The following is a 449156-nucleotide window of genomic DNA, read 5'->3' as shown; positions in this document are numbered from 1 at the left end:
CAAGCAGCGCTTCGTGGTCCACGGTGCGCGACGGACGTACGACACCCGCTACGGCGGCACGGGCAACTGGGGCTTCAACACGGCGTACGCCGGAAGCCGAGGCGCTGACGCCTTCGTCACGCGGCTCGGCTCGTTGCGCGACGCCGAGGCCTTCGTGAAGGCCGGGATCCCGTTGGTGGCGTCGATCCGCTTCGGTCGAGGGGGCCTGAGCGGTGCGCCGATCCGCTCGACGGCCGGGCACCTCCTGGTGATCCGGGGATTCACCGCGGCCGGCAACGTCATCGTCAACGACCCGGCCGCGCCGAGGACCGGCACCGTCCGCCGGGTGTACGGCCGTGCGCAGTTCGAACGCGCCTGGCGCGCAGGCAGCGGCGGCACCGCGTACGTCATCAGGACGGGCAAGCCACTCCCCGTGCTCCCCGGGCACCACTGGTGACCCACCGGCCGTCGAGCATGCCTCACGCAACCCTGGGTAACGGACTGGCATGACTGAACAGGACAGGCTCACCGCGATCCAGACCGTCGTCGACCGCGTCACCTCCTGGCAGGACGGCGCCACGGAGGGCACCGTCGAGGACGAGCTGCGGCGTGGCGCCGACGAGGTCGGCGTCGAGCTCAGCGAGGACGAGTTCCGGCGACTGGCCGACGTCATCCAGGACCGCCACGGGTCGGTGTCGGCCGCCGAGGTGCTCGCCGGCGACTGACGGCGCCATGATGAGGGCATGGCCCCTTCCCCGATCCCCCGCGTCGGCACCGGCACCGACGTCCATGCGTACGAGGCCGGGCGACCGATGTGGTGCGCGGGCCTGCTGTGGCCCGACGAGCCCGTCGGCCTCGCCGGTCACTCCGACGCCGACGTCGTCGCCCACGCGATCTGTGACGCCCTCCTGTCGGCCGCCGGTCTCGGCGACCTCGGCAGCAACTACGGTACGGCCGACCCTGAGTGGTCGGGCGCGTCCGGCGTGGCCTTCCTCGCCGAGACGGCGCGGAGGGTGCGCGAGGCGGAGTTCGAGATCGGCAACGTCGCCGTGCAGCTGATCGGCAACCGGCCGAAGGTCGGAACGCGGCGCGACGAGGCGCAGCGGGTGCTCTCGGACGCGGTCGGTGCTCCGGTGACGGTGGCCGGGACGACGACCGACGGTCTCGGCCTCACCGGTCGCGGCGAGGGCGCGGCGGCGATCGCGACCGCGCTCGTCGTCCCTGCCTGACAGCTTCCCGGTCAGCTCCGCGCCATGATGCAGACCTCGACGAAGCCGTTGACCACACGGACCGGATAGGTCGCGATCTTGGCCATCGGGTCGTCGACGCACTGGCCGGTCGCGAAGTCGAAGAGCTCCCGCCCGGTCGGTGCCGCCAGCAACGTCTGGCCGTCGCGTTGGACGACCAGACCCCGGGCCATCGTCTGCGTCCCGGAGTACGGGTCGCGGTTGCCGACGGCGTGCAGCTCACGCTCCCCGGTCTTGAACAACGCGACCTGCTTGCCCCGGACGAGGGCCGACACGCCGATGCCCACGACGAGCTCGCCGGCGTCACACACCTTGACCCAGGTCGCAACCCCGCTCGACGTCGTCATTCCGCGACCGTAAGCAGCATGCGTTTCGGTCGGATTACGGCACGAAACAGAGGAGAAAACAAAACCTGACGTACGACGAAGCCGCCTCCGTGATCACGGAGGCGGCTTCGGTAGTCCTGAAGGACTAGGAGGTCAGGACGCGAGCACCTCGTCGAGCAGCGTCTCGGCCTTGTCCTCGTTGGTGTTCTCGGCGAGCGCGAGCTCGGAGACGAGAATCTGACGTGCCTTGGCGAGCATCCGCTTCTCGCCGGCGGAGAGACCCCGGTCGCGCTCACGGCGCCAGAGGTCGCGGACGACCTCGGCCACCTTCATCACGTCACCCGAGTGGAGCTTCTCGAGGTTCGCCTTGTAGCGTCGCGACCAGTTGGTCGGCTCCTCCGTGTGCTCAGCCCTCAGCACACCGAAGACGCGGTCCAGGCCGTCCTTGTCCACCACGTCACGCACACCGACCAGATCGAGGTTGCACGCCGGCACGCGTACGACGAGATCGTTCTGGGCGACGATGCGCAGGACGAGGTACTGGCGTTCCTCACCCTTGATCGTGCGGACTTCGATGTCCTCGATGACCGCCGCACCGTGATTGGGGTAGACAACCGTTTCGCCAACAGTGAAAGTCATATGTCCATAGCCCTTTCTTAGGTGACCAGGATAACACGGTCTCCAAGACTGCTCTTTGTCGTTTACGCAGGTCAGAGGCCAAGTCGTGACTTGACAAAGTCCGTTTCAGATGGCACCCGCGAGGGCAGGGGCGACCTCGTCGCACGCTCCGCGCGGTCCGCGGATACGCTGTTGGGCGTCGTCTCCGCGCCATCAGGTCGCGCTCGCTGCAAAGAAAGGGTCGGGCTGTGCTCACTCGCTCCCGCCGTGCTCTCGTCGCCGTCGTCGTCGGCCTTCTCGCCGTCGTCCTCGCGGGCTGCGGCACCGGCTTCAACGCACAGACCAGCGCGATCTACCAGGCAGGAGTCGGCACCAACGACCGCTCCGGCGACGTCGACATCCTCAACGCGCTCTTCGTGATGAACGACGACGACACGGCCACGCTGTCCGCCGGCATGGTCAACCAGGCGCTCCAGACCGACCAGCTGACGAGCGTCGAGGTCGTCACGCGTGCCGGCACGCCGGTCGAGGTGACCTTCGACGGCCCGGTCGCGCTGCCGATCCGCCGCCTCTACACGCTCGGCCAGAAGCCGTCGGTCGTCATCACCGGCGACGACCTCTTCGCAGGGCAGTTCGTGACGGCCACGTTCACCTTCGCCAACGCGGGCCAGGTCCAGCTGCCGATGCCGGTCGTCACCCGCACTCCGATGTACGCCGATGTGGCGACGCCCCCGGGCAGCACCGCCAACCCAGCCGGCGAAGAGGCCGAGGAAGGCGTCGCGGTCGACGACAACGCGGAGTCCGCGGACCACTGAGCCATCGCGGTCCGGCGGCGCAGTCGGCCGGCTGGGAGTCGGCTACGAGGCGAGCTGCTCGCGCAGCCACGCGATGTCGTCGCCGGTCTTGTCGTCGGCGTGCGTCTCGATGATCACCGGCGCGCCCGCCGCGGCGACGATCTCGACGAGCAGCTCAGGCGGGATCGTGCCTTCGGTGAGGTGAGCGTGACGGTCGGCGCCCGACCCGAAGGCGTCGCGGCTGTTGTTGCAGTGGACGAGGTCGATCCGGCCCGTCACGGCGGTGATGCGATCGACGATGCCTTCGAGCTCGATGCCGCCCGCCCAGGCGTGGCACGTGTCGAGGCAGAACCCCCACGAGTCTCCTCCACCACCCGCCTGGATCGCCTCCCAGGTGCGCTCGATGCGCTCGAACCGGCGCGCCATCGAGTAGTCGCCACCCGCGGTGTTCTCGAGCAGCACCGGCACCTTGGCGTCGATCGCCTCGACGGCCTTGCGCCAGTTGTCGAAGCCCTTGTCGAGGTCGCCCTCGGAGTCGACGTAGCCACCGTGCAGGATCACACCCTGGGCGCCGATCGCCGCCGCACCGTCGACCGCGTTCTGGACGAGCTTGCGGCTCGGGATGCGGACGCGGTTGTTGAGGCTCGCGACGTTGAGCAGGTAGGGCGCGTGGACGTACAGCGGAACGTCACGGGCCGCGGCGTCGTCACGCAGCCCATCGGCGCCGCCGGCGTACTCGTACTTGGGCCATTTCCAGCTCTGCGGGTCGCCGAGGAAGATCTGAGCGACGTCCGCGCCGACGCGCTCGACGTCGTCGAAGGGGTGCTCCTGGTCGACGTGGGTCCCGATGCGGGTCTTCATGCGATCAGCCTCATGGCGTCAGCCTAGGACCCACCACCGACGCGGGCCTACGCGTCGTACTTGTAGCCCAGCCCGCGCACCGTGACCAGCGTGGTCGGACGAGCCGGGTCCTCCTCGATCTTGGCCCGCAGACGCTTCACGTGGACGTCGAGCGTCTTGGTGTCGCCGACGTAGTCGGACCCCCACACGCGGTCGATGAGCTGCCCGCGCGTCAGCACGCGTCCGACGTTGCGGAGGAAGAGCTCGAGCAGCTCGAACTCCTTCAGCGGGAGGCGTACCTCGGTGCCTGCGACGGTCACGACGTGGCGGTCGACGTCCATCCGCACCCGTCCGACCTCCAGCGCGGAGTCGTCGGCGACGGCACTCTCGGCACCGCGTCGCAGGACCGCGCGGATGCGGGCGACCAGCTCACGCGGACTGTACGGCTTGGTGACGTAGTCGTCGGCGCCCAGCTCGAGCCCCACGACCTTGTCGACCTCGGAGTCCTTGGCGCTGACCATGATCACCGGGACGGACGAGGACGACCGGAGCTTGCGGCACACCTCGGTGCCACTGATGCCGGGAAGCATGAGGTCGAGCAGGACGATGTCGGCACCGCTGCGGTCGAACTCCTCGAGCGCGGCGTGCCCGTCCGTCGCGATCGCGACCTCGAAGCCTTCCTTGCGCAGCACGTAGGAGAGCGCGTCGATGTAGCTCTCCTCGTCCTCGACGACGAGCACACGGGTCACGATCGGGCCTCCTGGGCGGGGACGGACGATGCCGTCGGTACGGGGGGAGCTTCGAAGTCGTCGGGGTCGTCGGTGCGTGCGGCCGCCGGCAGGACCAGCGTGAACGAGGAGCCCTGGCCGGGCTGGCTCCACACCTCGACGGTGCCGGCGTGGCTCGCCGCGACGTGCTTGACGATCGACAGCCCGAGCCCGGTGCCTCCGGTGCTGCGGGCGCGCGCCGGATCGACACGGTAGAAGCGCTCGAAGATGCGGTCGATCTCGGCCTGGCCGATGCCGATGCCCTGGTCGCGCACGGCGATGCGGACCTCGCCGCCGACCTGGGCCGCGTCGACGGTGACCTTCGTGCCGACCTCCGAGTACGCGATCGCGTTCTCGACGAGGTTGTTGACGGCCTGGAGGAGCTGCTCGCCCTCACCGAGGACGTACACCTGGTCGTCCGTCCGCGTCGCGACCTCGATGCCGCGCACCTCGGCGTCGACGGCGTTGCGCTCGACGGCGGTCGCGATGAGCCCCGCGACGTCGACCTCGTGCGGCTCGTCGATCAGGGCGTCGCCCTGGAGGCGGGAGAGCTCGATGATCTGCTGGACCAGCCGCGTCAGGCGTGCGCCTTCGCGCTTCATCCGGCCGCTGAAGCGTACGACCGCCTCAGGATCGTCGCGCGCCTCGCCGACGGCCTCCGCGAGGAGGTTGAGGGCACCGACGGGGGTCTTGAGCTCGTGGCTGACGTTGGCGACGAAGTCACGGCGGATCATCTCCACGCGGCGCTCAGAGGTGCGGTCCTCGACGAGGACCAGCACGAGCCGCGACGTCAACGGCGCGACCCGGACCAGGACGTGACGCTGTCCGCGGCGTCCGAAGCCCAGCCCGATCTCCTCCTCGCGAACCTGTCCGTCGCGGCGGACCTGGTGCACCATCTCGCGCAGCACCGGGTGCTCGAGCCGGGTGTCCTGGAGCAGGCCCATGACGTGGGCCGGCGCGGACGCCTTGACGACGCGGTCGGCCGCGTCGACGATGACGGCAGAGGAGCGCAGCACCGCGAGGACGGCTTCGGCGCCCGCGGGGACCTCAGGCTCTGGGCGTGCAGGGATGTCCGCCTGCTGGCGCTCGCTGTAGCGCCACGCCCACACCACGCCGGCCCCGATGAGCAGGCCGAGCGCGATGCCGAACGCGAACGCGATGTTCGGATCCACACCTCGATCGTACGCACGCCGCGTCGCGCCGCCCGAATTCCGCAGGGACCGAGAAGGTCCCATTCCCCCAGAGTTCACCGCCCGTTCACCGCAGGTCGGGCCCCATTCACCCTGGCTCTCTAGGGTCCTAGCATGCGCGAGTTCTACGACGACCAGCTAGACGCCCTCGACGCCGACCTCGTGGCGATGACGACGGCGGTGCGGTTCTCGCTCGCCCGCGCATCCGCCGCGCTCCTCGACGGCGACCTCGGAGCCGCAGAGATGGTGATCAGCGGCGACGCGGTCATCGATGCTGCGAGGGAGTCGTGCGAGAGCGATGCGATCTCTCTGATCGCGACCCAGCAGCCCGTCGCCACCGACCTCCGGCGCGTGGTCGCCGGCCTGCGGATCGCCGGCGACCTGGAGCGGATCGGTGACCTCGCGGTCCACATCGCCAAGCTCGCCCGGATGCGGATGCCCGATCCCGCCGTTCCGGACGCGGCACGGCCGACCGTCGCCGAGATGGCGCGCGTCGCGGGCGGCATGCTCGAGTCCGTGGCGATCGTCCTCGGCACGCACGACCTCGACGCAGCAGCGGCGCTGCTGTCGGCCGACGACGAGATGGACGGGCTCTACCGCACGATGTTCCACCGGTTGCTCGGTGACAGCTGGAGCGGTGGCGTCGAGGCAGCGGTCGACGTGGCGTTGCTGGCGCGCTACTACGAGCGCACGGGCGACCACGCCGTCTCGATCGCGCGGCGGGTGTTCTACCAGGTCACCGGCGAGGTCCCGCACATCTGAGGCGTACGCCTCAGCGCATCCCGAGGATCGTGTAGAGCGCGACGAGGCCGAGCACGATGATGCAGCCCCGCAGCAGCAGCGGCGGGAGCCGGCGCCCCACCCCTGCTCCGATCACACCGCCGATCAGCGAACCGGCCGCCACCAGCCCGACGGCGGTCCAGTCGAGCGGATGCGTGCCGCCGCCCCACGTGGCGACCACGATGTACGTCGTCGCCGAGACGACGTTGACGCCCAGGACGAGCACGTTCTTGAGCGCGTTCATCCGCTGGAGCGCCAGCGGGACGAGGAGACCGAGGATGCCGACGAGCAGGATGCCCTGGGCCGCCGCGAAGTAGCCGCCGTAGATCCCGCACAGGAAGACCGTCGCGAGGAGAGCAGCGGTCCGCGGCGCGCTCATCGTGTCGAGCGTGACGGCTGCCGCTCCCGACGCCTCCCTGCGCGCCTTGAGCCACTTCTGCAGCGGCGGCTGCACCACCACCAGGATCAGCGCGAGCACGAGCAGCACCGGCACGACGGCGATGAAGGCGTCCTCGGGCAGGTGCAGCAGCAGGTAGGCGCCGACGAGCGAGCCGAGGAGCGACGCCGGCAGCAGGCGCTTGACCAGGAAGCCCTGACCGGCCAGCTCGCGGCGGTATCCGAACGAGCCCGTGATGTTGCCCGGCACCAGCCCCACGGCGTTGCTCATCGTCGCGGTCACCGGTGGCACACCGAACGCGACCAGGGTCGGGAACGTGATCAGCGTGCCAGACCCGACGATCGTGTTGATGACTCCGGCTCCGACCCCCGCCAGGAGGACCAGCGCCATCTCCACCGGGCTCAGGTGTCAGCGCCCCTGGTTCGCGACCGCCTCGGCGGCGGCGCGCGCTGCCTCGGGGTCGAGGTAGCGTCCGCCCGGGGTGACCGGACGCAGGGCTTCGTCGAGCTCGTAGTGCAGCGGCATCCCGGTGGGGATGTTCAGCCCGACGACGGCCTCCTCGGACATGTCGTCGAGGTGCTTCACCAAGGCCCGCAGCGAGTTGCCGTGCGCGGCGACGAGGACCGTACGGCCGACCAGGAGGTCGGGCACGATCGCGTCGTACCAGTACGGGAGGAAGCGGTCGAGCACGTTGGCCAGCGCCTCCGTGCGGGGCCGCACCTCCGGCGGGAGGTCGGCGTACCGGACGTCGTTGAACTGGCTGAACTCGGAGTCGGCGTCCAGCGGCGGCGGCGGCACGTCGTACGAGCGACGCCACCGCATGAACTGCTCCTCGCCGAACTCCTCCAGCGTGGCCTTCTTGTCCTTGCCCTGGAGCGCGCCGTAGTGGCGCTCGTTGAGCCGCCAGGAGCGGCGGACGGGGATCCAGTGCCGGTCGACGTCGTCCAGCGCGATCTGCGCCGTACGGATGGCGCGGCGCAGGAGCGAGGTGTGCACGACGTCCGGGAGCAGACCGGCGTCGGCGAGCAGCGGCGCGGCCGCGTGAGCCTCGGCCTCCCCCTTCGCGGTGAGGTCGACGTCGACCCACCCGGTGAAGAGGTTCTTCTGGTTCCAGTCGCTCTCGCCGTGGCGGAGGAGGACGAGGTTGTACGTGCTCATGCGGCTCAGCCTAGTCACGCGGGTTCCGCGGCGAGCAGAAGCCCTTGCGAGGCGAGACGGCGCCCGGCGAGGGTGAGGGCATGCGTCTGCTGGTCCTCGGAGGAACCCACCACGTCGGTCGTGCCGTCGTCGAGGACGCGCTCGCCCGCGGACACGAGGTCACCACGGTGACCCGCGGTGCCAGCGGCGCGCCCGCGGACGGGGTCGACGGGCGCTTCGCCGATCGGCGGGACCTCACGGCGTTCACCGACGTCCTCGGCAGCGACACGTGGGACGCCGTTCTCGACACGTGGTCCGAGGAGCCGAGCGTCGTCCGAGACTCCGCGGGTCTGCTGGACGAGCGGGTGGCGCACTACGGCTACGTCTCGAGCCGCTCGGTGTACGCGTGGCCGATCCCGCCGGGAGCCGACGAGAACGCGCCCGTGGTGGCGGGCGACCCGGACAGCGCGTCGTCCGACGACTACGCGGCGGCGAAGCGCGGTGCCGAGATCGCCGTCCTCGACACCTTCGCCGACCGTGCACTGATCGCGCGAGCAGGACTCGTGATCGGTCCGTACGAGGTGGTCGGTCGTCTGCCGTGGTGGCTGAACCGGATCGCCGACGGCGGAGAGGTGCTCGCGCCGGGGCCGCCCGAGCGCGCGCTGCAGTACGTCGACGGGCGGGACCTCGGCGCGTGGATGCTGGACCGCGCCGAGCTGACCGTACGCGGCGGCGCCGGCGACGGGACGTACGACGCCGTGAGCCTGACGGGGCACACGACCACCCGAGGGCTGCTCGAGGCGTGCCTCGCGACGACGGGCGCCGACGCGCGCCTGGTGTGGGCGTCTCCGGAGCTGCTCGCCGAGGAGGGCGTCACCGGCTGGGTCGACCTCCCGATCTGGGTGCCCCCGACCGGTGAGCTGGCCGGGCTGCACGAGAGCGACACGTCGGCGGCGGCCGCCGCGGGGCTGCGGTGCCGCCCGGTCGAGGAGACCGTCGCCGACACCTGGGCATGGCTCCGGACCGAGGGCGCAATTCCCTCGACCCATCCCGAGCGACAGCCCGCCGGTATCGACGGCGAGACGGAGCAGCGGATCCTCGCCCGGCTGCACGCCTGAGGTCAGGCGCCGCCCTCCTGGTCGACGTGCTCGGCGACGTCTGCCACCACGAACGCCTCGATGGCCGCGCGGTCCACGCCGGTGCTGGCGAGCACGTCACCGACCGGTGCGTGGTCGAGGACGGCGAGCAGGACGTGCTCCGTCCCGACCCAGGAGTGCCCGAGACGCTGAGCCTGCGCGAAGGTGCCCTCGAGCACCTCGCGGGCACCGGAGTCGAAGGGAATCAACGCCGGGACGTCGTCGACGGGATCGGGGAGGACGTTCGCGACGGCCGCACGGACCGCAGCCGCCTCCACCTGGGCTGCGAGCGCGCGCGTCCCGAGCGCGTCGGGCTGGCTGAGCAGCCCCAGGACGAGGTGGCCGACCACCGTCTCGCCGTGGCTGCCGGCCCGTGCCTCCTCCTGCGCGACCACGACCGTGCGACGCGCGTGCTCCGAGAACTGGCCGAATCCTGCCGACATGTCTACGGCGGGCGTCGACGCGGTCGTCCGGGCCACGAAGCGCTTCTGCGCGGCCTGCTTGCTGACCCCCATGCTCTGCCCGATCTGCGACCACGACGCGCCCGTGCGGCGGGCCTGGTCGACGAAGTGGCCGATGAGGCTGTCGGCGATGTCGCCGAGGTGCTCCCCGGCGACGACCGCGCTGGCGAGCTGGTCGAGCGGATCGTCGTACCCACGCCTGACGGCGTCGATGAGGTCGTCGAGACGGACAGGGACCTGCGTACGGGGAGTTTCCGTCATGCGTCAACCTTAGGTTGACGCATTCGTGCCGTCAACCCTGGGTTGACTCCTTGTCCAGCAGATGCTTGAACGCCTCGAGGTTGCGGGTCGACTCCCCGCGCGAGAGGCGCCACTCCCACTCCTTGCGGATGGAGGTGGCGAAGCCGAGCTCGAGGATCGTGTTGAACGAGTCGTCGGCGTAGGTCAGGACCGACCCGAGGATCCGGTCGACCTCGTCCTCGGTGACCGCGTGCAACGGCATCCGGCCGTCGAGGTAGATGTCACCCGCGCTGTCGATCGCGAAGGACACCGCGTACATCCGCAGGTTCCGCTCGAGGAGCCACCGGTACACCGCCTCGTGGTTCTCGTCCGGCCGGCGCGCGACGAACGCGTGGATGCCCAGCGCATGGTCGCCCACCTCGAGGCGGCACGTCGTCTGCAGCTTGCGGGTCCCGGGGATCGTCACCTCGAAGACACCGGGGCGGAACTCGACGTGCTCCAGCTCAGCCGCAGCAAGCGCGCTGCGGATGGTCGCGGCAGCCAACCACGGCTCCCCGCTCTCATCACCGGCGGCACGGACCACGACGACCTCCTCTTGGTTACTGCCCGACAGCGTTGGGGAACGGACGCACGTCGGCGACCGCTCCCTCAGCCATCGCTTTCACGGCAATCGCTTTCACGTACGTGGCGAGGGTACGCTCGGCCGTCGCGTCCCACCCGAAGCGCGCAGCGTGGTGCACGGCAGCGTTCTGCATCGAGGCGTGCAGCCCGGGCTGGTCGAGCACCTGGGCGAACGCTGCGGCGTAGTCGGCCGGATCGTGGCCGTCGACGAGCATCCCGGTCACGCCGTCGTGGACCGCCGTCGCGAGGCCGCCCACCTTCGCGGCCACCACCGGCGTACCGCAGGCCTGCGCCTCGAGGGCGACGAGCCCGAACGACTCGTTGTACGAGGGGACGCAGACGATCGACGCTGCGGCGTACCAGAGGGCGAGCCGGTCCTGCGAGACCGGCGGGACGAACCGGATCCGGTCCGCGATGCCGAGCCGGTCGGAGAGCTCGACGAGCGCCGTCGGACGATCGAGCCCGCTGCCTGACGGACCACCGACCACCGCGACCACCGTGCGGTCGCGCCGCCCGCGCGCCATCAGGTGGGCGGCGGCCTCGAGGACGACGTCGGGTGCCTTGAGCGGCTGGATGCGCCCTGCGAACAGGATCACGTCGGCGTCGCGGGGAAGCCCGAGCGTCGCGCGGGCCAGGTCCTGACCGACGGGGCGGAAGCGGTCCAGGTCGACGCCGGGATGGACGACGTCGACGCGGGCCGGGTCGGCGCCGTACAGGTCGACCAGCTGGTCAGCCTCGTCGACGGTGTTCGCGATCAGGCGGTCGGCGCACTCGACGAGGTGCTCCTCGCCGACCACACGGCCTGCCGGTTCCGCGGCGTCGCCGGCCGCGAGATTGGCGTTCTTGACCTTGGCCATCGTGTGCATCGAGTGGACGAGCGGCACTCCCCACCGGTCCGCGGCGACCTGACCGACCTGACCGGAGAGCCAGTAGTGGGAGTGGACCGCGTCGAACCACCCGACCGGGCGGTTTGCCTCCGCCCGCAGGACGTCCCGCACGAAGGTGCACATCTGGGCGGGGAGGTCGTGCTTGCCGAGGCCCTCGAACGGGCCTGCCGGGACGTGGCGGACCATCACCCCGGGAAGCGCCTCCACGATCGAGGGCTGCTCGGAGGACGTCGCCCGGGTGAAGATCTCGACCTCGACGGACCGGGCGGCGAGGCGACGTGCCAGCTCGAGGACGTACACGTTCATGCCGCCGGCATCCCCGTTGCCCGGCTGCTCGAGCGGCGACGTGTGCGCCGAGAGCATGGCGATGCGGCGCACGTGGGGGGAGATCACGACCTCCATCGTAGGCGCGCACCACCAACCGCCGACGTACGTCGGCGGGTCGAGACCGAGTCGGACGAGGGCGAGCCGTCGTCTGGGAGTGATCCCCGTCTGACCTCAGCCCGCCGCACGCCGCTTCCCAGTGCGCGGCGGGCCCGTGGCAGCATGCGGACATGGCCGAAAGACTCACCGCACTCGTCACCGGAGCCAGCAGCGGCATCGGTGCCGCCACCGCACGACGCCTCGCCGCCGACGGGTTCCACGTCGTCTGCGCCGCCCGGCGATCGGACCGGGTCGAGGCGATCGCCGCGGAGATCGGGGGCACCGCCGTCGTCTGCGACGTGACAGACCAGGAGTCGGTCGACGCGCTCGCCGCGGCAGTCGGCCCCGAGCTGGCGGTGCTCGTCAACAACGCGGGCGGAGCGGTCGGCCAGGAGCCGATCGAACGCACCGACCCCGACGCGTGGCAGCAGATGTACGACTCCAACGTCCTCGGCACGCTCCGCGTCACGAAGGCGCTGCTCCCCGCGTTGCGTGCCAGCGGAGCGGGCACGGTCCTCAACGTGGGTTCGATCGCCGGCCACCTCGCGTACGAGGGTGGAGCCGGCTACACGGCCGCCAAGCACGGGGTCGCGATGATCACCGAGACGTTGCGCCTCGAGCTCAACGGTGAGCCCGTCCGGGTCACCGAGATCGCGCCCGGCATGGTGCAGACCGACGAGTTCTCCCTCGTACGCTTCGGCGGCGACAAGGCGCGTGCCGACGCGGTCTACGAGGGCGTCGACGAGCCGCTGAGCGCCGAGGACGTCGCCGACGCCATCAGCTGGATGGTCACCCGGCCGCAGCACGTCAACATCGACCTGATGGTGATCAAGCCGATCGCCCAGGCCGCTCCCTGGAAGGTCGCCCGCGGCTGACGCCGGCGGCCTGGGCGTCGCGCCTCAGTGCATCGGCGGCGGCGCCGGCTCGACGCCCTCGGCCGTGGCCTCCGGAACGTCCTCGTACTTGCGGGGCAGCAGCGCGACCGGGATCAGCGTGATGAGCACGAGCACCCACGCGACCCAGAACGTGTTGGCGAACGCCTGCCCGGCGTCAGCGAGGAGGCCGTCGACGACCTCCTGGCCACCGAGCTGCGGCACCAGCTGCGGGTTCTGCCACGTGCCCACCACGGCGTACCAGATCTTCTCGGTGGGCAGCCAGTTCGTGAGCAGGACCGACATCACCGCGACGCCGGTCGACGACGCGATCTGCTGGTTGATGTTGATGAGCGTCGTGCCGCGCGCGACCTCGTGCGGCCTGAGGCTCCGCAGCGCGGACGTGAACATCGGCATCATCGTGGCGCCCATGCCGAGTCCCATCACGAACAGCGCGATCACGATCGTCGGATAGCTCGTCGTCGAGGTGATCTGCGTCAGCGGCAGCATGCCGATCAGGATGCCGACGATGCCGAACGGGACGATGCGTCCGATCGGGACATGGTCGACCAGCCGGCCGGCGATCGGCATCGTCACCATCGCACCGATGCCCTGGGAGGCCACCAGGAGACCCGCGTCGAGCGTCGACTCGCCGCGCACCTGCTGGAAGTAGGTCGGGACGAGGAGCAGGCTCCCGAAGAACGCGGTGACGAACAGGAACATGATGATCACCGCGAGGGTGACGTCTCGGTTGCGGAACAGGCGCAGGTCCAGGAGCGGATGCTCCGGGCGGAACGAGTGCCAGACGAATGCCAGCATCAGCACCGCACCGACGACCATCGACACCCAGACCTGCGGGTCGGCGAACGTGCCCTTCTCGGGGATCGACGAGACGCCGAACAGGAACAGCGCGAGACCGGGCGACAGCAGCAGCATGCCGACGAAGTCGAACGACTCCGACGGCTCCGGGCGGTCACCCGGCAGCGCGAACCAGGCGTAGATGATCGTCGCGATGCCGATCGGCAGGTTGATCAGGAAGATCCAGTGCCAGCTCGCGTGCTCGATGAGGTAGCCGCCGATGATCGGGCCCATGATCGGGCCGAGCAGCATCGGGATGCCCATGACGGCCATGAGACGGCCCATGCGCTTCGGTCCTGCGGCGCGGGTCATGATCGTCATGCCGAGCGGCATGATCATGCCGCCGCCGAGGCCCTGCAGGACCCGGTAGGCGATCAGGGTGTTGATGCTCTCCGCGGTCGCACACAGGACCGAGCCTGCGGTGAAGAGGCCGATGGCCACGATGAAGAGCCGCTTCGTCCCGAACCGGTCGGCGGCCCAGCCCGTCAGCGGGATGACGGTCGCGAGCGCGAGCGTGTAGGCGGTCACCGTCCACGCGACGTGCGAGTAGGCGAGCGGGTCGGCCGCCGAGCCGAACTCCTCCTGGAACGTCGGGAGCGCCACGTTGACGACGGTGATGTCGAGGATCGACATGATGACGCCGAGGATGACGACGCCGGCGATCTTGAGGACCGCGGCGTCGATGTTCTCCGGGTACTCCGGGTGCTCGGAGGTCTGTTGCGTGTCGGCCATGCTGGCCAGCCTTCCTGACTGTGCGACACCCACCTGGTGCCCAACGTCCACCATGACCCCATCCACCGACACATGTCATCGCAATATGCGCAGAGCGAACGCGAGACGCACGTCACACCGGACGTCGCACGAGCCGCACGAAGCGGTGCATCGCGGTCCGACCGGTAGGATGGAGGACGCTCTGCGCCGTGCGTACCGTCCGGCGCCTCTCCCACGCAAGGACCGAACGTCAGCGCATGCCCACTCGCTCCGACCTCCGCAACGTCGCGATCGTCGCGCACGTCGACCACGGCAAGACCACCCTCGTCGACGCGATGCTGCAGCAGCAGGGCAGCTACGACGAGCACCACCAGCTCGCCGAGCGCGCCATGGACTCCGGTGACCTCGAGCGCGAGAAGGGCATCACGATCCTCGCGAAGAACACTGCGGTCCAGTACGCCGGCCCCGGCGCCCCCGACGGCGGCGTCACGATCAACATCATCGACACCCCCGGCCACGCCGACTTCGGTGGCGAGGTCGAGCGCGGCCTGTCGATGGTCGACGGTGTCGTCCTGCTCGTCGACGCCTCCGAGGGGCCGCTGCCGCAGACGCGGTTCGTCCTCCGCAAGGCGCTGCACGCCAAGATGCCCGTCGTCCTCGTCGTGAACAAGGTCGACCGTCCCGACGCGCGCATCAGCGAGGTCGTCGAGGAGGCGTACGAGCTGTTCATGGACCTGCTCGACGACGCCACCGACACCGACGCGCTCGACTTCCCCGTCGTCTACGCGTCGGCGAAGGCCGGGCGCGCGTCGCTGGAGCAGCCCGAGGACGGAGGCATGCCGGACAGCGAGGACCTGCTCCCGCTGTTCCAGACGATCCTCGACACGGTCCCCGCGCCGACCTACACCGAGGATGCGCCCCTCCAGGCCCACGTCACCAACCTCGACGCGTCGCCGTTCCTCGGCCGCCTCGCGCTGATCCGCGTCCACGAGGGCACGCTGCGCAAGGGCGCCCAGGTCGCGTACTGCAAGCGTGACGGCTCGGTCGAGCGCGTCAAGATCACCGAGCTCCTCAAGACCGAGGCGCTCGAGCGGGTCCCCGCCGAGGAGGCAGGCCCCGGCGACATCGTCGCGGTCGCCGGCATCCCCGAGATCATGATCGGCGAGACGCTCGCCGACCCCGAGAACCCGCAGCCGCTCCCACTGATCCAGGTCGACGAGCCGGCGATCTCGATGACCATCGGCACCAACACCTCGCCGCTCGCGGGGCGCGAGAAGGCGACGAAGGTCACCGCCCGACTCGTCAAGGACCGCCTCGAGCGCGAGCTGGTCGGCAACGTCTCGATCAAGGTGCTGCCGACCGAGCGTCCCGACGCGTGGGAGGTGCAGGGTCGTGGCGAGCTGGCGCTGGCGATCCTCGTCGAGCAGATGCGTCGCGAGGGCTTCGAGCTGACGGTCGGCAAGCCGGAGGTCGTCACCCGCATCGTCGACGGCAAGGTCCACGAGCCCGTCGAGCGCCTGACGATCGACTGCCCCGAGGAGTACCTCGGCACGGTCACCCAGCTCCTCGCCGTCCGCAAGGGCCGCATGGAGCAGATGACGAACCACGGCACCGGCTGGGTCCGCATGGAGTTCGTGGTGCCGGCGCGGGGCCTCATCGGCTTCCGTACGGAGTTCCTCACCGACACCCGTGGCACCGGCATCGCGCACCACGTGTTCGAGGGGTACGAGCCGTGGCTGGGCGACATCTCGACCCGCCCGAGCGGCTCGCTCGTCGCGGACCGCGCCGGCGCCGCCTCGGCGTACGCGATGACGAGCCTGCAGGAGCGAGGCGTCATGTTCGTCGAGCCCACGACCGAGGTGTACGAGGGCATGATCGTCGGCGAGAACAGCCGCGACGACGACATGGACGTCAACATCACCAAGGAGAAGAAGCAGACCAACATCCGGTCCGCCACCTCCGACAACTTCGAGAAGCTGATCCCGCCGCGCAGGCTGTCGCTCGAGCAGAGCCTCGAGTTCTGCCGCGAGGACGAGTGCGTCGAGGTCACGCCGACCGCCGTACGCATCCGCAAGGTGATCCTCGACGCCGGCGAGCGCGCCCGTTCGAAGCGCCGCGGCCCCAAGGGCTGACCCAACGGGCTGAGCCTGACGAAGCCACGTCTACTGGTTCGAAGCGCGCGCTCTAGGCGTGGCTTCGTCCCAGGAGCCGTGGCCTCGTGCGTTGCGGCGGCCTAGAGCACGCCGCGCGGACGGAGCTGGACACTGATGCGAGGGCCGACCGGCTTGGCCGTCTTGGGGATCGCGTGCTCCCACGTGCGCTGGCAGGTGCCACCCATCACCAGCAGGTCGCCCGACCCGAGCGTGAACGAGAGCGACGTGCCTCCTCCACGGGGCCGAAGCGCGAGCCGGCGCGGCGAGCCGAGGGACAGGATCGCGACCATCGTGTTCTGGGAGCGTCCCCGGCCGATGCGGTCACCGTGCCACGCGACCGAGTCGCGCCCGTCGCGGTAGAGGCACAGCCCCGCCGTCGCGAACCGCTCCCCCAGCTCGTGCTCGTAGAAGTCCCCGAGCTGCTCGCGCGCCTCGTCGAGCACCTCGTGCGGCCAGACGGTTCGTTCGCCGAACCACGCGAGCAGGCGCGGGACGGCGACCACCCGCTCGTACATCTCTCGCTCGTCGGCACGCCACGCCACGGTGTCGTGGAGATGGGTGAAGAGCTCGTCGGAGCCGTCGACCCAGCGCGGGCGTACGTCGACCCACGCCCCGGCAGACAGCTCGTGGCGGGTGACGTGGCCCTCGAGAGGACCCAGCGTGGGCTCGTCGGACGAGTCGAAGAGGGAGCCCTGGAACTGCACCGACATCCGTCCAGCATACGACAACGTCGAACAGGTGTTCGACGAAGTTCTGGTACGGCGCGTCGCCGGCGCGTCAGTCGCGGCGCAGGACCGCGGCGGTCACCGCGACGGCGACGAGCAGGAGCGCCCACACCGGGTAGCCGGCGAGCGTGCCGAGGACGCCGACCACCACGTAGAAGCCCGCCTTCACCCACAGCCGGTGGGGCATCGGGACGCGGCGCGGCGAGGTCGGCGCAAGCCAACGCCCCCAGAACCACACGGCGACGGCGACCAGGGCGACCGCCAGCACCGCGCCGCGCCACCAGCCGTCACCGAGGGACCATCCGGCGAAGCCGAGCAGGACCATCGCCGCGAGCTCGCACGTGAAGGCGACCAGGTCGAGGGGTCCGACGTGCTGCGCGGGAACGTCAGGACGTGGCTTCGACGCCGTCACCGGCCGCTGACCTGCTGGAGCGCCGGGCGCGCGTCCGCGAGGTAGACGAGTGCCGCCACGATGCCGACGAGGTTGAGAATGCTGAGCGGGTACCAGATGAGGAGGTTGGCCACGAGGGACAGCCCGAGCACGATGAGCCAGAACGGCTTCGTCTGCTTGTCGGCAGCGACGAACGCCTGCGGCGTGCGCGAGACGGCGTCCACCATCGCGAAGCCCTTGGCACCGATCATCAGGAGGGTGATGAGGGCCTCGACGAGCGACTGGACTGAAAAGAGTACGAACACCGTCAGAGCCTATCCCGAGAGACAGACCCCGACGGTGCTCGTACGGAGAGTGCCGATGCCTCAGCTGGCGTCGGAGGACGGCGCGTCCGTCGTGGGCGCGGTCGCCTTCTTGGCTGCCGCCGGGGCAGCAGGTGCCGACTTCTTGGCTGCCGGTGCCTTCTTGGCGGCGGGGGCCTTCTTGACCGCCGGCGCTGCCGGGGCCGACTTCTTCGCCGCCGGAGCCGACTTCTTGGCGGCGGGGGCCTTCTTCGCGGCCGGAGCCGACTTCTTCGCGGTGGGGGCCTTCTTCGCTGCCGGTGCCTTCTTGGCGACCGGAGCCTTCTTCGCCGACGGCGCCGACTTCCTGGCCGCCGGAGCCTTCTTCGCGGCCGGCGTGGCCGCCGCAGCCGCCGCCGCGGCCGCCGCCGGGTCAGCGGCGGTCGGGGCCTTCTTGGCCGAGCCCTTCTTCGCCAGCGGCGAGGAGGAGGCCGCCTCCGTCGCCGCGTTGCGGGCGACGGCGGCCAGCATGATGACGAGCTCCTTGACGTCCTCGGCGATGTCCTCGAGCTTGCCCTCGATCTTGTCCTCGAGGCCGTCGAAGAGGTCGTCGACGTCGACGCCCTTCACGCGCTTCAGCACGTCGGCGTACAGGGCGCCGGCCTGACTGGGGAGCGCCTTGGCGTCGGACTCGATCTTCTTCTGGAGATCGTCGAGGTCGAGGTCGGCGAGCTGACTCACGAGGGCGGTCGCGGTGGCCTGGGCCTGGCCGACGAGAGCCGTCGCGGTCGCGGGGAGTCCGGTGATGGTCTTGGTGATGCTGTCCTGGATGCTCATGGACGAGCCTCCTTCTCTGGTTGGTCGGCGGTGCCGGCCGGAGCAGCGGGTGCTTCGCCGACGAACGAGCGGTAGATCTCGAGCAGGGCGCGCCGTTGCGGGTCAACGAGTCGAGGGTCGGTCGCGATGGCCGCTTCGACGCCGCCGCCTGTCATGGAGTCGTCGGGATCGAGCAGGCCTGCCTGCACGTACACGGACTCGGCGGAGATCCGCAGCGCTTTCGCGATCTGCTGGAGGACCTCTGCCGACGGCCGACGGAGGCCGCGCTCGATCTGGCTCAGGTACGGGTTGGAGACACCGGTCAGGTCGGCCAGCTGACGGAGGGAGAGCTGCGCCTGACGACGCTGGTCCCTGAGGTAGCCGCCGAGGTCGCCCACGGTCTTGCCCACACTGATCTTTGCCACCCCTCCATAGTGCTTGCAACTGCAAGCAGATGCAAGCTGCCAGCATCACCGCGTCGCGCTGGTCGCAAATTCCCCATACCTCGGTTTGTTTTCAATCTCGCGTGACACAATCGCCTTCGTGAACCGAGCCCAGTGGACCCCCGACGCTCGCGAGCTCGCGGACCTCGAGCTCGCGCTGCTGGGCGCGTGGCCTGCCGACCGTCGCCTCGAGGTGGCCGTCCCGCGCGACCTCAGCGGACCGGTCGAGCTCCTCGACCCGGAGGGCCTCCCCCTCGCCACGTACGACGCGGAGACGGGCAAGATCGATCCCCTCGACCTCCCGGCGTACGGACCGTTCCGCCGGCTGCACCTTGCGCCGGCCGAGGTCCGCGCCGCGCACCCGGACGCGCTCGCCGTGCTCGTCGAGCAGCCGTTGACCGTCGAGGACGTCGCCGTGATCACCGACGCCGAGGCGCGCACCGGGCGTCGCGCGGTCCTCCTCGTGCGCACCGGCGCCGACCCTCGCCGTACGCTGTCGGTTCCCGCCCTCATCCGGGCCGCGCGGGCCGCGCTGCCCGACCGCGCCGTCGTCGCGGTCGCACTCACCCGCCGCCCCGACGCGACCGACGACGCCGGCCTCACGGCCGAGGTCCTCCGCGCCTACGCCGACGAGGTCCTCGCGATCCCCGGCACCGGCGAGCTCGCTGACACGGTCGCGGCGGTCGTCACTGCCGATCAGCCTCCGCTGGACGAGCGCGGTCTCGTCGTGTTCTTCACGGGGCTGTCCGGCTCGGGCAAGTCGACGATCGCTCGAGCCCTGTACGACCTGGTGCTCGAGGACGGGCGCCGCACCGTCACCAGCCTCGACGGCGACGTCGTACGCCACCACCTCAGCAAGGGCCTCGGCTTCTCCAAGGAGGACCGCGAGACCAACATCGCCCGCATCGGGTGGGTGGCCGCCGAGATCGGTCGCCACCGCGGCGTCGCGATCTGCTCCCCCATCGCACCGTTCGCCGCCACCCGCGCACTCGTCCGGAGCATGGTCGAGGAGGCCGGCGCCTCCTTCGCGCTCGTCCACGTCGCCACGCCGCTCGAGGAGTGCGAACGCCGCGACCGCAAGGGCCTGTACGCCAAGGCGCGCGCAGGCGTGATCCCTGAGTTCACCGGCATCTCCTCGCCCTACGAGGTGCCCGACGACGCCCTCGTCTCCGTCGACACCACGGGACGCACGGTCTCCGACGTCCTGGACGAGGTCGTACGCGCACTCGTCGACGCCGGGCTCTGGAGCGAGGCATGATCGACGTCCTCACCTACTCCGCGCTCTCGATCCTCGCGGTGAGCTTCGGCGTCGGGATCGTCGTCGGCCTCACGGGCATGGGCGGCGGCGCCCTCATGACGCCGGCGCTCATCTTCCTGGGCATCAACCCCACGGCAGCGGTCGCCAACGACCTCGTCGCGGCCTCGGTCAACAAGTCGGTCGGCGCCACCGTCCACGCCCGCGCCGGTTCGCCGAACTGGCGGCTCGCCGGATGGCTGATGCTCGGGTCCGTCCCGACCGCCGCGGCCGGCGCCTTCATCATCGAGTCCATCGGCGCCGACGAGGACCAGACCGCGTTCGTGAAGACCGCGATCGGCGTCGCGCTCCTCCTCACGGCGGCGACGTACACCCTGCGGTCGTACCTCAACGTCCGCGCGACCCGCCTCGGTCGCCCGCCGTCGACCGACGACCCCCACGTACGCCCCCTCCCGACGTTCTGCGTCGGGGCGATCGGCGGCCTCCTCGTCGGCGTCACGTCGGTCGGCTCGGGCTCCCTGATCATGGTGTCGCTGCTCCTGCTGTACCCGACGCTCACCGCCGTACGGCTCGTCGGCACCGACCTCGTCCAGGCCGTGCCGCTCGTCCTCTCGGCCGCCATCACCCATGTGATCGTGACCGGCGTCGACTTCGAGATCCTGATCCCGCTGATCGTCGGCGGGACGCCCGGCACGTACCTGGGCGCCCGCATCGCCAACCGCGTCCCGCAGGGTATCGTCCGTCGCGGCATCGTGGTCGTCCTCAGCCTGACCGGCCTCTCGCTCCTCGGCGTACCCCCGGTCGCGGTCGGCATCATCGCCGCCGCGATGGTGATCCTCGGCCCGATCGCCTGGTCGCTGGTCCGCGCCCGCATCGGGCTCCCCGAGGGCGTCGACCTGTTCGCGGAGAAGCGCGACATCGAACGCGCTCGACGTGCCAGCGAGGAGGAACGCGCATGATCCTCTTCCTCGCGCTCAGCGCCGTCAACGTGGTGCTGGTGGCCGTCGACGCCGGGCTCGCCGCCTCCCTGACCAAGGCGCTCCTGATGCCCGCGCTCGCGCTGTGGGTCGTACGCCAGCGCGGCCCGAGGCTGCTCGTGGCCGCACTGCTCCTCTCGTGGGTCGGCGACGTCGCGCTCGAGGTCGACGGCCTGTTCGTCGTCGGGATGGCCGGGTTCGGGGCAGCCCACGTGTGCTTCGTCACGTGGTTCGTCCGGCACGGCGCCCTGGCCGGCCTGCGCCGACGCTGGTGGGCCGTGGTGGCCGGGGTCGTGGCCTGGGCCGCGACGATCGCCGCCCTGTGGGGTCCGTTGGGCGACGAGGCCCCCGAGCTCCAGATCCCGATCCTCGTGTACTCGCTCCTGCTGACGGCGACGGCAGTCACCGCGTTCGGGGTGAGCCTCACCGCAGGCGTCGGCGGCGCCCTCTTCCTGCTGTCCGACACCCTGATCGCGATGGACGTCGCCGGCGTCGACCGCCCAGAGCCCGGCGACGTCTGGGTGATGGTGACGTACCTGGCGGCCCAGCTCTTGCTCGCCCTCGGTATCGTCCGAAGCAACCGCTCGGAGCACATCCACGATGCGGCGTCTTTTCCTGCCGCTGAGAAGGCTCGATAAGATGAACGTTCGCGCCAAGACCGGCACAACCCAGGAACGACGGGAGAACCCCTGGTGACCCCCATGCACGACTACCGGCTCAGCCAGCTCGACCAGCTGGAGGCCGAGTCAATCCACATCTTCCGTGAGGTGGCCGCCGAGTTCGAGAAGCCGGTCCTGCTGTTCTCCGGCGGCAAGGACTCCATCGTGATGCTTCGGCTCGCGGAGAAGGCCTTCTACCCGGCGCGCGTCCCCTTCCCCGTGATGCAGGTCGACACGGGATTCGACTTCCCCGAGGTGCTGCAGACCCGCGACCACTGGGTCGAGCGTCTCGGCCTGCGGATGATCGTCGCCTCGGTCGACCAGGCGATCGCCGACGGCATCGTGGTCGACGACGGCAAGACCAGCCGCAACCGGCTCCAGATCGGCACCCTTCTCCACGCGATCGAGGAGCACGGCTTCACCGCTGCGTTCGGCGGTGGGCGTCGTGACGAGGAGAAGGCACGCGCCAAGGAGCGCGTCTACTCCCACCGCGACGAGTTCGGCCAGTGGGATCCCAAGATGCAGCGTCCCGAGCTGTGGAGCCTCTACAACGGCCGCATCTCCGGTGGCGAGCACATGCGGATCTTCCCGCTGTCCAACTGGACCGAGCTCGACATCTGGCACTACATCCACCGCGAGAAGATCGAGATCCCGTCGATCTACTTCGCCCACAAGCGCGAGATCGTCGAGCGCGACGGCATGCTGCTGTCGGCGGGCGACCACCTCACGCTGAAGTCGGGCGAGACCGTCGAGGAGCGCCTCGTACGCTTCCGCACGGTCGGCGACATGACCCTGACGGGCTGCGTGGACTCCGCTGCGGCGACCACGGGCGAGATCATCGACGAGATCGCGATCGCGCGCGTCACCGAGCGCGGCGCGACCCGTGGCGACGACAGGTTCAGCGAGGCCGCCATGGAAGACCGCAAGAAGGAAGGCTACTTCTGATGGCCGCGACCGCCACCGAGACCACCGACGAGACCCAGGCACCGCGCATGGACCTGCTCCGGTTCGCGACCGCAGGCTCGGTCGACGACGGCAAGTCCACGCTGATCGGTCGGCTCCTGCTCGACTCGAAGGCGATCTTCGAGGACCAGCTCGAGGCCGTCGAGAGGACGTCGGCGGACAAGGGCTACGACTACACCGATCTCGCGCTGCTCACCGACGGGCTCCGCTCCGAGCGCGAGCAGGGCATCACGATCGACGTGGCCTACCGCTACTTCGCGACGCCCCGGCGCAAGTTCATCATCGCCGACACGCCTGGCCACGTGCAGTACACCCGCAACATGGTCACCGGTGCGTCGACGGCCGACCTGGGGCTCGTGCTCGTCGACGCCCGCACGGGCCTGACCGAGCAGAGCCGCCGCCACGCGGTGATCCTCTCGCTGCTGCGGGTCCCGCACCTCGTGCTCGCGGTCAACAAGATGGACCTGGTCGACTACGACCAGGCGATCTACGAGAAGATCCGCGACGAGTTCGACACGTTCGCCGCCAAGCTCACCATCCCGGACCTGACGATCATCCCGATCTCGGCGCTCCAGGGCGACAACGTGGTCGAGCGCAGCGCCAACATGCCGTGGTACCAGGGCACCTCGCTGCTCCACCACCTCGAGAACGTCCACGTCTCCTCCGACCGCGACCTCGTCGACACCCGCTTCCCGGTCCAGTACGTGGTCCGTCCGAAGTCCGACGAGTTCCACGACTACCGCGGCTACGCGGGCCAGGTCGCCGGCGGTGTGCTCAAGCCGGGTGACCAGGTGCAGGTCCTGCCGAGCGGCTTCCAGACGACGATCTCGGCCATCGACCTGTTCGACCAGTCGGTGACCGAGGCCTTCCCGCCGATGTCGGTGACGGTCCGGCTCGCCGACGACCTCGACGTCTCGCGCGGCGACATGATCTGTCGCCCGCAGAACGCGCCGACCCCGACGCAGGACATCGACGCGATGATCTGCTGGATGACCAACGAGCCGCTGCGTCCGCGCCAGAAGCTCGCGATCAAGCACACGACGCGCAACGCCCGTGCGCTGGTCAAGGAGATCCAGTACCGGCTGGACATCAACACGCTCCACCGCGACCAGGAGACTGGTGAGCTCGGGCTCAACGAGATCGGGCGCGTCAAGCTGCGCACGACGGCGCCGCTGTTCACCGACCCGTACGAGAAGAACCGTACGACCGGGTCGTTCGTCCTCATCGACGAGGCCACCGGCATCACCGTCGGTGCGGGCATGATCAACGGCTGACACCAGCTACCGACGTACGACGAAGGCCCGCCGGGAGTCCCCGGCGGGCCTTCGTGCGTCAGGAGGTCAGGGTGCGTGCACCTCCAGCTCGCTCATCTGGACGTTCGCGTCCGTGCCGTTGTCCCACGCCCTGGTGACCCGGGCGCGGACGTAGCGCGCCTTCACGGCGTCGAGCTCGATGGTGCTGCCCTCCTTCGCGGCGTCGACGACGGTGGCGACCGTTCGCCACGTGGATCCGTCGTCGGACACCTCGAGGGTGTAGTCGCGGGAGCCGTAGAGCGAGCGCCCACCCACGGTGACGGATCCGAGCGCGGCGGGCAGCCCGAGATCCACGCCGATGTGCCACGGCCGCTCCGGCGTCGGCCCCTGGCCGGCGGCACGCCCGTACGAGACCGCGAAGGTCGCCGCGTCGCCGTCGACGGCGAGGTGCGCCGGATAGCGGTCCTGGCTCGCGTCGGCCAGCAGCGCGGGGAACGGCGCCCCGTCGGTGTTCACCGCGAGGTTGGTCGTGTGGTTCAGGGTGACGGTCGCCTCCCCCCGAGCACCGTTGTCGGCCGCGACCGTGACACCGAGCCTCGAGTCGTCGGTGGCCGTGTCGTGGCGTACGACGACCTCGACGACACGGGAGTCACCGGCAGGGACGGTGACCTTGCCGGACGGAGGCGTCGCCGTGACGCCTGCCGGCGCAGCGGCTTCGACCTCCGCACCGACCGGACGCGACGACCGGTTGGTCACCAGGAACCGCGCCCGGTTCGACGCGCCGGACGCGAGCGGGACGGCTCGCTCCATCGGCTCGACGAGGAGGTACGGGTCCGCGCCCGACGTCGGCGTGAGCCGGACCGGCCCGAGGAGTCCGTAGTCCATCTTCGCGCGGCCGGAGGCGCCGGTGCCTGGTGCCACTCGGACCGCGTTGAGGAGGGTCGAGGCCACCCTCACGCTGATCGTGTTCTCTCCCACGCGGAGGTGCTTGCCCACCTCGATGTGCGCGAGGTCCGCCTGGTCGACCGGAGGGAGCGCCTTGCCGTTGATGGTGATGCTGACGGTGTCGACGGCGCGGCCCAGGTCGAGCTGTGCCTCCCTCACGCGACGCCAGTCCTCACCGAGTCGGAACGACGTGGTGTAGGTGCCGACGCCCGAGACGTCGCCGAGGTCGGCGTCGAAGCCGTTCTCAGGTGTGATCGACGTCCAGGCCGGTAGCGGCTCGCCCTGCTCCGACCGGATCGCGACCGGCCCGAGCTGCGTGTGCGCGGTGTCGCCGGGGAGTCCGGAGGCACCCGGGCTCCAGCCGTCGACGGTGAGGTCCCACGACGCGATGTCCACAGGGTCGGCGCCACGGCCGGCCTTCGACGTGCCGTCGGCGCCGGTGCGGCCACGACCGTGGAAGGTCCCGTCGCGGCGCTCGGTCAGCACGACGACGTCGGCGTCGTGCGCCGCCAGGTCCACGTCCAGTGTGACCCCGCCCCGGTGCCGCTCGTACTCCGTGATCGGGGTGATCTCGCCGGTCCAGGTGTTCAGCCGGTACGGAGTGCCGTCACCGGCGAGCGTCATCGTCTGGTGGGCGCGGGCGCCCGTCTGGTTCCACAGGTAGTAGTAGTCGCTCGAGTCGCCCTTCGCGCTCGCGTGCCGCCGTACGGCAAGGACGTCTGCGGAGGGCACCGAGGCAGCGGCCGCGGGCGCGACCCGGAGGCGCTCGAGCGCGGCCGGGACCTTGCGCTCGTCGTCGACGCGCACCACGCTGCGCTGCGCGATGAGCCCAGCGACCACGCGCCGGAGCTCGGCGTCCTCCGAGCCGCCGTGGTCGAGCCCTGGGACGGACGTCGGCAGGTCTCCGACCACGACGACCGGGAGACCGCGCCGCGCGAGGGCGAGGAGGCGCTCAGCCGTGTCGACGGGCATCGTGTCCTGCTCGTCGAGGAGGACAGCCTGGTAGGCAGACGCACCGGGGAAGAGCGCTCCGTGCTCGTAGCGGGCGTCCTTGCTCCGCAGCTGCGCCGGGCTGAGGTACTCGTACGTGTATCCGGCGGCGGCCGTTGCCGACGAGCTCGGCAGGATCTTGTCCGACCCCGTGCCGGTGGTGCCGGTGCCGTTGAGGCCGAAGTCATGGCGGTAGACGGCGAGGTCGAAGCGCGGCTTGCCCTGACGCAGGACCATCTGCATGCGGGCGAGATGGTCGTTGACCGGCCGGTAGTCCGACCAGCTGGGATTGTTCTTGCTCCCGAACGCCTCTGACCACGAGGTGTTGCCGCCGTAGGTCATGCCGGGCCACGTGGACTGCTGTCCCGCACCGGCCGGCCCACGGTTGAGGTAGGGGAAGCCGTGCCACACGATCTGGTTCACACCGCCGGCGAAGCCGCGGTAGACCGCCTGCAGGTTCGACCGCTCCGTCGCGTCGGCCACGGTCGACGCCCACACCTGGTTGGAGAAGGCGCAGCACTCGTCCGAGACGACCGGCGACCCGGCGAGATGAGCGCCCGATGCGACGACCTTGTAGTCCTCGACGTTGCTGTAGGCGGCGACGCTCTGCCCGAACGCGAGGGACTCGCCCTCCGGGACATCGACGTGCCCGGACGCCTCGGTGATGTCGATCGGACCGCCGTACGTCTGGACGCGCGTCTGCATGTGGTGCCGGTTCGCCCACTCACGGAGCACCTCGAGGCGGTTGGCGATGTAGAGGTCGCTCCACGTCTGGCGGTAGTCGGTCCGGACCCGCGCGCCTGAGCCGTCGGCGAAGTCGAACGCTGGCTTCGACGTGATGCCCTGGTCTCCGGCACCGGCGAGGGCGGGCAGGACGGTGACCGGGGAGTACCCACGGCGCTTCGTCCACTCCGCGACGAAGTCGGAGGTCCACTTCTGGGTAGTGCCGATCTCCAGCGAGTCCTCGTAGAAGTCGGCCGACCGCAGCTGGGAGAGCAGCTTGCGGACGTCCGGGGTGAGGATGGAGGCGTCGTAGAAGTCCGTCGTCGCCTTGGCACCCTCGACGCTGAGCGTGTCGAGGACGTAGTTGGTGCCGGTCGGCGTGTAGCCGGAGAGCGACTGGCCGGTCGGCAGCTGGTAGAACGCGATGAGCGCATAGGTGCTGTTCGCGTCGCCCTCGAAGGTGAGGTCGAGGTTGCCGGTACCGTCGACCTTCTGCGTGACGTCCACGACGCTGGAGCGGTCGAGCAGCTTCGGCTTCGCCGACTGCGACGCGCACGCAGCGTCCTCGCACTTCGCCACGACGGCGGCGATCAGCGAGGTCCGTGCTCCGGAGGGCACCGTGACGCTGAGATTGCGCGGAAGCGCGCCCGTACGACCGGTGCCGCCCTTGTGGAACTCGGTGGCGAACGCGATCTGCTGCGCCGCGGCCGCGTCGTTCACGTCGGCGACGGTGGGAACGGTGGCCGGCCAGCGCGGGCTGATGGTGAGGTCCAGGCTCAGGTCCCGGTCACGGGCGGCCTTCATCATCACGCGGGTCTTCTCGGCCCAGCGCGGCGTGCCCCAGCCGTACGTCTCGAGGAAGGGGTTGGTGTTGTTCCCGCTTCCCTCCACGGAGAAGGCGGCGACCTCGGCACCACCGGCGCCGGCGTCCTTCATCTGCTGGAGCTCGGACTCCAGCTCGCCGTCCTCGGTGTAGGCGAGCGGGACCCACCAGCGGTACTTGGGACGGACCGACGTGGGGGGATCGGCGAAGGTGCGGGCCGTGAGCTCGGGTGACGCCGTCGGGGACGGATGCCCCGGCGGCGCGGCCGACGCGACCGAACCGGCCGGAACGGCGAGGGCCGCGGCAGCGAGACCGGCGGCGGCGAGCAGGACGGGGGCTGTGGAGTGAAGCCGGGTACGACGGGAACTCATCGGACTCCTCGGGTCGGGTGGCCCCGAGTCGCCGACGGTTGTCTGTTGAAACGATTCAGAGCCCGAGCCGACGCTAGGAGTGACCTGGGTCACTGTCAATGACGGTGACCGGTTCCGGTCACGGTAGGGCTCAGCGCGGCGTGAACGCCTGCACCGCTGTGCCCTCGCCCTCGACGCGTACGGGGCCGTCCGCGGCTGCGACGAACGCGGAGCGACCCGGCGTGAGCGTCAGCGCGCCCTCCTCCGAGGTGACAGTGACGGTTCCGTCGACGCAGAGCACGATCCGCGGGCCGGCACCCGGCATCGTCGCCACGGACTCGCCGCCCACCGTCGCCACGGCGAGCGCGAACTCGTCGACTCCGGGCGCGAAGACGCGTACTCCGCCCTCGTCCTTCGGCGTCACCACATGGGCGTCGGCCATGCCCATCCGCACGCAGTCCACCAGCGCGTGCGGCTCGACGTGCTTCGTGGTCAGACCGGCGCGGAGCACGTTGTCCGAACCGGCCATGACCTCGACGCAGGTCCCGCTCAGGTAGGCGTGCAGGACGCCGACCTCGACGAACGCCGCCTGACCAGGGTCGAGGCGGATGCGGTTGAGCAGGGCGGCGACGACGAGACCCGGATCGCCGGCGTGGTGCGCGGCGAGCTCACTGACGGTCTCGTACGCGCGCCGGCGGTCGGCACCCGCGGCGTACTTCTCGCGGCACTCGGCGACGAAGGCGTCGAGCTCCTCGCGGGTGGGACCCATCCACGGCGAGAGCAGCCGCCCGACCATCCGCACGAGACCCGGGAAGCCCGGGTCGGCGCGCAGCTCGTCGTTCAGCCGCTGCGCGAGAGGTGACTCGAGGCCTTCGAGGACGTGCCACACCTCCGCCGTCGGCCGGAACGCGATCAGGCCTTCGAACGGAGTCAGTGCGTAGACCATCTCCGGCTTGTGGTGCGGGTCCTTGAACACGCGGTGCGGGGCGTCGAGCGAGACACCCCGCTCGTTCTCGCGCACGAAACCACGCTCGGCCATGACGGCCTCGGGGTGGACCTGGAGCGAGAGCGGCTTCGCGATCGCGAGGATCTTGAGCAGGTACGGGAGCGTCTCGCCGACGACCTCGCTGAGCGGGACTGTCGTACCGTCAGCGCGGCGGACCGTCGACTCGCCGAGCGGATGAGTGCCCATCCACAGCTCCGCCCACGGGTCGCCGTCAGCCGGGGCGCCCAGCATGTCCGGGAGAACGGACGCCGACCCCCAGTCGTAGTGCTGGACGACGGTGCCGAGCTCGTACATCCTCACCCCTTGCGTCGTGGTGCCCTGGCCGACCGTACCGGGCCCTTGCCCGCGTTGTCCCACGGCCGACCGCCACCGCTGCGACGAGGACCGCCCGATCCCGAACCTCCACGCGGACCGCGGTCACGCTCGAGGTGGATCAGCTCGCCGCCGATCCGCGTCCGGCTGAGCGCGTTCTGGGCGCCGCTCGGCAACGGGTCCGGCAGCTCGACCAGCGAGTGGTCGAACCGGATCGAGATGTTGCCGAAGTCGGAGCGGCCCAGGCCGCCCTCGTTCGCGAGAGCGCCCATGATCGACTTCGGGGTGGCGCGCTGACGCTTGCCGACCGCGAGGCGGTAGACGGCCATGCCGTCCGGTGTGGGGCGCTGCGGGCGCTCGGGACGATCGCCCCGGTCACGGTCACGACCCTTGTCGCGCTCGGAGAGCTGGATGTCGTCCTTGGCGTCGAGCAGGAAGGTGCGACCGTCCTGTGCACGGACGGCCAGCGCCGCGGCGACGTCGAGCGGGTCGACGCCCGTCGCCTCGGCGTACTTGCCGACCATGCCGCGGTAGAGGTGGACGTCACGGCTCGCGAGCGCGTTGGTGATCGCCTCCTCGAACAGCTCGACCCGGCGGGCGTTGACCTGCTCGGCGGTGGGGATGTCCATCGGCGTGACGGGCTGACCGGTGGTGCGCTCGATGACGCTCAGGAGCCGGCGCTCGCGAGGGGTGACGAACAGGACGGCGTCACCGCTGCGGCCCGCGCGACCCGTACGGCCGATCCGGTGCACGTACGCCTCGGGGTCGTGCGGGATGTCGTAGTTGATGACGTGGCTGACGCGGTCGACGTCGAGCCCACGGGCAGCGACGTCCGTCGCGACGAGGATGTCGAGCGACCCGCTCTTGAGTGCGTTGACCGCGCGCTCGCGCTGGGCCTGGACGAGGTCGCCGTTGATCGCCTGGGCGGTGTGCCCGAGGACACGAAGCTGCTCGGCAAGCTCCTCGGTGGCCGACTTCGTACGGACGAAGACGATGACGCCCTCGTGCGGCTCGACCTCGAGGAAGCGGCTCAGGGCGTCCAGCTTGCGGAAGTGCGGGACCAGCAGCCAACGCTGGCGGACGTTCTTGGCGGTGACGGTCTGCGACTTGACCTTCACCTCGACGGGATCCTTGAGGTACTGGCTGGCCAGCCGGCGGATGGTCGACGGCATCGTCGCCGAGAACAGGGCGACCTGCTTCGTCGTCGGCGTGTCGCGCAGGATGCGCTCGACGTCGTCGGCGAACCCCATCTTGAGCATCTCGTCGGCCTCGTCGAGGACGAGGTAGGAGATCGTCGTCAGGTCGAGGCGGCCGCGCTCGAGGTGGTCGATCACACGACCGGGGGTGCCGACGACGACGTGCGCACCCTTGCGGAGACCGGCGAGCTGCTCTGAGTAGCCGGCACCGCCGTAGACGGGAACCACGTTGAGGCCCGGCAGGTGCTTCGCGTACGAGGCGAACGCCTCGGCGACCTGCAGCGCGAGCTCACGGGTGGGGGCGAGTACGAGGGCCTGGGTCTCCGGGCGGGTCACATCGATGCCGGAGAGGATCGGGAGCGCGAAGGCAGCGGTCTTGCCGGTGCCCGTCTGCGCCATACCGATGATGTCGTGCCCGTCGAGCAGTGGAGGGATCGCCTCCGCTTGGATGGGTGACGGCGACTCGTAGCCGACGTCGGCAAGGGCGCGGACCAGTCGCTCGTCGGCGAGAAGGTCAGCAAAAGAAGGTTGCGCTTCATTCGGCGCGGAATCAGTCATAACCGGTCAAGTCTATGGGCGGAGCGTGCTGGACCACGAATCGAAGGAGTGTGATGTCGGACGAGTGGCGAACCAGTCCACGGTTCGGCGCAATCCATCTCGGAGCGGGACCGGCTCGGCGACGGGATAGAGCTGATGGAGGAGGCCACCGTCGGCGCGGGATGCTCGAACGTCGGCCGGTCGCGGAGGGCGCCACTCGATAGTGGCCGTTCTGCCCGTCACCGCCTCCAACATCTCAATGAGCTCGACGACACTCGTGCGCGTCCCGAAGGCAAGATTCACCGGTTCCCTGTGCGCCCCCGCGGTCACCGCCGACTCGATGAGCACGCGACACACGGCGTCGACGAACGTGAAGTCACGCGTCTGCCCGCCGTCACCGTGGACGGGAACAGGCGCCCCTCGAAGCAACGCGTCGACGAACACTGGGACGACGGCGGAGTAGGTGTGTCCGGCCGGTTGTCGAGGCCCATAGACGTTGAAGAAGCGGAAGGCGGAAACGCTGAGACCGAACGACTCCTGGTAAGCCAGCGCGATCTGCTCCGCTGCGAGCTTGCTCGCCGCATAAGGACTGAGCGGCCGAACCCATCCACGCTCGTTCTTGTACTCGGCCGGGTTTGCGCCGTACACCGAGCTCGACGACGCGACCACCACGTGATCGACGCCGACGGCGCGACACGCCTCCAGTACCTCGACAGTGCCCGAGACGTTCACCTCGTACGAGGTGCGCGGATCGGCCAGCGATCGCGGAACGCTCGGGATGGCGGCGAGATGGATCACGCTGTCGATGCCCCTCAGGGACATCATGAGCGCGGAGGGATCGCGCACCGACCCGCGCTGAAGGTCGACCGGCACACCGACGAGATTCTCCTCGCGACCGGTCGAGAAGTCGTCGAGCACACGGACATCACTCACTCGGGGGTGTTTCATCGCAATGCGCACGAGGTTGGACCCGATGAACCCTCCGCCACCCGTCACCAGAAGCCGCATGTTCCCCCGCATGAGCTAGGCGTCAACTGGTCGAGCGTAAGTGGGCGGGTCGCACGCCGCGACTCGTACGTGGAGGCGGCAACAGCCGGATCTGCTTCGATCGCCGGCCCGAACAGCTCGCACGACCTCTCAGTCGGCTGTTGCCACATCAGCACGGCGGACTGCGCGTCGCGTGGCGAGACGAGCGACTACTCCGAAGGTGAAGTAGCCGCCGACGCTGGCGAGCGCAGCCCCCGGCAGTCCCAGCAGCGGGATGAGCAGAAGATCAAGCATCACGACGGCGGCCGCGACCATGATCCCGAGCGTGCCTGCCCTGGCCAGGTGCCCCATTCCCGCAAGGTGGTGCAGGTCGACGGAGAACGACGCGACAGCAACCTCTCCGATCAACAGGATCCGGAGCGGTGTCACCCCTGGAAGGTACTCAGGTCCGACGAGGACCGTGATCACCTCCGGCGCGAAGACAGCCAGTCCAAGAAGCATGGGAGCGATGACGATGAACAGGACGACACGCGCCCTCGCCACGGCACCGTGATCACTCCGACCACTGGCGATGCGATGGAGCACCACCTCACTGAGTGCCCTCGGTACGATCCGGAGCGCTTCGCTCAGGGTCGAGGCGACGGAGTAGATCCCTGCGGGACCCAGGCCGAGAAACACTGCGACGAGGTACCTGTCAAAACGGAAGACGAAGGACCGCGAAGCCGAGACGCCCAGTGCGGGAAGCCCCAGGCCGATGAGTACGTGCCACTGCCGAAGGTCCACCGAGGGCATGGTGAGCAGCCGTCGGCGCCGCGCGAAGGAGACCAGCCCCGTGACTTCGACGGAGAGTCCCACAGCGAACGCGAGGAGGTACGCAGTCACGCCGGAGGTCGTCGTGGTGGCGAGCACGAGACAGATGGAGAAAGTCACCGTCAGCCCGACCGCCGTGAACAGCGAGGTCGCGAAGAGAGCACCGAAAGTCACCAGAAGGCCCCGCGCCAGGACGGCGCAGTGGTAGAGCGCGGCATACAGCGCTCCGAGGAAGAGCACGCCTACCGCGAACTGGAAGCTCGCGATCAGCGGAGTCACCATCAAGACCAGGACGACGAGGACCACCTCCCCGGCGACCAGCAGGATCGATGCTCCGAGGTAGGCGGACACTCTGACTCCGTGTTCGGGCCTCACCAAAGCGAGCCGTGCCGACGTGTTGATGCCGAGCGTGAGGAGGACTGAGCTGATACTCACCACCGCTAGCACCAGCGAGATCTCGCCGCGCCCCTCCGGGCCGAGCTCACGCGCCGTCACGATTGCCGTGAGCGCCCCTAGTCCGACCGAGACCAGGGTCGGGGCAACGATGGTTGCAGAGGCTCCAATCATCCCGGCACCCGAGGGAAGCCGAAGACGACGGTTGCTGGCGGTCATGGGCGCTCACCATCAGCGGACAGCGACTTCGTGTACTCATTGAGGTGGCGCCCCTCCGGCGTCACGACCACGCGTGAACGCAGGAAGCCGAGGCGCGTGTAGAAGTTGTTGGCGGCGTCGTTGGCGGATTCGTCCGTCGTCAGCCAGTACGCCGCGCATCCACGGTGGCGCAGCTCCTCTTCGAAGGCGCCTACCAGCGCCCTGCCAACGCCTCGCGACTGAAGTTTGGGATCCACCCCCAACGACATGAGGCAACCTGGTGCTCGCGTGTCGTCGTCTCGCCGCGCCCGGGTGCGTCCCCGAGCAACTCGCGTGGCGATGGTTGGCCGACGCGCAACGGCTGGCAACGCGGCGAGCGCGAACTTCCATCCTCGACGCCGCAACAGCTCTCGGTAGAAGTCCTGCTGCTCTCCAGAACCGCCGGCGTATCCCAGAACACGATGCCGATCGTCGTACGCGGCGACGAGCACCCCGGACGGAAGGTCGTGCAGCCCCCGGTAGAGCTCGGTCAGGAATGTGGCACCGAGATCAGTGAGGAAGAAGCCGGGAAAACAGGCTCGATGCAGTTCGACGATTGCCCCGAGATCCTCTTCGCTCGCTGGGCGGACCTTCGCGGACGATCGGGTCATCGGCCGGCAGCGCCCCGCGGGACCACGACGGCTCGAACCGTCTTCGCGAGGATGAGCACATCGCCTCGGACATTGCGGTCACGCACGTACGAGGAATACATCCGAGCCTTTCGCGGCAGCAGCACCTCGCGGTAGTAGCGCTCGGGGTCGACCTGCTGCGACAGGACAACCTCTTCATCGCGGAGGGCGATCGTGGCCGGGTCGGTCAGTCCCGGCGGGACGGAGAGGATCTCGTGACGAAGCTCCGGTGGCCAGAGTGCGACGTAGCGCGGCACCTCAGGACGTGGCCCCACGATTCCCATCTCTCCCCGAACGACGTTGAGCAGCTGGGGAAGCTCGTCGAGCTTGGTCCTGCGAAGGAATCGGCCCACGTTCGTGACACGGGCGTCGCCCGAAACCGTCACCTCGAGACCGCGCCCATCCGCCCCCGCGCGCATCGTCCGGAACTTCACGATCTCGAACGGCTGCCCTCCTCGGCCGATCCGGACTTGGCGGAACAGCGCGGGCCCACGCGTCTCGACCCGGACGACGAGTCCGATGAGCAGGAGGAGCGGAGCCGTCACCACCAGGGCGATGCCCGCGAGCGCGGACTCCACGGCCGCCCTCACGCCTCCAGCACCTCACGTACGGCCCGGGTGACGCGCTCGACCTCGCTGTCGGCCATCGCGCTGAAGACGGGGACGCTCACGATCCTGGGGAAGACCTCGTCGGCGACCGGGAACGCATCCGGCGCGAAGTGGAGGGACCGGCGCCAGTACGTCAGCCGGTGCAGCGGGATGAAATGGACGCTGCTCCCGATCCCCCGCTGAGCGAGCGCGTCGATGAAGGCGTCTCGCCCGATCCCGGAGTCGGCGCGCAGCCGAATGGTGAAGAGGTGCCACGAATGAAGGTCTCCGAGTGCGGCTCGACTCGGCAGCTCCAGCGGAAGGTCCGCCCACCCGTCGAGGTAGCGTCCGGCGATGCGCTCTCGCTGGTCCCTCATCGCGTGCGCCCGAGCGAGCTGTACCCGGCCCATCGCCGCTGCAGGATCGGGGAGGTTGTTCTTGAAGCCGGGAGCGATGACGTCGTAGCTCCACGCCGAAGATCGCCGGTAGCGGTCGAACGCGTCGCGGTCGATACCGTGCAACCGCATGATGCGCACCCGGGCGGCGATCCCGGGGTCGCGCGTCGTGAGCATCCCACCCTCGCCGGTGGTTACTGCCTTCGTCGCGTAGAAGCTGAATACTGTGGCGTCCGCTTGGCCGGCGGCACCGACGAGCTCCCCATCACGGCTGCTGGGCAGGGCGTGGGCCGCATCTTCGATCACCTTGAGCCCGTGCTCGCGCGCCAGGGCGGCGATGCCGGCGGTGTCGGCCGCGAGACCGGCGAAGTGCACGACGATCACCGCCCGCGTGCGCGGTGTCATCGCGGCAGCGAAGGCCGCGCGATCGATGTTGAGCGTCCTGGGCTCCACATCGACGAGGACTGGCGTGGCGCCGAGGTAGCGGACGACCTCGGCCGTGGCCGTGAACGTCCAGGTCGGCACGATCACCTCGTCGCCAGGACCGATCCCGCAGGCTTCCAGGGCGAGGTGGAGACCGGCGGTGGCCGAGCTCACGGCCACGGCTTCGACACCGTTGCCCATGAAGGCAGAGAAGGCATCCTCGAACTCGGCGGCCGCGGGTCCGGTCGTCACCCAACCCTCACGGAGGGCGTGGACCACCGCGGCGATCTCCGCCTCGCCGATGTCAGGGCGTGCGAAGGGGACGACGGGCAGCGCCTCGGTCGCCGGCCGCCTCACCCCGCTTCCTCCACGAGACGGGGCGGGAGCTGACGCGCCAGCCTCTGCAGACCCCGGATGACCGCAGGTGGCGATGCCCACGGGTCGAGGCTCTGCACGGCGGAGAAGGAGAGCGGCATCACGCGGACGTGGGAGACCGACGGGTGCTCCGGACGCGTGTCGACCTCACCGTCGCCGAACAGCTCCTCGTGCACCTTCTCACCTGGGCGCAGCCCGATGAACTCGACGTCCACCGACGCGTGCGACATCGCGATGAGTCGACGTGCAACGGCGTGGATGTTGACGGCCTCGCCCATGTCCAGCACCAGGACCTCGCCGCCGTTCCCGATCGCCGTCGCCTGGATCACGAGGCCGACCGCCTCCTCGATCGTCATGAAGTATCGAGTCGCGTCGGGGTGGGTGACGGTCACCGGCAGTCCCGCAGCGATCTGATGGACGAAGGACGTGAGTACCGATCCGCGACTCCCCAGCACGTTCCCGAACCGCACGCTGAGGTAAGTCCCGTCGCCGTCGCGGTCACACGCTGCAGTGAGCCCTTCGGCGACCCTCTTGGTGTACCCGAGGACGCTGATCGGGTTCGCCGCCTTGTCCGTGGAGATGTTCACGAAACGGTCGACGCCGGACGCACGCGCCGCGTCGAGCACGTTCTTCGTTCCCCAGACGTTGGTCTTCACGGCCTCGCCGGGGAACCGCTCAAGCACGGGGAGGTGCTTGAGTGCCGCTGCGTGGAACACAACATCGGGCTGGTAGGAGCTGAACACCGCGTCGATGGCGTCGCCGTCTCGGATGTCGGCCAGGACGATGTCGTCGGTGTCCATCGGCGCACGGCCGTGCAGGGCCATCTGAGTGGCGTGCAGAGCGGACTCGTCGCGGTCCAGCATGACGAGCTGGCTCGGGCCGAGCCTCTGGACCTGGAGGCAGAGCTCGCTCCCGATGGAGCCGCCTGCGCCGGTGATCATGACGCGGCGCCCCGTGAGGCAGTCCGCGATTCCCTTGAGGTCGGTCTGGATCTGAGCGCGACCCAGCAGGTCCGTCAGGTCGAGGTCGCGCACGTCGTCGACACCGACCCGACCCTCGAGGATCTCCGCCACGGGCGGGAGAACCTTCACGTCGACGCCGACCTCGTCAGCGATGCCGGCAACCGCGCGGACGAGGTTCCTCCGCGCCGACGGGATCGCAAGGATGATCGTCTCGACGCCCCGGTCGCGAACGACGTCGGCGATCGCGCCTCGACCCCCGAGCACCGGGACGCCCTCGATGCGCAGGTGGCGCTTCCTCGGATCGTCGTCGATCAGCCCTACCGGGTCCCACCCGACAGCTGCATCACGCCGGATCGCGTGGATCAGCTGGCGCGCCCCCTCGCCGGCACCGACCACCAGGACCGGCGCCGCGCCAGGGTGGACCGATCGAGCGCCATGCTCGTTCCACCGTCGCCAAGCCACCCGACCCCAGGCCATGATGGCGATCGCGCAGACGGTGGCACCGATCGGCACCGCACGAGGCGTCCAGAGCGGGTCGGTGACGAAGTTGAGCGAGAACCCCACGAGGCCAGCACTGAGGGCGACGCCGCTGACCAGAGCGACCTCCTCGATGCTGCCGGTGACCGCCCGCCCGTTGTGCAGGCGGAAGGCCCGCGCGAGCACGGTGAACACGCCTGCCAGGATCGCGGTCAGCAGCACCGTGCCGAGTGGGTTGACCTCCCGCAGGTCTCCGTCGAACCGCGCGATCACGACCGCGACGGTCGCCGCGAGCCAAGCGAGTCCGTCAAAACCGACGAGCACCGCGGTGCGATGCCGACGTAGCAGTTGGGACACAACAGCCACCGAGCTCCCTTCCCCCAAAGGGTTGGCTCATCGCAGACTAGCCACCCGCACGGGTGAGCGCATGTTCACCGGGCCGCGGCGGGGGCGAGCTCCTGGTAGGCATCGAGGAGGCGTGCGTGGACCTGGCCCAAGCGCCGCTCGGACTCGACGGAGAACTTCGCGGCCCGGCACATCGCGAGATAGTCGTCGGACGGCATGTCCCGCATCCGCCGCAGGGCCGCCCGTAGGGCGGCCGGTGAGCGAGTCGGCACGACGAGACCGTTGCGCTCGTGCGTGACGAGCTCTCGGCACCCTCTGACATCGGTGACGATCGCCGGTCTCCCCGCAGCCATCGCCTCGATCACGCTCTGCGGGACGCCTTCGCGGTAGCTCGGGAGGCAGAGGACGTCGGCGGCACCCACGAGCTCCCGCAAGCGCGGCTGCTCGACGCGGCCGTGGACGAGCGTCGGGGTGCCGTTGCCCTTCGAGACCTCGGTGAGGTCGACCGGAGCTGGATCGGACGGCTCCGCTTCGCCGACGAGGTGGAGCCGGACACGATCGAGTCCCTGGACGGCGGCCAGGAGGTCTCGCACGCCTTTCTCCTCGACGATCCGCCCGACGTAGACGACTTCGAGCCGGTCGGCCACGCGGGGCCGGGGTCTCATGTCGAACCACGCATCCTCGACACCGTTGCCGAGATAGCGCAGCCGACTGCGGTAACGGCGGGCTCGCGACTCGGCGAGGTCCTCACGGCTCTGGAAGAGCATGAGGTCGGTCCGGGCGGCGAGGATGCGCTCAGCCTGCTGCACCCCTCGTGCGGTGATTCCCCGCGGCGGCCAGAGGTGGCCGTAGCCGTGCACCGTGTACACCACGCGCATCCCGGTCGGCCACAGCCCACGTGGCACCCAGCGCACCGTGAGTGCGACCGCCGGTGAATGGAGGTGGAGGTAGTCCGTGCGCCACCGCCGACACTCCCGCACGAGGGCAGTCAGTGTCTTCGCGATCTGCCGTGGGTCCGGACGACGCGGGAACGGGATGTCCAGCGGATCGAAGGGCTCGAGCTTCGACCAGTTGCGGTCGGAGGACCGTCCACAGGCGACGCGCACGTCGTAGCCGTGCTCCCGCTGGGCGTCGAGCTGAGGGCGGATGCGCGCGATGGCGTCACCGGGGGCGACGTGGAGGACCCGCATGACGGGACCCTAGTCAGGATCGTGGGGGCCGGCAGATCTGCCGGTCCCGAGGATCCTGACTAGGGTGGCGGCGAGTCCACCACGAGCTCCGGCGGGAGGCATCGCAGATGGCTCAGCGGACACAGAGCACCACGGCGCTTCTGTGGTCCTGCGTACCGCTCGGGGTCGCGGCGACCGGCGCCGTGCTCGCCTTCCAGTCACCCGTCGCTGCCGCCGTTGTCGCGGCACTCGCGCTCGCCGTCCTCGCGGCGGTCCTTCTGCGGCTGACGGCGCTCGACGTGCTGGTCGTCCTGATGCCGATCAACGTCGTCGTCGGAACGAGCACTCAGGTCAACGTCTCTCCCGCGGACGTCTGGCTGGTGATGATGCTCGGTGGACTTCTGTTCTTCCCCACGTTCCGGCTCGACCAGCGGGTTCGCGCGTTCCTGCAGCCGCTCGGGGTGTGTGCGCTGCTCTTCGTCGCTGTCGCCCTGCTCGGACTGTCTCTCGCGGCGCAACGCGACAACGGGACCGATGCACTGGCCGGGGTGTTCGACACGACGAAGGTCGTCATCGGGTTCGTCTATCTCGCCGTCGTCGCGACGTACTCCGCACGGGCGCTTGGTCGGCAGGACTACCGCTTCCTGACGATCTGGGTCGTCGCCGCGACCTCGATCAGTGTCGTGGCGTCCGTCGGAACCCTCGTCGGCGGCCCGCTGGAGTTCATGACGGACTACTCCCGCGCCACCGGCACCTTCGAGAACCCGAACCTCTTCGCCTCGTACCTCTACATCTCCCTCGGCATCACGCTGGCCGTCTGGGTGATCAGCAGGAAGCCCCTGCTGATCGCCGCGCTCGTTCCTCAGGTCGTCGCGCTCGCCCTGACCGGCTCGCGCGCCGCCGTCCTCGCCGCGGTCGTCGCCCTCACCGTCGTCGTCCTCGCCGCACTCTGGCAACGGACGGCACGCAGGGCCCTCGTACGAGTGGCTGCGCTCGCCATCGCCAGCACCCTCACGCTGCTCTTCGTCTTCCCCGCCCTCTTGGCAACTCCCTCCGTGGACCGGATCGGAAGCGGCTGGGCTGCCGCGTCGAGCGACGAGAGGTTCGGTCTGTGGCGTGACGCTCTCGACATGTGGGAGGCGCACCCGTTCCTCGGGGCGGGTGTCGGTCAATATCAAACGTGGGAGGGCGTCGGGCTTCCGCCAGGTGTCGCTCCCATCGCGCACAGCACCTACCTCAGCCTGCTTGCCGAGACCGGCGTCCTGGGGATCATGTGCTTCCTCGGGATCGTCCTGCCCGTCGTCGTCCTCCTCGTGCGCAAGGTCGCTCGGACGCGCGATGCGGTGTCGGCGTTCTTGCTCGCAGGCGTCGTCGGAGTCCTCGCGCACGCGTTCGCGATGAACGTCGAGAACTCGCGCGTGTTCTGGGCGCTGCTGGGAATCTCGACCGCGTGGGCGCTGGTCGAACCGACCGCCCAGACCAATGCCGCCGACGATCCAGTGTTGCGTCCGACCTCGCGCACTCGTACCGCACCGGGTTCGAGGGGGGCGTGATCGTGCGGGTACGGGTCGAGGGCGACGTCGTGGTCAAGCACGGCCCCGGAGCAGAGCTCGTCCGCGAGGCTCGCAAGCTGCGAGCATACGAAGAGTTCGCGGGAGGGCTCTTCGTCGTCCCCCGTCCGCTCGCGGTCGACGAGGAGGCCGGCGTCATGAGGATGAGCAGGTTGGAGGGGTTCGTCCCCGTCGTGGCGGCCTTCGATGCGAGCAAGGATGCTCCTCGCGCCGTCGCGTCCCTGTTCTCGCGCACCGGCGGCGTGCTGGCTCGGATCCACGGACACAGCGAGGTGACGCGGCGATGGCTCGCCGATGCCCTCACCACCCCGGTTACGGCCGGTCACGTCGTCCTGCACGGTGACTTCGGCTTCTCCAACGTCCTCGTGCGGCTGAGCGACTCCACGATCGGGGTCATCGACCCGACGCCCGCGCCGTACGTCGAGCCCCGGGACGTGGGCCCGCCGATCCGCGACCTCGCCCACATGACCTCCTGCCTGCTGGGCCGCCGCGGATCGATCATCCGCTACGCGACCGCGTTGCGGCTCCCGCGGCGGCGCCTCCTGGAGGCATTTCTCGACGGGTACGCCGCCGAGTCGGGGTCGGTTCCGTCGTGGGACGCTGTCGTCGAGGCCGGGCAAGAGCACCTGCGTACGTATCTCGTGCGAGGTGCCGACCTTCCCCGTCCGATCGCGAGCGCCACCGCGTTCGTCTGGGCGAAGACTCTGTGAGGACACGATGAGCTACCGCCTCAGCCATTCCTCCCACGGGAAGGCAGCCCAGTACGACCGCTCGCTGAGCAGCGGCTACCACCACGACCTCTGGACCGAGGTCGAGCGCCCGCTGATCGAGCGAGTGCTGCACGGCCTGCGGGATTCCGGCGCAACGCGTTGCCTCGACTTCGCCTGCGGCACGGGGCGGGTCACCGCCGTCTGCGAGCCGGTCTTCGCAACGACCGTCGGGGTGGACGTCTCCGACGAGATGCTCTCCCGGGCCCGCGAACGCTGTCAGCGCGCGACGCTGGTCCGCGCGGACCTCACTCAGGGACGCCCCGATCAGGTCCCGCCACGCGTCGACGTCGCGACCGCGTTCCGGTTCTTCGTGAACGCCGAGCCGTCTTTGCGTCGCGATGCTCTCCAGGCGTTGCGCACTCTTCTCTCGCCCGACGGGCACCTCGTCATGAACGTCCAGTGGAACACGACGAGCCTCGCAGGTGCCGCGTACCGACTCCGCGGGCTTCTGAGCGGGAACGTCCCGCCGACGCTCTCCCCCGCGGCGACGCGGCGACTCCTCGAGTCGAACGGCTTCGTGGTGGTGGCGCACCACGACTACGGCGCCCTCCCGTGGATGGGGTCACGCTGGAACATCTCGACCCCCCAGCGCATGCGCACCGCTGAACGCTGGCTCGCCGGCCGTCGGCTCGCGCGCGGCCACCTCCAGCAGTTCCTCGTCGTCGCACGGGCGACCTGAGCGTCCCGCTGCGCGCGCCACTCGCCGCGACCACCGTGCTGCCCTACTGTGAGGGAGCACCTGCGAACCGAGCCGAGGGGGACGGTTGGGGGTTCACGAGCTCCTGCAGATCCTGCGCAGGCGGTGGTTGCTGATCACCTCCTGCGTGGTGGTCGCGCTCGCCGTCGCCGGGATCTTCGTCGCGCGAGCCACTCCGGAGTACACCTCGACGACCCGCTTGTTCGTCTCGACGCCTCAGTCCGACGGCGCCGACGCCTATCAGGGGGGCCTCTTCTCCCAGCAGCGCGTCGCCTCGTACGCGACGCTCATCACCGGGCAGGCGGTCGCCCAGCGCGTGGTCAACCGGCTCGAGCTGGACGAGTCACCGAGCGAGCTGTCCGCCCAGATCAGCGCGACGGTCGTCCCTGAGACGGTCGTCCTCGAGATCGCTGTCACCGACCCCGATCCCGAGCAGGCCCAGCGTCTCGCGGAGGCCGTGGCCACGGAGTTCTCCTCCTATGTCCGAGACCTGGAGACGTCGGAGAAGGGCGAAGCCGCCCCGATCAAGGCGACCGTCGTCGACCAGGCCAGCCTGCCCGACAGCCCGACGAGCCCGAACATCCCGCGCAGCCTGGGTCTCGCGCTGCTCCTCGGGCTCCTCGTGGGCGTCGGCGCCGCGCTGTTGAGAGAGGCGCTCGACACCTCGGTCCGCTCGCTCGCCGACCTCGAGGCGGAGACCGACGCGCCCCTGCTGGGGACGATCCCGTACGACTCGACGGCAGACCGCAGCCCGCTGGTCACGCAGATCGGCCTCCTCGCACCTCGGACCGAGGCGTTCCGGGTGCTGCGGACCAACCTCCAGTTCATCGACGTCGACTCGGCTCGCAAGGCGATCGTGGTGACGAGCTCCGTCCCCGAGGAGGGCAAGACGACGACCGCGATCAACCTCGCGCTCACGCTCGCGATCGCCCAGCACCGTGTCGTCCTCGTCGAGGGCGACCTGCGGCGTCCGCGCGTCGCCGACTACATGGGCCTCACCTCCGGCATCGGACTCACCTCGGTGATGATCGGACGCCGGACCCTGGCGGAGGCGGTCCAGCCCACCGCGAACTCGTTCCTCGACGTGCTCACCAGCGGACCCATCCCACCGAACCCGGCCGAGCTCCTGCAGAGCCAGGCGATGGCCGACACCCTGCGTGAGCTTCGCGCGACCTACGACATCGTGCTCGTCGACGCGCCACCGCTGCTGCCGATCACCGACGCGGCGGTGCTGGCCTCGCAGTGCGACGGAGCGGTCCTCGTGGTGAGCGGCAAGAAGACCACGCGTGACCAGGTACGGCAGTCGGTCGACCGGCTGAACGGCGTCGGAGCCCGCCTGCTCGGCACCGTCATGACGATGACGCCCGCCCGCTCACGGGAGGGCGGCCTGTCGGGGTACGGCTACGGCTACGGTCACGTCGACCCACCGAGGGAGGCACACCCGCGCGACGGATCCGATGCAGGGATGCACCGGAGCTGACTACGGTCGGCCCAGCCCGCGGTACGTCCACCCCGCGCCGCGCCAGGCGACCGGATCGAGCACGTTGCGGGCGTCGACGATCGCCGTGCCCCGCACCTTCGACGCGAGCACGACCGGGTCGAGGTCGGCGTACTCGCGCCACTCGGTGAGCAGCAGCACCAGGTCGGCACCGTCGACCGCCTCGCCCACCGACGCGACGTAGCTCAGGTCGGGCTGGATGCCGCGGGCGTTCGGGATCGCGTGCGGATCGGTGACACGCACCTCGGCGCCGTGCAGGTGCAGGCGTGCCGCGACGTCCAGCGCCGGCGAGTCGCGTACGTCGTCGCTGTTGGGCTTGAACGCGGCACCGAGCACCGCGATCCGCCGGCCGGCGACGGCTCCGTCGAGCATCTGGCGCGCCATCTCGACGACGCGGTCGCGGCGGCGCAGGTTGATCGTGTCGACCTCACGGAGGAACGTCAGCGCCTCGTCCGCCCCGAGCTCACCCGCACGCGCCATGAAGGCCCGGATGTCCTTCGGGAGACAGCCACCGCCGAACCCGAGACCGGCATTGAGGAACTTGCGACCGATGCGGTCGTCGTGGCCGATCGCGTCGGCCAGCGCCGTCACGTCGCCGCCGGCGACCTCGCACAGCTCGGCCATGGCATTGATGAAGGAGATCTTGGTGGCGAGGAACGAGTTGGCAGCGACCTTGACGAGCTCGGCCGTCGGATAGTCCGTCACGACGAGCGGAGTGTCCTCGGAGAGCGGCGCCGCATAGACCTCGTCGAGGATCGCACGCGCCCGTTCACCCGCAGGCCCCTCGGGGACCCCGTACACGATGCGGTCGGGGTGGAGCGTGTCCTCGACGGCGAAGCCCTCCCGGAGGAACTCCGGGTTCCAGACGAGCGTCGCCTCGGGCTGGACCTCGGCGATGCGCTCTGCGAGGCGCGCAGCCGTGCCCACGGGGACCGTCGACTTGCCGACGACGACATCACCCGGACGGAGGTGCGGCAGCAGCCCCTCGATCGCGCTGTCGACCTGGCGCAGGTCGGCGGCGTTCTCACCGACCCGCTGCGGCGTGCCGACGCAGACGAAGTGGACAGCGCTGCCCGCGACCGCCGACACGTCGGTCGTGTAGCGGAGGCGGCCGGTCGAGCCCTGCTCGCTCAGCAGCTCCTGCAGACCCGGCTCGAAGAACGGCGCGCGACCGGCCGAGAGGTCGTCGACGATCCGCTCGTTGATGTCGACTCCGACGACGTCGTGCCCCATGGCCGCGAGGCACGACGAGGTGACGGCGCCCAGGTACGAGCAACCGATGACCGAGATCTGCATGCGGGCGACCTTAGCAACCGGGCGTCACAGCGTCGGCCGAACGTGCAACCCGACCTCGGGGTCGACCAGCACCTCCTGCGCGGCTGCCACGCCGTCGGCGAGCAGCGTCGCATCGACCGCGATGTTGCGCTTGACGACCGCGAGCGCGATCGGGCCCAGCTCGTGGTGGCGAGCAGAGGACCCGACGAACCCGATCGTCCGCCCGTCGAGCGTGACCTCGGCACCGTGCACCGGGAGGTGCTCGACCGAGCCGTCGAGATGGAGCAGGACCGCCCGGCGAGGAGGACGCCCCAGGTTGTGGATCCGAGCGACCGTCTCCTGCCCTCGGTAGCACCCCTTGGCCAGGTGCACCGCCTGCATCAGGTCCGGAGTGCCGGTCGAGGCGTCGTACTGCCAGCCGTACTCGTTCGGGATGGCCTTGTCGTCGGTGTCCAGCCCGAAGCGCGGGACGCCCGCGGCGATCCGCAGCGCCTCCCACGCCCAGGTGCCGACCGGGGTGCCGTACGTCGTCGGTGCCGCGGAGAGCTCAGCGCGCGGCACGATCGCGTACGCCAGTCGGGGCAGGCCGAGGACGGCGTACGCGTCGGAGGCGTCGGCGACCTCGACCCGCATCATGAAACGCATCCGGTCGAGGTACGTCGCGAGTGCGGCGCCGCGGCCGGGCTCGGTGTGCGCCCAGAAGGTCTCGCCGTCGTCGACACCGTGGAACGCGTGCTCGACACGGCCCTGAGGCGAGAGGACGAGAGCCTGCGTCGGGGTCCCGGGCGCCAGCGTCTCGAGTGCCTGTGTCGTGAGCGAGTGGAGCCAACCGAGGCGGTCCGGGCCGGTGATCGTCACCACGTCGCGGTGCGAGAGGTCGACGAACGCGTCGCCGGCCTCCAGCGAGCGCTGCTCGGGGCTGATGGCGCCGTAGTGGGCCGCGACACCGCGGTCGAGGCCCTCGCCGTCGACGGCACCGGGGAGGTCGAGGAGAGGGCTGCGGCGTATGGTCGCCGGCTGGTCGAGCGGCGCCCGTTGGTCGAGCTTGTCGAGATCAGACACGCTTCAGCTGCCCCCAAAGGTGTGACTGCATGGATTGTCCCTGCGCCGCCATGTCGTAGGCGTACATCAGGTCGCCGTCGACCAGGCCGTACATGCGCTGGCCCGCGGTGTACTCCTTGGCCGTCGGAGTGCGCACCACGGCGTCGGTCTGCATCGTCAGCCGCGGACCGTCGATCTCGCCGAAGTAGACCTCGACGAAGCCGGTCGGGTGCGTGAGCATGAGCTCGACCGGGCCCTTGGCCTTGTCGATCGGGCCGCCAGGCCGGAGGAACCCGGTCTCGAGGGCTCCCGGTCGGACGCGCTCGCCGGACTCGTCGGTGATCCACGTCCGGCTGAAGTAGTGGAGGAACGGGCGGCCGTCGTGGGCGAACGCGACGTCCTGCTCGAAGCCGAACGGCTCGATCGTCGGGTAGTCTCCGCGCCCGTTGCCGTGCCACTGGCCCAGCAACCAGGCGAATCCGAGGATGTCGGGGTGGAGGTCTTCGGGGATCTCGAACGGCATGCCTCCAGTCTAGGTGGGGCACAGAATCCGAGAGGTCGTGACTGTCGGCGTCTCAGCCGTCAGAATGTGCGGATGCGTGCTGTGGTCCAGAGGGTGAGCTCCGCGTCCGTGCGCGTCGACGGTGCGGTCGTCGGCGCGATCGACGAACCGGGCCTCCTCGTCCTGGTCGGCGTCACGCACACGGACAGCGCCGACGACGCCGCTGCCCTGGCTGCCAAGATCTGGGGTCTGCGGATCCTCCACGACGAGCGGTCGGCCTCCGACGTCGGCGCTCCCGTGCTGGCGATCAGCCAGTTCACGCTGTACGCCGACGTCCGCAAGGGACGCCGTCCGTCGTGGGGAGACGCAGCGCCCGGACCGGTCTCAGAGCCCCTGTACGACGCGTTCTGTCGTGCGCTCCAGGACCTCGGGGCACACGTCGAGCGCGGGGTGTTCGGAGCCGACATGGCAGTCGAGCTGGTCAACGACGGACCGGTGACGATGGTCCTCGACAGCAGCGAGCTGCGGCGGGGAGACGTACGTCGCTTCGTCTCGTGACCACTCATCAGGCAGAATAGGGAGGATGCAGCCCCGGCCAGGAGTCTGGGCTGCCGTCATGCTGGACAGGGAGACGGATGAGCGAGTACGACGGCGCCGGCAAACGGCGCGCCGAGAAGCCCCGCGGGTGGATGCGCAGACACTGGGTCGGCGTCTCCATCGCGAGCGTCCTCTCCGTCGTCTTGATCGGCTCCGCGACCTACGCGCTCGGGCTGATGGGCAGCCTCGGCGATATCGACAAGGTTCAGGGCGGGGCGTCGATCAAGCCAGAGAATCGCCCTGACCCAGCACCCGGCCAAGCCCTCAACATCCTGGTGCTCGGCGCCGATGCGGAGGCCGACGGCAACAACAACAAGTCGTCGATCAAGGCCGACCTCGGCTCGGACGGGCGGTGGAAGGAAGGCCGCATCCACCGCAGCGACACGATCATGGTCGCCCACATCTCCGCCGACCGGAAGAACGTCTCGGTCGTCTCGATCCCCCGCGACTCCTACGTCACGATCTACGACGAGACCGGCGAGCCGCGCGGTGAGGACAAGGTCAACGCCGCCTTCGCCAACTACGGCCCGGCAGGCGCGATCTCGACGGTCGAGCACATCACGGACCTGCGTATGGACCACATGGTGATCATGGACTGGGACGGCTTCCAGGACATGACCGAGGCCGTCGGGGGCGTGCGGGTGTACATCCCGGAGACGTTCTACGACTCGTCCCAGAAGGTCACGTGGGAGGAGGGTTGGCACAAGCTCAAGGGCAAGAAGGCCCTCCAGTACGTCCGGACCCGCTACGGCCTCTCCGACGGCGACTTCAGCCGCATCCAGCGCCAGCAGAACTTCATCCGGCTGCTGCTGAAGAAGATGATGAGCGGCGCCAACGTCAGCAACCCGATCTCCCTGCAGAAGACGGTGTCCTCGGTCGCCAACAACCTGACGATCGACGAGGGGTTCGACACCGGCACCATCACCGACCTCGCCTGGAACCTCCGCGGGGTCAGCGTCGACAACGTCGACTTCATGACCGTCCCGACCGCTGGTTACGACACCGCGAACGGCCAGAGCATCGTTCGGCTCGACGAGGCCAAGGGCGAGGATCTCTGGCGCATGGTCCGCAACGACAGGGTCAAGAAGTACCTTCGGCTCAACCCTGACGCTGCGAAGCTCGGCACCGAGACCGAGGTCAGCTGACCGCAGATCCCGCTGGTCTCGATCCTCCGCTGGCGCTCCGGCCTCGACCAGCGAAGGTGGGCGTACGACGAAGCCCCCGCCCGGTATCACCGGACGGGGGTTTCGTGGTCTCGATCGACTTCGTCGCCTCGACCAGCGGCGTCAGGCTGCTGCTTCCAGCGCGACCTCGACGTCGACCGCGCTGCCACGCTGGGCGCTGACCAGGCGGTCGACCGTCCCCGCACGCGGCGCGAGCGTGCGCAGCGTCCACTCGCCCGGCGCCGCGAAGAAGCGGAACTGGCCGGTCGCCGAGGTCGGGACCTCGGCGGTGAACTCACCGGTGGCGTCGAGCAGACGCACGTAGGCGTTGCCGACCGGCTCGCCGTCCCTGGTCACGATGCCCTGGATGACGGTCTCCTTCTCCAGGTCGACTCCGGCGAGGCTCGGCCCGCCACGCGTCGCACCGCACATGTCAGGCCTCCCCGGGCTCGTCACCGAGCGCGACCGGCACGCCGATGAGGGAGCCGTACTCGGTCCAGGATCCGTCGTAGTTCTTGACGTTCGGGATCTCGAGGAGCTCCTGCAGCACGAACCACGTGTGCGACGAGCGCTCGCCGATGCGGCAGTAGGCGATGGTGTCCTTGCTGCGATCGAGGCCGGCCTCGGCGTACAGCGCCTCGAGCTCCTCGTTGCTCCGGAACGTGCCGTCGTCGTTGGCTGCCTTGCTCCACGGCACGTTGCCGGCCGTGGGGATGTGACCGCCACGCTGCGCCTGCTCCTGCGGGAGGTGCGCCGGGGCGAGGAGCCGTCCGGCGAACTCGTCGGGGCTGCGCACGTCGATCAGGTTCTGGACGCCGATGGCGGCGACGACCTCGTCACGGAAGGCGCGGATCGAGGTGTCCTGCTCGGTCGCGGTGTAGGAGGTCTTCGTACGGGTCGGGACCTCGGCGACGAGCTCGCGGCTGTCGAGCTCCCACTTCTTGCGGCCGCCGTCGAGGAGCTTGACGTCGGTGTGGCCGTAGAGCTTGAAGTACCAGTAGGCGTAGGCGGCGAACCAGTTGTTGTTGCCGCCGTAGAGCACGACGGTGTGGTCGTTGCTCACGCCACGGTCGGAGAGGAGGGCCTCGAACTGCTCCTTGTTGACGAAGTCACGACGGACCTGGTCCTGCAGGTCGTGCTTCCAGTCGAGCTTGATCGCTCCGGCGATGTGGCCCTTGTCGTAGGCCGTGGTGTCCTCGTCGACCTCGATGAGGACGACGCTCTCGTCGGTCAGGTGCTCGTCGACCCAGTCGGCGGTGACGAGCGCAGTTTCGCGGCTCATGGTTGTACCTCCACAGTTGTTGTCAAGCGGGTGTGATGTCGGGCGGGTGATGATGTGCGACGGTCAGGCGCGCTGCGGTGCGACGCGACGGAGAGCCAGGTAGATCTCGCAGCCGAGGCAGAACCCCGTCGCCGCGTTGAGCAGGGCGGCCGCGAGCGCGAAGCCCACCGCGACGGCAGCGAGCGGCACCACGCCGGCCACGGAGGCCAGCAGGGCGACCAGCGCGAAGACGCCGCCGACCGCTTGGGCGAAGCGCGGCGGACGAGCGTCCTCGGTCTCGGTGGGCGCCCCGATCCTCGGACGCACGACTCGCGCGAAAAGTCGTGCGTACGGGGTGCGGGCCGGGCCGAGTGTGACACCGAGCGCGAAGACCGCCAGCTGGACCGCCACGAGCGCGGTCGCGAACGGCGTGCCGATCGTGACGAGCGCGGCCGCGAGGACGGCGGCTGTCAGCGCGGCAGCGAAGCGCTGGCCGCGTGGGTCGACCTGACCGGGACGGCGAGCGGCGCTGCTCGCAGGGCGCGCGTCAGGGTGGGGAAGGGTGGACATCGAGACTCCAGGCGCAGAACGGAGCCGCACGACGGCGGCAGAGAGCTGGGTTCGTTCAGCGCATTCGACACAGTGCCGAGCGCACGCGGCAGTGGTCCACTGCGCGGCGCTTGGTCAGGTGTGTCGTACGAGGCATGACGCCAGAGTAGGGGGCGTTTCTCGACGGGTCACGTCGATGTCTCATATTGCGAGACACCTATCCACCATCTGAGATGGACGACGCGGTGACACTGTCCAGGACCGCCTCGATCTCGGACATCCGCGGGACACCGGAGGCACGACCGACAACCACACCGTCACGGTCGAGCACCATGATCGTCGGGGTCCGCATGACGTTCAGCCTCCGCACCAGGTCGAGGTGCGACTCCGCGTCCACGTCGACGTACGCGACGTCCTCTCGGCGTCCTGCCACCTGTGTCAGCAGGACCCGAGCCGATCGGCACGGCGCGCAGAACGCGCTCGAGACCTGGACCAGGGTCGCGCCCGAGCCCAGCGCGGCACCGATGTCGTCGACGCTCAGCACGTGGCGCGCAGCCCGCGGGGCACGGGGCGCATCCGTGTCCACCTCACCGACCGGCGCCGGCATGGCGCGGACACGACCGTCTCGATGCTTGTGGACGGCCGCGAACGCGCCGGTCATCACCAGCACGACGAGCAGGACGGAGACACCGAGGGGCACGCTCCAAGGGTACGGTGCGGGCATGACGGACGAGGTCGCGTGATCTCCGCGGCCGCGGAGATCACGCGAACCCTCGCGAAGAGCGCCGACCCGTCCCGCTCGGAAGGCGAGGCGCGCTACCTCAAGAGCACCCGCACGCATCTCGGGGTCGGGGTGCCGCGGACGCGCAGCATCGTGCGGTCCACGCTGCGGTCGAGGTTGGTGCGCGACCGTACGAACACGCTGGCCGTGGCGCGCACGCTGTGGGACTCGGAGACGTACGAGCACCTGCTCGCGGCCGTCTTCGTACTGTCCGAGGGCGTGGGCACGCTGGGGTGCGACGACCTCGGTCTCGTCGAGACGATGGTCCGCTCGGCCGGCACGTGGGCGCTGGTCGACCCCTTGTCGATCGAGGTCGCGGCCGTCATCTGCGACGACGGTGCCGGCGGCGTCCGGTGTGGTGCCGCGCTCGACCGCTGGTCGAGCGACGACGACTTCTGGGTACGCCGTGCGGCCTTGCTCGCGCTCATGCCGGCGCTGCGGCAGGGGCGCGGCGACTGGGCGCGGTTCGGACGCTACGCCGAGGGGATGCTGACCGAACGGGAGTTCTTCGTCCGCAAGGCGATCGGCTGGGTGCTCCGCGAGACGGCGAAACGGCGTCCGGAGCTCGTCGCCGCCTGGATCGCCGACCGACCCGGGCGAGTACCGGTGCTTGCCGTGCGCGAGGCCGTACGACGGATGGACCCCGCCGTCGCCGAACCCCTCGTCGCCGCCGCGTACCGGGCACGCTGACCGCGAGCATCCGCAACCGTCAGAGGCCTGCCCACAGCAGCGACGCGACGAAGACCACCGGCCCCGCGAGTGCGATCGGCGCGACCACCTCGACGGCCCACCGGTTCGGCGGGAGCGGGCGCCAACGGCGACCGACCGCTCCGCCGAGTGCGGCGGCACAGCCGATCGCCACGGCGGCGACTCCCCCGACGACCGTGTTGGCACCCTCGAGCGCCGCGAGCACGATGCCGATCAGGGCACCGAGAGCAAGGGCCCAGACCAACGCGACCGGCCGGATCCGCTGAGCGTGGTCCGCGACCACGACCACCGCCGTGACGACCGCGGCGACGATGACAGCGGGGCGACCGACGGGCGAGATCGCAGCGGCGACCCAGCCGGTCGCGAGCAGCGCGATCACCCCGATCGCGACGACCTCACCCAGCGCCGGCACCACATCAGGTCGGGGTGCAGGGCGACGGAGCTGGCCGAGGAGCGCCGCGAGCACCAGGACCGGCAGCGCCAACCCGATGCCCACCAGCGAGCCGCCGGCCACGTCGGCCGATGCCGTGGCTCGGGTGCCGGCGGCACCGTCGACGACCCCCGGAGCCAGGGTCACCAACGAGGCGACGATCCCGGCCGCGGCGATCGGGACCGCCTTCGGCGCGCGCACCGGCGTGCGACTGACGCCGGCGGGCGACGGGACGGCCGCGAGCATGAGCTGGACGACGAGGACGGCCGCCGCCACGACGACCGGTCCGGCGAGGACGGCGAGCACGAGCACCACCGTGATGAGGCACGTCGCCACCGAGGGCGCGATCGACGTCAACCCGAAGGGTGAGCGCGCGTCCTCGCGGATGCGGCTCACGTACGGTCTCGTCGCCCGCGTCCCCCGTCGGACAGGACAATGCTGCGCGCGGGACCGCGTACGGCCTCGCCTCCGGCGCTCAGCCGACCGTCGCCTCCGGCGCTCAGCCGACCGTCGCCTCCGGCGAAGGGTGGCAGCAGCTCCAGCTGCCCACCGGCCGGCACCGCCACGGTGGCCGGGTCGGTGGCCCCGAGCGGCTCCTCGCCGACCAGGATCGAGCAGATCTCGAGCACGCGCATGAACCGCTCGTTGCCGGCGTGCAACACGCTGACGGCGTCGAGGATCTCGGCAACCGTGCCTGGTGGGACGTGATCCACGTCACGACCTGCGGCAGCGCGCGCGGCCGCCCAGTAGCGCACCGTGACGGCAGCACTGCTGGCCGCGCCCTGGTTACCCGAAGTTGATGCTTCCGTCACGTGGACTATTGTGGAGCAAGCAACGGAGCCCAGGGCAGAGCCCTGGGCTTTCTTTGTACCTGCAGAAGGGTTACGCGATGTCCACCTTGCTCCTGCTGACACCGAGCACGCAGTCGTCCATCGAAGTGCTGCCTGCGCTGGCGCTCCTCCCGCACCACGTGAAGATCCTCCCGCCCGAGGCGAGCGCCCTCCTCGATGCGCCGTCGTGCGACGCCGTCCTGGTCGACGGTCGCACCGACCTCGCCCAGGCGCGTGGGCTCACCCGCCTCCTCAGGACGACGGGCGTCGACTCCCCTCTCGTCCTGATCGTGACCGAGGGCGGGCTCGCCGTGGTGGCGGCCGACTGGGGCATGGACGACGTGATCCTCACCACGGCGGGTCCTGCGGAGGTCGAGGCTCGGCTGCGGCTGTCGATCGGCCGTGTGTCGGCCGAGTCCGGCAACGACCCCGACGCCCACGTGATCAAGTCCGGTGGCCTCACCGTCGACGACGTCACCTACACGGCTCGTCTCGATGGGCGCTCGCTCGACCTCACGTTCAAGGAGTTCGAGCTCCTCAAGTTCCTCGCGCAGCACCCGGGCCGCGTCTTCACGCGCCAGCAGCTGCTGCAGGAGGTGTGGGGTTACGACTACTTCGGAGGCACCCGTACGGTCGACGTCCACGTGCGTCGTCTGCGCGCGAAGCTCGGCCCCGACAACGAGACGCTGATCGGCACGGTCCGCAACGTCGGCTACCGGTTCGTCGCCCAGTCGCGTGACCGCCGTGACGCCGGCGCGCAGGAGAGCGCCAGCGACGACTCGGAGCATGCCCGAGCCGCCGGCAGGCTGCGCGTCCCCCGCTGACGCCGATGAGCGCACGCCGTACGGCGTCCAACCTCGTCGAGCTCGTCCTCGACGCCGGCTCGTTCACGTCGTGGGACTCCCCGATCGACATCAGCCGGTGGCCCGAGACCTATCAGCGCGAGCTCGTCCGCGCCGCCGAGCGCTCCGGACGCGACGAGTCGGTGATCACCGGCCGCGCGACGGTTCGTGGCCGGCCGGTCGCCGTCGTCGCGAGCGAGTTCCGGTTCCTGGCCGGCTCGATCGGCGAGGACGCGGCCCTGCGGATCGTCTCGGCCGTACGCCGCGCCACCGCGGAGGGCATCCCGGTGCTCGCGACGACCGCGTCCGGCGGCACCCGCATGCAGGAGGGCACACCCGCGTTCCTCCGGATGATCGACATCTCCCGCGCGATCATGGACCACAAGGCGGCAGGACTCCCCTACCTCGTCCATCTGGGTCACCCCACCACCGGCGGCGTCTTCGCGTCGTGGGGCTCGCTGGGCCACGTGACCGTCGCCGAGCCCGCGGCGCTCGTCGGCTTCCTCGGCCCGAAGGTGTACGAGGTGCTCAACCACAGCGTGTTCCCTGAAGGCGTGCAGACCGCCGAGAACCTCGCCCACCACGGCATCCTCGATGCGGTCGTCTCGGCGGAGGACCTGCCGGCCCTGGTCGACCGTACGCTGAGCATCCTCGTCGATCCCCCGAAGCCGTCGACCCTCCAGCGCCGCGAGCCCGCGACGGACGCCGCGCTGGACACGTGGGCGTCGATCGAGCGCACCCGAGCACCGCACCGACTGGGCGTGCGCGACGTGCTGCGGGTCGCGGGAGAGGACACGATCCGGCTCCAGGGCACCGACGAGGGCGAGCGCGACAGCGCCATGATCGTCGCGCTGACACGGCTCGACGGCGAACCCTGCGTCGTCGTCGGGCAGGACCGCAGGGCGCAGGCTCGCGCGCCCATGGGCCCTGGCGCACTGCGTGAGGCCCGCCGCGGGATGCGGCTGGCCAACGAGCTCGGACTCCCTCTCGTCTCGATCATCGACACGCCCGGCGCCGAGCTCTCGAAGGCGGCCGAGGAGGGGGCGATCGCCGGTGAGATCGCCCGGTGCATCGCCTCGATGGCGACGATGACCGTGCCCACCGTCTCCGTCCTGCTCGGCGAAGGGTGCGGCGGCGGTGCGCTGGCGCTGTTCCCGGCCGACGTCGTGGTCGCGACCCAGAACGCGTGGCTCTCCCCGCTCCCGCCGGAGGGCGCGTCGGCGATCGTGCACGGCAACGCGGACCACGCGGCCGAGATGGCGCGGTCGCAGCGGGTCTCGGCGTCGGACCTGTACGCCGCCGGCAAGGTGCAGGTGCTCGTCCGGGAGCTCGACGGCGACGAGGAGGATCCGGCGGCCCTCGCGGGCGCCGTGGCCGCCGAGGTGGCGATGCAGGTCCGTACGCTGCGCTCGAAGCACACCGCTCAGGAAGGACGCTCATGACCTCGCCCGTCGATCCTCGTGTCGCACTCGCCGAAAAGGTCGCCGAAGCCGACGGAGTCTCGCCGCTGAACGAGGCGAGCCGCATCGCCGTCTCCGCAGGAGAGGCAGCGCGGGTCGACGAGGTCGTAAGAGACGACGGCACGGTGGTGGGTGTCGCCTTCGCGGCCGCCGACGCGCCTGTCGAGCTTTACGTCGCGCCTTCGCACCGACGCCGGGGCATCGGACGGTCGCTCCTCGAGGACCTGCGAGGCCGGGGCGAGCGACGGTTCTGGGCGCACGGAGACCTCCCGGCCGCCCAGGGGCTCGCACAGTCCGCCGGCCTCACTGCGTCCCGCACCCTGCTCGTGCTCGAGCGCGACACCGCGAGCCCGTTGCCCGCCGAGCGGCCCGTCGACGGCGTCGTCCTCCGCACGTGGCGCGACGCCGACGCGGCCGGCCTGCTGGCCGTGAACGCCCGCGCGTTCGCGTCGCACCCGGAGCAGGGAGCGATGGACGAGGCCGATCTGCGCGCCCGGATGGCGCAGCCCTGGTTCGACCCCGAAGGACTGTTCGTCGCTGAGCGGGACGGCGAGGTGGTCGGCTTCCACTGGACCAAGATCGACCCGGCACCGGCCCAGGGTGGCGACGTCGGTGAGGTCTACGTCGTCGGCGTGGACCCGTCCGAGCAGGGCCGCGGACTGGGCAAGGCGCTCACCCTGCGTGGCCTGCACCACCTCGTCGGCACCGGGGTCGCCCGCATCGATCTGTACGTCGAGGGTGACAACACGCCCGCGCTCGCGACGTACCACGGTCTCGGCTTCGTCGAGGCCGCCCGCGACGTCCTGTACGACGCCGGCTGACGTCGCCGCCGACCCACCGGCTTGATCCGGGTTGTCAGGGTTGAGTCATGACCACGCAGCTCGATCCCGACACCGCGTACGCCGTCCGACGAGGCGGGATCGCCGACGTCACCCACGTCACGCGCCTCCTCGAGGCGGCCGCTCCCCAGGTCGACCTCGACGGTGACGGGACGATCGACGGACCCGCAGACCCGGTGGTCGCCGCGTCGGTCACCCGGCTCGCGCTCAGCCATGTCGTCCTCCAGCACGGGCAGATGTGGGTCGCCGACCACGAGGGCATCGTCCTCGCGGCGTCGGTGTGGGTGCCGACGACCGCGATGGCGCAGGTCAACGCACTGAGCGCCGTGGTCGCTCGCGAGCTCGACGCCGCCACCGTCCAGGCTGCGCTCGATCCGGGCAGCGACGTACGGGGCGTCCTCGACGCCGCCACCCCGGAGATCGGCGCGCACCTCGACGCGATCCAGCCCGACGTCCTGCTCACCGGGCTCGCCGCAGATCCGCAGCTCCCGCCCGCAGAGCGCGACAGGCTGCTCATGGCGTGCACCGTCCGGGCGCTCGAGGAGCTCGAGGGGACGGCCGCTGCCGTGTCGCTCGAGCCGGAGCAGGTGCTCGTCCTGGAGTCGGCGGGCTTCGTCCGCGTCGCCGAGATCCCGGTCGGTGCACACCACCGGCTGTGGGTGGGCAGAAGCGCCTGAGCCGCGCGTCACCTGCTGGTCACTTTCCCGTGGCACGATCGGGCCATGGCTGATGACTTTCCCGCAGGCGTCGGGGGCACCGTGACAGAGGACCAGCCCCACTCGCCGGACTCGTTCGACGTCGATCCGCCGTTCGTCGATCACGAGCCCGACCTGCCCGAAGGCCGGTTCAGCGATCGTGAGCTGTCGTGGCTGGCGTTCAACCAGCGGGTGCTCGAGCTGGCCGAGGACCCGAGCGTCCCCTTGCTCGAGCGGGTCCGGTTCACGGCGATCTTCTCGGGCAACCTCGACGAGTTCTTCATGGTCCGCATCGCCGGCCTCAAGCGACGCATCGCCACCGGCCTCGCGTCGAGGCGGGCCAGCGGGATGCAACCACGAGAGGTCTGGTCCGAGAGCCTCCTCGCCAGCCACCAGCTGATGCGCCGCCAGGGAGCACTGCTCACGGACGCCCTCAAGGGAGCGCTCGACGAGCGTGGCATCGCCCTGCTCCACTGGGACGACCTCGAGGACGGCGAGCGTGCCGACGCGACCGAGGTCTTCCGCCGGCGGGTGTTCCCGGTGCTCACGCCGCTCGCCGTCGACCCGGCCCACCCGTTCCCCTACATCTCGGGTCTCTCGCTCAACCTCGCCGTCGTCATGCGCAACCCCGTCACCGGCAAGGCGCACTTCGCCCGCGTCAAGGTGCCGCCGATCTTCGACCGCTGGGTCAGCGTCGGCCCGCACCGGTTCGTCCCGCTGGAAGAGGTCATCGCCGCGCACCTGGACGCCCTGTTCCCCGGGATGGACATCGAGGCCCACCACACCTTCCGCGTCACCCGCAACGAGGACCTCGAGGTCGAGGAGGACGACGCCGAGAACCTTCTCAAGGCTCTCGAGCAGGAGCTCCTCCGACGCAAGTTCGGGCCGCCCGTCCGCCTCGAGGTCGAGGACACGATGGACGAGCACGTCCTGGAGCTGCTGGTCACCGAGCTCGACATCACCCGCAACGAGGTGTTCGCGCTCCCCGCTCCGCTCGATCTCGCGAGCCTTCACCAGATCGCCGACCTCGACCGGCCCGAGCTCCAGTACGAGCCGTTCGTCCCGACCACCCACCCCGGCCTCGCGGAGGTGGAGTCGGCGAGCCCGGTCGACATGTTCTCCGCCCTGCGCGAGCACGACGTGCTGCTGCACCACCCGTACGACTCCTTCGCGACCAGCGTTCAGCGGTTCGTCGAGCAGGCGGCGGCCGACCCTCAGGTGCTCGCGATCAAGCAGACTCTCTACCGCACCTCCGGAGACTCGCCGATCATCGACTCGCTCATCGATGCCGCCCGCGCCGGCAAGCAGGTCCTCGTCCTGGTCGAGATCAAGGCGCGGTTCGACGAGCAGGCCAACATCCGCTGGGCGCGCAAGCTCGAGCGGGCAGGCTGCCACGTGGTCTACGGGCTGCTCGGCCTCAAGACGCACTGCAAGCTGTGCCTCGTCGTCCGGGACGAGGCCGACGGGCTGCGTCGCTACGCGCACATCGGCACCGGCAACTACAACCCCAAGACGGCCCGCCTCTACGAGGACTACGGGCTCCTCACCACCAACACCGAGATCGCGGACGACCTCACCGACCTCTTCAACAACCTCTCCGGCTACTCCCGCCGCGAGTCGTACCGGCAGCTGATGGTCGCGCCGGCCGGGCTGCGCCCCGGCATCGTGGAGCAGATCGAGCGCGAGATCGAGCACCAGCGGGCCGGACGCGCCGCCGGCATCCGCATCAAGGTCAACTCGATAGTCGACGAGGACGTCATCGACGCCCTCTACCGAGCCTCGCGGGCCGGAGTGCCGGTGGAGATGCTGGTCCGCGGGATCTGCGCGCTGCGGCCAGGGGTGCCGGGGATGAGCGACAACATCGTCGTCCGCAGCGTCCTCGGCCGATACCTCGAGCACAGCCGGGTGTTCTGGTTCGAGGACGGGGGTGAGCCGCAGGTGTGGATCGGCTCGGCGGACCTGATGCACCGCAACCTCGACCGTCGCGTCGAGGTGCTCGTCCGGCTCGACCGCCGCGAGCACATCGCGCAGATCGGGGCCATGCTCGATCTCGCGATGGACCCGACGACCGACGCCTGGAACCTGGGCCCCGACGGCACCTGGACGAGACAGACGACCGACGGGCCTCCCCTGATCGACCTCCAGCAGACGACGATCGCACTCACGCGGGCTCGACGCGCTCGGGCGCGGGCCGAGGCGAAGGAGCGGGCGGCGACGGTCGGCGGGATCGTGTGAGCATCCCCGTCAGGATGTCCGCCGGCGCACTCGTCTGGCGTCCGGCCCACCCCGGCGCCAAGAGCGACCTCGAGGTCCTGCTCGTGCACCGGACCCGGCACGACGACTGGACCGTGCCGAAGGGGACCGTCGAGCGAGGTGAGACCCGCCCGGCTGCTGCCGTCCGCGAGGTCGAGGAGGAGACCGGCGTCCTCTCGCGACTCGGCGTCCCGCTTCTCGAGCTGGAGTACGAGTTCGCCGCGGGGCGCCTCAAGAACGTCGCCTACTGGGCCGCGCGGCCCCTCAGCGGTGACGCCGACTCCTACGTCCCGAACCGCGAGATCGACGCCGTCGCGTGGGTGCCGTTGGAGAAGGCCGGCAAGCGGGTCTCGTACGACACCGACCGCGCCGTGATCGACACCTTCCTCGAACGCGTGGGCGCGGGGAGCCATCGGACGCGGACCCTGATCGTCGTCCGCCACGCGGCCGCCCGGCCCCGCCGCCGTTGGCGCAAGGACGCACTGTCGAGGCCGCTGACGGCCGAGGGCAAGCGCGAGTCGCACTCCCTGCGGCCGCTGCTCGCGGCGTACGGGGTGCACCACGTCCACGCCAGCGGCGCGCTGCGGTGCGTCCAGACCGTCGTCCCGTACGCCGACTCCGCCGGACGCCCCATCACGGTGGACCACCGCCTCGACGAGCCGCGCGACGGCGGCCCCGCGAAGAACCGCCCGCTCTTCGAGGCGATGGCCGAGGACGTCGCCCTCAAGCGGCCGGTCGCCGTCTGCGGCCACCGCACGGTCATCCCGCGGATGCTCGCGTCGGTCGGAGTCGACGCCGCATCGGTCAGTGCCGATCCGCTGGCGCCGGCCGGGCTGGTGGTCGTGCACCATCGGCGGGGCGAGGTCCACGCGACCGAGCACCACGCGCCGCACTGAGCGTCAGGCCGGCAGCAGCGACACCGATCAGGACCGCGGCGACCGGTGCCAGCCACGCGGCGCCGAGCTGTTGGAGGAGCCACGCCCCGGATGCCGCTCCCGCCGCGATGCCGAGGTTGAGCGCCGTGACGACGACGGCGCCCGCGGCGCCGCGGCTGCGCTCGGAGGCGATCCGCATGATGGTCGCCTGGAACACCGGCGGGAACAGCCCGATCATCACGCCCCAGACACCGATGACGACGAGAGCCAGAGCCACGCCACGGTCGACCACGGTCAGCGCGAGCGCGGTGCCGGCGAAGGCGACCGCGGTCGCCGGCAGCGCCGTACGGGGCAGCCGGTCGGACAGCGGGCCGGCGACGGCCAGCCCGAGGGCGCCGGTCGCACCGAACAGCGCCAGGACCCCGCCGAGGGCGGCGGCGTCGAATCCGGCCACGTCGATGACGATCGGGGCGACGAAGGTGAACAGCTGGAAGTGACCGACGAGCACCAGGGCGCCGAGCGCGGCAGTGACCAGCACGGGCACGAGCGTGCCGTCGCGTCCGGGTGCGGACACGCGACCTTCGGAGGCCGCGTGTGCGACGTCGACCGCACCGCCTTTGTGGGACGGCAGCACGCGCACCAGCGCCCAGGCGGCGGCGGCAAGCAGCACACCGGCGGCGACGAGCACCGCGCGCCATCCCAGCACGCCGGCCATCGCCGTACCCAGCGGCACGCCCACCACGCCGGCTGCGGTCGGTCCCACGAGCACGACGGAGACGGCCCGGCCGAGGTGTCGCTCGTCGACGAGCGAGGCCGCGTACGGCACCAGCAGCGACCAGAGCAGGCCGTGCCCGGCGGCCGCCACGATGCGAGCCACCACCAGCACGCCGTACGCCGGAGCGACCGCCGCGAGCACGGCGGCCGCGGCACTCACCACGACCGCCGCGACCATCACCGTACGTCGAGGGAGGCGTCGGGTGGCACGCTCGAGCGGCAGGCTCAAAGCAGCCACCGTGAGGGCCCATGCCGTCACCAGCAGGCCGATCCGACCCTCGGAGACCCCGAGCTCGTCGGCCATCATCGCGAGCAGCCCGGCGGGGAGCAGCTCGACCGTCACCGTGGCGAACGCCGCACCTGCGAGCGTCACCAGTGCAATCCATGTCTTCCGTGTCATGCTGGGACCGTAAACCTTTACATCTGTGTGAAGGTCAAGCCCGAGACGAGAGGACCGTGCAGATGCGCGTCGGAGAGCTGGCGGACCGGACCGGAGTCGCACCGCGGATGCTCCGCTACTACGAGGAGCAAGGCCTGCTCGCCGCGAGCCGTCAGGACAACGGCTACCGGTCGTACGAGGAGTCCGACGTCGAGCGGGTCCGCACGATCCGAAGCCTCATCGCCTCGGGGCTCCCGACCCGGCTCGTCAGGGTGGTGCTCGACATCGAGGCGCTGGCCGACGACCAGCGTTCACCCTCGTGCAGCCAGACGTTCGCCGAGATGCTGTACGGCGAGCTGGTCTCCCTCGACGACAAGATCGCGTGCCTCACGAAGAGCCGGGACACCGTCCGGCACTACCTCGAGCGCACCGAGCACAGCGCGCTCCTGGCCGCTCCTTCGGCCGTCTGACCACGGGAGACGCGCCGGATCCGCCCGAACTCGTCAGGCAGCGTTCACCTTCGGTTCACCTGCGTCCGCCTGCCGCTTCACCTCTGGTGCCTAACGTCGCCGTCGACAGCACAGATCTGACACGACGTTTCCCAGAGAGGGAAGAACACAGTGAACCGCAACAAGCTCCGCGTTGCCGCCCCCCTGGCGCTCGCCGCGACCGTGGCCCTGAGCCTGTCCGCCTGCGGTGCAGGCAACGAGGCCGGCGCGGATGACGACACCACCGCCAGCGCCCTCAGCGGCACGCTCAACGGCGCCGGCGCCAGCTCGCAGGAGGCCGCAGTCGGTTCGTGGAAGCAGGGCTTCCAGACGGCGAACCCTGACGTGACCGTCAACTACGATCCCGCCGGCTCCGGCGCGGGCCGCGAGCAGTTCCTCGCCGGCGGCACCGACTTCGCAGGCTCCGACGCCTACCTCGACGACGACGAGCTCGCCAAGGCCGAGGAGCGCTGTGGCAGCGACGTCGTCGAGGTCCCGACCTACGTCAGCCCGATCGCCGTCATCTACAACCTCCCCGGCATCGACGGCCTGCAGCTCTCGCCCGACACCCTGGGCAAGATCTTCGCCGGCACGATCACCACTTGGGACGACGAGGCCATCAAGGCCGACAACCCCGATGCGGACCTGCCGTCCTCGAAGATCACGCCCGTCCACCGCTCGGACGACTCGGGCACCACCGAGAACTTCACCGCCTACATGGCTGCGGTCGCCCCCGAGAGCTGGACCGCCGGCGAGGTCGAGACCTGGCCGATCAAGGGCGGCGAGGGCGCGCAGGGCACCTCCGGCGTGGTCGCTGCCGTCCAGGGCGGCGAGGGCACGATCGGCTACGCCGACGCCAGCCAGGCCGGCGAACTCGGAGTCGCCTCGCTCAAGGTCGGCGACGAGTACGTCGGGCCGAGCCCCGAGGCAGCCGCCAAGATCCTCGAGGCCTCCGCACCGATCGAGGGCCGCGGCGACTCGCACATCGTGATGGACATCGACCACAAGACCACCGAGGCCGGCGTCTACCCGGCCGTCCTGGTGTCGTACCAGATCGCGTGCCTGCAGTACGACGACGAGGCCAAGGCCGATCTCGTCAAGGGCTGGCTCACCTACGTCGCCAGCTCCGACGGCCAGCAGGCAGCCGCCGAGGGCGCCGGCTCCGCGCCGCTGACCAGCGCTCTCGAGGAGCGCATCTCGGGCATCGCCGAGGGCATCTCGGCGAAGTGATGCTCCTGCGGGTGGTACCCCGAATCGGGGGATCGGAGTGCCACCCGCAGGTATGCCCCGCCCGACTTCTCCACCGGAGGACCACTCAGTGACCGACACCTCAACACCGTCCCCACCGCGGGGTGCTGCCGAGCACGGCCCGGCGAAGCGCCGACTCGGTGACCGCCTGTTCCTGGGACTGTCGAAGGGCGCCGCTCTGGCCATCGTCGCGATCCTCGCCGGGGTCGCGATCTTCCTGACGGCCGAAGGGATCCCCGGCATCACCGCCTCGCCCGACGAGGTGAAGAGCGGCGAGTCGTTCCTGTCCTGGGTCCTGCCGCTCGTCTTCGGCACGCTCTGGAGCGCGGCTCTCGCCCTCGTGATCGCCGTGCCTCTCGCCGTCGCGGTCGCGCTCTTCGTCACCTACTACGTGCCACGACGACTCGGTCACACGCTCGGCTACGTGATCGACCTCCTCGCTGCTGTGCCCTCCGTGGTCTTCGGGCTCTGGGGCATGCGCGTGCTCGCCGGAGAGCTCGTCGGGCCGTTCGAGTGGCTCGAGGCGAACCTCGGCTTCCTCCCGTTCTTCGCAGGTCCCGCGTCCGCCACCGGCCGCACCATCCTCACGGCAGCCGTCGTGCTCGCGGTGATGATCCTGCCGATCGTGACCGCGATCGCCCGCGAGGTCTTCCGCCAGACGCCGGTCCTCCTGGAGGAGGCAGCGCTCGCGCTCGGCGCGACCCGCTGGGAGATGATCCGGACTGTCGTCCTTCCGCACGGCCGCTCGGGCATGATCGGCGGCGCGATGCTCGGTCTCGGCCGCGCCCTCGGCGAGACGATGGCAGTCGCGATGGTCCTCTCGGCGTCGGGCGTCGTCACGTTCAACCTGATCAGCTCGACCAACCCGAGCACCATCCCCGCCAACATCGCGCTCCAGTTCAACGAGGCCTCGGGGCTCACCGTGAACGCACTCATCGCGTCCGGTCTGGTGCTCTTCGTCATCACCTTCGCGGTCAACTTCGCCGCACGCGCCATCGTGAACCGGCGCAAGGAGTTCTCGGGAGCCAACGCATGAGCGCGCGGAACCGGAGCGGAGGTACGCCGAGGAACGAGGCGTGCCGGAGCGAGGTACCGCAGCGCTCAGGCAAGGAAGGCAACGCATGAGCGCGAGGAACCGGAGCGGAGGTACGCCGAGGAACGAGGCGTGCCGGAGCGAGGTACCGCAGCGCTCAGGCAAGGAAGGCAACGCATGAGCACCACCGCACCTCCGGCGCCGAAGCGCGAGGACGCTCCCGCGCAGCTGAGCAGCTGGCACCACCCGCAGCTGCCACGCCGCTCGGGCTGGGTCGCGCTGGCGATCGCCGTCGTCCTCACGTCGGCGCTGCACGCCGGCCTCGGGCTCGCGCTCATCCCCTCGCTGCTCGCAGGCTGGGCCGTCGTCGTGGTCGGGTTCCCTCTCCTCTCGTACGCGGTCGAGGGCCGACGCAAGGCGTTCGACCGGCTCGTGACCGTCGTCGTCTCGAGCGCCTTCGCGCTGGCGATGGTCCCGCTCGTCTCCATCCTGTGGACCGTCGTCAAGAACGGCCTCCCAGTGCTCGCGCCGGAGTTCTTCTCGTACTCCATGCGCAACGTCGTCGGCGAGGGTGGCGGCATCTACCACGCGATCTGGGGCACGGTCATCATCACCGCCGCCACCGCCGCGATGTCGGTGCCGTTGGGACTGCTGACCGCGATCTACCTCGTCGAGTACGGCGGTGATGGCCGCCTCGCGAAGGCCATCCGCTTCCTCGTCGACGTCATGACGGGCATCCCGTCGATCGTCGCCGGCCTCTTCGCCTACGCCCTGTTCGTCGTCTTCTTCGGACCAGGGGTTCGGATGGGCTTCGCCGGCGCGGTCGCCCTGACGGTGCTGATGACGCCGGTGGTGGTGCGTTCGTCGGAGGAGATGCTCCAGCTCGTGCCCAACGAGCTGCGGGAGGCGGCGTACGCGCTGGGTGTCCCCCGCTGGCGGACGATCGTCAAGGTGGTGCTGCCGACGGCGATGGCCGGTCTGGTCACCGGCATCACGCTGGCCGTCGCGCGCGTGATCGGCGAGACGGCGCCGCTCCTCATCACCGTGGGGATCACCGACTCGACCAACTTCAACCTGTTCGACGGACGCATGGCGACGCTGCCGGTGTTCACCTACAGCTCCATCATGAGCCCCGGCGTCCCGCCGGAGCCCTCCATCGCACGGGCCTGGGGTGCCGCACTCGTGCTGATGCTGATCGTCATGGCTCTCAACCTCGTGGCGCGCCTCGTGACCTACTTCTTCTCTCCCAAGGACAAGCGATGAGCATGCGATCCGTACTCCGCGAGTCCGTCCCGGCGACGGCTCCCCGCACCACGTCCGCGAGCGCCGCCGACGGTCCCGGTTCGCGCCGGCCGGCCATCGGCATCGACGTCGAGGACCTCGACATCTACTATGGCGACGTCCACGCGGTCCGCGGCATCACGCTGGCGATCCAGGCGCAGTCGGTCACCGCCATCATCGGCCCGTCGGGGTGCGGGAAGTCGACCTTCCTGCGCTCGTTGAACCGCATGCACGAGGTCGCTCCCGGTGCGCGGGTCGACGGCACCGTCCGTGTCGACGGCCGTGACCTGTACGCCCCGGGTGTCGACCCGGTGCTCGTACGCCGGGAGATCGGGATGGTCTTCCAGCGGCCGAACCCGTTCCCGACGATGTCGATCAAGGACAACGTCCTTGCGGGTGTCCGCCTCAACGGTGCTCGTCTCAAGAAGGACGAGGCCGACACGATCGCCGAGCGGTCGCTGCGTGGCGCCAACCTCTGGGACGAGGTCAAGGACCGGCTCAACCGACCCGGTGCCGGGCTGTCGGGCGGTCAGCAGCAGCGACTCTGCATCGCGCGCGCGATCGCCGTCGAGCCGCAGGTGCTGCTCATGGACGAGCCCTGCTCCGCGCTCGACCCGATCTCGACCAGCGCGATCGAGGACCTCATCGGTCAGCTCAAGAACGACTACACGATCGTGATCGTCACGCACAACATGCAGCAGGCTGCACGGGTGTCCGACGAGACCGCGTTCTTCAACCTGGCCGGGGTGGGTGAGCCGGGACAGCTCATCGAGTCGGGCCCGACCACGAAGATCTTCTCCAACCCCGACAACTCGTCGACCGAGGCCTACATCACCGGCCGCTTCGGCTGACGGACAGCACGGAGGGCGCCCATCCGACGCGGGGGTCGGTGGGCGCCCTTCGTTTGTCGTGCGGGCTGCCTACGGCAGGAAGAGTGCGCAGATCCAGTAGGTGATCGCAGCGACGGTGGCCGCCGCGGGGATGGTCACGATCCACGCGGTGACGATGCCGCGGGCGACGCCCCAGCGGACCGCGCTGAACCGCTTGGTCGCTCCGGCACCCATGATCGACGACGTGATGGTGTGGGTCGTCGAGACCGGCGCGTGGAGGCCGATCGCCATCACGTAGAGCACGCTCGCAGCGACCGCTTCCGAGGCGAAGCCGCGGGCCGGGTCGAGGTGGATGATCCGTCGACCGAGCGTCCGCATGATGCGCCAACCACCGGAGTACGTACCGAGCGAGATCGCTGCTGCGGCGCTCGCCATCACCCAGATCGGGATGTCGTCGCCTTCGGAGACGTAGCCGCCGGCGAGCAGCGCCAGGAACATGACACCCATCGTCTTCTGGGCGTCCTGCAGGCCGTGGCCGAGTGCCATCGCGGCTGCCGACACGGTCTGTGCGAGACGGAAGCCGCGCATCGTCCGCTGCGGGTTGCGGTTCTTGAAGATCCACATGATCGCCAGCATCAGCAGGAAGGCGCCGCTGAAGCCGATCAGCGGCGACACGACCATCGGGATCGCGACCTTGTCGACGACCGTGGGCCAGTCGACGGTGCTCGCCGAGGCCACACCGGCACCGACCAGACCGCCGATCAGCGCGTGCGACGACGACGACGGAAGCCCGAAGTACCAGGTGATGAGGTTCCAGACGATCGCGCCGACGAGGGCACTGAGCACCACGGTGAGACCGTGGTTGCCTGCGCCCTCGACACCTGAGGAGATGATGCTGCCGACGGTGTCGGCGACCTCCGTGCCGAGGAACGCCCCGATGAAGTTCATGATCGCGGCCATCAGGAGCGCGATGCGCGGTGTCAGTGCCCGGGTGGACACGGACGTCGCGATCGCGTTGGCCGCATCGTGGAAGCCGTTGGTGTAGTCGAAAGCCAGCGCGAGGCTGACCACGAGGATCACCATGAGCAGGGTGAGATCCACCCTCAGGACTCCTTGACTGCGATCTGCTCGACCGTGTTGGCCACGGACTCGAGTGCGTCGACGGCGTCCTCGAGCGACTCGACGACGTCCTTGAGCTTCATGACCTCGAGCGCCTTGTACTCACCGGAGAAGAGCTTGGCGAGGATGCGGCGGTAGTCACGGTCGGCCTGGTTCTCGAGGCGGTTGATCTCGATCCAGTACTCGGAGAGGTCGGTCATGGTCCGCAGCCGGGGCATGGCCTCGGCAGTCAGCTCGCAGCCTCGCTGGATGACCTCGACCATCGACGCCATCCGCGACGGGAGCACGTCGAGGTCATAGAGCACGACCAGGTCGCCGGCCTCGTCGATGAAGTCCATGACATCGTCGAGACTGCTTGCGAGCTTGTAGATGTCCTCGCGGTCGAACGGGGTCACGAAGGTCTGGTTCACGCGGTTGATGATGGCGTGTGTCGCGTCGTCCGCGGCGTGCTCGACCTCGCTGAGCTGCTTCGCGATCGCGTCTCGGTCGGACGTCTCGTCGAGCATCTTCGCGAGCAGGTTCGCGCCGTCCACGAGGTGGCCGGCGAGCTCGGTGAAGAGGTCGTAGAACGTTGTATCAGTCGGTCGGAATTTCAACCGCACGACAAGCTCCCGTCAGGGGGTGGGTAAGGCCGGATCAATGGTAGGTCCTGGGTCCCAACCATGCGCATCTCACCCTACGCGTGCACGTGGGTGACTGTGACGGGGCTTACTAAAGCTTGGGGAGCGTCAGGCGACGTTGCGGCGCGGGCGAACCCCGAGGATCTCATCGACGACCTGCTGGCTGAGGCGCTCCGACGCGGCCGACGCAGCAATCATCAGGTTGCTGGTCATCTCGATCTCGTCGAGCACATCCTGATCACGCAGACGGACGTCCAAGGGTTCGGGCGATGCCACCACGGTCTCCCTTCACGCGTCGTCGAACAGCAGTTCACCTTCAGGTTACGGGGTCGGCGGAGGTTGCGTCGGGCGGATCGACGAATCCGAGGAAAGTCGACTGATGCAGGTCCCGATCGCGCGCCACGGCTCGCCGATGGCCCGCGATTGGGGCGCGGGACGACGACATCCGTCGCGTATCCGGGGCTGGGAACCGGAAACCGCTCCGCGCAGCGACGTCGTGAGCCACGACCTCCAGGTGGGCCCCGTGGGGATCGAACCCACAACCCGCGGATTAAAAGTCCGCTGCTCTGCCAGTTGAGCTAGAGGCCCTGATTCCTGGCGGTCAGTATGCCGCATCCGATCTGGCGCGCTGCCCGTGGACGGCGACACGGTCGCTCCGCCGCGGGCACTCCGGGTCTGTCCGCCTTACAGTCATGCCATGGGTAAGCGCCCCGTACGCCCGAGGCCTCTCGGCCGATGGATGCGCTTCTTCTGGTTCTGCAGCGTCGTGAGCCTGTGCACGTCGGGGATTCTCAGTGCAGTCGATGGGGCCGCTCGAACTGCCTTTGCGTCGTATGCGAGCACAGCAGCGATGGTTTCGGGCTCCGTCATGGCGCAGCGCTTGTCACGACGCGGCCTGGATCCGCTCGCATTCGTCAAGGCCACGGCGGCCACGCGCGTCGTCGCTTCGGCCTGGTTCTTGCTCTTCGCCTTGGTGTTCCTCGTCGGCCTGATCGGCATCCTGCACCCTGACATCGGACCAGGATCGGCTCTGGGATTCTTGAGCGGCGCCTTCGGGCAGAACCTGGCCACGCTCCTAGGGTTCGCCTCACTGCTCGCGATCGTGGGACCCGGCTACACCGAGTACCGAGAAGGCATGGCGGCAGGCCTTCGCACTTGATGCGGCTGGTCAGGGGAACGAGGCGTCGGGCTCCAGCGGCGGCAGGTCGGATCCCGCACCCTCGCGCGCACCGGTCAGCATCGCCTCGAGGGCGGAAGCAGCGGAGTGGTGCGGCATCCATCCGAGCTCGGCCTTCGCCCGCGCCGTCCCGAGGACGGGGATGCGGAGCAGCGCATCGAAGAGATCACCTGGCGCTCCGACCAGCCGCACCCGCCACGCCGCCTCGATGCCGCCGCGGACGAGGCGGGCCGGGACGTCGAACGGCTTGGCGTCGAGGATCCGCCCGAGGTCGTCCCGTCGCAGCAGGTCGTCGGCGGCCACGTTGAACGCGCCGTGGACGGGTCGCTCGACCGTCTCCGCGTACGCCCGGGCGAGGTCGCCGGCGTGAACCGCCTGCAGGCGGAGCCCGCGGGGGATCGGGACGACGGGCAGCAACCTCCGGTCGAGCATCCAAGGCCGCAGCGCCGGCGCACCGAAGATCCGCCGCTGCTCGGACGCAGCCGAGCGTTGGAAGACGAAGGCAGGGCGGACGCGTACGACCCGTACGTCGGGCCGCTGGGCCCCGAACGCATCGAGGAGTCGCTCCACGTACGCCTTCTCGCGGCAGTACGACGCAGGCGAGGGACCGTCGGTAGGCCAGTCCTCGTCGACGGGGTGGTCGTCCTCGGCAGGAGAGTAGGCGGCGACCGACGAGGCGCAGACGACCACCGGCACCTTGGTGCGCGCTGCCGCCTGAAGGACGCGGCGGGTGCCGATCGCATTCGCGCGCCAGGTGGTGTCGGGGTCATGGGTCGGCTGGAACATCCAGGCCAGGTGGACGAGAGCGTCGCAGCCTTCGAACAACGGGTCGAGCAGGTCCTCGGCCACGTCTGCGGCGTGCCAGCGGACCGACCCCTCCTGCGGGTCGTGCGGGAGGTCGGGGGTACGGCGTGCGACTCCGACGAGGTCGTGGCCGCGGCTGGCGAGCTCGCGCAGCAGCGCGCTGCCCACGTTCCCACTGGCCCCTGTCACCACGACGCGCACGAACCGCTCCCTTCGTCGCGGAGGAAGTACCCGGCGCCTGCGGGGTCAAACGGCGCTCGGAGTGCCGCCGCGACGGAACAGCGTCCGCTGGGCGAAAGTGACCGGTCTCACATTCGCTCGGAACCCACCCGGACAACCCACGGCGTCTCAATTCCCCGGCATAACAGTGTTCGGTAAATCGCTACTTCAGCCGGAGATTCTTCGCATCACACTTCGCTAAGCAAGCGCTTAGTCACCAAGTAACCGGGCGTGACAAAAAGTCCTACGGGTTTGTTGCGCGGTCTGTAACAGGCCCGTTAACGTCCCCTTCCACCGAGCGGCGACCTCGACCGTCGAGGGGTTCTCGGAGCCGCCGAATCGAGAAGGAGAACGAGCATGTTGAAGCATCTCGCGGTCAGGATCGTGGGTGTCCTCGCGGTCGTGTCCCTCCCCTTCGTCGGCGTCACCGCACCAGCGGCGAACGCGGTCGAGAACGGGCCCGCCCCCACGGCGACGAACATCCTCGCCAACGGCACGTACGGCGTGAGCACCACGTCGGTCTCGAGCCTGTCCGCCAGCGGGTTCGGCGGCGGCGAAATCTACTACCCGTCGACCGGCAGCGGCTACGGAGCCGTCGTCTTCTCCCCCGGCTTCACGGCGCGGGCCAGCCAGTACTCCGGGCTCGCGCGTCGCGTGGCGTCCCACGGCTTCGTCGTCCTGGTGATCGACACGAACAGCACCCTGGACCAGCCCGACAGCCGCGGCCGCCAGATCCTCGCGGGCGTCGACTACCTCACGGAGCGCAGCTCGGTCCGCACCCGGCTCGACGCCTCCCGTGTCGCGGTCGCCGGCCACTCGATGGGAGGCGGCGGCACGCTGTACGCCGCTGAGAACGGTGGGTCGAACGTCAAGGCCGCGGTCGCGCTGCAGCCCTGGCACACCGACAAGACCTGGAGCGGCATCGACATCCCGACCATGATCATCGGCGCCGAGTCCGACACCATCGCTGCGGTCGGCTCGCACGCGGAGCGCTTCTACGCCACGCTCACCGGAGCGCCCGAGAGGGCCTACGCCGAGCTCGACAACGAGTCCCACCTGGCCGCGAACACCAACCCGAACGACCAGGGCGCTGTCATGATCAGCTGGCTCAAGCGCTACCTCGACACCGACACGCGCTACTCGTCGATCCTGTGCCCGCTGCCCTCGACCGTGTCGTCGCAGCTGTCGGAGTACCGCAACACCTGCCCGGCCTGACCTCCAAGCTGGTTCCCCCTCCGGACAGCGACGCCCCGGCACCTCCCGCCGGGGCGTCGCTGTGTCAGTCTCCGACGACGCCCGCCTCGATCTCCTCGCCCTGGGTCGTCACGACGCTGACCTTCGCACCGTCCGGAACCTCCCCTTCGAGCCCAGCCAGCAGGTCGTCGGCGGGTGGCAGCTCGCCGGCCGCGCGGACGTGGACGACGAACACGCGGGACCGGGTCTCGACCTGTGTCACGGCGGCACCGTCGACCTGCGAGATCCACTCCTCTGCGACGCTCTCGACCCGACCGGCCCAGTTCGCGAGGACGATCGTGACGATCGTGTTGACGACGAGCGGGACCGTCACGGCGACGACCAGGACGGTGAGCGTGACCCGGGTCTTGCGCGCCGAGCGCCGGGCGCTGTCGAGCGAGTCTGCCGCGTAGCCGAGCGCAGCGAACACCAACGTCCCGGCGAGCACCAGCGCGAGCAGGTTCGAGAGGAAGAGGAGCAACGCACCGATCGCGAGCTCCACGTCTCCCAGGCCGAGGCAGACCCCGACCACGGCCAGCGGCGGCACGAGGGAGATCGCAATGGCCACCCCCGGGAGGACGGCCGCGACGTCGCGGCGGGCGAGCCCGACCGCTCCTGCGAGTCCGGTCGCCACCGCCGCGATCAGGTCGAGCACGTCCGGCGAGGTGCGCCCGATGATCTGGCCGTTCTCGTGGACGTCGTAAGAGCCGGGAAGGAAGAACGAGAAGAGCAGTCCGATGACCACCACCACTGCTGATCCCGCGGCGACCAGGATGAGCGCCCGTGTCGGCTGCCGCTTCACGATCGCGAGCGCAGTGCCCATGATCGGCGTGGAGAGCGGAGCGATGATCATGGCCCCGATCACCGTCGCGGTCGAGTCGGCGAGCACACCCGCCGAGGCGATCACGCCGGAGAGCACCAGCATCGTCCAGAACGCCGAGCTCTTGGACGCGACGTCGCCGGCACCCGGGTCGAGCTCGAGCGTCAGCTCCTCGAGCGTACGACGCTGCGACGGCGGCAGGACCTTGGTACGAAGCTGGTCGATCATGGACGGAGTATCGCGTGCCGGCGACCGCGTTCGATCAGAAGGACATGGATCGACGTCCCGCTCGCGGCGTCAGTCCTTGGTGCTGAACGCCGCGTCGAACGCCGCCTCGGGAGCGTCGAACAGGTTGGCCTTCACGAACGCCAACGCCTCGGGCGCACCAAGGAGACGGTCCATGCCGGCGTCCTCCCACTCGATCGACACCGGGCCGTCGTAGCCGATCGTGTTGAGCATGCGGAAGCACGCCTCCCACGGGACGTCACCGCGTCCCGTGGAGACGAAGTCCCAGCCGCGGCGCGGATCCGCCCAGGGCAGGTGCGAGCCGAGCCGCCCGTTGCGACCGTTGCCGACCTGCTTCTTCGCGTCCTTGCAGTCGACGTGGTAGATCCGGTCCTTGAAGTCCCAGAGGAAGCCGAGCGGGTCGAGGTCCTGCCACACGAAGTGCGACGGGTCCCAGTTGAGCCCGAACGCCTCGCGGTGACCGATGGCCTCGAGCGTCCGCACGGTGGTCCAGTAGTCGTACGCGATCTCGCTCGGGTGCACCTCGTGCGCGAACCGCACGCCCTCCTCGTCGAAGACGTCGAGGATCGGGTTCCAGCGGGTCGCGAAGTCCTCGTAGCCGGCGTCGACCATCGCCTCCGATGCCGGCGGGAACATCGCGACGTACTTCCAGATCGACGAGCCCGTGAAGCCGACAACGGTGTCGACCCCGAGCAGCCGTGCAGCACGGGCGGTGTTCTTCATCTCCTCGGCGGCACGCTGGCGTACGCCTTCGGGGTCGCCGTCCCCCCAGATGCGGTCGGGAAGGATGTCGCGGTGCCGCTGGTCGATCGGGTCGTCGCAGACCGCCTGGCCCTTGAGGTGGTTGGAGATCGCGTAGACCTTCAGGCCGTACTGGTCGAGCAGGTCGAGCTTCGCCTGGACGTAGCCGTCCTCCTCCACGGCAGCCCACGGGTCGAAGTGGTCCCCCCAGCACGCGATCTCGAGCCCGTCGTAGCCCCATCCGGCGGCAAGACGTGCCACCTCCTCGAACGGAAGATCGGCCCACTGGCCGGTGAAGAGCGTGATCGGTCGCGTCATGATGCCTCTCCTTGGGGGGTCGCGGGCGTGCCCGCGCCAACGGGTGCTGAGTCGTGGGGGACCTTCTGCTGACGGGAGTCGTCGTCGGAGCTCGCCTCCACAGCGGCGAGCACACGCTGCACAGCCAGTCCGTCGGCGAAGGACGGAGTCGGCTGCTCACCGGACGCGATGGCGTTCACGATGTCGACGACCTGGTGCGTGAAGCCGTGCTCGTAGCCGAGTCCGTGACCGGGGGGCCACCAGGCGGCGGCGTACGGGTGGCTCGGTTCCGTGACGACGATGCGGCGGAAACCGGCCGTCTCGGCAGGCTCCGACGCGTCGTACAGGTTGAGGATGTTCATCTCCTCGAAGTCGAACGCGAGCGCCCCGCCCGACCCGCTGATCTCGATCCGGAGGGCGTTCTTGCGGCCGGTGGCGAAGCGGGTCGCCTCGAAGATGCCGAGGGCGCCGTTGTCGAAGCGGGCGGTGAAGGCCGCGGCATCGTCGACCGTGACCGGCCCGCGCTCACCGTTCGCGGCGCCACTGCCGCCGAGCGTGCTGTGCTCCCCGGCGATCGGGCGGCTGTCGACGAAGGTCTGCATCACGCCGCTGACGGAGGTGATCCAGGAGTCGGTGATGAACTGCGCGGCGTCGACGATGTGCGCGCCGATGTCACCCAGCGCGCCGGACCCGGCGAGCGACTTGTCGAGGCGCCACGTCAACGGACTGTCGGGGTCCACCAGCCAGTCCTGCAGGTAGTGCGCGCGGACGTGGCGGATCGTGCCGAGCCTCCCCGCGCGTACGAGCTGGCGGGCCAGCGACAGGGCCGGCGTACGGCGGTAGGTGAAGCCGACCATCGCGAAGACGCCGTGGGTCGCGGCCTCGGCAGCGGCGGCCGCCATCTGCTCCGCCTCCTCCACCGTGTTGGCGAGCGGCTTCTCGCAGAGCACGTGCTTGCCGGCGCGCAGGGCGGCGACGGCGATCTCGACGTGTGTGCTGCCCGGGGTGCAGATGTCGATCAGGTCGATGTCGTCGCGCTCGATCAATGCGTGCCAGTCCGTCTCGACCGACTCCCAGCCGAAGCGCTCGGCCACGACGCCTGCCGCGGACGCGTCTCGACCACACAGGGCGGTGAGCCGGGGCTTGAGGGGGAGGTCGAAGAACGACGGAGCGGTGCGCCAGGCCTGGGAGTGCGCGGCACCCATGAAGGCGTAGCCCACCTGGCCGACGCGGAGCTCGCGAGACGTGTCTGACATGGGATTCCTTCGGTCCGAGGGGGGCGTCTGCGCTGGGTTGCGGTGCGCCCCGCCCGCAGGAGTCGGAGCGGGGCGCACCGCCGTCGATCAGGACTCGAAGGCCGAGTCCATGTACTGGTCGACGTTCTCCTTGGTGACGATCGGCGCGGACAGCTGGATCACGCGCGGGACCTCCACCTCGGCAAGGTCCGACATCGACTTGCCCTGGGCGATGAGGCGCGCGAGCTTGATGCCGTCAGCACCCTGCGTCGACGGGTAGATGACCGTCGCCTTGAGGACGGTGTCGTCCGCCTCGATCATGCGCATCACGTTGGCCGAGCCGGCGCCGCCGACCATGACGAACTCGTCACGACCCGCGTTCTCGATCGCCGCCATGACGCCGACACCCTGGTCGTCGTCGTGGTTCCAGAGGTAGTCGATCTTGGGGGCGGCCTGGAGCAGGTTGGCTGCCGCACGCTCACCGGACTCCACCGTGAACTCGGCGGCGACCCGGTTGGAGACCTTGAGACCGCAGTCCTTCAGCGCGTCGGAGAACCCGCGCGAACGGTCCTGCGTCAGCGGGAGCGAGTCGATGCCCGCGATCTCGGCCACGACGGCGTCGGTGTTGCCGTCGGCCTGCTCGCAGATGAAGCGACCGGCGGAGACGCCCATGCCGTAGTTGTCACCGAGGACGGTCGAACGGGCCGCGAACGGCGAGTCGAACTCGCGATCGACGTTGATCACCGGGATGCCGGCCTCCATCGCCCGGGTGGCGACGTCGGTCATGGCCGCGCCGTCGAACGGCAGCAGCACGATGGCGTCGACCTCGTCGTTGATGAAGGTCTCCACCTGCGAGATCTGCAGGTTGACGTCGTTGGTGCCCTCGGCGTTGATCAGCTCCACGTCCTCGAACGCGTCGGCCTGGTCGACGGCCGCGGAGGTGATCGCGCCCATCCAGCCGTGGTCGGCTGCAGGTGCGGAGAAACCGATGCGTACGGTGTCCCCGGCCTCCGCGTTGTCGCCGGAGCCGGTGTTGGAAGCGTTGGAGGTGTCGTCGCCGTCGTCTGAGCTGTTGGTGCAGGCGGTGAGTGCGAGAGGCACTGCTGCGATCAGTCCGGCGATCGCGATCAGCCGCCGGCGCGGGGTGGTGGTGGACATGCCGTCTCCTCGGTGAGTTAGGTGCTGCGGTTCGCCAGTCGCTGCTGGAGGAGCACTGCGACGACGATGATCACGCCCTTGGCGACGGCCTGGACGGACGTCGACAAGTTGTTGAGCGTGAAGACATTGGTGAGGGTGGTGAAGATCAGCACGCCGAACAGCGTGCCGGTCACGGTGCCGCGGCCGCCGCTGAGCAGCGTGCCGCCGATCACGACCGCGGCGATCGCGTCGAGCTCCCACATCAGGCCGTGGGTCGACGAACCGGTCTGCGTGCGTGACATGAGCATCACCGCGGCGAGGCCGCAGGTGGCGCCGAGCAGGGCGTACAGGTAGACGGTGTGGCGCTGGACCTTGATGCCCGCGAGACGGGCCGCCTCGGTGTTGCCGCCGACCGCGAAGGTGCGCCGGCCGAAGGTGGTGCGGTTCAGGAGGAACCAGCCGAGCACGACGACCACCGCGAAGATGTAGACGATCACGGGGATGCCGAGCGGACGCGCACCGAGGGCGTCCTTGAACGCCTGGTCGCGGATGATCTGAGTCTTGCGGTCGGCGATGATCTCGGCGAGCCCGCGGGCGCTGGCGAGCATCGCCAACGTCGCGATGAACGGGACGATCTTGCCGTACGCGATGAGCAGCCCGTTGATGAGGCCGCAGGCGATGCCGACCCCGATCGCGGTCGTGACGATCACGATCCAGCCGACGCTCTCGGCCATCGCCTGGGTGCCCGTGGTGGACGCCCAGACCGAAGACAGAGCGACGATCGCGCCGACCGAGAGGTCGATGCCGCCGCCGGTGATGACGAAGGTCATGCCGATCGCGACCACGCCGATCGCCGACGCGAGGCTGAGGATCGTGATGATGTTGTTGCTGCTCGCGAAGCGGTCGCCGGCAGTGATCAGGCCGACGACGCAGAGCACCACCAGCGCCACCACGAGCCCGAGGTTGCGCGCGATCCCGAGGGACCGCGTCCTTTCAGGCGTCGCAGTCGTCTGCTGGGTGCTTCCCGCCACCGATGAGGTACTCACGCGGCGTCACCTTTCGTGTCGTGGCTGGATGTTTCGTGGGTGGCGAGCACCCGGTCGAGCACGGTGTGTGCGTCGAGCTGGTCGGCAGGCGCCGAGTGGACGATGCGACCGTCGGCGACGACCATCGCGCGGTCCGAGAGGCCGAGGACCTCCTCGATGTCGCTGGACACGACGACGACGGCGACCCCCTCGTCGGCGAGCCGGCGGATGAGCGCGTAGATCTCGCTGCGCGCCCCGACGTCGACGCCACGGGTCGGCTCGTCGAGCAGCAGCACGCGGCACGATCGCAGCAACCAACGGGCCAGGACGACCTTCTGCTGGTTGCCGCCCGAGAGTGTGCGCGTGACGCGGTCCGGGTCGGCCGGTCGGACGTCGACCGTCCGTGCCACCTCCGCCGCGGCGGAGCGCTCCGCGGAGTCGCGGGTCGCCCCCATCCTCGAGAAGCGGGGCAGGCTGGCGAGCGAGATGTTGCGGTAGACCGCCTCGTCGAGGACCAGGCCCTGGGACTTGCGCTCCTCAGGACAGAGCCCGATGCCCGCGGCGACGGCCGAGTCGACCGACCCGCGGCGGAGCCGGCGACCGTCTACGGTGACGGAACCGTGGTCGGCACGCCGTGCGCCGTAGACGGTCTCGACGATCTCGCTGCGGCCGGCGCCGACGAGCCCGGCGAACCCGACGATCTCTCCCGGGCGCACCTCGAAGGAGACGTCCTCGAACTCTCCGTCGCGTCCCAGCCCCTCGACCACGAGCAGCGGAGCGACGTCGGGCAGCGGGGTCGTACGGCGGGGGTACTCGGCGGAGATCTCACGCCCGGTCATCAGTGAGATCAGCTCTGCGGTCGGTGTCTCGCGCGCCGAGAGGTCGGACGCGACGGTGCGGCCGTCCTTGAGCACGGTGAGCCGGTCGCCGATCCGGCGGATCTCCTCCAACCGGTGCGAGATGTAGATGATCGCCTTGCCGCGCGCCCGAAGATCCTCGATGACGCGGAACAGGCCGTCGACCTCGTCGGGGTCGAGCACGGCCGACGGCTCGTCCATCACGATCACCTGCGCCTGGCGGGAGAGCGCCCTGGCCATCGAGACGATCTGCTTGCCGGCGGCAGAGAGGCTGCCGGTCTCGCGCGACGGCCGGATCTCGGGGTGACCGAGGGAGTTGAGCAGCTCGCGTGCCGCGCGGTTCGCCTCGCCGACCCGCGCGAAGCCGAACCGGCTCTTCTCGTGGCCGAGGAAGATGTTGTCGGTGACGCTGAGCCCGTCGACCAGGTCGAGCTCCTGGTAGATCGTCGCGATGCCGGCGCCGAGGGCGGCCTGCGGATCGCTGAAGGTCACGGGCTCGCCGTCCATGACGATCTCGCCTGCGTCCGGGTTGTAGGCACCGGCGAGGACCTTGATCAGGGTCGACTTGCCCGCGCCGTTCTGGCCGAGGAGGCAGTGGACCTCTCCGGCGCGGACCACGAGGTCGACACCGTCGAGCGCCCGCACACCGGGGAACTCTTTGACGATGCCCGTCAGCTGGAGCAATGGGCCTGGCATGGGCGTGATGCTAGTCACAGGCAATGTCGATCGTCAAGCAAAAGTCAGACGAACGTCGACATACTTATGTTGGACTTGACTCCAGAAGTTCACGTGGGAGACTCGTCCCCATGGATCCGTTCGTGCCGCAGGCGAGCTCGGCGACTGCAGCCAGCGAGGTGTTCCAGCTGATGCGGGACGGGCGCCCACGGACGAAGGCGGAGATCGCCGAGGCCACCTCGCTCGCGCGGTCGACCGTCTCGGCGCGGCTCGACCTCCTGCTGGCGACCGGCCTCCTCGTCCCCGTCGGGGAAGCAGCCTCCACCGGCGGCCGACCTCCCGCGCGCTTCGCGATGAACACCAGCTCGTTCGCCGTGCTCGCCGTCGACCTCGGCGCCAGCCACGCGACCGTGGCGCTCACCGACCTCGCCGGCGAGATCCTCGACGAGGTGAGTGTCGCGAGCGACATCACCGAAGGACCGCAGCCGGTGCTCGACCGCGTCGTCGACCTCGGCGAGAGCCTCCTGGTGGCGCACGGCCTGACCCCGGAGTCGCTGGCCGGCATCGGCGTCGGCGCCCCCGGACCCGTCGAGCACTCCACCGGACGCCCCGCGAACCCGCCGATCATGCCCGGGTGGCACGACTTCGACATCCCCGGCTACCTGAGCACGTCGTTCCCCGTCCCCGTCCTCGTCGACAACGACGTCAACGTGATGGCGCTCGGCGAGCACACGGCGCACTGGCCGGAGACCGACGACCTGCTCTTCGTCAAGGTCGCGACCGGCATCGGGTCGGGCATCATCTCCAACCGCCGTCTGGTCCGCGGTGCGCTCGGGACCGCGGGCGACCTCGGCCACGTCCAGGTCAGCGGCAAGGGCGAGGACGTGGCGTGCCGGTGCGGCAACCTCGGCTGCCTCGAGGCGGTGGCGGCCGGTCCCGCGATCGCCAAGCAGCTCGCGGACCTCGACATCGGGGTGGCAACCCCCCAGGACGTGGTCGACGCCGTCGAGCGGGGTGAGGTCGAGGCGGTCCGTGCCGTACGCGAGGCCGGACGCGCGATCGGCAGCGTCCTCGCGACGTGCGTCAGCCTGCTCAACCCGTCGGTGGTCGTCATCGGGGGCTCCCTCGCCGCGACCGGCGAATACCTGCTCGCAGGGATCCGCGAGGTCGTCTACCAGCGCTCGCTCCCGCTGGCCACGCACCAGCTGCGGATCGTCAGCTCGTCGATGCGCGGGCGCGAGGCCGTGCTCGGTGCCGCCGCGATGGTGATCGAAGAGGTTCTGTCGCCGCGCTCCGTCGACGGGCTCGTCGAGCGCCGCAGCCGCGCCAGCGCCTGAGCCGCCGTCAGACCGCCGTCGCTCCACTGAGCACCTGCGTCAACGCCTCCTCGGCCGCTCCCGTCGCTGCCGCCCGCAGCCCGAGGGTGCTGAGGCGTACGTCGATCGAGGCGTACGGCGCGGACGTCACGTGCGCCTCGATTTCGCGCACGGTCGCGGGCATCAGGTACGGCGCCAGCGGGACGAAGTAGCCACCGAGGACGACGGCGTCGGGGTTGAGGATGTTCGCCATCGTGGCCACCCCCTTGCCGAGCAGCACCCCGATGCCGTCGAGGATCTCCGCCGTGCTCGCGTCGGACGCGGCCCGCCGCGAGACCGCCTCGGCCGCCTCGAGCGGGGTGCCGTCCTCGGCGACCCCCACGGCCGACAACAGGGCGCGCAGACCGACCGACGCCTCCCAGCACCCGCGTCGGCCGCAGCCGCACCGCGCGGCGGGGTCGCCGAGCGGGATGTGGCCGACCTCCCCCGCGAACCCGGAGGTGCCTCGTACGATCGCGCCACCGCTGATCACCCCGGCACCGATGCCGACCGTGCCGGTGACGTAGACGGACTGGTCGAGCCCGATGGTGGCGCCGCGCCGTGCCTCTGCCAGGGCGGCGCAGTTCGCGTCGTTCTCGACCGCGACCGGCAGACCCGTCGCCGCACCGAGGTCGTCGGCGACGGTGCGGCCGCGCCAACCGAGGTTAGGGGCCATCGCGACGATCCCGTTCTGCCGGTCCACCAGGCCCGGGACCGCGACCGTGGCGCCGACGACGCGGGTCCCCATGCCGGACATGAGGTCGGCGGACTCGCGTGCGGCGGCGACCACGACCTCGTACGGGTCGCGGTCCTCGACCGGCACGGTGCGCTCGAGGCGCACCGTGCCGCCGAGGTCGACGGCGACCGACGACACGTAGTCGACGTTGACCTCGAGCCCGAGACCGACGAGCGTGCTGCCGGTCAGGACGAGCGGTCGGCCCGGACGCCCCCGCGCCGCGGCGACGGCGTCGGCCTCGCTGACATGGCCGCCGTCGACCAGCGCCCCGACGATCGTGCCGACGGTCGCCTTCGCCAGTCCGGTACGGCGCGCGAGCTCCGTCCGCGTCGCCGGACCGTCGTGCCGCAGGCTCCGCAGCACCGTCGCGGTGTTCTGGCGGCGGAGGTCCTCGGTCGCGACGAGGGTCACCCGCGCACCCCGTACAGGTGCTGGAGCGCGAGCTGGTCGAGGTGCTCGAACGCCGCCCCACGCGCGGCGAGCTGGTCCGGGTCGGCCAGCTCGGCCTGCTCGAGCTCGCGCCACCCCTCGCCCTCGTCGAGCGTCGGGACCGCCAGCTCCGGCAGGCGGGCGGCAGCGAGCGCCTCCTGCACCTCGGGATCGGCACGGAACGCCCGCACCTTGTCACGCAGCACGAGGTAGTTCGTCATGCATGCGGCTGCGGCCACCCACACGCCCTCCTCGTCCTCGGTGCGCGGCGTCTTGAAGTCGAAGTGGACGGGCCCGTCGTAGCCACCGGACTCGAGCGCGTCGACGACCCAGAACGCGCCGCGCGCGTTGCCGGCGCCGAACCGCAGGTCCTGGTCGTAGCGCGGGCCGTGCTGGCCGTTGAGGTCGATGTGGAAGAGCTTGTCGTGCCACATCGCCTGGGCGTAGCCGTGCGCCGCATTCATGCCGGCCATCTCCTCGTGCCCCACCTCCGGGTTCACGCCGACGTTCTCGGAGCGCTCGAGGGTCTCGATGAACGCGAGGGCGTGGCCGATCGTCGGGAGGAGGATGTCGCCGCGCGGCTCGTTGGGCTTCGGCTCGATCGCGAACCGCAGGTCGTACCCCCGGTCGTGGACGAACTCGCCGAGCACGTCGAACGCCTCGCGATAACGGTCCAGCGCCGCGGCGACGTCCTTCGCCGCACCGGACTCGGCCCCCTCGCGGCCGCCCCAGCAGACGTAGACCTTCGCACCCAGCTCGGCCGCGAGGTCGATGTTGCGCATCACCTTGCGGATCGCGAACCGGCGTACGTCCCGGTCGTTCGACGTGAAGCCGCCGTCCTTGAAGACGGGGTGGGTGAAGAGGTTGGTCGTGGCCGTGGTGACGACGAGGCCGGTGTCGGCCAGACCCTTCTTCCAGCGTTCGACGATGCGGGCGCGGGTGTCGTCGTCGGACCCGAACGGGATCAGGTCGTCGTCGTGGAAGTTCACGCCGTACGCGCCCAGCCCGGCGAGCTTCTCGAGCGCGTGGACCGGGTCCATCTCACCGCGGGTCGGCTCCCCGAAGGGGTCGCGCCCTGGATAGGCCACGGTCCACAGACCGAACGAGAACTTGTCTGCCGGGGTGGGCTTGGGGATCGTCATGGTGTCCTCTCGGGTGGTGCGGTCAGTCCCACGCGGCCGTGCGGTCGCGGAGAAGGGCATAGGTCTCGCGTACGGCGGGGGTCGGGTCGGCCTCGAGCACCTCGGTGCCGCGGGCGTCCCAGTCGGGCGGCTCGGCCTGGCCGCTGCACGCCCAGGCAGCCTGGCGAGCGGCGCCGAGCGCGACGTACTCGGCAGGCTCGGGGACGTGGACCGGACCGCCGAGGACCGCTGGGGCGAGGGCGCGTACGGCGGGGTTGGCGGTGGCGCCGCCGATGAGGAGGATCCGCCCGTCGATGCCTCCGACACGCTCGCGCAGGAGGTCGACGGCGTCGGCGAGCGAGCACAGCATCGCCTCGACGACGGCTCGCGCGAGGTCCTCGCGAGTCGTGGCCGGCGTCAGGCCGGACCAGACACCGGTGGCCCGCGGGCGGTTGGGGGTGCGCTCGCCGCCGTAGTAGGGCGAGACGACGAGCCCGCCCGCGCCCGGCGACGAGGCGAGCGCGAGCCGACCGAGCTCGGCGTGGTCGACGCCGAGCAGCCGGGCCTGCAGGTCGAGGATCCCGGCAGCGTTCATCGTGGTGACCATCGGCAGATAACGGCCGGTCGCGTCGGCGAAGCCCGTCACCGCCCCCGTACCGTCGGCGACCGGCGAGGCCGACACGGCGCTCGCGACCCCCGAGGTGCCGATCGACACGGCGACGTCGCCGGGGCGGAGGCCGAGCCCGAGCGCGGCGCCCATGTTGTCGCCGGTGCCACCCGTGACCACGAGTCCTGACTCGTGCTCGTACGCCGCCGCGCCGTCGGTCACGATCCGGGGCAACGCGACGGGACGCCCGAGAGCGCGCTCGGCGAGGTCGTCGCGCCACGCGCCGCTGCGGGCGTCGAAGTAGCCGGTGCCCGACGCGTCGCCGCGATCGGTGAACGCCTGCGTACGGCGTCCGGTGAGGTGCCACGACACGTAGTCGTGCGGCAGCAGCACCTGCGCGGTACGCGCCGCCGCCTCGGGCCGGTGGTCGCGCAGCCACCGCAGCTTCGTCGCGGTGAACGATGCGACAAGGACGCTGCCGACCGCATCGGCGCAGGCCTGGGGACCGCCCATCTCGTCGACGAGGTCGTGCGCCGCGTCGGCGGAGCGGGTGTCGTTCCACAGCAGCGCGTCGTGGACCGGGTCGCCGTCCTCGTCGAGCGCGACCATGCCGTGCTGCTGCCCCGCGACGGCGACTGCGTTCGCGTCGGACAGCCAGTCGCCGACCGCGTCGTCGCACGCCTTCAGCCAGTGGCGAGGGTCGACGGCCGTCCCCTCGGGGTGCCGGACGACGCGCCGGTCGAGCACGCGGCCGTCGAGCGCGTCCACGAGGAGCGCCTTGGTCGCGGTGGTGGAGGAGTCGATCCCGACGATGGTGTGAGCCACGTCCCCCTGTTTAGTACGAGTCGTGAATTAAAGTCAAGCGGCTTGCAGCGAGACGAATCTTCGAATCGGGCCCAGGTGTCGCCGCCATCCGCTACCTTCCGGCTTGGACTCCCCTAAGACTCCCCACCCCAAGGACACCGATGACTGACTCGACCCTGCCGCCCGCACCTGCGAACTCCCACGAGATCTCACACCTGCCCGCCCCCTCGACGCCGTACCCCGGCGCGCCTCTTGCCCCGCAGCACGCGGCGGTGGCGCCGTACCCGCCGGCGGCGGGCCCGCTCGGCAAGGTGCGTTCGACCGGCGTCTGCATGCTGCTGACGATCGTCACGCTCGGCTTCTACCAGCTGTACTGGTGGTACAAGACCCACGAGGAGATGAAGCGCCACTCCCAGCAGGGACTCGGTGGCGGCATCGCACTCCTGCTGACGATCTTCGTCGGCATCGTCATGCCGTACGTCACCTCCAACGAGGTCGGCGGACTCTACGAGCGTCGCGGCCAGAAGCGGCCGGTGAGCGCCGTGACCGGCCTCTGGTACTTCCCCGGCATGTTCATCCTCGTCGGACCGTTCGTGTGGTTCATCAAGACCAATGGCGCGCTCAACGCCTACTGGCGCTCGCTCGGCGCACGCTGACGTCTCGCTCCGGCGGCGGGTGTGGAGAATGGCCCCATGACTGACTCCACCCCCGTCGTCTGGAGCTCCGCGGGCGACTACACCGACATCCGGTACGAGACCACCGACGACGGCATCGCCAAGATCACGATCAACCGGCCCGAGGTGCACAACGCCTTCCGGCCGCAGACGATCATCGAGATCTCCGACGCCCTCACCGTGGCACGCGAGGACGAGTCGGTCGGCGTCATCATCCTCACCGGCGAGGGCGACAAGGCGTTCTGCTCCGGAGGCGACCAGCGGGTGCGCGGCGACTCCGGCTACAAGACCGACGCCGGCGCCACCGGCCGCTTCCACGTCACCGACCTGCACGTGCAGATGCGCCGCTGCCCCAAGCCGATCGTCGCGATGGTCGCCGGGTGGGCGATCGGCGGCGGGCACGTGCTGCACGTCGTCGCCGACCTCACGATCGCCGCCGACAACGCGCGCTTCGGACAGGTCGGCCCCAAGGTCGGCTCCTTCGACGGCGGCTTCGGTGCGAGCTCTCTGTCGCAGCTGGTCGGCATGAAGAAGGCCAAGGAGATCTGGTTCCTCTGCCGCCAGTACGACGCCCAGCAGGCGCTCGACATGGGCATGGTCAACACGGTCGTCCCGCTCGCCGACCTCGAGAGCGAGACCGTGAAGTGGTGCCGCGAGATGCTCGCACTCTCTCCGTACGCGCTGCGACTGATGAAGGCGAGCTTCCACGCCTCCGAGGACGGCTACGCCGGCCTGCAGCAGCTCGCGCACGACACCAACCTGCTCTTCTACGGCAACGACGAGGCCAAGGAGGGCCGCGACGCCTACAAGGAGAAGCGCACGCCCGACTTCACGCAGTTCCCGCGGCGCGCGTGAGCGGCGCGCTCCGCATCGCGGACATGGCCGGCGCCGAGCCGGACCTCGTCCTCACCGTCCCTGCCGAGTACGAGGACGGCAACGGCCACGTCAACATCCGGCACTACTTCGACCTGCACGCGCGGGCGGGCGACGTGGCGTTCGAGGCGATCGGGTTCGACGAGTCGTACCGCGACGTGCGTGGGCTGAGCGCGTTCAGCATCGAGCACCGGATCCGCTACCTCGACGAGGTGCTGGTCGGTCACGACGTCGCGGTCTACGTCCGGATGCTCGCGCGGTCGTCGAAGGTCGTCCACGGGATCCAGCTGCTGTTCGACACGACGACGGGGGCCCTCGCGAACACGTTCGAGTTCATCGAGGGTCACGTCAGCCTCGAGCAGCGGCGTACGGTCCCGTGGCCCGACGACGTGGCGGCGCTGCTCGACACGGCGATCGCTGCCGGCGACTCCTGGCCGGCGCTCCCCCACCCGCCAGGCCTCGGGCTTCGCTGAGCCCGGCGCCCGTCGGCGTCGAAGCTCAGCGCGACTCCGACGCCACCGCGCGTACGGCCTCCGCGACGCGGTCGTGCACGTCGGGGTGGAAGACGCTCGGGATGATGTAGTTGGCGTTCAGCTCGTCGTCGGAGACGGTCGCCGCGATCGCCTCCGACGCGGCGAGGAGGACGTCCGTCCCGATGCCGTGGCTCTGCGCGTCGAGCAGACCGCGGAACACCCCGGGGAACGCGAGCACGTTGTTGATCTGGTTGGGATAGTCCGACCGCCCCGTCGCCACCACCGTCGCGTGCGCGCGGGCGAGCGCGGGATCGATCTCCGGGGTCGGGTTGGCGAGCGCGAACACGATCGAGCCGTCGTTCATCGACTCCACGTCGTCGATCGTCAGCACGTTCGGGGCAGAGACGCCGATGAAGACGTCGGCGCCGCCGATGACGTCGCGCAGCGATCCGGTCACGCCGCGCGGGTTGGTGTGCTCGGCGATCCAGCGGAGCTGACCGACGAGCCCCGGGCGATCCGCGTGGACGACACCGTCGATGTCGCACACGACCACATCCGTCGCCCCGGCCTCGAGGACGAGCTTGAGGATCGCCGTCCCCGCGGCCCCGGCGCCTGACATGACGATGCGGACGTCGGCGATGTCCTTGCCGACCACACGCAGGGCGTTGCGCAGCGAGGCGAGCGCGACGATCGCCGTACCGTGCTGGTCGTCGTGGAACACCGGGATGTCGAGGCGCGCACGCAGCCGGTCCTCGATCTCGAAGCACTTCGGCGCCGCGATGTCCTCGAGGTTGATGCCTGCGAAGCCCGGGGCGATCGCCGCCACGGTCTCGACGATCGAGTCGACGTCGTGGGTGTCGAGGCACAACGGCCAGGCGTCGATGTCGGCGAAGGTCTTGAACAGTGCCGCCTTGCCCTCCATCACGGGAAGCGCCGCGTACGGGCCGATGTCGCCGAGCCCGAGGACGGCGGACCCGTCGGTGACGACCGCGACGGCGTTGCGCTTGACCGTCAGGCGGCGGGCGTCCTCCTTGTCGCGCGCGATCGCCTCACTGATCCGGGCGACGCCGGGCGTGTAGATCATCGAGAGGTCGTCTCGGGTCCGCAGCGGGTGCTTGGTCGCGACCTCGATGACACCGCCGAGGTGCATGAGGAACGTACGGTCGGAGACCTTCTTGACGTCGGCGTCCCCGATCGCGCGGAGTGCGGCGACGATCCGGTCGGCGTGGTCGGTGTCGGACGTCGCCACGGTGAGGTCGATCTGGAGAAGCTCGGTGTGCGAGCCGGTGACGTCGAGTGCCGTGACGATGCCGCCGGCCTTCTCGACGACGGTGGTCAGGTCGCTGACGGCCGACCCCCCGGACGGGACCTCGAGGCGGATGGTGATGGAGTACGAGACGCTCGGTGCAGGCACCCGTCCAGCGTGACACACCGCCACGGCCAAGACATGAGGCACCCCTCACGTTCACGGCGGGGCCCGTACGCTTTCTCGGTGAGGGTCGTCAGCCGTGCCGCCGCCCCCGCGGCCGCCCTTCCCGCTGCCGCGGCGCTCGCCGCCACCCTCGTCCTCGTGACTGGCTGGCTCCCGTCCGACGCCGCCGTCGACCTCCTCCACCACACCGGTCCAGTCCTCGTCTTCGTCGTCGCGATCACCGCGTACGCGGAGCTGTGCGCCGTCTGCGGGCTGTTCGACGCCGCCGCGGGAGTGGCGGTCCGCGCGTCGGCCGGACGACGGCTCCTCCTGTGGGTCTGGGTGGCTGCGCTCGCGACGCTCTGCACCGTCACGCTCTCGCTGGACACCACCGCGGTGCTGCTCACGCCGGTCGTCCTCGCGATGGCGCGACGGACGGGGTCCGACCCGATCCCGCTCACCCTCACCGTGGTCGCGCTCGCCAACACCGCGTCGTTGCTGCTCCCGGTCTCCAACCTGACGAACCTCCTGGCAGCGCCGTCCTTCGAACGGGCCGGTACGAGCTACGTCGCGACGATGGCGCTGCCCGCGGTCGCGGTGGTCGGCGCCACCCTCGTCGTGCTCGCAGTCCTGCACCGCCGCCGGATCACCGGCCGGTTCGTCGCGGCCCCGGACGCTCGACCCGACGACCCCGTGCTGCTCCGGACGGCGACCGTGACCACCGTCGCCGTGGTGGTGGGCTTCGTCGCCGGAGCCTCGTACGCGTGGGTGGCCGTCGCAGGGGCGGTCGTCCTCGGCGCAGCCGTCCTCGTCCGCCGCCGCAGCCTCGTCGTCGCGGCATCCGACCTGGTCCCGTGGCGCATGGTCGTCGCGGTGGCATGCCTGTTCGTCGTCGTCGGTGGGGCCCACGCTCACGGGCTCGACGACCTCGCTGCGAGCATCGCGGGCAGCGGGAACGGGCTCGGCGACCTCGCGCGCCTCGCCGCTGTCGGAGCCGGTGCGGCCAACGGGATCAACAACCTCCCTGCGTTCCTCGCGCTCGCACCCGTCGCGCTCGACGACGCCGCGCGTACGGCCGTGCTCCTCGTCGCGGTCGGCGCCGGGCCGCTGCTGACACCGTGGGGGTCGCTGGCCACGCTGCTGTGGTGGCGTCAGGTCCAGCGGCACAGCGGAGACAGCCCGCGACCGACGTGGCGACGGACGCTGGGTCAGGGCCTCGTCCTCGCACCCGTGGCCGTCGCCGCGGGGGCGCTGACCGTCGCGCTCGTCGCGCGCTGAGCCGTCAGACCTGCGCACGCACCGCGACGACGGTAGAACCGGGGTGTGAGCGACGACGACGCGCAGCGCCCGACCGCAGGCGGTGACAGCACGCTCACCGTCGTCCTCGCCTTCAGCATGAATGCGCTCATCGCGATCGCGAAGAGCGTGGCGGCCGCCCTCACGGGATCGGCGTCGATGGTCGCGGAGGCCGCGCACTCGTGGGCCGACACCGGCAACGAGGTCTTCCTGCTCATCGCGGACCGACGCTCTCGGGGCCGCCCCGACGCCGCGCACCCGCTCGGCTACGGCCGCGAGGCGTACGTCTGGTCGATGTTCGCCGCGATCGGCCTCTTCACCGCCGGTGCTGCGGTCTCGATCTGGCACGGCGTCACCGAGCTGCTCGATCCGGAGCCGGCCGGCGACTTCGGCATCGCGTACGCGGTGCTCGGCATCGCGTTCGTGCTCGAGGGCGTCTCCTTCACCCAGGCCTTCCGTCAGACCCGAGGGGCCGCTCGCCGCGAGAGCATCGACGTCGTCGACGCGGCGCTGACCACGTCCGACCCGACGCTCCGCGCAGTCTTCGCCGAGGACGCCGCCGCACTGATCGGGCTGTTCATCGCGTTCGTGGGGATCCTCGCGCACCAGCTCACCGGGTCTCCGGTCCCCGACGCGATCGGCTCCATCGCCGTCGGCGTCCTGCTCGCCGTCGTCGCCGTCGTGCTCATCGACCGCAACCGGCGCTTCATCGTCGGGGAGCACGTGTCGCCGTCGCAGCGCGACCGCACACTGGCGATGCTGGCTCGCGTCGACGAGATCGAACGCGTCACCTACCTGCACGTCGAGTTCGTGGGACCGCGCCAGGTGTACGTCGTCGCACACGTGGACCTGGTCGGCGACACGCGCGAGGCCGCCGTCGCCTATGCGCTGCGCGCCCTCGAGCGGCGGATCGAGGAGCACCCGCTCGTCGTCGAGTGCGTCCTGAGCCCGGCGACCCCGGACGAGCCGACCCTCGAACCGGCGTGACAGGCGCTCAGGCCACGCGCCGCCCTGTCAGCTCTTCGATCGTCAACCCGAGGAGCACCGTCCCGGGGAACCCCATCCACGGCTCCGGGTCGACGGCGGGGGGCCTGGAGGTCTCGTCGACGGCACGGATGGGGCCGCGGACCTTGACGCTCCACCCGGTCTGCGACAGCCGGTCGAGATAGGTCACCAGGAATGCGACGGTCTCTGGGCCTGGAGCCAGCTCTGCCAGTGTGCCGTCCACGACCGTGCGGATGAAGATCGTGTCTCCGTCGACACGGTAGTTGACCGGCGTGACGTCGACTCCTCGTCGGGACTCGTACGCGATGTGGCCCACCCCGGCCGTCATGAGGAGCTCGCGCGCCTCGTCGACGTCGAGAGTCACGAGCGACCTGGTGCTCATCTCGTCACCTCCTGGGGGTGCTTCGAGTGTACGTCTCGGGTGAGCGACGAGCGCAGGCCGTACGCTGTCCCACAGCAGTCGACGAGAGGGGTGTCGTGACCAGCGTTTCCCGCTTCCCAGAGCCGCAGGCCGTGACAGCACCCCTCACCGAGTACGCCATCTTCCTCGTCGCCACCGTCGAGCCTTGCCCCGATGCCACTCAGGCCGCGCGCACCGTGGTCAGCGAGATCGACGACCTGGTCCGCGCCGTGGGGTTCCGTAGCCTGCACGCCGGCCTCACGTGCGTCGTCGGCATCGGCTCCGACCTGTGGGACCGCTTCGGCGCGGCGTCCCGGCCGGCGCACCTGCGCCCGTTCGCCGCGATCGACGGCTACCGGCACGATGCCCCGAGCACACCGGGTGACCTGCTGTTCCACATCCGAGCGTCGCGGCACGACCTGTGCTTCGAGCTCGAGCGCCTGATCCTCGACGCGCTCGGCGACGCGGTCCGGGTCGTCGACGACACGCCGGGCTTCCGCTACTTCGACGCCCGCGACCTGCTCGGGTTCGTCGACGGCACTGAGAACCCCGTCGGAGAGGGCCTCACCGAGGCGGCGTACGTGGACGACGACGACGACTTCCTCGGCGGGAGCTACGTCATCACCCAGCGCTACGCCCACGACCTCACCGCCTGGGGAGCGCTGTCGACGGAGGAGCAGGAGCGCATCATCGGCCGCACCAAGGCCGACGATGTCGAGCTCGCCGACGAGGTGATGCCGTCGAACTCCCACGTGGTGCTCAACACCCTCACCGACGACGACGGCAACGACCTCGACATCGTCCGGTTCAACATGGCGTTCGGCAGCTACGCCGCCGGCGAGGTCGGCACCTACTTCATCGGCTACGCCAAGGACCCGGCGGTCACCGAGGAGATGCTCCAGAACATGTTCGTGGGCAAGCCCGCGGGCAACTACGACCGCATCCTCGACTTCTCGACGGCGACGAGCGGCTGCCTGTTCTTCGTCCCGTCGTCGGCCACCCTCGCGATGCTCGGCAACCTCCCGCCGGTCGAGGCCACCGATTCCAGGTCTCGATCCTCCGCTGGCGCTCCGGCCCCGACCAGCGGAATAGAAGGCGATCGAGACCCCACCCCATCCACCGCCGACGGCTCGCTGAACGTCGGCAGCCTCCGAGGAGAGTACGAACGATGAACAACCTGCACCGCTCGCTCGCCCCGATCTCCGAGGTCGCCTGGGCGCAGATCGAGGAGGAGGCGACCCGCACGTTCCGCCGCAACCTCGCCGGGCGCCGCGTCGTCGACGTCCACGACCCGCAGGGGGTCGAGTTCGCCGGGCTGTCGACGGGGCACCGCAGCGCCGCGGTGGCCGACCGCTTCGGCGTCGCCGTCCGCCGCCGTGAGGTCGCGCCGGTCGCGGAGCTCCGAGTCACGTTCGACCTCAGCCGCGAGGACATCGACGACGTGGAGCGCGGCTCGAACGACTCCGACTGGCAGCCGGTCAAGGACGCAGCTCGGGCGCTGGCATTCGCCGAGGACGGCGCTGTCTTCCACGGACTCACCGACGTGGGCATCCGCGGCATCGCCGAGTCGTCGAGCAACCCGCGCCTCCGGCTCCCCGTGGACGCGGTCGACTACCCCGACGTCGTCGCGCAGGCGCTGAGCCAGCTGCGCTTGGTCGGCGTCGAGGGGCCGTACGCCCTCCTGCTGAGCGCCGAGGCGTTCACGCTGGTCAACGAGACCACCGACCACGGCTACCCGATCCACCAGCAGCTCTCGCGCCTGGTCGACGGCAACATCGTCTGGGCGCCCGCGATCTCGGGGGCCGTGCTGCTGTCGACGCGCGGCGGCGACTACGACCTCCACCTGGGCCAGGACACGTCGATCGGCTACCTCCACCACGACGACGAGTCGGTGACGCTCTACCTGCAGGAGTCGTTCGCGTTCCTGCCGCTGACCGACGAGGCATCGGTGGTGATGGACGCATGAGCTGGACCGAGCGTCGCAGCGTCGACGTCGGCGCGCTGACCTTCGACGTCGCGTTCGCCGGACCCGAGGACGGTGCCCCGGTGTTCCTCCTGCACGGCTTCCCGCAGACGTACGACTCGTGGTCCGAGGTCGCCCCTCGGCTCGCCGAGGCGGGCCTGCGTGTCATCGCTCCGAACCAGCGCGGCTACTCCCCAGGAGCGCGCCCGGAGGACGTCGAGGCGTACGCCGTGGCACACCTCGTCGACGACGTGACCGGACTGATGGACGCCCTCGGGTACGACGCCGTGCACGTGGTCGGCCACGACTGGGGTGCCGCCGTGTCCTGGGCGCTGACGGCTCACCACCCCGACCGCGTCCGCAGCCTCGTCGCCCTCTCGGTTCCGCACCTCGCGGCGTACGGGTGGGCGTTGCGCCACGACGAGGACCAGCAGCAGCGCGCGAAGTACATCCAGCTGATGCGGCAGCCCGGCAAGGCCGAGCAGGTCCTGCTCGAGGACGACGCCCGACGGATCACGGCGATGTACGGCGGCTCGGTGCCGGCCGAGCTCGCCGCGTCCTTCGTGGCGGCGATGCAGGAGCCTGGCGCGCTGACCGCGGCGCTGAACTGGTACCGCGCGATGGGACGCGACCTCGACCGGACCCCGACGGTCGTGGTTCCCACGACGTACCTGTGGGGCGATGGCGACTGGGCGCTCGGCTCCGCCGGAGCCCGCCGCTGCGGCGAGCACGTCGACGCCGAGTACCGGTTCGTCCCCGTCGCCGGCGCGTCCCACTGGCTCCCCGAGGAGTTCCCGGAGCTCGTCGCGTCGGAGATCGTCGCTCGCACCCGCGGCTGAGCCGTACGGTTCAGGCCGGCCGGTCTCCGGGCTTCTCCGGCTCATGACCTGGCTCGACCACCTCGTCACGCCGTGACACCTCGGCCGAGAGGTCGCGCACCCGTCGGCCTCGCTGGCGGTTCGTGGTCGTCAGCCAGATGAGGCCGGCCAGGAGCACCACGGCGATGATCGCGCCCCACAGCGTCGCGGCACGGAACCCCGGCACGTCAACGTCGAGGATGCGCTCACCGGCGTGAGCACCGTTGCTGGTCCCGAGCACGATCGACAGCGTCATGAGGTTCGGGAGGGCCAGCAGGATCGCGACGCCGATCGCGACGGCGATCCACCATCCTCGGATCCACCTCCGCGCGATCGCCTGCCAGACCAGGAGCAGCGGCAGGAACGTGAACACGATGCCGAGGAAGAGCCCCCACACCGTGCCCGCGGTGAGCCTGCCGTCCACACGAGCGCCGATCCACTGCGCCCACCACCGCGGGACGAAAGCGGCGAGCGCGTAGCCGATCGCGACGATGATGACGGCGATCGCGAGGACGATGACCGCCTTGCGCAGCATCTCCTTCGCGCGCGTCGACGCGTCGGCCGCATGGCTGGGCACGGTGCGCTCGGGCGCGCTCTTCGGAGGTGTCGCCTCTCCGTCCTGCGAGGTCACCATGTCCTCAGAATGGCACCAAACCCCGAGGTCGGCCGGAATCCGGACCCACGACGGGTTAACATCTGTTTACAAGGATGTGACGCGTGACACACACTCGGGTCGCTTGGCGTTCACCTCGGGAAGGAACGGCTCACCATGACCCTGACAGAGGGCCTGCGCACCGCTGAGATCATCCCGCTCGAGCGAGACAACCTGCGCATCGTCGAGAAGCCGCGTCGCAGCACCCGTTCGCTGCTCCTGTCCAGCGCGCTCAGGATGACGGTGAAGCCGGCGCTGTCGGTCTGGGCGCATGCGCCCGGCGCGCCATGGCCGACCGGCCTCCTCGAGGGTGCGGCGGCGCTCCTCCCCGCTCCGCGCCGTACTGCGATCGACGCCATCCAGCTCCCGCACTGCGACGCCGAGCTGATCCGGGCCGAGTCCGCCGAGCACGGCGACACCCACGCGATCCTCTACCTCCACGGCGGCGCGTTCCTCATCGGCGGGCTCAACACCCACCGCGGGCTCGCGGCCCGCATCTCGGCGACGAGCGGATCCACGGTCCTCAACGTCGGCTACCGCATGATGCCGAAGCACCCGGTCAGCCATGCCGTCGAGGACGGCCTGGCGGGCTACCGGTGGCTGCTCGAGCAGGGCTATCCGCCCGAGCGGATCGTCGTCGCGGGCGACTCCGCCGGCGGCTACCTCGCGTTCGCCGTCACGCTCGCGATCATCGAGGAAGGCCTGGCAGCGCCGGCTGGTCTGGTGGCCATGTCGCCGCTCACCGACCTCGATCCGGAGCGCAAGCTCGACCACCCCGACAGGCCGTCGTGCGCACTGTTCCCGCGCTCGGCGTGGCGAGGATTCCTGCGGCTCGTCGACATGGTCGAGAACGAGCTGCTCTCCGAGCTGCTCCGCCCGGCGTCCTCGCTGGTCGACGCGGACCTGCGCGGACTCCCGCGGACCCTCATCCAGGTCGGCTCCGACGAGCTCGTGCTGCCCGATGCCGAGCTGATGGCGATCCGGCTCGCCCGTTCCGACGTCGACGTCGAGCTCCAGATCTGGGAGAAGCAGGTCCACGTGTTCCAGCTCGCGGTCGGCATCGTCCCGGAGTCGCGTGAGGCGACGCGCGAGGTCGGGCGGTTCACCCGCGAGGCCACGGCGGCCGCTGGGCGCCGTACGACGTCCGCTCGCAGGTCCCGGCGCACTCGCGCTCGTCGCGCCTGACGCCACCGCACCCCGCCGGTCGAGGCGCGAAGCGATCGAGACCCGCTAGATCCCGGAGTCGGTCCCGGAACTGCCTGAGCTGCCTGTCCCGGATCCGTCCGGCGGCGTCACGCCCTGCTGGCCCGTTCCGTCCTGGCTCATCCCGGGAGGACCGCCGCCCATGCTGGGGCCGCCCCCCATCCCAGGGCGACCACCCGGGCCGTTCTGCACATCGTCGGCCGAGGCGCCGCCGACGGCCATGCCGCCGAGGAAGCCGAAGCCGCAGAGCGCGATGCCGGCGATCGCGGCTCCGATCCGTGTCTTGCCGTCGATCGCACTCCAGCCGCTCGGGCGCTCCGGACCTTGCTCGTACGAGGGGTTCTGCGCGTTGCCGGGAATCTGTTCGTTCATCTCACTCTGTCCTTCGTGGGTGTCGTGGGTTCGGTGTCGGCGCGTCACTGCGCGCTGGTGAGGTCGTAGAGGGTGGTGCCGTCCACGGACTGCGCCGTGAAGTTCTGGGTCACCCAGCTCTCGATCTCGGAGTTGCTGCCGCCACCTCGGCCGGTGCCGGCGATGTAGTAGTGGATCTCGCCGTCGGCGACCCACTGCTGGAACTGCTCGAGCGTCGGGTAGTCGTCGGTGCCGTTGAAGCCACCGATGGCGAGGACCGGCTGCCCCGAGGCGAGCTGCAACGGCGCCGCACCGTTGGCGGTCTGCGCCGCTGCGGCCCAGCGGTAGTCCCCTTCCTGGAGCAGCTGCACGACCTCGTCACTGACACCCGAGATGCCGTTGCCACCGAGGAAGCTCGTGCCACCGCCCGTGCCGTTGCCACCGGCACCGCCGCCCGGGCCGCCGCCGAAGCCACCCCCACCACCCGGACCGCCGCCGCTGGACGGGCCGGCGGTCACGATCGACCCCGTGTGCGCCGTGCCGATGGTGGCGAGCGCCGACGCGGTTGGCCCGGCGAACGCGACGATCCCGACGAGCACTGCGGCGGCGACCGTGAACCTGCGCGCGTGGTCACGGACCACGCTCAGCTCAGGTCCCAGCAGGAGCAGGGTGCCGGCGACGACGGAAGCAGCGAGAACGATCCAGCGAAGCCAGGGCAGGAACGACGGCGTCTCCGCAAGGAGCCGCCACTGCCAGGCACCCGTCAGGAAGACCGCACCTGCGAGGACCGCGCGCGGCACCAGCTCCGTACGGCGTCGCCACAGGAGAACGCTCCCGGCGCCGACCAGGGCAGCGATCGCCGGGGCGAGTGCGACCGTGTAGTACTCGTGGATGATCCCCTGCATGAGGCTGAAGGTCAGTCCCGTGACGAGCAGCCACCCGCCCCAGACGATGGCGAACGCGCGCATCCGGTCGGTCCTCGCGGCCCGCCATGAGAAGGCGCCGAGCACGGCGAGCGCAACCAGTGCGGCAGGGAGCAGCCAGCTCGCCTGCGTCTGCATCTCCGAGCTGAAGAGCCGCCCGATGCCGGGCGTACCCCACTGTCCGCCACCACCACCGCCTCCGCCGACGGACCCGGCCTCCTCACCGTTGAGGCGACCGAGACCGTTGTAGCCGAGGGTGAGCTCGAGGATGCTGTTGCCCGTCGAGCCACCGATGTACGGCCGCGAGCCGGCCGGCCACAGCTCGGCGACCAGCACCCACCACCCGGCGCCGACGATCACGGCGCCCCCCGCGGCGAGCAGGTGGAGCAGACGGGTACGCAGTCGGGCCGAGCCGGCGACGCCGTACGCGAGGGCGAGACCCGGGAGGACCAGGAAGGCCTGGAGCATCTTCGCGAGGAACGCGAAGCCGACGAGGAGCCCCGCGAGGACGAGCCAGCGGAGCGCCTTCTTGGCGTCGATCGCGCGGGTCACGGCCCAGGCGGCGGCGACCATGAGGAAGACGAGCAGCGCGTCAGGGTTGTTGAAGCGGAACATCAGTGCCGCCACCGGCGTCGTGGCGAGCACGGCACCGGCGATCAACGCCGACCACGGTCCGGCCCACCGCTTCACCGCCGCGTAGAGGACCCCGACGCTCGCCACGCCGAGAAGGGCCTGAGGCAGCAGCATGCTGAACGAGCTGAACCCGAACAGGCGGGCCGACAACCCCATCACCCAGAGGGAGCCGGGCGTCTTGTCGACGGTGATGCCGTTGGATGCGTCCAGGGCACCGAAGAACCACGCCTTCCAGCTCTGCGAGCCGGCCTGGACCGCCGCGGCGTAGTACTCGTTGGCGTACCCGTTGACGGACAGGTTCCAGCAGTACGCGACCGCCGTCGCCGCGAGCAGTGCCACGAGGAGCGTCCGGTCCAACGTCCACCAACGGCTCTCGGTGGCTGCCGCCGCCTGCTGGCGTGCGGGTGCCTCTCGTACGAGCGTGCTCATGCGATGCTCCTCTCGTCCGCCGCGGCGGCGAACGTCTCAGTACGGATCTCGGGGACCGCGGTCACGGTCCGCCGGTGGGCGAAGACCCAGCGGTCGAGCAGCACGAACCGCAGCACGGTGGCGGCGACGTTCGCGATGGTCAGCACCCCGACCTCGGTCAGGGGCGAGTGGCCCTGGCCTGCCGTGAGCGCGAGGGCGGACGCCGTCAGCGCCCACCCGCAGCCGAAGGCGATCAGGCCTTGGAGGTGGTGGCGGGCCAACCCGTCGACGCCGACGACCTGGAAGGTGAAGCGACGGTTGAGCGCGGTGTTGCCGATCGCCGTCGTGACCAGGGCGAAGAGGTTGGCGAGCTGCGCCGACGTCGCCTCACGGGCGAGCAGGAAGAGCAGCGCGTACGCGATCGTGCTGGCGAGTCCGACCAGGCCGAACCGGATCATCCGTATCCCGACCGGCATCGTGGCCGACGGGCGGCCGAACTCCCGTCGTACGGGTTCGAGGTCGAGCGACCCGGTCGTCAGGCCGCGCGCCATCCGCGCGACGCCACGCAGGTCGTCGCGCACCGTCGACACGATCGCCACCCGGCTGTCGGGGTCGTCGATCCAGTCGACGGGGACCTCGGCGATCCGCAGGCCCGCACGCTCGGCGAGGACGAGCAGCTCGGTGTCGAAGAACCACCTCGTGTCCTCCACGAAGGGCAGCAGCGCCTGGGCGACGTCCGCACGCACGGCCTTGAAGCCGCACTGGGCATCGCTGAACCGGGCGCCCAGCACCACGCGCAGGATCGCGTTGTATCCGCGGGACAGCACCTCGCGCTTCGCGCCTCGCACGACCCGCGCGTCACGCCGCAGACGGGTCCCGATCGCCACGTCGGAGTGGCCCGAGAGCAGCGGGGCGACCAGCGGCATGAGGGCGTCGAGGTCGGTGGAGAGGTCGACGTCCATGTACGCGACCACGGCTGCGGTGCTGCCGGACCAGACGGTGGCGAGCGCCCGTCCCCGTCCCCGCTCGGGGATCCGGACCAGGTCGACGCCGCGCAGCGTCGCGGCGAGGTGCTCGGCGACCTCCGCCGTGCCGTCGGTGCTGCCGTTGTCGGCGATCACCACGCGGCTCGCGTACGGGACGGCGATGTCGAGGTAGGTCCGCAGGCGGCGGACGCTGCGCTCGATGACGTGTGCCTCGTTGAGGACCGGGACGACGACGTCGATCACGGGGGGTGACTGGCTCATGTCCACCACAGTCGGGGCGGAACTTCACGTTCCCCTGCGGTCAGCCTGGGAGTCACCTGTGAGCTGGTGCCGGTCGAGGCCCCCACCCCCGCTGGTCGAGGCCCCACCCCTGCTGGTCGAGGCCCCACCCCTGCTGGTCGAGGCGCGAAGCGATCGAGACCCCGGTCTCGATCCTCCGCTGGCGGCTTCCGCTGGTCGAGGCGCGAAGCGATCGAGACCCGGTCTCGAGACGGGCTCGTTCCTCGCCCTCCTCGACCACCGGGGTTGGGTGGTCCCGACCAGCGGGGTCGGGGCGGTCTCAGCGTGCGAGCGGGATCCGCACGGTGAACGTCGTCCCCGCACCCGGGGCGGTCACGAGGTCGACGCGGCCCCCGTGACCGGTCACGAGCGCGGACACGATGGCCAGCCCGAGACCGGATCCACCGTCCTCACGGCTGCGTGCGTCGTCGGCGCGGTAGAAGCGCTCGAACACGTGCTCCGCCTGCTCCGGATCGAGCCCGGGCCCGGTGTCGGAGACCGCGACCACGCCGTCGTCGTCCTCAACGCTCACGTCGATCCGCACCTCCGCGTCCACAGGTGTGTGCGCGAGCGCGTTGCCGACGATGTTCCCGAGGACCTGCCGCAGGCGTGCCTCGTCCCCCTCGACCACCACCGGCGGACCCTGCCTGGGCCCGACGGTCATGCGGTCGGGCTGGACGGCCTGAGCGTCGACCGCGGCATCGCGTGCCAGCTCCCGCAGGTCCACCGGGTCCTGCCGCAACGGACGCTCCTGGTCGAGCCGGGCCAGCAGGAGAAGGTCTTCGACGAGCACGCCCATCCGGCCGGCCTCCTGACGGATCCGATCCATGAAGCGGTCCACCGTCGACTGGTCGGGGGCCGCGCCCTGCCCGTACAGCTCGGCGAAGCCGCGGATCGACGTGAGCGGCGTACGGAGCTCGTGGCTGGCGTCGGCGACGAAGCGGCGCATCCTGCGCTCTGACTCCTCGGCGCGACGGGCCTCCTCCTCACGGCTCCGTACGGCGTCCTCGATGTGCCCGAGCATCGTGTCGAGCGATGCCGACAGGGCACCGACCTCCGTGCGCGGGTCCAGGTCGGTGTCGACACGTGCCGTCAGGTCGCCGGCGGCGATCGACTCTGCGGTGGCCTCGACCTGGACGAGCGGACGCAGGCTCCGGCGTACGACGTACGAGCTGAGCAGGGCGAGCGCGAGCAGCACGAGGACGGCGATCGCGAGCTCGATCCACCGCAGCTGGGTCAGGGTCGCCGCGACGTCGTCGAGGCCCACCGCGACCGCTGCCGTCAGCCCGTCGCTCGAGCGCGTGTAGACGACGCGCCACTGTCGGCTGCTGTCGACCGACGAGACGGTCAGCGGCTCGTCGAGCGTGACGTCGTCCGGGGACGGAAGGTCGGGGTAGTCGGCTGCGTCGAGCCGATCGTCCGCGATCGGGTCTGAGGCGTTGCCGGCGTCGTCGAACAGCTGGATGACGTACTGCGACGGCAACCCGGCCCGTCCGGGCGCGTCGCGCGGCCTCGGCCCGGGTCCGTTCGCGATCCGGTCGGCCTCGGAGGTGAGCTGACGGTCCACACGCTGGGTGAGCGTGCGCTCCAGGAGCACGTTGGTCGCGAGGGCGCTGACGAGCAGCGCGAGCGTCACCATCGCCACGAGGACGACCACGAGCTGGATCCGCAGCGGCTGGGCGCGCCACCGCCGGGTGAGGTTCGCGACCGCAGAGCGCGCGGGCTTGCCGGTCATCGCGGGCGCCGCAGGACGTACCCGACGCCGCGCACCGTGTGGATGAGGCGTGGGTCGGCGGTGTCGACCTTGCGCCGCAGGTACGAGACGTACGTCTCGACCACGTTGCCGTCGCCGCCGAAGTCGTAGTTCCAGACATGATCGAGGATCTGCTGCTTGCTGAGCACCCGTCCGACGTTGAGCAGCAGGTAGCGCAAGAGCTTGAACTCGGTCGGCGACAGGTCCACCAACGCTCCGGCCTTGCGGACCTCGTGGCTGTCGGTGTCCATCTCGAGGTCGGCGAGCTTCAGGCGGGAGTCGGACGCCTCAGGGCGACGGGTGCGCCGCAGCACCGCGTGGACGCGCGCCACCAGCTCGTCCAGGCTGAACGGCTTCGCGAGGTAGTCGTCGCCTCCCGCGGTCAGTCCGCTGACCCGGTCGGCAGGAGTGTCGCGCGCGGTCAGGAAGACGACGGGCACCTCCCGGCGCTCGGCCCGCAGCCGCTTGACGACCTCGAACCCGTCGATGCGGGGCATCATCACGTCGAGGACGACGAGGTCGAGCGACGGGTCGGCGACGATGGTGTCGAGCGCCTGCCGGCCGTCGGTGGCGGTCTCGACCTCGAAGCCGGCGAACCGGAGGCTGGAGGCGAGCAGGTCGAGGATGCTCGCGTCGTCGTCGACGACGAGCAGCCGAGCGGGAGATTCTTCGGTGGCCATCGCTCACGAGTCTCGTCCAGGTCGCTTCCACGCGCCTGAGCAACGCCTGTGAGGTTCCTGTGAACGGCCCCCGGCGGTGGTCAGGGACCGCCCCTTAGAATTGCGCTACGGGTGACGGCGGCAGAGGAGGCGGGTGGATCTGATGCTGCTCGCCCTGTTGATCCACCTGGTCGCCGCAGCCGCTGCCCCCGCCTTGGTCAGCCGCCTCGATCGCTACGCGTTCCCGATCCTCGCCCTCGCGCCGGCGTCCGTCTTCGTCTGGCTGCTCACCCTCGGCGGCGAGGTCGCGGGGCCGGACGCCACGGTCCGCACCGAGACGTACGAGTGGGTCCCGACGATCGGGCTCGAGGTCGGACTGCGCCTCGACACGCTCAGCTGGACCCTCGCACTGCTCGTCACCGGCGTCGGGGCCCTGGTCCTGGTCTACTGCACGTGGTACTTCCGGGCGTACGACCCCGCGCTGTGGCGCTTCTCCGGCGCGTTCGTCGCGTTTGCCGGCTCGATGCTGGGTCTGGTCCTGGCGAGCGACGTGCTGCTCCTGTACGTCTTCTGGGAGCTCACGACCGTCTTCTCCTACATCCTCATCGGCCACAACCCCGAGCGCATCGCCAACCGGCGCGCGGCGATGACCGCCCTGCTCGTGACGACCTTCGGTGGCCTGGCGATGCTCGTCGGCTTCATCATGCTGGGCGAGAGGGCGGGCTCGTACCAGATCGACGCGATCATGGACCTCGCTCCGTCGGGCTCCGTGACCACGGTCGCCATCGCCCTGGTGCTGGTCGGCGCGGTCTCGAAGTCCGCCCTGGTGCCGTTCCACTTCTGGCTGCCCGGCGCGATGGCGGCACCGACGCCGGTGAGCGCCTACCTTCACGCGGCGGCGATGGTGAAGGCCGGGGTCTTCCTCGTCGCGGTGATGGCTCCCACGTTCGCCGAGGTCTCGCTGTGGCGGCCCACTCTGCTGGTGCTCGGCGTCACCACGATGATCGTGGGTGGCGTGCGCGCGCTCGGGCAGCACGACGTCAAGCTGCTCCTCGCGTACGGCACGGTGAGCCAGCTCGGGTTCCTCACCGCCGTCGTCGGGCTCGGCACCCGTGCCGCGGCGCTCGCCGGGCTGGCGATGGTGGTCGCGCACGCGTTGTTCAAGGCGGCGCTCTTCATGGTCGTCGGCATCGTCGACCACTCCGCCCACACCCGCGACCTCCGGAAGCTGTCCCGGCTGCGTCCCGAGATGCCGTGGTTGTTCGGGTTCACGGTGCTCGCCGCGGCGTCGATGGCCGGGATCCCGCCGATGCTGGGCTTCGTCGCGAAGGAGTCGGTGTACGCGGCGTTCGTCGACGTGGTCGCCGACGGCGACGGGACCGGCATCGGCCCGGTCGCCGGCAGCGTGGTGCTCGCGGGTCTCGTGGTCGGCTCGCTGCTCACCATGGCGTACACGCTGCGGTTCGTCTGGGGCGTCTTCGGCGACAAGCCGGGCGTCGACCGTCCGGCCGACCTGATCGCGGTCCCCGTCGGCTTCGCGGCACCCACGGCAGTGCTGGCGTCCGCGTCGCTCGTGCTCGGTTTCTGCGGGAGTGCGCTGACCGACCTGTGGGCCGGTTACGACCACCTCTTCCCGCCGGGCGTGCACCACGCCGAGCTCACGCTCTGGCACGGTCTGACACCCGCACTCGGCCTGTCGGTCGTCGCGCTGCTCGGTGGTGTCGCGCTCTTCGCGTGGCAGCGACGCCACCAGTACCTGCCCACCGCGCCCTGGATGCCGTCGGCCGAACGGTCGTACGAGGCGATCATGCGCAGCACCGACCGTCTGGCGGTCGAGGTCACCGGACGCACGCAGCGTGGCTCGCTGCCGTTCTACCTCGGCTCGATCCTGCTGGTGGTGCTGCTCGTGCCCGGTACGGCCCTGGTGCTCAACCGCACCTGGACCGACGACGTCGTGTGGTTCGACTCCGCAGCGCAGGCGGTCGTCGCGGTCCTGATGGCAGCTGCTGCCATCCTCACCGTCCGCTCGCGCCGGCGGCTCAAGGCCGTGCTGCTGGCCGGGGTCTCCGGCTACTGCACCGCCATGCTGTTCCTGCTGCACGGTGCACCCGACCTCGCGCTGACGCAGGTGCTGGTGGAGACGGTCACCCTCGTGATCTTCGTGCTGGTGCTGCGCCGGATGGTCCCGTACTTCTCCGACCGCCCGCTGACCCGAGCCCGCTGGATCCGCGTCGGCATCGGCGCCGCATCGGGCATCTTCGCCTCCGGCATCGCACTCGCCGCGGCGGGCGTGCGGGTCGGCGAACCGGTCTCGGTGGAGTTCCCCGAGAACGCCGTCGAGTACGGCGGGGGCCACAACATCGTCAACGTGACCCTCGTCGACATCCGCGCGTGGGACACGATGGGTGAGCTGTCGGTCCTGGTGGTGGCCGCGACCGGTGTCGCCTCGCTGATCTTCCTCATCACCGGCCGCGGCGGCGTGCAGAGCCCGACCAACCCGTTGCCGTCGCACCAGGACACCGGCCGCTGGCTGCGGGCCGGCCGCACGCTGTCGGCCGAACGCCGCTCGATCGTCTTCGAGATCGTCACGCGACTCGTGTTCCACACGATCATCCTGTTCTCGGTGTGGCTGGTCTTCGCCGGCCACAACAGGCCTGGCGGCGGCTTCGCCGGTGGCCTCATGGCGGGGCTCGCGCTGATGGTCCGGTATCTCGCCGGCGGCCGCTACGAGCTCGACGAGGCCGCCCCCGTCGATGCGGGCCGCGTCCTCGGGCTCGGGCTCGCGACGGCGACCAGCGCCGCGCTCGCACCGCTCGCCTTCGGCGGGCAGGTGCTCCAGAGCGCGACCGTCGACCTCCACCTGTGGGCGATCGGTGACATCCACCTCGTGACGTCCTTGTTCTTCGACATCGGCGTCTATCTCGTCGTGTTCGGCCTCATGCTCGATGTCCTGCGAAGCCTGGGCGGCGGCATCGACGCCGACGCGGAGGACGAGCTGCCCGACCTTCCCGGGTCGTACACCGACGACGAGACCACCCCGATGACCGGAGGGGTGCGATGACCGTCAACCTCGTCCTGATCATCGTCATCGGCGTGACCTTCGCCTGTGGCGTCACGCTCCTCCTCGAGCGCAGCCTCACCCGGATCGTCGTCGGCACGCTGCTGGTCGGCAACGCCGTCAACCTCATCTTCATCGTCGCGTCCGGTGCTCCGGGTCGTGCCCCGATCGTCGACGAGAGCGACCCGTCGCCGATGAGCGACCCGCTCCCGCAGGCCATGGTGCTGACGGCGATCGTGATCACTCTCGGCGTGGCAGCGTTCCTGCTCGCACTGGCGTACCGATCGTGGCAGCTCGAGGGCCACGACGAGGTGCAGGACGACGTCGAGGACCGCCTCATCATGCGGCTCGCCGACCTCGACGAGGCGTCGCAGTCGTACGAGGAAGGCGCCGGCGACCCCGACGAGGAAGGCGCCGATCCCGCGGAGGCAGAACGATGACCACCGACTCCGCGATGTCCTTCCTGATCCCGCTCCCGGTTGTGCTGGCACTCCTCGGGGCAGGCGTGTGTCTCGCCCTCGGGCACAACGCCCGTGCCCAGCGGGTGATCAGCTTCGTCGTCCTCACCGCGATCGTCGGCATCGCGGCCACGCTGCTGTGGGCGGCCGACCGCGACGGTCCCCAGGTCGTGTACGTCGGAGGCTGGCCCGCCCGGATGGGCATCGTGCTCGTCGCGGACCGGCTTTCCGCCCTGCTCCTGCTCGTCTCCGCGATCGTCACGCTGACGGTCCTGGTCTACTCAGTCGGCCAGGGCATCATCGAGTTCGGCCGCGACACCCCGTTGTCGGTGTTCTACCCGACGTATCTCGTGCTGGTCGCCGGTGTCTCCAACGCGTTCCTGTCGGGTGACCTCTTCAACCTCTACGTCGGCTTCGAGGTCCTGCTCGCGGCGAGCTACGTGCTCATCACGCTGGGCGGCACCGGCCCTCGCGTGCGTGCAGGCACCACCTACGTCGTCGTGTCCGTGCTGTCGTCGATGGTCTTCCTCATCGCCATCGCCGGGGTGTACGCCGCCACCGGCACGGTCAACATGGCCGACCTCGCCGTCAAGCTGCAGGAGGTGCCCGAAGGGGTCCGCGTCGTGCTGCAGCTGATGCTGCTCACGGCGTTCTCGATCAAGGCGGCGGTGTTCCCGCTGTCGGCGTGGCTCCCCGACTCCTACCCGACCGCTCCAGCGCCCGTGACGGCGGTGTTCGCCGGCTTGCTGACCAAGGTCGGCGTCTACGCGATCATGCGCGTACAGACCCTGCTCTTCCCCGACAGTCCGCTGTCCGAGCTGCTGCTGTGGGCCGCGCTGCTCACGATGCTGATAGGCATCCTGGGAGCGATCGCGCAGTCCGACATCAAACGAATGCTCTCGTTCACGCTCGTGAGCCACATCGGATACATGGTGTTCGGAGTGGCCATCGCCTCCGACCTCGGCCTCGCCGGTGCGATCTTCTACATCGTCCACCACATCACCATCCAGACGACGCTGTTCCTGGTGACGGGCTTGATCGAGATCCGGGGAGGTTCGACATCCCTGGAGCACCTCGGCGGGCTCGCGAAGGCGGCACCCGTGCTGGCCCTGATGTTCTTCCTGCCCGCGATGAACCTCTCCGGGATCCCGCCGTTCTCCGGCTTCCTCGGCAAGGTCGCGCTCGTCCAGGCAGGCGTCGACCGCGCGGGCTGGCTGGCCTACCTCGTGGTGGCGGCGTCGATCGTGACCAGCCTCCTCACCCTGTACGCCATCGCGAAGACCTGGAACCGGGCGTTCTGGCGTCCGCGCAACGAGGAGCCGGACGAGGTCGGCGAGTGGGTCCCGAGCACCGGCACCAAGTCGGGCGAACCATGGGGCGACACGGTCACGGTCACCTCCGTACGCTCCCTTCCGCGCGCCATGGTCGCTCCCACGCTGACGCTGGTCGCCCTCGGGACTGCGCTGACGCTGGTCGCCGGACCGCTCTTCGGGATCACGGAGCGGGCTGCGTCGGAGCTGCGCGACCGCACCCCTTACATCGAGAACGTCCTCGAGGACGGCACCATGCCAGGTGAGTCCGCTTCGGCAGAGGTCTCGCCATGAGCCCCGAGACGTCGCGACGCGCGCAGGCGCGCAGGGCGCTCGAGTGGCCCGTCCTGCTCTGGTTGACCCTCGTGTGGGTCCTGCTCTGGGGCGAGTTCTCCGTCGGCAACATCCTTGCTGGGCTGGTGATCTCGGTCGCGATCATCCGTGTCTTCCCGCTGCCCCCGATCGACTTCACCGGGCGGTTGCACCCGTGGCGGATCGTCGTGCTCGTGTACGCGTTCTTCCGCGACCTCGTCCTCTCGAGCATCCAGGTCGCGGGCATCGTGCTCCGGTTCGGCTACCAGCCCGTCAACTCCGTCATCGTCGTCCCGATGCGCACCCGCAGCGACCTCGCCCTCATGATGACGTCCGAGATCGTCTCCCTCGTGCCGGGAAGCCTCCTCATCGAGGTCTCCCGCAAGGACTGGACCCTTCAGATCCACGTGATCGAGACGCGGGACACCGGCGACGTCGAGGCGGCGCGGCAACGCGTGTGGGACGAGGAGGAGCGCGTCGTCCGCGCCCTGGGCAATGCGGCCGACATCGCGCGCATCGAGCAGCCGCCGCCATCGCTCCCGCCCGGAGTGCGACGAGCCGAGCACGAGGGGGGTACGCCGACATGACCTGGATGACCGGAGTCGCGTGGGCGGCCGGCGGCATGCTCGGGATCGCCGCGCTGCTGTGCGTGGTCCGCGCCGCGATGGGTCCCTCGATGCCGAACCGCGCGGTCGCGATCGACGTCCTGGTGGCCGTCCTCGTGGGTGGGCTCGGTGTGGAGGCGGCGTACAACCGTCACACCGACACCCTGCCGATCCTCGTCGTCCTGTCTCTCGTGGGGGTGGTGGGCTCGGTCAGCATCGCCCGCTTCGCGACGGGCGACGAGCCCGACGAGTCGGACGAGTCGGGCCGCTCGGACGATCCGGGCCGCTCAGACGACCCGGGCCGCTCGGAGACCGGTGGCGGCGGGTTCGCCGGCGGAGCGGAGCAGCCCCGGTGAACCTCGACTTGATCCGCGACATCGCCTCGGCGTTCTGCTTGCTCGTGGGCGCGTTCCTCGCGCTCATCGCCGCGATCGGCATCATCCGTTTCGACAACCTGTTCAGTCGGATGCACGCCGCGACGAAGCCTCAGGTGCTCGGCCTGCTTCTCATCCTGCTGGGCATCGCGCTGCGGATGGAGCACTGGAGCGACCTGGGCCTGCTCGTGCTGGTCGCCGCCTTCCAGCTGCTCACCGCACCGGTCGCGGCTCACATGCTCGGCCGCGCCGTCTATCGCACCGGCGACAAGGAGCCGGATCGGCGGCTGGTGGACGAGCAGCTGCCCGACTGAGCGGCTCCTGCCGGCGCTCGTGGCATCCTCGTGCGAACGCTCCACGCCGTACGCGCAAGGAGTGGCTGAGGACCCACGGCGGGTCCGGATCGGTGGAGTCGTGGAGATCTCTGACGCGGATCTGGTCATTCGATCGCTCGACGAGCCACGGTGCTTCGAGGAGCTCGTCGGACGGCACGGCACACGGATCCATGCCTACCTGGCACGCCGCGTGCCCGGCGCCGCCGACGATCTGTTGGGCGAGGTGTGGCTGGCTGCTTTCGAGGGGCGACGCCGCTACGATCCCGCGCTGGGCGGGGTCATCGGATGGCTCTTCGGAATCGCCCGACACGTCCTGCTGGTGCACTGGCGCCGCGAGCAGCGCCACCGGGACCTGCCGGACCGGCTGGTCAAGGGCGATGTCGACGACGACTGGCATGCCGTCGACGCACGCCTGGACGCGATGAGCGTGGCGGGCGACCTGCGCGATGCGTTGTCGCGGTTGCCAGCGGAGGAACGCGATGTGCTGCTGCTCGTGGTCTGGGACCAGCTCACGCCCACCGAGGCAGCACAGACGCTCGGGGTCGCCCCCGGGACGGCGCGCTCACGACTGCATCGGGCGCGCACCCGCATCCGCGCGGCGTGGTCCACACCAACGCCGGCCACGGTGCCGCCATCTCCGGAAGAGATCTCCGACCGTCCCGACGAGCGAGGAGCAGCATCATGACGACCACCGACCGGACCGACTCCTGGCGAGCGCTGGAGGAGGCCGGGCAGGTCGTGCCGGCGACCGACGACGTGCTCGCGGCGGCGCGCGCAGCCGTACGGCGTGCCGCGACGACCGAGACGTTGCGCGCCGACGTCACCCGTGCACGCCGACGTCGGCGCAGGTGGATCGGCCTCGTCGCCGCAACGGTCGTCGCGACTGTCGCGATCGGAGCGACGACGGTCGACGTCGGGGGCGAGCGCGTCGGCATCTCACCGGCGGCCGCCGCGGTCCTCGAGCGTGCGGCGAAGGTGACACTGGCTGAGGCCGACCCGGTGGTGCAGCCGGGGCAGTACCTCCGCATCACCCTCGTGCAGAAGTCGGAGGTTCCGTTCGATGGCGAGGACTACGACTCTCGGTGGACGCGTCAGATCTGGATCCCCCACGACCGCGACGCGGACTGGACGTTCCGTGAGCGCACGGTCGTACCACGGGCATCCGACCAGGTCGAGGCCATCCTCCAGCAGACCGACGGCACGTGGCAGCGACCGAGCTGGAGCAACCCCGCGAGCGGTCAAGGGAGCTACCTCGAGACGTACGACCCCGACTGGTACGCGACGTTGCCGCGCGACCCGGACGCCTTGCTCGACCGGCTCCGCAAGGAGATCGGCGGTGACGGATCCGGGTTGGCGTACGACTTCCGGGAGATCTACAGCGAGGCGCTCCGGAGCGGCCTGGCTCCCGCCGCGTTCCGCGCGGCCCTCTTCGAGGCGCTCGCCGAGCAGCCGGGCGTGCACGTGACCAATGGCGTTCAGACTCTCGACGGCCGAGAAGGCATCGGGATCGGGTACCGCGACAGCGGCGAGTGGATGATGCTGTTCGACCCTGCGACCGGCCGCTACATCGGTGAGTGGGCGCGGGAAGGCGACGTAAGGGGTCTCGCGCCAGGCGAGCCGTCCTTCGTCACGTCTGTGCGGATCGACGTCGTCGACTCCGCGCCCTCACCGGACTGACGAGTGGGCGCATGTGCTCGGCGGGCGCCATCCCCGCCGTGGTGCGTCAGCCCTCGCCCTGCGCGACGTCGAAGAAGTTGCCCTCCGGGTCGGCGAGCGTGACCCAGCTGAAGTCGTCCATCGTGTGCGAGCCGACGCGCTCGGCACCCGCGGCCTCGAGCCGCTCGACCTCCGCGTCGATGTCTGCGGTGACCAGGTCGAGGTGCATCTTGTTCTTGCCGGGGGTGACGCGGTCGACCTTCTGGAAGGCGAGCATGACGCCGCCCTCACCGGTCGAGACCACGACGAACCAGCCGTCGTTCTCCTGGACGACCTCTCCGCCCAGCTGAGCCGCCCACCACTGCCCGAGCGCCGACGCGTCGACGCAATCGATCGTGACCATCCCTACTGTGAGTGCCATGGGCGTCACGCTATCGGGCGGCACCGTCATGTGCGCGTCCGTCGGTCATTCGCGCACGCAGCGGGCGACGTACCGTCCGTCCACGACCTGGACGCCGTGCGTCTCGTGCTCGAACCCGGGGAAGTGCCGGTCGAAGTCCTCCAGCGCTCGCAGGTAGGCGAGGAACGGCCCGTCCGCCGGTCCGACGGACTCGCCCGGCATCACCAGCGGGATGCCGGGCGGGTACGGGACGACCCCGATCGCGAGGGTGCGCCCGGCGAGCTCGTCGAGCGGCACGGCATCGACGGTGCCCCGCACCACGTGCGCGTATGCCTCGACCGGCGTGATCACCGGCTCGGGATGGGCTCCGAACGCCTCCCGCTGGAGAGCGAGCATCCGCGTACGGGCGATGGCTGCGTGCTGCTCCAAGGCGAGGTCGCGCAGCCCTATCCCGGCATACCGGCGCGGGTCGGCCGCGTACGTCGCCGGCAGGACCTGCTCCAGCGGCCGGTTCGCGTCGAGGTCGCGCTTGAACGACATCAGCGTCGTGACCAGCGAGCCCCACTTGCCGCGGGTGACGCCGATGGAGAAGAGCAGCAGGATCGAGTACGACTGGGTCTTCTCGACGACGATCGACGCCTGCTGCTCGAGGTACTCCGACAGGATCGGCGCCGGCACCCCGAAGGCGGCCAGCGACCCGTCCTCCTTCACACCCGGCGTCACGACGGTGACCTTGATCGGGTCGAGCATCGCGTAGGCGTCGGGCAGGTCGAAGCCGTGCCAGTCGTCGCCCGCCCGCAGCAGCCACGGCTCCGGCGAGCTGCGCAGCCACTCCTCGTCGGCGTCCTCGAAACGCACCTTCGACCCGTCGGCCTGAGTCACCGTCTCGGGCTGCCACGGCAGCAAGGCCCAGTCGTCCTCGGCCGTCTCGGCGGCGACGCGGGCGAGCGTCCGCCGGAACGCGACCGCCTCCTGGATCGAGATGCCGGTCAGCAGCGGGCCGCCACGCCCCGACATCATCGCGGCGGACACGTCGTTGGAGGCGATGATCGAGTAGAGCGGGGAGGTCGAGGCGTGCATCATGTACGCCTCGTTGAAGAGGTCGTGCTCGACGGGGTTCCTGCCGTTGCGCACGTGCAGGTACGAGGCCTGCGAGAGCGCCGCGAGCAGCTTGTGCGTCGACTGCGTCGCGAACGTCGTCGGCGCATCGGGGGCACGCTCGCCGGTGTGCATCGCGAACCGCTCCGCGTAGATCGGGTGGAAGGCGGCGTAGCCGTACCAGGCTTCGTCGAAGTGGAGCCGGTCGATGTGCTCGCCGAGGGTCTGCTCGACGGTCGGCACGTGGTAGAGCAGCCCGTCGTACGTGGAGTTGGTGATCATCGCGATCACCGGACGCACGGATGGGTCTTCTACGAGCGGCGACGCCACGAGTTTCGCGGCGACCGCGGCGCGGGTCAGCTCGCTCGGCGGGACGGGCCCGATGATTCCGAGGTGGTTGCGTGTCGTCGTCAGATAGACCGGTACGCCGTGGGTGAGGGTCGCCGCCTGCTCGATCGACTTGTGAGCGTTGCGGTCGAGCACCATGACGTCGCCTGCGACGACCGATGCCTGGTGCAGGACCCGGTTGGAGGTCGAGGTGCCGTTGGTGACGAAGTAGGTGCGGTCGGCGCCGAAGATCGTGGCAGCACGTCGCTCCGCCTCACCGATGGGACCGGAGTGGTCGAGCAGCGATCCGAGCTCGTGGACCGAGACGGAGAGGTCGGAGCGGAACGTCTGCTCGCCGAAGAACTCCCAGAACGCGCGCCCCGCGGGCGAGCGGAGGAACGCGGCACCACCCTCGTGGCCGGGGGTGTGCCAGGAGTACTCGTGCTTGCGCGAGAACGCCACCAGCGCGCCGAACATCGGCGGGAGCACGTCCTGCCGGTAGCGCTCAGCCGCGTTGCGGATCCGGCCCGCGATCCACGAGGGCGTGTCGTCGAGCAGGTAGATCAGCTGGTCGACCTCGCGCAGCACCGACGTGTCGAGGGTGTCCGCTCCGCGCGTGCCGGTCATCACGAAGACGGGCAGGTCGGCGTTGCGGGCACGCACGCCGGCCAGGAAGGTCGTGAGCCGGTCGGGCTCGACGTGGGCGGCATGGTGGTCCGAGTCACCTCCGGCATCGGCGATCACGGCGCACAGCGAGGCATCCGATGCCACCCGCAGCACCGCATCGTCGGGGCTGGGCGCGAACTCGGTCCGTACGTCGATGCGCTCGAGCTCCTGGACCACGCGGCGGAGCATCTCCTCGTGCGCGGTGGACGTCTGCGGACGCTCGTCGACGATGAGGACCTTGATGGTCCGTGCGGTCATGCTTGCTTCGGCCAGATCGCCCATTCGCCGGAAATCCTCCTGCATCGACGCCACTTCCCCACCGATCGTACGCGACGAAAGCGTGGTCCGACGCGCCCAGCGCCGCCGCGTGAAAACGCGGCGAAAGCGTGGTGAAAGACGACCGCGCCACTGTCGCAGGGTCCGCACCACCAACTGGGGAGAAACCCATGCATCGCACCACCACGAACCTTGCGCGTGTCGCGGCAGCCGTCGGCGCGACCGTCCTCGCCGGGACGCTCCTGGCATCGCCCGCCGATGCGTACGGCGACGTCCGGGTCAACAACGTGCAGGTCATCGACACGAGCACCTGCGAGGTCAACCACCCCAGCCAGGCCAAGTACGTCTACAAGGTCAACGGAGGCTGCTCGGTCCCCGACAGTGCCGACGGCACGTTCTTCCAGCGCGACGGTGGCGGCCCTCCGTACCAGGCAGCGGCTGCCAAGACCGAGATCTACACGAAGGGTGTGCTGCGGGGGAAGGTCGAGTTCCACCCGTACGGCGAGAAGGTCTGGATCTACGACACCAGCAATGACGGCGACACCCTCTGGTTCCGGATCGTCAACGACGACACCAACCGCTCACTCGGCGACTACCGGCCGCCGGGGACGAGCGCCAAGCTCGACCATCGCGTGATCGACCTCGACCTCCCTGAGACGACCGACGTCCGCATCGAGGTGTACGACGACGCCGCGTACGGCGGGCTCGTGGACAGGCTGACCTTGAACTACGGCAGAGCGTGACGCGCGACCGTACCCGTCTGGACCGGCGGGTACGGTCGTACCCATGCGGATCGCCACCTGGAACGTCAACTCCATCCGTTCACGCATCGACCGTGTGGCCGCATGGCTCGAGCGCAGCGACGTGGATGTCCTGGCGATCCAGGAGACCAAGTGCCGCGACGACCAGTTCCCTGAGCTCTCGCTGCTCGCCGCGGGCTACGAGGTGGCGCACCACGGACTGTCACAGTGGAACGGCGTCGCGGTCATCTCTCGTGTCGGCCTCGACAACGTCCAGATCGGGTTCGCCGACATGCCGACCTGGGGCGACCCCGCGGCCGCAGAGGCGCGTGCGATCTCGGCGGTCTGCGGCGGCGTACGCATCTGGTCGCTCTACGTCCCCAACGGACGCACGCTCGATGACCCCCACTACGCCTACAAGCTGCAGTGGCTCGATCAGCTGCGCGCCGACGCCACCGGCTGGCTGGCCGACGACCCCGCAGCGCAGATCGCATTGATGGGCGACTGGAACATCGCGCCCCGCGACGAGGACGTCTGGGACATGGCGAAGTTCGAGGGCAGGACCCACGTCTCCAAGCTGGAGCGCGAGGCGTTCGCGGCGTTCGAGGACTCCGGCTACGCCGACGTGGTCCGTCCGCACACGCCCGGGCCCGGCACGTTCACCTACTGGGACTACACGCAGCTGCGGTTCCCGCGCCGCGAGGGCATGAGGATCGACTTCGCACTCTGTACGCCGGCGCTGGCCGCGCGCGTCAGCGGCGGCTCGATCGACCGCGAAGAGCGCAAGGGCAAGGGCGCGTCCGACCACGCACCCGTCGTCGTCGACCTGGCCTGACCCCCGCTGGTCGAGGCCACCCCACACCGCTGGTCGAGGACCAGCGGGGAAGCTCAGCGGAACAGGAAGTCCGGACGCTCGCCCTCGTACGGGGCACGCCAGACGTCCTTGCCGGCCAGCGAGCCGAGGTCCTCCCACCCGGCAGCGGACAGGAGGTCGTCCTCCTGCGTGTTGGGGAACGTCCGGGGATCGATCGCGTACCGGTAGGTGGGCGCGTCCTCCCGGCGGTGGAGCGTCAGCCGGATCGCGCTCACGGTGCTGAAGTGCTCCGCGACCCATCCCAGCTGGGCCTGGTCCTCGAGCCACACCTCGAGAAGCTCGGGCTGCCGGATCCTGTACGGCATGAACCAGTACGAACGCGTGTCCTTGCTCATGGTTCCATCGTGACGGAGCGTGGTCGCGGCCGCTCCGTGAACACGCGTCACCCCTGGAGGTAGGCGAGGACGGCGAGGACCCGGCGGTTGTCGTCCTCGGACACCGGGAGGTCGAGCTTGGCGAAGATCGAGTTCGTGTGCTTCGCGATCGCCTTCTCGGTGACGAAGAGCCGCCCGGCGATCGCCGCGTTGGAGCGGCCCTCCGCCATCAGGCCGAGCACCTCGCGCTCCCGCTCGGTCAGGCGGTCCACGGGTCGGTTCGCCGCCGCCTTCGAGAGCAGCACCGACACCACCTCCGGGTCGAGCACCGTGCCGCCGTCGGCGACGTGACGCACCGCGTCGACGAACCGCTCGACGTCGGCGACCCGGTCCTTCAGCAGGTAGCCGACCGCCCCTTCGCCCGACGACAGCAGCTCGCGGGCGTACAGCTGCTCGACGTACTGCGACAGCACCAGCACCGGCAGGCCCGGCCGCGCGGCGCGGGCGTCGATCGCCGTACGCAGCCCTTCGTCGGTGAACGTCGGCGGCATCCGGACGTCGACCACCGCGACGTCGACGTCGATCTCCCGGAGCGCCTTCGCCAGGGACGGCGCGTTGTCGACGGCCGCGACGACCGTGAACCCGTTGGCCTCGAGGAGACGGGTCAGTCCGTCTCTGAGGAGGGCGAGGTCTTCGGCGATGACAACACGCACGGCAGCTCCATGGTGACGACGGTCGGTCCCCCAGCGGGGCTCTCGACCACCATCGTGCCGTCGAACGCGGCCAGCCGGCGACTCACCCCCGTGAGTCCGGTCCCGGCGGCGGGATCGGCGCCCCCGTCTCCGTTGTCGGCGACCACCGCGCGGAGTCGCATCCCGTCGTACGAGAGGTCGACGGACGCGGCGCTCGCGTGAGCGTGCTTGACGACGTTCGCGAGCGCCTCGGCGACCGCGAAGTACATCGCTGTCTCGACTGGTTCCGGAGCGCGACCGGGCACGACGGCCGCGAACGAGGTCGGGACCGCGATGTCGAGCGAGAGCGCCTGGGCGGCCCCGACGAGACCGCGATCGGCCAGCACCGGCGGGTGGATCCCGCGGACGACCGACCGCAGGTCGCCCAGCGCCGAGGTCGTCGTCGCGCGTGCCTCCTCGATCAGGCGTGCGGCAGCGGCGGGGTCTGTCGTGAGGAGCTGCTCGGCGAGACCGAGGCTCATCCCCAATGACACGAGCCGCGCCTGCGCACCGTCGTGGAGGTCGCGCTCGATGCGGCGCAGCTCGGCCGCCGAGTGGTCGATGGTCTCGGACCGCGATGCGGAGACCTCGATGAGCCGCCTCTCGAGCTCGGACCGCGTCGGTGACAGGAGACCGAGGTCCAGCCGTGCCCGGGCCCGGCTGACCGGCGGCGTGAGGAGCCACCACACCAGAGCGCACACGCCGGCGGCGATCCACATCGAGAACGACGACTGCTGGTCGTGGACCTGGACGACCCACCAGTCCATGTCGAAGACGCCCGCCGGCGTCACCCAGTAGATGAACGGGAAGATCGCGAACCAGACGACGCCGAGCAGCAGCGTCACCGGGATCAGCGACAGCAGCCAGCCGAGCGTCGTCGACACGTACGCCCACCCGAGGTCGCGCCATCGTGCCGGGTCCCGTGCCCAGTCTTGGACGACGATCTTCACGCCCTGGGACGTGCGCGGGTGGTACGGACTGGGGACCGGGGTCCGCAGGACCTGCGAGGCGAAGTAGCGGTGGATGCGCGCGAGCTGTCGAAGGAACGGCACGAACATCACGAGCACGGGAACCCCGATGCCCAGGGCCACGAACGGGATCGCCACGGTGACCACGATCAGGACCACCAGCGTCGGGATCCCGAGGATGAGATAGACGAGCGCGAGCCCGGTGAGCGCCAGCGGCGAGGGCCGGCGCCGGGGCGGCAGCGGGTACGGGTCGTCGATCGGGGTGCTCATCGTCTCTCCTGCGAGGGCGGTCGTCGTCATGCTCCCACTCTGCGTGCCCGAGGCGCTCGGGACAGTGGACCTAGCACCACCTCGGTTCGGGTCCTCGGACCCCTGTACGCCGACGCGCGAGCCGGAATCGTCGAAGGCGGAGGAGACAACCCGAACCGAGAGGCCATCATGACCACCACAGCAGCACCTCCGCAGCCAGATCCGAATCAGCCCACACAGACGGAGCCGGGCCGCGGACGACCGTCACGACGATCGCCGGTCGTGCGCATCTCCCGCTGGAGCGCCACCCATCCGTGGAGTGCACTCTCGCTCTGGCTCGCGCTGGTCGTCGGTGCCATGGCACTCATGGCCGTCGTCCCCACCCAGTCGATGGGTGACGACGACTACGGAGTCGGCGAGTCGGGCCGTGCGGCCGAGCTGATCCGTCAGGCCGACCTCGACGAGGCACCCAGCGAGGTCGTCCTCGTCACTGCCGACGGCGGAACTCTCGACCGCACGGCGGCCGAGGGGGCGTACGAGTCGATCCGCACCGGAGCCGAGGGCATCGCCCACGTCGGCGACGTCGGACCGCCGGTGTGGTCCGAGGACGGCTCGGCCATGCTCGTGCCGATCACGCTCGCGAAGGGCGTCGATCTCGACGCGACCGTCGAGCTCTTGCAGGACTCGACCGCGACGGTGGCGGGCGCCAACCCCGAGCTCGAGATCGCGCAGTCGGGCGGGACGTCGATCGACAACCAGGTCGACGAACGCGTCGGGGAGGATCTTGCCTCTGGCGAGTCCAGGAGCCTGCCGATCACGTTCCTCATCATGATCGTCGCGTTCGGGGCGCTGATCGCGGCAGTGATCCCCGTGGCGCTCGCCTTCTCGTGCGTGCTGACGGCGATGGGCCTGTACGCGGTGGTCTCCGTGCTGATCCCCGACTCCGGGACCGTGGCGAGCGTGATCCTCATGATCGGGATGGCTGTCGGCGTCGACTACTCGCTCTTCTACCTCAAGCGTGAACGCGAGGAGCGTCGCAAGGGTGCGACGACGCTCGATGCGATCGAGATCGCCGCGGCCACGTCAGGTCGCGCCGTCATCGTCGCCGGCCTGGCCGTCATCGTCGCGATGTCCGGCCTGCTGCTCACCCGTGACACGGTGTTCGCCGGTCTCGCGGTCGGAGCGATGCTCGTCGTCGCGGTCGCGATGCTGGGCTCGGTCACCGTCCTCCCGGCCCTGCTCGCCAAGCTGGGGCGGTGGGTCGACCGCCCGCGTGTCCCGGGGCTGTGGCGGCTCAATGCCCGGCTCGGCACGGGTGGCATCAGCAAGCGCCTGATCGCCCCGGTCCTGGAGCACCCGAAGACGTCGCTGGCCTTGTCGCTCGGGGTCCTGGTCGCCCTCTCCGCACCGGCGCTCGGCATGACGCTCCACCAGGGCAACCTCGACACCCTGCCGCAGGACATCGCGGCGGTGGAGACGTACCAGCAGGTGCAGCAGCACTTCCCGGCGGAGCGGTCGACCATCGAGGTCGTCGCACGCACCGGGGCCGCCGCAGACGCAGGCGCGGCGACGGCTGCGCTGGAGGAGATCGGATCGCAGGCGCAGGCGGACGGGCTCGCGGCGGCGGCAGAGCCGGTCGAGGTCTCGTCCGACGGGCGTACGTCGCTCCTGCGACTGACCGCGGTCGGCGCTGAGGGTGACATGGCGAACGAGGACGCGGTGACCGAGCTTCGGGACACCGTCGTCCCCGACGCGCTGGCGGGCGCCGACGTGTCCGAGTGGGCTATCGGCGGCGACGTCGCGACCACGATGGACGCCCAGGATGCGCAGCGCGACGCGTTGCCGCTCGTCGTCGGGTTCGTCCTGCTGCTGACGCTGCTGATGATGTGGTTCGTGTTCCGCAGCGGGACGGTCGCCCTGCTCACGACCGGGCTCAACCTGCTGTCGGTCGGTGCGGCGTTCGGCGTGATGACGCTGGTCTTCCAGAACACGTGGGCGGAGGGGATCCTCGACTTCACGTCGCCGGGCTTCCTCGTCGACTGGGTGCCGCTGTTCTGCTTCGTCGTCCTGGTCGGGCTCTCGATGGACTACCACGTGTTCGTCATGAGCCGGATCCGTGAGGGGATGCGGCGTGGGCTGTCGACACGGCTCGCCGTCGAGTACGGCGTGCGCGAGACCGCGAGCGTCGTCACGAGCGCCGCAGCGGTGATGGTGTCCGTGTTCGCCGTGTTCGCGACGCTGTCCATGCTCGAGATGAAGCAGATGGGTGTCGGTCTGTCGGTCGCGATCCTGGTCGACGCCACGATCGTACGGCTGGTGCTCCTGCCGGCGGCGCTGCTCGTGCTCGACAAGCGCCTCGGCAGGCTGCGCGCGCCGGACCGCCGGGAGGTGGGCGCCGCCGCCTGACCTTCTGTCCGACCGATCCTGAGGGATTGCGCCCGCACACCGGGCGCAATCCCTCACGTCCCGTTCGTACGGGTGAGGGTGTGCACGTCACGGACGACGAGGTCGACCGAGGTGTCGAGGAGGTCTTGCGGGATGTACGCGACACGCCACCACGAGCCCGCCGGCCGGCGACGGGTGCGGACGCGTAGCACGCTGACGGCACGCACCCGTCGCTGGTCGACGGCGGCGATGTCACCCCACGTCAGGCTCGTCAGCCGGGTCGGACCGAGGTCAGGCCAAGCCAGGTCGAGGCCGGACCGGCGTACGACGACAGCGACGTCGGGCCCTCCCGGTCGCGGCAGCCCACGACGGAACCGACGCATGGACGCCAGGGTGTACGCCGGTATCGCCCCCACGAGCAGGAACAACAAGCCGGGGACCAGCGCGACCGAGCCCAACGCCGGCACGACGACGAGCCAAGCGAGGGCGATCACCAGCACGAAGCCGAGCAAGAACGTATTCACCGCGATCGACCTGCCGAACCGCCGCTCGTACGTCGGGAGCTGATCGAACCGGTAGCGCACGACGCCGACGACGTCGTGGGCTACGGCGTCGCCGGTGTCAAAGCTCGTCACGTGCGCAGCGTACGGGAGCCGCGGGTCAGCTCCCCCACGTCGGCCGCAGCGGGAAGGTCGTCTCGCCCGACGGGTCCGTCTTCGTCGCGAGCACGTGGTGCAGCTGGATCGAGTTGCGCTCGAAACCGAGTCGCGACCCGGCCATGTAGAGACCCCACACCTTCGCGGTGCCGAGGCCGACCTCGGCGACGGCCTCGTCCCAGTTGTCTCGCAGGTTGCGGTTCCAGTCGCGCAGCGTCATCGCGTAGTGCATGCGGAGGTTCTCCTCGTGCTGCACCTCCAGCCCCGCGTCCTGGACCTCCGTGATGATCTTGCCGGACCCGGTCAGCTCGCCGTCCGGGAACACGTACCTGTCGATGAAGTGCCCGGCCGATGCGCGCGTGCGGTTGTCGGGGCGGGTGATGCAATGGTTGAGCAGGCGGCCGCCGACCTTGAGGTGGTCGCGGATGAACCCGAAGTAGGCGGGGTAGTTCTGGACACCGATGTGCTCGGTCAGACCGATCGAACTGATCGCGTCGAAGCCGGTCTCCGTGATGTCGCGGTAGTCGGAGAACCGGACCTCGGCGAGGTCCGATAGGCCCTCGCGCACGATCGCCTCCTGCGCCCACAGCGCCTGCTGCTCCGAGAGCGTGGCGCCGATGACCTTGACGCCGTAGTGCTTCGCGGCGTGACGGACCATGCCGCCCCACCCGCACCCGATGTCGAGGAGACGCTGTCCCGGCTGGAGGTCGAGCTTGCGGCAGACCAGGTCGTACTTCTCGAACTGCGCCTCCTCCAGGGACGAGCCGGCCTTCGGGAACACCGCGCAGGTGTAGGTCATCGACGGGCCGAGAACGAGCTCGTAGAACCGGTTGGACACGTCGTAGTGGTGATGGATCGCGACCGCGTCACGGGACTTGGAGTGCCGGAGTCCCTCGAGCGCGCGGCGCCAGCGCGGCAGGTGCTCCTGCGGCGGAGGCGGCGGCGGGACGAGGTGGGAGAGCCCGAGCGCCTTCACGATGCGGAACGTCTCGGCCGCCGACGGGGCACGCAGCCGGGTCTTGTCCATGAGGTGCACCAGCGCGTCGTACGGGTCGCCCGGGTGGGCACCGTCGATCTCGAGGTCACCGGTGACGTACGCGCGGGCGAACCCGAGGTCGCCTGGGGCGCTCATGATGTAGGAGAGTCCGCGCTCGTTGAGGAGGCGGACCGTGATGGGTGCGTCCGGGGGGCCGGAGGTGCTGCCGTCGTATCCCTCGAACCGGAACGACACACCGCCGGGAACGAGGCGCTCGAAGGCCTCGCCCAGGGTGATCGTCGTCTTCGTCATGGTCGTCATCGCCGCTTCACCGCTTTCTCGTACAGGCCGGTCAACCGGTCCTTGGGGTCGTACGTGGACTTCACCTCGGCGAGGTGGGGAAGGTTGTAGAGCTCTGCGAACGTGTCGGCGTCGTAGAACGCCTCCGAGTAGAGCGACTTGTGTCCGCCGAGGGCGTGCACCTGGTCCTCGACGCGTCGGTTGACCATGCCGGCGGGCGCGTCGGCCGGCACCGCGACCGTGCCCCAGAAGCCGACGTTGACGTACGTCGTCGACGGCTCGAGCGGGTAGAGCGGCCAGCGGGTCGTGCTGCCGGGACCGTCGGGCTCACGCAACCGCAGCGGGCACAGCCACACGGGGCGCATGCCGACCTCGTCGTCGAACCACGTGAGGAACTCGGCGAGGCGGTCGACCGGGACCTCGATGTCCTGGATGACGCGCTCGCGCTTGGCGACGCCGTTGCGCTTGATGCGGTCGAGCTTGTGAGCGAGCGCGTACTTCGTGTCGAGTCCGACGATGCGCTGGTAGACGTCACTCCGACGATACTTCCGCGGCCACACCCGTCGGATCAACGGATTTTGCGCACCGAACGCACCGCTGCACCAGAACCAGTCGGTGTCCCAGCGCCAGAGGTAGTCGGCCATCGTGAGCGCGTCGGTGCTCCGCTCGCGCACGGACCGGTAGTAGACCTGCTGACCGGTGTAGTCGCTGACGTCCTGACCGGTGGTGCTCGGGTCGGCGTCGGTGAACTCGGCGAGCGTCAGGTAGATCTCGCCGGGGCTGAACGCCGTGCCGTCGATCGCGTCGACGCGCGTGCCGTGGTCGCTGCGGTCGGCGACGATCCGGGCGATCGCGGTCGCGGCTGCGACCGTGTCGTCGAAGCGCAGGTGGCGCAGCCGCACCCAGCCCGGCGCCTTCTCCAGGAGGATGCGGATGCGCGTCGAGTATCCGAGCGTGCCGTACGAGTTGGGGAAGGCGAGGAACAGATCGCTCTCGACCTCGCGGCTGCAGGTGACGACCTCGCCCGCTCCGGTGAAGACGTCCATCTCGACGACGGACTCGTGCGGGAGACCGTTGCGGAACGACGTCGCCTCGATGCCGAGCCCGGTGACCGCACCGCCGAGGGTGATCGTGCGGAGCTGGGGCACGACGTACGGGATGTAGCCGCGGGCCAGCGTCACGGCGACGAGGTCCTCGTAGGTGCACATGCCTTGCACGTCCGCGGTCGCCTCGCCCGACGCTGGATCGATGTCCACGCTGATGACGCCCGTGAGCCCGCTGACGTCGAGACCGGGTGCGTCGGTCGCGTCGCGCGGCCGGAAGAGGTTGGTGGTGCGCTTCGCCAACCTCACGGGCGCACCGTCGGGGATGGCGTCGTACGAGGCACGCAGCCTGCGCACGGCGTCGTCGTGGGCCTGATGTCCGACGAGGTCGTTCACGATGCTCAGACTAAGCACGACCACGGACACCCGCTAGATCGGTGTCCGCAATGTCTCAACCCGAAACGTGTGGAGTAACCTGCGCCCTCGACTACGCGAGGAACCGCAGCGCGGCTGCGTAACCCTCGAAGCCGAGCCCCACGATCACGCCCGTGGCGACCGAGGACAGGTACGAGTGGTGGCGGAACTCCTCGCGCGTGTGCACGTTGGTGATGTGCACCTCGACCAGCGGCGCGGTCAGCATCGCGGCTGCGTCGCGGATGGCGATCGACGTGTGCGTCCAGGCGCCCGCGTTGATGACGACCGGGCTGCCGGCGTCGGCCGCGTCGTGGAGCCAGCCGATCATCTCGGCCTCGCTGTTCGTCTGGCGCACCTCGACGGTGAGGTCGACCTCTGCCCCAGCGGCGTGGCACAGCGCGACCAGGTCGTCGTAGGTCCGGTCACCGTAGACCGTCGGTTCGCGCAGCCCGAGGCGGTTGAGGTTCGGGCCGTTGAGGACGAGGACGGTGGCCATCACGTTGCTCCTTGGTCGTCGCCGGGCGCTCGCTCGGCGTGAAAGTGCCAGGCCAGTATCTCGGACGACGTCTCTGCGCTCACACGCACGCGCCCCTCGCCCGTCACGCGCACGACGTCGCCGGCGTCGAGCGTCTCGCCCTCGACCTCGACGCGGCCGCGCGTGACCTGCAGGTGCACCGCTCCGTCGGACGGCAGGTCCACGACGTCCCCGCCGTCGAGCAGCGCCGCGAGCAGCGTCACAGCGTCGCGGAGCCGCAGCACCTCGAGCAGGTAGCCGCGCGCACCCTGGAGATCCCACTGCCGGTACGCCGGTGGTCCCGGATCGGGATCGGCGAGCTCGGCGTCGGCCGGCGCCAGCATCATCTGGAGGAATCGGAGCGGCTCGGTCGGTGACGCGTTGCGCTCCGTGTGCTCGACACCGGATCGCGCACTGACGTGCTGCACCTCCCCCGGGCGGACCACGCCGCGGGTGCCGGTCGAGTCCTCGTGCGCGAGAGCACCGTCGAGCACCCAGGTGACGATCTCGACGTCGCTGTGCCGGTGGCTCTCGTAGCCCGCCCCCGGATCGAGCCGCTCCTCGTTGACCGCGCGGAGCGGACCGAACGCCACGTTGTCGGGGTCGTAGTGGTCTCCGTACGAGAAGCTGTGCCGCGTCGTGATCCCGTCGCGGCACGTCTCGAAGCGCTCGTCGGAACGAACGACCTGCAGCGCGCGGCGCGGCTCGGAGTCACGCCGACGACGGAAGACCCTCACGCGTACCCCAGCTCGTGCAGGCGGTCGTCGTCGATGCCGAAGTAGTGCGCGATCTCGTGCGCGACCGTGATGCCGACCTCCTCCACCACGTCGTCCTCGACGTCGCAGATCGCGAGGGTCGGGTTGCGGTAGATCGTGATGCGGTCGGGCAGGACGCCGCCGTACGCCGAGGTGCGTTCGGTGACCGGCACCCCGTCGTACAGGCCGAGCAGCGTGGGGTCATCGTCGGGTGCGTCGTCCTCGATGAGCAGCACGACGTTCTCGAGGAGACCGGTGAGGTCCTCGGGCAGCGCGTCGAAGGCCTGCTCGACGAGCTCGGCGAACCTGTCCTGCGACATCTCCATCACGGCTCCAGTCTGCCCGAGAGCACCACAGCACCTGCCCGGCTTTGGCGACACGGCGCGCATCCCCGTACGATGAACCGTCCGTGCGCGTCGCGGACGGGACGCCCTCATCGTCTAGTGGCCTAGGACGCCGCCCTTTCAAGGCGGTAGCACGGGTTCGAATCCCGTTGGGGGCACCCTCTCTCGGTCTGCTCCAGGGCGAGTGCCCACGAGGCACCCCCCGATTTTGGAGTCGCGAGAGGCGTCCGCTAAAGTGGTGCTCGCACCGCTGAGCGGTGCGACAACTAAAGATTGGCCCTGTGGCGCAGTTGGTTAGCGCGCCGCCCTGTCACGGCGGAGGTCGCGAGTTCGAGTCTCGTCAGGGTCGCATCGATCGAGAGGCCCGCACTTCGGTGCGGGCCTCTCGTCATTTCTCTGGTCTGGTCGCGTCGGACACGTGGCCACTGTCACAAATAGTTGCGGAATGCACCTTTTGTGATGCACGTTTCAACCACTATGCCCGTCACCCTGCCTGAGCTCACTCTGCCGCGCGCCGCACAGGATCTCCTGTTCCGCGAGGCCCGCACCGCCAACGCCTTCACGGACGAGGCGGTGACGGCGGACGAGATCCGCGCCGTCTACGACCTCGTGAAGTACGGTCCGACCGCGATGAACGGCCAGCCTCTGCGCATCACTCTGATCACCAGCGACGAGGCCCGCGCCCGGCTGCTTCCCCACATGGCCGAAGGCAACCGCGCGAAGACCGCGAGCGCACCGGTCGTCGCGATCCTCGCCTCCGACGCCGACTTCCACGAGTTCCTCCCGACCGTGCTGCCCCACGCGCCCCACATGCGCGACGTCCTGCACGACGCCGCCGACAACCGGACCGCGATGGCAGACCTCAACGCCGGGCTCCAGATCGGCTACTTCATCATCGGCGTCCGAGCTGCAGGACTGTACGCCGGCCCGATGACCGGCTTCGACGGCGCGGGCATCGACGCCGAGTTCCATGCAGGCACGAACCGGAAGACGCTGGTCGTCGCCAACATCGGCCACCCCACCGAGAGCAGCTGGTTCGACCGGCTACCGCGTCTCGACGACGCCGACGTCATCACCGTCCTCTGAGCCGATCGCACTGCCGCGGCCGGTTTCTCACCGGCCGGGACCGCCTTGTATAGTGGTGCTCGCCCGGGTCGCCCCGGGCGCATCGTTGTTCAGGTGCCGTTCCGACGGCCACCGGCAACGGCCAGGTAGCTCAGTTGGTACGAGCGTCCGCCTGAAAAGCGGAAGGTCGCCGGTTCGACCCCGGCCCTGGCCACACCACGAAGGCCCGCAGACATGACGTCTGCGGGCCTTCGGCGTGTCGACCTCGACCGCGGAGTCGTACGGCTCCGCTCGGTGACGCAGGACCGCGACGGTCAGCGGGACGACGTCGCGCGGTAGACGGCGTACGCGAGCCCGATCACGACGGCATCCTCGACGACTGCGGCAGGCAGATCGGGGCGTCCGGTGCGCGCCCACGCCCGGCGCCAGGCCAGACCGGCGAACGAGCCGACCACCGCTGCGCCACCGGCGACGGCCGCGGGGACCAGCACCGGCTCCCCGGCAGAGCGCGCCAGGAAGGCCCCCGTCCCGGCGCCGCTGAGGACGCGACCGGACAGTGACGGGGCCTTGAGCCGGCTGGAGGCGCGCGGCAGCTTGTCGCCGATCAGCTCCCCGGCGACCGCGACGAGCGCAGCGGCGCGCGCAGGCGCCGGTCGATCGCTCGCGAACGCGGTGACCGCAGGTCCGAGCGACGCGCGACCTCCGCTCGCGAGACCGATGCCGAGGCTCTTCAGCAGCAGAGAACGGTTCGTCGGGACGTCAGTCATGGTCTGTCCTCTCGATTCGTGCGCGGCAGCAGGTCCCCCGACCCTCGACCACGGCGTACGGATCCGTTCTCGAGCCTCCCGCGTCAGCTGGCGCGGGACTCGTCAGCGGCACCGAAGTCGTCGTCGGTGCCGAATCCCTCGGCGAGAAGGCGCCGAACCTCGCTCTCACGAAAACGGCGGTGACCGCCGAGCGTACGGATAGAACTGATCTTGCCTGCTTGTGCCCAGCGGGTCACGGTCTTCGGGACGACGCGAAACATCGCGGCGACCTCAGAGGGCGTGAGAAGGCGTTCCGCATCGGGGGAGTGCGAATCCATGGTGTGAATGATGCCAAACACACCCATCCCGAGCCGAGGGGTATACGCGAATCCGTACCGAGATGTAACCGAATTGGGTTCCCTACGACAAATCGCACCCACCGGCGCACGTCACGAGCCGCCCTAGAGTGGGGGAATACGTCTGAGGAGGCTGGCTGTGGTGGGTACGACGACGGTGTCCCCGTTCGGTGGCGGTCACGAGCAGGTGGTGTTCTGCCAGGACGAGCAGAGCGGGTTGAAGGCGATCGTCGCGGTGTGGTCCACCGCGCTCGGGCCCGGGCTCGGCGGCACGCGCTTCTACCCGTACGCCGACGAGCAGGCCGCGCTCGCCGACGTCCTCGCGCTCTCTCGCGCGATGGCGTACAAGGCTGCGCTGGCCGGGCTCGACCTCGGCGGCGGCAAGGCCGTGATCATCGGCGACCCGCGCCGCGACAAGTCCGAGGCGCGGCTGCGGGCGTACGGGCGCTTCGTGGAGTCGCTGAACGGCCGCTACTACACGGCGTGCGACGTCGGCACCTTCCCCGAGGACATGGACCTGATCGCGCGCGAGACCTCGTACGTCACGGGTCGGACGACCGCGCACGGCGGTGCCGGCGACTCGTCAGTGCTCACCGCCTTCGGCGTGTTCCAGGGCATGCGCGCGTGCGCCGAGTTCGTGTGGGACAGCCCGTCGCTCGCGGGCAGGACAGTCGGCGTCGCCGGGGTCGGCAAGGTCGGACGCCACCTCGTCGGCCACCTCGTCGAGGACGGCGCCGACGTCGTCGTCACCGACGTCGACCCGTCGGCGCTCGAGGCGGTTCGAACCCTGTACCCCTCGGTCCGCACGGTGGCCGACACGGCCACGCTCGTGCGCGAGCAGCTCGACGTGTACGCACCGTGCGCCCTCGGCGGCGCGCTCGACGACGAGACGGTCGCCGTCCTCAGTGCGCGGATCGTGTGCGGCGGAGCCAACAACCAGCTCGCTCACACCGGCACGGAGGAGCTGCTGTCGGAACGCGAGATCGTGTACGCGCCCGACTACTGCGTGAACGCCGGTGGGCTGATCCAGGTAGCCGACGAGCTCGAAGGCTTCTCGTTCGACCGTGCGAAGGCACGCGCGACCAGGATCCAGGCGACCACGCTCGACGTGCTGCACCGCGCGAAGGACGAGGGAGTCGCTCCCTCGAAGGCGGCCGACCGCATCGCCGAGCAGCGGATGCGCGAGGTGTCACGACTGCGGGGCGTCTGGCTGCCCTGACCTCCCGCTGCCACGTGGTGCGCCGGTCTCGCCAGGCCGCACGTACGATCAACGTCGTGCTCCGAGACCTGGCCCCGGCAGTTCGCCGCGACGACGTCGTCATCCCGACGCTTCATGGCTGAGGCGTCGGAGGCGGCGCCGCTCACCGCGTGGTCGCTGCTGCGTCGCACCCTCCGTCGCCACCGCGGTCGGCTGGTCGGTTCGTACGCCCTGCTCAGCCTGTGGCAGGTGTGCGAGGCACTCGTGCCGGTCGCGATCGGCATCATCATCGACACCGCGATCGCACCGGGCGACGTCTCGGCGTTCGTGGTCGGCGCCCTCGGGCTCTGCGTGCTGATGGGCGTGCTGAGCTACTCGTACCGCTTCGGCGCACGGCTCGGGTTCGGTGCCGTGCAGCGCGAGCAGCACGCGCTGCGGCTCGAGCTCACCGAGCACGTGCTCCATCCACGCGGCGCACGCACGGGGCTGCTGCCCGGCGAGCTGCTGTCGGTCGCGACGAGCGACACGGATGCGGTCACCTACGTCGTACGACAGCTCGGCTTCGCCCTGAGCGCGCTCGCGGCGACCGTCGGCACGGCCGCGTACCTCCTGTGGCTCGACGTCCAGCTCGGGCTGCTCGTCCTCATCGGGGTGCCTGCCGTCGTCGCCCTGACCCAGGTGATCAGCCCGGTGATCGCGCGCCGCTCCGGCACCGAGCAGGAAGCCGTCGCCCGTGCCGCGGGCATGGCGACCGACCTCGTCCAAGGCGTACGCCCGCTGGCGGGCGTCGGCGCAGAGCGGGTCGCCGTCGCCCGGTACCGCGACGCGAGCAGCCGGGCCGCGGCCGCGGCCGTCCGCACGGTGCGCGGCTGGGGCGTCCTCGCCGGAGCCACGAGCGGACTCAGCGGACTGCTGCTCGCCGCGGTCGCCCTCGTGGCGGGACTGCGGGCGCTCGACGGGGACCTGTCGCTCGGGCAGTTCGTCGCTGTCGTCGGACTCACCCAGTTCCTCGCCGAGCCTGTCGGCCTGCTCGCGGAGATCGGAGCGCACGCCGCCGCGTCGCACGCGTCGGCGGGCCGTGTCGGCGCCGTCCTCCGTACGCCGCGCCTCGTGCCGGAGGGCGACGCCTCGCCGGCCGACCCCCTGGTGCTCGCCGTCGAAGGAGTCGTCTCTGGCCCGTTGCGCAGCCTCGACCTCGTGGCCGCGCCCGGCGAGCTGGTGGCGGTCGTGGTCGACGACCCGGCCGCATCGGACACGCTCGTCGCCCTCCTCAGCGGTGAGGCCGTCCCCGACAGCGGAGAGGCTCGGCTCGGTGGAGTGCCCTTGCACGGTCTCGACGTCGCTGCGCGCCGAGCGGCGTTGCTCGTCGCCAGCCACCACGTCGACCTTTTCGAGGGCAGCGTCCGCTTCAACGTCGACCCCACCGCGGTCGCACCGGACGACCGGCTCGCGGCCGCCCTCGACGCCTCCGCTGCGGCCGAGGTCGTGCAGGGCCACCCGGACGGGCTCGACCGTCGCGTCCGGGTCAGCGGAGCCTTGTCCGGCGGGCAGCGCCAACGCCTCGCTCTCGCCCGAGCTCTCACCGCGGACCGCCCCTTCCTGGTGCTGCAGGACCCCACCAGCGCGGTCGACTCGGTGACGGAGGAGGTGATCGCCGCGGGCATCCGCGGCCTTCGCCACGGCGAGGGCTCGACCGCCACGACCGTCGTCATCACCTCCAGCCCGTCCGTGCTCCAGCGAGCCGACCGCGTCGTACTGGTCCTCGACGGGAAGACCGTCGCCGAAGGCACCCACACCGACCTCCTCGGTCGCGCCGACTACGAGGAGGCGGTGCTCCGATGAGCGGCACGATCCTTCCGATCGCGTCCCGGCGCGAGACCGTCGGCGTGGCGTGGACCCTGCTGCGTGAGCGGCGCGCCGCACTGGCGCTCGCGACGACCGCGTTCGCGGCGAGCGGCATCCTCGGGCTCGTCCCGCCGTGGGTCCTGGGCGACCTCGTCGACATCGTCCGCGACGGAGGCACGACGACCGAGGTGGTCCGTGCGGCGTCGGTGATCGCTGCGGCTGCCGTCGCCGCCGCGCTCTGTGCCGGACTCGCCGTCGCCGCCCTCGGCCAGGCGGTCGTCCCTGCGCTCGCCCGGCTGCGCGAGGAGGTCGTCGCACGCGTCCTCGGCCTCGAGCCTGACCGGATCGAGGAGGCCGGCACCGGTGACGTCCTGTCGCGGGTCGGCGACGACGTCCGCACGGTCACCGACACCCTCGACGAGGCGGTCCCGTACACGGTGGAGTCGTCGGTCGCGATCGCCTTCACCGCCGTCGGGCTCGCGGCGATCGACTGGCGCCTCGGGCTCGCCGGCCTGTGCGCGCTGCCCTTCTACGTGCTCGGCCTGCGCTGGTACCTGCCGCGGTCCGCCCCGCTCTACCGCGAGGAGCGGATCGCTCAGGGCGAGCGCGCGGAAGCCTTGCTGACCGGCGTCCACAGTGCACGGACGCTGCGGGCGCTCGGGTACGGCGAGGCGTGGCAGGAGCAGGTCGCCGTCCGCTCGTGGCACGCGGCCACGGTGTCGATCACCGTGTACCGGATGCTCACCCGGTTCTTCGCCCGGACCAACCGGGCCGAGCTCGTCGGACTGCTCCTCGTGCTCGGCACGGGCTTCGTCCTCGTCCGCGACGACATCGTCACGGTGGGCGCCGCGACGACGGCCGCGCTGTTCTTCCACCGCCTCTTCGGGCCGATCGGAGGGGTGCTCACGACCTTCGACCAGGTCCAGTCGGCTGGTGCCTCACTGGCTCGTCTCGCCGGACTCGCGCTCCTGCCCGACTCCGACGACGAAGCCGGAAGCACGGTGCGCACGGAGACGGAAGTCCCCGACCGGTCGGGACTCGCACTCGAGGTCGCGGGCATCCACCACCACTACAGCGACGGCGACGAGGTCCTGCACGACGTGACGCTGAGCGTCGGCGCCGGCGAGCGCGTCGCCCTGGTCGGGGCGACGGGTGCGGGCAAGTCGACCCTCGCGCTCGTCGCGGCAGGTCACCTGGTCCCGACCTCGGGGGCACGCGGTCTCGGCGGCGCCTCGTACGAGGAGTGGGGCGCCCGCGGCGTACGGAACCAGGTCGCGCTCGTCACCCAGCAGGTGCACGTCTTCGCCGGCACGGTCCGCGACAACCTGACGTTGGCCGCCGCGGACGCCGACGACTCCGCGCTGCACGACGCGCTGCGGCGTACGCGGTCGTCCGGCTGGGTCGCCGCGCTCCCCGACGGACTGGGCACCGTCGTCGGCGCGCACGGGCACCCGCTCACCCCCGCCCAGGCTCAGCAGCTCGCGCTCGCCCGGATCCTGCTCGCCGACCGTCCGGTCGTGGTCCTCGACGAGGCCACAGCGGAAGCCGGTTCGTCAGGGGCCAGGCAGCTCGACGAGGCCGCGGCCGACGTCCTCCGGGGCCGCACCGCCCTCGTGGTCGCACACCGGCTCACGCAGGCGGTGCAGGCTGACCGGATCGTCGTCCTCGACCACGGTGCGATCGTCGAGGAAGGCACTCACGACGAGCTGCTCGCGCAGGATGGTCAGTACGCCCGGCTGTGGGCGTCCTGGTCCCAGTCCTGAGACGGACGGCGGCGCGTCTGTCAGTGCGCAAGACACGACGCAGCCCGCGGGAGAATCCGGCGGGCTGCGTCGGCGACGTTCACTTCGGAGGACCGGACTCGCTGTCGGCGAAGTCGGCGTACTTCTCGAGAAGCTCGGGGTCCGGCTCTTCGACAGCGCCGTCGGGCTCACCGTGGAGCTCGCGCTGCAGCTGGTCGAAGTCGGTGTCGAGCGTCTGATACTTCAGGTTGCGTGCAACCTTCGTCTGCTTGGCTTTTGCACGGCCGCGCCCCATAGGGTCCGACCCCCTCGCGAAGTCTCGGAATGTGGTCTCTCGTAGCGCTAAGGCTACCTGTTGAGGCCAAGGATGCGCGAACCGACCCGGCGACTCGTCACCGACGATTCCGGCACCCGATGTCGAGGGTGATGCAGATCACACTGCGCGGTAGCCGCCGACCAGCTCAACCCCTCCGCCGGGAACATCGAGGACCTCGCCGCACTCCCAGGCGTCGATGCCCTGCTCGGCGAGAACGGCGAGTGCACGCTCTGCCGAGTCGCGAGCGACCAGCGCCACCATGCCGACACCCATGTTGAGAGCGGACTCCAGATCGGGACGAGAGACCCCGCCGAGCTCGCCGACCAGCCCGAACACCGGGGCCGGCGTCCAGGTGCTGCGCTCGACCCGGACGGAGACGCCGTCCGGGATCACACGCGCCAGGTTCGCGGCGAACCCGCCACCGGTGATGTGGGACATCGCGTGCACCTCGACCGCCGACGCCAGCTCCAGGCACGGCTTCGCGTACAGGCGCGTCGGCGTCAGCAGCGTCTCGCCGAGGGTGCCCCCGAGCTCGGACACCTCACGCTCGACGTCCCAGCCGGCCACCTCGAAGAAGACCTTGCGGACCAGCGAGTAGCCGTTGGAGTGCAGGCCCGACGACGCCATCGCGATCACGGCGTCGCCCGCCTGGACCTTGTGAGCGCCAAGCAGCGACTCTGCCTCGACGACGCCGGTCGTCGAGCCCGCGACGTCGTAGTCGTCAGGACCGAGCAGGCCCGGGTGCTCGGCGGTCTCGCCGCCCAGCAGAGCGCAGCCCGCCTCCTCGCACGCCTGGGCGATGCCCTTGACGATCGCAGCCACCCGCTCCGGCACGACCTTGCCGGTCGCGATGTAGTCGGTGAGGAACAGCGGCTCCGCACCGCAGACGACGAGGTCATCGACGAGCATGCCGACGAGGTCGAAGCCGATCGTGTCGTGGACGTCCATGCGCTGCGCGATGGCGACCTTCGTGCCGACACCGTCCGCGGACGTGGCGAGCAACGGACGGTCGAAGCGCTTCAGCTGCGAGGCGTCGAACAGGCCGGCGAACCCGCCGATCCCTCCGAGGACCTCCGGCCGGCGAGCCTTCTCGACCCACTCCTTCATCAGCTCGACGGCACGGTCTCCGGCCTCGATCGAGACTCCGGCACTTGCGTACGACGTCACTGCGACCCTCCGCCGCTCAGGGATTGACCATGGTCACGGAGACGCGGTCGTCCGCGTGCTCCTCGGGCTCGAGAAGGTTCCTGCCGACCAGGCTGCCCTCGGGCAGCGCGACAGGGTACTCGCCGTCGAAGCACGCCCGGCACAGGTTCGCCTTGGGCACGTTCGTGGCGTCGACCATCTCCTCGAGCGAGATGTAGGACAGGGAGTCCGCGCCGATCGAGCGGCGGATCTCGTCCACCGAGATGCCGTTGGCGATCAGCTCGGCCCGGGTCGCGAAGTCGATGCCGTAGAAGCAGGGCCACTTCACCGGTGGACTGGAGATGCGCACGTGGACCTCGGCAGCACCCGCCTCGCGGAGCATGCGGACGAGCTGACGCTGCGTGTTGCCCCGCACGATCGAGTCGTCCACGACGACCAGGCGCTTGCCGGCGATGACGTCGCGCAACGGGTTGAGCTTGAGCCGGATGCCGAGCTGGCGCAGGGTCTGGCTCGGCTGGATGAACGTGCGGCCGACGTACGAGTTCTTGACGAGCCCGTGGCCGAACGGGATGCCCGAGGCCTCCGCGAAGCCGATCGCCGCCGGCGTGCCGGACTCCGGCACGGGGATCACGAGGTCGGCCTCGACCGGGGCCTCCGCGGCCAGGCGGCGACCGATCTCGGCTCGGACGGAGAAGACCCTCTGGTCGGAGATCTGGGTGTCGGGACGCGCGAGGTAGACGAACTCGAAGACGCAGCCCTTGGGCGCCGGCTCAGCGAAGTGGTGCGTACGGAGGCCGTCTGCGTCGATCGCCACGAACTCGCCCGGCTCGATCTCGCGGATGTACGAGGCACCGACGATGTCGAGCGCGGCAGTCTCGGAGGCGACGACCCATCCGCGCTCGAGGCGGCCGAGCACCAGCGGACGGATGCCCTGCGGGTCGCGCGCGGCGTACAGAGTGTCGTTGTCCATGAAGACCAGGGAGAAGGCGCCGCGCAGCTGCGGCAGCACCTCCAGCGCGGCGTCCTCGAGCGAGCGGTCCTCGTACGAGGCGAGCAGCGAGGCCATCACAGCGGTGTCGCTGGACGCGAACTCCCGCACACGGCCGACGAGCTCGCTGCCGGTCTCGGCGGTGCGCTTCTCGAGGAGGTCGGCGAGCTCGGCGGTGTTGGTCAGGTTGCCGTTGTGACCGAGGGCCACGGACCCGTGCGCGGTCGGCCGGAACGTCGGCTGCGCGTTCTGCCAGACGCTGGCGCCGGTGGTCGAGTAGCGGGTGTGGCCGATGGCCAGGCTTCCCTGGAGCGACTCGAGCGTGGCCTCGTCGAAGACCTGCGAGACGAGGCCCATGTCCTTGTAGACGAGGATCTGCGATCCGTTGCTCACTGCGATGCCCGCGGACTCCTGTCCGCGGTGCTGGAGGGCGTAGAGCCCGAAGTACGAGAGCTTGGCTACTTCTTCGCCTGGAGCCCATACTCCGAAGACACCGCAGGCATCCTGGGGGCCGACGTCGTGGGGGTCCAGGTCGTGGGTCAGACGACCGTCTCCGCGAGGCACGCCTCCAGTGTAGGTGCCTGGGGTGAATGCGCTCCTGCTCAGGGCTTCTTCGGGCGGTCCCAGAAGACGAAGAAGACAGCGACGATGAGCAGCGGAATGCCGACGGCGACCGCTCCGATGAGCGGTTGGGGAAGGGATCCGGCGGCGGAGATCTCAGCAAGAGGCACCACCTCAGAGTACGTCCTTGCCTCACCGTGTGACCCGTGTCACAGTCGTCACCACTGTCCGCCGACGCGCACGCGCCGCCCCGAGGAGTCAGCCGATGACCGCAGCCCCTCCGACACCTACCTTCCTGGATGATCGCCTGGCCTACTGGGCCGAGGTGACGCCGGACGCCGACTGCATGGACTACGGCGAGAGGGCATGGTCGTACGCCGAGTTCGACGACCGCGTACGCCGCGCTGCAGGCGGCCTGCGCGACCTCGGGCTGGGCCGGGGGGACGTCGTCGCGTTCCTCGACAAGAACCATCCGGCGTGCGTCGAGATCACTCTCGCGGCCGCCTCCCGCGGCATGGCGACCGCGATCGTCAACTGGCGCCTTGCCGGCGACGAGCTGGACTACACGATCAACGACTCCGGTGCCCGGGTCCTGTTCGTCGGGACGGAGCTGGTCCCGGCGATCGAGACGATCCGCGAGAGGCTCCCCACGGTCGAGCAGATCATCCAGGTGACGCCAGACGGAGCTGAAGGAGACGAGTACGAGGCGTGGCTCGCCGCGTCACAGCCTGCCGGACCGTCGCCCGACCACCGTCCAGACGACATCTGCCTCGTGATGTACAGCTCGGGCACGACCGGGCGACCCAAGGGCGTCATGCTGTCGCACCGCGCGATGGTCGCGCACACGGTGAACGCCCACGCGGACTGGGAGCTCGAGCCCGGCGACAAGAGCCTCGTCGCCATGCCGCTCTTCCACGTCGGCGGCACCTCGTACGTGCAGTTCGCGATCCACGACGGGTTCCCGAGCATCATGACGCGCGACCCCGACCCGATGTCGTTGGCGACGGCGATCATGAAGGGCGCCAACTCCGCGTTCCTCGTCCCCGCCGTCGCGCAGATGGCGCTCGCCGGAGGGCCTGAGGCCGCCGCGCTGTTCGGTCGCCTGAAGTTCTTCACGTACGGCGCCGCGCCGATGCCGCTGCCGCTGCTGCGCGCGGCGATGGAGGCGTGGCCGGACACGAAGTTCATGCAGGTGTACGGCCTCACCGAGGTGTGCGGCGTCGTGACGCACCTGCTCCCCGAGGACCACCTCGACGCCGACCACCCGGAGCGGCTGCTGTCGGCCGGCATCCCGATCCCGGGCGTGGAGACCCGCGTCGTCGACCCGTTCCTGCTGGAGGACGTGGCCGAGGGCGAGGCGGGCGAGCTGTGGTTCCGCACGCCGCAGCTGATGAAGGGCTTCCTCAACAAGCCCGGGGCCACCGCCGAGGTCATCACCGAGAACGGCTGGTTCCGGACGGGCGACATCGGGCGCTTCGTGGACGGCTACGTATACGTCGAGGACCGCATCAAAGACATGATCGTCACCGGTGGCGAGAACGTGTACTCCCCCGAGGTGGAGCGCGTCCTCACCGGACACCCCGCGGTCGCCGAGGTTGCCGTGATCGGCGTTCCCGACGAGCGCTGGGGCGAGAGCGTGAAGGCCGTCGTCGCCTTCCGCGAGGGCCAGTCGGTCACCGAGGAGGAGCTCATCGCGTACACGCGCGAGCAGCTCGCCGGCTACAAGTGCCCGCGGACGATCGACGTCGTCGAGCTCCTCCCCCGCAACCCGTCCGGCAAGATCCTCAAGCGCGACCTTCGCAAGGGCTACTGGGCGGAGTCGGGCCGCCAGATCTGACGGCTGGGCTCTGATCCATCAGCGCTGGATCAGGGCCCAGCAGCTCGCTGGATCACCGCCGGCCCGCACCGCCGGGGACGCTCAGAACCAGTCCTGCGCCGGCACCACACCGACGATGGTGTGGCCGCCTCGGGAGTAGACGACGAACTGGACCGCCGGGTCCTCGCCTTCCGCAGGGACGGTTGTCAGCGCCTGTGCGACGCAGGCTCTATATCGCTCGAGCGTCATGTCCGTCGGCGCGGTGCGGCCATCGATGAGGACGGCACGGATCGGCGACAGCTCACAGACCTCGCGCGCGGTACTGAAGTACGAGCTCGCGGGACGGACTCGATCCCACCGCGCGCCATCCTCGAGAATCAACGCGTCATCCAGGAACCGGATCTTCCGACGGTACGGCTGCCCCCTCCGCGATTTCGTCATTCCGCGTATCCTCCCGCCCCGCCGTAGATGCGCGCGCGGCGACCTTCGCTCCCAAGCACCGCATTCACGAACAGCCCGAAGTCCCAGTCTTCCGATTCCGCGAAAGGAGTCGGATCCGCGTCGCCACCTCCCGGGCCTGGCTGATACTCCGCTTCCGCAACCAGCACTCCGTTATCGATGAGGTCCAGAGTTGAGTGCCCACGAGACCTCTTCCAGCGGATCTCCACTCCCGCGTCGTCGAGATTCCGGGATGCGACCCCGATGCGTATCCAAAGTGACGCGCCAAGTCGGTAGAACACCACGAGCGTCCCCGCCAACCTTGAATAGTGGCCCTGTGGGGCGACCCGGTCCGCAGCGGCGCCGGACGCACGGCTGAACTCATCGAGGCGCCCCGTCACCGGGTCAAACTCGGCAACGGCGCTGAAGCGATCGTGAGACTCGACGCGCATCACTACCCCAGGTCCTTGCCGCCAATATTCATGTCCGCGTGCCCATCCTTGCGTGTGTCAACATCATGCTGAACAACGTCACGAGCTGTGCCAGGTTGCGACGTGGCTCCGTTCGGACGTGCGGCCAGGATCGCGACAACGAAGGACCCGACATCCGAGCCGGGACAGGCGGCCGGATGCCGGGTCTTTCGTCAGATCTGGGTTACTTCTTGACCTTCTTGGCGGCCGACGTCACGACGACGGTGCGGTAGCCGGCCCGGGTGTAGGTGACCTTCACCGACACCTTCTTGCCCTTGAACGACTTCTTGAGCTTGAGCTTCTTGGCCTTCGCGCCCTTGACGGCCTTGCCGTTCTTCAGCCACTGGTACGTGACCTTGGTCCCGGCGACGGCCCTGGGCTTGGCCGTGAGCGTCTTGCCCACCTTGGCCTTGCCGGTGACCTTGGGCTTGCCCGGTACGACGAAGGTGCCGGCGGCGACCTTCCCGACGGTGACGGTGGTGATCTTCGTCTTGTAGCCGACCTTCGTCGCCCGCGAGCTCAGGGCGACGGCCTTGCCGAGATCGGCGGGCTTCACGACGTACGCCGCACCGGCGCCGGCAGCCTTGCCGCCGACGAGCCACGTGTACGCGACCGCGCTGGCCGGGGTGGTCGTCCCACCGACGGCCGACAGTCGCTGGCCGACGACGGGCTTGCCGACGGCCCGCAGCGCTGCGGCCGAGGCGAGGGTGCCCGGGGGAAGGACATCGACGCTCGCGACCGTCGGCGCCGCGCCGGAAACCGCGCAAGGGACCTTGGCCGGGATGAAGATGTTGCCGCCGCCGACGAGGCTGAGAGCGACCTGCATGTCGAAGTCGACCTTGCCGAATGTGACGCTCACGTCGGCGCCCGAGGTGGTCGGGATCGCAGGGAACGCGATCTTCGCCGGCCACGTCATGTTGCCGGCTGCGGGGACGACCAGGTCAGCGTCGTCGAAGGTCAGCTTCGCCGGTTGCGCGAGAGCGACGCCGTTGACGATCACCGGCACGGTCGCGGTCACGCCCTTGTACTTCATCGAGTAGTCGCGGCCCGCCTGGCTCCAGGTCGCGCCCCAGGCATACTCGACGCCGGTCGCGCTCAGCGTGAGCGGCTGACCCGTCAGGATCGTCGCCGGCGCCTGAACATCCGCGCTCAGCGACGATGCGTGCGGGCCGCCGGTGTAGTCGCACGAGTAGTCTGTCGTGACCTCAGCGGCGTGCGCCGCGGACATCGGGAGCGCGCCGAGGGCACCTGCAACGAGGGCACCCGCCGCGACCAGGCCCGCGCCGCGGCGGGTTGGAGTCATCGTCATGTCTCTCCTTCCGCGGCCACCCCGATAGCGGCCGTTTCAGAAGAACATAGAGCGAAATGCGCGAAGATATATGATTTGTCACATATCTTCTCAATAGGTGGAACACCGTTCCTACGCGTCGGCGAGCCGTCCCAGCAGCAGAGTCTCCGCGAGGCACACGCGCTTGAACTCCCCGAGGTGCAGGCCTTCGTCGATCCCGTGGGCCCGCGTGTCGGGGTCCTCCACTCCCGTCACCAGCACGGCAGCGTCGGGATAACGACCGGCGAACTCGGCGATGAACGGGATCGAACCGCCCACGCCCATGTCGATCGGCTCCACGCCCTCCCATGCCTCGCGGAACGCGGCGCGCGCGGCCTCGTACGCGGGCCCCTGGGCGTCGATCGCGTACGCGTCTCCGCGATCGTTCGGCGTCACCGTGACCCGGGCACCCCAGGGCGCGTGCGTACGCAGGTGCTCGACGAGCGCGTCCATGGACGCGTCGGTGTCGGAGCCGGGCGCGATGCGCAGGGAGATCTTCGCCCGAGCCCGCGGCACGAGCGTGTTCGACGAGTCGGCGACCGTCGGCGCGTCGATGCCGATGACGCTGATCGCGGGCTTCGCCCACAACCGGTCGACGACCGAGCCGGAGCCGATCTGCTCGACGCCCTCGAGCACTCCGGACTCGGCGATGAGGCGGTCCTCGGGGTAGACGACGTCGGCCGCCTCCCCGACGTGCAGACCGGAGACGGCGACCTCGCCGGAGTCGTCGTGCAGCGTCGAGAGCAGCCGCACGAGCACCGCCAGGGCGTCGGGGAAGACGCCGCCCCACATCCCGGAGTGCACGGCGTGCTTCAGCGTCTCGACCTCGACGACGCAGTCGACCAGGCCGCGCAGCGTGGTGGTGAGGGCGGGGGTGCCGATGTCCCAGTTGCTGGAGTCGGCGATGACGATGACGTCGGCGGCGAGGCGGTCGCGATAGGTGTCGAGCAGCGCGCCGAGGCTGGCAGACCCCGACTCCTCCTCGCCCTCGACGAAGACGGTGACGCCGACCGGCGGATTGCCCTCCCACGCCCGGAAGGCCGCGAGGTGGGCAGCTATCCCCGCCTTGTCGTCGGCCGCACCCCGGCCGTACAGGCGGTCTCCGCGTTCGGTCGGCTCGAACGGCGGCGACGTCCAGGCTGCCGGGTCGCCGGTGGGCTGGACGTCGTGGTGCGCGTAGAGCAGCACGGTGGGCGCGCCCGGCGGTGCGGGGTGGTTGGCGATGACGGCGGGTCCGCCGCCCGCGGAGACGACGTCGACCTCGGCGAACCCGGCGTCACGGAGCAACGAAGCAACGGCGTCAGCACTGCGGCGTACGTCGTCTGCCCGCGCAGGATCTGCGCCCACAGAAGGAATCCGCACGAGATCCTTCAAGTCGGACCTCACCGAGGGCATGATGGCATGAAGTCGTTGCACCGCTGCAAGGCTCATGATCGGCACTTTACGGGGGACCACGTCGATGCTCGCCACACGGATCCGGACCATCTCTCGACGGCGGCTCACCGCTGCTGTCGCAGGACTCACGCTGGCCGCGGGAGCACTCGCGCCAGCACTCGCCGCCGCACCCGCGAACGCGGAGGTCCGCGCTCCCGGCAGCTTCACGGGGTTTGCGTTCGACGCCTGCACGGCGCCGTCCCAGGCCGCGATGGACGCCTGGTGGGTCTCCTCCCCGTTCGGCGCCGTCGGTGTCTACATCTCCGGTTCGTCGAGGGCGTGCGCGCAGCCGAACCTGACCCGCAGCTGGGTGTCGACCCAGTCCGCGCGGGGGTGGCGCCTCCTGCCGATCCACGTCGGCATGCAGGCCCCCTGCTACGGCGGCAACAAGCAGAAGATGTCGTCGAACCCCGCGACGGCACGCACGCAGGGTGTGCTCGCGGCCGACGAGAGCGTCGCCGCAGCGGGCTCGCTGGGGATCGGCAAGAAGAACGTCCTCACCCTCGACATCGAGTGGTACCCGGTCTCCAACGCCACCTGCAACGTGGCCGTCATCGAGTTCGTCAACGGATGGAGCGCGCGGATCGCGCAGCGCGGCTATCGCTCCGGGCTCTACTCGAGCGCGTCGGCGGCGATCACGACGATGAACACGCTCCGCAACGCGTCGGTCAGCGGCTACCACTACCCGGACGTGCTCTGGTACGGCTGGTACAACCGCAAGGCGAACCTCAAGGCCGAGCCCTACCTCGACGACCGCTACTGGGCGGACGGCAGTCGGATCCACCAGTACGTCGGCAATGACCTCAGCCGCTACAACGGCGTCACGATCAACATCGACCGCAACGTGATGGACATCGGCGCTGGGTCCACGACGACGAAGCCGAAGGCCCAGTGCGGGACGGCGAGCGTCTCCAAGTACCGCTACATCCGACGCAACCAGCGGCGCCCCGACCTCGTCCCCGAGGCCAAGTGCCTGCTGAAGCAGCGCGGCTACTACAAGGGGTCGACCTCCGGGTCCAAGTTCGGCGCCAAGGCGCAGCGTGCGGTCAACCGCTATCGGGCCGCGCGTGGGTGGTCGCAGACCGGCACGGTGAGCCGCAAGGTGTGGGTGTCGCTCCTGTCGGGCGCCACGGCCCCGGTGCTCAAGCGTGGATCGACTGGCAAGCCCGTCTACAAGCTGCAACGGTCGCTCACCGCGGCGCTGAACCGATCCGTGCCGCGCAACGGCCTGTTCGATGCCACGACGGAGCGGGCGGTGCGGGACTACCGCAAGAAGGTGCGCCTGCCGGCATGGCGTACAGCCGAGCCGCGGCTCTGGGCGGCGCTGCAGGCTGGTCGCCGCTGACGGTCCCTCGCTGGTCGAGGAGGTCAGGCCAGCGGCAGGTACGGCGAGAGGTCGCTGCGCTCGCCAGAGGCGTTGACCTTGCCGGCGGCGACCGCCTCGGCCCACGTCGTACGGCCCGTGGCGAGCGCGATCCACGTCGCAGGGTCGGTCTCGACGACGGCCGGCGGCGTGCCTCGGGTGTGGCGGGCACCAGGGATGACCTGCACGGCAGCGTACGGCGGCACCCGCACCTCAACGCTGTTGCCCGGTGCCTGCTGGTCGAGGACGGCCAGCAGGTGCTTCGTCGCCGCGCGAAGGTCGCCCGGCGACGGGTCGGATACGTCGAGCCGGGCACTGAGCTCCTGCCAGGCGGCCGGGTCGAGCGGCGTGAGCCGGCGTGCCACGGTCAGCCCCACACCTGGGTCACGGCATCCACGACCGCGCGCGCTTGCGCACGCCCCGCACGTGCCGTCGCTGCTCGTGCCGAAGGATCGAGCACGTTGCGGCCGATGGCGCGCCGCGCATCCTGGTCGGGTGCCACGACGGTGTGGCGGCTGTCCGTCTGCGCCAGCTGCGCGGCGGCTCCACGCGAGCGCGGGAACGCCGCGGCGATCGGAGTCAGTGCCACGACCCGGTCGTGGCCGGCGGCGAGGTCGGCGTTCGCCGACGACCGCGTACCTCCGTCGATGTAGCGGTTCCCGTCGATCGAGATCGGCGGGTAGACGCCAGGGACGGCACAGCTCGCCGCGACGGCCAGGACCAACGGGACTCCGTCATCGGCTCCGAACGCACGGAACGCCCCGCTCACCGCGTCCACGACCGTCACCCGCAGAGCCCGCTCCGGCCACTCGTGCGACACGAGGCGATTGCTGATGACGGCGACCCGCTCAGCCTCCGTCGGCACGCGGCCACGGTCTGCCTCGCGCATCGCGTAGGCGCCGAGGCGCCGTCCGAGCAGCTCCAGGTCGCGACCGCTCCGGATACCTGTGCCGATCCAGCGTGCCGTCACGCCGAACCCGATCGACGCTGCGGGCTCGGGCCCGAACGTGCCGATGGGCGCCAGCTGCCGCTCGTACATCGCGTCGGTCGTGGCGCCGTTGGTGAGCTGCGCCCCGACCACCGAGCCGGCCGACGTCCCGATCACCAGGTCGGCTCCCGAGAGATCGAGGCCGAGCTCCACGAGACCGTGCAGCAGGCCGATCTCCCAGGCGATCCCGGTGATCCCGCCGCCGCCGAGGACCAGTGCGCGTGTAGTCACCGCGCCATTGTGCCGGAGCGGTGGTTTCGTGGGGACATGCGCGCACTCCAGTACGTCGAGATCGGGAGCGCCCCGCGGGTCGTGGACGTCGAGACGCCGGAACCCGCCGCCGGTGAGGTCCGCCTCAAGGTCACCGCCGCCGGCGTCTGCCACTCCGACGAGTTCGTGATGAGCCTGCCCGAAGACCAGTACACGTTCGGGCTCCCGCTCACCCTCGGCCACGAGGGCGCCGGCACGGTCGACGCCCTCGGAGACGGTGTGACCGGTGTGAAGGTCGGGGACTCCGTCGCCGTCTATGGCCCGTGGGGATGCGGGCTCTGCCATGCCTGCGCCCGCGGGATGGAGAACTGCTGCCCGTACGCCGCCGACCTCGGCATTGCTCCCCCAGGCCTCGGTGCTCCCGGTGCGATCGCCCAATACCTGATCGTCGACGACGTACGGCACCTCGTCCCGCTCGGCGACCTTGACCCGGTCCGCAACGTGTCGTTGACCGACGCCGGACTCACGCCGTACCACGCGATCAAGACGGCGATGCCGAAGCTGGTCGCCGGCAGCACCGCGGTCGTGATCGGTACCGGCGGCCTCGGGCACGTCGGCATCCAGATCCTGCGCGCGCTCACCGGGGCGCGCGTCATCGCCCTCGACCTCAGCGACGAGAAGCTCGCCCTGGCCAAGGAGGTCGGTGCGCACGAGGCGCTGCTGTCCGACGCCGACGCCGCCGGCAGGATCAAAGAGCTCACGGGTGGCCTCGGTGCGGAGGCGGTGTTCGACTTCGTCGGCGCGCAGCCGACCATCGAGACCGCGATGGCAGCGGTAGCGATGGGAGGTGACGTCGAGATCGTCGGCATCGGCGGCGGGACGGCGACCGTCGGGTTCGGAGCGACCCCGTACGACGCAGCGGTCCGCGTGCCGTACTGGGGATCGCGCGCCGAGCTGATCGAGGTCATCGACATGGCGCACCGCGATCAGATCCACGTCGAGATCGAGACGTTCTCGCTCGACGAGGCACCGACCGCGTACGAGAGGCTGCACGCCGGCGACATCCGCGGGCGTGCGGTGGTCCTGCCGAACGGATAGTGCCGGCTGCTCCCTCGCTGGTCGAGGAGAAACCCACACCCCCGCTGGTCGAGGAGGGCGAGGAACGAGCCCGTCTCGAGACCACCAGGGGTCTCGATCGCTTCGCGCCTCGACCAGCAGAAACCCACACCCCCGCTGGTCGAGGAGGGCGAGGAACGAGCCCGTCTCGAGACCACCAGGGGTCTCGATCGCTTCGCGCCTCGACCAGCGGAAGAGGGGCGCCTCGACCAGCGGAAGTAGGGGCGCCTCGACCAGCAGAAGAGGGGCGAGGCTCAGGCGAGAATGGCGGCGATCGCCAGGATGGTGCCGAACGACAGCACCGTCGTGGCGAAGACGACGTCACGCATCACCGGGACGGACCGGTCGTACCGCACCGCGGTCACGAACACGTTCTGCGCCGTGGGGAGCCCGGCGACGACCACGACCGCGAGCAGCGCCTCGCCCTCGAGCCCGAGCACGAACCGCCCGACCAGGTACGCGACGAGCGGCTGGGCCAAGAGCTTGAGCGCGGAGATGGTGGCGACCTGCCCGCTCGCGCCGCTCGCTCCGGGCTTCGGGCCCAGCCGCAGCGAGAGCCCGAACGCGATCAGCATGCCGGGGATCGCGAGGCCTGCGAGGAGGTCGATCGGGTCGGCGACCCACCGCGGGACGGACACGCCGGAGAGTGCGGTGACGACGCCGATGATGGCCGCGACGGTGACGGGGTTGCGGAACGGCCGCGAGACCACCCGCCACACCGTGGGCCGTTCGCCGGAGGCGGCCTGGTCCAGGACCACGAACGCCAACGGAGCGAGCACCAGCAGCTGGAGGAGGAGCGCGCCAGCGACCGCGGACACGTCGCCGATGACGTAGAGCGCGATGGGGAGCCCGAGGTTGCCGGCGTTCACGTATCCGGCACCGAGGCCGGCCATCGTCGCGTCACCCCATCCGCGTCGCCATCGCCAGTGTGCGAGCGCGATCGCGACCGCAGCGACGACCACGACACTGGCGGCGTTGGCGACGAGCGCCTGGGAGAGCGCCCCAGCGACGTCGGTGTCGGCAAGGACGGAGAAGAGCAGAGCCGGGCTTCCGACGAAGAAGACGAGCCGCGAGAGCAGCTCCTGGTACTCCAGCGTGAGGACTCCGAAGTGCGCCAGCAGGAACCCGACAGCGATCACGACCGTGATGACCCCGAACCCCTCGAGCACCCCGATCACTGATCCATCCTCACCGATGGAAGCCCTGGGCACTGAACGGCCCCTGGTCGGCGCTCGGGGGGACGGCGCGGACCAGGGGCCGGTCTGTCGGGAGACTCAGCGGGTCACTCGGCACCCGCTCCCGTCATGGAGCGGACCTCCAGCTCGTCGTACATCTTCGGGTCCGCCTTCTCCTTCGCGGTCACTGTGCCCAGCCAGCCGAGGAAGAAGCCGATCGGGATCGAGACCAGGCCGGGGTTCTCCAGCGGGAACCAGCTGAAGTCCACACCTGCCGGGAAGAGCGACAGGCTCTCACCGGTCTCGGGGTTGACCTTGCCGGAGACGACCGGCGAGAAGAACACCAGACCGACGGCGGAGATGAGGCCGCCGTAGATGCTCCACGTCGCACCGCGCGTGTTGAAGTCCTTCCAGAACAGGTTGTAGATCAGCGCCGGAAGGTTCGCGGAAGCGGCGACCGCGAACGCGAGCGCGACGAGGAAGGCCACGTTGAGCGACTGGCCCGGGATCGCGAGCGCGATCGCCACACCACCGATGACGAACGCCGCGATGCGCGCGACCTTCACCTCCTCCTCGCCGGTGACCTCGCCCTTCTTGAACACGTTGGCGTAGAGGTCGTGCGCGACCGACGATGCGGAGGCGAGAGTCAACCCAGCGACCACCGCGAGGATGGTCGCGAACGCGACTGCTGCGATCAGTGCGAGCAGGATCGCGCCTCCGGTCGATCCTTCCCCGCCGCCGACCGCTTCGGCGAGCAGCGGTGACGCGAGGTTTCCGCCGGACTCGGCGACCTTCGCATACTGCTCGGTGCTGAGCAGTGCGGCCGCACCGAAGCCGAGGATGAGCGTCATCAGGTAGAAGGTGCCGATCAGGCCGATCGCCCAGTTCACCGACGTCCGCGCCTGTCGTGCCGTGGGCACGGTGTAGAAGCGGATCAGGATGTGCGGCAAGCCTGCCGTGCCGAGCACGAGCGCGATGCTGAGCGACAGGAAGTCGATCTTGCTCGTGAGGTTGGCGCCGTACTTCAGGCCTGGCTCCAGGAACGCCTGGCCCTGGCCCGAGTTCGAGGCGGCCGTGCCGAGGAGCTCGGACAGGTTGAAGTTGAACTTCGCCAGCACCAGGACGCTGATCAGCAGGGTTCCCACCATGAGGAGGACGGCCTTGACGATCTGCACCCAGGTGGTGCCCTTCATGCCGCCGACGACCACGTAGAAGATCATCAGGACACCGACCCCGACGATCGTCAGGTTCTTGAGGGTGTCGCCCTCCACGCCGAGGAGCAGCGAGACCAGCGCGCCGGCGCCGACCATCTGCGCCAGCAGGTAGAAGATCGAGACCACCACGGTGGACACCGAGGCGGCTGTACGCACGGGGCGCTGCCGCATCCTGTACGCCAGCTGGTCGGCCATCGTGAAACGGCCGGAGTTGCGCAGCAGCTCCGCGATGAGCAGCAGGGCGACCAGCCATGCGACGAGGAACCCGATGGAGTAGAGGAACCCGTCGTAGCCGGACAGCGCGATCGCACCGGAGATGCCGAGGAAGGACGCGGCGGACATGTAGTCGCCGCCGATCGCGAGACCGTTCTGGAACCCGCTGAACGAGCGGCCGCCGGCGTAGTAGTCAGCAGCCGTCTTGGTGTTGCGGCTCGCCCAGAAGGTGATGCCGACGGTCAGCAGCACGACACCGACGAACAGCACCGTCGTGAGCGTCTGGTGGCCACCGTCCTCCGCAGCAAGGATCACGTCCGTCGTGCTCATCGGCCGATCTCCTCGTCGTAGTCAGCGCGGAGCTTGTCGGCGTGCGGGTCGAGGTTCTTCACGGAGAACTTCGAGTACCAGATGGCGATGCCGAACGTCGTGACGAACTGCAGCAGACCGAAGATCAGGGCGATGTTGACGTTCCCGAAGACCTGGGTGCTCATGAAGTCGGGTGCCCAGTTCGAGCAGACGACGTAGAGCAGGTACCAGGACATGAAGCCGATCGTCACGGGGACGACGAAGCCGATGTACTTGCGTCTGAGCGTGCGGAACTCGTCTGTGGCGTGGATGCGGGCGTACGCCGCATCCTCTGCCGGTGTGGTTCTCTCGATCACGGCTTCACCTCTCGGGTGCGCGGACGGGGGTCTCTCAGCGCACGCTAGGGAGGGTGGCGAAGTGTGTGCTAGATCACACGGATGCCCCTTCGGCGGGCGCGCGCCCGCGGTCGCCGTGCGGTTTTCCCGCGACGACGAACGGTCACCGTGACGCGACGAACGGACACGCCGGTCGAGGCTCGAATCGATCGAGACCTCACGCACGCGGCCCGAGGAACAGGCCTCCGCTCGCGTCGATGACCTGGCCGGTGACCCAGCGCGCAGCGTCGGACGCGAGGAACGCGACCACCTCGGCGACGTCGTCAGCGCCGCCCAGTCGATCGAGCGCGGTCGCGCCCGCGATGAGCTCCGCGAAGCCCGGCGCCTCGAAGACTGCTCCGTTGTCGGCGGTCCGGGTGGCGCCGGGTGCCACAGCGTTCACGGTGATGCCGCGTACGCCTAGCTGGTTGGCCAACGTCAGGCTCATGGTCTCCAACGCACCCTTCGTCATGGCGAACGAGGTCTGGGAGGGATTGGCCATCCGGGTCGCGACGGACGAGATCGTGATGATGCGGCCGCCGTCCCGGAGCAGGGGCAGCGCCCGTTGGACGATGAAGTAGGGCGCTCGCACGTTGACGGCGAACAGGTGGTCGAACTCCGCCCGCGTCGTCGCTCCGAGCGGTCCGGCAGGCGCGGCCGCCGCGTTGTTGACGAGGACGTCGAGCGGGCGGCCCGCCAGAGCGGCCTCGATCCCCTCGAAGAGCGACTCGACGTCGTCGTCCGTACCGAGCTGGGCACCCACGGCGTACGCCGCTCCTCCGGCTCGCTCGATCTCTACGACCGTCGCCGAGGCGCCGACCTCGTCCGTCCCGAAGTGAACGACCACCGTTGCGCCGTCTGCTGCGAGCCGACGCGCGATGGCGCGCCCGATGCCGCGCGACGCTCCGGTCACCACAGCCGTTCTGCCGGTCATATCGTTCATGCCACCGCTCCAACGTTAGTTGCTACCGAACTGGTAGTGACTACCAGTGCGGTAGTGTCTATCACATGCCCGACCAGCCCTCAACCCTGCGCGCACAGCGACGAGCCGAGACACAGCGCGCGATCCAGGCGCACGCCGTGCGCCTGTTCACCGAGCGCGGCTACGACGCGACGACGATGAGCGACGTCGCCGGCGCCGCGGGCGTCTCGCCGATGACCGTCTACCGGCACTTCCCGACGAAGGAGGACCTCGTCCTCGTCGACCAGAACGCCCAGGTCGTCGCGGAGAGGATCAGGGCGTCCCCCGCCGTCGGTCCACTGGTTCGCCGCATCGGCACCGCGCTCATCGAGGCGGCCACGGCCTTGACCACCGGCGAGGAACGCGGCGACCTCCTGCTCACGCGGCTCCGGCTCATGATCTCGACGCCAGCGCTGCGGGCTAGGCACCTGGACAACAACTACGCCCTGCAGCTCGCGATCGTCGATGCGCTCGGATACGACCCCGAGTCCGACGCTGCCTTCGCCGCGCACGCCGCGGCCAGCGCGTGCCTCGCCGCGATGCACACCGCGTTGGTGCGCTGGGCGGAGGACGACGGTGAGACCGCGCTCCCGGAGCTGATCGCGCAGGCGTTCGCCGCCGCATTCGGTGACGACGTCGTCGAGACGCCCCCCGCGTAGACCTCAGTCCAGGTGTCGCAGGTCGTCCCAGAGCTCGGGCCACGGCCGCAGAGGACCACGGCAGACCGCCACCGGCACACCCTCCTCCTCGTTGTCGACGTCGGCACCGTTCTCGAGCCGGTCCTGCACCTCGCAGGTGTCGAACAACGTCGTCGCGTAGCCGTACTGGCCGCCGACGAACACGACCGTCTCGGTCCCGTCCGGCCGCGCCTGGTCGTGCAAGGCGTTCTGCCCGCTGTACGGCGTCGGCAGACCGAGCGCGGGCCCGTACCGGTCGATCGCCCCCGCCTCCCCGTAGTTGGACGTGACGATCGCGGCTCTGTCGCGCTCCTCCGCGGGGAGCGTCTCCCAGACGTCGGCGACCTGGCGTGCGTACGCCGGCCATCCGACCTGGTCGGCCGCCGCGACGTTGATCCCCGGGACCGGGGTCCCGCCGAGCGTGCTCTCGGGGATGACGGGGAGGGAGATGACGACGCCTACGGCGGTGAAGACGGCGAGCAGCGCCCCGATCCCGACGCGGACGGCGGTCGACGACCGTGCCAGCCAGGCCGCCGTCGGGACCCATCCCGCGGCGAAGAGGACGGCCAGGATGCCGACCGGGTAGTAGAACTGCGCTCCACCGACGAAGGTCAGCACGACGACCACGACGAAGGCGACGACGAACGCGCGCAGGGCCCGCCACTCCGCGCGGCGCCAGAGCGCCACGAGCCCGACGACCCAGACGGCCGGAAGCATGATGAACAGGAAGGGCCACAACATCACGCGGACCTCGTCGGCGTTGTTCTCCGCGAGTGCGGCGCCCATGTCGAGCTGGGGGAACCCGTTCACGACCTGGTAGACGAGGTTCGGCAGGGCGAGCAGCGCCGCGATCGCGCCGCCCGCCCAGAACAGGCGGGAGGTCAACGGCCGACGCGGGCCGACGATCAGGAAGCCCGCCACCATCCCGAGCACCCACCACGGGATCAGCAACCGGCCATACGTGGCCAGCCCGACCACCGCGCCGACCGCCAACCACCAGCGCTCGTCCCCGCGCAGCAGCGCCTTGGCCGCGAACCACGAGGCCAGCAGCCAGGCGAGCAGGTCGGTCGACGTGGTGACGAGGACGTGCCCGGCGACCAGCGGGAACGACGCGAACGCGAACGTCCACGCGCACAGTCCCTGGGCGAGGGCGCCGCCGCCGAGCTCTCGCGTGATCGCGGCCGCCACGAGTGTCGCCGAGACCACGGCGATGATCGCCGGCAGGCGTACGGCCCACGGCTCGTCGGCGACCAGGTCCGTCATCGCGTTGGCGAGCAGCGGGATCAGAGGCGGCTGGTCGACGTAGCCCCAGGCGGGATCCAGCATCCGGAAGTAGAGCTCGTCGCGGTGGAACCCGTACCGGTTCGCGGTGGCGAGGAGAACCATGACGAGCGTCGCGGCGGCGGAGAGCACCGGCACGCGTGCGTACGGCGGAAGGGGTGCGGTGGTCGGCCCGTCTCCACGGACCACGGGGGCCGTCGTGCCCATGCCCCGCAATCTAGGGCACGACCTGGCTCATGGCACCACGGTCTGCACCCCTAGGGCATCCGCAGCCCGCGCCATCCGCACGTCTCTGGTGACGAGCGGGATCGCCATCGACCGAGCGACGGCGACGTATGGCGCATCGTACGGGTTGAGGTTGTGCCGAAGCTCCCACGTCTGCCGCAGGACCCAAGGCTCCGGGCCGACGTACAGCACCTCAGCACCCCAGATCGCCGCCGCACAGAGGTCGGCGAGCTCCTCCGAGACCGCGCCGACAGCGCGGTATCGACGAATGGTGCGCAGAGCCTCGACAGGCCCGTGAGCGGGTGCGACCCAGTCAGGGTCCTGAGCGAGCACGTCACGACACGATTCACCGAGCGCGCTGTCGTCGGCGAGCGCGGGAACCCACACGCTCGCGTCCAGGACGATCACTCGTCCGTCTCGCCATTCGCTCGGTGGTCGCGTCCCTCTCGCACGATCTCCTCCGGGAGGAGGTCGGCGGGAAGTGTCACACGGCGACCAGCCGTGCTGTCGAGGAGCGCGAGGTTGCGAGCGATCCGTGCATCGCGGGAGACGAGGTCGAGCAGGTAGGCCTGCATCGACTGTCCGCGCTCCTCGGCACGCTGGGCGATCGCATCGCGGACAGTCTCGGGAACATCTCGGATCTGAAGCGCCACATTCATGCATGCATTCTACATGCGTACGCCCGCACGATCGAGGTGTTCACCGGCCGCCGTCGCATCGCCGAGCCGCGTGACCACCACACCGGCTGCGCGGCATCGCAGGCGGCCGTCGATGGAGTCGAGAAAGTAGTAGCCGTGGTAGGTGGCCAGACCGTTGTCGATGTCACCTGCAGCGTCGAGCGGTCGATCTTCGGCAAGGTCCGCGGCGCCGTTGAAGACGATCTCGTGAGCGTCAACGAAGGTCATGGCCCTGAGCCTCGCCTCGAGGTCACGCACAGCCACCACCAGCTCGTACGCGTCCGCGCCGGAGACGTCGAGCGCAACTGACACGAGCGAACACTCGTGGATCTCGACGCCGAGGCGACGCCAGGAGTCAGTGCTCCACGGCACGGTTGCGATCTCCCGCACCGGGATGTGCTGCGAACCGAGCGGCAGAAAGACAAGGGTTCAGAAGTACACCGCCGCGTGTGATCACCGCCACTGGATTCGTCGCAACGACCATCCGCCCCGTACTGTGGACGAAGGACGCACCCCGCGTCCGCGGTCGTCTGCTTGAGCGGCGCGCACATTGCGCCCTCCCCGTCCTCATTCGTGAGTGGATGCAATCACGGCCATCCCCACGATACGAAGGACACCTCTGTGCCCACCTTCGCCGATCTCGGCGTGCCCGCACCCCTTGTCGCCTCCCTCTCGGAGCGCGGCATCACCACCCCCTTCCCCATCCAGGCGGCGTCGCTGCCTGACAGCCTCGCCGGCCGTGACGTCCTCGGCCGCGGCCGTACGGGCTCCGGCAAGACCGTCGCGTTCAGCCTCCCGACGCTCGCCGTCCTCGCCGCGAGCCGCCGGACGCGTCGCCCGAAGCACCCGCGTGCCCTGATCCTCGTCCCGACGCGCGAGCTCGCGACGCAGGTCCTCGAGACCCTCGCGCCGCTCGCCCAGGCGATGCAGCTGCGCACGATGACGATCTTCGGTGGCGTCGGCCAGAACCCGCAGGTCACCAAGCTCCGCAACGGCGTCGACGTCGTCGTCGCCACGCCCGGCCGCCTCGAGGACCTCATCGGTCAGCGTCACTGCGACCTGAGCGACATCGAGGTCACCGTCCTGGACGAGGCCGACCACATGGCCGACCTCGGGTTCCTCCCCGGCGTGAAGCGGATCCTCGACCGCACCCCGCGCGACGCTCAGCGTCTCCTCTTCTCGGCGACGCTCGACAACGGCATCGACACGCTCGTCAAGCGCTACCTCCACAACCCCGTGACCCACTCGGTCGACGAGGCGACGTCGCACGTTCCCGACATGGAGCACCACGTGCTCTCGGTGAGCCACGACAACAAGCAGGCGCTGATCAGCGAGCTCGTCGGTGGTGAGGGCAAGACCCTCGCGTTCACCCGGACCAAGCACTCGGCCAAGAAGCTCGCGAAGAAGCTCACGTCGTCGGGCATCCCGGCCGTCGACCTGCACGGCAACCTGAGCCAGAACGCACGCCAGCGCAACCTGTCGGCCTTCTCCGACGGCACCGTGCGCGTGCTCGTCGCGACGGACATCGCAGCACGCGGCATCCACGTCGACGACATCTCGCTCGTCGTCCACGTCGATCCGCCGACCGAGCACAAGGCGTACCTGCACCGCTCGGGCCGTACAGCGCGGGCCGGCGCCTCCGGCGTCGTGATCACCATCGCGACCCCCGAGCAGCGACGCGACGTCCGCTCACTGATGCGCGCCGCCGCGATCAAGCCGACCGACCACGACGTGGCGCCGGGCGCCGAGATCGTGCACACCCTCGTCGGCCCGCAGGCCGAGCGCGTCTCGCCTCCCCCGGAGATCGCCGCAGCGGCGACCGGCGGGCAGGGCGGCCGCGGGCAGTCGGGCCGCGGCCAGGGCGGAGGCCGTGGCGGCGACGTGGCTCGTAGCGGCAACCGCTCGCGCAACCGGCGCCGTGGCAGCGGCTCGGGTGCCTCCGGGAGCCCGGGTCAGTCCGGCGGTGGCCAGTCGAGCGGCGGTCGTCGCTCCGGCGGCGGCAACGGTGGCGCCTCGCGCAACGGCGGCGGCTCGTCGTCGCGCACCGGCGGGGCTGCAGCCTTCTCGTCCCAGGCCGGCCGTCGCAGCCGCTGACGGAACCTTTTCGGCCCTCCACAGCCTGCTCACAGCAGGCACCCAGGGCGGCGCGGTCCACTGAGGTCATGGCATCCACGACCTCCCCCCAGGACACCACCGCCCGTCATCTCGACGACCGACGCCGCGCACGCACCAAAATGGTGCGGCGCGGCGTCGCCGGTCTCGCGGCAGCTGCGGTCCTCGGCGCAGTCGGCGTCGGCTACTCCTCGACGACGACCGCCGCGGCCCCGGTCACCCCTTCGACAGATGGGACGGCCGCCGTCGCCGACCCGATGCCGTACCTGCCCGACCACGGCTACGACGGCAACCCCTGGGGCGACCCGAGCACCGCCACGGACAGCACCGAGGCGACGGAGGCGACCGCGGCGCAGCAGGTCGGCCTCGCCTACATCTCGACGACGCTCGACTACGGGAGCGGCGAGGCGGCGGGGACCGGCATGGTCCTCACGTCCGACGGCGAGGTCCTGACCAACCACCACGTCGTGGAGGGCGCGACGGAGATCTCGGTCGAGATCGCGTCGACCGGCGAGACGTACGAGGCGCAGGTCGTCGGCTACGACGCAGCGACCGACGTCGCGCTGCTCCAGCTGAAGGACGCGTCCGGCCTGAGCACGGTCGCGACCGACTCCGACGAGGCGGTCGAGGTGGGTGACGACGTCGTCGGCGTCGGGAACGCCGGCGGTACGTCGCAGGCGAGCGCTGCCGCCGGGACCGTGACCGGGACCGGGCAGTCGATCACGGTCTCCGACGAGTCCGGCGGCTCGGAGTCCCTGGACGACCTGATCCAGGTCGACGCGGACATCGTCGCGGGTGACTCGGGCGGACCGCTGTACGACGACGACGGCGAGGTGGTGGGGATCAACACCGCCGCGTCGAGCGGCTCGGCCGACATCACCGGGTACGCCGTACCGATCGGCGCTGCCCTCCTGATCGCCGAGCAGATCGCGTCCGGCCAGGAGAGCGGCACCGTCGAGATCGGGGCGTCGGCCTTCCTCGGCGTCACGCTGGCGCCGACCGCGACCGGCAGCGCCACGATCTCCGGGACCGTCGACGGATCCGCGGCAGCAGAGGCCGGGCTCGTCGCTGGCGACACAGTCACGTCGCTGGACGGCACCTCGATCACCTCCTCGGAGGCACTGTCCGAGGCGATCGCGCACTACGACGCGGGCGACCGCGTCATGCTCGGGTGGGTCGACGCGTCGGGTCAGAGCCACACGGATGCGGTCACGCTCGGGGCGGGTCCGGTCGGCTGAGCCCGTCGGCGTCCGCCCGGTCGAGTCGGAGGCGTTCGGGTGTGTGGAGCCGCACCATCGTGCGTCTCACGTTCGAGGGTCGCCGGCCCTGCGTCGCGAGGGATACGAGCACCATCGTGGCGAGCGCGAGCGGCATCGACCACGCAGCCGGTCGGGAGAGCAGCTGGTCGACCCAACCGTCGTCCGTCCCTCGCACGATCGCCGCGATGACGGCACCGCCCGCACCGACCCCTCCGGCGACCATGCCGGCGATCGCGCCGGGTGCGGTCAGCCGCGGCCACCAGATCCCGAGCACGAGCAACGGGCAGAACGTGGACGCAGCGACGGCGAACGCGAACCCGACGGAGCTCGCCACCGCGATCCTTCCGGAGACGAGCGCGAGGCCGAGCGGTACGAGGATCCCGAGGAGCGCCCCGACCTGCAGTCCCGCGACCGGGCCGAGGACGCGCCGCGCCAGCGGGCCCTGCGCGAGCACTCCGGCGAGCGACATCGTCACACCGGACGACGTCGAGAGGAATGCGGCGAAGGCGCCCGCGGTCAGCAGCGCGCCCAGGACCTCGCCGAGCGTCCCGCCGATCATCCGCATCGGCAGCTCGAGCACCACGATGTCGGTCTCGCCGGTGTCGACGAGGTCTCCCGCGTAAATCCGGCCGATCACGCCGTACGCGGTGGGCATCAGGTAGAAGACGCCGAGCAGCGCGAGCACCAGCAGCGTGGTCCGGCGAGCGGCGCGCCCGTCGGGGTTCGTGTAGAAGCGGACGACCACGTGCGGGAGGCCCATCGTGCCGAGGAACGTCGCGACGATCAGCGAGTACGTCGCGTACAACGAGAGGCCGAGCCCGGTGTCTGCCGCGACCGGCGACAGCCACGACGCCGACGCGCCGGCGTCGCTCGGGGTCGGGCTGCCGTCGTCCACCCAGGCGTGCAGCAGGAAGACCAGCGGGACGAGCAGGGCCGTCAGCTTGAGCCAGTACTGGAACGCCTGCACGAAAGTGATGCTGCGCATGCCGCCAGAGACGACGTTGATGACCACGATCACCGCGACGAGCACCGAGCCCACCCAAGCCGGCGCCCCGATCACCGTGTGCAGCACCAGGCCCGCACCCTGGAACTGCGGCATCAGGTAGAGCCACCCGATCACCACGACCAGGACGGACGCGACCCCCCGGGCGGCGGTCGACTGGACGCGCATCTGCGTGAAGTCGGGCAGCGTGTAGGCGCCGGAGCGGCGCAGCGGAGCGGCGACGAACGCCAGCAGCACCAGGTAGCCCGCGGTCCAGCCCACCGGGAACCACACCATGTCGGCCCCGAAGGTCACGATCAGTCCGGCGATGCCGAGGTACGAGGCAGCCGAGAGGTACTCGCCGCCGATCGCCGACGAGTTCCACAGCGGGCCGACCGACCGCGACGCGACGAAGAAGTCCGACGTGGTCCGGCTGAACCGCAGCCCGAACAGGCCGATCCCCAGGGTTGCGAGCGCGACCGCAGCGACGGCGATGGCGGAGTACGTGGCGTTCACGGGCGGTGTCCTTGCCCGCGGCTCAGGGCCGCTCGACGAGGTCGCTGAAGGCGCGCTCGTTGCGCTCGGACGCGGCGACGAAGACCCACCCGATCACGAACAGGACGGGATAGACGGCCGCACCGAGCAGCCACCACGGCAGCGGGACCGGGCCCACCTGGACAGCATCGAGGTCGGTGAGCACGAACAGGATCGGCAGGCCCCCGACGAGGACCGCCACGACGAACGAGACGACGAGCGCGAGGCGCAGCTGCGAACGGACCAGCGAGCGCATGTAGACCTCGCCGATCTCGGTCTCCTCGTCGATCTCCTGCACGACCGTACGCCGCCGGTGCGGGCGCAGGGTGGTGTGCGGGCTGGTGACCCGGATCCGTGCCCGTGGAGGCGGCTGGTCGGAGTCGGCCACGTCAGCTGCCGACGGGGCGAGAGCGCTGCTGGACGAGGACGCGCAGGTCACGCGTGTGACGGCGAGCCACCTGGAGCTCGACGTACGGGGCGGCGCCGGCGTCGACGAGCACGGTGCACCGCCCGCCCAGCATCCGGACCTCCCGCACCCGGGCCGAGTCGACCAGCAGGCTCCGGTGGATGCGGACGAACCCGGCGTCGGACCAGTCGTGCTCGAGGGTCACCAGCGGCGTACGGAGCAGGTGGCTCTCGCCGGTGACGGTGTGGAGCCTGACGTAGTCGCCTTGGGCCTCGACGTACGCGACGCTGCTGCGCGGGACGAACCTCGTCACTCCGGCGAGCTCGACCGCCACCACCTCGTCCGCGTCCGAGGCACCGCGCGGGTCGGCGGGACGCGCGCCGATGACCCGGCGTACCGACTCCCGGAGGCGGTCCTCAGCGACCGGCTTCAGGACGTAGTCCACCGCGTCGAGGTCCCAGGCGTCGACGGCGTGGTCCTCGTGGGCGGTCACGAACACGACCTTGGGCTGGCTGCGGAACCTCGCGAGGACCCGGGCGACCTCGAGCCCGGAGAGCGCCGGCATCGCGATGTCGAGGAAGACGGCGTCGACCGCGGCGTCGTCGGCCTCGAGTGCCCGCAGCACGTCGGCTCCCGACGTCACCGCGGTCACGTTGTCGATCCGCTCGTCCCGGCCGAGCAGGTACACCAGCTCGTCGAGGACGGGCTGCTCGTCGTCGGCGACGAGTACGTTGAGGCCCATGGCGCCTGAGTCTAGGCGTCCCGTGTGGCCCCCGTCACGAGGCCGGACGCCTCATCGGGCGGCGCCCGGCGCATACTTCGGCACCCTGACCGTCACCTTCGTCCCAGCGCCGGGCGCGGTCTCGACCACGATGCCGTACGCGTTCCCATAGACGGTCCGCATGCGCTCGTCGACGTTGCCGAGCCCCACGGAGTCGGTCGCACCGTCGCCGGCGAGGATCCGGCGTACGCGGTCGGGGTCTTCGCCGACCCCGTCGTCCTCGACCGTGATCACCGCCTCCGTGCCCGCGTCGAGCGCGATCACGACGACCTTGCCGCCGCCGGCCTTGCGTTCGAGCCCGTGGCGGACGGCGTTCTCGACCAGCGGCTGGATCGACAGGAACGGCAGCGTCACCGCGAGCACCTCCGGCGCCACCTGCACGGTGACGTGGAGCCTGTCCCCGAACCGGGCCTTCTCCAGCACGAGGTAGCGCTCGATCGACTGGAGCTCGTCGGCGAGCGTCGTGAACTCGCCGTGCCGCCGGAACGAGTAGCGCGTGAAGTCGGCGAACTCGAGCAGCAGCTCACGGGCGCGCTCAGGGTCGGTCCGGACGAACGACGCGATCGCTCCGAGCGAGTTGTAGACGAAGTGCGGCGAGATCTGGGCACGCAGCGCCCGCAGCTCGGCCTCCATCAGCGCCGTACGGGACTTGTCCAGCTCGGCGAGCTCGAGCTGGCTCGACACCCAGCGCGCGACCTCCGTCGTCGCACGCGCCAGACCCGCCGACCGCGCCGCCGAGCGGACCACGACCGCACCGACGACGGCGTCCTCGACGGTGAGCGGCGCCACGATCGCGTGCGGGTAGTGCGCGTGCGGGGTGCTGAACGCCTGGGTCGTCCCCGCCGCGATCGCCTGCCGTGCCAGCTCCATCGCGTCCGAACGCCGATCGCGGGTCCCCTCGGTCGCGAGCACCCGCTCGGTGTCGGTCAGCGCGACCGACGACGCACCCAGGAGGGTCCGAAGGTGCTTGAGCGCTGCAGACGCGCTCTCCTCGGTCAGCCCTCGACGTAGCGCGGGTGCCGCCTGGGAGGCCGTGTGCAGGGTCTCGTACGTCGCGCGGTCCTCGGCGGACCCGAGAGCGCGACGGGACCACGGTGTCCTCATGGGAGGGAGTCTGGCACGGCAGGCTGCCGGCCGGAGTCAGCCGACGGGCTTCTCGAACCGGGCGAGCGTCTTGTACGGCGGAGGGAACTCACGCTCACCGAGCTCGGTGAAACCGAGGCCGACGTAGTAGGCACGCAAGGACGTGTTGGCCGCAGCGCAGTCGAGCCGGAGCGTCGTACGCCCGGCGTCCCGCACGCGGGACTCGACCCACTCCAGCATCACCCCGCCGAGCCCGCGCCCGCGGTGCGTCCGCCTGACCATCAGCCCGTGCACGTAGAGCGCGTCGCCGGTGCCCGGCGCCACGAGGTCGTCCCAGATGGTCGGGTCGTCCTCCAGCACCCGCACGGTCGCGCTGATGGCGCCGTCGTCGCGCAGCAGCCACCACTGCTGCTCCGCGATCTGATCGCGCACCTGGTCGGCGGTCACCTCGCCGGGCTTCCACTGGACGATGCCGGACGCGACCTGCCAGCGCGCAAGGTCGTCGCGCAGCGCCACGATCGCCTCCGCGTCCCGGGAGTACGCACGGGTCGGGAACACAGGGCGAGCCTAGTCCGCGACCGTACGCGTTGATCATGCAGGATCGGTGCTGACATGCGGCACTGATCCTGCACGGTCTTGGCTGTGGATGACGGAACGCACGCAACCGGGCGCGCGTAGCAGGCTGGCCCGGTGCAGCCGTGGGAGGAAGTGTGCGACCAGCAGTCCGGAGTGGTTGCGCGGCGGCAGCTGCTCGAACTCGGTCTGCAGCCGCACGACATCCGGCGAATGCTGAAGCGGCGTGAGCTGAGTCCGGTCCTCCCTGGCGTGTACGTCGACCACACGGGCAACCCGACGTGGTTGCAGCAGGCGTGGGGGGCGGTGCTGTATGCGTGGCCTGCAGCACTGGCGGGTGAGTCCGCCCTCCGCGCAGCCGAACGAGTACGCCTCGACTCCACGACGCCGCACGTCATCGAGGTCGCGATCGACAGGCGACGCAACGTGGTCGCGCAGCCGGGGCTGCGGGTCGCTCGGCGCAAGCGGCTCGACGCGATGGTGTCGTGGAACCGCTCGCCACCACGGCTGCGGTACGAGGAGGCGGTACTCGACGTGGCGACCTCCGGCGACGACGAGGTCGTCACCGTTGCCACACTCGCGCGGGCCTGCGCGAGCCGGCGAACCACCGCCGACCGCATCCTCGCAGCCATGCACCCTCGAACGCGTGTCCGGCGGCGCCGCTGGATCCAGGCTGTGCTCGCTGACATCGCCTCGGGCACGCACTCGGTACTCGAGCACGGATACCTGCGCCGAGTCGAACGCCCGCACGGTCTACCCGCCGCGCGCCGCCAGCTCAAGGCCGTCGGGAGCGGCGGGGCGGTGTATCGGGACGCGGATCTCGAGCTGGTGGTGATCGAGCTCGACGGGCGCATCTACCACGAGACCGCCGAGCAACGGGATGTCGACCTCGACCGCGACCTCGACGTCCTCGGCGAAGGGCGCCCCACCGCGAGGCTCGGATGGGGACAGGTCTTCCGCCGCCCGTGCCGTACGGCCGCGAAGCTCGCCGTCATCCTTCAGCAGCACGGGTGGATGGGGACGGCCCGGCGGTGCTCGTCACCCGACTGCCTGGTCGACGAGGGCAGTGCGTGATCGTGAGGGATCGGTGCTGGCATTCAGCACTGAACTTGCACGATCAGCGTTCAGGCACCCATCACGGCGGGGATCGTCGCAGTCCAGCGGTCGCGCAGCTCCGTCACCGGAACCGCGAGCTGCCCGTCGACGACGAGCGCGTCGCCCCCGGTCGTACCGATCCGTGTGATCGGCACCCCGTACGAAGCGGCGAGCGCCCTGAAGCCCTCGAGTTCGGACGCGGCGACCGTGACCATCGCGCGTGCGGCCGACTCCGAGAACAGCGCCTCGAAGGCATCGCCCTCGAACGCGACCGTGGCGCCGACGCCGTTGCGGATCGCCGCCTCGGCGAGCGCGATCGCGAGACCACCGTCGGAGAGGTCGTGCGCGGCGGTCGCCAAGCCCTGCTTCGCGACCTCCACCATCAGGTCGGCAAGGGCCTTCTCGGCGGCGAGGTCGACCTGCGGCGGGACTCCGCCGAGATGCTGGTGGACGACCTGCGACCACGCCGAACCGTCGAGCTCGTCCCGCGTCGTGCCCAGGACCAGAACGATGTCACCATCCGCGGCGAAGCCTTGCTTGATGCGCTTGGTGACGTCGTCGACGACGCCGAGCACCCCGACGACGGGCGTCGGAAGGATCGCCGTTTCACCGGTCTGGTTGTAGAACGACACGTTGCCGCCGGTGACGGGGATGCCGAGCACCTCGCACGCGTCCTTCAGTCCTGCCGTCGCACGCTCGAACTGCCACATGACCGCCGGGTCCTCGGGCGAGCCGAAGTTGAGGCAGTCGGTGACGGCGAGCGGCAGACCGCCCGACACCCCCACGTTGCGGTACGACTCGGCGAGCGCGAGCTGCGCGCCGGCGTACGGGTCGAGCTTCGCGAACCGCCCGTTGCAGTCGGTCGACACCGCGACGCCGAGGTTGGTCTCGTCGTCGATGCGGATCACGCCGGCGTCCTCCGGCTGCGCGAGCACCGTGTTGCCGCGGACGTAGCGGTCGTACTGGTCGGTGACCCACGACTTGTCGGCCTGGTTCGGGGACCCGAGCACGTCGAGGAGGGTCGACCGGAGCTCGTCGCCGCTCGCCGGCCGGGCCAACGAGGCCGTCGTGTCAGCTTGGAGCGCGTCCTGCCAGTCCGGTCGCGCGTACGGCCGCTCGTACGTCGGGCCGTCGTGGGCGACCGATCGCGGCGGCACGTCGACGACGGTCTCGCCGTGCCAGTCGATCACCAGCCGGCCGGTCTCGGTCACCTCTCCGACGACCGTGGCCTCCACGTCCCACTTGGCGCAGATCTCCATGAAGCGGTCGAGGTGCTGAGGCTCGACGACCGCCATCATGCGCTCCTGCGACTCGCTCATGAGGATCTCCTCGGGCGAGAGCGACGAGTCACGCAGCGGGACCGTGTCGAGCTCGACGTGCATGCCGCCGTCGCCCGCACTCGCGAGCTCGCTGGTCGCGCAGGACAGGCCGGCGCCACCGAGGTCCTGGATGCCGGCGACGACCTGGGCGTCGAACAGCTCCAACGTGCACTCGATGAGGAGCTTCTCCATGAACGGGTCGCCGACCTGCACGCTGGGACGCTTCGCCGGGCCGTCTGCGTCGAAGGTCTCCGACGCGAGGACCGAGACGCCGCCGATGCCGTCGCCACCGGTGCGCGCGCCGTACAGGACGACCTGGTTGCCCTCGCCGGACGCGTGGGCGGTGTGGAGCTGCTCGTGGCGCAGCACGCCGACGCAGAGCGCGTTGACGAGCGGGTTGCCGAGATAGGTCTCGTCGAAGACGACCTCGCCGCCGATGTTGGGCAGCCCGAGGCAGTTGCCGTAGCCGCCGACGCCCGCGACGATGCCCGGCATCACCCGCTTGGTGTCGGGGGCGTCGAGCGGGCCGAAGCGGAGCGGGTCCATCACCGCGACCGGGCGGGCGCCCATCGCGAGGATGTCGCGGACGATGCCGCCGACGCCGGTCGCGGCGCCCTGGTACGGCTCGACGTAGCTCGGGTGGTTGTGCGACTCGACCTTGAAGGTGACCGCATAGCCCTGGCCGACGTCGATCACGCCGGCGTTCTCGCCGATGCCGGCGAGCGTCTTGCCGAGCGGTGTCTCCTGCGGCAGCTCACCGAACTTCTTGAGGTGCACCTTGCTCGACTTGTAGGAGCAGTGCTCGCTCCACATCACGGAGTACATCGCGAGCTCGGCACCGGTCGGGCGGCGACCGAGGATCTCGCGGATGCGCGCGTACTCGTCGGGCTTCAGCCCCAGCTCGGCCCACGGCTGCTCGTGGTCCGGGGTCGAGCCGGCGTGCTCGACGGTGTCGAGGCGAGCCTTGGCACGGTGGGCTGGCTGGGCGGTGGCGGCAGGCGCGTCGGTCACGACACCAGGGTAGTCGGCACCCCCGAAGGCCCCCTACTCCAGCCACTCCGTGACGAAGGTCTCGCTCGCGTGGATGTGCGTGGCGCGGTATCCGCCGGGGAGGACGGAGAACTTGTGCGGAGTGTGGGCAGGGACGACGATCACCTGGCCGGCCCGACCGACCACCTCCTCGCCCGCCACGGTGAACAGCGCGCTCCCGGCGTGGATCACGAACGTCTCGGCGTACGGGTGCAGGTGGAGCCGCGGACCGCTGCCCGCGACGTCCGTGTCCTCCTGGATGATCGAGACCCCGGCGGCGTACGCCTCGCCCTCGACGTTGTCGGTGGTGGTGACTTCGATGACGTGCACAGGTGACCTCAACTCGCGTTCTCCCAGAGACCGATGACGTTGCCCTCCGGGTCGGTGAAGTAGGCGGCGAAGCCCATGTCGCCGACCGGCTCCTTCTTGCCGACGGCGGTCGCGCCGAGGGAACCCAGCCGGGCCAGGGTCTCGTCGATGCTGTCGACACCCACGGTCACGACCGGACCTCGGAACGGGTCGGACCGCTGGAACATGCCGCCGTTGATGTAGCCCGGTCCGCTGGGCGCCATGTCGTCGCCGACCGGACCGGTCTGGACCATGGTGTAGTCCATCTCGGGCAGCTCCTGGACCGCCCACCCGAACGCCTCGCGGTAGAACGCTCGCGCCCGGTCGGCGTCGTCGAACGGGATCTCGAAGTGGATGATGCTGTCGGCCATCTCGGCCTCCTCGTCTCGCTGGTCCCGAGAACTCCTTCGACGGTAGACCAGGACTCCGACTAGTTTCGATCCGTGGAGATCCGTGACCTCTCGCCCGATGACCTCGACGACGCGCTCGACGTCCGTTCCCGATCCTTCGGCCCCCTCTCCTCCGGAGACTCGGAGCAGTGGAAGGCGTTGGCGCGGCGCTCGATCGACGAGAAGCGCATGCTCGGGGCCTATGTGGGCGGCACCGTCGTCGCGTCCGCACGGATCAACCACTTCGGACAGTGGTGGGCCGGGCGCCGGGTGCCCATGGCCGGGATCGGCGGTGTCGTCGTCGCGCCTGAGCACCGCGGCAGCGGCGTCGGCTCGGCGTTGATGCACCGCGTCCTCGAGCGCTCTCGCGAGCTGGGGTTCGTCCTGTCCGCGCTTTACCCCGCGACGACGGCGCCGTACCGGTCGGTGGGGTACGAGATCGCCGGCACGCGTCGGGTCGTGGAGATCTCCACCGACGCGCTCCGGCGGCTGACCGGACCAGACGTGCCGCTCCGGCGCGCCGGGGCGGACGACGCGGCCGAGATCGCCCGCGCGATCGCCGCGACCTCGGCATCCGCGAGGGACAGCGGCCCCTTCGACTGGGAACCGGTCGAGATCGCGCGCGACCTCGAGGACGACGAGATCCTCACGTACCTCGCCGACGACGGCGTCGTCTCCTACTCGTTCGCCTCGGACCACTACGACGTGCAGACGATCACCGCCTCGTCGGCGTCGACGCTGCGAGCGCTGTGGCGGATCGTCGGCTCCGGGTCCTCCGTACGATCGACGGCGCGCGTCGCGCTGGGGCCGCACGACCCGGTGTGGTGGATGCTCCCCGACAACGAGATCACCACGCGGGAGACGCAGTGGTGGATGCTGCGCCTGATCGACGCGCCCGCGGCCATCGCTGCCCGCGGCTTCCCGCCGGGGCTCGAGGTCGATGCGGCTCTCACGCTGTCCGACCCGCTCGACGTCGCGGGGTCGGGGGCGTACTCGCTGACGGTGTCGGACGGCGTCGGGGAGCTCCGGCGGACCTCCAGCGCCGCAGGCGGCGTCACTCTCGGACCGCGCGGCGCGGCAGCGCTCTACTCCGGGACGCCCCTCGCGTCGTTGCGCAGGTCGGGACTCGCCGAGGGCGGCGACGCGGACACCGACGCACGCATCGACGCGGCGTTCGCGGCCACCGCGTTCATGACCGACTACTTCTGAGCGGCTACGCCGGCGGCTGCTCGGTCTTCCAGGCGCGGAAGCCCTCCTCGGTCTCACCGCGGCGCCAGTATCCGGAGAGCGAGAGCCGGTCCCGCGAGACGCCGCGCTCCTTGAGGAGATAGGAGCGGAGCTGCTTGAGCAGCCCCGACTCGCCGTGGACGAAAACGTGCGGCTCGCCGGGCAGCCAGTCGAGCGAGCGGATCGCGTCGGCGATCAGCGTCGTCGAACCGGCGTGCGCACCGTCGCGGTGGAGCCAGGTCATCGTGACGTCGGCCTCCGACACCACCGGCTGCTCGTCCTCAGGACCGTCGACCTCGACGAACGCGTGCACGCGCGCGCCGGCAGGCATGCTCTCGAGGGCGGCCAGCACGGCGGGCAGCGCGGCCTCGTCGCCCGCCAGCAGATGCCACGGTGCGGCCGGGTCGGGGGCGTAGGCGCCGCCCGGGCCGTTCACGTGGATCACGTCGCCGACCTTCGCGCGCTTGGCCCACGGGCCGGCGACCCCGGTGTCTCCGTGGACGACGAAGTCGATGGTGATGCGGCTGTGCACGTGGTCGATCGCCCGCAGCGTGTAGGTGCGGACCACGGGCTGTGCCTCGCGGGGGTAGGACTCACGCACGAAGTCGAGGTCGAGCGGGTCGGGGTAGTCGAATCCGTCGGCGAGGAACACCAGCTTCACGTAGGAGTCGGTGAACCCGCCGAACTTCCGGGCGAACTCGTCGAACTGGTGGCTGGAGAGCACGACGCGTTGCATGTGGCGCGTGAGCCGCTCGCTGGCCACGACCTCGAACTTGATCGGCGTGCGACGCGCCTTCGCCGTGGACGTCGGGGGCTGCGTCGTAGTGCTCATATCAGGCAACCCTAACTGAGCCGTCAAGGCAGGACGGAGGCACCGATCGGACCCGGGTTGAAGGCGACCTCCCAGGCGAAGCCGTCGGGATCGACGAAGTAGCCGCTGTAGCCGCCCCACTCGCGCTGCGAGCCCGGCGTCCGCACGGTGGCACCCGCCTCGGCCGCCTCGGAGAGCACCGCGTCGACCTCCTCGGGGCTCGCCACGTTGTGAGCGAGGGTCAACGGCGCGAAGCCGGCCCCCGAGCGGACAGGCCCGACCTCGGCCTCGAACGCGGCGCGGTCCCACAGGGACAGCACCAGGCGCTCACCGACGGCGATCATGAGCACCTCCCCCGGGGCGTACAGGCTCTCCTCCCAGCCGAGACCGTCCACGAAGAACGCCCGGCTGCGGGCGACGTCGTCGACGGCGAGCGTCACGAAGCTGATGCGTTGGTCCATGGCGCCCACCCTAGGCCCGCCCGGTGACGCGGGGACGGATCGCGATCAGGAGAACGTCAGCACCAGCAGCGCGCCGTTGAGCGCGATGACGACGCCCGCGATGGCCGCCGCGAGCGCGGTCGTGAGCGGCCGGTTCACGTCGTCGCCCATCACCGACCGCCGGGCGGTGAGCCAGAGCAGCGGCACGAGCGCGAACGGGATGCCGACCGACAGGACCACCTGCGACGCGACCAGCGCGCGGGACGGCTCGATCCCGAGGATGAGGACCACCAGGGCTGGGATCACGGTCACGACGCGGCGTACGAGGACAGGTACGCGAGCCCGCAGGAGTCCCTGCATGACCTCGGCCCCGGCGGCGCAGCCCACCGACGTCGACGCGAGCCCGGACCCGAGCAGGGCGACCGCGAAGAGCAGCGCCACGCCGGCGCCGAGCTCGGACACCATGAGAGCGTGCACACCGGCGAGCGTGTCGGTGCCCTCGAGCCCCGCGAGGCTCGAGGCAGCAGTCAGCAGCAGCGCGAGGTTCAGGGTGCCGGCGACCACGAGCGCGATGACGACGTCGACCCGCGTCGCCGCCAGCAGGTCGGCGATCGACCGGCGGACGCCGCGCTCACCGAGGCGTCCCGCGGTCAGCCCCGAGTGCAGGTAGATCACGTGCGGCATGACGGTCGCGCCGATGATCGCTGACGACAGCAGGACGCTCTCCGTCCCCGCGAACTGCGGGACGAGACCGTGCGCGACCGCGGCCGGGTCCGGTGGAGCCACGAACAGGCCTGCGGTGAAGCCGACGGCGATGAGCAGCAGGAAGCCGATCACCACCCGCTCGAGCACGGTCTGACCGAAGCGGTCCCCCACGCGCAGCACGACCATCGAGACCGCGACCGTGACGAGCGCCCCGGGGACGAGCGGGAGGTCGAAGAGCAGGTAGAGCGCCACCGCGCCACCGACGACCTCGGCGACGTCGGTCGCGATCGCCACCGCCTCTGCCTGCAGCCAGTAGGCGATCCGGGCCGGCTTGGGCAGCGTCGCACCCATGTGGGTGGCGAGCGACTGCCCGGTCACGATCCCGAGCTTGGCCGACAGGTACTGGACGACCACCGCCATCGCGTTCGCGAGCACGACCACCCAGACCAGGGTGTAGCCGAAGGTCGCGCCCGCCGTGACGTTCGTGGCGACGTTGCCGGGATCGACGTACGCGATGGCGGCGACGAACGCGGGTCCGAGCAGGCCGGCGCTGCGAGGCAGGCGGGGCGCACGGACGAACACGCCCACCAGCATGGACCATCGGGCGCCGGGCCGGGAACCCGCGTCAGCGCGCCGCTGCACCGGTCAGACGACCACGTACCAGGATCCCCCCGCCTCCACCAGCACGAAGACGGCGTTGACCATCGTGATCGGCGCGTCGGCGATCTGATGAGGTCGCACGGTGGCGCTGTTGCCCTCGATCTCGGCACCCCGGACCTCCACGTCGCGGTAGGCCTCGAGAACACGCGGCTCCAGGTCGTCGAGGTCGGCTCGGAGCTCGCGCCGGCACCGCCGCTGCGCCCCGTCCGTCCTGATCGGGAACCCGTCGGGCGCCGCGACGCTGCAGGCCGCGGCCACGTCACCCGTACCCAACGCCTTCAGCATCCGCTCGAGTGTCTCCGACGGCGACGTCCTCCAGCTCTGGGCGGCCGCGGACACCGGGCTCACCGGGAGACCGGACGATCCCGTGCTGGTGGTCAGCGACAGGAGTGCCGCGGCGAGACCGACGACGACCAGCGCGACCACGACGGGCAGAGTGCCTCGGCGTTGGCGCCCGGGCCCTGCGTGGGCGCTCATGTCCCCACCACGTACCACAGGCCGTCCAGCCGCACGAGCTCGAAGACCGACTGCTGGTACGACTGCGGAGCCCCCGCGACACGTGTCCCGGGGATCTCGACCGTCTCTCCGGAGGCGCGGACCGAGGCGACCTCGACACCGCGCAGCTGTCCGAGCGCGGAAGGGCTCATGCCCTCCGCGAAGACCCGCAACCTCTCGGCGCACTCTTCACCGGCGTCGGACTCCACGGGGACGCCGTCGACGGCGGTCATCTCGCAGGCCGCCGTGTAGTCGGCGCTCCCGATCGCCACCAGCATGCGTTCAAGGGTCTCCGCTGGGTCATCCGCCGGCCCCTTCCCCGCGCCCCCGACGAGACTGAGTGCAGCCACGGCCGATGCGGTGATCGACCACGTCACGAGCTTTGCGACCATCGAGCGAACCCCTGCTGCCGAGAGACATCGAGCCGGGGGTCTCTCGATCCTCACCCCAACGGGCGAGGTGCGCTACTCGAGCACGCAGCGGCGCTCAGCGGTCGACGACGAGCTCCGCGTACTCGGGGTGCTTGTCGATGTACGAGGCGACGTACGGGCAGGTCGGGACGACCTTCCAGCCCTTCGTACGGATGTCGTCGAGGGCCGCCTTGGCGACCACCCCGGAGAGCCCCCGACCGCCGAGCTCGGGGCGTACCTCGGTGTGCACGAGCTGGCGCACGCCAGGCCGCGGGTCGCGGTAGACGATGGTGCCGCCGAGGTCGCCGTCGACCATCAGGTCGTACCGCTGCTCGTCGGTGTTCTCGTGGACGTCGACCACGGACTCGGTCATGGGGGCTCCTTCGTACGAGGCTGGTGAGCCGCGACTACTTCACGAGGGCGCTGAGCACCGACGTGAAGAAGCCGAGACCATCGGTGCCGGGACCGCAGAGGTCCTCGACCGCGTGCTCGGGGTGCGGCATGAGGCCGACCACGTTGCCGCGCTCGTTGGTGATGCCCGCGATGTCGCGCAGCGAGCCGTTGGGGTTGTCGTCGAGGTAGCGGGCGACCACGCGGCCCTCGCCCTCCAGGAGGTCGAGGGTGAACTCGTCGGCGACGAAGCCGCCCTCGCCGTTCTTGAGCGGGACGACGATCTCGTCGCCGGCCTGGTAGTCGCTCGTCCAGGCGGTCGCCGCGTTGTCGATGCGCAGCCGCTGGTCGCGGCACACGAACTTGCGGTGGTCGTTGCGGATCAGCGCACCGGGCAGCAGGTGGGACTCGCAGAGGATCTGGAACCCGTTGCAGATGCCGAGGACGGGCATGCCGCCGTGCGCTGCGGCGACGACCTCGGTCATCACCGGAGCGAAGCGCGCGATCGCGCCGCAGCGGAGGTAGTCGCCGTACGAGAAGCCGCCCGGCAGGACGACGGCGTCGACGGAGCGGAGGTCGTGGTCACCGTGCCAGAGCGCCACCGGCTCGGCGCCGGCGAGGCGCACCGCGCGCTGGGCGTCGACATCGTCGAGCGAGCCCGGGAAGGTGACGACGCCGACCTTCACGCTGCGCCGCCCTCGACGCCGACCGACTCCTCGATGCGGACCGCGTAGTCCTCGATCACGGGGTTGGAGAGGAGGGTCTCGGCGATGTTGCGGATCTCGGCGAGCCGCTCCTCGGTGATCTCGCCCTCGACCTGGAGCTCGAACCGCTTGCCCTGGCGGACGTCGGCCACCCCGCCGAAGCCGAGGCGGTCGAGAGCGCCGTGCACGGCCTTGCCCTGGGGGTCGAGGATCTCCGGCTTGGGCATGACGTCGACGACGACACGAGCCACGATGGCACTCCTTGGGAGGCGGGACGGGATTCCGGCGGAAAGTCTACCTGCCGCCGGAATCCCGACCGTACGTCCTACAGCTCGCGCTTGAGGATCTTGCCGGTGCTCGTCATGGGGAGCGCGTCACGGAACTCGACGACGCGCGGGTACTTGTACGCCGCCATCTGCTCCTTGGCCCACGCGACCAGCTCTTCCTCGGTGGTCTCGTCACCGGCGTTCTTGATGACGACGGCCTTGACCTCCTCGCCGTGGCTGTCGTGGGGCACACCGATGACTGCGACCAGCGAGACCGCCGGGTGCGTCATCAGGACCTCTTCGAGCTCGCGCGGGTACACGTTGAAGCCGCCGCGGATGATCATGTCCTTGGCGCGGTCGACGATGTAGTAGTAGCCGTCCTCGTCCTTGCGCCCGAGGTCGCCCGAACGGAACCAGCCGTCCTTGATGACCTCGGCGGTCGCCTCCGGGCGGTTGTAGTAGCCCTTCATGATGTTCGGGCCCTTGATCGCGATCTCACCGATCTCGCCCAGCTCGGTGACCTCGTTCCACTCCGGGTCGATGAGCTTCATCTCGACGTCCGGGATCGGCGTACCGATCGAGCCCGGACGAGGCTCAGCGCCGCGCGGCGCGAAGCTCGCCACCGGCGACGTCTCCGAGAGGCCGTAGCCCTCGCGGATGTCGACGCCGAAGCGGGCCTTGAACTCGCGGATGATCTCGACCGGCAGCGACGACCCGCCCGCTGCGGCGACGCGCAGGTTGTCCGCGATCTGGTGCGCGTCGACGCCGCTGCTCTCGAGGGCGCCGAGCAGGCCCCAGTACATCGTCGGCACGCCGGCGAAGTAGGTGACCTTCTCGTTCACGAGGAGCTGGAGCGCCGCGTCGGCCTCGAACCGCGGCAGCATGACGACGGTGCCGGCGAAGGCGAACGCGCCGTTCTGGATCACCGTCTGCCCGAAGGAGTGGAACAGCGGCAGCACGCACAGGTACGTGTCGGGGTGCTCGGCGTCCGCACCGAAGAGACGGTCGCCGACGAGCGCGTTGCTGAGCATGTTCGAGTGCGTCAGCTCGGCGCCCTTCGGCTGACCCGTCGTCCCGCTGGTGTAGAGGATCACGGCCGTGTCGGAGTCGTCGGTCTGGACCGTCTCGTGCGTCGGCGGCTGGTTGCTCACTGCGGCCGCGAAGGTCTCGGCACCCTCGATAGGCGACGGCGCGGTCGGGTCGGCGGTGATGAGGAAGTAGTGCTCGCAGCCGTCGGTGGCGTTGAAGCCATCCCACGTCTCCTGGCCGATCGGCAGGTCCGGAGTGCCCTGGAACGCGAAGAGCGCGCGGGCGTCGGAGTCGTCGAGGTGGTAGGCGACCTCGCGGCCCTTGAGCAGGATGTTGAGCGGGACGACGGTCGCACCCGCCTTGAGGATGCCGTAGTAGACGACCGAGAAGTACGGGATGTTCGGGCAGGCGAGAGCAACCTTGTCGCCGTGGCCGATCCCGCGGGACGCGAGGAGGTTCGCGACCTGGTTCGCAGCAGCGTCGACCTGGGGATAGGTCAGCCGCTTGTCACCGAAGACGATGGCGGTCCGCTCGGGGTACTTCGCCGCAGAGTTCTCGAGAAGGGAGGCCAGGTTGCTCACCGCAGTGCTCCTGTCAGGGTTTCCGGTCACGGGGATCACGTACGGCGCGGGAGCAGGGCTACCGGCGAGTACGGTCCCCCAAGAGTGACACGGCACACGTGACGCGCATCGCACAGGGGTGAAATTCCTGTCGGCCCGGGGCCGCAGGGGGTGCAAGCGAGTCCGGCAGCGGCTAGAAGCGCTCGCCGGTGAGTGTCTCGTACGCCTCGAGGTAGCGCGCCCGCGTCTTCTCGACGATGTCGTCGGGCAGGCGGGGAGGCGGCGTGTCCGACGCGCGGTCCCAGCCCGACTCCGGCGAGGTCAGCCAGTTGCGGACGAACTGCTTGTCGTACGACGGCTGCGCGTGACCGGGCTCCCACTGGTCGGCCGGCCAGAACCGCGACGAGTCCGGAGTCAGCAGCTCGTCGGCCAGCAGCAGGGTGCCGTCCGGGCGCACGCCGATCTCGATCTTGGTGTCGGCGACGATGATGCCCTTCTCGCGGGCGATCGCCTCTCCGCGTGCGTACACGGCGAGCGTCAGGTCGCGCAGCCTCGAGGCCAGCGCGTCGCCGACCTGCTCAGCCACCTGGGCGTACGAGATGGGCTCGTCGTGACCGCCGTACGCGGCCTTGGTGCTCGGAGTGAAGATCGGCTCGGGCAGCCGCGAGCCGTCGGTCAGGCCGTCGGGGAGCGCGATGCCCGAGACGACGCCCGTGTCCCGGTAGTCGATCAGACCCGACCCGGTCAGGTAGCCGCGCGCGATGCACTCGACCTGGATCATCTCGAGCCGCTCGACCTCGATGCCACGCCCTGCGACGACGTCGGGGACGTCGGTCGAGACGACGTGGTGGGGAGCGACGTCGCTCAGCTGGTCGAACCACCACAGCGACATGCGGGTGAGGATCTCGCCCTTGTCGGGGATCGGCGGGTCGAGCGCGTGGTCGTACGCGGAGATCCGGTCGCTGGCGACCATGAGGAGGTTGCCGTTCGGCAGGTCGTACAGGTCACGGACCTTGCCGGAGTAGACGTGGGTGGCTCCGGGGACGACGTACGGGGCGGTCACCTGGTCAGCCTAGACGCCGCCGCCGGCCGGTGGAGGAGCGAGTGGACCCACGCTTGGTCGTAGCCTCCTCCCATGGAGATCGACCGTGCCCCGCAGCGGGTGACCGCGCTGCCGAGCTGGTTGCTGGCCCAGGCCGCGGCCGCCACGGGTCGCGTCGTCACCGACGCGCTCCGCGGAGTCGGCGCTCACCGGAGCCACTACTCGGTCCTCGCCGCGCTCGACGAGCGCGGACCGCTCAGCCAGGCGGCGCTCAGTGACACCGTCGGGCTCGACCGCGGCGACATGGTCAGGCTCCTCGACACGCTGGAGGCAGACGGGCTGGTGCTGCGCGAGCCCGACCCCGACGACCGGAGGCGCAACCGCATCGCAGCGACGCGCGCCGGACGCGATCGGCTCGAGGCCCTCGACACGGTGATCGCCGACGCGCAGGCGGACGCGACCACGACGCTCTCCGCGGCCGAGCGCGACGATCTCGTACGCCTCCTGCGCGCGCTCCTCGGCGCCTGAGGCTCAGGCGTCGACGACGGCGTAGAGCGCGCGCAGGTAGCCCGCACCGCGGTGCGAGCCGAGGAGCCCGTTGCCCATCCGGTTCATCGCGTAGGTCGCGGTCATGCGACGGTCGAGGTCGTTGACCACGTACGAGCCGCCCCAGCCACCCCAGTGGCAGATGCGACCCTCGGGCAGGTACGGCTGGGTGGCCGGGTCGACCAGGGCGTAGCCGATGCCCCACCGCAGCGGCGCCCCCAGCACGAGGTCGGGACCCGCGACCTGCTCGTCGAAGATCAGGTCGATCGTCTCGGGGCTGAGCAGCTTGTGCCCGTCGACGACGCCGTCGTGCGTGATCGCGGACTGGATCCGCGCGAGCGACCGTGCGTTGCCGTGCCCGTTGGCGCCGCCGATCTCGGCCGCGCGCCACTCGTCGGTCAGCGCCATGCTCGCGTGCAGGGCCGGCCCGCCGAGCGTCCGCATCGCGAGCGGGCCCGGCTGGACGCCCGGCGGCATCTCGACGCCGGTCGGCGCGATGATCGGGCTCACCCGGTCGTACGCCTCGCGCCGCAGCCCGATCGTGAAGTCGGCGCCGAGCGGCCCGGCGATCTCCGACGCGACGAACTCGGTCAGCGTCGACCCGGTGACGCGGCGCACGACCTCGCCGACGAGGTGCCCGTAGTTGATCGCGTGGTAGCCCGACGCCGTGCCCGGCTCCCACCACGGCGCCTGCGCGGCGAACCGTGCGACCGCGGCCTGCGCGTCGTACAGGTCCTCGACGGTGCAGGGCTGGTCCATGCCGGCGACACCGGAGGTGTGGGCGAGGAGGTGGCGCACCTCGACGTCGGCCTTGCCGTTCGCGGCGAACTCCGGCCAGTACTCTGCGACCTTCTCGTGGACGTCGATCAGCCCGCGGTCGTGCAGGACCAGTGCCGCGAGGGCGGTCACCGTCTTGGTGCACGACCACACGTGCGTGATCGTGTCCTCGGCCCACGGGGTCGTCCGTGCGACGTCCACGTGCCCGCCCCAGACGTCGACGACGGTGCTGCCGTCCTGGACGACAGCCAGCGATGCCCCGACCTCGTCCCCCGCGTCGATGCGTCGGGCGAGCTCGTCGACCAGCGGCTGGAAGCGGTCGTCGTAGGTGCCGTGGATCTCGGCCATCGGACTCCTCAGGAGATTCGGACTAAGCGTCCGCTCACCTTGTCATCCGGCGACGGAGGTGTCGAGGGCACGCACCCGCCAGACCGTTCGTACCGCGGTGGCAGACTGACGCGGTGAGCCGCACGTCGAAGAAGACGCCCCCGTCGCTGGTCTCGGTCAAGGACCTCGAGCACGCCTACGGGCACCACGTCGTCTTCGACGACCTCACCTTCCACGTCCGTGCGGGCCGCTGCCTGGTGCTGCGCGGACCGAACGGATCGGGCAAGACGACCCTGCTGCGGTGCCTCGTCGGTGAGCGGCCGACCTCCGGCACGGTCACGTACGACGGCCGCCCCGTCGACGAGTCCGACCCGCGCTTCCGCGCCGACGTCGCTGCCGTCCTCGGCGACCTCGCCTTCTTCCCCGACCTCACAGTCCTGGAGCACCTCGACCTCCTCGCCCGCGCGCACGGCCGGCCGGCCGAGCAGGCGGACGAGGTGCTGGAGGCGGTGGGCATCGCCTCCGTACGCGACCAGTTCCCCGGCACGCTGTCGTCCGGCCAGCGGCAGCGGCTCGCCCTGGCGACGGCGTTCGTCCGCCCCTACCGGCTGCTGGTCCTCGACGAGCCGGAGCAGCGCCTCGACACCGACGGACAGGCGTGGCTGGCCGAGCGGCTGCTCGCCGACAAGCGCGCCGGTGCGGCGATCGTGATGGCCACCCACGACCCGGACCTCGCCTCCGCCGTCGGTGACGACGTTCTCGAGATGCACGCGTGAGTGCCGCCGCGACCACGGCCTCGAACGTCCCGTCTCCGCGGGCGCTGCGCCGCCGGCTGACTCACGCGCGCCGGGCGCACGCCAACCGCACCTGGCTCCAGGTCGCCGAGGACGCGTACGTCGCGATCTTCACCCTCCTGATGCTCGGCGTCGTCGTCGGTGCCGCACTCGCCCAGGTGCACCACGAGCTGCTCGGCTGCCCGACCGCCGGGTGCGGGGTCGTGCGCGAGGAGCTGCCCGCGGTGGTGGCCCTCGGCACGATCGGCGCCGTCCTCCACGCGCTCGCCTCGATCGGACCCGTCGTCAGCGACAGCGCGTCCGCACAGTGGGTCCTCTCGACACCCGTCGCCCGCGGCGGCCTCCTGCGTCGTCGGTACGCGGGCGCCGTCGGCGTCGCCGCCGCGGTCTGCGTGGCGCTGCCCGGCGTGGCGATGACCGGGACGACGTCACCGCCCGCGACGGTCGTGGCCGTGCTCGTCGGCGGGTTGGGAGCGGGGATGCTCACCACCGCGCTCGCGACCGCCGCCCAGCCGCACCCCGGCGCTCGTCGTGCCGTGTCCATGACCGGCGATGCGCTGCTCGCGGCGGCGGTCGCCCTCGCGGCCGCCGTGGCGGCCGGACTCTCGTGGGACCTGCAGGTCGGTGGGTCGCTCACCGGGGTCGCTGCGATCGGTCTGGTCGTCGCCGGGCTCGTGGCCGTGGCGCTGGCGACACCCCGGGTCGGCAGGCTGCGCCGGGCCGACGTGGAGCCGGGTGGTGCGTTGGTCGCCGGCCTGTCGGGCGCGGCGTACGGGCTCGACGTGTCGCTGGTCGGCGAGGTGCTCACCGCCCGCCGCTTCCGCCTGATGGGCGCACGACGTTCGCGGCGCGGCTTTGGGAGCGGGTTCGCGGCAGTCGTGGCGCGCGAGGCGATCAGACTGGCTCGGTCCCCGCGACGGCTCCTCGGACTGGCGGGCGCTGCGGTCGTGGTGCTGATCGGCGCTGCCACCGGCCTCGGGACCCTCGCGGTCCTGCTCGCGGCGCTCGCTGGCTACGCGGCCACCCGGTGGACCGCGGCGTCCCTCAGGATCGCCTGGCGCTCGCCGGGCCTGCGGCGCGCGCTCGGGATCGACGACCTCGCGATCCTGGTCGGGCTCTCCGTCCCGGGCGGCGTCGTGGCCGCTCTCTGGGCGACGGTCGTGACCGTGCTCCTTCCCAGCGGCTCGACCGTGACGGGTGTCGTGATCGCGCTGGCGATCTGGAGCGGCATCGTCCGGTCCGCGGCGTCGGCGCCCCCGCGGTTCGACGGCCCGCTGGTCACCAGCCCGATGGGCGCACTGCCACCGGGCGCGATCGTCGGCATCGTCCGCGGTCCCGATGCGGCGGTCCTCGGCTCGCTCGCGCTGACCCTCGGCGCCGGCGCGGGCTGGTCGATCGCTGTCGCGGTGCTGATCGCCGCGTGGTCCCTGTGGCGGGCGATCGCCGCGGTCGGCGACACCCGGCCGTACGCGGAGCGCCTGCAGGAGGCGACCGAGGCGAAGCGGCGCGCCTCCTAGGCCGCGCCGGTCGTCGCCCCCGCGAGCAGAGCCCCCGTCCGCCGCAGGTGCTCCGCCAGCTCCGGCGGCTCGACCTGCTCGTACGAGGCACCGACCGAGGCGAGGACGAAGACGACCCAGTCGAACGTGTCGACGGTCATCGTGACGCGCGAACGCTCGTCGCCGTCGGCCTCGACCGTCCCCCACCGGCGAACGGCCTGCTTCACCTGCGCCGCCGGCGCGTGGACGGTGAACGCCACGTCGATCGCCGGCCGGAGCGCGGCGATCTTCTCGCTCACGAACGTCGCCGCGTCCGGCGCCGGCAGCTCCCGCTGACGGAACCGCACACCTGTGGCCCGCGGCTCGGACATGCGGTCGACGCGGAACGTACGCCAGTCGCCGCGACCGAGGTCGTACGCGACCAGGTACCAGCGGCGACCGCGAGAGACGAGCCGGTGCGGCTCGACCGTCCGACGCCCGCGCTCGCCGTCGGCACGGTGGTAGACGAGCTCGAGGCGTTCGTCGTCGCGGCACGTCTGGGCGAGGACCGACAGCAGCACTGCGTCGACGGCCGGACCGCCGTACATCGGGCCGCGGTCCGTGTAGTCCTGCAGCGCCTTCACACGGCGCCGCAGCCGCGGGGGCATCACCTGCACGATCTTGCTGAGGGCACGGACGGCGGCGTCGTCGAACGCGCTCGCGCCCGTGCCCGCCGAGGCCTGCAGCCCGACCGCGATCGCGACCGCCTCGTCGTCGCCGATCAGCAGCGGCGGCAGGGAGGCGCCGGCCTGGAGCTGGTAGCCCCCGGCAGCTCCTCGCGTCGCGTCCACGGGGTAGCCGAGTCCCCGCAACCGATCGACGTCGCGCCGCAGGGTGCGCTCACTGACGTCGAGCTTGTCGGCGAGCTCGGGGCCCGTCCAGTAGCGGTGCGTCTGCAGCAACGACAGCAGCCGCAGCATGCGTTCACTCGATCCAGCCATGTTCTCAGGGTAAGTGACCAATCAGGACAGAACCTGACCGGAAGCCACGAGAACGTAGACCCATGGACACCATGATCGAGACGCACGGACTCACCAAGGAGTTCCACACCGGCAAGAAGACCGTCACCGCGGTCAAGGACCTCGACCTCCACATCGCCCAGGGCGAGATGGTCGCGTTGCTCGGCCCCAACGGCGCCGGCAAGTCGACCACCCTGCGCATGCTCACGACGCTGCTCGCGCCCACTGCGGGCAGCGCGCGGGTGGCCGGTCACGACGTCGTGACCGACCAGCGCGCCGTACGCCGTGCGATCGGCTACATCGGCCAGGGCAACAGCGCCGCCCACACCCAGCGGGCCGTCGACGAGCTCGTCGTCAGCGGACAGTCGTACGGCCTGCCGCGCGCCGAGGCACGCGCTCGGGCGGCCGAGCTGATGGAGTCGCTCGGCCTCACCGACCAGGCGACGCAGAAGGTCATGACTCTCTCGGGCGGGCAACGACGCCGGCTCGACATCGCGATGGGGCTGATCCACGCCCCGGGCCTGCTGTTCCTCGACGAGCCGTCGACCGGGCTCGACCCCCAGAACCGCGCCAACCTCCAGGAGCACATCCTCGACCTGCGTCGTCAGCACGGCGCGACCGTCGTGCTGACCACGCACTACCTCGACGAGGCCGACGCGCTGGCCGAGCGCATCGTGGTCGTCGACAACGGCCGGGTCGTCGCCGACGACACCCCGGCCGCGCTGAAGGCGAACCACGCCGGCGACCGGATCGCTCTCACGTTCGACGATCCGACAGATGCCGCACGAGCGGCCGAGCGCGCCGCCGCCGCCCACCCGACGGCGCAGGTCGCGCACACCTCCCGGGCGGTCGACATCCAGGTCGCCGGCGGCTCGGGGATCGTCGCGAGCCTGCTCGGCGACTACGCCCAGGCCGGGGTCACGCCGGCGACCGTCGAGGTGGCGCGCCCGACGCTCGACGACGTCTTCCTCTCCCTCACCGGCCGGAGCCTGCGCGAAGGCAAGGCCCACACCAGCCCCCAGTCCGACTCCGACACCCTCGAGGAGGTGGCGGCATGAGCGCCGTCGACACTCACCCCACCGGTCAGAGCACGCCCACGTCCAGCCGCGCGACGGGCCAGGTGCACGACATCGCGCTCGTCTTCACGCGCGAGCTGCGCCCTGTGGTCCGGGACCCGTTCTCGGTCATCTTCGGCATCATCCAGCCGTTGTTCTTCCTCGGGCTGTTCACCCCGCTGCTGGTCGCGTCGAGCGGGCAGTCGACCGCCGACACGCTCCAGTGGTTCGTCCCCGGCGTGATCGTCATGCTGGCGCTCTTCGGCACGTCGACGACCGGCGCCAACCTGCAGTTCGAGATGCAGACCGGGTCGCACGAGCGCACGCTCGTCAGCCCGCTCTCCCGCTCCTCGCTGATGGTCGGTCGTGCCCTCAAGGAGATCGTCCCGACGATCGTCCAGGCGCTGGTCATCGTCGGCGTGGCCGTGCCGTTCGGGTTCCGTCCCGACGTCGCCGGACTCGTCGCAGGACTCGTGGTCCTCTCGGTGTTCTGCGTGGGTCTCGGCGCGCTGTCGTACGCCCTCGCGCTCGCCGTCAAGGAGAACCAGTGGGCGTTCTGGGGAGTGCAGCAGACGCTGCTGTTCCCGCTGATGCTCCTCGCCGGCATCCTGCTGCCGCTGCAGGGGGCACCGGGCTGGCTCGAGGCGCTGTCGAAGGTGAACCCGCTGACCTACGTCGTCGACGCCGAGCGCGCGCTGATCGCGGGCACGTGGGACGGCGACGCCGTCGCGGGAGCAGCCGCGGCCGCTCTCACCTGCGTCGTGGGCCTGCTCGTCGGGGCGCGGGCGATGCGCGCCAGCAGCTGACGCAGGACCCGAACGTCGACGTTGCGTATCGACATCGCGCCCACAGGATGGCTGCGATGTCGATACGCAACGTCTCAGTTCACGTCAGTAGCCCCCGCCGCCCGGGTCCGTACCCCCGCCGACGTCGGTGGTGATCGCGTCGCCGGACGGATCGACCAGCCACCACTTCGCTCCGAACCCGTCGCTCCCCTGGCCTGCGACGCTCTCACCCTCGTCCTCGACGTAGTAGTAGAGCGGATGGCCGTCGTAGGTCACCTGCGTCCCGCCGTCGGCACGCGCGGCAGTCCCGAGCGCACCCTGCTCCGCGTCGTCCTCCGCCTTCGGGTCGCCCTCGGTGAGCAGCGGCGGCCACGCACCGGCGCACGCGCCGCTGCAGGTCGACTCCGACCCGGTGTCGGCAACCCACAGATAGAGGGCGCGCCCGTCCCCGTCGACCAGGTACGTCGTCCCCTCCGACTCGTGAGTCGATACCGCGGCCGCCCCGTCGGCCTCGGTCGGCGGAGGGCCGGACGCATCCCCGTCGTCGTCCGAACCGCACCCCGCCAGAAGCACCAGCGCGGCGACGGCACCGACCACCTGTCGTACGACTCTCATACCCCTGACACGAGAGCGGAGGCTTCACGGTTCACGTGAGTCCCTCGTCGGACGCACAATCGAGTGAACCGGGAAGGTCCCGGCCTCGTGTCATGGACATGCGTGACCCCGCCTCGCGCGAGCGCCGCCGCCGCACCGCCGTCGGCGGAGCCGGTGCTGCGTCGGAGGGGTCGCGGCTCATGACTGGCGTCGTGGGGGCAGGGTCGTGAGCCCCTCGACCACGGCCGCCGCGGACGAGGCGCTGCTGCGCGCGCTGCACGACGAGCACGCCGCCGCGCTGTGGTCGTACACGGTGCACCTCCTCGACGGCGACCGCTCCCGTGCCCAGGACGTCGTCCAGGAGACCCTCCTCCGGGCCTGGCGGCATCCCGAGGTCCTCGACCCCTCAGGCGGCTCACCTCGCCCGTGGCTGTTCACGGTCGCTCGGCACCTGGTCGTGGACCAGCGACGCTCCGCCGCGCACCGGCACGAGGTGGTGGCCGCCGACGTTCCCGAGGAGGCTGTCGGAGACGACCCGGCAGAGCGGGCGTTGGACCGCCAGCTCGTCATCGACGCGCTGCGGACGTTGTCGCGCGACCACAGGGAGGTCTTGCTGGAGAGCTACTACCGGGGCGCCTCGGTCGCCCAGGCCGCGCGGCGGCTCGGTATCCCGGAAGGCACGGTGAAGTCCCGCACCCACCATGCGCTGCACGCCCTGCGGCGCGCGATCGAGGACGCAGGAGGAGCGCGATGAGCGACCCGTACGCGACCAGCGACGCCGCCTACGTGCTCGGCCTGCTGGACGACGCCGAGCGCGGGGCCTTCGAGCGGCACCTCGGCTCGTGCGCGGACTGCCGGGCTCGCGTCGCCTCCGTGCAGCCGGTCGCGGCGGCGCTCGCCGGTACGGCCGCGGTGGACGTCGGCGACCACGCGGCAGATGTGCCCCTGCCCGAGACGCTGCTCCCCGGCCTGGTGGGGCGGGCCCGTGCGGAGCGGCGTCGGCGGCGACGGGTTCTCGGGGGTGCCGCGGCGGCGGTGGCGGCTTGCGCGGTCACCGTCGTCGTCGCGGCATGGCCGACGGACACGCCGTCGAGCGGAGACCGGACCTCCGAGTCCGTCGCCGAGGCCCCGCTGACCTCCCTCGTGGACGTGCCCGTCTCGGCGGCGGCGACGCTGGACGAAAAGGAGTGGGGCACGCAGATCGTGCTGGACTGCCGCTACGGCGGATACGCGGGTGGCGGTGAAGCGCGGACGTACGGCCTGCGGGTCGTCGACACGGACGGGCGGGCGTACGCGGTGGGTTCCTGGTCGATCGCGCCGGGGCAGGAGATGACGTTCCGCACCGGTGTGGCGCTGCCCGAGGACCGGATCGAGGTCATCGAGGTCGTACGACCCGGCGGCGCGGCGATCCTGCGGCTGGACCGCGACTAGCCGGTCAGAGGATGTCGCCGGGACTGTACGCCGCGGCCTGCGGGTGACGGGCGGCCAGCTCCTCGACCTGCGCGACGACCGACTCGACCTGCGGCACCGCCGCACCGGTGAAGGACAGCGGCTCGGCCACCAGCGCCCGGAGGTCGGCCTCGGTCAGACCGAGCCGTGCATCGGCGGCGAGGCGGGCGAACAGGTCGTTCTCGCTGGCGCCCTTCTCGCGCATCTCGAGCGCGACGCCGACGGCGTGCTCCTTGATCGCCTCGTGCGCCGACTCGCGGCCGACCCCGTGACGGACGGCGGCCATCAGGACCTTCGTCGTGGCCAGGAACGGCAGGTACCGGTCGAGCTCGCGCTGCACCACCGCCGGGAACGCTCCGAACTCGTCGAGCACCGTCAAGAACGTCTCGAACAGGCCGTCGGCGGCGTAGAACGCGTCCGGCAGCGCCACGCGGCGTACGACGGAGTCCGAGACGTCACCCTCGTTCCACTGGTCGCCCGCCAGCTCTCCGATCATCGACAGGTAGCCGCGCAGCACGACGGCGAACCCGTTGACCCGCTCGCACGAGCGCGAGTTCATCTTGTGCGGCATCGCCGACGAGCCCACCTGGCCGGGCTTGAAGCCCTCGGTGACCAGCTCGTTGCCCGCCATCAGCCGGACCGTCGTCGCGAGGTTCGACGGCGCGGCGGCGAGCTGGACGAGCGCACTCAGGGCGTCGAAGTCGAGCGAGCGCGGGTACACCTGGCCGACGCTGGTGAGCACGTTGTCGAAGCCGAGGTGGTCCGCGACGCGCTGCTCGAGCGAGGCCAGCGCCTCACGGTCGCCACCGAGCAGGTCGAGCTGGTCCTGCGCCGTCCCCACCGGGCCCTTGATGCCGCGCATCGGGTAGCGGGCGACCAGCTCTTCGATCCGCTGCACTCCGACGAGCATCTCGTCGGCGACGGTCGCGAACCGCTTGCCGAGAGTCGTGGTCTGAGCCGGCACGTTGTGGCTGCGCCCCGCCATCACGAGCGCCTCGTACTCCGACGCCCGCGCGGCCAGCCGCACGAGGGCAGCCACCGCGCGGTCGCGCACGAGCGCGAGCGACGAGCGGACCTGGAGCTGCTCGACGTTCTCGGTGAGGTCGCGCGACGTCATGCCCTTGTGGATGTGCTCGTGGCCGGCGAGGGCGTTGAACTCCTCGATGCGCGCCTTCACGTCGTGGCGCGTGACGCGCTCGCGAGCGGCGATCGACTCCAGGTCGACCTGGTCGACGACGGCCTCGTACGCCTCGATCACGCCGTCGGGCGTCTCGATGCCGAGATCACGCTGCGCCTCCATCACGGCGATCCAGAGTCGCCGCTCGAGCACGATCTTGTGCTCGGGGGACCAGATGCGGACCATCTCGGGCGAGGCGTAGCGGAGCGCGAGCACATTCGGAGTCGTCACATGCCCCATTGTCCCAGGTCGCCCAGATCGGCTCCGTGGCGCCGGGTCTAGATCGGCTCGCCGAGCAGGATCGGGATCTCGCGGTCGGTCTTGGTCTGGTACTCCGCGTACGGCGGGTACGCCTCGACGGCACGGTCCCACCACTCCGACCGCTCGGCGCCGTGGATCTCCCGGATCCGCAGGGCGTGCTTCTCCGTACCGTCCTGGAGGTCGATCTCAGGATGCTGGGTGAGTGCGTGGTACCAGGAGGGGTGCTGCGGCGCGCCGCCCTTCGACGCGACCAGCGCGTAAGCGCCGTCGTGCTCGACCTTCATCACCGCGATCTTGTGGACCTTGCCGGGTCTGCGGCTCTGGAAGGTCATGATCACGATCGGCAGGCCCAGCGGCGTGTTCGTCGGCTCGCCCGTCGTCTCCATCTCCTCGACGTGCTTGCGCACGCGCGCCGAGGGGCTCGGCTCGTACTCTCCGGTGACTGGCATGCTCCTCAGTCAAGCACCGTCGGCCGCTGTCAGCACGAAGACCGGGATCTCGCGCGAGGTCTTCTTCTGGTAGTCGGCGTACGACGGGTACGCCTCCACCGCGCGCGCCCACCACAGCGCCTTCTCGTCTCCTTGCACCTCACGCGCCACGTAGTCGCGCGGCTCGGGTCCGTCCTGGAGCATCACGTGCGGGTCCGCGACGATGCTCGCGTACCACTGCGGGTTGTCCGGGCGCCCGCCGATCGACGCCACCACCGCGTACTCGCCCTCGTGCTCGACCCGCATGACCGGCGTCTTGCGCACCAGGCCGGTCCTGTGACCGCGGTAGGTCACGATCACGACGGGCTTGCCTACGATCGTGTGGTGCGTGCGCCCGCCGGACGCCTCGTACCCGGCGACCTGGTCGCGCGACATCTTCCAGGCGCTCGGCTCGTACTCTCCGGTGATCGGCATGCCGATCACCCTAGGACGCTCAGGCCCCGGCTGCCTTCGCCGCGATGTCGCGCCGTGAGAATCCTCCGTCGATGTGGATCAGGTCGACGGCCTCGTACGCGCGTCGGCGGGCCTCGGCGAGGTCGGTGCCCGCCGCCGTCACTGTGAGGACCCGACCGCCCGCCGTGACCAGCTGGCCGTCGGCGTTGCGGGCGGTCCCGGCGTGGATCACGTCGACCCCGTCCACGGCGTCGGCCTCGTCGACCCCCCGGATCACGTCGCCCTTGCGCGGCGAGACCGGATAGCCCTCGGCGGCGACCACGACGGTGACCGCTGCACCGTCGCGCCACACCGGTGCGGGGAGACGGCCGAGGTCGCCGGTCGCGGCGGTCTGCAGGAGGATGCCGATCGGTGACTCGAGCAGCGCCATCAGCGCCTGGGTCTCCGGGTCACCGAACCGCGCGTTGAACTCGACCACCTTGAGGCCGCGCGACGTCAGCGCGAGCCCGGCGTACAGGAGCCCGGTGAACGGCGTGCCGCGCTGCGCCATCGTGTCGACCGTCGGCTGGAGCACCCGATCGCGGACCTCCTCGACGAGGTCGTCCGGGGCCCACGGCAGCGGCGTGTACGCGCCCATGCCGCCGGTGTTCGGTCCGGCGTCGTCGTCGTAGGCACGCTTGAAGTCCTGCGCGGGCTGCAGCGGCACGACGGTCGCACCGCCGTCCTCGCTCCAGCTGCACAGCGCGAAGAGCGAGACCTCGGGCCCGTCGAGGTACTCCTCGATCACGACCCGCTCGCACCCGGCCGCATGGTCGATCGCCGCCTGCCGGTCGTCGGTGACGACGACACCCTTGCCGGCGGCGAGCCCGTCGTCCTTGACGACGTACGGCGGCCCGAACGCGTCGAGCGCAGCGACGACCTCGTCGGGGGTGGTGCAGACGTGAGCCATCGCGGTCGGCACCTCCGCGGCCGCCATCACCTGCTTGGCGAACGCCTTCGACCCCTCGAGCCGGGCGGCCTCGCCGGACGGGCCGAAGACCGCGATGCCGCGGTCCCGGACCGCGTCCGCGACACCCGCGACCAACGGCGCCTCCGGGCCCACGACCACGAGGTCGACGCCGAGGGCAGCGGCGAGATCGGCGACCGCGACGCCGTCGAGCGGGTCCACGTCGTGCAGGCTGGCGACCTGCGCGATGCCAGGGTTGCCGGGTGCGGCGTGCACCTCGGTGACGGAGGGATCGCGGGAGAGGGCGAGCGCGAGGGCGTGCTCTCGGCCGCCGGTGCCGATGACGAGGGTCTTCACGGGCCCCCACCCTAGTCGTCCGATACGACCGACCCGCTGCCGAGGCATCGGGCGCGGGCCTAGGATCACCGCGTGTCCCGCGACCTCCCCCGCGCCCGCCGGCTGCTGCGCCCCGTCGTTCTCGTCGTCGTCGTGCTCGGGCTGCTGGCCTCCGGGGCGGGGGTCGCAGCGCTCCTCGGCGACGCTCTCGGGCTGACCTCCGAACCGGCCGACGTCCCTCCGGAGGACGCCGCCGCTGCGGCCCTGCGCGAGCCGGTCGCCGCGCCGCGCCTCGACACGATCGCGGTCCCCGCCGGCAGCGGGCCCGTCGCCGTCGCGGCGGAGGCGCTCGCCGACGCGCTGGCCGACGCCGGCGCGTCGCGCCCTGCGGTGGGGGCGACCCCGTCGGACGCCACCCCCAGCTCGGGCCGCCGCACGCTGGCGGTGAGGATCACGCGGCTTCCCGCCACAGCAGACGAGACCAGGGCACCCTCCCCCGAGCGCTACCGCACCAGCTCCACCTCGACCGGCCACCAGGTGGACGCCGCAACGGCGGCCGGAGCCATGACCGCGCTGCGCGTCCTGGCGGACCTCGTGCGGTCGGGGCGCGAGCTCTTCCCGTCGTCGGAGGACGGCAGGGTGGTCGCACCACGGCTCGGCCTGCGGATGATCGACACCGGCGCGGTCGGTCTCGACGACGACCCCGCGCGCTTCGCCGCCGGGGAGGACTACACCCTCAACTCCGACGTCGTCGGCTCGGCCGTGCTCCCCGACCCGCCGTACGTGGACACCGACCGCGTCACCGAGATCGCCGCGCAGTTCCGGACGCTGGTCGACCACGGCCTGGCGCAGGGTTACAACGCAGTCGTCGTTCCAGGGTTCCTGGAGTACGTCACGTTCGCGGGCGTGGGTGACGGGCACGAGGTCTATCCCGAGGGCGATCCCCACCCCGCACGGGCCGAGGCGATGGCGGAGGCGTTCGAACCCGTGTGGCGCTACGCCCACGACCAGGGGCTGCGCGTCTACTTCGCGACGGACATGCTCGCGGTGTCGCCCCCGCTCGAGGACTACCTCGACGGTCAGGGCGGCGACGTCGAGGACGCGGACTTCTGGCGGGTCTACCAGGAGGGCATCCGTGAGCTCATGGCGACGATGCCGTTCGCCTCCGGACTGATGGTGCGGATCGGCGAGGGCGGCTCGGCGTACGCCATGGACGGGTGGGACTTCTCGTCGAAGATCGAGGTCACGACCGCGACCGCCGTGCAGACCATGCTGCGCTCGTTCCTCCAGGTCGCCGACGAGACCGACACCGAGCTGATCTTCCGCAGCTGGACCGTCGGCGTCGGCCCCGTCGGTGACCTTCACACCAACGCCACCTCGTACGACACCGTGCTGGGCGACCTCGACGACCCGCGCCTGATCGTGTCCACGAAGTACTCCGCCGGCGACTTCTACAGCCAGCTGCCGCTCAACACGACGCTCGAGCGCGGGCCGCAACGACGCGTCGTCGAGCTCCAGGCGCGGAGGGAGTACGAAGGCCTCGGCTCGCTCCCGGACGACCTCGGCGACCTCACCCAGACGGCGCTCCAGCAGTTCCTCGCGCGCAACCCGCAGGTCGAGGGCGTCTGGACCTGGACGCAGACGGGCGGCCCCCTCTACGCCGGTCCTCGCTCGCTCTACCTGCGCGACGGCTTCTGGCAGCTCGCCGACCTCAACGCCTACGTGTTCTCCCGGCTCGCGCACGACCCGTCGATCCACCCGTCCGACGCGACGGCGGACTGGATCCGCGCGACCTTCTCGTCCGACCCGGCAACCGTGCGTGCGCTGGGCGAGGTGTTCGCAGCCTCGCGTGAGGCGGTGCTCGACGGGCTCTACGTCGGGCCGTTCGCCGACCGGACCGTGCGCGCGCTGGGGCTGGAGCCGCCGCCGATGATGTGGATCTTCGAGTGGGACCTCGTCAGCGGCGACAGCGCCGCCCTCGACAGCATCTACGCGATCACGCGCGGGCAGGTCGACGAGGCGATCGCCGAGGGCGACCGCGCGGTCGAGACGACCGGGCGCATGCGCTCCCTCGTCGAGCGCACGGACGCCGCGGACTGGCACGACCCGGCGCTGCGCGAGCGGTTGATCGACACCTTGGACTACGAGCAGGACCTGTTCCGTACCCTCGGCGCCTACCGAGCGACGTTCCTGCGACACACGCAGTGGCTCGACACCGGATCGTCGCAGGCGCACGACCAGTGGAGGACGGCAGACGAGGAGTTCCGCGCCGCACGGGCGGAGCACACCCGCCGGTACGGCGACGACCTCGACCTGCCGGCGTACAACTTCACCGCCGCCGACCTCGGCACCGCACGGGCCGAGCGCGATCCGGCGATGGCATGGGTCGCCCGTTCACTGGCTGTCGTGCTCGGCCTGCTGCTCGCCGCGGCGGTCGTACTCCGTCGTCGGCGGGTTCCCGGTCTCGCCGCCGTCCGCGCTCTAGTGCTGGGAGCGCTCGCACCATGGCGACTGTCGGCGACCGGTCCCGCCTCCCGGGTGGATCGCGTCGTCGTGTGGGCGCTGCCCGCCGTCCTCCTGGTCGCGAGCCGCGCCGCGCTCACCTGGTTCTCGGCGCCCGCGCACCTGCTGGTGACGCTCGGGTCGTGGCTGCTGTTCGCGCTCACGCTGCGCCTGCTCCTGCGCGGCCGTGACCCGTACGCGCTGTGGGCGGTCGTCGGCGGCATCGCGCTCCTGCGCACCGTGGTGCTGCTCGTGGCGCTGGTCGCACGCGGGCCTGGCCGCTACTGGCTGCTGTTCTGGACAGACCCGAGCGACCGCGGGCGCTACGTCACGATCGCGTTCGCCGCGTTCTGCTGGCTCTTCGTCGCGACGGGCATCGTGCTGCGGCGGGCGTACGGGGTGCGGGTGCTCGGCGTCCTCGGGCGGGTCGCGCTCGCGGCAGGGGTCCCGCTCGTCGTGTTCGGGACGTTCGTCGGCCTCGTCGGCCTCGAGCAGGCGCTGACCACGTGGAACGACCAGATGATGCTCCTGCCCTGGGGCCTGTCCCGGATCCTCGGACTGACGGTGCACCTCGGGATCCCGACCGCCCTCCCGTGGTTCGTCGCAGCGGCTGGCGCCGCCCTGGTTCTCAGCGGGGTGGGCGGGACACTGCTCGGGCGTCGCGCGCGGTGAGCCCGTGCTCCCCGCCGTCCCAGGATCGAGAGCGTGCGCCGCTCATGCCGTTGCGCTCGGGGTCGCCGCAGTGTCGACGAGCAGGCCGTCGAGGACGAGGTCCACGGCGTCGGTCAGCTGGGCGGTGTCGATCCATCCACCGGTCGTGACGGCGTGCAACGCAAGCCCGTCGACGAGCGCGATGACCGCGTGCGCGGCGAGCCGGCAGCGGGAAGGTGGCCAGGCCTCACCGGTGGCCCGCCCGAAAGCGTCCGTCAGAGCGGTGTGCAGCTCGGTGAGGGTCGCCTGCTGGATCTCGGAGAGGCTGGCCGACGTGGCGGCGGCCGCTGCGAAGGCGAGGTAGACGCGGCTCTCCGCGCGGCGCGACTCGTCGAGCGGGAGGAGCTGGCGGAGCACCGACCTGAGGTTGCGACCGGCATCGCTGCCGAGCGGAAGCGCCTCCACCCTCGCGCGGATGCGGTCGACCGCCTCCGTGTACGCCGCGGCGAGCATCTGCTCCTTCGTCGGGAAGTAGTGCTGGACGGTGCCGATCGAGACTCCGGCGGCGCCGGCCACCTCCCGCACGCTGACTCGCTCGAGGCCATGCTCGGCGACGATGGTCATCACTGCGTCGGTGAGGGCGGCCTCGCGGGCACTACGGGTTGACATCTGGTCCACACCGAGGATCATACACTCGTATGAAACCATACACTCGTATGAGAATTCCTCGCGGCCTGACCGCCGGGACAGCAGCCGCCCTCGCCCTCGTGTGGGGAATCTTCGCGATCAGTCCGGACCGGACGCTCACCTCGCCGATCGTGCAGACGCTCGTCTACGTCGGCCTGCTCCTCCTCACCATCTGCAGCCCCCGCGCGAAGGTGGCGATCGTACGCACCTTCCAGCGCTGGACCATCAACCCGCTCGTCCGGGCCATGCTCGCGGTCGGCTTCAACCCGCTGGGGCTCGCCGTCCTCGAGACTCGAGGCCGCAGCTCAGGCCTTCCCCGCCGGACCCCCGTCGGCAACGGGCGCCAAGGGGACTCGTTCTGGATCATCGCCGAGCATGGCTTCCGAGCCGGCTACGTCCGCAACATCCAGCGTGACCCGCACGTGCGCGTACGGCTGCGGATCGGGTGGCGGTACCGGTGGGTGACAGGGATCGCCACGATCCTCCCCGACGACGATCCGCTCGCCCGCCAGCGACGCATCATCCGGTGGCACCCGCTCCGCGCGTTCAACGCGATGAACGTGCGCGTCCTCGGCGCGGACCTGCTCACCGTGCACGTGCAGCTCCAGCCGGACGCCCCGACCGAGGCACGCGCGCGGGTCGGGAGGCGGCCGGCGCCGGCCGCGTCCCGTGACCCCGACGCCGCTCTCAGATGAGGTCGTGCCGGACGATGGCCTGGTCACGGCCCGGGCCGACACCGATGACCGAGATCCGCGAGCCCGACAGCTCCTCGACTCGCAGGACGTACGCCTGCGCGGCGGCCGGCAGGTCCTCGAAGGTGCGCGCACCGGAGATGTCCTCCGACCAGCCCTCCAGCTCCTCGAGGACCGGCACGGCGTGGTGGAAGTCGGACTGGTTGACCGGCATCTCGTCGTGGCGCACGCCGTCGACGTCGTAGGCCACGCAGACCGGCACCGTCTCGAGCCCGGTGAGCACGTCGAGCTTGGTCAGCACGAAGTCGGTCACTCCGTTGATCCGCGCCGAGTAGCGGGCGACCACCGAGTCGTACCAGCCGCACCGGCGCGGGCGGCCGGTCGTCGTGCCGAACTCGGCACCCTGGTTGCGGAGGAAGTCGCCGGCGTCGTCGAACAGCTCGGTCGGGAACGGTCCCTCGCCGACGCGGGTCGTGTACGCCTTGACGATGCCGATGACGCGCTCGATCCGGGTGGGCGCGATGCCCGAGCCGGTGGCCGCGCCGCCGGCGGTCGCCGACGACGACGTCACGAACGGGTACGTGCCGTGGTCGACGTCGAGCATGGTGGCCTGGCCGGCCTCCAGCAGGACGATCTTGTCGGCGGCGATCGCCTGCTCGAGCAGCAGCGTGGTGTCCGTGACGTACGGCGCGAGCCGGTCGGCGTACGACTCGAGCTCCTCGACGACCTCGTCGACGGTGACCGCGCGGCGGTTGTAGATCTTGGTGAGGATCTGGTTCTTCAGCTCGAGCGCGGCCTCGACCTTCTGGGTGAGGATCTTCTCGTCGAACAGGTCCTGGACACGGATGCCCTGGCGGTTCATCTTGTCGGCGTACGTCGGGCCGATGCCGCGACCGGTCGTACCGATCTTGCGCGAGCCGAGGAAGCGCTCGGTGACCTTGTCGAGGACCTTGTTGTACTCCGGGATGATGTGCGCGCTCGCGCTGACCTTCAGCCTCGACGTGTCGACGCCGCGCGCCTCGAGGCCGTCGATCTCCTCGAACAGCACGCCGATGTCGACCACGACCCCGTTGCCGATGACGGGGATGCAGCCCGGGGTGAGGATGCCGCTCGGCAGGAGGTGCAGCGCGTACTTCTCGTTGGTCCCGTCGTCCTGGGGGATGACGACCGTGTGCCCGGCGTTGTTGCCGCCGTTGAACTTGACGACGTAGTCGACGCGGCTGCCGAGCAGGTCTGTCGCCTTGCCCTTCCCCTCGTCTCCCCACTGGGCTCCGACGATCACGACTGCGGGCATGGAGGCGCACCACCTGACAACATGCGACAAGCCCCGGAAGGGGCTCTTACGGTGGGAGTCTACCGGTCCCGCTGTCTGGCCGACGACCGCGACGGTGGTAGACCTCACTCATGACCACAGCACTCGTGATCGCCAACGCCGACGCCGGCAGCTCCGACAACGCGGTCCTGAGCGCAGCTCTGGAGACCCTGCGACCCGCATGGGAGGTCGAGGTCGCGCAGACGTCCGACGCCGACGACCTGCGTGAGGCGCTCGAGGCCCATGCGGACGCCGACGTGGTCGTCGTGGCCGGCGGTGACGGCTCCCTCCACGCGTGCGTGCAGGCCCTGTGGTCGCTCGACCGGCTGAAGGGGGCGACGCTGGCGCTGCTGCCGATGGGCACCGGCAACGACTTCGCGCGCACCCTCGGACTCGCCGAGGACCCGGTCGAGGTCGCCCGCGGGCTCACGTCGGCAGCCGCCCGGCCGATCGACCTGGCCGTGGACGACGACGACCACGTGGTCGTGAACGCCGTCCATGTCGGCGTCGGGGCGGAGGCGGGTGCCGAGGCCGGTCCGTGGAAGCGGCGGCTCGGACCGCTCGGCTACGCCGTCAGCGCCTTCAAGGCCGGCGTCGTCGGATCCCCGACGCGACTGCACGTGACGGTCGACGGCGAGCTGGTCGACCACGGCGACGACGTGGTCCAAGCCGCGGTCGGGGTCGGCCGGTACGTCGGGGGTGGGGCTCCGTTGCTGCCGGACGCCGAGCCGGGTGACGGTCTCCTCGACGTGACGATCTCCCACGCCAACCTCCGGCACCGGCGTCTCGCGTACGGGCTGGGGCTCCTGCGCGGCCGTCACACCGAGCGGGACGACGTGGTGGTCACGCGCGGACGCAAGGTCACGATCGCCGGCGACGCGATGACCTGGAACGCCGACGGCGAGACGGGCGACGGCATGCGCGAGCGCACCTGGACGGTCGTCCCGGGCGCCTATCTGCTGTTGATCCCGAGCTCCGACGAGGCCGCCGACGAATCTGCCCGAAATCTGCCGTAAACAGACATATTGCGAAGTGACCCCTTCGGGGTGACAATGGGGTCAGTGGCAGTGGCCGCGACGGAGTCTACCGGGGGATGGCTCCAGTCCGCGGCCACTGTTGCGCTGTGTGGTCTCGATCGCTTCGCGCCTCGACCAGCGAGGGAGGCCGCTTCGCGCCTCGACCAGCGAGGGGTAGGGCTACCGCCCGAGCACCAGCGCCTCGTACGCGTCCTTGCTGGACTCCCGCAGGAACTCGCGGCAGCGGTGCGCCTCCTCCAGGTCGCCGATCCGCTCCGACGCCTCGGCCAGGTCGGCGAGCGCCCGCAGGAAGCCCTGGTTGCCGGGGTGCGTCCACGGGACCGGGCCGTGCCCCTTCCACCCGTTGCGGCGCAGCGCGTCGAGGCCGCGGTGGTAGCCGGTCCGGGCGAACGCGTACGCGACGACGTCCTCGCCGCCGGCGAGAGCCTCGTCGGCGCACAGCGCCCACGCCAGGCTCGAGGACGGGTACGCGCGGGCGACGTCCTGCGGCGACCCGTCCGCGGAGGCGGCAGGGTCGGTGGGAAGCAGGGTCTCCGGCGGCTCTCCGAACAGGTTCGTCATGCGTTCACCGTAGCGCCGGGCCTCGACGCGACTTCGATCAGTCCCAGGAGCGCGTGGAGAGGACCAGGCGATAGCCGTCGGGGTCGCGGACGGTGACGCCCCACCGGTCCCAGTACGGGTTGCGCGCCGCCACCTCGGTCCCGCCAGCAGCGACCATGCGCGCCAGGTAGGCCGGATCGATCAGCTCACCCAGGTACAGGACGAGGACGTCTTCCGGCCCCGGTGGGTTCGCGGCGACCTGCTCGGGGTCGTGCACGAGCTCGAGGTGCCACGCCGCACCGGGCCACCCGAGCATGAGGAGGGCATGCTCCCCAGGCCCGGGATCAGGCTCGGACCACAGCACCTCGGCTCCGACACCGTCGACCCAGAACCGCCGCGACCTCTCGAGGTCCGCACTCGGTCGCGCGACCCGCAGGTGGGTCTGGGACCCCGGCGTCACGAGGTCAGACGATCCTGGTGCCGGTGGACGAGAGGTTCTCGCACGCCTCGACGATGCGGGCCGCCATGCCGGCCTCGGCCGCCTTGCCCCACGCGCGCGGGTCGTACTGCTTCTTGTTGCCGACCTCTCCGTCGACCTTCAGCACGCCCTCGTAGTTGGTGAGCATGTGACCCGCGACGGGACGCGTGAACGCGTACTGGGTGTCGGTGTCGATGTTCATCTTCACGACGCCGTACGAGACGGCCTCGGCGATCTCCTCAGCCGTCGAGCCCGAGCCACCGTGGAAGACGAAGTCGAACGCGCGCTCGATGCCGTACTTCTCGGCAACCGCCTTCTGCGCCGCGTCGAGGACCGCCGGACGCAGCTTGACGTTGCCCGGCTTGTAGACGCCGTGGACGTTGCCGAAGGTGAGCGCGGTCAGGTAGCGGCCCTTCTCGCCCGTCCCGAGAGCGGCGACGGTCGCGAGCGCGTCGTCGGGCGTCGTGTAGAGCTTGTCGTCGATCTCGCCGACGACGCCGTCCTCCTCGCCGCCGACGACACCGACCTCGATCTCGAGGACGATGTTGGCTGCGGCGCTGGCCGCGAGCAGCTCCTCGGCGATCTGGAGGTTCTCGTCGAGCGGCACGGCGGAGCCGTCCCACATGTGCGACTGGAAGTAGGGAAGCCCACCGTGCGAGACCCGGTCGGCGGACGCGGCGAGCAGCGGTCGGACGAAACCGTCCAGCTTGTCCTTCGGGCAGTGGTCGGTGTGGAGGGCGACGTTGACCGGGTACTTCTTGGCGACCTCCTGGGCGAACGCGGCGAAGGCCAACGAGCCCGAGACCATGTCCTTCACGGTCGGCCCGGAGAGATAGTCGGCGCCACCCGTCGAGATCTGGATGATGCCGTCGCTCTCGGCCTCGGCGAAGCCTGCGAGGGCGGCGTTGAGGGTCTGCGACGAGCTGACGTTGATCGCGGGGTAGGCGAACGACTCTCGCTTGGCCTTGTCGAGCATCTCGGTGTAGATCTCGGGCGTTGCGACGGGCATAGGTGTCTCCTCATCGGCCTCAGGCTGTGCAGTTCCCGGCTGGCGGTGCGGCCATTATCGCAGGGGGGATCCGAGCGTCGACACCGCGGCGCGTGCGGCTTGCTGGACCGGGTCCCACACCGACGCGAACGGCGGCGCGTAGCCGAGGTCGGTCATCATCAGCGCATCGACGGTCATCTCGTTCCAGAGCGCCAGAGCGAAGGAGTCGATCCGCAGCGCGGAGCCCTCGCCCCCCACGATCTGGGCCCCGAGCAGCCGTCGTGTGCCACGGTCGGCGACCACCTTGACCGTCATCGTGCGGGCGTCCGGCATGTATCCCGCGCTCGTCGTGGCCTCGATCCGCTCCGACACCGGGTCGAACCCGGCCTCGCGCGCCGCTCGCTCGCCGAGCCCGGTGCGCGCGATCTCGAGCGACATCACCTTCGTCATCGCCGTGCCGAGGACACCGGGGAACGAGACGTCGTACCCGGCGAGGTTGCGGCCGATCACCCAGCCCTGCTTGTTGGCGTGGGTCCCGAGCGGGACGTACGACGCGCGTCCGGTGATCCGGTCGACCGACTCGACGCAGTCACCGGCGGCCCACACGCGGCGCTCGACGTCGGCACGACCGTGCGGGTCCACCGGGAGCGCACCGTCGACGCCGAGCCGCAGCCCCGCACCGGCGGCGAGCTCGGTCCGCGGCCGGACGCCGGCACCGAGGATGACGAGGTCGGTCGTGATCGCGCCGTGGTCGGTGACGACGGCGCGGACGTGCCCGTCGAGGTCGGCCTCGAACCCGGTCACGGTCACGCCGACCCGGAGGTCGATGCCGTCGGAGCGCATCTCCTTCGCGACGAGCTCCCCGAGGTCGTCGTCGACCGTCGGCATGGGAGTCGGGTGCTTGCCGACGACCACGGTGTCGAGCCCGCGCCGTACGCACGCCTCGGCCATCTCGACCCCGATGTAGCCGGCCCCGACGATGACCACTCGTCCCGGGTCGCGCGCCAACGCGTCGAGGACCCGACGACCGTCGGCCAGCGTCTGCACCCCGTAGATGCCCTGCGCGTCCACGCCCGGGACGTCCGGGCGTACGGGCTCGGCGCCGGTCGCGACGAGCAGCTCGTCGTACGCGAACGTCTCGGCGCCGGCGTCCGTGAACGCGGTGACTACGCCCGCCTCGAGGTCGATCTCGGTCGCCGTCGCACCGGTGCGGACGTCGATCCCGTTCTTGCGGTGCTGCTGGGGCGTACGGGCGATCAGGTCGTCGAGCGTCGCCACGTCGCCGGCCACCCAGTACGGGATGCCGCACGCCGAGTACGAGGTCCACGGCTGGCGCTCGAGCACGACGACGTCGAGCCGGTCGCCGAGCGCACGCTTGGCGGTGGACGCCGCGGACATGCCGGCGGCGTCTCCTCCGACGACGAGCAGTCTGCGGGTCATGGGTCGAGACTAGGCCGCATCGCGCCGGCGGCGTTTGAGGTGTTCACACCCCCAACGCCGGGATCCCACCTCTCGTACGAGGTGGGATCGGCGTAAGAAGGGTGTTCACACCCCAAACGCGGCGTGCTGCGTGATCCACGCGTGCATCGCGACCGCGGCGGCCGCACCGACGTTGATCGATCGGGTCGACCCGAACTGCGTGATCGCGAGGACCGACTCGGCAGCATCGAGCAGCTCTACCGAGAGTCCCGGCCCCTCCTGCCCGAACACGAGGGCGCACTCGCGCGGCAGCACCGCCCGCTCGATCGGCTGCGACCGCTCGACGTTGTCGATCGCGACCAGCGGGACGCCGGACCCGCGCGACCACGCGACCAGGTCGTCGACCGTCGGGTGGTGGCGTACGTGCTGGTAGCGGTCGGTGACCATCGCGCCGCGCCTGTTCCAGCGGCGGCGGCCGACGACGTGGACCTCCGCAGCCAGGAAGGCGTTGGCCGTCCGCACGATCGACCCGATGTTGTGGTCGTGCTGCCAGTTCTCGACGACCACGTGGAACGGGTGCCGGCGCGTGTCGAGGTCGGCGACGATCGCGTCGACCGACCAGTACCGGTAGGCGTCGACGACGTTGCGCCGGTCGCCCTCGCGCAGCAGGTCCGGGTCGAGACGAGGATCGTCCGGCCACGCGCCCTCCCACGGACCCACCCCGACCTCGGTTCGGGTCTCGGGCTCAGCGCCGGGCGGTACGCCCTCCATCTCCTCCACGCGCTCCAACCTACGGCGTCCACGGTGCCCGTCTCGTCCGGCGAGCCGATCCGCAGCGCTTGCCGACGCGGCGTATTCTCGACCCCGCTATGTCTGGACTCCCCGGGCCCGCAGGCAGCACCCGGCCGGTCGTGATCGCGCACCGCGGCGCCTCCGGCTACCGACCCGAGCACACGCTCGCGGCGTACCACCTCGGCGCCGCGCTCGGAGCCGACCTCATCGAACCCGACCTCGTGAGCACCTCGGACGGCGTCCTGGTCGCCCGGCACGAGAACGAGATCGGGGGCACGACGGACGTCGCGGGGCGTCCCGAGTTCGCCTCGCGGCGCACGACCAAGGTCGTCGACGGCCGCGTCGTCACAGGCTGGTTCACCGAGGACTTCACGCTCGCCGAGATCAAGACGCTGCGAGCCACGGAGCGCATCCCTCAGCTCCGCCCAGGCAATACCGCGTACGACGGCTGGTACGAGGTGCCGACCCTCGACGAGATCCTCGACCTGGCGGAGCTGGCGAGCCGCTGGTACGGCCGCCGGATCGGCGTGATGCCCGAGCTCAAGTCGTCGACGTACTCCCGGAGGCTGGGTCTCCCCCTCGAGGAGCTGCTGCTGCGCGCCGTGCGCGAGCGGGGACTGGACGACCCCGGGTCAGGGTTCGCCGTGCAGTCGTTCGAGATCGCCAACCTTCAGCACCTTGCTGCACAAGCCCCGCTCCGGCTCGTGCAGCTCGTCGACCCCGCGGGCGGCCCGTACGACCGCGTGCGCACGGGCCAACGCACGACGTACGCCGACATGGTGACCCCGGCCGGGCTCGCCTGCATCGCGGAGTACGCCCACGTCCTCGGCGCACCGAAGGAGCTGGTCGTGCCGCGTCTTCACGACGGCACGCTCACCTCCCCGACCACGCTCACCGCTGATGCGCACGCCGCCGGGCTCGACGTGTACGTATGGACGGTGCGGCACGAGAACGCGTTCCTGCCGACCGATCTGCGGTCCAGCCCGCTCGGCGCGGACGCGGGCGACGTACGAGGCGAGCTCGACGCGCTGCTCGCGGCGGGGGTCGACGGGGTGTTCGCGGACCAGCCCGACCACGTGGTCGCGGCGGTCGCTGCGGGAGTGCCGGTCAGCTCGCCGGGCTAGAGGCCCAGGTCGGACTTCGACACGGCGTACCGGTAGTCGAGCCCTTCCTTGCGCACCCGCTCGGCCGCGTCGGTCTCGCGGTCCACGATGACCGCGACGGCGACGATCTCGGCTCCGGCCTCGCGCAGCGCCTCCACGGCAGTGAGCACCGAGCCGCCCGTGGTCGACGTGTCCTCGACCGCAACCACTCGCCGACCCGCGACGTCCGGGCCCTCGACGCGCCGCTGCAGGCCGTGGGCCTTCTCCGCCTTGCGGACGACGAAGGCGTCGAGGCTGCGGCCCTGCGCGGCCGCTTGGTGCATCATCGCCGTGGCGACCGGATCGGCACCCAGCGTGAGCCCCCCGACCGCGTCGTACTCGAGGTCGTCCAGCAGGTCGAGCATCACACGCCCCACCAGCGGTGCCGCCTCGCTGTCGAGCGTGATCCGGCGCAGGTCGACGTAGTAGTCGGCCTCCTTGCCCGAGGACAGCGTGACCTTGCCGTGGATGACGGCCTTGGTCTTGATCTGGTCGATGAGGGCGTCGCGATCGCTCATGCGCACAGAGTATCCGCGGCGCTCACTTCTTCTCCGCGGACGTGAGCTCACCGAACACCACGGACCGTTTGTCGGTGTGGAAGAGCTCCGAGCAGGTCACCATCGTGAGGAGCTTCTCCGTCGGCTCGACGCCGGGTTCGCCCGGGACGGGGTCGAGCACCCAGCCTTCGGAGAAGTCGAGCTCGCGATCCGTGCCGTCGTCGCGGAGCACGTAGGTGAAGACGTGCGTCTTCGTCTCCACGATCACCTCGTCGCCCTTGCGAAGCTCGAGGAAGTGACGGAACGGCTCGCCGTGGGTGACCCGGTGGCCGGCGATCGCGAAGTTGCCGACCTTCCCCGGTCGGGCGGTGTCGGGGAACCACCCGACCCCGCGGGCGAGGTCGTCGTCCTCGACGCCGTTGACGACCGGGACCTCGAAGTCGTCACCGAAGCGCGGCACCCGCAGCAGCGCGAACCCGCCGCCCTTGATGTCCTTCGGCTCTTCGGCAGCCGGGGCGTCCCACGACTGCACGAGCTCCTCACGGATCTCTGCCTGCTGCTGCTTGGCGACGATGTTGGTGCCGAAGTACTGCCAGCCCACGTAGCCCAGCATCCCGACGCCGACGAGCATCAGGGCGACGCCGAATGCCGTCAGCACGCGCCCCATGGGCGTACGACGCTTTCGGCGGCTGCCGCCCTTCGGCGGTGACGGGGTCATGACGGACACGGCTCCAGTCTCGCACCCGGACGGTCGTCGCACTGCCGGCATCTAGAGTCGGGACGATGAAGACCACGAGCGCACGCGTCGCAGACCTGGGGACGACGATCTTCGCCGAGATGTCGGCCCTCGCCGTCCGCACCGGGGCGGTCAACCTCGGGCAGGGCTTCCCCGACACCGACGGACCCGACGACGTCATCGAGGTGGCCGTGCAGGCGCTCCGGAACGGGGCCAACCAGTACCCGCCGGGCATCGGCGTCCCCGTGCTCCGCGAGGCGATCGCCGCCCACCAGCAGCGCTGGTACGGCCTCGTGCTCGACCCCGCGACGGAGGTCGCCGTCACGACCGGGGCGACCGAGGCGATCGCCGGCGCGATCCTCGGCCTGGTCGACCCCGGCGACGAGGTTGTCGTCCTCGAGCCGTACTACGACTCGTACGTCGCCGTGCTCGAGTTCGCGGGCGGCATCCGCAGACCGGTGACGTTGCGGGCGCCCGACTTCCGGCTCGATCTCGACGCGCTGCGGGCCGCCGTCGGCCCACGGACCACCGCGATGCTGATCAACAGCCCGCACAACCCGACGGGCATGGTCCTGAACGCCGAGGAGCGCGAGGCGATCCGGGACCTCGCCGTCGAGCACGACCTCGTCGTGATCACCGACGAGGTGTACGAGCACCTCACCTTCGACGGCGTCGCGCACGTGCCTCTGGCGACGCTGCCCGGGATGCGCGAGCGGACACTGACGATCTCCAGCGGCGGCAAGTCGTTCTCGTTCACCGGGTGGAAGGTCGGCTGGGTGAGCGGGCCCGAGCCGCTCGTCCGGGCGACGGTCGGCGCGAAGCAGTTCCTCACCTACACCTCCGGCGCGCCGTTCCAGCCGGCGATCGCCCACGCCCTCGGTCACGACTCGGCGTACTTCGAGGGCAACGCCTTGACGCTGCAGGCGAGGCGCGACCAGCTCTGCGCCGGGCTCGAGGACGTCGGCTTCACGACGTACGTCCCGCAGGGCACCTACTTCGCGACGACCGACATCCGTCCGCTCGGCCACGCCGACGGCGTAGCGTTCTGCCTCTCGCTCCCCGAGGACGCGGGGGTGGTCGCGATCCCGACGCAGGTGTTCTACGACGACGTGGACGCCGGGCGCCCGCTGGTGCGCTGGGCGTTCTGCAAGCAGGAGGGCGTGATCGACGAGGCGCTCCGGCGGCTCCAAGCACTGCGCCGCTGACCATCTCGGTCCGGGTGAACCCCAAGCCCTTGACGCCGACGAGCTGCGGTGCGGCGCTAGCCGAGCGACAGCATGGCCTCGGCGACCGCACCGGTCGCGTCGTCGGGGATCGCGGTGGCCGCCGTCTCGAGGACGAGCAGCCGTGCTCCGGGGATCTCGCGTGCGATCGCCTCGCCGTTGCCGACCGGGAAGAACGGGTCCCGGCGACCGTGGACGACGAGCGTGGGGACGTCGATCTCGGGCAGGCGCTCGCGCCAGCGGGGTGTGCAGTCGAGCGCGGCGAACACCATGCCGAGCTGGTTCGACATCTGGGTCGAGAGTGCGGTGCCGGGGGTACGGTCCCAGATGCGCGCGGCGGTCGTGCGTGCGGCGACGGGGTCGTTGCCGAGGACCTCCGCGCGGGCGGCGCCGAACTCCGCCACCGCCTCGCGGTCGGACCACTCGGGCATCGGCAGGGAGAACAGGCGCGGCATCGTCGCCGGGTCGTGGTCGGGCAGATCACCGTCGCACCGACCGGGTGCCACAGCGCGAGTGCCGACCAGGGTGAGCGCCGAGAACGCGCCGGGATGGTCGAGCGCGGCGATCTGGGCGACCATTCCGCCGACGCCGATCCCCGCGAGGTGCGCGGGCCGGCCGTCGAGCGCGTCGACCAGGGCTGCTGCGTCGGCGGCGAGGTCGCGCAGGGTGTAGGCAGGGACCTCGGGGTCGGCAGTCGTCGACTCGCCGCTGTCACGCAGGTCGTACCGCACGACGCGCCGCCCGCCGGCGGCCAGACGCTCGCACAGGGCGTCTGGCCAGGAGAGCATCGTCGTCGCGCCTGCGAGCAGGACGAGGGGTGCGTCGTCGTCGCCGAACGACTCGATGCCCAGCGCGACCTGGTTGGCGTCGACCGTCGTCACGGGTGGGTCAGCTCTCGAGGGCAGCGACGGTCGGGGCGGTCTTCGAGTAGCCGGCGGCCTCGACGATCTTGCCGTCGACGACCCGCATCACGTTGACGCCGCGCACCGAGTCGTCGGGCCCGGGTCCCCAGACGTAGCGCCAGCGGATGAGCGCCCACTCGTCGCCGGTGTGCACGTCCTCGACGTCGAAGCGGCTGGTGGCGTCGTCGATGAGCGCCTTCCACGAGTTGAAGGATGCTTCGTAGCCCTCGTAGCGGGTGCCGTCGGGGGCCGGCTGGACGCTCTCCATGACGCAGTCGGACGCGATGATGTCCTCGAGGAGGCCGACGTCCCGCTCGCGGAATGCTTGGTTGAAGCGGTCGATGACCTCGTCAGTCGTGTTCGTCATGTCGGTGAGACCGAACAGCCACCCGGATCTCATCGGTGGCAGCGCGGTCGTCAGGCAGTCGGGTCCTCCGCGGCGACGACGGCGATCGTCTCGCGCTCGGGTGCGAAAGCCCGCGCGACCAGCAGGATCACCGGCACCAGCACGAGGGGCACGACGTAGATCCAGCGGAGCGCGCCCTCGGTGGCGAGCGCACCGATGAGTCCGGCGCCGATGATGTTGCCCAGGTAGTTGAAGAGGTTGAGACGGGCGATCGCGACGTCGGCGTCAGAGCCGGGCAGGTTGCCGGCCGCGGCGAACGCGAGGGGGATGATGACCGGGAGGCCGAGGCCCATCAGACCGAACGCGGCGATGGCCAGTGCCGGGGACGGCGCCACGACGACGAGTGCCAGCGCGACGATGCCGACCACGGTCCCCGCACGGACGACGGCCACCGCGCCGTACCGGACGACGAACCGGTCACCCGCCAGCCGGGAGACGACGGCACCGACCTGGTAGGCCGCGTAGCCGAGCGGCGCCACCGACTTCGCGGCGTCGAGGACGTCGTGGAGGTAGATCGTGCTCCAGCTCATCACCGACGTGTCGGCCAGGTAGAAGACCACGACGACGAGGCCCAGCGCGACGAGCGGACGCCACGGCACGTGCATCGGCGCGCGCTCCACCTCCGAGACGTCGCTCGCCTGGTGCTCGACGACCGGACGGACCAGGTACGGGGAGATCACCAGGGTGGCGGCGACGCCGACCACTCCGACAGCCACCAGCGACGGCATCAACCCGATCTCGAGCTGCGCGCACCCAGCGGCGTACAGGGCTCCGAAGATTGCACCGATGCTCCACATCCCGTGGAAGCTCGTCATGATGCTGCGGCCGTACAGCCTCTGGACGGTCACACCCTGCATGTTGGTCGAGGCGTCCGTCGCGCCCACGCCGATCCCGTACACGGCGAACGCCGCATACATCGCCGGCTTGGACTCGGCGAACCCGATCACGACCACCATCACGCTGATCGTCAGCAGCGCGAGCCGCAGAGCGAGCGCGCTCGAGCGGCGAACCGCGATCCGTTCGGCCAGCAGCGACCCGCCGCCGGCGATGACCGAGGTCAGCAGCAGGAGGAGCGTGACGTCGCCCTCGGTGACGCCGCGCTCGTCCTGGAAGTCAGGCAGCCTCGACAGGATCGTGACAAGGATCGCCGCTTGGAGGAAGAAGCCGACCGAGGTCGCCACCCGGGCGTGCCGCGCCGTCGCGTCGGGGGCTTGCGTGATGTTGGACACGCGCCCAGTATGTGCCCATGGACGGAGACGTGACCAGGGTTCCGGCGAGCGGGCAGTTCTGGTGGGGCGCGGCCACCGCGTCCTACCAGGTCGAGGGCGCCGTCGACGCCGACGGACGCGGCCGGAGCATCTGGGACACGTTCTGCGACGAGCCCGGGCGCATCGCCGACGGGTTGTCGGGCGCGGACGCGTGCCGCTCGTACGACCGGTGGCGCGAGGACGTCCAGCTCCTGGACGGGCTCGGCGCGAACGCGTACCGGTTCTCGATCGCCTGGCCGCGCGTCCAGCCGCAGGGCCACGGGCGTGTGAACCCCCCAGGTCTCGCCTACTACGACCGCCTCGTCGACGGGCTCCTCGAGCATGGCATCGCCCCGTTCGCGACGCTCTACCACTGGGACCTTCCCCAGCCGCTGGAGGACGCCGGAGGGTGGATGGCACGCGACACCGCCGAACGCTTCGCCGAGTACGCCGCCGTCGTCGCCGACGCGCTCGGAGACCGCGTCGCCTGCTGGGGGACGCTCAACGAGCCCTTCGTTCACATGGCGCTCGGCTACGCCTTCGGCACGCACGCGCCGGGCGAGGTCCTGCTGCTCGACGCGTTCGCCGCAGGGCACCACCAGCTCCTCGGTCACGGCCTCGCGGCACAGGCGCTGCGTGCGGGTTCTCCCGGGACGCCGGTGATGCTGGTCAACAACCTGACCCCCGTACGCGCGACGTCGACGTCACCCGAGGACGCCGAGGCGGCCCACGTCTACGACGCCTTCCACAACCGGATGTTCCTCGACACCGTGCTGCTCGGCACCTATCCGGACGCGCTCGCCGAGGCGGGCGACGTCGTCCACGACGGTGACCTCGCCACGATCTCGCAACCGCTCGACCTGCTGGGCGTGAACTACTACAACCCGACCCTCGTCGCAGCGCCGGGAGCCGACAACCCGCTGCCGTTCGAGCTGGTGCCGATCGAGGGCTACCCGACGACCGGATTCGGCTGGCCCGTCGTGCCGGAAGGGCTCACCGAGCTCCTCGTCGGGCTGCGCGACACGTACGGCGATGCGCTGCCGCCGGTCGTGATCACCGAGAACGGCTGCGCCTACCCGGACGAGCCCGGGCCCGACGGTGAGGTCGACGACGCGGACCGCATCGCCTACCTCGACGCACACATCAGCGCCGTCGGCGCGGCGCGCGATGCTGGGGTGGACGTGCGCGGCTACCTCGCGTGGTCGCTGCTCGACAACTTCGAGTGGGCCGAGGGCTACACCCAGCGCTTCGGGCTCACGCACGTCGACTTCGCGACCGGCGACCGGAGACCGAAGGCCTCGTACGAGTGGTTCCGCGGTCGCATCGCGCGCGGCTGGTAGCACCTCCCGCTGGTCGAGGAGGGCGAGGAACGAGCCCGTCTCGACACCCGGTCTCGATCGCTCGTCCTGAGGAGCCCGAGCTCGCGAGGGCGTCTCGAAGGGCTCCGCGCCTCGACCAGCAAGAAGGGGCCGCCTCGACCAGCACGAGGGACAGCCTCGACGAGCGGGCGGCTCAGGAGGAGAAGAGGCGCTCCGGACCGAACTGGAACCAGATGACGGAGACCACCGTGACGTACCAGAGCAGGATGATCAGCAACGTCCAGTTGGACACGAACCGGGTGAACCCCGACGTCGGCGCCCACGACCGCAGGTTGCGCGCCGTGACCGAGACGAACAAGGGGATCGTCACCGTCCACACCACCATGCAGTAGGGGCAGAGCTTCATCAGGGTGAAGATGCTCGTGTACTGGAGGAAGAAGATCAGCGCGATCGCGAGGGTGACACCGATCTGCAGCCCGACCCAGAACCACTCCGGCAGCCGCGTCCCTGACAGCAGCAGCACACCGAGCGTCGTGACGATCGCGAAACCGACGAGCCCGATGAACGTGTTGGGGAAGCCGAGCACCGACGACTGAGAGCTCGACACGACGCCACCGCAGTCGACCCACAGGTTGAACGAGCACGCGAGCTGGGCGTCGGAGTTCTCGAGAAGCTTGATCTTGTCGTAGGTCAGGATCCCCGACGCCAGGACACCGATCGCGCCCCCGACGGCCATCAACCAGGCCAGGGCGCTGCGCGTGCCGGTCGCGTCCACGGCGCCGTCGCGCGGGGTCACCTCGTCGTCGATGTCGATCACGGGCCCATCCTAGGCATGTGCCCGCGAGCGTCGGAGCCACATCGGTGATGAACCTCACCCGACACCCGGAACTTGGAGTGGACGAGTCCACGTTGTCCTGTTGGACTGGATTCGTACCCCGTCGGGGGGTGCAGTGCGAGGAGGTGGCATGGAGGCCGGACGCTCGGGAACACCCGCAACGCTGTGGAGAGGGCTGGTGACGACGACCGTCGCTGCGGCGGTGAGCCTCGTCCTCGCCCTGACCGGTCTGCCCGACGCTCTCGCGATCCCCGTGCTGGCGTTGCTGCTCGCCGCGATGGTCGCGGGCGTGCTCGTCGACTGGCTCGTACGCCGCAGCTGGCGCCGTACGAGTGCCTCTCAGCGCCGTTGGCTCGACAGTCTCGAGGTCGACGTACCGTCCTACCGGGCCCGCGTCGACGACCGTGACCGCGCGCTGTTCGGGTGGGAGAGCCGCTGGTGGCGCCCGCTGGGCACGGTGGTCCTGCTCGGTCTGAGCGCGGCGCTGGTGCCGTTCAACGTCATCCTCCCCCTCGCACCGGAGGTCACCGTCGAGCCGTTGGTGACGGTCTGGGTGACGGTCACGCTCATGCTCACGCTCGCCCTGGTCGTCCGCAGCGTCGGCGCAGCCCGCCTGGACAGCCGTGGCCTCGTGCTCCCCGTCGCGCCGACAGCGAGCGTCGCGCCCGCCGAGCCGGAGACCGTACGGGAGCAGACGGTCGACGAGAACGTCGCGAAGTACCTCGTCGTCGAGGAGGAGGTCGCGCCGGAGATCCAGCTCGCCCGCGAGATCGAGCGCCTGACGGCACTTCTCGACGAGCCGGGCGCCCCGCGGCCGAGCCTGCCCATACCCGCCGACTGGCTCCCCGTGGCGGAGCCGGAGCCCACGCCGGTCCCTGTCGAGATCGCTGTTCCTGCCGTGCCCGCCTCTGAAGCCCACGAGCCGCCCGCACCAGCCACAGCGCCGGAGGCACCGGCGCCACCGGCAGACGAGCTCGAGCCTGAGCCAGACGCACCCAAGCGGTCAGCCGAGGGCGAGCTCGACAAGCTCGCCAAGTGGTTCCACGCAGCGTGAGTGCGGCGCTCGCGACGCCGTCCCTCGGGGTGTCCTAGCCCTTGGGCTCCTCCGAGTCCTCCGCGCCCTGCTCGAGCTCGTACTCGCGCTGCCACGTCGCGCGCGCCTCGACGGCAGCAGAGTCCTCCTGGTCCTGCGCGGTCCTCAGCGCGATGAGCGCGGAGGCGACCGCGGCCGACTCGCCGATCTCGTACGGGACACCACCGATGGTGACGTCCGGGACCGACGGCTCCAGGCGCCGCGCGTAGTCGCTCAGCGCGACACCGAGCCCCGAGCCTTCCTCGCCGAGGTGGAACGAGCCGACCGAGAGGATGATGCCGCCGGGGAGGGACTCGATGCGCTTGTCGAGCACGTCGTAGCCGATGTCGTTCGCGTCGAGGACCGCCATCAAATCGGCGGCGCCGTGCTCCGAGACGGCGAGCTCGGCGGTCTGCGTCCCCGCGAGACCTCCACCGATCCTCAGCTCGACAGCATCGTTTGCGTCGGTCATCACTTCCCCCGCTCCGGTCGTCCTGGGCCCATCATGTCCCGCTGCACGGTCACCCGCATCCGCCGTTCAGCCCGTAGGACCGAATCTCTCCGTGCGTACGTGGTGAGGATCGTGCCCCAGGGCGACGAGCATGTCGGCGACCGACTCGACGAAACCGGTCGGTCCGCAGACGTAGCAGGTGGGTGCGAAGTCGGGCGGCCAGCCGCCGTTGTTGACGTCGGCCACGGTGATCCGACCAGCCGGTCGCGGCGAGCCCTCCGGTGCCTCACGCGTGTGCACGACGCTGACGTCGACGCCGGGATCCGGCTGGCGCAGCTCTGACCGGTAGAACATCTCGTCTCGCGACCGCACCGAGTAGATCAGCCGGAACGGTGCCTTGCTGCCCGCCGCGCGGCGTGCGCGGATCATCGCCATCAGCGGGACGACCCCGGAGCCGCCCGCGATCAGCGTGACGGGTTCGGTCTGCTCCGGACGCCACACGAACCAGCCGCCGATCGGTCCGCGCACCTGGAGCTCGACACCGACCTCGATGTCCTCGACCAGGAACGGCGACACCTCGCCGCCGTCGATCGCCTGGACGGTGATCTCGGCGCGGTCGGGCTCTCCGGACCGGGCCAGCGAGTACTCGCGGTCGGCCGTGTAGCCGTCCTCCGCGGTGAGCCGGACCTCGACCCGCTGCCCCGCGAGCCCTGCCGGCTGCCCTTCGACGTGCATCAGAAGCGTCGCAGCCATCGGCGCCTCGCGTCGGTGCGCGAGCACGACGGCTCGACGCCATGGCATCCCCACCATGTCCGCTGCCCGTCAGTCGCCCGCGTAGCGCTGCTCGCGCCACGGGTCGCCATAGGCGTGGTAGCCGGCGCGCTCCCAGAAGCCCAGCCGGTCCTCGGTGAGCAGCTCGAGCCGCTGCACCCACTTGGCGGACTTCCAGAAGTACAGGTGGGGCACCAGCAGTCGCGCAGGGCCGCCGTGCTCGGGGCGCAGCGGACGGTCGTCGTAGCCGTACGCGACCCACGCCTGCCCGTTGCGCAGGTCGTCGAGCGGCAGGTTGGTCGTGTAGCCGCCGTAGGAGTGCACCATCGCGTAGGACGCCTGGGTGTCGATGCCGGAGAGCAGGGTGTCGAGGCTGACGCCGGTCCACCGGCTTCCGAGCTTCGACCACTTGGTGACGCAGTGGATGTCGACGGTGATGTCCTCGCGCGGGAGAGCCTGCAGCTCGACCCAGCTCCAGCGGTGCTCCTCGCCCGACTCCGTGGTGATCTCGAAGGCCCACGCCGCCGGCGCGATCTGCGGGGTCGGCCCGGCAGACAGCACGGGGAACCCGGTCTCCAGGTACTGCCCGGGCGGGAGCTTCACGTCGCCACCACCCCGTCGACCGCGGAACCCGCGCGTCACGATGCCCATTCGCCCTCCGTCGTCTGCGAGGGCACCAGCCTAGGCGTACGGTCCGGGTGGCCGCAGGCGAGTCAGCTGTTGCGGAGTGCCGAGATGAGCTCCTTCTTGCTCATCGACGAGCGACCCTCGACGCCGACCTCCTTGGCGCGGTCGTACAGGTCCTTCTTGGACCAGTCGTCGTAGTCGCCGCTCTTGCCACCCTTGCGCCCCACCGATGAACGACCACGGGCGGCGGCGGCGTTGGCGATGCGGGCGGACTTCTGCTTGGAGTTGCCTTCGTCGCGAAGGTCCTCGTACAGCTTCTTGTCCTTGACGCTCGGTCCGGGTGACTTGCCTCGAGGCATCTCGCTCTCCTCCTGGGTCAGGGTGTACCCGTCCTTTACCCGCCTACCCACGCCGGTATGCGCCAGACGCCACACTGGTGTGCGTGACGATCGTCGTGGAGGACCTCGACAGCGCCGCTGCCCGCGCACGCGAGCTCGTCGGTGCAGGCGGTCGGCTCCTCGGCATCACGGGACCGCCGGGTGTCGGGAAGACGTGGCTGGTGGAGCAGATCCTCGCGCGCACGAACGGCGTCCCGGCCGCGCACGTGCCGATGGACGGGTTCCACCTGGCCGACGCGACGCTCGACCAGCTCGGCCTCCGCGAGGTGAAGGGTGCACCGGAGACGTTCGACGTCCTCGGATACGCCGCCGCCCTGCGACGGATCGTGGCGCGTGAGGACCCCGTGGTCTACGTGCCGGCGTTCGAGCGCGATCTCGAGCAGCCGGTCGCGGGGGCGGTCGCCGTGCCCCGTGACGCGTCGCTGGTCGTCACCGAGGGCAACTACCTGCTCCTGGACGAGCCGGGCTGGCGCGAGGTCCACGCGCTGCTCGACGAGTGCTGGTACGTCGACGTCGCGGCGGACCTGCGCGTACGACGCCTGGTCGCCCGCCACGTCGCGTACGGGAAGTCGTCGGCCGAGGCCGCGGAGTGGGTCGCTCGCAGCGACGAGGCGAACGCGCGGCTCGTCGAGACGACGAAGACCCGCGCGGACGTCGTCGTTCGGCTCGGCTGAGTCAGACCCAGGCGATCCGGCGCCCGCTGACGGCCGACGGCGTGAGCGAGATCCACAGCACCCGGGTGCCGTCGGCCCACGGCGTCGCACGGTCCGGGCCCCACAGGTTCGCAAGGACCGCCGGATCCGACTCGTGGTTGCCCTCTCCACTGAGCAGCACCGACCAGCCCGTCTGGTTCGCCCCGTCGATCGTGTCCACCTCGAAGGCGATCGGCACGCCCGTGACCGCCTGCGCGACAGCGCCGTAAGGGGTGGTCCGGAACAGGATCCGCCGCTCGTGGACCTGGAAGTTCACCGGGAAGATCTGTGGCGTCCCCTCCGCCACGAACCCGACCCGACCCACCTCCTGCGTGCCGAGCAGCTCCCAGCACTCCGGCTCGGACAGCTGCATGAGACGCCGCTGCGGCCCGGTCTCCCCCAACGTTCCCATCCTGTCCCCTTCCGTCAGCTCGGACGCTTCGCCGGCGCGTTGCGGGCGGTCATCGCGGGGTCGCTCACGACCACGTCGCCGAGGGCGTCGTCGATCGCCTTCAGCACGTCGGCCTCCAGCCGCACACCGCTCGCCTTGACGTTGTCGCTGACCTGCTCCGGCCGCGAGGCGCCGATGATCGCCGCCGACACGTTGTCATTCTGCAGGACCCACGCCACGGCGAGCTGCGCCATCGAGAGCCCGGCGTCGTCCGCGATCGGCTTGAGGCGCTGCACACGCTCGAGCACGTCGTCCTCGAGGAAACGTGCGACGAAGTCGGCGCCACCCTTGCTGTCCGTGGCGCGCGAACCCTCCGGCGGGGCCTGGCCGGGGAGGTACTTGCCGGTGAGCACGCCCTGCGCGATCGGCGACCAGACGATCTGGCCGATCCCGAGCTCTTCGCTCGTCGGCACGATCTCGGTCTCGATGACGCGCCACAGCATCGAGTACTGCGGCTGGCTCGAGATCAGCTGGACACCGAGCTCCTGCGCGAGGGCGTGACCGGCGCGGAGCTGCTCGGCGGTCCACTCGGACACCCCGATGTAGAGCGCCTTGCCGGCGCGGACGACGTCGGCGAACGCCTGCATCGTCTCCTCGAGCGGGGTCTCGGTGTCGAAGCGGTGGGCCTGGTACAGGTCGACGTAGTCGGTCTGCAGCCGGCGCAGCGACCCGTTGATCGACTCCATGATGTGCTTGCGGGACAGGCCCGAGTCGTTGTGACCGAGCGGTCCGGTGGGCCAGTAGACCTTGGTGAAGATCTCGAGCGACTCGCGACGCTCGTCCTTCAGTGCCGCGCCGAGCACCGACTCGGCGGCGGTGTTGGCGTAGACGTCAGCCGTGTCGAAGGTCGTGATGCCCTCGTCGAGCGCGCGGCGCACGCACGCGGTCGCGACGTCGGCCTCCACCTGGGAGCCGTGGGTGATCCAGTTGCCGTACGCGATCTCGCTGATCTTGAGGCCGCTGTTGCCGAGGTGACGGAAATCCATGGTTCCCACCGTAGTGCGACCCGCCCGACCGGGTCGGTCACGGACGCCCGTACGCACGGCAGGATGTCCTCGTGACGACGTACGACGACGTACCCGAGGGCAGCACCACCGGCACCGCGAGGTGGACGACGCGGGTGACCTTGGCGGCGCTGCTCCTCTTTGTCGTCGCCGGTGCGGTGGGTCTCCTCGGTGTCCGCAACCTCACCGCGACCGACGAGGGCGGTGGCTTCACGCTGTCGGTGGACTACCCGCGGGTCGCGCGCGCCGGCCTCGACACCCCGCTCTCGATCACGGTGTCCAACCCCGACGGCGTCGGCGAGGAGGTCGTGGTCGGCATCTCGCAGAACTACATGGAGATCTTCGAGCACCAAGGGATCTTCCCCGACCCGACCGACACGAGCACGGACGGCGAGTACCTCTACCTGACGGTCGCCGCGGAGCCGGGCGCGACAGAGGTGACCGTCCTCTTCGACGTCTACGTGCAGCCGTCGAGCCAGGAGGGAGAGCAGGCAACCGTCTTCCTCTCCGACGGCACGAGCCGCATCGCCGAGACGCACATCAGCACGACCCTCCTGCCCTGACCCCACTCGTACGACGCCGGCTGCGGCAGAACGGAGACCGACGATGGAGATCGTCATCCGAGCGATCATCGTCTTCGCGTTCCTCTGGCTCATCACCCGAGCCGTGGGACGCTCGACCCTCGGCGAGCTGAGCACGTTCGAGCTGGTGCTGTTCATCGTCATGGGCGACCTCGTCCAGGGCGCCGTCACACAGCAGGACACGTCGATCACCGGCGCCGTGCTCGCGGTGGGGACGTTCACGCTCCTGACGGTCTCGTTGTCGTGGCTGGCGTGGCGCTTCCCCGACCGGCTGCGCTTCATCAAGGGATCACCGGTGGTGGTGATGCGGGACGGGGAGCCGCGCATGAAGGTGCTCAAGGACCAGCGGCTCGCGTTCGAGGACCTCACGACGTCCGCCCGCGAGCAGGGCATTCGCCGACTGTCGGACGTCGAGATCGCGGTGCTCGAGGTCGACGGCAGGATCTCGTTCTTCACCCACGAGGCCGAGGACCAGTCCGACGGCGCGTCCAGCGGCGGCCTGCAGGCGACGTGATCCGGGGTCAGGCGTTCGCGCGCGAGGCGGTGAGCGCGGCGCCGATGATGCCTGCGTCGTTGCCGAGACGCGCGGCGACGATCGGGGCGCGCAGGTGCAGCAGCGGCAGGTACTTGTCGGCGTGCTTGGCCACGCCGCCTCCGACGATGAACAGGTCGGGCCAGAGCAGATCCTCGAGTCGCGCGTAGTAACGCTGCAGCCGCTCCGCCCACTCCTCCCACGAGAGGTCCTCGTTCTCCCGCGCCGCCGACGAGGTCGACCTCTCAGCGTCCTCGCCATCGATGCGCAGGTGGCCGAGCTCGCTGTTCGGCACCAGCTCGCCGTCGTTGATGAGCGCGGTGCCGATCCCCGTCCCGAGGGTCGTCATGATGACGAGACCCGTCGTGCCACGGCCCGCGCCGTACTCGAGCTCACCGATCCCCGCCGCATCGGCGTCGTTGATGACGACGACCGGTCTGCCGAGACGCTCGGTCAGCAGCCGTACGGCGTCGGTGCCGATCCAGCTGCGGTCGATGTTCGCCGCCGTACGCACGAGGCCCCGCGTCACGACGGCCGGGACCGTGATGCCGACGGGCACCTTGGAGTCACCCTTGGCGCCATCCTTGCCCAAGATCTGGTCGACGATCTCGGCGATCACCTCACCGACCGCGTCGGGTGTGGACTCCTCGGGTGTCTCGATCCGGATCCGCTCCTCGGCGAACTCACCCTTCTTGAGATCGACGGGCGCACCCTTGATGCCGCTGCCGCCGACGTCGACCCCGATCGGACGCATGTGCTTCCCCATGGTGTCCAACGTGCCACCCTGCGGGGCTGTGCGCAGACTCAGGCGCCGAAGAGGTGCTGGCCGACGTACTCGCCCTTGCGGACTCCAGGCGGCGCCGCGAAGAGGCCTGATCCCGTGTGCTGGACGTACTCCTGCATCCCGTCGAGCGTCGACAGGCGCATCTGCACCGGGACGAAGTGGGTCCGCGGGTCCACGACATAGGCGACGAAGAAGAGGCCGGCGTCCATCCGGCCGATCTCGGTGCTCCCGTCGACGAAGTTGTAGCCGCGGCGCAGCATGCGGACACCTCCGTTGTGATCGGGGTGTGCGATGCGGACGTGGGCACCGGTGTCGACCAGCGGTTCGCCCTCGCGCCCCGCACGGGCGAAGTCGGGCTGGTCGTGCTCCCCGCCACCCGACAGCGGTGCGCCCTCGGCCTTGGATCGGCCGATCACGCGTTCCTGCTCGCGAAGCGGCTGGCGATCCCAGATCTCGATCGTCATGTTGATGCGTCGCGCGACCAGGTAGCTCCCGCCGGCCATCCAGGCCTGGTCCGTGTCGTCGCCGACCCACACGTGGTCGGTGAGCGCCTCTCGGTCCTCGGACTTGACGTTCATCGTCCCGTCCTTGAAGCCGAACAGGTTCCGCGGCGTCGCCTCGTCGCGGGTCGTCGTCGACGTCCTGCCGAACCCGAGCTGCGACCAGCGCATGCCGACCGTGCCGAACCCGATGCGGGCGAGGTTGCGGATCGCGTGGACGGCGACCTGCGGGTCGTCGGAGCACGCCTGCACGCAGAGGTCGCCGTTGCTGCGCTCCTCCTGGAGGTTGTCGCCGGGAAAGTGCGGGAGCGGGGCGAGCGCCGCCGGGCGCCGGCCGGACAGCCCGAAGCGGTCGTCGAAGAGCGACGCGCCGAAGCCGAAGGTCAGCGTGAGACGCGAAGGCGGGAGCCCGATCGCTTCGCCGGTGTCGTCGGGCGGGGCGTCGTAGTCGCCCGACGTCGGGCCTGCCGGGCCCGCACCCTCGCCGTGCATCATCCGTGCGGCAGCGTCGGTCCAGGCACGAAGCAGATCGACCAGCGCCGCGCGCGAGTCGGTGGTGACGTCGAAGGCGGCGAAGTGGAGCCGGTCCTGGACCGGGGTGACGATGCCCGGCTGGTGGGCGCCGTAGAGGGAGTACGCCTCCGGGTCCCTGCTCGCCGACGTCGCGTCGTCGGCCACGGCGCGCCCCGCGCCGAAGCCGGCGGCGGCCGCTCCGATGCCCAGCGCGGCGCCTCCGCCGATCAACCCGCGGCGGCTGATCCCCCCTCGTTCCTCGGTCATGGTTGTGCGGGTCCTCCTCAGACCGTCGCAGCCGCGAGCTGGGACAGCGGCTCGCTCAGGGCGTTGACGGCGTCCGACAGGGCCTTGATCTCTTCGGTCGACAGCTCGTCGTAGAACACGAAGCCGTCGCCGTCCTTGTGCTGGTCGAGCAGCGCCTGCAGCGCGGTGAACCGGTCGTCGATCTCGGTGGCGAGCGCCTCGTCGTTCTTCTCCACGATCGGCTGCACGCCCTCGAACGCCACGCGGGCACCGTCGACGTTGGCCTGGAAGTCCCACAGGTCCGTCCGAGACCAGTACTCCTCCTCGCCGGTGACCTTGCCGGTCGCGACCTCGTCGAGCAGTCCGCGAGAACCGTTGGCGATCTGGTCGACCGTGTAGGTGAGGTCCTGGACGCGGTCGTCGAGGGTCTGGGTGTTCAGAAGCAGGTCGTCGGCGTACGTCGCGCGCTCGGCGGGCGTCAGCGCCGTGTAGTCCTTGGCGCGCGCGGGCCAGAGGTCCTTCTCGATGAGGTGCCAGCCGGTCCACCGCTGACCGGGCTCGAGGTCGGCCTCGCGGGCGTCCATCTTGGGGTCGAGGTCGCCGAACGACTCCGCGACGGTCTCGATGCGCTCCCAGTGCACGCGAGCCACCGGGTAGAGCGCCCGTACCTCGTCGTCCTTGCCGGCCTTGTAGAGCGCGACGAACTTCGTCGTCTGGTCGAGGAGCTGGGCGCTCTGGTCCTGGACGTAGGCCGCATAGTTCTTGTTGGCCTGGTCGACGAGTGCCTGGTCGTCGCCGGCGACCTCGACCTTCTCGTCCGACGCGGTCACCGCGAAGTCGGCACGGATGCCTTCACCCTTCATCCCAGGCTTGCAGGCCGTCACGTAGTCGCCCTCGGGGGCGGTCACCACGAGGTCACGCGTCAACCCTGGACCGATGTTCTCGATCTCCCCCACGATCCGCAGCCCGTCGGAGGCGAGCAGGTAGAACTCGGTGACGTCGGAGCCGTCGTTGCGGACGCTGAAGGTGAGGTTGCCGGCCGGAGCCTCTGCCGCCGACACATCGCACGCATCGGCGGTCGACGTCACCGACAGGCTGCGCGTGTCGTCACCGCCGGACGGGGTGTTGTCGGTGCAGCCAGACAGGGCGCCGACGGCCAGGACGACGAGTCCTGCGACCGCGGGGATGGTGCTACGACGCATGGTGGGGACGGTCCTTCGACTCAGGCAGCGATGCGCTGCTCGGGGGTTCGGTCTGACGCTCGCGGCGCCGCATCTTCAGCAGGAAGAGGGTCATGGTCGGCACGAGGTAGAGCAGCCAGGCCAGCCCCTCGAGCACGGTGGTCGCGGGCGAGAAGTTGAAGACGCCCTTGAGCACGGTGGCGTACCAGGTCGTCGGGTCGATCACGTCGGAGACGTCGAACAACACGTTGCCGAGCCCGGGCAGGATCCCGGCCTCTTGGAGATCGTGGACGCCGTACGACAGCACACCGGCGGCGACCACGATCAGGAAGGCACCGGTCCAGAGGAAGAACCGGCTGAGGTTGATCCGGATCGCGCCGCGGTAGAAGAGATAGCCGAGCACCACCGCGGTCGCGAGCCCGAGCGCCGCTCCGAGCAGCGGCTCCCAGGTCGCCGTCGTGCCGTCTGCGGTCGCAGTCTGCGTCGCGGCCCACAGGAAAAGGGCAGTCTCCAGGCCCTCACGTCCTACGGCAAGGAGCGCCACCACGATCAAGGACCAGCGTGCCCCCTCGGCAGCGTCGTCGATCTTGCTGCGCAGCTCACCGCTCAAGCCCTTGGCCGCACCGGCCATCCAGAAGACCATCCAGGTCACGAACCCGACGGCGACGATGCTGAGCGCGCCCCCGATGGCCTCCTGAGCCTCGAACGTGAGACCGCGCGGCCCGAACGTCAGCAGCGCACCGAACCCGAGGCTGATGACGACGGCGATCCCCACCCCGAGCCAGATCTGGGGCACCAGACGGCGCCGTTCGGTCTTCACGAGGTAGGCGATGAGGATGCTCACCACGAGCGCTGCCTCGAGCCCCTCGCGCAGGCCGATGAGGTAGTTGGCGAACACCAGGGTCCCCTTCGAGCGTGAGATAAGCCTGGCCTAACTTACCTCTCGCTCGCCCCGGGGTCGACCCGGTCTCCCGAACGGCCGGCTATGGCGTCACGATGGCGAAGTCCTTGTCGCCCGGATCGAGGAGACCGGTGAGGCGTCCGAGCACGGCGGCGTCACCCGTGACCTCGATGCCGGCCTCGGCGAGCTTGCCGGTGGCGAGCGCCGGCAGGGCGCGCTTCGTCGTGGTGAGTGTGGCGTCGGCGTCGCCCGTCTGCGGCGCAGCGCTGTAGGTGAGGACGCCGTTGGCGAGTCGCAGACGATACCGCTCGTCGACGTCGGTGAGGACCACGTCGATCGACAGCTTCTCGTCCCACGCGCGCGGGCCGTCGACCTGGACCGCGAGGGCGTCGAACAGCATCTCCGGCGAGAGCTGGCTGACCATGTCGGGCGAGCTCGTCTGGGTCGGCGTCCCGAATGCCCCGTCGCGCAGCTCCGTCGCACCTGACAGGTAGAAGTTGCGCCAGGTCCCGTTCTCCGAGCCGTAGCCGAGCTGCTCGTACGTGTCGGCCAGCAGGTCACGGGCCGCAGCATGGTCCTGCTGCGCGAAGACCACGTGGTTGAGCAGCTCGGCCGCCCAGCGGTAGTCACCCGAGTCGAACGCCGTACGAGCCTTCTCGACGACGGCGTCCGCGCCGCCCCCGAGGTCGACGTAGCGCTTCGCCCGCTCCACGGGTGTGTGCTCCCAGAGCGTGGCCGGGTTGCCGTTGAACCAGCCCATGTAGCGCTGGTAGATCGCCTTGACGTTGTGGCTCACCGATCCGTAGTAGCCGCGCGTGCTCCACGCGTTCTCGAGTGCCGGGGGCAGCGCGATCTCCTCGGCGATCTCCGCGCCAGTGAGACCCTGGTTCAGAAGACGAAGAGTCTGATCGTGCAGGTAGGCGTAGAGGTCGCGCTGGAGCGAGAGGAACTCGACGACGCGCTGATTGCCCCAGGTGGGCCAGTGGTGCGAGGCGAACACAACCTCGACCTCACCACCGAACAGGTCGATCGTCTCCGTGAGGTACTTCGACCAGCCGTGCGGGTCCCGGACGACCGCGCCGCGCAGCGTCAGCAGGTTGTGGAGGTTGTGGGTCGCATCCTCGGCGGCGCACAGCGCCTTGTGGTCGGGGAAGTAGAACAGCATCTCCGACGGCGCCTCGGTGTCCGGTGCCATCTGGAACACGATCCGGACGCCGTCGACGACCTCCTCCTGGCCGGTCGTCGTGATCTCGTGGGTCGGCGCGATCAGCGTCACCGTGCCTGTGGAAGTGGTCTGGCCGAGGCCCGCACCGACCTGCCCCTGGGGGCCTCGCGCCAGCACGGCGCCGTACATGTACCCGGCGCGACGGGCCATCGCGGTGCCCGCGTACACGTTCTCCGCCACCGCGTGCTCGACGAAGCCCGAGGGCGCGAGGACCGGCACACGACCGGCATCGACGTCCTCCTGAGTGGTCACACCCTTCACCCCACCGAAGTGGTCGACGTGCGAGTGGGTGTAGATCACTGCCGTGACGGGTCGCTCGCCGCGGTGCTCGTGGTACAGCGCGAGGGCAGCGGCGGCCGTCTCCGTCGAGATGAGCGGGTCGATGACGACGACCCCGGAGTCGCCCTCGACGAAGGTGATGTTCGAGAGGTCGAACCCGCGCACCTGGTAGATGCCCTCGACGACCTCGTACAGACCTTGGCGAGCAACGAGCTGCGACTGCCTCCACAGACTCGGGTTGACCGAGTCGGGAGCCTCGCCCTCGAGAAAGCTGTAGGTGTCGCCGTCCCAGACGACGCGACCGTCCGTCGCCGCGATCGCGCCCGGCTCACGTGCACCGAGAAGGCCCCGCGAGGCGTCGTCGAAGTCCTGGGTGTCACCGAAGGGCAAGGAGTCACGCAGTGCCTGCTGCTGTCCGAGAATGGTGGGGGAAGCTGGCTTGGGTGTCGACATGCGTCCGAGCATCGCACGGGGGCACAGCCCCTGCACCCTCACCAGGCGACCGGTCTGCTGGGGTGGCCGCCGCACGCGCTTCGTACGACAGTTGTCCTCGACCGGCGCGTTGAGAGGAGTCGGGCCATCGACCTTCCGTTCACGCGTCCCCGGACACTGTTCCGTCGCCGCGGGCTGGGCGACGACCTGGTGGCGGGCACGATCCTCGGCGTCGAGAGCGTCCCCGACGGCCTGGCCAACGGGCTGCTCGCCGGCGTCAACCCGGTGGCGGGTCTCTACGCCTACCTGTACGGCCTCGTCGGCGGCGCGCTCGTCACGGGGAGCGGGCTCATGGCCGTCCAGGGCACCGGCGCGATGGCGATCATCGTCTCCGACGTGGACCTCGACTCGACCGACGACCCGATGCGGTCGCTCTTCACCCTGACCGTCCTCACGGGGGTCGTCATGGTGGCCGCCGGGCTGCTGGGTCTCGCACGCTTCCTGCGGTTCGTGTCGACGTCGGTGATGACCGGTTTCGTCACCGCGGTCGGCATCAACATCGTGCTCGGCCAGCTCGACAACCTGACCGGCTACGTCTCGCACGGCGCGAACCGGGTGCTCCGAGCGCTGGACCTCCTGCTCCACCCGTGGGCCATCGATCCGGCGACGCTGCTCGTGGGAGCGCTGACGATCCTCGGCATCCTGGGCCTGCGGCACACCCGGCTCGGCGCGATGGGCCTCGTCGTGGCCGTCGCGGCGACGTCGCTCCTCGCGCTCGCCCTCAACAGTGCCGGCTCGGACGTGGCGGTCGTCGCCGATGTCGCGGACGTGCCGCGGTCACTCCCCGCGCCGGTCCTCCCGGCGCTCGGCGAGATCCCTTGGCTGCTGCTGCCCGCGCTCTCCCTCGCGTTCGTCGGTCTCGTCCAGGGCGCCGCCGTCGCGAGCGCGTTCCCGGCCAGGCACGGGGCGGCTCGTCCCGACGCCTCGCAGGACTTCGTCGGGCAGGGCGCCGGCAACCTCCTCTCCGGCCTCTTCCAGGGAAACCCTGTCGGCGGATCCATGGGCGCGAGCTCCCTCGTGGCGACCGCCGGCGCGCACGGACGTCGAGCGCTGCTCGTCGGAGCAGCCGTGATGGCGGTCGTGATCTTCGCTCTCGCCCCCGTCGTCGAGCGCGTCGCCATGCCGTCGCTCGCAGGTCTGCTCATCGTCGTCGGGGCCGGGGCCGTACGCATCCCGCAGATCGTGGCGGCCTTCCGCACCGGACCGGTGCCCGTCGCCGTGATGGTGGTGACGTTCGCGCTGACCCTGGTGGTGCCGCTGCAGTACGCGGTGCTGGTCGGGGTCGGCATGTCCGTCCTCATGTTCGTCATCCAGCAGTCGACACGTCTGACGCTGCGAAGGCTCACGCTCGACGAGCAGGGCCGCGTGATCGAAGGCCCACCGCCCAGCACGCTCCCGCCTCGTACCGTCGTCGTGCTCCAGCCGTACGGACCGTTGTTCTTCGCCTCGACCGATGCGCTGCACCGCCAGCTCCCGTCGGTGACGGCACGCTCGCAGGGATCGGTGGTGATCCTGCGGATCCGAGGGGCCGACGAGGCGGGCCTCACCCTGCTCGACGCCCTCGACGACTACGCGAGCGAGTTGCGCGAGACGGGGAGCAGGCTCGTCGTCGTCACGGACAACCCCCGCCTGACAGCACAGCTGCGGCGCCACCGCACCGGCCGCACGCTCGGCCTGGAGCGTGTCTACGAGGGGACCGAGGTGGTCGGCGAGGCGCTCACCCGCGCGGTCGCCGACGCGCGGGCGTGGATCGCACGTCAGTCCTGACCGGGACGGCGCGACTAGGGTGCCGGTATGTCGATCGCGGACGGAGCGGCGGGCGGGTCGCAGACGCTCGAGCGTGGTCTGCTCGTGCTCCAGGTGGTGGCGGAGAGCCCGGGTGCCACGGCGACCGAGATCACCGCGCGGGCGGGGCTGCACCGCTCGATCGTCCATCGACTGCTCGTCAGCCTGGAACGCACGGGGTACGTGGCGAGGGACGGAGCCGGCCGCTATCAGGTGGGCCGGATGCTCACCACGCTCGCGGACCGTGCGCGTCCGCGGCTGCACGCCGTCGCCGAGCCCGTCCTGCACGACCTCGCCGTCACCCTGGACGCGACCGCGAGCCTGGTCGAGGTCGTCGCGGACGCCGCCGTCACGACCGTGGTCGCGGAGCCCCCGACCGACGGTCCGCGCTTCTCCTACCGGCTCGGCAACCGCGACCCGCTCGACCGCGGAGCCGGTGGCCTCGCCGCCCTGGCTGCCGGACCAGCGGTGCTCGACGAGCCAGCACGTGTCGTTGCGGTGCGCGAGGCCGGCGTCGTGACGACGCACGCCGAGCTCAACCCCGGTGCGTACGGCATCGCTGCGCCTGTCCCCGGCCTGCGCAGCGTGCGCGCGGCCGTCACCGTGATCACGAGCCGCCCCGACGTGGCCGAGCGCGCAGAGTCGCTCGTCCGCGAGGCGGCGCGTCGGATCGGCGACGCCGCGCGGGGGTGACGCTCAGCGCCGGCGGAGCCCGCTGACCCGGTCGAGCGCCGCGACGTACTCCGCCTCCAGCCGGTCCACGACCGAGGCGACCGGCTCGACGGCGTGGATCGTCCCCAGCCCCTGTCCAGCTGCCCAGATGTCCTTCCACCGTCCGCCCGGCGACGCAGCGGCATCGTAGGTGCGCTCGCCGTCGAACGTCATCGCATCCGGGTCGAGACCGTTCGCGACCAGGCTCGGCCTCAGCCACGAGGCCGGCGTGCCCGTCACACCAGCGCTGACCACGAGGTCGTCGACGCCGTGCGCGACCACCATCTCCTTGTAGGGATCGACCGCCATGCTCTCGGTCGTCGCGAGGAAACGTGTGCCGATCGAGACCAGGTCTGCCCCGGCCGCGACGGCCCCGGCAGCCCCGGCCCCGTCGCTGATCCCGCCGCCGACCATCACCAGGCCGTCGAAGAACTCGCGGACGGCCGACACGAACGCGAACGGCGACAGGTGGCCGGTGTGTCCGCCGGCACCGGCCGACACGAGGCCCAGGCCGTCGGCTCCCATGCCGACCGCCTTCTTCGCGAGGCGCAGGCTCACCACGTCGGCGACGACGACCCCGCCGTACGCGTGCACGACGTCGAGGGCTGGCGCCGGAGACCCGAGCGCGGTCACGACGACGGGCGGCTCGTACTCCTTGACCAGCCGAAGGTCGTCGTCGAGGCGCGTGTTGGTGCGGTGCGTGACGAGGTTCAGCGCCCAGGGCGTGTCGACACCCCGCAGGCCGTCGGTGATCGCCCCGAGCCACGCGTCGAGCTCGGCGGTGGTCCGGCAGTTCGGCGACGGGAACGAGCCCATCACGCCGGCACGCGAGGACGCGACCACGAGCTCGGGCCCCGACACGAGGAACATCGGCGCCGCCAGGACCGGCAGCCGGAGCCGTTCGAGGATCGCGTCGATACGTGTCCGGTCAGTCGTCGGCATGCTCGAACCTCCTGCGGAGCTCGTCCTTGCGGACCTTCAGGCTGGCGTTGCGCGGCAACGCCTCGACCACGTGGATCGCGGTCGGCTTCTTGTATCCGGCGAGGCGCTCGCGCACGTACGCCGTGAGGCCGTCGAGGTCGACGGCGACCCCGGGCGCCGCGACGACCGCGGCCGTCACGGTCTCGCCCCACCGCGGGTGCGCGACACCGAAGACCGCCGCGTCGGCGATGCCGACGGCCTGCACGAGGACCCGCTCCACCTCGGCGGGATACACGTTCATCCCGCCGGTGACGATCATGTCCTTGGCGCGGCCCCGGACGTAGAGGCGGCCGGAGGCGTCGAGCGAGCCGAGGTCACCGGTCTTCAACCAGCCGTCGTGCAGGGCCTCGGCGGTGAGGTCGGGCTGGTCGAGGTAGCCCGCGAACAGCGTCTCGCTCGCCACCTCGATCTCACCGACCTCGCCGGGCCGGAGCGCTGTGCCGGCGGCGTCGGTGATCCGGATCTCGGCGATCGTCACCGGGCGCCCGGCGGAGGCGTACGGATCGTCGGCCGTCGAACCCGCCCGCCAGTCGTCGGGGACCGTCGCGGTCACCGGCGCCCCCGTCTCGGTCATCCCGTACGTCTCGACATAGCGGTGCCCGATCGCGTCGACGAGGTCCTCCACCGACTCGCGCGGGGCGAGCGATCCGGAGTGCAGCACCACGTCGAGGTGGTCGAGGACGCCGGGGCTCTCGCGCACCCGGTCGGCGAACGCGCCCATGAGGGGGGTGGGCGCGTAGGTGAACGTCGTGCGCTCGGTGAGCATCCTCTCGACCCACGCCTCGGGGTCGAGCCCGGCCATGAACGAGACCTCGCCGCCGACGTACAGGTGCGGGAGCACGACTCCCCAGATGCCGGCCGCGAACGCCAGAGTGCCGGTGAAGCCGCACCGGCTCCCCCACCGGATCCCGTCGTGGACAGGCATGTGCCGCACGATCCGGTCGAGGTTCGCATGGGTGTGCACGACACCCTTCGGCCGACCCGTGGTGCCGCTGGTGAAGCCCACGATCCCCGGCGCGTCGGCGTCGAACGCCAGGTGCGGAAGGTCGAGGGAGGCGGACGCTGCGACCGCGTCCTCGTACGTCAGTGTGGTGGCCGCCGTGCGGGTGCCGACCGAGACGACGTCCGTACCGGCGCCGCGCAGCAGGTCCTCGAGCCGCTTCGCGTGGCCCGCCGTGTGGACGACCGCGCGGACCCCGGCGAGGCCCAGGACCTCGTCGATCTCCGCGACCTGGAGCCGGTCGTTGACCTGGACGGCGGTGGCCCCCGCGAGGCCTACCCCGAGGTACGCCTCGACAGCGTCGGCGCGGTCCTCGACGACCAGCGCGACGCGGTCCCCGGGTCCGATGCCGCGCGCCACGAGCGCGTGGGCGAAGGCGATCGCACGCCGGCGTGACTCCGCGTGGGTCCGGACCGTGCCGTGGCCGCGGAAGGCGACGGCCTCCGGCGCGGCCCGACCCATCGCGGACACGGCGGTGCGTGCCCAGCTGCCCGACGGCATCAGTGCCCGAAGTCCTCGGAGATGCCCATGCCGGCCAGCAGCGTCGGACGGTCGTAGTACTCGAGCCACTCCGTCACCCGGTCTCCGGACATGCGGAGGATGCCGACGACAGGGACCTCGCCATGGTGCCCGTCGAACCAGAAGTCGTCGACGCGCTCGACGAACACCCGCCCGTCGATCACCCCGAGCGCCTTGATCCGCAGCGTGATGCTCTCGGCCTTGGACCCCAGGATCGCCAGCCGGTCACGGATCGCCTCGCGCCCGACGACCGGCTCCTGCATGACGCTGTGCAGCACGCCGTCGTCGGCGAACAGGTCCAGGACGAGGTCCCAGTCCAGTGCGTCCCATGCGTCGAACATCCGTCGGGCCAGGGCGAGCTTGGCCTCGTCGGTCATCGGTGCCGTGTCCGTCGCCGCTGTGCTCATGCGCCTGCTCCTGTCGTCGTGGTGGCGTGCTCGGTCCGTCGCAGCGCTCGCTTGAGGATCTTGCCGACGGGGTTGCGCGGGAGGTCGTCGCTCACCTCGAGCCGCTCCGGCAGCTTGAAGGAGGCGATCTTCTGGTCCTTGAGGAAGCCGACGAGCTCCTCGAGAGTGAGCGTGGACCCGGGCTTGAGGGTCACCACGGCCGCGACCCGTTCACCGAGGACCTCGTCTGGATCTCCGATCACCGCGACGTCGGCGACGGCGGGGTGCGCTCCGATCAGACCCTCGAGCTCGGCCGGCGCGATGTTCATCCCGCCGCGGATCACGAGGTCCTTCGCTCGGTCGAGGTAGTGCAGGAACTGGCCCCGGTCGCCGGCGATCTCGAACAGGTCGCCGGTCTTGAGGTAGCCCTCGTCGTCGAAGGGCGTGGGGCGGCGGTCGCCGTGGAGGTAGCCGGCGAACACCGTCGGACCGATGATGTGCAGCTCTCCGCTGCGGCCAGGCTCGGTGATCTCCTCACCGGTCAGCACGTCGACGAGCTTGACGTGCATCCACTCCGACACCCGCGACGACCAGTGGACGTCAGGGGCGCCGTACCGGGGGAAGTACTGGGCCCGCTCGTCGGGATCAGGAAAGTCCTCGAAGCTCGAGAGCAGCCCGATGCCCTCGTTCGAGCCGAAGAAGTTGATCACCGGGATGCCCCGGTCCTGCCAGCCGCGGACCATCGCCGGCTGGAGCGGCACCGAGCCGGACCCGATCCGGGTGAGGCTCGAGAGGTCCACCTTGGAGAGGAGCGCCTCGTCGTGGAGCAGCATCCAAAGGAGGGCCGGCGGCGCCACCGTGTACGTCGCACGCTCCGTCGCGATCTGCCCCAGGAAGGTCGGGAGGTCGAACGGGTGGTGCTGGACGAGCACCCCGCCGGTGCGCAGCCACGGCAGGAACATGCCGTTGATGCCCGCCATGTTGACCATCGGGAAAGGGTTGAGCAGGACGTCGTCGGCGGTCACCCGCGGCGCGTCGACCGTGGCCCACGAGATCGCGAGCCAGTCGTAGTGGCAGCGCGGGACGCCCTTCGGCTCGCTCTCGGTGCCCGAGGTCCAGCAGATCGTGAGGCAGTCGTTGGGATCGTTCGGGTCGGCCTCACGGTACGCCGCGACCCGCGCCGCGTCATCCGCTCCGGCGGCGGCCGGGACGAGCTGGACGACCTCGGCCGAGGTGTCACCGGCCTCTTCGCCCGGCAGCCCCAGCCCGACGACGGATCGCAGCGACGGGATCTTGTCCCGGACCGCGACCGCGTCGTCGGCCGGGCGACGGTCACCGAACGCGTACGTCGTGACGAAGCCGGCGAACTCGGCCTGGTTGGCCATCCCGACGACCTCGCGCTCGCGGTACTGCATCGGCAGCGGCGAGACGATCACGCCGAGCGTCCATGCGGCGAGGTAGACCTCGACGAGCTCGATGGTGTTGGGCAGCTGGACACCGAGGACGTCTCCCCGCTCCAGGCCCAGGTCAAGCAGACGGGCCGCCAGGAAGGTCACCTCCTCGTCGAGCTCGTTCCACGTGAGCCGTCGGGGCTCGGTCCCGAGCAGGGCAACGCGGTTGGCGGGGTCGACGACCGCGAGCGCGTCACCGCGCGCGGCGACCTGGTCCCTGAAGACCTGGTCAGCCGTCTCGTCGCTCCACCAGCCCTTGCTCGTGTAGTCCTCGACCCGCGCCCGCGGGTGGAGTCCACGTCCGTCCGTCATGGTCCCCGCCTCTCCTGCCTGTGTTCGATGGTGGCCCTGTCCCGGGCCGGGCACGCCGTCGCGCGCCCCGGGTCCATGGCCCGGGACGCGCGACGGTAGATCACTCGTAGCTGGACGAGATGTCGATGACCTCACCGGCGGGGACGAAGGTCGTCCCGGCGGCGTCCCACGTGTACGGCTTGAACGCGAGGATCCCGTACGACTGGCTCGGGCTCATCATGAACTTGATCCCGTCGATGAACATCGGGGGCTGGTAGTCCTGCGTGCGTGCGGCCTCCATGATCGAGAGGCGCGACAGCCCGTCCTCCGACTCCGCGGCGCGGGTGAAGTTGTCGATCATCAGGTCGGCGATCGCCCAGCCGTTGACCGTGTAGCTGTTGGTCGGCGAGTCGGCGCCGTTGGCCGCGGACTGCTCGAGGTACTCCTTGACGGCCTCGTCGTCCTTGAACTCGTCGTTGGCGGGATCCTTCAGCCAGCGCAGGATCTGCTGGCCGTCGGCAGCCTCACCGGCGGGCTCGTAGAGCGTCGCACCGTCGGCACAGTTCGACGGCTGGATCACGGTCTCGGGCTTCCACCCGACACGCGCGATCGCCTGGGTCAGCGCGAGGCAGTCGGTCGTCACACCCGCGTCGACGAGGACCTGGGCGTTGCTCGCCTTCAGCGTCGAGGCGGCCGTCTTCGGATCCGTGAGGGGCTCCTCGGCGACGATCTTCAGGTTCGTGCCCTCGGCGGCCTTCTTGAAGCCGTCCGCGATGCCCTGGCCCGACTCGGTCTGGTTGACCGCGAGCGCCACGTCGGCGCCGTCCGGGTACTGCTTCTTCAGGCCCTCGACGACGACGGCCATCTCGACGTCGGCCGACGGGAGGTACTCCGTGGTCCACGGGAAGTTCTCGATGTCGCGGTACGCCGGGACGCTGGCCTGCGCGAAGAGCAGCGGGACGCAGGCGTCGTTCTGGTCGTCGGCGATCGCGTCGACCTGGCCGGAGCCGAAGGTGTCGAGGACGTCGACCTTGTCCTTCTGGATCAGCTCACCGACGTTGGCCTTGGCCCGCTCGGGGTTGAAGGCGTCGTCCTTGACGATGACCTCGAGCTTGACGCCGTCGATGCCGCCGGCCTCGTTCGCCACGGCGAAGCGCGCCTCCATGCCCTCGATGACGTTGCCGACGGCGTCGGCGAGGGGGCCGGACGTGGCTGCTGTCCAGCCGACCTTGAGGGTGTCGGTGATCTCGGCCGAGGCGGCGTCAGGGTCGGCGCAGTCGTCGGCGGTGATGACGCCCGACGCGCCGGAGTCACTGTCGTCGGAGGCTCCCGAGTTCGAGCCGCACGCGGTGAGTACGAGCGTGGTGGCTGACACGGCAGCCGCCACGCGCAGGAGTCGGTTCATGGGTGTTCCTTTGTCGGTGAGGTCGGATCAGGGTGGTGGTTGACGTGTTGCCGTGGTTCAGCGCTCGGCGTGCGCGGGTTCGGGAGGTCCTTCCCGGGGAGCGCGGCCGAGACGGGGATGGTCCGCAGGGACGATGCGGACGACCTTGCGGGCGAGGATCCCGACGCGACCGACGATCCCCTCGGGCATGAGGAAGACGATCACGATGAGGACGACGCCGAACACGACGCCGGCGAGCGGACCCTCGGTGTAGGAGGCGGTGAGGTAGGGGAGGAAGACCACCGCGAACGCGCCGACGAGCGGCCCGATCTGGGTGGCTACACCGCCGAGGACGAGTCCGGTGATGAACTCGATCGACTTCATCAGCGTGAACGAGCCGTCGGGCGAGAGCGCCCCCATGTACATCGTGAAGAGCGAGCCTGCGAGCCCGGTGATCGCACCCGAGATCCCGAACGCCACGATCTTGGTGCGCGCGACGCTGATCCCGTTGGCGGCCGCCGCGATCTCGTTGTCGCGCGTGGAGCGCATCGCGATGCCGAAGCGGCTGCGTACGAGGTTGCGGCACAGCAGCAGGACGACGGCGAGGACGCCTGCGGAGAGCCAGAACATCCAGATGCCTCGCTCGGCCCGGACGAGTCCGGTCCACTCGGGCGGCGCCAGGAAGCGGGATCGGACCACCATGCCCGCGGCACCACCGGTGAGGTCCTCGGCACGACGGACGATCTCCGGGAACGACACCGCGACGGCGAGCGTGACCAGGGCGAGGTAGAGGCCGTGGATCCGCAACGACGGCAGCCCGACGAGCAGGCCGAGGACGAAGCAGAGTCCGATCGCGACCGGGATGGTGCTCAGCGGCGCGAACTCGTACTTCACGATCAGGATGCCGGTCGTGTACGCCCCGAGGCCGAAGAACGCCGAGTGGCCGATCGACAGGAGGCCGGTGTAGCCGGTCACCAGGTTCAGGCCCGCGATCGCGATCGCGATGATGAAGACGTTCGTGATCTGGCCCATCCGGAAGGCGGGCAGCCCTGACGCCCACAGCAGGAGGAGCGCCACCAGCACGACGGCGGCGAGCTGCAGCCCGCGGTAGGGCAGCGTCCCCTGGACCACGAGGAAGCGTGGGCCCTTGGGTCCGCCCCCTCGCGTCGCGCCGTGCTTCGCCGCCGATGGTGCGGCGGTCTCGTCGATGGTCGTCATACCCTCACCAATCGCTTGGTTCCGAAGAGGCCGTTGGGTCGCAGGAAGAGGATCGCGACGATGATGAACAGCGCCGACGTCTGCTGGAGCGAGCCTCCGATGAAGGAGACGTAGCCGGTCAGCATCGCCTCGAGGACGCCGATCGTGATGCCGCCGACCACCGCCCCGGTCAGGCTGTCGAGCCCGCCGAACAGTGCCGCGGCGGACGCTGCGATGAAGACGTGGAACATCGTCGTGAGACCGAGCTGTTGCGGGGAGAGCGGCGTGACCAGCACGCCGGCCAGCGCCCCGATCGCACCTGACAGGCCCCACCCGATCGCGAGGATCCGGCTGGTCCGCACGCCGGCGAGCGTGGCCGACTCACCGTTGTCGGCCACCGCACGCATGTGCAGCCCGACGCGGGTGTAGCGGAACAGCAGCGTCAGGACGATCATGAGCGCCACGAGCGCACCGACCACTCCGAGAGCGTCGAAGTAGAGCCGCGCACCACCCACCGAGACGTAGTCGTCGATCCCGTTCGGGAACGGGCTCGGCATGATCTTGGTCTCGCTGCCCCAGATCAACCCGGCTAAGGAGTTCAACCCGGTGAACAACCCTAGGGCGACGATGAGGACCGCCATGTCGTTGCGCCGTTGCACCGGCCGGATCAGCAGCCGCTCGATCAGGGCGCCGAGCACGAAACCGGCGATCAAGGAGGCGATGATCGCGATCCACACGGGGATCGACTCCGTCGTCAGCCACCACGCGAAGAAGGTCGTGAAGAGCGCGAGCTCGCCCTGGGCGAAGTTGAGGGTGCCGGTGCCGCGGAAGACCACGACGAGGGCGAGCGCGAGCAGCGCGTAGACCGACCCGTTCGTGAGGCCGGTGATGAGACGTTCGAGGAAGAGCTCCACGGAGGACTCCTAGTAGCCGAGGTACGCGCTGCGTACCGCGTCGTCGGACCGGAACTCGGACGGGGTGCCGGTGGCGGCGATGGTGCCGACGTCCAGCAGGTAGACGGTGTCGGCGAGGTCCATCGCGAGCTCGGCGTTCTGCTCCACGATCAGGAGAGCCGTGCCGTCGGTCTGGTTGATCTGTCCGAGCGTCGCGAAGAGCTCCTGCACGACGATCGGGGCGAGACCGAGGCTCGGCTCGTCGCAGAGCAGGAGGCGGGGGCGGCTCATCAGCGCGCGCGCCACGGCGAGCATCTGCTGCTCACCTCCCGAGAGGGACCCGGCGATCTGCTGCGACCGACGGCCGAGCACCGGGAACACCTCGGTCCAGCGCTCGATGTCCGCCGCGACGCCGTCCTTGTCCTTGCGCAGCGCGGCGCCGACCCGCAGGTTGTCCATGACCGTGAGCTGTCCGAGCGTGCCGCGACCCTGGGGCACGAGGCTGATGCCCGCGCCGACGACCTGCTCCGGGCGCTTGCCGAGAGGCGAGCCGTCGAGCTCGATGGTGCCGCGACGTGCGACGAGGCCGGCGATGGCTCGCATCGTGGTGGTCTTGCCTGCTCCGTTGGCGCCGAGGACGACGACGACCTGGCCGGGGTCGACGTCCATCGAGATGCCGTGGAGCACGTCGGCCGAGCCGTACCCGGCGCGGAGGTCGCGGATGCTGAGGAGACTCATGCCGCCCTCCCGAGGTAGGCCGCGATGACGGCGGGGTCGTGCTTGACCTGCTCGGGGCTGCCTTCGAAGATCTTGTGCCCGAAGTCGAGGGCGACGACGTGGTCGCTGATGCCGAGGACCAGGCCCATGTGGTGCTCGACGAGGAGAGCGGCGAAGCCGAAGTCGTCGCGCAGCGACACGATGAGCTCACCGAGCGCCTTGACCTCGCTGTGGGTCAGGCCGCCTGCCGGCTCGTCGAGGAGGAGCAGCTTGGGGTCGGCCATCAGCGCGCGGGCGAGCTCGACGCGCTTCAGCGTGCCGAACGGCAGCCCCGCCGCCGGCGCGTCGGCGAGCTCGACGAGATCGAGCCGCTCGAGCAGCTCCCACGCCTGGGCGCGGAGCTTCTTGGTCCGAGAGCGGGCGGGCGGCCAGCCGACGAGTCCGCTCGTGGCACCGATGCGGGCCTGCGAGGTGCCTCCGGCCATCGTGTTGTCGAAGACCGACATGCCGCCGAAGAGCGCGAGGTTCTGGAACGTCCGGGCGATCCCGCGACGGGGCAGGTGGTGGGCCGGCACGCGGAGCAGGTCCTTGCCCTGCCAACGGATCTCTCCGGAGTCGGGCTGGTAGATGCGGGTGATGCAGTTGAAGAGCGTCGTCTTGCCGGCGCCGTTCGGACCGATCAGTCCGAGGATCTGCCCTGGCTGGACGTCGAACCCGACGGCATCGAGGGCGGTCACGCCTCCGAACCCGATCGTGACGTCGCGCAGCGTCAGCAACGCGCCGTCGGGAGCCGCGGCAGCCCGACCGGGTTGCTGGGGTGTTTCTGGGCTCACTCCGCTGGCCTTCCACTCGTGACACTTCAATTAACAGTGTGATAGAGATTACTACAGCAAACGGAGTGAGTCCGTCAACCGAAGCGCTGACCTCTCTCCCTCCCACACGAAAGGACGCGTTGCCCGTGACTGACGTAGGTCTCACCGCTCCCCCCACGACGCCCGACCTCGACGAGCGGCTGGCCACGCTGCTCGCGAAGCAGGACATCCACGACCTGCTCGCGCGCTACCTCCGCGCCGTCGACCGCGGGGACGTCGAGACGCTGCGCGCCTGCTACCTCGCCGGCGCCACCGAGGACCACGGCGGCGTCTTCGAGGGGCCCGCAGCCGAGTACGTCGCGTCGATCGCCGGCAGCCTCGAGAACCCCCGCGCCGTCACCACCCACGCGATGACCAACGTGCTGGTCGACGTGGACGGTACGACCGCCCGCGCCGAGTCGTACGTGCTCGCGTTCGCCCGCGTACGTCGCCCCGACGGCGTCGTCGGCGACACCCTCACCTCGGCGCGGATGGTCGACGAGCTCGGCTACGAGGACGGCCGCTGGGGCATCCGCCACCGGGCGCTGCGCTGGGACTGGAACCACGACATGGAGCGGTCCGAGGGCTGGGTCTTCGGGATGCTGGTGGATCGTGAGCACATGAAGAAGAGCGCGAAGTACCCCGAGGACGTCGTGTACGCCGGGGCCGCCGGAGCCTCCGCATGAGCGCCCTGCGGGGTGCAGCGGTCGAAGGCTCGCGCGTCGTCGTCACTGGCGCGAACCGTGGCATCGGCCTCGCGTTCGTCGAGGAGGCGTTCGCCCGCGGAGCGGCGAAGGTGTACGCCGGGGTGCGCGACGTCGACTCGGTGACCGACGAGCTGCGCGCGACCGGTGCCGAGATCGTCGCCCTCGAGGTGACCAGCGACAGCGACGTCGAGGCCGCCGCCAAGGCCTGCCCGGACGCGAACGTCGTCGTCAACAACGCCGGACTCCACGCCGGCGACCGGCTCATCGAGGCGTCCGACCCCGACGCGGCCCGCGCGGAGATGGAAGTCAACTACTTCGGTCCGCTGCGGACCACACGCGCGTTCGCGCCGGTGCTCGCGACGAACGGCGGCGGGTCGTTCGTCAACGTCCTCTCCGTCGCTGCCATCGCACCGACGGCGTTCATGGGGGGCTACTCCCCGTCGAAGGCGGCCGCCCTCTACCTCGGTGGCATCGCCCGCGCGGAGCTCGAGCAGTACGGCATCTCCGTGACGTCGCTGATCGTCGGCTCCGTCGACACCCGGATGGCGTCGCACGTGGAGGGCAAGAAGGAAGACCCCCGCGACATCGCAGCGACCGGGTTGAAGGCCATGGAGCGCGGCGAGTGGGTGTGCGACACCGACCGCATGGCGATCGAGTCCCGGGCACGCCTCGCACGCGACCCCGTCCGCTACGAGCGCGGGCTCGGCAAGCTCCTGTTCGCGGCCGAGCTCAGGACGAAGCCGTGAGCCGCCCGATCCGGGTCGCGCAGTGGGCGACCGGCGCCGTCGGCAAGACGATCCTGCGCGGCGTCCTCGACCGTGACGACCTCGAGCTCGTCGGGCTCTACGTCTACGGCGACAAGAAGGCCGGTCGCGACGCCGGCGACATCGCCCGCAGGGAGCCCACGGGCGTCCTCGCGACGCGCGACATCGACGCGATCATCGCGGCCGAGCCCGACGTGGTCATGCACGCCCCGCGCCTGCAGGTGCCGTACGAGACCCACGACGCCGACCTCGTCCGTCTGCTCGGCGCCGGCATCAACGTCATCACGACCGCCGGTCAGCACTTTCCGCGCGCCCACGGGTCCGCCCGCGAGCAGATGTTCCTGGACGCCTGCGAGAAGGGCGGCAGCACGCTGTTCGGCATCGGCGTCAGCCCCGGCATCATCGGCGAGCGTCTGACGCTCGCGCTGACCGGCGCCAGCATGACGCTCGACCGCATCACGATCGACGAGGTCCTCGACGCCCGTCGGATGCCCGACCCGGACTTCGCGTTCACGGTGATGGGCATGGGGTCCGATCCCGCGACGCTCGACCAGTCCGGGCCGCTCCCGACGCTGTACGCCTCGCTCTACCTCGAGACGATCGCGTTCATGTGCGAGCGCATGGGCGTCACGTACGACGAGGTCGTCGCCGACCACCGGGTCGTGCCGGCCTCGCAGGACCTCGAGGTCGCCGCCGGGCACATCGCCGCAGGCACCGTCGGGTCCACCGAGTGGCGCTGGCACGCGATGCGGGACGGCAAGCCGTTCCTCACCCTCGCGATCATCTGGACGATGGAGCCGGACCGCGAGGAGTACGCCGGCCGCGACCACTGGGAGATCCACCTGTACGGCAAGCCCGAGATGGTCATGACGGTCAACCTCGTCGAGCCCGACGACCCGACCAGCCGTACGACCGCCGGCCAGTTCGTGACGGCCGGTCCCGCGCTGCGGGCGATCCGCCCCGTCGTCGATGCACCGCCCGGCATCTTCGAGCCGCCGGTCTTCGCTCCGTTCCAGCTCGCCCAGGAGTCCTGATGCAGACCACCACCCCCACCCTCGTCCCGACGCCGCCGGAGTACCGCGACCCCGAGTACGCGCTGCATCCCGACGGCACGCGGGTCGAGCGGCTCGAGGACATCACCCGGCGCCGCGCCGCGGTCACGCCCGACGCGGTGGCCGTCATCACCCCCGAGGCGACGACGACGTTCCTGGACCTCGACCTCGAGGCCAGCCAGGTGGCGCAGGCGCTGCTCGCGGGCGGCGTCGCAGCCGGCGACCGGGTCGCGTACGTCGGTGAGAACGCGCCGTCGTTCCTCGCCGTGATGTACGGCGCCTCGAAGATGGGCGCGGTCCCGACCGCGCTCAACTTCCGCCTCGCCGGCCCGGAGGTCGCCTACATCCTCGGCAACGCGGAGCCGGCGGCCATCGTCCTCGGGCGCGGCATGGAGCACCTCGTACCGGTCGCGCAGGACGCCGGCGTGAGGCTCGTCGTCACGCTCGCCGGGCACCCTGGCACCACCTCGTACGACGACTGGCTGGCCGACGTGCCCGCGACCGACCCCGGCTACTCGCGCGGGCCGGACGAGAGCGCGCTGATGTTCTACACCTCGGGCACGACGGGACACCCGAAGGGCATCGAGCTGACCGGGCCGAACATCGGCAAGGCGATCGCCGCGATGCACTACCTGCTCGAGCTGGACACCACGTCGGTCGCCCTCGCGCCCGTCCCGTTCTTCCACGTGTCGGGACTCGGGCTCGCGCTCGTCGCCGGCGTGAACGGTGCGGCGCTGCTGCTGCGCAACCAGACGTCGCCGGCCGACCTGCTGAGCATCCTGCAGGAGTACCGGGTCTCGCACGCCGTCGCCGTGCCGACACTCATCCAGTTCATGGTGGCTCAGCCCGAGGCACGCACCGCCGACTGGAGCGCGCTGAAGTACCTGATCTACGGGTCGTCGCCGATCCCCGAGCCCGTCCTGCGCGAGGCGACCGAGGTCTTCGGGTGCAAGTTCCTCCAGTCGTACGGCCTCACGGAGTCGACCGGCGGCGTCACGATGCTGTCGCCGGAGGACCACCGCCCGACGCCGGAGACGGCGCACCGCCTGCGGTCGGTCGGGCGGCCGATGCCGAACGTGCCGGTGCGGGTCGTCGACCCCACGACCCTCGCCGACCTCCCTCCCGGCGAGCGCGGCGAGGTGCTGATCGGCGGCGGTCACGTGATGAAGCGCTACTGGCGCAACGACTCAGCGACAGCGGCGGCCATCACCGACGACGGCTGGCTGCGCACCGGTGACGGGGGCTCGTTCGACGAGGACGGCTACCTGTACCTGCACGACCGGCTGAAGGACATGATCGTGTCCGGCGGCGAGAACGTGTATCCCGCAGAGGTCGAGAGCACGCTCACCGGCCACCCCTCGATCGCCCAGGTCGCCGTCATCGGCGTGCCGTCCGAGCGCTGGGGAGAGTCGGCGTACGCGGTCGTCGTCCCGACACCGGGTGCGACCGTGACCGAGGGAGAGATCATCGCCTGGGCGCGCGAGCGCATGGCGCACTTCAAGTGCCCGGTCGGCGTCGCGTTCGTCGAGACGCTCCCGCTCAACGCGAGCGGCAAGCTGCTGAAGACAGCCCTGCGCTCGGAGTACGGAGCCTGACGCCTCGTCCCCGATTTGGTGAGTTGGACAAGGAATCGGCACCGCATTCCTTGTCGAACTCGCCAAATCGGGGACGGGACGGTCAGTCGGCGAGCAGGCGGAAGCGCACTCCGGAGATCTCGACCTCTCCCGCACGCTCGGTGTGCGCCGGCGTCAGCGCCACGTCGATCGCGGTGAGCATCGGCCGGTCGCCTCGCACGAACCGCACCACGCGGTGCCCGAGCGAGATCTGCGGGACACCGTCGACGTCGTCCACCGCGATGCCGAAGACGGCGCTCCAGCGCGCGGCCTGCGCGGCGGGGTCGGCGGATGCCACCTCGACCGCCACCACGTCGTCGATCACCGGGTCGCTCGGCGTCGTCGTGACGATGTCGTCCCAGAACCACACCCCCGGGTCGACGATCTCGTCGAGCTCGACGAGGAGACCCATGTCCTTGGGGTGCAGCTGGACGATCCGGTGGCCGTAGACCTCCTGGTCCGCGACGGTCCGTACGCCCTGGGCCTGCGCGGCAGCAACCAGCGCGGCCGCATCGGGCACCTGGATCGAGAGCGCGTAGCCGCCGCCCCCGCCGCCCTTCGCGATCCACTGCGCGATCGAGACGTCGTCGCGCAGCGCACCCACGACCTCGAGGTGCGTCTGCGGACCGACGCGGATCGTCTCGTCCGCGAGGCCGACCTCCTCGAGGATCGGGTCCGCGAAACCCTCCGAGAGGCCGAACGTCTCGCGCAGCTCCTTGCTCGTGGTCTCGATCTCCGCCGACCCGATCACGGTCTGGCGAAGGATCGCCCAGCCTGCCTGCTCGGTCGTCATCCGATGCTCCTCTCGTGCCCGGCCCACCACGGGGCGCGGAGCTCGCGCTTGAGTACCTTCCCGGACGGGTTGCGCGGGAGGGCGTCGACCACCGTGACGGAGGTCGGACACTTGTAGTGCGCCAGGCGCTCGCGCGTGTGCGCGATCAGCTGGTCGCCGTCGATCTCCTGGCCGGGCTTCGCGACGACCACCGCGTGCGGCGTCTCGCCCCACTTCTCCGACGGGATGCCGATGACCGCGACCTCCTGGACGTCGGGGTGCGTCATGATCGCGTTCTCGACCTCGGCCGGGTAGATGTTCTCGCCGCCGGACATCAGCAGGTCCTTGATGCGGTCCTTGAGGAAGACGTATCCCTCGTCGTCGACGTAGCCCGCGTCGCCGGTCCGGAACCACCCGCCCGGCCAGTACGAAGCAGCCGTCTCGTCGGGGCGTCGCCAGTACGCCTTGGTGACGCCGGGGCCGCGCGTGACGACCTCGCCGACCTCACCGGTCGGGCACTCCTCGCCGGTCTCGGGATCGAAGATCGCGACCTCGACGCCCGGCACGGCGCGGCCGGCCGAGCGGAGCTTGGTGGCGCCCACGACGTGGTCGCCCGCTCCGAGGATGGTCGTGACACCGATCGTCTCCGTGAGGCCGTAGCTCTGAGCGAGCTCCGCCCCGAAGACCCTCTTGGCACCGACCATCACCGTCTCGGAGATCGGCGAGCCGCCGTAGACCACCCACTCGACGCTGGAGTAGTCGGCCTTCGACGCCTCCGGGCTCGTGATGAACAGCTGCATCACGGTCGGGACCATGATCACGTGGGTGGCTCGGTGGCCCACCAGCAGCCCGAGCATGTTCTGCGGCGTGACCTCGGTGAACTGCACGATGCGACCGCCCGCGGCCAGCGCGATGAGAGACCAGCCGCCGGCGGCGATGTGGTAGTACGGCGTCGGGACGAGGCTCACCGACGCCGGCGACACGTCGAACTGCGCACCGAACGCCTCGACGGCCCACAGGAACCCCGCGACCGTGGTCGTCACGCCCTTGGGTCGGCCGGTCGTGCCCGACGAGTACATCAGCGAGAACAGCGCGTCGCCCGAGACCTCGCGGTGCGGGTCGACCACGGGCAGCGTCGCCAGCCACGCCTCGTACCCCTGCCATCCGTCCGGCACCTGCGGGTCGCCGTCCTGCGAGAACACCAGGCGCGGCCCGGCGAAGTCGCGGGGGACCAGGTGCGCGAGATGGTCCTCGACCAGGACCGCGGCGGGTTCGGCGTCTCCGAGGATCCAGGAGACCTCGTCCGCGGAGAGCCGGAAGTTGAGCGGCACGATGACCAGACCCGCCTTGGCGGCAGCGAAGAACAGCTCCCAGTACTCGGTGGCGTTGCGCGCGAGGTACGCCACCCGGTCTCCGACCTCGAGGCCGAGCGAGACGAGCCCCGAGCCCAACGCGTCGGAGCGGGCCGCGAGCTCGCCGTGGGTCACGGAGCGTCCCTCGCCGACGATCGCCGGTGCATCGGGAGTCTGTTTGGCCGTCGTACGGACGATGTCCGCGAGAGTGGCGTGCTCGGTCATGGGTGGCGACTCCTTCGTCGTGACTCGCCTCGGGTCAGGAGGCGGGGATGATGCTGATGTCGTGACCGGCGAGCGGGGCGTTGCACTGGTCGCACGTGAACGTGGCGACGAACTCGGCTCCGCACGGCAGGTGGCTGAGGACGAGGGCAGGACCCTCGGGCGCCTTGAACCAGTGGTCGGCCCACTGGAGAGACGCGGCGACGACCGGGAAGAAGGCACGCCCCTTCTCGGTCAGGTGGTACTCGGCCCAGTCGGGCCGCTTGGCGTTCTGCGTCGCCTCGAGCACACCCAGCGCGCAGAAGGCCTTGAGGCGGTCGGCCACCAGGGTCGGAGGGGCGCCGAGCGCGGACTCGAAGTCGCTGAACCGGGTGATGCCGCGGAACGCCGCGCCCATGAGCGCGGACGCCCAGCGGTTGCCGAAGATCGTCATCGTCTCCGGGAAGAGCCCCGCCTGGGACCGGCTCGAGTCCGACTCGGAGCGACGGCGACGCGCACCCTCCGGGACGGACCGCTTCCACGTCCCGCTCGGGCCCCACTCGGCCCCGATGTCGCGGACCGCCGCGGGCTTGCCGCACGCGCGGCACGACAGCACCGGAGCGAAGTCGCGCCCGCACACGTCGTGGTGCATGACCGGTAGGTCCTCCGGGCGCTCGGCCACCCAGTGGCGCTCCCACTCCCAGATCGACAGCATCACCGGCCACAGCGACCGGCCGCGGGCCGTCACCAGGTACTCGGCGCGGAGCGGGTTGGTCTGGTAGACGTTCCGCTCCAGCAGCTGCTCGTCGGTGAGCAGCTGCAGCCGTGCTGTGAGAACGGAGTTGGAGATCGGGAGGTCGGCCCGGAACTGGGCGTAACGGGTGACACCCGTGAGGGCACGCTGAAGCACCAGGAGCGTCCACTCGTCGCCGAGCAGGCCGAGCATCCGCCCGACGGCGTTCGTCTCGCCGGCCTCCAGGAGAGTCGGCGCTGTGGGGTCGTCCATGGTCACCTCGTACGTCGGGGGCTAGAGCCCGACCGCGCTCGCGGCCGAGTCCGCAGTCTGCCAGCGACGCAGCTCCTCGCCCGGCGCCCAGGTCGAGTGGGTCCCGCTCGAGATCCGCTCAGGGAGCTTGAGCTTGCACACCGGACCGTCGCCGACGCGGGCGGCGTCGAAGATCACGCAGTACGAGGCGTCGGCGTTCATGTCCGTCGTGAGGGTGACGAGGTAGCCGTCGTCCTCACCGGTGCTGCCGACCCGTGGCGCCATCGCCGTCTCGCTGCCGTACACGCCGTCGCCGAAGGAGTAGCGCTCCTCCGTGCCGTCGAGCAGGTCGTGCTTCACGAGCCCGTCGAACAGGAACCAGGACGGCTTGCCCGTCGCGGCGTACGCGTAGCGGTAGCTTCCGCCGTAGTAGGAGCCGTTCATCATGCCGAACTCGGTCACGCTGTCGCTCAGCTGCTCCTCCTTGACCAGGCCGGTCACCAGGTTGAGCCGCCAGCGGTGCAGGCGGGACTGCATCCGGTCGAGCGCGAGGAAGCGGAACGCCCGCTGCCACTTGTCGCCCATGCCGTTGTCCGCAGGCTCCGGGTCGCCCTGGAAGAACCCGTCGAGCACGATCTCGTCGCCGTCCTCGTAGGCGTTCACGAAGTGCAGGACGTACGTCGCCTCCGCCTCGAACCACATGATGTCCTTGCTCTGGCCGCGCCGCGGGATCACGGCGAAGCGCGAGGGCATGTCCTTGTGGAAGCGGGCGATGTGGGCGTCCTTCTTGAGGGCGTCCGGGTCCCAGAAGAGCGGGAAGTCGTTGAGGATCGCGTAGTTCTCGGTGTACGCCATGTCGTGCGGCAGCCGCGGCCCGGGGAGCGGGATGTCGGTGTAGTGGACGAGGTCGTTGTTCTCGTCGACGACGCCGTAGTTCATGTACGGCGCCTCTTTGCTGTAGTTGAAGAACAGCATCTCGCCGGTCTTGTCGTCCACCTTCGGGTGCGCGGAGACTCCCCAGTCGAACGGGAAGTGGCCGTTCCAGCTCTCCTTGCCCAGCGTCTGGGCGGTGAACGGGTCCACGCGGTAGAGGTCGCCGCACTGGTAGAAGCTGGTGAGCGCCGTACCGCGGTGGACCACGACGTCGGTGCTCGACGCGTCCTTCATCCGTCGACGTGCACCCCATCCGTCCTCGCGCGGCGCGGACGACGGCGCCTCGGCGAGTCCGGCCCACAGCGGTCCGCCCGCCTCGGACTCCGCGACGAGCCCGTCAGTACGGATGAAGCGGTTGCGGTAGAACGCCGTGCCGTCGCGGAACCCGACGACGTGGATCATGCCGTCACCGTCGAACGGGTGGTAGTTCTTCAGCGACGGGTGGAGCGGGTTCTCGGTGTTGCGCAGGTAGATCCCGTCGAGATCACGCGGGATCTCACCCTCCACGACCTCGAGGTCGTCGGCCTTCCACTCGTTCGTCTGCGGACGCCACGGACCGGTCCGGTAGGGGTGGTCGTCGTCCTCGGGAAGGGTCGACAGCATCCTGCCGACGATCTCCATGTCCATGCTTCTCCTTCGACGTGCGTGGGGTGGGGCCTGCGCGGAGGCCGGCTGTCAGGCGGTCTGTGTCACTCGGGAGGGGCGCCGACGACGAGGCTGACCGTGGTCGCGGTGCTGCCACCGAAGTTGAGCGTGCCGAACGTGCGTGCGCCCTCGACCTGGTAGTCACCGGCGGTGCCGCTGACCTGCTTGGACGCGTCGAGCAGCATCCGCACCCCGCTCGCACCGACGGGGTGGCCTCCGCCGATCAGCCCACCGCTGGGGTTGATCGGGAGGACGCCGCCGGGAGCGATGTCGCCGTTCTCGATCGCCTTCCACGACTCGCCGGGACCGGTGAGGCCGATGTGGTCGATCGCGACGTACTCGCTCGGCGAGAAGCAGTCGTGCGTCTCGAGCCCGTCCAGGTCGTCGAGCGTGACCTGGGCGCGGTCGAACGCGTCGAGCACGGTCTGCCGCAGGTGCGGCATCACGTACGGCTGGTCCGCGGAGACCTCGAGCTTGCGCTGGAGGCCGAGACCGACGGTGCGGTGCCCCCAGCCGTCGATGCGAGCGATCGGCCGGGCGTCGGGGTGGGCGCGCAGGTAGGCGTCGTTGACGAGGACGACGCCCGCACCGCCGTCGGTGATCTGGCTGCAGTCGAAGCGGCGTACGCGGCCCTCGATCACGGGGTTGACCGCGTCGTCGTGCCCGCGGGCGGCGAGGTCAGGGACGTCCCAGCCGCGGGTCTGCGCGAGCGGGTTGCGGCGGGCGTTGGCGAAGTTGAGCTGGGAGATCGCCCGCAGGTGCGCGTCGTCGAGGCCGTAGCGACGGTCGTACTCGTCGGCGACCTGGTCGAACATGTACGGCCACATGAAGGTGGCCTCCTCGCCCTCGTGCCCGACCCACGCCGCAGCACCCAGGTTGCGGGCGGCGTCGTCGCCGGACACGGTCTTCTCGAGCTCGACGCCGACCACCAGCGCTGAGTCGTACGAGCCGGACCGCAGGTCGGCCATCGCGGAGAGGACGGCGATGCTGCCGGAGGCACACGCGGCCTCGTGGCGCGAGGACGGGAGGCCCCAGAGCTCCTCGCGGACGGTCGCCGGCATCGCGCCGAGCTGGCCCTGGTGGGAGAAGAGCTGCCCGAACGCGTTGCCGACGTGCACGACCTCGATCGCGTGACCGTCGACCGATGCGGCCGTCAGCGTGCCGTCGACGACCTCTCGCGTCAGGTCGGCGAAGTCGAGGCCCTCGCGCGTCAGGTTGCGGGCGAAGTCGCTCTGGTAGCCACCGAGGACCCAGATGTTCTTGTCGCTCATCCGTCGCTCCATCTCTCGAGTCTCCTGCACGGCGCGCACCGGCGCCGGGTTGCCAACTGCTGTCCAACCGTACTACAACTAACGGAGTGAATCCACCAGTTGAAGCGCCGTAGATCACACATATCGTTGCGCCACACACCGACCAAGGAGCCCCGATGGCCGAGGCACTCGTCCTGGACTACGTCCGCACGCCCCGCGGCAAGGCGTCCCCGAAGGGGTCGCTGCACTCGCAGAGCCCGACCGACCTCGTCGTCCACCTCCAGAACGCGCTCGTCGAGCGGACCGGGATCGACCCCGCGGGCGTCGACGACGTGACCCTCGGCTGCGCCTCGCAGGTCGACGAGCAGGGATCGAACATCGCGCGCACCGCCGCCCTCCTCGCCGGCTGGGGCGACGACGTCCCCGGTGCGACGATCAACCGCTTCTGCGCCTCGGGCGTCGACGCCGTCGGGCAGACGGCCGCACGGGTCCGCGCCGGCGACCTGGGGCTGGCCGTGGCCGGCGGGGTCGAGAGCGTCTCTCGCGTCCCCATGTTCGTGGACCGCGGCCCGCTGTGGAGCGACCCGGCCACCATCAAGCGGATCGGCTCGGTCCACATGGGTGTCGCCGCCGACCTCAACGCGACGATCGAGGGCTTCACCCGCGCCGAGCTCGACGCGTACGGCCTCGAGACGCAGCAGAAGGCCGCCGCCGCGCACGCCGCCGGAGTCTTCTCGGGCTCGATCGTCCCGGTGCTCCCGACCGAGTCCGCGCCTGGTCTCGACCACGACGAGCTCGTACGCCCCGGCACGACGCTGGAGGGCCTCGCGGAGCTGCCGCCGGCCTTCGCCGAGCTCGGTGCCCAGGGGCAGGACGCGATCGCCCTCGGCGCGTACCCCGTCGTGGACGCGATCGACCACCTGCACACCGTCGGTACGTCCCCGGCGATGGCCGACGCCGCAGCGCTCCTGCTGATCGGTGACCACGCCGCCGCGGAGCGTACGGGTCTGCGGCCGCGGGCCCGCGTGATCGGCGCCGCCTCGACCTCGGTCAACCCCGTGCTCATGCTCACGGCAGGGCAGACGGCCGTCGAGACGGTCATCGCCCGCGCAGGCCTGCGCCCGTCCGACATCGACGTGTTCGAGTTCGCCGAGGCCTTCTCCGCCCTGTGCCTGCGGTTCCGCCGCGACCTCGACGCCGGCCCCGACCGGATGAACCCCAACGGAGGAACGATGGCGATGGGCCACGCGTTCGGCGCGACGGGCGCGATCCTCGTGGGCAGCTGCGTCGAGGAGCTCGAACGCCGCGAGGGCCGGTACGGCGTCGCCGCGGTCAGCGGCGCGGCCGGCCTCGGCGTGGCGGTCCTGGTCGAGAGGCTGGTCAACGCATGAGCGCGCGCCCGCTGGAAGGCCAGGTCGCGATCGTCACCGGCGGCGGCAAGGGCCTCGGCCGCGCTTTCGCGCTCGACCTCGCCGCACGCGGCGCCGCCGTCGTCGTCAACAACCGCAACCGTGAGGTCGACGCCGACGGCCGCAGCGCCGCCGACTACGTCGTCGCCGAGATCGATGCCGCGGGCGGCAGTGCCATCGCCGACTACGGCTCCGTCGAAGACCCCGCAACCGCGACCACGCTCGTCGAGACCGCGCTCGAGAAGTGGGGACGCCTCGACATCTGCATCACCAGCGCCGGCATCAGCAGCCCGCAGATGTTCCACAGCACGACGCCCGAGAACCTCGCCACCGTCCTCGGCGTCAACGTCACCGGCACCGCGCTCGTCGCCTCCGCCGCGCTCAAGGTCATGCGCGAGGCGAGGTCCGGACGCATCCTCCTCGTCGCCTCGACCGCGGGCCTGCACGGCGAGCCGACGGTCTCCGCGTACGCCGCCAGCAAGGGTGCGGTCATCGCGCTCGGCCGCACGGTGGCCGTCGAGGGCCAGCGTCGCGGCGTGCTGACGAACGTCCTCCTGCCGTACGCGACCACGCAGATGACCGAGGGCGGCATGGATCCGCGCTACGCCGAGTCCATGACCTCGGAGTCGGTCGCTCCGGTCGCGTCCGCCCTCGTGGACCCGCGTTCGACCCTGAACGGCCAGGTCGTCGTCGCCGGCGCCGCAGGCATCCGGGTCGCCGACTCCGTCGAGCACGGCACGGTCCGCCTGCCCGACGGACCGCTCGACCCCGACACGCTCGCGGCGCTCGTCGACGAGAGCCGCGCCGGCGAGAAGCACACGTACCTCGAAGCACAGGCGGCCTTCCAGGGCTTCGCCGCAGACCTGGTCTGACCCCACCGAGCGAGAGCGATCACCCAACCATGTCCGACTTCCCCTGGGGCGACCTCGCCCTGAACCTGCTCGTGAGCGCGGCCGCTGTCGTCGTGCTGATGGGCGCGATCATGGCGACCGCGGTCGCGATCAAGAACCAGTCGATCATCGACATCTTCTGGGGCCCCGGCTTCGTCGTCGTCGCCCTGGTCTCCTACCTGGTCTCGGCCTCCTCCTCCGGCGACGACACCCGACGGCTCGTCGTCCTGCTCCTCACCGCCGCGTGGGGCCTGCGGCTCGGCCTCTACATCGGCAACCGCAACCGCGGGCACGGCGAGGACAAGCGCTACACCGCACTCATGCGCCACCAGACCGGCTCGCTCGTCGGGTTCCTGATCCGCAAGATCTACGGCCTCCAGGGCGTGCTGCTGTTCGTGGTGTCCCTTCCCGTGCAGGTCGCGATGTACGAGAGCTCCTCGCTCGGCGTCCTCGACGGGCTCGGCATCGCCCTGTGGCTGGTCGGCTTCTCGTTCGAGGCGGTCGGCGACTGGCAGCTCGCACGCTTCAAGGCCGACCCCGCCAACGCGGGCAAGATCATGGACCGCGGCCTGTGGGCGTGGACCCGCCACCCGAACTACTTCGGCGACTCCTGCGTGTGGTTCGGCCTGTGGCTGCTCGCCCTCGGCCACCCCATCGGCCTGGTCACCGTCATCTCGCCGATCGTCATGACCGTGCTGCTGCTCCGCTTCAGCGGCAAGGCGCTGCTCGAGAAGGGGATGCGCCGCAGCAAGGGCGCGGCGTACGACGAGTACGTGGCCCGCACGAGCGGGTTCTTCCCGCGTCCTCCGCGTCGCCGTCCGGCGTCCGCCACCGAGGTCGCCGGATGACGACCGCCCAGACGGAGGGGACGCTCGCCGGCCTGTTCGACCTCGAGCAGACCGGCGCGGACACCTGGCTCGGCGCGAGCGACGTGATCCCGCTGCCGCAGCTCTTCGGCGGACAGCTGGTCGCGCAGTCGATCGTCGCTGGTGGGCGCTCGGCAGGCGAGGCGAAGCGCGTGCACTCCTCCCACACGGCGTTCCTCCGTCCCGGCGCGTCGCACGTCCCCGTCCGCTACACCGTGGAGCCGCTGCGCGACGGCCGCCGGCACTCCGTCCACGAGGTCAGCGCCTGGCAGGACGACCGGCTGGTCTGCCGGACCATCGTGTCGTCGGCCACGGACGACGACGGCGTGCAGCACGAGCGGCCGGTCCCGACGACGGCGGCTCCGGAGGACAGCACCGCCCTGCAGGTGCTCGCCGAGGAGGACGGTGGTCTCGGCGAGTTCTGGGACGGGTTCGCAGCAGTCGAGGTGCGCGTCGCGCCGATCGAGGACGGTGTCGAGGTGCCTCACTCGGCCGTGGCCCCACGCAACATCTGGATGCGCGCGACCGACCGGCTGCCCGACGACCCGCTCCTCCACCGCGCCGCCCTCGCCTACGCCAGCGACCTGATGCTGATGGCGACCGCGGTGGCGCCGCACGGCGCTGTCACCGGTCACGAACGGACGATGGCGGAGCAGTGGTGGGCGGTCTCGCTGGACCACACGCTGTGGTTCCAGGGTGACCTGCGCGCCGACGAGTGGCTGCTGTTCGAGCACACGACACCGATGGCGTACGCGGGGCGCGCACTCGTGAACGCCGCCGTCTTCGACACCAGCGGCGGCGCGGTGTGCCAGGTGAGCCAGGAGGCCCTGGTCCGTACGAAGCGGTGACACCTCGGCGGGCGCTTCTTCCCGTCGCGCCGGGATGCGCGTAACGTCAGGGGCGTCTCCCGCCACCGCCCCGCCGGAGGTTGACAGCCGTGTTCATCCAGGTCATCCAAGGAAAGTGCTTCCGCCACCACGACATGCGGGGCGCCATCGAGGAGTGGCGGGACGAGCGCGCACCCGACGTCGTCGGATGGCTCGGCGGCACCTACGGCTTCACCGAGGACGACGTCTTCGTGGCGGTCGTCCGGTTCGCGTCGCGCGAGGATGCGCGGCAGAACACGGAGACCCGCGAGCACAGCGAGTGGTGGGCGCGTACCCGTCGGCTCTTCGCCGGTGAACCGGTCTTCCACAACTGCTCTCAGGTCGCGTTCGCCGTCGACGACGGGTTCGACGAGGCGCGGTTCGTCCAGGTGATCCAGGGGCGTGCCGACGACCCGGACCATCTCGAGTCGCTCGCGGCGGAGATGCAGGAGCTTCTCGACGAGCGGCCCGAGGTCATCGGCGCCACGCTCGCGGTCGACGAGGACGGCACCTTCACCGAGACCGTCGCGTTCACCGACGAGGCGTCGGCGCGCCGTGGCGCGCCGCAGAACGCACTCACCGACGTACGCGCCACCGTGTCGCCGTCCACGGCCGAGCTGCGCTACCTCGACCTGCGCGAGCCGTGGTTCGCGAGCCGCTGGGGGTGAGCCGGGTCAGGGTCGGCCGACCAGCAGCCGCTGCGGGTTGGTGACCATCATCTGCTCGAGCTGCTCGTCGGACACGCCGACCGCACGAAGGCGGGGAACGACCCGCCGCGACAGGTGGTCAAGGGTCCAGCAAGGGGCGTGCGCTCGTCGCCAGGCCGGCGGAGTCACGCGACTGAAGACGGCGCTGCCGTGCGAGAGGACGACGCGGTCGGCGTACCCGGCGCAGAGCACCGCGACCAGGGTAGCGACGCGCTTGTCGTCGTCGCCGACGTGCGTCATCCCGAAACGGTCGAACGCGACTGTCGCACCGGCGTCCATCAGTCGTACGAGGTAGTCGACGTCGTCGGTGTCGCCCGTGTGGCCGACCACCAGGCGAGCGGGGTCCACGCCGCGTTCGGCGAGGAAGGCGAGCTGGTCGAGCCCGCCACGCAGGGACGGGTCGCCGTGCACCGTGATCGGGACTCCGCAGGCGTCGTGCACCTCGGCCGCGGCCTCCAGGACGCGGACGGCATCCGGGGCGAGGCCCGCCTCGTCCACGACCACCCGCAGCATCCCGGCGCGTACGCCGCTGTCGCCGATGCCGTGCCGCACGTCACGGAGGAACATCTGGACCAGAGGGTCACCGCCGCCCACCAGACGACCGGGGCCGTGGGTGCCGAAGTACGGGGGGAGGCCGCCGCAGCCGTACCACCCCGTTGCGGCGACCAGGTTCATCCGGCTCCGGGCCGCGACCTCACCGACGAGGAGTACGTCCCGCCCCAGACCCGGCACCGTGAGGTCCACGACGGTCCGGACACCGAGCTCCCACAAGGAGTCGAGGGTCGCGACCGCCGTGGCGATCGCGGCGCGTCGGTCCCACTCGGGGTGGGGGTAGTCGCCGTCGAGCTCAGGGCTCAGGACGAAGAGGTGCTCGTGCATGAGCGTGGGGCCGAGGACGGCTGCGGGGACCGGGCCGCGGTACGTCGGCACGGGGGTTCCGGCGCACCGCGACTCGGGGACCTGCATCGAGCGAATCTAGGGAACGGCCGACCGTGTATGCAACCTGTTGCCACTAGTTGCCATCCGCGTCAACGCCGGCTCGTGTGTTGCCAGGATCACATCACGCGCGCTACCGTCCAACCATCAGTCGGATCAATTGGTCCGCCTAGTGGAACGGAGCACACGGCATGAGCTTTTCATCCAGCCTCGCCACGAAGGCAGGCGTCGGAGCCGCAGCGGTCCTCGCGCTGCTGGTCCCGACCGTCGGCGTGGACGCCTACCAGGGGCACGACGACCGGCGCGGCGGCAACAGCTCGTCGGCCGCCAGCGTCTACACCGACGAGATCAGCGACTACGGGGTCTGCCGCGGAGTCGACCCGCGGTGCTACAACGACTGGGGCAACGGCTACGCCGATGGGGAGACCAAGCGGATCCTCATCTACAGCCACACGGCCGGCCCCCGCCACGCGCATCTCGGTGACCGCCTCGCGCCGGGTCTGAACCCGCCGCTCAACGAGACCAACGTCGCCCAGCTCGGCCTCAAGAAGTGGGCCGAGGAGCAGGGCATCCAGGTCGACTGGACCGAGGACCCGAGCCGTCTCAGCGGGCTCAACAACTACCAGGCGGTCGTCGCGCTCAGCGCCAACCGCGACGCGTACGACGACACCGCCCAGACCAGTCTGAAGCAGTACGTGCGACGCGGCGGTGGATTCGTCGGCATCCACAACGCCTTCGGAGCGGAGTACAACTGGCCCTGGTACGAGGGGCTCCTCGGCGGCGCCAACTTCTACGACCACCGGCCCAACCGGCCCGGCACCGTCGAGACGCTGAACCGTCGCGACGTGTCCACGAAGAACCTGCCGCGGGAGTGGGCCTTCACGGACGAGTGGTACAACCTCGTCCCGTACCCGAGCTACGTGCGCGAGCTCGCGAAGGTCGACGCTGTCACCAGCGGCACGCCGGAGCGTGCGTCCGGGCACCCCGGGCACGGCGACGAGCACCTCGTGAGCTGGTGCCACTACTACGACGGCGGGCGCGCCTGGCTGACCACCCTCGGCCACGACGTCGCCGCCTGGACCGACGCCGAGCTCGAGGGCGACGAGTACTTCAAGGACCACGTCGTCAACGGCCTCCTCAGCGCGATGGGCATCAAGCCCTTCTGCGCCCGGTAGGCACGACCGCAGCAGCGGCGTCGGTCACGACCGGCGCCGCTGACGCGCGTTTGCACGACCTCGGTCAGCCCTCGTACGTCGCGAGTCCGTCCGGGCCTCCAGGGCAGTCGACGGTGCCGAGCTCCCGGAGGGGATCGAGACCGAGCACGAGGACGACCTCGCCGCCGCTGCACGTCACGTAAGCCCGTTCACCGTCGGGATCGAGGACCACCGCCTCGGGCATGTCCGGCACTTCGACCGCCTCCGCCGCGCGCCCCGTCCACGGGTCGACGACGACGACCTTCGACGTCTCCCGCAGGCCCACCAGAAGCCGCCCGTCACCGAGCGCGGCAGTGGCGAAGCCCACGGACGGCAGGTCGACCCACCGCGCGACCCGGAGCGACGGGACCTCGACGACCACCAGCCGCGGCTGTTGCTGATCGGCCACGAACACGTGGCTCTCGTCCGGCGACAGGCTGATCCGGTTCGCGACCGTGCCGAGCGGGAGGACCGTGCGACGACCGGTCGACAGGTCGAGCGCCGTGATCGACCCCGGGTCGACGTCGCAGGTGTACGCGTGGCTCCGCGCCGCGTCGACGACCAGCATGTGCGACTGGCGGTTCCCGGTGCCGAGGCGCCGACGCACGGTGCCGTCGCTGTCGACGTGGAGGACGGCGGCGAGACCCTCCGCCGTGACGTACAGACTGCCGTCGGGATTTGCGACCGCCGCGTGCGGCCGCGAGCCGCGCGGGAGCGTCAGGGTCGCGACCCGCTCGCCGACCCGCAGGTCCACGACGTCGATCGTGCGCCCGTCGCGGCCTGGACCGCCGACGACCGCGTCTCCGTAGATCGGGACGTACGCCAGCCCGCTCCGGGCGTCGACGGCAACCTCGTGTCCCGTGGTCCCGCTGAGCTCCACGGCCCGTACCACCTCACCACGCTGCGGGTCGACCAGCAGCAGGCGGGCGGCCGCCTTGGCGACGACCGCGAGGTGTGTCCGGCTCACCCGGCCTCGGGTCCCGGACGGTAGGCGGGCAGCACCGTCCGCGGCAGCGGCCCCTTGTTGCGTACGCCCGACTGACGCTCCTCCCACGCGTGCGCGAGGATGCCGACGCTGCGGCTGAGCAGGAACAGCCCGCGCGCGAGCGGCGCAGGCAGCCCCAGCTCGCCGTAGATGACGGCGGTCGCACCGTCGATGTTCATCGGGACCGGGCGTCGGCCCGGCCGGTCGAGGGCGCGCTCGAACGCCAGCGCGGCCTCCAGGTGCCGACCGGGGACGTCACCCGACGCCACCGCCTCGGACACCAGGCCGAGCAGCGGGTCGCGGCGCGGGTCGCGCGGATGGAAGCGGTGGCCGAACCCCGGCACGTACGCGCTCCGTCGACGGTGCTCGTCGACGATCGCGACCGCCGCGTCGTCCCAGCTCTCACCGTCCGCGACCCTGGCGATGGCGTCGTCGAGCATCACGACGCACTGCTCGCCGGCGCCCCCGTGGACGTCACCCAGGGCGTTCACCCCGGAGGCGACGGCGCCGTTGAGCCCGACGCCGCACGTCACCGTCATCCTGGCGATCGCGATGGACGGCGCCTGCGGACCGTGGTCGGTCGCGGCGACGAGCGCGGCCTCGAGCAGCCGGGTCTGGCTCGGCGTGGGGGTGCCGCCCACGACCATGAACCAGATCATCTCGACGAACCCGGTGCGTCCGATGAGCTCCTCGACGGGCACCCCCCGGTGGTCGATCTCGCCCGGCGCGATCCGGGTGATGGACGTGGCCCACCACTGCGCCGCTTCGTCGTCGGACGTCGTCACGGACGCGTTCCCTCCTCGGCGGACAGCGCGGTCTCCGAGAAGGCGTCGGTGTGCTCACCCAGCGTCGGCGCGGACGCCGGCGGGTGGAAGGAGCGCCCGTCGAACTGGACCCCGGAGCTCACGACCCGGACACTCCGCTCGTCGTCGCCCGGGAACGGCACCGAGGTGAGGAAGTCACGGTGCTCGAGCTGGTCGAGCTCGAGCGCCTCCGCGACCGACAGCACCCGTGCGGACGGCACGCCGTGGGCCGACAGGATCTCCTCCCACTCCGCTGCGGACCGCGCCCTGAGCGCGGCGTTGATCTCGCCGTTGAGCTCCGCACGGTTCGCCTTGCGAGCCTCCCGCTCCGCGAAGCGCGGGTCGACGACGAGGTCCGGTCGGCCGATGAGCGTACTGAGGGTCTCGAACTGCTCCTGCCGGTTGGCCGCGATGTTCAGGCGGCCGTCGGCGGCGTGGAAGGTCCCGGACGGCGCGGCGGTCGCGTTCTGGTCACCCATCGGCTCCGGCTCGGTGCCGCTGACGAGGTAGTTGGACACGGCCCAGCCCATCGCCGAGAGAGACGCCTCGAGCATCGACACGTCGAGGTACGCGCCACGGCCCGTACGCTCCCGCTGGAGCAGTGCGGCGCTGATGCTCATCGCCGCTGCCAGTCCTCCGGTCGTGTCGCAGATCGGGAAACCCACGCGAAGCGGTGCCGTCGTCTCCGTCCCGGTGATGCTCATCATCCCGGACAGTCCCTGGATGATCTGGTCGTACGCCGGCCGTTGGCTCATCGGCCCGGTCTGCCCGAACCCGGAGATCGAGCAGTAGACGAGGCCGGGGTGGCGCTCACGGACGGACTCCGGGGAGAAGCCGAGACGCGTCATGACGCCCGGCCTGAAGTTCTCGACCAGCACGTCGGCGGATCCCAGGAGGTCGTCGAGCAGCGCGCGTCCGTCCTCGGTCTTCAGGTCGACCTCGATCGAGCGCTTGCCGGCGTTCTGAGCGAGGAAGGACGCGCCGAGCAGCGTCCGGTTGAGATCGGGGTCCGGCCCGAGCTGGCGTGCGAGATCACCGCGGCCGGGGGCCTCGACCTTGATCACCTCCGCTCCCATGAGGAGCAGCTGGTAGCTGCAGTAGGGGCCGGCGAGCACGTTCGTGAGGTCGACGACCCGGATGCCCGAGAGCGGCCTGAGGGTGTCCGGCTCGCCGTCCTGCTCGGTCGCCGTGTGCGCCGTCACCGCGCACGCCCGAACGCTGCTCCGAGCCCCCGCCCAGCCATTCCGTCGGCCAGCGACCGCAGAGCAGGGACGATCTCGATCACCCGTTCCTCGCTGAACCGTGGCGTGGAGCCGCTGACCGAGAGCGCCGCGAACACCGAGCCCGCGTCGTCGAGGAGCGGGACGGCGACCGCGGAGACGCCCGACTCGCGCTCTCCGTGGCTCGCCGCGAAGCCCTCGGCTCGCACCACCTCGATCGCCGCTCGGAGCTCGTCGGCATCGAGGTGCTCGACGCCGCGCGGCGCGGAGGCCGCCACGCGCTTCACCAGCGCGTCGTCGGCGTCGAGCAGGAGCGCCTTCGACGACGCTCCGCCCCAGAGAGGCAGCTCGTCACCGATCCTGACGACGTGCCGCAGGGCGCGCGGACTCTCGGCCTGGGCGATGCAGATCCGGTGGATGTCGCGGCGGATGTAGAGGTTGACCGTCTCCTGCTGCTCCTTGGCGAGGTCCTGCATCATCTGCTGCATCTGCGCCGGAAGCTCCCAGGCGTGGTGCGCGAGGTGGGCCCAGCGCCAGAGTCCGGGCCCCGCCATGAACCCGGTGTCGGTGGACCACAGCAGCCCGTTCTGGACGAGGGTGTGGGCGATCCGGATGACGGTCGTCTTCGCGAGGCCGGTCTCCTCGACGATCTCGCGGATCGTGACGCGCGGCCTGTCCTCGCTGAGCAGGTTGAGGATCTCGAGCGCGCGTTCGACGCTTCGGACGCTGCCGGACTCCGACGCGGCTCCGCCCGGTCCTGCCGCACCCGAACTGCTTCTCTGACTGGGCACAGGCGCTCCTCGTTCCTTGTGTGGGCGACCCCGCACGTGGGGTCCTGTTCAGCATCTTCAGCATCGGGCCTTGCCACCACCCTGCGTAACCCGTACCTTAACCTAAGTCCATTCAGTGGTCCACAAGGTCCGCTAGACGGAAGGCGAATCGAGAGTGACATCACACGGTACGACGGACGACGAGCCGTACGGCGCACAGAACCTCGTGGCCGGTTCGTGGAGATCGTCGGAGCGCACCGCCACCCGGACCGGACCGTGGACCGGTCGTCCGGCCAGCGTCGCCGCGCAGGCGTCCGAGATCGAGGTCGACGAGGCACTGGCTGTGGCCCCCGAGTACGCACGGGCGGTCAGGGCACTCTCACCGGCGGCACGCGCCGACATCCTCGACCGAGCGGCAGCCCTCGTCACCGAGCGACGCGACGACATCGCGCGACACCTCGCCCTCGAGCTCGGCAAGCCGGTCAAGGACGGCCGGGGCGAGGTGGTGCGCGCGGCGGAGACGCTTGCCATCGCGGCGGCGGAGTGCCGGACCGCCGGCGGGGACGTCTTGTCGACGCCTGGTTGGCAGCGCGGTGCCGGGACGATGGCCATGACCTATCGTGCACCCCTCGGCGTCGTGGTGGCCATCACTCCGTTCAACGCACCGGTCAACCTCCTCGCCCACAAGCTCGCCGCGTCCTTCGCGGCCGGCAACACCACGCTCGTCAAGCCGCCGCCGCAGGCGCCGGCGGCGACCGAGGCCTTCGTACGAGCACTGCTCGACGCCGGCCTACCCACCTACGCCGTGCAGGTCCTCCACGGCGACGCCGAGGTGGGCGACCGCCTCACCTCGAGCGAGGTCGTCGCGGCGATCAGCTTCACCGGCAGCGCGGCGACCGGCCGCGCCGTCGCGCGCAGCGGCGCCGGCAAGCGGCTCGTGCTCGAGCTCGGGGGCAACGCGGCCACGATCGTCTGCGCGGACGCCGACGTCGACGACGCCGCCCGCCAGTGCGCGCGCACCGGCTTCAGCAACTCCGGCCAGAGCTGCATCTCGGTCCAACGGATCTACGTCCACCGACACGTCGCGGACGCCTTCGTCGAACGCCTCACCAAGGAGGTCGACAACCTCGTGGTCGGCGACCCGCTCGACGAGTCGACCGACGTCGGCAGCATGGTCGACCCGGCGGCCGCCCAGCGTGTCCACGACTGGGCGCGCGAGGCGGAGAGCGACGGGGCGACGATCGCGCGTGGAGGCAGCCTCGACGGATCCACTCTCACGCCGACGGTCGTCGTGGACCCGCCGGCAGACGCCCGTCTGCTCGTCGAGGAGGCCTTCGGCGCAGTGGTCGTCGTGCGTCCGTTCGACGACCTGGCGACGGTCGTCGACGAGTGCAACCAGGGCCGGTACGGCCTCCAGGCGGGCATCTTCACCCAGGACATCACCACCGTCGTCGACGCGTGGCGCGAGCTGGAGGTGGGCGCGGTCGTCGTGAACGGCACCTCGAACTTCCGCCTCGACCACGTCCCGTTCGGCGGCGTGAAGGACTCCGGGGTCGGTCGCGAGTCGCCGCGCTGGATGATCGACGACTTCACCCACGTCAAGACCCTCCTGCTCAAGGGTCAGTCGGTCTGGGGGACCGGATCGTGAACGCGCCGCACACCCACCGAGACGTTGGAGAGAGGAGCCCCATGAACGCGGAGCACGGCGGTGCACCCACCGGCGCTGAGGTCGTCGTCAGCCAGCTCGAGGCGATGGGCGTCGAGTACGTCTTCGGCCTCTGCGGCCACACCAACATCGCGCTGCTCGACGCACTCGGACGTAGCCCGATCGAGTTCGTCGTGTTCAGGCACGAGCAGACCGCGGCGCACGCGGCCGACGGGTACGCCCGCGCCACCGGCAAGCCGGGCGTCGTCGTGGTCCACGTGGGGCCCGGCATGATGAACGCGGTCACCGGTGTCGCGACGGCGGCGATGGACTCCGTCCCGCTCGTCGTCATCAGCGGCGACATCCCCTCGTACTATCGCGGGCGCCACCCGCACCAGGAGGTCAACCTCCACGCCGACGCCGACCAGGTGTCGATCTACCAGCCGTTCGTCAAGCGGGCCTGGGACGTCTCCCGCGTGGAAGACCTGCCGCGCTTCCTCGAGCGCGCGTTCTGGACCGCGACGACAGGACGTCCGGGCGCGACCCTGCTCAACGTCCCGATGGACATGTTCTCGCGCCCCCTCGACGACGATGCGGCGAGCCGGTTCTCGTTGCCGGAGACCTCGACCGCACCCGAGCTGTCCCCCTCGACAGCCGAGGCGATCGCCCGCGAGCTCGCCGGCGCCGAGCGTCCGCTGCTGTACGTCGGGGGTGGTGTCAAGAGCCCCGAGGCGGTCGCCGCGCTGCTGTCCATCGCGGAACGCCTCGACGTTCCGATGGTGCACTCGCTGATGGCGAAGGGCACCGTCCCGGAGAACCACCCGCTGCTGCTCGGGATGCCGGGGTTCTGGGGGCTGGAGTTCACGAACGACTACGCGCGGGAGGCCGACGTCGTCGTCGCGCTCGCCACCCGGTTCGCCGAGACGGACGCGAGCTCGTGGGACCCCGCGTACACGTGGTCCTTCCCGCCGGGCCGCCTCGTCCAGATCGACATCGATCCCGCCGAGATCGGCCGAAACTATCCGGTGTCCATCGGCGCGGTCGCCGACGTGACCAGCGCGCTCCTGGAGATCGACGCGGCGTCCAACCGCCTGGGCATCGAGCCGGTCGACCGTCCCGAGCTGCTCGCCCGGATCGCCGAGACCCGAGAGGCGCTGTTCGCGGAGACCCGGGTGCGCGGCACCAGCGACGACTTCCCGCTGAAGCCCGAGCGCATCCTCCGCGACGTGCTCGACACCGTCCCGTCGGACACGGTCCTCGTGACCGACGTCGGCTGGAACAAGAACGGGGTCGCGCAGCGCTACCGCCTTCCCGACGGCGGTCGGTTCGTGACACCCGGCGGGGCGTCGACGATGGGGTTCGGGCCTGCCGCCGCCCTCGGCGTACAGATCGCGTGGCCCGACCGCGTCGTCGTCGCGCTGATCGGCGACGGCGGGATGAGCGCCCAGCTCGCGGCCCTGCCCACCGCCGTCGAGCGCGACCTGCCGGTGATCTTCGTCGTGATGAACAACGCCGCCCACGGCACCATCGCCGACCTGCAGGCCGGCCACTACGGCGTGACCCACGGATGCGAGTTCCTGGATCGCGAGGGCAACCCCTACACCCCCGACTTCGCCGCACTCGGCCGCTCGTGCGGCACGGACGGCTACTCGGTCACCGATGCCGACTCGCTCGGGAAGGCGCTCGCCGACGCGGTCGCTGCCCGGCGTCCTGCGGTGATCGACGTCCCGATGGTCAACGAGCCGGTCCCCACGCCCGGCCACTGGAACATCAAGGACATCTACGCGGGTCGATTCCCGCACGACTGCGATCGCGCTTCCCACCGATGAAGCCGAGCGGGCGGCGTACGAACGCCACGAAACAGGAGGAGAACATGTCCACATCGAGGAAGTCCCGCGGGCTCGGGCTGGCGGCCGCGGCCGTGGCCAGTGCGCTGATCATCACCGCGTGCGGGGGCGACGACGACTCCGGCGGCGGGGGGGACGAGAGCGTGACGCTGTCGTTCGCCAACAGCTATCCGGACCAGCACCCGCACAACGTGTGCGGCACCAAGGTCGTGAGCGACACCCTGGCCGACGGTGACAGCGGCATCGAGATCGAGGTGTTCTCCAACAGCCAGCTCGGCCCCGATGCGGACCGTTTCGCGTCGGTCGCCTCCGGTGACATCGACATCGACATCCAGGGCAGCTCGGCGATCTCGGCGTCGTTCCCGGAGATCGGTGCCCTGGACGCCGCGTACGCGTTCGACGGCCCCGACGCGCTGTTCGAGTTCGTCGACAGCGAGGAGTTCGACGGGCTCGCCGACCGGCTGCTCGAGGAGACCGGCGTCCGGGTCCTCGACGTCTGGTACTTCGGCATGCGGCACTTCACCGCCAACAAGCCGATCCGCAGCTCGAGCGACTTCGACGGTCAGCGCATGCGCTTCCCCGACAGCCCGCAGTACCTGATGAACGCCAAGGCCCTGGGTGCGAAGGCGACGCCCGTCGCCTTCGAGGAGGTCTACCTCGCTCTCCAGCAGGGCACGATCGACGGCCAGGAGAACCCGATCCCGACGATCCAGGACCTCAACCTCCCCGAGGTGCAGAGCCACGTCAGCCTGACGGGTCACCAGGTCGGCTCGGTGCTCGCGATCGTCTCCGAGGACACCTGGCAGAGCCTCTCCGAGGATCAGCAGAAGGCCCTCCAGGAGTCCATCAGCGGCGCCCGCGACGGCGACCGCACGTGTGTCGAGGATGCCGAGAAGACGATCGTCGACGAGTGGAAGTCGGGCGACGACGTGACGGTCGTGGAGGACGTCGACGTCGACGCCTTCGCCCAGCAGGCGGAGGACTTCTTCATGGAGAACTACGAGGGTGACCAGCTCGAGCTCTACACGTCGATCCGGGACATGGCCAGCAAGTAGTCATGCCGCGGTCGGCTCACGGGACGCTTCCCGTGAGCCGACCGACGCCCCTTCTTCTCCTCAGGAGCTCGTCCATGCCCGTTGAACCAGCGACCTCCGAGCACGCTCGATCACGTCCCCTCGCCCGGGTCCTCCGGGGCCTCGAGCGGGTCGAGCTCTCCCTCGGCGTCTTCCTCGTCGCCTTCATCCTCGTGCTCGTGATGATGCAGGTCCTCGCCCGCTTCACCCCGATCCCCAGCGAGGTGTGGACTGGCGAGCTCGCGAAGTTCTCGTTGATCTGGCTGGCCTTCGGCCTCGCCGGCTACCTCATGGGGCGCGACGAGCACATCGCGCTCGACGTGGTCGACAACGTCCTTCCCCGCATCGGGAGGATCGTCGTGCGGGTGTTCTCGCTCCTCGTGGTGGCGGCGACGAGCCTGTCGTTCGCGTACGAGGGCTGGACCCTCGTGACGTCGGACTCCCCGATCAAGTCGCCTGCCGCAGGCATCCCGATGACCTGGGTGTACGTGATCCCGACCATCGGGATGGTGCTGACCGGCGTCCGCGCGCTGATGCTGATCGTGGTTCGACCCACGGGCCACACGGTGCGGGTCGCCGGGGAGCCGCTCGCCGAGTCGCTCGCCGAAGGGACGAAGCCGTGAGCGTCCTCGCCCTGATGATCGCGATCGTCGTGGCGATCGTCCTCCGTGTCCCGATCGCCTTCGCGCTGCTCGGACCGTCGCTGCTCTACATGTGGTCGCACGACATGTCGCTGGGCTTCGCGATGAGGGCCGCCACCGGCGGCGTGAACAGCTGGCCGTTGCTCGCCGTGCCGCTGTTCATCCTCGTCGGCTTCCTCGCGACACGCGCCGGGATCGCCGAGCGCATGTTCGCCCTGGTGCTGGCGCTGATCGGACGGCGGCGCGGGTCGCTCGGCTACGTCAACATCGGCGTCAGCCTCGGGTTCTCCTGGATGAACGGCTCGGCGCTCGCCGATGCTGCCGGCGTGGGCTCCATCGAGGTGCCGCAGATGATCAAGCACGGCTATCCGCGCAAGTTCGCCGTCGGCATCACGGGGGCCTCGTCGGTCATCGGCCCGATGATGCCGCCGAGCATCCCCGCCGTCGTGTACGCGTCGGTGGCGCTGGTCTCCACGAGCGCGCTGTTCGCCGCGTCGGTCGTCCCCGCGCTGCTGATCTGCCTGGCCCTGGCCGCGTACGTGTTCGTGTGGGCACGCCATCGTGAGGACCTCCGCAACCAGGCGTTCAGCTGGCGGGAGGTCCGGCGTACGTCGCTGGCCGGGGTCGGTGCGCTGCTGACACCGATCGTCATCCTGGGCGGGATCCTCAACGGCCTCTTCACCCCGACGGAGGCCGCCGCCGTCGGCGCCGTCTACATGCTGCTGCTCGGCTTCGCCTACCGGACGCTGCGGTTGCGGGACCTGCCCAGGGTCTTCGCGGACACCGCCGTCACCACGGCCTCGATCATGATCATCCTCGCGGCGTCGTCGTTGTTCGGCTGGATCATGGCGCGCGAGCAGGTGCCGACGGAGATCGCCACGGCGGTTCTCGAGCTCACCGACAGCAAGGTCGTCTTCCTCCTGCTCGTGAACGTTCTCCTGCTGTTCCTCGGGGCGATCATCGAGCCGACGTCGGCGCTGGTCATCGCCGTCCCGGTCCTGCTGCCCGTCGCGATGCAGCTCGGGGTCGATCCGGTCCACTTCGGCGTGATCGTCGTGCTGAACCTCATGATCGGGCTGCTGACGCCGCCGATCGGCGGTGTGCTCTTCGTGCTGAGCTCGGTGACCAAGATGCCGGTCTCGACCGTCTTCAGCGGGGTGGCCCCGTTCCTCGTCCCCCTCGGGGTGATCCTGATGATCGTGACGTTCGTCCCGGACGTCGTGCTCTGGCTGCCGAACCAGCTCGGTCTGTGACGGTGCCGCAGACGACACCGTTCGCCCACGGGCCGCCGCCGACGCGCGACACCGGGATCCTGCTGTTCGGAGTCCTGTGTGCGTCGTCGGCGCCTCCGTTGATGGCGGCGATCGCGGCGCCGGCGCTGGCGATCGCCTTCTGGCGCAACGCCCTGGCGCTGGTGGTCCTGGTCCCGTGGGCAGCGCTCAGATCACGGCGCGAGATCGCGACGTTGCGGGGACGCCGCCTCCTGCTGATCGCCTTCGCCGCCGTCATGCTCGCGACCCACTTCGGAAGCATGGCGGCGAGCCTCGACCACACGTCGGTCGCGTCAGCCGCAGCGCTCGTGTGCACGCAGGCCGTGTGGGCCGCGCTGTTCTCGCGGATCCTCGGGGAACGCCTGACGCTCGTCGCCTGGCTCGGAACCTTCGTGGCTCTCGCCGGCGTCCTGCTCGTCACCGGGATCGACGCAGCCGTGTCGACCGAGGCGGTCCTCGGCAATCTCCTTGCCATCCTGGCCGGTGCGGCCGGCGGTGCGTACATCGTCGCGGGCGGCATCGTGCGACAGTCCGTGGGCGTCACCGCGTACACGACCACCTGCTACGGCATCTGTGCAGCGACCCTTCTCGGCGCCGCGCTCCTCGCGGGTGCGCCGTTGTGGGGGTTCCCGCCGCGGGCGTGGATCCAGCTCGCTGCACTCACCGTCCTCGCGCAGCTGCTCGGCCACTCGATCTTCAACCTCGTGGTCCGCTCGGTGCGCCCGAGCTTCGTCTCCCTCACCCAGCTCCTCACCGTGCCGCTCGCGGTGATCGCCGCCGCGATCGCGTTCGGGGAGTCGCCTCCGCCCGCCGCGTACCCTGCGCTGGTCCTCATGCTGGTCGGCACCGGCATGGTCGTGTCCGCCGCACGCCGTCGCCCGCTGCAGATCGACGAGCTCTGAGCACGCCCGTCGCCGGACAATCGGCCTTCCCACGCCGACGGCACCCGCGTAGCGTCGAGTGGTCCCCCGTCCGACGAAGGGGAGCGCCATGTTCATCCAGGTCATCCAGGGTCCGTGCACCCGCCAGGACGAGATGCGGGCTGCGATGGAGCAGTGGCGGACGGAGCGCGCGCCCGACGTCGTCGGCTGGCTCGGCGGCACGTACGGCTTCACCGACGACGGCATGTTCGTCGGGGTGGTGAGGTTCGAGTCGGAGGAGAAGGCCCGCAGCAACTCCGACAGCCGGGAGCAGAGCGCGTGGTGGGAGCGCACCCGAGAGCTCTTCGACGCCGAGCCTGAGTTCCACGACTGCACGGACGTGACCCTCGCGCTCGACGGCGGGTCGGACGAGGCCGGGTTCGTGCAGGTGATCCAGGGACGCGCCGTCGATGCCGACCGGCTGAAGGCGATGATGACCGACACCCAGCAGATGCACGAGGCCCGACCCGACATCATCGGCGCCACTCTCGCCATCGCCGACGACGGCACGTTCACCGAGACGGTCGCCTTCACGGACGAGGCGTCGGCACGGCGCGGCGAGCAGGAGGAGATGCCGGCAGCGATGCGGGAGCAGATGGAGTCGGCGATGGCCGACGTCCGCTACCTCGACCTGCACCAGCCCTGGTTCGCCTCGCGCTGGGGATGACCGGTCACCGCGACGGGTCGACCAGCACCTTCGCGTGAGCCGTACGGCCGGAGTCGAGCTCGTCCATCAGCGCGCCCAGGTCGTCGAGCCCCACCGTGCCGGTGTGGAGGACGTCGACGTCGACCGATCCGTCGGCGATCGCGCGCATCGCACCGAGGAAGTCCTCGTGGTTGTAGGCGAGCGAACCGATGACGGTCAGCTCGCGGACCTGCCAGTCGCCGTAGCTCACGGTCGAGTCCGTCATGGGGAAGCCCAGCAGGGAGAGCGTGCCGCCTCGGCGCACCATCTCGGCCGACGACTGGAGGAGCGCCGCGGCCCCGGTGCACTCGTACAGGACGTCGGCACCCAGTCCGCCGGTGATCTCGAGGAGGTGGGACTGCACGTCGTCGCCCGGCGCGAAGACCTCGGTGAACCCGAGCGCGGTCGCCGAGGCGCGGCGCTGCTCGTTCGGCTCGATCACGACGAGGCGGCCGGCGCCGGCGTGGCGCGCGTGCTGCGCTGCGAGCAGACCGATGGGGCCCGCCCCCTGGACGACGACCACGGCGCCGAACGGCTGCCGGGTGCGCTTGACGGCGTGGAAGGTCACCGCGGTGGGCTCGACGAGCGCCGCCTGGACGTCGGTGAGGCCGTCGACGACCGGCATCACCCGGCGTGCGTCGACGACCAGGCTCCTGGCGAAGGCGCCGTGCGTCGGGCTGTCGGGGGTCACCCCGTTGGCCTCGGCGAACACGGTGTCGCAGTGCTCAGGGTGTCCGGCGACGCACATCGCGCACGATCCGCAGGCTGCCCCGACGCTCGCGACGACCCGCTGGCCGGGCTCGACCGACGTCACGTCGTGGCCGACCCGGGCGATCGTGCCGGTCCACTCGTGGCCGAACACCGATGCGGGGATCGCTCCTCCGGACGTGTAGTTGTGCGTGTCCGTGGCACAGACACCGCAGTAGGTGATCTCCACCTCGACCCGTCCGGGCGGGATCTCGTCCGGCCGCGGCTCCTCGACGACGGAGACGGCGGAGGGACCGGTGACACGGGCGACGATGTTGTTCATGTCTCGACATTACGTCGCACGCCGCGCGACGTTGTCGACGATCGGGTTGCTCAGCACCCCGAGCCGTTCGACCTCGACCTCGACGACGTCACCCGGCTGCAGCAACCACGGCGGCGTGCGCGAGTAGCCGACGCCGGACGGCGTGCCCGTCGCCAGGAGGTCACCCGGGTTGAGCGTGAACGTGTGCGAGATCAGCGAAAGTGTGTCGCCGACGGTGTAGACCATCTCGTCCGTGCGCCCCTCCTGCACGACCTCGCCGTTGACACGGGTCTCGACGCGCAGCCCGTCGCGCAGGTCGCCGACCTCCGCCGCAGGGACGAGCGGGCCGAGCGGGCCCGACCGGTCGCCGTTCTTGCCGAGGATCCACTGCGAGGTGAGCTTCTGGGCGCGACGTGAGGTGAGGTCGTTGAACGTCGAGTAGCCGACCACCGCCGCCAGGGCCTCGTCGGGCGTGGCGTCGACGAGCCGCGACCCGACCCAGGCCACGACCTCGCCCTCCCAGTCCAGCCCTTCCTCGTTCGACGGCACCGGCACTGCGGCTCCTCCGACTGTGAGCGAGGCCGGCCAGCGCGCGAAGAGCGTCGGGTGGTCCGGGAGGGCCTCCCCGCTGAACGACCCCTCGGCGACGTGCTTGAGGTAGTTGAGCCCGATGCAGATCACGCGGGCACCCGGCAGGACCGGTGGGACCAGCTCGACATCGGCGAGGTCGAGCACGGGTGCGTCCGCCCCGGGACCGGACGCCATCAGCGCTGCCGGGTCGTCCCAGAACGCCTCGAGGCCGGCAAGGACCGTCACCGTACGCCCGTCCGCTCCGAGCAGCCCGACCTGCACGGCGCCTGCGCGCTCACGCACCCCCACCAGTCGTTCACCCATCGGTTCGCTCCTCCTCGTCAGGCAGCCCGGTCGAGCCGCTCATAAAAGGTATATACCAATTAGGTCTTTTCTGCTATACCTGTCTCATGACCCACGACAGGCTCGCCGTCCCGCGGAGCCGCGCGGAGCACCTCGCCGACGCGCTCGAGCGCCGGATCCGCGACGACGGCCTCCTTCCCGGCGACGCGCTCGGCACTCTCGACGACCTCCGGGCCGAGAGCGGCTTCTCGAAGCCGACCGTCAGCGAGGCCGTGAGGCTCCTCCGCGAGCGCGGCATCGTCCACATCAAGCCAGGACGCGGCGGCGGCATGTTCGTCGCCGACCACGGCCCGGTCGTACGCCTCCGCCGTACACTGCTGACCGTCAGTGAGGATCCGTCGGCCATCGTCGACGCCATCGAGCTGCGCGACCATCTCGAGCCGCTGATCGACACCGGCGCCGCGCGTTGCCGCAGCGACGAGGACGTCCGCGACCTGCGTCGCCTCCTCGAGCCGATGCGTACGGCAGAGGACTGGTCGGCCTTCATGCGCGCCAACTGGGCGCTGCACGAGCGGATCGCCGCGATCTGCCCCAACGCCATGGCACGTGCCGTCTACGTCGGGACGCTCGGGCAGCTCTCGTCGTCGTCCGCCCACCACGACGACGCGGCCGACGGCGGCGCCTACCGAGCAGGGCGCCTGCAGGTCCACGTCGAGCTGGTCGAGGCGATCGCCTCGGGCGACCTCGACCGCGTCCGCGCCGCTGTCGACGCCCACCACGACGCACCGCGATGACCGGCGGCCCCGACGACCCGCGAGGAGCACCGATGTCCGACCCGAGCGCCTTCCGAGCCTTCCTCTTCCCCCACGACCACCCGCGGCTCGCCGACATCCGCGGCATGGACCCCTACGGATATCGCGACGCCGCGCGTGAGGACGTCTTCACCGGTGACCTCATCAAGGGCTGGACACCGCTCTACGAGAACGACTTCGTGGGCGTCACCGAGGACGGCACCCTCCGCGCAGGCCTCTATCCGCTGACGCCGGCCGAACCGGGCGAGGAGGCACCGGTCGCGGCGATGGTCGAGGCCGCCGAGCGCCTGCTCGGCGTCGTCGAGGACGGTGCTCGCGACCGTCTCACGCACGCGGTCGACGCCGTCGAGTGGCAGACCTGGGCCAACCCGGAGTTCATGCAGTTCGACACCGGCCTGCGGCTCGACCAGTGCGACGATCCCGTGCGGGACGCGGCGCTCGCCCTCGTGGAGTCGTCCCTGAGCCCGCAGGGATACGCGCTCGCCCATCGGATGATGCTCATCAACGGCTTCCTCGGCGAGGTCGTCGGCCTCGAGTCGCTGCTCAACGCGTACAGCTACAACATCGCGCTCTACGGCACACCCGACCTCCGAGCGCCCTGGGGATGGCAGCTGTTCGGCCACCACGCCGCTCTCAACTGCCTCGTCGTCGACGGGCGGATGTCGCTCAGCCCGGTCTTCCTCGGCGCCGAGCCCGACCAGATCGACACAGGTCCGTACGCCGGCGGCGGTCGCCCCTTCGCCCACCGTGTCGATCTCGCCACGCGACTGATGGCGTCGTTGCCCGACGACCTGCGTGCCGAGGCGATCACGTACGACGAGATGGTCGACCCGGCGATGCCCGAGGGCCGCGTGCACCCCGGCGACGAACGCCACCTCGCCGGCGCCTTCCAGGACAACCGCGTCATCCCGGTCGAGGGGGTGGCTGTCGCACGGCTGCCCACGCACGCGCAGGCCTTGGTGCTCGCCCTCGTCGAGGACTTCGTCGCCCTGCTCCCGGAGGGTCCGCGTCGTGCCCGGATGCGCGAGATCGGCGCCCACCTCGACGAGACCACGTTCTCGTGGATCGGCGGCTGGAAGCCCGGGGACGTCTTCTACTTCCGGATCCAGTCCCCCGTCGTCATCGTGGAGCTCGACCACCACTGCGGAGTGTTCCTGGACTACGACGTGCCGCAGCCGTTCCACATCCACACCGTGATGCGCACCCCGCACGGCAACGACTACGCCCGCGCGTGGGTGCGCCAGTGGCAGGCACGCCAGGAGTGAGGCGCGCCCGCGGCGCGGTCAGAGTCCGGCGGGTGGCGGAGGCGGCGGACCGGCCATGACGAGGTCGAGGTCGCTGAGCGTCTGCAGACGCCCGATCATCACCGACGGGTCGATGAGCCCCTCGCTGTAGACGTGGTCGCCGGTCGCGTCACCCGTCAGGTCGAAGAACGGTTCGAACACGTCGGTCGTCAGCAGACCCAGCATGCGGGTGTTGTGCCCGGTGAACGCGAACGAGTGGATCGTGCCGGCCGGCGCGTGCAGGAAGTCGCCTGGCGTGAGCAGGACCTCCTCGCCGTTGACCCACAGCCAGATCCGCCCGGACAGACAGAAGAAGTTCTCGGTGTGCTGGCGGTGGAAGTGCCGCACGATGTACGGCTGCCGGGCGCCGAGCGTCGTCACCGCGAAGTACCGGCCGCCGGTGTTGCGCCCGCGCGCGGAGAACGCGTTCATCGCGTCGGGCCACTCCCGGCGGTCACCCCCGTGGGCGCGCAGGAAGTAGGGCTCGACCCCCTTCGGCAGGTCCTCGTCCTCGGCGTCGCGCGGGTCGGCGAGCGCGACGTCGTGCACCTGAGCGCCCCGGGCCCACGGGTCGCTCGACGGCCGCCCCTCTGCCGACGCCGCGTACACGTGACGGTCGACCGCCGCGTCCTCGTCGAGCAGCAGGTCGAGCGCTCCGCCAGGAGCCGACCACATCAGGAGCCGGGTCATGTGGCCGAGCAGCCGGTACGCGACCGGGACGCCCGGCGGGACGTGGATCGAGTCGCCGGTCGACAGGACACGGCTCTCTCCCGGCAGCCAGAACTGCGCCGAGCCCTCGAAGACGAAGTACGAACGCTGGTGCTCGGCGAGGCTGTGGAACGGCGCCGAAGCACCGCGCGGTCCGAGCAGGTACGCGGCGTCGAAGGCGCCGCCGGTGTCTCGGGCACGCGCGACCACTGTCCACAGCTGTCCGCCGAGCTCGTACCGTCGGCCCTCACCGCTGGACAGGTAGTACGGCACCGGCTCCCCGGGCAGGGCATCCATCACGGGTGCGAGCCGGTGGATCGACTCCAGGTCGTGCGTGCTCATGGTTCTCCTTCGAACAGGTGGCGGGTGAAGAAGTCGCCGACGTCGTCGAACCCGAAGGTCGACGGCTCGTCGCCGGCGGAAGCGCTCGTACGGTGCAGGGCCGGCGCGGGCTGCTCGGTCGCGAGCCGACCGTCGTCCATCACTGCGGGGACGTCCGCGCGTCCTGGCGGGTTGAGGAACCCGTGGCCGAAGCCGTCGACCAAGAAGAGGTCGGACTCGATGCCGGCCTCGACCAGCGCCGCGTGCAGCAGCTCGCTGTGCCGGGCGGGGACCAGGCGGTCCCCGGTGCCGTGGGAGATCTGGAACGCGGGTGCCTGCGACGTCACCCAGGTCAGCACGGTCGCGTCCCGGGCACGCTCGGGCTGCTCGTCCGGCGTGCCACCGATCAGCCGCGCCTCGGGCGAGTCCCGCGGGCCGGCCGCGCCGGGTGGACCGAGAGGCGCGCCGGCCGGCACGTGCCGCTGCTCGAGGTCGACCGGCGGGTACGAAGCGGCGACGGCCGTCACCGACGCGTCTCCCGTGCCGGGTTCGCCGTCGAGGTGTCGTTCGCGACCGGCGAGCCCGGCGATCGCTGCCAGGTGCGCTCCGGCCGACCCTCCCCAGAGGCCGATACGGTCCGGGCGCAGACCGAGGTCTCCCGCTGCTGCCCGCAGGAACCGGACCGCGTCGCGGACGTCGTGCAGCTGTGCGGGCCACAGGGCCTGGCCGGACAGGCGGTACTCGATCGACGCCATCGCGATCCCGCGCGAGGCGAAGTAGCGCCGCAGGTCCGGCGCCAACGCCCGGTCGCCCGCGAACCACCCGCCGCCGTGCAGCCAGACCACCACCGGCACCGCACCGTCCCGAGCCGGCCTGTACAGGTCGAGAAGGAGCGACCCCGTCGGCCGCTCCGCGTACCTCAGGTCGCGCTCGATCGTCGTCTCACCCACGGGCCACACCTCCGCGCCGCCTGTAGCGTTCGACGTGTACGACGGCGGTCCACGTCCGCCGTCCCACCGTAGGAGAAGGCGAGAGAGGTCGTTGTCCACCGACCGTGCGGGCGGCAAGCCGGTCCAGGGCGAACCGGTCGTCGACAGGGCGTTCGCCCTGCTCCACGCGTTCAGCGACGCCGAGCCCGTCCTCTCCGCGGCCGACCTCAGCCGTGCCAGCGGTGTGCCGCTCAGCACGACGTACCGGCTCGTCGCGCGGCTCGTCGCCTGGGGCGCACTGGAGCGTCGGCCCGACGGCCGCTACACGGTGGGGCTCGGCCTCCTCGAGATCGCCTCGTTGGCGCCGCGCGGCCACGGGTTGCGCGAGATCGCGATGCCGTACCTCGGTGACCTCGCCGACGCGACGCGGCAGCACGTGCTCCTCGCGGTGCGCGAGGACGACGAGGCGGTGCTCGTCGAGCGGTTGTCGTTCCGCGACGCCGAGCCGATCCACTACCGGGTCGGCGGTCGGATGCCGCTGCACTCCACCGGCGTCGGTCTGGTGCTGCTCGCGCACGCCGACGTCGAGACGCAGGAACGTCTGCTTCACCGCCGCCTCACCCGCCAGCCCGAGGGCGAGCCGGTCGACGTGACCGCTCTGCGGTCGACCTTGGCCGAGGTGCGCCGTGACGGCGTCGCGGAGCTCCACCGTGGGTCTCCCAGGCCCGTGCTCGCCGTCGCGGGTCCCGTGTGGGACGGACGCGACCGCTGCACCGCGGCCCTGTCGGTCGTGGTGTCGGACGGGTCGGTGTCGGCACGTCACCTCGTGCCTGCGGTACGGGCCGCGTGTCGCGCGATCTCACGTGCGCTGGGCGCTCCCCGCGCGGAGGGCCGCCCCGACACCACGACGACCGATCCCGTCGACAGCACCTGACGATGCCCCACGGCCGCTGGCCCGCTCCAGCGCGACCGCGAGCGCGGCACCGCCGTCGCCGCGCCACGCGACGTGCTGGTCGGGACGGACGAGCACGCTGGGCGCCTCCCAGCCGGCCGTGAACGACCCACCGGTGGCGGTCACCGTGCGGACCGTCAACGGGATGCCGAGGCGGTCGGCGACCGCGGCCGCCGCAGAGGTGTCGACGGCAGGCCCGTCCCCGTCGACCAGCACCGTGAATCCGCGCCCCAGCGCGTCGTACAGCGACACGTCGTCATCGAGCCACGCGTGCGGGAGAAGCGCACCGGGCGCGGCCGTCGGCTCGTAGCGCACCGGATCCGGTGCCGGACACGAGGAGCCCGAGGGCGTCACGAGCGGAGAGCTCTCGTAGCTGTAGCCGAGGACCAGTCCGAGCGAGAGGAACTCCGAGGTCTTCGCCGCGACCAGCGAGCGGGCGGTCTCCGCCCGCACGGCGTCGCCCTCCGGACCGTCCTGGTCGAGCAGGTCCTCGATGTAGTCGTCGGCGAGCACGGTGCCGTTGGCCGCCGCGTCGTCGATCGTCCGTCGGGCGACCGGTCGGCGCTCTGCCTCGTACGAGTCGAGCAGGCTACGGCCGCCCCACCCGTGCAGGTCGGCCGCGAGCTTCCACGCGAGGTTCGCCGCGTCCCCGATGCAGGTGTTGAACCCGTGCCCACCCCACGGCGGGTTGGCATGGGCGGCGTCTCCCACCAGGAAGCAGCGGTCGGAGCGGTAGCGCGGCGCCAGCAGCATCCGTGCCGTCCACGGGTCCTCCGCCTCCACGTGGATGTCGACGTCGGCGCCGATCAGCTCCCGGAGGATCTCCTCGCGTGCGACGTCGGCGAACTCCGGACGTCCTGGGTCGTACCCCTGCACGATCGCCCACCACGTCCCGTCCAGGTCCATCGGGCCGACCATGCCCGCGTAGCGGCGCCCGACGACCCAGTACTGCACCGCCGGGTCGTGGCGTACGACGGCGCCGAGGGCCTCCGAACGAAACAGCAGGCCGAGGTTCGACTTCCCCGCCGAGCTTCCCTCGAGGCGGATCCCGAGCGACTTGCGCACGCGTGAGGACACACCGTCCGCGCCGACGAGGTAGCGACCACGGACCTGCCGCACGCTTTCACCGGACGCCACGACCGCGACGACCTGATCCGGGTCGGAGAGGTCGACGTCGACGAGCTCCGCGCCCAGGACGAGGTGCGCGTCCGCCCGACTCGCGACGTGGTCGCGGAGGACCTGTTCGACGACCGGCTGCGCGACCTGCTGGCCGCTCTCGGGCTGCAGCGCGTAGCGGTCGGCGACGAGCTGGAACGCCTCGTGGAACCGCGTGAGCTCGTGCCCGACCAGCGACGTGCAGAAGGCGACGCTGTCGGCGTACTCGACAGGGATCGGCGCAGCCGCTCGGAGGCGGTCGGCGAGACCGAGGCGCCGCAGGTGCGTCATCGTGCGCGCGTTCGTCGTCTTGGCTCGCGGGTGCAGCCAGTCGAGCTCGGCGCGAGGCTCGACGACCACGCTGCTCACGCCGTACGCCTCGAGGTCCGCGGCGAGGAAGAGCCCGCTGGGTCCGCCGCCCGCGATGACCACGTCGACGTCGGAGGGGACGTCCTCCAGACCGTGGCGCACGGTCATCGCGCCACCTCCTCGGCGACCTCGTTCGTGGTGCTCGGGGTGTACGCGTCTGCGCGCGCCGCGCGGGGCACGAGCGCCATCACCACGGCGCCGAGCACCGCCGTCACGGCGAAGGCCGTCGCGGTAGCGGCCAGCGGGTCCTTGCCCGAGACCACCCAGGCACCGAAGGTCGGACCCACGATCGCTCCGAGGCGACCGACACCGAGAGCCCATCCGAGACCGCTGGCGCGCATGCTCGCGGGGTAGAAGCGCGCGATGAAGTCGTTGAGGATGTTCTGCGTGCCGAACCCGCCGAACCCGGCGAGGAGCACCAGGACGACGAGCGCGCCGGTCGCCGGCTCGGTCGCCACCGCGAGCAGCGCGACCGCGGCGCAGACGTAGCCGACGATGACCAGCGGCTTGGGCCCGAAGCGATCGGCGAGCGACGCCGCGATGAGCGTGCCGATCACGGCGCCGAGGCAGTAGACGAGCAGGAAGGTGATCGACGACCCGAGGCCGTACCCGGACTTCGCCATCACCTGGGGCAGCCACGTCGTGATGCCGAAGACGGTGAGGAGGCTGAAGAACGTGGTGCCCCAGATCAGCAGCGTCGGCACCAGCAGCCGCCCGCGCAGAAGGGCCGCCACCGGACTTCCGACCGTCGAGGCGGGACCGGTCGCGGCCACGGCAGGCTGCGCCGGGACCGGCAGTCCGTAGGTGGTGCGGACGAGCGTGGCAGAGGCCGCGTCGCCGCGTGCCGCGAGGAAGCTCGGCGACTCCGGGAGATAGCGCACCAGCAGCGGCACGACCAGGAGGATCACGCCGGCAGCAGCGTAGACCGGGCGGAAGCCGTGCTCCTCCACCACGCGGGAGGCGAGGAAGGCGGCGGCGACCATGCCGAGCGGCGGACCGGTCAGCACGAACCCGAGGGTGCGGGAGCGCGTCTCGGGGCTGGCGAACTCGCTCGCCAGCGCCACCGCCGTGGGGAGGAGGCCTCCGACGCCGAAGCAGGTCAGCACGCGGAACGCCACGAACATCTCGACCGTGGGGGCGAGCGCGGTGAGCAGCATGCCGACGGAGAACACCGTCACGCTGGCGATGAAGATCCGGCGGCGCCCGACGCGGTCGGTCAGGGTCCCGGCGGTCAACGATCCGGCGAGCATGCCGGCCAGGGCCAGGCTCCCGATGTGGCCGGCCCGCGCGACCGTGAGATGGAACGGCTCGCCGCCGATCAGGGCCGGCAGGGTGGCGCCGTACGACATCAGGTCGTACCCGTCTGCGATCAGGCAGATCCAGCAGAGCAGATAGACCGGCAGCCGCGAACGGCCGGCTCGAGCAGCGACTGACATGAGAACCCTCCCGACGTGGTGGCCTGTGGTCCTCGCCACAGGCACCCCGCCAGAGTGAGGGTGGTCACACCGCAACCCAAGAGGTGTTCTCAGTGAATGAGAATCACTCGTACGTGTAGAAGCCGCGGCCGGTCTTGCGTCCCAGCAGGCCGGCGTCGACCATGCGGGCGAGCAGCGGCGGCGACGCGTACAGCGGCTCCTTGAACTCCTCGTACAGCGACTCGGCCACGGCCTTCGTGGTGTCGAGCCCGATGAGGTCGGCGAGCGCGAGCGGCCCCTGCGGGTGCGCGGCCCCACGGACAAGGCCCTCGTCGATGTCCTCGGCGGTCGCGAAGCCCGACTCGAGCATCCGGATCGCCGAGAGCACGAACGGGATCAGCAGCGCGTTGACGACGAAGCCCGCGCGGTCCTGGCTGAGGATCGCGTGCTTGCCGAGCGCCCCCTCGACGAACGTGCGCGCCTCGAGGGTCGTCTTCTCGCTGGTCAGCAGGCTCGGCACGAGCTCGACGAGCGAGAGCACCGGGACGGGGTTGAAGAAGTGGATGCCGAGCACCTTGTCGGGACGCTTGGTCACGACCGCGAGCTTCATGATCGGGATCGACGAGGTGTTGGAGGCGAGGATGGCGTCAGGCGACTCGACCAGCTCGTCCAGCTGCTTGAACAGCGCGACCTTGGTGGCCTCGTCCTCGACGATCGCCTCGATCACGAGATCACGGTCGCGGAGCGCCTCGAGGTCGTCGACGACCGCGATGCGCTCGAGGACGGCGGCGGCGCTCTCGATCCGGCCGCGCGACTCCGCGCGCTCGAGGGACTTCGTGATCCGTGCCAGCCCGGCCTCGACCCGCTCGGGCGACGACTCGACCGCGATCACCTGAGCGCCTGCGCGCGCACACACCTCCGCGATGCCTGCTCCCATGAGGCCCGCACCGACGACACCGATCTTCTCCATGACACTCCTCGTGCTGCTGGGCGCGCCCTTCGCGGGCCCATGGCCGACGGTACGTACTACTCGCGGGTACGCCAAACCGCGTTCCCTTTGGTGGAACGTCGTTTCACGCCGGGCTGGAGCGGGCACTCAGCGGTGCAGTGTGGGCCGGTAGGTGAGCTCTTGGGTGTGCCCGTCGAGCGTGAGACTCTCGAGCAGCTCGAGGTCGAAGTCGGCGGCGCCCGCGAAGATCGGGGCCTCGCCGGTCTGACCGCTGATCACGGGGAAGACCGTCACCTGGACGCGGTCGACCAGACCCGCTGCCATCAGCGACCTGTTCATCGACAGGCTGCCGTGCGAGCGCAGCGGCACGTCGGACTCCTCCTTGAGCCGCGCGACGACGTCGACGGCGTCGCCGCTGGCGAGCGTCGCGTTGGACCAGTCGAGCGGCTCTTCCAGCGTGGTCGACACCACGGTCGTCGGAAGCTGCTTCATTCGGCTGTTGATGGGGTCGCCCGGGTCTGGCTCGTCGGAGCTCGGGCCCAGGTACTCCAAGAACTCCCGATAGGTGGCGGCTCCCAGGACCATCCGCTGCTCGGCCTCGTACTGGGCGAGGCGCCGGTCGAGAAACTCCGGGCCCTGCTTGCCCCAGAAGCCGCCCCAGTCACCGTCGGCGCCGTAGGAGCCGAACCCGTCAAGGGTGCAGAAGACGTCGAATGTGTAGACAGCAGTCATGGCGCTCCTCGAGTCTGTGGTCGGTCCTGCCCTGTACCGACTGCAGAGCTCGGCGGGACTCATCGCCGAGTCCGGGCGAGCGGCCCGAGAGCAGTCCACGCCGTCGGGCGCTGCGCGGCGGCGAGCTCGCTCGGGGTCTCACCGGCGTAGCGGGCGACGTCACGAGCGAGATGACTCTGGTCGGCGTAGCCGCGCCGCGCCGCGATCTCGGCAAGCGGGAACCGACCGAGATCGGCCGCCGCTCGCTCGAAGCGTACGATTCCGGCCGCCCGCTTGGGGGTGAGGCCGATCTCCTCGGCGAATACGGTCGTGACGTAGCGATGGCTCCAGCCCGTGCGGTCGACAAGATCGCGGATCCGCACACGCCCGCCGCTCTGCGCGATCTGGCTCCACATCCAGCCGACCCACGCCGGGGCACCGACCTCCCGCTCCAGCTGCTGGAGCAGCACGCGCTCGACGAGGTCGAACCGCTCTGTCCACGTCGTCGCGCCACGAAGCCGCTCGGTGAGGTAGCCGTCCGTGCGCGGTCCGACGTCGCGGACGGCAAGCACCCTGCCGGCCACCTGGCTGCCCGGCACACCCAGGATCCGGCGAGCACCGATCGGGGTCAGGTAGACCTGCACACAGTCCTGGCCATCCTCGAACTGCGTCGTCGCAGGGCTCGACGAGAGCCCGGCGAGGAAGGACTCGTACGAGGCAGCGCCGGCGGCGTCTGCCACAGGTCCGATCGTCAGCGGGTTGCCGAAGGAGAACACGAGAGGCAGGAGTGTGCCCGCCGGCTGACGGCGGCGTACGACACCCGGAGCACGCTCGGACAAGCCCACCACGCCGGCGACCAGGCCGTCCAGAGCCGGGGAGACACGGTGGCGTACGAGGTCGATCCTGTGTCCGCCCTCCATGTGCGGAGTATCGCCGGTCAATTTCCTTCAAGCCACACGTGACCAGGAACGTGCAGCATCCAAGACATGCGAAAACTGGTCGTCATCGAGTTCCTGACCGTCGACGGTGTCATGCAGGGTCTGGGGTCCCCGGACGAGGACACCGACGGCGGCTTCGTCCACGGGGGATGGGGAGCGCCCTACGCCGATGCCATCCACGAGGCCGTCGCCGCCGGCGGCCCGAGCCAGACCACCGCCTACCTCTTCGGACGGCGAACCTACGAGAAGATGGCGGCGTTCTGGCCGTTCCAGCCTGAGGACAACCCCATGGCGCGCCAGCTGAACCGGACACCGAAGTACGTCGCGACGCGCACCCTGACCCACCTCGAATGGGACGGCGCCGAGGTCCTCGACGGAGAGCTCGAGCAGGCTGTCGTCGCGCTCAAGTCCAGCGGCGACGGTGACATCGCCGTACTCGGCAGCGGCGCGCTCGTGCACGAGCTGATGCTCCTCGACCTCGTCGACCAGGTCCGCCTGTTCGTGCATCCCCTGCTCCTCGGCACCGGCAAGCGACTGTTCCGGGACCTTCCGGCGCCCCGGCCCCTCAGAGTCACCGCGTCGGGAACGACCAGCCGCGGCACCTTGGTGCTCGGGTACGACGTCCTGCAGGCGCAGTAGCCGCCACCGGAAACCCATTGACGTCTCTCGATGTACGCTCGTGGCTGGCTCTCGTGACGGAGGTCGGATGACGGGGCAGGCGGTCGACGACAGGGCGCTGCAGGGTGGCGCGCTCCGACGAGTCACGGCCGTCCTCTGCGTGACGGAGATCGTGAGCTGGGGAGTCCTCTACTACGCCTTCCCGGTCGTCCTGTCGGAGCTGGTCGCTGACACCGGGTGGCCGAGGAGCGCCGTCGTCGCCGCCTTCTCCGTGAGCCAGGTGGTGGCCGGTCTGGTCGGCGTCGCCGTCGGTCGCAGCATCGATCGCCGCGGTCCACGGTGGGTCATGACGGCGGGCTCTGGGCTCGGCGTGGTCGCGGTCGTCGGGGTCGCGTCAGCCCCGAGCCTGCCGTGGTTCGTCGCCGCGTGGCTCGTCGTCGGCGTTGCGTGCTCCGCGACGCTCTACGCTCCGGCCTTCGCGGCGCTGACGCACTGGGGCGGCGCGGCACGAGTGAAAGCCCTGACGGCGGTGACGCTGGTGGCCGGCCTGGCGAGCACGGTCTTCGCTCCTCTGACGGCGGTCCTGCTGGGTTCCCAGGGATGGCGCTGGACGTACGGGGTGCTCGCGGCCGTCCTCCTGGTCACCGTTCCGCTGCACTGGTGGGGCCTGCGGCAGCCGTGGCCGGAGGTCGGGCAACCGGCGCGCGCTGCCACCGACCCCGACGGTCCGCCCGTGTGGAGGTCGGGCGCGTTCATCGCGCTGACGGCGGCGATCTGTCTGGCGGCTGCCGCCATCTACGCGGGGGTGGTGAACCTCGTCCCGATGCTGATCGAGCGCGGTCTCAGCACAGAGTCGGCCGCGATCGTGCTGGGCATCGGAGGCGTGGGTCAGGTCTGCGGACGGTTGGGCTACCGCCGCCTCGAGGAGGCGACCGGCGTGCGAACCAGGACGATCCTCGTACTCGCGTCCGTGGCCGCGACGACCCTCCTCCTCGCGGTCGTCCCAGGGCCGTACGCGCTGCTGGCGGTCGTCTCCTTCCTCGCCGGAACCGCACGAGGAGTGTGCACCCTGATCCAGGCGACGGCGGTGACCGACCGGTGGGGTGTGCACCGGTACGGGGCCCTCAACGGGGTGCTCTCAGCGCCGCTGATGTTCGCCGTGGCCATCTCACCGTGGCTCGGGGCGCTCCTTGCCGAGGCGCTGGGTGGATATCCCGCAGCATTCCTCGTCCTCGCCGGGGTGGCGGCCGCTGCGACGCTGCTCGCGCCGCTGACGATGCCGCGCCGCCCGCTCCTGGCCTGATCAGCTCGGCGCGGCCGTCTCGTCGAGGGCGGCACCGAGGTCGGACAGCGCGCCCGGCACGAGCGAGTAGTACGACCAGCGGCCCCGCTTCTCGCGCCTGAGCAGGCCGGCGTCGACCAGGATCTTGAGGTGGTGGCTGACGGTCGGCTGGCTCAGCCCGACCGGCTCGGTCAGGTCGCACACGCACGCCTCTGCGCCGGCGTGCGCTGCCACGATCGAGAGCAGCTGCACCCGAGCGGGGTCGGCCAGTGCTTTGAACCTCAGCGCGAGGTCGCGAGCGGTGTCGAGGTCGACTGCCGACCGGGCGAGGGGTGCGCAGCAGGCACCGGCCGTCGGAGTGATCGCGAGAGAGATCGTGGCGCTCATGGCTCCATCTTGCCACGCATCGAAGAACGTGGATATATTCGTGCCGTACCCATGCATTGAAGTTCTTCGATCAACCAGGAGCAGTGATGAGCGACATCGCACGAGAGAGTCTTCCGACCCTCGTCATCGGGGCGGGGCCCGTCGGGCTCGCTGCGGCGGCCCACCTGCTCGAGCGAGGGCTCGAGCCGGTCGTCGTCGAGGCGGGCGAACAGGTCGGCTCGGCGATGGCGTCCTGGGGCCACATCCGACTCTTCTCGCCCTGGCGGTACGACATCGACCCTGCCGCGCAGCGGCTGCTCGAGGCGACGGGCTGGACCGCACCGGACCTCGACGGCCTGCCCACCGGCGGCGAGCTGGTCGACGACTATCTCGCCCCGCTGGCCGCGACTCCTGAGCTCGCGGGACGGATCCGCACGAGCACGCGCGTTCTCGGCGTCTCCCGCCTCACCCCTGACAAGACCCGCACCCTCGGCCGCGAGCGCCACGGTTACCGCGTCCGCACCCTCAAGGCAGACGGCACGGTCGAAGACCTGCTCGCGCGTGCGGTCATCGACGCCTCGGGCACCTACGAGGAATCCAATCCGCTCGGCGTCGGAGGGCTCCAGGCACTCGGAGAGACCGACGCGACGGACTTCGTCACCGGGCCGCTCCCCGACGCGCTGGGCAAGGAACGCGCCCGCTTCGCCGGGCGCCACACGCTCGTGGTCGGCATGGGGCACTCCGCAGCCAACACTCTCCTCAGCCTCGTGACGCTCGCCGAGGACGAGCCTGGCACCGAGATCACCTGGGCGATCCGCAGCGGCTCGCCGCGACGCCTGTACGGTGGCGGCACCGACGACGAGCTCCCCGCACGCGGGCTGCTCGGGACCCGCCTCAAAGAGGCCGTCGACTCGGGTCGCGTCCAGCTGCTCACCTTCGTCGAGATCGACCAGCTCCGGTCCGACGAGCGGGGCGTGCGGATCCTCGGCCGTTCCCGCGACGCAGCACTCGACCTGCCCGTCGACGCGATCGTGAACGCCACCGGCTTCCGTCCCGACCTCGACATGCTCCGCGAGGTCCGGCTCGCCCTGGACCCGGCGCTCGAGTGCCCGGCAGGCATCGCCGAGATGATCGACCCGAACTTCCACTCGTGCGGCACGGTGCCGCCGCACGGCGAGAAGCTGCTGAGTCACCCCGACGACGGCTTCTACATCGTCGGCATGAAGTCGTACGGCCGCGCACCCACGTTCCTGATGGCGACGGGCTACGAGCAGGTCCGCTCGATCGCGGCCGCGCTGGCGGGCGACCGAGCAGCCGCTGACGCAGTCGAGCTCAACCTGCCGGAGACCGGAGTCTGCTCGTCCGACCTGGCCCTCGACGCGGACGGCAACGAGGTCGCGGTCGCCTGCTGCGGCACCGCACCGTCCGAGCCCGAGCTGCTCACCCTCAAGGTCGGCACTCCCGTCGGGGTCGGCTTCGCCACCGGTGTCGAGCACGGCCGGTCCGGCGACACCGGCGGCTGCTGCGGCTGACCGTCGCGCGATCCCGTCGGCCCGCTCAGGGGTGAGCGGGTCCGACGGGATCGACACCGAGCTCGTCGAGCAGGAGGCGTACGCGGTTGCGGATCCCGTCGCGGATCGGGCGGACGGCGTCGATCCCCTGACCCGCCGGGTCGTCGAGCTTCCAGTCCTCGTAGCGCTTGCCCGGGAAGTAGGGACACGTGTCACCGCATCCCATGGTGATCACGACGTCGGACTCCTCGACCGCCTGATCGGTGAGGACCTTCGGCACTTCGCTGCGGAGGTCGATGCCGACCTCCGCCATCGCCTGGACGGCGATCGGGTTGATCTGCTCGGCCGGCATCGATCCGGCGGACCGGACCTCCACCGCGTCGCCGGCCAAGTCGGCAAGGAAGCCCGCGGCCATCTGCGAGCGGCCGGCGTTGTGCACGCAGACGAACAGCACCTGTGGGCGTGACTCAGGCATCGGGCAGCTCCTTCGAGGCGGGCAAGGTCAGGTCGGGAACGAGGTCGGACAGAAGAGCGCGGACGCGGTGATCGATCTCTCCACTGATCGCGGCCAGCCCGTCCGGTGAGGCGAGCGCGGGATCCCCGACCAGCCACTCCTCGTAGCGGACGCCGGGGATGACAGGACAGACGTCGCCGCACCCCATCGTCACGACGACGTCGGCGGCGCGGACGGCATCGTCGGTCAGCGGCTTCGGGAAGGCGGCTCCCGCCCCGGGGGCGAGCGCGTCGAGCATCTCCGTCACGCCCGGGTGGACCTCGGCCCCGGGCGTGGAACCCGCCGACCGTACGACGACCCGATCGCCCGCATACGCGCGGACGAGAGCGGCGGCGAGCTGTGATCGACCGGCGTTGGCGACGCACACGAACAAGACCTGCGGGCGCGCGGTCTCGCGATCCCGCTGCACGTCGTCGAGGCGTTGGCGAGAGAACCGCTCGGTCAGCGCCACCAGGTGCGGCGTCACCGACGCGGCACGAGCGAGTGCCGTGTACGACTCGCGAACCGTCGACAGCACCAGGGACGCATCGACCGTCGGGTACGAGTCAGCGAGCTCGCCGGCGCGCCTCGCCAGGACGGCATCGACGTCCTCGAGCTCACGGTGCGCAGGCAGGTGGAGGCGCTGGATCGCGGCGGGCGCGAACGAGTCGAGGAGCGTGGTGACGGCAGGCTTGAAGGGGTCGGCCACCCGGTACCAGACCCACGTGCCGCGACGCTCCGACACGAGGACACCGACGTCCTTCAACACCTTCAGGTGGTGCGAAACGGTCGGTTGAGAGACCGCGGCGAGGTCGGCCAGATCGCACACGCACGACTCCCCTGTCGGACTGGACGCGATCGCCGACAGCATCCGCAGACGCAACGGCTCCGCGAGCGCCTTCAGCGTGGTGGCCAGGGTGACGGCGACCTCGCTGCCGATCGCGTGCGACGTGGTCATCGCGTGACCGCCTCGGCGACGGGCGACGCGGTGGTCGCGTAGGGGTCGACGTGGAACCAGCGACGTCCCAGCCACAGCGAGACGTACACGAGGCCGACCAGGACCGGCACCTCGATCAGCGGACCGACGACGCCCGCGAGCGCCTGCCCCGAAGCGGCTCCGAAGGTGCCGATCGCGACCGCGATCGCGAGCTCGAAGTTGTTGCCGGCCGCCGTGAACGCCAGGGTGGTCGACCGCGCGTAGCCCATGCCGTACGCCTTCCCGGCCACCATCCCCGCCCCCCACATCACCGCGAAGTAGACGAGCAGCGGAAGCGCGATCCGGACCACGTCCCACGGGTTCGACGTCACCGCCTCGCCCTGCAGCGCGAAGAGCAGCACGATCGTGAACAGCAACCCGTACAACGCCCACGGGCCGACCCGCGGCAGGAACCGCTCCTCGTACCAGTCGCGCCCCTTGCGACGCTCGGCGATCCAGCGTGAGGCGAAGCCGGCGACGAGCGGCACCCCGAGGAACACCAGGACGTTGAGCGCGATCTGACCGACCGAGACGTCGAGGCCCTGCGTGTCGAGACCGAGCCACTCGGGCAGCACGGTCAGGTAGAACCAGCCGAGGAGGGAGAACGCCACCACCTGGAAGACGGAGTTGACGGCGACCAGAACGGCGGCTGCTTCGCGGTCGCCGCACGCGAGGTCGTTCCAGATCACCACCATCGCGATGCAGCGTGCCAGTCCGACGATGATCAGCCCGGTCCGGTACTCGGGAAGGTCGGCGAGGAAGATCCAGGCGAGCGCGAACATCAGCGCCGGCCCGACGAGCCAGTTCAGGACCAGCGAGCTCGCGAGAAGCCGCTTGTCACCGGTCACCACCGCGACCTTGTCGTAGCGCACCTTCGCCAGAACCGGATACATCATTACCAAGAGCCCGAGGGCGATCGGCACCGAGATGCCGCCGACCTCGAGCGCCGACAGCACGTCGGAGAGACCGGGCACACCTCGCCCGAGGATCAACCCGACGACCATCGCCAGGCCGATCCACAGCGGGAGCCAGCGATCCAGCATGGAGAGCCGGCGAGTCGCCGACGGGGCCGGCGGCGTCTGTATCGACATTCATCTATGTTGACACACTTCAATACAGGTGGGCAGGCCGGATCTCAGCCGAGGTCCATCCCGTCGAGCGAGGACGACGGTTTCTGATCGGGCAGGCGAAGCATGCGGAAGGAGTTGCCGAGTCCGACGAGGGCGGCCAGCAACGGCACCAGCAGGGCGATCTGCAGCGCGAGGTTGCGGGCATCGTTGTTGATGGCCACGACCTCCGCCTCCACCGCTGGGGGCTGGCCGGTGATCTGTTCGGCGAGCGCGGTGTCGCTCATGACCTCGGCATCGTGCTCCAGGGCGGAGGCGATCTGCTGCTGCTCTGGTTCCGGTATGACCTCGCTGCTCGCGGTCATCTGGGTGAAGCTGACCGACAGTGCGGCGAGCATGAGTCCCCCGGCCATGGCGAGGCCGAACGACAGCCCGAAGGAGCCGGCCGCCGAGTTGACGCCGGCCGCCTCGCTGACACGCTCCTCCTCCACCGGCGCGAGGGTGTAGTTGTTCAGCTGCGACACCAGCAGTCCGAGTCCGCAGCCGACGATGGCGAGAGGGATCACCAGGTACCAGCCGCTGTCCACCCGCGGGACGAACGGGATGATGACTCCGATGCCGACGCTGGCAAGGAGGAAACCGGAGCGGATGATCGCGGCCGGGCGCCGTTTCCCGGCCTGTCTGCCGGCCACCATGGCCGCCACGAACATGGTCAACGACAGAGGAGCCAGCGACAGCCCGGCCTCCAGGGCGTCGTACTCGAGCGTCATCTGGAAGAAGAGCGGTAGCGCGATCATCGCCCCGCCCAGCGTGATCTGCTGCAGCATCTGGCCCGAGACGCCCGCGGTGAAGTTCGGGTGCCGGAAGAGATCCGGATCCAGCAGCGGGACGCGTTGCTCACGCTTGCGCCGGCGGAGCCACCGGGCCAGCAGCACCAGCGCAACGGCGCCGATACCCATGAGCAGGCCGACGAACTCGCCGCCCTCCTGCCACACCAGGATCCCGAGCACCACACCGCCCATGCCGAGCACGGACAGGACGGCGCCGACCACGTCGACCTGTCGCGAGCCGGTGTACGGGACGTCGCGGACGAGTCCGATCTGGGCCAGGACGACGCCGATGATGACCACCTCAAGCGCGAACCCGACGCGCCAGGACAGGTAGGTGGTGACGAAGCCACCCAGCAGCGGACCCACTGCGGCGGCGATGGCGGCCGCCGCGCCGACCAGCGCGTACGCCTGCTTCTGGGCAGCGCCCGAGAAGTTGCCGTGGATCAGCGACTGCATCGCCGGCAGCAGCAGGGATGCCCCGAGCCCGCCGATGATCGCCCAGAAGATGACGATCGCCGTGAGGCTCTGCGCGAGCGTCATGGCGAGAGCACCGGCGGCGTACGCCAGCAGACCGAGGACATAGGCCCGCTTGCGACCGATGAGGTCGCCGACCTTGCTGTTGATCAGGATGAACGCTGCCGACACCAGCGCCTCGAGCGCGATGGCCGACTGGACGCCGCTGGCCGTCGTGTCGAGGTCCGTGATGACCGCGGAGATCGACACGTTCATGAGCGAGGTGTCGACCACCAGGACGAACATCGCCGCGGCAAGCAGCAGCATCAGCCGGCGACTCCCGGAGCCGTCGCCCTCCGAACCTTCCGCTGGACCGGTGCTCATGCCGCCCTCTCGGCTCACGGTGCACACGGCGACGCCGAACAGGCGCCGACACCCAGCCGTCAGCTGAGCTCAGACTCTAGCGAAGCTGCACGTTGCGTGCGGCTTGGTCGATGATGTCGGCGAGCTCGGCCGGCCGCGACCACATCGGCCAGTGCCCGGTGGGCAGGTCGACGTACGTGAGTCCGGTGTGGTCCAGCAGCCCAGCGAGGAAGCCCGCACCCTGCTCGGCGTAGGAGCGGTAGTCCGCGGACGGGAACGCGGTGCACACCACGGTACCGGGCACGGCGACCCGAGCCGGGTTCGACAGGTGCACCTGGCCGCTGACGGTGCGGCCCGGCTGCGGCACGGCGCGGCGCCGGAACGCCTCCAGCTGCTCGTCGTCGAGGTCGCGCATGCTGCCCTCAGCCATCTCTCCCTCCCACGCCGCCTCCAGCGGGTACTCGGGGCGCGCCATCTCCGGATCCATGGCGAAGCCGTCCCGCACCGGGGCCGTGTCGACGAACACCACGTGGTCGACGAGGTCGGGGTGTCGGTCGATCACCATGGTGCCCGGCAGCGCGGCGCCGCTGTGGACGACGAGCACCCGCCGCTCGGCCGTACGGTCGAGCGTGGCGGCGATGCTGTCCGCGTGGTCGTCCAGGGTGACCTCACCGCGGTCGGAATCACTCGACTCGAGCCCGGGCAGGGTCAGAGGGGCGACGGCGTACCCGCGGTCGACCAGCAGGGGCGCAACGTCATCCCACGCCCAGGCGCCGAGCCAGAAGCCAGGTACGAGAACGATCTGAGTGGCCATGCGCACCATCATGCCCCGCTACGGAGATGCTCGACGAGGCGCCGCGCGAGCTCGACCGATGCCTCGATCTCGACTCGACGGATCGAGACGCTCTCCACATTGATGCCGAAGGGGACTCCCAGGCGCCTGCAGTACGAAGCGAGCTCTACCGCTGCGGAGTACGCCTGCTCCAGCGAGGTTCCGAGCGTGTCGCCCGCGTGACGCAGGTCGTTCTCGATCCACCTCGGAACGTCGACGCCCAGCCAGCGGAGGAACTCGAGAGTCTTCATGGACCCGCAGACCGAGAACGTGAACACGATAGGGACTGGGTCGATGCCTGACGCTGCGCACTGGTACGTGTAGTCGGAGACCAGGTTCTTGGCTGCGTTGACGCCGTACACGACCTGGGTGACGAAGAACCGGCAGCCGGCTTCCTGCTTGGCGATCAGGCGAAGATGCTCGTCGCTGCGTCGGCTGTGGCGTTCGGGGATGGCCACTCCACCGAGCAGGAGATCAGGGTTCACGCCACGTCGCAGATCTTGTGCTTGCGAGAGGGAGATCGTAGGCGCAGCACCGGCGCTCGGCGCGCCGACCAGGACGGTCATGACACGCGCGGCGTCCTGCGAGGACAGCCAGAGCCCGAGGTCGTCAGGTCCGTACTTACCGACCGCTCGGTAGACGACGACCGGCGTCTGCCACGCGGCCAGGTACTCGGCCAGGTACTCGGCTGGGTCGAGGGTGGGAGTGAACGGAAACGGCCGCTCGGACGGGTTGCGTGAGCTCTCGTCGTCGATGTCGTACAGGATCAGCCCGTCGAGCCCCAGTGGACGGAGGCGCTCCATGGTGGTCTCGGCGATCTCTGCGACGCGTTCCGGGGCCGTCTTCAGCCTCGGAGGCGTGAGCGCGAACAGGACGAACCCGCCCTGGCGCTCACGAAGGCGACCGACCACATCCACGCACGAGACCGTAGCGCGTCATCCCGCACCAATGCATTGGAGTATCCGAACAGAGCGCTGCGCGCCCCTTGGTCGCTCAATCGAGCCCGGCGTCGTGCGCGAGGAGCGCCAGCTCCGTGCGGTTCACGGCGTCCAGCTTCGCGAGCAGGCTCGACACGTGGGCCTTCGTGGTCGCCACACTCATGAACAGCTCGGCCGCGACCTCCGCGTTGGACCGACCCCGGGCGATCGCGACCAGCACCTCCCGCTCGCGGCGAGTGAGGGACGAGAGCGTCTCTCGTGCACGGACCCGCACTTCTGCCGCCGACACCGTCTGATCGACGAGGCGGCGCGTGATGCGCGGAGAGAGGATCGGGTCTCCAGCCATCACGCGGTGGACGGCCTCGACGATGCGGGCTGGCGGCGTGTCCTTGAGCAGGAACCCGCTCGCGCCCGCACGCAGCGCGGCGACGACGTTCTCGTCCGCGTCGAACGTCGTCAGCACGACGACCTCAGGCGGCCGGGGGCGAGCGCGGACCCGCCTGGTCGCCGCGACGCCGTCCATCCGCGGCATGCGCAGGTCCATGAGCACGACGTCGGGGGCGTGCGCGTCAACGGCAGCCATCACCTCGTCGCCGTCGGCGCCCTCTCCCACGACGCGGATCCCGGAGGCGCCGTCGAGCATCATCACGAGACCGCCCCGGACGAGCGGGTCGTCGTCGACGACGAGGACGCGAACGTCGCGAGGCGCACTGTCGCCGGTCGCGACGTCGGCGACGTCGGCGTGGTCGTGGTGTCCGTTCAGCTCGGCCATGGCAGATGGGCACGCAGCCCGAACTCCCTCCTCGTACGTTCCACGTCGATCGTCCCACCGGCGAGCTCGACCCTCTCTCGCACCCCGATCAGTCCGGTACCCGTCCCGTCGGCGTTGGCCGTGGCACCATCGCCTATCGCGTTGCGGACGGTGATGGCGAGCGCCTCGCCTTCCTCTCCCGACACCGTGACGTGCACCGGCTCTCCAGCAGCGTGCCGACGCGAGTTCGTCAGCGCCTCCTGGACCACCCGGTAGACGACACGCCCCGTCCCCTCGGGAACGGCTGCGGGATCGATCGAGACGTCGAGAGTCACCGACGTACCGGACTCCCGGCTCTCCTCCACGAGAGTCGCGACGTCAGCGAGGCCCGGCTGCGGCGCGGCAAGGGCATCGTCGAGTGCCTCCTCGTCGCGCAGCAACGTGATCACCTCGCGCAGGTCGCCGAGCGCGAGGCGAACCTCCGCCCGAACAACGCCCGCGGCCTCCGCGAGGCGCTCCGGCGGCGAGTCGGGGCGGTACTCCAGGGCGCCGGCGTACGTCGCGAGGAGCGACAACCTGTGCGCGAGCACGTCGTGCATCTCGCGTGCGATACGTGTCCGCTCCGCCATCCTCGCCTCGGCCACGTGCCGATCGCGCTCGCGCTCGGCGCGCCGGACCCGCTCGCGCCACGAGTCCAGCAGTGCCCGTCTCGCTCTCGCGTACGCTCCCCAACCGACCAGCATCGAGTACACGACCAGCACGAGCAGGACGTACCACGCGTACGGCAGCCCGTCGACCGGCCGCCACCAACCGAGGACGAGATGGCCCGCGACACCCGCAACAGCGACCACGAGCGCCGACCGGAACGGCCGGTACGCCGCCACCGTCAGTGCGGCCATCGTCGCCGTCGGTGTGGCGACCGGTGAGAGCGCGGCGAGGACGCCGAGAGTGACGCCACAGGGAACGGGGTGACGGAACAGCACCGGCACGAGCGCGAGGCTGGCGACCGCGACCGCGATGTCGAGCGCGAGCATCCGCACGGAGTCCGAGCCGGCGACCGCCGCCAGCTGGAGCACCACGAGAGCCCCGATGGCGACGAGGATCACCGCCATGACCTTGCGCGGCATCGGCCTCGATGTCTGTGTTCCGCACAGGTCATCGGCAGTGGGAGTCATCCCCCGAGGCTAGGGCGGACGCGCGTCGGTGACATCCGACCAAAGGAGGGGGTGGCCCCACCCTCGGATGGGGACGAACTAGCCGCGCGACGGTGTCACCGACGGGGTTCCCCTGAGCAGACTGCTCGACATGAACACCATTGAGCACCACAACCCCGCACCTCCCGAAGACGTCCACCTCGATCGGTCGGACGCCTGTGCCCGGAGTCAGCGTCGCAAGCGCCGCTGGTACACCGTCCTCGTCGCGATGGCGTCGGCCAACGTGGTGTACACCATCGCCGACCCGCTCCTCGGCATCGACCTTGCCGCACAGGGAGGCGGTGGCGACGTCATCCAGGTCGGCCTCCTCTCCGTCACGCTCGCAAGCCTGTTCGCGGGACTCGCCGGCTGGACCCTGCTCGCTCTGCTCGAACGCGTCACACCGCACGCCCGTACGGCGTGGACCTGGCTCGCGATCGGGTCGTACCTGGTCTCCCTCGCCGGACCGCTCGGCGGCGTCTCGGCGTCCGCGGTGCTCGCATTCGCGGCCCTGCACACGACCGTCGCCGTCGTGCTCATCGTCGGGATGCGACACGCTTCGCGCCCGTGAGGCTCAGCCTGTCGTGGCGGGCGCGCGCGAGAGGTCCGCACTAGTTCAACCTCAGTTGATGATCTCGCCGCGTTCATCCGATCGGATCGCCGCCAAACGGTCGCGCCACGCCTGGAGCGACTCAGGGGTCTGGCGTCTCCAGTCGGCCACTTCGCCGACAATCCTGAGCGGCTCCCTGCTCCGATATGACCGAGTGGGGTTGCCGGGGAACTTCTTGTCGGTCACGTTGGGGTCGTCCTCGAAGGCCCCTGTCGGCTCGACGACGTACACCCGAGGGTCACCGCCGCCTGCCGCAAGCTCCGCGGCGAGGCCGGCGCCGTCAGGCAGCGCTGTGAAGTAGATGTGGTTCATCACGATCTCGGGCCGGTAGTTCGAACGGAAGCCTGCACTGAGGAACTCGCCCACCTGTAGATCGACCCTTGTGCCGTGGAAGAACGGCCCCTCGTCCCCCGCGTCACTCACCGTCACTAGCCCGCGAACGTTGCGAAGGTCCAATGGTTGCCGTCAGGGTCAGCCACCGTGAAGTCGCGCGACGGATAGTCGGTCTGATCGACGATCTCGTGCACGACCCTCGCCTGCAATGCAGCGGTGCGAGCCAGCACCGCGTCAGGGTCGGCCGTCACCACGTGCAACGACGCCGTGCCCGGCCGGCACGGCGTGGATCGCTCACCGGTGCTCGAGAGCAGGATCCGCCCGCCCTCGGGCCAGTCGAGCTGGCAGTGGTGGATCGCATCCTCACGCTCACCGGGGATCAGCAGGTCTTCGTTGAACCCGAGTCGGAGCAACCAACCACGCAGGGCATGAGCGTCGTCACTGACAACGCTCGCCCACACGCTCTGCTGCAGGACTCCGCTCACGCGGACAGTCATGGTCGTCAGCCTACGTCTCAACCGGCGATCGCCGTAACCGCCGTTTCATGGCAACTGCTGGTGGTGATCATCGCAGCGCGGCAAAGAACTCGCGGACGTCGTCGACGAACACCGACGGCTCCTCCCACGCCGCGAAGTGCCCGCCGCGGTCCACGTCGACCCAGCGCACGATCGCGTGTTCCTTCTCGGCGTAGCGGCGGATCCCGACGTCGCCCGCGAAGACGATGACGCCGGTCGGAACGCCGCTGCGCGGAAGCGGATCTCCCCAGCTCTCCGCGCTCGCGTATCCGACGTACGCCGACGAGGCGGCCGTGTCGGTGAGCCAGTACAGCATCACGTTCGTGAGCAGGCGATCCGTGCCGAGGATCTCGTGCGGGAGCGTCTCACGCGGATACGTCCACTCGCGGAGCTTGTCGACGATCCACGCGAGCTGCCCGACCGGCGAGTCGGAGAGCCCGGCGGCCAGGGCCGCAGGACGCGTCGACTGGATGGCGATGTAGCCGAACTGCTCCTGCATGAACTCGCCCACCCTGCGTACGCGGTCGCGCTCGAGGTCGGTGAGGCTTGCAAGCTCGTCGCCGTCGAGCTGTCCCGTCGGGATGCCGATGTTGCCGTTCAGGTGCACGCCAAGAACGGTGCTGCCGGGGCTGCCGTCGCTCCCGGTCACCCGCGCCACCGCCGGCGAGACACCCGCTCCGATGTCGCCTCCCTGCACGCCGTACCGGTCGTAATCGAGCCGGCGCATCAGCTCGGCCCATGTACGGGCGATCCGCGTCTCGTCCCACCCGATGTCGCGCACGGGACCGGAGAAGCCGAACCCAGGAAGGCTCGGGATCACCACGTCGAACGCGAGCGCCTCCTCACGTCCGTACGCCGTGGGCTCGGTGAGCGGGCCGATGACGTCGAGGAACTCCACCATCGAGCCGGGCCAGCCGTGGGTCATGAGCAACGGGAGTGCTCCGGACTCGGGTGAGCGCACGTGCAGGAAGTGGATCTGCTGTCCATCGATCGTGGTGACGAACTGCGGGTACGCGTTGAGTGCGGCCTCCTGCGCACGCCAGTCGTAGTCGTCGCCCCAGTAGGCGACCAGCTCGCGCAGGTACGACGTCGGAACGCCGGTCGCCCAGCCGTCGCCGGGCAGCGGCGTCGTGAAACGCGCCCGCGCGAGGCGCTGCGCGAGATCGTCGAGCTGCGCCTGCGGGACATCGATCGTGAACGGAGTGATCGTCTCGTTGTTCATTCGAGTCGTCGCCATGCTCTGACCGTACGAGCCGTTCCGGACAAAGGGGGTCCTGATTCTCTTCGGTCGGCCGAGCGCCGCACCGAGTGATTTCATCGAGCCATGCCACGCGTTCTGAACGTGATCGGTGCTCCCACGAGCGCCGGCGCGTACGAGCCCGGTCAGGAGTGGACGCCACGCATGCTTCGGCAGCACGGCCTGTAACTCCCGACGACCCGGAACACACGAGAAGCGGACTGTCCGACCAGCATTTCGGACAGGAGCTCAGCTCGACGTAGGACTGGCGAGGTCACCGGGTCACCGTGGGCAGCATGGACAGGAACCAGCCCCCTCCACCGACGACCGCGCCTGAGGCTCCGGACGCCCCGCGGAGGACACCGGCCCAAGCCTCACGAGCGAGGGACCACCGCGTTCGAAGGGTGCAGGCGCGACCTCGAGTCGCCCGGAAGCCGGGACGACACACAGGAGAAGAGGACTGAACACATGGTCGACATCCTGCACCGCATCGGGATCGAGGGCATGGCGCCCGAGACGGTTTACACAGCAATAGCGACAAAGGAGGGCGTCGCGGCCTGGTGGATCGGCGACACCACCGGTGACGACGCAGAGGGGGGCATCCTCGACTTCGGCGCGGACATCAAGGCCCGAGTCATCGAGCTGCGACCGCACGAGCGCGTCGACTGGGAGGTGGTCGAGGGACCGGACGAATGGATCGGTACGCACATCACCTTCGACATCCGGCAGGACGACGGCTGGACGATCGTTCTGCTCGGCCATCGAGGCTGGGCGGAGCCCGTGGAGTTCATGCACCACTGCAGCACCAAGTGGGCGGTCTTCATCCTCAGCCTCAAGCAGTTCCTCGAGACTGGCACCGGCACACCGACGCCGCTCGACCTGCACGTCGACAACTGGTCATAACCATCAGAACCGCGTGGGCCCCCGGGTCAGTTCCCGCGATCTGTGAAGGTCGTGACGATGCCCAAGAGCGCAGCGGCCCCCTGCAGACCCGAGGCGATGACAGTCAGCATCACTGCTCCAAGGCCGTCCGGAAACGACGCAACCAGAGCGAGTGCTGCGAGCGACGCAGCGATGACGAACCATCGACGTGCCCAGTGACGTGCGAGGACAGCGGCGCAGAACGCGACCGCCATCGCAGCGCCTGCGAGGACCGATACCGCGGCAGCGAAACCAACCCACTCGACAAGAGGCGGCCAGAGGTCCCTCTGGATCGAGACGTAGCTCAGCAGGACAACGCTCGCACCTAATCCGCGGGTTAGCCACGGGCTCGGGCCCGTCACGATCGCTTGCCCATGTCCGCCTTCAGGTAGCCATCGCAAGATCGTGCCATGCGCACGGTCCGCGGAGTCGTCACCGGACGCCCCAACGAGCGCCTCGGTCAATCCCGAGTGTGGGGTGCACCGTCTCTCGCGGGCCGGTAGCACAACCGGACGACACCCGAAGCAAAGGTCGTCGCAGTGACGAGCTCGAGCCGGACGGGGCCGAGGTCATCAAGAACACGCGGCCCGCTCGCCCAAAGGTAGGGGCTGACGTTGAACCAGAACTCGTCGACGAGATCGGCCGCGATCATGCTGTCGGCAAGCTCGCCGGCGCAGGGAACGATCAGGTTGCCGTCGTGCTCTTCCTTGAGGCGCACGATGCTGTTGATGAGGTCGCCCTTCTCGAGCAGGGTGGCGTTCCATGTCAGCGGCCCGGTCAGCGTACGAGATGCCACGTACTTGGGCATGCTGTTCATGCGGGCCGCGTACGCCTCGAATCCGGGGACATGAGCAAGTTGGGGCCAAGCGGCCGACAGCCCTTCGTAGGTCCTTCTTCCGAGCACCATGGCGTCGGCCGCCTGCCACATCTCCAAGCCGGCCTGCATGCTGTCGGGGTCGGTGACCAGCCATCCCTGCGGCTCCGGCGCCGGTGCCTCGAACGCGCCGTTCACCGTCATGGCGATGTTGATGATCAGTCGTCCCACGAGTAGCTCCTGTGTCGGCTGCCGCGCCCCTGGTGGCCACGTCCACCACTGGGACGGAGCCCGGCGTGTGTTCTCGACATCGCGGCCCAACTTTCACGAGATTCGCGTCCTTCCCGTTAGTACGTGAGAGTCCCCAGCTCCCACGTCTCGCAATCCACAGGCCGGCGGGGCCGCCTGGCTGTGCACTAATGAGAATGGTTATCATTCTCATTATGCCTCGTCTCGCCGTGTCGCCTGAGCGTCCTCCATCCGCAGCGCCCCCCTCACGTCGGCAAGATGGGCGTTCGTTACGTCCACGACCGCGCCCGCCGTTATGGCTCGTCGTCACAGGGCTCGGCGCAGCGCTGGTCGTCGCGCTGGTGGTGAGCGTCGGTCTGGGGTCGGCCGGCGTGAGGCCGGGGACGACGCTCCAGATCCTCGGGGATCATCTTCTGCCCGGTGAGCATGTCGCCAGCTGGAGCCCGGTCGAGGATCGCATCGTGTGGTCGTTTCGGACACCCAGGGTGCTGCTGGCTGCGGTCGTCGGCGCGGCGCTGGCGCTGGTCGGCGCGATCTTGCAGGCGGTCATCCGCAACCCGTTGGCGGATCCCTACGTGCTGGGTGCATCGTCGGGTGCCGCGCTCGGTGCGGTGATCGGGCTGGCGCTGGGCGCGAGCGTGCCCGGCGTGTTCGTGACCGGTTCGGCGTTCGGGGGCGCGGCGCTGGCCGGCGTGCTCGTCTATGTGCTGGCGTCGCGCGGGGGGCGCATCGAGTCCTTGCGGCTGGTGTTGGCGGGGGTTGCGTTGTCCTACCTCTTCAGCGCGATCACCAGCTGGCTGACCGTGACCGCCGAGCACGGAAAGCTGCCCGGCATCCTCTTCTTCCTGCTCGGCAGCATCTCCTCGGCCGACTGGACGACGCTGCCGCTGCCGGCGATCGCGCTGGGCCTGGGTGCGGCGTACACCTTCTGGCGCGCCGATCACCTCAACGCGGTGATGACCGGCGATGATGCGGCGACCTCGCTGGGGGTCGACGTCAACCGGTTCCGAGTGGAGACCCTGCTGGCCACCTCGGTTCTCGTGGGCAGCGTGGTCGCCGTCGCCGGCGGCATTGGCTTTGTGGGCATGGTGGTGCCGCACGTGTGCCGCCTGCTCGTCGGTGCCGACCACCGTCGTCTGCTGCCGGTCGCCCTGATCGCCGGCGCGCTTCTCCTGGTCGCGGTCGACACGATAGCGCGCACCGCAGCGGCACCGCGGGAGCTGCCAGTGGGCGTTGTCACGGCGTTGGTCGGTGCGCCGTTCTTCCTCTGGCTGCTGCGTCGTCGCCCGGTAGGGAGCGTCTCATGAGCACTGCCGCCGCATTGGAGGTCCACGACGTCGACGTCGTGCTCGGCGGGACGCGAGTCCTCCACGGCGTCTCGCTGCTCGCCGCCGCCGGTGAGGTGGTCGGGCTGCTCGGTCCCAACGGGAGCGGGAAGTCGACCCTGCTGCGCACGGCGTACGGCGTGACGCGACCCGCCGCCGGCACCGTGCACATTGCCGGGCTCAACGTCGGCACCACCCGACCGCGGGAGCTGGCTCGCCGATGCGCCGTGCTCACGCAGGACCATGCGGTCGACCTAGAGCTGTCGGTCCTCGATGTCGTGCTGCTGGGGCGCATCCCCCACCCCCGCGCGATGGGTGGGCGGCGCAGCAACGTCGAGCTCGCCCGCACCTGCCTGGCTCGCGTCGACGGCACGCATCTCACCGACCGCGCCTTCCCCACGCTGTCAGGCGGCGAGCGTCAGCGGGTGCTGCTCGCCCGGGCGTTGTGCCAGGAGCCCCAGGTCCTGCTCCTGGACGAGCCGACCAACCACCTCGACGTGAGCCACCAGCTCGAGCTGCTCGCGATGGTCACGTCGCTCGACATCACCTGTGTCGTGGCGCTGCACGACCTCACGCTCGCCGCCACCTACTGCGACCGCATCGCCCTGATGGCCGACGGCCAAGTCGTCGCACAGGGCCGGCCTGCCGAGGTGCTGACCCCCGCCCGCGTGGAGGACGTCTACGGCGTCGCTTGCGACGTGCTGTCCCACCCCCGTACGCATCGGCCCTTGATCGCGGTCTCCCGCCGCGCTCCGGCCGCCGCCGACTGAACCATCTGCCCCACCCACATCGAGAAACAGGAGCATCACCATGTCCCCAATCCGTCATCGCGCCCGCCTCGCGACGCCCGCTTCCGCTGTAGCGACCGCGCTGCTCATCGGCGGATGCGGCACCGTCGCGCAGAACGACGACAGGGCCCAGGCCACGTCAAGCGACGCGCCCTACCCCGTGACGACGACCAACTGCGGTCGCGAAGTGACCGTCGACAATGCAGAGCGGGTAGTCAGCCTCCACCCCAGCATCACCGAGCTCCTCATCCAGCTCGGCGTCGGCGACCGTATCGTCGCCCAGGCTCAGCACAGGCTGGGCGAACCCAGCCCCGAGCTGGCAGAGGAGGTCAACGCGATCCCGTCGATCAGCAGCGACACGCCGCCCGACAAGGAGACGCTCATCTCCCAGACCCCGGACCTCGTGCTGAGCGGGACGGAGTACGAGTTCGACACCGAGATGGGCTTCGCCGGCTACGCCGACCTCGAGAAGCTCGGCACGGCGAGCTACGTCGCGACCGGTGGCTGCGTCGAGCGCCGTTCCGACGGCGCCGTCGAGGACACCTTCACGGACCTGGAGTTCCTGGGGCAGGTCTTCGGTGTGCAGAACCGCGCGGCCGAGCTCGAGGCCACCGCCCGCGAGGAACTGGCAGAGGTCGCTGAGTCGATCGCCGACCAGCCCCCGGTGCGCGCAGCGCAGGTGTACGTCGAAGGCGGCAAGCTCTACGCGATCGGCGGCGCGATCGAGCTCGACGTGTTGCGGCTCGCCGGCGGCAAGAGCGTCTTCGACGACGACGGCGGTCTGTTCGCCGACTTCTTCGCCGCCGAGGTCGGTCCGGAGGCCGTGCTGGCCGAAGACCCCGAGGCGTTCGTCTTCTCCGTCAACAGTCCGGCGCACGAAGAGGAGACCATCGACTACCTCACCTCGACGTTCGCCGAGACCGCTGCGGTCAGGCAAGGCCGCCTCGTGCCGGTCGACAACACCTTTGTCCAGCCCGGCACCCTGGCGGCGGTCGAGGGCGTGCGCGTCGTGGCCGAGGGCCTGCACGGATGAGTGCCGCGGCTCCGGTCACCACCGCGCGCCTGCGCCACGACCGCGCGCTCGTGCTGTTCACGGCGGCTCGCGTGGTGGCAGTCACGGGCTCGGCGGTGACCGGAGTCGCCATGCCGCTGCTCGTCTTGCAGCTGTCGGGATCCGCGTTCCTCACCGCCCTTGTCGCGGCCGGCCAGGTGGCGCCCTACCTGATGTTCGGGTTGATCGCGGGCGCCGTCGCCGACCGAGTGCCGCGGCGAAGGCTGATGGTTGCCGCCCAGCTGTCCTCGGCGGCGGCACTCACCACCGTGCCGCTCGCGCACGCCGCCGACTTGCTGGCCCCCGCGCATGCGCTCGTCGTGGTGCTTGTGGTGGCGACCTCGTTCGTCTGGTTCGACGCGGCCGCGTTCGGCGCGCTGCCTGCGATCGTTGGTCGCGACCGGATCGTCGCGGCCAACAGCCTCGTGTGGACGAGCTCAACCCTCGTCGCCATCGCCGCCCCCGCCCTCGGCGGACTGCTGGTCGCGTGGCTCGGCGCAGCGCAGGCTCTGAGCGTCGACGCGGCGGCGTACGTCGGCACGGCCGTTCTCGTGCTCGCCATCGCGGCCCCGATGGGGCCGCTGGCGGTCGGGGGGCCTGGGGATGAATCGGTGATCCGTGCAACGCTCCGGGCCGACATCCGCGAGGGACTGCGGTTCGTGCTGCGGCAACCGACGGTGCGCGACCTCACCCTCGTCGGGGTCGGCAACTCCATCGCCGGCGGCGCGGTCACCGCACTGCTGGTCCTCCTCGCGGTCGACGAGCTCGGAGTCCCGGGCGACGGACGGAGGTATGGCGTCATGCTCGCGGCGGCCGCGGCCGGCGGCTTCCTCGCCGCGAGCGCACTCCCATGGCTGTCGCGGCGACTCCCCACGGGCTGGCTGACGCTGGGCGGTCTGGCACTCGGCGTCCCCGCGGTCGCCGGCCTCGCGGCAACTCCGTCCTACACCACGGTGCTGATCCTGTTGCTGGGCTGGGCGTTCTCGAACACGCTCGTGATCCTCAACGGCATCGCCACCCGCCAACGCGTCACGCCCGACCACCTTCAGGCTCGGGTCAACACCACCGCACGCATGATCGCCTGGGGCGGCACCCCGTTCGGCGCAGTGCTCGGTGGACTCGCGGCCCAGCTCACCGGCGTGCCCATCGCCCTGGGCGGGGCCGCCACGGTGCTCGCCGTCAGCCTCGGCATCGCAACGAGCACTGGCCTTCGCCGCCGCGACTTCGGCAGCAACGACGTGTGATCGCCAAGTACGGTCCGCTTGGTTCCGGCGACTGCCGGACTTTGTTGCTCACAATCTACGGCGGTCAGGGCTGGTGCTTTTAACTGGCAACCGCCATGGGGGCCAGGCCGCAGGGATCACGAGGATTGCCAGACGAAGAACGCCGAGGACGCGCGAGGGCGTCAGCATAGGACTCCCGCCACGCACCATCGCCCATCGGATGAGGACCAACACGACGAAGGTCGCGGGGAGAACGAACGGCAGCGCCACTGATGACCAGACGAGGAGCACGAAGCGCCCCTCCGGCGAGGGCCAGGACGGAATGCCGCCAGGCCGACAAGAGGCTGCTGGACGAGGCGGCCATCCTCATCGAACGCCTGACCGGAGGCAAGTGAGATGACTTCGGCTAACGGGGGCCGATTCTTCGCTCCTGAGACGGGCGCCAGGAGCCGGAAACCGGCTTCTGACCTGCCCGAATAAATGGAGCCGCCTGTCGGAATCGAACCGACGACCTTCTCATTACGAGTGAGACGCTCTGCCGACTGAGCTAAGGCGGCGACGGCCTCGCGAGGATCGCCCGCTGGCCGAGGACGAGTGTATCCGAGACGCTCCCGGCACCCCAATGCGGGGGCCGTAGACTCTGGTCACGTGAGCGAACCCCTCGAGCCGTCGCCCGGCAACGCCGATCCGACCGCCCTCGCCGAGCTGGAGTCGATGCGCGCGAGCATCGACAACATCGACGCTGCGCTGGTCCACATCCTCGCGGAGCGGTTCAAGTGCACGAAGCGAGTGGGCCGGCTCAAGGCCGACTACGACCTCCCGCCGGCCGATCCCGAGCGCGAGGCCCGTCAGATCGCTCGCCTCCGCGCACTCGCCGCCGATGCAGACCTCGACCCGGCCTTCGCCGAGAAGTTCCTCAACTTCATCATCTCCGAGGTCATCCGCCACCACGAAGCCTTCCGCGGCTGATGCCCCGCATCGCCTTCGACGACGCGGCCCTCGTCGAGTTCATGAGCACGTACCATCTGGCGACCGTGACGACCCTGCGCCCGGACGGGACCCCGCACGTCGTCCCGGTCGGTGTCACGTACGACGCACCGACGCGCACCGCCCGTGTGATCACGAACCAGGGTTCGGTCAAGGTGCGCAACGTCGAGGCGAGCGAGGGCCCGGCACGCATCGCGTTCGGCCACATCGACGGCGCACACTGGCTCACCCTCGAGGGCGTCGCCCGCGTCACCCGTGACCCCGACGAGATCGCCGACGCCGTACGCCGGTACGCGCAGCGCTACCGGCAGCCGCGGGAGAATCCCGACCGCGTCGCGATCGTCGTGGAGGTCGACCGGATCATGGGCCGGCTTCCCTGAGACGTGGAAGCCGGGCCGGGTGCGGACGGGGGGATCGCGCACCCGACCCGGCGGCTTGGGGGGGTCGGTCGGGTCGTCGGTCTCGATACGGGCTCGTTCCTCGCCCTACTCGACCAGCGGAAGGGCACCCGGCGGCGAGCTCAGCACTCCAGACCGTCCTTCGGCGGGGTGCCCGTGACCAGGAAGTCGTCAACGGCGTCGTCGACGCACTCGTTGCCCATCGAGTAGCCGGTGTGACCGTCACCGTCTCGGCTCACGAGGACCCCTGAGTCGAGCTGCGCGGCCATCGCCTGCGCCCATCGGTAGGGGGTGGCCGGGTCGCGCGTCGTGCCGACGACGACGATCGGCGGTGCACCGGCCGCGTCGATCTCAGGCGCAGGCTCTGCCGGTTTGATCGGCCACGCGGTGCAGGTGACCGGCGACCACGCGAAGCTGCGCCCGAACACCGGGGAGGCCTCGGTGAACTCCGCCTGCGAGTCGCGCGCCTGGTCGAGCGTCACCGTGGACGGGTCGTCCAGGCAGTTCACGGCGTTCAGAGCGACGACCGAGTTGTCGGTGTAGCCGTTCTCGTCGCGGGAGAGGTATTGGTCGGCGAGGAACAGCAGCTGCGTGCCGTTGCCGTCGAACGCCTGACGCAGTGCTCGCGTCAGGAGCTCCCAGTATTCCTCGACGTAGAGGGTGACCGCGATGCCGTAGAAGCCGAGCGCCTCCGTCAGCGGTCGTCCGGACGTCGACGTGGCCAACGGGTTCTGGTCGAGGTCGCCGAGGAAGTCCGAGAGCTTCTGCTGGGCAGCGTCGACGTCGTTGCCGAGCGGGCAGTCGGCGTCCTTCGTGCACGACTCGAGGTAGGCAACGAGGGCGGTCTGGAAGCCCTCGGCCTGGCCACGGTTGAGGCCCTCCGCGTCGATCGTGGGGTCGATGGCGCCGTCGAGCACCAGTCGCCCCGCACGCTTCGGGAACAGCTCGGCGTAGGTGGCGCCGATCATCGTGCCGTACGAGGCGCCCAGGTAGTGCAGCGACGAGTCACCGACGACGGCCCGCAGGATGTCGAGGTCCTTGGCCACCTCGACGGTCGACACATGGGACGCGAGGTCACCCGACTGGGACTGGCAGCGCTCGCCGAGCGTCTTGGCGGCGTCGTAGTAGGCCTGCTCCTCGGACGCGTCGTCGGGCGTCGGGTCGGTGTTGACGTAGGCATCGAGCTGAGCGGTGTCGGCACACTCCAACGGCGTGCTCGCTCCGACGCCGCGCGGGTCGAACCCGACCACGTCGTAGGCGTCGAGGACGTCGTCGCCGGCGCTGGCGGTGAAGCTCGCGACGTAGTCGACGCCCGAGCCGCCAGGACCTCCGGGGTTGATGAACAAGGAGCCAACCCGCGCACCTGGGTCACCGGCGGGCAGACGGCGCAGCTGCAGCGTGACCCGCTCTCCGTCAGGGGCGGCGTAGTCGAGCGGCACCTCGGCACTCGCACACTCGTAGCGCCCGCACTTGTCCCACGAGACGTCCTGCTCGTAGAAGGCCTGCAGGGCCGGGTCGAGGTCGTCTGCGGGCGGCGGCTCGCTCGTCGGAGTGCCGTTCGTGAGCCCGGAGTCGCGTGAGTCTGCGGCGCTCCCACACGCGCTCAGGCCCAGCAGTGCGACGACGACGACAGCGATGATGCTTCGACGCACTGCGACTCCTTTCGGGCGACGTGAACTTGGGCGTGCAGCCAACGTACGGGAGATTCCTGACAACCGGTTGAGACGATCCACAGGGAGTGCTGAGGGTTCAGAGTCGCAGCTGGAGCAGCAGGTGCTCGAGCGCGAGCTGGGGTGCGGCGTTGGCCTCGAGGGCCTCGCGGCACGCGAGGATCGCCTCGATGCGTACGAGGGTCTGCTCGGCCGTCCCGGCGTCCGCGAGTCGCCGCACACCGTCGGCGACGTCGGCATTCACCAGCTCGGCTCCTGGGGCCGTCTGCGTCGCGAGGACGTCGCGGTAGTAGGACAGCAGGTCGATCAGCACACCGTCGATCGAGTCGCGGGCGATGCGCGTCCGGCGACGCTTGTGGTCCTTCTCCAGCGCGCCGAGCCGACCGGCGTAGCCGGCCGGACGACGCCCTCGGTCCTCGACGCCGAACTCCATCTTGAGCGCGTCGCGCTCGGTGTCCTCCAGGCGTTCGGCGACCTCGTCGGCCTGGGCCGAGGCGGTCTGCGTGATCGTCGCGGCAGCATCGAGACAGGCGCCGATCGACGTCAGCGAACCCGGGATCGCCAGCACCGCTCGCCTGCGCTCGCGGACTGCTTCTTTCGTCGCCAGTGCGCGCGCCCGGCCGACGTGCCCCTGGGCGGCACGGGCCGCCTGAAGCGCCAGGTCGGGAGAGATTTGCTCCCTGACGGCCAGCATCTGCGCAACGGCGGCGACCGGCGGCGTACGGAGGACGACCTGACGCGAGCGCGAGCGGATCGTCACGATCACGTCCTCGGCCGTCGGCGCGCACAGCATCCACACCGTACGAGGGGGCGGCTCCTCAAGACTCTTGAGCAGCGCGTCGGCCGCCTTCTCGGTGAGCCGGTCGGCGTCCTCGACCACGACCACCTGCCACCGCCCGTCGCTGGGACGCAGCGCCGCGAGCCGGACCTGCTCGCGCACCTCGGCGACGTCGATGCTGAGGCCGTCGGTGCTGACGAGGGAGACGTCGGGGTGCGCGCCGGCCAACGCCGTACGACAGGCTCGACACACACCGCAGCCACCCTCGAGGCACTGCAGCGCGGCCGCGAACGCACGCGCGGCGTTGGAGCGCCCCGACCCGGGAGGACCGGTGAACAACCACGCATGCGTCATCGCCCCGCCAGGGCCTCCGGCGAGCCGCTCCTGCGCGGCGCCCACGGCCGTACGCAGCGTGTCGACGACCGCGTCCTGGCCGACCAGGTCGTCCCAGACCGTCATCGCTCGTCCTGAGGAGCGCGAGCCTGCGAGCGCGGCTCGTCCGGGCGCTCGGACTCGCCGAACCCGCGGAACGCCTGCTCGACCGACTCGACGTGCTCCTCGAGGGCGGAGGGGTCGACCGGTGCGCGCGACGATCCTCCGTCGCCCATCCCGGACGGCGCGACCGGCGACGGACGGTGCTCGAACGGCGAACCTGCCGGTGGCGGCCGCATCGGCTCGATCACACGGACGACGTGGCCCAGCAGGGGCTGGAGCCGGTCGAGCACCGCGTCGGCGATGTCGACGACGCCGCGGTCTGCGCGGACGACCATGTAGTGGTCGCGGTCCTTGGACGCCAGCTCGAGGAAGGTGTCGCGGACCCGCTGGTGGAACTCCTCGGGCTCCGCCTCGAGCCGGTCGGCCTCACCGAATCGCGAACGCCCGAGCGTGGGGGCGACGTCGAGCAGGACCGTCAGGTGGGGGCGCAGCCGCGACGTCGCCCAGCGCGCGACGAACTCCACCTCTCCGAGGTCGAGGCCGCGTCCGCCTGCCTGGTAGGCGAGGGTCGAGTCGACGTAGCGGTCGGTGATGACGATGTCTCCACGCTCCAGCGCCGGCGAGACGACCTGCCGGAGGTGCTCGGCCTTGTCGGCGGCGTACAGGAGCATCTCCGTGCGGGGGGAGAGCTCACCCGTCGCGGGGTCGAGAACGATCGAGCGCACCGTGGCGCCGACCTCGGTCGCGCCCGGCTCGCGGGTGAGGAGCACGCGGTATCCGTCGGCGCGCAACGCCTCCGCGAGCATCCAGGCCTGCGTCGACTTGCCCGCACCCTCACCGCCCTCGAAGGCGATGAAGAGGCCGCTCTGCGAGTAGGCCGGAGCCGTCCGCGCATCCTGGCGGACCTCGGCGATGAACGAGAGCCCGTGCCGGTCGTTCATCTGACGGAACGCGAGCAGACCGAACACGATCGCGAACAGCGACGAGATCAGGATCGTGATCTGGGACCCGGTGTACGTGTACTGGCCCAGGTCGCGCATCTGCACGGTGTGCGAGCCGATGACGCCGGACACGAGCGGCGCGATCGCCAGCACCGCAGCGAGCGTGAGCCGCACCATCGACTGGACGAACGCGAAGGTCCGGCCGCGCATCTGCTCGTCGACCTCGAGGCCGAGCAGCGTGTAACCGGTGATCCAGGCGACTCCCGCACAGAAGCCGACCACGATGACGAGCAGCGAGACCAGCGCCATGTTGTGGACGAGTGCCGTGACGAACAGGCCGATGCCGGCCCCGAACAGCGCGACACCGAAGAGCCGCGGTCGGCTCACCTGCGGGAGGACCGACGGGCCGCGCCACATGCCGAGGCCGAGGCCGAGGAACACCGCGCCGAACAGCGTGCCGTAGCCGGGGTCGCCGGCACCGAGGTCGCCGACGAACACCCGACCGAGACCGATCACGACACCGCCGCACGCGAATGCGCCGACGATGCCGACGACCAGGCCGCGGATGAGCGGGGTCTTGAAGACGTACGCCCAGCCGTCGCCGATCGTGCGGAAGATGCCGACCTGCTCGTCCTCGGGGACGGCACCACCCGACGGCATGCCGCGGACGCCGAGGAAGATGAAGCCGCCGATCGCGAACGCGGCCGCGACGACGTACATCACCGGGTCCACCGGCGGGATCGTCACCGGCGACAGTCCGTCCACGACCTTGGTGGCGAAGGTGGCGACGATGAAGAGGACCGCCGCCGGCAGCGCCGAGCCGTACGTGGTGGCCAGGTTGATGCGGTTGGCGTCCTCGAGCTGGTCGCGTGAGACGAGCGTCGGGACCGTGGCGTCCTTGGTCGGCATCCAGACCGCGTTGACCGCCTCGATGAGGACGGTCGCGACCAGCAGCCACCAGAGAGTGCCGACCAGCGGGATGCTCGCGAAGATGACGGCCCGCAGGAACAGGCCGGTCGTCAGGACGAGACGCCGGTCGAGCCGGTCGGCGACGTAGCCACCGAACGGGCCGATCACCAGCGCGGGCGCGAGACGGGCGAAGAGGACGCCCGCGATCGCGAAGTTCTTGCCGGCGTAGCCGGTCGCGATGTCGTTGGCGAACGCGGTCAGCGCGAGCAGGCCGATCCAGTCCGCCAGCGACGCGACGCCGAGCGCCGCCCAGAACCGGCGGAACGCCGGGATCCTCATCACTGCACGGATGCCGGTCGTCTCAGTGTCGGCCGCAGTGCCTGCCGGATCGTCTCCCACGTGGCCAGGGTATCCAGCACAGCCGTCACGCGGGGCCCGGTGCACCTCGATCCGTGCTCCGCGCCTGCGAGAGGAGCTCTGTGCACAGCAGCACGACGCACACCACACCGACCCACAGCTCGGGACCCTCGACCCCGGCGAGCGCCAGCACGAGCACCACCGCGATGCCCCAACGGGCGCTGGTCGCGAGCGAACGGTCGTCGGGCAGCACCTTCAGCAGCCACATCACCGTGAGCAGCACCGCCACCGCCAGGCACAGCAGCCGTGCGCTGGCCGTCGCGGACCCGCCGTGGTCGGTGAGCACGTCGACCCGTGACGCGAGCGCCGCGCCGATCGCCGCCGCCGACGCGAACACCGCGTAGTGGCCGAAGCCCCACAGGTACTCCAGACCGCTCCCGCGGGCATGCTCCAGACGGGCCGCGTCGTCGCGGGAGAAGTACAGCCACCACACGGAGAAGACGATCAGGACGCCGCCGGCCGCCACCGGCACGAGGTCCACGTCGAGGTCGTGCTCGTCGAGCGCCTGCTGGAGGGCCACCGTGACCGCGAGGATCGTCTCGCCGAGCACGATGATGAAGAACAGCCCGTAGCGCTCGGCGATGTGGTGCGCGTGCCAGGTCGTACGCCCCGCACGCTCGGCCCACATCGGCACCGCGAGGTCGAGGGCTGCCAGCACCAGGAAGACGAGCACCTGCTGCTCGCTCTCGGGCAGGAGGAGGAACACGATCCACAGGAGCTGGACCCCCACGATCCCGCCGGCGTACCGCAGGCACGTCGTCCGGTGCTCCGGGTCGCCGGCGGCGGCACGCAGCCACTGGACGACCAGCCCGACGCGCATGATCACGTAGCCGACCACGCCGAGCAGGAAGTCGCCCTCGAACATGCGCGGGATGCCGGCGGCGATCACCAGCGAGCCCACAATCTGGAAGATCGTGAGCAGCCGGTACGCGACCCCGTCGTCGTCGTACGCCGACGCGAACCAGGCGAAGTTCAGCCACGTCCACCAGATCGCGAAGAAGACGAGCAGGTAGTGGACCAGCCCGGACGCGAGGTGGTCCTCGCTCGTGGCGTGGTGCAGCTGCGTCGACGCCTGGGCCACCGCGACGACGAAGCACAGGTCGGTGAGCAGCTCCAGCGGTGTCGCGGCTCGGTGCTGCTCGTCCGGGTCGCGCGGGGACAGCCCGGTCAGGCGGGGCGCGATGATCCTCGGCACCGCTACAGCGTAGGTGCGCCCTCCCGTACCGGCACGACGTTGTGGTTGCGCCGGAACAGGTTGCCCGGGTCGTACGCTGCCTTGACCGCGGCGAGCCGCGCGTACGTCGCCGGAGGGTAGACGCTCGCGACGTCGTCCGGTCCGGCCTGGTCGAGGAACCCGACGTACGCACCGGTCCCGTGCCGCGCCACGGCGGCCCAGTCGTCGGTCGGTGCGTCGAACGAGGGTGTGGGCGCCCCCGGTGGTGCCATCCGCGCCGCGAGGACCATGGCCTCCGCGTCCCGGTGCGCGAACGCGGTCGCGTCCGGCGCGACCCAGTCGAGCGCACCACCGAGGCCGCGGAACGCGACCACGGTCGGCGCCCCGCCGCGGAGCGCCAGCGCGGCGTCGATGCAGTCGTCGGACAGCGCCGGCACCAGCGCGTTGCGCATCGCCACCTGCATGCCCTCGGGCATCTCGTGCTCCTCCAGGACGTCGGCGTACGGGACGACGGCGGTGTCGTCGGCGACCACACCCGCGATCTCGCGCAGACCGGCGGTCGCCCGCTCGGCGGCGGCACGGTCCGGTTCGGAGAAGCACCACTGGACGACCGTCCGCGGTGGTCCCGCCGGTGTCTCGGGCACGATCGACAGGATCGTGGTCAGCCGGTCGTCGCTGGCCCGGAGGTGGTCACGCCATCCCCGTACGAGGGCGTGGGGCTCACCCGGGTCGTACGCGATCGAACCCGTCACGACCTCCGATACGCGGGCGGCGACGAAGTCGAGCCTGGTCACGACGCCGACGTTGCCGCCGCCCCCGCGCAGCGCCCAGAAGAGGTCAGGGTCGTGACGCGCGTCGACGGTACGCACCCTGCCGTCGGCGGTCACCACCTCGGCCGCGACCACGGCGTCGATCGCCAGACCGTAGCGGCGCACCATCCAGCCGATGCCTCCCCCGAGGGTCAGCCCGCCGACGCCCACGCTCGCAGTGTCGCCCGCGCTGATCGCCAGCCCGTACGGCGCGAGCCGCTTGGCGACCAGGCCCCAGGTGGCGCCGGCGCCGACCCGGACCAGCCCCTGTGAGCGGTCGAGGACGGTCATGCCGTTCAGCCCGCGGACGTCGAGCAGAAGCCCTCCGTGCGCGGTGCTGTGCCGGGCGATGCTGTGCCCGCCGTTGCGCACGGTGAGGGCGATGCCTGTGTCGCGGGCGTGATGGATCGCCCCGGCGACGTCGGCGGCGGTACGGGCGTGCACCACGGTGTCGGCTGCGCCGTACGAGTTCATGCTGATCTCCTTCGGTAGAGGCGGAGGGTGAGAGGGGCGAGGACGGCGACGAGCGCCACGGACGAGGCCAGGACCCAGGCGATGTCACCCAGGTCGGCCGTCCCCGCGAAGAGACCGCGCTCGGCGGTCACGAGGAGGCTGACGGGGTTCGCGTCGACCCACACCTGCAGCCAGTCGGGCATGGTGTCGGGGTCGACGAAGGCGTTGCTCGCGAACGTGAGCGGGAACTGGATGAGGAAGCTCAGCATCGCGACGGACTCCGGCGAGCGCGCGAGGAGACCGATGGACGCCCACACCCAGGACAGCGCGTAGGCGAACACCAGGGCGAGCCCGACACCGGCGACGACGCCGTACGCACCGCCGTCGGGCCGCCAGCCCAGCAGGAGCCCGAGCAGCACGACGAGCGCCGCCGCGACGACGTAGCGCCCGACGTCCCCGGCGAGCGTGCCGACCACGTGCGCGGCCTGCCAGACCGGCAGCGAACGGAAGCGATCGACGACGCCGCGGCTGACGTCGGTGTTCAGCGACAGCCCGCCGTAGACCGTCATCAGCAGGATCGCCATGACGAGCGTGCCCGGCAGGAGGAACTGGAGGTACTCCTGCGGTGACCCGGCGAGCGCCCCTCCGAAGAGAAAGGTGAACAGCACCGTGAAGAGCACCGGGATCAGGATCGCGTCGGCAGCCTGCTCCGGCGTGTGTCGCAGCTTGAGGAGCGAACGCCACGCGAACAGGCGTACGGCGGTGGTCGCCGTCGCCGCCGTCGACTCGTCGCTCGGGCTCGCCAGCACGGTGGTGGGTGCGGCGGGCGTCGTCGTGGTCATGCCGGCACCGCCTCGTCGGTCAGCGCGAGGAACACCTCGTCGAGCGTGGGGCGGCGGACGTCGAAGCCGGCCAACGTCGTCCCTGCGTCGCCGACGGCGTCGAGGACCCGCCGGACCGGGACCGTCAACGGCACCGACAGCACCGCCGTACCGTCGTCGCTCGCCGACCACGCCGGTGTCCCTGAGTCGACGAAGCCGGCGAGCACCTCGGCGACGCGCGGCGCCTCCGACACCGCCGCGACGCGGATCTCGAGGACGTCACCGCCCACCGAACGCTTCAGCGCGTCCGGCGTGTCCGCGGCGACGAGGCGACCCCGCGCGACGACACCGATCCGGTCGGCCAGCTGGTCGGCCTCGTCGAGGTACTGCGTGGTGAGCACCACGGTCGTCCCGCGCGCCACCAGCTCGCGTACGACGTCCCAGACCTGCCGTCGGCTCCGCGGGTCGAGCCCGGTCGTGGGCTCGTCGAGGAACAGGAGGCGGGGCGTACGCACCAGGCTCGCGGCGACGTCGAGACGCCGCTGCATCCCGCCCGAGTAGGTCCGTACGAGTCGATCCGCCGCGTCCTCCAGCCCGAAGGCGGCCAGCAGCTCCTCGGTGCGTTCGCGTGCTGCGCGACGGGAGCGTCCGAGCAGACCGCACTGGAGGATCAGGTTCTCCGCTCCGGTGAGGTCGGCGTCGACCGAGGCGAACTGCCCGGTCAGGGCGATGTCACGCCGGATCGCCATCGGGTCGGCGACCACGTCGTGACCGAGCACCCGGGCCGATCCCTCGTCGGGGCGCAGGAGCGTGGCCAGCAGCCGGACTGTCGTCGTCTTGCCCGCGCCGTTCGGGCCGAGCAGCCCGTAGACACCTCCGTGCGGGACGGTGAGGTCCAGGCCGTCGACGGCGCACGTCGCGCCGAAGGACCTCCTCAGCCCCACCGTCTCGATCGCCGGCTCCGCGGATTCGTCACCCATGACGTCCTCCTCTGTTCGTCGGAGCTCCAGGCTCTGCCTCGGGTGGGGTCCGGCGCGTCGTCCGGGAGACGGCACTTCGACGGCCCTCGTACGGGGTGCGCGCGAGCGCCACGTACTCCCCCGGGATGACGTCGGGCGTGCACCACTCGGCGGATGTGGACCGGCCCGTTCGTCGCCTACAGTGCGTGGGTGCGTACAGACCGAGGGTGGAGACGCTTCTACGCGGCGGGCTGGATGGTCTCGGGCTTCGTGGCCGTCGCCGCCGCATACCAGTGGCGGGCGCGGATGACGGCGCTCGAAGAACGGCTCGCGGAGGCCGAGCGCGTGCGCGAGGAGGTGCTGCGGCGTCGTGTCGCCGAGGAGCAGCTGCGCATCGCCCGCGAGCTGCACGACTCGCTGACCCACAGCATCTCGGTCGTGACGATGCAGGCCGGGGTCGCCGCGCACCTGGCGCGCAAGCGCGGCGAGGAGGTGCCGGTCGCGCTCGCGGCGATCCAGGAGGCGGCCGGCGACGCGTCGCGCGAGCTGCGCGAGACGCTCGGCGTCCTGCGCCGCGACGACCACGCGAACGGGTACGGCCTGGACGACCTCCCCCGCCTGATCGCCCGCAGCAGCCACACGGGCATCGAACCGTTGCTGCGCGTCTCGGGGACCCGTCGGCTCGTGCCCGCAGACGTCGACTCTGCGGCGTACCGGATCGTGCAGGAGGCCCTCACGAACGTCGCGCGGCACGCCGGTGCGACCGAGGCCCGTGTCGTCGTGGAGTACGCCGCGGACGCGGTGACCGTCCGCGTGGACGACGACGGGCGGCCCGGTCCGCCCACCGCGGCCGCCCGGCCGGGGCTGGGACTGATCGGGATGCGCGAGCGGACGAACGCGCTCGGCGGGCATCTCAGCGCCGGGCGCCGACCGGACGGCGGCTTCTCGGTCGTCGCGCACCTGCCCCTCACCCGCGAGGCCGAGGCGTCCTCGTGATCCGGGTGCTGCTCGTCGACGACCAGCCCCTGATCCGTACGGGGCTGCGCGCGCTGCTCGACGCGGAGGACTCCATCGAGGTCGTCGGCGAGGCCGGCGACGGCGAGCGCGCCCTGGCCGTCGCCCTCGAGGAGCGGCCCGACCTCGTCCTCATGGACGTCCAGATGCCCGTGCTCGACGGCATCGAGGCCACGCGGCGCATCGTCGCGGACCCGCGCCTGGCCGCCGTACGCGTGGTGATCCTCACCAACTACGGGCTCGACGAGTACGTCTTCGACGCTCTCCGGGCCGGGGCGAGCGGGTTCCTCGTGAAGGACACGGCGCCGGCCGACCTGATCCAGGCGCTGCGGGTCGTGGCTGACGGCGACGCGCTCCTGTCGCCCGGTGTCACGCGAAGCCTGATCAGCGAGTTCGTGGCCCGCCCCGCCGACGTGGTGGAGACGGAGACGCTCGACGCCCTCACCAACCGCGAGCGCGAGGTCGTGGCGCTCGTCGGCCGCGGACTCAGCAACGACGAGATCGCCCAGCACCTCGTGATCAGCCCGACCACGGCGAAGACGCACGTGAGCCGCGCGATGACCAAGACCGGGGTGCGCGACCGTGCGCAGCTCGTCGTCCTCGCGTACGAGGCAGGTCTGGTGCAGCCTCGTGATCGCGAGGCCTGAGCCCGGACGCGCGAGCGCCCAGCGGGCGGCAGCCGCACCTGCATAGGATCGTCGCGTGGCGAACGTGGATGTGGTCGTGGTCGGAGCCGGGGTCTCCGGGCTGGTGGCGGCGGACCGTGTCCGCGCCGCCGGTCGAACCGTCGTCGTGCTCGAGGCGCGCGGCCGGGTGGGCGGGCGTACGCTCACCGAGCCCGTGCCGGCCGTCGAGGCCGAGTCCCAGCCGCTCCCGGACCTGCTCGTCGACTCCGGCGCCGGCTGGGTCGCTCCTGACCAGGACCTCCTGCTCGCCGAGCTGGCGCGCTTCGGACTCACCACGGCGCCCCAGACCCGCCCCGGCGACGCACTGATGACGATGCGCGGCAAGGCGCGGCGCTACACCGACGCGGCCCGGCCGTTCGACCCCGTCACCACCGCCGACGTCGCGCAGGGGATGCTCCGGTTCTCGGCAGCCGCGGAGAAGGTCGACGTCGAGGCACCGTGGCGCGGCGAGCACGCCACCCGCTACGACGCGCAGACCTTCGAGAGCTGGATCCGGCGGACCTGCCTCACGATCAAGGGCCGCGACTACTTCCGGCTGGCGTGCGAGGCGGTGCTGGCGACCGCCCCCCAGAACGTCTCGCTCCTGCACGTGCTGTTCTACGCACGGTCCGGCGGTGGATTGCTCCACCTCCTGACGACGGGTGGCGGGGCCCAGGACGCACGCGTCGTCGGCGGCATGCAGCAGGTCGCCGAGCGGCTCGCCGAGGGCCTCGGCCAGTGGGTACGCCTCTACGAGCCGGTCAGCACGATCCTCCACGACGAGGACGGTGTCTCGGTCCACAGCGAGTCGGGCGCGACCACGGCGCACCGGGTCGTCGTCACCGTGCCGCCGGCGCTGGCCTCGAGCATCGACTACCTCCCCGGGCTCCCGCAGGACCGGACGCTCCTCACCCAACGGATGCCGCACGGCAGCATCGTGAAGGTCCACGTCGTCTATCGGCGACCGTTCTGGCGCGATGCGGCGCTGTCCGGCGAGATCACGACGGACCAGGGCCCGACCAAGGTCGTCTTCGACACGAACCCGTCCGACAGCCCGTACGGCGTCCTGACCGTGCTCGTCGACGGCGAGGACTCCGTACGGTTGGGGTCGATGGACGCCGACCGCGCGCGTGACGCGGTGCTGCGCGGGCTGGCGAGCCATCTCGGCCCGAAGGCGATGGAGCCGGTCGGCTATCTCGCGAAGGACTGGACTGCCGAGGAGTGGACCCGCGGTTGCTACGGCGCCCACCTGCCGCCGGGTGCGTGGACGCAGGTCGGCTCCGCGCTCCGTACGCCGGTCGGGCGCATCCACTGGGCCGGGACGGAGACCGCCGAGCGGTGGTGCGGCTACGTCGACGGCGCGATCGCGTCAGGCGAGCGCGCCGCCGCCGAGGTGCTCGCCCTGCTGCCGTAGGCGCGCGCCGCCGTCCGTCACTCAGCCGCGTACGGCCATCAGCCGTTGCGCGAGCATGCCGAACTGCTCACCCGCCGGGAGCTCGGCGATCTCGGACCACAAGGCGCCGCGAGCGTACGAGTCGGCGTTGAGGAGCTCGCCCGAGCCGGTCTCGACGATCACGCCCTGCACCTCGCCCCACAGGAGGGCGCTGCCGTCGCCGGAGCCTGCGTCCGGGTTGTCGATCGCCGCCTCACCGGGACCACCGAACATCGAGAGCCCGACGTCCTCACCGCCGAGGAACGCCACGTTGGATCCCTCGGGAGCGCGCTCCTCGTAGGACGCGAGGTCGTCGCCGTCGAGGCGTACGGGGATGGCGATGGTGTTGCCGGTCGCGACGCCGTCGCGGTCCTTGACGACCTGGTCGACCGTGACGACGAGAACCGCGTACGGCGCACGCTCGCCGTCCGCTCCCTCGTCCAGGACGACGGTCGGTCCCTCCTCCCACGAGGCGACCGTGCCCAGCACGACCACCGGGACCGCCTCGGCGAGCTCCTCCGGGGTGCTGAATCCCTGCAGGTCGACGTCGCCGCCCGGATCCACCTCGGGCAGCGCCGACGAGGTCGTGTCGTCGGCCGCCGGCGCCGTCGAGGCGCTCCCGTCGGCAGGGGCGTCCTCCGCGCCGCAACCGGCCAGCAGCACGCCGGCCGCGGCCAGCGTGGCGAGAGCCCGCCGCACGCTCAGGACTCCGGCGTCGCTGTCGACGCCGTCGTCTTCTTCGCGGGAGCCTTCTTGGCCGTCGTCTTCTTGGCAGCCGTCTTCGCGGCGGCCTTCTTCGCCGGAGCCTTCTTGGCCGTCGCCTTCTTCGCGGCCGTCTTCTTGGCAGGCGCCTTGCGGGTCGTCTTCTTCGCCGGGCCCTTCGCGCGCTTCTCCGCGAGCAGCTCGGCGGCCCGCGCGAGCGTGATGGTGTCCACCTCGTCGCCCTTGCGCAGCGTCGCGTTGACCTCGCCGTCGGTCACGTACGGACCGAAACGCCCGTCCTTCACGACGACCGGCTTCTTGGACTCCGGGTCCTCGCCCAGCTCCTTGAGCGGCGCGGCGGCCGCGCGGCGCCCACGCTGCTTCGGCTGTGCATAGATCGCCAGCGCCTCCGGCAGCGTGATGTCGAAGATCTGCTCCTCGGTCTCCAGGGAGCGGGAGTCGGTGCCCTTCTTGAGGTACGGCCCGTAGCGGCCGTTCTGCGCAGTGATCTCGTCACCGGTCTCGGGGTCGCTGCCGACCACGCGCGGGAGGGCGAGCAGCTTGACCGCGTCGTCGATCGTCACCGTGTCGAGGTCCATCGACTTGAGGAGCGACCCCGTACGAGGCTTCTCCTTCTTGGGTGCGTCCTCGGGCAGAACCTCGGTCACGTACGGTCCGAAGCGGCCGTTCTTCGCGACGACGACGCGCCCGGTGGCCGGGTCGGTGCCGAGCTCGCGGTCCTGACCGGCCGGGTTCGCGAGGAGCTCCTTGGCCTTGTCCAGCGTCAGCTCGTCCGGCGGCAGGTCGTCGGGGACGTTCGCCCGCTGCAGCACGCCGTCGGCGTCGGGCCCCTCGAGGTACGGGCCGTAGCGTCCGACCCGCAGCGCGATGCCCTCGCCGCCGTCACCGAGCTCGAAGGTCGAGAGCTCGCGGGCGTCGATGTCGCCGAGGTCGTCGACGAGGCGCTTGAGACCGGTGTCCTCGTCCTTGCCGCCGTAGTAGAAGCCGTGCAGGACGTTCGACCGCTCCTCGCGACCCGCCGCGACCTCGTCGAGGACGTCCTCCATCATCGCGGTGAAGTCGTAGTCGACGAGCCGCTCGAAGTGGCGCACCATCAGCCGCACGGTCGAGAACGCCACCCACGAGGGGACCAGCGCCGTGCCCTTCTTGTAGACGTAGCCGCGGTTGAGGATGGTCTGGATGATCGACGCGTAGGTCGACGGGCGGCCGATCTCGCGCTTCTCCAGCTCGCCGATCAGCGTCTGCTCGGTGAAGCGGGCCGGCGGCTTGGTGGTGTGGCCGGACGCGTCGAGCGCGTCGACGGTCACCGTGTCGCCCTGGGCGACGTCGGGGAGCCGCGTCTGCTTGTCGTCGGAGTCCGTCTCGGGGTCGTCCGCACCCTCGACGTACGCCTTGAGGAAGCCGTAGAAGGTGATCGTGCGGCCCGACGAGGTGAACACGCACTCCTCGCCCGACGTCGCCGTCGCGCCGATGCGAACGGTCACGGTGTTGCCCCGTGCGTCCTTCATCTGCGACGCCATCGTGCGCATCCAGATCAGCTCGTACAGGCGGAACTCGTCGCCGGACAGGCCCGTCTCCGCAGGTGTGCGGAAGGACTCGCCCGCCGGGCGGATCGCCTCGTGCGCCTCCTGCGCGTTCTTCACCTTCGACGCGTACGTCCGCGGCGCGTCCGGCAGGTAGTCCGGCCCGTAGAGCTCACGGACCTGCGCCCGCGCGGCGTTGAGAGCCGTCTGCGACAACGTGGTCGAGTCGGTACGCATGTAGGTGATGTAGCCGCCCTCGTACAGGCGCTGGGCGACCTGCATCGCGCGTTGCGCGCCCCAGCCGAGCTTGCGTCCGGCCTCCTGCTGCATCGTGACGGTGCGGAAGGGGGCGTACGGGCGGCGGGTGTACGGCTTGGACTCGACCGACTGCACGGTGAAGGTCTGCTCGCGCAGGCCCTCGGCCAGCGCAGCGGCGGCGGTCTCGTCGAGGTGCACCACCTTGTCGGTGTTGGTGAGCTGGCCCTCGGAGCTGAAGTCGCGGCCCTGCGCCACGCGGGCGCCGGAGACCGACAGCAGACGGGCGGGGAAGACCCGCGGATCCTTGCCGGCACCGGCGTCGAAGCGGGCGTCGAGGTCCCAGTACGAGGCGGCGCGGAACGCGATGCGCTCCCACTCGCGCTCCACGACCATGCGCGTCGCGACGGACTGGACGCGCCCGGCCGACAGGCCCGACATGACCTTCTTCCAGAGGACCGGGCTGACCTCGTAGCCGTAGAGGCGGTCGAGGATCCGGCGGGTCTCCTGGGCGTCGACGAGGTCGGTGTTGATGTCGCGGGTGTTCTCGATCGCGTGTGCGATGGCCTGCGGGGTGATCTCGTTGAAGGTCATCCGGCGCACCGGGACCTTCGGCTTCAGCTCGTCGACGAGGTGCCAGGCGATGGCCTCGCCCTCGCGGTCCTCATCCGTCGCGAGGATGAGCTCGTCGGACTCCTTGAGGAGCTTCTTGAGCTTGGTGATCTGCGCCTTCTTGTCCGCCGGCACGACGTACACCGGGTCGAAGCTGCCCTCGACGTCCACACCGAGACGGGCCCACGGCTGACCCTTGTACTTCGCGGGCACCTCCGCAGCGCCGTTGGGCAGGTCGCGGACGTGCCCGAAGGACGCCTCGACGACGTAGCCCTTGCCGAGATAGCCGGCGATCTGGGCAATCTTCTTCGGCGACTCGACGATGACGAGAGAGGTCACGTTGCTCGGTGCTCCTGGTCCTGGACAGATGCCGCGCCGCCTCATGGCAGGCCGCAGCGTGTCGCATAGGCGCGACGCGGCCAAGGTAGCGCGTGTCGGCAAGGATGCGTGGGCTGGCCCGCAGAACAGGTGTCACGCAGTGGCGGGCGGCACCCGGGTCAGTGCAGGTAGCCGTCGGCCACCAGGGCCCGTACGGTCGGGATCGTCGAGGCCCGCAGCTGCGCGGCGTCGTGGCCCAGGATCTGGGCGAGCGCGTCGATGATCTGCCCGACGGACAGATCGCCGTCACAGGCGCCGACCAGGCCCGCCTCGACGGTGTCGAGCTGCCGCGCCCGACGCACCCCTCGCTGCAGCCGCGCCATGATGACCTCGGGGTCCGCCGCACCCGCCGGGCCGATGGTCTCCTGGACCAGCCCGTCGGCCTGGACCAGGTGCGCGGCGAGGAGCTCGTCGTCGGTCGCGGCGCCGTACGCGTCGGTGCGCGCCGCCCACGCCGAGACGTGCGGGCCGATCGGCTGCTCGATCTCGTACGGCCACTCCTCCAGGCGCAGCAGGGGCACGTCACGGCCGGTGTTGCGCAGGCTCAGCCAGCCGAAACCGATCGCCTCGATGCCCTGCTCCTCGAACCAGCCCAGCCACGTGTCGTACCGCTGCACGTAGTCCGGTGCACCTTGGAGCCCGGCGTCGGCGAGCCACATCTCGACGTACGTGGGAAGGTCTGCGACCTCGCGCTGCAGAACCCACGCGTCGCACCCGGTGCCGCTCAGCCAGTCGGTGATCCGGTCGGTCCAGGGCTGGCCCTCGACGTGGACCCAGTTGGCGAGGACCTGGCACCAGCCGCCGGGGTTGAGGTACGAAGGTGCCTCCGTCACGATGCGGCGGACGACCTCGTCGCCGGGGAGCCCGGAGTCTCTGTAGACCAGCCGCTCACCGGTGGCGGGCGAGACGACGAAGGGCGGGTTGGTCGCGATCAGGTCGTAGCGCTCGCCGCGGACCGGGTCGAAGAGGCTGCCGTCACGTACCTCGAAGGCGGGCGACGACGGGTCGTCCGCGTTGAGCGCGGCGGTCGCGCGCGCCATCGCCAGGGCTCGCGGGTTGACGTCCGTGCCGACGACGCGGCCGGCGTGGGAGGCGAGGTGCAGCGACTGCACGCCGCAGCCGGTGCCGAGGTCGAGGGCGCTGCCGACCGGCTCGCGCACCGTCAGCTGAGCCAGCGACGACGACGCCTCGCTGATGCCGAGGACGTGCTCGGGGCCGACGGTGCGCGGGCTGCCGTCGAGCCCCGGGGTCAGGTCGCAGACGACCCACCAGTCGTGATGGTCGTCCCCGTACGCCCGCAGGTCGACGCGCGCGGCGACCTCCCCCACCGACCGCTCCAGGACGCCGGCGACCGACAGTGGGTCGATCAGGCCCGGGAGTGCACGCTCCGCCTCGTCGAGTGAGACCGGGAGCTGGAGGGCGAACAGGCGGGTCAAGGTCGACAGAGGTGAGCCGTCGGCCGTCCGGCGACGCGCTGGGGTGGTCTCGTTGCGCATCAGCGCCCGGTGGGCGTCGGCGCCGAGGAGCTCCGCGACGGCGTCGACCGTGTACGGGGCGGCGCGCAGGGCAGCGCGCAGGGCGGAGGCGTCGGAGTCTCGGAGCATGCCCCCACCCTAGGTGGGGGGCGCGACGGCTCCGGACGTGCCGGAGGGCCGCACCCAGGGGTACGGCCCTCCGGTCCACACGACCTGTGTCCCTCCTACACCGGTCGCGGGTCCTGCCAGCCCGACTGATCGTACTGCGGCGCGTTCGGGACCGGACCGTGACGGGGCTCGCGGTCCTCGTCGCTGGTCGGCTCGTAGTCGACGCCCGACGGCGTCCGCTCGTCCGGCTCGGCGTCACCGCCGCTGCCACCCGGGGGCGTGTCGTTCGAACCTGGGTCGTCCGAGATGTGGCTCCGGCGCATCTTGGCGACCACGACCGCCGCGACGATGATGGCGGCTGAGGCGCCCGCGATGCCGTAGCGCAGCGGGGCGTTGGCGTCCTCGCCGAACGACGTCGTCACGATGGCCGGTGCGATGAGCAGGGCGACCAGGTTCATCACCTTGAGCAGCGGGTTGATCGACGGGCCGGAGGTGTCCTTGAACGGGTCTCCGACCGTGTCGCCGATGATCGTCGCCTCGTGGGCGGCGGATCCCTTGCCCCCGTGGTGGCCGTCCTCGACGAGCTTCTTGGCGTTGTCCCAGGAACCACCGGCGTTGGCGAGCATGACGGCCATCAGCGTGCCGGTGGCGATCGCGCCGGCCAGGTAGGCGCCGAGCGCCGAGATCCCGAAGCCGAACCCGACCGCGATCGGGGCGAAGATCGCCAGCACGCCCGGTGTCGCGAGCTCACGCAGCGAGTCGCGGGTGCAGATGTCGACGACCCTGCCGTACTCGGGGCGACCGGTGCCCTCCATGATCCCGGGGATGTCGCGGAACTGGCGACGCACCTCGTACACCACCGCGCCGGCAGCACGGCCGACGGCGGCGATCGAGAGCCCCGAGAAGAGGAACACCACGGACGCGCCGATGATCAGGCCCACGAGGTTGTTCGGGTCGGCGATGTTGAGGACTCCGAGGAGGCCCACGTACTCACCGGTCGTGAGGCTGGTGATGCCTGTCGAGACGTCCTCGAACGCCCCGCCGACGATGTCGGTGAACGAGCCGAACAGGGCCGTCGCCGCGAGCACCGCCGTCGCGATGGCGATGCCCTTGGTGATGGCCTTGGTCGTGTTGCCGACCGCGTCCAGCTCGGTGAGGATCTGCGCGCCGTTCTCGTCGACGTCACCCGACATCTCGGCGATGCCCTGCGCGTTGTCGCTGACCGGACCGAACGTGTCCATCGCGACGATCACGCCGACCGTCGTCAGGAGCCCGCAGCCGGCGAGGGCGACGGCGAACAGCGAGACGAGGACCGCGCCGCCGCCGAGCAGGAACGCGCCGTAGACCGCGGCCGCGATCACGAGCGCCGTGTAGACCGCCGACTCCAGGCCGAGCGAGAAGCCCGACAGGATGACGGTCGCCGGACCGGTCAGAGCCGTCTCGGCCACGTCCTTGACGGGACGGTGGTCGGTGCCGGTGAAGTAGCCGGTGAGCGCGAGGATCACCGAGGCCAGCACGATGCCGATGAGGACCGCCACGACCGCGACGACCTGCGGGTTGAAGCTGCCCGGCTGCTCGATGCCCTGGACCTGCGAGAACAGGCCCTCGAGCAAGGTCGTGCCGCCCGCACCGTCGAGGTCGTCCGAGCTGGACGGGAGGTAGAGGAAGGCGGCGATCGAGCAGGCGATCGCGGAGACGATCGCCGAGATGTAGAACGAGCGGTTGATCGTCGTCAGACCGCCCTCACCTGCACGGGGCTTGGTGAGGAAGACCCCGAGGATCGCCGTCAGCGCACCGATGGCCGGCACGATCAGCGGGAACACGAGGCCCTGCTCGCCGAAGGTCACCGAGCCGAGGATCAGGGCGGCGACGAGGGTCACGGCGTACGACTCGAAGAGGTCCGCTGCCATGCCTGCGCAGTCGCCGACGTTGTCGCCGACGTTGTCCGCGATCGTGGCGGCGTTGCGCGGGTCGTCCTCCGGGATGCCCTGCTCGACCTTGCCGACGAGGTCGGCGCCGACGTCGGCGGCCTTCGTGAAGATGCCGCCGCCGACACGCATGAACATGGCGAGCAGCGCCGCCCCGAAGCCGAAGCCCTCGAGCACCGAGGGGGCGTCCCCCTTGTAGATGAGGACGACGACCGAGGCGCCGAGGAGTCCGAGCCCGACCGTGGACATGCCGACGAATCCGCCGGTTCGGAAGGCGATCCGCATCGCCGGGTCGCGGCCCTCGTTCTGAGCGGCGGCGGCCACCCGCACGTTGGCGCGCACCGCGAGCCACATGCCGAGGTAGCCGATCGTCGCCGAGAACAGGGCGCCGACGACGAAGAAGATCGATCGGCCGACCCGGATCTCGGCGCTGCCGGGAAGGATGAACAGAAGGAGGAACGCCAGGACGACGAAGACGCTGAGCGTCTTGAACTGGCGGGCGAGGTAGGCCGACGCGCCTTCTTGGACGGCGCGGCCGATCTCCTGCATCTTCTCGGTGCCTTCGGCGGCGTCGAGGACCTGCTTGCGGAATACGGCGGCCATCACCAACGCCACGACCGCGATCGCCGCGACCACGACGACGAGGGTGAGGTTGGCCCCGGTCAGGGACAAGTCTTCGGATGCAGCCAGGGGGGCGTACGACATACGGATCCTTCCTCGGCACGGAATGCGCTGGGCTCGGGCGTGCCCGAACAGACAACCAGCAATGTGACCTGAGCCACAACCATTTCGCTAGGGAGAATTTCGCTGGTGACCAGAGTCTGGACGGTCAGGCGCGACGCCGCATCCGGACGCGGCGCAGGCCACACCGCCAGGGAGGTCCGGCCGGTCAGGAGTGGTGCGCGCCGAAAGCGTCGTCGACGGAGGCGTAGATGCCGAAGACCTTCGCGAGACCGGTGATCTCGAAGATCTTGAGCAGGCGTTCGCGCGTGCACACGACGTCGAGGGTGCCGTCGTTGGCGCGGACCCGCTTGAGCCCCCCGACCAGGACGCCGAGGCCCGTGGAGTCGAGGAAGTCGACGTTCTCCACGTCGACGATCACGAAGTGGTGACCGCTCTCGATGAGGTCCGCCAGCGCCTCACGCAGCCGGGGCGCGGTGTAGACGTCGATCTCACCCGCGACCTCGACGACCTGGAAACCGTCGAGGGGTCGCACATCGAGGGAGAGATCCACGCAGCGGCCTGCTTTCGTCGGCGGGGGATCTTGCCATTCAACCACGCGAGACCTGTGAGACGAGCCGAAATCGCGGACCGTGGACCCGCCCTTCGAACCCCTCTCCTTGTCGTCCTTGGGAGACTCTGGGTGTGCCCGATCCGATCGAGACCTTGCTGCGGCTGCCGGGCGCCACGGACGGTCGTCTGCTGCACGTCGCCCGCGAGGAGGCCCGCGACGCGGTGTACGCGCCGTGGCCCTCGTGGGTGACCGAATCCCTGCGCTCCCGCTACCGGGAGGTCGGGATCGACACGCTGTGGGCCCATCAGGCGGAAGCCGCCGAGCTGGCCCGTGCCGGCGAGCACGTCGTGGTGTCGACGGGGACCGCCTCGGGCAAGTCCGCCGCCTACCAGCTCCCTGCGCTCGCGGCGCTCGAGGCGGGGCGCTCGGCGGACCTCCGGCGTGGGCGTGGCCCGACGGTCCTCTACATCGCGCCGACGAAGGCCTTGGCGCACGACCAGCTCCAGGGCCTCCACCGGCTGACCGCCGGATGGGACACCGTACGCGCCGCCGCCGTGGACGGTGACAACACGCGCGAGGAGCGTCAGTGGGCGCGGGACCACGCCAACTACGTCGTGACGAACCCGGACCTGATCCATCGGACCGTGCTCCCGTCGCACGGACGGTGGGCGAGGTTCCTCTCCGGACTCCAGTACGTCGTCGTCGACGAGTGCCACCACTATCGCGGAGTCTTCGGGTCGCACGTCTCGCACGTGCTCCGGAGGCTGAGACGCGTCGCGGCGCACTACGGCGCGGACCCGGTGTTCGTGCTCGCCTCGGCGACGGTCGCCGACCCGGCGGTGTCCGCCTCCCGGCTGACGGGTATGCCCGTCCGCGCCGTCACCGACGACGCCGCTCCACGCGGCGAGGTGGCGTACGCCCTGTGGGAGCCGCCGCTCGTGGACGCGTCGGGTGGCGAGAACGGCGCGCCGGTCCGTCGACCCGCCTCGGTCGAGGCCGCCGGCCTGCTGGCCGATCTCGTGTCGGCCGGCGTGCGCACCCTCGCCTTCGTCCGGTCGCGGCGCGGCGCCGAGTCGGTCGCGATGTCGGCGCAGCGCATGCTCGCCGAGGTCGACGACGAGCTCGCCGGCCGGATCACGACCTACCGCGGTGGCTACCTCCCGGAGGAGCGCCGGCTGATCGAGCGGGACCTGCGCAGCGGTGCCCTGCTCGGCCTGGCGAGCACCAACGCGCTGGAGCTGGGCATCGACATCGCGGGACTCGACGCCGTGGTGACGACCGGTTTCCCGGGGACTCGCGCAGCGTTGCGCCAGCAGTTCGGGCGGGCGGGCCGAGGCGCGTCTCGCGCGGCGGGGGTGTTCGTGGCGCGCGACGACCCCCTCGACACCTATCTCGTCCACCACCCCGAGGCGCTGCTCGGCGCGCCGGTCGAGGGGACGGTGTTCGATCCGTCCAACCCGCACGTCATCGGTCCCCACCTCGCCGCCGCTGCGCAGGAGCTGCCCCTCACCGTCGACGACCTCGCCCTCTTCGGTGCCGGCGCCGTCGAGGGCGTCGAGGCGCTGACCGCGGCCGGATGGCTCCGCCGCCGCCCGCAGGGATGGTTCTGGACGCGCCGCGAGCGGGCTGCAGACCTCGTCGACATCCGGTCCGTCGGCGGACCCGCGGTGCAGATCGTCGACGACGAGACGGGGCGGCTGCTCGGCACCGTCGACGGCGGGCGCGCGGACGCCACCGTGCACGACGGCGCGGTCTACGTCCACCGTGGCGAGACCTACGTGGTGGAGCACTACGACCCGACGGACCTGATCGCCCTCGTACGCCCGGACCGCCCCGACTACACGACCACCGCACGGTCGGTCACCGACATCACGATCGTCGCCGAACGGGTCTCCACGGCCTGGGGACGCGCATCGGTCGCCTTCGGTGACGTCGACGTCACCAGCCGCGTCGTCTCCTACGTGAAGCGCCGCGTCGGATCCTCGCAGGTCCTCGCCGAGCTCCCCCTGGACCTTCCTGAGCACACGCTCCGGACCGCCGCCGTCTGGTGGACCCTGCCGGGCCGGCTCGTCGAGGGTCTCGACCTCGACCCCGCTGAGGTGCCGGGTGCGGCGCACGCTGCGGAGCACGCCTCGATCGGACTGCTGCCCCTGCTCGCGACGTGCGACCGTTGGGACATCGGTGGAGTCTCGACGGCGATGCACCCCGACACCGGGATGCTGACCGTCTTCGTCCACGACGGCCTGCCCGGTGGTGCAGGGTTTGCTCGGCGCGGGTTCGACGTCGCACGGACGTGGCTGACGATGACCCGGGACGCCATCGCGTCGTGTCCCTGCGACTCCGGATGTCCGTCGTGCGTGCAGTCGCCCAAGTGCGGCAACGGCAACAACCCCCTCTCCAAGCGCGGTGCCGTCGTCCTGCTCGACGCTCTGCTCGCCGACGCGGTCGAGGCTCAGCCCAGCGCGGGCGCGACCCCAGCGCCGGTCAGCCCCTGACGACTCCGCGCGTGCTCCCCGAGAACCCCCGTCGGTGCGGCTAGGGTGGCGACACGATCGGGAGGTGGGGGTCCGATGATCGCTCTGGGTTTGCTGCTGGTCGCACTCGCCGTGCTGGCAGGTGTCGTCGTCTCGGTCGAGGCGACCGACTCGGTGTCGATGGACGTGCTCGGGTGGAGCGTCACGACCGACGGGATCGCCCTCTTCTGGGCCGGTGCTGTGGCGATGCTCGTTGCCGTCGTGGGACTTGGACTCGTCGTCCGCGGCGCCCGCCGCAACTATCGCCTGCGCAAGGAGAACCGCGAGCTGCGCAAGGAGCACAAGCGGTACGAGAAGGAGCAGGCCAGCACGCGGACGCAGGCGCCGGCGGCGTTCGCCGACGACCACGACGGACGGGCCGGGGACCCTGCGTACGACCCGGCGAGCGAGCGCGCCTACGACCCGGCCCACGACTCCGGACTGGAGGTGCCGGCCGACGCGTCGATCGTCGATCCGTACGACCCACCGCCCGCTGCCGAGCCCTACGACGAGCCGCCCGTTGCTGGGCGTGACGACGAGCCACCCGCTGCTGGTCCGTACGACGAACCGCGCTTGCCGGAGGAGCAGACCGACAGCGCCGACGACGAGCAGACCCCGCGAAGCAACGCCTGACTCCGCGAGCACGCGATCCGCCTCCCTCATCGTCCAGCCTCCGCCGGGCGGTAGTCGGAGGGGGCGGCCCGCGCCGTGCGGCGGACGGTGAGCTCGCGTCCCCAGACCCGAGCGGAGCGCTCGACGGCCACCGTCACGGCCGCCTGCTGGGTGTCGCACCTGGCGAGCACGGTGGCTTTGGCCTCGGCGATCGTGCGTGCGGCGCGGCACGCGTCTGCCCCGCTGACCGCTGCCTGGCTCGCCGCGACTGCCGCAAGGTCGGCGGAGGAGGAGACGTGGTGCTGGAGGCGCGCGACGGCAGCGACCTGGAGCACGACGATGCAGGCGGCGACGAGGAAGACCGCGATCAACGTCGAATAGACGGTCGCTGCGCCCGCGTCGCCGCCATCTCGTCCGACACGCGCGTGGCTCGTCACGGCGCCGCCTCGGCTGCGCTCACCGCCGACGCCGCCAACGGCAGCGAGAACGCGCGCACCACCGGGAGGTCGACGCGTGCGCGCAGCCTCACCGTGACCTCGACGGTGTCGTCGTCGCGTCGGGCCGTCGTGACCGTGGCACCGACAGGAGCCATGCTCTGGACGCCTTCGACGACCTCGCCTGGTTCGTCGCCGCGCGCGGCCATCCGAGCGCCCTCCCGGGCAGCGTCGACGAGCCTGACCTGCGTGATGCCGACCGCCGCGGCAGCAGCCAGCGCGAGCGTGAGCGCGACCAGGAACGGGACGACCATCGCCGTCTCGGCCGTGACCATGCCGCGTTCGGAACGTCGTCTCTTCTCCACCACTCGTCTCCTGTCGGTCGTGGCCCGGCACGGGTGCTCGAACCGCCTGATCCCGGGTGCAGGGTCCGGTCAGTCCCGACCGGACCCTGCACCCCGGCCGTCACATGAAGGGAAGGAGCTCGATGCCCTTCTCGAAGACGTTCTGGATGAAGTCGTTGAACCAGTCGGAGGTCGCGATCGTGTAGATCGCTCCGCCGACGGTGCAGGCGCCGACCGTGCCGACGGCGTACTCCGAGGTGGTCATGCCCTGCTCGCCGGCACGGGCGCGAAGGGTCGTCAGGAACTTCATGGGGTCTCCTCTGGTCGTGTCACGGACGGTGGTCCCGGCCGCATCGAGAAGGTGGGTCCTGACGACGTCCGAGATCAGCCGCTGCGCGCGACCTGGGGACGACGCGGCGATGTGGACGCATCACAGCCCCAGCTCGGCGAAGGTCGCCGCCACCGTCGGCACGACCCCGACGAGCAGGAACGCAGGCAGGAAGCACGCCCCGAGAGGCGCAGCAGTCCGTACGCCGACCGAGCGCGCGCGTTCGAGCGCCTCGGCACGGGCACTCGACCGCAGGTCGTCGGCGCTGCGCAGGAGCGACCGGTGCACGGACGTCCCGCTACGGGCCGCCCGCGCGAGTGCGCGCGCCAGTGGTGCCAGGACCGGGTCGTCGGCGAGCTCTCGCCACACGGTCGCGGGGTCGCCCACCTCGATCCGGACGGCGACCGCTTCGAGCCGCTCCCCGAGGGCACCGCCTACGGCATCCGCCACGAGAGCGAGCGTGGTCGTGGTCGGGCGCCCGGCGTCGACCGCGGCAACCACCAGGTCGAGAGAGAGCGGAAGGTCGGCGAGCTCAGCGGTGCGGCGACGGCGCACGGCCGCCGGCTCGAGTCGTGCGATCCATCGGGCGACGGTGAGTCCACCGGCACACCCGACGACGAGTCCGAGGAGGCCACCGACCACGAGAATGACGGCCGTCGCCGCGAGCAGGCCGGCGAACCACGGCGCCGTCAGCCAGCTCCGCCCTCGAGGATCGGCGGGCTTCCCGTCTGGCCACGAAACTCCCGGCGACCCGGGACCAGGCGGCGCGCACGCACGCTGAAGGCGACGTTCAGGCCCCCGCTCGCCGGCCAGCGCCGCGCCGAGCGCCGCCAGCACGGTGGCGAGCAGCATCATCGGGCGACGCCGTCCGTGATGCGCTCGACCCACAGCACTCCGACGACGGCCAGGGCGGCGCCTGCGGCGAGACACCATGAACCGACTCCGGGGCCGAGCAGAAACGCGACGGGATTGCCGCCGAGCGCAGCGCCGAGTGCGAGGGCCAGGAGGGGCAGCACCGCGAGCAGCCGCGCGGTCGCACGGGGAGGACCGAGCGTGGAGTCGACCTCGCGGACGATGTCGTCCTGCTCCCGCAGGTTTTCGACGACCCGGTCCAGCACCGCGGCCAACCTCGCCCCCGACCGCACGCTGACCGTCCACGCTGCCGCGACGTCCCGCAACCCTGCGGCCCCCGGTCGCGCAGCGGCCGCACGGAACGCAGTGGCCGCGTCACCACCGAGGCGCACCTGCGCGTAGACCGGCTTCAGCTCGTCGAAGTCGGCGGCGACCCGCTCGAGCGCCAGGGACGGCGGCAGCCCTGCTGCGAGCTCCGCAGCGAGCGCCTCGCACGCGGCCGTGATGCGGGCATGGGTCCGACGGCGCGCCGCACGGGCCCGGGTGCGAACACGCAGGGCCGCGACCAGCCACGCGACACCTCCCGCCACCAGCACCGCGACGACCGTCACCCCGGTGACCGCCAGGAGCGCGACCGTCACGGCGGCGACCGCCACCGGCAGCGTCCCCGACCGAGGACGTCCCCAACGCCGCGGTGCAGGTCCACGCTGCTGTGCGGGGGACAGCGTCGCGAGGCGGCGCGGGCCTGCCCGACCTGCGACCAGCCAGACAGCCGTGGCGGCCAGCACGCACGCGATCAGCGCACTCTCACCGTGCGGCCCTGCCACCGTGGCAGGCCTCACGGTCCCCGCCCGTCCGTGGACCGAGGAGCCCATCGCGGACCGAGCAGCCGGCGCAGCTCGACCGCGGCGGGCCCGTCGACGAGCGCACCGTCGTCGCGTACCGAGAGCGCTGGCACGCACTCGACGGCACCGTCGATCGTGGGACCGAAGGCAGCGACCTCCACCACCCGGCGCGTTCCCTGGCGACCCCGCGCGACGTGCACGACCAGGTGCAGCGCCGCGGCGAGCTGGCTGTGCAGGGCCGCCCGCGGCATCCCGGCTGCCATCGCCAGCGCCTCGAGCCGAGCCGGCACATCGTGCGGCGTGTTGGCGTGAAGAGTGCCGCATCCGCCCTCGTGGCCCGTGTTGAGCGCGCCGAGCAGGTCGACCACCTCGGCGCCGCGAACCTCGCCGACGACAAGACGGTCCGGCCTCATGCGCAGCGCCTGGCGCACGAGGTCACGGAGGACGACGCCGCCGGCGCCCTCCACGTTGGCCGGTCGTGACTCGAGGGCGACCACGTGCGGGTGGTCGGGTCGCAGCTCGCTCGCGTCCTCCACGACCACGACGCGTTCGCCGTGGTCGACGGCACCCAGCATCGCCGAGAGCAGCGTCGTCTTGCCGGTGCCCGTGCCTCCGGTGACGAGGAAAGCCACCCGGGACGCCACGATCGCGCGCAGCAGGCGGTGGACCTCGTCGCCGAACGCTCCCCGTGCCGCGAGCTCACCGAGGGAGTAGGCGCGGCGCGCGGGGACACGGAGGGACAGCGCCGTGCCGGGGCGAGCGATCGGGGCGAGGACGGCATGCAACCGGGTGCCGTCGGGGAGGCGTACGTCGACGAACGGGGACGCATCGTCGAGGCGCCGTCCGGCGGCCGCGGCGAGCCGCTGGGCGAGCCGGCGTACGGCGTCGTCGTCCTCGAAGGCGACGTCAGCCCGCTCCAGACCCTCACCCCTGTCGACGAAGACCTCCTGCGGCCCGTTCACCAGGACGTCGGTGACGCCGGGACTGCGCAGGAGCGGCTCGAGCAGCCCCGCACCGACGGTCTCGCGGTGGAGCGCATCGACCACCGCCAGCACCGTGCGGTCACCGTGGACGTGACCGCCCGCCCTGAGCGCGGCCGCGACACGCTCGGGGGTCGGTCGGTGGCCCGAGGCCGCGATGCGGTCGCGGACCTCCACGACGAGCGCGCGGTCGGGGGTGGCGTCGAGCAGCCGCCTCACGGCAGCACCTCCTCGGCGAGCGCCGTCCACACGGCTCGTCCGGTGCTCCGGACCGCCGATCGCCGGGCCACCGGGCCGACACCGTCCTCGACCGCGCGTCGGAACCGAGGGTCCTCGTCCACCGTGGCGAGGAGGGGCACCCCCAGGGTGTCGGCGACGAGGGACGGTGGAAGACCACCGCGCCGGCGGCGTACGACGAGTCGTGCGTCGGTCGCCCACTCCGCCAACCGCCGCACGATGCCGGTCGCTGCGGCGACGCCTCGCACCTCGTCGGTGACGACGACGACGCCGACGGCAGCACCCGCGGCAGCCTCCCGGGCCGCGGCGTCGAGGTGGCGTGGAAGGTCGACGACGACGACGTCGTGAGAGCGACGGACCGCAGCCAGGACGGCGCCCACGACCTCCTCGGTCGGGAGGTCGCGTGCCCCTCGGTCCCAGGACAGCACCGCCAGGCCGTCGGACCGAGGAAGCGTCCTGTGCAGGGCGGCACCGCTCAGGCGACCGTGGGTCGAGGCGAGGTCGTTCCACCGCAGGCCCGGACGCGCCTCGTCGCCGAGCAGGAGGTCGAGGCCGCCGCCGAAGGGATCTCCGTCGACGAGGAGCACCCCGCCTCCTCCCCTGTCCACGCCGACCGCGGAAGCCGCCGTCAGCGCGACGCTCGCCGCGATCGACGACGCTCCTGCGCCACCACAGCCACCCACGAACGCCAGCACCGGGGCGTCGCGACCCGTGCCGTCGGCGCGGTCGGCGAGCGCACCCGCGAGGACGTCGTCGTCCTCCGGAAGCACCAGCAGCTGGTCGGCGCCGAGCGCGAGCGCCGTGCTCCAGGTCGACGGTGGCGGGTCGTCACGGGCGACAACGAGGACGTCGCGACGTCGCTCGAGGGACGGCAGGTCTCGTTCGAGGACGTCGTCTCCGAGCACGACCAGGGGCGCGTGCTGCCAGTGTGGACGCGCGGTCGTCAGCTCGGAGCAGACCAGCGGCTCGACGGCCGCGGCGGCACACAGCCTGAGCACCGCGTCGAGATGCTCCTCCGAGCCGGTGACGAGCAACGGGCGCGGCACGTGGGCGTACGAGGAAGGCATGGCTTCACAGTGGGTCCTGGAGGCAGGGGGCAGATCCCCCGATCGGCGCCCTGGGGACGGTGGGCGGCTGTGGAGGAGCTGTCGCACGACTCGCAGGGCCCGATAACGCGGCGCGAAACGACTGTGCCGCTGTCTATGCTGGACGCGTGACCAGGTCCGACGCAGCGTCAGTCCCTCCCGCCACCACGCGCTCTGCGGCCTTCTTCGACCTCGACAAGACGATCATCGCGAGGTCGAGCACGCTCGCGTTCTCCAAGCACTTCTACGACTCAGGCCTGATCAACCGGCGGTCGGTGCTCCGCAGCGCGTACGCCCAGTTCGTCTTCGCTCTGCAGGGTGCCGACGAGGCTCAGATGGAGCGCATGCGCGCCTACCTGACGCAGCTGGTGAAGGGGTGGGACGTCGACACCGTCCGGCAGGTCGTCTCCGAGACCCTCCACACGGTCGTCGACCCGCTGGTCTACGTCGAGGCCGTCGAGCTGATCTCGGCCCACCACGCCGCCGGTCGCGACGTCGTGATCGTGTCCGCGTCCGGTTCCGAGGTCGTCGACCCGATCGGCGCGATGCTCGGTGCCGACCACGTGATCGCGACCCGGCTCGTCGAGGCCGAGGGGGTCTACACCGGTGAGATCGAGATGTACGCGTACGGCGAGAACAAGGCCGCCGGCATCCGCGACCTCGCCGAGGAGCAGGGCTACGACCTCGCTGAGTCGTACGCCTACTCCGACTCGGAGACGGACGTCCCGATGCTCGCCGAGGTCGGCCACCCGTTCGTCGTGAACCCGGACAAGACGCTGCGCCGGGTCGCCACCGAGGAGGGCTGGCCGGTGCTCGAGTTCGCCCAGCCCATCACGCTCAAGTCGCGGGTCTCGTTGGACTCGACCGGGAGCAAGGTGGCTGTCGCGGGGCTCGCCGCCGCAGCCGTCTCGGCGGCCGCAGGCGTCGCCCTGCACCAGCTCCGACGGCGCCGGACCGACGAGGCCTGAGCACGTCCCGTCAGGGGGCCGTGCGCGTGCCCGGCCCGAAGATTGTTATCTGCGAGGGGTAGCCGAAGCACGGCCAAGCAGGTACAAAGGAGACAAGAAGGCGGCAAGCCAGATACTTGGTACCCACGCGGCGACCTTCCCGTCCTAGAGGGATTCCGCTTACGGGAGAACCCATCGAGGCCCCGAAGTGGTACTACGGAGTCAGGACGCTTGGTAACCGAGAGCAAGGCAAGCCGAGGACGCGTCATCTTTCGCAGGTGGCGCGTCTGCCTTGTGCGGAGGGCCCCTTCTCAGCCGCGCCGGCGTGGACCCTTGGGCGGCTCGACCGGCGCCGCCTCGGCTCCGTCCGCGTACGCCTGCGCCGCGTAGAGCAGCCACCGGTGCACGCCGCTCACCCCGTCTGCCTCGTACTCTCCGAGAAGCTTCGCGTAGCCACCACCCGCTGCCCGATGACCCGCCTCCGGGACGGTCAGGCTCGCTGGGTCGACGCCCTTGGCGACCAGCACCAGCCGCTCGGCGGCGCGGGCGACGACGCCGTTGTCGGACGCGAACGCGTTCGCGGTCGCGATCTCCGCGTGCACCACGGCGGCGACGAGTAGACCGGGAGCCTGGGTCGGCGCGACCACGGCCTGAGCGAGCGTGCCGAGCCGGCGAGCTCCCTCGGGTGAGACCGGACGACCGAGCTCGTCATCGGTGACGCTGCCCCGTGCGACGAGGGCGTGCAGCCGCGCGATCGCCTGGAGGGGCGCTCGGTTCCACGTCGGGACGAGGCCGAGCAGCTCGGTCGTCATGCGTGCCGTGGCCAGCGCGAGGGGATCGGCCTCGCCGCGGCGGAGCCCGTCAGGGTCGTACGACGCGCCCTCGATCGCCGCACTGGCTGCCGCGCCGAGCAGGAGCGAGTCGGCCGTCATCTCGGGGGTGCTGCGGCGCAGACCGCGGTCGCGGAGGAGCGAGTCGATGCCGTCGCGGGTGGCGGCGAACGCCGAGGGCACGCCGTCGAGGTCGATCAGGGCGGAAAACGGGTCAGGCACGCCCTGCAGAGTACCTGGGGCCGCGAGGTCCGTTGGTAGCCTCGGCCCTGTGGACAGGTCGTCGGAGCGTGCATCGGTGTTCGACGCGTGCACGAGCCCGTACGCGAACGCGAGCCCGCGACCGTCCTATCCCGAGCGGGCCGTGCGCTGGCTGGTCGGTGAGGACCCCGTACGCGTGCTCGAGCTGGGCGCCGGCGCCGGGCAGATGACAGAGGCGCTCCTGCGCTCGGGGCACGACGTGGTGGCCCTGGACCGGTCCTCCGACATGCTCGAACAGCTCGCCGAGAACCTCGAGGTCCCGGTCGTCCGGGGCGTCGCCGAGCGGCTCCCGTTCCACGCGGGGGCGTTCGACGTCGTCGTCGCCGCACAGTCGTTCCACTGGTTCGACCCGCTCCGCTGCCTGCCGGAGGTCGCCCGTGTCCTCCGCACCGGCGGTCGGCTCTCGCTCGTCTGGAACACCCGCGACGAGTCCGTGCCCTGGGTCCGGCGGCTCACGTCGATCATCGACGCCGAGCCCGACGACCTCGAGGAGATCGCCGGATCGCTGCCGCTGTCGGGGTTGTTCGACATCCCCGAGTCCTCGAGCTTCGGTTTCTGGCAGCAGCTCGACCTCGACTCGCTCCTCGAGCTGGTCGCGTCCCGTTCGTCCATCGCCGCGAAGCCGCCGAGCGAGCGCGACGCGATTCTCCAGCAGGTCCGCGCGCTGTACGACAGCCACGCCAGCGGCCACAACGGCCTCCGGATGCGCTACGCCACGCGATGCTTCCGGTCGGTGGTCCACAAGGACGCCCTCAACGGCCCGGACGCCCCCGGGCGCGAGTTCCACGTCGACCTGGGCTGACGCCTCTGTGCTGACGTATCCGTGCCCGTCGGCGACCCTCGCGTCGTCCGCTGAGAGCGAACGAGGGCGATTCCGGATAGCGCCGGCTTGGGTCACCGGCCTAGCGTGAAGGAGTGACCACGTCGCTCGCGCCCGTCCCGCCCGCACCGGAGCCCGCCCCGCTGCTTCGCCAGGCGCTGGGTGACGCGCTGCGTGACGAACGCCGTGCCCGTGGTCGGACCCTGCGCGACGTCGCCAAGTCGTCGCAGGTGTCGCTCGCGTACCTCTCCGAGGTCGAGCGCGGACAGAAGGAAGCCTCGTCGGAGATCATCGCCGCGGTGTGCTCCGCGCTGGGCATCACGATGCTCGATCTCGTCGCGTCGGTGGCTCGCAGCTATGCCCTCCACGAGGGTCGCGCCCCGATCCGCGCTGCCGGTGCCCCGCCCTGCCCGGTCGCGATGGCCGCCTGACCGGTCGTGGCACCCCCGCAGCAGCCCGACTGGCCTGCTGACGGCACCCCGGTCCGCCAGGAGACCACCAAGTACGGCGGCCACCCGCACTGGGAGTTCGACACGACCTTCGTCGGCGGCGACGAGCACGGCGCGTGGTTGTTCATGCCGGCGGGCTCACGGATGGTGCGCCCCGGGCGCGACGTCCGGACGAGGGTCGCGAGCATCACCCTGATCCCGCACACCGCGCCGTACGTCGCGACGTTCCACGCCGTCGAGGACGCGCCGTCCGGCCGCCTCCGCTGGCGTCTCTATGTCGACATGACGACCCCCGCCGTCTGGGAGCGTCCCGACCTCGTGACGATGCTCGACCTCGACCTCGACGTCGTGCTGACGATCGACGGCACGGTCGAGCTGCTCGACGAGGACGAGCTCGCCGAGCACCGTGCTGCCTACGGCTACCCGGACGCGCTGGTGGAGATGGCGGAGCAGTCGGCCGTCGACGTCACCACCGCGATCCGCGAGGGCACCGAACCGTTCGGCGCGATCGGTTGGCAGCGGCTGCGCAGGGCGAAGCGGGCGTACGCCTAGAGCGCGGTCGCGTGACGTGCCTCAGGCCTGCGACCAGGCTCCGAGCTCGTTGCCGCTCGGGTCGAGGAAGTGGAACCGGCGACCGCCGGGGAAGGCGTACGGGCCTTCGACCACCTGACCGCCCGCCTCGACGACCGCGGCAGCGCACGCCTCGAGATCGTCGGCGTACAGCAGGACCAGGGTGCTGCCCCGCGTCACCTCGTCGGCACGACGCAACCCGCCCGCCTCCTCGCTCCCCGACTCCGCAGGCGTGCGGAAGCCGGCGTAGTCGTCGCCGTACGGGACGATCTCCCACCCGAACGCGTCACGGTAGAACGCGGAAGCGGCCGGCAGGTCGGTGACGGCGATCTCGACGTAGTCGACGGACCGCGGGACGAGGTGCTGGTGACCAGGCATGTCCCCACCGTGCCACGGGGGTCGGACAGGTCGCGATCGCCGAGCGCGCTCGTACGGATCCGTCGTCGCCGCCGATCAGTAGGCTGAAGGGGTGCGATTCCTCAACGACCTCCAGCCGTCCGGCGACCTGACCTACAGCGACGTCTTCATGGTGCCGTCACGCTCCGACGTGACCTCGCGCTTCGACGTCGACCTCACGACACCGGACGGCATCGGCACGACGATCCCGATCGTCGCCGCCAACATGACGGCGGTCTCGGGCCGCCGGATGGCCGAGACGCTGGCGCGGCGCGGCGGCATCGCCGTGATCCCGCAGGACATCCCGCTCGACGTCGTGGCGCGGTCGGTGTCCCAGGTCAAGGCTGCGCACCCCGTGTACGACACGCCCGTGTCCGTCACGCCCGACACCACGGTCGGCGAGGCGCTCAGCCTGCTCCCGAAGCGCGCCCACGGCGCGATCCTCGTCGTCGACGGTGACAAGCCGGTCGGCGTGGTGACCGAGCACGACGGCGCGGAGGTCGACCGGTTCGCCCAGGTCCACGAGGTGATGAGCTCTGACGTCCTCGCCCTCGACGTCAGCGAAGAGCCGCGCGCGATCTTCGACGCGCTCAGCGAGCGCCACCTCTCGTACGCGCCGGTGCTCGAGGACGGCGCGCTCGTCGGCGTCGCCACCAAGAAGGGTGCGCTGCGCTCGACGCTCTACACCCCCGCCCTCGACCCGCAGGGGCGTCTCGTCATCGGCGCCGCGATCGGCATCAACGGTGACGTCCGCGGCAAAGCCAAGGAGCTGCTCGCGATGGGCGTCGACGTGCTCGTCGTCGACACCGCGCACGGCCACCAGGACAAGATGCTGCAGGCGCTCCCGCTGGTCGTTGCCGAGCGGGACGCGTACGAGGCCGAGACCGGTCGCCGTGTGCCCGTCGTCGCCGGCAACGTGGTCTCAGCCGACGGCACCCGCGACCTGCTGGAGGCCGGCGCCGACGTCGCGAAGGTCGGCGTGGGTCCCGGCGCGATGTGCACGACCCGCATGATGACGGGGGTCGGACGCCCGCAGTTCTCGGCCGTGCTGGAGTGCGCCGCCGCGGCGGCGGAGCTCGGCGGCACGGTGTGGGCCGACGGCGGGGTCCGCTACCCGCGCGACGTCGCGCTCGCCCTGGCGGCCGGAGGCGCCAGTGTGATGATCGGATCCTGGCTCGCCGGCACGTACGAGAGCCCCGGCGACCTGCGCGTCGGCTCGGACGGCCGCGCCTACAAGGAGTCGTTCGGGATGGCGTCGGCCCGCGCGGTCTCCAACCGCACCCGTGACGCCGCCGGCTTCGAGCGCGCACGCATGGCGCTGTTCGAGGAGGGCATCAGCAGCTCCCGGATGTACCTCGACCGCGAGCGTCCGGGTGTCGAGGACCTCGTCGACCAGATCATCGCCGGAGTCCGCTCGTCCGCGACGTACGCCGGTGCGCGCTCCATCCCCGAGTTCGCCGAGCGTGCCGTGGTCGGGCTGCAGAGCACCGCCGGGTACGACGAGGGGCGCCCGCTGCACGCCAGCTGGTGACCTCAGTCGTCACCGAGGCCGCGCGCCGCGAGGGCGTCGCCAGTCTCCTGGGCGCGCGCGACGACACGGATCACGAACGGTGAGAGGTACGCCCGTGGGCGGCGCTCGAGGCCGCGTGCCCGTGCTGCGTCGCGGGTCTCGACGGCGATCGCGATCGTCCCCGGGATGGCCTGCACGGCGAGGCCGACCGTCAGCGCGAAGCGCTCCGGGTCTGCACCGAGTCGCCTGAACGGGGTGCTCCAGCGGATCATCGCGTCGAGCATCGCGTTGACGGGGGTCGTCGCCGTCAGCACGACGGCGACGAGGGCCAGGGCGAGGAGGTCCACGACCGTCTCGATCGCCCGGTCGGGGCCCTTCAGCCACCACTGGAACGCGGCCACGACGACCGCGACGATGAGCACCCCGCGTGCGGCGCGGAGGAGGGCGCCGACCGAGACGCGCGCGAGCAGCGCCGCGACGAGGGCGAGGGCGAGGAACACCCAGGACGCCGGCATGCTCCGGACCGCGACCACGCTGATGCTGAACACCGCGAGGGCGCTGACCTTCACGCCGACGGGGAGCCGGTGGACCACCGAGTCCCCGGGCTGATAGCTGCCGACGAGCTGGGGCGTGCTCACGGTCGACGCGCCGCCCGATGGAGCTCCTCGCCCCACGATTTGACGCCTTCCGCACCGGTTTGCCCGGGCGATCCGGTGGAAGGGGCGTCAAATCGTGGGGCGACGGACGCCACGTAGTCGTCGACCGCGGCCGCCGGCGCGCCGTCGTAGCGGACGCGACCGTCCTCGATCACCAGGACGCGGTCGCACCGCCGCGCGAGCTCCAGGTCGTGGGTCACGAGCAGGAGCTGCTGGTCGAGCCCGAGAAGGACGTCACCGACCAGGTGGGTGTTGGCGAGGTCGAGCAGCGTCGTGGGCTCGTCGGCGACGACGACGGCCGGCTCCACCGCCAGCACTCCGGCGAGGGCGAGCATCTGGCGCTGCCCGCCCGACAGCGCGTGGACGCTGGTGTCGGCGAGGTCGGTGAGTCCGAACCCGGCCAGCACCTCGATCGCCCGTGCGCGTCGCGCTGACGCGCCCTTGACGTGCCGACGCAACGAGAGCTCGACGTCCTCGACGCAGGTCGGCATCACCACCTGGGCTGCGGGGTCGGTGAAGACGAAGCCGACTCGGCGGCGTACGCGGGACGGATCCTTGGAGACGTCGACGCCGTCCACGAGGACCCGCCCCGTCGTGGCGGTCACGAGACCGTTGACGAGGCGGGCCAGCGTCGACTTGCCGGAGCCGTTCGCGCCGACCACGGCGACCCTGCGCTCGGTCAGCTCGAGCGTGGTGGGCTCGAGCACGACCTTGGGGCCGTGCGGGGTGTCGACGGTGACGCCGGCGGCGTCGAAGGTGAGGGTGGGCACGGTGGGTCAGGGGTGAAGGAGCTTCGGGAAGGCGCGGTGCACCTCGGCCGCGATGATGGCGACGAACGCGGTCTTGAGCAGGTCGCCGGCCCAGAACGGCACGTCCCAGCTCGCGGCGGTCCAGAGCGAGACGTCCTGGTGCAGCGCCATGCCGATGATGCCCATCGGGTGGATGACCAGGATGCTCGCCGTGATCGAGCAGGCGAACACCCACGCGGCGCGGGTCTTGCGGGTGGGGCCGGCGACGTACTTCACCAGGAACCCGCCGAGCGCCGCAGCGAACGGGAAGCTGATCAGGTAGCCGGCGCTCACGCTGGTGAACGCGCCGAGCCCGGACGAGTGCTCGGCGAAGACCGGGAGGCCGATCGCGCCCAGCGCGAGGTAGAGGGAGACCGCCGCGAACCCGCGGGACGGGCCGAGCAGACACCCGGTGAGCATCACCGCGAAGGTCTGCAGGGTGATCGGGACGCCGGCGGAGCCGACGGGGATCGCGCCGAGGTAGGCACAGGCCGAGATGAGTGCGGCGAAGGCGGCGATGAGGGCGAGGTCGGTGGTGGAGAACCCGCGCCGCTTCGTGGCGGGATCCGCCGGCGTCGCGGCAGGCTGGGCGTCGGGTTGCGCGTCGAGCGTCATGATCGTCTCCTGAACGGTGTTCACCTGAACGGCGTTCAGGCTAGCCGATAGGATGCACGCATGGCCAACCGCCTCCACGACGTCGTCGACGGTGCACTCCGGGTGCTCGACACCCACGGGCTCGAGTTCCTGTCGATGCGCCGGGTCGCCGCAGAGCTCGAGGTACAGCCGAGCGCGCTCTACCACCACGTCCCGAACAAGCAGACCCTCCTCGCCCTCATGGCCGACGAGATCCTCGCGCGCGGACGGCGAGACGAGCCGACCGGGCCGTGGGACAAGCGCGTCGCGGCGCTCTGCGACGAGTTCCGTACGGCGATGCTCGCCGTGCGCGACGGTGCCGAGGTCGTCGCCACGGCGTCCGCCTTCGGACTCGGCGCGGCTGCACCCGAGCAGCGGCTCAGCGCAGCTCTCGCGGGGTTCGACGAGGACGTCGCGGTCTCCGGTGCGAGGACGATCATGCTCTTCGTCCTCGGGCACGCCTCAGCGCGTCAGATGCACGAGCAGGCGAGCGCGACGGGTGCGATCGAGCCCGACGACTCGATCGGGTCTGCGGAGTCCTTCGACCTCGGGCTCGGCCTCATCCTGTCCGGACTGCGGACCCTGGCCCCGATCGGAGCCTGAGCCGACGGCGTACGACCGCCGTCAGCGCATCATCTCGCTGAACGCCGACGTCGTCGCGGTCGTCGGCGAGGGCCCGACCACGATCTGGCTCGCGAGCCGGAACACCTCGATGAGGAGCCGGTCGAGCGTGTCGACGAGAGCCGCCTCGTTGGGCGTGCTGCTGCGGAAGAGCTGGTTGTCGACGTTGCGGTGGGCCTCGACCCAGCCGATCGAGGACCAGGCCTCGGCTACGGTCGTCGCGACGTCGCCGCGGTAGTCGCTCGTCAGCCGCAGGCGCGCCCCGCCACGATGGCTGAAGATCACGATGCGCCGCATGGACGAAGGGCCCTTGGTGGTGGCCTCGTGGATGATCTGCCAACCGGGATACGCGGTCACGTTGCTCTCTTCTTCGTCGTATGGGCCGCCCGAACGACCCTGTGTTTCTACCGCCCCCGGTGCGCGTCATCCTAGCCCCACCGACGCCGTCCTCCTACCCCCTCCCCTCCTGGTGACCTGAGTCACCCCCATGCCGCGGGATCGCTGGTATTTCAGGAAGGTAACGACACGCCGTACGGGCCCTCGCCGTGAACCCCGTCACAAGGACACGCCGCGCTCACGCCCCCTCCGGAGCCTGTACGTCGCCCGCCGCCGGTCGCAGGATCGGTGCCGCTTGTCGACCGCGACCGCTCCGACGAAGGCGCCGAGTGTGACCGGGGGCACAATAGGCGACGGAACGTGCCGTCGAGACTGAGGAAGTGCCGTGGGAGAGTCACTGTCCAACCTGATGCACGAGGATCGCCGCTTCGAGCCACCCGCCGACCTGGCGGCCTCGGCCAACGCGACGGCCGCGACGTACGAGGCTGCATCGCAGGACCGGCTGAGCTTCTGGGCCGAGGCCGCTCGGCGCCTCGACTGGGCCGAGCCGTTCACGGAGGTGCTCGACTGGACCAACCCGCCGTTCGCGAAGTGGTTCGCCGACGGCACGCTCAACGCCTCGTACAACTGCGTCGACCGCCACGTGGAGGCCGGCCGCGGCGACAAGGTCGCGTTCCACTGGGTGGGCGAGCCCGCGGACGACACGCGCACCCTCACGTACGCCGACCTGCTGGCCGAGGTCAGCAAGGCGGCCAACGCGTTCGAGGAGCTCGGCGTCGAGGCGGGCGACCGCGTCGCGATCTACATGCCGATGATTCCCGAGGCCGTCGTCTCCATGCTCGCCTGCGCACGCATCGGGGCCGTGCACACCGTCGTGTTCGGCGGGTTCTCCGCGGACGCGCTCGCGAGCCGTGTGATCGACTGCGGCGCAAAGCTGGTCGTCACCGCGGACGGTGGATACCGCCGCGGCGCGCCGTCGGCCCTCAAGCCCGCGGTCGACGAGGCCGTCGCCAAGGTCGAGGCCGAGCAGTCCGGCCTCGTCGAGAACGTCCTCGTCGTACGCCGGACCGGCCAGGACGTCGCCTGGAACGCCGACATCGACGTGTGGTGGCACGAGGTCGTCGACGAGTCGTCGCCCGACCACACCCCGCAGGCGTTCCCGGCCGAGCACCCGTTGTACGTCATGTACACGTCCGGCACGACCGGCAAGCCGAAGGGCATCCTTCACACCACAGGCGGCTACCTCACGCAGGCGGCGTGGACGCACTGGTCCGTCTTCGACCTCAAGCCGGAGACCGACGTCTACTGGTGCACCGCCGACATCGGCTGGGTCACCGGCCACTCCTACATCGTCTACGGCCCGCTGGCCAACGGCGCGACCCAGGTCCTGTACGAGGGCACCCCGGACAGCCCGCACAAGGGCCGCTGGTGGGAGATCATCCAGCAGTACGGCGTGACGATCTTCTACACCGCACCGACCGCGATCCGGACCTTCATGAAGTGGGGCGCCCAGATCCCCGCGGAGTTCGACCTGTCGTCGCTGCGCGTCCTCGGGTCCGTCGGCGAGCCGATCAACCCCGAGGCGTACGTCTGGTACCGCGAGACCATCGGCAGCGGCAGGACGCCCGTCGTCGACACCTGGTGGCAGACCGAGACCGGCGCGATCATGATCTCGCCGCTGCCCGGCGTGACGGCCGCGAAGCCCGGCTCCGCGATGACCGCGATCCCCGGGATCAGCGCCGACGTCGTCAACGACGAGGCGGAGTCGGTCCCGAACGGCTCGGGCGGCTACCTCGTCCTCACCGAGCCGTGGCCGTCGATGCTGCGCACCCTGTGGGGCGACGACCAGCGGTTCATCGACACGTACTGGTCCCGCTTCGAGGGGATCTACTTCGCGGGTGACGGCGCGAAGAAGGACGACGACGGCGACATCTGGCTCCTCGGCCGCGTGGACGACGTGATGAACGTGTCCGGGCACCGGTTGTCGACCACCGAGATCGAGTCGGCCCTCGTGTCCCACCCGAAGGTCGCCGAGGCGGCGGTCGTCGGAGCGGCCGACGACACGACCGGGCAGGCCGTGGTCGCGTTCGTGATCCTGCGCGAGTCCGCGGGCGACGGAGGCGAGGAGATCGTCGCCGACCTGCGCGCACACGTCGCCAAGGAGATCGGCTCCATCGCAAAGCCGAAGTCGATCATGGTCGTCGCCGAGCTTCCCAAGACGCGCTCGGGCAAGATCATGCGGCGCCTGCTGCGCGACGTCGCCGAGAACCGCCAGGTGGGCGACGTCACCACGCTCGCGGACTCCGGTGTGATGGACCAGATCAAGTCCGGGATGGAGACCTCCTCGGAGGACTGACCCGCGCGCCGGACGCGCGGCGTACGCACTCCGTACGCCGCGCGTCCGGCGGGCCGATCTCCCTTGCGAGCCGCGATCCCCTAGGCTCGTGCCGACCGCACTGCAGCGCCGAGGAGCCGTGATGTCACACCCAGGAGCACCCCGACCCGCAGAGGACGCCGAGCCCACCATCGGCCGGCTCGTCTCCGACATCAGTCGCGACCTGTCGACACTGGTGCGCGGAGAGATCGCCCTCGCGAAGTCCGAGCTGCGCGTCAGCGCGAAGTCGGGGGCGACCGGCGCGGGGCTGCTTGTCGCGGTCGCCGTGCTCCTGCTGTTCGTGATCACGATGCTCTCGATGGCCGGAGGATTCTTCTTCGCCTGGATCTTCGACCGCGCGATCCCTCTCGCCTTCACGTGGGGCTTCCTCGTGATGACCGGCGTGTGGATCCTGGTCATCCTCGTCTGTGCCCTGGTCGGGATCCGGTTCCTCAAGAAGGTCAAGGCGCCCGAGAAGACGATCGCGACCGTCCAGGAGATCCCGGCGGCGCTCAAGGGCCACCCCGACGGCGGCTCCGAGATCACCCTGCCGCCGTCCGCCGCGGCCTCGGTGTCCGCAGCCAAGAGCGGCTCCGGCAAGCACGTCAGGCCCTGATCCGGGCCACCGTCCCGACGATCAGGGCCGCGGCACCCGCCAGCCCGGCGGCGATCAACCACGTCCCGAACGAGGCCGTTGCCGCCTCGTGCAGGTGCTCGCCCAGAGCCTGGCCGTAGCCGGCCCGGCTGGCGACCTCGCCGACGAGCCAGTCGCCGCCGGTGACCACCAGCACGGCCTCGCCGATGGCGACGACGACGAGTCCGCCCCCGAGCCACGCGAGTGCAGCGAGGTGCCGACGCGCGAGCGCGATGCACGCGACGGCGAGGACCGCGCCGACCCCGAGCAGCGGCCAGGACCAGGCGGCGAGCTCGCGAGCGCGGTCGAGCCGATCACGCTGCTCCGGCGTGCCGACGGCGACCACGAGATCGCCGGGAGCGCTGAGGCTGGTGCCGAGCCGGTCGTTGACCGCGTCCGTCACCAGGTCGACCATCGGCGTGAGGTCGACCCCGAGCCTGCCGTCGAGCTCTGCGGGAGGGATGTCCGTGACGTTGATGCGGTGCGTGAGCACGTTGGCCCGCGTCCATGCCTCGCCGAAGCCGGGGAGGTCGGTCATCCCGTCGGCGACGTTGCGGACGACCGGCTCGGCGACACGCCCGGCCACGCCGTCGAGACCGGCTCGGGTCATGATGCCGTCGGCGACGGTGTCAGCGAGGGCCGCGCGGAACTCCGGATCGTCGCCCAAGGGTCCCGCGAGCGCGACGAATCCGGACTCGCTGACGACGTTCCGCTCGAACCACAGACCCGGGAGCCCGACGGCGATCGCGAGAAGGGCGAGGATCCCTGACAGGCATGAGGCCACGGCACGCATGCCCGCAGCCTATGGTGCGCAGCGCGCGTCAGGAGGGCACAGGGCTGACGACGCGATCGACCAGCCAGGCCGAACCGCTGGCGTCGCGGCTCATGGTGACGAGGTACTCGCCGGCGGTCGTCGGCACGGCGACGCGGGCATGGGCGTCCGAGCCTGCCAGCACGCGCGGCTCACCCTCCGGCTCGGCGGGCTCGAGTGCCGTCGGGTCCATGAACGACAGCGTCGAGGCTCCGACGGTCGACATCTGTGGTCGCAGCTCCGCCGCCCACTCCTCGACCGCGACGTCGGGACGTGCCCACAGCGCCACGATGCGCGAGGCCGCCTCCGTCGCGATCGCGTCGGCCTCGTCGGATCCGAGGGTCCCGGTCACGGTCGAGCGCTTCGAGGCGGACTCACCTGGGTCAGCGCCGTCGTTCTCGCCGCCGCCACCGCACGCGGAGACGGTCAGCGCCAGGAGGACGGCGGCAGCCAGCAGTCGGGTCTTCACAGATCTCCTTCGGCGACGGACGACGCGCGCCATTCTTGCTGGTGCGTCGGCAGGCATCATCAGCGCCCCATTCGAGCGCGCGACAACGTGCGCCGCATCACACCACACCTCACGCACAGCTCCCGGTGTTGACCGACCGCTCCGCCTTCGCTCCGGAGCGGGCCGCGTCACCCACCTGGTCGGCGGTGAGGGCGTAGCCCGTCGCGGCGTCCGAGACGGACGCAGCGAAGACGACACCGAGCACGCGACCCTGCGCCGAGATGACCGGGCCCCCGGAGTTGCCGGAGCGCACGAGCGCGCGCAGGGAGTAGACCTCGCGGACGACCTCGGTGGTGCCGTAGATGTCGGGGCTCCGGAGGCGCTGCTGGGAGCGGATGCGCGCCGCCCGAGCATCGAACGGGCCGTTCTCCGGGAAGCCGAGCACAGCCGCACTCTCGCCTGGCTCGGTCTCGGGGTCGAAGGTCAGCGCGCGCGCCTTTAGGCCCGGCACCCGCAGAACAGCGACGTCGAGCGACGGGTCGTAGTAGACGACGGTGGCGTCGCGCTTCTTGCCGCGGATCGTCACCGTCGGGTCGTCCACACCCGCGACGACGTGCGCGTTCGTCATCACGCGCTCGGACGCGAACACGAACCCCGAGCCCTCGATGCCGCGGTCGCACTCGGCGTACCCGGTGATCCGAGCGACGCTGCGTCGCGCAGCCTGGACCTCGGGGCGGGCGAGGACTGCACGATCGGGAGCCGCGACCGGCTCGATCGTCTCGTCGGCGAACGGCTCCAGGTATCGGGGGAAGAGCGTCGCGTCGACCACCGTGTCGAACGAGTGCAGCGCGGACCGCACACCTTGCGGCATGACCGAGTCCACCGCGGCGAGCGTGGCGGAGCCGCGGACCGCGGTCGACGCTCCGGGGATCTGGGAGCCGGAGATCGCGTACCCGAGCGCCCAGCAGACCACCAGGGCAGCGGCGGCACTCAGCGCCGCGCCGCCGACTGCGTCGAGCGAGCGCGAGGGCGGGTGCGTCACGCGCTCGCGCAGGCCGTTGCCGAGGTGCGCCCCTGTGGCCTGTCCGGCGGACGCGAGCACGAGCACGATCACGACCGCGAGCAGTGACCTCCCGATGCCGTGGTCGACGCGGCTCAGCACCAGCGGCGCGAGGACGAGACCCAGCACGCCCCCGAGCAGGAGGCCGATCATCGCTGCGGCCCCGGCGACGAACCCGCGGAGGTAGCCGAGGACCGCGTACGAGATGACGACGACCACCACGACGACGTCGACGAGGGTCATCGGCGTCGCCCGCGGGCAGCGTCGGTCTCGATCTCCTCGACCAGCGGGTCACGTGCGGACCCCGGGTACGGGACGACCCGGTCGGCGTCCCAGGGGCGCTCCCACCCCGCAGCACGGAAGAGCCGCGACACGATGCCGGCGGTGAACCCCCACAGGATGAGGTTGCCGTTGACCGCGAACCCTGGTCCGAGCCATCCGGACGGGTGCGAGACGGAGAAGCGGTGGGCCGGGTCGGTGAGCTCGTCGACCGGGCTGCGGAACACGGTCTCGACCTCCGCTGGGTCGACCGCGCGGACGGCGGACGGGCGACGCCACCAGGCCAGGACCGGCGTCACGGCGAAGTTGCTCGGCGGCAGCCAGAGCCGCGGGAGCGACGCGAACACGTCGACCCCGTCGGGATCGAGGCCGACCTCCTCCTCGGCCTCACGCAAGGCCGTGGCGACGGGACCCGAGTCCTCGGGATCGGTCGCACCGCCGGGGAAGGCGATCTGGCCCGCGTGGGAGCGCATCGCGTGCGCGCGCTCGGTCAGCAGCAGGTCGGGGCCGGACTCTCCCTCGCCGAACAGGACGAGCACCGCGGCGGGGCGTGCCGTCGACGGCGCCTCCGGCATCGACGGCGACAGGAAGCGGGGGCTGTCGATGCGGCGACCCACCTCGGCGACGGGACGCAGCCAGTCGGGCAGGGCGTCGTCAGGCACCAGCCCCCGGTCGTACGTCATCAGGTCCTCCTCATGCCAGGTCGACGCCGAGGTGTTCCTTGACCAGCGACCGCAGCTGATCGTACGACGTGATCTGGCCGCGGTGCGTCGCGGTGATCGTGCCGTCGGCCGCGACGAACACGGTCTGCGGCAGGCCGATCACGCCCAGCGCCTTGCCGACCGACTCGTCGGGGTCGGACATGAGGGGGAAGGTCACCCCCGACTTCGAGGCGAGCGCGAGCGCACCCTCGGGATCTGGGTCGGCGTAGTCGATGCCGAGCACCGACACCTGGTCGCCGGCATCGTCGTGCAGACGCGCCAGCAACGGCATCTCGTCTCGGCACGGACCGCAGTAGGTGGCCCACAGGTTGATGACGGTCGGCTTCGCCGGGAGCCCCGGCAGACTGACCGGCGGGCCGCCGCCGAGGCACTCGAGGAACACCCCCGGCAGGCCGCCTTCGACAGCACCGCGCCGGTTCGTACGAGGACAGTCCTCGATGCCTGCGTCGGCCTTCTTGGAGCGCAGCTCGGGGGTGTCGACGGCGCTCGACGCGGCGTCGACCTCGCCGGAGCGCGAGGAGGTCTGCAGGTCGTCACCGCCGCAGGCCGTCAGAGCCAGCGCCATCGCGAGCATCGCGATCGGGAGCACCAGCCGGCGCCGTGCACGAGTCACGCGCGACCCTCCGTACGGAGCAGCTTCGCGGCCACCTCCGGGTCGGTCGGACCCTCGCCGTACGACGGGCACCACTGCGCGATCGAGCACGCCCCGCAGGCCGGCTTGGCGGCGTGGCAGCATCGTCGGCCGTGCCAGATGAGCCGTTGGCTGGCCAGCGTCCAGTCCTTCTTGGCGATGAGCCGGTCCAGCACCATCTCGGCGCGCACCGGGTCCTTCAACGCCGCCGCATCGAGCAGGCCGAGGCGTCTGCCGACGCGCTGGACGTGGGTGTCGACCGGGAAGCCGGGGATGCCGAAGCCGTTGCCGAGGACGACGTTGGCCGTCTTGCGGCCGACCCCCGGGAGGGTCACGAGGTCGTCCATCCGCGGCGGCACCTCGCCGTCGAAGTTGTCCACCAGCGCCGTGGCGAGCGCGATGATGCGCTCGGTCTTCGCCCGGAAGAAGCCCGTGGGCTTGATGATCTCCTCGACGGCGGCAGGCTCCGCCTCGGCGAGCGCCCGCGCGTCGGGGTAGCGGGAGAAGAGGGCCGGCCGGACCCCGTTGACCCGCCGGTCGGTCGTCTGCGCCGAGAGCACCGTCACGACGAGCAGCTGGAACGGGTCGTCGAAGTCCAGCTCGATGTCGGCGTCGGGGTAGGTCTGCGCGAGGACGCGGTCGATCTTGCGCGCGCGGCGCACGTCCGACGTGTCGGGCGGAGGGACCTCGGGGAGCTTGGCCTTGGCGCGACGGGGAGCGGACGAGCGCGCTGGGGTGGTCTTCGGCACGCTGTCAGCGTACGGGGCGCCGGGGACACGCAGGGCCGCGTCGGTGGCGCCGAGTTGGCCGGATGAGGGACACTGGAGGCGCGCGACTATTTCTTTGGTCAAGGAGAACCCGTGGACAACGACGTACTTCGGCAGGCACCGCTCTTCTCGGGCCTCGACGACGAGGCGGCCGAGTCGCTCGGCTCCCAGATGTCGTCGAAGCGCCTGCGGCGCGGCGACGTGCTGTTCCACGAGGGCGACGAGGGCGACGAGCTCTACATCGTCGCCGACGGCAAGATCAAGCTCGGTCGCAGCTCGGCGGACGGCCGCGAGAACCTGCTCGCGATCCTCGGCCCCGGTCAGATGTTCGGTGAGCTCTCGCTGTTCGACCCGGGCCCGCGCTCGGCGACGGCGACCGCGGTGACCGACTCCGAGCTCACCAGCCTGAGCCACGACGACCTCACCAAGTGGCTCAACGACCACCCCAACGTGTCGCGCGCCCTGCTCGGGCAGCTCGCCTCGCGCCTGCGCCGTACGAACGACGTCGTCGCCGACCTCGTGTTCTCCGACGTGCCCGGACGTGTCGCGAAGGCGCTCATCGACCTGTCGCAGCGCTTCGGTCGCAAGGCCGACGACGGCATCCACGTGCACCACGACCTCACGCAGGAGGAGCTCGCCCAGCTGGTCGGCGCCTCCCGCGAGACGGTCAACAAGGCGCTCGCCGACTTCGCGATGCGCGGGTGGCTCCGCCTCGAGCCACGCTCGGTCGTCATCATCGAGCCCGACCGCCTCTCCAAGCGCGCCCGCTAGCCGCCTCTCTTCCCGCTCGCGAGCAGCGGGTTAGGAGGGGGCGGCCTGCAGGTACTCGAGCTGTGCCCGCACCGACAGCGTCGCGGCGGGCCACAGGATCGGGTCCACGTCCGCGTAGACCGTGCGTACGACGTCGTCCGCCGACTCCGCACCGGCGTCGAGCGCTTCGCGGACCTGGGTGAGGCGTTCCTCGCGGTGTGCGCGGTATCCGTCGATCACCGCGCCGGCGTCCGGCAGCACCGGTCCGTGCCCGGGATACAGCCGCACCGGGCCGCCCTCGACCGAGTCGACGGCCGCACGGAGCACACGCAGCGAGTCGAGGTACGGTCCGAGCGCCCCGTCGGGATGAGCGACCACCGTCGTCCCGCGGCCCAGGATCGTGTCTCCGGACAGCAGCGCGGCATCGTCGCGGAGCAGGAAGGAGACGGAGTCGGTCGTGTGGCCCGGCGAGGCGACGACCTCGAGCCGGAGACCGTCCACCTCGATCGTCTCGCCGTCGACCAGCGGGTCGGCGTCGAGGCACAGCGACGGGTCGATCGCGCGTACGGGCGCCGCCGCGAGCTCGGCGAACCGCGCGGCGCCCTCGGTGTGGTCGTGGTGGCGGTGGGTCAGCAGCACGAAGGCCACCGGTGCGGCGAGCTCGAGCACGCGACGCAGGTGCGGCTCGTCGAGCTCACCCGGGTCGACCACGATCGACCGCGCTCCGTGCGCCTGTCCGCCGTCGCCGGCCGGTGCCCGGAGGATCCAGGTGTTGGTCCCGTCGAGCGTCATGTGGCCGGGGTTGTCCTCGCGGACGCACGTCGCCCACGCGCTCACGACCCCGCCGTCGAACCGTCCCGTCACGGCAGCTCCGTCTCCAGGTAGTAGGTGCCCTCGACCTCGACCAGCCGCGGCTCGACGGGCACGATACGCCGCGTCGGCGCCACGTCGAGGGCCGCCGCCGCCGAAGGAAGCTCTGTCAGCTCCCGACAGGTGACCGACGTCGGCGGCAGCATCGCCATGTCACCGGCGTCGACGGAGTCGAGCGCGGCAGTCAGCAGCATCCAGGAGGCGTGGTCGGCCTCGGCGGCCAGCGTGCCGACCCGCTGACCCTCCGGCAGCACGGCGACGAAGAAGCGGGTGTCGAACCGCCGGGGCTCGAACCCGGGCGTGATCCAGTGGGCCCACGCGGCGAGCAGGTCGGTGCGGAGCACCAGCGAGCGCCTCCGCAGGAAGTCCGAGAACGCGAGCGTGTGGGCCTCCAGCGCGACACGGTCGGCCTGCCAGTCCGCGTCGCTGGTGTCGTCGACCACCGAGTCGGGGTCGGGTCCGGCGAGCAGCACCCCGGACTCCTCGTACGTCTCCCGCACCGCCGCGCAGACCAGCGCGCGCGCGACGTCGGTGGAGCACCCCAGGCGCTCGGCCCACGCTTGCGGGCTCGGACCCGCCCAGGCGACGTCGGTGTCGGAGTCACGAGGATCGACGCCGCCGCCAGGGAAGACGTACATGCCGGGTGCGAACGCCATCGAGCGCTGTCGGCGCATCAGGTACGCCTCGACGCCCGCGGTGCCGTCGCGCAGCAGGACCACCGTCGCGGCGTCACGCGGCGTCGCCACCTCACCCTGCCGAGTGGCGTGCTCGGCGATGGAGGGCGGCATCGGCACCCGCATCGTCATGCGGTGAGCTCGACGACGAGCTCGACCTCCACCGGGGCGTCGAGCGGCAGGACAGTCACGCCCACGGCGCTGCGGGCGTGGACGCCTGCGTCTCCGAAGACCGCGGCGAGGAGCTCGCTGGCACCGTTGGCGACGGTCGGCTGCCCGGTGAAGTCGGGGGTGCTCGCCACGAACACGACCGCCTTCACGACGCGTGCCACCCGGGTGAGGTCACCGTCGACCTGCGACGCGACGGCGGCCAGGCCGTTGAGGGCGCACTGGCGGGCGCACTCCTGCGCCTCCTCCGCGGTCACGTCCGCACCGACCTTGCCGGTGGTGATGAGCTCGCCGTCACGCATCGGCAGCTGGCCGGCCGTGTACACGTACGAGCCGGTGCGCACCGCGGGTGCGTACGCCGCCACGGGCGGCACGACCTCGGGAAGCGTCAGGCCGAGCGCGGCGAGGTTCTCCGCCGGGGTCGGCATCAGGAGCCTTCGACCGGGCGCTTGAAGTACGCCACGAGGTTCTCGGGGTTCATGCCGGGCACGATCTGCACGAGCTCCCAGCCATCCCGACCGAAGTTGTCGAGGATCGCCTTCGTCGAGTGCACGAGGACCGGTGCTGTCAGATACTCCCACTGCGTCATGGATCGACTGTATCCGTACCCGCTCACGGGTCACCCTCTACGCTCGACATCGTGGCCGGCGAGAAGCGACTCCACGTGGTGACGGGCAAGGGCGGGACGGGCAAGAGCACCGTCGCCGCCGCGCTGGCGCTCGGCCTCGCCGCCCAGGGACGCACGGTCCTGCTGTGCGAGGTCGAGGGGCGGCAGGGCATCGCGCAGCTCTTCGACGTCCCACCCCTGCCGTACGAGGAGCGACAGGTCGCGGCCACCGACGACGGCGCGGTGTACGCGCTGGCGATCGACGCCGAGGAGGCCCTCCTCGAGTACCTCGCGATGTTCTACCGGCTCGGACGCGCCGGCAAGGCGCTCGACCGGTTCGGCGTGATCGACTTCGCCACCACGATCGCTCCGGGCGTCCGCGACGTGCTGCTGACCGGCAAGGTGTACGAGGCCGTACGCCGTCGTGACGACCACGGCGCCTACGTCTACGACGCCGTCGTGCTCGACGCACCGCCGACCGGTCGGATCACGCGGTTCCTCAACGTGAACGAGGAGGTCGCCGGGCTCGCCAAGGTCGGCCCCGTACGCCGCCAGGCCGACTCGATCATGACGATGATGCGCTCGCAGCGCACGGCAGTGCACCTGGTGGCTCTGCTCGAGGAGATGCCGGTGCAGGAGACGATGGATGCGATCAACGAGCTGAACGACGCCGCTCTCGGGGTCGGGCACGTCATCGTCAACCAGGTGCTGCCGTCACCGCTCGACGAGGAGGCCGCCGAGAGGATCGCGTCCGGCGCGCTCACCTCCGCGGCCGTCACGAAGAGTCTCGGCCGGGTCGAGCTCGACCTCTCTCCCGACGCCGGTGACGGGCTCCTGGTGGAGGGCCGCGAGCACGTCGCGCGCCAACGACTCCAGGCACGCCAGCGCGCCGTGCTCACCGAGGCCGGCGCACCCGTGGTGGAGCTGCCGCACCTGGAGGACGGCATCGACCTCGGTGGCCTGTACGAGCTGGGCCGGCGTCTCGTGGAGGGTGGCGTGCGATGAGCAGGAGTCGTACGCGTTCCCGCCGGATCGACGGCGCCGGTGTCGACCCCGCGACCGCGCTCGACGTCGACGCGATCATCGACGACCACACGATCGAGATCGTCGTCTGCTGCGGCGCCGGCGGCGTCGGCAAGACGACGACGGCCGCGGCCATCGCCCTGCGGGCAGCGGAGCGCGGACGCAAGGTGTGCGTCCTCACGATCGATCCGGCGCGGCGCCTGGCCCAGTCGCTGGGGCTGACCGCGCTCGACAACGTCCCCCGGCCCGTCACCGACGCCGGCGCGGACGGCGGGTCGCTCGACGCGATGATGCTGGACATGAAGCGGACGTTCGACGAGGTCGTGGTGGCGCACGCCTCGCCGGAGAAGGCGGCCCAGATCTTCGAGAACCCGTTCTACGTCGCGCTGTCGAGCTCGTTCGCCGGCACCCAGGAGTACATGGCGATGGAGAAGCTCGGTCAGCTCCACGCCGAGGCCGTCGCCGGCGGGGCGGACAGCGCGGACGGCAGCGAGCGCCGCTGGGACCTCATCGTCGTGGACACGCCCCCGTCACGGTCGGCGCTCGACTTCCTCGACGCTCCCGAGCGGCTCTCGTCGCTGCTCGACGGACGGCTCATCCGGCTGCTCCTCGCGCCGGCACGCGGCCCGGCTCGGCTGTTCTCGGCCGGTTTCGGCATGATCACCTCCGCGCTCAACAAGGTGCTCGGCGCCCAGGTGCTCACCGACGTCCAGACCTTCGTGGCGTCGTTCGACACGTTGTTCGGCGGGTTCCGCCAGCGGGCGGAGGCGACGTTCGCGCTGCTCCAGGACCGGGGTACGGCCTTCCTGGTGATCGCCTCGCCGGAGCCGGACGCGATGCGGGAGGCGTCGTACTTCGTGGAGCGGCTCAGCCAGGACGCGATGCCGCTGGCCGGGCTGGTCGTCAATCGCATGACGGTGCCGTCGTTGGCCCTCGACGGCGACGACGCCCACGCGACTGCCCGCCGGCTGCGCGGGCGTACGCGTCCGACGGCAGACGACCGGGTCGTCGCAGCACTGCTCGACGTGCATGCGCGCGGCATGCGCGTCGCCGAGCGCGAGCGACGGGTGGTCAAGAGCTTCGTGGCTGCCCATCCCCGCGTGCGCCGGGTGGAGCTGCCGTCGCTGGCGACCGACGTGCACGACCTGGCCGGGCTCGCCGAGATCGGCGAGCGCCTCGCAGGCCCTGCCCCGGCGCCCACGATGGTCGACTGAGCGAGACCTCAGACGGCGATGCGGCCGTCGGCGCTGGACTCGGTGGCGCGAGCGGTCTCGAGCAGCGAGCGCCAGGACGTGACGTTGGGGCGACGGCGCAGGAGCGCACGGCGCTCGCGCTCGGTCATCCCACCCCAGATGCCCCACTCGATGTCGTTGTCGAGAGCCTCGGCGAGGCACTCGACCTTGACCGGGCACGACCGGCACATCTGCTTGGCGCGGTTCTGCTCCGCCCCCTTGACGAACAATGCGTCCTGCGATTCCTTGCAAGCAGCCACCGTGGCCCAGGATTCGTTCCAGGTCATCACGTACACCTTCCCCGAGAAGCTTCACCGATGAAGCGACCGGTGATACATCTAGGGTGCCGGTGTCGCAGGGAATCCACTACCTCCCTGGGGATGGTTCGCCATAGTCCTTTCGGACTATTTCTTGGTGCCGAGCCGGGTCTCACGTACCCTGGGGCCCATGATTCTGGGGCCCCGTCGACGCGACGAAGAAGGCATGGGGGCGGCGCGGGCGATCGGGTCCATGGCGCTGCTCAGCCTGTTTGCAGGAGTGCTCGTTGCCGGGCTCGCGATCCCGGTGGCCGCCTTCGTCGGCGTCACCTCCAACAGCATGGCGCGCGGCTTCGACGAGCTGCCGCTCGAGCTGCGCGAGACGCCGATCCCCCAGCGATCCAAGGTGCTCGCCGCCGACGGCTCGCTGATCACCTACTTCTACTCCCAGAACCGCCAGGACGTCCCCCTGTCGAAGATCTCGCCGCTCATGCAGCAGGCGGTGGTCTCCATCGAGGACGCGCGGTTCTACGAGCACGGCGCGCTCGACTTCAAGGGCACCGTGCGCGCCCTGGTCAACAACGCGACCGCCGGCCAGACCCAGGGCGGGTCGTCGCTGACGCAGCAGCTGGTCAAGAACATCCTGATCCAGCAGGCCGCGACGCCAGAGGAGCGCCGGGCTGCGACCGAGGTGACTCCGGCCCGCAAGATCCGTGAGCTCAAGTACGCGATGTCGTACGAGGAGAAGCACAGCAAGCAGCAGATCCTGCAGAACTACCTCAACATCTCCTACTTCGGAGACGGCGCGTACGGCGTCAGCGCCGCAGCACGCCACTACTTCTCCGTCAGCCCCACCGAGCTCAGCCTCACCCAGGCCGCCACCCTCGCCGGCCTCGTGAAGAACCCGGTCGAGTACGACCCGGTGACCTACCCCGAGAACGCGCTCCGCCGCCGCAACATCGTCCTCACGGCGATGGAGGCCCAGGGTCTGATCTCGCGGGCGACCGCCGCCAAGGCGATCCCGCAGCCGCTCGGGCTCAAGATCACCCGCTTCGCCAACGGCTGCGTCAGCACCAAGGCGCCGTTCTTCTGCGACTACGTCCGCCGCTACCTGCTGCAGGACACGTCGCTCGGCAAGAACGAGGACCAGCGCCTCCACACGCTCGAGACCGGTGGCCTGACGATCAAGACCACGCTGGAGCCGAAGTTCCAGCGTGCCGCTGACCGGGCCGTCCAGGGTCGCGTGGCGCCGACCGACAACGCCATCGGCGCGCAGGCGCTCGTCGTCCCGGGCAGCGGCGCCGTCCGCGCCCTGTCGCAGTCGCGGCCGATGGGCAACGACAAGAAGGCCGGGCAGACCTACATCAACTACACGGTCCCGAAGTCGCTCGGCGGCGCGAACGGGTTCCAGGCCGGCTCGACCTTCAAGGCCTTCACCGCGGCAGCCGCCCTCAACAAGGGCTACCCCGCGCGTACGTTCTTCAACTCGCCGCAGTCGATGAACATCAGCGGGTTCTCGCAGTGCGACGGCCAGGCCGCCGGCTCGTGGAAGCTGAGCAACTCGACCGGGGCAGGCGCGTTCACGATGACCAACGGCCTCCAGAAGTCGGTCAACACCTACTTCGCGCAGCTCGAGCGGCTCGTCGGACTCTGCGCGACCACCAAGATGGCCGCCAAGATGGGCATCCCGGTGCCGGACATCAACGACACCTACCCGTCGTTCACGCTCGGCACGATCGACGTGAGCCCGCTCGACATGTCGGCGGCGTACGCGACGTTCCCGGCCCGCGGCAAGTACTGCAAGCCGATGCCGGTCACGCTGATCACCAACAACGCCGGTGAGACCGTCAAGGACTACCAGCCCGAGTGCACGCGAGTGATGTCGGAGGCCGCCGCGGACACGCTGAACCAGATCCTTCGCGGCGTCCAGTCGCCCGGCGGGTTCGGTGCGGCCCTCGCTCTCAACAAGCCCTCCGCGGCCAAGACCGGTACGACGCAGAGCAACCGTGCTGTCTGGTACATGGGCTACACCCCCAAGCTGGTGACCTCCTCGATGATCGCCGGCGCCAACAAGGACGGTCACTGGAAGACACTCGCAGGACAGAGCCTCAACGGTGAATACATCTCGTTCAGCGCCGTCGGCGGATCGTCCCTGGCCGGCCCGATGTGGGCCGACACGATGCGCGCGATCATGAACGACCTCCCGGACGCCAACTTCTCCTCCCCGGGCAGCCTGGGCTCCACTCCGTCCGACACGCCGTACGCGCCCAAGAAGCCTGAGAAGAAGAAGGGCGGCGGCGGAGGCGGAGGCGGCGACGACCGCCCCGGCCGCGGCGGAGGCGGCGGTGGTGGCGGTAATGGTGGCGGCGGAGGCGGCGGAGGCCCAGCTGGCGCCGGCCCCGGCGGCGGAGGCGACCGCGGCTGATCCCCAGCCCCAGACGAACGACGAGGCGCTACGACCAGTGGTCGTAGCGCCTCGTCGTTCGTGGAGCAGGTGTCAGGCTCCGAGCTGCTTGCGGACCTCGGCAGCGAGAGCGGCGCCGTCGACGCGGCCCTCGGTACGGGGCTTGAGGAGTCCCATGACCTTGCCCATGCCACGCATCCCGTCCTCCGCCGCTCCTGACTCGGCGATCGCCTCGGACACCAGGGCGGACACCTCGTCGGTGCTCAGCTGCGCGGGGAGGTAGTGGGAGAGGATGACGGCCTCGTCGCGCTCCTTGGCGGCGAGCTCCGGCCGGTTGCCCGAGTCGTACGCCTCCGCCGCCTCACGTCGCTTCTTCGACTCGGAGGTGATCACGGACTGCACCTCGGCGTCGGTCAGCTCCTTGGCCTGCTTGCCGGCGGTCTCGGCCTTGCTGATCGCCGCGATCACCATGCGCAGCGTCGACGCCCGCAGGGAGTCGCGTGCCTTGATGGCGGTGGTGAGGTCCTGACGCAGACGATCCTTGAGGTCGCTCATGTCGCCCATCATCGCGCAGGCGGACCTCGACCGGCACGCCGATTCCCTGCCCACGCGTGTGGCACTCTTGCTGCGTGCGTACCTGGGCCAAGGCGGCGACCGCCGTGACAGCGACCGGCGTCGGCACCCTCGCGTACGCGTCCCTCTACGAGCGCCACGCGTTCGTGGTCCGCGAGGTCGATGTGCCCGTGCTGCCGCCGGGGTCCCGGCCGATCACGGTGCTGCAGATCTCGGACGTCCACATGACGCCCGGCCAGACCCGCAAGCAGCGGTGGTTGCGCAGCCTCGTCGAGTACGAGCCGGATCTCGTCGTCAACACCGGCGACAACCTCGCGCACCTCGAGACGTTGCCCGAGGTGCTGGACGCGTACACCGACCTGCTGAACGTCCCCGGCGTGTTCGTGTTCGGCTCGAACGACTACTACTCCCCGACGATGAAGAACCCCGTGCGCTACCTCGTCGGGCCGTCTGGGGTGCGCCGCCGGACCGCCGACCTGCCGTACGAGGAGATGCGTTCGGCGTTCACCGGAGCGGGGTGGCTCGACCTCAACAACGCGACCGGCGCGATCGACGTCCGCGGCTCGTCGCTGTCGTTCGCCGGCCTCGACGACCCGCACGTCGGCCGCGACGACCTGGACGCGATCCCTTCGGTCGCCGACCCGTCGGCCGACCTCGCGGTCGCCGTCGTCCACGCGCCCTACCTTCGCGCGATCGACGCCTTCAACGTGCAGGGATACCCGCTGATCCTGGCGGGCCACACGCACGGTGGGCAGCTCCGGGTGCCCGGCTTCGGGGCGCTCGTGACCAACTGCGACATCGACCGGCGACGTGCCCGCGGCCTCCACCAGCACCGTACGGCCGGTCACGACGCGTCGTCGTTGCACGTGTCGGCGGGGTGCGGCACCTCCCCTTACGCGCCGGTGCGCTTTGCATGCCGACCCGAGGCGACGGTGCTCCGGATGCGTCCGGTAGACTCTCCGAGGAATTGAGCGCGGGTCACCCGCGCGAGGTTCTGCTCGTGCTGGTTGCGAGGGCCACGGGGTGTGGCGCAGCTTGGTAGCGCGCGTCGTTCGGGACGACGAGGCCGCAGGTTCAAATCCTGTCACCCCGACATGGAAAAGCCCCGGATCCTTTCAGGGATCCGGGGCTTTCGTGTCTCTCGATGCGCACTCCTTGGTGCTGAGTAAGGAACACGCTGCCAAGGTAAGGTTGCTGCATGCCAACCGCTACCGTGACCTCCAAGGGGCAGATCACCATCCCGGCTGCAGTCCGGGCCTCTCTCGGGTTGCACGCCGGCGACCGCGTGCAGTTCATCGAGCTGCCCGACGGCAACTACGAGCTACGCCCGGCGACCAGTTCGGTCCGAACCCTGAAGGGGTTCTTCGGCCCGTGGGACGGCGACCCTGTCACGGTCGAGGAGATGGACGCCGCGATCGGCGACGCGGTGACCGACCGGTGATCGGTCTGGATTCGAACGTGGTCATCCGCTACGCCGTTCGCGACGATGAGCGCCAGACCGCACGAGCCGACGCGGTGATCGACCGACTCACATCGGACGATCCTGGATACCTCAGCCTCGTGGTCCTCGCCGAGACCTGGTGGGTGCTCGACCGCGCGTACTCCGTCCCACGAGCTCGACGGCTGAAGTTCTTCGAGGCCCTCCTCGACTCCCAAGAGCTTCGCACCGAGAATCCCGACCTTGTCCGCTCCGCCCTGCGACGCACGCGTGCAGGCGCGGACTTTGCGGACGCGCTAGTCGTCGAGGCGGGCATCGACGTGGGCTGCACACGGGTGATGACGTTCGACAAGCGGGCAGCGAGGCACGCCGGGATGACGCTGATCACCTGATCACCGTCACCCCGACGTCTCATCGGCGGCTCTCAGCGGCGCGAGATCCTCACTCGTCTGGTGTCGTACGTCCCGGTCAGGTGGCCGGGTCGTACGGCGTACACCCGGACGCGCACGCGCTTGCCCCGGTCCTTGCGCTTCACCCGGTAGGCCGCCTGCGTCGCGCCCCGGATCTTCTTCGTGCCGCGGTACCACTGGTAGCGCAGGCGCGACGGCGTCGGCGCGAACCCGCTCCGTACGAGGCCTCGGATGCGCAACCGCTTGCCCACCCGCTTCTGACCCGCGATCCGCGGCTTCGGCGTACGCACGTAGCGCGGCGCCACGCCGTGTCGCACCGTCGCAGTCGCCACTGAGCTGGCGGTCCCGCGTGCGTGGCTTCCGGCACTGGCGATGACGAGCACGCTGATGCGGCGGCCGCGGTCGGCGGCGACCAGCCGGTACGCGCTGCCCGTCGCCCCGCTGATCAGGGCGCCGTTGCGGTACCAGCGGTAGGCGTAGTCCGTCGCCGCCGGACTCCAGGCGCCGGCACCGGCGCTGAGGACGCCGCCGACCCGCGCAGCTCCGCGAACCACGGGTCGGGCGCGGGCGATGAGCAGCTGCCCGCTCAGCAGGCTCGCACCCGTCGTCATGCTGGGGTTGCGCGCGGTGAGCTGCCGGCTCTGGTTGCGTCCCAAACCCCACACCATCCCGTCGGCGGTGCGCAGGAGGGTGTGGCTGCTGTTGGTCGCGGAGATCCCGACCACGTCGGACGTGACGCGTCGGCTGAGGTTCAGGAAGGAGGTCACATGCAGCGGGATGCCGCCGACCTGGCTGTGGTCGTTGCTCCCGACCCCGTACGCCTCCCCGTCCTCCCCGAGGGCGACGGTGTGCTTCTCGCCGGCGCTGATGGCGACGGCGTCGAAGTTGACGTCGAACGTGAGGGGCTGCATCAGCGTCAACGTCGTGCGGACGCCGCTCGTACCGGTCAGCTGTCCGACGTCGTTGAGCCCCGTTCCGTACATCCTGCCGTCGCTCGCCAGCACGACCGAGTGGCGCCACCCTGCTGCGACCGCGACGGGAACCTTGCCGACCGGGAACCCGGTCAGGGGCGTCAGAACCGTGCGATTGCCGGTGCCGGTCAGCTGACCCTGGTCATTCAGTCCGGCCCCGTAGACCACCCCGTTGTCGCCCACCACGAGGCTGTGCACGGCGCCTGCGGCGATCGCCTTCGCCCGAACGCCGGCAGGAAGCCCGACCAGCGGCATCAACGTCGATCGATGGCCCGCCCCGGTGAGCTGGCCGCTCCCGTTGTGCCCCGTGCCGCGGACCACGCCGTCGGAGCCGAGGACGAGGGTGAAGGTGTTGCCGGCTGCCACGTCGACCGCCTGGACCCCCGCCGGCATCCCGGACAGCGGCCGAAGTGACGTGGCGAGGCCCGAGCCGGTGATCTGACCGTTGTCGTTCAACCCCGTCCCGTACACCCGGCCGTCGGACCCGCGAACCAGTGAGAACCACGTCGGGCCCGCGGCGACCGACACCGCCCGGACACCCGCCGGAAGGCCCGTCATCGGCGTCAGCGTCGTCCGCGCGCCGGTTCCGGTGAGAGATCCGTAGATGTTCACGCCCGTCCCGTACGGGCGCCCGTCGCGACCGATCACCACCGACGCCACGTTCCCCGCGGCGATCGAGGGCGCGGCCTCGGGCGGCGCGACGGCGTACGCGGGCGTGCTGCCGCTCCCGACCGCGAGGGTGCTCGCGATCACGGTCGTGACGGTCAGGAGGGCGAGGCGGCGCATGGGTGGGCTCGATTCGTACGAACGGCTGCGGTCATGACCTTCGCAGTCTCACGATCGAGCAGCGCGCGCTACATCCGTGGTGACCACCAGGGTGAGCGTCCGTGGCGAGGACCGCTCAGTCGAAAAAGGTGCTCAGCGCCGTCCGCTCCCGGATCCCGAGCTTCCGGAAGACGCTCGCGAGGTGGTACTCGACGGTCCGCTGCGAGATCACGAGGCGCTCCGCGGCGTCCGCGTTCGACATGCCGGCGACGACCTCGCGCGCCACCTCGAACTCGCGTGGGGTGAGCGCTGCGAGCGGGGACGCCGCATCGACGACGTTCGCGCGCCGCGACCCGCAGGCCGCCAGCTCCGAGCGGGCGCGCGCCTCCCACGCGTCAGCACCGAGCCGTACGAACTCGGCGAGCGCAGCGTCGAGCTGCACCCGGGCGTCCGCCTTGCGCCGGAGCCTGCGCAGCCGCAGGCCCCAGCTGAGCTGCGCGCGGGCACGCTCGAACCCGTACGTCGCCTCGTCGTGGAGGCGGACCGCCTCCTCGAAGCCGGCGTCGACGTCGGCCGGGCCGGCGAGCAGCGCACGACATCGCGCCGCCCACGCGAGCGACAGACCATGCTGATCGCGCGTGGCCCGCCTCTCGTACTCGTCCAGCTCGCCGAGCAGCTCGCCCTCACGGCCACAGTGCCAGTAGGCCTCGAACTGGTTGACGAACCGCGAGGTGTAGGCGAGGTTCTCGCCGCCGGTCGCCCGCTCGAGCGCGGCGGCCTGCTCGAGGACCGTGGCCGCGGCGGAGAAGTCCGCGGTCGACAGCAGCAGCATGCCGCGGACACAGGCCTCGCTGTGCGCGAGCGCCGGGCTCTGACGCTCGGTCACCTCCGCCCCGCGCGCCAGCAGCGCCTGACACTCGTCAGCGAGACCCTGACAGGCCCGGATGTAGGCGTGCCGGAGCAGGATGTGCGCGTAGGGCCCGGTGAAGTCGTGGTCCCGCGCCGCCTGCCCCGCCGCAGACAGCTCGAGCACCGCGCGCGACCACTCACCGCGCCGCTCCCACACGATCATCGTGATCGCGTTGGTCGACAACCGTGCGGCGCTCTGGCCGCCGGTGACCCGAGCCAGCTCCTCGCACCGCCGGGCAACCTCCACGCAGCCGTCGAGGTCGCCGAGGTGCGCCAGTCCCAGCCCGGCGAAGCCGAGCGCAAGCGTGGGGTCCGACCGGGCGCCGTCGACCGAGCCGAGCCAGTCGCCACGCAAGAACTCACCTGCGCCCTCGGCGCCGGTCATCAGGTCGAGGACGTCGAGGAGAGCGCGCTGCTCGACGGGGAACTGCTCCTCCGGGACGAGCGTACGAAGGGGGTCGGCGTACGCCGTGGCGCGGGCGACGTCGCCCCATGCCATCCCGTGGGAGACCAGCGAGATCACGAGGTCGAGTCCGACGGCCGCGGGCTCGCCTCCCCGTCGTACGAGGTCGAGTCCGAGGCGGGCGAAGTGGTCCGACTCGACCGGGGGCTCGTCCTGCGACCAGAGCGCGGCCATCACCAGGAGCGTCGCCCACCGGGCCCGGTCCAGCTCGTGCGGAGCGCTGGCGACAAGGGTTCGCAGCAGGCGTGTCGCGGGCCCGGCCGCGCGGGCTTGCATGTACGCCTGCGCCGCGAGCGCCACCAGCCTGCTGCGCTCGGCCGCGGAGGGTTCATGGGCCGCCGCGGACTCCCAGGCGAGTGCCGCCTCCGCGGGCGCACCTTGACGTGTCGCCTGCTCGGCAGCAGCCACGAGAGCGGCCACGATGCTGGCGTCACCCACCTGGCCGACATGCCGGAGGTGGGCGGCGTGGCGTACGGGATCGTCGCGGAAGCAGGTCGCCAGGATGCTGTGAGCGCGTTCGAGGTCGCCGACGGTCGCAGCGGCCTTGACCGCCGCGCCCAGTGTCGGGTGGACCGGCACCCAGCTGCCGTCACGAGGCGTCACGAGTCCGAGCCTCTCGGCCGGATCGAGGTCGACGGAGGTGAGCCCGGCCGCGGACAACGCACGATTCGTGGTGGCACCGTCGAGGTCGTCGAGCGCGACGAGCAGCACCGCGAACCGGCTCGACTGCGACAGCGCCTCGATGCGTGGGGCGTACAACGACTCCAGGGACGGACCGATGCGGAGCCGGGCCGGGAGCGGCTCGCGCCCGCGTCGTTGCTCGTCCCGCAGGTCGAGCGGGGCCTCCGCGAGGGCGAGCGGCAGACCACCCGCCTCGACGGCGATCCGCTCCGCGACGACGGCGCTCATCCCCGGGTGGCGCAGCCGGAGCAGCTCCCGCGACTCCTCGCGGGAGAGCGGCATGAGGACGGTGGTCGTACCGATCCCCCGCAGCTCCTCGCTGACCGGCGCTCGAGTGACGAACCAGAAGACGACCGGATCGGCGTCCAGGCGCCTCGCCGCGAACACGAGGGCCTGGCGTGTCGACGCATCGAGCCACTGCACGTCGTCGACCGCGACCGCGACGAGACCCGCGGTGGCCAGCTCCGAGAGGAACCACACGAGCGAGCTCGCCACGGGAAGGCGGTCGGTCGGGTCGCCGAGGCTGAACGCGACGGCGCCGGCCAACGCGTGGGCGCGAGGATCGGGATGGGCGGCGAGGGTCGACTCGTACGGCGCAAGGAGCTGGTGCAGGCCGGCGTACGGCAGGTCCGACTCGGCGACGTGTCCCGCCGCGCGCAGCACCGTGGCCTCGGGGGCGAGCGTCTCGGACGCTGCGTCGAGGAGTGCCGACTTGCCGCTGCCCGGTGCTCCCGAGACGACGGCGACGCGTGAACGCCCGGCTCGGGCGTGCGCGACCGTGGCCGCAAGGATCCCGAGCTCCTCGTCCCGCCCGATCAGCATGGAACCTCCTCGGGCCAGGGTATCGGCGCCCGGGGTGAGGCGTCCGCGGCTGTGCGTGCGTACGCGAACACGCACAGAGTGGCTCGCGGTCAGTCGGGGAGGGTAGGCATCGCGAAGCCCTCGCCGCGGGTGACCAGCGAACCCCGCAGGACCGCCGCCGAGCCGAACCGCTCGCGCACGTCGTCCAGCGCGAGGTCGAGGGTCGCGGTGTCGGGCTCGCCGAACGGCAGCTCGAGCTGCACGCCCGCCTGCGGGTCGAACCCGCTGACGCTGACGCCGACCAGCGTGCACCCGCGCTCGGCGATCATCGGCTCGGCGACGTCGAGGAGCGAGCGAGCGACGAGGAGCAGGCGCTCCGTGCGTGCGGTCGGCCGCGGGAGCGTGTGGGACCGGGTGGCGCGCTCGAAGTCGTCGAAGCGCAGCCGCAGCGTGATCGTACGGCCCTCGCGCTCCGCCTTGCGCATCCGCCGTGCCACCCGGTCGACGAGGCCGGCGAGCGCGGAGTCGATCTCGGACATCGTCTTCGGGCGGCGGCCCAGCGCCCGCTGAGCCCCCACGGAGCGCCGACGAGTCCCGGTGACCACGGGGCGCGGGTCGCGCCCGTTGGCCAGCGCGTGGAGGTGGTACGCGGCGGCGCGGCCGACGTACGAGGCGAGCGCGTGCGGCGGGACGGCGGCGAGGTCGCCGATGCGTTCGACGCCTCGCGCGCGCAGCTTGGTGGCGGTCTTGACGCCCACGCCCCACATCCGCTCGACGGGGAGCGGGTGCAGGAAGGCGCGCTCGCCCTCGACCGGCACCACGAGGAGGCCGTCCGGCTTCGCGAACGCGCTCGCGACCTTGGCGAGGAACTTCGTCCGGGCGATCCCGACCGTGATCGGCAGCCCCACCTCGTCGCGCACACGCTGCCGCAACCCGGCCGCGATCGACTCCGGCGACCCGACGAGACGGGCGAGCCCGCCGACCTCGAGGAAAGCCTCGTCGATCGACACCGGGTCGACCAGCGGCGTGGTGTCGCGAAAGACCTCGAAGACGGCCTTGCTCGCCGCCGAGTACGCGTCGAACCGGGGTGACGCGACGACCGCGCCCGGGCACAGCGACTTGGCCTCGACGATGCCCATGGGGGTCCGCACCCCGTAGGCCTTGGCCTCGTAGCTCGCGGCGACCACCACCCCGCCCCCGACCAGGACCGGACGGCCCCGCAAGGCGGGATCGTCGCGCTGCTCGACCGACGCGAAGAACGAGTCGAGGTCGGCGTGCAGGATCGTCGCCTCGCCGTTCATCGCGCCGCGTCGTTCAGGCGGTCTTTCGCTCGGTCGTCCATCGAACACATGTTCGCATACTCCGCCGCCACTCTTGGCCAGATCTCAGGCAGCATTCACCTCCCGTCCACCCGCGCCTCGCCCCTGCTCCACCACCTCTGGCGACGCTCGAAGCATGAACGAGCAGATCACCACGATGCGCCGACCACGAGTCGTCGCGCACCGGGGCGCGAACGACGTCGCGCCGGAGAACACGCTCGCCGCTGTCCGAGCAGCGGTCATGATCGGCGTCGATGCGGTCGAGGTCGACGTCCAGTCCACGCGCGACGGGGTCCCCGTCGTGCTCCACGACGCGACGCTCGCGCGCACGACCGACATCGCGCGGCGGTTCCCGCACCGCGCCGATGACCCCGTGTCCACCTTCACCTACGCAGAGATCCGTCAGCTCGACGCCGGCTCCTGGCGCGGCGACACCTTCGCCGGCGAACCCGTGCCGACGCTGGAGCAGGTGCTCGACGCCCTCCGCGCGACCGGTGTCGGGCTGCTCCTGGAGATCAAGCACCCGGAGACCCAGCCCGACCTGGTCCCCGCGGTCGCGGACGTCCTGTCGTGCTTCTCGCCCGGCGTCGCCGTCACCGTCCAGAGCTTCGACGCAGCGTCCCTGCGGACGTTCGGTCGACTCCTCCCGGAAGTCCCGCGGGGCCTCCTGGTGCACCACGCTCCGCGCCAGCCCGTCCTCGAGGCCTGGGCGTCAGCGGTGAACCCCTGGTACGGGACGGTGAGCTCCAGCTACGTGCGCCGTGCGCAGCTCGCGGGCCTCGAGACCTACGTCTGGACGGCGAACGCGCGCGCGGCGATCCTGCGCGCGGCTGACGCCGGCGTCGAGGGCATCATCACCGACCGGCCGCAGCGTGCGCTCGACCTCCTGCGCAGCACGAGCCGGAAGACGAGCGTCCGATGAGCGCCGTCGGGCTCACACCCCGGCACCGAGGCCAGCGTCCCGTGCTGTGGCTACGGCTCCGGCGCGGTCTCGCACGCCAAGTTTCGTCAGGAGGTTCGAGACGTGGTTACGGACCGTCTTCTCACTGAGCGAGAGCGTCCGGGCGATCGCCGCGTTGCCCATGCCGCGTGCCACCAGGTCGAGCACCTCCAGCTCGCGGTCGGTGAGCTCGGGGAACGGACGCGGCCCGCTCGCGGAGCCCCCCGACGGGGGTGACGCGACGTACGAGAGCGCGCGGTCCGCGACACCGTGACCGACGACGAGGTCACCGACGGCCACACCGCGGATCGCCCGCTCCAACCGGTCCGGTGCCGACGACTTGAGCAGGTAGCCACGCGCTCCGGCCCGCATCGCGGCCAGCACCGACACGTCGTCCTCGTGCATCGTCACGACCAGCACCTTGAGGCCCGGGTGCGCGGCGACGAGCTCGCGGGTGAGGACCACACCGGACTCCCCGGCGAGGTCGAGGTCCATGAGGACGACGTCGACGGATCCGTCGATCTGCGCCCTCGCCTGGTCGGGCCCTTCCGCCTGGCCGACGAGCTCGATGCCGTCGAGCGAGCTGAGGAGCCCGGCGATCCCCAGCCGGAACACGGGGTGGTCGTCGACGACGACCACACGGATCGGATCGGTCACGAGACTCCTTCGGGCGCTTCGGCCCGCTGCGGCGGCAGCGGCTCCTCGGCACGGGGGACGAGCGGCAGCGACGCCTCCACGCGGGTCCCGCGGACGCCGTGCGCGGACACCACGACCTGACCACCGAGCTCGCTCGCGCGCTCCATCATGGCCCGGAGGCCGACGCCTTCGCGTGCCTGGCGTGCGATGCCGCGGCCGTCGTCGGTGCACACCACCCGGAGGGCGCGTTCGTCGGCGCTCACCACGATCGTGCAGGCGTCGGCACCGCTGTGCTTGGCGGCGTTGGTCACCGACTCGCTCGCGATCGCGTACGCCGCAGACGCGACGGGCATCCCGAGGCGCGGCAGCGAGCCGCAGCGCAGCGTGACGCCCATGCCGTTCTGACGCCACCGCGCGGCCATCTCCTGGAGCGCCGGACCGAGCCCGAGCTGCTCGATGGCCGGCGGGAGGAGGCTGTGGGAGAGGACGCGGACGTCCTCGATGCGTTGATCGAGCTCGCTCGACAGGCTGACGAGCAGCGACTCGGCGAGGTCGGGATCGGTCCGCAGCGCGTTGCGTACGCCCTGGATGCCGAGGCGCAGCCCCGCGAGCCAAGGGCCCAGCCCGTCGTGGAGCTCGCGGCGGATGACCTTGCGCTCCTGGAGCCGTGCCGTCGTCAGGCGCTCGCGGGCCGCATCGGCGTCGCGGAGCGCGAGGGTCAGGGCGAGACCGGCCGCCAGCAGGTCGCCGAGGTCCTCGATGGCCTTCACGGTGCGCGTGCCGAGCCACTCGCCGGGCGGCACGGTCACGACGAGCCGACCGGTCTCCTGACCACGGTGCACGACCGGCAGGTCGAGGGCGTTGGAGGACGGCACGCCGTACGACGCCACGTCGACGTCACCCACCCGCAGCGCGACCGACTGCAGCCGCAGCGAGCTCGCGACCTGCGCGACGAGCACGTCCAGCAGCTCGCGCTCGTCGTCGGAGGCGAACCCCGCACCGATCCGGGTCATCGCACGGTGCGGTTGCAGCGCGTCGCCGTACACGAGCGCACCGACACGGCTGCCCGCCCACTGGCGCAGGAACGGCGCGGCGAGGACGACGACCACCGCGGCCGCGACCTGGCTCGCCTGCTCGTCGCCCACGGCCTGCTGCACACCGAGCACCGCGAGGACGTACGCGCCGACGAGGAGGACGACGAGGATGGCGGCGACGAGCGCCCGGCTCACCGCGATGTCGATGCCCCACAGCTGCTGACGGAGGACCACGACGAGGATCGCGCCGGAGAAGAGCACCTGGCAGACGAGGTGCGTCACGGCCATCGTCCACGGCGGGATCGCGTACCAGAGGAGCGGCACGAACGAGAGCGACATCGCGGTCACGCCGAGCGTGAGCCACCCCAGGGCCACCCGGTCCCGCTCGGCCGGCTCGTGGCGCGCGCGCCAGGCGACCGCCGCCGCCGTGAGGAGCCCGAGGACGATCGTGACAGCGAGGAGACCCCGTGGGTCGGACATCGGGAAGAGGAGCCGCTGCCCGGTGAGCGCCAGCGTCGTGACCACGCCGAGCGCGAGACCGGTGCGCGACCACGGCCCGAGCGCGCGGTCGCGCAGCAGCCACGGGACGACGACGAAAAGCGCCAGGGTGCCGGGCACCCACGCCCAGCTGAACCACGACTCGACCCAGGTCAGCGACGGCCACCCCCAGACGGCCACGGCACCTCGGTACGCCCCTCCGAACGCCGCCATCCCGCCGCCGACAGCGGCCACCGCCAGCAGCCACGCGACGGGATGGCGCCGCCGCGCCAGGAGCGCAGCGGCCACGGTGCCGTACACGAGCGCCACGCTGGCGTCGACGAAAAGGAAGAGCGCGTCCGGGCCGATCGACGGCGTCGTCATCAGGTAGATCAACGACGCGCCGAGGCCGAGCACCCAGGCCACGAGGGCCACCGCGCGTGCTGCGCGCGGGGACCCTTGGGCAGGGACCGGAACGGTGTCCGACAGGGAGCTGGCGGGCGCCGCAGGATCGTCCATGATCCTCCGACGATAGGGGAACGAGCCCGCCCCCGTTGGTGCTTTCCACGGGCTCGTTCCCGCCACCTGGCCGGCCGGTTCCCCCGATCCGGCGGCCAGGATCCCGCTCCTCCCTGCCGGTCGCGTCATGCCGCGGCGTTCCGGTACGCCCTGTCGCCGACGGTGAAGCCGATCGCCGTGACGAGCAGCCAGAGAGGTCCGACGAAGCCAGCCATGTACTGCAGCGGCGAGATGCCGACGAGCAGGGTGAGACCGCCGAGCGTCGCACCGACGATGCCGATCCAGCGCGGCGCAGCGCCGTGCTTGAACGCCGCGACGGCGATCGCCACACCGGCGAGGCCCGCGCCGACCCACAGCCACGGGATCGTCGCGATCCAGTGGTTGTAGAAGGCGATGGTCTCCGGAACGTCCTTCTCGACGACGTCGGCGGCGAACAGGAACTCCGTGTCGAGTCCCGAGCCCAGCAGGTTCGCGACGGCCGTCAGCCCGATGCCGGCCGCGGCGACGCCGCCGAGCAGGCTCCCGGACGGCAGCGCGGCGTTGAGCCGCCGCACCAGACCGAGCCCGAAGACGACGAGGCCCACCATGCCGGTGAGCATCGCGACGTGCATGACGATCAGCTGACCCTTGGCGTCAGCGAGCCGGTTGGCGATCGCCGTGGGGTCCGAGTAGTCGAGATCGGGGTCCCACAGGCCCATCGACACCACGATCGTCACCAGCCCGAGGGCGGCGGCGGCGATGCCGCTGACGGCCCAGGCGCGCGTACGGACCGGGGTTGCGGACTGCGTGGTCCCCGGAGGGTCGGCGAGGAAGACCTCGCCCATGGACGTCGGATCCTTCATGACTGTGCCTTTCTGGTCGTTGTTGACCAGAGCACTGTCGCGGTCCCGGCGTCCCGGGTCCCAGGGCTCGGTGTCCCGACCTGCCGGGACGTTCCGCGGGCGGTGGCCCGGGCATCAGGAGCCGGGAAGCTCCTTGCGCTGCTGCCGGCGGACCTTGCGCTCGAGCTTCGCGCGCTCCTTGGCGACGTACTTGTCGCGGCTGGCCGACTTCTCGATCGCGTCGGCGAACGCGATAACGGCGACGATGATCGGCCACGGGAAGTGAGGGTTCCAGCCACCCGCGAAGCTGATCGCCAGCCAGATCCCGGTGCAGATCAGCGTGATCGTGATCGACTCGACCCACGCGTCGCGTCGTTTGCGCTCGTACGCCTTCACCGCCTCGCGCTCGAGGTCGGGGCCGCTGCGACGCACCGGCGGCGCCGCCGCACCGGTCGCCGGCACGAGGTCGTCCATCAGTGGGAGCATGTCGCCGAAGGTCCGCAGGCGCTCGGCACTCTCGGCCCGCTCGTCGTACTCCTCGCGGCTCAACCTGCCGTCCGCGAACGCCTCGCCGAGCACGTCGGCGAGCACGGCGCGGTCGGCATCACCGGCGCGTAAGCCGGACACCTCGGGATCGCGCGGGTCGCGCGTGAAGCGACCCCACGGGTCGCCGGTGGGAAGGATCTCGCTCACGCGTCCGATCGTTGCACATCGTCGGACCGCTGCAGCCCGCGCTGGCGGGCGGGGAGCACGAACCGGTACGCGTCGAACGCCGGGCCGTCGTCGCCGAACCACCGCACCTCGTACGATCCGAGCGGCGTCCACCCGCGCGCCGCGTACAACGCCCGTGCCGCCACGCTGTGGGCGACCGCCTCGAGCGCGAGGGCGCGCTCGGTGCGGGCGGCGTACGACTCGACGGTGTCCAGGAGCGCGCCGGCGGCTCCCGTCCCCCGGGCAGCGGGCGACACGAAGAACCGTGACAACGTCAGCGCCTCCGCTGGGTCGACGCCCAGGGCGGCGGCCGAGACGGGGTCGGCTCCGACCTGAAGGGCGGCCTGCCCGACGACGACGCCGTCGAGCTCCACGGTCCACGCGGGGCCGTCGGGTGCGGTCAGCCACCCCGCCCTCACGTTCGTGCGCATGATCGGGTAGCGGTCACGCTCGTGGACGAGCGCGAGGACGTCGACGAGCGCCGGGACGTCGTCGGCGACCCGACGGCGTACGACCGGGGCTGCGGCGCTCACCGCGTCAGCATCGGGCACCCCCGTCACCGAGCAGCGCTCTGTCATCGAGCAGCGATGAGCTCGGCGATCTGGATGGTGTTGAGCGCCGCTCCCTTGCGGAGGTTGTCGTTGCTGATGAACAGCACGATCCCGCGGTCTCCGTCGATGCTGGCGTCCTGGCGGATCCGGCCGACGAGGCTGGGGTCCGCGCCGGCGGCCTGGAGCGGGGTCGGCACGTCGACGAGCTGCACGCCCGGCGCCTCGGCGAGCAGGGCCCGTGCACGATCGGGCGTGATCGCCTCGGCGAACTCGACGTTCAGCGACAGCGAGTGACCGGTGAAGACGGGCACCCGCACGCAGGTGCCGGCGACCCGGAGGTCGGGGATGCCGAGGATCTTGCGCGACTCGTTGCGGAGCTTCTGCTCCTCGTCGGTCTCCTCGGTGCCGTCGTCCACGATCGAGCCCGCGAGCGGGATGACGTCGAACGCGATCGGTGCGACATACTTCTGGGGCTCCGGGAAGTCCACCGCCGACCCGTCGTACGTGAGCGCGCGAGCGCCGGCGACGGCCTTCTCGACCTGGGTCGCCAGCTCCTCGACGCCGCCGAGACCGGAGCCGGAGACCGCCTGGTAGGTGCTCGCGACGAGCCGGACGAGACCGGCGGCGTCGTGCAGCGGCTTGAGGACCGGCATCGCTGCCATCGTGGTGCAGTTGGGGTTGGCGATGATGCCCTTGACGGCCTGATCGATCGCCTCGGGGTTGACCTCCGACACGACCAGCGGGACCTCGGGGTCCTTGCGCCAGGCCGACGAGTTGTCGATGACCGTCACGCCGGCCTCGGCGAACCGGGTCGCCTGGACGCGGGACATCGTCGCTCCGGCCGAGAACAGCGCGACGTCGAGCCCGGTCGGGTCGGCCGTCGCCGCATCCTCGATCACGATGTCCTGACCGGCGTACGAGAGCGTCTTGCCGGCCGAGCGCTCGGAGGCGAAGAAGCGGATCTCGTCGATCGGGAACGCGCGCTCCTGGAGCAGCGTGCGCATGACGCCGCCGACCTGCCCGGTCGCTCCGACGACGCCGATCTTCAGCCCGTTGGCCATGGTTCTGTGCTCCTTGTCAGCGGCCGGAGCCGCCGTAGACGACGGCCTCGACCTCGTCCGAGTCCAGGTCGAACGCGCGGTGCGCGGCACTCACCGCATCATCGATCTGCTGCTCGTTGACGACAACCGAGATTCTGATCTCGGAGGTCGAGATCATCTCGATGTTGACCCCGGCGTCGGCGATCGCCTTGAAGAACTTCGCGGAGATGCCGGGGTTCGTCCGCATGCCGGCACCGACGAGCGAGATCTTGCCGACCCCGTCGTCGTACTGGAGCTGGGCGTAGCCGACCTCGTCCTTGAGGCGCGCCAGCGTCGTCATGGCGGTCTGCCCGTCCGCGCGCGGGAGCGTGAACGAGATGTCGGTGAGACCGGTCGCGGCGGCCGACACGTTCTGGACGATCATGTCCAGGTTGATCTGCGCATCTGCCAGCGTCTCGAAGATGCGGGCGGCCTCACCGACCTTGTCGGGGACCCCGACCACGGTGATCTTGGCTTCGCTGCGGTCGTGCGCAACGCCAGAGATGATCGCTTGCTCCATCACGGGGGCCTCCCCATCGCCTTCGTTCAAGATTTCGGACATCCGCTCCGCGCTCACGACCCACGTCCCCACCTTGGAGGAGAACGAGGAGCGGACGTGGATCGGCATGTTGTTGCGGCGCGCGTACTCGACGCAGCGCAGGTGCAGGATCTTGGCGCCGTTGGCCGCCATCTCCAGCGTCTCCTCGTACGAGATGACCGGGATGCGGCGGGCGGTCGGGACGATCCGGGGGTCGGCGGTGAAGATGCCGTCGACGTCGGTGTAGATCTCGCAGACGTCGGCCTCGAGGGCGGCAGCGAGAGCGACGGCGGTCGTGTCGGAGCCGCCGCGTCCGAGCGTGGTGATGTCCTTGCTGTCCTGGGAGACGCCCTGGAAGCCGGCGACGATCGCCACCGCGCCCTCGCCGACCGCCTTCGTGATGCGGCCCGGGGAGACGTCGATGATCTTGGCCTTGCCGTGCTCGGAGTCGGTGATCACCCCGGCCTGCGAACCCGTGAACGACTGGGCCTGCTGGCCGAGGTTGCCGATCGCCATCGCGAGCAGGGCCATGGAGATGCGCTCACCGGCCGTCAGCAGCATGTCGAGCTCGCGCCCGTCGGGCAGCGGCGACACGTCGTGGGCGAGGTCGAGGAGCTCGTCCGTCGTGTCGCCCATGGCGGAGACGACCACGACGACGTCGTGGCCGGCCTTCTTGGTGGCGACGATGCGCTGCGCGACGCGCTTGATGCTGGCGGCGTCGGACACCGACGAGCCGCCGTACTTCTGCACGACAATGCCCACGAACGTACCTCGGATGTGTGTTGCGATGGTTGTGGCAGGACGCCACGTCGCGCCCAGGACAGTCTAACGGCGCACCCCACGGCAGCCCGGGTCGTCTCGGGGTGCGGGCGACGGGGCGGAGCGCCACGATGTGTTTCGACTGCCGCGCGGCCCCGCGCTGCACTCCAGCGAGAGGGAATCGCCATGCCCCTACGGCCCGAAGAGCACGCGGCGTACGACCGAGACCACGCTGCAGCCCGTGACGTGAGCGTCAACCCCATCTTCGCCCGCGAAGGAGAGGCGACCTCCGTCCCGCGTTTCAAGATGCCGGAGTACTCGCTCCTGCCCGAGACCGCCTACCAGATCGTCCACGACGACGCGATGCTCGACGGGAACGCCCGCCTGAACCTCGCGACCTTCGTCGGCACCTGGATGGACGACCACGCAGGACGCCTCTATCTGGAGGCGGCGGACAAGAACATGGTCGACAAGGACGAGTACCCCGCGACCGCGGCGGTGGAGACCCGCTGCTGGACGATGCTCGCCGACCTCTGGCACGCGCCGGACCCGCTGCACACGATAGGGACCTCGACGATCGGGTCGTCGGAGGCGTGCATGCTCGGCGGACTCGCGCTCAAGCGCCGATGGCGGCACGCCCGCACGGAGGCGGGGAAGTCGAGCGACCGTCCCAACCTCGTGATGTCGAGCGCCGTGCAGGTGTGCTGGGAGAAGTTCTGCAACTACTTCGACGTCGAGGCACGCTACGTCCCGATCAGCGACGACCACCGCTGCCTCGACGGGCACGAGCTCGACAAGTACGTCGACGAGAACACGATCGGCGTCGTCGTGATCATGGGCGTCACCTACACCGGCGCCTACGAGCCGGTCACGGAGATCGCCGCCGCGCTCGACAAGATCCAGGAGGACACCGGCCTCGACGTCCCCATCCACGTCGACGGGGCGTCCGGGGCGATGATCGCGCCGTTCGTCCAGCCGGACCTCGCGTGGGACTTCCGGGTCGACCGCGTGGCGTCGATCAACACGTCGGGGCACAAGTACGGCCTGGTCTACCCGGGTGTCGGGTGGATCGTCTGGCGCGACACCGACGCGCTGCCGGAGGACCTCGTCTTCCGGGTGAGCTACCTGGGCGGCGACATGCCGACGCTGGCGATCAACTTCTCCCGGCCCGGCGCACAGGTGCTCCTTCAGTACTACCTGTTCCTGCGGCTCGGGTGGGAGGGCTACCGCGCCGTCCAGCAGACGTGCTCGGACGTCGCGCAGTACCTCTCGTCGGAGATCGCGAAGTTCGACGCCTTCGACCTGTGGAACGACGGGAGCGACATCCCCGTCTTCGCGTGGCGGCTCAAGGACGGCCACACCGAGAACTGGAACCTCTACCACCTGTCCGACCGGCTGCGGATGAAGGGATGGCTCGTCCCGGCGTACCCGATGCCGGCCGACCTCGTCGACGTCACGGTGCAGCGCATCGTCGTGCGCAACGGGCTGAGCCATTCGCTGGCTGCCCAGCTGCTCGACGACATCCGGACCGAGGTGGAGTATCTCGACGGGCTGAACGCCCCCATGCCCACCACGGGGCAGCACCCGACGTTCCACCACTGAGGCAGTGAGGCACGCAGGGGAGACATAGAGAAGGAAGGGGTCGAGGACCCCTTCCACTCCCAACGTATAGCGCACCCCGGGGCTTGTGGCAAGGCCCGTGTCGCGTCGCACAATCGTCCTCGTGACTCTCAGCGCCTTCGACCTTCCCGACGATCTCGCACCCAAGTCCGACCCCGCACTGATCAGCGACGACGAGCGCCACCTCGCGGCGATCGGGGCCAGTCTCGAGGCCTCGATCGCCGAGCTCACAGAACGTCTCGACGCCACGCTCAAGGAGCCCGGCGGCAAGGGCCAGGCCGCGATGGACCGGGACCTGGAGGTGCACCGGCTGACGGCTCGGCTGCGCGTCCTGCGTCGCTTCGGCCTCGACCTCTGTCTCGGTCGCATGGTCCTCGAGGACGGTGACGTCGTGTACGTCGGGCGGCTCGGCCTCACGGACAGCGACGGCCGCCGGCTTCTGATCGACTGGCGGTCACCCGCGGCGGAGCCGTTCTTCGGGGCGACCCACGCCAACCCGATGGGCCTGGCGAGCCGGCGCCGGTACCGCTGGACCCGAGGCCGCGTCACCGACTACTGGGACGAGGTGTTCACCCCGGACGGCTTCTCGGAGACGGCCGCCCTGGACGACCAGTCGGCATTCATCGCGAGTCTCGCGAGCGCCCGGTCTCCTCGGATGCGTGACGTGCTCGGGACGATCCAGTCCGACCAGGACGCGATCATCCGGGCCGGGTCGCGCGGCGCTCTGGTCGTCGACGGAGGGCCAGGCACCGGCAAGACGGTCGTCGCGCTCCACCGCACCGCGTACCTGCTCTACTCCGACCCTCGCCTCGGGCACCGCAAGGGCGGGGTGCTGTTCGTCGGTCCTCACCAGCCGTACCTGTCCTACGTCGGCGACGTCCTCCCCAGCCTCGGAGAGGAGGGTGTGCAGACCTGCACGCTGCGCGACCTCCTTCCCGAGGGCGCCACCGCGAGGCCCGAGCCGGATCCCGAGGTCGCCCGCCTGAAGGCGACCGCGGGAATGGTGAAGGCGATCGAGCCGGCGGTGAGGCTGTACGAGGAGCCGCCCAGCGAGGGAATGACGGTCGAGACGCACTGGTCCGACGTCTGGCTCAGCGCGTCGGACTGGGCTGAGGCGTTCGGGTCGCCGGATCCCGGGACACCGCACAACGAGGCACGCGACGAGGTGTGGGAGGAGCTGCTGTCGATCCTGGTCGACAAGCACGAGACCGACGACGAGGGGGGCGCGTCACCGGAGATGGTCCGCCGGTCGCTCCTGCAGAACGCGGGACTGGTCGACGCGTTCGCCCGCGCGTGGCCGCTGATCGAGGCGACCGACCTGGTCGGCGACCTGTGGACGGTGCCTGCCTACCTGCGGATATGCGCTCCGTGGCTCGAACCCGACGACGTGCGACTCCTGCAGCGCGACGTGCCCGACGCGTGGACCGCCTCCGACCTGCCGCTCCTGGACGCGGCGCGGCACCGGCTCGGTGACCCGGAGACAGCGCGCCGCAAGCGCCGGCACGCGGCCACCGTCGCCGCCGAGCGAGCGCGCATGGCCGACGTGGTCGACGACCTCGTCCGTTCCGTCCCCGACATCATGTCGGCCGACCCCGACGGCGAGAGCCTGGTGTCGATGCTGCGCGTGGAGGACTTCGAGGACGCGCTGGTGGACGACGCCGCGCTGCCCACCGTCGACCCGGACCTGCTCGCCGGCCCCTTCGCCCACGTCGTCGTGGACGAGGCGCAGGAGCTGACCGACGCGGAGTGGCAGATGCTGCTGCTCCGCTGCCCGTCGCGCAGCTTCACGATCGTCGGCGACCGGGCCCAGGCGCGGCACGGCTTCACCGAGTCGTGGCATGACCGGCTGGAGCGGGTCGGGTTCGACCGGATCGACCTCGCGCCGTTGACGATCAACTACCGGACGCCGGAGGAGGTGATGGTCGAGGCGGCGGAGGTGATCCGGGCCGTGTTCCCGGAAGCCAACGTGCCGACCTCCATCCGCCGGAGCGGCGTCCCCGTCGAGCACGGGCCGGTCTCCGGCCTCGACGCGGTCCTCGAGGACTGGCTCGCCGAGCACTCCGAGGGCACGGCGTGCGTCGTCCGTACCGGCGACCTCGAGCCCACCGTGCCGACGTCCCGCGTCCGCTGGCTGACCCCCGAGCTGACGAAGGGGCTCGAGTTCGACCTCGTCGTCCTCATCGACCCCGACACGTTCGGCGACGGTGTCGAGGGAGCTGTCGACCGCTACGTCGCGATGACCCGCGCGACCCGGCGGCTCGTCGTCCTCACGACAGCGTGACGTCGGCGTGAGACGTCCGGAGGTGGACCGCAATCGGCTGGACTCGTCGTACGGGCGGGCGCAGGCTGAGGGTGCGGCTCGGGCCGCGCATCACGACGGCCCGAGGAGGCACCGATGCTCACCAGCACTGCGTACACGGCCATGGTCCCCGTCCGCGACGTCGCTCGCGCGAGACGGTTCTACGAGGACACGCTGGGCCTGAAGGGCAAGGGGGACACGCTCGACGGTGGGTACGCCTTCGACGCCGGGGACGGCCACGCCCTCGCGCTCCTGCCCGACCCGGACGGCACACCGACGGGGCGGACGACGATCAGCTTCGAGGTTCCCGACGTCGCGGCGGAGGTGAGTGCGCTCGAGGATGCGGGCGTCACGTTCGCCGACTACGACACACCGCAGATCACGACCGAGAACCACGTGGCGTCGTTCGAGGGCGAGCAGGCGGCCTGGTTCGAGGACACCGAGGGCAACGTCCTGTGCATCCACGCCGTCACGGGGTAGTCCGCCCCTCGGCCCGAGCGATCAGCGCGGCGATCCCGTCCAGGAGGAGGTCCAGCCCGAAGTCGAAGGCGGCCTGCCCCAGCTCGTCGTAGCCCGGCTCGTCGACCGCCGGCATCGCCGGCATGCCGGCGGCGAGGCGGGCGAGGTTCGGGTAGACCGCCGGGTCTGCGAGGACCCCGATCATGTTCTCGAACGCGACGACCGGTTTGCCCTCCGCGCGACGTCGCGTCGCTGCCGTGGCCTCCTCGTGCGCCATCCGTGCCTCGGCGAGGGAGTATGCGCTGATCGCGCCGATCGCCTGCAGCTTCTCGTCGTCACGCAGCGGGGTGTCGGCGAGCGCGTCGAGCCCCCGCTCGATCCAGGCGAACGCGCTCGGCCCCATCGGAGGGTTGCTCATCGGCATCTGGGCGAGCCACGGGTGCGAGGCGAGCATCTCCTGCTGGAGGGCAGCCCACGAGCGCATGCGGGTACGCCAGCTGTCCCCGCTGATCTCGACCACGTGGGCGACGGAGGCGCTCTCGTTCCACATCAGGGAGAGGAGCTCGTCCTTGTTGGCGACGTGACGGTAGAGCGCCATCGTGGAGAAGCCGAGCTGCTTGGCGACCCGCGCCATCGACAGCGCGTCGAGGCCTTCGGAGTCGGCGATCTCGACCGCGGCGGCGACGATGGCGCTCGCATCGAGCTCGGGACGCGGGCCGCGGCGACTGCCGCTCCTGCGTCCCCACAGCAGCGCGAGCTCGTCCGGAAGCTGCATCTCGCCGTCGGCCATCGCACCTCCTCGTCCCTGGTCCGGTGGGAGCCACGATAGGGCCTTGACCGGCTCTGCGTATGCCGTATACGGTTTAGCGTATGGCATACACAGTAGAGGTCGCCGGCCTCACCAAGAGCTACGGGTCCACCAAGGTCCTCCGTGGCGTCGACCTCGCGATCGAGACCGGCAGCGTGCACGGCCTCCTCGGCGCCAACGGCGCCGGCAAGACCACCCTCGTGCGCATCCTGGCGACCCTCATCGGGTACGACGGCGGCTCGGCACGCGTGGCGGGCCACGACGTCGCCCGCGAGGCCCGAGCCGTACGCGGGCAGATCAGCCTCACCGGCCAGTACGCCGCCGTCGACGAGATGCTGACGACCCGCGAGAACCTGTCGATGGTCGCCCGGCTCCGGCGGCTGTCCCGAGTCGAGAGCGCCGCCCGCACCGACGAGCTGATCGCGCGGTTCGACCTGGCCGCGATCGCCGACCGGCGCGCCGGGACGTACTCCGGGGGCCAGCGACGCCGCCTCGACCTCGCGATGAGCATGGTCGTGCCGCCGACGCTGCTGTTCCTCGACGAGCCGACCACCGGCCTGGATCCCCGCAGTCGCGACCAGGTCTGGGCGACGGTGCGCGAGCTCGCCGGCACCGGGGTCACCGTGCTGCTGACCACGCAGTACCTCGAGGAGGCCGACCAGCTCGCCGACCGGATCTCCGTCCTCGACGGCGGCCGCATCGTCGCCGAGGGGAGCCCGGAGGAGCTCAAGACGCAGGTCGCCGGCGACGTCGTCCGCCTGACCTACGGCGACGCGGCCGGGTACGAGGCCGCACTCGCCGCGGTGCGTACGCCCGGAGTCACTGCGGATCCCGTTCTCCTCACGGTCGACGTCCCCACCGACAGTGCGCCCGACAGCCTGCGCACCCTGCTCGACACGCTCGCCGCCGCGGACGCGTCGCCTCGCCGCGTCGGCATGCACGCGCCCAGCCTCGACGACGTCTTCCTCACCCTCACCGCGCCGACCCAGGAGGCCCTCCGATGAGCAGCGCCACGACCACGACCCCCGTCACCGCGAGCCGACTCGCCGCGAGCCGTCTCAACGACGTGGTCCTCGACTCGCGCGTGATGATCCGCCGCGGCCTGATCCGCTCGGCGCGCGACCCCGAGGCGTTCTTCACTGCGCTCGCCCTGCCCGTGGCGCTGATGCTGCTCTTCGTCTACGTGTTCGGCGGAGCGATGTCGACCGGCGGAGCGTACGTCGACTACGTCGTGCCCGGGATCATCCTGCTGTGCGCGGGTTTCGGCGCGGGGACGACGGCGGTGGCGGTCGCTGACGACATGACGAACGGCATCGTCGACCGCTTCCGGTCGATGCCGATCGCGGCCGGGTCGGTGGTCGTCGGCCACGTCGTCGCCAGTGTCGCCCGCAACGCGATCGCGACCGCGCTCGTCATCGGCGTGGCCCTGCTCATCGGGTGGCGGCCCGACGCAGGGGTGGCCGAGTGGGTTGCGGCGATCGGCCTCCTCGCGCTGTTCGTGCTGGCGATCTCCTGGCTCGCGGCGACCGTCGGCCTGCTCGCGCGGTCCAAGGACGCGGCGAACGCGTTCACGATGGTGCTGGCGTTCCTGCCCTACGTCAGCACGGCGTTCGTCCCCGCCGACACCCTGCCGACGGCGCTGCGCGGGTTCGCGGAGCACCAGCCGATGACGCCGGTCATCGAGACGCTGCGCAGCCTGTGGATGGGGTCGGGCACGACCGATCAGGTGGTCGGCACCCAGGCCTGGTGGGCACTGGGCTGGTGCGCACTCATCCTCGTCGTCTCGGCGGTGGCCTCCGCGCGGCTGTTCCGGCGCCGTACGGCCTGAGGCCCTGCGGTGGGATGATCGGGTCGATGGAGCAGGCACCCGGGGACTTCGCGCTGACGATGGACGAGCTGCGCACCGTCGCGCGGTTCGCAGCGCAGAGCGCTGAGCAGTCGTTGCCCGTGTTCGAGGCCGAAGACCCGGCCGACCCGCGTCCTCGCGCGGCCCTCGACGCCGCGTGGGCCTTCGCCGACGGAGCCCCCCGTACGGCCCTGCAGCGCACCGCCGCCGTGGAGGCCCACCGCGCTGCCAAGGACGTCATGACCGAGGCGGCCCAGCTCGCGGCGCGAGCATCGGGCGACGCCGCGGCTGCGGCATACCTGCACCCGATCGCGAAGGCGACGCAGGTCGGGCACATCCTCCGGGCGGCCGCGTGCGCGGCGCGCGTCGCCGAGCTGGAGGCAGCAGGCGACGCGGGCGCCGCGGCCGCCTCGCTCGAGGCGGCGCGACAGCGCGCCACACCCGCGCTCATCGACGTGCTCTCGCGGTACCCGGCGGCTCCGGCGGGGCGGGGGCGCGTCGCCGAGCTCATGCGCACCCTCGACAGCGCCCTGCGTCGAGCCGGCGGATAGGCAGCTCACGCGGGGCTGAGGACGATCGGCGGTCGAGGACCCTCGCCAAGGTTGCGTGACACCCACACCCCGGCGTCGCCGAAGCCCACGATGTCGGCCCGCCCGTCTCCGGTGAGGTCGGCGGCCACCCGGAGATGGACCTCGGGCCGCCAGGCCTGCTCGGCGCCGAAGTCGTGGACCACGAGCTGTGGCCCCAGCGGCCCGTCGGTGCCGAGCACGAGCGCCCAGGCGCCGTCCTCGGCGAACCCCAGGAGATCCGCGCCGCCGCTGCCGGTCAGGTCCGCGGCGAGCCGGGGATGGCGGACCGGGTCCCACGCCACCGGGACGGTCGCGCTGCCGAAGAAGGGCAGCACGAGCGTGGGACTGCCGAAGCCACCCGAGCCGTCGCCGGGAGCGATCAGCACGCCGTCCTCACGGAACCCGACCAGGTCCGCTCGACCGTCGCCGCTCACGTCGGCGACGAGACGCGGTCGCGTGGCAACGCTCCAGCCCTGGTTGACGCCGTACTCGGCCAGCACGAACCGCCGCTCGCCGAAGTGCCCCGAGCCGTCGTTCGATGCGACCCAGACCCCGTCGTCGCCGAACCCTACGATGTCCGGTCGGCCGTCTCCGGTCAGGTCCGCGAGGGCGCGCACATGGACGTCGGTGCGCCAGCCGTCGTCGAACGCGAACCCGCCCGGCACACCGAGCCGGGTCGGACCGAACCCACCGGCGCCGTCCGCCAGCGCCACCCACACCGAGTCCTGACCGAACCCCACGATGTCGGCACACCCGTCGCCGGTCAGGTCGGCGAGGACACGGAGGTGGCGGGTGCTGTCCCAGCCTCCACCGACGCGGCCGAAGTCGGCGAGGACCAAGTGCGGAGACTCGAATCCGCCCGTGCCGTCGGCCAGCGCGACCCACACGCCGTCGTCACCGAACCCCACGATGTCGGCGCAGCGGTTCCCCGTCACGTCGACGACGAACCGGGGGTGCGCCGCCAGATCCCAGCCGCCGGCATCGCGCCCGAAGTCCTCCAGGACCCGCGTCGGCGGCGCGAAGCCCCCCGCGCCGTCCCCGCGGGCGACCCACACGCCGTCGTCACCGAAAGCCACGATGTCGCCGCACCCGTCGCCGGTCACGTCAGCGACGACGCGCAGCCGACCGTCCGTACGCCACCCCTGGTCGGCACCGAGGTCCGCCAGGACGAACCGGCTGCGGTCCATCGCGATGCCGTGCGGGATCGGATGGTCCTGGTGCAGCACGAAGACGTCGGACGCGAGCGCGAACCGGTGGTTCTCCGTGAACGGGGGCCAGGGCGGCGTACGAAAGCAGGCGGGCGCTCCCGGGCGCATCGGCAGGAAGCACGTGACGTTCATCCCGGTGGTCCGGTCGAGGACCACCCCGTCCTCGGAGTAGACCGGGAACGTCTCGTCGGGCGCGACACCGCGGACGGCGGGATAGCGCGCATCCAGACCCATGGGTCCACCTCCGTCCCCGACGATTCACCGTACTACCTCGACGGGGCGGCCCCGGTCGGCTCGTCGGTGAGGAGCTGCTCGGTCAGCTGCTCGACCAGGGCCTCGATCTCCGGCTCCGTGCCCCACTCGTCGATGTAGTGCTGCAGGCGCGCCCGCTCGTTGGCGCGCAGGGCCTCGGCCGCCGCGTCACCGTCGGAGGTCGCGGTCACGGTGTCGCCGTCGACGTCGACCAGGCCACGCGCCGCCAGCGAGTCCGCCACGCGGCGTACGGCCTCCGGCGTGCTCCCGGAGCGCTCGGCCATGGTGGCGACCGACCGCGGTCCCTTCAACGAGGCGCGCGTGACCATCCAGCACTCCTCCGGCGCGAGCTGGAGGTCGAGGTCGGCGGCCAGCGCCTCGTACACGCGCAGCGGGTCCTGACGCCCCACCCGCCGCCAGAGCAGCAGCCGCAGCTCCTCGAGCGACGTTCGGCTGGACGGGAGCGCAAAGGTCTCGCCGGCGGCGTGCCCGGCGTTCTGGCTGCCGACCGCCTTCTGCAGACGCACCTCGGGGATCAGCCACGTCAGCGCGAACGCCAGGATCGCGATCGGGACGGCGGAGAGGAAGACGAGGTCGATCGCATCGGTGTACGCGTCGAGGAACCAGCCCTGCACCTCCGGTGGGCACTGCGCCAGCGCCTCCGCCGACTTGCTCAGCGCGTCGCCGGCGCACGGCCCGGCGGCGGTGGCGGGCGGGCTCTCCGACAGCGAGCGCGTGAGAGCGTTGGTCAGGATGGTGCCGAACGCCGCGACACCGACCGAGCTGCCGATCGTCCGGAAGAACGTGGCACCGGACGTCGCCGTGCCGAGGTCGCGGTAGTCGACCGAGTTCTGGACGGCGAGCACCAGGACCTGCATCACCATGCCGATCCCGAGACCGAGGACGAACATGCTGAGCGAGGACTCCCAGGTCGACGTGTCGCGATCCATCAGTGACAGCAGGTACAGGCCGACCGCCATCACCGCCGTACCGACGATCGGGAACGCCTTGTAGTGGCCCGTCCGGCTGATGATCTGGCCGCTGCCGATCGAGGTCAGCAGCAGTCCGAGCATCAGCGGGAGCATCTCCAGGCCCGACTCCGTCGGGGACGAGCCCTTGATCTGCTGGAGGTACAGCGGGAGGAACGTGATCGCCCCGAACATCGCGAAGCCGACCACGAAGCCGACCACGGACGACATGGTGAACACGCGGTTCGCGAACAGCCGCAACGGCAGCACCGGCTCCTCCGCGCGCCGCTCGGCGACGACGAACCCGATCAGCGCAGCGATGCCGATCGCGATCGAGCCGTACACCGGCACGGAGTTCCAGTCCCAGGTCGTGCCCCCGAGGCTCGTGACCAGCACGATCGCCGTCGCGACCGTGCCGAGGAGCACGATGCCGGCGTAGTCGATGCTCGGGGTGCGGTCGGGACGCGTACGGGGCAGCACCGCCACGACGGCGACGAGCGCGACGACTCCGATCGGCAGGTTGATGTAGAAGACCCACCGCCACGACAGGTGGTCGACGAACAACCCGCCGAGCAGCGGGCCCGCGACGCTCGCGACACCGAACACGGCGCCGAAGACGCCCTGGTACTTCCCGCGGTCGCGAGGCGAGACCACGTCGCCGATGATCGCCTGCGCCAGCACCATCAGGCCGCCGCCACCGACGCCCTGCATCGCCCGCCACGCGATCAGCTGCCCCATCGTCTGCGACGTGCCGGCCAGCGCGGAGCCGACCAGGAAGATCACGATGCAGACGACGAAGACGCCCTTGCGGCCGAACAGGTCGCCGAACTTGCCCCACAGCATCGTCGTGACCGTCGAGGCGAGCATGTACGCGGTGACGACCCACGACAGGTGCTCGGCTCCACCCAGGTCGGTCACGATCGTCGGCAGAGCCGTCGCGACGATCGTCTGGTCGAGCGCCGCGAGGAGCATCGCGAGCATCAGGCCGCCGAAGATCCACCAGATCTTGTTCTGCGGCAGCGCCTCGGGATCTGTCTCCTGCTGCTGGTCGGCCATGCGGGGATTCTCGTCCAGGACGACCGGCCTCGCACGACTAGGACAGGCGGTCCCAGAGGAACCGGTAGGCGAGCGCCGCCATGTGCGCGGCCTGCGCATTGTTGGCCGCCCCGCCGTGACCGCCCTCGATGTTCTCGTAGTACGTGACGTCCTTGCCCGCATCGAGCATCTGCGCCGCCATCTTGCGGGCGTGCCCGGGATGCACGCGGTCGTCGCGCGTCGACGTCGTGAACAGCACCGGCGGGTACGGCCGGTCGGCGTCGAAGAGGTGGTACGGCGAGAACGTCGCGAGGAACTCCCAGTCGTCGGAGTCCGGGTCGCCGTACTCCGCGATCCACGACGCACCCGCCAGCAGCAGGTGGTAGCGCCGCATGTCGAGCAGCGGGACCTGGATGACGATCGCGCCGAAGAGCTCGGGGTACTGGGTCAGCATGTTGCCGGTGAGCAGCCCGCCGTTGGAGCCGCCCATCGCGCCGAGGTGCGCGGGCGAGGTGATGCGTCGCTCAGCGAGGTCTCGCGCGACCGCCGCGAAGTCCTCGTACGCCCGGTGCCGCTGGTCGCGCAGCGCCGCCTGGTGCCACGTGGGGCCGTACTCGCCGCCGCCGCGGATGTTCGCGACGACGTACACGCCACCCTGCTCGAGCCAGGCCCGCCCGAGCCCGCCGGAGTACGACGGGGTCAGCGAGATCTCGAACCCGCCGTAGCCGTACAGCAGAGTCGGCGCCGTGCCGTCGTACGCGAGGTCGTGCGGGCGCACCACGAAGTAGGGGACGCGGGTGCCGTCGGTCGATGCGGCGAAGTGCTGCTCGACGACCAGGCCGTCGGCGTCGAAGAAGGACGGCATCGACTTCAGCGGCACCGGCCGTGCGTTGACGCCGCGCGGTCCGAGATCGAGCAGCGAGAGTGTCGTCGGTGACAGGTAGTCGGTCGTGTAGAGCCACACCGCGTCGTCCTCGTCGGCGTCGACGGGGGCGACCTGGAGCGTGCCGAGGTCGGGCACGTGGTGCGCGGCGATGCGCTCCCAGCGGCCGTCCGGCTCGGTCGGGAGCGTCAGGACCTCCAGCCGCGATCGGACGTCCGTCATCAGCTCGAGGACCAGGCGGTGCGCCGTGAACGCGTAGCCGGCCAGCGCGCTGTTGCCCGTCGGCTCGTAGAGGACGGTGAAGTCGCGACCACCGTCGAGAAACCGGGTGAAGGACTGCGCGAGGAGCGATCCCGCCGCGTACGTGCGGCCGCCCACCGTCCAGTCCTCGCGCAGCTCGACGAGGAGCTGGTCGCCCTTGACGCTCGCCTCGGACGAGTCCGGGACGTCGATCTTCGTGAGTGCGACGTTGCCGTCAGCGCCGTCCGCGAGCAGGTAGCGCTCCGACGTGTAGAACGACGTCGCCCGCACGACCCAGTCGCGCTCGAACCCCGGCGTACGGTCGTGGAAGGCACCGATCGACAGGTCCTCGTGGGCGCCCTCGAAGACGATCTCGGACTCGGCCAGCGGCTCGCCGCGGCGCCACCGGCGGGCGATACGGGGGTAGCCGGACTCGGTCATCGAGCCCGGGCCGGTGTCGGTCTCCACGAACGCCGTGTCGCCGTCGATCCAGCTGACGTCGCCCTTGGCCTCCGGGCGGACGAACCCGTCCTCGACCCAGGTGCGCGACTCCAGGTCGTACTCTCGGGTGACGTCGGCGTCCGCCCCGCCGCGGGAGAGGGAGACGAGCGCCCGCTGGTACGCGAGCGGGCCGGTCCGCAGCACCTTCGCACCGTGCCAGACCCAGTTCTCGTCCTCGCTCTCGGCGAGCGCGTCGACGTCGAGGAGGACGTCCCAGTCGGGCGAGTCCGTGCGGTACGACGTGAGGGTCGTACGGCGCCAGACGCCACGGACGTGCTGCGCGTCGCGCCAGAAGTTGTAGTACCAGTCACCGGCCTTGCCGATCGGCGGGATCTTGGCGTCGGAGTCGAGGACCTCGAGGATCTGCTTCTCCGTCGCGCGGAACGCGTCGCTCGCCTCGAGGGCCCCGGCGGTCTCGGCGTTGCGGGCGCGGACCCAGTCCAGCGCGGCATCGCCGTCCACGTCCTCGAGCCACTGGTACGGGTCGGTGTGCGTCATACGTCGAGCCTAGGCGTACGCCCCAGCGCGGCGCGTACGCGTCTGCGCTCCGCGAAACGCCACGGCGACCTCGGACGGCGGTGACCGTCAGATCGGGTCGAGCGGAGGCTCCTCGGGCGACATCGCAGGGATCGCGCCGACGATGCGGTCGCGCGCGATCACCGACTGCAGCGCCCGCAGCGCCGAGGTGATCTCGCCTCCCCACGACGAGAAGAACGAGAACTGCCACCACCACAGCGCCTCGATCGGCCGGCCCGCCCGGGCGTGCTGCATGCCGTGCGCGAGGGCGGCGGTCAGGGAGATCACGTCGTCGGAGATCCGGTACGCGGCGGGCGCGGCCGGGTCGTCGTACGGGTCGAACACCTCGACGTACGTGTCGAAGCCGTCGAGGATCGTCGCGAGCGCGACGCGGGTGTCGTCGAGGTCGATGTCAGGACCGGTGTCGGGCTCGTAGCGGTCGGGCGGAACGAGCCGGGGCATCGCGGCCATCCGTGCGCCGATGGTGAGCGCGCGGCTCAGCTCGACGAGGAGGCCCGCGACGATCTCGTCCGGGTCGGTGATGCCGTCGAGTGAGCGCAGGCCCTCGAGGACGGCTTCGACGTCCTCGGCGAACCCGTTGGCGACCGCCGCCAGCTCGTCGTCCTTCGTCTCGCTCACCCTGCTCCCATCCATGGTTGGCCCATCCGTGGTCGGCTCGGCGTCACTCGACCGTACGCCGGCCTTCGAACGCGCGACCGAGGGTGACCTCGTCGGCGTACTCGAGGTCACCGCCTACAGGTAGTCCACTGGCCAGGCGCGTCACGCGCAACCCCAACGGCTTGAGAAGTCGGGTGAGATAGGTCGCGGTCGCCTCGCCCTCGAGGTTGGGGTCGGTCGCGAGGATGATCTCGGTGATCGCGCCGTCGGAGAGACGCTGCATGAGCTCACGGATCCGGAGGTCGTCCGGACCACGGCCGTCGATCGGCGAGATGGCGCCACCGAGGACGTGGTAGCGGCCACGGAACTCACGGGTGCGCTCGATCGCGACGACGTCCTTGGACTCCTCGACGACGCACAGCACCGTCGGGTCACGCCGCGGGTCGGCACAGATGCGGCACGTCTCCGACTCGGCGACGTTGCCGCAGGTGTCGCAGAAGCGCACCTTGTCCTTGACCTCGATGAGCACCTCCGCGAAGCGGCGTACGTCGACCGGGTCGGCGTCGAGCAGGTAGAAGGCGATCCGCTGGGCGCTCTTCGGGCCGATGCCGGGGAGTCGGCCGAGCTCGTCGATCAGGTCTTGGACGACCCCTTCGTACATGCGTCAGAACCCGAGCGCGCCCGCGCCGCCGCCACCGAGCGCGTCGCCGCCACCGCCGAAGCCGCTGGCGAACGGACCGAGCTTGTCGGCGGCGAGCTGCTCGGCCTGGTCGTTGGCGTCACGGACCGCGGCGACGACCATGTCGCCGAGGAGCTCGGCGTCGTCCGGGTCGACTGCCTCGGGCTTGATCTCCACGGAGATCAGCTCACCCGTGCCGGACACCGTGGCCTGGACGAGCCCGTTGGCGGCCTGGCCCGTCACGCGTGCACGGCCGAGCTCCTCCTTGGCGGCGAGGAGCTGCTCCTGCATCTTCTGGGCCTGCTCGAGCAGGGCGGACATGTCGGGCATGCCGCCACCTGGCTGACCGAGCCCGCCGAAATCATCACCGAACACCGGGACGTCCTCACCTGTCGTACGACCACGGCGTCGCCACCGCGGAGTGCTCCTCCAGCCTACCGGCGAGCACCGTCGGACCGGCCGAGGCGGCGGAGGCCGGCCGCGACCAGACCGGCGACGAGCCCGACCACGGCACCGGTGAAGAGACTGCTCGCGAAGGTCACCGATCGCATGACGACCGCCTCCGTCCCTTCGGTGAGGTCGCCGTCCAGAGACCCGCCGAGGCCGGGAGAGTCCTCGAACAACGAGTCCCACATGAGGTTGTGGCCGATGCCGAGCCCGATCCCGTACACCGCGCCGACGACCACGAGCGTCGTGACGGGTGACGGGACGCGGGCACGCAGCGCGACCACCACCCAGACCGCCGGCGGGGCGAGTGCGAGCACGGCGTTGACGAACGCACCCACGTCGACCCCGAGGTCGTGCACCACGGCCCTCGGCATCGCGAGAGCGGCCAGTGCGACGATCGCCCACACCGGGAGCCCGAGCCGTGAGCGGCTCATCACCGATCACCTCGCGGACCACGGGACGCCTCGATGGTCAGGCGCGGCAGGGCGCGGTCCAACCAGCGGGGCAGCCACCAGTTGCGGTCGCCGAGCAGCTCCATCACCGCCGGCACGAGCACGAGACGCACCAGGGTCGCGTCGATGAAGACCGCGAACGCGAGCCCGAACCCGAAGAGCTGCAGCTCGCGGCTGGACCCGAGCACGAAGCTCCCGAAGACGCACACCATGATCGCGGCGGCGGCAGAGATCACCCGTGCCGTGCGCGCGAGTCCCTCGGCCACAGCGGTCGCGTTGTCGCCCGTCCGGTCGTACTCCTCCCGGACGCGCGACAGGAGGAACACCTCGTAGTCCATCGACAGACCGAAGACGATCGCGATCATCATCATCGGTACCCACGCCTCGATCGGCGCGCTCGCGCCGAGGTCGAGCAGCTCGACCCCCCATCCCCACTGGAACACGGCCACCACCGCACCGAACGCCGCGCCGAGCGAGAGGAGGTTGACCAGCACCGCCTTGACCGCGACCGCGAGCCCGCGGAAGACCGCGACGAGCAGCACCAGGGCCGCACCGAGGACGACCGCGAGGAACAGCGGGAGGCGATCCGCGGTGTAGTCGGCGAAGTCCACCGCGGCCGCCGTCGCTCCACCGACCGCGACCTCGAGCGCGTCGCCCGAGCTCGCCGGCACGACGTCGTCACGGATGCGGTGCACGAGGTCGGCCGTCGCCTCGTCCTGAGGCCCCGTCGTCGGGATCACCTGGAGGAGTGCGACGTCACCGGACTGGGAGAGCACCGGCGGCGTCGTGGCGGCTACCCCGGGGGTCGCCGCCAGCGCGTCGGCGAGCGCGTCCACGTCCTCGGGGCCGGCACCTTCCTCCAGCGCCGCCGCGACCACGAGCGGGCCGTTGGCGCCCGGTCCGAAGCCCTCCGCGACGAGGTCGTACGCCCGTCGGCCGGTGTCGCTGGTCGGGCGGGTCCCCGCGTCGGAGAAGCCGAGCCGCAGGTCCAGGACGGGGAGCGTGAGCAGCACGAGCACGGCGGTCGCCGCGATCGCTGCAGGCCACGGCCTCCTCTGGACCACGCGGCTCCACCGGCGGGCGAGCTGACCGTCGTCGGAGGTGGTACGCCGTCGGTGGACCGACAGCCGGTCGATCCGCCGGCCGGTGATCGCGAGCATCGCGGGCAGCAGCGTGACGGCGGCCAGCATGGTGACGAGCACGGCACCCGCGATGCCCAGGGCGACGCCCGTGATGACCTTGAGGTCCATCAGCACCAGCCCGAGCGAGGCGATCACCACCGTCACGCCGGCGAACAGGACGGACCGGCCCGCCGTCGTCTGCGCGACCACCACCGCACGGGCAGGATGCGCTCCCCCCGCGAGCGCCTCCCGGTAGCGGGTGACCACGAGGAGCGCGTAGTCGATGCCGACGCCGATCGCGATCATCGCCGCGACCGGAGCGGCGAAGCTCGGCATGTCGACCGCTCGCGCGCCGAGCGCCACCAGGGCGACGCCGCTCGCCGCTCCCACGACGCCCACGAGGATCGGCAGCACCATCGCGAACACCGACCCGAAGGCGAAGAGGAGGATCACGATCGCGGCGAGCACGCCGATCAGCTCGCTCGGCGGACCGCTCTCGCCCTCCTGCTCAGCACCGAGGCCGCCGACCTCGACGGTCAGGTCGTCGGAGGCGAACGAGGCCCGCACGTCGAACAGGTCGTCAGCGAGCTCTGCCGTCGCCTCGGCGTCCTGGGTGGGCAGCCCGACCGTGACGTACCCGGTCGTACGGTCGGGTGAGAGCTGGTGGGCCCCCTCGGGGTCGAAGGGATTGACGACGTTCGCGTCCGGGACGCGGTCCTCGATCTCGGCGACCATCGACGCCACCTGCGCACGCTCGTCGTCCAGGCCGTCGTCGCTGTGCACCACCAGCTGCGCCTGGGTCCCGGCGTCGGACGAGAATCCGCCGTCCTCCAGGATCTGCACCGCGCGGGCGCTCTGCGATCCGGGCAGCTCGTAGTCGTCGCTGGTCTCACCCCCGAACGTGCCGGACAGCGCCGACAGCGCCACCACGACGAGGATCCACCCCGCCACCACGAACCACCGCGCCCTCTGACAGACGCGCGCAAGGCTCTCCATGACGTCCCCTTCCTCTCCTCGACCGGCCTGTCCGTACGACAGGTCGACGACAGGCCACGCTAGGAGCGCAGGAAGGGCGGATCAGTCCCTCAGGAGCGGCAGTCGCATCGCTTCTGGGCGTACGACGCTCAGGGTCGCGTCAGTCGACGAGACCGGCCCGGTGGGCGAGAACGACCAGCTGCGCGCGGTCGCGGGCGTCGAGCTTGGAGAGCAGACGGCTGACGTACGTCCGGGCTGTCTCCGGGCTCAGGAACAGCGCCTTGCCGATCTCGTCGTTCGTGAGGCCGAGACCCACGTGGGTGAGCACCTCGACCTCGCGCTCGGTGAGTCCGGCGAGCTTCTCCTCACGGCTCTTGCGGGTCGGCAGCCGAGCGACGCGGTCCATCAGCTGACGAAGGACGCCCGGCGCGATCTGGGCGCGCCCGTCCGCAGCGTTGCGGACCGCCCGCCGGAGCTCGTCGGCGTCGATGTCCTTGAGGAGGTAGCCGTTGGCGCCCGCGGCGATCGCGTCCACGACGTCGTCCTCGTCGTCGAACGTCGTCAGCACGAGCACGGGCGTCTCGACGAGGAGGGGGTCCGCGCGCATCGCCCGGATCGCCTCCGTCCCGGACATGACGGGCATCTGGAGGTCCATGAGGACGACGTCCGGCCGGAGCTCGCGAGCCACGCGCAGCGCCTCGCGTCCGTCGCTCGCCTCACCGGCGACCGCGATGTCGTCGGTGTTCTGCATGATGGCGCGCAGCCCGTGCCGCAGGAGCACCTGGTCGTCGACGAGCAGCAGCCGGATCATGCGGTGCCCCCTGACGTGCCGTTGCCGCTCGGCACCGGCATCGTCGGGATCGACGCCTCCACGACCCAACCGCACGCGTCGGCGTCGACCTCGAGCGTGCCACCCAGGTCGGCGACGCGCTCTCGCATTCCGCTCAGGCCGTGCCCCGGCCGGATCTGCGGGGGTACGACTGCCGTCCCGTCGTCGACGACGCGGACGCCGAGAAGTCCGGGCTCCCGCAGCCCCACTCGTACGCTGATGCTGCGACCGTTCGAGTGCCGCAGGGTGTTCGTGATCGCCTCCTGGACGAGTCGGAACGCCGCCGCGCCGACCTCCGGTGCGACCTCGACCGGGTCCACCTGTACGTCGACGGCGTACCCCGCGGCGGTCGGCGCGACCCGAAGGCGCTCCACCTGGTCGAGTCCGGCGTCGGAGTCGAACTGTCCACTGCCACGCAGCACCGCGACCGTGCGGCGCAGGTGTGACGAGGCCTCCGTGATCGACGACCGTACGAGCTCCTGCGCGTCGTCGCGCTCACGACCGTCGTGCGCCTCGCGGGCGACGTCGGAGTAGAGCGAGGCGACCGACAGCGAGTGCCCCATCGAGTCGTGCAGCTCCCGCGCGAGCCGCATCCGTTCCTCTCTCACCTCCACCACCCGGTCCAGCTCGCCCTGACGGGTCAGCAGGCGCGAGACCTGCTCGGTGCGCCGTCGCAGCCGCCTCCCGGCCCGGACGCTGCTGCCGAGCGCGATCGCGGCGGCGATGAGCGCCGCGTGCGTGACGAACTCGTACCCGACCACCAGGGACACGTTCTGTCCGACCGCCACCCGGTACACCGTGGACAGCCCGAGCGTGAGCGCTCCGGTGACGACGGCCGCACGCAGGTGCCCCATCTCCGCGGCCGAGTAGAGCGCCGCCGCGATCGGAACCGCGACGCCGATCGCGGGGAACCCCGCCGCGTAGTAGCTGAAGAAGCCGAGCGTCGTGAGCACGAGCACCAGCACCGGGTGGCTTCGCCGGATCAGCATGAGCAGGCCGAGCCCGACAGCCCACAGGTACGCCAGCGGGTTGACGTCGCCCCCGCGCCCCTCGTGGGAGGTGGCGACAACCGCGAGCACGACGGCGACACCGACGCACAGCAGCACGTCCGTCCTGCGCGGGGTCATGATCGGCGTCCTCACACCACGATGCTAGGGCGGACAGGGCGACGGTGCGGTCGCCGTGGAGCGACTGACGGGTCTCCCGCGAGCGACTCTCGCTATATGACCGTTGACATGTGACATTGACAATGTCACGCTGACGGACATGCTTTCCACGCCCCTCGCCGTCGAGCCACGTCCTGCGGGCGGCGCTGCGCTGGACCAGGTCCTCGGCGTCAGCGCGGCCTCGACGGTCGTGTTCGCCGTCCTCGTCTGGGTCGCGTGGGCGCACCGTACCCGCCGGATCACCTGGCTCCGACGGCTGGCCGAACGGGCCGAGACCACGGTCGGTCGTCCCGGCTGGGTGGCACTGCCGGGTGGGCTGCTCGCCGTCGCTCTGCTGACGGCCTTCCTCGGATTCATCTGGGACGTCAGCCTCCACGCAGGCGTGGGTCGCGACGAGGGTCCGCTGGCGAACCCGGCCCACTACCTCATCCTCGTCGGCCTCTTCCTCACGTTCATCGCCGGCGCGACCGCGATGGTCCTGCCGCTCGACGAGGTTCCCGGACCGGCCGCCGTCAAGATCACCCGCACCTGGCACGTCCCGGTCGGCGGCCTCCTCGTCGCAGGCTCCGGCCTGTACGCCCTGATCGGCTTCCCGCTCGACGACGTGTGGCACCGCATCTTCGGTCAGGACGTGACGCTGTGGGGCCCGACCCACATCATGCTCATCGGCGGCGCCGGGCTGTCCCTGATCGGCGTCCTGGTGCTGCTCCGCGAGGGAGACCTCGCGCGCGGCACGACCGCCGCGACCCTGCGCGACCTGCGCGTACGCCTCTCCTGGACCGCCGCGTTCGGCGGGCTGCTCGTCGGTCTGTCGGTGTTCCAGGTCGAGTACGACTTCGGCATCCAGCAGTTCCGGATGCCGCTGCACCCGATGATGATCGCCGCGGCCGCGGGTCTCGCGCTCGTCGCCGCCCGGGTCGTGCTCGGTGCGTTCGGCGCCGTGCTGGCCGTCCTCTTCTACCTGGCGATCCGCATCGGGACGGCAGTGCTCGTCGGACCCGTCCTCGGCGAGGCACACAACGTGTTCCCTGCCTATCTCGGCACCGCCGTCGTCATCGAGCTGCTGGCCCTCGTCGCACCGCTCTACCGGCGCCGGTTGCTCTTCGGCGCGGCCGCCGGCCTCGCACTGTCGACGGTCGGTCTCACCCTCGAGGGCCTCTGGGTGGAGGCAGCATTCGTCCTCCCGTGGACGAGTGACATGTGGTTCGAGGGCCTGCTGATGTCGGTTCCGGTCGGCGTCCTCGCGGGCATGGTCGGAGCGCTGTTCGGCACGGCGCTGACGTCCGGCGAGATCCCCGGGAGGGCAGTGTGCCGCACGATCGTCGTCGCGGGTGTCATCGTCCTTTCGGTGTCGCTCGGCAACGGCCTGTACGCCACCGTCCCCGACGCGAGCGCGACGGTCGAGCTGACCGACGTCGTCACTGATCCGGCGGCTCGCACGGTCGACGCCCGCGTCACGTTCGATCCCGTCGACCTCCCGAGCGACGACCCCACCTGGGTCCAGATCACCGCGTGGCAGGGCGGAGGTGAAGGCGTCGTCGTCGACCGGCTCCGCGAGACCTCACCCGGGGTCTGGGAGACCACGAGGCCGATCCCGGTCCACGGCACCTGGAAGACGCTGGTCCGCGTGTCCGATGACCGGACCCTCGCCGCGGTCCCGATCTGGATGCCTGCCGACGAGGCGATCGGTGCGGAGGAGCTGGCCGCGCCCGAGAGCTTCACCCGGGCGTTCGTGCCCGAGACCTCGATCCTCCAGCGCGAGAAGAACGCCGACCACCCCGCGTGGCTGTGGAACGTGTCCTGCACGGTGGTCGCGATCTGCTCGCTCCTCCTGCTCTGGGCCCTGGCCTGGGGCGCCGCCCGAGTCGCTCGCGCCACTCCGCGCCCGACGAGCGCCGTCCGGTCCACCGACGAACGCCCACCCGCACGCGTCTGACCATGCCCCCTGACACCGTCCTGCTCGCACACCACCCGCTGCTGCTCGCCATCCCGGCCTTCGTCCCCGCGATCGCGATCACGGTCGTCGTGCTCGTCGTCGCCCGGCGCGACCGCGTCGCCGAGGCACGCGAGCTCGCCGCTGCCGCGCCCACCACGCCCGTCCAGGAGGACGACCGATGATCCCGCGCCGTACGCTGTCCGTCCTCGCCGTCGCCGGCATGCTCGTGCTGGCGGGGTGCGCGGAGGACCCCGTGGTCGACGCGAGCACACCGATCTCCATCACGGTGACGATCGCCGACGGCACGATCACTCCGCTCGGGCTCGAGTACGACGCGTCGACCGGCCAGCCGGTCGTCGTCGACGTCACGTCCGACACCGACGACGAGCTCCACCTCCACGCCGAGCCTGAGAAGACGTTCGCCGTCACGCCCGGGACGCACCAGTTCCAGTTCACGGTGGACGTCCCCGGGAGCGTCTCGCTGGAGTCCCACCACGTCGGAGGGACGATCGCCACCATCGACGTACGCCCGTGATCGTCGACTCCGACACGGTCCTCGCCCACGGCGTCGGCGGGTCGACTGACCTCCCGGTCCCGCTGGAGTACGCGATGCTCGGCGCCGCCTGGGCGCTGACGGTGTCGTTCGCGGTCCTCGCACTCGCGTGGCGGCGTCCGAGGCTCGACCCGAGGTCTCCCGGTCGCGCGCTGCCGCCGCGGGTGACCCGTACGGTCGACAGCGCAGCCACCCGCGCCCTGCTGGCAGCCCTCGGCGTCGCCTTCACCGGCTGGGTCGCGCTCGCGGCGTTCGGCGGTGAGCCAGGTCCCACCAACGGAGCACCCGGCGCCTTCTACGTGCTGCTGTGGGTCGGCATCGTTCCGATGTCGCTGGCCCTCGGCCATGTCTGGTCGTACGTCTCGCCCACGCGCGCGCTTCATCACGCGGTCAGCCGCATGCTCCGTCGCGACCCGGCGACGGGTCTGTGGACCTATCCCGCCGCACTCGGCTACTGGCCGGCTGCGCTGGGGCTGCTGGCGTTCGTGTGGACCGAGCTCGCGTCCCCCGAGCCCGGGTCGTTGACGACGATCCGGGTCTGGCTCGTCGGCTACCTCGCCGTCGGCGTCCTCGGCGGGCTGGCCTTCGGGCGCCGGTGGTTCGAACGCGCCGACCCGTTCGACGTCTACGCCGCTCTCGTCGCAGCACTCTCGCCGTTCGGGCGGCGCGACCCGACCGGCCACTCGCCCGCGGACCGCCGCGTCGTCGTACGCAACCCGCTGTCGAACCTTGCCGGGCTCCCCATCGACCGCGGGATCGTCGCCGTCGTCGCCGTCCTGCTCGGCTCGACCGCGTTCGACTCCGCCACCGGGACGTCGTGGTGGTTGACGCAGGTGCAGACCTGGTACGCCGGGTCGCCGGCGCTCGCCGTCGCGTACAGGGCGCTCGGACTCCTGGCCGCGATCGCGCTCGTCGCCCTCGTGTTCGTCCTGGCCGCGCGGGCGACCGGCGGTCTGACCTCGGTCCAGCGGCGGTCGATGCCGGCGGAGCTGGCGCACTCGCTCGTCCCGATCGTCGTCGGGTACGTCGGCGCGCACTACCTCTCGTACCTCGTGGAGAAGGGTCAGCGCACCCTCATCGCGCTCGCCGACCCGCTCGACCGTGGCTGGGACCCGCTAGGGATCGGCGGCCTCGCGCCGTCGTACTGGCTCTCCGAGCACCCGCACCTCCTCGCCGTCCTCAAGGTGGGGCTCGTGCTCACCGGGCACGTCCTCGGGGTGATCGCCGCCCACGACCGCTGCATCCGGCTCCTGCCGCGCGCGCACCACCTCACCGGACAGCTTGCCCTGATGCTCGTGATGGTCGGCTACACGTTCCTCGGTCTGTTCCTGCTGTTCGCCGGGTGACCGCGGCCCCCGGGTCGTACGAGCGGCGACCTAGGCTTCTGCTGTGGAGCGACCCGACGGACCGGCCTTCGAGGTGTGGCTGTTCTTCTTCGTCGTCGTCTTCCTGCGGGCCCAGGCGACGTACTGGATCGCACGCGTCGTCACCAGCCAGGTCCTCTCGCACACCCACCCGCAGTCGGGTTGGCGAGCACGGGTCCACGCGTGGCTCTCGGGCGACTCGACCCGTCGCGGCATCGACCTGCTCCGGCGCTGGGGTGTGGTCGCGGTGCCGATCTCGTTCCTGACGGTCGGCCTCCAGACGGTGGTGAACGCCGGCGCGGGCGTGATCCGGATGCCGTTCCTCCGCTACCTGCTCGCGATGCTTCCCGGGTGCGCGGCGTGGGCGCTCGTCTGGACCACGGTGGGGATGACGGCGTTCTACGCGGCGGTCGGCGCCGGCCTCACGACGGGGTGGGGGCTCGTGGCCGCCGCAGCCGCGATCGTGCTGGTCGCCGCCGGCGTGGCCGTCGTACGCCGCCGCGCGCGCACGCGGTCGTCCGCGCCTTAGCCGGGCGTCAGGCCCGTCGGCTCAGGAACGCACGCAGCAGGTCGTGGCCGCGGGGCGTCAGGATCGACTCGGGGTGGATCTGGACGCCCTCGACGGGGTGCTCTCGGTGCCGGATCCCCATCAGGACCCCCTCACCGTTCCAGGCGGTCGCGACCAGGGCGGCGGGGAGGTCCTGCACGATCAGGGAGTGGTAGCGCGCGGCGACCAGCGGGCCGACGATCCCCGCGTAGACCCCGGCGCCGTCGTGGTGCACGAGCGACGGCACGCCGTGCACCGGTCGCGGGGCGCGCACGACCGCGGCCCCGTACGCCTCGCCGATCGCCTGGTGCCCCAGGCACACACCGAGGATCGGGGTCGTCGCGCCGAGCGCCCGCACGGCTTCGACGCTGACACCTGCCTCCGAGGGCGCGCCGGGTCCGGGCGAGATGACGAGGTGCGTGAAGGCACCGGTCCGGCGCTGCGCGAGGAGGTCGTCGACGGTGACGGCGTCGTTGCGGACCACCGTGGCCGTGGCGCCGAGCTCGCGGACGTACTGCGCGAGGTTGTGCACGAACGAGTCGTAGTTGTCGATCAGCAGGACGCGAGCACCGACGTTGCGTATCGACATCGCGCCCACCAGGTCGTCGGAACGTCGATACGCAACGTCGATGATCCAGGCTGTCGTGGGACCGGGCTCGCGCCGTACGACCCCCTCGACCTCCGCGACCGGGCGCACGCGGCCGATCGCGTTGGTCACGAAGAGCTCGTTGGCGCCCGCGAGCTCGGCGATGGTGAGCCTGCGCTCGAACACCGGCACCTCGAGGGACCGCAGTCGCCCGAGGACGACCTCGCGGGTGACACCCGGAAGGATGCGACCGTCGAGCGCGGGGGTGTGGACCCCGTCGTCGAAGACCGCGAACACGTTGCCGCGCCCCGTCTCCAGGACGGTGCCGTCGTCGTCGACGAGCAGCGGGTCGTGCGTGTCGTCCCACGGTGCGCCGGGAAGCGTGGCCAGCGGCGTGCGGTCGTTCCACTTGACGTCGCCGAGGCCCCCCGGGACCGCGACCGGGCGCAGGACCCACGGCGCCCTCGGGATGGAGCCGGCCGGCGTCGCCCGCACGGTGACGGCGCCGGTGGCGGGTTCGAAGGTCGTACGCAGCCGGTGGTCACCCGCGAGCGAGGCGGCTCTCGCGTCGAGGTCGTCGGTCAGCATCGCGGCGTCGAGCGATACCCCGTACGTCGCCGCGACCGCCTCGGTGAAACGACCGACGTGCCCCTCGAGATCGACGGCGACGTGGTCGCGGACGAGAAGCGTGTCGAAGACTCCGGCGGCGGGATCAGGTCTCAGCGCCCTGCTGGTCGAGGCGCGGCTCCTCTCGCTGGTCGCGGCACGGCTCCCCTCGCTGGTCGAGGCGCGAAGCGATCGAGACCACTGGCCCCCCACTGCTCGCAGCAGCGGCTCCGCCTTCGTGAAGCACTCCCGCAGCTCGTCGTCGGGGTCGGAGTCCGCCACGACGCCGCCGCCCACCCCGAGCCAGACGCGATCACCCCGGATCTCGAACGTCCGGATCACCACGCTCGCCTCGAGACCACGCGGCCCGGCGTACCCGATCGCCCCCGTGTACACCTCCCGCCCGGTCGCCTCCAGCTCACCGATCACCCGCATCGCCCGCACCTTCGGCGCGCCGGTGACCGAGCCAGGCGGGAACGACGCCCGCAGCAGGTCGGCGTCCGTCGCACCGGGCAGCAGCGTCGCCTCGACGTCGGACACGAGGTGCCAGACCCCTGTGTGCCGCTTCGGCGCGGCCGTCGCGGTCACGCGCACGCTTCCCGTCTCGGCGACCCTCCCGAGGTCGTTGCGCACGAGGTCGACGATCATCACGTTCTCGGCGCGGTTCTTCACCGAGGCTGCAAGGTCGGCCGGATCGGTCTCGGCCGGCGCGGTGCCCTTGATCGGTGACGACACCACGCGCGAGCCGGTCCGCCGCAGGTAGCACTCCGGCGACAGGCTGACGATCGTGCCTTCCCGGCCGTCGACGTAAGCCGCGTACGCCGGGGCGAGCGCGGCGACCCCGGCCAAGAACATCTCGAGCCCGGCCCCCGACGCGTCGGCACCCTGGATCCGGGACTCGAGCCGCAGGCAGACGTTCGCCTGGAAGATGTCGCCGGCATGGATGTGGGCGACGGCGCGGCGCACGGCCTCGCGGTGGACGTCGAGATCGGGGACCGGGACGAACGGCTCCAGCGCGTACGCCCGCGGCCCGGGATCGTCGCCGTCGAGCAGGTCGGTCAGCACGCGCCACCGTGCCTCCGTCTCGTCGGGTGCGGCCACCGACTCGAACCACCACTCACCGTCGACGCGGCGGAGCACCGTCTCGTACAACGCGAGGTCGGCGTCGGGCAGCGGATCCGGCCGCGGCGGCACCGGACCGACGTCCTCGAGCCGACTGCCGAGCTGGTAGCCCCACCAGCCGATCCACGTGCCGGCGTCCGTCGCGCCCGCAGGCCCGGTCCCCAGGTCGAACGGGTCCTCGTCGTCGCCGAGCGTGCGTGCGGGGTCGTACGCGACCAGTGCTCGACCGTCGTCCCAGTCCCCGACCAGCGCGACCAGTCGTGTGCGTCCGCGGAGCCGCCGCAGCAGCGAGGCGAGGTCACGCGGACCGACCAGTCGCCGGTCGGTCGGCGGGCTCATTCCGCAGCGGGCTCCGGGACCGCCGTCAGCAGCGCGGCGTCGTGCCTCAGCCACGCGTCCACCGCCTCGTACGCACGGCGTCGCGGCTCGGCGAGCGAGAGGAACACGTCGTGGCGTGCGTCCGGGATCGGCACGACCCGGGTGTCGTTGCCGAGGCAGCCGCACCACCGGGCGATCTGGCGGACGTCGAGCACGGCGTCGGCGGTGTCGGTCTTCTCGGAGTACTCCGGAGCGAAGTGCGTGCGGGTCGAGCGCAGCACCAGCGCCGGCACGCCGATGTCGAGCCCGCGGTGCAGCCTCGCGTGGCCGACGCGGATCGCGCGCATCCACCCGTACGTCACCGGGAACCCGGCGAGCGGCTTCCACGCCACGTCGTAGTCCCACTCTCCGGTCTGCGCGAGGCTCTGGCCGTACGAGTCTCCCGGCGGAAGCTTGATGACACCGGTGGGCTTGAGCCGACCGACGACCTTGATGAGCTCAGTGCCGATCGAACGCCCGAGAGCGGGTCCCTGCAGGTCGAACCAGGGGCTGTTGAGCACGAGCCCGGACACGCCGTCACCGCGGACGCCGCTCGACCGACGACGTCGGTCCAGCCACAGCGGGAGGATGAGGCCGCCCGTCGAGTGAGCGGCCAGCAGCACGTCGGAGCCCGTCTCCTCACGGACGATCGCCAACGCCTGCTCGAGCTCGGCGTCGTACATCGCGAGGTCGGACACGTAGTGCGCCGTGTGTCCCGGCTGGAGCGACCGACCGCACTTGCGGAGGTCGAGCGCGTAGAACGCCATCCCGCGGTCGGCGAAGAAGTCCGCGAGCTCGGTCTGGAAGAAGTAGTCGGTGAAGCCGTGGACGTAGAGGACGGCACCCGTCGTCTGCTCGCCTGCGCGCGGCACCCGGCGTACGAGGGTCGCGTCGATCGCGCCCTCACCGTCCGGATCGGTGCCGAGGTCGATCCGGCGCTGCTCGTAGCCGTCGCCGAGGACGTCCGCCTGCCAGCTGCTCATCGGTGTGCTCCTCTCGCCGGGCCGACGGACCGCGGCCACCACGCCCACAGCGTACGGAACGACGCGTCGGCGTGGGGCCGCAGTCCACAAGCTTGCTGGTCGAGGCGCGAAGCCCTTCGAGCAGCCCTCGCAAGCTTGGGCACCTCAGGACAAGCGATCGAGACCTACTCCACCTTCTCGAACGGCGTCGGCGCCTTGCCGGTCCAGCGGTACAGGTCGAGCGCCCCCGTCTGCAACGCCGTGCCGTTCTCGACGACCCTGCGACCCGAGGCGCCGTAGAAGTAGCCGCCCCCGACCGAGACCAACCCGTACGACGCGTCGAAGGTCCAGCCGAACGTCGAGGACACCGGGTCGTACTGGCCCTGCGGCAGCAGCGACAGGTGGTCACCGAGCTCCGGCGCGGCCTGCCCGCGGACGACCTGCTCGTACGGCGCGCGGTCACCGTCGACGACGAAGAGCGAGTAGTTCGGGAACGACGGCTTGGTGCCCTGGTAGACGGCGAGGAACCAGTGGCGGGACGCCTCGTCGTACTCGAGGTTCTGCACCCCGTACCTGGTGTTGCCGGTGTGGACGAAGAACTTGTTGCGGACCTCGCGCGGGCCGTTGTGGTGTGGCGCGGACTGTTCGAGCGGGCGCTCGTAGCGACGCCAGCCCGACACGTCGTACTCGAGCAGGACCTGGTTGTCGTTGTCGATGCGCTCGTTGTTCGCGTAGACGCCGTACGCGACCCGCAGGACCTGCTTGCCCTTGCCGTGGCGCTTGCCGTCCGCAGGACCGAACGCGACGCCGTCGATGCCGCTGCTGCCGTAGCGGTGGTCGGGAGTGGCCGCGACGTCACCGTCGAAGACGCCGTTGCCGTCCATGTCGGCGGTGAAGTCCTCGACGACCTCCGGGAGGTAGACGGTCGTCATCACGCCGTCGGCCTCGGCGTCCATGCCGACGCGGTCGATCGCGTCACCGTCGAAGACGGCGATGTAGAAGGCCTTCTCCGCCTTGTACTCCAACGATCCGTAGATGCGTCCGTCCTTGGGGTTGATGTCCAGGTCACCGAGGTGGCCCGTGAGGCCCGTGACGGTGCCGAGGACGTTGCCCTCGAGGTCGGTCTTCACCAGCATCTGGGTGAACGACCAGTAGACGATGCCGCGGCGCCGGTCGATCGCGGCACCCTGGACGTGGCTCGTCGGCCACGCACCGCCGTCGATGTGGCGGGGCAGCTTCGGCTCCTGGCCGCCGTGGGCGACCGAGCCCGCGTCCGGGCGGGAGGTCGCCTCGGGGCTCGCCGAGGCTTGCGTGGTGGTGAGCAGGACCGTCGCGGCGGTCGCGGCGATCGCGGCGGCTCGCAGGGTGGACGTGCGCATGGGTTCCTCTCGTCGCTGTCACGAGGCTCGTGACGAGTGCGGGACTCACCCAACGAAGCGAAGAGAGGTGGCGGGAACACGACATCGTGGCAACGAGTCGGCGAACTCCCGCCACGGCCACCTAGTCGTGCGGGATCTCGCTGATGACCTGCGCGCCGAGGGTCCTGCTGAGCAGCTCCTCGTGACTCAGCCCGTCGTTGTCCATCGCCGGGTCGTCGGCGCGGGCGTGATGGTCGGGGTCGTACGCCTCCGGCCGCCCGGCGTCGTCGCGGATGCTCGCCCGCGCCGCAGCGATCGCGTCCGCGCTCGCCCGCTCGCGCACCGGCGCGGCGGAAGAAGGCGCCTCGGGCGCCTCGGCAGCACGAGCCTGCGGCGCCTCGCCACCTTCGGTCGGCCCGTCGGCAGGCGGGGGCTGCTGGGGGGTGGGCTCAGCGGGCCGCTGGGGAGCCGGGGACCGGCCCGGCGTCGGAGCGCTGCCCGCACTGGGATCGACGACCGCCTCGACGCGCCACGTCCCACCGAGCACGTCGGTCAGCGCCTGGACCAGGATCGCGTCCGACCCGCTGCGGGCGAACGAGTCTCGCGCACCGCCGTTGACGAGACCGATCGTGAGCGTGGTGCCTTCGAGGGAGTGGACCTGGGCGTTCTGGCTGAGCATGACCCAGGTGAACCGACGGATCACGCGGACCTTGTCGAGGATGTCGGGCCACAGCCGCCGGACGTCGGCGACACCGGGGACGCCAGTGGGAGCGGAGGCTTCGACCGGGGCACCCTCTCCGCTGGTCGAGGGCGGGCGGAGCGCTGGCGGAGCCTGCATCGAGACCTGGTCTCGATCGCTTCGCGCCTCGACCGGCGGAGGGGCAGACACCTCGACCGGCGGAGGGGCAGACACCTCGACCGGCGGAGCGGGTGGTGCCTCGACCGACGGGACGGTGGGGGCAGCCGCCGCGACCGGCGGGACCGGTGCGGGTGCGTCGCCCACCATCGAGAGGCGCCGCTCGATGCGGTCGAGTCGGGCCTGGATGCCGTCCGGGGTCGCGTCGGCTCCCGGCAGGAGGATGCGAGCACAGATCAGCTCGAGCAGCAGCCGCGGTGCGGTCGCGCCGCGCAGCTCGGTGAGGCCGGCGCTGACCACGTCGGCGGCACGGGTCAGGTCGGCGCGACCGAACCGTGAGGCCTGGTTCTCGACCCGCTCGGCACGGTCGCCGGGGATGTCGATCAGGCCGATCCCGATCGCGTCGGGGACGTTGGCGACGATCACGAGGTCGCGCAGCCGCTGGAGCAGGTCCTCGGCGAAGCGCCGCGGGTCCTGCCCGGTCTCGACGACCTTGTCGACCGCCGCGAACACGGCGCCGCCGTCGCCGGCCGCAAAGGCGTCGATGACCTCGTCGAGCAACGAGTCGGGCGTGTAGCCGAGCAGCGCGGCGGCGAGGTCGTACGTCACGCCCGCGTCGTCGGCGCCGGCGATCAGCTGGTCGAGGACGCTGAGCGTGTCACGCACCGAACCACCGCCGGCCCGCACCACCAGCGGCAGGGCGGTTGCCTCGAGCGGGACGCCCTCCGTACGGCCGAGCTCCTCGAGGTACGCGGTGAGCGTCTTCGGTGGGACGAGCCGGAAGGGGTAGTGGTGGGTCCGCGAACGGATCGTGCCGATGACCTTCTCGGGCTCGGTCGTCGCGAAGATGAACTTGAGGTGGGGCGGCGGCTCCTCGACGAGCTTGAGCAGCGCGTTGAAGCCCTGGCTCGAGACCATGTGGGCCTCGTCGATGATGTAGACCTTGTAGCGGCTGTTGACCGGGGCGAAGAACGCCCGCTCGCGCAGGTCTCGGGCATCGTCGACGCCGCCGTGGCTCGCGGCGTCGATCTCGATGACGTCGATGCTGCCGGGCCCGCCGCGCGCGAGGTCGCGGCAGCTCTGGCACTCGCCGCACGGATCGGCGATCGGAGCCTTCTCGCAGTTGAGGGCGCGCGCAAGGATGCGGGCGCTCGTCGTCTTGCCGCACCCGCGGGGGCCGGAGAAGAGGTACGCGTGGTTCACGCGGTTGTTGGCGAGCGCGTGCCGCAACGGATCGGTCACGTGCGACTGGCCGATCACCTCGGCGAACGTCTCCGGGCGGTAGCGCCGGTACAGAGCCATAGGTTCGTCCACGCATCAACCCTAACGATCGTCCCTGACGTCCCGCAGGCCCTCCTGCGGCGGATGTGGGCATCGAGCGCGGCACCCCTGCGATGCGCAAGGCCCCACGACACATCGGCGTCGCGGGGCCTTCCGGGGGTTTGCTTCATCGCATGGCGCCCGAGGCGCACCTGCTCTGTCCTACCTGTTGGCAAGACGGCGTGCAAGGGTCTCGCCGGACTTTTCCGACTATCCAGAGGGTCATACACAGGCAGTGGAGAACCATCCACAGATCGGGCGAGTTCATCCACAGCTTGCCCACAGGATGACAAGCCATGGGACAGTCCGCGATCAGGCCGACGGCGCCTCCGGAGGCGTACGCCCGAACGTCACCGCCCCAGCAACCTCGGCCGGCGCCCGGTCGACGAGCTGCCGGTCAGGCTCCGCGCCGAGCGCGTCGTTGACCGTCGAGAAGGCGAGGCGCAGCGCCACGAACGCCGTCGCCTCGAAGATCTCGCGGTCACCCAGCCCGACCTCCCGCAGCCGGTCGACGTCGTCGGGTGTCGTCGCGTTCGGGTCGCGGACCACCTGGGTCGCCCAGGCCGACAGCGCGGCGATCCGCGGATCCACGGCGTCGGTGTCTCCCCGAAGCACGCTGGCGGCCGTGGCCGGGTCGGTGAGCTCCGCGAGCCGGCGACCCCACGCCAGGGCGCAGTACGAGTCCTGTCGAGCAGTCGCGGCTGCCACGACGAGGGCGGCACGGTCCTCGTCGGTCAAGGCGCTGTCGTCGGCCACGGCTGCGCGTGCGGCCCTGGCGGCGGCCTCGACGTCGGGGCGCCACGCCCACAGGCGCGTCAGGTTGTTGACGTAGCCGTCGCTCCCACGATCGTCGTCGTAGAGCGCGCGGACCCGGTCGTCGTGCGGTGGCTCGGCGAGGAACATCCAGCCAGGATGCTCCCGCTGACGACCACGCGCGTGGTTGTGCACAGGTCCGGGCGGCGTCAGGACATGAAAAGGTCCCTCGCGCACCCGATAGAGCTCACTTACCCTTGCTGCCTTCCGGCCCTGGGGGAGTTGGGCGAGATACCGCCGCGCGAGGGACTGGAACCATCCTACGCAGTCCGGGCAACCGCTCGACGCCGGGGCCGGACCCGTACCCCGGATTTCAGACGGCGGAGCCCGAACGGGTACCCTGCTCGCGGAGGATTCGCATAGTGGCCTAGTGCGCACGCTTGGAAAGCGTGTTGGGTTAACGCCCTCAGGGGTTCGAATCCCCTATCCTCCGCCACACGCCCGAAGGCCCGGACCGCTCATGCGGTCCGGGCCTTCGGCTGTCGTGCTCAGTCGGTCAGAACCGCTGCCAGGTGCTCGCTGGAGGCACCCAGCCGCGCGACTTCTTGGTGTAGTCGCACACGCCGTCCGGGAACGCCGCCTTCAGCCGCGCCTTCTGGTCGGCGCTGAACGTCACCCCGTAGTCCGACCAGCGGATCGGCTTCAGCGCGCAGGCCAGAACGTCCTGCGCCTTCGACTGACCGGCCACCTGGCGCGGGTTCGAGCCGATCTTGTAGATCGACGCGCACGCGTCGCCACCCGCTGCCCAGTCCGTGCCGACGAGCTGGCCAGTCGGCAGGTAGCACCCGTCGGTGAGCGCCGCCGGCTTGTTCCGCACCACCTTCGCCGCCTTCGACCCGCGAGCGGAGTCCTCACCGATCGCGGTCAGCCACGCGTCCATCGACGACAGCGCGTGGGCGTACGCCGCGGCCGTGAGCGCCGGCAGCGGCAGGTGCGCGACGATCACCTGGTTGTCGGCGTCACCGTTGGCCTTGCGCAGTCGTTCGCGCATCACGAACGACCACTCCGCGGTGTGGAAGTTCGCGGGGACGCCGGCCACGTCCGCGTACGTCCGGAGGTCGATGATCGGGGTCTCCGCGAGGCCTCGCGATGCGGAGTTGAGGATCCCGTACCGGTACGACCCGCGCACGGCCTTGAGATCCGCGCGGCTCCGCTCAGGCACGACGGCGCCAGCCGGGTCGTACCCGCCGATCTTCTCGTTGAGCGTGACGAACTGCTCCGCGCCGATCGCACCGGACGACAGCGCGGCGAGGCCGTACTGCTGCCCGATGTTGTCGAGCGGGCTACGGACGAAGCCGGTCTCCGAGTCACGCCCGACCTGGTTGACGAACTGCTCCATCGCGGCGCAGCGCACTCCGTCGGGGTTGGTCGCGGCGTTCCAGCGCACCTCGACGGGGATGACTGCCGGGCAGGAGTCGGTGGCGGTGATCCGGTTCGCGAAGGCGACGTCCCACGACAGGCAGCTGCTGAGGTTGAGGAACCCGGTGACCGCGCGCTTCTGCTCGGCCGTCCACGACGCCCCGTCCCCCGCGTAGAACCGCTGGAGCAGCCGGCAGTCGGCGTTGGGGCCGTTGGTCGTGGCGACGTCGGGGAAGCCGATGCTCGGGATGATGCCGTCGACGATGCCGGGGTACGTCTCGGCGATCGTGTACTGCTGGATCGCACCGCCGGAGCCGCCCCACCCGATGGTGTGCAGCGGCTCGCCGTACGTCTCGACGACGTGCTCCTTGACCATCATCGCCGCCTCGGCGGAGATGATCGGGCTGCAGTTGTTGTCGAGCACGTTGAGCGACGACGAGGCGACGACGTACCCCTTGGAGAGCATGGAGTCGTCGAGCACGCCGCCGGTGCTCGCGCCCTGGTGGTAGCCGCCGTTGCAGCCGCCGCCGAACGTGTAGACGAGGCGGTCGTTCCAGGTGGCCTCCGGCGCCGTCGGCGACGGGTCGGTGCCGTCGTAGAGCCCAGCGACCTGGTAGACGGCGCGGTCGATCGTGCCGGTCTCGAGACGGACGACGTACGGGAACGTCCGCCCGCCGACCGTCACCGTGGACGCGTCGGCCGGGACCTGGCTCGGGTCGGCGAGCGCCTTGAAGGCGTTGCCTGCTCGGTACTGGTAGGTGACCTTCGTGGCCGCGTCGCAGTCCGGCTGCGTCGACGCACCCAGCCCGAACGCCTCGGTCTCGCAGTAGAACGGTGTCTGCTGCGGCCCGGAGAGCACCGGCCCCTGGATGCGGTGGTTGTTGACCACGCGAGCACCGAGGCGCCACCCGGAGTGGGCGGAGACGATGTTGATGCCGTTGCGCAGACCGTCGACGAGGCCGAGGCGGCTCCCGTCAGGCTGCTCGACCAGGGACGCATCCGTACGGCGGCCGTTGACGAGGAGCGTCACGCGCCCGTCACCGGCCCCCTTCACGCGGACCAGGACGTCTCCGCCGCTGACCAGGCTGGGCCGCGGGTTCGAGACAGTCTCGACGGTGAGCGGGCCGCCATGGCCGCGGTCTCCACCGGCCGGGACGGCGCCGTTCGCCGGAACGGTCGCCAACCCCGCGACCAGCAGCCCCGAGACCATCACGCCCGCTGCCGGGCCGACTCCCCACGCACGCTTCACACGCATGAGCACACACCTCTCGCCATCGAGTGCACCGGCATCGCCGGGCGGGCGCAGGTGGTCCCGCGGGACGACGCTAGTGTGTGACCCAGGACACGTCCAGCGTTTCAGGTCACAGTTCGACCCGTACGATCGCGCGCCGTCAGGAGCGCCTCGGACGCCTGTCTACACTGCAGTGGTGATCTTTCGAGGAGTGGGCGAGGGCCGGCCGTACCCTGAGCACGGCCTGACCCAGAGCCAGTGGGCCAAGCTGCCTCCGCAGCAGGTCCGCCTGGACACCCTCGTCACGGTGAAGCGGCAGCTCGACCTCGCGAGCCTCCTCGACGAGGACTCGACGTTCTTCGGCGACCTGTTCCCGCACGTCGTCGAGTGGCAGAACGTCCTCTACCTCGAGGACGGGCTCCACCGCGCGCTCCGTGCAGCGCTCCAGCAGCGCCAGGTCATGCACGCACGTATCTACCCGATGGACAGGTGACCATGAACCGGGGCTTGCGCACCTTCCTCACGCTGTCGGTGCTGACTGCCGTCCTCATCGGCGGGACGTACTACGGCGTCCGGCTCCTGTTCGCCGACGCGCCCGAGCTTCCGGACGCCGACGCGGTCAGCTCGTGCCGCAACCGCACCCTCGAGCCGGGCGAGCAGCTCGCGACGAACCAGGTGAGCGTGAACGTCCTCAACGCCGGCGGGCGCTCCGGCATGGCCAACCGGACGATGATCAACCTCGAGGGCATCGGCTTCATCCGCGGCACGGTCGGCAACGCCCCGGCCGACACCCGGATCGCCAACGTCCGCGTCGTCGCTCGCGACCCCAAGCGTGCGGACGCACGGCTCGTCGGCGCGCAGTTCAAGGGCAAGGTCCAGTACACGAAGGGCACGCCCGAGGACGAGGCGAGCGTCGCCGTCTACATCGGCAGCGGCTTCAAGGGCATGAAGAAGACCCCGGTCCCGGCCGTCAAGGCGAAGACCCGCTTCACCATGTGCGCTCCGGTCGCGCCGGCCGTCTGAGCCGCCCCACCCGTACGACCGGCCGCGTCGCCGTCAGCTGGTGACCGCGACCACCCCCAGGTGGTTCGAGATCGACGTGTAGCGCTCCGCGTAGAGCCGCACCCCGCTCATGTCGTACGCGACGACCATCCCGCGGATCGACGCGCGCGCGGCGTCGGGGTTGCGCCAGTAGACGGGCCCTCCGCTGTCACCGCTGTGGACGATCCGCAGGTCGTCGTCGCGCCGACCTCGCATCAGGTACGTCGTGCAGGTCGACGGGCGGTCGGCGTCGTCGCAGAACGTCGCCGACAGGCTCTTGATCTTGATCCCGCAGATCGACCGGGAGACGTAGCCCGACGCGCAGACCGAGTCACCGATCGACCCGTCGTTGGCAGCACCGACGACCCGGACGGCCTCGGTGTCACGACCGTCGGTGTAGAGGTAGTTCGAGTACGTGGAGCCGCTCAGCAGAGCCTGGTCGTAGTCGGGATAGCCTGCACGCCCCGCCGTACGACCGAAGTAGACGCCGCCCGAGTGCCAGGTCGTGCCGTTCGCTCCGCAGTGCCCGGCGACGACGCCGTACCGCGTGCTCGACGTCTTGCTCCGCACCGCGAACCCGGACGTGCAGCTGCTTCCGCCCGAGTTGGTGATGCGTGCGCCGGCCCAGTGTGGCGCGGTGTCGACGGCGCGGGACGTGCGTGCCGACTCACCGGTGTAGCGGACGACGACGGCCTCGGCCGGAGCACCCACCACGGACGGTTCCTCGACGCCCAGGCGGGCGGCGGCGGTGGGGGGCGCCGCGCCCTCGACGTCCACCACGACGGCCTCGAGCTCGGGGTCGAGGTCCAGCCCGTACGCCCCGGACGGTGCGGTGTCCGCCGACCGCCAGTGCTGCCCGACGACCCCCTCCCACGCGGCGCGGAGCTCGTCGGCGGTCCGTTCGGAGGTCTCGACGGCGAGGAGGTAACGAGCCGTCGAGGGCAGGCCCGTCGTCAGCCGGGAGACGAGCGCCTTCCCGTCGGTGCCTCGGGTGACGACGAGCGTGTAGCCCTCCGAGGGGCTGCCCTCGACACCGATGAGGCCGATGTCGAGGCTCACCGGCACCCCGTCGGCCGGCTTGTCACCCTTCGGCGTCAGCAGCGCGGTCACCCGGTCGGCGACGGCGCGCTGGAGCGGCGTAGGCACAGGGCCGTCCTCCGCGAGGACGGCTGCGGTGGACCCGAGGTCGGAGACGGCGGACGGTTCGAGAGTGGCGTCGTCACCCTGAGCCGGGCTCCCGGCGGCGACGAGCAGTCCGGCCCCGAGCGCCAGTGCGGCAGCCGGGGCGAGTACGAGCAGGCGTGGAGTCGTCATCAGGAGCTCCTTTGTCGCAAGGTTCGTACCAGGAGGCTAGCGGCTCCCTCCCTGGACCGCACCGCGATGCTTTGATTAGGCTTACCTCTGCAAATCTGTCCCCTTCCAGGAGGTCGCCGTGACCACCACCACCGACACCGCCGTCCAGGCTTGGCGGTTCTTCGAGGTCGAGGTCGCACGGACCACCCTTCTGTCGCGCTCGTTCGTCCGTCTCACCTTCCGCGGCGACGACCTCCACGAGATGGCCGACAACGGGTATGACCAGCGCATCAAGCTGATGCTCCCCGACTCGACCGGCGGCTACGAGCACGCACCGAGCGGCGCCGACTGGTACGGCGAGTGGGTCGCACTGCCCGACGAGCACCGCAACCCGCTCCGGACGTACACGATCCGCGCCGTACGCCCGGAGGTCGGCGAGGTCGACATCGACGTCGTGATGCACGGACCGACCGGTCCGGCGGGGCGCTTCGCCGACTCCTGCCGCCCCGGCTCCCGCGCGGTCCTCATGGGCCCGAACGCGCTCCACCCGGGGCCGCACGGGGCGGTCGAGTTCGCCGTACCGTCCTCCGACCGCCCCCTCCTCCTCGTCGGCGACGAGACCGCCGTGCCTGCGATCAGCCGCATCCTCGAGGACCTCCCCAGCGACGTCCGTGGCCACGCCCTCATCGAGGTTCCCCACGCCGAGGACTTCACCGACCTGGCTCGGCCGACCGGCATCGCGCTGACCTGGCTCGCCCGTGAGGGCTCGCCCCACGGCGAACGTCTCATCCCCGCGGTCCGCAAGGTGGCCTCCTCGATGCTCGGCGACTCGACAACGGCCGGCACGGCACCGCTCGCCGACATCGACGTGGACCACGACATCCTCTGGGAGGTCCCGCTCGACGACAGCGGCATGCCGCTCCCGCCCACCGGCGACCTGTACGCCTGGCTCGCGGGCGAGTCCTCCGTCATCAAGACGTTGCGCCGGTTCCTGGTGTCCGAGCGCGGTGTCGACCGACGGTCTGTGGCGTTCATGGGCTACTGGCGGTTGGGTCGACCCGAGTCCTGACCCCGTAGGCTCCGCTCCATGATCGAAGCGGTCGTGTTCGACATGGACGGCGTGCTCATCGACTCCGAGGAGCGCTGGGACGCGGCGCGACGCGACGTGGTCGCAGCCGCCGGCCGGCCGTTCCCCGACGAGGCGACCCGCGCCATGCAGGGGATGAGCGCGCCCGAGTGGGAGCGCTACCTCCACGACGAGCTGGGTGTCCCGGACCCGCCCGGTCAGATCGGTCGCTCCGTCGTCGAGGCGATGACCGCGGGATACCACGACTCGCTGCCGCTCCTCCCGGGCGCCGTCGAGGCCGTGACCGCGCTCGCCCAGGCGTACCCGCTCGCCGTCGCCTCGTCCGCCAACCGCTCGCTCATCGACCTCGTCCTCGAGCTCGCCGGGATCGCGTCGTCCTTCGACGCCGTCGTCTCGAGCGAAGAGGTCGACCGCGGCAAGCCTGCGCCCGACGTCTACCTCGAGGCGGCGACGCGCCTGTGCATCGATGCCCAGGCCTGCGCCGCGGTCGAGGACTCCTCGAACGGCCTCCGGTCCGCGCACGCTGCCCGGATGACGGTGATCGCCGTGCCGAACGCCGCGTACCCGCCGGCCGACGACGCGCTCGCCCTCGCGGCCGTCACGGTGCAGCGCGTCGACGCCGTCACGCCCGAGCTCGTGGCCGGGCTGGGCTGACCGTCGTCGCTGCGGCTACCCGTGCGGCGGAGCGGCGGGGAGCCGCACGGTCACGCGGAGCCCACCACCGTCCCGCGGAGTGAGGACGAGGGTGCCGCTGTGCGCGTGGACGATGCTCCTCACGATGGCCAGGCCGAGGCCGACACCGGTGTGGTCCGTGCGTACGCGTTGGCTGCCGCGCTGGAACGGCTCGGTGAGCGTCGAGACCAGCATCGGGGTGAGCGCCTCGCCGGTGTTCTCGACCGTGAGCTCGACAGTGCGGTCGTGCACGCCGGTCGTGATGCGCACGGTGCCGTGATCCGGCAGGTTGTGGACGATCGCGTTGTGCACGAGGTTCGTCGTCATCTGCTGCAGCAGCGCACGCGATCCGAGGGTCGAGGCGATGTCGCCGGACGTCTCGAGAGTGAGCCCGCGCCGCTCGGCCAGCGGAAGCAGCGTCTCCGTGGCCTCTTCGGCGACGAGTGACAGGTCGACGCGCTCTCGGGTGAACGCCCCCTGGTCGGCGCGGCTGAGCATCAGCAGCGCCTCAGTGAGGTCGATCGCCCGTGCGTTGACGAAGCGGAGACGCTCGACGAGCTCGTCGGTGTCAGGATCGGGGTCGTTGCCGGCCACCTCGAGGAGCGTCTGCGTGATCGCCAACGGGGTGCGCAGCTCGTGGGAGGCGTTGGCCGCGAACCGCTTCTGCTCCGCGTCGTGCGCCTCGAGCCGCGCGAGCATGGTGTCGAAGTCGTCTGCCAGCTCGCGGAACTCGTCCTTGCGGCCCTCCATCTGGATCCGGTGGGAGAGCGATCCTTCGGCGGCCAGGCGGGTGGCGCTGGTGATGCGGCTGAGGGGCGCGAGCATGCGACCGGCGAGGATCCACCCTCCCACGAGGCCGAGCACGAGCAGGACCGCCAACGCCTGAGCCGCCCGGGGGGCGAAGGCGTCCAGGAGATCGGAGCGGGTGGGATTGAAAGGACCAGGGCCGAAGCTCGCCCGATCGGGCACGTAGCGCAGCAGGAACAGCCACACCACGGCGAGCAGCATCGCGCCGGCGACCATGAGAAAGCCGGCATAGCTGAGGGTGAGCTTGAGACGGACGCTCAGGCCCGGCGCTCTAGCCACGTCCGCCGCCCTCGCGCCCGGGTCCCGGCGAGGCGCTGATGCGGTAGCCGACACCGGGCACGGTGGCGATCAGCCACGGCTCGCCGAGCCGCTTGCGCAGAGCCGAGACAGTGATGCGTACGGCGTTGGTGAACGGGTCGGCGTTCTCGTCCCAGGCCCGTTCCAGAAGGTCCTCGGCACTCACGACACCGCCGTCGGCAGCGACGAGCACCTCGAGCACCGCGAACTGCTTGCGGGTGAGCGCGACGTAACGATCGTCGCGGTAGACCTCGCGGCGGAACGGGTCCAGCCGAAGGCCCGCGATCTCTCGTACCGGGGGCCTGCTGTGGGCTCGCCGCCGGTCGAGTGCCCTGAGCCGGAGTACGAGCTCACGGAGGTCGAACGGCTTCGTGAGGTAGTCGTCGGCACCGAGCTGGAACCCCGAGGCCAGGTCGTCGAGCCGGTCGGCGGCGGTGAGCATCAGGATCGGCATGCCGCTGCCGGAGGCGACGATGCGCTTCGCGATCTCGTCGCCGGAAGGTCCGGGGACGTCTCGGTCGAGGACGGCGATGTCGTAGGCGTTGACGTCCAGCATCTCCAGCGCGGTGTCACCGTCGCCGGCGATGTCGGCCGCGATCGCCTCGAGGCGCAACCCAGCACGGATGGCCTCCGCCATGTAGGGCTCGTCCTCGACGACCAGCACGCGCATCCCTCGATGCTAGTGAGAAGCGCATATCGCGGGCATATCGAAAAGCGCATACGCGCTGGCAACGCCGCGGTGCCTTGACTCGGGCCATGAGCTACAGCACCAGTGCACCCGCGCGAGGGCGCCGTACGCGACCCACCGTCCTCGTCGTCCTCGGGTCGGCCGGCGCGGCGTTGGTCGGCTTCCTCGTCGCGTCGTCGCTCGCGCCCTCGTCCTCGGCAGCCCCGCCCATCGCCGTGGAGTCGTTGGCCGCCGACGACGTGCAGGCCGTCGCCAACCTCGACCCCCGCCTCCTCGAAGCGCTACGCGCGGCGGCGGCGGACGCTGCCGACGACGGCACCACGCTGTACGTCAACAGCGGCTGGCGCTCGCCCGAGCACCAGCGCGAGCTCCTGCGTGAGGCCGTCTCGAAGTACGGCTCCCACGCGGAGGCTGCCCGCTGGGTCGCCACACCCGAGACGTCCCCCCACGTGTCTGGGGACGCGGTCGACGTCGGTCCGTCCGACGCCCGGAGCTGGCTGTCCGAGCACGGCGCGGCGTACGGGTTGTGCCAGATCTATCGCAACGAGCCCTGGCACTACGAGCTGCGCCCGGCCGCGGTCGACCACAGCTGTCCGGACACGTACGCCGACCCGACCGAGGATCCGAGGATGGGGCCGTGACGAGAGAAGACCCCCGACCTCACTGGAACCAGCGAAGATCGGGGGCCTTCATCGTGCGGTGGCGGTGGGATTTGAACCCACGGTAGGTTTCCCTACACAACATTTCGAGTGTTGCACCTTCGGCCGCTCGGACACGCCACCGCAGAAGAGATTACCGGACCGTCATCAGGGCTCCCAAACCGGGTCCGAGCGCTCCGTGGGGCGTCAGCGGTGCTCCGCGAAGAAGGCCAGCAGCTGCGCCGACGCCTCCTCGGCGCGCACCCCCGCACGCACCTCGGGACGGTGGTTCAGCCGCCGGTCGCGCACCACGTCCCACAGCGAACCGACCGCGCCCGCCTTGTCGTCGTACGCCCCGAACACCAGCCGCGACACCCGCGCGAGGACGAGGGAGCCGGCGCACATCGTGCACGGCTCGAGCGTGACGACCAGCGTGCAGCCGTCGAGCCTCCACTCGCCTCGCGTGTGCGCCGCGGCCCGCAGCGCGATCACCTCGGCGTGCGCGGTCGGGTCGCCGTCGCGCTCGCGAGCGTTCCAGCCCTCACCGATCACCGCGCCCTCTGCGTCCACGACGAGTGCGCCGACGGGCACGTCCGCCGACTCGAGGGCCCGCGTCGCCAGCTCGAGAGCGCGACCCATGAGGGCCTCGTCCTTGGCTCTCGAGGACACGTCAGCCGACGAGCGCCTGGTAGGCGGCGCCGAACCCGAGGCGTTCGGCGATGTCACCGAGGACCTCGTCGGGATAGGCGTCCGGGTCGTCGAGCATCACGGCGAGGTCGATGGCCGTGATGCCGAGGTCGGTGAGGATCTCCATGTCACCGGCCGGCTGCGGGTCGTCGTCGTCCTCCGGGTCGGGCAGGCCGAGCTCGTCGGCCACCGAGCTCGCCAGCGGCCACTCGTCCACCGCGGTGACGTCGGACAGCAGGAGGCGCGTGTGGTCGCCGGAGACGCGGGCGAGGACGAAGAAGTCCTCGTCGATCGCGACCATGCCGATCACACCGCACTCCGAAGGGAAGGGTCGAAGGGCGCGCTCGAGCTCCACGACGTCCTCACCCACCCCGTGAGGGAGACGCGTCAGCGACCACACACCCTCCTCGCGGTAGGCGACGACCGCGACGTCCACGTCGTCCTGCACGGCACACCTCCCTCGACACTCGTCCAACGCGCGTACACCTGAGAATGACAGAGGTTCGCGATGCCGTGTTGGGAAAGCACCCCGAGTTCGCTCATCGGTAGTGTGCCGGTCATGGACATCCACGTCGTCGACCATCCGCTGGTCGCGCACAAGCTCACCACGCTCCGCGACGCGGAGACCGACTCGCCGACGTTCCGCCGACTCACCGACGAGCTGGTCACGCTCCTCACGTACGAGGCGACGCGCGACGTCCGGGTCGAGGCGGTCCAGGTCACGACACCGGTCGCGGTCGCGCAGGGCGTACGCCTCGCCCCGCCCAAGCCGCTCATCGTGCCGATCCTGCGGGCCGGGCTCGGCATGCTCGAGGGACTCCAGCACCTGCTGCCGACGGCGGAGGTCGGCTTCCTCGGGATGATCCGCGACGAGGAGACGCTCGAGCCCGCGACGTACGCCGAGCGGCTGCCCGACGACCTCGCCGGCCGCCAGGCGTACGTGCTCGACCCGATGCTCGCGACCGGCGGCACCCTCTCGGCGGCGATCGAGTTCCTGGTGAGCCGCGGCTGCTCGGCGATCACGGCGATCTGCCTGCTCGCGGCGCCGGAGGGCATCGCCCGGATCGAGGCCGACCTCGCCGACATCACCGTCCCCGTGCTGCTCGTCGTCGCAGCCGTGGACGAGAAGCTCAACGAGGTCGGCTACATCGTGCCGGGGCTCGGCGACGCGGGCGACCGGCTGTACGGCGTGGTCTGACCCCGCACCGCTTCACACTTTCCGTTGGGCCCCACACAGAGTCGCTGCCCCACCTGAACGTTCCGGTGGGGCGCGCATTCTGCGGTGGGGCCCCGTCGGCGTCGTCCACAGGTCGGCCGAGCGCACGGTGCGCGGCGTGCGCGGACCCGCCACGATGCCGCGATGGAGATCGAGAACGATCCGGCGATCGCCGCCGTCGCCGAGCGGCACGGCGGCTACTTCACGACCGCAGAGGCGCGTGATCACGGGTACGGACCGGGGCTGCTCAGGGCGGCACGAGCGCGTGGAGGGATCACGAAGGTCCGGTACGGCGCGTGGGCACCAGCCACCTCGTACGAGAGGCTGACCGTGACCGAGCAGTACGCCGTCCGCTGCCTCGCGGTGGCCGACAAGCTCGGCCCCGGCGCCGTGCTCACGCACCACTCTGCGATCGCCGTACGACGCCTCCCGCTCGTCGCCGTGGACCTGTCGGTCGTGCACGTGACTCGGCTCGACCAACGCAACGGGCGGACGATCGCGGGCGTCCAGTTCCACGAGGGATCGATCCCCGACGGCGAGGTCAGCGACGTCGACGGGCGTCCGGTGTCCGGGCTCGCACGAGCCGTGTGGGAGTCCGCCTCGCTCGCACACGTCCGCAGCGGGGTGGTTCTGATGGACGCCGCACTCCAGCGCGGCCTCGTCGATCGTGACCAGCTCGAGCGGGCCGAGGGTCGCCACCGCGGTTGGCGGGGGAGCCCGCGCGCCTCGGCTGCACTCGCGTTCGCCGACGGACGCGCGGAGTCGCCTGGCGAGTCGCTCGGCCGGTGGATGTTCCACGTGTTCGACCTGCCGAAGCCCGAGCTGCAGTACGACGTGTTCAACGAGGATGGGGTCTTCCTCGGACGAGCCGACTACGCCTGGCCGGAATGGCGCCACCTCGGCGAGTTCGACGGGCTCCGCAAGTACCTCCGGCCGTACAAGGAGGGTGACGACGCGTCCGCCGTCGTGGTGGCCGAGAAGCGCCGCGAGGAGCTGATGTGCGGTCAGCGGTACGGCATGTCGCGCCTGATCTGGAACGAGGTGTTCACGCTGGACCGCAGGGTCGCCGGTGCCGTGCGTGCGCAGCTGAAGCAGTCGCGTCGCCTGTTCGGCTGACGCATTCTCCGTTGGCCCCACGCAGCGTTGCTGCCCCACTGGAACGTTGCAGTGGGGCGCGCAGTCTTCGGTGGGCCCAACGGAGAGTGTCAAAGAGGGCGGGTCGGGCATGACGCGTTCGTGCAGGTCAGGGGTTGGTTGGCGGCCCGAACAAACTTGCACGCCCCCTCGCCACCTCCACCAGATGAGACGCACGTCTCACCCACTGGTCGTCCACCAGCCCCTGCGGATAACGTCTGCCGAATGAAGATCGGCGTGGTCAAGGAGACCTCGCCGGGTGAGACACGCGTCGCTGCCACCCCAGCGACGGTCACGCAGCTGATCAAGCTGGGGTACGACGTCGTGGTCGAGTCCGGTGCAGGCGAAGCGTCCAGCTTTTCCGACGAGGCGTACGTCGAGGCGGGCGCCTCGACAGCGGTGCGCGACGAGGCCTGGCAGGCCGACCTCGTGCTCAAGATCAACGCGCCGTCGTCGGACGAGATCGGTCTGCTGCGTGACGACGCGACGCTGGTCAGCCTGATCGCGCCGGCGTTCAACGAGGCGCTGGTCGACGAGCTGGCGCAGCGCCGGCTGACGGTGCTGGCGATGGACGCGGTCCCCCGCATCTCCCGCGCCCAGTCGATGGACGTCCTGTCGTCGATGGCCAACATCGCCGGTTACCGCGCCGTCGTCGAGGCGGCGCACGAGTTCGGCAGGTTCTTCACCGGGCAGGTGACCGCTGCGGGCAAGGTGCCGCCGGCCAAGGTGCTCGTCGCGGGTGCGGGCGTCGCAGGCCTCGCGGCGATCGGGGCCGCGAGCAGCCTCGGCGCGATCGTCCGGGCCACCGACCCCCGTCCCGAGGTCGCCGACCAGGTGAAGTCGATCGGTGGTGAGTACCTCGAGGTCGACGTCGAGCAGGAGGTCTCGACCGACGGCTACGCCAAGGCGACCACCGAGGCGTACGACCGACGTGCCGCGGAGATCTACTCCGAGCAGGCCGCCGAGGTCGACATCGTCATCACGACGGCCTTGATCCCCGGCCGCGCAGCCCCACGACTCCTCACCGAGGCTGACGTGGCGAGCATGAAGCCGGGCACCGTCATCGTCGACATGGCTGCAGCGCAGGGCGGCAACGTCGCAGGATCGGTCGCGGGCGAGAAGGTCGTCACCCCCAACGGCGTGACGATCCTCGGCTACACCGACCTGGCGGGCCGCCTCCCGACCCAGGCGTCGCAGCTGTACGGGACGAACCTGGTCAACCTGCTCAAGCTCCTCACGCCGGGCAAGGACGGACAGCTCGTCCTCGACTTCGACGACGTCGTCCAGCGCAACGTCACCGTCGTCCGCGAGGGCGAGAAGACGTGGCCACCGCCGCCGGTCTCCGTCTCTGCCACGCCGGTTGCAGCCACTCCGGCCGCCAAGCCAGCTGTCGTCGAGGAGAAACCCCCTCGGAGCCCTGCCGTCAAGTGGGGTCTGATCGGGACCGGCATCCTCGCGCTGTTCCTCATCAACGCCTTCGCGCCCGCCCCTCTGCCGGAGCACTTCACCGTGCTGACGCTCGCGGTCGTGATCGGCTACTACGTGATCGGCAAGGTCCACCACGCGCTGCACACGCCGCTGATGTCGGTGACCAACGCGATCAGCGGCATCATCGTGGTCGGCGCGATGCTGCAGATCTCGATCGACGACGGTGCCGAGAACGCCACGATCATCCGCGTGCTGTCGTTCGTCGCGATCCTGCTGGCCTCCATCAACGTCTTCGGCGGATTCGCCGTGACCCGACGCATGCTCAGCATGTTCTCGAAGGACTGACGCCGCCATGACCGCGCAGAGTGCTGCCACCGCCGCGTACATCGTCGCGTCGCTCCTCTTCATCCTGTCCCTGGCCGGGCTGTCCCGGCACGAGACGTCGCGCAACGGCGTCTGGTACGGCATCACCGGCATGGCGGTCGCCCTGGTCGCGACGTTCGTGCTGGTCCTCGACGTCGCCGACGGGCTCTCGATCGCGTTGCTGCTGGCGGCCGTGGCGATCGGGGCCGCCGTCGGCCTGTGGCGCGCGCGCATCGTCGCGATGACCCAGATGCCCGAGCTGATCGCGCTGCTGCACTCCTTCGTGGGTCTGGCGGCGGTGCTGGTCGGCTGGAACGGCTACCTCGCGCCGAACCACCTCACGGGGTCGCTGGCCGACATCCACAACGCCGAGATCTTCATCGGCATCTTCATCGGCGCGGTGACGTTCACCGGCTCGATCGTCGCCAACCTCAAGCTCTCCGCCAGGATGCGCTCGGCGCCGTTGATGCTGCCGGGCAAGAACGCCATCAACCTCGGGGCGCTCGCGCTGTTCGTGATCCTGACCGTCTGGTTCGTCATCACCCCGAACCTCGTCCTGCTGATCGCCGTCACCGCGCTCGCGCTCGCGCTCGGCTGGCACCTGGTCGCGTCGATCGGCGGCGGCGACATGCCGGTCGTCGTGTCGATGCTCAACAGCTACTCGGGCTGGGCCGCCGCCGCGTCGGGCTTCCTGCTCAACAACGACCTGCTGATCGTCACCGGCGCGCTCGTCGGATCCTCCGGTGCGTACCTGTCCTACATCATGTGCCAGGCGATGAACCGGTCCTTCATCTCCGTCATCGCCGGCGGCTTCGGCATCGAGGCCTCCACGAGCGACGCCACGGACTACGGCGACCACCGCGAGATCACCGCCGCCGACGCCGCCGACCTGCTCACGAACGCACGCTCGGTCGTCATCACCCCGGGGTACGGCATGGCGGTCGCTCAGGCCCAGTACCCGGTGGCCGACCTCGTCCGCAAGCTCCGCGACCGCGGCATCGACGTCCGCTTCGGCGTCCACCCGGTCGCCGGCCGTCTGCCCGGGCACATGAACGTGCTCCTGGCCGAGGCCAAGGTGCCGTACGACATCGTGCTGGAGATGGACGAGGTCAACGACGATCTCGCCGGCACCTCGGTCGTCCTCGTCATCGGCGCCAACGACACGGTCAACCCCGCTGCGGCCGAGGACCCGACCAGCCCACTCGCCGGGATGCCGGTGCTGCGGGTCTGGGAGGCGGAGAACGTGATCGTGTTCAAGCGGTCGATGGCGGCGGGCTACGCGGGCGTCCAGAACCCGCTGTTCTTCCGGGACAACAGCCAGATGCTGTTCGGTGATGCGAAGGAGCGCGTCGAAGACATTCTCCGCGCGCTGTAGGCAGACATCCACGATGTGACATCGCGGGTGGCACATTTCGGATACCGTCGGTATCTTGACGGCATGACCTCCACGTTCACCGGCCAGGTTGCCGTCGTCACCGGTGCCGCACGCGGCATCGGAGCAGGTGTCGCCCGCGAGTACGCCCGCCGCGGCGGCCGGGTCGCGCTCATCGGCCTCGAGCCGGACGAGCTGGCCGCGGTCGCTGCCGAGCTCGGCAGCGCCGCCGCCTGGTGGGAGGCCGACGTCCGCGACACCGACGCGGTCAAGACCGCCGTTGACGCCGCCGCTGCTCACTTCGGACGTATCGACCACGTGCTCGCCAACGCCGGCATCGCCTCGTACGGCACGGTCCGACAGATCGACCCCGAGGCGTTCGAGCGGGTCGTCGACGTGAACCTCAACGGCGTCTACCGGACGCTGCGAGCGGTGATCCCGCACGTCATCGAGACCAAGGGCTACATCCTCGTCGTCTCCTCCCTGGCCGCCTTCACCCCGCTCGCGGGCCTTGCCCCGTACAACGCGAGCAAGGCCGGCGTCGAGGCTCTCGCCCTCGCGACGCGTCAGGAGATGTGGGTCCACGGGGTGAAGGTCGGTGTCTGCCACCCGTCGTGGATCGACACCGACATCGTGCGCGGGACCGAGGCCGACCTGCCGAGCTTCAAGGCGATCCGCGGCAAGCTGCCGTGGCCCGCCAACGGCACGACGACGCTCGAGGACTGCGTCACCGCGGTGTGCGACGGCATGGCGAAGCAGAAGCGGCGCGTGTACGTGCCGCGCGGCGTCGTCTTCGCGAACTTCACCAAGCCGATCATCTCCTCGGCGCTTGCCGAGCCGATCGCGAAGCGCATGGTGCGCAAGACGATCCCCAAGATGGAGGCCGAGGTGGCCGCACTCGGCCGCAGCCACTCCGCCCACGTCCCGGTGACCAAGCCGAAGTAGCCGGCGGCCTCAGACCGCCGCGCTCACCGACGCCGCGAGCCCGACGATGTGGCCGAGCCGCGCGATCTCGGAGTCGAGGATCGGGGGCCCGCCGTGCCGTCCGAAGAGGACGGCCGCCTCGCGCTGGGGGACGGGTGCGCCGGCGAGCACCATCGAACCCCAGTCCGCGACAGGGCTGAGGCGCTGCGCGTGCGTCATCGTGAACCACGCCTCGACGTCGGGCACGCGCTCGGGCGCCGTCGGGGTGGCGTGGAGGACCTGCAGACCGACGTGCGCGCGGGCGACCAGCAGGGCCCAGTCGGCGCGGAACGTCTCCGGGATCTTCTCGGTGAGGCTCTCCAGCGCTCGCGACGGCTCGGCGGTGAACGCCTCGACGGCCTCGAGGTCCATCGAGAGGTTGGCGCCGGCGTTGTAGCGGGAGATCCACTGCACACGCACGCCGTCGAGATGGTGGCACGCGGTGATGAGCTTGTCCGGCATCGTCGTCACGGGCAGCTCGAGCAGCACGTCGTCGACCGCCTTGCCGTCGGAGCGGTGCTCGACGATCTCGATCGCGTGGATGTCTGCACCCGCACCGCCGAGCGCGGTCGCGACGGCACCGAGGGAACCGGGGACGTCCGGCAGCTCGATGCGCAGCAGAAATGCCATGGGTCGAATCCTCCGTTCAGCCGACCGCGCGCCCTGAGTGCACGCGTACGCGGTCGACGGTGACCACGGCCTGTTGCCTCGCGAAGCATACCGACTCCAGGCCGCCGTCCGACCGACTCGTCCGAGTACGACCCCGAATGTCTGGCTGTGCGGCGCCGATCAGCGCAGCGGATCGAGCCGGCGCGCGTACGAGGGGAGCGCCCGCCCTGTGAGCCCGTCGGCCACCATGCGGCCGGTCAACGGACCGAGGGCGATCCCCCACATGCCGTGGCCGCCGGCGACGTGGACGCGCGGCGAGCGCGTGGCGCCGACGAGCGGCAGGCCGTCGGTCGTGCACGGACGCGACCCGACCCACTCCTCCTGACGCGCCTCCCAGTCGACGCCGGTGAACATCGGCCGCGCCGACGCGACGATCGCCTCGATGCGGCGGGGCTCGAGAGGCGCGTCGGGCGAGCGGAACTCCATCGTCCCCGCGACGCGCAGGCGGTCGCCGAGCGGCGTGCAGGCGACGCGCTGGACGGGGAAGTAGATCGGGTTCTTCGGCAGGTGCTCGGGCACCACGGTGAAGCTGTATCCGCGACCGGCCTGCACCACGCGCTTGACCCCGTACGACCGGGCGAGCTCGCCGAGCCAGGTCCCGGTGGCGAGGACGACCGCGTCGGCACCCACTCGCTCACCGTCGCGCGACACGACCTCGACGCCGCGTGCACCCCGGTCGACGACGTCGACGACGTCGAAGCCGCTCTGGATCACGCCGCCGCGCGCGACGACCGAGTCGGCGAGCGAGGCCACGTACGCCGGGGGGTTCACGTAGCGCTGGCCCAGCATCCGCACTCCGGCGCGCACGCCGTCGCCGAGGGTCGGCTCGAGGGAACGGATCTCGTCGGCGCTGAGCAGGTCGTAGTCGACCGAGCCGCCCGACGCGACGACGTGGGCGAGCTCGTCGACGAGCGTCTTGCGGTCCTCGACCGACGCGAAGCCGGCGAGGAACGGGTCTGCATCCTGCAGCGGCTCGCGGACCGCGTGGCCGGCGTCGCCGCCGTCGGAGAGGGCGTCGTACGTGCCGAGAGCGTCACGGTTCAGCTCGGTGAAGACCGCCATCGCGGAGCGCCACTTCGCCGGCGTGCAGTGCCTGGCGAAGCCGACGAGGAAGCGCAGCAGCTTGGGGTCTGCGGTCAGCGGGACGTAGACGGGTGAGGTCGGGCTGAGCATCGCCTTCAGGCCGTACTTCAGCACGGCGGGCTCGGCGAGCGGCAGCGTCAGCGCCGGCGAGATCCACCCGGCGTTGCCCCACGACGAGCCGGCGGCGACGCCGGTCCGGTCGACGACGGTGACCTGGACGCCGCGCTCCTGGAGGAACCAGGCCGTGGAGAGGCCGACCATGCCGGCCCCGGCGACGACGACGTGACGAGGGGTGCTCGATGCGCTCGCGGCGCTGCCCGGGGTGCTCATGCCGACCATGCTCGGCCGGTACGGCGCTGCGTGGGGTGTTCGTTCGGCCACCATCCGCGCCACGACGGTGTGCGATCGCACAGTCCATCGACGTGACGTGTCGACATCGCGCCCACCACAGCGACGCAATGTCGATAGGAAACGCCTCAGATCAGGTCGCGCAGCTTCAGGTGCAGCCCGAGCAGCAGTCGTGTGTCCGGGTCGTCGACGTCGACTCCCGCCGCCTGCGACGCGCGCCGCAGGCGGTTGCGCAGCGTGTTGGGGTGGACGTGCAGGGCGGCCGCGGCCGCGGCGACGTCTCCGCCGTGGGCGAGGTAGGAGCGGGCGCTCTCCAGCAGGTCGGCGTGGTGCTCGGCGTCGAACCGCTCGAGCGACGACAGCGGGCTGAACTCCTCGTACCCGGCCAACGCGTCGGACGCCCGGAGCGCGACCACGTCAGCGAGGACGCCCCGGACGGTCTCGACCACCCCCGTACGCCCGCGGCGGCGGACCGCCCGCACGACCGCGTCCGCGTCGCGGGCCGAGACGTCGATCTCCTCGGCGGACCCCACCGTGCGCCCGACACCGATCACGAGCCGACCGCGGGTCCGTGCCAGGAAGTCGCGGGCGAGCCGGGAGGCGCCTGCCTCGTCACCGGAGACGACCGCGTAGACGACGTCGTCGACCTGCGCGGCAGCCGCGCTCGGCGCGACGGCGGCGAGGTGGAGCACGAAGGCGCCCGCGCGGTGTGCGGGGACGCTCTCGTGCGTGCGGTCGGTGGCGAGGACGAGAGCGGTGCACGGTGCCCGCAGCCCCGCGGACTCGGCGGCGCGAGTCGCGTCGTCGCCGCCGCGCAGCAACGCCTCGACGACCTCGACCGTGCGACGCCGCGACGAGTCCGCCCGCTGCCGCTCACGGACGAGCCCACGCGCCACCACCGGAGCACCCGCGAGCAGGGCCTGCCGCTGCACGTCGGTGAGACCGGTCGGCACCGCCGCCCACACCGATCCGAGCAGGGTGCCGGTGTCGTCGCGGACGGCCACGATCGCGCGGCGGGTCATGCCGGAACCGGGCAGGTCGACCATCACGACGTCGCTGGAGCGCGCGATCTGCCCGTACACGCCCGCCTCGTCGAGCAGCGCGCGGTAGTGCGGCGGCACCTGACGTCCCAGGATCGTCGTGATCCGTGCGTCGTCGACGGCCTGCGAGCGGTCGGCGTCGAGGCTGTTGGAGTAGGCGAGGACGCTCGACTGGGGGTCCTCGATGGTGATCGGCGCACCGACGAGCTCGGCGAGCGAGTTCGCCAAGGACGTCAGATCCTCGTCACGCAGGTCCATGCCGGAAATGTACGGCGTTTCGTCCGGCGAGGCTGTCGCGGACGGTCACGCCTCGATGACGAGTGTTCCGTCGGTAACCGGACATCTGGCACCATGGGGTCCCTATGTGTGCCCCCCGACGTACCACCCCTGCCCGAACGCTCCGCCGTCTCACCGGCGCCGCCGTGTCCGCGACTCTCGCCGTCTCCGGCCTCGTGGTGGTCCAGGCTGTGGCCACGCCCGCGCCCGCGGCAGCGGCCGCCACTCCCGGGTACGACACGATCTGCGAGAACATGCACACGCTCGGGTCTCTCACGCGTGCCGGCGTCGGGCGTGCGCGGTCGATCATGGCGGGCACCGTCGACATGAACCAGTACGGCACGATGCGGCTGGCCACCAACCCGTCGTGGAAGCCGCAGTCGGGGCTCGACCTGGCGGGCGACCGCTACATGCACTCGCTGCACTGGGCGCTCCCGCTCCTCAAGACCGGCCTCGCGCTCGGCGACTCCGAGGGCCTGGCCATGCAGCGCCGTTTCACCGCGATCGTCCGCGACTGGGTCGCCGACAACCCTCCGAAGAAGCGCACCTACTGGCAGAACCACCCCCAGTACCTGGGCTTCCGCATCGGCACGTTCGTCTGCATGAACCGCCTCGCGGCGTCGTCGATCGACCGCGCGTGGGCCGCCAAGCAGCTCAAGGTGGAGCTCGCGAAGGCGCTCGCGTACGGCACGTACGGCAACAACACCACGATGAACCTCAAGCTCGCGGCGTACGCAGGGGCGAAGCAGGCAGGCACCGAGGCGCAGCGGACGACGCTGCGGCGGCAGGCCCTCACGGTCGCCGCCCGTCTCGCGCACTCCGACGGCTCCGACCTCGAGGGCGCACCCGGGTACGGCCTGTACCTCGGCACGATCATGCACCGCACCTACAACGTGTTCACGGCGTACGGCGCCGCGAGCTCGGCGTCCTCGATCGGCTCCATGATCGCCGCGCGCAGCAACTTCTTCGCAGCCGCGAGCCGACCCGACCGCTACCTGGAGACGATCGGCGACACGCACCTGCAGCGGATCCCCGCCGGCGTGTTCGGCTCGACGTCGGCCGCGGAGTGGGTCCGGACGTCCGGTGCGAGCGGCCGCACGCCGACACGCACCTACTCCCGTTATGCCGGCGGCTACACGTTCGGCCGGTCCGGGTGGGTCGCAGGCGTCGACACGTCGTCCACGTTCTACTCGCTGAGGACCGCCGACCGGTACGCGCTCCCGTCGCACCGGCACGCCGACACGACCGCGATGACGATGTTCTCCGACGGAGTCTCGTGGGTGGCCGATCCCGGCCCGTACGCGTACAACGGGTCGAGCCTGCGCTCCGCGGTCACCCGCCGCAACGCCCACAGCGCGCTGGTCGCGCCCGGCACTCCCAACCGCTCGGTCTACGGGCAGGTGAAGGCCTCGGCCGGCTCGGCCTACACGCACCGGACCTGCGTCTACGACCCCGGCTACCTCGGCTCCAGCGGCTTCGAGCTCGCGCGGTGCGTCTACTACCTGCGTGGCATCGACGCCGTGGTCGTCGAGGACCTCGTCCGCTCGACGAAGGTGTCAGGCACCGTGCAGCAGCAGTGGGTCCTGCCCGCGGGCGTCGGCGTCCGGACCAGCGGCCACTGGGTCGCGCTGAGCGGGAAGGACGCCAACGGCGCCACGCGCAGCGCCCGCATGCTCACCACCGGAGCCCCGCGGGCCTCCGCAGGCACGACGACGGCCGGCATCCTCGGTCAGGTGTACGGCGCCTCGAGCCGCGGATCGGTCGTGCGAGTGCCGATCCCGGTCCGGACCGGCAAGACGGCCCGCGTCGTCACGGTCTTCACCTCCAGCGGCACCCCGTCGGTCGCTCGTACGACGAGCGGTGGGCGCAAGGCGCTGCGGGTCGCCGTCAACGGACGCGCGACGACGATCGCCACCTCGGTCAACGAGTTCGCACGACTCGCGGCGAAGGTGTCGTTCGGTCGCTCCAAGGCGAAGGCACGGGTCGGTCAGAAGGTCCGCTTCAAGGCGCGGGTGACCTCGCTCGGGCTCCCGGCGAAGCGTGCGAAGGTCGTGCTGCAGGAGCGTCGCAAGGGCAAGTGGCGCAAGGTCCGCACGCTGCGCACCTCGAAGTCCGGCCTGGCTGCGACCAACGTGAAGATGACGTCGAAGGGGACCAAGCGGTTCCGGGTCGTCGTCCGCGCGAAGCAGGGCAGCAAGGGTTGGCGCACCGTGACGTCGGTGACGCGCACGGTGAAGGTCAAGAAGCGGCGCTAGGTCGCGGCGCTCTCGCGCTTCGCGATCACCACGTGCGTGACCGAGTCCGAGGGCACGTGCTCGACCACCACGTACGACGGTGGCAGCCGTGCGGAGAACAACGGCTCGCCGCGTCCGAGCAGCACTGGGACGATCGCGACGTGCAGCTCGTCGAGCAGCCCGACCTGGAGTGCGGCACGGATCGTCGACGCTCCACCGCCGAGCACGACGTCCTGGCCGTCAGCCGCGTCGAACGCTTGCTCGACAGCAGACTCCAAGCCGTCGGTGATGAAGTGGAAGGTCGTCCCGCCGTCCATCGTCAGCGGCTCGCGCGCGTGGTGGGTGAGGACGAACGTCGGGTGGTGGAACGGCGGGTCCTCGCCCCACCAACCCCGCCAGGACTCGTCAGGCCACTCACCGCGGACGGGCCCGAACATGTTGCGGCCCATCACGGTCGCACCGACGCCCTCGGTGCGCCGGAGCAGGAAGTCCGCGTCCGGCCCCGAAGGGTCGACGGGTCGGCCCGAGTCCTTCTGCGGGAAGATCCACGCGTGCAGCGCCTCACCGCCGACGCCGAGCGGGTTCTCGAGATCCTGGTCGGGACCGGCCATGAAGCCGTCGACGGAGACGCTGATGGTGTGGGCTCGAAGTTTCGGCACCGCCTCAGGCTAGCGGCGCCTTCGGCTTCGGTGCGGTCTGCGTGAGCAGCGACCGCCAGGCGCCCGTACCGACGACGGCGGACCCACCGAGGTGGCGTGCACCCTTGTACGCGCGCATCTGCGCACGCGACGTCGCGTCCCACACCCCGGTGACCGGGACCCGGATCGCCCGCTGGACGGCACGGACTGCAGGGCCGCGCATGCCCTTCGTGATGCGCAGACCGGAGTAGGTCACCAGGCTGCGGTGCACCGTCGACGACCCCTTGGCTGCGGTCACGCGCGGGTACCAGGGACACGGCGTCGCGCGCCGCTTCGTGTAGCGCCCGGCCCAGTTGAGGCCCGCCGGCCGGCACGGCCCGTAGTTCGCGCCCGCGACGGTGCCGTCCCAGTACGAGGTGTAGCCGCGTGCACCGGCCCACGACAGCGAGATGTGCACGTGGTTGCGGTGGCACGTGGTGTCGCTCCCCGCACCGGCACGCGCCTTCGCGGTGCAGCCGTTGTAGCTGCGCCACCCGTCGCGCGATCGGTACGTCGACCAGATCTTGTTGTTCCAGATGATGTACATGACGCCCAGTCGTCGCGCGTTCGCGAACCGGTTGCCGGCCGCGTCGGTCGCCAGCAACCAGGCGACGAGGTCGTTGCCGCGCTTCTTGCCCTTGACGGTGCGCGCGTTCGTCATCCAGTCGACGGCGCGACCGTCGTAGTGCTCGCTGCCCGAGGTCCCGCAGTCACGTGCGGCCATCCAGCTCGTGGCCGGCCAGGTCCTCACGAGCAGGGAGCCGAGCCTCACGGTGCCCGGATGCGGTCGGGCGCAGCTGACCTGACCGACGTGGCCGGCCGGTAGCTCGATGGTCGACAGCGTGACCGGGCTCGGCGGCGCCTTCGCGGCCGACGGCGGTGCGAGTGCCACGGCCAGAAGAGTCATTGCAAGGACGGTCGGCGCCAGCAACAGCGACGCCGTACGCCCGAGGTGCGTACGAGACATGTCTTCCCCCCGACGACCACCCCGCGCACCGACGGCTTGGTCGACGACGGCTTCCCCACGCTGGGCGATCCGTCCCCACGCTACGTATTGCACCGGATGATGCATCTCGAACGGAGGACGAACGGTCAGGTCCGCCCGACGATGGGTCAAGTCGCGACTGGCCGCACGACCCACGATGGCGGGACCAGCAATCGAGAAGGAGCGCCATGACCGCCACGCAGACCGCAGACGGCACGACCGCCGTCGATCGTTCGGCCCCACCCGCGTCGTGGTGGGCCGTCGGTGCGCTGGCGCTGGGCATCTTCACCCTGGTGACGGCGGAGTTCCTCCCCGCGAGCCTCCTCTCGCCGATGGCGCACGACCTCGGCGTGTCCGAGGGCATGGCGGGCCAGACCGTGACCGTCACCGCACTGATGGGCGCGGTGACCGCACCGACGCTGGCGATCCTGCTGCCGCGCACGGACCGGCGCGTGGTGATGGTGGGGCTCACGGCGCTCGCGCTGGTGTCGAACCTGCTGGTCGCGATCAGCCCAGGCCTGGTCACGGTCCTCCTCGCACGGCTGCTGCTCGGCGTCGCCCTGGCGGGGTTCTGGGCGATGGTCCTCGCGGTGACCGCCCAGCTCGTCGCCCCCGACCACCTCGGCCGCGCGATGATGGTGGTCAACTCGGGCGTCTCGCTCGCCACGGTGCTGGCCGTCCCCGTCGGAGCGTTCCTGGGGGAGCTGTGGGGCTGGCGGTGGGTGTTCGTCGCCGCTGGCGGAACCGCCGTGCTCGCCCTGGTGGCGCAGCTCGTCACCCTTCCCCGACTCCCGGTCACGTCCAGCGGCTCGCTGCGCATCCTCCTCGAGACGGCCAGGCGCCGCATCGTGCTCGTCGGGATGACGGCAACGGCGCTGATCGCCGGTGGACACTTCGCCGGCTTCACCTACCTTCGGCCGGCGCTCGACCGCGTCCCGCTGCTGACCGCGGCCGGCCTCGCCGGGCTGCTGGCGGCGTACGGGGCGGCGAGCTTCGTCGGCAACATCCTGAGCGGGCTGCTGGCCGACAAGCGGTTGCGGCTTCTCGTGGTCGCAGCACCTGTCCTGATCGGAGTCGCGACGGTGACGCTCGCGCTCGGCGGCACCTCGTACGCCCTGGTGGCGGCGACGGTCGTGCTCTGGGGGATCGGTTTCGGCGGGATCCCGACCGCCGTCCAGACATGGATCGCGCGCGTCGCGCCGGACCGGCTGGAGAGCATGGGCGGGTTGTTCGTGGCGACGTTCCAGATCGCGATCGCGCTGGGCGCAGCGGTCGGCGGGCTCGTCGTCGACGCGTTCGACGTGCGCACGGCTCTGGTGCTCGGTGGTGTCGCCGCGGTGCTGGGCGGCGCCCTGCTCGGGGCCGCTCGCCGGGTCTGACCTCTGGGGACGACGGGGGACGGCGTGGCGGTGGGCCGAGTCAGGCGGCCTGCCGCCACGCGCGCGGCGACAGTCCGGTGTGGCGTCGGAACGCGCGGCTGAACGCCGCCTCCGACCCGTAGCCGGTGACCGAGGCGACGTACGTCGACGGGGTGCCGGTGCGCAGCAGGTCCATGGCCTTCCGCATCCGGACCGCCGTCAGGTACCGGTGAGGGCTGTCGCCCACCGCGGCACGGAACTGCTCGGAGAACTGCGACCGCGACGCACTCGCCACCTGGGCGAGCGACGCGACCGTCCAGGGCGAGCCGGGGTCGTCGTGGATGGCGGCGAGCACTCGGGCCACGTGCGGGTCGCGGATCGCGCCGAGCCATCCGCTCGCGGCGCCGCAGCCGGACTCCGCCCACTGACGGATCGCCGCGACCATCACGAGGTTCGCGATCCGGGTCGTGAGCGAGCTCGAGCCGGGCCGCGCGCGGCGCACCTCGTCGTCCATCGCGTCCAGCAGCGGCCCCATGACGGGTTCGGCGGCGCGGAAGCAGCAGGCGAGCACCGTGTCGGGCATGAGCCGGACCAGCCGGTCGCCGTCGGAGACCTCGAGCCGGAGGTTGCCGGTGTAGAGCGTCGTCGTCGTGGTCGAGCGGAGGAGCGCCTCACCGCCGCGCGGCAGAAGCAGGAACGCGCCCTCCCGCAGCTCGGTCCGTTCTGTGCCGCGGCTGACCACCGCGTCACCGGAGACGACGTAGTGGAAGCGCATCCCGTCACCGTGGTAGCGCCGGTGGTCGCCGGCACCGAGGTCGTCGCGGGCGAACCCGGTCACGCTCCAGTGCAGCGCCCCGAGGAGCTCGTCGAGCGCTGCGACAGGCTCGGACGTGCGGACGGGCTGTGCGTCGTACCCCGTGGCGACCATGCAGAGGACAAGTCCACCCGTACGGGAGACATTCCCGCGTGGCCCCCGCTGGTCGAGGCGCGAAGCGATCGAGACCCCCCTCCCGCTGGTCGAGGCGCGAAGCGATCGAGACCCCCCTCCCGCTGGTCGAGGCGCGAAGCGATCGAGACCCGGTCGCACGAAGCCACCTCGCCTGGTGGGCAGCGCGCGTCAGGCCAGGTGGCGCGCCAGGAACGCGCGCGTACGCGGATCGGTCGGGTCGGTGAAGACCTGCTCGGCCGTCCCGCGCTCGCACACGACACCGCTCTCGAGGAAGAGCACCTCGTCGGCGACCTCGCGCGCGAACTGCATCTCGTGGGTGGCCATCACGATCGTCATGCCCTCGGCCTTCAGCTCGCGCACCGCCTCGAGGACCTCGCCGACGAGCATCGGGTCGAGCGCCGAGGTGACCTCGTCGAGCAGCAGGACCTTCGGCTCCATCGCGAGAGCGCGGACGATCGCGACCCGCTGCTGCTGGCCTCCCGAGAGCGCGTCGGGATGCTTGCGCGCCTGGTCGGCGAGACCGAACCGCGTGAGCAGCGCCATCGCGCGCTCCTCGGCGTCGCGACGGCGACCACCGCGGACCTTGCGGGGGCCGAGCGTGACGTTGTCGAGGACCGACATGTGCGGGAAGAGGTTGAAGGCCTGGAAGACCGTGCCGATGTCACGGCGCACCTCGTCGACGTCGACCCGCGGGTCGGTGATCTCGGCGCCGTCGAACCAGATCTCGCCGTCGTCCACGACCTCGAGCAGGTTGAGGCAGCGCAGGAGCGTCGACTTGCCCGAGCCGGACGCGCCGATCAGGCACACCACGTGGTGCGCGTCGACGCTCAGGTCGACACCCTTGAGCACGTCGTGGTCGCCGTACGTCTTGCGGACGCCGCGCGCCTCCAGGAGCCCGCTCATGCTGCCCCGCTCTGTCGTCGGGCCGCACGCAGCGACAGCCAGTCGGTGAACCGCGCGAGCGGGATCGTCGCCACGATGAAGAAGGCGGCCGCGACGACGTACGGCGTGAAGACGAAGTCGCGGCTGGAGAAGATCTGCGCCTGCCGCAGCGCCTCGACGAGGCCGATCACGGAGAGCAGGGCGGTGTCCTTCTGGAGCGAGACGAAGTCGTTGAGCAGCGGCGGCGTCACGCGGCGGAGCGCCTGCGGCAGAACGACGTGGCGGAGGGTCTTGCCGTACGAGAGGCCGAGCGACCGACCGCTGGCCCACTGGCTCGGGTGGACCGACAAGATGCCTGCACGGATCACCTCGGCGACGTACGCCCCGTAGCTCAGGGTCAGCGCGATGACGCCGAGCCAGAACAGGCTCGTCGGGGCGCCTTGGAGACCGAGGGCCGGGATCCCGAACCCGACCAGGAGCACGACGAGCAGGGTCGGCGTGCCACGGAAGACGTCGGTGTAGATCGTGGCGAGGACCTTCAGCGGCGCCATCCACGCCGACGGCACCACCCGGATGATCGCGACGAGCAGCGCGAGCGCGAGGATCAGGACCTCGGCGACGAGGAACGCCTTGATGTTCGTGACGAACGCCTTCGCGATGTCGGGGAAGGCTGCCTTGGCGTCGTCCCAGTCGAAGTACGTCTCGCGGACGCGGTCCCAGCCCGGCGCGGAGGTGATCAGGAGCCAGGCGCCGACGAGCACGACGACGGTCGACACGAGCGCGATCGTCATCCGGCGGCGGTCGCGACGGCGCCGGAACGCCAGGCGTTCGAGCTGGCGCGCGCTCACCTCCCAGGAGGCGCTCACGACAGCTCAGGCACACCCGTGGTCTGCGACAGCCACTGCTCTTCGAGATCGGCGAGGGTGCCGTCCTCACGCAGCGTGGTGATCGCCTCGTCCAGGCATCCGACGAGCTCGCTGCCCTTCTGCAGGAGGAGGCCGAACTCCTCGCTCTGCCCGGTCTCGGGCTGGAACTGCCCGACGATCACACCGGGCTCGGAGAGCACCGCTGCGGTCGTGTAGAACGCGGACGGCAGGTCGAGGACGAGCGCGTCGATCTGGCCGACCTCGAGGGCCTTGGTGGCCTGGTTGCTGTCGTCGTACACGCGAGGCTGCTTCGCCGGCGCGATCTGGTCGATCGCGTTCAGCGAGGTCGTCCCGACCTGCGCGCCGAACTGTGCGTCCTTGAGGTCGGCGAAGCTCGTGGCCTTCGCGTACGGGCTGTCCTCGAGCGTGATGATCGCCTGCGCCGCCTTGTAGTAGGGCTCCGAGAACGTGACCGCCTTCGCGCGCTCCTCGGTGATCGAGACCTGGTTGATGTCGAAGTCGAACGACTTCTCACCCGGCTGGTAGCTCGTGTTGAACGGCACCGCCTCCCACACGACCTCGTCCTTCGCGAACCCGAGCTGGTCGGCGACGGCGTACGCGACCGCGCTCTCGAAGCCCTTGCCGTTGCTCGGGTCGTCGTCGACGAACCACGGCTCGTACGCCGGGGAGTCGGTGCCGATCGTGAGCTGGCCGTCGGTCTTCAGGGGGAGGTCGGCCTTCTCGCAGGACGCCGCGCTGTCGGACGCGTCGGTGTCGTCGTCACCCTCGTCGGCCGGGGCGCACCCGACGGCGAGCGCCAGGAGGGAGGCGGCGGCGAAGGCAGCGAGACGGGCAGGGCGACGCACAGGATTCATGGACAAAGCGTATTCCAGCACCACGGGCGTCACGTGAGCAGGCGACGGCGGTAGCCCTCGGCCACCGCCGAGGCCCGATCACGAACGCCGAGCTTGTCGTAGATGTGTTGCAGGTGGGTCTTGATGCTCGCCTCACCGATAAAGAGCGCCGCAGCGGCCTCCCGGTTCGAGCTGCCGTTCGCGACCAGCTGCAGCACCTGCTTCTCTCGATCGGTCAGCGTGCCGGCGCCGGGCCTCCGAACCTGCCCCATGAGGTGCTGCGTCACCGACGGCGCGAGCACCGACTCGCCACGGGCGGCTGCACGTACGGCGCGCATCAGCTCGTCGGGCAGAGCATCCTTCAGGAGATAGCCGATCGCACCCGCCTCGATCGCCGGCAGAACGTCGCTCTCGCTGTCGAAGGTGGTCAGGATCAGCACTCGGGCACTGGGAACCCGCTCGCGCAGGGCCGCGGTCGCGGCGACGCCGTCCATCCCGGGCATCCGAAGGTCCATGAGCACGACGTCCGCTGCCAGCTGCTCCGCACGCTCGATGCCCTCGGCTCCGTCCCCGGCCTCACCGACCACGACGATGTCCTCGGCGTCCGCGAACGTGTCGCGAAGCCCGCCCCTCACGATCGGGTGGTCGTCGACGACGACGAGTCGGATCATCGGTCGGTCTCCCCCTCTGCTCTCGTGCCGCCGGGGGCGATCGCCGGGACGCGCACACTGACGGATGTCCCTTCACCCGGCGCGCTCTGCACCTCGACGTGACCGCCGACCCCTCTGATGCGTTGGCGCATGCTCGTCAGGCCGAAGCCGGTGCCGACCCCTGTCACGAACCCGCGTCCATCATCACGCACGTCCAACAGCACCTCGATGCCCGTGTACGACAGGGTGACACCGACGCGCGAGGCCTTCGCGTGCTTCGCCACGTTGGTCAGCGACTCCTGCGCGACCCGGAAGAGCGACACCTCGATCGCCGGGCTCAGTGGCTCTCGGGTGCCGGTGACCTCCACCTGCGCGCTGACCCCCTGGTCCTCCGACCATCGCTCGGTCAAGGTGCGAAGCGCGTCGGGGAGGTGCGCTCGCCCGAGCTCCTGCGGAGCGAGCGCCCGCACGGACCGTCTTGCCTCGGTCAGGCTGCTCCGCGCAAGCCGAAGTGCACGCGCAACGTGTTCTTCCGTCTCGCCCCGCCGACTGGCGGAACGCTCCGCTGCCTGGAGCTGCGTGATGATGCCGGCGAGACCCTGAGCCAGCGTGTCGTGGATCTCGCCGGCCAGTCGCTGCCGCTCGTCCTGCGCCCCGGATTCACGCGCCTGGGCGACCAGCTGCGCATGAAGCCCGGCGTTCTCGTGCAGTGCCGCCTCGAGCCGCTCGACGAGCTCCTCACGCTTGCGTTCCTCCGGCTCGCTGCGCGCCGTCAGCACGATACCCACCCCGATCGCCGCGGTCTGCACGGCGACGATCAGGATGAACTCCGCCAGCACGTCCGCGGTCGGGTCTGCCCACACGCGCATCACCGAGGCGTTGAGGACCACCGAGGTGGCCAGGACTCCGAGCACCCCCAACGGCCACGGCCTGAGCAGGTACGCGTGGAAGAAGCCTGCGATGGTGAAGACGAGGAAGACGTCGGAGTACGTCATGAGGGTGACGCACAGCGTCAGCAGTCCGACGAAGAAGATGCCCGTCGACACGGGGCGGAGCGTCTTCCTCTTGAGGGGCAGCGTGTGACAGAACAGCACCCACAGGACCGCGACCGCGACCAGCCCGAGGACGGTTGCGCCCTCGGGCCAGAATCGTTCACCGGAAGCCGGAAGCACCCACGAGAAGTAGATCGCCGTCGAGATCGTCAGCAGCAGCCACGGGGTGATCAGCTGCAGCAGGTCCCAGATCCGCAGCTGCTGCTCTTTCCAGGCCAATCGGGATCGATTCGCGATCTCCGCCTCTTCCGCGACGGCGGACCCGTACGTCCCGGAGCGCGGGCGCTCGCCGGCCCCGGCATCCCGAATCATCGACACCTACTCCCAGCGGAAGCGCTTCGCGGCGATCGCGCTCGTGATCATGGCGACACCCGCCATTATGGCAATCTGCAGCCAGAAGGCCTGCCCACCGGCGGTGGCGGTGATCTCACCCGCTTCGGCGGACCACGCCGCGGTGAGAGCCTGCAGTCCAGGCGGGATGAACTCGCCGACCTCGCGCAGCACGTCGGGCATGAGGACACGGGGCAGGAATGCCCCTCCGAAGAACATCAGCGCGACGAACATGACGGTCCCGATCTGGTTCGCGGCGCTGCTCGTGCGGGCCATGGCCGCGGAGACCATGCCGAGCCCGAGCAGTGCCGCATAGCCGACGACGAAGGCGACGACGAACTCCAGGGGACGCTCGGGCGGCGCGATGTCCAGCACCGCCCACGCGAGGAAGATCATGAGGGCCGCGGCGACGACCGCGGAAGCGAACGCGACGATCATCTGCGCGAGCAGGACGTTCCGCGGATGGGCCGGGGTTGTCGACAGCCTGCGCAGGATGCCGCGTTCACGATACGTCGCGATCACCGTCGGGACGTGCTGCACGGCGATCATCACCATCCCGAACACCAGTGCCGTCGGCGCCCAGACGTCGATGGACCGGAGCCCGCCGGTTTCCGGCGACGACTCTCTGAGCGTCGGGATGGCACCCAGCCCGAGTAGGAGGCCCGTCGGGAACAGCACACCGAAGGTGACTGTGGCAGCGTCGCGAAGGAAGAGCTTCGTCTCGACCTTGACCATCTTCGGGAGAGCACGCATCAGTCGATGCTGCTCTCGGAGGGTTCTGGGGACTCCGCGGCGCGCGCCGTGAGGGCCACGAACGCGTCGTCGAGGTTGCGCTGGTCGATGCGGAGATCCTCCGCCACGACCTGCGCCCTGGCGAGCGCTCCTGCGACGCTGGTCAGAAGCGGTCCCCCGCCGGTGACCAGCCAGCGGCCGTCCGTGTTCTCGACCTCGGTCACGTCGGGAAGCTCGGTCAGGACGCTCTCGTCCAGCGGTCGACTCACGCGGAACCGGACCTGCTGCACCGCAGTCGACTGCGCAATCAGGCCTGCGGGCGTATCCACTGCGGCGACGCGGCCTCCGTCGATGACGGCGATCCGGTCGCTGAGGCGCTCCGCCTCATCCATGAAGTGCGTGACGAGGAGGATCGTGACGCCCGTGCCACGAACCCGCTCGATGAGGCTCCAGGTGTCGCGCCTCGCCTGTGGGTCCAGTCCCGTCGTGAGCTCGTCGAGGATCGCGACCGACGGATTGCCGACCAGGGCGAGCGCGATCGAGAGCCGCTGCTTCTGCCCGCCTGACAGAGCCTTGTACCGGGTGTTGCGCCTCTCGGTGAGACCGAGGAGCTCCATGAGCTCGCGCCAGTCGGCGGGGTTCCGATAGAAGGAGCTGTAGAGCTCGAGGGCTTCGGCGACCGTGATCGCGTCCGGGAAGCTGCTCTCCTGCAGCTGCACGCCGAGTCGCTCACGCACCTCCGCGCGGTCCTTGATCGGGTCGAGTCCCAGTACGGAGATCGAACCCGAGTCGGGAGTTCGCAGGCCGGCGATGCTCTCGACGGTTGTCGTCTTGCCGGCACCGTTGGGCCCGATGATGCCGAAGATCTCTCCCGCTTCGACCGTGAAGGAGACGTCGTCGACGGCAACGTGCGGCCCGTAGCGCTTGTGCAGGTTTCGTACTTCCAATGCGGTCACACTGCGACGCTACGAGCGCACCGCCCCCGCCACATCGACCGCAGCGTCTGAGCCTGGGTTGATTCGCGCCTCCACCGTTCGGTGGATCTCCAGCATCTTGCGAAGTGCACGAAGCGGCATCGATGAGTTCCGCACGGCACGACCGTCGTACGGAGGAGTGCAGATGCGGACGGTCCGCGGCAGGAGCTCGGAGGATGACGATGTCGTTCCAGGCGTACCTCGACACGATCGAGAAGAAGACGGGCAAGACCCCTCGCGTGCTGGTCGAGGAGGCGAAGGAGCGCGGGTTCGCCGAGCCCGAGGCGAAGGCCGGGCAGGTCGTCGCCTGGCTCGACGAGGAGTACGGCCTCGGCCGAGGGCACGCGATGGCGCTGTGGCACGTGATCCGCAACGGCCCGAAGATCAGCTCGAAGCACGTCGGCACCGGTGGCACGCACAGCGACGCGTCGGACACGCTCTGGCTCGACGGCGCCGCGACGAACCCGGCGGGTTGACCGGACGGGTCTCGATCCTCCGCTAGCGCTACGGCCTCGACCAGCGGGGGTGACTCGGCTCGAACTCCTCGACCAGCGGGGGTGGCTCGGCTCGGACTACCCGCCCAGCGGGGGCACCAGACCGCGCTGCTGCAGGATCGGCCCCACGCCCTCGGCGAACCAGTAAGCCTCCTCGATGTGCGGGTACCCCGACAGCACGAACTCGTCGATGCCCAGCGCGGCGTACTCGCCGATGAGGTCCGCGACCTCGGTGTGGCTCCCGACGAGGGCCGTGCCAGCGCCAGAGCGTACGAGGCCGACTCCGGACCAGAGGCCCGGATAGACCTCGAGGCTTCGCGCGTCGGACGTGGCCCGGCCACCGTGCAGCTCGCGCATCCGCTTCTGCCCTTCGGACTCGCTCGACGCGAGGACGGCCTGCGCCTTGGCGACCTCGGCCGGGTCGAGGTCCGCGAGCAGCCGGTCGGCGACGCGCCAGGCGTCCTCGCTGTGGTCGCGCGTGATGGTGTGCAGGCGGATCCCGAACCGTACCTCGCGTCCCTCCTCCGCAGCGAGCTTGCGGATCCACTCGATCTTGTCGGCGACCTGCGCCGGCGGCTCTCCCCAGGTCAGGTAGACGTCGACCTGCCGTGCCGTGACGGGACCCGCGGCCGCCGACGAGCCGCCGAGATAGATCGGGGGTACGGTCGCGGGCTTGCGCGTCCGTGCGTCCACCACGTCGTAGTACGTGCCGGCCTGGTCGTAGCCGTCGCCGGTGAACGCGCCACGGAAGATCGACAAGAACTCCTCCGCGCGGGCGTACCGGTCGTCCTTGCCGACACGGTCGCCGAAGCGCTCCTGCTCGGACGGGTCGCCGCCGACGACGACGTTGATCGCGAGCCGGTCGCCGGAGACGCGCTGGAACGTCGATGCCATCTGCGCGAGAAGGGTCGGGCTGATCAGGCCGGGGCGTGCGGCGATGAGGAACTTCAGCCGCTCGGTCTCCGACAGCAGCGCCGACGCGACCACCCAGGCGTCCTCGCACGGCGTCCCGGTCGGCGTGAGGACCGACTCGAAGCCGAGTCGCTCCGCCGTACGCGCGACGTCGACGAGGTAGTCGAGGTCGGGCTCGCGGTAGCGGCCTGCGGTGTGAGCGGCGCCCCCGGTCCGCGCGAGCTCGGTCGGCACGCTGTGTCCGCCCCCGACCAGCGTGCGGCTGTCCCCGGTGGTGGGGAGGAACCAGTGCAGCTTCATGACACTCCTGGAGGACGGCGACAGACCCCCTCGACCCTTCCTCGTAGGGCCGCGCCGGGCACGACTAACAGTCACGTGGATTGAAACCGCACGAGTTCGTCGGCGCCTGGCGAGATGGCCAGGATCGGGTGGCCCGGCACCTTACGTTCTCGACCATGCCCCGCCGTGTCCGCCCCCATCACTGGATCGCGCCCGCCGTGACTGCCGTCGCCGTGCTCGCGGTCTGGACGTGGGTCGCGGCCTCGGACTGGATCCAACCGGCGTACCTCGCGCCCAGCCCGAGCGAGGTCTGGGACGCGTTCGTGCGCGCCAACACCTACCACCCGGTCGGCGGCGGCGTGGACCGCGTCGTGCGCGGCGAGGAGAACTACTTCCTGTGGGAGCACCTCGTCGTCAGTCTCCGCCGGATCGCGATCGGGCTGGCCCTCGCGATCGTGGTGGGTGTGCCACTCGGGCTGCTGATGGGCACGGTCGCCTCCGTACGCCGCGTCGCCGGCCCGTACCTCGACTTCCTCCGGTCGATCCCGCCGCTGGCGTACATGGGCTTCCTCGTCGCCTGGTTCGGGATCTACGACACGTCGAAGATCTGGCTGCTCTTCCTCGCGGCCTTCCCGCCGATCGCCCTGGCCACCATCAACGGTGTCCGCGGCGTCCGGGAGGACCAGGTCAACGCCGTGCTCGCGCTCGGCGCGTCGCGTCGGCAGGCCGTCACGTCGGTTGTCCTCCCCGCGACCCTGCCCGACATCGTCAGCGGCATCCGCGTCGCCGTCGGCTTCGCCTGGACCACCGTCGTCGCCGCCGAGCTCGTCAACGGCCTGCCGGGCATCGGCGGACTCGCCTACCTCTCGGGCACGCAGAACAAGATCGCCCTGTCCGTGGCCTGCATCCTCGTCATCGGCCTGACCGCGATCGCCCTCGACCTCATCATCCGTCTCATCGAACGAACACTCGTCCCGTGGCGAGGAAAGGCCTGACCCATGCGTTCCCTGAAGAGCAACAAGACCCTGCTGACAGCCGCCCTGCTGACGCTCGCGCTGTCCACGACCGGCTGCGTCGGGGGTGACGACCAGGCGGCCGCCGGTGGTTCGGACTGCCCGTGGGAGCCGGACGAGTCCATCACGGCGACGGTCCGCATCGGATACCAGAAGATCCCGAACGGCGACGTCGTCGTGAAGGACCAGAAGATCCTGGAGAGCTGCGCCCCGAACGCGACGATCGAGTGGAGCAACTTCGCGTCCGGGGGTGACGTCGTGCAGGCCTTCGGCGGCAAGAGCCTCGATCTCGGACTCGTGGGCTCGTCACCAGCGACGAAGGCACTGTCCGCTCCGTTGAACCTCCCGGTGTCGGTGGTGTGGATCCACGACGTCATCGGGTCCGCGGAGTCGCTGGTCGTACGGGACGGAGCCGCGACGGACATCGTCGGGCTGAAGGGCAAGACGATCGCGACGCCGTTCGGGTCGACCGCCCACTTCTCGCTGCTCCAGGCGATCGCCGACGCGGGCGAGGACGCGGCCGACTACAAGCTCGTCAACGCCGAGCCCGAGCAGATCGCACCGGCGTGGTCGCGCGGAGACATCGACGCCTCGTGGGTGTGGGACCCGACGCTGAGCGAGCTCGAGAAGGACAAGGGCGCCGTCATCCTCACCAGCGAGGACACCGCGAAGGCGGGCAAGCCGACGTTCGACGTGGGCATCGCCGACACGTCTTTCGTCGAGAAGAACCCCGACTTCCTCGAGCTGTGGGCGAGGGCGCAGGACCACGCGATCGCGCAGATCGCCGACGAGCCGGACAAGGCGGCCGAGAGTGTCGCGGTCGAGGTGGGTGTGAGCACCGACGAGGCGAAGGCGCAGTTCGAGGGCTTCGTCTACCTGTCGGCCGAGGAACAGGCTGGTCCGGACTACCTGGGCGGCAAGCTCGGCAAGGACCTGTTCGCGACCGCGCAGTTCCTGCTGACGCAGGACGGCATCGCCGCCGTCGGGCCCGAGTCCGCGTACGCCGACGGGGTCGACGCGAGCCCGGCGGAGGCGGCGGCCGAGGCGGGTTCGTCGAAGTGACCCTCGAGGCGGTCCGTACGCATGCCGGCGCCGTACGCGTCGCGGGGGTCGAGCACGTGTTCGGCTCCCGCGGCACCGCCGTGCCCGCCCTGGACCGGATCGACCTCACGATCGAGCCCGGCGAGCTGGTGACGCTCGCCGGGCCGTCGGGGTGCGGCAAGACGACGCTGATGCGCCTGGCAGCGGGGTTCATGCGCCCCACGTCGGGCACGATCACGGTGGGCGGCCACGAGGTGCGTGGCGCCGGCGCCGACCGCGGAGTCGTGTTCCAGCAGCCGACGCTGTACCCGTGGCTCGACGTCCGCGCGAACGTGGCGCTGGGGCCCAAGCTGCGTGGCGTCTCCAAGGCGGACCGTACGGCGCGGGCCGACGAGTACCTCGCCATGGTCGGTCTCACGGACTTCGCCCAGCGGCGACCGTACGAGCTGTCCGGCGGCATGCAGCAGCGGACCCAGATCGCTCGGGTGCTGGCGAACGATCCCGACATCGTGCTGATGGACGAGCCCTTCGGCGCGCTGGACGCCCTCACCCGCGAGCGGCTCCAGGGCGAGCTGCTCGCGCTGTGGCGGGCGACGGGCAAGACGGTCCTGTTCATCACGCACGGCGTCGAAGAGGCGGTGCTGCTCGGGACACGTGTGCTGGTGATGAGCCCCCGTCCGGGCAGCATCGTGTTCGACGAGCCGGCGCCGTTCGCCGCGGCATCCGCGGACGTGGCCCCGTCGGAGCTGCGCGCCACGCCCGAGTTCGCCGAGATGACCCACCGGGTGCGCGCGGCCATCGGGTGAGGCGGCGCCGGGTCTCGATCCTCCGCTAGCGCTACGGCCTCGACCAGCGGGGGTTGCACGCGCGACGATCGACTCATGCGAAGCGACACCATCGAGATCCGTACCGGCGACCGCGCCGTCGTCCACGACCTGACCCGCGAGTGCGAGCGGTTCGTCGGAGAGGAACGCGACGGCCTGCTCAACGTGTACGTCCCGCACGCCACCGCGGGCGTGACGATCATCGAGACCGGAGCCGGCTCCGACGACGACCTGCTGACCGCGCTCGACGACCTTCTGCCTCGCGACGACCGGTGGCGCCACCAGCACGGGACTCCGGGTCACGGGCGCGACCACGTGGTCCCGGCGTTCATGGCGCCGTCGGTGACCGTGCCGGTGCTCGGAGGATCACTCGCCTTGGGCACGTGGCAGAGCGTCGTGCTGGTCGACACGAACGTCGACAACCCGGTCCGCGAGGTGCGGTTCAGCTTCCTCGCGGGGTGACCGGGCGCGGCCGCTAGCGAAGACCGCGCCTCTCGAGCCAGGCGTCTATCGCGACGCCGATCTCCTTCGGGCGGTCCTCCCCGGCGTGGTGCCCGGCGCTTCCGACGTGGACGGTCTCGAGACCCGCGATGTTCTCGCGGCACCATCGCGCCGTCTGCTCGTCGATCAGCAGGGTCGGCGAGCCGTCGAAGGTCAGCAGGAGCTTCGGAACCTCGGGGCTGGAGGCGAGCCACGCGTCATACGCCTCGATGCGCTCGATCACCGCAGCGGGCTCGCCGCCCACCGGGATCTGCCGCGCCCAGGCGAGGACGGGGATCCGTGTCTCAGGTGTCGGGAAGGGCTCGAGGTACACGGCGAGCTGGTCCTCGTCGAGCGGATCGAGCACGCCGCCGGTGTAGGCGGTCCGGGTGAAGAAGTCGGTGCCGAGCACCAGCGCTTCGCCTTTCTCCGACAGGATCGTGCGCCTGCGCTCGAGCGCCTGGGCGGAGAGATCCTCGGCGGCGAGAGGTTTCACGATGCTCTCGAAGAAGGCGATGCCGCGCACCCGGTCGGGATGCCTGCTCGCCCAGTCGAACGCCAGGGCACCGCCCCAGTCGTGGCCGACCAGGGTCACGTCGTCGAGTCCGAGTGCGTCGAACCAGGCGTCGAGGTACGACGCGTGGTCGGCGAGCTGGTACGCGATGTCCGGCTTGCCCGAGCCACCCATGCCGATCAGGTCCGGCGCCAGCAGCCGCGCCGGGCCGACCGCGGGGAGCACGTGCCGCCACATGTACGACGAGGCCGGGTTGCCGTGCAGGAAGACGATCGGCCTGCCATCGCCGGTGTCGGAGTAGTGCAGGTAGGACTCGAGAATCTCGATCGTCGGCATCCGGCCGCCTCTCATCGGGCAAATTCGTTGGTATCACCAATGCTGATGCTCGACGTCGACACGGGCAATTCTTTAGATGAGCGCACACTTGCCTTCGTGATCGCGTAGGCTTGTGTTGTGGCCCTCATCGGTGTGCGCGAGGCGGCCGAACGCCTCGCCATCAGCCCTCGACGCGTGCAGCAGCGCATCGAGGACGGCACGCTGCCCGCCGTGAGAGTCGGGTCCCAGTGGGCGATCGACCCCGCACGTCTCCCGCTGGCGGCGCCGCGGAGCTCGCGGCCGCTCTCCCCGCGCATGGCGTGGGCGCTGCTCGACGTGCTCGCCGGCGTCGAGCCCACGGTCGCGTCGACCGAGCGCGCTCGCCTGCGCACGTACGCCGAGCGTCTGTGGTCGGCGGACGATCCTGCCGCGCTGCTGAGGGCGTGGATGGCACGGCGAGCCGAGCGCGCCGAGTTCCGCGTCGCCGCCGGCGACCTGGCCGATCTCCGCGACGACGCACGCCTCCGCCCCTCGGGGGTGAGCGCCGAGACCAGCTTCATCGTGAGCGCGACGTTCGAGGCGTACGCCGTCCCGTCCGACGTCCCCAGCCTGGTCGACGACTACTTCCTCGTGCCGGCCGACCGCCAGGACGGCAACGTCGTCCTCCACGTGACCACCGTGGTGCCCGACACGACGGCGTGGCCGGTCCTGGCAACGGACCTTGCCGAGCACCTAGGATCCCGCGAGAGCGCTCGTGCGAACGAGCTCGTCCGGCTCGCGCCGTCGGGAGGTCAGGAGGTGTCCCCGTGAGCATCGCGCTACCCGTGATGAGCGCCCAGCAGGAGGAGTCCTGGCTCGGGCTCTTCCACCTCGCCAGGACCGTCCCGGACGGGTGGACCCTGGTCGGCGGCCAGATGGTCCACCTCCACTGCGCCGAGCGAGGCGTCGAGCCCTACCGGTCGACCCCCGACGTCGACGCCGTCCTCGACGTCCGCGGCCACCCCCAGATCCTGATGACGGTGACGTCCGCGCTCGCCGAGGCCGACTTCGAGCCGCGCGGCCTCACCGCGAGCGGCAAGCAGCACCGATGGGTGCGGGGCGCGGCCACGATCGACGTGCTGATCCCCGCGTTCACCGGTCAACCGGGCCGCAGCGCGGGCGCGAGCGGCTACCCGGGCCTCGCCACGCCCGGCGCGATCTACGCCCTGCGCCGCTCCGAGGCTGTGGAGGTCACCGTCGGCTCGACGACCGGCACCGTACGCCGGCCGACGCTGCTCGGCGCGCTCGTGATCAAGGCCGCCGCGTACTCGATCACCGTCGACCCGGCCCGCGAGCGCCACCTCGACGACATCGCGCTCCTCGCGTCCATGCTCACCGCTCGCGACCTGCGGGGCGCGGAGCTCTCCAACGGCGAGGCGAAGTACGTCCGCGAGGCCGTCCCCGTCGCTCAGAACCACCTCGCCACGACGATGATCGACGGCGCTCCGGACGGCCTGGCCCGGCTGTCCCGCACGGTCGAGCGCTCGCCAGCAGGCTGAGCGCGCTGCTCAGCGACGACTGCGCCACTCCTCGGCGAGGATGCCGTAGGTGTAGCCGTCGAGCCACCCGAGCTCGGCGTGCCACGAGTCGCGGAGGCCGTGCTGCTCGCGCCGCATGCCGAGCTTCTCCATGACGCGCCACGACGCGGTGTTGTCGGCGAAGCAGGCCGCGGTGACGCGCAGCAGGCCGAGGTCGGTGAACGCGAGGTCGAGCAACGCCGTGGCGACCTCGGTCGCGAAACCCCGACCGGCGACCGCCGCGTCGAACGTGTAACCGAGCGATCCCTCGACGCCGTGCCAGGGCTCGCTGCCCTCGCGCTGACCCACCCCGTCGCGGACCTCGAGCGACGCGATGCCGACTGCGGCGCCGTCGAGGTGCACGACGACGGCGTGATCGTTCGGGTCGTCGACGCTGGCGAGCCAGGTCTTGCGGAAGGACTCGGGCTCGACGACGGTCCGGATGAGCCAGCGGGTCACGGCGGGGTCGTTGCGCCACACGAGCACCTCGTCGAGCGACGCCTCGGTCGGCAGGCGCAGCTCCAGGCGCGCCGTCGTACGAGGCCACGCGATGTCGGGTGTCGTCACGCGAGCGAGCCAACCAGGTGCCAACGACGAAGGCAAAGCAGTTTCGGCCCCGGTCGCCGCGATCCGCCTGGTCGCGCGTGCCAGACTCCTGCGATGACCCCGACGACGATCTCCGCGGACGCAGCAGGCACCTGGCAGCTCGGCGACCTGACCGTGAACCGACTGGGCTTCGGCGCGATGCGCCTGACCGGTAGCGCCGCGTTCGACCTCGGTGTCCCCAGCGATCGCGACCGCTCGATCCAGGTACTCCGTCGCGCGATCGACCTCGGCGTGAACCACATCGACACGGCCGCCTTCTACTTCTCACCGACCCGCTCGGCGAACGAGATGATCAGCTCCGCCCTCGCGCCGTACCCGGACGACCTCGTCATCGCCACCAAGGTCGGCCCGGGACGCGACGCGTCCGGCGGATGGCTCCCGCCTGCCCGCCCCGACCAGCTTCGCGGCCAGGTCGAGGAGAACCTTCGCCAGCTCGGTCGCGACCACCTCGACCTGGTGAACTTCCGCAGGATGCCGATCCTGGCATCGGTCAGCGAGCACGTCGGTGCGCTCGCCGAGCTGCGCGACGCCGGCCTCGTCCGGCACATCGGCATCTCCGGGGTCGACCGCACGCACCTCGACGAGGCCCGCGCGATCGCGCCGGTGGTCTGCGTGCAGAACCGGTTCGGCGTCGGGGCGTCGCAGAACGAACACGACCTCCTTGCAGCCTGCGGCGAGATGGGGATCGCGTTCGTCCCGTTCTTCGCCGTCGCCGGACGAGGTGCTGAGCGCGGCCGCGCCGCTGTCGCCGAGGACGACGCGACACTCACGGTCGCGTCGGCCCACGGCGTCTCGCCGGCGCAGGTGCGGCTCGCCTGGACGCTCCAGCAGGGACCTCACGTGCTCGCCATCCCGGGCACGGGCGACCCGGACCACCTCCGGCAGAACGTCGCCGCGGCTGCACTCCGCCTCAGTCCCGACGAGCTCGCGCGCCTCTCGTCGCCAACTGATGCGTGACCGATCTTCATCGCGAAACGCCGCCAACTAGAGGATGATCGACGTCTCAAACATCCTTACGTTACAAATCTTCATCCCACAGGCTGATACGGCGCATAGCGCAACCAGTCCTTCGTGCGCTTGCATGCAAGGGATCCGCCTGAACCCATCGGGCGGCGGAAGGAGCCACTCGCGTGCGATCCTCACTCGTACGAGTCGGCCTCGCCGGGAGCGCGACGGCATTGCTGCTGACCGCTCTCCCGACGGCGCTCGCCTCGTGGGCCTCAGCCACACCGACCTCTGACCCACCGGCCGTGGACTGCGCCCCAGTCCTCGCGGCCCCGACGCTCGATGCGGCGTTCGACGCCGCCGCCCGATCGGCCGACGTCCCCGCCGACGTGCTCAAGGCCGTGTCCTACATGCAGTCCCGTTGGGAGGGCCACGACGGTCAGGCCAGCAACGACGGCGGCTACGGGATGTTCAACCTCCGGTCGTCGACCACCGCCGTGCCCGACGCCGTCGGCAAGGGCAGCGACGGCGACGGCCGTACGACGAGCCAGCTCGAGCGCGCCTCGGATCTGACCGGTCTCGACGTCCCGACGGTCCGCAGCGACGACCGCGCCAACCTCTGCGCGGCCGCGGCCCTCACGTCCTCGTACGCGGACGGTCTCGACGCCGGTGCTCCCGTCGACGAGTGGAGCGGCGCGATCGCGCAGTTCGGCTCGGCGGCGACCTTCACCCGCCAGGTCCTGACGACGCTGCGCACGGGCCAGTCCCGCGTGACGTCGAGCGGCGAGGCGGTGACGCTGGAGGCGGACCCGAGCATCGAGGTGCCCGACACGACGACGAGCGACCCCGAGACCGACTGCCCCGTCGACCTCGGCTGCGAGTGGATCCCCGCCGGCTACGCGAAGGGCAACCCCACCGATCCCGACAGCACCGGCAACTACGGCAACCACGACAAGGCCGACCGCACCGGACCCGGCGGGCCGAAGATCAAGTACATCGTCATCCACGACACGGAGACGGCGTACGACCCCACGATCCGTCTCGTCACCGACCCGACGTACCTCGCGTGGAACTACACGATCCGCTCGTCCGACGGCCACATCGCCAACCACCTCGACCCGAAGGACGTCGGCTGGCACGCGGGCAACTGGTACGTGAACGCGCACTCGATCGGCATCGAGCACGAAGGCTGGGCGGGCTCGGCCGGCTGGTTCACCGAGGCGATGTACGAGCAGTCAGCCAAGCTCGTCCGCTACCTCGCCGAGGAGCACGACATCCCGCTCGACCGGGCGCACATCATCGGCCACGACCAGGTCCCCGGCATCACCGCCGGTGCGACCAGGAGCGTGCACTGGGACCCGGGGCCGTACTGGGACTGGGAGCACTACTTCGACCTGATCGACGCACCGATCGGGCAGTCCGCGAGGAACACCGCCGCCGTGAAGGCCGGCGACGTCGTGGAGGTCCGCTCGGGATACGCCGGCAACGTCAACCCCGTCACCGGGTGCCAGCAGGCCTCGCCGGGCTCCGGAGACTGCGTGGTCGGGCAGGGGACGAACTACGTCGTCGCCCGCCAGGCGCCGTCCGCCGACGCGCCGCTGGCCAAGGATCCGGGCTGGAAGCCGGACGGCTCGGCCGGGACGACGTACGCGAGCGACATCAGCGCTCGCATCCAGTCCGGGCACAAGCTGGTCGTCGCCGAGGTGCGTGACGGCTGGCTCGGCGTCTGGTGGGCGGGCTCGCTGGTGTGGATCGAGAACCCGGCCGCGAAGCCGGTCGTGCTCCGTACGACCGCGAAGACGGTCACGGTCACGTCGCCGACGACGGCGGCGCCGATCTTCGGACGGGCCTACCCGGAGCCCGAGGCGTACGCGCCGTACGCGATCCCGGTCCAGGCGATCGCCCCGTTGGAGTACACGCTCGGGGTCGGCCAGTCGTACGCCGTGAGCGACGACGACGTCGAGACCGACTACTACTACGCGAAGACCTTCGACGGGTCGATCCCCGACGACCGCACGGTCGTGAAGGGTCAGCTGGAGTACTACCAGCTCTGGTACGCCCACAAGCAGGTCTTCGTGAAGGCCGGTGACGTGACCCTCACGGACCCGGGCAAGCGGGCGGTCATCCCGACCAGGCTGCCGAGGATCACCGGCGGGCCGAAGGTCGGAGCGACGCTCACGGTCAGCAACGGCTCGTGGTCGCGCGAGGTCCACGGGTTCGGTTACACGTGGCTCGTCGGTGGACGCAAGGTCGCCGACGCGACGTCGTACACGTACACGCTGAAGCCGTCCGACGCCGGCAAGCGGGTGGTCGCCGTGGTGTCGGTGGACGACCCGACGCTGCACCCGATGATCGCGCCGTCACTCCCGACCGGGAAGGTGAAGCACTAGCTCCGGCGGCGTCTGCCACGCTTCCCACGCAGACGCCCCTCGCACCCCGCGAACCTGCGGGGCGTGAGGGGCGTTTGCCACGGAGCGTGGGAAACGGGACAGCCCGTCAGCCCTGTGCGGCCTCGTCGGCGAGCGCAGCCGCGACGCGACGGTGCGCCTCCCAGATCTCCTCGGGCATGTTCTCGAACTGCGCGAGGTGCTCCTCGCGGAAGCCGATCTCCTGGCGCCAGCGGTCGACGTCGATCGAGAGGATCGTCTTGAGGTCCTCGGGGGCGATGTCGAGCCCCTCGAGCAGCAGCTCGTCCTCGGTCGGGATGATGCCGACCGGGGTCTGGCGACCGGTGACCTCACCCTTCTTGAGCTGGATCAGCCACAGGAGCGGGCGCAGGTTCTCGCGGTAGCCGGGCCACAGGAAGTGGCCGTCCTCCGGATCGCGCTGGAACCAGTTGACGTGCGCGAAGATCGGCTGCTCGGACGCGGCCCCGACGACGTCGAGGTAGTGGCGGGCGTAGTCACCCTCCCCGTACGCCATGAACGGACGGTTCGACATCGGGTCGTAGCGCAGCTGGCCCTCGACGCCCTCCGCCGCGAAGGTCGCCTCGGCGCCCAGCGTCAGGCCGTCGTACACGCCCTCGGCGAGGTCGTCGATCGCGCGGACCAGCGGCTCGCGGTCACGGGTGCGGCCGCCGAAGATGATCGCGTCGATCGGGACGCCCTCGGGCGCGCTGTAGTCGGGCGCGATGTTGGGCACGTTGTCGAGCGTGGTGGTGAAGCGGCTGTTCGGGTGCGCCCAGGGCGAGTCGTCGCCGGGCTCGCGGTCGGCGATCGGGCTGCCCATCCAGTCGAGCCAGCCCGTGGGGTCGGCCGGCGGCTCCGGCGTACGCCCCTCCCACCAGACCTCCTGCGTGACCGGGTTGTAGGCGACGTTGGTGAAGATCGCGCCCGTGCCCTCGTCGATGGAGTGCAGCGCCGTGGGGTTGGTGGTCTCGTTCGTGTCCTTCGCGACGCCGAACACGCCGTACTCCGGGTTCATGCCGTAGAGGCGTCCGGACTTCTCGTCGACCCACAGCCACGCGATGTCGTCACCGTAGAACGACACGTGGTAGCGGTCGCCGAGGGCGTCCGGCGGCAGCATCATCGCGAGGTTCGTCTTGCCCGACGCGCTCGGGAACCCGCCGCAGATGTGGTGGGTCTCGCCGGTCTGCTTGTCGTGGATGCCGATCAGCATGTACTGCTCGGCGAGGAACTTGCGCGAGTCCCACCCGTCGTACGCACCCTGGCGCAGGCCGTGGGCGATCTTGCCGAGCAGCGCGTTGCCACCGTACGAGGAGCCGAAGTGCAGGATCGTACGCTCGTCGGCGACCGTGACGAAGTAGCGCTGGTCATCAGGCGTGCCGTGCCCGAGGGACTCGAGCTCGCCGGTCACGTGGACCGCGCGGACGAAGCTGTCCGGGTCCTCGAGGGTGTTGACGTGGTCGATGCCGACGCGCGCCATGCGGATCATGTGGAGCACGACCGTGCGGGTGTCGGTCAGCTCGACCCCGGCAGCCCACGGTGCGAGGGCGTTGCCGGGAGGCGCCATGAGGTACGGGACGACGTACATCGTCTTGCCGGCCAGTGCGCCGCGCATCTTGCTCTCGAGCAGCGGCCGCATCTCGTCGGCGGGGCGCCAGTTGTTGTAGACGCCCTTGTCCTTCGGATCGCTCGTCGCGACGATGGTGCGCTCCTCCGAGCGCGCGGTGTCCTTGTGGTAGCTGCGGGAGTAGTAGCGCCCCGTGCCCGCAGGCTCGAGCTCGCCCGCGTCGAGAGCCTCCTCGATCAGGCGTGCGTCGTCGGCGGCGCTGACGACCTCGACCCGGTCGGCTCCGGTGAACTCTGCCCAGTGGCGGACGTACTCACGGACCTGCGGGTTCGTGAGGCCGGCTTCGTCCATCGCCTTTTCGGGGTCGGCCATTTGTTGCGCGTCCTTTCGCTGGGCAGCGGGTGCGTTTGAGAGTACCCCTTGATTCTGGCCGCGAATGGCGACCCCGATTTGTTGCTGCGGGCATCATTCCCGAGCGATCACGCCGCCGCGAGAAGCCAGCCCGCGATCGCCGCCGGGACGAGGTAGAGCACGGGGAACGGGAGATGGGTGAACCTCCGGGCGCGAAGAACGGTGACGATCGCGCCGACGAAGTACAGCGCCAGACCGACCGCGGCCGCGACGCCGACCGCCGGAACCGCGAGGCCGACGAGCAGGCCCACGGCACCGAGTGCCTTGGCGAGCCCGAGCCAAGGCCACCAACGCTCCGGGACGTCGTACTGGCGAAGGTTGTCGACCACGAAGGCGCGACGCGCGAGCACCCCGTACGCGGAGAAGCCGATCCAGGCCGACGCAAGGACCACGATGACGACTGCGACCGTGCTCATGATGATGTCCTTCCTTGCGGGACCACCCTGGTGGTGTCCTTCAGAAGGGATGTCCCGGCTCGGCTCTGAGGTGTGACACCGATCCGCACGTGACGTGTCACACTCGCGACGGCCGGCGGGTCCTGCTGATGAGAACGCCGGCTGAGGGGAGAGGACCGTGACCGAGCCCGACCGACGAACCGACCCTGAGGGCTGGCTCGAGCAGGTCTTCGAGCAGCACCGACCACAGCTGCGCGCGGTGGCGTACCGGATGCTCGGATCCGCCGCTGACGCCGAGGACGCGGTGCAGGACACCTGGATCCGGGTCAGCCGGGCCGACACCGAGTCGGTCGAGAACATCGGCGCCTGGCTTCGGACGGTCCTGTCACGGGTCTGCCTCAACCAGCTCCGGACCCGGCGACAGCGCCGAGAGCAGTCCCTGGTCCACGTGCCCGACCCGGTCGTCAGCCCAGACCCGGGCGTGGACCCGGAGGCGTCGGCGGTGGTCGCCGACGGCGTCGGCATGGCCCTGCTCGTCGTCCTCGACTCACTCAGCCCTGCTGAGCGGCTGGCCTTCGTGCTGCACGACATGTTCGGGGTCGGTTTCGAGGAGATCGCGTCGCTGCTCGATCGTTCGCCCGCGGCCGCACGCCAGCTCGCCAGCCGTGCCCGCCGGCGCGTACGCGGCCAGGCGCCGACGCCGGACCCGGACCTGGCTCGCCAGCGTCAGGTGGTCGACGCCTTCCTGGCCGCGGCCCGCGGCGGCGACTTCGACGCGCTCGTCGCGGTGCTCGATCCTGACGTGGTGCTGCGCTCCGACGGCGGCACCGCCCGACCTCAGCTGACGCTGACGCTGCGCGGGGCCCAGCAGGTCGCCGCGCAGGCCCGCGGCGCCGAGGCGTTGGCCCCGTTCACGCACCGCGTCCTCGTCAACGGCGCGCCCGGCCTGCTGGTGGTGCCGAAGCGCAAGGCGCAGGTGGTGATGGCCTTCACGATCGTGGACCAGAAGATCGCCGCCATCGACGTCCTCGCCGACCCGGACCGCCTCGACGCGCTCGACCTGAGCGCGGTGCTCGGCTGACGCCGCCACCCCGGAGACCCGAGAAGCACGAGAGGCCGGACCCCTCAGCAGGGGTCCGGCCTCTCGTCGTTCTGCGCGCTCGAAGGGATTCGAACCCCTAACCTTCTGATCCGTAGTCAGATGCTCTATCCGTTGAGCTACGAGCGCTTGCCCCGCCACTGGCGAAGCGACACCTACTCTAGCGGGTCGCTCGCGAAGACCGAAATCGGGTTCCCCAGTCTGTCCGATCGGGCCCGCGCGACCCCGTCGAGAGGATATCTTTCACCGACTGTCGGCAATCCCCCGCCGCCGACCCGACTCCATGAGGTAGACATGACCGCACCTGCGCCCGCCCGGCGGCGCACCCTCACGATCGTGGCTGCCGCGACGATCGCCGTCACGGCGGCGACGCTCGCCGCGACGGGCCCGGCACTCGCCGACGATCCCGCCTCGGCGCCCGTGATCGGGTCCGCGTGTCCCGCCGCGTACCCGCCGGCCGGCCTCGTACGCGCGACGACCACGGCCGCAGGCACCGCCGTCCAGGGCCTGACCGTGACCTCCGGCACGACGCCCGACGTCGTGAGCGGTGAGTACGTCGGCACGATCGACGACGGCATCGCGCCCGGCGTCGACATGCTGATCTTCAAGATGAAGGGCTCGCGGATCACCGACGCCAACGGTGCCGTCGATCGCGGGATCTGGTCCGGCATGTCCGGCACCCCGCTGTACGCGGCCGACGGACGGCTCGTCGGCGCGGTCGCGTACGGCCAGTCGTGGGCGCCGAGCGACTACGCCGGTGTGACGCCGGCCGCCGACCTCTATCGCGCCGGGTCGTACGCTGCAGGCTCTGCCGCTGCTGCGATCCCCACCAAGGTCGCCGCCTCGATGCGCGCCACCGGTGCCAGCCCGCAGGCGTCGACCGGCGCGATGCGCCGTCTTCCCACCCCGGTCACCATCCCCGCCGGATTCTCGCCGGCGTCCGCGAAGGCGATCGCCAAGAAGGCCCGGCTCAAGAACGTCACCTTCCGCAACGGGTCGAGCAGCAGCAAGACCAGCTCCACGCGGATCGGCGTCTCGGCCGGATCCAACCTCGCCGCCGGCTATGCGTACGGATCCTTCCCGCTCGCCGGTGTCGGCACGACGACCGCCGTCTGCGGCACGAAGGTCTACGGGTTCGGCCACCCGATGGACTGGCTCGGCAAGACCAGGCTCTCCCTGCACGGCGCAGACTCCGTCTACGTCGAGCGTGACTACGACGGCTCCTTCAAGATCGCCAACATCGGGGCTCCGATCGGGACCATCACGCAGGACCGGCTGACGGCCATCGTCGGCGGCCTCGGCGCCGCACCGACCGGCACCGCGGTCCGTACGACGAACCGCGTCGGCACCCGCAGCCGTACGTCCTCCACGACCGTGCTGTCCCCTGACTGGCTGTCAACGGTCGCCGGCATGCAGTCGACGATGGACAGCATGACGCTCACCGACGGCATGTTCGGCGGCGTCGTCCGGACGAACCGCGCGATCAAGCTGCGTCGCTCCAACGGTCAGGTCCTGACGTACACGCGCAATGACATCAGCGCGGACCGGTTCGACGTCTCGGCGGGCGCCGCCGAGGCCTTCGCCGGCGACATCGAATCGATCCTGTCCAACGGGTTCGAGGACGTGACGATCCTCGGCGCCACCGAGTCGACCTCGATCACCGAGGGCTACCAGGCGTACGCGATCTCGCGTGTCGAGGCGAAGCAGTTCGGTCGCTGGACCCGGGTCAAGGCGTCCTCTCCGCTGCTCGTGCGTCGTGGCGGCACGCTGAAGCTGCGCGCCGTGCTCAAGCGCGAGACCGGAGCGACAGGCGTGGCGACGAAGACGGTGCGGCTCAACGTCGCGGTGCCGCGGCGCAAGTTCAAGTCGCCGATCGGCATCCTGTCCGTCAGCGGTGGTTCCTTCGGCTCGTCGGACGACTACGAGGACGAGTTCGAGGACATGTACTACGACGAGTACGCCGACGAGGAGTACGAGACGATGAGCGACGTGACGTCGCTCCCCGGTCTGCTCTCGGCGATGTCGCGGGCGGAGCACGGCAACGACGTCTTCGCGTCGCTGAGCCTCGGCAGCGGGCGAAAGGCCGTCGAGAAGAAGGCACGCAAGGCCACCGCCACGGTCGTCAGCGGTGACGTCATGGTGCCGGTGATGGTCTACGGCAAGCCGAAGAAGCGCTGACCGACGGCGTACGAGGCAGGGCCCGCACCCCCACCGGGGTGCGGGCCCTGCGTCATCTCAGGCGCGAGTCGCCCCCGCCGGACTGCGAGTCACTCCTGCGCGGGCGTGGTGACCGCGACGGTGAGCGAGGCCGCGGAGGCGTTGCCGGCCGTGTCGACGGCGACGACCCAGTACTCGTACGAGGTGCCGGCGCCGACCTCTGCGTCGACGTACGACGAAGCCGTGGCCTCGGCCAGCGGCGGCTCGTCGCCGAGCGGCGGCTCTCCGCCGACGGTCACGCGGTAGACCAGGTAGTGGTCGAGATCGCTCGCGTCGCTGTCGGCCCAGTCGAGTGCGACGGCGCCGCGCGCGACCAGAGCGACCAGCCCGGTCGGCTCGGCGGGCGGCGTCACGTCCTCTGGAGTGGCGGCCACGCTTCCCGAGGGAGCAGACACGTTGCCGTGGGTGTCGACCGCGACGACGACGTAGTAGTACGTCGTCCCGTTCGCGACGTCCTTGTCGGTGTACGCCGGCGTCGGCAGGAGCCGGGCGATGCCGTTGCCGACGATCGGCACGTCGGGGGTGGTTGCACGGTAGATGCGGTAGCCGGCGATGTCGCGCTCGGTGTTGGCCGTCCACGCCAGCGCGACCTCGCGGTCACGGGCACGAGCGGTCGGCGTCGCCGGTGGCGCCGGCGCCGTGAGGTCGGTCGGCGCAGCGGCGACCTCCGCCGACACGACCGACACGTTGCCGGCGGCGTCGGTCGCGGCGATCGCATAGCGGTAGCGCGTGTCGTTCACGACAGCCGCATCGGTGTAGGCCGTGACCGTCCCGTCGACGGTCGCCAGCTCGGCAAGGGCTCCGGCCCCTGCAGCCCGGAAGAGCGTGTACGAGGCAAGGTCGTCCTCCGTGCCGGCGTCCCAGCTCAGCCTGACCTCGCGGTCGCCCGGGACGGCGGCGAACGCCTGCGGAACGGCAGGCGGGGTGACGTCCTGCGGGGTCGCCGTCACGGGCAGCGACGCAGCCGACACGTTGCCGACGCGGTCGCGCGCGTGGATCACGTACGCGTAGGTCGTGCCGTTCCTCGCCGTCGTGTCGACGTAGGTCGCGGTGCCCGCATCCACCTGGAACTGCGTCGGGTCGCCAGCACCGCCGGTGCGGACGATGACGTACGCGGCGAGATCGCCCTCCGCATTGGCGTTCCAGCGCAGCGCCACCTGTCCCTCACCGGCTTCGGCCGCCAGGCCCGAGGGCACCGCCGGAGCGGCGCGGTCGAGCGGCGTCGCGGCGCGACCGGTCGTACGACCCGACTCGTTGTCGTCGTCGTCGTAGGCGCTGATCGCGTACGTGTACGTGGTGCCGTTGACCACGTCGACGTCACTGAAGCCTGCGGCGCTGGCACCCAGGTCGGCGAGCTCCTGGGAGGGCGCGCCGGCGACGGACCGGTAGACGCGATAGCCCGCGAGGTCGTCCTCGCCGTTCGGCGTCCACGTGAGCTCGACGCGGCCGTCGCGGGCTTCGACCGCCAGGCCCCGCGGCGTCTCGGGGGCATCGGTGTCGGGCAGCGTCACGTCGGCAGGTCCGGAGGGGGCGGAGACGTTGCCGGCACCGTCGACGGCGACGATGCGGTAGCGGTACAGCACCTTCTCGGCGACGTCGTGGTCGGTGTACGTCGGCGCCGTACCGACCGCCACACCGATCTTGACGAACTCGTCGCCGTCGTCGGACCGCCAGACCGTGTACGAGGCGGTGTCGTCCGTGGGAGCCGTCCAGCGCAGCACGACCGCGCCGTCGTCGACAGCCGACGCGAGCCCCTGCGGCACCGCCGGCGGGACCATGTCGCGTGCAGTCGCCGGGGCCGTCGACCCGCCCGAGCGGTTGCCCGAGGTGTCGCGCGCGACGATCGTGTAGGCGTAGGCGACGCCGTTCTTGGCGCTGGTGTCGGAGAACCGCGTGGCGCCCGCTCCGAGGGCGAACTCTGCGGGCGCGCCGATCCCGTCGGAGCGCATGCGGGTGATGACGTAGCCGGCGAGGTCGCTCTCGGTGTTGGCGGTCCAGCTCAGCTCGACGCAGGCGTCCTTGCCGATGGCCTCGAAGCCCGCAGGTGTCGATGGCGCGGCGGCGTCTGCCGGCACCGCTCCGGCAAGCGCAGGCGCCGACGTGTTGCCGGAGGTGTCGCGGGCGACGAGCGAGTACGCGTACACCGTGCCGTTGACGACAGGTGCGTCGACCACGCTCGTCGCCGAGGTCGGGAGCGTCCACGTCTTGTCGGCTCCACCACCCGAGCGGCGGAGGACGTAGGACGAGAGGTCGCTCGCGGCACCCTGGTCCCAGCGGAGCGCGACCGTGCCGTCACCGGCGGTGGCGACGAGGTCGGTCGGGGTCTGGGGTGCGACCTGGTCCTTGGGCGTCACGCTGACACGCGCGGCCCGCGACGCGTTGCCGCGGTGGTCGACGGCCACGACGGCGTACGCCATGGCGACGCCGTTCGTCAGCCCGATGTCGGTGACGGCCCGGGTCGCGACCTGCTGGACCAGTCGCCCGTCGCGGTACACGCGGTAGCCGCGCACGTCGATCGCCCTCGGGGCCTTCCACGCGAGGGCGACGGCCCGGTCACCGGCGACCGCACGCAGGCCGCCCGGCCTCGCCGGCGGCGTACGGTCGGGAGCCTTGACGAGCTGGGCGTGGACGGAACCGGCGCCGACACCCTTGACGTAGCGGACCTCGACGGTGTGCTTGCGCTTGCGCAGCGTGCGCACCGCGGCGGCGTACCGACCCTGCGACGCGGTCGCGACCTTCCGCCGGTCGATGCGCAACGTGGCCGTGCCGGTGGCGCGAGCACGCAGCTCGTACGAGCCCTTCATGGTGCGGGTCCTGCTCCACCGCACGGCGAAGGGCTGGCGGCTGGCGGGGTACGAGGCGGCGATGCGCTTCTCGCACCGCTTCCTGACGGGCTTGCCCGTGAAAGAGGTGCCCTTGTAGTACTGGGCGAGCCAGCGTCCGGACTTCGCGCACGACGCCGCGGTCGGCGCCGCGGACGCCGCAGAGGCCGGGTCGGAGGCACCCGGCACCAGCACGAGCAGGCTCGCGACCAGGGTGGCACCGACGATGGCGCCGAGCGTGCGTGCACGCCTGAGGACGTGGATCACCTGGTCTCTCCCGAGCTGGGGCTGGCTGGACGTCGTACGGGAACCGTAAGCGCCGGGCATGACCGGTGTCTCACGAACTTCCAATATTCAGCACGCGCGGCGAAAGGTGCCGCCGGGACGCCGTGACCTGGGGCGACACGAGCGTCCACGCATTTGTGGGTTCAATCAACATAAAACCGCAGGTCAGAGGCCCTTTGTGACTTAGTTCACTTCCCTGGACCCGAACTCATGGATGTGGCGACACGGGGCATACATTGACCACACGACCCGCGTGGTTCGGACCGGTTCCCGGCTGAGATCGCGCGGGCCGCGACCACCTATCCACATCAGCTGCCCGTCCACAGGATGGATCAGGCAGTGCGATCAACACGCTTGAATCGCGATGCGAGAAGGACTACACACACCATGGCCGCAGACACCACCACGTACGACTCAGTGACGACCTCCTACCGCTCGACACACGCCGAGCTCCAGGCCTGGGTCGACGAGGTCGCCGCGCTGACCAAGCCCGACTCGATCACCTGGATCGAGGGCACCCCCGACGAGTGGACCCGCCTCACCGACGACCTCGTCGAGGCCGGCACCTTCGTCCGACTCGACGAGACCAAGAAGCCGAACTCCTTCTGGTGCGCCTCCGACCCGACCGACGTCGCGCGCGTCGAGGACCGCACCTTCATCTGCAGCGTCGACGAGGCCGACGCCGGTCCCACCAACAACTGGATGGCGCCGTCGGAGATGAAGAAGCTCATGATCGAGCTGTACGACGGCTCGATGCGCGGCCGCACCATGTACGTGATCCCGTTCGTGATGGGTCACCTCGACTCCGCCCACCCGATGTTCGGCGTGGAGATCACCGACTCCGCCTACGTGGTGGCGTCCATGAGCGTGATGGCACGCGTCGGCCGCGAGGTCCTCGACAAGATCGAGGCCACCGACGCGTCCTTCGTCCCCGCGCTCCACTCCGTCGGCGCCCCGCTCGAGCCGGGCCAGGCCGACGTCCCGTGGCCCTGCAGCGACACCAAGTACATCGTGCAGTTCCCCGAGGAGCGCATGATCTGGTCGTTCGGCTCCGGCTACGGCGGCAACGCCCTCCTCGGCAAGAAGTGCTACTCGCTCCGCATCGCCTCGGTGATGGGCCGCGACGAGGGCTGGCTCGCCGAGCACATGCTCATCCTCAAGCTCACCTCGCCGGAGGGTGACGTCAAGTACGTCGCCGCCGCGTTCCCGAGCGCCTGCGGCAAGACAAACCTCGCGATGGTCGAGCCCACGATCGAGGGCTGGAAGGTCGAGACCCTCGGCGACGACATCGCCTGGATGCGCGTCGGAGCCGACGGCCGCCTGTACGCCGTCAACCCCGAGTTCGGTCTGTTCGGTGTCGCGCCGGGCACCGGCTGGGACACCAACGCCAACGCGATGCGCACCATCGCCCAGGGCAACTCGGTGTTCACCAACGTCGCTCTCACCGACGACGGCGACATCTGGTGGGAGGGCATGACCGAGGACGCCCCCGCGCACCTGACCGACTGGAAGGGCCGCGACTGGACGCCCGCGTCCGACGAGCTCTCGTCGCACCCGAACAGCCGCTTCTGCACCCCGATCCGCCAGTGCCCGATCCTCGCGCCGGAGTACGACGACCCCAACGGCGTCCCGATCGACGCGATCCTCTTCGGCGGTCGGCGCAAGACGACGATCCCGCTGGTGACCGAGGCCCGCGACTGGACCCACGGCACCTTCATGGGCGCCACGCTCTCGTCGGAGACCACGGCTGCCGCCACCGGCGCGGTCGGCGTCGTCCGCCGCGACCCGATGGCGATGCTGCCGTTCATCGGCTACGACGCCGGTGACTACTTCAGCCACTGGATCTCGATGGCCAAGAACAACGACGAGTCGAAGTTCCCGAAGGTCTTCTACGTCAACTGGTTCCGACGTGACGAGGACGGCGGCTTCCTCTGGCCGGGCTTCGGCGAGAACAGCCGTGTGCTCAAGTACGTCGTCGAGCGCATCGAGGGCAAGGTCGACGCCGTCGAGACCCCGATCGGCCTCGTGCCGGCGCCGGGGGCACTCGACACCGACGGCCTCGACGTGACCGACGAGCAGCTCGAGAAGGCCCTCGCCGTCGACGTCGACGAGTGGAAGGCCGAGATCCCGCAGATCAACGAGTGGTTCGAGAAGTTCGGCGACAAGCTGCCGGCCGTTCTCTGGACCGAGCTCGACGGACTGAAGGCGCGCCTGGAGGCGTAGCCACCAACGACCCCCGCGCGACGCCCCGCCCCTCACGCAGGTGGTGGGGCGTCGTGCTGCCCAGAGTTGCGATGGTCGAGGCGCCCCAACCCCGCTGGTCGAGGCGCGAAGCGATCGAGACCGATCAGCCGACGCTGGCGACGTCCACGTAGTCGATCTTCGTGTTCGTGCCCCCGAGTGCGTCCACCGTCAGCCGACCGTCGTTCACCGTGACCTGGACGGTCGCCGTCCTGTGCCGCGTCGCGCTGCCCGCCGCGCCGGTCGGTGCGAACGCGTCGATCGCCTTCCTCCCCTCGACGTTGAGCGTGTGGATCTCCGGGTCGGAGCCCACGTTGGGATCGCCAACGGCCACGGTGACGGCGTACGTGCCGTTCGGCACCGCGAGCTCCCAGCGTCCCGGCAACGGGGTCCCGTTGAAGTTCGGCACGTCGTCGGCCTGCATGTGCATGAACGTGTCGAGCCGGAGGTCAGGCTGCACCGACTTGCGCCAACGCCCGTTCCCGGGGCCCGTCGTGCCGCCGACGGAGAGGTCGAGCGCTTGCAACGTGCTCTCACCGAGCCAGCCGTACGTCAGCCCGGTGCCCTGGTCAGGACGCGTGCGAGCACCGAAGGCCTGACCGAAGTCCTTCAGGTAGCCCGACGGGAGCGTCGCGGCCTCGTTGCCGAAGTCGACCTTGACGTCGACCGTCTGCGCAGCCGCTGTCGGGGTCGCCGAGGCGGTGCCGTTTTCGGAGTTGCCGAGGCCCTGGTAGACGGCGCGCACCACGTAGTAGTACGTCGTCCCGTTCACCGCAGCGTTGTCGGTGAACGTCGTCGCCGAGATCGGAGCGGTCGAGGTCGGCCCGCTGATCAGCGAAGCGTCGTTGACGGTGAAGTTGGCGGTCGTCCCGCGCCACACCCGGTAGCCGACACCCACGTCGTACGGGTTGCGTCCCCACGAGAGCGTCACCTTGTTGTTGCCGGGGGTCGCGACCACCTGCGGCGCGGTGATGACCTCGGGCCGGATGTTGCTGACGAGGTAGACGTTGTCCTGGTAGTCGTAATTGATCCCCGCGTAGTCCATCGAGAGCACGTACGTGCCTGGGACCAGGGCCCCTGTACGGTCCTTGACCGGCCACAGGCGAACGTGCTGGCCGCAGGGGGCGACGCACCCGTTCTCGATGTCGACCTGTTCGTTGTTCTTGGTGCGATCACCGTGCTCGCCGTCGACGGCGAAGCCGAAGGAAGTCCCCGGAGTGAACGAGCCCGCAGCCGGTGCGGCACCGACGTTGTTCGAGTTGCGAGGCAGCAGCGACTGCGCGTACTGCCCGCCCATCCCGAACAGATTCCCCAGGGAACCAGTCTTGTTCTGCCACCGCAGCGAGGCGCCGTTCGGGTAGGTGTGGAACCCGGCGAGCTGCCGTACGGCCACCGGCTTGGTGGTGTCGATGCGCGACCAGTACGGGGAGAGGACCTCGTCGCCGATGGGCGCGAACTCACCCTTGCTGGAGAACCCGTTCGGGATGTTGCTGCCGATGCCGAACGCCTTCGCGATCTGCGACAGGTTCGGCTCCTGACCACCCTCGCTCTGCGACTGCCAGAGGCCACCGAGCTGGATCACCTGCACGGGATTGGTCTCGGCGTTGGACTGCACGGTGAGCGTGCCGGTGTGGACCTTGGTCGACTGCGCGACGAACTTCACGGTCAGGTCTCGCGTCGCACCGGGTGCGACCGTCAACGGCAGCGACGGCGCGTTCACCAGCTCGAACTGGCCTGTGACGGGGAGCCCGGTCACCTGCAGCGGCGCGGTCCCCGGGTTGCTGATCCGTACGGTGCCGGTGTCGGCGACCTTCTGGCTCCCGTCGAAGGGGGCCTGGATCCGGTTGAACGCGATCTGGTCCTCGAACGGCACCGGGTCGGCGTTCACGGCCCTGAGCACCGCGCCCTCCGCCTCGGCGGGGACGTACGGCTTGACGTTGCGGACCAGCAGCACGATGTCCTGGCTGTCGAACGGCGAGCCCGGCACCTCCTCGGTCGCGACCACGTACGCGTTCGGCTCGACGGACCCGTCGGCGTTCTTGTACGGATAGACGCGGAGGTGGTGCGGGAGTGCTGCGTCCCACGTGTTGAGGGCGTCCTCGGTGTAGGCCTTGCGTCCGCTGAAGTACGGCCACTCGGAGTAGAACCCGAAGACGTTCTCCTCGCCCGGGTCGATGTTGGTCGTCGATCCGGTCGGGTTGAGCATCAGCCCCTGCGCCTCGGACGCCTTGATCGAGAACTGCGCGTGGAGGCTCGCCGGCTGCCCGGCGTCGTACCAGCCGACGTGCACAGCCGGATCGTTGTTCTGCGGTCCGTACGCCGCCAGCGGGGTGATGCTGATCGGCGAGTCGAACGCGGCCTTCTGGAAGCGCTGCGCCGCGATCTCGTCACCGATCAGGCCCTGCGTCGACGGCATCGACGCGTTGCTCGGATCGGTGTCGCCGACGTTGATCGGGATCTGCAGCGTGTCCATGATGCGTTGCAGCGACGGTTCGTTGGATCCGCCGAGCCCGGCCGCTGCCAGGCCGCGGAGCACGACGGTCCGCGCGCCGGCGTCGGTCGTGATCTGAAGCGAGGCCGACTTCACGCCGACCGACGTGGGACGGAACGTGACGGCGATCGTCGTCGACCCGCCCGGCGCGACCGTGATGGGCGCGGTGTTGGGCGTGGTGACCATGAACGCCGTCGCGTCGGAGCCGGTGAGCGCGAGGCCGCCGGCGGGGATCGTCAGTGTCTGCGACCCGGTGTTGGTCACCTTCGCCGTCGCGGCGGGCGACGTGACGTTGACCGGCCCGCTGAGGACGACCCGCGGCGAGACCTCCGCTCCCGGACCGCCGTTGCCGCCCTGCGGCTTGAGCAGCGCGATGGACGTCGTCGCCGGGTTGTCGGTCATCTGCGTGACGTAGATGTTGCCCGTCGCCGCGTCCTCGGTGAGGTCGAGCGGCTGCTGCAGGTTGGTCGTGCCGCTCAGCGCCTCTTTGCGGTTCGACAGCTTGCCGTCGGCGCCGACGTCGAAGGAGACGATGTCGCGGCCGCTGCTGTAGCGGACGTAGAGCAGCTTGCCCTTGAGCGCACCGCCGAACGCGCTGCTCTTGTACTCGATGACGCCGTTCGCGCTGGCGTGCAGCCCTGCGTCGTACACGTCGGAGAGCGCGTAGTTGGGGTCGGACTGCGTCCCCACCGGGTACTTCGAGTTCTCGAACGGGTCCTTCGCGGCGGTCGGGTTGCCGTTGTTGAGGATGTACTCGCAGCGCGACGGGTTCGGGTGCCCGTAGTACTTCCCCTTCTTGATGTCGAAGACGTAGTCCGTCTCCTCGGGGTTGCTGGTCTGCGCCGCGACCTTCGGGCCCGTGTAGCCGCCGTCGGGACGGTTCGCGCAGACCGCGGGCAGCGTGTCCGGGACGGCGGGGACGTTGCCGCCCGCAGCGGACCCGTTCGTCGGCACGTAGAGGTGTCCGTTGCTGTGCCACACCAGGTCGTACGCGTTGCGGACGCCCGTCGCGTACGGCGCCAGCGGGGCGTCGGTCGCGAACGGGTTGTACGGGCCGGCGTCGCCGGTCCGCACGTTCACCGGAAGCTGCGCGGCGGTCGGCAGCTTGGCCGGGTCGAGCCGCAGGACCGCCGCGGAGAGCAGCCGCTCCTCGCGGTTGGCCCACGCTCCGTCGGGGGCACCCATCGCGTTGTTCGCACCGACGTTGAGGTACAGCGCGCCGTCGGGCCCGAACGCGACCGAGTTGGCCTCGTGGTCCTTCACCGAACGCGGGAGGCCGGAGACGATCGCCTGGTAGTTCTCCAGGTTCGCGCCGGTCAGCTTCGCGATGCGCCCGCTCGAGTCGGGCACGTTGCTCGTCCCCAGGTACGGCGCGTTGTCGCTGATCCACAGGATCAGGTTGTTCGCGGTCGACG

At 70.7% G+C, this 449156-nt stretch carries 439 protein-coding genes, 9 tRNA genes, 1 other RNA gene and 1 pseudogene (2 of these 450 only partly in view); 177 read left to right on the top strand and 273 right to left on the bottom strand.

Features of this window, described 5'->3' with window-relative positions; translation table 11 throughout:
• The 3 genes in view from AB3M34_RS03265 to ispF are tightly spaced (at most 49 nt apart) and all read left to right on the top strand, a layout consistent with a single transcriptional unit that may run on beyond the window.
• Positions 1-436, top strand: partial view of a peptidase C39 family protein gene (locus tag AB3M34_RS03265; RefSeq protein WP_370617648.1) — the 3' end only. 806 nt of this gene lie to the left of the window's left edge; 436 of the gene's 1242 nt are visible here — the last part of the coding sequence; its start codon lies beyond the left edge, outside the window; it ends in the stop codon at positions 434-436.
• 49 nt (positions 437-485) lie between these two features.
• Positions 486-704, top strand: coding sequence for a hypothetical protein (locus AB3M34_RS03260; protein ID WP_370617647.1), 219 nt, complete (start codon positions 486-488; stop codon positions 702-704).
• Positions 705-722: 18 nt separating this feature from the next.
• Positions 723-1208, top strand: a complete 486-nt coding sequence (gene ispF, locus AB3M34_RS03255; protein ID WP_370617646.1) for a 2-C-methyl-D-erythritol 2,4-cyclodiphosphate synthase — start codon at positions 723-725, stop codon at positions 1206-1208.
• 11 nt (positions 1209-1219) lie between these two features.
• On the opposite strand, the gene nirD is transcribed toward ispF, so the two are convergent.
• Together nirD and AB3M34_RS03245 are read right to left on the bottom strand one after the other, a co-directional pair.
• Entirely contained in the window at positions 1220-1573 is a 354-nt protein-coding gene (gene nirD / locus AB3M34_RS03250; RefSeq protein WP_370617645.1) for a nitrite reductase small subunit NirD, read from the bottom strand.
• A 132-nt stretch (positions 1574-1705) separates the two neighbouring features.
• Complete coding sequence (locus AB3M34_RS03245; protein ID WP_149768552.1) at positions 1706-2191, bottom strand: CarD family transcriptional regulator; 486 nt, start codon at positions 2189-2191, stop codon at positions 1706-1708.
• A 227-nt stretch (positions 2192-2418) separates the two neighbouring features.
• Here AB3M34_RS03245 and AB3M34_RS03240 point away from each other — a divergent pair, with 227 nt between their 5' ends.
• Positions 2419-2985, top strand: coding sequence for a hypothetical protein (locus AB3M34_RS03240; protein WP_370617644.1), 567 nt, complete (start codon positions 2419-2421; stop codon positions 2983-2985).
• A 42-nt stretch (positions 2986-3027) separates the two neighbouring features.
• On the opposite strand, the gene AB3M34_RS03235 is transcribed toward AB3M34_RS03240, so the two are convergent.
• The 3 genes from AB3M34_RS03235 to AB3M34_RS03225 are packed head-to-tail and all read right to left on the bottom strand — an operon-like array spanning position 3028 to position 5743.
• Positions 3028-3825 (bottom strand): deoxyribonuclease IV, encoded by a 798-nt coding sequence (locus AB3M34_RS03235; RefSeq protein WP_370617643.1) that lies wholly within the window; start codon positions 3823-3825, stop codon positions 3028-3030.
• 47 nt (positions 3826-3872) lie between these two features.
• Positions 3873-4553 (bottom strand): response regulator, encoded by a 681-nt coding sequence (locus tag AB3M34_RS03230; protein WP_370617642.1) that lies wholly within the window; start codon positions 4551-4553, stop codon positions 3873-3875.
• Positions 4550-5743 (bottom strand): sensor histidine kinase, encoded by a 1194-nt coding sequence (locus AB3M34_RS03225; protein ID WP_370617641.1) that lies wholly within the window; start codon positions 5741-5743, stop codon positions 4550-4552. The genes AB3M34_RS03230 and AB3M34_RS03225 overlap by 4 nt, the downstream gene beginning before the upstream one ends.
• Before the next feature lie 132 nt (positions 5744-5875).
• On the opposite strand from AB3M34_RS03225, the gene phoU reads away from it, so the two are divergent.
• Positions 5876-6523 (top strand): phosphate signaling complex protein PhoU, encoded by a 648-nt coding sequence (phoU, locus tag AB3M34_RS03220; protein WP_370617640.1) that lies wholly within the window; start codon positions 5876-5878, stop codon positions 6521-6523.
• 10 nt (positions 6524-6533) lie between these two features.
• On the opposite strand, the gene AB3M34_RS03215 is transcribed toward phoU, so the two are convergent.
• Both AB3M34_RS03215 and AB3M34_RS03210 read right to left on the bottom strand, forming a co-directional pair.
• The gene (locus AB3M34_RS03215) at positions 6534-7328 is read right to left on the bottom strand and encodes a sulfite exporter TauE/SafE family protein (protein ID WP_407070172.1); all 795 of its coding nucleotides are present in this window, start codon (positions 7326-7328) and stop codon (positions 6534-6536) included.
• Between the two features lie 18 nt (positions 7329-7346).
• The gene (locus tag AB3M34_RS03210; protein WP_370617639.1) at positions 7347-8096 is read right to left on the bottom strand and encodes a phosphoglyceromutase; all 750 of its coding nucleotides are present in this window, start codon (positions 8094-8096) and stop codon (positions 7347-7349) included.
• A gap of 80 nt (positions 8097-8176) precedes the next feature.
• On the opposite strand from AB3M34_RS03210, the gene AB3M34_RS03205 reads away from it, so the two are divergent.
• Positions 8177-9193: an NAD-dependent epimerase/dehydratase family protein gene (locus tag AB3M34_RS03205; protein WP_370617638.1), complete on the top strand. Its 1017-nt coding sequence runs from the start codon at positions 8177-8179 to the stop codon at positions 9191-9193.
• 2 nt (positions 9194-9195) lie between these two features.
• Here the strand turns inward: AB3M34_RS03205 and AB3M34_RS03200 are convergent, their stop codons facing one another.
• From AB3M34_RS03200 to mshA, 3 genes are read right to left on the bottom strand one after another with little or no spacing between them, the layout of a single operon-like run.
• Positions 9196-9933 (bottom strand): Clp protease N-terminal domain-containing protein, encoded by a 738-nt coding sequence (locus AB3M34_RS03200; protein ID WP_370617637.1) that lies wholly within the window; start codon positions 9931-9933, stop codon positions 9196-9198.
• A gap of 31 nt (positions 9934-9964) precedes the next feature.
• Positions 9965-10495 carry a YbjN domain-containing protein gene (locus tag AB3M34_RS03195; RefSeq protein ID WP_370617636.1) on the bottom strand — a complete coding sequence of 177 codons (531 nt, stop codon included), beginning with the start codon at positions 10493-10495 and terminating at the stop codon, positions 9965-9967.
• 16 nt (positions 10496-10511) lie between these two features.
• Complete coding sequence (mshA, locus tag AB3M34_RS03190; protein ID WP_370617635.1) at positions 10512-11822, bottom strand: D-inositol-3-phosphate glycosyltransferase; 1311 nt, start codon at positions 11820-11822, stop codon at positions 10512-10514.
• A gap of 152 nt (positions 11823-11974) precedes the next feature.
• Here mshA and AB3M34_RS03185 point away from each other — a divergent pair, with 152 nt between their 5' ends.
• A complete protein-coding gene (locus AB3M34_RS03185) occupies positions 11975-12718 on the top strand; it encodes an SDR family NAD(P)-dependent oxidoreductase (protein ID WP_370617634.1) in 744 nt (247 codons plus the stop codon).
• Between the two features lie 24 nt (positions 12719-12742).
• Here AB3M34_RS03185 and AB3M34_RS03180 read toward each other — a convergent pair whose 3' ends face one another.
• On the bottom strand, positions 12743-14305 hold the full coding sequence (locus AB3M34_RS03180) for a DHA2 family efflux MFS transporter permease subunit (RefSeq protein ID WP_370617633.1): 1563 nt from the start codon (positions 14303-14305) through the stop codon (positions 12743-12745).
• A 236-nt stretch (positions 14306-14541) separates the two neighbouring features.
• Between AB3M34_RS03180 and typA the strand changes: the two genes are divergently transcribed.
• Complete coding sequence (gene typA, locus AB3M34_RS03175) at positions 14542-16416, top strand: translational GTPase TypA (RefSeq protein ID WP_370617632.1); 1875 nt, start codon at positions 14542-14544, stop codon at positions 16414-16416.
• A 101-nt stretch (positions 16417-16517) separates the two neighbouring features.
• Here typA and AB3M34_RS03170 read toward each other — a convergent pair whose 3' ends face one another.
• The 5 genes from AB3M34_RS03170 to AB3M34_RS03150 all read right to left on the bottom strand — a co-directional run bounded on the left by AB3M34_RS03170 (position 16518) and on the right by AB3M34_RS03150 (position 19075).
• Positions 16518-17147: an alpha-ketoglutarate-dependent dioxygenase AlkB gene (locus AB3M34_RS03170; RefSeq protein WP_370617631.1), complete on the bottom strand. Its 630-nt coding sequence runs from the start codon at positions 17145-17147 to the stop codon at positions 16518-16520.
• Between the two features lie 67 nt (positions 17148-17214).
• Entirely contained in the window at positions 17215-17574 is a 360-nt protein-coding gene (locus tag AB3M34_RS03165) for a YrdB family protein (protein ID WP_370617630.1), read from the bottom strand.
• Positions 17571-17858, bottom strand: a complete 288-nt coding sequence (locus tag AB3M34_RS03160; RefSeq protein ID WP_370617629.1) for a DUF2516 family protein — start codon at positions 17856-17858, stop codon at positions 17571-17573. Before AB3M34_RS03160 ends, AB3M34_RS03165 begins: the two co-directional genes overlap by 4 nt.
• 60 nt (positions 17859-17918) lie before the next feature.
• Entirely contained in the window at positions 17919-18671 is a 753-nt protein-coding gene (locus tag AB3M34_RS03155; protein ID WP_370617628.1) for a hypothetical protein, read from the bottom strand.
• Positions 18668-19075, bottom strand: coding sequence for a helix-turn-helix domain-containing protein (locus tag AB3M34_RS03150; RefSeq protein ID WP_370617627.1), 408 nt, complete (start codon positions 19073-19075; stop codon positions 18668-18670). Before AB3M34_RS03150 ends, AB3M34_RS03155 begins: the two co-directional genes overlap by 4 nt.
• 118 nt (positions 19076-19193) lie before the next feature.
• Between AB3M34_RS03150 and cysC the strand changes: the two genes are divergently transcribed.
• Genes cysC through AB3M34_RS03125 form a run of 5 tightly spaced genes read left to right on the top strand, consistent with a single transcriptional unit; the run spans position 19194 to position 24221 of the window.
• Positions 19194-20351 carry an adenylyl-sulfate kinase gene (gene cysC / locus AB3M34_RS03145; RefSeq protein WP_370617626.1) on the top strand — a complete coding sequence of 386 codons (1158 nt, stop codon included), beginning with the start codon at positions 19194-19196 and terminating at the stop codon, positions 20349-20351.
• The gene (locus AB3M34_RS03140; protein ID WP_370617625.1) at positions 20348-21307 is read left to right on the top strand and encodes a sulfite exporter TauE/SafE family protein; all 960 of its coding nucleotides are present in this window, start codon (positions 20348-20350) and stop codon (positions 21305-21307) included. Before cysC ends, AB3M34_RS03140 begins: the two co-directional genes overlap by 4 nt.
• Positions 21304-21963, top strand: coding sequence for a lysoplasmalogenase (locus AB3M34_RS03135; RefSeq protein ID WP_370617624.1), 660 nt, complete (start codon positions 21304-21306; stop codon positions 21961-21963). The genes AB3M34_RS03140 and AB3M34_RS03135 overlap by 4 nt, the downstream gene beginning before the upstream one ends.
• A gap of 54 nt (positions 21964-22017) precedes the next feature.
• Positions 22018-22929, top strand: coding sequence for a sulfate adenylyltransferase subunit CysD (gene cysD / locus AB3M34_RS03130; RefSeq protein WP_370617623.1), 912 nt, complete (start codon positions 22018-22020; stop codon positions 22927-22929).
• Positions 22929-24221 (top strand): sulfate adenylyltransferase subunit 1, encoded by a 1293-nt coding sequence (locus tag AB3M34_RS03125; RefSeq protein WP_370617622.1) that lies wholly within the window; start codon positions 22929-22931, stop codon positions 24219-24221. The genes cysD and AB3M34_RS03125 overlap by 1 nt, the downstream gene beginning before the upstream one ends.
• 66 nt (positions 24222-24287) lie before the next feature.
• Here AB3M34_RS03125 and AB3M34_RS03120 read toward each other — a convergent pair whose 3' ends face one another.
• The 10 genes from AB3M34_RS03120 to AB3M34_RS03075 all read right to left on the bottom strand — a co-directional run bounded on the left by AB3M34_RS03120 (position 24288) and on the right by AB3M34_RS03075 (position 38892).
• Complete coding sequence (locus tag AB3M34_RS03120) at positions 24288-28052, bottom strand: glycosyl hydrolase (RefSeq protein ID WP_370617621.1); 3765 nt, start codon at positions 28050-28052, stop codon at positions 24288-24290.
• Between the two features lie 130 nt (positions 28053-28182).
• Positions 28183-29331: a mannose-6-phosphate isomerase, class I gene (gene manA / locus AB3M34_RS03115; protein ID WP_370617620.1), complete on the bottom strand. Its 1149-nt coding sequence runs from the start codon at positions 29329-29331 to the stop codon at positions 28183-28185.
• A 2-nt stretch (positions 29332-29333) separates the two neighbouring features.
• On the bottom strand, positions 29334-31103 hold the full coding sequence (locus AB3M34_RS03110; protein ID WP_370617619.1) for a DEAD/DEAH box helicase: 1770 nt from the start codon (positions 31101-31103) through the stop codon (positions 29334-29336).
• A 12-nt stretch (positions 31104-31115) separates the two neighbouring features.
• The gene (locus AB3M34_RS03105; RefSeq protein ID WP_370619937.1) at positions 31116-32090 is read right to left on the bottom strand and encodes an NAD-dependent epimerase/dehydratase family protein; all 975 of its coding nucleotides are present in this window, start codon (positions 32088-32090) and stop codon (positions 31116-31118) included.
• Between the two features lie 129 nt (positions 32091-32219).
• Positions 32220-33491, bottom strand: a complete 1272-nt coding sequence (locus tag AB3M34_RS03100; RefSeq protein WP_370617618.1) for an oligosaccharide flippase family protein — start codon at positions 33489-33491, stop codon at positions 32220-32222.
• Positions 33488-34120, bottom strand: a complete 633-nt coding sequence (locus tag AB3M34_RS03095; RefSeq protein WP_370617617.1) for a GNAT family N-acetyltransferase — start codon at positions 34118-34120, stop codon at positions 33488-33490. Before AB3M34_RS03095 ends, AB3M34_RS03100 begins: the two co-directional genes overlap by 4 nt.
• Positions 34117-34728: a sugar transferase gene (locus AB3M34_RS03090; protein WP_370617616.1), complete on the bottom strand. Its 612-nt coding sequence runs from the start codon at positions 34726-34728 to the stop codon at positions 34117-34119. Before AB3M34_RS03090 ends, AB3M34_RS03095 begins: the two co-directional genes overlap by 4 nt.
• Positions 34725-35900: a DegT/DnrJ/EryC1/StrS family aminotransferase gene (locus AB3M34_RS03085; RefSeq protein ID WP_370617615.1), complete on the bottom strand. Its 1176-nt coding sequence runs from the start codon at positions 35898-35900 to the stop codon at positions 34725-34727. The genes AB3M34_RS03090 and AB3M34_RS03085 overlap by 4 nt, the downstream gene beginning before the upstream one ends.
• Positions 35897-37681, bottom strand: a complete 1785-nt coding sequence (locus tag AB3M34_RS03080) for a polysaccharide biosynthesis protein (RefSeq protein ID WP_370617614.1) — start codon at positions 37679-37681, stop codon at positions 35897-35899. The genes AB3M34_RS03085 and AB3M34_RS03080 overlap by 4 nt, the downstream gene beginning before the upstream one ends.
• Positions 37682-37788: 107 nt before the next feature.
• Entirely contained in the window at positions 37789-38892 is a 1104-nt protein-coding gene (locus tag AB3M34_RS03075; protein WP_370617613.1) for a glycosyltransferase, read from the bottom strand.
• 107 nt (positions 38893-38999) lie between these two features.
• Here AB3M34_RS03075 and AB3M34_RS03070 point away from each other — a divergent pair, with 107 nt between their 5' ends.
• The 4 genes from AB3M34_RS03070 to AB3M34_RS03055 all read left to right on the top strand — a co-directional run bounded on the left by AB3M34_RS03070 (position 39000) and on the right by AB3M34_RS03055 (position 43389).
• Positions 39000-40424 carry an O-antigen ligase family protein gene (locus tag AB3M34_RS03070; protein ID WP_370617612.1) on the top strand — a complete coding sequence of 475 codons (1425 nt, stop codon included), beginning with the start codon at positions 39000-39002 and terminating at the stop codon, positions 40422-40424.
• Complete coding sequence (locus AB3M34_RS03065; RefSeq protein ID WP_370617611.1) at positions 40421-41152, top strand: phosphotransferase family protein; 732 nt, start codon at positions 40421-40423, stop codon at positions 41150-41152. The genes AB3M34_RS03070 and AB3M34_RS03065 overlap by 4 nt, the downstream gene beginning before the upstream one ends.
• A gap of 7 nt (positions 41153-41159) precedes the next feature.
• On the top strand, positions 41160-41891 hold the full coding sequence (locus AB3M34_RS03060; RefSeq protein WP_370617610.1) for a class I SAM-dependent DNA methyltransferase: 732 nt from the start codon (positions 41160-41162) through the stop codon (positions 41889-41891).
• An 85-nt stretch (positions 41892-41976) separates the two neighbouring features.
• Positions 41977-43389, top strand: coding sequence for a polysaccharide biosynthesis tyrosine autokinase (locus AB3M34_RS03055; protein ID WP_370617609.1), 1413 nt, complete (start codon positions 41977-41979; stop codon positions 43387-43389).
• Here the strand turns inward: AB3M34_RS03055 and AB3M34_RS03050 are convergent, their stop codons facing one another.
• The 3 genes from AB3M34_RS03050 to AB3M34_RS03040 are packed head-to-tail and all read right to left on the bottom strand — an operon-like array spanning position 43390 to position 46246.
• Positions 43390-44703, bottom strand: a complete 1314-nt coding sequence (locus AB3M34_RS03050) for a UDP-glucose dehydrogenase family protein (protein ID WP_370617608.1) — start codon at positions 44701-44703, stop codon at positions 43390-43392.
• A 24-nt stretch (positions 44704-44727) separates the two neighbouring features.
• On the bottom strand, positions 44728-45690 hold the full coding sequence (locus AB3M34_RS03045; protein WP_370619935.1) for a YgfZ/GcvT domain-containing protein: 963 nt from the start codon (positions 45688-45690) through the stop codon (positions 44728-44730).
• 46 nt (positions 45691-45736) lie between these two features.
• Positions 45737-46246, bottom strand: a complete 510-nt coding sequence (locus AB3M34_RS03040; protein ID WP_370617607.1) for an FABP family protein — start codon at positions 46244-46246, stop codon at positions 45737-45739.
• A gap of 72 nt (positions 46247-46318) precedes the next feature.
• On the opposite strand from AB3M34_RS03040, the gene dtd reads away from it, so the two are divergent.
• Together dtd and AB3M34_RS03030 are read left to right on the top strand one after the other, a co-directional pair.
• Positions 46319-46783 (top strand): D-aminoacyl-tRNA deacylase, encoded by a 465-nt coding sequence (gene dtd / locus AB3M34_RS03035; protein WP_370617606.1) that lies wholly within the window; start codon positions 46319-46321, stop codon positions 46781-46783.
• Positions 46784-46860: 77 nt separating this feature from the next.
• Positions 46861-47967: an LCP family protein gene (locus AB3M34_RS03030; RefSeq protein WP_370617605.1), complete on the top strand. Its 1107-nt coding sequence runs from the start codon at positions 46861-46863 to the stop codon at positions 47965-47967.
• Positions 47968-48108: 141 nt separating this feature from the next.
• Here AB3M34_RS03030 and AB3M34_RS03025 read toward each other — a convergent pair whose 3' ends face one another.
• The 4 genes from AB3M34_RS03025 to AB3M34_RS03010 all read right to left on the bottom strand — a co-directional run bounded on the left by AB3M34_RS03025 (position 48109) and on the right by AB3M34_RS03010 (position 50495).
• Positions 48109-48417: a DUF1416 domain-containing protein gene (locus tag AB3M34_RS03025; protein ID WP_370617604.1), complete on the bottom strand. Its 309-nt coding sequence runs from the start codon at positions 48415-48417 to the stop codon at positions 48109-48111.
• A 1-nt stretch (position 48418) separates the two neighbouring features.
• On the bottom strand, positions 48419-49267 hold the full coding sequence (locus AB3M34_RS03020) for a sulfurtransferase (RefSeq protein ID WP_370617603.1): 849 nt from the start codon (positions 49265-49267) through the stop codon (positions 48419-48421).
• Positions 49268-49330: 63 nt separating this feature from the next.
• Positions 49331-49816 (bottom strand): DUF4395 domain-containing protein, encoded by a 486-nt coding sequence (locus AB3M34_RS03015; RefSeq protein ID WP_370617602.1) that lies wholly within the window; start codon positions 49814-49816, stop codon positions 49331-49333.
• Positions 49817-50012: 196 nt separating this feature from the next.
• Positions 50013-50495 carry a thioredoxin family protein gene (locus AB3M34_RS03010; protein WP_370617601.1) on the bottom strand — a complete coding sequence of 161 codons (483 nt, stop codon included), beginning with the start codon at positions 50493-50495 and terminating at the stop codon, positions 50013-50015.
• 39 nt (positions 50496-50534) lie between these two features.
• Between AB3M34_RS03010 and AB3M34_RS03005 the strand changes: the two genes are divergently transcribed.
• Positions 50535-51266, top strand: coding sequence for a DNA alkylation repair protein (locus tag AB3M34_RS03005; RefSeq protein WP_370617600.1), 732 nt, complete (start codon positions 50535-50537; stop codon positions 51264-51266).
• Between the two features lie 19 nt (positions 51267-51285).
• Here AB3M34_RS03005 and AB3M34_RS03000 read toward each other — a convergent pair whose 3' ends face one another.
• Both AB3M34_RS03000 and AB3M34_RS02995 read right to left on the bottom strand, forming a co-directional pair.
• Positions 51286-52110 (bottom strand): hypothetical protein, encoded by an 825-nt coding sequence (locus tag AB3M34_RS03000; protein WP_370617599.1) that lies wholly within the window; start codon positions 52108-52110, stop codon positions 51286-51288.
• On the bottom strand, positions 52107-52526 hold the full coding sequence (locus AB3M34_RS02995; protein ID WP_370617598.1) for a hypothetical protein: 420 nt from the start codon (positions 52524-52526) through the stop codon (positions 52107-52109). Before AB3M34_RS02995 ends, AB3M34_RS03000 begins: the two co-directional genes overlap by 4 nt.
• Positions 52527-52603: 77 nt before the next feature.
• Between AB3M34_RS02995 and AB3M34_RS02990 the strand changes: the two genes are divergently transcribed.
• Genes AB3M34_RS02990 through AB3M34_RS02965 form a run of 6 tightly spaced genes read left to right on the top strand, consistent with a single transcriptional unit; the run spans position 52604 to position 59529 of the window.
• The gene (locus AB3M34_RS02990) at positions 52604-53368 is read left to right on the top strand and encodes a winged helix-turn-helix transcriptional regulator (RefSeq protein WP_370617597.1); all 765 of its coding nucleotides are present in this window, start codon (positions 52604-52606) and stop codon (positions 53366-53368) included.
• Positions 53369-53373: 5 nt separating this feature from the next.
• Entirely contained in the window at positions 53374-54828 is a 1455-nt protein-coding gene (locus tag AB3M34_RS02985; RefSeq protein WP_370617596.1) for a carboxyl transferase domain-containing protein, read from the top strand.
• Complete coding sequence (gene mshD / locus AB3M34_RS02980) at positions 54825-55667, top strand: mycothiol synthase (RefSeq protein WP_370617595.1); 843 nt, start codon at positions 54825-54827, stop codon at positions 55665-55667. Before AB3M34_RS02985 ends, mshD begins: the two co-directional genes overlap by 4 nt.
• A 47-nt stretch (positions 55668-55714) precedes the next feature.
• On the top strand, positions 55715-56362 hold the full coding sequence (locus tag AB3M34_RS02975) for a hypothetical protein (RefSeq protein ID WP_370617594.1): 648 nt from the start codon (positions 55715-55717) through the stop codon (positions 56360-56362).
• Between the two features lie 45 nt (positions 56363-56407).
• Entirely contained in the window at positions 56408-58615 is a 2208-nt protein-coding gene (locus AB3M34_RS02970; RefSeq protein ID WP_370617593.1) for an RNA degradosome polyphosphate kinase, read from the top strand.
• Positions 58612-59529, top strand: a complete 918-nt coding sequence (locus AB3M34_RS02965) for an NUDIX domain-containing protein (protein ID WP_370617592.1) — start codon at positions 58612-58614, stop codon at positions 59527-59529. The genes AB3M34_RS02970 and AB3M34_RS02965 overlap by 4 nt, the downstream gene beginning before the upstream one ends.
• Here AB3M34_RS02965 and AB3M34_RS02960 read toward each other — a convergent pair.
• Positions 59438-60682 (bottom strand): MFS transporter, encoded by a 1245-nt coding sequence (locus AB3M34_RS02960; RefSeq protein WP_370617591.1) that lies wholly within the window; start codon positions 60680-60682, stop codon positions 59438-59440. The genes AB3M34_RS02965 and AB3M34_RS02960 overlap by 92 nt on opposite strands.
• Before the next feature lie 62 nt (positions 60683-60744).
• Here AB3M34_RS02960 and AB3M34_RS02955 point away from each other — a divergent pair, with 62 nt between their 5' ends.
• The 5 genes from AB3M34_RS02955 (at position 60745) to pstB (ending at position 65562) form a co-directional block, all read left to right on the top strand.
• On the top strand, positions 60745-61131 hold the full coding sequence (locus AB3M34_RS02955) for a MerR family transcriptional regulator (RefSeq protein WP_370619933.1): 387 nt from the start codon (positions 60745-60747) through the stop codon (positions 61129-61131).
• Positions 61132-61281: 150 nt separating this feature from the next.
• Complete coding sequence (gene pstS, locus AB3M34_RS02950) at positions 61282-62379, top strand: phosphate ABC transporter substrate-binding protein PstS (RefSeq protein WP_370617590.1); 1098 nt, start codon at positions 61282-61284, stop codon at positions 62377-62379.
• Between the two features lie 88 nt (positions 62380-62467).
• Positions 62468-63433, top strand: coding sequence for a phosphate ABC transporter permease subunit PstC (gene pstC / locus AB3M34_RS02945; protein ID WP_370617589.1), 966 nt, complete (start codon positions 62468-62470; stop codon positions 63431-63433).
• A gap of 174 nt (positions 63434-63607) precedes the next feature.
• On the top strand, positions 63608-64693 hold the full coding sequence (gene pstA, locus AB3M34_RS02940; RefSeq protein WP_370617588.1) for a phosphate ABC transporter permease PstA: 1086 nt from the start codon (positions 63608-63610) through the stop codon (positions 64691-64693).
• Entirely contained in the window at positions 64690-65562 is an 873-nt protein-coding gene (gene pstB / locus AB3M34_RS02935) for a phosphate ABC transporter ATP-binding protein PstB (RefSeq protein WP_370617587.1), read from the top strand. Before pstA ends, pstB begins: the two co-directional genes overlap by 4 nt.
• A 69-nt stretch (positions 65563-65631) precedes the next feature.
• Here pstB and AB3M34_RS02930 read toward each other — a convergent pair whose 3' ends face one another.
• The 4 genes from AB3M34_RS02930 to AB3M34_RS02915 all read right to left on the bottom strand — a co-directional run bounded on the left by AB3M34_RS02930 (position 65632) and on the right by AB3M34_RS02915 (position 67868).
• Positions 65632-66642, bottom strand: coding sequence for an inorganic phosphate transporter (locus tag AB3M34_RS02930; protein WP_370617586.1), 1011 nt, complete (start codon positions 66640-66642; stop codon positions 65632-65634).
• A gap of 2 nt (positions 66643-66644) precedes the next feature.
• Positions 66645-67262 (bottom strand): DUF47 domain-containing protein, encoded by a 618-nt coding sequence (locus tag AB3M34_RS02925; protein WP_370617585.1) that lies wholly within the window; start codon positions 67260-67262, stop codon positions 66645-66647.
• 126 nt (positions 67263-67388) lie between these two features.
• Positions 67389-67556, bottom strand: a complete 168-nt coding sequence (locus AB3M34_RS02920; RefSeq protein WP_370617584.1) for a hypothetical protein — start codon at positions 67554-67556, stop codon at positions 67389-67391.
• A 239-nt stretch (positions 67557-67795) separates the two neighbouring features.
• Positions 67796-67868 (bottom strand) — tRNA-Lys (locus AB3M34_RS02915).
• Positions 67869-68160: 292 nt separating this feature from the next.
• Between AB3M34_RS02915 and AB3M34_RS02910 the strand changes: the two genes are divergently transcribed.
• Positions 68161-68439 carry a hypothetical protein gene (locus tag AB3M34_RS02910; RefSeq protein WP_370617583.1) on the top strand — a complete coding sequence of 93 codons (279 nt, stop codon included), beginning with the start codon at positions 68161-68163 and terminating at the stop codon, positions 68437-68439.
• A 9-nt stretch (positions 68440-68448) separates the two neighbouring features.
• Here the strand turns inward: AB3M34_RS02910 and AB3M34_RS02905 are convergent, their stop codons facing one another.
• The gene (locus tag AB3M34_RS02905) at positions 68449-69462 is read right to left on the bottom strand and encodes an NAD-dependent epimerase/dehydratase family protein (RefSeq protein WP_370617582.1); all 1014 of its coding nucleotides are present in this window, start codon (positions 69460-69462) and stop codon (positions 68449-68451) included.
• 375 nt (positions 69463-69837) lie between these two features.
• On the opposite strand from AB3M34_RS02905, the gene AB3M34_RS02900 reads away from it, so the two are divergent.
• A complete protein-coding gene (locus AB3M34_RS02900; RefSeq protein ID WP_370617581.1) occupies positions 69838-70695 on the top strand; it encodes an alpha/beta hydrolase family protein in 858 nt (285 codons plus the stop codon).
• Positions 70696-70759: 64 nt separating this feature from the next.
• Here AB3M34_RS02900 and AB3M34_RS02895 read toward each other — a convergent pair whose 3' ends face one another.
• From AB3M34_RS02895 to AB3M34_RS02870, 6 genes are all read right to left on the bottom strand, one after another.
• Positions 70760-71761 carry a TIGR00341 family protein gene (locus AB3M34_RS02895; protein WP_370617580.1) on the bottom strand — a complete coding sequence of 334 codons (1002 nt, stop codon included), beginning with the start codon at positions 71759-71761 and terminating at the stop codon, positions 70760-70762.
• Between the two features lie 69 nt (positions 71762-71830).
• Positions 71831-72838, bottom strand: coding sequence for a sugar phosphate isomerase/epimerase family protein (locus AB3M34_RS02890; protein WP_370617579.1), 1008 nt, complete (start codon positions 72836-72838; stop codon positions 71831-71833).
• Complete coding sequence (locus AB3M34_RS02885; protein WP_370617578.1) at positions 72835-74073, bottom strand: Gfo/Idh/MocA family protein; 1239 nt, start codon at positions 74071-74073, stop codon at positions 72835-72837. Before AB3M34_RS02885 ends, AB3M34_RS02890 begins: the two co-directional genes overlap by 4 nt.
• Before the next feature lie 87 nt (positions 74074-74160).
• A complete protein-coding gene (locus AB3M34_RS02880; RefSeq protein WP_370617576.1) occupies positions 74161-75210 on the bottom strand; it encodes a substrate-binding domain-containing protein in 1050 nt (349 codons plus the stop codon).
• Positions 75211-75227: 17 nt separating this feature from the next.
• Positions 75228-76235 carry an ABC transporter permease gene (locus AB3M34_RS02875; RefSeq protein ID WP_370617575.1) on the bottom strand — a complete coding sequence of 336 codons (1008 nt, stop codon included), beginning with the start codon at positions 76233-76235 and terminating at the stop codon, positions 75228-75230.
• On the bottom strand, positions 76232-77767 hold the full coding sequence (locus AB3M34_RS02870; protein WP_370617574.1) for a sugar ABC transporter ATP-binding protein: 1536 nt from the start codon (positions 77765-77767) through the stop codon (positions 76232-76234). Before AB3M34_RS02870 ends, AB3M34_RS02875 begins: the two co-directional genes overlap by 4 nt.
• Positions 77768-77877: 110 nt before the next feature.
• Here AB3M34_RS02870 and AB3M34_RS02865 point away from each other — a divergent pair, with 110 nt between their 5' ends.
• Positions 77878-79083 carry an ROK family protein gene (locus AB3M34_RS02865; RefSeq protein WP_370617573.1) on the top strand — a complete coding sequence of 402 codons (1206 nt, stop codon included), beginning with the start codon at positions 77878-77880 and terminating at the stop codon, positions 79081-79083.
• Positions 79084-79090: 7 nt separating this feature from the next.
• Here the strand turns inward: AB3M34_RS02865 and AB3M34_RS02860 are convergent, their stop codons facing one another.
• Genes AB3M34_RS02860 through xylB form a run of 3 tightly spaced genes read right to left on the bottom strand, consistent with a single transcriptional unit; the run spans position 79091 to position 82819 of the window.
• Positions 79091-80248 (bottom strand): ROK family protein, encoded by a 1158-nt coding sequence (locus AB3M34_RS02860; RefSeq protein ID WP_370617572.1) that lies wholly within the window; start codon positions 80246-80248, stop codon positions 79091-79093.
• The gene (gene xylA, locus AB3M34_RS02855; RefSeq protein WP_370617571.1) at positions 80245-81408 is read right to left on the bottom strand and encodes a xylose isomerase; all 1164 of its coding nucleotides are present in this window, start codon (positions 81406-81408) and stop codon (positions 80245-80247) included. Before xylA ends, AB3M34_RS02860 begins: the two co-directional genes overlap by 4 nt.
• A 22-nt stretch (positions 81409-81430) precedes the next feature.
• On the bottom strand, positions 81431-82819 hold the full coding sequence (gene xylB / locus AB3M34_RS02850) for a xylulokinase (protein WP_370617570.1): 1389 nt from the start codon (positions 82817-82819) through the stop codon (positions 81431-81433).
• Between the two features lie 140 nt (positions 82820-82959).
• Between xylB and AB3M34_RS02845 the strand changes: the two genes are divergently transcribed.
• Genes AB3M34_RS02845 through AB3M34_RS02835 form a run of 3 tightly spaced genes read left to right on the top strand, consistent with a single transcriptional unit; the run spans position 82960 to position 84818 of the window.
• Positions 82960-83454, top strand: a complete 495-nt coding sequence (locus AB3M34_RS02845; RefSeq protein WP_370617569.1) for a DUF4234 domain-containing protein — start codon at positions 82960-82962, stop codon at positions 83452-83454.
• A gap of 36 nt (positions 83455-83490) precedes the next feature.
• On the top strand, positions 83491-84327 hold the full coding sequence (gene menB, locus AB3M34_RS02840; protein ID WP_370617568.1) for a 1,4-dihydroxy-2-naphthoyl-CoA synthase: 837 nt from the start codon (positions 83491-83493) through the stop codon (positions 84325-84327).
• Positions 84324-84818, top strand: a complete 495-nt coding sequence (locus tag AB3M34_RS02835) for a thioesterase family protein (RefSeq protein ID WP_370617567.1) — start codon at positions 84324-84326, stop codon at positions 84816-84818. Before menB ends, AB3M34_RS02835 begins: the two co-directional genes overlap by 4 nt.
• Before the next feature lie 25 nt (positions 84819-84843).
• Here AB3M34_RS02835 and AB3M34_RS02830 read toward each other — a convergent pair whose 3' ends face one another.
• Entirely contained in the window at positions 84844-86232 is a 1389-nt protein-coding gene (locus AB3M34_RS02830; protein WP_370617566.1) for an NAD-dependent malic enzyme, read from the bottom strand.
• A gap of 78 nt (positions 86233-86310) precedes the next feature.
• On the opposite strand from AB3M34_RS02830, the gene AB3M34_RS02825 reads away from it, so the two are divergent.
• Both AB3M34_RS02825 and AB3M34_RS02820 read left to right on the top strand, forming a co-directional pair.
• Positions 86311-87507, top strand: coding sequence for an SLC13 family permease (locus AB3M34_RS02825; RefSeq protein ID WP_370617565.1), 1197 nt, complete (start codon positions 86311-86313; stop codon positions 87505-87507).
• Between the two features lie 45 nt (positions 87508-87552).
• Entirely contained in the window at positions 87553-88512 is a 960-nt protein-coding gene (locus AB3M34_RS02820; RefSeq protein WP_370617564.1) for a cation diffusion facilitator family transporter, read from the top strand.
• A gap of 7 nt (positions 88513-88519) precedes the next feature.
• On the opposite strand, the gene AB3M34_RS02815 is transcribed toward AB3M34_RS02820, so the two are convergent.
• Positions 88520-88912, bottom strand: a complete 393-nt coding sequence (locus AB3M34_RS02815; RefSeq protein ID WP_370617563.1) for a pyridoxamine 5'-phosphate oxidase family protein — start codon at positions 88910-88912, stop codon at positions 88520-88522.
• 95 nt (positions 88913-89007) lie between these two features.
• Between AB3M34_RS02815 and AB3M34_RS02810 the strand changes: the two genes are divergently transcribed.
• The 3 genes from AB3M34_RS02810 to AB3M34_RS02800 are packed head-to-tail and all read left to right on the top strand — an operon-like array spanning position 89008 to position 91732.
• Positions 89008-90102, top strand: a complete 1095-nt coding sequence (locus AB3M34_RS02810; protein ID WP_370617562.1) for a Dyp-type peroxidase — start codon at positions 89008-89010, stop codon at positions 90100-90102.
• A complete protein-coding gene (locus AB3M34_RS02805; RefSeq protein ID WP_370617561.1) occupies positions 90099-90896 on the top strand; it encodes a family 1 encapsulin nanocompartment shell protein in 798 nt (265 codons plus the stop codon). The genes AB3M34_RS02810 and AB3M34_RS02805 overlap by 4 nt, the downstream gene beginning before the upstream one ends.
• On the top strand, positions 90893-91732 hold the full coding sequence (locus tag AB3M34_RS02800) for an alpha/beta fold hydrolase (RefSeq protein ID WP_370617560.1): 840 nt from the start codon (positions 90893-90895) through the stop codon (positions 91730-91732). The genes AB3M34_RS02805 and AB3M34_RS02800 overlap by 4 nt, the downstream gene beginning before the upstream one ends.
• A 10-nt stretch (positions 91733-91742) precedes the next feature.
• Here the strand turns inward: AB3M34_RS02800 and AB3M34_RS02795 are convergent, their stop codons facing one another.
• A complete protein-coding gene (locus AB3M34_RS02795) occupies positions 91743-92384 on the bottom strand; it encodes a hypothetical protein (RefSeq protein WP_370617559.1) in 642 nt (213 codons plus the stop codon).
• Between the two features lie 135 nt (positions 92385-92519).
• On the opposite strand from AB3M34_RS02795, the gene AB3M34_RS02790 reads away from it, so the two are divergent.
• Positions 92520-93587, top strand: coding sequence for an alpha/beta hydrolase (locus tag AB3M34_RS02790; RefSeq protein WP_370617558.1), 1068 nt, complete (start codon positions 92520-92522; stop codon positions 93585-93587).
• Between the two features lie 45 nt (positions 93588-93632).
• Here the strand turns inward: AB3M34_RS02790 and AB3M34_RS02785 are convergent, their stop codons facing one another.
• The 5 genes from AB3M34_RS02785 to AB3M34_RS02765 all read right to left on the bottom strand — a co-directional run bounded on the left by AB3M34_RS02785 (position 93633) and on the right by AB3M34_RS02765 (position 99618).
• The gene (locus AB3M34_RS02785; protein WP_370617557.1) at positions 93633-93977 is read right to left on the bottom strand and encodes a hypothetical protein; all 345 of its coding nucleotides are present in this window, start codon (positions 93975-93977) and stop codon (positions 93633-93635) included.
• Between the two features lie 44 nt (positions 93978-94021).
• On the bottom strand, positions 94022-95941 hold the full coding sequence (locus tag AB3M34_RS02780; protein WP_370617556.1) for an ArnT family glycosyltransferase: 1920 nt from the start codon (positions 95939-95941) through the stop codon (positions 94022-94024).
• Complete coding sequence (locus AB3M34_RS02775) at positions 95938-97167, bottom strand: glycosyltransferase (RefSeq protein ID WP_370617555.1); 1230 nt, start codon at positions 97165-97167, stop codon at positions 95938-95940. The genes AB3M34_RS02780 and AB3M34_RS02775 overlap by 4 nt, the downstream gene beginning before the upstream one ends.
• 298 nt (positions 97168-97465) lie before the next feature.
• On the bottom strand, positions 97466-98920 hold the full coding sequence (locus AB3M34_RS02770; RefSeq protein ID WP_370617554.1) for a sensor histidine kinase: 1455 nt from the start codon (positions 98918-98920) through the stop codon (positions 97466-97468).
• Positions 98917-99618 (bottom strand): response regulator transcription factor, encoded by a 702-nt coding sequence (locus AB3M34_RS02765; RefSeq protein WP_370617553.1) that lies wholly within the window; start codon positions 99616-99618, stop codon positions 98917-98919. The genes AB3M34_RS02770 and AB3M34_RS02765 overlap by 4 nt, the downstream gene beginning before the upstream one ends.
• A gap of 142 nt (positions 99619-99760) precedes the next feature.
• Here AB3M34_RS02765 and AB3M34_RS02760 point away from each other — a divergent pair, with 142 nt between their 5' ends.
• The 8 genes from AB3M34_RS02760 to AB3M34_RS02725 all read left to right on the top strand — a co-directional run bounded on the left by AB3M34_RS02760 (position 99761) and on the right by AB3M34_RS02725 (position 107726).
• Positions 99761-102658, top strand: a complete 2898-nt coding sequence (locus AB3M34_RS02760; RefSeq protein ID WP_370619931.1) for a Na+/H+ antiporter subunit A — start codon at positions 99761-99763, stop codon at positions 102656-102658.
• Complete coding sequence (locus AB3M34_RS02755; RefSeq protein ID WP_370617552.1) at positions 102655-103095, top strand: Na(+)/H(+) antiporter subunit C; 441 nt, start codon at positions 102655-102657, stop codon at positions 103093-103095. Before AB3M34_RS02760 ends, AB3M34_RS02755 begins: the two co-directional genes overlap by 4 nt.
• Positions 103092-104717, top strand: a complete 1626-nt coding sequence (locus AB3M34_RS02750) for a Na+/H+ antiporter subunit D (protein WP_370617551.1) — start codon at positions 103092-103094, stop codon at positions 104715-104717. The genes AB3M34_RS02755 and AB3M34_RS02750 overlap by 4 nt, the downstream gene beginning before the upstream one ends.
• Positions 104714-105322: a Na+/H+ antiporter subunit E gene (locus tag AB3M34_RS02745; RefSeq protein ID WP_370617550.1), complete on the top strand. Its 609-nt coding sequence runs from the start codon at positions 104714-104716 to the stop codon at positions 105320-105322. Before AB3M34_RS02750 ends, AB3M34_RS02745 begins: the two co-directional genes overlap by 4 nt.
• Entirely contained in the window at positions 105319-105696 is a 378-nt protein-coding gene (locus tag AB3M34_RS02740; RefSeq protein ID WP_370617549.1) for a monovalent cation/H+ antiporter complex subunit F, read from the top strand. The genes AB3M34_RS02745 and AB3M34_RS02740 overlap by 4 nt, the downstream gene beginning before the upstream one ends.
• Positions 105693-106028 (top strand): monovalent cation/H(+) antiporter subunit G, encoded by a 336-nt coding sequence (mnhG, locus tag AB3M34_RS02735; protein WP_370617548.1) that lies wholly within the window; start codon positions 105693-105695, stop codon positions 106026-106028. The genes AB3M34_RS02740 and mnhG overlap by 4 nt, the downstream gene beginning before the upstream one ends.
• 100 nt (positions 106029-106128) lie before the next feature.
• Complete coding sequence (locus tag AB3M34_RS02730; protein ID WP_370617547.1) at positions 106129-106734, top strand: RNA polymerase sigma factor; 606 nt, start codon at positions 106129-106131, stop codon at positions 106732-106734.
• The gene (locus AB3M34_RS02725; RefSeq protein WP_370617546.1) at positions 106731-107726 is read left to right on the top strand and encodes a CU044_5270 family protein; all 996 of its coding nucleotides are present in this window, start codon (positions 106731-106733) and stop codon (positions 107724-107726) included. Before AB3M34_RS02730 ends, AB3M34_RS02725 begins: the two co-directional genes overlap by 4 nt.
• 46 nt (positions 107727-107772) lie before the next feature.
• On the opposite strand, the gene AB3M34_RS02720 is transcribed toward AB3M34_RS02725, so the two are convergent.
• Together AB3M34_RS02720 and AB3M34_RS02715 are read right to left on the bottom strand one after the other, a co-directional pair.
• Positions 107773-108126, bottom strand: a complete 354-nt coding sequence (locus tag AB3M34_RS02720; RefSeq protein ID WP_370617545.1) for a VOC family protein — start codon at positions 108124-108126, stop codon at positions 107773-107775.
• A 45-nt stretch (positions 108127-108171) separates the two neighbouring features.
• Positions 108172-110454: an Orn/Lys/Arg decarboxylase N-terminal domain-containing protein gene (locus tag AB3M34_RS02715; protein ID WP_370617543.1), complete on the bottom strand. Its 2283-nt coding sequence runs from the start codon at positions 110452-110454 to the stop codon at positions 108172-108174.
• Between the two features lie 188 nt (positions 110455-110642).
• On the opposite strand from AB3M34_RS02715, the gene AB3M34_RS02710 reads away from it, so the two are divergent.
• Positions 110643-111215, top strand: a complete 573-nt coding sequence (locus AB3M34_RS02710) for a hypothetical protein (protein ID WP_370617542.1) — start codon at positions 110643-110645, stop codon at positions 111213-111215.
• Positions 111216-111258: 43 nt separating this feature from the next.
• Positions 111259-112047 carry an exodeoxyribonuclease III gene (locus tag AB3M34_RS02705; RefSeq protein ID WP_370617541.1) on the top strand — a complete coding sequence of 263 codons (789 nt, stop codon included), beginning with the start codon at positions 111259-111261 and terminating at the stop codon, positions 112045-112047.
• A gap of 53 nt (positions 112048-112100) precedes the next feature.
• Here the strand turns inward: AB3M34_RS02705 and AB3M34_RS02700 are convergent, their stop codons facing one another.
• From AB3M34_RS02700 to AB3M34_RS02690, 3 genes are read right to left on the bottom strand one after another with little or no spacing between them, the layout of a single operon-like run.
• Positions 112101-112421 carry a DUF2812 domain-containing protein gene (locus AB3M34_RS02700; RefSeq protein ID WP_370617540.1) on the bottom strand — a complete coding sequence of 107 codons (321 nt, stop codon included), beginning with the start codon at positions 112419-112421 and terminating at the stop codon, positions 112101-112103.
• A 47-nt stretch (positions 112422-112468) separates the two neighbouring features.
• Complete coding sequence (locus AB3M34_RS02695; protein ID WP_370617539.1) at positions 112469-113113, bottom strand: response regulator; 645 nt, start codon at positions 113111-113113, stop codon at positions 112469-112471.
• Positions 113065-114399: a sensor histidine kinase gene (locus AB3M34_RS02690; RefSeq protein WP_370617538.1), complete on the bottom strand. Its 1335-nt coding sequence runs from the start codon at positions 114397-114399 to the stop codon at positions 113065-113067. The genes AB3M34_RS02695 and AB3M34_RS02690 overlap by 49 nt, the downstream gene beginning before the upstream one ends.
• Positions 114400-114630: 231 nt before the next feature.
• Between AB3M34_RS02690 and AB3M34_RS02685 the strand changes: the two genes are divergently transcribed.
• A complete protein-coding gene (locus tag AB3M34_RS02685) occupies positions 114631-116754 on the top strand; it encodes an MMPL family transporter (protein WP_370617537.1) in 2124 nt (707 codons plus the stop codon).
• Positions 116755-116807: 53 nt separating this feature from the next.
• On the opposite strand, the gene AB3M34_RS02680 is transcribed toward AB3M34_RS02685, so the two are convergent.
• From AB3M34_RS02680 to AB3M34_RS02655, 6 genes are all read right to left on the bottom strand, one after another.
• Positions 116808-117368 carry a hypothetical protein gene (locus tag AB3M34_RS02680; RefSeq protein ID WP_370617536.1) on the bottom strand — a complete coding sequence of 187 codons (561 nt, stop codon included), beginning with the start codon at positions 117366-117368 and terminating at the stop codon, positions 116808-116810.
• A gap of 25 nt (positions 117369-117393) precedes the next feature.
• On the bottom strand, positions 117394-118686 hold the full coding sequence (locus AB3M34_RS02675; RefSeq protein ID WP_370617535.1) for a class I SAM-dependent methyltransferase: 1293 nt from the start codon (positions 118684-118686) through the stop codon (positions 117394-117396).
• Positions 118683-120104 carry an FAD-binding protein gene (locus AB3M34_RS02670; protein WP_370617534.1) on the bottom strand — a complete coding sequence of 474 codons (1422 nt, stop codon included), beginning with the start codon at positions 120102-120104 and terminating at the stop codon, positions 118683-118685. Before AB3M34_RS02670 ends, AB3M34_RS02675 begins: the two co-directional genes overlap by 4 nt.
• A 91-nt stretch (positions 120105-120195) precedes the next feature.
• Positions 120196-120618 carry a type II 3-dehydroquinate dehydratase gene (gene aroQ / locus AB3M34_RS02665; protein ID WP_370617533.1) on the bottom strand — a complete coding sequence of 141 codons (423 nt, stop codon included), beginning with the start codon at positions 120616-120618 and terminating at the stop codon, positions 120196-120198.
• Complete coding sequence (locus AB3M34_RS02660; RefSeq protein ID WP_370617532.1) at positions 120618-121373, bottom strand: pirin family protein; 756 nt, start codon at positions 121371-121373, stop codon at positions 120618-120620. The genes aroQ and AB3M34_RS02660 overlap by 1 nt, the downstream gene beginning before the upstream one ends.
• The gene (locus tag AB3M34_RS02655; RefSeq protein WP_370619930.1) at positions 121370-121717 is read right to left on the bottom strand and encodes a metallopeptidase family protein; all 348 of its coding nucleotides are present in this window, start codon (positions 121715-121717) and stop codon (positions 121370-121372) included. Before AB3M34_RS02655 ends, AB3M34_RS02660 begins: the two co-directional genes overlap by 4 nt.
• Before the next feature lie 103 nt (positions 121718-121820).
• On the opposite strand from AB3M34_RS02655, the gene AB3M34_RS02650 reads away from it, so the two are divergent.
• The 4 genes from AB3M34_RS02650 (at position 121821) to AB3M34_RS02635 (ending at position 123014) form a co-directional block, all read left to right on the top strand.
• A tRNA-Glu gene (locus AB3M34_RS02650) sits at positions 121821-121893 on the top strand.
• Between the two features lie 117 nt (positions 121894-122010).
• Positions 122011-122084, top strand: a tRNA-Asp gene (locus tag AB3M34_RS02645).
• Positions 122085-122212: 128 nt separating this feature from the next.
• Entirely contained in the window at positions 122213-122821 is a 609-nt protein-coding gene (locus AB3M34_RS02640) for a malonic semialdehyde reductase (protein WP_370617531.1), read from the top strand.
• 119 nt (positions 122822-122940) lie between these two features.
• Positions 122941-123014 (top strand) — tRNA-Phe (locus AB3M34_RS02635).
• Positions 123015-123114: 100 nt separating this feature from the next.
• Here the strand turns inward: AB3M34_RS02635 and AB3M34_RS02630 are convergent.
• Together AB3M34_RS02630 and AB3M34_RS02625 are read right to left on the bottom strand one after the other, a co-directional pair.
• On the bottom strand, positions 123115-123567 hold the full coding sequence (locus tag AB3M34_RS02630) for a hypothetical protein (RefSeq protein WP_370617530.1): 453 nt from the start codon (positions 123565-123567) through the stop codon (positions 123115-123117).
• 83 nt (positions 123568-123650) lie between these two features.
• Positions 123651-123884, bottom strand: a complete 234-nt coding sequence (locus AB3M34_RS02625; RefSeq protein ID WP_370617529.1) for a BldC family transcriptional regulator — start codon at positions 123882-123884, stop codon at positions 123651-123653.
• A 160-nt stretch (positions 123885-124044) separates the two neighbouring features.
• Here AB3M34_RS02625 and AB3M34_RS02620 point away from each other — a divergent pair, with 160 nt between their 5' ends.
• The 3 genes from AB3M34_RS02620 to AB3M34_RS02610 all read left to right on the top strand — a co-directional run bounded on the left by AB3M34_RS02620 (position 124045) and on the right by AB3M34_RS02610 (position 128708).
• Positions 124045-125121 carry a Glu/Leu/Phe/Val family dehydrogenase gene (locus tag AB3M34_RS02620; protein ID WP_370617528.1) on the top strand — a complete coding sequence of 359 codons (1077 nt, stop codon included), beginning with the start codon at positions 124045-124047 and terminating at the stop codon, positions 125119-125121.
• A gap of 114 nt (positions 125122-125235) precedes the next feature.
• Positions 125236-126942: an ABC transporter transmembrane domain-containing protein gene (locus AB3M34_RS02615; protein ID WP_370617527.1), complete on the top strand. Its 1707-nt coding sequence runs from the start codon at positions 125236-125238 to the stop codon at positions 126940-126942.
• Complete coding sequence (locus tag AB3M34_RS02610) at positions 126939-128708, top strand: ABC transporter ATP-binding protein (RefSeq protein WP_370617526.1); 1770 nt, start codon at positions 126939-126941, stop codon at positions 128706-128708. The genes AB3M34_RS02615 and AB3M34_RS02610 overlap by 4 nt, the downstream gene beginning before the upstream one ends.
• Before the next feature lie 79 nt (positions 128709-128787).
• Here AB3M34_RS02610 and AB3M34_RS02605 read toward each other — a convergent pair whose 3' ends face one another.
• The 4 genes from AB3M34_RS02605 to AB3M34_RS02590 all read right to left on the bottom strand — a co-directional run bounded on the left by AB3M34_RS02605 (position 128788) and on the right by AB3M34_RS02590 (position 131868).
• Positions 128788-128982, bottom strand: coding sequence for a DUF3073 domain-containing protein (locus AB3M34_RS02605; protein ID WP_370617525.1), 195 nt, complete (start codon positions 128980-128982; stop codon positions 128788-128790).
• 138 nt (positions 128983-129120) lie between these two features.
• Positions 129121-130170, bottom strand: a complete 1050-nt coding sequence (gene purM, locus AB3M34_RS02600) for a phosphoribosylformylglycinamidine cyclo-ligase (RefSeq protein WP_370617524.1) — start codon at positions 130168-130170, stop codon at positions 129121-129123.
• Positions 130171-130186: 16 nt separating this feature from the next.
• The gene (gene purF / locus AB3M34_RS02595; RefSeq protein WP_370617523.1) at positions 130187-131701 is read right to left on the bottom strand and encodes an amidophosphoribosyltransferase; all 1515 of its coding nucleotides are present in this window, start codon (positions 131699-131701) and stop codon (positions 130187-130189) included.
• Between the two features lie 38 nt (positions 131702-131739).
• On the bottom strand, positions 131740-131868 hold the full coding sequence (locus tag AB3M34_RS02590) for a hypothetical protein (RefSeq protein ID WP_267236157.1): 129 nt from the start codon (positions 131866-131868) through the stop codon (positions 131740-131742).
• Positions 131869-131963: 95 nt separating this feature from the next.
• On the opposite strand from AB3M34_RS02590, the gene AB3M34_RS02585 reads away from it, so the two are divergent.
• A complete protein-coding gene (locus AB3M34_RS02585) occupies positions 131964-133535 on the top strand; it encodes a long-chain-fatty-acid--CoA ligase (protein ID WP_370617522.1) in 1572 nt (523 codons plus the stop codon).
• Between the two features lie 81 nt (positions 133536-133616).
• Here AB3M34_RS02585 and AB3M34_RS02580 read toward each other — a convergent pair whose 3' ends face one another.
• From AB3M34_RS02580 to AB3M34_RS02565, 4 genes are all read right to left on the bottom strand, one after another.
• Complete coding sequence (locus AB3M34_RS02580; protein WP_370617521.1) at positions 133617-133895, bottom strand: hypothetical protein; 279 nt, start codon at positions 133893-133895, stop codon at positions 133617-133619.
• Between the two features lie 56 nt (positions 133896-133951).
• Positions 133952-134404 (bottom strand): hypothetical protein, encoded by a 453-nt coding sequence (locus tag AB3M34_RS02575; RefSeq protein WP_370617520.1) that lies wholly within the window; start codon positions 134402-134404, stop codon positions 133952-133954.
• Between the two features lie 202 nt (positions 134405-134606).
• The gene (locus tag AB3M34_RS02570; RefSeq protein ID WP_370617519.1) at positions 134607-135731 is read right to left on the bottom strand and encodes a hypothetical protein; all 1125 of its coding nucleotides are present in this window, start codon (positions 135729-135731) and stop codon (positions 134607-134609) included.
• A 111-nt stretch (positions 135732-135842) separates the two neighbouring features.
• Positions 135843-137180: a dipeptidase gene (locus AB3M34_RS02565; RefSeq protein WP_370617518.1), complete on the bottom strand. Its 1338-nt coding sequence runs from the start codon at positions 137178-137180 to the stop codon at positions 135843-135845.
• 28 nt (positions 137181-137208) lie between these two features.
• Here AB3M34_RS02565 and AB3M34_RS02560 point away from each other — a divergent pair, with 28 nt between their 5' ends.
• Positions 137209-138528, top strand: coding sequence for a glycoside hydrolase domain-containing protein (locus tag AB3M34_RS02560; protein ID WP_370617517.1), 1320 nt, complete (start codon positions 137209-137211; stop codon positions 138526-138528).
• 23 nt (positions 138529-138551) lie between these two features.
• Here AB3M34_RS02560 and AB3M34_RS02555 read toward each other — a convergent pair whose 3' ends face one another.
• Both AB3M34_RS02555 and AB3M34_RS02550 read right to left on the bottom strand, forming a co-directional pair.
• Complete coding sequence (locus AB3M34_RS02555) at positions 138552-138911, bottom strand: sterol carrier family protein (protein WP_370617516.1); 360 nt, start codon at positions 138909-138911, stop codon at positions 138552-138554.
• Positions 138912-138913: 2 nt separating this feature from the next.
• A complete protein-coding gene (locus tag AB3M34_RS02550) occupies positions 138914-139765 on the bottom strand; it encodes a patatin-like phospholipase family protein (protein WP_370617515.1) in 852 nt (283 codons plus the stop codon).
• Positions 139766-139801: 36 nt separating this feature from the next.
• Between AB3M34_RS02550 and AB3M34_RS02545 the strand changes: the two genes are divergently transcribed.
• On the top strand, positions 139802-140842 hold the full coding sequence (locus tag AB3M34_RS02545; RefSeq protein ID WP_370617514.1) for an NAD(P)-dependent alcohol dehydrogenase: 1041 nt from the start codon (positions 139802-139804) through the stop codon (positions 140840-140842).
• Between the two features lie 272 nt (positions 140843-141114).
• Here AB3M34_RS02545 and AB3M34_RS02540 read toward each other — a convergent pair whose 3' ends face one another.
• The 4 genes from AB3M34_RS02540 to AB3M34_RS02525 form a co-directional block, all read right to left on the bottom strand.
• Positions 141115-142038: an AEC family transporter gene (locus AB3M34_RS02540; RefSeq protein WP_370617513.1), complete on the bottom strand. Its 924-nt coding sequence runs from the start codon at positions 142036-142038 to the stop codon at positions 141115-141117.
• Between the two features lie 104 nt (positions 142039-142142).
• On the bottom strand, positions 142143-143792 hold the full coding sequence (locus AB3M34_RS02535) for a solute symporter family protein (RefSeq protein WP_370617512.1): 1650 nt from the start codon (positions 143790-143792) through the stop codon (positions 142143-142145).
• Positions 143789-144127 (bottom strand): DUF485 domain-containing protein, encoded by a 339-nt coding sequence (locus tag AB3M34_RS02530; protein WP_370617511.1) that lies wholly within the window; start codon positions 144125-144127, stop codon positions 143789-143791. Before AB3M34_RS02530 ends, AB3M34_RS02535 begins: the two co-directional genes overlap by 4 nt.
• A 196-nt stretch (positions 144128-144323) precedes the next feature.
• Complete coding sequence (locus AB3M34_RS02525; protein ID WP_370617510.1) at positions 144324-145088, bottom strand: SDR family NAD(P)-dependent oxidoreductase; 765 nt, start codon at positions 145086-145088, stop codon at positions 144324-144326.
• Between the two features lie 65 nt (positions 145089-145153).
• Here AB3M34_RS02525 and AB3M34_RS02520 point away from each other — a divergent pair, with 65 nt between their 5' ends.
• Entirely contained in the window at positions 145154-145765 is a 612-nt protein-coding gene (locus AB3M34_RS02520; RefSeq protein ID WP_370617509.1) for a TetR/AcrR family transcriptional regulator, read from the top strand.
• 3 nt (positions 145766-145768) lie between these two features.
• Here AB3M34_RS02520 and AB3M34_RS02515 read toward each other — a convergent pair whose 3' ends face one another.
• Genes AB3M34_RS02515 through AB3M34_RS02500 form a run of 4 tightly spaced genes read right to left on the bottom strand, consistent with a single transcriptional unit; the run spans position 145769 to position 148356 of the window.
• A complete protein-coding gene (locus AB3M34_RS02515) occupies positions 145769-147271 on the bottom strand; it encodes a glycosyltransferase family 39 protein (protein ID WP_370617508.1) in 1503 nt (500 codons plus the stop codon).
• A gap of 27 nt (positions 147272-147298) precedes the next feature.
• Positions 147299-147697 carry a type II toxin-antitoxin system VapC family toxin gene (locus AB3M34_RS02510; RefSeq protein ID WP_370617507.1) on the bottom strand — a complete coding sequence of 133 codons (399 nt, stop codon included), beginning with the start codon at positions 147695-147697 and terminating at the stop codon, positions 147299-147301.
• The gene (locus AB3M34_RS02505) at positions 147694-147948 is read right to left on the bottom strand and encodes a FitA-like ribbon-helix-helix domain-containing protein (protein WP_370617506.1); all 255 of its coding nucleotides are present in this window, start codon (positions 147946-147948) and stop codon (positions 147694-147696) included. The genes AB3M34_RS02510 and AB3M34_RS02505 overlap by 4 nt, the downstream gene beginning before the upstream one ends.
• Before the next feature lie 9 nt (positions 147949-147957).
• Entirely contained in the window at positions 147958-148356 is a 399-nt protein-coding gene (locus AB3M34_RS02500; protein WP_370617505.1) for a hypothetical protein, read from the bottom strand.
• 231 nt (positions 148357-148587) lie between these two features.
• On the opposite strand from AB3M34_RS02500, the gene AB3M34_RS02495 reads away from it, so the two are divergent.
• Positions 148588-150060, top strand: coding sequence for a DEAD/DEAH box helicase (locus tag AB3M34_RS02495; RefSeq protein ID WP_370617504.1), 1473 nt, complete (start codon positions 148588-148590; stop codon positions 150058-150060).
• A 68-nt stretch (positions 150061-150128) separates the two neighbouring features.
• On the top strand, positions 150129-151316 hold the full coding sequence (locus AB3M34_RS02490) for a S1C family serine protease (protein WP_370617503.1): 1188 nt from the start codon (positions 150129-150131) through the stop codon (positions 151314-151316).
• Here AB3M34_RS02490 and AB3M34_RS02485 read toward each other — a convergent pair.
• From AB3M34_RS02485 to AB3M34_RS02465, 5 genes are read right to left on the bottom strand one after another with little or no spacing between them, the layout of a single operon-like run.
• Positions 151288-152835, bottom strand: coding sequence for a cation acetate symporter (locus tag AB3M34_RS02485; protein WP_370617502.1), 1548 nt, complete (start codon positions 152833-152835; stop codon positions 151288-151290). The genes AB3M34_RS02490 and AB3M34_RS02485 overlap by 29 nt on opposite strands.
• 22 nt (positions 152836-152857) lie before the next feature.
• Positions 152858-153241, bottom strand: a complete 384-nt coding sequence (locus AB3M34_RS02480; protein WP_370617501.1) for a hypothetical protein — start codon at positions 153239-153241, stop codon at positions 152858-152860.
• A 1-nt stretch (position 153242) separates the two neighbouring features.
• Positions 153243-154001 carry a LytR/AlgR family response regulator transcription factor gene (locus tag AB3M34_RS02475; RefSeq protein ID WP_370617500.1) on the bottom strand — a complete coding sequence of 253 codons (759 nt, stop codon included), beginning with the start codon at positions 153999-154001 and terminating at the stop codon, positions 153243-153245.
• Between the two features lie 51 nt (positions 154002-154052).
• Positions 154053-155144, bottom strand: a complete 1092-nt coding sequence (locus AB3M34_RS02470) for a sensor histidine kinase (RefSeq protein ID WP_370617499.1) — start codon at positions 155142-155144, stop codon at positions 154053-154055.
• Positions 155145-155180: 36 nt separating this feature from the next.
• Entirely contained in the window at positions 155181-155681 is a 501-nt protein-coding gene (locus AB3M34_RS02465) for a GNAT family N-acetyltransferase (protein ID WP_370617498.1), read from the bottom strand.
• A 132-nt stretch (positions 155682-155813) separates the two neighbouring features.
• On the opposite strand from AB3M34_RS02465, the gene AB3M34_RS02460 reads away from it, so the two are divergent.
• Positions 155814-156770: a hypothetical protein gene (locus AB3M34_RS02460; protein WP_370617497.1), complete on the top strand. Its 957-nt coding sequence runs from the start codon at positions 155814-155816 to the stop codon at positions 156768-156770.
• A gap of 50 nt (positions 156771-156820) precedes the next feature.
• Here the strand turns inward: AB3M34_RS02460 and purL are convergent, their stop codons facing one another.
• The 3 genes from purL to AB3M34_RS02445 are packed head-to-tail and all read right to left on the bottom strand — an operon-like array spanning position 156821 to position 159858.
• Positions 156821-159121: a phosphoribosylformylglycinamidine synthase subunit PurL gene (gene purL, locus AB3M34_RS02455; RefSeq protein ID WP_370617496.1), complete on the bottom strand. Its 2301-nt coding sequence runs from the start codon at positions 159119-159121 to the stop codon at positions 156821-156823.
• Between the two features lie 33 nt (positions 159122-159154).
• Positions 159155-159469: a cupin domain-containing protein gene (locus AB3M34_RS02450; protein ID WP_370617495.1), complete on the bottom strand. Its 315-nt coding sequence runs from the start codon at positions 159467-159469 to the stop codon at positions 159155-159157.
• A gap of 8 nt (positions 159470-159477) precedes the next feature.
• Positions 159478-159858: a VOC family protein gene (locus AB3M34_RS02445; RefSeq protein ID WP_370617494.1), complete on the bottom strand. Its 381-nt coding sequence runs from the start codon at positions 159856-159858 to the stop codon at positions 159478-159480.
• A 72-nt stretch (positions 159859-159930) separates the two neighbouring features.
• On the opposite strand from AB3M34_RS02445, the gene AB3M34_RS02440 reads away from it, so the two are divergent.
• On the top strand, positions 159931-161085 hold the full coding sequence (locus tag AB3M34_RS02440; protein WP_370617493.1) for a GNAT family N-acetyltransferase: 1155 nt from the start codon (positions 159931-159933) through the stop codon (positions 161083-161085).
• Positions 161086-161089: 4 nt separating this feature from the next.
• On the opposite strand, the gene AB3M34_RS02435 is transcribed toward AB3M34_RS02440, so the two are convergent.
• From AB3M34_RS02435 to AB3M34_RS02390, 10 genes are all read right to left on the bottom strand, one after another.
• On the bottom strand, positions 161090-161935 hold the full coding sequence (locus tag AB3M34_RS02435; RefSeq protein WP_370617492.1) for a siderophore-interacting protein: 846 nt from the start codon (positions 161933-161935) through the stop codon (positions 161090-161092).
• A gap of 23 nt (positions 161936-161958) precedes the next feature.
• Positions 161959-162375 carry a VOC family protein gene (locus tag AB3M34_RS02430; RefSeq protein WP_370617491.1) on the bottom strand — a complete coding sequence of 139 codons (417 nt, stop codon included), beginning with the start codon at positions 162373-162375 and terminating at the stop codon, positions 161959-161961.
• 45 nt (positions 162376-162420) lie between these two features.
• Positions 162421-163641, bottom strand: a complete 1221-nt coding sequence (locus AB3M34_RS02425; RefSeq protein WP_370617490.1) for an Nramp family divalent metal transporter — start codon at positions 163639-163641, stop codon at positions 162421-162423.
• A gap of 63 nt (positions 163642-163704) precedes the next feature.
• Positions 163705-164196 (bottom strand): hypothetical protein, encoded by a 492-nt coding sequence (locus tag AB3M34_RS02420; RefSeq protein ID WP_370617489.1) that lies wholly within the window; start codon positions 164194-164196, stop codon positions 163705-163707.
• Positions 164193-164492: a hypothetical protein gene (locus tag AB3M34_RS02415; protein ID WP_370617488.1), complete on the bottom strand. Its 300-nt coding sequence runs from the start codon at positions 164490-164492 to the stop codon at positions 164193-164195. Before AB3M34_RS02415 ends, AB3M34_RS02420 begins: the two co-directional genes overlap by 4 nt.
• 208 nt (positions 164493-164700) lie before the next feature.
• Positions 164701-164997 (bottom strand): GNAT family N-acetyltransferase, encoded by a 297-nt coding sequence (locus tag AB3M34_RS02410; protein WP_370617487.1) that lies wholly within the window; start codon positions 164995-164997, stop codon positions 164701-164703.
• Positions 164998-165031: 34 nt separating this feature from the next.
• Positions 165032-165700, bottom strand: a complete 669-nt coding sequence (gene purQ, locus AB3M34_RS02405) for a phosphoribosylformylglycinamidine synthase subunit PurQ (RefSeq protein WP_370617486.1) — start codon at positions 165698-165700, stop codon at positions 165032-165034.
• On the bottom strand, positions 165697-165969 hold the full coding sequence (gene purS / locus AB3M34_RS02400; RefSeq protein ID WP_370617485.1) for a phosphoribosylformylglycinamidine synthase subunit PurS: 273 nt from the start codon (positions 165967-165969) through the stop codon (positions 165697-165699). Before purS ends, purQ begins: the two co-directional genes overlap by 4 nt.
• A 74-nt stretch (positions 165970-166043) precedes the next feature.
• A complete protein-coding gene (locus AB3M34_RS02395; protein WP_370617484.1) occupies positions 166044-167594 on the bottom strand; it encodes a long-chain-fatty-acid--CoA ligase in 1551 nt (516 codons plus the stop codon).
• Positions 167595-167766: 172 nt separating this feature from the next.
• The gene (locus tag AB3M34_RS02390) at positions 167767-168636 is read right to left on the bottom strand and encodes a phosphoribosylaminoimidazolesuccinocarboxamide synthase (RefSeq protein WP_370617483.1); all 870 of its coding nucleotides are present in this window, start codon (positions 168634-168636) and stop codon (positions 167767-167769) included.
• Positions 168637-168708: 72 nt separating this feature from the next.
• On the opposite strand from AB3M34_RS02390, the gene AB3M34_RS02385 reads away from it, so the two are divergent.
• Positions 168709-169143 (top strand): MarR family winged helix-turn-helix transcriptional regulator, encoded by a 435-nt coding sequence (locus AB3M34_RS02385; RefSeq protein ID WP_370617482.1) that lies wholly within the window; start codon positions 168709-168711, stop codon positions 169141-169143.
• Between the two features lie 3 nt (positions 169144-169146).
• Here AB3M34_RS02385 and AB3M34_RS02380 read toward each other — a convergent pair whose 3' ends face one another.
• Positions 169147-170286, bottom strand: a complete 1140-nt coding sequence (locus AB3M34_RS02380; protein ID WP_370617481.1) for a serine hydrolase domain-containing protein — start codon at positions 170284-170286, stop codon at positions 169147-169149.
• 113 nt (positions 170287-170399) lie between these two features.
• On the opposite strand from AB3M34_RS02380, the gene AB3M34_RS02375 reads away from it, so the two are divergent.
• Positions 170400-171041: an ABC transporter ATP-binding protein gene (locus AB3M34_RS02375; protein WP_370617480.1), complete on the top strand. Its 642-nt coding sequence runs from the start codon at positions 170400-170402 to the stop codon at positions 171039-171041.
• Complete coding sequence (locus tag AB3M34_RS02370) at positions 171038-172576, top strand: DUF6297 family protein (RefSeq protein ID WP_370617479.1); 1539 nt, start codon at positions 171038-171040, stop codon at positions 172574-172576. Before AB3M34_RS02375 ends, AB3M34_RS02370 begins: the two co-directional genes overlap by 4 nt.
• Here the strand turns inward: AB3M34_RS02370 and AB3M34_RS02365 are convergent.
• On the bottom strand, positions 172573-173535 hold the full coding sequence (locus tag AB3M34_RS02365) for a helix-turn-helix transcriptional regulator (protein WP_370617478.1): 963 nt from the start codon (positions 173533-173535) through the stop codon (positions 172573-172575). The two genes, AB3M34_RS02370 and AB3M34_RS02365, sit on opposite strands and share 4 nt — an antisense overlap.
• Before the next feature lie 62 nt (positions 173536-173597).
• Between AB3M34_RS02365 and AB3M34_RS02360 the strand changes: the two genes are divergently transcribed.
• A complete protein-coding gene (locus tag AB3M34_RS02360) occupies positions 173598-174611 on the top strand; it encodes an ABC transporter ATP-binding protein (protein WP_370617477.1) in 1014 nt (337 codons plus the stop codon).
• Positions 174608-175414: an ABC transporter permease gene (locus AB3M34_RS02355; protein ID WP_370617476.1), complete on the top strand. Its 807-nt coding sequence runs from the start codon at positions 174608-174610 to the stop codon at positions 175412-175414. Before AB3M34_RS02360 ends, AB3M34_RS02355 begins: the two co-directional genes overlap by 4 nt.
• An 84-nt stretch (positions 175415-175498) precedes the next feature.
• Here the strand turns inward: AB3M34_RS02355 and AB3M34_RS02350 are convergent, their stop codons facing one another.
• A complete protein-coding gene (locus AB3M34_RS02350) occupies positions 175499-176008 on the bottom strand; it encodes a hypothetical protein (protein WP_370617475.1) in 510 nt (169 codons plus the stop codon).
• A 205-nt stretch (positions 176009-176213) separates the two neighbouring features.
• On the opposite strand from AB3M34_RS02350, the gene AB3M34_RS02345 reads away from it, so the two are divergent.
• A complete protein-coding gene (locus tag AB3M34_RS02345) occupies positions 176214-176741 on the top strand; it encodes a sigma-70 family RNA polymerase sigma factor (protein WP_370617474.1) in 528 nt (175 codons plus the stop codon).
• The gene (locus AB3M34_RS02340; protein ID WP_370617473.1) at positions 176738-177418 is read left to right on the top strand and encodes a zf-HC2 domain-containing protein; all 681 of its coding nucleotides are present in this window, start codon (positions 176738-176740) and stop codon (positions 177416-177418) included. Before AB3M34_RS02345 ends, AB3M34_RS02340 begins: the two co-directional genes overlap by 4 nt.
• A gap of 4 nt (positions 177419-177422) precedes the next feature.
• Here AB3M34_RS02340 and purB read toward each other — a convergent pair whose 3' ends face one another.
• From purB to purD, 4 genes are read right to left on the bottom strand one after another with little or no spacing between them, the layout of a single operon-like run.
• Positions 177423-178853: an adenylosuccinate lyase gene (purB, locus tag AB3M34_RS02335; RefSeq protein ID WP_370617472.1), complete on the bottom strand. Its 1431-nt coding sequence runs from the start codon at positions 178851-178853 to the stop codon at positions 177423-177425.
• 38 nt (positions 178854-178891) lie between these two features.
• Positions 178892-179323 (bottom strand): nitroreductase family deazaflavin-dependent oxidoreductase, encoded by a 432-nt coding sequence (locus AB3M34_RS02330; RefSeq protein ID WP_370617471.1) that lies wholly within the window; start codon positions 179321-179323, stop codon positions 178892-178894.
• A 9-nt stretch (positions 179324-179332) separates the two neighbouring features.
• The gene (locus AB3M34_RS02325) at positions 179333-179776 is read right to left on the bottom strand and encodes a nitroreductase family deazaflavin-dependent oxidoreductase (RefSeq protein ID WP_370617470.1); all 444 of its coding nucleotides are present in this window, start codon (positions 179774-179776) and stop codon (positions 179333-179335) included.
• 19 nt (positions 179777-179795) lie between these two features.
• A complete protein-coding gene (purD, locus tag AB3M34_RS02320; RefSeq protein ID WP_370617469.1) occupies positions 179796-181058 on the bottom strand; it encodes a phosphoribosylamine--glycine ligase in 1263 nt (420 codons plus the stop codon).
• Positions 181059-181130: 72 nt separating this feature from the next.
• On the opposite strand from purD, the gene AB3M34_RS02315 reads away from it, so the two are divergent.
• On the top strand, positions 181131-184211 hold the full coding sequence (locus AB3M34_RS02315) for a hypothetical protein (RefSeq protein ID WP_370617468.1): 3081 nt from the start codon (positions 181131-181133) through the stop codon (positions 184209-184211).
• 42 nt (positions 184212-184253) lie between these two features.
• Here the strand turns inward: AB3M34_RS02315 and AB3M34_RS02310 are convergent, their stop codons facing one another.
• Complete coding sequence (locus tag AB3M34_RS02310; RefSeq protein ID WP_370619928.1) at positions 184254-184859, bottom strand: TetR/AcrR family transcriptional regulator; 606 nt, start codon at positions 184857-184859, stop codon at positions 184254-184256.
• 47 nt (positions 184860-184906) lie between these two features.
• Between AB3M34_RS02310 and AB3M34_RS02305 the strand changes: the two genes are divergently transcribed.
• Positions 184907-185572: a nitroreductase/quinone reductase family protein gene (locus tag AB3M34_RS02305; protein WP_370617467.1), complete on the top strand. Its 666-nt coding sequence runs from the start codon at positions 184907-184909 to the stop codon at positions 185570-185572.
• On the opposite strand, the gene AB3M34_RS02300 is transcribed toward AB3M34_RS02305, so the two are convergent.
• A complete protein-coding gene (locus AB3M34_RS02300) occupies positions 185565-186863 on the bottom strand; it encodes an adenylosuccinate synthase (protein ID WP_370617466.1) in 1299 nt (432 codons plus the stop codon). The two genes, AB3M34_RS02305 and AB3M34_RS02300, sit on opposite strands and share 8 nt — an antisense overlap.
• A 110-nt stretch (positions 186864-186973) precedes the next feature.
• Between AB3M34_RS02300 and AB3M34_RS02295 the strand changes: the two genes are divergently transcribed.
• Positions 186974-187897 carry a diacylglycerol/lipid kinase family protein gene (locus AB3M34_RS02295; protein WP_370617465.1) on the top strand — a complete coding sequence of 308 codons (924 nt, stop codon included), beginning with the start codon at positions 186974-186976 and terminating at the stop codon, positions 187895-187897.
• Positions 187898-188077: 180 nt separating this feature from the next.
• Here the strand turns inward: AB3M34_RS02295 and AB3M34_RS02290 are convergent, their stop codons facing one another.
• The 5 genes from AB3M34_RS02290 to AB3M34_RS02270 all read right to left on the bottom strand — a co-directional run bounded on the left by AB3M34_RS02290 (position 188078) and on the right by AB3M34_RS02270 (position 192114).
• Positions 188078-188479, bottom strand: a complete 402-nt coding sequence (locus AB3M34_RS02290; protein ID WP_370617464.1) for a DUF3151 domain-containing protein — start codon at positions 188477-188479, stop codon at positions 188078-188080.
• A 37-nt stretch (positions 188480-188516) separates the two neighbouring features.
• Positions 188517-188918, bottom strand: a complete 402-nt coding sequence (locus AB3M34_RS02285) for a VOC family protein (protein ID WP_370617463.1) — start codon at positions 188916-188918, stop codon at positions 188517-188519.
• A gap of 4 nt (positions 188919-188922) precedes the next feature.
• Positions 188923-189945: a class II fructose-bisphosphate aldolase gene (gene fbaA / locus AB3M34_RS02280; RefSeq protein WP_370617462.1), complete on the bottom strand. Its 1023-nt coding sequence runs from the start codon at positions 189943-189945 to the stop codon at positions 188923-188925.
• Positions 189946-189999: 54 nt separating this feature from the next.
• Positions 190000-191364, bottom strand: coding sequence for an FAD-dependent oxidoreductase (locus AB3M34_RS02275; RefSeq protein ID WP_370617461.1), 1365 nt, complete (start codon positions 191362-191364; stop codon positions 190000-190002).
• A gap of 105 nt (positions 191365-191469) precedes the next feature.
• Positions 191470-192114, bottom strand: coding sequence for a TrmH family RNA methyltransferase (locus AB3M34_RS02270; RefSeq protein WP_370619926.1), 645 nt, complete (start codon positions 192112-192114; stop codon positions 191470-191472).
• Between the two features lie 98 nt (positions 192115-192212).
• Here AB3M34_RS02270 and AB3M34_RS02265 point away from each other — a divergent pair, with 98 nt between their 5' ends.
• Positions 192213-193259, top strand: coding sequence for a glycerophosphodiester phosphodiesterase family protein (locus tag AB3M34_RS02265; RefSeq protein WP_370617460.1), 1047 nt, complete (start codon positions 192213-192215; stop codon positions 193257-193259).
• Here AB3M34_RS02265 and pyrE read toward each other — a convergent pair.
• A complete protein-coding gene (gene pyrE, locus AB3M34_RS02260) occupies positions 193256-193795 on the bottom strand; it encodes an orotate phosphoribosyltransferase (RefSeq protein WP_370617459.1) in 540 nt (179 codons plus the stop codon). The genes AB3M34_RS02265 and pyrE overlap by 4 nt on opposite strands.
• Positions 193796-193817: 22 nt before the next feature.
• The gene (locus AB3M34_RS02255; protein ID WP_370619924.1) at positions 193818-194492 is read right to left on the bottom strand and encodes a class E sortase; all 675 of its coding nucleotides are present in this window, start codon (positions 194490-194492) and stop codon (positions 193818-193820) included.
• 65 nt (positions 194493-194557) lie between these two features.
• On the opposite strand from AB3M34_RS02255, the gene AB3M34_RS02250 reads away from it, so the two are divergent.
• Positions 194558-195715 carry a pyridoxal phosphate-dependent aminotransferase gene (locus AB3M34_RS02250; protein WP_370617458.1) on the top strand — a complete coding sequence of 386 codons (1158 nt, stop codon included), beginning with the start codon at positions 194558-194560 and terminating at the stop codon, positions 195713-195715.
• 56 nt (positions 195716-195771) lie between these two features.
• Here AB3M34_RS02250 and AB3M34_RS02245 read toward each other — a convergent pair whose 3' ends face one another.
• The 3 genes from AB3M34_RS02245 to AB3M34_RS02235 are packed head-to-tail and all read right to left on the bottom strand — an operon-like array spanning position 195772 to position 198270.
• Complete coding sequence (locus AB3M34_RS02245) at positions 195772-196614, bottom strand: alpha/beta fold hydrolase (RefSeq protein WP_370617457.1); 843 nt, start codon at positions 196612-196614, stop codon at positions 195772-195774.
• A 7-nt stretch (positions 196615-196621) separates the two neighbouring features.
• Positions 196622-197002, bottom strand: a complete 381-nt coding sequence (locus AB3M34_RS02240; protein WP_370617456.1) for a nuclear transport factor 2 family protein — start codon at positions 197000-197002, stop codon at positions 196622-196624.
• A gap of 50 nt (positions 197003-197052) precedes the next feature.
• Positions 197053-198270, bottom strand: coding sequence for an MFS transporter (locus tag AB3M34_RS02235; RefSeq protein ID WP_370617455.1), 1218 nt, complete (start codon positions 198268-198270; stop codon positions 197053-197055).
• Between the two features lie 29 nt (positions 198271-198299).
• On the opposite strand from AB3M34_RS02235, the gene AB3M34_RS02230 reads away from it, so the two are divergent.
• Positions 198300-199628, top strand: coding sequence for a GH1 family beta-glucosidase (locus AB3M34_RS02230; protein WP_370617454.1), 1329 nt, complete (start codon positions 198300-198302; stop codon positions 199626-199628).
• Between the two features lie 172 nt (positions 199629-199800).
• On the opposite strand, the gene AB3M34_RS02225 is transcribed toward AB3M34_RS02230, so the two are convergent.
• The gene (locus AB3M34_RS02225; RefSeq protein ID WP_370617453.1) at positions 199801-200424 is read right to left on the bottom strand and encodes a vitamin K epoxide reductase family protein; all 624 of its coding nucleotides are present in this window, start codon (positions 200422-200424) and stop codon (positions 199801-199803) included.
• Positions 200425-200620: 196 nt separating this feature from the next.
• Here AB3M34_RS02225 and AB3M34_RS02220 point away from each other — a divergent pair, with 196 nt between their 5' ends.
• Entirely contained in the window at positions 200621-201496 is an 876-nt protein-coding gene (locus AB3M34_RS02220) for a hypothetical protein (RefSeq protein WP_370617452.1), read from the top strand.
• 34 nt (positions 201497-201530) lie between these two features.
• On the opposite strand, the gene AB3M34_RS02215 is transcribed toward AB3M34_RS02220, so the two are convergent.
• The 4 genes from AB3M34_RS02215 to AB3M34_RS02200 form a co-directional block, all read right to left on the bottom strand.
• Entirely contained in the window at positions 201531-201986 is a 456-nt protein-coding gene (locus tag AB3M34_RS02215; protein ID WP_370617451.1) for a hypothetical protein, read from the bottom strand.
• A 66-nt stretch (positions 201987-202052) separates the two neighbouring features.
• Positions 202053-202718 carry an FAD-binding oxidoreductase gene (locus AB3M34_RS02210; protein WP_370617450.1) on the bottom strand — a complete coding sequence of 222 codons (666 nt, stop codon included), beginning with the start codon at positions 202716-202718 and terminating at the stop codon, positions 202053-202055.
• A gap of 69 nt (positions 202719-202787) precedes the next feature.
• Entirely contained in the window at positions 202788-203387 is a 600-nt protein-coding gene (locus tag AB3M34_RS02205; protein ID WP_370617449.1) for a sulfite oxidase-like oxidoreductase, read from the bottom strand.
• A gap of 62 nt (positions 203388-203449) precedes the next feature.
• A complete protein-coding gene (locus AB3M34_RS02200; RefSeq protein ID WP_370617448.1) occupies positions 203450-203722 on the bottom strand; it encodes a DUF7218 family protein in 273 nt (90 codons plus the stop codon).
• Between the two features lie 83 nt (positions 203723-203805).
• On the opposite strand from AB3M34_RS02200, the gene AB3M34_RS02195 reads away from it, so the two are divergent.
• Positions 203806-204435, top strand: a complete 630-nt coding sequence (locus AB3M34_RS02195; RefSeq protein WP_370617447.1) for a nucleoside/nucleotide kinase family protein — start codon at positions 203806-203808, stop codon at positions 204433-204435.
• A 1-nt stretch (position 204436) separates the two neighbouring features.
• On the opposite strand, the gene AB3M34_RS02190 is transcribed toward AB3M34_RS02195, so the two are convergent.
• Both AB3M34_RS02190 and AB3M34_RS02185 read right to left on the bottom strand, forming a co-directional pair.
• Positions 204437-204865 carry a pyridoxamine 5'-phosphate oxidase family protein gene (locus AB3M34_RS02190; protein WP_370617446.1) on the bottom strand — a complete coding sequence of 143 codons (429 nt, stop codon included), beginning with the start codon at positions 204863-204865 and terminating at the stop codon, positions 204437-204439.
• A gap of 14 nt (positions 204866-204879) precedes the next feature.
• Positions 204880-205890 carry an aldo/keto reductase family protein gene (locus AB3M34_RS02185; RefSeq protein ID WP_370617445.1) on the bottom strand — a complete coding sequence of 337 codons (1011 nt, stop codon included), beginning with the start codon at positions 205888-205890 and terminating at the stop codon, positions 204880-204882.
• 71 nt (positions 205891-205961) lie between these two features.
• Here AB3M34_RS02185 and AB3M34_RS02180 point away from each other — a divergent pair, with 71 nt between their 5' ends.
• Together AB3M34_RS02180 and AB3M34_RS02175 are read left to right on the top strand one after the other, a co-directional pair.
• Positions 205962-206471 (top strand): hypothetical protein, encoded by a 510-nt coding sequence (locus AB3M34_RS02180; RefSeq protein WP_370617444.1) that lies wholly within the window; start codon positions 205962-205964, stop codon positions 206469-206471.
• A 43-nt stretch (positions 206472-206514) separates the two neighbouring features.
• Positions 206515-207003, top strand: a complete 489-nt coding sequence (locus tag AB3M34_RS02175; protein WP_370617443.1) for a DUF421 domain-containing protein — start codon at positions 206515-206517, stop codon at positions 207001-207003.
• 7 nt (positions 207004-207010) lie between these two features.
• Here the strand turns inward: AB3M34_RS02175 and ppgK are convergent, their stop codons facing one another.
• From ppgK to AB3M34_RS02150, 5 genes are all read right to left on the bottom strand, one after another.
• On the bottom strand, positions 207011-207787 hold the full coding sequence (gene ppgK, locus AB3M34_RS02170; RefSeq protein ID WP_370617442.1) for a polyphosphate--glucose phosphotransferase: 777 nt from the start codon (positions 207785-207787) through the stop codon (positions 207011-207013).
• 38 nt (positions 207788-207825) lie between these two features.
• Positions 207826-209085, bottom strand: a complete 1260-nt coding sequence (gene efeB / locus AB3M34_RS02165; RefSeq protein WP_370617441.1) for an iron uptake transporter deferrochelatase/peroxidase subunit — start codon at positions 209083-209085, stop codon at positions 207826-207828.
• 17 nt (positions 209086-209102) lie between these two features.
• Positions 209103-210266, bottom strand: coding sequence for an iron uptake system protein EfeO (efeO, locus tag AB3M34_RS02160; RefSeq protein ID WP_370617440.1), 1164 nt, complete (start codon positions 210264-210266; stop codon positions 209103-209105).
• Positions 210256-211143 carry an iron uptake transporter permease EfeU gene (efeU, locus tag AB3M34_RS02155; protein ID WP_370617439.1) on the bottom strand — a complete coding sequence of 296 codons (888 nt, stop codon included), beginning with the start codon at positions 211141-211143 and terminating at the stop codon, positions 210256-210258. The genes efeO and efeU overlap by 11 nt, the downstream gene beginning before the upstream one ends.
• 85 nt (positions 211144-211228) lie before the next feature.
• A complete protein-coding gene (locus AB3M34_RS02150) occupies positions 211229-213103 on the bottom strand; it encodes an alkyl/aryl-sulfatase (RefSeq protein WP_370617438.1) in 1875 nt (624 codons plus the stop codon).
• A gap of 189 nt (positions 213104-213292) precedes the next feature.
• Between AB3M34_RS02150 and AB3M34_RS02145 the strand changes: the two genes are divergently transcribed.
• Both AB3M34_RS02145 and AB3M34_RS02140 read left to right on the top strand, forming a co-directional pair.
• Positions 213293-214909 carry a SulP family inorganic anion transporter gene (locus tag AB3M34_RS02145; protein WP_370617437.1) on the top strand — a complete coding sequence of 539 codons (1617 nt, stop codon included), beginning with the start codon at positions 213293-213295 and terminating at the stop codon, positions 214907-214909.
• A 27-nt stretch (positions 214910-214936) separates the two neighbouring features.
• Complete coding sequence (locus AB3M34_RS02140) at positions 214937-215620, top strand: IclR family transcriptional regulator (protein WP_370617436.1); 684 nt, start codon at positions 214937-214939, stop codon at positions 215618-215620.
• Positions 215621-215623: 3 nt separating this feature from the next.
• On the opposite strand, the gene AB3M34_RS02135 is transcribed toward AB3M34_RS02140, so the two are convergent.
• The 9 genes from AB3M34_RS02135 to AB3M34_RS02095 form a co-directional block, all read right to left on the bottom strand.
• Positions 215624-216580, bottom strand: a complete 957-nt coding sequence (locus AB3M34_RS02135) for an NAD(P)H-dependent flavin oxidoreductase (protein WP_370617435.1) — start codon at positions 216578-216580, stop codon at positions 215624-215626.
• Positions 216567-218120: a class I adenylate-forming enzyme family protein gene (locus AB3M34_RS02130; RefSeq protein WP_370617434.1), complete on the bottom strand. Its 1554-nt coding sequence runs from the start codon at positions 218118-218120 to the stop codon at positions 216567-216569. Before AB3M34_RS02130 ends, AB3M34_RS02135 begins: the two co-directional genes overlap by 14 nt.
• Positions 218120-218545, bottom strand: a complete 426-nt coding sequence (locus AB3M34_RS02125; protein ID WP_370617433.1) for a nuclear transport factor 2 family protein — start codon at positions 218543-218545, stop codon at positions 218120-218122. Before AB3M34_RS02125 ends, AB3M34_RS02130 begins: the two co-directional genes overlap by 1 nt.
• Positions 218542-220287: a class I adenylate-forming enzyme family protein gene (locus AB3M34_RS02120; protein ID WP_370617432.1), complete on the bottom strand. Its 1746-nt coding sequence runs from the start codon at positions 220285-220287 to the stop codon at positions 218542-218544. Before AB3M34_RS02120 ends, AB3M34_RS02125 begins: the two co-directional genes overlap by 4 nt.
• 100 nt (positions 220288-220387) lie before the next feature.
• Positions 220388-221671, bottom strand: coding sequence for an ABC transporter substrate-binding protein (locus AB3M34_RS02115; protein WP_370617431.1), 1284 nt, complete (start codon positions 221669-221671; stop codon positions 220388-220390).
• Positions 221672-221728: 57 nt separating this feature from the next.
• Positions 221729-222868 (bottom strand): branched-chain amino acid ABC transporter permease, encoded by a 1140-nt coding sequence (locus tag AB3M34_RS02110; RefSeq protein ID WP_370617430.1) that lies wholly within the window; start codon positions 222866-222868, stop codon positions 221729-221731.
• A complete protein-coding gene (locus AB3M34_RS02105) occupies positions 222865-223761 on the bottom strand; it encodes a branched-chain amino acid ABC transporter permease (RefSeq protein ID WP_370617429.1) in 897 nt (298 codons plus the stop codon). The genes AB3M34_RS02110 and AB3M34_RS02105 overlap by 4 nt, the downstream gene beginning before the upstream one ends.
• Positions 223762-223770: 9 nt before the next feature.
• Complete coding sequence (locus tag AB3M34_RS02100; RefSeq protein ID WP_370617428.1) at positions 223771-224478, bottom strand: ABC transporter ATP-binding protein; 708 nt, start codon at positions 224476-224478, stop codon at positions 223771-223773.
• Positions 224475-225290 carry an ABC transporter ATP-binding protein gene (locus tag AB3M34_RS02095; RefSeq protein WP_370617427.1) on the bottom strand — a complete coding sequence of 272 codons (816 nt, stop codon included), beginning with the start codon at positions 225288-225290 and terminating at the stop codon, positions 224475-224477. The genes AB3M34_RS02100 and AB3M34_RS02095 overlap by 4 nt, the downstream gene beginning before the upstream one ends.
• 125 nt (positions 225291-225415) lie before the next feature.
• Between AB3M34_RS02095 and AB3M34_RS02090 the strand changes: the two genes are divergently transcribed.
• The 4 genes from AB3M34_RS02090 to AB3M34_RS02075 are packed head-to-tail and all read left to right on the top strand — an operon-like array spanning position 225416 to position 229426.
• The gene (locus tag AB3M34_RS02090; RefSeq protein WP_370617426.1) at positions 225416-225994 is read left to right on the top strand and encodes a nuclear transport factor 2 family protein; all 579 of its coding nucleotides are present in this window, start codon (positions 225416-225418) and stop codon (positions 225992-225994) included.
• Positions 225991-226761, top strand: a complete 771-nt coding sequence (locus tag AB3M34_RS02085; protein WP_370617425.1) for an SDR family oxidoreductase — start codon at positions 225991-225993, stop codon at positions 226759-226761. The genes AB3M34_RS02090 and AB3M34_RS02085 overlap by 4 nt, the downstream gene beginning before the upstream one ends.
• On the top strand, positions 226758-227813 hold the full coding sequence (locus AB3M34_RS02080) for a dihydrodipicolinate reductase (protein WP_370617424.1): 1056 nt from the start codon (positions 226758-226760) through the stop codon (positions 227811-227813). The genes AB3M34_RS02085 and AB3M34_RS02080 overlap by 4 nt, the downstream gene beginning before the upstream one ends.
• On the top strand, positions 227813-229426 hold the full coding sequence (locus AB3M34_RS02075; RefSeq protein WP_370617423.1) for a long-chain-fatty-acid--CoA ligase: 1614 nt from the start codon (positions 227813-227815) through the stop codon (positions 229424-229426). Before AB3M34_RS02080 ends, AB3M34_RS02075 begins: the two co-directional genes overlap by 1 nt.
• Positions 229427-229508: 82 nt before the next feature.
• Here the strand turns inward: AB3M34_RS02075 and AB3M34_RS02070 are convergent, their stop codons facing one another.
• The 5 genes from AB3M34_RS02070 to AB3M34_RS02050 all read right to left on the bottom strand — a co-directional run bounded on the left by AB3M34_RS02070 (position 229509) and on the right by AB3M34_RS02050 (position 235603).
• Complete coding sequence (locus AB3M34_RS02070; protein ID WP_370617422.1) at positions 229509-230237, bottom strand: hypothetical protein; 729 nt, start codon at positions 230235-230237, stop codon at positions 229509-229511.
• Positions 230234-231793, bottom strand: a complete 1560-nt coding sequence (locus tag AB3M34_RS02065) for a long-chain-fatty-acid--CoA ligase (protein ID WP_370617421.1) — start codon at positions 231791-231793, stop codon at positions 230234-230236. The genes AB3M34_RS02070 and AB3M34_RS02065 overlap by 4 nt, the downstream gene beginning before the upstream one ends.
• 34 nt (positions 231794-231827) lie before the next feature.
• Positions 231828-232775 (bottom strand): winged helix-turn-helix transcriptional regulator, encoded by a 948-nt coding sequence (locus AB3M34_RS02060; RefSeq protein ID WP_370617420.1) that lies wholly within the window; start codon positions 232773-232775, stop codon positions 231828-231830.
• 21 nt (positions 232776-232796) lie between these two features.
• A complete protein-coding gene (locus AB3M34_RS02055; RefSeq protein WP_370617419.1) occupies positions 232797-234314 on the bottom strand; it encodes a carotenoid oxygenase family protein in 1518 nt (505 codons plus the stop codon).
• Between the two features lie 62 nt (positions 234315-234376).
• On the bottom strand, positions 234377-235603 hold the full coding sequence (locus tag AB3M34_RS02050; RefSeq protein ID WP_370617418.1) for an acetyl-CoA acetyltransferase: 1227 nt from the start codon (positions 235601-235603) through the stop codon (positions 234377-234379).
• Positions 235604-235758: 155 nt separating this feature from the next.
• Between AB3M34_RS02050 and AB3M34_RS02045 the strand changes: the two genes are divergently transcribed.
• From AB3M34_RS02045 to AB3M34_RS02025, 5 genes are all read left to right on the top strand, one after another.
• Complete coding sequence (locus tag AB3M34_RS02045) at positions 235759-236973, top strand: acetyl-CoA C-acyltransferase (protein ID WP_370617417.1); 1215 nt, start codon at positions 235759-235761, stop codon at positions 236971-236973.
• A complete protein-coding gene (locus AB3M34_RS02040; protein ID WP_370617416.1) occupies positions 236970-237863 on the top strand; it encodes an SDR family NAD(P)-dependent oxidoreductase in 894 nt (297 codons plus the stop codon). Before AB3M34_RS02045 ends, AB3M34_RS02040 begins: the two co-directional genes overlap by 4 nt.
• Before the next feature lie 29 nt (positions 237864-237892).
• Complete coding sequence (locus tag AB3M34_RS02035) at positions 237893-238729, top strand: DUF1295 domain-containing protein (RefSeq protein WP_370617415.1); 837 nt, start codon at positions 237893-237895, stop codon at positions 238727-238729.
• Positions 238726-239595 (top strand): acyl-CoA thioesterase, encoded by an 870-nt coding sequence (locus AB3M34_RS02030; protein ID WP_370617414.1) that lies wholly within the window; start codon positions 238726-238728, stop codon positions 239593-239595. Before AB3M34_RS02035 ends, AB3M34_RS02030 begins: the two co-directional genes overlap by 4 nt.
• Before the next feature lie 89 nt (positions 239596-239684).
• On the top strand, positions 239685-240281 hold the full coding sequence (locus AB3M34_RS02025) for a hypothetical protein (RefSeq protein WP_370617413.1): 597 nt from the start codon (positions 239685-239687) through the stop codon (positions 240279-240281).
• 6 nt (positions 240282-240287) lie between these two features.
• On the opposite strand, the gene AB3M34_RS02020 is transcribed toward AB3M34_RS02025, so the two are convergent.
• Positions 240288-241286, bottom strand: a complete 999-nt coding sequence (locus AB3M34_RS02020) for a phosphotriesterase family protein (protein ID WP_370617412.1) — start codon at positions 241284-241286, stop codon at positions 240288-240290.
• Between the two features lie 161 nt (positions 241287-241447).
• Between AB3M34_RS02020 and AB3M34_RS02015 the strand changes: the two genes are divergently transcribed.
• Positions 241448-242431: a ThuA domain-containing protein gene (locus AB3M34_RS02015; RefSeq protein ID WP_370617411.1), complete on the top strand. Its 984-nt coding sequence runs from the start codon at positions 241448-241450 to the stop codon at positions 242429-242431.
• Positions 242432-242495: 64 nt separating this feature from the next.
• Here the strand turns inward: AB3M34_RS02015 and AB3M34_RS02010 are convergent, their stop codons facing one another.
• From AB3M34_RS02010 to AB3M34_RS01995, 4 genes are read right to left on the bottom strand one after another with little or no spacing between them, the layout of a single operon-like run.
• Positions 242496-243416 carry a hypothetical protein gene (locus AB3M34_RS02010; RefSeq protein ID WP_370617410.1) on the bottom strand — a complete coding sequence of 307 codons (921 nt, stop codon included), beginning with the start codon at positions 243414-243416 and terminating at the stop codon, positions 242496-242498.
• Positions 243413-244219, bottom strand: coding sequence for a citryl-CoA lyase (locus tag AB3M34_RS02005; protein ID WP_370617409.1), 807 nt, complete (start codon positions 244217-244219; stop codon positions 243413-243415). The genes AB3M34_RS02010 and AB3M34_RS02005 overlap by 4 nt, the downstream gene beginning before the upstream one ends.
• Entirely contained in the window at positions 244216-245439 is a 1224-nt protein-coding gene (locus tag AB3M34_RS02000) for a CaiB/BaiF CoA transferase family protein (protein ID WP_370617408.1), read from the bottom strand. Before AB3M34_RS02000 ends, AB3M34_RS02005 begins: the two co-directional genes overlap by 4 nt.
• Positions 245436-246248, bottom strand: coding sequence for an IclR family transcriptional regulator (locus AB3M34_RS01995; RefSeq protein ID WP_370617407.1), 813 nt, complete (start codon positions 246246-246248; stop codon positions 245436-245438). The genes AB3M34_RS02000 and AB3M34_RS01995 overlap by 4 nt, the downstream gene beginning before the upstream one ends.
• A gap of 154 nt (positions 246249-246402) precedes the next feature.
• On the opposite strand from AB3M34_RS01995, the gene AB3M34_RS01990 reads away from it, so the two are divergent.
• From AB3M34_RS01990 to AB3M34_RS01960, 7 genes are all read left to right on the top strand, one after another.
• On the top strand, positions 246403-247875 hold the full coding sequence (locus AB3M34_RS01990; protein WP_370617406.1) for an aldehyde dehydrogenase family protein: 1473 nt from the start codon (positions 246403-246405) through the stop codon (positions 247873-247875).
• A gap of 41 nt (positions 247876-247916) precedes the next feature.
• A complete protein-coding gene (locus AB3M34_RS01985; RefSeq protein WP_370617405.1) occupies positions 247917-249701 on the top strand; it encodes a thiamine pyrophosphate-binding protein in 1785 nt (594 codons plus the stop codon).
• A 44-nt stretch (positions 249702-249745) separates the two neighbouring features.
• The gene (locus tag AB3M34_RS01980; protein ID WP_370617404.1) at positions 249746-250774 is read left to right on the top strand and encodes a DctP family TRAP transporter solute-binding subunit; all 1029 of its coding nucleotides are present in this window, start codon (positions 249746-249748) and stop codon (positions 250772-250774) included.
• A gap of 74 nt (positions 250775-250848) precedes the next feature.
• Positions 250849-251415, top strand: a complete 567-nt coding sequence (locus AB3M34_RS01975) for a TRAP transporter small permease (RefSeq protein ID WP_370617403.1) — start codon at positions 250849-250851, stop codon at positions 251413-251415.
• Positions 251412-252686 carry a TRAP transporter large permease gene (locus AB3M34_RS01970; protein WP_370617402.1) on the top strand — a complete coding sequence of 425 codons (1275 nt, stop codon included), beginning with the start codon at positions 251412-251414 and terminating at the stop codon, positions 252684-252686. Before AB3M34_RS01975 ends, AB3M34_RS01970 begins: the two co-directional genes overlap by 4 nt.
• Positions 252683-253606, top strand: coding sequence for a DMT family transporter (locus AB3M34_RS01965; protein ID WP_370617401.1), 924 nt, complete (start codon positions 252683-252685; stop codon positions 253604-253606). The genes AB3M34_RS01970 and AB3M34_RS01965 overlap by 4 nt, the downstream gene beginning before the upstream one ends.
• Positions 253607-253694: 88 nt before the next feature.
• On the top strand, positions 253695-254291 hold the full coding sequence (locus AB3M34_RS01960; RefSeq protein ID WP_370617400.1) for a hypothetical protein: 597 nt from the start codon (positions 253695-253697) through the stop codon (positions 254289-254291).
• Between the two features lie 4 nt (positions 254292-254295).
• Here the strand turns inward: AB3M34_RS01960 and AB3M34_RS01955 are convergent, their stop codons facing one another.
• A complete protein-coding gene (locus AB3M34_RS01955) occupies positions 254296-255339 on the bottom strand; it encodes a zinc-dependent alcohol dehydrogenase (RefSeq protein WP_370617399.1) in 1044 nt (347 codons plus the stop codon).
• Between the two features lie 9 nt (positions 255340-255348).
• Positions 255349-256212 carry a fumarylacetoacetate hydrolase family protein gene (locus AB3M34_RS01950; RefSeq protein WP_370617398.1) on the bottom strand — a complete coding sequence of 288 codons (864 nt, stop codon included), beginning with the start codon at positions 256210-256212 and terminating at the stop codon, positions 255349-255351.
• An 86-nt stretch (positions 256213-256298) separates the two neighbouring features.
• On the opposite strand from AB3M34_RS01950, the gene AB3M34_RS01945 reads away from it, so the two are divergent.
• Together AB3M34_RS01945 and AB3M34_RS01940 are read left to right on the top strand one after the other, a co-directional pair.
• A complete protein-coding gene (locus tag AB3M34_RS01945; RefSeq protein ID WP_370617397.1) occupies positions 256299-256985 on the top strand; it encodes a FadR/GntR family transcriptional regulator in 687 nt (228 codons plus the stop codon).
• A 32-nt stretch (positions 256986-257017) separates the two neighbouring features.
• Positions 257018-258268, top strand: coding sequence for a DUF3500 domain-containing protein (locus AB3M34_RS01940; protein ID WP_370617396.1), 1251 nt, complete (start codon positions 257018-257020; stop codon positions 258266-258268).
• Positions 258269-258286: 18 nt separating this feature from the next.
• On the opposite strand, the gene AB3M34_RS01935 is transcribed toward AB3M34_RS01940, so the two are convergent.
• Together AB3M34_RS01935 and AB3M34_RS01930 are read right to left on the bottom strand one after the other, a co-directional pair.
• Positions 258287-259336 carry a quercetin 2,3-dioxygenase gene (locus tag AB3M34_RS01935; RefSeq protein ID WP_370617395.1) on the bottom strand — a complete coding sequence of 350 codons (1050 nt, stop codon included), beginning with the start codon at positions 259334-259336 and terminating at the stop codon, positions 258287-258289.
• Entirely contained in the window at positions 259333-260265 is a 933-nt protein-coding gene (locus AB3M34_RS01930) for an alpha/beta hydrolase fold domain-containing protein (RefSeq protein WP_370617394.1), read from the bottom strand. Before AB3M34_RS01930 ends, AB3M34_RS01935 begins: the two co-directional genes overlap by 4 nt.
• A 91-nt stretch (positions 260266-260356) precedes the next feature.
• Between AB3M34_RS01930 and AB3M34_RS01925 the strand changes: the two genes are divergently transcribed.
• Positions 260357-261178 (top strand): IclR family transcriptional regulator, encoded by an 822-nt coding sequence (locus AB3M34_RS01925; protein WP_370617393.1) that lies wholly within the window; start codon positions 260357-260359, stop codon positions 261176-261178.
• On the opposite strand, the gene AB3M34_RS01920 is transcribed toward AB3M34_RS01925, so the two are convergent.
• From AB3M34_RS01920 to AB3M34_RS01900, 5 genes are all read right to left on the bottom strand, one after another.
• The gene (locus AB3M34_RS01920) at positions 261104-262828 is read right to left on the bottom strand and encodes an FAD-dependent monooxygenase (RefSeq protein ID WP_370617392.1); all 1725 of its coding nucleotides are present in this window, start codon (positions 262826-262828) and stop codon (positions 261104-261106) included. The two genes, AB3M34_RS01925 and AB3M34_RS01920, sit on opposite strands and share 75 nt — an antisense overlap.
• On the bottom strand, positions 262825-264156 hold the full coding sequence (locus tag AB3M34_RS01915) for an MFS transporter (protein ID WP_370617391.1): 1332 nt from the start codon (positions 264154-264156) through the stop codon (positions 262825-262827). The genes AB3M34_RS01920 and AB3M34_RS01915 overlap by 4 nt, the downstream gene beginning before the upstream one ends.
• Before the next feature lie 103 nt (positions 264157-264259).
• A complete protein-coding gene (locus tag AB3M34_RS01910; protein WP_370617390.1) occupies positions 264260-265105 on the bottom strand; it encodes a 3-hydroxybutyryl-CoA dehydrogenase in 846 nt (281 codons plus the stop codon).
• Positions 265106-265231: 126 nt separating this feature from the next.
• A complete protein-coding gene (locus AB3M34_RS01905) occupies positions 265232-265816 on the bottom strand; it encodes a dihydrofolate reductase family protein (protein ID WP_370617389.1) in 585 nt (194 codons plus the stop codon).
• 59 nt (positions 265817-265875) lie between these two features.
• The gene (locus AB3M34_RS01900; protein ID WP_370617388.1) at positions 265876-266715 is read right to left on the bottom strand and encodes a helix-turn-helix domain-containing protein; all 840 of its coding nucleotides are present in this window, start codon (positions 266713-266715) and stop codon (positions 265876-265878) included.
• A gap of 66 nt (positions 266716-266781) precedes the next feature.
• On the opposite strand from AB3M34_RS01900, the gene AB3M34_RS01895 reads away from it, so the two are divergent.
• Together AB3M34_RS01895 and AB3M34_RS01890 are read left to right on the top strand one after the other, a co-directional pair.
• Positions 266782-267372, top strand: a complete 591-nt coding sequence (locus AB3M34_RS01895) for a dihydrofolate reductase family protein (RefSeq protein ID WP_370617387.1) — start codon at positions 266782-266784, stop codon at positions 267370-267372.
• Between the two features lie 67 nt (positions 267373-267439).
• Complete coding sequence (locus AB3M34_RS01890; RefSeq protein WP_370617386.1) at positions 267440-268654, top strand: MFS transporter; 1215 nt, start codon at positions 267440-267442, stop codon at positions 268652-268654.
• Here AB3M34_RS01890 and AB3M34_RS01885 read toward each other — a convergent pair whose 3' ends face one another.
• On the bottom strand, positions 268655-269020 hold the full coding sequence (locus tag AB3M34_RS01885) for a metalloregulator ArsR/SmtB family transcription factor (protein WP_370617385.1): 366 nt from the start codon (positions 269018-269020) through the stop codon (positions 268655-268657).
• 86 nt (positions 269021-269106) lie between these two features.
• Here AB3M34_RS01885 and AB3M34_RS01880 point away from each other — a divergent pair, with 86 nt between their 5' ends.
• A complete protein-coding gene (locus tag AB3M34_RS01880) occupies positions 269107-270531 on the top strand; it encodes an FAD-dependent oxidoreductase (RefSeq protein WP_370617384.1) in 1425 nt (474 codons plus the stop codon).
• Positions 270532-270556: 25 nt separating this feature from the next.
• On the opposite strand, the gene AB3M34_RS01875 is transcribed toward AB3M34_RS01880, so the two are convergent.
• The 8 genes from AB3M34_RS01875 to AB3M34_RS01840 form a co-directional block, all read right to left on the bottom strand.
• Positions 270557-270985: an arsenate reductase ArsC gene (locus AB3M34_RS01875; RefSeq protein ID WP_370617383.1), complete on the bottom strand. Its 429-nt coding sequence runs from the start codon at positions 270983-270985 to the stop codon at positions 270557-270559.
• Positions 270978-271961, bottom strand: coding sequence for a metalloregulator ArsR/SmtB family transcription factor (locus AB3M34_RS01870; protein ID WP_370617382.1), 984 nt, complete (start codon positions 271959-271961; stop codon positions 270978-270980). Before AB3M34_RS01870 ends, AB3M34_RS01875 begins: the two co-directional genes overlap by 8 nt.
• Entirely contained in the window at positions 271958-273070 is a 1113-nt protein-coding gene (gene arsB / locus AB3M34_RS01865) for an ACR3 family arsenite efflux transporter (protein ID WP_370617381.1), read from the bottom strand. Before arsB ends, AB3M34_RS01870 begins: the two co-directional genes overlap by 4 nt.
• A 44-nt stretch (positions 273071-273114) precedes the next feature.
• A complete protein-coding gene (locus tag AB3M34_RS01860; RefSeq protein ID WP_370617380.1) occupies positions 273115-274713 on the bottom strand; it encodes an MFS transporter in 1599 nt (532 codons plus the stop codon).
• 76 nt (positions 274714-274789) lie between these two features.
• Positions 274790-275506 carry an alpha/beta fold hydrolase gene (locus AB3M34_RS01855; protein WP_370617379.1) on the bottom strand — a complete coding sequence of 239 codons (717 nt, stop codon included), beginning with the start codon at positions 275504-275506 and terminating at the stop codon, positions 274790-274792.
• An 8-nt stretch (positions 275507-275514) separates the two neighbouring features.
• A complete protein-coding gene (locus tag AB3M34_RS01850) occupies positions 275515-276441 on the bottom strand; it encodes a methylenetetrahydrofolate reductase (protein WP_370617378.1) in 927 nt (308 codons plus the stop codon).
• 76 nt (positions 276442-276517) lie between these two features.
• Positions 276518-277234, bottom strand: a complete 717-nt coding sequence (locus AB3M34_RS01845) for a response regulator (RefSeq protein WP_370617377.1) — start codon at positions 277232-277234, stop codon at positions 276518-276520.
• Complete coding sequence (locus tag AB3M34_RS01840; protein WP_370617376.1) at positions 277222-278340, bottom strand: sensor histidine kinase; 1119 nt, start codon at positions 278338-278340, stop codon at positions 277222-277224. Before AB3M34_RS01840 ends, AB3M34_RS01845 begins: the two co-directional genes overlap by 13 nt.
• A gap of 178 nt (positions 278341-278518) precedes the next feature.
• Between AB3M34_RS01840 and AB3M34_RS01835 the strand changes: the two genes are divergently transcribed.
• Entirely contained in the window at positions 278519-278977 is a 459-nt protein-coding gene (locus tag AB3M34_RS01835; protein ID WP_370617375.1) for a DUF6069 family protein, read from the top strand.
• 51 nt (positions 278978-279028) lie between these two features.
• Here the strand turns inward: AB3M34_RS01835 and arr are convergent, their stop codons facing one another.
• The 3 genes from arr to AB3M34_RS01820 form a co-directional block, all read right to left on the bottom strand.
• Positions 279029-279445: an NAD(+)--rifampin ADP-ribosyltransferase gene (gene arr, locus AB3M34_RS01830; RefSeq protein ID WP_370617374.1), complete on the bottom strand. Its 417-nt coding sequence runs from the start codon at positions 279443-279445 to the stop codon at positions 279029-279031.
• A complete protein-coding gene (locus AB3M34_RS01825; RefSeq protein ID WP_370617373.1) occupies positions 279445-279846 on the bottom strand; it encodes a VOC family protein in 402 nt (133 codons plus the stop codon). The genes arr and AB3M34_RS01825 overlap by 1 nt, the downstream gene beginning before the upstream one ends.
• A gap of 67 nt (positions 279847-279913) precedes the next feature.
• Positions 279914-281101 (bottom strand): epoxide hydrolase family protein, encoded by a 1188-nt coding sequence (locus AB3M34_RS01820; RefSeq protein WP_370617372.1) that lies wholly within the window; start codon positions 281099-281101, stop codon positions 279914-279916.
• 468 nt (positions 281102-281569) lie between these two features.
• Between AB3M34_RS01820 and AB3M34_RS01815 the strand changes: the two genes are divergently transcribed.
• Complete coding sequence (locus AB3M34_RS01815; protein WP_370617371.1) at positions 281570-282004, top strand: SRPBCC family protein; 435 nt, start codon at positions 281570-281572, stop codon at positions 282002-282004.
• 478 nt (positions 282005-282482) lie between these two features.
• On the opposite strand, the gene AB3M34_RS01810 is transcribed toward AB3M34_RS01815, so the two are convergent.
• Complete coding sequence (locus AB3M34_RS01810) at positions 282483-283067, bottom strand: dihydrofolate reductase family protein (protein ID WP_370617370.1); 585 nt, start codon at positions 283065-283067, stop codon at positions 282483-282485.
• Positions 283068-283255: 188 nt separating this feature from the next.
• Here AB3M34_RS01810 and AB3M34_RS01805 point away from each other — a divergent pair, with 188 nt between their 5' ends.
• From AB3M34_RS01805 to AB3M34_RS01790, 4 genes are read left to right on the top strand one after another with little or no spacing between them, the layout of a single operon-like run.
• Positions 283256-284392: a FecCD family ABC transporter permease gene (locus tag AB3M34_RS01805; protein WP_370617369.1), complete on the top strand. Its 1137-nt coding sequence runs from the start codon at positions 283256-283258 to the stop codon at positions 284390-284392.
• Complete coding sequence (locus AB3M34_RS01800; protein WP_370617368.1) at positions 284389-285180, top strand: ABC transporter ATP-binding protein; 792 nt, start codon at positions 284389-284391, stop codon at positions 285178-285180. Before AB3M34_RS01805 ends, AB3M34_RS01800 begins: the two co-directional genes overlap by 4 nt.
• Before the next feature lie 40 nt (positions 285181-285220).
• Positions 285221-286231 carry an ABC transporter substrate-binding protein gene (locus AB3M34_RS01795; protein ID WP_370617367.1) on the top strand — a complete coding sequence of 337 codons (1011 nt, stop codon included), beginning with the start codon at positions 285221-285223 and terminating at the stop codon, positions 286229-286231.
• The gene (locus AB3M34_RS01790; protein ID WP_370617366.1) at positions 286228-287493 is read left to right on the top strand and encodes an MFS transporter; all 1266 of its coding nucleotides are present in this window, start codon (positions 286228-286230) and stop codon (positions 287491-287493) included. The genes AB3M34_RS01795 and AB3M34_RS01790 overlap by 4 nt, the downstream gene beginning before the upstream one ends.
• Positions 287494-287953: 460 nt before the next feature.
• Here the strand turns inward: AB3M34_RS01790 and AB3M34_RS01785 are convergent.
• Positions 287954-288029: transfer RNA gene (locus AB3M34_RS01785), tRNA-Thr, on the bottom strand.
• A gap of 91 nt (positions 288030-288120) precedes the next feature.
• Here AB3M34_RS01785 and AB3M34_RS01780 point away from each other — a divergent pair.
• Together AB3M34_RS01780 and AB3M34_RS01775 are read left to right on the top strand one after the other, a co-directional pair.
• Positions 288121-288441 carry a chorismate mutase gene (locus tag AB3M34_RS01780; protein WP_370617365.1) on the top strand — a complete coding sequence of 107 codons (321 nt, stop codon included), beginning with the start codon at positions 288121-288123 and terminating at the stop codon, positions 288439-288441.
• Positions 288441-288839, top strand: coding sequence for a pyridoxamine 5'-phosphate oxidase family protein (locus tag AB3M34_RS01775; protein ID WP_370617363.1), 399 nt, complete (start codon positions 288441-288443; stop codon positions 288837-288839). Before AB3M34_RS01780 ends, AB3M34_RS01775 begins: the two co-directional genes overlap by 1 nt.
• A 140-nt stretch (positions 288840-288979) precedes the next feature.
• On the opposite strand, the gene AB3M34_RS01770 is transcribed toward AB3M34_RS01775, so the two are convergent.
• From AB3M34_RS01770 to AB3M34_RS01740, 7 genes are all read right to left on the bottom strand, one after another.
• A complete protein-coding gene (locus AB3M34_RS01770; RefSeq protein ID WP_370617362.1) occupies positions 288980-290509 on the bottom strand; it encodes an alpha/beta hydrolase in 1530 nt (509 codons plus the stop codon).
• Positions 290510-290606: 97 nt separating this feature from the next.
• Positions 290607-291764, bottom strand: a complete 1158-nt coding sequence (locus AB3M34_RS01765; protein WP_370617361.1) for a DNA polymerase III subunit delta' — start codon at positions 291762-291764, stop codon at positions 290607-290609.
• Positions 291761-293989, bottom strand: a complete 2229-nt coding sequence (gene tmk / locus AB3M34_RS01760) for a dTMP kinase (RefSeq protein WP_370617360.1) — start codon at positions 293987-293989, stop codon at positions 291761-291763. The genes AB3M34_RS01765 and tmk overlap by 4 nt, the downstream gene beginning before the upstream one ends.
• Positions 293990-294014: 25 nt before the next feature.
• A complete protein-coding gene (locus AB3M34_RS01755) occupies positions 294015-295202 on the bottom strand; it encodes a low temperature requirement protein A (RefSeq protein WP_370617359.1) in 1188 nt (395 codons plus the stop codon).
• Between the two features lie 2 nt (positions 295203-295204).
• Positions 295205-296464 (bottom strand): FAD-binding oxidoreductase, encoded by a 1260-nt coding sequence (locus AB3M34_RS01750; protein WP_370617358.1) that lies wholly within the window; start codon positions 296462-296464, stop codon positions 295205-295207.
• The gene (locus AB3M34_RS01745) at positions 296461-297285 is read right to left on the bottom strand and encodes an ABC transporter permease (RefSeq protein ID WP_370617357.1); all 825 of its coding nucleotides are present in this window, start codon (positions 297283-297285) and stop codon (positions 296461-296463) included. The genes AB3M34_RS01750 and AB3M34_RS01745 overlap by 4 nt, the downstream gene beginning before the upstream one ends.
• Positions 297282-298244 carry an ATP-binding cassette domain-containing protein gene (locus AB3M34_RS01740; protein WP_370617356.1) on the bottom strand — a complete coding sequence of 321 codons (963 nt, stop codon included), beginning with the start codon at positions 298242-298244 and terminating at the stop codon, positions 297282-297284. Before AB3M34_RS01740 ends, AB3M34_RS01745 begins: the two co-directional genes overlap by 4 nt.
• A gap of 189 nt (positions 298245-298433) precedes the next feature.
• Between AB3M34_RS01740 and AB3M34_RS01735 the strand changes: the two genes are divergently transcribed.
• Genes AB3M34_RS01735 through AB3M34_RS01725 form a run of 3 tightly spaced genes read left to right on the top strand, consistent with a single transcriptional unit; the run spans position 298434 to position 301316 of the window.
• A complete protein-coding gene (locus AB3M34_RS01735) occupies positions 298434-299219 on the top strand; it encodes a sensor histidine kinase (protein ID WP_370617355.1) in 786 nt (261 codons plus the stop codon).
• On the top strand, positions 299216-299884 hold the full coding sequence (locus tag AB3M34_RS01730) for a response regulator (RefSeq protein WP_370617354.1): 669 nt from the start codon (positions 299216-299218) through the stop codon (positions 299882-299884). Before AB3M34_RS01735 ends, AB3M34_RS01730 begins: the two co-directional genes overlap by 4 nt.
• 55 nt (positions 299885-299939) lie before the next feature.
• Positions 299940-301316, top strand: a complete 1377-nt coding sequence (locus AB3M34_RS01725; protein WP_370617353.1) for a flavin monoamine oxidase family protein — start codon at positions 299940-299942, stop codon at positions 301314-301316.
• Positions 301317-301337: 21 nt separating this feature from the next.
• Here AB3M34_RS01725 and AB3M34_RS01720 read toward each other — a convergent pair whose 3' ends face one another.
• The 5 genes from AB3M34_RS01720 to AB3M34_RS01700 form a co-directional block, all read right to left on the bottom strand.
• On the bottom strand, positions 301338-302033 hold the full coding sequence (locus tag AB3M34_RS01720; RefSeq protein ID WP_370617352.1) for a hypothetical protein: 696 nt from the start codon (positions 302031-302033) through the stop codon (positions 301338-301340).
• Between the two features lie 2 nt (positions 302034-302035).
• Positions 302036-304831 carry a type I DNA topoisomerase gene (gene topA / locus AB3M34_RS01715; RefSeq protein WP_370617351.1) on the bottom strand — a complete coding sequence of 932 codons (2796 nt, stop codon included), beginning with the start codon at positions 304829-304831 and terminating at the stop codon, positions 302036-302038.
• A 113-nt stretch (positions 304832-304944) separates the two neighbouring features.
• Positions 304945-306429: a DUF7059 domain-containing protein gene (locus tag AB3M34_RS01710; protein ID WP_370617350.1), complete on the bottom strand. Its 1485-nt coding sequence runs from the start codon at positions 306427-306429 to the stop codon at positions 304945-304947.
• Between the two features lie 95 nt (positions 306430-306524).
• Positions 306525-309041 (bottom strand): sodium-translocating pyrophosphatase, encoded by a 2517-nt coding sequence (locus AB3M34_RS01705; protein ID WP_370617349.1) that lies wholly within the window; start codon positions 309039-309041, stop codon positions 306525-306527.
• Between the two features lie 184 nt (positions 309042-309225).
• A complete protein-coding gene (locus AB3M34_RS01700) occupies positions 309226-309570 on the bottom strand; it encodes an STAS domain-containing protein (RefSeq protein WP_370617348.1) in 345 nt (114 codons plus the stop codon).
• A gap of 131 nt (positions 309571-309701) precedes the next feature.
• Here AB3M34_RS01700 and AB3M34_RS01695 point away from each other — a divergent pair, with 131 nt between their 5' ends.
• Together AB3M34_RS01695 and AB3M34_RS01690 are read left to right on the top strand one after the other, a co-directional pair.
• Complete coding sequence (locus AB3M34_RS01695; RefSeq protein WP_370617347.1) at positions 309702-312065, top strand: DEAD/DEAH box helicase; 2364 nt, start codon at positions 309702-309704, stop codon at positions 312063-312065.
• A gap of 75 nt (positions 312066-312140) precedes the next feature.
• Positions 312141-312716 (top strand): hypothetical protein, encoded by a 576-nt coding sequence (locus tag AB3M34_RS01690; RefSeq protein WP_370617346.1) that lies wholly within the window; start codon positions 312141-312143, stop codon positions 312714-312716.
• A 26-nt stretch (positions 312717-312742) separates the two neighbouring features.
• Here AB3M34_RS01690 and AB3M34_RS01685 read toward each other — a convergent pair whose 3' ends face one another.
• The 7 genes from AB3M34_RS01685 to ssd all read right to left on the bottom strand — a co-directional run bounded on the left by AB3M34_RS01685 (position 312743) and on the right by ssd (position 317782).
• The gene (locus AB3M34_RS01685; RefSeq protein WP_370617345.1) at positions 312743-313132 is read right to left on the bottom strand and encodes an Rv3654c family TadE-like protein; all 390 of its coding nucleotides are present in this window, start codon (positions 313130-313132) and stop codon (positions 312743-312745) included.
• Positions 313129-313494 (bottom strand): TadE family type IV pilus minor pilin, encoded by a 366-nt coding sequence (locus AB3M34_RS01680; RefSeq protein WP_370617344.1) that lies wholly within the window; start codon positions 313492-313494, stop codon positions 313129-313131. Before AB3M34_RS01680 ends, AB3M34_RS01685 begins: the two co-directional genes overlap by 4 nt.
• A gap of 100 nt (positions 313495-313594) precedes the next feature.
• On the bottom strand, positions 313595-313783 hold the full coding sequence (locus AB3M34_RS01675) for a DUF4244 domain-containing protein (RefSeq protein WP_370617343.1): 189 nt from the start codon (positions 313781-313783) through the stop codon (positions 313595-313597).
• Between the two features lie 120 nt (positions 313784-313903).
• A complete protein-coding gene (locus AB3M34_RS01670; protein WP_370617342.1) occupies positions 313904-314656 on the bottom strand; it encodes a type II secretion system F family protein in 753 nt (250 codons plus the stop codon).
• Positions 314653-315480 carry a type II secretion system F family protein gene (locus AB3M34_RS01665; RefSeq protein WP_370617341.1) on the bottom strand — a complete coding sequence of 276 codons (828 nt, stop codon included), beginning with the start codon at positions 315478-315480 and terminating at the stop codon, positions 314653-314655. Before AB3M34_RS01665 ends, AB3M34_RS01670 begins: the two co-directional genes overlap by 4 nt.
• A gap of 11 nt (positions 315481-315491) precedes the next feature.
• Positions 315492-316697, bottom strand: coding sequence for a TadA family conjugal transfer-associated ATPase (locus tag AB3M34_RS01660; RefSeq protein ID WP_370617340.1), 1206 nt, complete (start codon positions 316695-316697; stop codon positions 315492-315494).
• A complete protein-coding gene (gene ssd, locus AB3M34_RS01655; protein WP_370617339.1) occupies positions 316694-317782 on the bottom strand; it encodes a septum site-determining protein Ssd in 1089 nt (362 codons plus the stop codon). Before ssd ends, AB3M34_RS01660 begins: the two co-directional genes overlap by 4 nt.
• A 146-nt stretch (positions 317783-317928) precedes the next feature.
• Between ssd and AB3M34_RS01650 the strand changes: the two genes are divergently transcribed.
• Positions 317929-318768 (top strand): HAD family hydrolase, encoded by an 840-nt coding sequence (locus AB3M34_RS01650; RefSeq protein WP_370617338.1) that lies wholly within the window; start codon positions 317929-317931, stop codon positions 318766-318768.
• A gap of 290 nt (positions 318769-319058) precedes the next feature.
• Here the strand turns inward: AB3M34_RS01650 and AB3M34_RS01645 are convergent, their stop codons facing one another.
• Complete coding sequence (locus tag AB3M34_RS01645) at positions 319059-319799, bottom strand: oxidoreductase (RefSeq protein ID WP_370617337.1); 741 nt, start codon at positions 319797-319799, stop codon at positions 319059-319061.
• A gap of 49 nt (positions 319800-319848) precedes the next feature.
• Here AB3M34_RS01645 and AB3M34_RS01640 point away from each other — a divergent pair, with 49 nt between their 5' ends.
• From AB3M34_RS01640 to AB3M34_RS01630, 3 genes are all read left to right on the top strand, one after another.
• Positions 319849-320640, top strand: coding sequence for a class I SAM-dependent methyltransferase (locus AB3M34_RS01640; protein ID WP_370617336.1), 792 nt, complete (start codon positions 319849-319851; stop codon positions 320638-320640).
• A gap of 113 nt (positions 320641-320753) precedes the next feature.
• The gene (locus tag AB3M34_RS01635; protein WP_370617335.1) at positions 320754-321089 is read left to right on the top strand and encodes a helix-turn-helix domain-containing protein; all 336 of its coding nucleotides are present in this window, start codon (positions 320754-320756) and stop codon (positions 321087-321089) included.
• A 6-nt stretch (positions 321090-321095) separates the two neighbouring features.
• Positions 321096-321659, top strand: a complete 564-nt coding sequence (locus AB3M34_RS01630) for a DUF402 domain-containing protein (protein ID WP_370617334.1) — start codon at positions 321096-321098, stop codon at positions 321657-321659.
• Between the two features lie 21 nt (positions 321660-321680).
• Here the strand turns inward: AB3M34_RS01630 and AB3M34_RS01625 are convergent, their stop codons facing one another.
• Positions 321681-322055 (bottom strand): VOC family protein, encoded by a 375-nt coding sequence (locus tag AB3M34_RS01625; RefSeq protein ID WP_370617333.1) that lies wholly within the window; start codon positions 322053-322055, stop codon positions 321681-321683.
• A 91-nt stretch (positions 322056-322146) separates the two neighbouring features.
• On the opposite strand from AB3M34_RS01625, the gene AB3M34_RS01620 reads away from it, so the two are divergent.
• Positions 322147-323604, top strand: coding sequence for a GuaB1 family IMP dehydrogenase-related protein (locus AB3M34_RS01620; RefSeq protein WP_370617332.1), 1458 nt, complete (start codon positions 322147-322149; stop codon positions 323602-323604).
• A 2-nt stretch (positions 323605-323606) separates the two neighbouring features.
• Here AB3M34_RS01620 and AB3M34_RS01615 read toward each other — a convergent pair whose 3' ends face one another.
• The 3 genes from AB3M34_RS01615 to AB3M34_RS01605 are packed head-to-tail and all read right to left on the bottom strand — an operon-like array spanning position 323607 to position 325666.
• A complete protein-coding gene (locus AB3M34_RS01615) occupies positions 323607-324221 on the bottom strand; it encodes a CbiQ family ECF transporter T component (RefSeq protein ID WP_370617331.1) in 615 nt (204 codons plus the stop codon).
• On the bottom strand, positions 324218-325009 hold the full coding sequence (locus AB3M34_RS01610) for an energy-coupling factor ABC transporter ATP-binding protein (RefSeq protein ID WP_370617330.1): 792 nt from the start codon (positions 325007-325009) through the stop codon (positions 324218-324220). The genes AB3M34_RS01615 and AB3M34_RS01610 overlap by 4 nt, the downstream gene beginning before the upstream one ends.
• A gap of 6 nt (positions 325010-325015) precedes the next feature.
• Positions 325016-325666: a biotin transporter BioY gene (locus AB3M34_RS01605; protein WP_370617329.1), complete on the bottom strand. Its 651-nt coding sequence runs from the start codon at positions 325664-325666 to the stop codon at positions 325016-325018.
• A 36-nt stretch (positions 325667-325702) separates the two neighbouring features.
• On the opposite strand from AB3M34_RS01605, the gene AB3M34_RS01600 reads away from it, so the two are divergent.
• Positions 325703-326263 carry a TetR/AcrR family transcriptional regulator C-terminal domain-containing protein gene (locus AB3M34_RS01600; RefSeq protein ID WP_370617328.1) on the top strand — a complete coding sequence of 187 codons (561 nt, stop codon included), beginning with the start codon at positions 325703-325705 and terminating at the stop codon, positions 326261-326263.
• 21 nt (positions 326264-326284) lie between these two features.
• Here the strand turns inward: AB3M34_RS01600 and AB3M34_RS01595 are convergent, their stop codons facing one another.
• A complete protein-coding gene (locus AB3M34_RS01595) occupies positions 326285-326638 on the bottom strand; it encodes a hypothetical protein (RefSeq protein ID WP_370617327.1) in 354 nt (117 codons plus the stop codon).
• A gap of 388 nt (positions 326639-327026) precedes the next feature.
• Between AB3M34_RS01595 and acs the strand changes: the two genes are divergently transcribed.
• Positions 327027-328973 (top strand): acetate--CoA ligase, encoded by a 1947-nt coding sequence (gene acs, locus AB3M34_RS01590; protein ID WP_370619922.1) that lies wholly within the window; start codon positions 327027-327029, stop codon positions 328971-328973.
• 121 nt (positions 328974-329094) lie between these two features.
• Positions 329095-329607, top strand: a complete 513-nt coding sequence (locus AB3M34_RS01585) for a phage holin family protein (protein WP_370617326.1) — start codon at positions 329095-329097, stop codon at positions 329605-329607.
• Here the strand turns inward: AB3M34_RS01585 and AB3M34_RS01580 are convergent.
• The 6 genes from AB3M34_RS01580 to nth form a co-directional block, all read right to left on the bottom strand.
• Positions 329597-330418 (bottom strand): hypothetical protein, encoded by an 822-nt coding sequence (locus tag AB3M34_RS01580; protein ID WP_370617325.1) that lies wholly within the window; start codon positions 330416-330418, stop codon positions 329597-329599. The two genes, AB3M34_RS01585 and AB3M34_RS01580, sit on opposite strands and share 11 nt — an antisense overlap.
• A gap of 28 nt (positions 330419-330446) precedes the next feature.
• A complete protein-coding gene (locus AB3M34_RS01575; RefSeq protein WP_370617324.1) occupies positions 330447-330905 on the bottom strand; it encodes a hypothetical protein in 459 nt (152 codons plus the stop codon).
• A 109-nt stretch (positions 330906-331014) separates the two neighbouring features.
• On the bottom strand, positions 331015-332187 hold the full coding sequence (locus tag AB3M34_RS01570) for a MarP family serine protease (protein ID WP_370617323.1): 1173 nt from the start codon (positions 332185-332187) through the stop codon (positions 331015-331017).
• A complete protein-coding gene (locus tag AB3M34_RS01565) occupies positions 332184-332906 on the bottom strand; it encodes an NUDIX hydrolase (protein ID WP_370617322.1) in 723 nt (240 codons plus the stop codon). The genes AB3M34_RS01570 and AB3M34_RS01565 overlap by 4 nt, the downstream gene beginning before the upstream one ends.
• 10 nt (positions 332907-332916) lie before the next feature.
• Positions 332917-333558 (bottom strand): TlpA family protein disulfide reductase, encoded by a 642-nt coding sequence (locus tag AB3M34_RS01560; protein ID WP_370617321.1) that lies wholly within the window; start codon positions 333556-333558, stop codon positions 332917-332919.
• Positions 333555-334325: an endonuclease III gene (gene nth, locus AB3M34_RS01555; RefSeq protein WP_370617320.1), complete on the bottom strand. Its 771-nt coding sequence runs from the start codon at positions 334323-334325 to the stop codon at positions 333555-333557. Before nth ends, AB3M34_RS01560 begins: the two co-directional genes overlap by 4 nt.
• A gap of 111 nt (positions 334326-334436) precedes the next feature.
• Between nth and AB3M34_RS01550 the strand changes: the two genes are divergently transcribed.
• On the top strand, positions 334437-335114 hold the full coding sequence (locus AB3M34_RS01550) for a Crp/Fnr family transcriptional regulator (protein ID WP_370617319.1): 678 nt from the start codon (positions 334437-334439) through the stop codon (positions 335112-335114).
• 30 nt (positions 335115-335144) lie between these two features.
• On the opposite strand, the gene AB3M34_RS01545 is transcribed toward AB3M34_RS01550, so the two are convergent.
• The 4 genes from AB3M34_RS01545 to AB3M34_RS01530 are packed head-to-tail and all read right to left on the bottom strand — an operon-like array spanning position 335145 to position 337394.
• A complete protein-coding gene (locus AB3M34_RS01545; protein WP_370617318.1) occupies positions 335145-335957 on the bottom strand; it encodes an MBL fold metallo-hydrolase in 813 nt (270 codons plus the stop codon).
• The gene (locus AB3M34_RS01540) at positions 335954-336769 is read right to left on the bottom strand and encodes an NUDIX hydrolase (protein ID WP_370617317.1); all 816 of its coding nucleotides are present in this window, start codon (positions 336767-336769) and stop codon (positions 335954-335956) included. The genes AB3M34_RS01545 and AB3M34_RS01540 overlap by 4 nt, the downstream gene beginning before the upstream one ends.
• A complete protein-coding gene (locus tag AB3M34_RS01535; RefSeq protein WP_370617316.1) occupies positions 336766-337233 on the bottom strand; it encodes a RidA family protein in 468 nt (155 codons plus the stop codon). The genes AB3M34_RS01540 and AB3M34_RS01535 overlap by 4 nt, the downstream gene beginning before the upstream one ends.
• Positions 337233-337394, bottom strand: coding sequence for a DUF4177 domain-containing protein (locus AB3M34_RS01530; protein ID WP_149768280.1), 162 nt, complete (start codon positions 337392-337394; stop codon positions 337233-337235). Before AB3M34_RS01530 ends, AB3M34_RS01535 begins: the two co-directional genes overlap by 1 nt.
• Positions 337395-337445: 51 nt before the next feature.
• Here AB3M34_RS01530 and AB3M34_RS01525 point away from each other — a divergent pair, with 51 nt between their 5' ends.
• Together AB3M34_RS01525 and AB3M34_RS01520 are read left to right on the top strand one after the other, a co-directional pair.
• Positions 337446-338417: an ArsA family ATPase gene (locus tag AB3M34_RS01525; RefSeq protein WP_370617315.1), complete on the top strand. Its 972-nt coding sequence runs from the start codon at positions 337446-337448 to the stop codon at positions 338415-338417.
• Complete coding sequence (locus AB3M34_RS01520) at positions 338414-339649, top strand: ArsA family ATPase (RefSeq protein ID WP_370617314.1); 1236 nt, start codon at positions 338414-338416, stop codon at positions 339647-339649. Before AB3M34_RS01525 ends, AB3M34_RS01520 begins: the two co-directional genes overlap by 4 nt.
• Before the next feature lie 8 nt (positions 339650-339657).
• Here AB3M34_RS01520 and AB3M34_RS01515 read toward each other — a convergent pair whose 3' ends face one another.
• Complete coding sequence (locus tag AB3M34_RS01515; RefSeq protein ID WP_370617313.1) at positions 339658-339954, bottom strand: WhiB family transcriptional regulator; 297 nt, start codon at positions 339952-339954, stop codon at positions 339658-339660.
• A gap of 160 nt (positions 339955-340114) precedes the next feature.
• Between AB3M34_RS01515 and AB3M34_RS01510 the strand changes: the two genes are divergently transcribed.
• A complete protein-coding gene (locus tag AB3M34_RS01510) occupies positions 340115-342349 on the top strand; it encodes a transglycosylase domain-containing protein (protein ID WP_370617312.1) in 2235 nt (744 codons plus the stop codon).
• 72 nt (positions 342350-342421) lie between these two features.
• Here AB3M34_RS01510 and AB3M34_RS01505 read toward each other — a convergent pair whose 3' ends face one another.
• The gene (locus tag AB3M34_RS01505; RefSeq protein ID WP_370617311.1) at positions 342422-342883 is read right to left on the bottom strand and encodes a GatB/YqeY domain-containing protein; all 462 of its coding nucleotides are present in this window, start codon (positions 342881-342883) and stop codon (positions 342422-342424) included.
• 74 nt (positions 342884-342957) lie between these two features.
• On the opposite strand from AB3M34_RS01505, the gene AB3M34_RS01500 reads away from it, so the two are divergent.
• The 4 genes from AB3M34_RS01500 (at position 342958) to AB3M34_RS01485 (ending at position 344731) form a co-directional block, all read left to right on the top strand.
• The gene (locus AB3M34_RS01500) at positions 342958-343872 is read left to right on the top strand and encodes a metallophosphoesterase (RefSeq protein WP_370617310.1); all 915 of its coding nucleotides are present in this window, start codon (positions 342958-342960) and stop codon (positions 343870-343872) included.
• Positions 343873-343920: 48 nt separating this feature from the next.
• A tRNA-Pro gene (locus AB3M34_RS01495) sits at positions 343921-343994 on the top strand.
• Positions 343995-344099: 105 nt separating this feature from the next.
• The gene (locus AB3M34_RS01490) at positions 344100-344342 is read left to right on the top strand and encodes an AbrB/MazE/SpoVT family DNA-binding domain-containing protein (protein WP_370617309.1); all 243 of its coding nucleotides are present in this window, start codon (positions 344100-344102) and stop codon (positions 344340-344342) included.
• 17 nt (positions 344343-344359) lie between these two features.
• Positions 344360-344731 (top strand): PIN domain-containing protein, encoded by a 372-nt coding sequence (locus tag AB3M34_RS01485; RefSeq protein WP_370617308.1) that lies wholly within the window; start codon positions 344360-344362, stop codon positions 344729-344731.
• A gap of 32 nt (positions 344732-344763) precedes the next feature.
• On the opposite strand, the gene AB3M34_RS01480 is transcribed toward AB3M34_RS01485, so the two are convergent.
• From AB3M34_RS01480 to dinB, 3 genes are all read right to left on the bottom strand, one after another.
• Positions 344764-346506: a hypothetical protein gene (locus AB3M34_RS01480; RefSeq protein ID WP_370617307.1), complete on the bottom strand. Its 1743-nt coding sequence runs from the start codon at positions 346504-346506 to the stop codon at positions 344764-344766.
• A gap of 115 nt (positions 346507-346621) precedes the next feature.
• Entirely contained in the window at positions 346622-349360 is a 2739-nt protein-coding gene (locus AB3M34_RS01475) for a helix-turn-helix transcriptional regulator (RefSeq protein ID WP_370617306.1), read from the bottom strand.
• A gap of 89 nt (positions 349361-349449) precedes the next feature.
• Positions 349450-350640, bottom strand: a complete 1191-nt coding sequence (gene dinB / locus AB3M34_RS01470) for a DNA polymerase IV (RefSeq protein ID WP_370617305.1) — start codon at positions 350638-350640, stop codon at positions 349450-349452.
• Between the two features lie 154 nt (positions 350641-350794).
• On the opposite strand from dinB, the gene AB3M34_RS01465 reads away from it, so the two are divergent.
• Positions 350795-351580, top strand: coding sequence for a glycerophosphodiester phosphodiesterase (locus AB3M34_RS01465; RefSeq protein WP_370617304.1), 786 nt, complete (start codon positions 350795-350797; stop codon positions 351578-351580).
• 12 nt (positions 351581-351592) lie between these two features.
• On the opposite strand, the gene AB3M34_RS01460 is transcribed toward AB3M34_RS01465, so the two are convergent.
• The 7 genes from AB3M34_RS01460 to AB3M34_RS01430 all read right to left on the bottom strand — a co-directional run bounded on the left by AB3M34_RS01460 (position 351593) and on the right by AB3M34_RS01430 (position 358726).
• Entirely contained in the window at positions 351593-352255 is a 663-nt protein-coding gene (locus tag AB3M34_RS01460; protein ID WP_370617303.1) for a response regulator, read from the bottom strand.
• The gene (locus AB3M34_RS01455; RefSeq protein WP_370617302.1) at positions 352252-354264 is read right to left on the bottom strand and encodes a sensor histidine kinase; all 2013 of its coding nucleotides are present in this window, start codon (positions 354262-354264) and stop codon (positions 352252-352254) included. The genes AB3M34_RS01460 and AB3M34_RS01455 overlap by 4 nt, the downstream gene beginning before the upstream one ends.
• Before the next feature lie 125 nt (positions 354265-354389).
• Entirely contained in the window at positions 354390-355106 is a 717-nt protein-coding gene (locus tag AB3M34_RS01450; protein WP_370617301.1) for a hypothetical protein, read from the bottom strand.
• A gap of 114 nt (positions 355107-355220) precedes the next feature.
• Positions 355221-355778 carry a DUF1707 SHOCT-like domain-containing protein gene (locus AB3M34_RS01445; protein WP_370617300.1) on the bottom strand — a complete coding sequence of 186 codons (558 nt, stop codon included), beginning with the start codon at positions 355776-355778 and terminating at the stop codon, positions 355221-355223.
• Positions 355775-356329, bottom strand: coding sequence for a GNAT family N-acetyltransferase (locus AB3M34_RS01440; protein WP_370617299.1), 555 nt, complete (start codon positions 356327-356329; stop codon positions 355775-355777). The genes AB3M34_RS01445 and AB3M34_RS01440 overlap by 4 nt, the downstream gene beginning before the upstream one ends.
• A gap of 41 nt (positions 356330-356370) precedes the next feature.
• Positions 356371-357408 carry an aspartate-semialdehyde dehydrogenase gene (locus AB3M34_RS01435; RefSeq protein WP_370617298.1) on the bottom strand — a complete coding sequence of 346 codons (1038 nt, stop codon included), beginning with the start codon at positions 357406-357408 and terminating at the stop codon, positions 356371-356373.
• A gap of 16 nt (positions 357409-357424) precedes the next feature.
• The gene (locus tag AB3M34_RS01430) at positions 357425-358726 is read right to left on the bottom strand and encodes an aspartate kinase (RefSeq protein ID WP_370617297.1); all 1302 of its coding nucleotides are present in this window, start codon (positions 358724-358726) and stop codon (positions 357425-357427) included.
• 183 nt (positions 358727-358909) lie between these two features.
• On the opposite strand from AB3M34_RS01430, the gene AB3M34_RS01425 reads away from it, so the two are divergent.
• The 3 genes from AB3M34_RS01425 to AB3M34_RS01415 all read left to right on the top strand — a co-directional run bounded on the left by AB3M34_RS01425 (position 358910) and on the right by AB3M34_RS01415 (position 363122).
• Entirely contained in the window at positions 358910-360325 is a 1416-nt protein-coding gene (locus AB3M34_RS01425) for a glutamate decarboxylase (protein WP_370617296.1), read from the top strand.
• A 121-nt stretch (positions 360326-360446) separates the two neighbouring features.
• On the top strand, positions 360447-362624 hold the full coding sequence (gene helR, locus AB3M34_RS01420; RefSeq protein WP_370617295.1) for an RNA polymerase recycling motor ATPase HelR: 2178 nt from the start codon (positions 360447-360449) through the stop codon (positions 362622-362624).
• A gap of 114 nt (positions 362625-362738) precedes the next feature.
• The gene (locus tag AB3M34_RS01415; RefSeq protein ID WP_370617294.1) at positions 362739-363122 is read left to right on the top strand and encodes a VOC family protein; all 384 of its coding nucleotides are present in this window, start codon (positions 362739-362741) and stop codon (positions 363120-363122) included.
• Here the strand turns inward: AB3M34_RS01415 and AB3M34_RS01410 are convergent.
• The gene (locus AB3M34_RS01410) at positions 363112-363891 is read right to left on the bottom strand and encodes a TetR/AcrR family transcriptional regulator (protein ID WP_370617293.1); all 780 of its coding nucleotides are present in this window, start codon (positions 363889-363891) and stop codon (positions 363112-363114) included. The two genes, AB3M34_RS01415 and AB3M34_RS01410, sit on opposite strands and share 11 nt — an antisense overlap.
• 80 nt (positions 363892-363971) lie before the next feature.
• Here AB3M34_RS01410 and AB3M34_RS01405 point away from each other — a divergent pair, with 80 nt between their 5' ends.
• Genes AB3M34_RS01405 through AB3M34_RS01395 form a run of 3 tightly spaced genes read left to right on the top strand, consistent with a single transcriptional unit; the run spans position 363972 to position 366306 of the window.
• On the top strand, positions 363972-364913 hold the full coding sequence (locus AB3M34_RS01405) for an ATP-binding cassette domain-containing protein (protein ID WP_370617292.1): 942 nt from the start codon (positions 363972-363974) through the stop codon (positions 364911-364913).
• Entirely contained in the window at positions 364910-365737 is an 828-nt protein-coding gene (locus AB3M34_RS01400) for an ABC transporter permease (RefSeq protein WP_370617291.1), read from the top strand. Before AB3M34_RS01405 ends, AB3M34_RS01400 begins: the two co-directional genes overlap by 4 nt.
• Positions 365738-365763: 26 nt before the next feature.
• Complete coding sequence (locus tag AB3M34_RS01395; protein ID WP_370617290.1) at positions 365764-366306, top strand: putative immunity protein; 543 nt, start codon at positions 365764-365766, stop codon at positions 366304-366306.
• A 5-nt stretch (positions 366307-366311) separates the two neighbouring features.
• Here the strand turns inward: AB3M34_RS01395 and AB3M34_RS01390 are convergent, their stop codons facing one another.
• The 10 genes from AB3M34_RS01390 to AB3M34_RS01345 all read right to left on the bottom strand — a co-directional run bounded on the left by AB3M34_RS01390 (position 366312) and on the right by AB3M34_RS01345 (position 378190).
• Complete coding sequence (locus AB3M34_RS01390; RefSeq protein ID WP_370617289.1) at positions 366312-367766, bottom strand: FG-GAP repeat domain-containing protein; 1455 nt, start codon at positions 367764-367766, stop codon at positions 366312-366314.
• A 32-nt stretch (positions 367767-367798) separates the two neighbouring features.
• On the bottom strand, positions 367799-369808 hold the full coding sequence (locus tag AB3M34_RS01385) for an MDR family MFS transporter (protein ID WP_370617288.1): 2010 nt from the start codon (positions 369806-369808) through the stop codon (positions 367799-367801).
• Positions 369809-369845: 37 nt separating this feature from the next.
• A complete protein-coding gene (locus AB3M34_RS01380; protein ID WP_370617287.1) occupies positions 369846-371909 on the bottom strand; it encodes a prolyl oligopeptidase family serine peptidase in 2064 nt (687 codons plus the stop codon).
• Between the two features lie 87 nt (positions 371910-371996).
• Complete coding sequence (locus AB3M34_RS01375; RefSeq protein WP_370617286.1) at positions 371997-372566, bottom strand: DUF5063 domain-containing protein; 570 nt, start codon at positions 372564-372566, stop codon at positions 371997-371999.
• Between the two features lie 43 nt (positions 372567-372609).
• Positions 372610-373206, bottom strand: coding sequence for a recombination mediator RecR (gene recR, locus AB3M34_RS01370; RefSeq protein WP_370617285.1), 597 nt, complete (start codon positions 373204-373206; stop codon positions 372610-372612).
• A gap of 3 nt (positions 373207-373209) precedes the next feature.
• Complete coding sequence (locus AB3M34_RS01365; RefSeq protein ID WP_370619920.1) at positions 373210-373554, bottom strand: YbaB/EbfC family nucleoid-associated protein; 345 nt, start codon at positions 373552-373554, stop codon at positions 373210-373212.
• Between the two features lie 104 nt (positions 373555-373658).
• Complete coding sequence (locus AB3M34_RS01360) at positions 373659-374105, bottom strand: hypothetical protein (protein WP_370617284.1); 447 nt, start codon at positions 374103-374105, stop codon at positions 373659-373661.
• Positions 374105-376240, bottom strand: coding sequence for an MMPL family transporter (locus tag AB3M34_RS01355; RefSeq protein ID WP_370617283.1), 2136 nt, complete (start codon positions 376238-376240; stop codon positions 374105-374107). Before AB3M34_RS01355 ends, AB3M34_RS01360 begins: the two co-directional genes overlap by 1 nt.
• Before the next feature lie 139 nt (positions 376241-376379).
• On the bottom strand, positions 376380-377030 hold the full coding sequence (locus AB3M34_RS01350; RefSeq protein WP_370617282.1) for a response regulator: 651 nt from the start codon (positions 377028-377030) through the stop codon (positions 376380-376382).
• Positions 377027-378190 carry a sensor histidine kinase gene (locus AB3M34_RS01345; RefSeq protein ID WP_370617281.1) on the bottom strand — a complete coding sequence of 388 codons (1164 nt, stop codon included), beginning with the start codon at positions 378188-378190 and terminating at the stop codon, positions 377027-377029. Before AB3M34_RS01345 ends, AB3M34_RS01350 begins: the two co-directional genes overlap by 4 nt.
• A gap of 124 nt (positions 378191-378314) precedes the next feature.
• On the opposite strand from AB3M34_RS01345, the gene AB3M34_RS01340 reads away from it, so the two are divergent.
• The 5 genes from AB3M34_RS01340 to AB3M34_RS01320 are packed head-to-tail and all read left to right on the top strand — an operon-like array spanning position 378315 to position 382596.
• Positions 378315-380150, top strand: coding sequence for a hypothetical protein (locus AB3M34_RS01340; RefSeq protein WP_370617280.1), 1836 nt, complete (start codon positions 378315-378317; stop codon positions 380148-380150).
• Between the two features lie 2 nt (positions 380151-380152).
• Positions 380153-380332, top strand: coding sequence for a hypothetical protein (locus AB3M34_RS01335; RefSeq protein ID WP_370617279.1), 180 nt, complete (start codon positions 380153-380155; stop codon positions 380330-380332).
• Complete coding sequence (locus AB3M34_RS01330; RefSeq protein WP_370617278.1) at positions 380329-380685, top strand: hypothetical protein; 357 nt, start codon at positions 380329-380331, stop codon at positions 380683-380685. Before AB3M34_RS01335 ends, AB3M34_RS01330 begins: the two co-directional genes overlap by 4 nt.
• A complete protein-coding gene (locus AB3M34_RS01325) occupies positions 380682-382049 on the top strand; it encodes a hypothetical protein (RefSeq protein ID WP_370617277.1) in 1368 nt (455 codons plus the stop codon). The genes AB3M34_RS01330 and AB3M34_RS01325 overlap by 4 nt, the downstream gene beginning before the upstream one ends.
• 43 nt (positions 382050-382092) lie before the next feature.
• Positions 382093-382596, top strand: coding sequence for a DedA family protein (locus tag AB3M34_RS01320; protein WP_370617276.1), 504 nt, complete (start codon positions 382093-382095; stop codon positions 382594-382596).
• A gap of 7 nt (positions 382597-382603) precedes the next feature.
• On the opposite strand, the gene AB3M34_RS22165 is transcribed toward AB3M34_RS01320, so the two are convergent.
• From AB3M34_RS22165 to ffs, 7 genes and pseudogenes are all read right to left on the bottom strand, one after another.
• Positions 382604-383203 (bottom strand): anthranilate synthase component II, encoded by a 600-nt coding sequence (locus AB3M34_RS22165; RefSeq protein ID WP_407070174.1) that lies wholly within the window; start codon positions 383201-383203, stop codon positions 382604-382606.
• A 99-nt stretch (positions 383204-383302) separates the two neighbouring features.
• Positions 383303-385267 (bottom strand): annotated as a pseudogene (locus AB3M34_RS01315) (chorismate-binding protein); the annotation flags it as partial.
• Entirely contained in the window at positions 385264-386268 is a 1005-nt protein-coding gene (locus tag AB3M34_RS01310) for an alpha/beta hydrolase (protein WP_370617274.1), read from the bottom strand. The pseudogene AB3M34_RS01315 and the gene AB3M34_RS01310, both read right to left, overlap by 4 nt.
• 164 nt (positions 386269-386432) lie before the next feature.
• Positions 386433-387626, bottom strand: coding sequence for a hypothetical protein (locus AB3M34_RS01305; RefSeq protein WP_370617273.1), 1194 nt, complete (start codon positions 387624-387626; stop codon positions 386433-386435).
• Between the two features lie 121 nt (positions 387627-387747).
• The gene (locus AB3M34_RS01300; RefSeq protein WP_407070171.1) at positions 387748-389775 is read right to left on the bottom strand and encodes a DNA polymerase III subunit gamma and tau; all 2028 of its coding nucleotides are present in this window, start codon (positions 389773-389775) and stop codon (positions 387748-387750) included.
• Positions 389776-390093: 318 nt separating this feature from the next.
• Positions 390094-390684, bottom strand: a complete 591-nt coding sequence (locus AB3M34_RS01295; protein WP_370617272.1) for a carboxymuconolactone decarboxylase family protein — start codon at positions 390682-390684, stop codon at positions 390094-390096.
• Positions 390685-390751: 67 nt separating this feature from the next.
• Positions 390752-390848, bottom strand: an RNA gene (gene ffs / locus AB3M34_RS01290) — signal recognition particle sRNA small type.
• 94 nt (positions 390849-390942) lie between these two features.
• On the opposite strand from ffs, the gene AB3M34_RS01285 reads away from it, so the two are divergent.
• Positions 390943-391030, top strand: a tRNA-Ser gene (locus tag AB3M34_RS01285).
• Between the two features lie 60 nt (positions 391031-391090).
• Here the strand turns inward: AB3M34_RS01285 and AB3M34_RS01280 are convergent.
• Complete coding sequence (locus AB3M34_RS01280; protein WP_370617271.1) at positions 391091-393208, bottom strand: DUF6351 family protein; 2118 nt, start codon at positions 393206-393208, stop codon at positions 391091-391093.
• 172 nt (positions 393209-393380) lie between these two features.
• Between AB3M34_RS01280 and AB3M34_RS01275 the strand changes: the two genes are divergently transcribed.
• Positions 393381-393677: a type II toxin-antitoxin system VapB family antitoxin gene (locus tag AB3M34_RS01275; protein WP_370617270.1), complete on the top strand. Its 297-nt coding sequence runs from the start codon at positions 393381-393383 to the stop codon at positions 393675-393677.
• A 2-nt stretch (positions 393678-393679) separates the two neighbouring features.
• A complete protein-coding gene (locus AB3M34_RS01270; RefSeq protein ID WP_370617269.1) occupies positions 393680-394207 on the top strand; it encodes a LytR C-terminal domain-containing protein in 528 nt (175 codons plus the stop codon).
• Positions 394208-394240: 33 nt separating this feature from the next.
• Here the strand turns inward: AB3M34_RS01270 and AB3M34_RS01265 are convergent, their stop codons facing one another.
• Positions 394241-395539: a hypothetical protein gene (locus AB3M34_RS01265; RefSeq protein ID WP_370617268.1), complete on the bottom strand. Its 1299-nt coding sequence runs from the start codon at positions 395537-395539 to the stop codon at positions 394241-394243.
• A gap of 118 nt (positions 395540-395657) precedes the next feature.
• On the opposite strand from AB3M34_RS01265, the gene AB3M34_RS01260 reads away from it, so the two are divergent.
• Both AB3M34_RS01260 and AB3M34_RS01255 read left to right on the top strand, forming a co-directional pair.
• Positions 395658-396587 (top strand): siderophore-interacting protein, encoded by a 930-nt coding sequence (locus AB3M34_RS01260; RefSeq protein ID WP_370617267.1) that lies wholly within the window; start codon positions 395658-395660, stop codon positions 396585-396587.
• A gap of 18 nt (positions 396588-396605) precedes the next feature.
• Complete coding sequence (locus tag AB3M34_RS01255) at positions 396606-397259, top strand: HAD family hydrolase (protein ID WP_370617266.1); 654 nt, start codon at positions 396606-396608, stop codon at positions 397257-397259.
• 15 nt (positions 397260-397274) lie between these two features.
• Here AB3M34_RS01255 and AB3M34_RS01250 read toward each other — a convergent pair whose 3' ends face one another.
• On the bottom strand, positions 397275-398363 hold the full coding sequence (locus AB3M34_RS01250; RefSeq protein WP_370617265.1) for a sensor histidine kinase: 1089 nt from the start codon (positions 398361-398363) through the stop codon (positions 397275-397277).
• Positions 398356-399051 (bottom strand): response regulator transcription factor, encoded by a 696-nt coding sequence (locus tag AB3M34_RS01245; protein WP_370617264.1) that lies wholly within the window; start codon positions 399049-399051, stop codon positions 398356-398358. The genes AB3M34_RS01250 and AB3M34_RS01245 overlap by 8 nt, the downstream gene beginning before the upstream one ends.
• An 86-nt stretch (positions 399052-399137) precedes the next feature.
• Here AB3M34_RS01245 and AB3M34_RS01240 point away from each other — a divergent pair, with 86 nt between their 5' ends.
• Complete coding sequence (locus AB3M34_RS01240; protein ID WP_370617263.1) at positions 399138-399710, top strand: M15 family metallopeptidase; 573 nt, start codon at positions 399138-399140, stop codon at positions 399708-399710.
• Positions 399711-399766: 56 nt separating this feature from the next.
• On the opposite strand, the gene AB3M34_RS01235 is transcribed toward AB3M34_RS01240, so the two are convergent.
• From AB3M34_RS01235 to AB3M34_RS01225, 3 genes are all read right to left on the bottom strand, one after another.
• A tRNA-Ser gene (locus tag AB3M34_RS01235) sits at positions 399767-399851 on the bottom strand.
• Between the two features lie 63 nt (positions 399852-399914).
• Positions 399915-400376, bottom strand: coding sequence for a tRNA adenosine(34) deaminase TadA (gene tadA, locus AB3M34_RS01230; protein ID WP_370617262.1), 462 nt, complete (start codon positions 400374-400376; stop codon positions 399915-399917).
• Position 400377: 1 nt separating this feature from the next.
• A complete protein-coding gene (locus AB3M34_RS01225) occupies positions 400378-400842 on the bottom strand; it encodes a tRNA adenosine deaminase-associated protein (protein WP_370617261.1) in 465 nt (154 codons plus the stop codon).
• 111 nt (positions 400843-400953) lie between these two features.
• Here AB3M34_RS01225 and upp point away from each other — a divergent pair, with 111 nt between their 5' ends.
• From upp to AB3M34_RS01200, 5 genes are all read left to right on the top strand, one after another.
• A complete protein-coding gene (gene upp / locus AB3M34_RS01220) occupies positions 400954-401592 on the top strand; it encodes a uracil phosphoribosyltransferase (RefSeq protein WP_370617260.1) in 639 nt (212 codons plus the stop codon).
• A 162-nt stretch (positions 401593-401754) separates the two neighbouring features.
• Positions 401755-402726 (top strand): type IV toxin-antitoxin system AbiEi family antitoxin domain-containing protein, encoded by a 972-nt coding sequence (locus AB3M34_RS01215; RefSeq protein WP_370617259.1) that lies wholly within the window; start codon positions 401755-401757, stop codon positions 402724-402726.
• Positions 402727-402969: 243 nt separating this feature from the next.
• Positions 402970-404517 (top strand): Re/Si-specific NAD(P)(+) transhydrogenase subunit alpha, encoded by a 1548-nt coding sequence (locus AB3M34_RS01210; RefSeq protein WP_370617258.1) that lies wholly within the window; start codon positions 402970-402972, stop codon positions 404515-404517.
• Positions 404518-404524: 7 nt separating this feature from the next.
• On the top strand, positions 404525-405910 hold the full coding sequence (pntB, locus tag AB3M34_RS01205; protein ID WP_370617257.1) for a Re/Si-specific NAD(P)(+) transhydrogenase subunit beta: 1386 nt from the start codon (positions 404525-404527) through the stop codon (positions 405908-405910).
• 63 nt (positions 405911-405973) lie between these two features.
• A complete protein-coding gene (locus tag AB3M34_RS01200) occupies positions 405974-406852 on the top strand; it encodes an SDR family oxidoreductase (protein ID WP_370617256.1) in 879 nt (292 codons plus the stop codon).
• A gap of 9 nt (positions 406853-406861) precedes the next feature.
• Here AB3M34_RS01200 and AB3M34_RS01195 read toward each other — a convergent pair whose 3' ends face one another.
• From AB3M34_RS01195 to AB3M34_RS01185, 3 genes are all read right to left on the bottom strand, one after another.
• Positions 406862-407491: an ACT domain-containing protein gene (locus tag AB3M34_RS01195; protein WP_407070179.1), complete on the bottom strand. Its 630-nt coding sequence runs from the start codon at positions 407489-407491 to the stop codon at positions 406862-406864.
• A gap of 168 nt (positions 407492-407659) precedes the next feature.
• On the bottom strand, positions 407660-408952 hold the full coding sequence (locus AB3M34_RS01190) for an NAD(P)/FAD-dependent oxidoreductase (protein WP_370617254.1): 1293 nt from the start codon (positions 408950-408952) through the stop codon (positions 407660-407662).
• A 146-nt stretch (positions 408953-409098) separates the two neighbouring features.
• Positions 409099-410268, bottom strand: coding sequence for a PucR family transcriptional regulator (locus AB3M34_RS01185; protein WP_370617253.1), 1170 nt, complete (start codon positions 410266-410268; stop codon positions 409099-409101).
• A gap of 164 nt (positions 410269-410432) precedes the next feature.
• Here AB3M34_RS01185 and AB3M34_RS01180 point away from each other — a divergent pair, with 164 nt between their 5' ends.
• A complete protein-coding gene (locus AB3M34_RS01180) occupies positions 410433-412541 on the top strand; it encodes a heparinase II/III domain-containing protein (RefSeq protein WP_370617252.1) in 2109 nt (702 codons plus the stop codon).
• Here AB3M34_RS01180 and AB3M34_RS01175 read toward each other — a convergent pair.
• Together AB3M34_RS01175 and AB3M34_RS01170 are read right to left on the bottom strand one after the other, a co-directional pair.
• On the bottom strand, positions 412538-413179 hold the full coding sequence (locus AB3M34_RS01175; protein WP_370617251.1) for a dihydrofolate reductase family protein: 642 nt from the start codon (positions 413177-413179) through the stop codon (positions 412538-412540). The genes AB3M34_RS01180 and AB3M34_RS01175 overlap by 4 nt on opposite strands.
• Before the next feature lie 4 nt (positions 413180-413183).
• A complete protein-coding gene (locus AB3M34_RS01170; protein ID WP_370617250.1) occupies positions 413184-414164 on the bottom strand; it encodes a hypothetical protein in 981 nt (326 codons plus the stop codon).
• Positions 414165-414370: 206 nt separating this feature from the next.
• Between AB3M34_RS01170 and AB3M34_RS01165 the strand changes: the two genes are divergently transcribed.
• Complete coding sequence (locus AB3M34_RS01165) at positions 414371-415561, top strand: MFS transporter (protein ID WP_370617249.1); 1191 nt, start codon at positions 414371-414373, stop codon at positions 415559-415561.
• Positions 415562-415601: 40 nt separating this feature from the next.
• Here AB3M34_RS01165 and AB3M34_RS01160 read toward each other — a convergent pair whose 3' ends face one another.
• The 8 genes from AB3M34_RS01160 to AB3M34_RS01125 all read right to left on the bottom strand — a co-directional run bounded on the left by AB3M34_RS01160 (position 415602) and on the right by AB3M34_RS01125 (position 422811).
• Complete coding sequence (locus AB3M34_RS01160) at positions 415602-416468, bottom strand: AraC family transcriptional regulator (RefSeq protein WP_370617248.1); 867 nt, start codon at positions 416466-416468, stop codon at positions 415602-415604.
• A 189-nt stretch (positions 416469-416657) separates the two neighbouring features.
• Entirely contained in the window at positions 416658-417392 is a 735-nt protein-coding gene (locus AB3M34_RS01155) for an amino acid ABC transporter ATP-binding protein (protein WP_370617247.1), read from the bottom strand.
• Positions 417389-418237: an amino acid ABC transporter permease gene (locus tag AB3M34_RS01150; protein WP_370617246.1), complete on the bottom strand. Its 849-nt coding sequence runs from the start codon at positions 418235-418237 to the stop codon at positions 417389-417391. Before AB3M34_RS01150 ends, AB3M34_RS01155 begins: the two co-directional genes overlap by 4 nt.
• Positions 418234-419112, bottom strand: coding sequence for an ABC transporter substrate-binding protein (locus tag AB3M34_RS01145; RefSeq protein WP_370617245.1), 879 nt, complete (start codon positions 419110-419112; stop codon positions 418234-418236). Before AB3M34_RS01145 ends, AB3M34_RS01150 begins: the two co-directional genes overlap by 4 nt.
• Before the next feature lie 29 nt (positions 419113-419141).
• Positions 419142-419762, bottom strand: a complete 621-nt coding sequence (locus tag AB3M34_RS01140) for a response regulator (RefSeq protein WP_370617244.1) — start codon at positions 419760-419762, stop codon at positions 419142-419144.
• Positions 419759-421105 (bottom strand): sensor histidine kinase, encoded by a 1347-nt coding sequence (locus tag AB3M34_RS01135; protein WP_370617243.1) that lies wholly within the window; start codon positions 421103-421105, stop codon positions 419759-419761. Before AB3M34_RS01135 ends, AB3M34_RS01140 begins: the two co-directional genes overlap by 4 nt.
• A gap of 6 nt (positions 421106-421111) precedes the next feature.
• Positions 421112-421876: an ABC transporter permease gene (locus AB3M34_RS01130; RefSeq protein ID WP_370617242.1), complete on the bottom strand. Its 765-nt coding sequence runs from the start codon at positions 421874-421876 to the stop codon at positions 421112-421114.
• Positions 421876-422811, bottom strand: coding sequence for an ABC transporter ATP-binding protein (locus AB3M34_RS01125; RefSeq protein ID WP_370617241.1), 936 nt, complete (start codon positions 422809-422811; stop codon positions 421876-421878). The genes AB3M34_RS01130 and AB3M34_RS01125 overlap by 1 nt, the downstream gene beginning before the upstream one ends.
• 194 nt (positions 422812-423005) lie before the next feature.
• Here AB3M34_RS01125 and AB3M34_RS01120 point away from each other — a divergent pair, with 194 nt between their 5' ends.
• Positions 423006-423305: a DUF4287 domain-containing protein gene (locus AB3M34_RS01120; RefSeq protein ID WP_370617240.1), complete on the top strand. Its 300-nt coding sequence runs from the start codon at positions 423006-423008 to the stop codon at positions 423303-423305.
• Between the two features lie 96 nt (positions 423306-423401).
• Here the strand turns inward: AB3M34_RS01120 and AB3M34_RS01115 are convergent, their stop codons facing one another.
• Positions 423402-424535, bottom strand: coding sequence for an LLM class flavin-dependent oxidoreductase (locus AB3M34_RS01115; RefSeq protein WP_370617239.1), 1134 nt, complete (start codon positions 424533-424535; stop codon positions 423402-423404).
• Between the two features lie 155 nt (positions 424536-424690).
• Between AB3M34_RS01115 and AB3M34_RS01110 the strand changes: the two genes are divergently transcribed.
• The 4 genes from AB3M34_RS01110 to AB3M34_RS01095 all read left to right on the top strand — a co-directional run bounded on the left by AB3M34_RS01110 (position 424691) and on the right by AB3M34_RS01095 (position 427854).
• Positions 424691-425509, top strand: a complete 819-nt coding sequence (locus AB3M34_RS01110; RefSeq protein WP_370617238.1) for an ABC transporter permease — start codon at positions 424691-424693, stop codon at positions 425507-425509.
• 3 nt (positions 425510-425512) lie between these two features.
• Complete coding sequence (locus tag AB3M34_RS01105) at positions 425513-426589, top strand: ABC transporter substrate-binding protein (protein ID WP_370617237.1); 1077 nt, start codon at positions 425513-425515, stop codon at positions 426587-426589.
• The gene (locus AB3M34_RS01100) at positions 426586-427374 is read left to right on the top strand and encodes an ABC transporter ATP-binding protein (RefSeq protein ID WP_370617236.1); all 789 of its coding nucleotides are present in this window, start codon (positions 426586-426588) and stop codon (positions 427372-427374) included. The genes AB3M34_RS01105 and AB3M34_RS01100 overlap by 4 nt, the downstream gene beginning before the upstream one ends.
• 75 nt (positions 427375-427449) lie before the next feature.
• Positions 427450-427854, top strand: coding sequence for a secondary thiamine-phosphate synthase enzyme YjbQ (locus AB3M34_RS01095; RefSeq protein ID WP_370617235.1), 405 nt, complete (start codon positions 427450-427452; stop codon positions 427852-427854).
• Between the two features lie 13 nt (positions 427855-427867).
• Here the strand turns inward: AB3M34_RS01095 and AB3M34_RS01090 are convergent, their stop codons facing one another.
• Complete coding sequence (locus tag AB3M34_RS01090) at positions 427868-428737, bottom strand: haloalkane dehalogenase (RefSeq protein ID WP_370617234.1); 870 nt, start codon at positions 428735-428737, stop codon at positions 427868-427870.
• Positions 428738-428839: 102 nt separating this feature from the next.
• Here AB3M34_RS01090 and AB3M34_RS01085 point away from each other — a divergent pair, with 102 nt between their 5' ends.
• Both AB3M34_RS01085 and AB3M34_RS01080 read left to right on the top strand, forming a co-directional pair.
• Positions 428840-429511: an excisionase family DNA-binding protein gene (locus AB3M34_RS01085; RefSeq protein WP_370617233.1), complete on the top strand. Its 672-nt coding sequence runs from the start codon at positions 428840-428842 to the stop codon at positions 429509-429511.
• A complete protein-coding gene (locus AB3M34_RS01080; protein WP_370617232.1) occupies positions 429508-430239 on the top strand; it encodes a hypothetical protein in 732 nt (243 codons plus the stop codon). The genes AB3M34_RS01085 and AB3M34_RS01080 overlap by 4 nt, the downstream gene beginning before the upstream one ends.
• Before the next feature lie 9 nt (positions 430240-430248).
• Here the strand turns inward: AB3M34_RS01080 and AB3M34_RS01075 are convergent, their stop codons facing one another.
• Positions 430249-430824, bottom strand: coding sequence for a GNAT family N-acetyltransferase (locus AB3M34_RS01075; RefSeq protein ID WP_370617231.1), 576 nt, complete (start codon positions 430822-430824; stop codon positions 430249-430251).
• Positions 430825-430917: 93 nt separating this feature from the next.
• On the opposite strand from AB3M34_RS01075, the gene AB3M34_RS01070 reads away from it, so the two are divergent.
• Both AB3M34_RS01070 and AB3M34_RS01065 read left to right on the top strand, forming a co-directional pair.
• Entirely contained in the window at positions 430918-431820 is a 903-nt protein-coding gene (locus AB3M34_RS01070) for an aldo/keto reductase (protein WP_370617230.1), read from the top strand.
• A 173-nt stretch (positions 431821-431993) separates the two neighbouring features.
• Positions 431994-434198 (top strand): N-acetylmuramoyl-L-alanine amidase, encoded by a 2205-nt coding sequence (locus AB3M34_RS01065; protein ID WP_370617229.1) that lies wholly within the window; start codon positions 431994-431996, stop codon positions 434196-434198.
• A 106-nt stretch (positions 434199-434304) separates the two neighbouring features.
• Here the strand turns inward: AB3M34_RS01065 and AB3M34_RS01060 are convergent, their stop codons facing one another.
• Positions 434305-436152: a phosphoenolpyruvate carboxykinase (GTP) gene (locus AB3M34_RS01060; protein ID WP_370617228.1), complete on the bottom strand. Its 1848-nt coding sequence runs from the start codon at positions 436150-436152 to the stop codon at positions 434305-434307.
• Positions 436153-436259: 107 nt separating this feature from the next.
• Positions 436260-436607, bottom strand: coding sequence for a DoxX family protein (locus AB3M34_RS01055; protein ID WP_370617227.1), 348 nt, complete (start codon positions 436605-436607; stop codon positions 436260-436262).
• 157 nt (positions 436608-436764) lie between these two features.
• Between AB3M34_RS01055 and sigJ the strand changes: the two genes are divergently transcribed.
• Positions 436765-437667, top strand: a complete 903-nt coding sequence (sigJ, locus tag AB3M34_RS01050; protein ID WP_370617226.1) for an RNA polymerase sigma factor SigJ — start codon at positions 436765-436767, stop codon at positions 437665-437667.
• Between the two features lie 74 nt (positions 437668-437741).
• Here the strand turns inward: sigJ and AB3M34_RS01045 are convergent.
• Positions 437742-437814, bottom strand: a tRNA-Arg gene (locus AB3M34_RS01045).
• A gap of 165 nt (positions 437815-437979) precedes the next feature.
• On the opposite strand from AB3M34_RS01045, the gene AB3M34_RS01040 reads away from it, so the two are divergent.
• Positions 437980-439863: a hypothetical protein gene (locus AB3M34_RS01040; protein ID WP_370617225.1), complete on the top strand. Its 1884-nt coding sequence runs from the start codon at positions 437980-437982 to the stop codon at positions 439861-439863.
• Between the two features lie 89 nt (positions 439864-439952).
• Here the strand turns inward: AB3M34_RS01040 and AB3M34_RS01035 are convergent, their stop codons facing one another.
• Positions 439953-443051, bottom strand: a complete 3099-nt coding sequence (locus tag AB3M34_RS01035; protein WP_370617224.1) for a fibronectin type III domain-containing protein — start codon at positions 443049-443051, stop codon at positions 439953-439955.
• A 345-nt stretch (positions 443052-443396) separates the two neighbouring features.
• On the opposite strand from AB3M34_RS01035, the gene AB3M34_RS01030 reads away from it, so the two are divergent.
• Complete coding sequence (locus tag AB3M34_RS01030) at positions 443397-445232, top strand: phosphoenolpyruvate carboxykinase (GTP) (protein WP_370617223.1); 1836 nt, start codon at positions 443397-443399, stop codon at positions 445230-445232.
• Between the two features lie 124 nt (positions 445233-445356).
• On the opposite strand, the gene AB3M34_RS01025 is transcribed toward AB3M34_RS01030, so the two are convergent.
• On the bottom strand, positions 445357-449156 hold the 3' end of the coding sequence (locus AB3M34_RS01025; RefSeq protein WP_370617222.1) for a choice-of-anchor D domain-containing protein. 4468 nt of this gene lie beyond the right edge of the window; the window shows 3800 of its 8268 coding nt (coding positions 4469-8268); the start codon falls outside the window, past its right edge — the gene reads right to left on this strand; it ends in the stop codon at positions 445357-445359.

The sequence above is a fragment of the Mumia sp. Pv4-285 genome (genome assembly GCF_041320275.1).
GTDB classification, from domain to species: domain Bacteria; phylum Actinomycetota; class Actinomycetes; order Propionibacteriales; family Nocardioidaceae; genus Mumia; species Mumia qirimensis.
Note: the sequence above shows the minus strand (reverse complement) of the source record. Positions and strands in the feature narration are given on the sequence as shown.

Excerpts from the sequence above, each read along its gene's own strand:
- AB3M34_RS03260 (WP_370617647.1), top strand. The coding sequence starts at position 486 with ATGACTGAACAGGACAGGCTCACCGCGATCCAGACCGTCGTCGACCGC.
- ispF (WP_370617646.1), top strand. The coding sequence starts at position 723 with ATGGCCCCTTCCCCGATCCCCCGCGTCGGCACCGGCACCGACGTCCAT.
- nirD (WP_370617645.1), bottom strand. The coding sequence starts at position 1,573 with ATGACGACGTCGAGCGGGGTTGCGACCTGGGTCAAGGTGTGTGACGCC.
- AB3M34_RS03245 (WP_149768552.1), bottom strand. The coding sequence starts at position 2,191 with ATGACTTTCACTGTTGGCGAAACGGTTGTCTACCCCAATCACGGTGCG.
- AB3M34_RS03235 (WP_370617643.1), bottom strand. The coding sequence starts at position 3,825 with ATGAAGACCCGCATCGGGACCCACGTCGACCAGGAGCACCCCTTCGAC.
- phoU (WP_370617640.1), top strand. The coding sequence starts at position 5,876 with ATGCGCGAGTTCTACGACGACCAGCTAGACGCCCTCGACGCCGACCTC.
- AB3M34_RS03215 (WP_407070172.1), bottom strand. The coding sequence starts at position 7,328 with ATGGCGCTGGTCCTCCTGGCGGGGGTCGGAGCCGGAGTCATCAACACG.
- AB3M34_RS03210 (WP_370617639.1), bottom strand. The coding sequence starts at position 8,096 with ATGAGCACGTACAACCTCGTCCTCCTCCGCCACGGCGAGAGCGACTGG.
- AB3M34_RS03205 (WP_370617638.1), top strand. The coding sequence starts at position 8,177 with ATGCGTCTGCTGGTCCTCGGAGGAACCCACCACGTCGGTCGTGCCGTC.
- AB3M34_RS03200 (WP_370617637.1), bottom strand. The coding sequence starts at position 9,933 with ATGACGGAAACTCCCCGTACGCAGGTCCCTGTCCGTCTCGACGACCTC.
- mshA (WP_370617635.1), bottom strand. The coding sequence starts at position 11,822 with ATGGAGGTCGTGATCTCCCCCCACGTGCGCCGCATCGCCATGCTCTCG.
- AB3M34_RS03185 (WP_370617634.1), top strand. The coding sequence starts at position 11,975 with ATGGCCGAAAGACTCACCGCACTCGTCACCGGAGCCAGCAGCGGCATC.
- AB3M34_RS03180 (WP_370617633.1), bottom strand. The coding sequence starts at position 14,305 with ATGGCCGACACGCAACAGACCTCCGAGCACCCGGAGTACCCGGAGAAC.
- typA (WP_370617632.1), top strand. The coding sequence starts at position 14,542 with ATGCCCACTCGCTCCGACCTCCGCAACGTCGCGATCGTCGCGCACGTC.
- AB3M34_RS03170 (WP_370617631.1), bottom strand. The coding sequence starts at position 17,147 with ATGTCGGTGCAGTTCCAGGGCTCCCTCTTCGACTCGTCCGACGAGCCC.
- AB3M34_RS03155 (WP_370617628.1), bottom strand. The coding sequence starts at position 18,671 with ATGAGCATCCAGGACAGCATCACCAAGACCATCACCGGACTCCCCGCG.
- AB3M34_RS03140 (WP_370617625.1), top strand. The coding sequence starts at position 20,348 with ATGATCGACGTCCTCACCTACTCCGCGCTCTCGATCCTCGCGGTGAGC.
- AB3M34_RS03135 (WP_370617624.1), top strand. The coding sequence starts at position 21,304 with ATGATCCTCTTCCTCGCGCTCAGCGCCGTCAACGTGGTGCTGGTGGCC.
- AB3M34_RS03125 (WP_370617622.1), top strand. The coding sequence starts at position 22,929 with ATGGCCGCGACCGCCACCGAGACCACCGACGAGACCCAGGCACCGCGC.
- AB3M34_RS03120 (WP_370617621.1), bottom strand. The coding sequence starts at position 28,052 with ATGAGTTCCCGTCGTACCCGGCTTCACTCCACAGCCCCCGTCCTGCTC.
- manA (WP_370617620.1), bottom strand. The coding sequence starts at position 29,331 with ATGTACGAGCTCGGCACCGTCGTCCAGCACTACGACTGGGGGTCGGCG.
- AB3M34_RS03110 (WP_370617619.1), bottom strand. The coding sequence starts at position 31,103 with ATGACTGATTCCGCGCCGAATGAAGCGCAACCTTCTTTTGCTGACCTT.
- AB3M34_RS03105 (WP_370619937.1), bottom strand. The coding sequence starts at position 32,090 with ATGCGGCTTCTGGTGACGGGTGGCGGAGGGTTCATCGGGTCCAACCTC.
- AB3M34_RS03100 (WP_370617618.1), bottom strand. The coding sequence starts at position 33,491 with ATGACCGCCAGCAACCGTCGTCTTCGGCTTCCCTCGGGTGCCGGGATG.
- AB3M34_RS03095 (WP_370617617.1), bottom strand. The coding sequence starts at position 34,120 with ATGACCCGATCGTCCGCGAAGGTCCGCCCAGCGAGCGAAGAGGATCTC.
- AB3M34_RS03075 (WP_370617613.1), bottom strand. The coding sequence starts at position 38,892 with ATGCGGGTCCTCCACGTCGCCCCCGGTGACGCCATCGCGCGCATCCGC.
- AB3M34_RS03070 (WP_370617612.1), top strand. The coding sequence starts at position 39,000 with ATGGCTCAGCGGACACAGAGCACCACGGCGCTTCTGTGGTCCTGCGTA.
- AB3M34_RS03060 (WP_370617610.1), top strand. The coding sequence starts at position 41,160 with ATGAGCTACCGCCTCAGCCATTCCTCCCACGGGAAGGCAGCCCAGTAC.
- AB3M34_RS03050 (WP_370617608.1), bottom strand. The coding sequence starts at position 44,703 with ATGCAGATCTCGGTCATCGGTTGCTCGTACCTGGGCGCCGTCACCTCG.
- AB3M34_RS03040 (WP_370617607.1), bottom strand. The coding sequence starts at position 46,246 with ATGCCGTTCGAGATCCCCGAAGACCTCCACCCCGACATCCTCGGATTC.
- dtd (WP_370617606.1), top strand. The coding sequence starts at position 46,319 with ATGCGTGCTGTGGTCCAGAGGGTGAGCTCCGCGTCCGTGCGCGTCGAC.
- AB3M34_RS03030 (WP_370617605.1), top strand. The coding sequence starts at position 46,861 with ATGAGCGAGTACGACGGCGCCGGCAAACGGCGCGCCGAGAAGCCCCGC.
- AB3M34_RS03025 (WP_370617604.1), bottom strand. The coding sequence starts at position 48,417 with ATGTGCGGTGCGACGCGTGGCGGGCCGAGCCTCGCCGGAGTCGACCTG.
- AB3M34_RS03020 (WP_370617603.1), bottom strand. The coding sequence starts at position 49,267 with ATGAGCCGCGAAACTGCGCTCGTCACCGCCGACTGGGTCGACGAGCAC.
- AB3M34_RS03015 (WP_370617602.1), bottom strand. The coding sequence starts at position 49,816 with ATGTCCACCCTTCCCCACCCTGACGCGCGCCCTGCGAGCAGCGCCGCT.
- AB3M34_RS02990 (WP_370617597.1), top strand. The coding sequence starts at position 52,604 with ATGTCCACCTTGCTCCTGCTGACACCGAGCACGCAGTCGTCCATCGAA.
- AB3M34_RS02985 (WP_370617596.1), top strand. The coding sequence starts at position 53,374 with ATGAGCGCACGCCGTACGGCGTCCAACCTCGTCGAGCTCGTCCTCGAC.
- mshD (WP_370617595.1), top strand. The coding sequence starts at position 54,825 with ATGACCTCGCCCGTCGATCCTCGTGTCGCACTCGCCGAAAAGGTCGCC.
- AB3M34_RS02975 (WP_370617594.1), top strand. The coding sequence starts at position 55,715 with ATGACCACGCAGCTCGATCCCGACACCGCGTACGCCGTCCGACGAGGC.
- AB3M34_RS02970 (WP_370617593.1), top strand. The coding sequence starts at position 56,408 with ATGGCTGATGACTTTCCCGCAGGCGTCGGGGGCACCGTGACAGAGGAC.
- AB3M34_RS02960 (WP_370617591.1), bottom strand. The coding sequence starts at position 60,682 with ATGACACGGAAGACATGGATTGCACTGGTGACGCTCGCAGGTGCGGCG.
- AB3M34_RS02955 (WP_370619933.1), top strand. The coding sequence starts at position 60,745 with ATGCGCGTCGGAGAGCTGGCGGACCGGACCGGAGTCGCACCGCGGATG.
- pstA (WP_370617588.1), top strand. The coding sequence starts at position 63,608 with ATGAGCACCACCGCACCTCCGGCGCCGAAGCGCGAGGACGCTCCCGCG.
- pstB (WP_370617587.1), top strand. The coding sequence starts at position 64,690 with ATGAGCATGCGATCCGTACTCCGCGAGTCCGTCCCGGCGACGGCTCCC.
- AB3M34_RS02900 (WP_370617581.1), top strand. The coding sequence starts at position 69,838 with ATGTTGAAGCATCTCGCGGTCAGGATCGTGGGTGTCCTCGCGGTCGTG.
- AB3M34_RS02895 (WP_370617580.1), bottom strand. The coding sequence starts at position 71,761 with ATGATCGACCAGCTTCGTACCAAGGTCCTGCCGCCGTCGCAGCGTCGT.
- AB3M34_RS02890 (WP_370617579.1), bottom strand. The coding sequence starts at position 72,838 with ATGACGCGACCGATCACGCTCTTCACCGGCCAGTGGGCCGATCTTCCG.
- AB3M34_RS02885 (WP_370617578.1), bottom strand. The coding sequence starts at position 74,073 with ATGTCAGACACGTCTCGCGAGCTCCGCGTCGGCCAGGTGGGCTACGCC.
- AB3M34_RS02880 (WP_370617576.1), bottom strand. The coding sequence starts at position 75,210 with ATGTCCACCACCACCCCGCGCCGGCGGCTGATCGCGATCGCCGGACTG.
- AB3M34_RS02870 (WP_370617574.1), bottom strand. The coding sequence starts at position 77,767 with ATGCCAGGCCCATTGCTCCAGCTGACGGGCATCGTCAAAGAGTTCCCC.
- AB3M34_RS02865 (WP_370617573.1), top strand. The coding sequence starts at position 77,878 with ATGGATCCGTTCGTGCCGCAGGCGAGCTCGGCGACTGCAGCCAGCGAG.
- xylA (WP_370617571.1), bottom strand. The coding sequence starts at position 81,408 with ATGACGATCCCCAAGCCCACCCCGGCAGACAAGTTCTCGTTCGGTCTG.
- AB3M34_RS02845 (WP_370617569.1), top strand. The coding sequence starts at position 82,960 with ATGACTGACTCGACCCTGCCGCCCGCACCTGCGAACTCCCACGAGATC.
- menB (WP_370617568.1), top strand. The coding sequence starts at position 83,491 with ATGACTGACTCCACCCCCGTCGTCTGGAGCTCCGCGGGCGACTACACC.
- AB3M34_RS02815 (WP_370617563.1), bottom strand. The coding sequence starts at position 88,912 with ATGAGCACCAGGTCGCTCGTGACTCTCGACGTCGACGAGGCGCGCGAG.
- AB3M34_RS02805 (WP_370617561.1), top strand. The coding sequence starts at position 90,099 with ATGAACAACCTGCACCGCTCGCTCGCCCCGATCTCCGAGGTCGCCTGG.
- AB3M34_RS02800 (WP_370617560.1), top strand. The coding sequence starts at position 90,893 with ATGAGCTGGACCGAGCGTCGCAGCGTCGACGTCGGCGCGCTGACCTTC.
- AB3M34_RS02795 (WP_370617559.1), bottom strand. The coding sequence starts at position 92,384 with ATGGTGACCTCGCAGGACGGAGAGGCGACACCTCCGAAGAGCGCGCCC.
- AB3M34_RS02790 (WP_370617558.1), top strand. The coding sequence starts at position 92,520 with ATGACCCTGACAGAGGGCCTGCGCACCGCTGAGATCATCCCGCTCGAG.
- AB3M34_RS02785 (WP_370617557.1), bottom strand. The coding sequence starts at position 93,977 with ATGAACGAACAGATTCCCGGCAACGCGCAGAACCCCTCGTACGAGCAA.
- AB3M34_RS02780 (WP_370617556.1), bottom strand. The coding sequence starts at position 95,941 with ATGAGCACGCTCGTACGAGAGGCACCCGCACGCCAGCAGGCGGCGGCA.
- AB3M34_RS02775 (WP_370617555.1), bottom strand. The coding sequence starts at position 97,167 with ATGAGCCAGTCACCCCCCGTGATCGACGTCGTCGTCCCGGTCCTCAAC.
- AB3M34_RS02770 (WP_370617554.1), bottom strand. The coding sequence starts at position 98,920 with ATGACCGGCAAGCCCGCGCGCTCTGCGGTCGCGAACCTCACCCGGCGG.
- AB3M34_RS02765 (WP_370617553.1), bottom strand. The coding sequence starts at position 99,618 with ATGGCCACCGAAGAATCTCCCGCTCGGCTGCTCGTCGTCGACGACGAC.
- AB3M34_RS02760 (WP_370619931.1), top strand. The coding sequence starts at position 99,761 with ATGCTGCTCGCCCTGTTGATCCACCTGGTCGCCGCAGCCGCTGCCCCC.
- AB3M34_RS02755 (WP_370617552.1), top strand. The coding sequence starts at position 102,655 with ATGACCGTCAACCTCGTCCTGATCATCGTCATCGGCGTGACCTTCGCC.
- AB3M34_RS02750 (WP_370617551.1), top strand. The coding sequence starts at position 103,092 with ATGACCACCGACTCCGCGATGTCCTTCCTGATCCCGCTCCCGGTTGTG.
- AB3M34_RS02745 (WP_370617550.1), top strand. The coding sequence starts at position 104,714 with ATGAGCCCCGAGACGTCGCGACGCGCGCAGGCGCGCAGGGCGCTCGAG.
- AB3M34_RS02740 (WP_370617549.1), top strand. The coding sequence starts at position 105,319 with ATGACCTGGATGACCGGAGTCGCGTGGGCGGCCGGCGGCATGCTCGGG.
- AB3M34_RS02725 (WP_370617546.1), top strand. The coding sequence starts at position 106,731 with ATGACGACCACCGACCGGACCGACTCCTGGCGAGCGCTGGAGGAGGCC.
- AB3M34_RS02720 (WP_370617545.1), bottom strand. The coding sequence starts at position 108,126 with ATGGCACTCACAGTAGGGATGGTCACGATCGATTGCGTCGACGCGTCG.
- AB3M34_RS02715 (WP_370617543.1), bottom strand. The coding sequence starts at position 110,454 with ATGACCGCACGGACCATCAAGGTCCTCATCGTCGACGAGCGTCCGCAG.
- AB3M34_RS02710 (WP_370617542.1), top strand. The coding sequence starts at position 110,643 with ATGCATCGCACCACCACGAACCTTGCGCGTGTCGCGGCAGCCGTCGGC.
- AB3M34_RS02705 (WP_370617541.1), top strand. The coding sequence starts at position 111,259 with ATGCGGATCGCCACCTGGAACGTCAACTCCATCCGTTCACGCATCGAC.
- AB3M34_RS02700 (WP_370617540.1), bottom strand. The coding sequence starts at position 112,421 with ATGAGCAAGGACACGCGTTCGTACTGGTTCATGCCGTACAGGATCCGG.
- AB3M34_RS02690 (WP_370617538.1), bottom strand. The coding sequence starts at position 114,399 with ATGACGACGACCGCCCTCGCAGGAGAGACGATGAGCACCCCGATCGAC.
- AB3M34_RS02675 (WP_370617535.1), bottom strand. The coding sequence starts at position 118,686 with ATGACGACCATGACGAAGACGACGATCACCCTGGGCGAGGCCTTCGAG.
- aroQ (WP_370617533.1), bottom strand. The coding sequence starts at position 120,618 with ATGGCCACCGTCCTCGTCCTCAACGGCCCGAACCTCAACCGCCTCGGG.
- AB3M34_RS02655 (WP_370619930.1), bottom strand. The coding sequence starts at position 121,717 with ATGGAGATGTCGCAGGACAGGTTCGCCGAGCTCGTCGAGCAGGCCTTC.
- AB3M34_RS02640 (WP_370617531.1), top strand. The coding sequence starts at position 122,213 with ATGCCCGTCACCCTGCCTGAGCTCACTCTGCCGCGCGCCGCACAGGAT.
- AB3M34_RS02630 (WP_370617530.1), bottom strand. The coding sequence starts at position 123,567 with ATGACTGACGTCCCGACGAACCGTTCTCTGCTGCTGAAGAGCCTCGGC.
- AB3M34_RS02625 (WP_370617529.1), bottom strand. The coding sequence starts at position 123,884 with ATGGATTCGCACTCCCCCGATGCGGAACGCCTTCTCACGCCCTCTGAG.
- AB3M34_RS02615 (WP_370617527.1), top strand. The coding sequence starts at position 125,236 with ATGGCTGAGGCGTCGGAGGCGGCGCCGCTCACCGCGTGGTCGCTGCTG.
- AB3M34_RS02610 (WP_370617526.1), top strand. The coding sequence starts at position 126,939 with ATGAGCGGCACGATCCTTCCGATCGCGTCCCGGCGCGAGACCGTCGGC.
- AB3M34_RS02605 (WP_370617525.1), bottom strand. The coding sequence starts at position 128,982 with ATGGGGCGCGGCCGTGCAAAAGCCAAGCAGACGAAGGTTGCACGCAAC.
- AB3M34_RS02585 (WP_370617522.1), top strand. The coding sequence starts at position 131,964 with ATGACCGCAGCCCCTCCGACACCTACCTTCCTGGATGATCGCCTGGCC.
- AB3M34_RS02575 (WP_370617520.1), bottom strand. The coding sequence starts at position 134,404 with ATGCGCGTCGAGTCTCACGATCGCTTCAGCGCCGTTGCCGAGTTTGAC.
- AB3M34_RS02570 (WP_370617519.1), bottom strand. The coding sequence starts at position 135,731 with ATGACGATGACTCCAACCCGCCGCGGCGCGGGCCTGGTCGCGGCGGGT.
- AB3M34_RS02565 (WP_370617518.1), bottom strand. The coding sequence starts at position 137,180 with ATGAGCCTTGCAGCGGTGCAACGACTTCATGCCATCATGCCCTCGGTG.
- AB3M34_RS02560 (WP_370617517.1), top strand. The coding sequence starts at position 137,209 with ATGCTCGCCACACGGATCCGGACCATCTCTCGACGGCGGCTCACCGCT.
- AB3M34_RS02545 (WP_370617514.1), top strand. The coding sequence starts at position 139,802 with ATGCGCGCACTCCAGTACGTCGAGATCGGGAGCGCCCCGCGGGTCGTG.
- AB3M34_RS02535 (WP_370617512.1), bottom strand. The coding sequence starts at position 143,792 with ATGAGCACGACGGACGTGATCCTTGCTGCGGAGGACGGTGGCCACCAG.
- AB3M34_RS02525 (WP_370617510.1), bottom strand. The coding sequence starts at position 145,088 with ATGAACGATATGACCGGCAGAACGGCTGTGGTGACCGGAGCGTCGCGC.
- AB3M34_RS02520 (WP_370617509.1), top strand. The coding sequence starts at position 145,154 with ATGCCCGACCAGCCCTCAACCCTGCGCGCACAGCGACGAGCCGAGACA.
- AB3M34_RS02515 (WP_370617508.1), bottom strand. The coding sequence starts at position 147,271 with ATGGGCACGACGGCCCCCGTGGTCCGTGGAGACGGGCCGACCACCGCA.
- AB3M34_RS02505 (WP_370617506.1), bottom strand. The coding sequence starts at position 147,948 with ATGAATGTGGCGCTTCAGATCCGAGATGTTCCCGAGACTGTCCGCGAT.
- AB3M34_RS02490 (WP_370617503.1), top strand. The coding sequence starts at position 150,129 with ATGGCATCCACGACCTCCCCCCAGGACACCACCGCCCGTCATCTCGAC.
- AB3M34_RS02475 (WP_370617500.1), bottom strand. The coding sequence starts at position 154,001 with ATGGGCCTCAACGTACTCGTCGCCGACGACGAGCAGCCCGTCCTCGAC.
- AB3M34_RS02470 (WP_370617499.1), bottom strand. The coding sequence starts at position 155,144 with ATGAGGACACCGTGGTCCCGTCGCGCTCTCGGGTCCGCCGAGGACCGC.
- AB3M34_RS02445 (WP_370617494.1), bottom strand. The coding sequence starts at position 159,858 with ATGGCCGACAGCATCATCCACTTCGAGATCCCGTTCGACGACGCCGAC.
- AB3M34_RS02435 (WP_370617492.1), bottom strand. The coding sequence starts at position 161,935 with ATGAGCACTACGACGCAGCCCCCGACGTCCACGGCGAAGGCGCGTCGC.
- AB3M34_RS02430 (WP_370617491.1), bottom strand. The coding sequence starts at position 162,375 with ATGGACCAACGCATCAGCTTCGTGACGCTCGCCGTCGACGACGTCGCC.
- AB3M34_RS02420 (WP_370617489.1), bottom strand. The coding sequence starts at position 164,196 with ATGAGCGCCCACGCAGGGCCCGGGCGCCAACGCCGAGGCACTCTGCCC.
- AB3M34_RS02415 (WP_370617488.1), bottom strand. The coding sequence starts at position 164,492 with ATGCTGGTGGCGATCGGGAGCGCCGACTACACGGCGGCCTGCGAGATG.
- AB3M34_RS02410 (WP_370617487.1), bottom strand. The coding sequence starts at position 164,997 with ATGACCGAGTCCGTGGTCGACGTCCACGAGAACACCGACGAGCAGCGG.
- AB3M34_RS02385 (WP_370617482.1), top strand. The coding sequence starts at position 168,709 with ATGGAGATCGACCGTGCCCCGCAGCGGGTGACCGCGCTGCCGAGCTGG.
- AB3M34_RS02380 (WP_370617481.1), bottom strand. The coding sequence starts at position 170,286 with ATGGCCGAGATCCACGGCACCTACGACGACCGCTTCCAGCCGCTGGTC.
- AB3M34_RS02365 (WP_370617478.1), bottom strand. The coding sequence starts at position 173,535 with ATGGCTGGATCGAGTGAACGCATGCTGCGGCTGCTGTCGTTGCTGCAG.
- AB3M34_RS02360 (WP_370617477.1), top strand. The coding sequence starts at position 173,598 with ATGGACACCATGATCGAGACGCACGGACTCACCAAGGAGTTCCACACC.
- AB3M34_RS02355 (WP_370617476.1), top strand. The coding sequence starts at position 174,608 with ATGAGCGCCGTCGACACTCACCCCACCGGTCAGAGCACGCCCACGTCC.
- AB3M34_RS02350 (WP_370617475.1), bottom strand. The coding sequence starts at position 176,008 with ATGAGAGTCGTACGACAGGTGGTCGGTGCCGTCGCCGCGCTGGTGCTT.
- AB3M34_RS02340 (WP_370617473.1), top strand. The coding sequence starts at position 176,738 with ATGAGCGACCCGTACGCGACCAGCGACGCCGCCTACGTGCTCGGCCTG.
- purB (WP_370617472.1), bottom strand. The coding sequence starts at position 178,853 with ATGGGGCATGTGACGACTCCGAATGTGCTCGCGCTCCGCTACGCCTCG.
- AB3M34_RS02330 (WP_370617471.1), bottom strand. The coding sequence starts at position 179,323 with ATGCCAGTCACCGGAGAGTACGAGCCGAGCCCCTCGGCGCGCGTGCGC.
- AB3M34_RS02325 (WP_370617470.1), bottom strand. The coding sequence starts at position 179,776 with ATGCCGATCACCGGAGAGTACGAGCCGAGCGCCTGGAAGATGTCGCGC.
- AB3M34_RS02310 (WP_370619928.1), bottom strand. The coding sequence starts at position 184,859 with ATGTCAACCCGTAGTGCCCGCGAGGCCGCCCTCACCGACGCAGTGATG.
- AB3M34_RS02305 (WP_370617467.1), top strand. The coding sequence starts at position 184,907 with ATGAGAATTCCTCGCGGCCTGACCGCCGGGACAGCAGCCGCCCTCGCC.
- AB3M34_RS02300 (WP_370617466.1), bottom strand. The coding sequence starts at position 186,863 with ATGCCCGCAGTCGTGATCGTCGGAGCCCAGTGGGGAGACGAGGGGAAG.
- AB3M34_RS02295 (WP_370617465.1), top strand. The coding sequence starts at position 186,974 with ATGACCACAGCACTCGTGATCGCCAACGCCGACGCCGGCAGCTCCGAC.
- AB3M34_RS02290 (WP_370617464.1), bottom strand. The coding sequence starts at position 188,479 with ATGACGAACCTGTTCGGAGAGCCGCCGGAGACCCTGCTTCCCACCGAC.
- fbaA (WP_370617462.1), bottom strand. The coding sequence starts at position 189,945 with ATGCCCGTCGCAACGCCCGAGATCTACACCGAGATGCTCGACAAGGCC.
- AB3M34_RS02275 (WP_370617461.1), bottom strand. The coding sequence starts at position 191,364 with ATGACCCGCAGACTGCTCGTCGTCGGAGGAGACGCCGCCGGCATGTCC.
- AB3M34_RS02270 (WP_370619926.1), bottom strand. The coding sequence starts at position 192,114 with ATGGAGGGCGTACCGCCCGGCGCTGAGCCCGAGACCCGAACCGAGGTC.
- AB3M34_RS02265 (WP_370617460.1), top strand. The coding sequence starts at position 192,213 with ATGTCTGGACTCCCCGGGCCCGCAGGCAGCACCCGGCCGGTCGTGATC.
- pyrE (WP_370617459.1), bottom strand. The coding sequence starts at position 193,795 with ATGAGCGATCGCGACGCCCTCATCGACCAGATCAAGACCAAGGCCGTC.
- AB3M34_RS02255 (WP_370619924.1), bottom strand. The coding sequence starts at position 194,492 with ATGACCCCGTCACCGCCGAAGGGCGGCAGCCGCCGAAAGCGTCGTACG.
- AB3M34_RS02250 (WP_370617458.1), top strand. The coding sequence starts at position 194,558 with ATGAAGACCACGAGCGCACGCGTCGCAGACCTGGGGACGACGATCTTC.
- AB3M34_RS02240 (WP_370617456.1), bottom strand. The coding sequence starts at position 197,002 with ATGACGAACACGACTGACGAGGTCATCGACCGCTTCAACCAAGCATTC.
- AB3M34_RS02215 (WP_370617451.1), bottom strand. The coding sequence starts at position 201,986 with ATGACCGACGCAAACGATGCTGTCGAGCTGAGGATCGGTGGAGGTCTC.
- AB3M34_RS02210 (WP_370617450.1), bottom strand. The coding sequence starts at position 202,718 with ATGGCTGCGACGCTTCTGATGCACGTCGAAGGGCAGCCGGCAGGGCTC.
- AB3M34_RS02205 (WP_370617449.1), bottom strand. The coding sequence starts at position 203,387 with ATGGGCATCGTGACGCGCGGGTTCCGCGGTCGACGGGGTGGTGGCGAC.
- AB3M34_RS02200 (WP_370617448.1), bottom strand. The coding sequence starts at position 203,722 with ATGCCTCGAGGCAAGTCACCCGGACCGAGCGTCAAGGACAAGAAGCTG.
- AB3M34_RS02190 (WP_370617446.1), bottom strand. The coding sequence starts at position 204,865 with ATGGGAACGTTGGGGGAGACCGGGCCGCAGCGGCGTCTCATGCAGCTG.
- AB3M34_RS02185 (WP_370617445.1), bottom strand. The coding sequence starts at position 205,890 with ATGGATTTCCGTCACCTCGGCAACAGCGGCCTCAAGATCAGCGAGATC.
- AB3M34_RS02175 (WP_370617443.1), top strand. The coding sequence starts at position 206,515 with ATGGAGATCGTCATCCGAGCGATCATCGTCTTCGCGTTCCTCTGGCTC.
- ppgK (WP_370617442.1), bottom strand. The coding sequence starts at position 207,787 with ATGGGGAAGCACATGCGTCCGATCGGGGTCGACGTCGGCGGCAGCGGC.
- efeB (WP_370617441.1), bottom strand. The coding sequence starts at position 209,085 with ATGACCGAGGAACGAGGGGGGATCAGCCGCCGCGGGTTGATCGGCGGA.
- efeO (WP_370617440.1), bottom strand. The coding sequence starts at position 210,266 with ATGCGTCGTAGCACCATCCCCGCGGTCGCAGGACTCGTCGTCCTGGCC.
- AB3M34_RS02150 (WP_370617438.1), bottom strand. The coding sequence starts at position 213,103 with ATGTCGACACCCAAGCCAGCTTCCCCCACCATTCTCGGACAGCAGCAG.
- AB3M34_RS02140 (WP_370617436.1), top strand. The coding sequence starts at position 214,937 with ATGTCGATCGCGGACGGAGCGGCGGGCGGGTCGCAGACGCTCGAGCGT.
- AB3M34_RS02135 (WP_370617435.1), bottom strand. The coding sequence starts at position 216,580 with ATGCCGACGACTGACCGGACACGTATCGACGCGATCCTCGAACGGCTC.
- AB3M34_RS02130 (WP_370617434.1), bottom strand. The coding sequence starts at position 218,120 with ATGCCGTCGGGCAGCTGGGCACGCACCGCCGTGTCCGCGATGGGTCGG.
- AB3M34_RS02125 (WP_370617433.1), bottom strand. The coding sequence starts at position 218,545 with ATGAGCACAGCGGCGACGGACACGGCACCGATGACCGACGAGGCCAAG.
- AB3M34_RS02120 (WP_370617432.1), bottom strand. The coding sequence starts at position 220,287 with ATGACGGACGGACGTGGACTCCACCCGCGGGCGCGGGTCGAGGACTAC.
- AB3M34_RS02115 (WP_370617431.1), bottom strand. The coding sequence starts at position 221,671 with ATGAACCGACTCCTGCGCGTGGCGGCTGCCGTGTCAGCCACCACGCTC.
- AB3M34_RS02110 (WP_370617430.1), bottom strand. The coding sequence starts at position 222,868 with ATGACGACCATCGACGAGACCGCCGCACCATCGGCGGCGAAGCACGGC.
- AB3M34_RS02100 (WP_370617428.1), bottom strand. The coding sequence starts at position 224,478 with ATGAGTCTCCTCAGCATCCGCGACCTCCGCGCCGGGTACGGCTCGGCC.
- AB3M34_RS02085 (WP_370617425.1), top strand. The coding sequence starts at position 225,991 with ATGAGCGCCCTGCGGGGTGCAGCGGTCGAAGGCTCGCGCGTCGTCGTC.
- AB3M34_RS02075 (WP_370617423.1), top strand. The coding sequence starts at position 227,813 with ATGCAGACCACCACCCCCACCCTCGTCCCGACGCCGCCGGAGTACCGC.
- AB3M34_RS02070 (WP_370617422.1), bottom strand. The coding sequence starts at position 230,237 with ATGACGACCGAGCAGGCAGGCTGGGCGATCCTTCGCCAGACCGTGATC.
- AB3M34_RS02065 (WP_370617421.1), bottom strand. The coding sequence starts at position 231,793 with ATGACCGAGCACGCCACTCTCGCGGACATCGTCCGTACGACGGCCAAA.
- AB3M34_RS02060 (WP_370617420.1), bottom strand. The coding sequence starts at position 232,775 with ATGGACGACCCCACAGCGCCGACTCTCCTGGAGGCCGGCGAGACGAAC.
- AB3M34_RS02055 (WP_370617419.1), bottom strand. The coding sequence starts at position 234,314 with ATGGACATGGAGATCGTCGGCAGGATGCTGTCGACCCTTCCCGAGGAC.
- AB3M34_RS02050 (WP_370617418.1), bottom strand. The coding sequence starts at position 235,603 with ATGAGCGACAAGAACATCTGGGTCCTCGGTGGCTACCAGAGCGACTTC.
- AB3M34_RS02045 (WP_370617417.1), top strand. The coding sequence starts at position 235,759 with ATGGCCGAGGCACTCGTCCTGGACTACGTCCGCACGCCCCGCGGCAAG.
- AB3M34_RS02040 (WP_370617416.1), top strand. The coding sequence starts at position 236,970 with ATGAGCGCGCGCCCGCTGGAAGGCCAGGTCGCGATCGTCACCGGCGGC.
- AB3M34_RS02035 (WP_370617415.1), top strand. The coding sequence starts at position 237,893 with ATGTCCGACTTCCCCTGGGGCGACCTCGCCCTGAACCTGCTCGTGAGC.
- AB3M34_RS02030 (WP_370617414.1), top strand. The coding sequence starts at position 238,726 with ATGACGACCGCCCAGACGGAGGGGACGCTCGCCGGCCTGTTCGACCTC.
- AB3M34_RS02020 (WP_370617412.1), bottom strand. The coding sequence starts at position 241,286 with ATGCAGGTCCCCGAGTCGCGGTGCGCCGGAACCCCCGTGCCGACGTAC.
- AB3M34_RS02015 (WP_370617411.1), top strand. The coding sequence starts at position 241,448 with ATGAGCTTTTCATCCAGCCTCGCCACGAAGGCAGGCGTCGGAGCCGCA.
- AB3M34_RS01985 (WP_370617405.1), top strand. The coding sequence starts at position 247,917 with ATGAACGCGGAGCACGGCGGTGCACCCACCGGCGCTGAGGTCGTCGTC.
- AB3M34_RS01980 (WP_370617404.1), top strand. The coding sequence starts at position 249,746 with ATGTCCACATCGAGGAAGTCCCGCGGGCTCGGGCTGGCGGCCGCGGCC.
- AB3M34_RS01975 (WP_370617403.1), top strand. The coding sequence starts at position 250,849 with ATGCCCGTTGAACCAGCGACCTCCGAGCACGCTCGATCACGTCCCCTC.
- AB3M34_RS01960 (WP_370617400.1), top strand. The coding sequence starts at position 253,695 with ATGTTCATCCAGGTCATCCAGGGTCCGTGCACCCGCCAGGACGAGATG.
- AB3M34_RS01955 (WP_370617399.1), bottom strand. The coding sequence starts at position 255,339 with ATGAACAACATCGTCGCCCGTGTCACCGGTCCCTCCGCCGTCTCCGTC.
- AB3M34_RS01950 (WP_370617398.1), bottom strand. The coding sequence starts at position 256,212 with ATGGGTGAACGACTGGTGGGGGTGCGTGAGCGCGCAGGCGCCGTGCAG.
- AB3M34_RS01945 (WP_370617397.1), top strand. The coding sequence starts at position 256,299 with ATGACCCACGACAGGCTCGCCGTCCCGCGGAGCCGCGCGGAGCACCTC.
- AB3M34_RS01940 (WP_370617396.1), top strand. The coding sequence starts at position 257,018 with ATGTCCGACCCGAGCGCCTTCCGAGCCTTCCTCTTCCCCCACGACCAC.
- AB3M34_RS01935 (WP_370617395.1), bottom strand. The coding sequence starts at position 259,336 with ATGAGCACGCACGACCTGGAGTCGATCCACCGGCTCGCACCCGTGATG.
- AB3M34_RS01920 (WP_370617392.1), bottom strand. The coding sequence starts at position 262,828 with ATGACCGTGCGCCACGGTCTGGAGGACGTCCCCTCCGACGTCGACGTG.
- AB3M34_RS01915 (WP_370617391.1), bottom strand. The coding sequence starts at position 264,156 with ATGTCAGTCGCTGCTCGAGCCGGCCGTTCGCGGCTGCCGGTCTATCTG.
- AB3M34_RS01910 (WP_370617390.1), bottom strand. The coding sequence starts at position 265,105 with ATGGAGAAGATCGGTGTCGTCGGTGCGGGCCTCATGGGAGCAGGCATC.
- AB3M34_RS01905 (WP_370617389.1), bottom strand. The coding sequence starts at position 265,816 with ATGACTGCTGTCTACACATTCGACGTCTTCTGCACCCTTGACGGGTTC.
- AB3M34_RS01900 (WP_370617388.1), bottom strand. The coding sequence starts at position 266,715 with ATGGAGGGCGGACACAGGATCGACCTCGTACGCCACCGTGTCTCCCCG.
- AB3M34_RS01895 (WP_370617387.1), top strand. The coding sequence starts at position 266,782 with ATGCGAAAACTGGTCGTCATCGAGTTCCTGACCGTCGACGGTGTCATG.
- AB3M34_RS01890 (WP_370617386.1), top strand. The coding sequence starts at position 267,440 with ATGACGGGGCAGGCGGTCGACGACAGGGCGCTGCAGGGTGGCGCGCTC.
- AB3M34_RS01885 (WP_370617385.1), bottom strand. The coding sequence starts at position 269,020 with ATGAGCGCCACGATCTCTCTCGCGATCACTCCGACGGCCGGTGCCTGC.
- AB3M34_RS01880 (WP_370617384.1), top strand. The coding sequence starts at position 269,107 with ATGAGCGACATCGCACGAGAGAGTCTTCCGACCCTCGTCATCGGGGCG.
- AB3M34_RS01875 (WP_370617383.1), bottom strand. The coding sequence starts at position 270,985 with ATGCCTGAGTCACGCCCACAGGTGCTGTTCGTCTGCGTGCACAACGCC.
- AB3M34_RS01870 (WP_370617382.1), bottom strand. The coding sequence starts at position 271,961 with ATGACCACGTCGCACGCGATCGGCAGCGAGGTCGCCGTCACCCTGGCC.
- arsB (WP_370617381.1), bottom strand. The coding sequence starts at position 273,070 with ATGTCGATACAGACGCCGCCGGCCCCGTCGGCGACTCGCCGGCTCTCC.
- AB3M34_RS01860 (WP_370617380.1), bottom strand. The coding sequence starts at position 274,713 with ATGAGCACCGGTCCAGCGGAAGGTTCGGAGGGCGACGGCTCCGGGAGT.
- AB3M34_RS01855 (WP_370617379.1), bottom strand. The coding sequence starts at position 275,506 with ATGGCCACTCAGATCGTTCTCGTACCTGGCTTCTGGCTCGGCGCCTGG.
- AB3M34_RS01845 (WP_370617377.1), bottom strand. The coding sequence starts at position 277,234 with ATGGCCGAGCTGAACGGACACCACGACCACGCCGACGTCGCCGACGTC.
- AB3M34_RS01840 (WP_370617376.1), bottom strand. The coding sequence starts at position 278,340 with ATGCCGCGCAAGGTCATGGCGGTGATCCTCGTCGCCATCGGGGCTCTC.
- AB3M34_RS01835 (WP_370617375.1), top strand. The coding sequence starts at position 278,519 with ATGAACACCATTGAGCACCACAACCCCGCACCTCCCGAAGACGTCCAC.
- AB3M34_RS01825 (WP_370617373.1), bottom strand. The coding sequence starts at position 279,846 with ATGACTGTCCGCGTGAGCGGAGTCCTGCAGCAGAGCGTGTGGGCGAGC.
- AB3M34_RS01820 (WP_370617372.1), bottom strand. The coding sequence starts at position 281,101 with ATGGCGACGACTCGAATGAACAACGAGACGATCACTCCGTTCACGATC.
- AB3M34_RS01815 (WP_370617371.1), top strand. The coding sequence starts at position 281,570 with ATGGTCGACATCCTGCACCGCATCGGGATCGAGGGCATGGCGCCCGAG.
- AB3M34_RS01805 (WP_370617369.1), top strand. The coding sequence starts at position 283,256 with ATGAGAATGGTTATCATTCTCATTATGCCTCGTCTCGCCGTGTCGCCT.
- AB3M34_RS01800 (WP_370617368.1), top strand. The coding sequence starts at position 284,389 with ATGAGCACTGCCGCCGCATTGGAGGTCCACGACGTCGACGTCGTGCTC.
- AB3M34_RS01795 (WP_370617367.1), top strand. The coding sequence starts at position 285,221 with ATGTCCCCAATCCGTCATCGCGCCCGCCTCGCGACGCCCGCTTCCGCT.
- AB3M34_RS01790 (WP_370617366.1), top strand. The coding sequence starts at position 286,228 with ATGAGTGCCGCGGCTCCGGTCACCACCGCGCGCCTGCGCCACGACCGC.
- AB3M34_RS01775 (WP_370617363.1), top strand. The coding sequence starts at position 288,441 with ATGCCCCGCATCGCCTTCGACGACGCGGCCCTCGTCGAGTTCATGAGC.
- AB3M34_RS01765 (WP_370617361.1), bottom strand. The coding sequence starts at position 291,764 with ATGACGGTCTGGGACGACCTGGTCGGCCAGGACGCGGTCGTCGACACG.
- AB3M34_RS01750 (WP_370617358.1), bottom strand. The coding sequence starts at position 296,464 with ATGAACTCGTACGGCGCAGCCGACACCGTGGTGCACGCCCGTACCGCC.
- AB3M34_RS01745 (WP_370617357.1), bottom strand. The coding sequence starts at position 297,285 with ATGACCACGACGACGCCCGCCGCACCCACCACCGTGCTGGCGAGCCCG.
- AB3M34_RS01740 (WP_370617356.1), bottom strand. The coding sequence starts at position 298,244 with ATGGGTGACGAATCCGCGGAGCCGGCGATCGAGACGGTGGGGCTGAGG.
- topA (WP_370617351.1), bottom strand. The coding sequence starts at position 304,831 with ATGAGGCGGCGCGGCATCTGTCCAGGACCAGGAGCACCGAGCAACGTG.
- AB3M34_RS01710 (WP_370617350.1), bottom strand. The coding sequence starts at position 306,429 with ATGCTCCGAGACTCCGACGCCTCCGCCCTGCGCGCTGCCCTGCGCGCC.
- AB3M34_RS01705 (WP_370617349.1), bottom strand. The coding sequence starts at position 309,041 with ATGTCGTACGCCCCCCTGGCTGCATCCGAAGACTTGTCCCTGACCGGG.
- AB3M34_RS01690 (WP_370617346.1), top strand. The coding sequence starts at position 312,141 with ATGATCGCTCTGGGTTTGCTGCTGGTCGCACTCGCCGTGCTGGCAGGT.
- AB3M34_RS01675 (WP_370617343.1), bottom strand. The coding sequence starts at position 313,783 with ATGAAGTTCCTGACGACCCTTCGCGCCCGTGCCGGCGAGCAGGGCATG.
- AB3M34_RS01670 (WP_370617342.1), bottom strand. The coding sequence starts at position 314,656 with ATGATGCTGCTCGCCACCGTGCTGGCGGCGCTCGGCGCGGCGCTGGCC.
- ssd (WP_370617339.1), bottom strand. The coding sequence starts at position 317,782 with ATGCCTTCCTCGTACGCCCACGTGCCGCGCCCGTTGCTCGTCACCGGC.
- AB3M34_RS01625 (WP_370617333.1), bottom strand. The coding sequence starts at position 322,055 with ATGCCTGGTCACCAGCACCTCGTCCCGCGGTCCGTCGACTACGTCGAG.
- AB3M34_RS01600 (WP_370617328.1), top strand. The coding sequence starts at position 325,703 with ATGGCCAACCGCCTCCACGACGTCGTCGACGGTGCACTCCGGGTGCTC.
- acs (WP_370619922.1), top strand. The coding sequence starts at position 327,027 with ATGCACGAGGATCGCCGCTTCGAGCCACCCGCCGACCTGGCGGCCTCG.
- AB3M34_RS01585 (WP_370617326.1), top strand. The coding sequence starts at position 329,095 with ATGTCACACCCAGGAGCACCCCGACCCGCAGAGGACGCCGAGCCCACC.
- AB3M34_RS01580 (WP_370617325.1), bottom strand. The coding sequence starts at position 330,418 with ATGCGTGCCGTGGCCTCATGCCTGTCAGGGATCCTCGCCCTTCTCGCG.
- AB3M34_RS01570 (WP_370617323.1), bottom strand. The coding sequence starts at position 332,187 with ATGACCCTCGTCGACGTCGTCGTGGTGGTCGTCGTCATCTCGTACGCG.
- AB3M34_RS01565 (WP_370617322.1), bottom strand. The coding sequence starts at position 332,906 with ATGACGTACGACCGGGGGCTGGTGCCTGACGACGCCCTGCCCGACTGG.
- AB3M34_RS01540 (WP_370617317.1), bottom strand. The coding sequence starts at position 336,769 with ATGACGATGCGGGTGCCGATGCCGCCCTCCATCGCCGAGCACGCCACT.
- AB3M34_RS01535 (WP_370617316.1), bottom strand. The coding sequence starts at position 337,233 with ATGCCGACCCCGGCGGAGAACCTCGCCGCGCTCGGCCTGACGCTTCCC.
- AB3M34_RS01530 (WP_149768280.1), bottom strand. The coding sequence starts at position 337,394 with ATGACGCAGTGGGAGTATCTGACAGCACCGGTCCTCGTGCACTCGACG.
- AB3M34_RS01520 (WP_370617314.1), top strand. The coding sequence starts at position 338,414 with ATGAGCAGGAGTCGTACGCGTTCCCGCCGGATCGACGGCGCCGGTGTC.
- AB3M34_RS01515 (WP_370617313.1), bottom strand. The coding sequence starts at position 339,954 with ATGACCTGGAACGAATCCTGGGCCACGGTGGCTGCTTGCAAGGAATCG.
- AB3M34_RS01510 (WP_370617312.1), top strand. The coding sequence starts at position 340,115 with ATGATTCTGGGGCCCCGTCGACGCGACGAAGAAGGCATGGGGGCGGCG.
- AB3M34_RS01505 (WP_370617311.1), bottom strand. The coding sequence starts at position 342,883 with ATGAGCGACCTCAAGGATCGTCTGCGTCAGGACCTCACCACCGCCATC.
- AB3M34_RS01490 (WP_370617309.1), top strand. The coding sequence starts at position 344,100 with ATGCCAACCGCTACCGTGACCTCCAAGGGGCAGATCACCATCCCGGCT.
- AB3M34_RS01480 (WP_370617307.1), bottom strand. The coding sequence starts at position 346,506 with ATGCGCCGCCTCGCCCTCCTGACCGTCACGACCGTGATCGCGAGCACC.
- AB3M34_RS01475 (WP_370617306.1), bottom strand. The coding sequence starts at position 349,360 with ATGCTGATCGGGCGGGACGAGGAGCTCGGGATCCTTGCGGCCACGGTC.
- dinB (WP_370617305.1), bottom strand. The coding sequence starts at position 350,640 with ATGAACGGCGAGGCGACGATCCTGCACGCCGACCTCGACTCGTTCTTC.
- AB3M34_RS01465 (WP_370617304.1), top strand. The coding sequence starts at position 350,795 with ATGAACGAGCAGATCACCACGATGCGCCGACCACGAGTCGTCGCGCAC.
- AB3M34_RS01455 (WP_370617302.1), bottom strand. The coding sequence starts at position 354,264 with ATGGACGATCCTGCGGCGCCCGCCAGCTCCCTGTCGGACACCGTTCCG.
- AB3M34_RS01450 (WP_370617301.1), bottom strand. The coding sequence starts at position 355,106 with ATGAAGGATCCGACGTCCATGGGCGAGGTCTTCCTCGCCGACCCTCCG.
- AB3M34_RS01435 (WP_370617298.1), bottom strand. The coding sequence starts at position 357,408 with ATGGCCAACGGGCTGAAGATCGGCGTCGTCGGAGCGACCGGGCAGGTC.
- AB3M34_RS01425 (WP_370617296.1), top strand. The coding sequence starts at position 358,910 with ATGCCCCTACGGCCCGAAGAGCACGCGGCGTACGACCGAGACCACGCT.
- AB3M34_RS01415 (WP_370617294.1), top strand. The coding sequence starts at position 362,739 with ATGCTCACCAGCACTGCGTACACGGCCATGGTCCCCGTCCGCGACGTC.
- AB3M34_RS01410 (WP_370617293.1), bottom strand. The coding sequence starts at position 363,891 with ATGGCCGACGGCGAGATGCAGCTTCCGGACGAGCTCGCGCTGCTGTGG.
- AB3M34_RS01405 (WP_370617292.1), top strand. The coding sequence starts at position 363,972 with ATGGCATACACAGTAGAGGTCGCCGGCCTCACCAAGAGCTACGGGTCC.
- AB3M34_RS01400 (WP_370617291.1), top strand. The coding sequence starts at position 364,910 with ATGAGCAGCGCCACGACCACGACCCCCGTCACCGCGAGCCGACTCGCC.
- AB3M34_RS01395 (WP_370617290.1), top strand. The coding sequence starts at position 365,764 with ATGGAGCAGGCACCCGGGGACTTCGCGCTGACGATGGACGAGCTGCGC.
- AB3M34_RS01390 (WP_370617289.1), bottom strand. The coding sequence starts at position 367,766 with ATGGGTCTGGATGCGCGCTATCCCGCCGTCCGCGGTGTCGCGCCCGAC.
- AB3M34_RS01385 (WP_370617288.1), bottom strand. The coding sequence starts at position 369,808 with ATGGCCGACCAGCAGCAGGAGACAGATCCCGAGGCGCTGCCGCAGAAC.
- AB3M34_RS01380 (WP_370617287.1), bottom strand. The coding sequence starts at position 371,909 with ATGACGCACACCGACCCGTACCAGTGGCTCGAGGACGTGGACGGCGAT.
- recR (WP_370617285.1), bottom strand. The coding sequence starts at position 373,206 with ATGTACGAAGGGGTCGTCCAAGACCTGATCGACGAGCTCGGCCGACTC.
- AB3M34_RS01365 (WP_370619920.1), bottom strand. The coding sequence starts at position 373,554 with ATGCCCGACATGTCCGCCCTGCTCGAGCAGGCCCAGAAGATGCAGGAG.
- AB3M34_RS01360 (WP_370617284.1), bottom strand. The coding sequence starts at position 374,105 with ATGAGCCGCTCACGGCTCGGGCTCCCGGTGTGGGCGATCGTCGCACTG.
- AB3M34_RS01355 (WP_370617283.1), bottom strand. The coding sequence starts at position 376,240 with ATGGAGAGCCTTGCGCGCGTCTGTCAGAGGGCGCGGTGGTTCGTGGTG.
- AB3M34_RS01350 (WP_370617282.1), bottom strand. The coding sequence starts at position 377,030 with ATGATCCGGCTGCTGCTCGTCGACGACCAGGTGCTCCTGCGGCACGGG.
- AB3M34_RS01340 (WP_370617280.1), top strand. The coding sequence starts at position 378,315 with ATGCTTTCCACGCCCCTCGCCGTCGAGCCACGTCCTGCGGGCGGCGCT.
- AB3M34_RS01335 (WP_370617279.1), top strand. The coding sequence starts at position 380,153 with ATGCCCCCTGACACCGTCCTGCTCGCACACCACCCGCTGCTGCTCGCC.
- AB3M34_RS01330 (WP_370617278.1), top strand. The coding sequence starts at position 380,329 with ATGATCCCGCGCCGTACGCTGTCCGTCCTCGCCGTCGCCGGCATGCTC.
- AB3M34_RS22165 (WP_407070174.1), bottom strand. The coding sequence starts at position 383,203 with ATGTCGATACGCAACGTCGGTGCTCGCGTCCTGCTGATCGACAACTAC.
- AB3M34_RS01310 (WP_370617274.1), bottom strand. The coding sequence starts at position 386,268 with ATGAGCAGCTGGCAGGCGGACGTCCTCGGCGACGGCTACGAGCAGCGC.
- AB3M34_RS01305 (WP_370617273.1), bottom strand. The coding sequence starts at position 387,626 with ATGCGCACGTCCACCCTGCGAGCCGCCGCGATCGCCGCGACCGCCGCG.
- AB3M34_RS01295 (WP_370617272.1), bottom strand. The coding sequence starts at position 390,684 with ATGTTCCTCGCCGAGCCACCGCACGACGACCGGGTCCGCGCGCTCTAC.
- AB3M34_RS01280 (WP_370617271.1), bottom strand. The coding sequence starts at position 393,208 with ATGCGTGTGAAGCGTGCGTGGGGAGTCGGCCCGGCAGCGGGCGTGATG.
- AB3M34_RS01270 (WP_370617269.1), top strand. The coding sequence starts at position 393,680 with ATGAACCGGGGCTTGCGCACCTTCCTCACGCTGTCGGTGCTGACTGCC.
- AB3M34_RS01265 (WP_370617268.1), bottom strand. The coding sequence starts at position 395,539 with ATGACGACTCCACGCCTGCTCGTACTCGCCCCGGCTGCCGCACTGGCG.
- AB3M34_RS01255 (WP_370617266.1), top strand. The coding sequence starts at position 396,606 with ATGATCGAAGCGGTCGTGTTCGACATGGACGGCGTGCTCATCGACTCC.
- AB3M34_RS01245 (WP_370617264.1), bottom strand. The coding sequence starts at position 399,051 with ATGCGCGTGCTGGTCGTCGAGGACGAGCCCTACATGGCGGAGGCCATC.
- AB3M34_RS01240 (WP_370617263.1), top strand. The coding sequence starts at position 399,138 with ATGAGCTACAGCACCAGTGCACCCGCGCGAGGGCGCCGTACGCGACCC.
- upp (WP_370617260.1), top strand. The coding sequence starts at position 400,954 with ATGGACATCCACGTCGTCGACCATCCGCTGGTCGCGCACAAGCTCACC.
- AB3M34_RS01215 (WP_370617259.1), top strand. The coding sequence starts at position 401,755 with ATGGAGATCGAGAACGATCCGGCGATCGCCGCCGTCGCCGAGCGGCAC.
- AB3M34_RS01210 (WP_370617258.1), top strand. The coding sequence starts at position 402,970 with ATGAAGATCGGCGTGGTCAAGGAGACCTCGCCGGGTGAGACACGCGTC.
- pntB (WP_370617257.1), top strand. The coding sequence starts at position 404,525 with ATGACCGCGCAGAGTGCTGCCACCGCCGCGTACATCGTCGCGTCGCTC.
- AB3M34_RS01200 (WP_370617256.1), top strand. The coding sequence starts at position 405,974 with ATGACCTCCACGTTCACCGGCCAGGTTGCCGTCGTCACCGGTGCCGCA.
- AB3M34_RS01190 (WP_370617254.1), bottom strand. The coding sequence starts at position 408,952 with ATGAGCACCCCGGGCAGCGCCGCGAGCGCATCGAGCACCCCTCGTCAC.
- AB3M34_RS01185 (WP_370617253.1), bottom strand. The coding sequence starts at position 410,268 with ATGGACCTGCGTGACGAGGATCTGACGTCCTTGGCGAACTCGCTCGCC.
- AB3M34_RS01170 (WP_370617250.1), bottom strand. The coding sequence starts at position 414,164 with ATGTCTCGTACGCACCTCGGGCGTACGGCGTCGCTGTTGCTGGCGCCG.
- AB3M34_RS01165 (WP_370617249.1), top strand. The coding sequence starts at position 414,371 with ATGACCGCCACGCAGACCGCAGACGGCACGACCGCCGTCGATCGTTCG.
- AB3M34_RS01160 (WP_370617248.1), bottom strand. The coding sequence starts at position 416,468 with ATGGTCGCCACGGGGTACGACGCACAGCCCGTCCGCACGTCCGAGCCT.
- AB3M34_RS01155 (WP_370617247.1), bottom strand. The coding sequence starts at position 417,392 with ATGAGCGGGCTCCTGGAGGCGCGCGGCGTCCGCAAGACGTACGGCGAC.
- AB3M34_RS01145 (WP_370617245.1), bottom strand. The coding sequence starts at position 419,112 with ATGAATCCTGTGCGTCGCCCTGCCCGTCTCGCTGCCTTCGCCGCCGCC.
- AB3M34_RS01140 (WP_370617244.1), bottom strand. The coding sequence starts at position 419,762 with ATGATCCGACTCGTCGTCGTCGACGACCACCCGATCGTGAGGGGCGGG.
- AB3M34_RS01135 (WP_370617243.1), bottom strand. The coding sequence starts at position 421,105 with ATGATTCGGGATGCCGGGGCCGGCGAGCGCCCGCGCTCCGGGACGTAC.
- AB3M34_RS01130 (WP_370617242.1), bottom strand. The coding sequence starts at position 421,876 with ATGCGTGCTCTCCCGAAGATGGTCAAGGTCGAGACGAAGCTCTTCCTT.
- AB3M34_RS01120 (WP_370617240.1), top strand. The coding sequence starts at position 423,006 with ATGACGATGTCGTTCCAGGCGTACCTCGACACGATCGAGAAGAAGACG.
- AB3M34_RS01115 (WP_370617239.1), bottom strand. The coding sequence starts at position 424,535 with ATGAAGCTGCACTGGTTCCTCCCCACCACCGGGGACAGCCGCACGCTG.
- AB3M34_RS01110 (WP_370617238.1), top strand. The coding sequence starts at position 424,691 with ATGCCCCGCCGTGTCCGCCCCCATCACTGGATCGCGCCCGCCGTGACT.
- AB3M34_RS01105 (WP_370617237.1), top strand. The coding sequence starts at position 425,513 with ATGCGTTCCCTGAAGAGCAACAAGACCCTGCTGACAGCCGCCCTGCTG.
- AB3M34_RS01095 (WP_370617235.1), top strand. The coding sequence starts at position 427,450 with ATGCGAAGCGACACCATCGAGATCCGTACCGGCGACCGCGCCGTCGTC.
- AB3M34_RS01090 (WP_370617234.1), bottom strand. The coding sequence starts at position 428,737 with ATGAGAGGCGGCCGGATGCCGACGATCGAGATTCTCGAGTCCTACCTG.
- AB3M34_RS01070 (WP_370617230.1), top strand. The coding sequence starts at position 430,918 with ATGACCCCGACGACGATCTCCGCGGACGCAGCAGGCACCTGGCAGCTC.
- AB3M34_RS01060 (WP_370617228.1), bottom strand. The coding sequence starts at position 436,152 with ATGGCCGACCCCGAAAAGGCGATGGACGAAGCCGGCCTCACGAACCCG.
- AB3M34_RS01055 (WP_370617227.1), bottom strand. The coding sequence starts at position 436,607 with ATGAGCACGGTCGCAGTCGTCATCGTGGTCCTTGCGTCGGCCTGGATC.
- AB3M34_RS01040 (WP_370617225.1), top strand. The coding sequence starts at position 437,980 with ATGACCGCACCTGCGCCCGCCCGGCGGCGCACCCTCACGATCGTGGCT.
- AB3M34_RS01035 (WP_370617224.1), bottom strand. The coding sequence starts at position 443,051 with ATGCCCGGCGCTTACGGTTCCCGTACGACGTCCAGCCAGCCCCAGCTC.
- AB3M34_RS01030 (WP_370617223.1), top strand. The coding sequence starts at position 443,397 with ATGGCCGCAGACACCACCACGTACGACTCAGTGACGACCTCCTACCGC.